The 461,373-nt window shown below is 69.7% G+C and carries 411 protein-coding genes, 2 tRNA genes, 3 rRNA genes, 5 pseudogenes and 1 riboswitch (2 of these 422 running past the window's edge); of the genes and pseudogenes, 166 read left to right on the forward strand and 255 right to left on the reverse strand.

All coding sequences use genetic code 11. From position 1 onward, the window contains the following. Window positions 1-730, reverse strand: partial view of a thioesterase family protein gene (locus tag Q5696_RS10540; RefSeq protein WP_305095067.1) — the 5' portion only. 80 nt of this gene lie to the left of the window's left edge; the window shows 730 of its 810 coding nt (coding positions 1-730); its start codon is at window positions 728-730; its stop codon lies off the left edge, out of view. Between the two features lie 169 nt (window positions 731-899). Here Q5696_RS10540 and Q5696_RS10545 point away from each other — a divergent pair, with 169 nt between their 5' ends. Continuing rightward, a complete protein-coding gene (locus Q5696_RS10545; protein ID WP_305095068.1) occupies window positions 900-1,751 on the forward strand; it encodes a tRNA (adenine-N1)-methyltransferase in 852 nt (283 codons plus the stop codon). Between the two features lie 91 nt (window positions 1,752-1,842). Here Q5696_RS10545 and Q5696_RS10550 read toward each other — a convergent pair whose 3' ends face one another. Continuing rightward, the gene (locus tag Q5696_RS10550; protein WP_305095069.1) at window positions 1,843-2,331 is read right to left on the reverse strand and encodes a WKL family lipoprotein; all 489 of its coding nucleotides are present in this window, start codon (window positions 2,329-2,331) and stop codon (window positions 1,843-1,845) included. A gap of 186 nt (window positions 2,332-2,517) precedes the next feature. Here Q5696_RS10550 and arc point away from each other — a divergent pair, with 186 nt between their 5' ends. Further along, window positions 2,518-4,281 (forward strand): proteasome ATPase, encoded by a 1,764-nt coding sequence (gene arc / locus Q5696_RS10555; RefSeq protein ID WP_305095070.1) that lies wholly within the window; start codon window positions 2,518-2,520, stop codon window positions 4,279-4,281. 1 nt (window position 4,282) lies between these two features. Here the strand turns inward: arc and Q5696_RS10560 are convergent, their stop codons facing one another. Genes Q5696_RS10560 through Q5696_RS10570 form a run of 3 tightly spaced genes read right to left on the reverse strand, consistent with a single transcriptional unit; the run spans window position 4,283 to window position 6,426 of the window. Further along, entirely contained in the window at window positions 4,283-4,786 is a 504-nt protein-coding gene (locus Q5696_RS10560; protein WP_305095071.1) for an NUDIX hydrolase, read from the reverse strand. 4 nt (window positions 4,787-4,790) lie between these two features. Further along, window positions 4,791-5,783: a MerR family transcriptional regulator gene (locus Q5696_RS10565; RefSeq protein WP_305095072.1), complete on the reverse strand. Its 993-nt coding sequence runs from the start codon at window positions 5,781-5,783 to the stop codon at window positions 4,791-4,793. A gap of 13 nt (window positions 5,784-5,796) precedes the next feature. Beyond that, entirely contained in the window at window positions 5,797-6,426 is a 630-nt protein-coding gene (locus Q5696_RS10570; RefSeq protein WP_305095073.1) for a HEAT repeat domain-containing protein, read from the reverse strand. Between the two features lie 92 nt (window positions 6,427-6,518). Here Q5696_RS10570 and Q5696_RS10575 point away from each other — a divergent pair, with 92 nt between their 5' ends. The 5 genes from Q5696_RS10575 (at window position 6,519) to prcA (ending at window position 10,421) form a co-directional block, all read left to right on the forward strand. Then, a complete protein-coding gene (locus Q5696_RS10575; protein ID WP_305095074.1) occupies window positions 6,519-6,902 on the forward strand; it encodes a nitroreductase family deazaflavin-dependent oxidoreductase in 384 nt (127 codons plus the stop codon). 48 nt (window positions 6,903-6,950) lie between these two features. Beyond that, window positions 6,951-8,450 carry a depupylase/deamidase Dop gene (gene dop / locus Q5696_RS10580; protein WP_305095075.1) on the forward strand — a complete coding sequence of 500 codons (1,500 nt, stop codon included), beginning with the start codon at window positions 6,951-6,953 and terminating at the stop codon, window positions 8,448-8,450. Between the two features lie 125 nt (window positions 8,451-8,575). Beyond that, on the forward strand, window positions 8,576-8,767 hold the full coding sequence (locus tag Q5696_RS10585) for a ubiquitin-like protein Pup (protein ID WP_305095233.1): 192 nt from the start codon (window positions 8,576-8,578) through the stop codon (window positions 8,765-8,767). After that, complete coding sequence (gene prcB, locus Q5696_RS10590) at window positions 8,764-9,642, forward strand: proteasome subunit beta (RefSeq protein WP_370654895.1); 879 nt, start codon at window positions 8,764-8,766, stop codon at window positions 9,640-9,642. The genes Q5696_RS10585 and prcB overlap by 4 nt, the downstream gene beginning before the upstream one ends. Then, the gene (gene prcA, locus Q5696_RS10595) at window positions 9,639-10,421 is read left to right on the forward strand and encodes a proteasome subunit alpha (protein WP_305095077.1); all 783 of its coding nucleotides are present in this window, start codon (window positions 9,639-9,641) and stop codon (window positions 10,419-10,421) included. The genes prcB and prcA overlap by 4 nt, the downstream gene beginning before the upstream one ends. Here prcA and Q5696_RS10600 read toward each other — a convergent pair. Further along, complete coding sequence (locus Q5696_RS10600) at window positions 10,418-11,848, reverse strand: bifunctional phosphatase PAP2/diacylglycerol kinase family protein (RefSeq protein WP_305095234.1); 1,431 nt, start codon at window positions 11,846-11,848, stop codon at window positions 10,418-10,420. The genes prcA and Q5696_RS10600 overlap by 4 nt on opposite strands. Before the next feature lie 118 nt (window positions 11,849-11,966). On the opposite strand from Q5696_RS10600, the gene pafA reads away from it, so the two are divergent. From pafA to Q5696_RS10640, 8 genes are all read left to right on the forward strand, one after another. After that, window positions 11,967-13,325: a Pup--protein ligase gene (gene pafA / locus Q5696_RS10605; protein ID WP_305095078.1), complete on the forward strand. Its 1,359-nt coding sequence runs from the start codon at window positions 11,967-11,969 to the stop codon at window positions 13,323-13,325. 62 nt (window positions 13,326-13,387) lie between these two features. Continuing rightward, window positions 13,388-14,395, forward strand: a complete 1,008-nt coding sequence (locus tag Q5696_RS10610) for a helix-turn-helix transcriptional regulator (protein ID WP_305095079.1) — start codon at window positions 13,388-13,390, stop codon at window positions 14,393-14,395. Beyond that, window positions 14,392-15,360, forward strand: a complete 969-nt coding sequence (locus Q5696_RS10615) for a helix-turn-helix transcriptional regulator (RefSeq protein WP_305095080.1) — start codon at window positions 14,392-14,394, stop codon at window positions 15,358-15,360. Before Q5696_RS10610 ends, Q5696_RS10615 begins: the two co-directional genes overlap by 4 nt. A 201-nt stretch (window positions 15,361-15,561) precedes the next feature. Then, complete coding sequence (gene tatA / locus Q5696_RS10620; protein WP_305095081.1) at window positions 15,562-15,822, forward strand: Sec-independent protein translocase subunit TatA; 261 nt, start codon at window positions 15,562-15,564, stop codon at window positions 15,820-15,822. Window positions 15,823-15,903: 81 nt separating this feature from the next. Continuing rightward, window positions 15,904-16,851: a twin-arginine translocase subunit TatC gene (gene tatC, locus Q5696_RS10625; protein WP_305095082.1), complete on the forward strand. Its 948-nt coding sequence runs from the start codon at window positions 15,904-15,906 to the stop codon at window positions 16,849-16,851. Further along, window positions 16,848-19,532, forward strand: coding sequence for a DEAD/DEAH box helicase (locus Q5696_RS10630; RefSeq protein WP_305095083.1), 2,685 nt, complete (start codon window positions 16,848-16,850; stop codon window positions 19,530-19,532). Before tatC ends, Q5696_RS10630 begins: the two co-directional genes overlap by 4 nt. A 64-nt stretch (window positions 19,533-19,596) precedes the next feature. Further along, window positions 19,597-19,860, forward strand: a complete 264-nt coding sequence (locus Q5696_RS10635) for a DUF1876 domain-containing protein (protein WP_305095084.1) — start codon at window positions 19,597-19,599, stop codon at window positions 19,858-19,860. 128 nt (window positions 19,861-19,988) lie between these two features. Continuing rightward, complete coding sequence (locus tag Q5696_RS10640) at window positions 19,989-20,702, forward strand: DUF4333 domain-containing protein (protein WP_305095085.1); 714 nt, start codon at window positions 19,989-19,991, stop codon at window positions 20,700-20,702. 7 nt (window positions 20,703-20,709) lie between these two features. Here Q5696_RS10640 and Q5696_RS10645 read toward each other — a convergent pair whose 3' ends face one another. Both Q5696_RS10645 and Q5696_RS10650 read right to left on the reverse strand, forming a co-directional pair. After that, window positions 20,710-21,663 carry a 5'-3' exonuclease gene (locus Q5696_RS10645; protein WP_305095086.1) on the reverse strand — a complete coding sequence of 318 codons (954 nt, stop codon included), beginning with the start codon at window positions 21,661-21,663 and terminating at the stop codon, window positions 20,710-20,712. Between the two features lie 292 nt (window positions 21,664-21,955). Beyond that, window positions 21,956-23,104, reverse strand: coding sequence for an RNA-guided endonuclease InsQ/TnpB family protein (locus tag Q5696_RS10650; RefSeq protein WP_305095087.1), 1,149 nt, complete (start codon window positions 23,102-23,104; stop codon window positions 21,956-21,958). Window positions 23,105-23,176: 72 nt separating this feature from the next. Between Q5696_RS10650 and Q5696_RS21565 the strand changes: the two are divergent. Further along, window positions 23,177-23,393 (forward strand): annotated as a pseudogene (locus Q5696_RS21565) (transposase); the annotation flags it as partial. Window positions 23,394-23,485: 92 nt separating this feature from the next. On the opposite strand, the gene Q5696_RS10660 reads toward Q5696_RS21565, so the two are convergent. Both Q5696_RS10660 and Q5696_RS10665 read right to left on the reverse strand, forming a co-directional pair. After that, window positions 23,486-25,207, reverse strand: a complete 1,722-nt coding sequence (locus Q5696_RS10660) for a SulP family inorganic anion transporter (RefSeq protein WP_305095088.1) — start codon at window positions 25,205-25,207, stop codon at window positions 23,486-23,488. A gap of 145 nt (window positions 25,208-25,352) precedes the next feature. Beyond that, window positions 25,353-25,685 (reverse strand): ArsR/SmtB family transcription factor, encoded by a 333-nt coding sequence (locus Q5696_RS10665; protein WP_370654917.1) that lies wholly within the window; start codon window positions 25,683-25,685, stop codon window positions 25,353-25,355. A gap of 216 nt (window positions 25,686-25,901) precedes the next feature. On the opposite strand from Q5696_RS10665, the gene Q5696_RS10670 reads away from it, so the two are divergent. Together Q5696_RS10670 and Q5696_RS10675 are read left to right on the forward strand one after the other, a co-directional pair. Beyond that, entirely contained in the window at window positions 25,902-27,068 is a 1,167-nt protein-coding gene (locus Q5696_RS10670) for a steroid 3-ketoacyl-CoA thiolase (protein WP_305095090.1), read from the forward strand. Between the two features lie 91 nt (window positions 27,069-27,159). After that, window positions 27,160-27,504 (forward strand): zinc ribbon domain-containing protein YjdM, encoded by a 345-nt coding sequence (locus tag Q5696_RS10675; protein WP_305095091.1) that lies wholly within the window; start codon window positions 27,160-27,162, stop codon window positions 27,502-27,504. A gap of 12 nt (window positions 27,505-27,516) precedes the next feature. On the opposite strand, the gene Q5696_RS10680 is transcribed toward Q5696_RS10675, so the two are convergent. Continuing rightward, window positions 27,517-30,843 (reverse strand): DUF4132 domain-containing protein, encoded by a 3,327-nt coding sequence (locus Q5696_RS10680; RefSeq protein ID WP_305095092.1) that lies wholly within the window; start codon window positions 30,841-30,843, stop codon window positions 27,517-27,519. A 139-nt stretch (window positions 30,844-30,982) separates the two neighbouring features. Beyond that, window positions 30,983-31,693 (reverse strand): TetR/AcrR family transcriptional regulator, encoded by a 711-nt coding sequence (locus Q5696_RS10685; protein ID WP_305095235.1) that lies wholly within the window; start codon window positions 31,691-31,693, stop codon window positions 30,983-30,985. Window positions 31,694-31,850: 157 nt separating this feature from the next. Between Q5696_RS10685 and Q5696_RS10690 the strand changes: the two genes are divergently transcribed. Genes Q5696_RS10690 through Q5696_RS10700 form a run of 3 tightly spaced genes read left to right on the forward strand, consistent with a single transcriptional unit; the run spans window position 31,851 to window position 35,311 of the window. Further along, window positions 31,851-33,587 (forward strand): DEAD/DEAH box helicase, encoded by a 1,737-nt coding sequence (locus Q5696_RS10690; RefSeq protein ID WP_305091353.1) that lies wholly within the window; start codon window positions 31,851-31,853, stop codon window positions 33,585-33,587. After that, window positions 33,587-34,144 carry an SWIM zinc finger family protein gene (locus Q5696_RS10695; RefSeq protein ID WP_305091354.1) on the forward strand — a complete coding sequence of 186 codons (558 nt, stop codon included), beginning with the start codon at window positions 33,587-33,589 and terminating at the stop codon, window positions 34,142-34,144. The genes Q5696_RS10690 and Q5696_RS10695 overlap by 1 nt, the downstream gene beginning before the upstream one ends. A 30-nt stretch (window positions 34,145-34,174) precedes the next feature. Continuing rightward, window positions 34,175-35,311, forward strand: a complete 1,137-nt coding sequence (locus Q5696_RS10700) for a M24 family metallopeptidase (RefSeq protein WP_305091355.1) — start codon at window positions 34,175-34,177, stop codon at window positions 35,309-35,311. A gap of 19 nt (window positions 35,312-35,330) precedes the next feature. Here Q5696_RS10700 and Q5696_RS10705 read toward each other — a convergent pair whose 3' ends face one another. Together Q5696_RS10705 and Q5696_RS10710 are read right to left on the reverse strand one after the other, a co-directional pair. After that, window positions 35,331-35,789, reverse strand: a complete 459-nt coding sequence (locus Q5696_RS10705) for a hypothetical protein (protein WP_305091356.1) — start codon at window positions 35,787-35,789, stop codon at window positions 35,331-35,333. A gap of 122 nt (window positions 35,790-35,911) precedes the next feature. Continuing rightward, the gene (locus Q5696_RS10710) at window positions 35,912-36,316 is read right to left on the reverse strand and encodes a pyridoxamine 5'-phosphate oxidase family protein (RefSeq protein WP_305091357.1); all 405 of its coding nucleotides are present in this window, start codon (window positions 36,314-36,316) and stop codon (window positions 35,912-35,914) included. A gap of 44 nt (window positions 36,317-36,360) precedes the next feature. On the opposite strand from Q5696_RS10710, the gene dprE2 reads away from it, so the two are divergent. Genes dprE2 through Q5696_RS10730 form a run of 4 tightly spaced genes read left to right on the forward strand, consistent with a single transcriptional unit; the run spans window position 36,361 to window position 39,842 of the window. Next, window positions 36,361-37,116, forward strand: coding sequence for a decaprenylphospho-beta-D-erythro-pentofuranosid-2-ulose 2-reductase (dprE2, locus tag Q5696_RS10715; protein ID WP_305091358.1), 756 nt, complete (start codon window positions 36,361-36,363; stop codon window positions 37,114-37,116). After that, a complete protein-coding gene (cbiE, locus tag Q5696_RS10720; protein WP_305091359.1) occupies window positions 37,113-38,330 on the forward strand; it encodes a precorrin-6y C5,15-methyltransferase (decarboxylating) subunit CbiE in 1,218 nt (405 codons plus the stop codon). The genes dprE2 and cbiE overlap by 4 nt, the downstream gene beginning before the upstream one ends. A gap of 4 nt (window positions 38,331-38,334) precedes the next feature. Then, window positions 38,335-39,084, forward strand: a complete 750-nt coding sequence (gene cobM, locus Q5696_RS10725) for a precorrin-4 C(11)-methyltransferase (RefSeq protein ID WP_305091360.1) — start codon at window positions 38,335-38,337, stop codon at window positions 39,082-39,084. A gap of 8 nt (window positions 39,085-39,092) precedes the next feature. After that, window positions 39,093-39,842, forward strand: coding sequence for a cobalt-precorrin-6A reductase (locus Q5696_RS10730; RefSeq protein WP_305095236.1), 750 nt, complete (start codon window positions 39,093-39,095; stop codon window positions 39,840-39,842). 159 nt (window positions 39,843-40,001) lie between these two features. Here the strand turns inward: Q5696_RS10730 and Q5696_RS10735 are convergent, their stop codons facing one another. Next, window positions 40,002-40,670 carry a TetR/AcrR family transcriptional regulator gene (locus Q5696_RS10735; RefSeq protein ID WP_305091361.1) on the reverse strand — a complete coding sequence of 223 codons (669 nt, stop codon included), beginning with the start codon at window positions 40,668-40,670 and terminating at the stop codon, window positions 40,002-40,004. A 69-nt stretch (window positions 40,671-40,739) separates the two neighbouring features. Here Q5696_RS10735 and Q5696_RS10740 point away from each other — a divergent pair, with 69 nt between their 5' ends. From Q5696_RS10740 to Q5696_RS10750, 3 genes are all read left to right on the forward strand, one after another. Then, complete coding sequence (locus Q5696_RS10740; protein ID WP_305091362.1) at window positions 40,740-41,660, forward strand: alpha/beta fold hydrolase; 921 nt, start codon at window positions 40,740-40,742, stop codon at window positions 41,658-41,660. A gap of 404 nt (window positions 41,661-42,064) precedes the next feature. Continuing rightward, window positions 42,065-42,754: a rhomboid-like protein gene (locus Q5696_RS10745; protein ID WP_305091363.1), complete on the forward strand. Its 690-nt coding sequence runs from the start codon at window positions 42,065-42,067 to the stop codon at window positions 42,752-42,754. Between the two features lie 10 nt (window positions 42,755-42,764). Next, window positions 42,765-42,977: a DUF4287 domain-containing protein gene (locus tag Q5696_RS10750; protein WP_305091364.1), complete on the forward strand. Its 213-nt coding sequence runs from the start codon at window positions 42,765-42,767 to the stop codon at window positions 42,975-42,977. Between the two features lie 8 nt (window positions 42,978-42,985). Here Q5696_RS10750 and Q5696_RS10755 read toward each other — a convergent pair. The 4 genes and pseudogenes from Q5696_RS10755 to Q5696_RS10770 form a co-directional block, all read right to left on the reverse strand. Beyond that, window positions 42,986-43,668 (reverse strand): annotated as a pseudogene (locus tag Q5696_RS10755) (sterol desaturase family protein). 2 nt (window positions 43,669-43,670) lie between these two features. Beyond that, window positions 43,671-44,269, reverse strand: a pseudogene (locus Q5696_RS10760) (FadR/GntR family transcriptional regulator). A 53-nt stretch (window positions 44,270-44,322) separates the two neighbouring features. After that, a pseudogene (locus Q5696_RS10765) lies at window positions 44,323-44,934 on the reverse strand (DUF6226 family protein); the annotation flags it as partial. Window positions 44,935-44,962: 28 nt separating this feature from the next. Further along, window positions 44,963-45,139 (reverse strand): hypothetical protein, encoded by a 177-nt coding sequence (locus Q5696_RS10770; RefSeq protein ID WP_305095411.1) that lies wholly within the window; start codon window positions 45,137-45,139, stop codon window positions 44,963-44,965. A 23-nt stretch (window positions 45,140-45,162) separates the two neighbouring features. Between Q5696_RS10770 and Q5696_RS10775 the strand changes: the two genes are divergently transcribed. Then, on the forward strand, window positions 45,163-45,372 hold the full coding sequence (locus tag Q5696_RS10775; protein WP_305091365.1) for a hypothetical protein: 210 nt from the start codon (window positions 45,163-45,165) through the stop codon (window positions 45,370-45,372). A 92-nt stretch (window positions 45,373-45,464) separates the two neighbouring features. Here the strand turns inward: Q5696_RS10775 and cobJ are convergent, their stop codons facing one another. From cobJ to cobG, 3 genes are read right to left on the reverse strand one after another with little or no spacing between them, the layout of a single operon-like run. Continuing rightward, window positions 45,465-46,952 (reverse strand): precorrin-3B C(17)-methyltransferase, encoded by a 1,488-nt coding sequence (gene cobJ, locus Q5696_RS10780; RefSeq protein WP_305095237.1) that lies wholly within the window; start codon window positions 46,950-46,952, stop codon window positions 45,465-45,467. A 20-nt stretch (window positions 46,953-46,972) separates the two neighbouring features. Then, complete coding sequence (locus tag Q5696_RS10785; RefSeq protein ID WP_305091366.1) at window positions 46,973-47,599, reverse strand: precorrin-8X methylmutase; 627 nt, start codon at window positions 47,597-47,599, stop codon at window positions 46,973-46,975. Window positions 47,600-47,618: 19 nt separating this feature from the next. After that, window positions 47,619-48,758, reverse strand: coding sequence for a precorrin-3B synthase (gene cobG / locus Q5696_RS10790; protein ID WP_305091367.1), 1,140 nt, complete (start codon window positions 48,756-48,758; stop codon window positions 47,619-47,621). 206 nt (window positions 48,759-48,964) lie between these two features. On the opposite strand from cobG, the gene Q5696_RS10795 reads away from it, so the two are divergent. Next, a complete protein-coding gene (locus tag Q5696_RS10795) occupies window positions 48,965-52,579 on the forward strand; it encodes a cobaltochelatase subunit CobN (protein ID WP_305091368.1) in 3,615 nt (1,204 codons plus the stop codon). A gap of 9 nt (window positions 52,580-52,588) precedes the next feature. Here the strand turns inward: Q5696_RS10795 and Q5696_RS10800 are convergent, their stop codons facing one another. Continuing rightward, window positions 52,589-53,230 (reverse strand): dihydrofolate reductase family protein, encoded by a 642-nt coding sequence (locus tag Q5696_RS10800; RefSeq protein ID WP_305091369.1) that lies wholly within the window; start codon window positions 53,228-53,230, stop codon window positions 52,589-52,591. A 160-nt stretch (window positions 53,231-53,390) separates the two neighbouring features. Here Q5696_RS10800 and Q5696_RS10805 point away from each other — a divergent pair, with 160 nt between their 5' ends. Then, on the forward strand, window positions 53,391-55,700 hold the full coding sequence (locus Q5696_RS10805) for an FHA domain-containing protein (protein WP_305091370.1): 2,310 nt from the start codon (window positions 53,391-53,393) through the stop codon (window positions 55,698-55,700). A 33-nt stretch (window positions 55,701-55,733) separates the two neighbouring features. Here the strand turns inward: Q5696_RS10805 and Q5696_RS10810 are convergent, their stop codons facing one another. Further along, a complete protein-coding gene (locus Q5696_RS10810) occupies window positions 55,734-56,801 on the reverse strand; it encodes a metallophosphoesterase (RefSeq protein ID WP_305091371.1) in 1,068 nt (355 codons plus the stop codon). A 111-nt stretch (window positions 56,802-56,912) separates the two neighbouring features. On the opposite strand from Q5696_RS10810, the gene Q5696_RS10815 reads away from it, so the two are divergent. After that, a complete protein-coding gene (locus Q5696_RS10815) occupies window positions 56,913-57,296 on the forward strand; it encodes a PPOX class F420-dependent oxidoreductase (RefSeq protein WP_305091372.1) in 384 nt (127 codons plus the stop codon). 86 nt (window positions 57,297-57,382) lie between these two features. On the opposite strand, the gene Q5696_RS10820 is transcribed toward Q5696_RS10815, so the two are convergent. Both Q5696_RS10820 and Q5696_RS10825 read right to left on the reverse strand, forming a co-directional pair. Continuing rightward, entirely contained in the window at window positions 57,383-58,984 is a 1,602-nt protein-coding gene (locus tag Q5696_RS10820; protein ID WP_305091373.1) for an ABC transporter substrate-binding protein, read from the reverse strand. Between the two features lie 209 nt (window positions 58,985-59,193). Continuing rightward, the gene (locus Q5696_RS10825; protein WP_305091374.1) at window positions 59,194-59,856 is read right to left on the reverse strand and encodes a TetR/AcrR family transcriptional regulator; all 663 of its coding nucleotides are present in this window, start codon (window positions 59,854-59,856) and stop codon (window positions 59,194-59,196) included. Between the two features lie 454 nt (window positions 59,857-60,310). Here Q5696_RS10825 and Q5696_RS10830 point away from each other — a divergent pair, with 454 nt between their 5' ends. The 4 genes from Q5696_RS10830 (at window position 60,311) to Q5696_RS10845 (ending at window position 62,549) form a co-directional block, all read left to right on the forward strand. Beyond that, entirely contained in the window at window positions 60,311-61,213 is a 903-nt protein-coding gene (locus Q5696_RS10830; protein WP_305091375.1) for a TauD/TfdA dioxygenase family protein, read from the forward strand. A 127-nt stretch (window positions 61,214-61,340) separates the two neighbouring features. Next, window positions 61,341-61,475 (forward strand): hypothetical protein, encoded by a 135-nt coding sequence (locus Q5696_RS10835; RefSeq protein ID WP_305091376.1) that lies wholly within the window; start codon window positions 61,341-61,343, stop codon window positions 61,473-61,475. A 3-nt stretch (window positions 61,476-61,478) separates the two neighbouring features. Then, window positions 61,479-61,886: a hypothetical protein gene (locus Q5696_RS10840; protein ID WP_305091377.1), complete on the forward strand. Its 408-nt coding sequence runs from the start codon at window positions 61,479-61,481 to the stop codon at window positions 61,884-61,886. A gap of 27 nt (window positions 61,887-61,913) precedes the next feature. Then, window positions 61,914-62,549: a hypothetical protein gene (locus tag Q5696_RS10845; protein WP_305091378.1), complete on the forward strand. Its 636-nt coding sequence runs from the start codon at window positions 61,914-61,916 to the stop codon at window positions 62,547-62,549. Between the two features lies 1 nt (window position 62,550). Here Q5696_RS10845 and Q5696_RS10850 read toward each other — a convergent pair whose 3' ends face one another. Beyond that, window positions 62,551-63,753 carry a site-specific integrase gene (locus Q5696_RS10850; protein WP_305091379.1) on the reverse strand — a complete coding sequence of 401 codons (1,203 nt, stop codon included), beginning with the start codon at window positions 63,751-63,753 and terminating at the stop codon, window positions 62,551-62,553. 353 nt (window positions 63,754-64,106) lie between these two features. Here Q5696_RS10850 and Q5696_RS10855 point away from each other — a divergent pair, with 353 nt between their 5' ends. Further along, window positions 64,107-65,168, forward strand: a complete 1,062-nt coding sequence (locus tag Q5696_RS10855) for an alpha/beta hydrolase (protein WP_305091380.1) — start codon at window positions 64,107-64,109, stop codon at window positions 65,166-65,168. A 10-nt stretch (window positions 65,169-65,178) separates the two neighbouring features. On the opposite strand, the gene Q5696_RS10860 is transcribed toward Q5696_RS10855, so the two are convergent. Both Q5696_RS10860 and Q5696_RS10865 read right to left on the reverse strand, forming a co-directional pair. Continuing rightward, complete coding sequence (locus Q5696_RS10860) at window positions 65,179-66,036, reverse strand: alpha/beta fold hydrolase (RefSeq protein ID WP_305091381.1); 858 nt, start codon at window positions 66,034-66,036, stop codon at window positions 65,179-65,181. Window positions 66,037-66,059: 23 nt separating this feature from the next. Then, complete coding sequence (locus tag Q5696_RS10865) at window positions 66,060-66,620, reverse strand: sugar O-acetyltransferase (protein ID WP_305091382.1); 561 nt, start codon at window positions 66,618-66,620, stop codon at window positions 66,060-66,062. A 142-nt stretch (window positions 66,621-66,762) separates the two neighbouring features. Between Q5696_RS10865 and Q5696_RS10870 the strand changes: the two genes are divergently transcribed. Continuing rightward, window positions 66,763-67,161 carry an SdpI family protein gene (locus Q5696_RS10870; protein WP_305091383.1) on the forward strand — a complete coding sequence of 133 codons (399 nt, stop codon included), beginning with the start codon at window positions 66,763-66,765 and terminating at the stop codon, window positions 67,159-67,161. Here Q5696_RS10870 and Q5696_RS10875 read toward each other — a convergent pair. Continuing rightward, complete coding sequence (locus Q5696_RS10875; protein ID WP_305091384.1) at window positions 67,089-67,616, reverse strand: HIT family protein; 528 nt, start codon at window positions 67,614-67,616, stop codon at window positions 67,089-67,091. The genes Q5696_RS10870 and Q5696_RS10875 overlap by 73 nt on opposite strands. Window positions 67,617-67,794: 178 nt before the next feature. Between Q5696_RS10875 and Q5696_RS10880 the strand changes: the two genes are divergently transcribed. The 4 genes from Q5696_RS10880 to Q5696_RS10895 all read left to right on the forward strand — a co-directional run bounded on the left by Q5696_RS10880 (window position 67,795) and on the right by Q5696_RS10895 (window position 69,599). Further along, window positions 67,795-67,953 (forward strand): hypothetical protein, encoded by a 159-nt coding sequence (locus Q5696_RS10880; protein WP_305091385.1) that lies wholly within the window; start codon window positions 67,795-67,797, stop codon window positions 67,951-67,953. 84 nt (window positions 67,954-68,037) lie between these two features. Continuing rightward, window positions 68,038-68,433 carry a tautomerase family protein gene (locus Q5696_RS10885; protein ID WP_305091386.1) on the forward strand — a complete coding sequence of 132 codons (396 nt, stop codon included), beginning with the start codon at window positions 68,038-68,040 and terminating at the stop codon, window positions 68,431-68,433. 78 nt (window positions 68,434-68,511) lie between these two features. After that, a complete protein-coding gene (locus Q5696_RS10890; protein ID WP_305091387.1) occupies window positions 68,512-68,667 on the forward strand; it encodes a hypothetical protein in 156 nt (51 codons plus the stop codon). Window positions 68,668-68,759: 92 nt separating this feature from the next. Continuing rightward, entirely contained in the window at window positions 68,760-69,599 is an 840-nt protein-coding gene (locus Q5696_RS10895) for an alpha/beta fold hydrolase (protein ID WP_305091388.1), read from the forward strand. 54 nt (window positions 69,600-69,653) lie between these two features. Here the strand turns inward: Q5696_RS10895 and Q5696_RS10900 are convergent, their stop codons facing one another. Beyond that, window positions 69,654-69,920 (reverse strand): helix-turn-helix domain-containing protein, encoded by a 267-nt coding sequence (locus Q5696_RS10900; protein ID WP_305091389.1) that lies wholly within the window; start codon window positions 69,918-69,920, stop codon window positions 69,654-69,656. Window positions 69,921-70,013: 93 nt separating this feature from the next. Between Q5696_RS10900 and map the strand changes: the two genes are divergently transcribed. Both map and Q5696_RS10910 read left to right on the forward strand, forming a co-directional pair. Next, entirely contained in the window at window positions 70,014-70,802 is a 789-nt protein-coding gene (gene map, locus Q5696_RS10905; RefSeq protein ID WP_305091390.1) for a type I methionyl aminopeptidase, read from the forward strand. Window positions 70,803-71,333: 531 nt separating this feature from the next. Beyond that, a complete protein-coding gene (locus Q5696_RS10910) occupies window positions 71,334-71,531 on the forward strand; it encodes a hypothetical protein (protein ID WP_305091391.1) in 198 nt (65 codons plus the stop codon). 14 nt (window positions 71,532-71,545) lie between these two features. Here Q5696_RS10910 and Q5696_RS10915 read toward each other — a convergent pair whose 3' ends face one another. Together Q5696_RS10915 and Q5696_RS10920 are read right to left on the reverse strand one after the other, a co-directional pair. Next, window positions 71,546-72,460 carry an alpha/beta hydrolase gene (locus tag Q5696_RS10915; RefSeq protein WP_305091392.1) on the reverse strand — a complete coding sequence of 305 codons (915 nt, stop codon included), beginning with the start codon at window positions 72,458-72,460 and terminating at the stop codon, window positions 71,546-71,548. A gap of 203 nt (window positions 72,461-72,663) precedes the next feature. After that, window positions 72,664-73,506, reverse strand: a complete 843-nt coding sequence (locus Q5696_RS10920; RefSeq protein WP_305091393.1) for a hypothetical protein — start codon at window positions 73,504-73,506, stop codon at window positions 72,664-72,666. Between the two features lie 148 nt (window positions 73,507-73,654). Between Q5696_RS10920 and Q5696_RS10925 the strand changes: the two genes are divergently transcribed. Together Q5696_RS10925 and Q5696_RS10930 are read left to right on the forward strand one after the other, a co-directional pair. Further along, a complete protein-coding gene (locus Q5696_RS10925) occupies window positions 73,655-73,951 on the forward strand; it encodes an ArsR/SmtB family transcription factor (RefSeq protein WP_305091394.1) in 297 nt (98 codons plus the stop codon). Continuing rightward, on the forward strand, window positions 73,936-74,343 hold the full coding sequence (locus tag Q5696_RS10930; RefSeq protein ID WP_305091395.1) for a VOC family protein: 408 nt from the start codon (window positions 73,936-73,938) through the stop codon (window positions 74,341-74,343). Before Q5696_RS10925 ends, Q5696_RS10930 begins: the two co-directional genes overlap by 16 nt. Window positions 74,344-74,348: 5 nt before the next feature. Here the strand turns inward: Q5696_RS10930 and Q5696_RS10935 are convergent, their stop codons facing one another. Then, window positions 74,349-74,912: a dihydrofolate reductase family protein gene (locus Q5696_RS10935; RefSeq protein WP_305091396.1), complete on the reverse strand. Its 564-nt coding sequence runs from the start codon at window positions 74,910-74,912 to the stop codon at window positions 74,349-74,351. A 245-nt stretch (window positions 74,913-75,157) separates the two neighbouring features. Between Q5696_RS10935 and Q5696_RS10940 the strand changes: the two genes are divergently transcribed. After that, window positions 75,158-75,376, forward strand: a complete 219-nt coding sequence (locus Q5696_RS10940; protein WP_305091397.1) for an NfeD C-terminal domain-containing protein — start codon at window positions 75,158-75,160, stop codon at window positions 75,374-75,376. Window positions 75,377-75,461: 85 nt separating this feature from the next. Then, entirely contained in the window at window positions 75,462-76,589 is a 1,128-nt protein-coding gene (locus Q5696_RS10945; protein ID WP_305091398.1) for a flotillin family protein, read from the forward strand. A gap of 18 nt (window positions 76,590-76,607) precedes the next feature. Here the strand turns inward: Q5696_RS10945 and Q5696_RS10950 are convergent, their stop codons facing one another. From Q5696_RS10950 to Q5696_RS10970, 5 genes are read right to left on the reverse strand one after another with little or no spacing between them, the layout of a single operon-like run. After that, a complete protein-coding gene (locus tag Q5696_RS10950; protein WP_305091399.1) occupies window positions 76,608-78,038 on the reverse strand; it encodes a lipase maturation factor family protein in 1,431 nt (476 codons plus the stop codon). A gap of 37 nt (window positions 78,039-78,075) precedes the next feature. Next, complete coding sequence (locus Q5696_RS10955) at window positions 78,076-78,477, reverse strand: YchJ family protein (RefSeq protein ID WP_305091400.1); 402 nt, start codon at window positions 78,475-78,477, stop codon at window positions 78,076-78,078. After that, on the reverse strand, window positions 78,474-79,841 hold the full coding sequence (locus Q5696_RS10960) for a metallopeptidase TldD-related protein (RefSeq protein ID WP_305091401.1): 1,368 nt from the start codon (window positions 79,839-79,841) through the stop codon (window positions 78,474-78,476). Before Q5696_RS10960 ends, Q5696_RS10955 begins: the two co-directional genes overlap by 4 nt. Further along, window positions 79,838-81,388 (reverse strand): TldD/PmbA family protein, encoded by a 1,551-nt coding sequence (locus Q5696_RS10965; protein WP_305091402.1) that lies wholly within the window; start codon window positions 81,386-81,388, stop codon window positions 79,838-79,840. Before Q5696_RS10965 ends, Q5696_RS10960 begins: the two co-directional genes overlap by 4 nt. Window positions 81,389-81,397: 9 nt before the next feature. Next, window positions 81,398-81,847, reverse strand: a complete 450-nt coding sequence (locus Q5696_RS10970; RefSeq protein ID WP_305091403.1) for a DUF6194 family protein — start codon at window positions 81,845-81,847, stop codon at window positions 81,398-81,400. 40 nt (window positions 81,848-81,887) lie between these two features. Here Q5696_RS10970 and Q5696_RS10975 point away from each other — a divergent pair, with 40 nt between their 5' ends. Continuing rightward, window positions 81,888-82,673 (forward strand): MerR family transcriptional regulator, encoded by a 786-nt coding sequence (locus tag Q5696_RS10975; protein WP_305091404.1) that lies wholly within the window; start codon window positions 81,888-81,890, stop codon window positions 82,671-82,673. Window positions 82,674-82,740: 67 nt separating this feature from the next. Here the strand turns inward: Q5696_RS10975 and Q5696_RS10980 are convergent, their stop codons facing one another. Then, entirely contained in the window at window positions 82,741-82,863 is a 123-nt protein-coding gene (locus tag Q5696_RS10980) for a hypothetical protein (protein ID WP_305091405.1), read from the reverse strand. Between the two features lie 304 nt (window positions 82,864-83,167). Continuing rightward, window positions 83,168-83,770: a TetR/AcrR family transcriptional regulator gene (locus Q5696_RS10985; RefSeq protein WP_305091406.1), complete on the reverse strand. Its 603-nt coding sequence runs from the start codon at window positions 83,768-83,770 to the stop codon at window positions 83,168-83,170. 85 nt (window positions 83,771-83,855) lie between these two features. Between Q5696_RS10985 and Q5696_RS10990 the strand changes: the two genes are divergently transcribed. Together Q5696_RS10990 and Q5696_RS10995 are read left to right on the forward strand one after the other, a co-directional pair. Continuing rightward, complete coding sequence (locus Q5696_RS10990; RefSeq protein ID WP_305091407.1) at window positions 83,856-84,890, forward strand: beta-ketoacyl-ACP synthase III; 1,035 nt, start codon at window positions 83,856-83,858, stop codon at window positions 84,888-84,890. A 61-nt stretch (window positions 84,891-84,951) separates the two neighbouring features. Continuing rightward, on the forward strand, window positions 84,952-85,734 hold the full coding sequence (locus tag Q5696_RS10995) for a 2-phosphosulfolactate phosphatase (protein WP_305091408.1): 783 nt from the start codon (window positions 84,952-84,954) through the stop codon (window positions 85,732-85,734). A 215-nt stretch (window positions 85,735-85,949) separates the two neighbouring features. Here Q5696_RS10995 and Q5696_RS11000 read toward each other — a convergent pair whose 3' ends face one another. Then, window positions 85,950-86,240 (reverse strand): transposase, encoded by a 291-nt coding sequence (locus tag Q5696_RS11000; RefSeq protein WP_305091409.1) that lies wholly within the window; start codon window positions 86,238-86,240, stop codon window positions 85,950-85,952. A 93-nt stretch (window positions 86,241-86,333) separates the two neighbouring features. On the opposite strand from Q5696_RS11000, the gene Q5696_RS11005 reads away from it, so the two are divergent. Then, complete coding sequence (locus tag Q5696_RS11005; protein WP_305091410.1) at window positions 86,334-87,482, forward strand: RNA-guided endonuclease InsQ/TnpB family protein; 1,149 nt, start codon at window positions 86,334-86,336, stop codon at window positions 87,480-87,482. A gap of 715 nt (window positions 87,483-88,197) precedes the next feature. Here the strand turns inward: Q5696_RS11005 and Q5696_RS11010 are convergent. After that, entirely contained in the window at window positions 88,198-88,437 is a 240-nt protein-coding gene (locus Q5696_RS11010; protein WP_305091411.1) for a hypothetical protein, read from the reverse strand. A gap of 193 nt (window positions 88,438-88,630) precedes the next feature. On the opposite strand from Q5696_RS11010, the gene Q5696_RS11015 reads away from it, so the two are divergent. Continuing rightward, window positions 88,631-89,851 carry an RNA-guided endonuclease InsQ/TnpB family protein gene (locus tag Q5696_RS11015; protein WP_305091412.1) on the forward strand — a complete coding sequence of 407 codons (1,221 nt, stop codon included), beginning with the start codon at window positions 88,631-88,633 and terminating at the stop codon, window positions 89,849-89,851. Window positions 89,852-89,942: 91 nt separating this feature from the next. Here the strand turns inward: Q5696_RS11015 and Q5696_RS11020 are convergent, their stop codons facing one another. Together Q5696_RS11020 and Q5696_RS11025 are read right to left on the reverse strand one after the other, a co-directional pair. After that, on the reverse strand, window positions 89,943-90,191 hold the full coding sequence (locus tag Q5696_RS11020; protein ID WP_305091413.1) for a WhiB family transcriptional regulator: 249 nt from the start codon (window positions 90,189-90,191) through the stop codon (window positions 89,943-89,945). A gap of 25 nt (window positions 90,192-90,216) precedes the next feature. After that, complete coding sequence (locus Q5696_RS11025; RefSeq protein ID WP_305091414.1) at window positions 90,217-90,759, reverse strand: HNH endonuclease; 543 nt, start codon at window positions 90,757-90,759, stop codon at window positions 90,217-90,219. A 382-nt stretch (window positions 90,760-91,141) separates the two neighbouring features. On the opposite strand from Q5696_RS11025, the gene Q5696_RS11030 reads away from it, so the two are divergent. Beyond that, window positions 91,142-91,765 (forward strand): hypothetical protein, encoded by a 624-nt coding sequence (locus Q5696_RS11030; RefSeq protein WP_305091415.1) that lies wholly within the window; start codon window positions 91,142-91,144, stop codon window positions 91,763-91,765. A 476-nt stretch (window positions 91,766-92,241) separates the two neighbouring features. Here the strand turns inward: Q5696_RS11030 and Q5696_RS11035 are convergent, their stop codons facing one another. The 5 genes from Q5696_RS11035 to Q5696_RS11055 all read right to left on the reverse strand — a co-directional run bounded on the left by Q5696_RS11035 (window position 92,242) and on the right by Q5696_RS11055 (window position 96,844). Continuing rightward, window positions 92,242-94,632, reverse strand: a complete 2,391-nt coding sequence (locus tag Q5696_RS11035; RefSeq protein ID WP_305091416.1) for an ATP-binding cassette domain-containing protein — start codon at window positions 94,630-94,632, stop codon at window positions 92,242-92,244. Between the two features lie 49 nt (window positions 94,633-94,681). Beyond that, window positions 94,682-95,293, reverse strand: coding sequence for a VOC family protein (locus tag Q5696_RS11040; protein ID WP_305091417.1), 612 nt, complete (start codon window positions 95,291-95,293; stop codon window positions 94,682-94,684). A gap of 1 nt (window position 95,294) precedes the next feature. Continuing rightward, on the reverse strand, window positions 95,295-95,705 hold the full coding sequence (locus tag Q5696_RS11045; RefSeq protein WP_305091418.1) for a VOC family protein: 411 nt from the start codon (window positions 95,703-95,705) through the stop codon (window positions 95,295-95,297). Between the two features lie 10 nt (window positions 95,706-95,715). Then, the gene (locus tag Q5696_RS11050) at window positions 95,716-96,162 is read right to left on the reverse strand and encodes a helix-turn-helix transcriptional regulator (RefSeq protein ID WP_305091419.1); all 447 of its coding nucleotides are present in this window, start codon (window positions 96,160-96,162) and stop codon (window positions 95,716-95,718) included. Window positions 96,163-96,229: 67 nt separating this feature from the next. Then, window positions 96,230-96,844, reverse strand: coding sequence for a hypothetical protein (locus Q5696_RS11055; RefSeq protein ID WP_305091420.1), 615 nt, complete (start codon window positions 96,842-96,844; stop codon window positions 96,230-96,232). A 189-nt stretch (window positions 96,845-97,033) separates the two neighbouring features. On the opposite strand from Q5696_RS11055, the gene Q5696_RS11060 reads away from it, so the two are divergent. The 6 genes from Q5696_RS11060 to Q5696_RS11085 all read left to right on the forward strand — a co-directional run bounded on the left by Q5696_RS11060 (window position 97,034) and on the right by Q5696_RS11085 (window position 128,432). Further along, a complete protein-coding gene (locus Q5696_RS11060) occupies window positions 97,034-97,531 on the forward strand; it encodes an FxsA family protein (RefSeq protein ID WP_305091421.1) in 498 nt (165 codons plus the stop codon). Between the two features lie 18 nt (window positions 97,532-97,549). Beyond that, window positions 97,550-99,145: an amidohydrolase gene (locus tag Q5696_RS11065; RefSeq protein WP_305091422.1), complete on the forward strand. Its 1,596-nt coding sequence runs from the start codon at window positions 97,550-97,552 to the stop codon at window positions 99,143-99,145. Continuing rightward, the gene (gene lnt, locus Q5696_RS11070) at window positions 99,135-100,694 is read left to right on the forward strand and encodes an apolipoprotein N-acyltransferase (RefSeq protein WP_305091423.1); all 1,560 of its coding nucleotides are present in this window, start codon (window positions 99,135-99,137) and stop codon (window positions 100,692-100,694) included. The genes Q5696_RS11065 and lnt overlap by 11 nt, the downstream gene beginning before the upstream one ends. A gap of 89 nt (window positions 100,695-100,783) precedes the next feature. Next, window positions 100,784-101,011, forward strand: a complete 228-nt coding sequence (locus Q5696_RS11075; protein WP_305095238.1) for an MbtH family protein — start codon at window positions 100,784-100,786, stop codon at window positions 101,009-101,011. A gap of 157 nt (window positions 101,012-101,168) precedes the next feature. After that, entirely contained in the window at window positions 101,169-128,060 is a 26,892-nt protein-coding gene (locus tag Q5696_RS11080) for a non-ribosomal peptide synthase/polyketide synthase (RefSeq protein WP_305091424.1), read from the forward strand. A gap of 12 nt (window positions 128,061-128,072) precedes the next feature. After that, entirely contained in the window at window positions 128,073-128,432 is a 360-nt protein-coding gene (locus Q5696_RS11085) for a hypothetical protein (RefSeq protein WP_305091425.1), read from the forward strand. A gap of 6 nt (window positions 128,433-128,438) precedes the next feature. Here Q5696_RS11085 and Q5696_RS11090 read toward each other — a convergent pair whose 3' ends face one another. Both Q5696_RS11090 and Q5696_RS11095 read right to left on the reverse strand, forming a co-directional pair. Beyond that, complete coding sequence (locus tag Q5696_RS11090; protein ID WP_305091426.1) at window positions 128,439-129,083, reverse strand: RES family NAD+ phosphorylase; 645 nt, start codon at window positions 129,081-129,083, stop codon at window positions 128,439-128,441. 10 nt (window positions 129,084-129,093) lie between these two features. Continuing rightward, complete coding sequence (locus Q5696_RS11095) at window positions 129,094-129,690, reverse strand: DNA-binding protein (RefSeq protein ID WP_305091427.1); 597 nt, start codon at window positions 129,688-129,690, stop codon at window positions 129,094-129,096. A 250-nt stretch (window positions 129,691-129,940) separates the two neighbouring features. On the opposite strand from Q5696_RS11095, the gene Q5696_RS11100 reads away from it, so the two are divergent. Next, window positions 129,941-130,696: a dienelactone hydrolase family protein gene (locus tag Q5696_RS11100; protein WP_305091428.1), complete on the forward strand. Its 756-nt coding sequence runs from the start codon at window positions 129,941-129,943 to the stop codon at window positions 130,694-130,696. On the opposite strand, the gene Q5696_RS11105 is transcribed toward Q5696_RS11100, so the two are convergent. Then, window positions 130,677-131,141, reverse strand: a complete 465-nt coding sequence (locus Q5696_RS11105; protein ID WP_305091429.1) for a VOC family protein — start codon at window positions 131,139-131,141, stop codon at window positions 130,677-130,679. The two genes, Q5696_RS11100 and Q5696_RS11105, sit on opposite strands and share 20 nt — an antisense overlap. A gap of 487 nt (window positions 131,142-131,628) precedes the next feature. On the opposite strand from Q5696_RS11105, the gene Q5696_RS11110 reads away from it, so the two are divergent. The 4 genes from Q5696_RS11110 to Q5696_RS11125 all read left to right on the forward strand — a co-directional run bounded on the left by Q5696_RS11110 (window position 131,629) and on the right by Q5696_RS11125 (window position 136,468). Then, on the forward strand, window positions 131,629-132,741 hold the full coding sequence (locus tag Q5696_RS11110; RefSeq protein WP_305091430.1) for an ABC-three component system protein: 1,113 nt from the start codon (window positions 131,629-131,631) through the stop codon (window positions 132,739-132,741). Continuing rightward, window positions 132,734-133,213, forward strand: coding sequence for an ABC-three component system middle component 2 (locus Q5696_RS11115; RefSeq protein ID WP_305091431.1), 480 nt, complete (start codon window positions 132,734-132,736; stop codon window positions 133,211-133,213). Before Q5696_RS11110 ends, Q5696_RS11115 begins: the two co-directional genes overlap by 8 nt. Further along, a complete protein-coding gene (locus Q5696_RS11120) occupies window positions 133,213-135,087 on the forward strand; it encodes an AAA family ATPase (protein WP_305091432.1) in 1,875 nt (624 codons plus the stop codon). The genes Q5696_RS11115 and Q5696_RS11120 overlap by 1 nt, the downstream gene beginning before the upstream one ends. Before the next feature lie 202 nt (window positions 135,088-135,289). Next, window positions 135,290-136,468, forward strand: a complete 1,179-nt coding sequence (locus Q5696_RS11125; protein WP_305091433.1) for a hypothetical protein — start codon at window positions 135,290-135,292, stop codon at window positions 136,466-136,468. Between the two features lie 48 nt (window positions 136,469-136,516). Here the strand turns inward: Q5696_RS11125 and Q5696_RS11130 are convergent, their stop codons facing one another. From Q5696_RS11130 to Q5696_RS11145, 4 genes are all read right to left on the reverse strand, one after another. Continuing rightward, entirely contained in the window at window positions 136,517-136,822 is a 306-nt protein-coding gene (locus Q5696_RS11130) for a hypothetical protein (protein WP_305091434.1), read from the reverse strand. Between the two features lie 23 nt (window positions 136,823-136,845). Then, window positions 136,846-137,718, reverse strand: a complete 873-nt coding sequence (locus tag Q5696_RS11135) for a type I restriction enzyme subunit R domain-containing protein (protein ID WP_305091435.1) — start codon at window positions 137,716-137,718, stop codon at window positions 136,846-136,848. A gap of 2 nt (window positions 137,719-137,720) precedes the next feature. Continuing rightward, on the reverse strand, window positions 137,721-138,233 hold the full coding sequence (locus Q5696_RS11140) for a hypothetical protein (protein WP_305091436.1): 513 nt from the start codon (window positions 138,231-138,233) through the stop codon (window positions 137,721-137,723). 461 nt (window positions 138,234-138,694) lie between these two features. Next, complete coding sequence (locus Q5696_RS11145; protein ID WP_305091437.1) at window positions 138,695-139,042, reverse strand: hypothetical protein; 348 nt, start codon at window positions 139,040-139,042, stop codon at window positions 138,695-138,697. 62 nt (window positions 139,043-139,104) lie between these two features. Here Q5696_RS11145 and Q5696_RS11150 point away from each other — a divergent pair, with 62 nt between their 5' ends. The 3 genes from Q5696_RS11150 to Q5696_RS11160 all read left to right on the forward strand — a co-directional run bounded on the left by Q5696_RS11150 (window position 139,105) and on the right by Q5696_RS11160 (window position 140,371). Continuing rightward, window positions 139,105-139,320 carry a hypothetical protein gene (locus Q5696_RS11150; protein WP_305091438.1) on the forward strand — a complete coding sequence of 72 codons (216 nt, stop codon included), beginning with the start codon at window positions 139,105-139,107 and terminating at the stop codon, window positions 139,318-139,320. 107 nt (window positions 139,321-139,427) lie between these two features. After that, window positions 139,428-139,805, forward strand: a complete 378-nt coding sequence (locus Q5696_RS11155; protein WP_305091439.1) for a TA system antitoxin ParD family protein — start codon at window positions 139,428-139,430, stop codon at window positions 139,803-139,805. After that, complete coding sequence (locus Q5696_RS11160; protein WP_305091440.1) at window positions 139,802-140,371, forward strand: ATPase; 570 nt, start codon at window positions 139,802-139,804, stop codon at window positions 140,369-140,371. The genes Q5696_RS11155 and Q5696_RS11160 overlap by 4 nt, the downstream gene beginning before the upstream one ends. A 2-nt stretch (window positions 140,372-140,373) precedes the next feature. Here Q5696_RS11160 and Q5696_RS11165 read toward each other — a convergent pair whose 3' ends face one another. Beyond that, complete coding sequence (locus Q5696_RS11165; protein WP_305091441.1) at window positions 140,374-140,598, reverse strand: cold-shock protein; 225 nt, start codon at window positions 140,596-140,598, stop codon at window positions 140,374-140,376. Window positions 140,599-140,711: 113 nt separating this feature from the next. Between Q5696_RS11165 and Q5696_RS11170 the strand changes: the two genes are divergently transcribed. From Q5696_RS11170 to Q5696_RS11180, 3 genes are all read left to right on the forward strand, one after another. Then, a complete protein-coding gene (locus Q5696_RS11170; RefSeq protein WP_305091442.1) occupies window positions 140,712-141,209 on the forward strand; it encodes a GNAT family N-acetyltransferase in 498 nt (165 codons plus the stop codon). Window positions 141,210-141,212: 3 nt separating this feature from the next. Further along, window positions 141,213-141,488, forward strand: a complete 276-nt coding sequence (locus Q5696_RS11175; protein ID WP_305091443.1) for a hypothetical protein — start codon at window positions 141,213-141,215, stop codon at window positions 141,486-141,488. 165 nt (window positions 141,489-141,653) lie between these two features. Beyond that, complete coding sequence (locus Q5696_RS11180) at window positions 141,654-142,190, forward strand: hypothetical protein (protein WP_305091444.1); 537 nt, start codon at window positions 141,654-141,656, stop codon at window positions 142,188-142,190. Window positions 142,191-142,223: 33 nt separating this feature from the next. On the opposite strand, the gene Q5696_RS11185 is transcribed toward Q5696_RS11180, so the two are convergent. Together Q5696_RS11185 and Q5696_RS11190 are read right to left on the reverse strand one after the other, a co-directional pair. Further along, window positions 142,224-142,787 (reverse strand): maleylpyruvate isomerase family mycothiol-dependent enzyme, encoded by a 564-nt coding sequence (locus tag Q5696_RS11185; RefSeq protein WP_305091445.1) that lies wholly within the window; start codon window positions 142,785-142,787, stop codon window positions 142,224-142,226. Next, window positions 142,784-143,482, reverse strand: a complete 699-nt coding sequence (locus Q5696_RS11190; protein ID WP_305095239.1) for a MerR family transcriptional regulator — start codon at window positions 143,480-143,482, stop codon at window positions 142,784-142,786. Before Q5696_RS11190 ends, Q5696_RS11185 begins: the two co-directional genes overlap by 4 nt. Window positions 143,483-143,598: 116 nt before the next feature. Between Q5696_RS11190 and Q5696_RS11195 the strand changes: the two genes are divergently transcribed. After that, a complete protein-coding gene (locus tag Q5696_RS11195; RefSeq protein WP_305091446.1) occupies window positions 143,599-144,780 on the forward strand; it encodes an erythromycin esterase family protein in 1,182 nt (393 codons plus the stop codon). A 575-nt stretch (window positions 144,781-145,355) separates the two neighbouring features. Here Q5696_RS11195 and Q5696_RS11200 read toward each other — a convergent pair. The 5 genes from Q5696_RS11200 to Q5696_RS11220 form a co-directional block, all read right to left on the reverse strand. Beyond that, the gene (locus Q5696_RS11200) at window positions 145,356-146,339 is read right to left on the reverse strand and encodes an AurF N-oxygenase family protein (protein WP_305091447.1); all 984 of its coding nucleotides are present in this window, start codon (window positions 146,337-146,339) and stop codon (window positions 145,356-145,358) included. Next, window positions 146,339-147,199 carry a prephenate dehydrogenase dimerization domain-containing protein gene (locus Q5696_RS11205; protein WP_305091448.1) on the reverse strand — a complete coding sequence of 287 codons (861 nt, stop codon included), beginning with the start codon at window positions 147,197-147,199 and terminating at the stop codon, window positions 146,339-146,341. Before Q5696_RS11205 ends, Q5696_RS11200 begins: the two co-directional genes overlap by 1 nt. After that, on the reverse strand, window positions 147,196-149,313 hold the full coding sequence (pabB, locus tag Q5696_RS11210; RefSeq protein WP_305091449.1) for an aminodeoxychorismate synthase component I: 2,118 nt from the start codon (window positions 149,311-149,313) through the stop codon (window positions 147,196-147,198). Before pabB ends, Q5696_RS11205 begins: the two co-directional genes overlap by 4 nt. A gap of 7 nt (window positions 149,314-149,320) precedes the next feature. Continuing rightward, complete coding sequence (locus tag Q5696_RS11215; RefSeq protein WP_305091450.1) at window positions 149,321-149,692, reverse strand: chorismate mutase family protein; 372 nt, start codon at window positions 149,690-149,692, stop codon at window positions 149,321-149,323. Between the two features lie 313 nt (window positions 149,693-150,005). After that, on the reverse strand, window positions 150,006-150,344 hold the full coding sequence (locus tag Q5696_RS11220) for an RNA polymerase-binding protein RbpA (RefSeq protein ID WP_305091451.1): 339 nt from the start codon (window positions 150,342-150,344) through the stop codon (window positions 150,006-150,008). A 160-nt stretch (window positions 150,345-150,504) separates the two neighbouring features. Between Q5696_RS11220 and Q5696_RS11225 the strand changes: the two genes are divergently transcribed. The 3 genes from Q5696_RS11225 (at window position 150,505) to Q5696_RS11235 (ending at window position 153,274) form a co-directional block, all read left to right on the forward strand. Beyond that, the gene (locus Q5696_RS11225) at window positions 150,505-150,837 is read left to right on the forward strand and encodes a hypothetical protein (RefSeq protein ID WP_305091452.1); all 333 of its coding nucleotides are present in this window, start codon (window positions 150,505-150,507) and stop codon (window positions 150,835-150,837) included. A gap of 116 nt (window positions 150,838-150,953) precedes the next feature. Next, window positions 150,954-152,408: a bifunctional aminoglycoside phosphotransferase/ATP-binding protein gene (locus tag Q5696_RS11230; protein ID WP_305091453.1), complete on the forward strand. Its 1,455-nt coding sequence runs from the start codon at window positions 150,954-150,956 to the stop codon at window positions 152,406-152,408. Beyond that, window positions 152,405-153,274 carry a universal stress protein gene (locus Q5696_RS11235; RefSeq protein WP_305091454.1) on the forward strand — a complete coding sequence of 290 codons (870 nt, stop codon included), beginning with the start codon at window positions 152,405-152,407 and terminating at the stop codon, window positions 153,272-153,274. Before Q5696_RS11230 ends, Q5696_RS11235 begins: the two co-directional genes overlap by 4 nt. Before the next feature lie 843 nt (window positions 153,275-154,117). On the opposite strand, the gene Q5696_RS11240 is transcribed toward Q5696_RS11235, so the two are convergent. Continuing rightward, window positions 154,118-154,351, reverse strand: coding sequence for a metallothionein (locus Q5696_RS11240; RefSeq protein ID WP_305091455.1), 234 nt, complete (start codon window positions 154,349-154,351; stop codon window positions 154,118-154,120). 353 nt (window positions 154,352-154,704) lie between these two features. Here Q5696_RS11240 and Q5696_RS11245 point away from each other — a divergent pair, with 353 nt between their 5' ends. From Q5696_RS11245 to Q5696_RS11255, 3 genes are all read left to right on the forward strand, one after another. After that, window positions 154,705-155,730, forward strand: a complete 1,026-nt coding sequence (locus Q5696_RS11245) for a tyrosine-type recombinase/integrase (RefSeq protein ID WP_305091456.1) — start codon at window positions 154,705-154,707, stop codon at window positions 155,728-155,730. 360 nt (window positions 155,731-156,090) lie between these two features. Then, entirely contained in the window at window positions 156,091-157,449 is a 1,359-nt protein-coding gene (locus Q5696_RS11250; RefSeq protein ID WP_305095240.1) for an MFS transporter, read from the forward strand. 150 nt (window positions 157,450-157,599) lie between these two features. Continuing rightward, entirely contained in the window at window positions 157,600-158,979 is a 1,380-nt protein-coding gene (locus Q5696_RS11255; protein ID WP_305091457.1) for an NAD(P)/FAD-dependent oxidoreductase, read from the forward strand. A 21-nt stretch (window positions 158,980-159,000) separates the two neighbouring features. On the opposite strand, the gene Q5696_RS11260 is transcribed toward Q5696_RS11255, so the two are convergent. Together Q5696_RS11260 and Q5696_RS11265 are read right to left on the reverse strand one after the other, a co-directional pair. After that, window positions 159,001-159,462, reverse strand: coding sequence for a PaaI family thioesterase (locus Q5696_RS11260; RefSeq protein ID WP_305091458.1), 462 nt, complete (start codon window positions 159,460-159,462; stop codon window positions 159,001-159,003). A gap of 240 nt (window positions 159,463-159,702) precedes the next feature. Further along, the gene (locus Q5696_RS11265) at window positions 159,703-160,440 is read right to left on the reverse strand and encodes a hypothetical protein (protein WP_305091459.1); all 738 of its coding nucleotides are present in this window, start codon (window positions 160,438-160,440) and stop codon (window positions 159,703-159,705) included. 121 nt (window positions 160,441-160,561) lie between these two features. On the opposite strand from Q5696_RS11265, the gene Q5696_RS11270 reads away from it, so the two are divergent. From Q5696_RS11270 to Q5696_RS11280, 3 genes are read left to right on the forward strand one after another with little or no spacing between them, the layout of a single operon-like run. Continuing rightward, window positions 160,562-162,034, forward strand: coding sequence for a FecCD family ABC transporter permease (locus tag Q5696_RS11270; RefSeq protein ID WP_370654770.1), 1,473 nt, complete (start codon window positions 160,562-160,564; stop codon window positions 162,032-162,034). A gap of 47 nt (window positions 162,035-162,081) precedes the next feature. Continuing rightward, complete coding sequence (locus Q5696_RS11275; protein ID WP_370654918.1) at window positions 162,082-163,131, forward strand: FecCD family ABC transporter permease; 1,050 nt, start codon at window positions 162,082-162,084, stop codon at window positions 163,129-163,131. Then, a complete protein-coding gene (locus tag Q5696_RS11280; RefSeq protein ID WP_305091461.1) occupies window positions 163,128-163,991 on the forward strand; it encodes an ABC transporter ATP-binding protein in 864 nt (287 codons plus the stop codon). The genes Q5696_RS11275 and Q5696_RS11280 overlap by 4 nt, the downstream gene beginning before the upstream one ends. On the opposite strand, the gene Q5696_RS11285 is transcribed toward Q5696_RS11280, so the two are convergent. The 3 genes from Q5696_RS11285 to Q5696_RS11295 all read right to left on the reverse strand — a co-directional run bounded on the left by Q5696_RS11285 (window position 163,981) and on the right by Q5696_RS11295 (window position 169,777). Then, window positions 163,981-165,837: an alkyl/aryl-sulfatase gene (locus Q5696_RS11285; protein WP_305091462.1), complete on the reverse strand. Its 1,857-nt coding sequence runs from the start codon at window positions 165,835-165,837 to the stop codon at window positions 163,981-163,983. The genes Q5696_RS11280 and Q5696_RS11285 overlap by 11 nt on opposite strands. A gap of 107 nt (window positions 165,838-165,944) precedes the next feature. Beyond that, complete coding sequence (locus Q5696_RS11290) at window positions 165,945-168,461, reverse strand: MprF family protein (RefSeq protein ID WP_370654771.1); 2,517 nt, start codon at window positions 168,459-168,461, stop codon at window positions 165,945-165,947. Then, a complete protein-coding gene (locus tag Q5696_RS11295) occupies window positions 168,458-169,777 on the reverse strand; it encodes an alpha/beta hydrolase (RefSeq protein ID WP_305091463.1) in 1,320 nt (439 codons plus the stop codon). Before Q5696_RS11295 ends, Q5696_RS11290 begins: the two co-directional genes overlap by 4 nt. Before the next feature lie 133 nt (window positions 169,778-169,910). Between Q5696_RS11295 and Q5696_RS11300 the strand changes: the two genes are divergently transcribed. The 4 genes from Q5696_RS11300 to gnd all read left to right on the forward strand — a co-directional run bounded on the left by Q5696_RS11300 (window position 169,911) and on the right by gnd (window position 175,440). Beyond that, window positions 169,911-170,330, forward strand: coding sequence for a BlaI/MecI/CopY family transcriptional regulator (locus Q5696_RS11300; protein ID WP_305091464.1), 420 nt, complete (start codon window positions 169,911-169,913; stop codon window positions 170,328-170,330). 28 nt (window positions 170,331-170,358) lie between these two features. Further along, window positions 170,359-171,324, forward strand: coding sequence for a M56 family metallopeptidase (locus Q5696_RS11305; RefSeq protein WP_305091465.1), 966 nt, complete (start codon window positions 170,359-170,361; stop codon window positions 171,322-171,324). 373 nt (window positions 171,325-171,697) lie between these two features. After that, entirely contained in the window at window positions 171,698-173,851 is a 2,154-nt protein-coding gene (locus Q5696_RS11310) for a DEAD/DEAH box helicase (protein ID WP_305095243.1), read from the forward strand. A 134-nt stretch (window positions 173,852-173,985) separates the two neighbouring features. Further along, entirely contained in the window at window positions 173,986-175,440 is a 1,455-nt protein-coding gene (gene gnd / locus Q5696_RS11315; RefSeq protein WP_305091466.1) for an NADP-dependent phosphogluconate dehydrogenase, read from the forward strand. A gap of 54 nt (window positions 175,441-175,494) precedes the next feature. On the opposite strand, the gene Q5696_RS11320 is transcribed toward gnd, so the two are convergent. The 3 genes from Q5696_RS11320 to ftsW (Q5696_RS11330) are packed head-to-tail and all read right to left on the reverse strand — an operon-like array spanning window position 175,495 to window position 178,083. Continuing rightward, window positions 175,495-176,115 (reverse strand): DJ-1/PfpI family protein, encoded by a 621-nt coding sequence (locus Q5696_RS11320; protein ID WP_305091467.1) that lies wholly within the window; start codon window positions 176,113-176,115, stop codon window positions 175,495-175,497. 56 nt (window positions 176,116-176,171) lie between these two features. Continuing rightward, complete coding sequence (locus tag Q5696_RS11325; protein ID WP_305091468.1) at window positions 176,172-176,660, reverse strand: nucleoside deaminase; 489 nt, start codon at window positions 176,658-176,660, stop codon at window positions 176,172-176,174. Window positions 176,661-176,694: 34 nt separating this feature from the next. Next, on the reverse strand, window positions 176,695-178,083 hold the full coding sequence (gene ftsW / locus Q5696_RS11330; protein ID WP_305091469.1) for a putative lipid II flippase FtsW: 1,389 nt from the start codon (window positions 178,081-178,083) through the stop codon (window positions 176,695-176,697). Between the two features lie 152 nt (window positions 178,084-178,235). Here ftsW (Q5696_RS11330) and Q5696_RS11335 point away from each other — a divergent pair, with 152 nt between their 5' ends. The 8 genes from Q5696_RS11335 to Q5696_RS11370 all read left to right on the forward strand — a co-directional run bounded on the left by Q5696_RS11335 (window position 178,236) and on the right by Q5696_RS11370 (window position 190,091). Further along, entirely contained in the window at window positions 178,236-179,558 is a 1,323-nt protein-coding gene (locus Q5696_RS11335; RefSeq protein WP_305091470.1) for a DEAD/DEAH box helicase, read from the forward strand. 4 nt (window positions 179,559-179,562) lie between these two features. Continuing rightward, window positions 179,563-180,462 carry a DMT family transporter gene (locus tag Q5696_RS11340; RefSeq protein WP_305091471.1) on the forward strand — a complete coding sequence of 300 codons (900 nt, stop codon included), beginning with the start codon at window positions 179,563-179,565 and terminating at the stop codon, window positions 180,460-180,462. 26 nt (window positions 180,463-180,488) lie between these two features. Beyond that, a complete protein-coding gene (locus Q5696_RS11345) occupies window positions 180,489-181,514 on the forward strand; it encodes a pirin family protein (protein WP_305091472.1) in 1,026 nt (341 codons plus the stop codon). Between the two features lie 42 nt (window positions 181,515-181,556). Next, a complete protein-coding gene (locus Q5696_RS11350) occupies window positions 181,557-182,993 on the forward strand; it encodes a GuaB1 family IMP dehydrogenase-related protein (RefSeq protein WP_305091473.1) in 1,437 nt (478 codons plus the stop codon). Window positions 182,994-183,262: 269 nt separating this feature from the next. Then, complete coding sequence (locus tag Q5696_RS11355) at window positions 183,263-184,648, forward strand: hemolysin family protein (RefSeq protein WP_305091474.1); 1,386 nt, start codon at window positions 183,263-183,265, stop codon at window positions 184,646-184,648. After that, window positions 184,641-185,729: a hemolysin family protein gene (locus tag Q5696_RS11360; protein ID WP_305091475.1), complete on the forward strand. Its 1,089-nt coding sequence runs from the start codon at window positions 184,641-184,643 to the stop codon at window positions 185,727-185,729. Before Q5696_RS11355 ends, Q5696_RS11360 begins: the two co-directional genes overlap by 8 nt. A gap of 6 nt (window positions 185,730-185,735) precedes the next feature. Beyond that, entirely contained in the window at window positions 185,736-186,608 is an 873-nt protein-coding gene (locus Q5696_RS11365; RefSeq protein ID WP_305091476.1) for a 3-methyladenine DNA glycosylase, read from the forward strand. 228 nt (window positions 186,609-186,836) lie between these two features. Further along, on the forward strand, window positions 186,837-190,091 hold the full coding sequence (locus Q5696_RS11370) for a protein kinase domain-containing protein (RefSeq protein WP_305091477.1): 3,255 nt from the start codon (window positions 186,837-186,839) through the stop codon (window positions 190,089-190,091). Window positions 190,092-190,136: 45 nt separating this feature from the next. On the opposite strand, the gene lplAB is transcribed toward Q5696_RS11370, so the two are convergent. Both lplAB and Q5696_RS11380 read right to left on the reverse strand, forming a co-directional pair. Next, on the reverse strand, window positions 190,137-191,186 hold the full coding sequence (gene lplAB / locus Q5696_RS11375) for a lipoate-protein ligase LplAB (RefSeq protein ID WP_305091478.1): 1,050 nt from the start codon (window positions 191,184-191,186) through the stop codon (window positions 190,137-190,139). 9 nt (window positions 191,187-191,195) lie between these two features. After that, entirely contained in the window at window positions 191,196-191,330 is a 135-nt protein-coding gene (locus Q5696_RS11380) for a hypothetical protein (protein ID WP_305091479.1), read from the reverse strand. Here Q5696_RS11380 and Q5696_RS11385 point away from each other — a divergent pair. Next, window positions 191,329-191,784, forward strand: coding sequence for a hypothetical protein (locus Q5696_RS11385; RefSeq protein WP_305091480.1), 456 nt, complete (start codon window positions 191,329-191,331; stop codon window positions 191,782-191,784). The genes Q5696_RS11380 and Q5696_RS11385 overlap by 2 nt on opposite strands. A gap of 532 nt (window positions 191,785-192,316) precedes the next feature. After that, entirely contained in the window at window positions 192,317-194,500 is a 2,184-nt protein-coding gene (locus Q5696_RS11390) for a malate synthase G (protein ID WP_305091481.1), read from the forward strand. Between the two features lie 65 nt (window positions 194,501-194,565). On the opposite strand, the gene Q5696_RS11395 is transcribed toward Q5696_RS11390, so the two are convergent. Beyond that, window positions 194,566-195,225, reverse strand: coding sequence for a maleylpyruvate isomerase family mycothiol-dependent enzyme (locus Q5696_RS11395; protein ID WP_305091482.1), 660 nt, complete (start codon window positions 195,223-195,225; stop codon window positions 194,566-194,568). A gap of 169 nt (window positions 195,226-195,394) precedes the next feature. Between Q5696_RS11395 and Q5696_RS11400 the strand changes: the two genes are divergently transcribed. Then, window positions 195,395-196,984, forward strand: a complete 1,590-nt coding sequence (locus tag Q5696_RS11400) for a substrate-binding and VWA domain-containing protein (protein WP_305091483.1) — start codon at window positions 195,395-195,397, stop codon at window positions 196,982-196,984. A 3-nt stretch (window positions 196,985-196,987) separates the two neighbouring features. After that, window positions 196,988-198,130: a metallophosphoesterase gene (locus Q5696_RS11405; RefSeq protein ID WP_305091484.1), complete on the forward strand. Its 1,143-nt coding sequence runs from the start codon at window positions 196,988-196,990 to the stop codon at window positions 198,128-198,130. Window positions 198,131-198,242: 112 nt separating this feature from the next. On the opposite strand, the gene Q5696_RS11410 is transcribed toward Q5696_RS11405, so the two are convergent. The 13 genes from Q5696_RS11410 to Q5696_RS11470 all read right to left on the reverse strand — a co-directional run bounded on the left by Q5696_RS11410 (window position 198,243) and on the right by Q5696_RS11470 (window position 209,568). Further along, window positions 198,243-198,683 carry a hypothetical protein gene (locus tag Q5696_RS11410; RefSeq protein ID WP_305091485.1) on the reverse strand — a complete coding sequence of 147 codons (441 nt, stop codon included), beginning with the start codon at window positions 198,681-198,683 and terminating at the stop codon, window positions 198,243-198,245. A 35-nt stretch (window positions 198,684-198,718) separates the two neighbouring features. Then, window positions 198,719-199,567, reverse strand: a complete 849-nt coding sequence (locus tag Q5696_RS11415; RefSeq protein ID WP_305091486.1) for a class I SAM-dependent methyltransferase — start codon at window positions 199,565-199,567, stop codon at window positions 198,719-198,721. Between the two features lie 181 nt (window positions 199,568-199,748). Continuing rightward, window positions 199,749-202,586 (reverse strand): aminomethyl-transferring glycine dehydrogenase, encoded by a 2,838-nt coding sequence (gcvP, locus tag Q5696_RS11420; protein WP_305091487.1) that lies wholly within the window; start codon window positions 202,584-202,586, stop codon window positions 199,749-199,751. Window positions 202,587-202,746: 160 nt separating this feature from the next. Next, a riboswitch (glycine riboswitch) is annotated at window positions 202,747-202,853 on the reverse strand. Window positions 202,854-202,869: 16 nt separating this feature from the next. Beyond that, the gene (locus tag Q5696_RS11425) at window positions 202,870-203,487 is read right to left on the reverse strand and encodes a MerR family transcriptional regulator (RefSeq protein WP_370654772.1); all 618 of its coding nucleotides are present in this window, start codon (window positions 203,485-203,487) and stop codon (window positions 202,870-202,872) included. 219 nt (window positions 203,488-203,706) lie between these two features. After that, a complete protein-coding gene (locus Q5696_RS11430; protein WP_305091488.1) occupies window positions 203,707-204,180 on the reverse strand; it encodes a bifunctional nuclease family protein in 474 nt (157 codons plus the stop codon). 61 nt (window positions 204,181-204,241) lie between these two features. Further along, entirely contained in the window at window positions 204,242-204,979 is a 738-nt protein-coding gene (gene ftsR / locus Q5696_RS11435; protein ID WP_305091489.1) for a transcriptional regulator FtsR, read from the reverse strand. Further along, a complete protein-coding gene (gene odhI, locus Q5696_RS11440) occupies window positions 204,976-205,467 on the reverse strand; it encodes an oxoglutarate dehydrogenase inhibitor Odhl (protein WP_305091490.1) in 492 nt (163 codons plus the stop codon). Before odhI ends, ftsR begins: the two co-directional genes overlap by 4 nt. A gap of 259 nt (window positions 205,468-205,726) precedes the next feature. Further along, window positions 205,727-206,131 carry a glycine cleavage system protein GcvH gene (gcvH, locus tag Q5696_RS11445; protein ID WP_305091491.1) on the reverse strand — a complete coding sequence of 135 codons (405 nt, stop codon included), beginning with the start codon at window positions 206,129-206,131 and terminating at the stop codon, window positions 205,727-205,729. 46 nt (window positions 206,132-206,177) lie between these two features. Then, window positions 206,178-206,933, reverse strand: coding sequence for a DUF881 domain-containing protein (locus tag Q5696_RS11450; protein ID WP_370654919.1), 756 nt, complete (start codon window positions 206,931-206,933; stop codon window positions 206,178-206,180). A 5-nt stretch (window positions 206,934-206,938) separates the two neighbouring features. Then, the gene (locus Q5696_RS11455) at window positions 206,939-207,262 is read right to left on the reverse strand and encodes a small basic family protein (protein WP_305095246.1); all 324 of its coding nucleotides are present in this window, start codon (window positions 207,260-207,262) and stop codon (window positions 206,939-206,941) included. A gap of 104 nt (window positions 207,263-207,366) precedes the next feature. Next, the gene (locus tag Q5696_RS11460; RefSeq protein WP_305095247.1) at window positions 207,367-208,173 is read right to left on the reverse strand and encodes a DUF881 domain-containing protein; all 807 of its coding nucleotides are present in this window, start codon (window positions 208,171-208,173) and stop codon (window positions 207,367-207,369) included. Window positions 208,174-208,229: 56 nt separating this feature from the next. Further along, window positions 208,230-208,868, reverse strand: a complete 639-nt coding sequence (gene clsA / locus Q5696_RS11465) for a cardiolipin synthase ClsA (RefSeq protein WP_305091492.1) — start codon at window positions 208,866-208,868, stop codon at window positions 208,230-208,232. Window positions 208,869-208,938: 70 nt separating this feature from the next. Further along, window positions 208,939-209,568, reverse strand: a complete 630-nt coding sequence (locus Q5696_RS11470; protein WP_305091493.1) for an NUDIX hydrolase — start codon at window positions 209,566-209,568, stop codon at window positions 208,939-208,941. A 61-nt stretch (window positions 209,569-209,629) separates the two neighbouring features. Between Q5696_RS11470 and Q5696_RS11475 the strand changes: the two genes are divergently transcribed. Together Q5696_RS11475 and Q5696_RS11480 are read left to right on the forward strand one after the other, a co-directional pair. Then, complete coding sequence (locus tag Q5696_RS11475; protein ID WP_305091494.1) at window positions 209,630-210,223, forward strand: DUF732 domain-containing protein; 594 nt, start codon at window positions 209,630-209,632, stop codon at window positions 210,221-210,223. Next, window positions 210,220-210,522, forward strand: a complete 303-nt coding sequence (locus Q5696_RS11480; RefSeq protein WP_305091495.1) for a hypothetical protein — start codon at window positions 210,220-210,222, stop codon at window positions 210,520-210,522. The genes Q5696_RS11475 and Q5696_RS11480 overlap by 4 nt, the downstream gene beginning before the upstream one ends. 20 nt (window positions 210,523-210,542) lie before the next feature. Here Q5696_RS11480 and Q5696_RS11485 read toward each other — a convergent pair whose 3' ends face one another. The 26 genes from Q5696_RS11485 to Q5696_RS11610 all read right to left on the reverse strand — a co-directional run bounded on the left by Q5696_RS11485 (window position 210,543) and on the right by Q5696_RS11610 (window position 238,988). Continuing rightward, complete coding sequence (locus Q5696_RS11485) at window positions 210,543-212,672, reverse strand: oxidoreductase (RefSeq protein ID WP_305091496.1); 2,130 nt, start codon at window positions 212,670-212,672, stop codon at window positions 210,543-210,545. 79 nt (window positions 212,673-212,751) lie between these two features. Beyond that, on the reverse strand, window positions 212,752-212,913 hold the full coding sequence (locus Q5696_RS11490; RefSeq protein ID WP_305091497.1) for an enoyl-CoA hydratase: 162 nt from the start codon (window positions 212,911-212,913) through the stop codon (window positions 212,752-212,754). A gap of 164 nt (window positions 212,914-213,077) precedes the next feature. Continuing rightward, the gene (locus Q5696_RS11495) at window positions 213,078-213,428 is read right to left on the reverse strand and encodes a DoxX family protein (protein ID WP_305091498.1); all 351 of its coding nucleotides are present in this window, start codon (window positions 213,426-213,428) and stop codon (window positions 213,078-213,080) included. A 188-nt stretch (window positions 213,429-213,616) separates the two neighbouring features. Next, a tRNA-Pro gene (locus tag Q5696_RS11500) sits at window positions 213,617-213,690 on the reverse strand. A 180-nt stretch (window positions 213,691-213,870) separates the two neighbouring features. Beyond that, window positions 213,871-215,313, reverse strand: coding sequence for a ribosome biogenesis GTPase Der (gene der, locus Q5696_RS11505; RefSeq protein ID WP_305091499.1), 1,443 nt, complete (start codon window positions 215,311-215,313; stop codon window positions 213,871-213,873). Further along, on the reverse strand, window positions 215,310-216,008 hold the full coding sequence (cmk, locus tag Q5696_RS11510; protein WP_305091500.1) for a (d)CMP kinase: 699 nt from the start codon (window positions 216,006-216,008) through the stop codon (window positions 215,310-215,312). Before cmk ends, der begins: the two co-directional genes overlap by 4 nt. Continuing rightward, window positions 216,005-217,015, reverse strand: coding sequence for a pseudouridine synthase (locus Q5696_RS11515; protein ID WP_305091501.1), 1,011 nt, complete (start codon window positions 217,013-217,015; stop codon window positions 216,005-216,007). Before Q5696_RS11515 ends, cmk begins: the two co-directional genes overlap by 4 nt. A 13-nt stretch (window positions 217,016-217,028) precedes the next feature. Continuing rightward, window positions 217,029-217,709: an SMC-Scp complex subunit ScpB gene (gene scpB / locus Q5696_RS11520; protein WP_305095248.1), complete on the reverse strand. Its 681-nt coding sequence runs from the start codon at window positions 217,707-217,709 to the stop codon at window positions 217,029-217,031. 11 nt (window positions 217,710-217,720) lie between these two features. Further along, window positions 217,721-218,533 (reverse strand): segregation and condensation protein A, encoded by an 813-nt coding sequence (locus Q5696_RS11525; protein WP_370654920.1) that lies wholly within the window; start codon window positions 218,531-218,533, stop codon window positions 217,721-217,723. Further along, window positions 218,521-219,408 carry a ParA family protein gene (locus Q5696_RS11530; RefSeq protein WP_305095249.1) on the reverse strand — a complete coding sequence of 296 codons (888 nt, stop codon included), beginning with the start codon at window positions 219,406-219,408 and terminating at the stop codon, window positions 218,521-218,523. Before Q5696_RS11530 ends, Q5696_RS11525 begins: the two co-directional genes overlap by 13 nt. A 102-nt stretch (window positions 219,409-219,510) precedes the next feature. Continuing rightward, a complete protein-coding gene (xerD, locus tag Q5696_RS11535; protein ID WP_305095250.1) occupies window positions 219,511-220,452 on the reverse strand; it encodes a site-specific tyrosine recombinase XerD in 942 nt (313 codons plus the stop codon). Further along, window positions 220,449-221,099 (reverse strand): NUDIX domain-containing protein, encoded by a 651-nt coding sequence (locus Q5696_RS11540; RefSeq protein WP_305091503.1) that lies wholly within the window; start codon window positions 221,097-221,099, stop codon window positions 220,449-220,451. The genes xerD and Q5696_RS11540 overlap by 4 nt, the downstream gene beginning before the upstream one ends. Window positions 221,100-221,103: 4 nt before the next feature. Continuing rightward, entirely contained in the window at window positions 221,104-222,843 is a 1,740-nt protein-coding gene (gene pyrG / locus Q5696_RS11545; protein WP_305091504.1) for a CTP synthase, read from the reverse strand. 89 nt (window positions 222,844-222,932) lie between these two features. Beyond that, entirely contained in the window at window positions 222,933-223,877 is a 945-nt protein-coding gene (locus Q5696_RS11550) for a copper transporter (protein WP_305091505.1), read from the reverse strand. Beyond that, window positions 223,874-225,058: a putative cytokinetic ring protein SteA gene (gene steA, locus Q5696_RS11555; RefSeq protein ID WP_305091506.1), complete on the reverse strand. Its 1,185-nt coding sequence runs from the start codon at window positions 225,056-225,058 to the stop codon at window positions 223,874-223,876. Before steA ends, Q5696_RS11550 begins: the two co-directional genes overlap by 4 nt. A 97-nt stretch (window positions 225,059-225,155) precedes the next feature. Further along, window positions 225,156-226,931, reverse strand: coding sequence for a DNA repair protein RecN (gene recN, locus Q5696_RS11560; RefSeq protein WP_305091507.1), 1,776 nt, complete (start codon window positions 226,929-226,931; stop codon window positions 225,156-225,158). Between the two features lies 1 nt (window position 226,932). Further along, window positions 226,933-227,874 carry an NAD kinase gene (locus tag Q5696_RS11565; protein ID WP_305091508.1) on the reverse strand — a complete coding sequence of 314 codons (942 nt, stop codon included), beginning with the start codon at window positions 227,872-227,874 and terminating at the stop codon, window positions 226,933-226,935. Beyond that, window positions 227,871-228,719 carry a TlyA family RNA methyltransferase gene (locus Q5696_RS11570; protein WP_305091509.1) on the reverse strand — a complete coding sequence of 283 codons (849 nt, stop codon included), beginning with the start codon at window positions 228,717-228,719 and terminating at the stop codon, window positions 227,871-227,873. The genes Q5696_RS11565 and Q5696_RS11570 overlap by 4 nt, the downstream gene beginning before the upstream one ends. Window position 228,720: 1 nt before the next feature. Continuing rightward, window positions 228,721-228,939: a hypothetical protein gene (locus tag Q5696_RS11575; protein WP_305091510.1), complete on the reverse strand. Its 219-nt coding sequence runs from the start codon at window positions 228,937-228,939 to the stop codon at window positions 228,721-228,723. A gap of 38 nt (window positions 228,940-228,977) precedes the next feature. Next, window positions 228,978-229,997, reverse strand: coding sequence for an HAD-IIA family hydrolase (locus Q5696_RS11580; RefSeq protein ID WP_305091511.1), 1,020 nt, complete (start codon window positions 229,995-229,997; stop codon window positions 228,978-228,980). Next, window positions 229,994-231,166 carry a hypothetical protein gene (locus Q5696_RS11585; protein WP_305091512.1) on the reverse strand — a complete coding sequence of 391 codons (1,173 nt, stop codon included), beginning with the start codon at window positions 231,164-231,166 and terminating at the stop codon, window positions 229,994-229,996. The genes Q5696_RS11580 and Q5696_RS11585 overlap by 4 nt, the downstream gene beginning before the upstream one ends. A 68-nt stretch (window positions 231,167-231,234) precedes the next feature. Next, window positions 231,235-231,351 (reverse strand): 5S ribosomal RNA (gene rrf / locus Q5696_RS11590). 121 nt (window positions 231,352-231,472) lie between these two features. Next, window positions 231,473-234,602 (reverse strand): 23S ribosomal RNA (locus Q5696_RS11595). A gap of 339 nt (window positions 234,603-234,941) precedes the next feature. Further along, window positions 234,942-236,457, reverse strand: a 16S ribosomal RNA gene (locus Q5696_RS11600). The 16S, 23S and 5S rRNA genes sit together here, the layout of an rRNA operon. A 609-nt stretch (window positions 236,458-237,066) precedes the next feature. Beyond that, window positions 237,067-238,344, reverse strand: a complete 1,278-nt coding sequence (gene tyrS / locus Q5696_RS11605; protein ID WP_305091513.1) for a tyrosine--tRNA ligase — start codon at window positions 238,342-238,344, stop codon at window positions 237,067-237,069. 8 nt (window positions 238,345-238,352) lie between these two features. Next, window positions 238,353-238,988: a DNA-3-methyladenine glycosylase gene (locus Q5696_RS11610; RefSeq protein ID WP_305091514.1), complete on the reverse strand. Its 636-nt coding sequence runs from the start codon at window positions 238,986-238,988 to the stop codon at window positions 238,353-238,355. Window positions 238,989-239,097: 109 nt separating this feature from the next. Between Q5696_RS11610 and Q5696_RS11615 the strand changes: the two genes are divergently transcribed. Together Q5696_RS11615 and Q5696_RS11620 are read left to right on the forward strand one after the other, a co-directional pair. Continuing rightward, window positions 239,098-239,826 carry an ABC transporter ATP-binding protein gene (locus Q5696_RS11615; protein ID WP_305095251.1) on the forward strand — a complete coding sequence of 243 codons (729 nt, stop codon included), beginning with the start codon at window positions 239,098-239,100 and terminating at the stop codon, window positions 239,824-239,826. Continuing rightward, window positions 239,823-240,584 (forward strand): ABC transporter permease, encoded by a 762-nt coding sequence (locus Q5696_RS11620; protein ID WP_305091515.1) that lies wholly within the window; start codon window positions 239,823-239,825, stop codon window positions 240,582-240,584. The genes Q5696_RS11615 and Q5696_RS11620 overlap by 4 nt, the downstream gene beginning before the upstream one ends. 4 nt (window positions 240,585-240,588) lie before the next feature. Here the strand turns inward: Q5696_RS11620 and Q5696_RS11625 are convergent, their stop codons facing one another. The 10 genes from Q5696_RS11625 to argC form a co-directional block, all read right to left on the reverse strand. Continuing rightward, window positions 240,589-240,804, reverse strand: a complete 216-nt coding sequence (locus tag Q5696_RS11625) for a Trm112 family protein (RefSeq protein ID WP_305091516.1) — start codon at window positions 240,802-240,804, stop codon at window positions 240,589-240,591. A 50-nt stretch (window positions 240,805-240,854) separates the two neighbouring features. Beyond that, a complete protein-coding gene (locus tag Q5696_RS11630) occupies window positions 240,855-243,821 on the reverse strand; it encodes an acyl-CoA synthetase (RefSeq protein ID WP_370654921.1) in 2,967 nt (988 codons plus the stop codon). 106 nt (window positions 243,822-243,927) lie between these two features. Beyond that, window positions 243,928-245,352, reverse strand: a complete 1,425-nt coding sequence (gene argH / locus Q5696_RS11635) for an argininosuccinate lyase (RefSeq protein WP_305091518.1) — start codon at window positions 245,350-245,352, stop codon at window positions 243,928-243,930. 3 nt (window positions 245,353-245,355) lie between these two features. Continuing rightward, window positions 245,356-246,555 (reverse strand): argininosuccinate synthase, encoded by a 1,200-nt coding sequence (locus Q5696_RS11640; RefSeq protein ID WP_305091519.1) that lies wholly within the window; start codon window positions 246,553-246,555, stop codon window positions 245,356-245,358. A 52-nt stretch (window positions 246,556-246,607) separates the two neighbouring features. Beyond that, a complete protein-coding gene (locus tag Q5696_RS11645; RefSeq protein ID WP_305095252.1) occupies window positions 246,608-247,123 on the reverse strand; it encodes an arginine repressor in 516 nt (171 codons plus the stop codon). Continuing rightward, on the reverse strand, window positions 247,120-248,061 hold the full coding sequence (gene argF / locus Q5696_RS11650; RefSeq protein ID WP_305091520.1) for an ornithine carbamoyltransferase: 942 nt from the start codon (window positions 248,059-248,061) through the stop codon (window positions 247,120-247,122). The genes Q5696_RS11645 and argF overlap by 4 nt, the downstream gene beginning before the upstream one ends. A 4-nt stretch (window positions 248,062-248,065) precedes the next feature. Further along, the gene (locus Q5696_RS11655) at window positions 248,066-249,283 is read right to left on the reverse strand and encodes an acetylornithine transaminase (protein WP_305091521.1); all 1,218 of its coding nucleotides are present in this window, start codon (window positions 249,281-249,283) and stop codon (window positions 248,066-248,068) included. After that, the gene (gene argB / locus Q5696_RS11660) at window positions 249,280-250,215 is read right to left on the reverse strand and encodes an acetylglutamate kinase (RefSeq protein ID WP_305091522.1); all 936 of its coding nucleotides are present in this window, start codon (window positions 250,213-250,215) and stop codon (window positions 249,280-249,282) included. The genes Q5696_RS11655 and argB overlap by 4 nt, the downstream gene beginning before the upstream one ends. Continuing rightward, window positions 250,212-251,459, reverse strand: a complete 1,248-nt coding sequence (gene argJ / locus Q5696_RS11665; protein ID WP_305091523.1) for a bifunctional glutamate N-acetyltransferase/amino-acid acetyltransferase ArgJ — start codon at window positions 251,457-251,459, stop codon at window positions 250,212-250,214. The genes argB and argJ overlap by 4 nt, the downstream gene beginning before the upstream one ends. Then, the gene (gene argC / locus Q5696_RS11670; RefSeq protein WP_305091524.1) at window positions 251,456-252,538 is read right to left on the reverse strand and encodes an N-acetyl-gamma-glutamyl-phosphate reductase; all 1,083 of its coding nucleotides are present in this window, start codon (window positions 252,536-252,538) and stop codon (window positions 251,456-251,458) included. Before argC ends, argJ begins: the two co-directional genes overlap by 4 nt. Before the next feature lie 96 nt (window positions 252,539-252,634). On the opposite strand from argC, the gene Q5696_RS11675 reads away from it, so the two are divergent. Next, window positions 252,635-254,329, forward strand: a complete 1,695-nt coding sequence (locus Q5696_RS11675) for an acyl-CoA dehydrogenase family protein (protein ID WP_305091525.1) — start codon at window positions 252,635-252,637, stop codon at window positions 254,327-254,329. A 91-nt stretch (window positions 254,330-254,420) separates the two neighbouring features. Here the strand turns inward: Q5696_RS11675 and Q5696_RS11680 are convergent, their stop codons facing one another. Continuing rightward, a complete protein-coding gene (locus Q5696_RS11680; RefSeq protein WP_305091526.1) occupies window positions 254,421-254,765 on the reverse strand; it encodes a PspA/IM30 family protein in 345 nt (114 codons plus the stop codon). 520 nt (window positions 254,766-255,285) lie between these two features. Here Q5696_RS11680 and Q5696_RS11685 point away from each other — a divergent pair. The 4 genes from Q5696_RS11685 to Q5696_RS11700 all read left to right on the forward strand — a co-directional run bounded on the left by Q5696_RS11685 (window position 255,286) and on the right by Q5696_RS11700 (window position 257,980). Further along, complete coding sequence (locus tag Q5696_RS11685) at window positions 255,286-255,831, forward strand: AAA family ATPase (protein WP_305091527.1); 546 nt, start codon at window positions 255,286-255,288, stop codon at window positions 255,829-255,831. A gap of 365 nt (window positions 255,832-256,196) precedes the next feature. After that, window positions 256,197-256,538, forward strand: a complete 342-nt coding sequence (locus Q5696_RS21470) for a hypothetical protein (RefSeq protein ID WP_370654773.1) — start codon at window positions 256,197-256,199, stop codon at window positions 256,536-256,538. A gap of 12 nt (window positions 256,539-256,550) precedes the next feature. Then, window positions 256,551-257,045, forward strand: coding sequence for an OsmC family protein (locus Q5696_RS11695; protein ID WP_305091528.1), 495 nt, complete (start codon window positions 256,551-256,553; stop codon window positions 257,043-257,045). Between the two features lie 221 nt (window positions 257,046-257,266). Continuing rightward, window positions 257,267-257,980, forward strand: coding sequence for a methyltransferase domain-containing protein (locus Q5696_RS11700; RefSeq protein ID WP_305091529.1), 714 nt, complete (start codon window positions 257,267-257,269; stop codon window positions 257,978-257,980). A gap of 742 nt (window positions 257,981-258,722) precedes the next feature. Here Q5696_RS11700 and Q5696_RS21475 read toward each other — a convergent pair. The 8 genes from Q5696_RS21475 to infC form a co-directional block, all read right to left on the reverse strand. Beyond that, entirely contained in the window at window positions 258,723-259,244 is a 522-nt protein-coding gene (locus Q5696_RS21475; protein ID WP_370654774.1) for an isochorismatase family protein, read from the reverse strand. A 73-nt stretch (window positions 259,245-259,317) separates the two neighbouring features. Next, window positions 259,318-260,232: a homoserine O-acetyltransferase MetA gene (metA, locus tag Q5696_RS11705; RefSeq protein ID WP_305091530.1), complete on the reverse strand. Its 915-nt coding sequence runs from the start codon at window positions 260,230-260,232 to the stop codon at window positions 259,318-259,320. A gap of 286 nt (window positions 260,233-260,518) precedes the next feature. Beyond that, window positions 260,519-263,008, reverse strand: a complete 2,490-nt coding sequence (gene pheT / locus Q5696_RS11710; RefSeq protein WP_305091531.1) for a phenylalanine--tRNA ligase subunit beta — start codon at window positions 263,006-263,008, stop codon at window positions 260,519-260,521. A gap of 40 nt (window positions 263,009-263,048) precedes the next feature. Continuing rightward, the gene (gene pheS, locus Q5696_RS11715) at window positions 263,049-264,119 is read right to left on the reverse strand and encodes a phenylalanine--tRNA ligase subunit alpha (protein ID WP_305091532.1); all 1,071 of its coding nucleotides are present in this window, start codon (window positions 264,117-264,119) and stop codon (window positions 263,049-263,051) included. Window positions 264,120-264,237: 118 nt separating this feature from the next. Next, a complete protein-coding gene (locus tag Q5696_RS11720) occupies window positions 264,238-265,038 on the reverse strand; it encodes a TrmH family RNA methyltransferase (protein WP_305091533.1) in 801 nt (266 codons plus the stop codon). Window positions 265,039-265,061: 23 nt separating this feature from the next. Beyond that, window positions 265,062-265,451: a 50S ribosomal protein L20 gene (gene rplT / locus Q5696_RS11725; RefSeq protein ID WP_305091534.1), complete on the reverse strand. Its 390-nt coding sequence runs from the start codon at window positions 265,449-265,451 to the stop codon at window positions 265,062-265,064. A gap of 64 nt (window positions 265,452-265,515) precedes the next feature. Beyond that, a complete protein-coding gene (rpmI, locus tag Q5696_RS11730; RefSeq protein ID WP_031938928.1) occupies window positions 265,516-265,710 on the reverse strand; it encodes a 50S ribosomal protein L35 in 195 nt (64 codons plus the stop codon). Between the two features lie 55 nt (window positions 265,711-265,765). After that, window positions 265,766-266,365, reverse strand: a complete 600-nt coding sequence (infC, locus tag Q5696_RS11735; protein WP_305095253.1) for a translation initiation factor IF-3 — start codon at window positions 266,363-266,365, stop codon at window positions 265,766-265,768. 401 nt (window positions 266,366-266,766) lie between these two features. On the opposite strand from infC, the gene Q5696_RS11740 reads away from it, so the two are divergent. After that, entirely contained in the window at window positions 266,767-267,120 is a 354-nt protein-coding gene (locus Q5696_RS11740; protein ID WP_305091535.1) for a DUF1844 domain-containing protein, read from the forward strand. Window positions 267,121-267,455: 335 nt separating this feature from the next. Here the strand turns inward: Q5696_RS11740 and uvrA are convergent, their stop codons facing one another. After that, entirely contained in the window at window positions 267,456-270,413 is a 2,958-nt protein-coding gene (gene uvrA, locus Q5696_RS11745) for an excinuclease ABC subunit UvrA (RefSeq protein ID WP_305091536.1), read from the reverse strand. A gap of 171 nt (window positions 270,414-270,584) precedes the next feature. Between uvrA and Q5696_RS11750 the strand changes: the two genes are divergently transcribed. The 4 genes from Q5696_RS11750 to Q5696_RS11765 all read left to right on the forward strand — a co-directional run bounded on the left by Q5696_RS11750 (window position 270,585) and on the right by Q5696_RS11765 (window position 275,662). Further along, window positions 270,585-271,274, forward strand: coding sequence for an MBL fold metallo-hydrolase (locus Q5696_RS11750; RefSeq protein ID WP_370654775.1), 690 nt, complete (start codon window positions 270,585-270,587; stop codon window positions 271,272-271,274). Further along, window positions 271,271-274,498, forward strand: a complete 3,228-nt coding sequence (gene otsB, locus Q5696_RS11755; protein WP_305091537.1) for a trehalose-phosphatase — start codon at window positions 271,271-271,273, stop codon at window positions 274,496-274,498. The genes Q5696_RS11750 and otsB overlap by 4 nt, the downstream gene beginning before the upstream one ends. A 69-nt stretch (window positions 274,499-274,567) precedes the next feature. Further along, a complete protein-coding gene (locus tag Q5696_RS11760; RefSeq protein ID WP_305091538.1) occupies window positions 274,568-275,359 on the forward strand; it encodes a DoxX family protein in 792 nt (263 codons plus the stop codon). Window positions 275,360-275,383: 24 nt separating this feature from the next. Next, window positions 275,384-275,662, forward strand: coding sequence for a DUF7218 family protein (locus Q5696_RS11765; protein WP_305091539.1), 279 nt, complete (start codon window positions 275,384-275,386; stop codon window positions 275,660-275,662). An 88-nt stretch (window positions 275,663-275,750) separates the two neighbouring features. On the opposite strand, the gene Q5696_RS11770 is transcribed toward Q5696_RS11765, so the two are convergent. Continuing rightward, the gene (locus tag Q5696_RS11770) at window positions 275,751-276,416 is read right to left on the reverse strand and encodes an endonuclease (protein WP_305091540.1); all 666 of its coding nucleotides are present in this window, start codon (window positions 276,414-276,416) and stop codon (window positions 275,751-275,753) included. A gap of 43 nt (window positions 276,417-276,459) precedes the next feature. Further along, entirely contained in the window at window positions 276,460-277,821 is a 1,362-nt protein-coding gene (locus Q5696_RS11775) for an NAD-dependent succinate-semialdehyde dehydrogenase (RefSeq protein WP_305091541.1), read from the reverse strand. Window positions 277,822-278,071: 250 nt separating this feature from the next. Between Q5696_RS11775 and Q5696_RS11780 the strand changes: the two genes are divergently transcribed. After that, window positions 278,072-280,357: a HelD family protein gene (locus Q5696_RS11780; protein WP_305091542.1), complete on the forward strand. Its 2,286-nt coding sequence runs from the start codon at window positions 278,072-278,074 to the stop codon at window positions 280,355-280,357. Window positions 280,358-280,378: 21 nt separating this feature from the next. On the opposite strand, the gene Q5696_RS11785 is transcribed toward Q5696_RS11780, so the two are convergent. The 3 genes from Q5696_RS11785 to uvrB form a co-directional block, all read right to left on the reverse strand. Continuing rightward, window positions 280,379-280,831, reverse strand: coding sequence for a universal stress protein (locus Q5696_RS11785; RefSeq protein WP_305091543.1), 453 nt, complete (start codon window positions 280,829-280,831; stop codon window positions 280,379-280,381). Window positions 280,832-280,933: 102 nt separating this feature from the next. Beyond that, a complete protein-coding gene (locus Q5696_RS11790) occupies window positions 280,934-281,803 on the reverse strand; it encodes an SCO6745 family protein (RefSeq protein WP_305091544.1) in 870 nt (289 codons plus the stop codon). 31 nt (window positions 281,804-281,834) lie between these two features. Further along, window positions 281,835-283,988 (reverse strand): excinuclease ABC subunit UvrB, encoded by a 2,154-nt coding sequence (gene uvrB, locus Q5696_RS11795; protein WP_305091545.1) that lies wholly within the window; start codon window positions 283,986-283,988, stop codon window positions 281,835-281,837. Window positions 283,989-284,092: 104 nt separating this feature from the next. Between uvrB and Q5696_RS11800 the strand changes: the two genes are divergently transcribed. Further along, window positions 284,093-284,614, forward strand: coding sequence for a ribonuclease FAU-1 family protein (locus Q5696_RS11800; RefSeq protein WP_305091546.1), 522 nt, complete (start codon window positions 284,093-284,095; stop codon window positions 284,612-284,614). A 6-nt stretch (window positions 284,615-284,620) separates the two neighbouring features. Here the strand turns inward: Q5696_RS11800 and coaE are convergent, their stop codons facing one another. Continuing rightward, window positions 284,621-285,847, reverse strand: a complete 1,227-nt coding sequence (gene coaE, locus Q5696_RS11805) for a dephospho-CoA kinase (RefSeq protein WP_305095255.1) — start codon at window positions 285,845-285,847, stop codon at window positions 284,621-284,623. Between the two features lie 129 nt (window positions 285,848-285,976). Between coaE and Q5696_RS11810 the strand changes: the two genes are divergently transcribed. After that, window positions 285,977-286,189 (forward strand): hypothetical protein, encoded by a 213-nt coding sequence (locus tag Q5696_RS11810; protein WP_305091547.1) that lies wholly within the window; start codon window positions 285,977-285,979, stop codon window positions 286,187-286,189. A 280-nt stretch (window positions 286,190-286,469) separates the two neighbouring features. Here the strand turns inward: Q5696_RS11810 and rpsA are convergent, their stop codons facing one another. After that, window positions 286,470-287,939: a 30S ribosomal protein S1 gene (gene rpsA, locus Q5696_RS11815; RefSeq protein WP_305091548.1), complete on the reverse strand. Its 1,470-nt coding sequence runs from the start codon at window positions 287,937-287,939 to the stop codon at window positions 286,470-286,472. A gap of 276 nt (window positions 287,940-288,215) precedes the next feature. Here rpsA and Q5696_RS11820 point away from each other — a divergent pair, with 276 nt between their 5' ends. After that, window positions 288,216-289,064 (forward strand): class I SAM-dependent methyltransferase, encoded by an 849-nt coding sequence (locus tag Q5696_RS11820; RefSeq protein WP_305091549.1) that lies wholly within the window; start codon window positions 288,216-288,218, stop codon window positions 289,062-289,064. Window positions 289,065-289,095: 31 nt separating this feature from the next. Here the strand turns inward: Q5696_RS11820 and Q5696_RS11825 are convergent, their stop codons facing one another. From Q5696_RS11825 to Q5696_RS11840, 4 genes are all read right to left on the reverse strand, one after another. Further along, on the reverse strand, window positions 289,096-289,848 hold the full coding sequence (locus Q5696_RS11825; RefSeq protein WP_305095256.1) for an amino acid ABC transporter ATP-binding protein: 753 nt from the start codon (window positions 289,846-289,848) through the stop codon (window positions 289,096-289,098). Between the two features lie 11 nt (window positions 289,849-289,859). Then, window positions 289,860-290,804 (reverse strand): amino acid ABC transporter permease, encoded by a 945-nt coding sequence (locus tag Q5696_RS11830; RefSeq protein WP_305091550.1) that lies wholly within the window; start codon window positions 290,802-290,804, stop codon window positions 289,860-289,862. A 21-nt stretch (window positions 290,805-290,825) separates the two neighbouring features. After that, the gene (locus Q5696_RS11835; RefSeq protein WP_305091551.1) at window positions 290,826-291,722 is read right to left on the reverse strand and encodes an ABC transporter substrate-binding protein; all 897 of its coding nucleotides are present in this window, start codon (window positions 291,720-291,722) and stop codon (window positions 290,826-290,828) included. A gap of 108 nt (window positions 291,723-291,830) precedes the next feature. Continuing rightward, window positions 291,831-292,928 carry an isocitrate/isopropylmalate dehydrogenase family protein gene (locus tag Q5696_RS11840; RefSeq protein WP_305091552.1) on the reverse strand — a complete coding sequence of 366 codons (1,098 nt, stop codon included), beginning with the start codon at window positions 292,926-292,928 and terminating at the stop codon, window positions 291,831-291,833. Between the two features lie 19 nt (window positions 292,929-292,947). On the opposite strand from Q5696_RS11840, the gene Q5696_RS11845 reads away from it, so the two are divergent. Then, window positions 292,948-293,478 carry a 2'-5' RNA ligase family protein gene (locus Q5696_RS11845; protein WP_305095257.1) on the forward strand — a complete coding sequence of 177 codons (531 nt, stop codon included), beginning with the start codon at window positions 292,948-292,950 and terminating at the stop codon, window positions 293,476-293,478. Window positions 293,479-293,522: 44 nt separating this feature from the next. On the opposite strand, the gene Q5696_RS11850 is transcribed toward Q5696_RS11845, so the two are convergent. After that, window positions 293,523-294,236 (reverse strand): aminoglycoside adenylyltransferase domain-containing protein, encoded by a 714-nt coding sequence (locus Q5696_RS11850; RefSeq protein WP_305091553.1) that lies wholly within the window; start codon window positions 294,234-294,236, stop codon window positions 293,523-293,525. Between the two features lie 112 nt (window positions 294,237-294,348). On the opposite strand from Q5696_RS11850, the gene trxA reads away from it, so the two are divergent. Continuing rightward, window positions 294,349-294,714: a thioredoxin gene (trxA, locus tag Q5696_RS11855; protein WP_305091554.1), complete on the forward strand. Its 366-nt coding sequence runs from the start codon at window positions 294,349-294,351 to the stop codon at window positions 294,712-294,714. A gap of 45 nt (window positions 294,715-294,759) precedes the next feature. Here the strand turns inward: trxA and polA are convergent, their stop codons facing one another. Together polA and Q5696_RS11865 are read right to left on the reverse strand one after the other, a co-directional pair. Further along, complete coding sequence (polA, locus tag Q5696_RS11860; protein ID WP_305091555.1) at window positions 294,760-297,501, reverse strand: DNA polymerase I; 2,742 nt, start codon at window positions 297,499-297,501, stop codon at window positions 294,760-294,762. Between the two features lie 31 nt (window positions 297,502-297,532). Beyond that, entirely contained in the window at window positions 297,533-298,156 is a 624-nt protein-coding gene (locus Q5696_RS11865; protein WP_305095258.1) for an ANTAR domain-containing response regulator, read from the reverse strand. 97 nt (window positions 298,157-298,253) lie between these two features. Here Q5696_RS11865 and Q5696_RS11870 point away from each other — a divergent pair. Then, window positions 298,254-298,330: transfer RNA gene (locus Q5696_RS11870), tRNA-Leu, on the forward strand. Window positions 298,331-298,357: 27 nt separating this feature from the next. Here the strand turns inward: Q5696_RS11870 and Q5696_RS11875 are convergent. Continuing rightward, window positions 298,358-299,200 carry an alpha/beta fold hydrolase gene (locus Q5696_RS11875; RefSeq protein ID WP_305095259.1) on the reverse strand — a complete coding sequence of 281 codons (843 nt, stop codon included), beginning with the start codon at window positions 299,198-299,200 and terminating at the stop codon, window positions 298,358-298,360. Window positions 299,201-299,538: 338 nt separating this feature from the next. On the opposite strand from Q5696_RS11875, the gene Q5696_RS11880 reads away from it, so the two are divergent. Both Q5696_RS11880 and Q5696_RS11885 read left to right on the forward strand, forming a co-directional pair. Continuing rightward, a complete protein-coding gene (locus Q5696_RS11880; RefSeq protein ID WP_305091556.1) occupies window positions 299,539-299,991 on the forward strand; it encodes a Zn-ribbon domain-containing OB-fold protein in 453 nt (150 codons plus the stop codon). Continuing rightward, the gene (locus Q5696_RS11885) at window positions 299,988-301,181 is read left to right on the forward strand and encodes a lipid-transfer protein (protein ID WP_305091557.1); all 1,194 of its coding nucleotides are present in this window, start codon (window positions 299,988-299,990) and stop codon (window positions 301,179-301,181) included. Before Q5696_RS11880 ends, Q5696_RS11885 begins: the two co-directional genes overlap by 4 nt. A 39-nt stretch (window positions 301,182-301,220) precedes the next feature. Here Q5696_RS11885 and Q5696_RS11890 read toward each other — a convergent pair whose 3' ends face one another. Then, window positions 301,221-301,775 carry a hypothetical protein gene (locus Q5696_RS11890; RefSeq protein ID WP_305091558.1) on the reverse strand — a complete coding sequence of 185 codons (555 nt, stop codon included), beginning with the start codon at window positions 301,773-301,775 and terminating at the stop codon, window positions 301,221-301,223. Between the two features lie 65 nt (window positions 301,776-301,840). Between Q5696_RS11890 and Q5696_RS11895 the strand changes: the two genes are divergently transcribed. Both Q5696_RS11895 and Q5696_RS11900 read left to right on the forward strand, forming a co-directional pair. Next, window positions 301,841-302,491, forward strand: coding sequence for a cysteine hydrolase family protein (locus tag Q5696_RS11895; protein WP_305091559.1), 651 nt, complete (start codon window positions 301,841-301,843; stop codon window positions 302,489-302,491). A 383-nt stretch (window positions 302,492-302,874) separates the two neighbouring features. Then, complete coding sequence (locus Q5696_RS11900; protein ID WP_305095260.1) at window positions 302,875-303,204, forward strand: transglycosylase family protein; 330 nt, start codon at window positions 302,875-302,877, stop codon at window positions 303,202-303,204. A gap of 18 nt (window positions 303,205-303,222) precedes the next feature. Here Q5696_RS11900 and Q5696_RS11905 read toward each other — a convergent pair whose 3' ends face one another. The 5 genes from Q5696_RS11905 to gltB form a co-directional block, all read right to left on the reverse strand. Further along, window positions 303,223-305,076, reverse strand: coding sequence for an ABC transporter ATP-binding protein/permease (locus Q5696_RS11905; RefSeq protein ID WP_305091560.1), 1,854 nt, complete (start codon window positions 305,074-305,076; stop codon window positions 303,223-303,225). A 93-nt stretch (window positions 305,077-305,169) separates the two neighbouring features. Next, window positions 305,170-306,057, reverse strand: coding sequence for an acyl-CoA thioesterase (locus Q5696_RS11910; RefSeq protein ID WP_305091561.1), 888 nt, complete (start codon window positions 306,055-306,057; stop codon window positions 305,170-305,172). Window positions 306,058-306,072: 15 nt separating this feature from the next. Beyond that, window positions 306,073-307,491 (reverse strand): pyruvate kinase, encoded by a 1,419-nt coding sequence (gene pyk / locus Q5696_RS11915; RefSeq protein WP_305091562.1) that lies wholly within the window; start codon window positions 307,489-307,491, stop codon window positions 306,073-306,075. Window positions 307,492-307,564: 73 nt separating this feature from the next. Next, complete coding sequence (locus Q5696_RS11920) at window positions 307,565-309,070, reverse strand: glutamate synthase subunit beta (RefSeq protein ID WP_305091563.1); 1,506 nt, start codon at window positions 309,068-309,070, stop codon at window positions 307,565-307,567. Continuing rightward, window positions 309,063-313,655 carry a glutamate synthase large subunit gene (gene gltB / locus Q5696_RS11925; RefSeq protein WP_305091564.1) on the reverse strand — a complete coding sequence of 1,531 codons (4,593 nt, stop codon included), beginning with the start codon at window positions 313,653-313,655 and terminating at the stop codon, window positions 309,063-309,065. Before gltB ends, Q5696_RS11920 begins: the two co-directional genes overlap by 8 nt. Window positions 313,656-313,818: 163 nt before the next feature. On the opposite strand from gltB, the gene sigK reads away from it, so the two are divergent. From sigK to Q5696_RS11940, 3 genes and pseudogenes are all read left to right on the forward strand, one after another. Beyond that, a complete protein-coding gene (gene sigK / locus Q5696_RS11930) occupies window positions 313,819-314,424 on the forward strand; it encodes an ECF RNA polymerase sigma factor SigK (protein ID WP_305091565.1) in 606 nt (201 codons plus the stop codon). Further along, window positions 314,417-314,533: pseudogene (locus Q5696_RS21570) on the forward strand (RskA family anti-sigma factor); the annotation flags it as partial. The gene sigK and the pseudogene Q5696_RS21570, both read left to right, overlap by 8 nt. A 454-nt stretch (window positions 314,534-314,987) precedes the next feature. After that, window positions 314,988-315,176, forward strand: a complete 189-nt coding sequence (locus Q5696_RS11940) for an anti-sigma factor (protein ID WP_305091566.1) — start codon at window positions 314,988-314,990, stop codon at window positions 315,174-315,176. Here the strand turns inward: Q5696_RS11940 and Q5696_RS11945 are convergent. Beyond that, window positions 315,169-316,734: a molybdopterin-dependent oxidoreductase gene (locus tag Q5696_RS11945; protein WP_305091567.1), complete on the reverse strand. Its 1,566-nt coding sequence runs from the start codon at window positions 316,732-316,734 to the stop codon at window positions 315,169-315,171. The two genes, Q5696_RS11940 and Q5696_RS11945, sit on opposite strands and share 8 nt — an antisense overlap. Window positions 316,735-316,910: 176 nt before the next feature. On the opposite strand from Q5696_RS11945, the gene Q5696_RS11950 reads away from it, so the two are divergent. Together Q5696_RS11950 and Q5696_RS11955 are read left to right on the forward strand one after the other, a co-directional pair. Next, complete coding sequence (locus Q5696_RS11950; protein ID WP_305095261.1) at window positions 316,911-317,564, forward strand: fasciclin domain-containing protein; 654 nt, start codon at window positions 316,911-316,913, stop codon at window positions 317,562-317,564. A gap of 160 nt (window positions 317,565-317,724) precedes the next feature. Continuing rightward, window positions 317,725-318,300 carry a lipocalin family protein gene (locus Q5696_RS11955; RefSeq protein WP_305091568.1) on the forward strand — a complete coding sequence of 192 codons (576 nt, stop codon included), beginning with the start codon at window positions 317,725-317,727 and terminating at the stop codon, window positions 318,298-318,300. Between the two features lies 1 nt (window position 318,301). Here the strand turns inward: Q5696_RS11955 and Q5696_RS11960 are convergent, their stop codons facing one another. The 11 genes from Q5696_RS11960 to Q5696_RS12010 all read right to left on the reverse strand — a co-directional run bounded on the left by Q5696_RS11960 (window position 318,302) and on the right by Q5696_RS12010 (window position 330,373). Continuing rightward, on the reverse strand, window positions 318,302-319,786 hold the full coding sequence (locus Q5696_RS11960; RefSeq protein ID WP_305091569.1) for an SDR family oxidoreductase: 1,485 nt from the start codon (window positions 319,784-319,786) through the stop codon (window positions 318,302-318,304). Then, complete coding sequence (locus Q5696_RS11965; RefSeq protein ID WP_305091570.1) at window positions 319,783-321,147, reverse strand: TIGR01777 family oxidoreductase; 1,365 nt, start codon at window positions 321,145-321,147, stop codon at window positions 319,783-319,785. The genes Q5696_RS11960 and Q5696_RS11965 overlap by 4 nt, the downstream gene beginning before the upstream one ends. A gap of 108 nt (window positions 321,148-321,255) precedes the next feature. Then, window positions 321,256-322,599 (reverse strand): cryptochrome/photolyase family protein, encoded by a 1,344-nt coding sequence (locus Q5696_RS11970; protein ID WP_305091571.1) that lies wholly within the window; start codon window positions 322,597-322,599, stop codon window positions 321,256-321,258. 31 nt (window positions 322,600-322,630) lie between these two features. After that, window positions 322,631-323,293 carry a TM2 domain-containing protein gene (locus tag Q5696_RS11975; RefSeq protein WP_305091572.1) on the reverse strand — a complete coding sequence of 221 codons (663 nt, stop codon included), beginning with the start codon at window positions 323,291-323,293 and terminating at the stop codon, window positions 322,631-322,633. Next, the gene (gene lgt, locus Q5696_RS11980; RefSeq protein WP_305095262.1) at window positions 323,290-324,192 is read right to left on the reverse strand and encodes a prolipoprotein diacylglyceryl transferase; all 903 of its coding nucleotides are present in this window, start codon (window positions 324,190-324,192) and stop codon (window positions 323,290-323,292) included. The genes Q5696_RS11975 and lgt overlap by 4 nt, the downstream gene beginning before the upstream one ends. Before the next feature lie 5 nt (window positions 324,193-324,197). Continuing rightward, window positions 324,198-325,001 carry a tryptophan synthase subunit alpha gene (trpA, locus tag Q5696_RS11985; protein ID WP_305091573.1) on the reverse strand — a complete coding sequence of 268 codons (804 nt, stop codon included), beginning with the start codon at window positions 324,999-325,001 and terminating at the stop codon, window positions 324,198-324,200. Next, the gene (gene trpB, locus Q5696_RS11990; RefSeq protein WP_305091574.1) at window positions 324,998-326,284 is read right to left on the reverse strand and encodes a tryptophan synthase subunit beta; all 1,287 of its coding nucleotides are present in this window, start codon (window positions 326,282-326,284) and stop codon (window positions 324,998-325,000) included. Before trpB ends, trpA begins: the two co-directional genes overlap by 4 nt. Window positions 326,285-326,345: 61 nt before the next feature. Next, window positions 326,346-327,155: an indole-3-glycerol phosphate synthase TrpC gene (gene trpC / locus Q5696_RS11995; RefSeq protein WP_305091575.1), complete on the reverse strand. Its 810-nt coding sequence runs from the start codon at window positions 327,153-327,155 to the stop codon at window positions 326,346-326,348. Window positions 327,156-327,233: 78 nt separating this feature from the next. Further along, the gene (locus Q5696_RS12000) at window positions 327,234-327,935 is read right to left on the reverse strand and encodes a TIGR02234 family membrane protein (protein ID WP_305091576.1); all 702 of its coding nucleotides are present in this window, start codon (window positions 327,933-327,935) and stop codon (window positions 327,234-327,236) included. Beyond that, window positions 327,935-329,527 (reverse strand): anthranilate synthase component I, encoded by a 1,593-nt coding sequence (locus Q5696_RS12005; protein ID WP_305091577.1) that lies wholly within the window; start codon window positions 329,525-329,527, stop codon window positions 327,935-327,937. The genes Q5696_RS12000 and Q5696_RS12005 overlap by 1 nt, the downstream gene beginning before the upstream one ends. A 78-nt stretch (window positions 329,528-329,605) precedes the next feature. Continuing rightward, window positions 329,606-330,373, reverse strand: a complete 768-nt coding sequence (locus tag Q5696_RS12010; RefSeq protein WP_305095263.1) for a dioxygenase family protein — start codon at window positions 330,371-330,373, stop codon at window positions 329,606-329,608. 118 nt (window positions 330,374-330,491) lie between these two features. Between Q5696_RS12010 and Q5696_RS12015 the strand changes: the two genes are divergently transcribed. Next, window positions 330,492-330,986, forward strand: coding sequence for a MarR family winged helix-turn-helix transcriptional regulator (locus tag Q5696_RS12015; protein WP_305091578.1), 495 nt, complete (start codon window positions 330,492-330,494; stop codon window positions 330,984-330,986). A 31-nt stretch (window positions 330,987-331,017) separates the two neighbouring features. On the opposite strand, the gene Q5696_RS12020 is transcribed toward Q5696_RS12015, so the two are convergent. After that, window positions 331,018-331,197: a tautomerase family protein gene (locus Q5696_RS12020; protein WP_305091579.1), complete on the reverse strand. Its 180-nt coding sequence runs from the start codon at window positions 331,195-331,197 to the stop codon at window positions 331,018-331,020. Window positions 331,198-331,281: 84 nt separating this feature from the next. Between Q5696_RS12020 and Q5696_RS12025 the strand changes: the two genes are divergently transcribed. Continuing rightward, on the forward strand, window positions 331,282-331,437 hold the full coding sequence (locus tag Q5696_RS12025) for a DUF6131 family protein (RefSeq protein ID WP_305091580.1): 156 nt from the start codon (window positions 331,282-331,284) through the stop codon (window positions 331,435-331,437). Window positions 331,438-331,558: 121 nt separating this feature from the next. Here the strand turns inward: Q5696_RS12025 and Q5696_RS12030 are convergent, their stop codons facing one another. Then, complete coding sequence (locus tag Q5696_RS12030) at window positions 331,559-331,819, reverse strand: DUF6480 family protein (protein ID WP_305091581.1); 261 nt, start codon at window positions 331,817-331,819, stop codon at window positions 331,559-331,561. A 215-nt stretch (window positions 331,820-332,034) separates the two neighbouring features. On the opposite strand from Q5696_RS12030, the gene Q5696_RS12035 reads away from it, so the two are divergent. The 4 genes from Q5696_RS12035 to Q5696_RS12050 all read left to right on the forward strand — a co-directional run bounded on the left by Q5696_RS12035 (window position 332,035) and on the right by Q5696_RS12050 (window position 334,261). After that, complete coding sequence (locus Q5696_RS12035) at window positions 332,035-332,472, forward strand: ATP-binding protein (RefSeq protein ID WP_305091582.1); 438 nt, start codon at window positions 332,035-332,037, stop codon at window positions 332,470-332,472. Between the two features lie 47 nt (window positions 332,473-332,519). After that, complete coding sequence (locus tag Q5696_RS12040; RefSeq protein ID WP_370654922.1) at window positions 332,520-333,245, forward strand: SigB/SigF/SigG family RNA polymerase sigma factor; 726 nt, start codon at window positions 332,520-332,522, stop codon at window positions 333,243-333,245. Between the two features lie 147 nt (window positions 333,246-333,392). Next, complete coding sequence (locus Q5696_RS12045) at window positions 333,393-333,821, forward strand: STAS domain-containing protein (protein WP_305091584.1); 429 nt, start codon at window positions 333,393-333,395, stop codon at window positions 333,819-333,821. Next, the gene (locus Q5696_RS12050) at window positions 333,818-334,261 is read left to right on the forward strand and encodes a CinA family protein (protein ID WP_305091585.1); all 444 of its coding nucleotides are present in this window, start codon (window positions 333,818-333,820) and stop codon (window positions 334,259-334,261) included. Before Q5696_RS12045 ends, Q5696_RS12050 begins: the two co-directional genes overlap by 4 nt. Window positions 334,262-334,265: 4 nt before the next feature. Here Q5696_RS12050 and Q5696_RS12055 read toward each other — a convergent pair whose 3' ends face one another. Then, the gene (locus Q5696_RS12055) at window positions 334,266-335,444 is read right to left on the reverse strand and encodes a zinc-dependent alcohol dehydrogenase (RefSeq protein WP_305091586.1); all 1,179 of its coding nucleotides are present in this window, start codon (window positions 335,442-335,444) and stop codon (window positions 334,266-334,268) included. 133 nt (window positions 335,445-335,577) lie between these two features. Here Q5696_RS12055 and Q5696_RS12060 point away from each other — a divergent pair, with 133 nt between their 5' ends. The 4 genes from Q5696_RS12060 (at window position 335,578) to Q5696_RS12075 (ending at window position 338,069) form a co-directional block, all read left to right on the forward strand. Further along, window positions 335,578-335,874 (forward strand): hypothetical protein, encoded by a 297-nt coding sequence (locus Q5696_RS12060; RefSeq protein WP_305091587.1) that lies wholly within the window; start codon window positions 335,578-335,580, stop codon window positions 335,872-335,874. Window positions 335,875-336,088: 214 nt separating this feature from the next. Beyond that, window positions 336,089-336,793, forward strand: a complete 705-nt coding sequence (locus Q5696_RS12065) for a HemK2/MTQ2 family protein methyltransferase (protein WP_305091588.1) — start codon at window positions 336,089-336,091, stop codon at window positions 336,791-336,793. Next, entirely contained in the window at window positions 336,790-337,020 is a 231-nt protein-coding gene (locus tag Q5696_RS12070) for a CDGSH iron-sulfur domain-containing protein (protein WP_305091589.1), read from the forward strand. Before Q5696_RS12065 ends, Q5696_RS12070 begins: the two co-directional genes overlap by 4 nt. Window positions 337,021-337,064: 44 nt before the next feature. Next, window positions 337,065-338,069, forward strand: a complete 1,005-nt coding sequence (locus tag Q5696_RS12075; protein ID WP_305091590.1) for an iron-containing redox enzyme family protein — start codon at window positions 337,065-337,067, stop codon at window positions 338,067-338,069. Here Q5696_RS12075 and Q5696_RS12080 read toward each other — a convergent pair whose 3' ends face one another. From Q5696_RS12080 to hisD, 15 genes are all read right to left on the reverse strand, one after another. Then, on the reverse strand, window positions 338,070-339,020 hold the full coding sequence (locus Q5696_RS12080) for a TIGR03557 family F420-dependent LLM class oxidoreductase (protein ID WP_305091591.1): 951 nt from the start codon (window positions 339,018-339,020) through the stop codon (window positions 338,070-338,072). Between the two features lie 149 nt (window positions 339,021-339,169). Beyond that, entirely contained in the window at window positions 339,170-339,547 is a 378-nt protein-coding gene (locus Q5696_RS12085) for a hypothetical protein (RefSeq protein WP_305091592.1), read from the reverse strand. A 79-nt stretch (window positions 339,548-339,626) separates the two neighbouring features. Then, a complete protein-coding gene (locus Q5696_RS12090) occupies window positions 339,627-340,454 on the reverse strand; it encodes a sigma-70 family RNA polymerase sigma factor (RefSeq protein WP_305091593.1) in 828 nt (275 codons plus the stop codon). A 157-nt stretch (window positions 340,455-340,611) separates the two neighbouring features. Next, window positions 340,612-341,286, reverse strand: a complete 675-nt coding sequence (locus Q5696_RS12095) for a DsbA family oxidoreductase (protein ID WP_305091594.1) — start codon at window positions 341,284-341,286, stop codon at window positions 340,612-340,614. Between the two features lie 81 nt (window positions 341,287-341,367). Further along, a complete protein-coding gene (gene hisI / locus Q5696_RS12100) occupies window positions 341,368-341,715 on the reverse strand; it encodes a phosphoribosyl-AMP cyclohydrolase (RefSeq protein ID WP_305091595.1) in 348 nt (115 codons plus the stop codon). Then, window positions 341,712-342,485 (reverse strand): imidazole glycerol phosphate synthase subunit HisF, encoded by a 774-nt coding sequence (gene hisF, locus Q5696_RS12105; RefSeq protein ID WP_305091596.1) that lies wholly within the window; start codon window positions 342,483-342,485, stop codon window positions 341,712-341,714. Before hisF ends, hisI begins: the two co-directional genes overlap by 4 nt. Then, complete coding sequence (locus tag Q5696_RS12110) at window positions 342,482-343,315, reverse strand: inositol monophosphatase family protein (protein WP_305091597.1); 834 nt, start codon at window positions 343,313-343,315, stop codon at window positions 342,482-342,484. The genes hisF and Q5696_RS12110 overlap by 4 nt, the downstream gene beginning before the upstream one ends. Before the next feature lie 13 nt (window positions 343,316-343,328). Continuing rightward, the gene (priA, locus tag Q5696_RS12115) at window positions 343,329-344,063 is read right to left on the reverse strand and encodes a bifunctional 1-(5-phosphoribosyl)-5-((5-phosphoribosylamino)methylideneamino)imidazole-4-carboxamide isomerase/phosphoribosylanthranilate isomerase PriA (RefSeq protein ID WP_305091598.1); all 735 of its coding nucleotides are present in this window, start codon (window positions 344,061-344,063) and stop codon (window positions 343,329-343,331) included. Window positions 344,064-344,081: 18 nt separating this feature from the next. Continuing rightward, a complete protein-coding gene (locus Q5696_RS12120; protein ID WP_305095412.1) occupies window positions 344,082-344,318 on the reverse strand; it encodes a hypothetical protein in 237 nt (78 codons plus the stop codon). Continuing rightward, a complete protein-coding gene (hisH, locus tag Q5696_RS12125) occupies window positions 344,315-344,950 on the reverse strand; it encodes an imidazole glycerol phosphate synthase subunit HisH (RefSeq protein WP_305091599.1) in 636 nt (211 codons plus the stop codon). The genes Q5696_RS12120 and hisH overlap by 4 nt, the downstream gene beginning before the upstream one ends. A 65-nt stretch (window positions 344,951-345,015) precedes the next feature. Further along, window positions 345,016-346,176 carry an MFS transporter gene (locus tag Q5696_RS12130; protein WP_305091600.1) on the reverse strand — a complete coding sequence of 387 codons (1,161 nt, stop codon included), beginning with the start codon at window positions 346,174-346,176 and terminating at the stop codon, window positions 345,016-345,018. Then, window positions 346,176-346,328, reverse strand: coding sequence for a CG2302 family histidine operon protein (locus Q5696_RS12135; RefSeq protein WP_305091601.1), 153 nt, complete (start codon window positions 346,326-346,328; stop codon window positions 346,176-346,178). The genes Q5696_RS12130 and Q5696_RS12135 overlap by 1 nt, the downstream gene beginning before the upstream one ends. 31 nt (window positions 346,329-346,359) lie before the next feature. Then, window positions 346,360-346,974: an imidazoleglycerol-phosphate dehydratase HisB gene (gene hisB, locus Q5696_RS12140; protein WP_305091602.1), complete on the reverse strand. Its 615-nt coding sequence runs from the start codon at window positions 346,972-346,974 to the stop codon at window positions 346,360-346,362. After that, the gene (locus tag Q5696_RS12145; protein ID WP_305091603.1) at window positions 346,974-348,098 is read right to left on the reverse strand and encodes a histidinol-phosphate transaminase; all 1,125 of its coding nucleotides are present in this window, start codon (window positions 348,096-348,098) and stop codon (window positions 346,974-346,976) included. The genes hisB and Q5696_RS12145 overlap by 1 nt, the downstream gene beginning before the upstream one ends. Further along, window positions 348,095-349,429, reverse strand: a complete 1,335-nt coding sequence (gene hisD, locus Q5696_RS12150) for a histidinol dehydrogenase (protein WP_305091604.1) — start codon at window positions 349,427-349,429, stop codon at window positions 348,095-348,097. Before hisD ends, Q5696_RS12145 begins: the two co-directional genes overlap by 4 nt. 172 nt (window positions 349,430-349,601) lie before the next feature. Here hisD and Q5696_RS12155 point away from each other — a divergent pair, with 172 nt between their 5' ends. Continuing rightward, window positions 349,602-350,219: a LysE family transporter gene (locus Q5696_RS12155; protein WP_305091605.1), complete on the forward strand. Its 618-nt coding sequence runs from the start codon at window positions 349,602-349,604 to the stop codon at window positions 350,217-350,219. A gap of 18 nt (window positions 350,220-350,237) precedes the next feature. Here Q5696_RS12155 and Q5696_RS12160 read toward each other — a convergent pair whose 3' ends face one another. The 4 genes from Q5696_RS12160 to nadA are packed head-to-tail and all read right to left on the reverse strand — an operon-like array spanning window position 350,238 to window position 354,345. Then, on the reverse strand, window positions 350,238-350,840 hold the full coding sequence (locus Q5696_RS12160) for an NAD(P)H-dependent oxidoreductase (protein WP_305091606.1): 603 nt from the start codon (window positions 350,838-350,840) through the stop codon (window positions 350,238-350,240). A 24-nt stretch (window positions 350,841-350,864) separates the two neighbouring features. Then, window positions 350,865-351,728, reverse strand: a complete 864-nt coding sequence (gene nadC / locus Q5696_RS12165) for a carboxylating nicotinate-nucleotide diphosphorylase (protein ID WP_305091607.1) — start codon at window positions 351,726-351,728, stop codon at window positions 350,865-350,867. Then, complete coding sequence (locus Q5696_RS12170) at window positions 351,725-353,311, reverse strand: L-aspartate oxidase (protein ID WP_305091608.1); 1,587 nt, start codon at window positions 353,309-353,311, stop codon at window positions 351,725-351,727. The genes nadC and Q5696_RS12170 overlap by 4 nt, the downstream gene beginning before the upstream one ends. Then, window positions 353,311-354,345, reverse strand: a complete 1,035-nt coding sequence (gene nadA / locus Q5696_RS12175) for a quinolinate synthase NadA (RefSeq protein WP_305091609.1) — start codon at window positions 354,343-354,345, stop codon at window positions 353,311-353,313. Before nadA ends, Q5696_RS12170 begins: the two co-directional genes overlap by 1 nt. Window positions 354,346-354,448: 103 nt before the next feature. On the opposite strand from nadA, the gene Q5696_RS12180 reads away from it, so the two are divergent. Next, window positions 354,449-355,150, forward strand: a complete 702-nt coding sequence (locus Q5696_RS12180; RefSeq protein WP_305091610.1) for an NUDIX hydrolase — start codon at window positions 354,449-354,451, stop codon at window positions 355,148-355,150. On the opposite strand, the gene Q5696_RS12185 is transcribed toward Q5696_RS12180, so the two are convergent. Next, entirely contained in the window at window positions 355,113-355,661 is a 549-nt protein-coding gene (locus tag Q5696_RS12185; RefSeq protein WP_370654776.1) for a TetR/AcrR family transcriptional regulator, read from the reverse strand. The two genes, Q5696_RS12180 and Q5696_RS12185, sit on opposite strands and share 38 nt — an antisense overlap. Before the next feature lie 66 nt (window positions 355,662-355,727). Here Q5696_RS12185 and Q5696_RS12190 point away from each other — a divergent pair, with 66 nt between their 5' ends. Further along, complete coding sequence (locus tag Q5696_RS12190; RefSeq protein WP_305091611.1) at window positions 355,728-356,399, forward strand: lysophospholipid acyltransferase family protein; 672 nt, start codon at window positions 355,728-355,730, stop codon at window positions 356,397-356,399. 84 nt (window positions 356,400-356,483) lie between these two features. Here the strand turns inward: Q5696_RS12190 and Q5696_RS12195 are convergent, their stop codons facing one another. After that, window positions 356,484-357,353 (reverse strand): NAD(P)H-binding protein, encoded by an 870-nt coding sequence (locus Q5696_RS12195; RefSeq protein WP_305091612.1) that lies wholly within the window; start codon window positions 357,351-357,353, stop codon window positions 356,484-356,486. An 82-nt stretch (window positions 357,354-357,435) separates the two neighbouring features. On the opposite strand from Q5696_RS12195, the gene Q5696_RS12200 reads away from it, so the two are divergent. Further along, window positions 357,436-358,170 carry a helix-turn-helix transcriptional regulator gene (locus Q5696_RS12200; RefSeq protein WP_305091613.1) on the forward strand — a complete coding sequence of 245 codons (735 nt, stop codon included), beginning with the start codon at window positions 357,436-357,438 and terminating at the stop codon, window positions 358,168-358,170. A gap of 179 nt (window positions 358,171-358,349) precedes the next feature. Next, window positions 358,350-359,396 carry a winged helix DNA-binding domain-containing protein gene (locus tag Q5696_RS12205; protein WP_305091614.1) on the forward strand — a complete coding sequence of 349 codons (1,047 nt, stop codon included), beginning with the start codon at window positions 358,350-358,352 and terminating at the stop codon, window positions 359,394-359,396. Here the strand turns inward: Q5696_RS12205 and Q5696_RS12210 are convergent. The 3 genes from Q5696_RS12210 to bioB are packed head-to-tail and all read right to left on the reverse strand — an operon-like array spanning window position 359,347 to window position 361,133. After that, on the reverse strand, window positions 359,347-359,901 hold the full coding sequence (locus Q5696_RS12210; protein WP_305091615.1) for a DUF2567 domain-containing protein: 555 nt from the start codon (window positions 359,899-359,901) through the stop codon (window positions 359,347-359,349). The two genes, Q5696_RS12205 and Q5696_RS12210, sit on opposite strands and share 50 nt — an antisense overlap. Before the next feature lie 28 nt (window positions 359,902-359,929). Then, entirely contained in the window at window positions 359,930-360,142 is a 213-nt protein-coding gene (gene bsaP, locus Q5696_RS12215; protein ID WP_305091616.1) for a biotin synthase auxiliary protein BsaP, read from the reverse strand. Further along, complete coding sequence (gene bioB, locus Q5696_RS12220) at window positions 360,129-361,133, reverse strand: biotin synthase BioB (RefSeq protein ID WP_305091617.1); 1,005 nt, start codon at window positions 361,131-361,133, stop codon at window positions 360,129-360,131. Before bioB ends, bsaP begins: the two co-directional genes overlap by 14 nt. A 114-nt stretch (window positions 361,134-361,247) precedes the next feature. Between bioB and Q5696_RS12225 the strand changes: the two genes are divergently transcribed. Beyond that, window positions 361,248-361,877 carry a TetR/AcrR family transcriptional regulator C-terminal domain-containing protein gene (locus Q5696_RS12225; protein ID WP_305091618.1) on the forward strand — a complete coding sequence of 210 codons (630 nt, stop codon included), beginning with the start codon at window positions 361,248-361,250 and terminating at the stop codon, window positions 361,875-361,877. A 52-nt stretch (window positions 361,878-361,929) separates the two neighbouring features. Here the strand turns inward: Q5696_RS12225 and Q5696_RS12230 are convergent, their stop codons facing one another. From Q5696_RS12230 to Q5696_RS12295, 14 genes are all read right to left on the reverse strand, one after another. Then, on the reverse strand, window positions 361,930-362,217 hold the full coding sequence (locus Q5696_RS12230) for a hypothetical protein (protein WP_305091619.1): 288 nt from the start codon (window positions 362,215-362,217) through the stop codon (window positions 361,930-361,932). Window positions 362,218-362,326: 109 nt separating this feature from the next. Beyond that, entirely contained in the window at window positions 362,327-363,055 is a 729-nt protein-coding gene (locus Q5696_RS12235; protein WP_305091620.1) for a Mut7-C RNAse domain-containing protein, read from the reverse strand. A gap of 19 nt (window positions 363,056-363,074) precedes the next feature. Beyond that, window positions 363,075-379,184, reverse strand: coding sequence for a non-ribosomal peptide synthetase (locus Q5696_RS12240; RefSeq protein WP_305095265.1), 16,110 nt, complete (start codon window positions 379,182-379,184; stop codon window positions 363,075-363,077). A gap of 139 nt (window positions 379,185-379,323) precedes the next feature. Next, a complete protein-coding gene (locus tag Q5696_RS12245) occupies window positions 379,324-379,653 on the reverse strand; it encodes a hypothetical protein (RefSeq protein ID WP_305091621.1) in 330 nt (109 codons plus the stop codon). Between the two features lie 151 nt (window positions 379,654-379,804). Next, on the reverse strand, window positions 379,805-380,401 hold the full coding sequence (locus Q5696_RS12250; protein ID WP_305091622.1) for a transglutaminase-like domain-containing protein: 597 nt from the start codon (window positions 380,399-380,401) through the stop codon (window positions 379,805-379,807). Next, on the reverse strand, window positions 380,398-381,228 hold the full coding sequence (locus Q5696_RS12255; protein WP_305091623.1) for a class I SAM-dependent methyltransferase: 831 nt from the start codon (window positions 381,226-381,228) through the stop codon (window positions 380,398-380,400). The genes Q5696_RS12250 and Q5696_RS12255 overlap by 4 nt, the downstream gene beginning before the upstream one ends. A gap of 88 nt (window positions 381,229-381,316) precedes the next feature. Then, window positions 381,317-381,646: a hypothetical protein gene (locus tag Q5696_RS12260; protein ID WP_305091624.1), complete on the reverse strand. Its 330-nt coding sequence runs from the start codon at window positions 381,644-381,646 to the stop codon at window positions 381,317-381,319. 48 nt (window positions 381,647-381,694) lie between these two features. After that, entirely contained in the window at window positions 381,695-382,141 is a 447-nt protein-coding gene (locus Q5696_RS12265) for a mycothiol transferase (RefSeq protein ID WP_305091625.1), read from the reverse strand. Between the two features lie 111 nt (window positions 382,142-382,252). Beyond that, window positions 382,253-382,678, reverse strand: a complete 426-nt coding sequence (locus Q5696_RS12270; protein WP_305091626.1) for an ArsR/SmtB family transcription factor — start codon at window positions 382,676-382,678, stop codon at window positions 382,253-382,255. Further along, window positions 382,578-383,144 carry a dihydrofolate reductase family protein gene (locus tag Q5696_RS12275; protein ID WP_305091627.1) on the reverse strand — a complete coding sequence of 189 codons (567 nt, stop codon included), beginning with the start codon at window positions 383,142-383,144 and terminating at the stop codon, window positions 382,578-382,580. The genes Q5696_RS12270 and Q5696_RS12275 overlap by 101 nt, the downstream gene beginning before the upstream one ends. 263 nt (window positions 383,145-383,407) lie before the next feature. Next, window positions 383,408-383,809, reverse strand: coding sequence for a DUF4362 domain-containing protein (locus Q5696_RS12280; RefSeq protein WP_305091628.1), 402 nt, complete (start codon window positions 383,807-383,809; stop codon window positions 383,408-383,410). Between the two features lie 80 nt (window positions 383,810-383,889). Continuing rightward, window positions 383,890-384,078, reverse strand: a complete 189-nt coding sequence (locus Q5696_RS12285; protein WP_305091629.1) for a hypothetical protein — start codon at window positions 384,076-384,078, stop codon at window positions 383,890-383,892. After that, window positions 384,075-384,317, reverse strand: a complete 243-nt coding sequence (locus Q5696_RS12290; protein WP_305091630.1) for a hypothetical protein — start codon at window positions 384,315-384,317, stop codon at window positions 384,075-384,077. The genes Q5696_RS12285 and Q5696_RS12290 overlap by 4 nt, the downstream gene beginning before the upstream one ends. Window positions 384,318-384,471: 154 nt before the next feature. Beyond that, window positions 384,472-384,615, reverse strand: a complete 144-nt coding sequence (locus Q5696_RS12295) for a hypothetical protein (RefSeq protein WP_305091631.1) — start codon at window positions 384,613-384,615, stop codon at window positions 384,472-384,474. A gap of 128 nt (window positions 384,616-384,743) precedes the next feature. Between Q5696_RS12295 and Q5696_RS12300 the strand changes: the two genes are divergently transcribed. Together Q5696_RS12300 and Q5696_RS12305 are read left to right on the forward strand one after the other, a co-directional pair. Then, window positions 384,744-385,733: a hypothetical protein gene (locus Q5696_RS12300; protein ID WP_305091632.1), complete on the forward strand. Its 990-nt coding sequence runs from the start codon at window positions 384,744-384,746 to the stop codon at window positions 385,731-385,733. Continuing rightward, on the forward strand, window positions 385,730-386,680 hold the full coding sequence (locus tag Q5696_RS12305; RefSeq protein ID WP_305091633.1) for a hypothetical protein: 951 nt from the start codon (window positions 385,730-385,732) through the stop codon (window positions 386,678-386,680). The genes Q5696_RS12300 and Q5696_RS12305 overlap by 4 nt, the downstream gene beginning before the upstream one ends. 184 nt (window positions 386,681-386,864) lie before the next feature. Here Q5696_RS12305 and Q5696_RS12310 read toward each other — a convergent pair whose 3' ends face one another. Further along, window positions 386,865-387,284, reverse strand: coding sequence for a DUF732 domain-containing protein (locus Q5696_RS12310; protein WP_305091634.1), 420 nt, complete (start codon window positions 387,282-387,284; stop codon window positions 386,865-386,867). Window positions 387,285-387,451: 167 nt separating this feature from the next. Here Q5696_RS12310 and Q5696_RS12315 point away from each other — a divergent pair, with 167 nt between their 5' ends. Genes Q5696_RS12315 through Q5696_RS12325 form a run of 3 tightly spaced genes read left to right on the forward strand, consistent with a single transcriptional unit; the run spans window position 387,452 to window position 389,402 of the window. Beyond that, entirely contained in the window at window positions 387,452-387,859 is a 408-nt protein-coding gene (locus tag Q5696_RS12315) for an ArsR/SmtB family transcription factor (protein WP_305091635.1), read from the forward strand. Then, a complete protein-coding gene (arsB, locus tag Q5696_RS12320; protein ID WP_305091636.1) occupies window positions 387,856-388,941 on the forward strand; it encodes an ACR3 family arsenite efflux transporter in 1,086 nt (361 codons plus the stop codon). Before Q5696_RS12315 ends, arsB begins: the two co-directional genes overlap by 4 nt. A 38-nt stretch (window positions 388,942-388,979) precedes the next feature. Then, window positions 388,980-389,402, forward strand: coding sequence for an arsenate reductase ArsC (locus tag Q5696_RS12325; RefSeq protein WP_305091637.1), 423 nt, complete (start codon window positions 388,980-388,982; stop codon window positions 389,400-389,402). 82 nt (window positions 389,403-389,484) lie between these two features. Here Q5696_RS12325 and Q5696_RS12330 read toward each other — a convergent pair whose 3' ends face one another. Continuing rightward, complete coding sequence (locus Q5696_RS12330) at window positions 389,485-389,889, reverse strand: ArsI/CadI family heavy metal resistance metalloenzyme (protein ID WP_305091638.1); 405 nt, start codon at window positions 389,887-389,889, stop codon at window positions 389,485-389,487. 94 nt (window positions 389,890-389,983) lie between these two features. On the opposite strand from Q5696_RS12330, the gene Q5696_RS12335 reads away from it, so the two are divergent. After that, window positions 389,984-390,343, forward strand: coding sequence for an Rv2640c family ArsR-like transcriptional regulator (locus Q5696_RS12335; RefSeq protein ID WP_305091639.1), 360 nt, complete (start codon window positions 389,984-389,986; stop codon window positions 390,341-390,343). Window positions 390,344-390,365: 22 nt separating this feature from the next. Here Q5696_RS12335 and Q5696_RS12340 read toward each other — a convergent pair whose 3' ends face one another. From Q5696_RS12340 to Q5696_RS21480, 3 genes are all read right to left on the reverse strand, one after another. Next, window positions 390,366-391,619, reverse strand: a complete 1,254-nt coding sequence (locus Q5696_RS12340; RefSeq protein ID WP_305091640.1) for a vWA domain-containing protein — start codon at window positions 391,617-391,619, stop codon at window positions 390,366-390,368. Then, on the reverse strand, window positions 391,616-392,857 hold the full coding sequence (locus Q5696_RS12345; protein ID WP_305091641.1) for an AAA family ATPase: 1,242 nt from the start codon (window positions 392,855-392,857) through the stop codon (window positions 391,616-391,618). The genes Q5696_RS12340 and Q5696_RS12345 overlap by 4 nt, the downstream gene beginning before the upstream one ends. Before the next feature lie 74 nt (window positions 392,858-392,931). Next, complete coding sequence (locus tag Q5696_RS21480) at window positions 392,932-393,735, reverse strand: hypothetical protein (RefSeq protein WP_370654777.1); 804 nt, start codon at window positions 393,733-393,735, stop codon at window positions 392,932-392,934. A 909-nt stretch (window positions 393,736-394,644) separates the two neighbouring features. On the opposite strand from Q5696_RS21480, the gene Q5696_RS12355 reads away from it, so the two are divergent. Next, on the forward strand, window positions 394,645-395,115 hold the full coding sequence (locus Q5696_RS12355; RefSeq protein ID WP_305091643.1) for a hypothetical protein: 471 nt from the start codon (window positions 394,645-394,647) through the stop codon (window positions 395,113-395,115). On the opposite strand, the gene bioD is transcribed toward Q5696_RS12355, so the two are convergent. Genes bioD through Q5696_RS12375 form a run of 4 tightly spaced genes read right to left on the reverse strand, consistent with a single transcriptional unit; the run spans window position 395,104 to window position 398,794 of the window. After that, window positions 395,104-395,793 carry a dethiobiotin synthase gene (bioD, locus tag Q5696_RS12360; protein WP_305091644.1) on the reverse strand — a complete coding sequence of 230 codons (690 nt, stop codon included), beginning with the start codon at window positions 395,791-395,793 and terminating at the stop codon, window positions 395,104-395,106. The genes Q5696_RS12355 and bioD overlap by 12 nt on opposite strands. Beyond that, window positions 395,790-396,953 (reverse strand): 8-amino-7-oxononanoate synthase, encoded by a 1,164-nt coding sequence (locus Q5696_RS12365; protein ID WP_305091645.1) that lies wholly within the window; start codon window positions 396,951-396,953, stop codon window positions 395,790-395,792. Before Q5696_RS12365 ends, bioD begins: the two co-directional genes overlap by 4 nt. A 33-nt stretch (window positions 396,954-396,986) precedes the next feature. Then, a complete protein-coding gene (locus tag Q5696_RS12370) occupies window positions 396,987-397,430 on the reverse strand; it encodes a hypothetical protein (RefSeq protein WP_305091646.1) in 444 nt (147 codons plus the stop codon). Between the two features lie 47 nt (window positions 397,431-397,477). After that, window positions 397,478-398,794 (reverse strand): adenosylmethionine--8-amino-7-oxononanoate transaminase, encoded by a 1,317-nt coding sequence (locus tag Q5696_RS12375; RefSeq protein ID WP_370654778.1) that lies wholly within the window; start codon window positions 398,792-398,794, stop codon window positions 397,478-397,480. A 61-nt stretch (window positions 398,795-398,855) separates the two neighbouring features. Here Q5696_RS12375 and Q5696_RS12380 point away from each other — a divergent pair, with 61 nt between their 5' ends. Further along, window positions 398,856-400,919: an acyltransferase family protein gene (locus tag Q5696_RS12380; protein ID WP_370654779.1), complete on the forward strand. Its 2,064-nt coding sequence runs from the start codon at window positions 398,856-398,858 to the stop codon at window positions 400,917-400,919. Between the two features lie 9 nt (window positions 400,920-400,928). Here the strand turns inward: Q5696_RS12380 and Q5696_RS12385 are convergent, their stop codons facing one another. Together Q5696_RS12385 and Q5696_RS12390 are read right to left on the reverse strand one after the other, a co-directional pair. Continuing rightward, window positions 400,929-402,461 (reverse strand): alpha/beta hydrolase, encoded by a 1,533-nt coding sequence (locus Q5696_RS12385; protein WP_370654923.1) that lies wholly within the window; start codon window positions 402,459-402,461, stop codon window positions 400,929-400,931. A gap of 121 nt (window positions 402,462-402,582) precedes the next feature. Next, on the reverse strand, window positions 402,583-403,830 hold the full coding sequence (locus Q5696_RS12390) for a cytochrome P450 (protein ID WP_305091650.1): 1,248 nt from the start codon (window positions 403,828-403,830) through the stop codon (window positions 402,583-402,585). 134 nt (window positions 403,831-403,964) lie between these two features. Between Q5696_RS12390 and Q5696_RS12395 the strand changes: the two genes are divergently transcribed. After that, entirely contained in the window at window positions 403,965-404,657 is a 693-nt protein-coding gene (locus tag Q5696_RS12395) for a GNAT family N-acetyltransferase (RefSeq protein ID WP_305091651.1), read from the forward strand. A gap of 41 nt (window positions 404,658-404,698) precedes the next feature. Here the strand turns inward: Q5696_RS12395 and Q5696_RS12400 are convergent, their stop codons facing one another. Continuing rightward, on the reverse strand, window positions 404,699-405,874 hold the full coding sequence (locus tag Q5696_RS12400; RefSeq protein ID WP_305091652.1) for a GDSL-type esterase/lipase family protein: 1,176 nt from the start codon (window positions 405,872-405,874) through the stop codon (window positions 404,699-404,701). 115 nt (window positions 405,875-405,989) lie between these two features. On the opposite strand from Q5696_RS12400, the gene Q5696_RS12405 reads away from it, so the two are divergent. After that, the gene (locus Q5696_RS12405) at window positions 405,990-406,562 is read left to right on the forward strand and encodes a TetR/AcrR family transcriptional regulator (protein ID WP_305091653.1); all 573 of its coding nucleotides are present in this window, start codon (window positions 405,990-405,992) and stop codon (window positions 406,560-406,562) included. 86 nt (window positions 406,563-406,648) lie between these two features. Here the strand turns inward: Q5696_RS12405 and Q5696_RS12410 are convergent, their stop codons facing one another. Genes Q5696_RS12410 through Q5696_RS12420 form a run of 3 tightly spaced genes read right to left on the reverse strand, consistent with a single transcriptional unit; the run spans window position 406,649 to window position 410,548 of the window. Further along, a complete protein-coding gene (locus tag Q5696_RS12410) occupies window positions 406,649-407,875 on the reverse strand; it encodes a PucR family transcriptional regulator (RefSeq protein ID WP_305091654.1) in 1,227 nt (408 codons plus the stop codon). 9 nt (window positions 407,876-407,884) lie between these two features. Beyond that, the gene (locus tag Q5696_RS12415) at window positions 407,885-410,245 is read right to left on the reverse strand and encodes a glutamate--cysteine ligase (protein WP_305091655.1); all 2,361 of its coding nucleotides are present in this window, start codon (window positions 410,243-410,245) and stop codon (window positions 407,885-407,887) included. A gap of 45 nt (window positions 410,246-410,290) precedes the next feature. Continuing rightward, a complete protein-coding gene (locus tag Q5696_RS12420) occupies window positions 410,291-410,548 on the reverse strand; it encodes a peptidase (protein ID WP_305091656.1) in 258 nt (85 codons plus the stop codon). A 71-nt stretch (window positions 410,549-410,619) separates the two neighbouring features. Here Q5696_RS12420 and treY point away from each other — a divergent pair, with 71 nt between their 5' ends. Then, window positions 410,620-412,980, forward strand: a complete 2,361-nt coding sequence (gene treY, locus Q5696_RS12425; protein ID WP_305091657.1) for a malto-oligosyltrehalose synthase — start codon at window positions 410,620-410,622, stop codon at window positions 412,978-412,980. A gap of 13 nt (window positions 412,981-412,993) precedes the next feature. Here the strand turns inward: treY and Q5696_RS12430 are convergent, their stop codons facing one another. Then, the gene (locus tag Q5696_RS12430; protein WP_305091658.1) at window positions 412,994-413,839 is read right to left on the reverse strand and encodes an SAM-dependent methyltransferase; all 846 of its coding nucleotides are present in this window, start codon (window positions 413,837-413,839) and stop codon (window positions 412,994-412,996) included. Between the two features lie 95 nt (window positions 413,840-413,934). On the opposite strand from Q5696_RS12430, the gene Q5696_RS12435 reads away from it, so the two are divergent. Beyond that, on the forward strand, window positions 413,935-415,176 hold the full coding sequence (locus tag Q5696_RS12435) for a DUF3459 domain-containing protein (protein WP_305091660.1): 1,242 nt from the start codon (window positions 413,935-413,937) through the stop codon (window positions 415,174-415,176). A 19-nt stretch (window positions 415,177-415,195) separates the two neighbouring features. On the opposite strand, the gene Q5696_RS12440 is transcribed toward Q5696_RS12435, so the two are convergent. Beyond that, entirely contained in the window at window positions 415,196-416,710 is a 1,515-nt protein-coding gene (locus Q5696_RS12440; RefSeq protein WP_305091661.1) for an MFS transporter, read from the reverse strand. 121 nt (window positions 416,711-416,831) lie between these two features. On the opposite strand from Q5696_RS12440, the gene Q5696_RS12445 reads away from it, so the two are divergent. Beyond that, window positions 416,832-417,368 (forward strand): TetR/AcrR family transcriptional regulator, encoded by a 537-nt coding sequence (locus tag Q5696_RS12445; RefSeq protein ID WP_305091662.1) that lies wholly within the window; start codon window positions 416,832-416,834, stop codon window positions 417,366-417,368. Here Q5696_RS12445 and ilvA read toward each other — a convergent pair whose 3' ends face one another. Together ilvA and Q5696_RS12455 are read right to left on the reverse strand one after the other, a co-directional pair. Beyond that, a complete protein-coding gene (gene ilvA / locus Q5696_RS12450; protein WP_305091663.1) occupies window positions 417,369-418,721 on the reverse strand; it encodes a threonine ammonia-lyase IlvA in 1,353 nt (450 codons plus the stop codon). A gap of 62 nt (window positions 418,722-418,783) precedes the next feature. After that, window positions 418,784-420,559, reverse strand: coding sequence for a pyruvate dehydrogenase (locus tag Q5696_RS12455; RefSeq protein WP_305091664.1), 1,776 nt, complete (start codon window positions 420,557-420,559; stop codon window positions 418,784-418,786). 110 nt (window positions 420,560-420,669) lie between these two features. On the opposite strand from Q5696_RS12455, the gene Q5696_RS12460 reads away from it, so the two are divergent. Continuing rightward, window positions 420,670-421,989 (forward strand): H(+)/Cl(-) exchange transporter ClcA, encoded by a 1,320-nt coding sequence (locus Q5696_RS12460; protein WP_305091665.1) that lies wholly within the window; start codon window positions 420,670-420,672, stop codon window positions 421,987-421,989. On the opposite strand, the gene Q5696_RS12465 is transcribed toward Q5696_RS12460, so the two are convergent. Continuing rightward, a complete protein-coding gene (locus Q5696_RS12465; RefSeq protein WP_305091666.1) occupies window positions 421,973-422,410 on the reverse strand; it encodes a nitroreductase family deazaflavin-dependent oxidoreductase in 438 nt (145 codons plus the stop codon). The genes Q5696_RS12460 and Q5696_RS12465 overlap by 17 nt on opposite strands. A gap of 120 nt (window positions 422,411-422,530) precedes the next feature. On the opposite strand from Q5696_RS12465, the gene Q5696_RS12470 reads away from it, so the two are divergent. Then, window positions 422,531-422,725 carry a hypothetical protein gene (locus tag Q5696_RS12470; protein WP_305091667.1) on the forward strand — a complete coding sequence of 65 codons (195 nt, stop codon included), beginning with the start codon at window positions 422,531-422,533 and terminating at the stop codon, window positions 422,723-422,725. Window positions 422,726-422,731: 6 nt separating this feature from the next. Here Q5696_RS12470 and dnaE read toward each other — a convergent pair whose 3' ends face one another. Both dnaE and Q5696_RS12480 read right to left on the reverse strand, forming a co-directional pair. After that, window positions 422,732-426,277 carry a DNA polymerase III subunit alpha gene (gene dnaE / locus Q5696_RS12475; RefSeq protein WP_305091668.1) on the reverse strand — a complete coding sequence of 1,182 codons (3,546 nt, stop codon included), beginning with the start codon at window positions 426,275-426,277 and terminating at the stop codon, window positions 422,732-422,734. A 38-nt stretch (window positions 426,278-426,315) separates the two neighbouring features. Then, a complete protein-coding gene (locus Q5696_RS12480; protein WP_305091669.1) occupies window positions 426,316-427,335 on the reverse strand; it encodes a LacI family DNA-binding transcriptional regulator in 1,020 nt (339 codons plus the stop codon). Between the two features lie 162 nt (window positions 427,336-427,497). On the opposite strand from Q5696_RS12480, the gene Q5696_RS12485 reads away from it, so the two are divergent. From Q5696_RS12485 to Q5696_RS12510, 6 genes are read left to right on the forward strand one after another with little or no spacing between them, the layout of a single operon-like run. After that, window positions 427,498-428,466, forward strand: coding sequence for an asparaginase (locus Q5696_RS12485; protein ID WP_305091670.1), 969 nt, complete (start codon window positions 427,498-427,500; stop codon window positions 428,464-428,466). Between the two features lie 30 nt (window positions 428,467-428,496). Continuing rightward, window positions 428,497-429,375, forward strand: coding sequence for a polysaccharide deacetylase family protein (locus Q5696_RS12490; protein ID WP_305091671.1), 879 nt, complete (start codon window positions 428,497-428,499; stop codon window positions 429,373-429,375). An 11-nt stretch (window positions 429,376-429,386) separates the two neighbouring features. Next, window positions 429,387-430,739, forward strand: a complete 1,353-nt coding sequence (locus tag Q5696_RS12495; RefSeq protein WP_305091672.1) for an MFS transporter — start codon at window positions 429,387-429,389, stop codon at window positions 430,737-430,739. Further along, window positions 430,736-431,515, forward strand: a complete 780-nt coding sequence (locus tag Q5696_RS12500) for an SDR family NAD(P)-dependent oxidoreductase (RefSeq protein WP_305091673.1) — start codon at window positions 430,736-430,738, stop codon at window positions 431,513-431,515. The genes Q5696_RS12495 and Q5696_RS12500 overlap by 4 nt, the downstream gene beginning before the upstream one ends. 26 nt (window positions 431,516-431,541) lie before the next feature. After that, window positions 431,542-432,291: an SDR family NAD(P)-dependent oxidoreductase gene (locus Q5696_RS12505; protein WP_305091674.1), complete on the forward strand. Its 750-nt coding sequence runs from the start codon at window positions 431,542-431,544 to the stop codon at window positions 432,289-432,291. A gap of 19 nt (window positions 432,292-432,310) precedes the next feature. After that, window positions 432,311-432,760, forward strand: a complete 450-nt coding sequence (locus Q5696_RS12510) for a hypothetical protein (protein WP_305091675.1) — start codon at window positions 432,311-432,313, stop codon at window positions 432,758-432,760. Here Q5696_RS12510 and rarD read toward each other — a convergent pair. Next, complete coding sequence (gene rarD / locus Q5696_RS12515; RefSeq protein ID WP_370654924.1) at window positions 432,753-433,685, reverse strand: EamA family transporter RarD; 933 nt, start codon at window positions 433,683-433,685, stop codon at window positions 432,753-432,755. The two genes, Q5696_RS12510 and rarD, sit on opposite strands and share 8 nt — an antisense overlap. A gap of 87 nt (window positions 433,686-433,772) precedes the next feature. Between rarD and Q5696_RS12520 the strand changes: the two genes are divergently transcribed. Next, window positions 433,773-434,798 (forward strand): alpha/beta hydrolase, encoded by a 1,026-nt coding sequence (locus Q5696_RS12520; protein WP_370654780.1) that lies wholly within the window; start codon window positions 433,773-433,775, stop codon window positions 434,796-434,798. 385 nt (window positions 434,799-435,183) lie between these two features. On the opposite strand, the gene Q5696_RS12525 is transcribed toward Q5696_RS12520, so the two are convergent. The 3 genes from Q5696_RS12525 to lspA are packed head-to-tail and all read right to left on the reverse strand — an operon-like array spanning window position 435,184 to window position 437,398. Then, on the reverse strand, window positions 435,184-435,849 hold the full coding sequence (locus tag Q5696_RS12525; protein ID WP_305091677.1) for a hypothetical protein: 666 nt from the start codon (window positions 435,847-435,849) through the stop codon (window positions 435,184-435,186). Then, window positions 435,846-436,772, reverse strand: a complete 927-nt coding sequence (locus tag Q5696_RS12530) for an RluA family pseudouridine synthase (protein ID WP_305091678.1) — start codon at window positions 436,770-436,772, stop codon at window positions 435,846-435,848. The genes Q5696_RS12525 and Q5696_RS12530 overlap by 4 nt, the downstream gene beginning before the upstream one ends. After that, window positions 436,769-437,398, reverse strand: a complete 630-nt coding sequence (gene lspA, locus Q5696_RS12535; RefSeq protein ID WP_305091679.1) for a signal peptidase II — start codon at window positions 437,396-437,398, stop codon at window positions 436,769-436,771. The genes Q5696_RS12530 and lspA overlap by 4 nt, the downstream gene beginning before the upstream one ends. Before the next feature lie 65 nt (window positions 437,399-437,463). Between lspA and Q5696_RS12540 the strand changes: the two genes are divergently transcribed. Beyond that, complete coding sequence (locus Q5696_RS12540; RefSeq protein ID WP_305091680.1) at window positions 437,464-438,417, forward strand: hypothetical protein; 954 nt, start codon at window positions 437,464-437,466, stop codon at window positions 438,415-438,417. A gap of 73 nt (window positions 438,418-438,490) precedes the next feature. On the opposite strand, the gene Q5696_RS12545 is transcribed toward Q5696_RS12540, so the two are convergent. From Q5696_RS12545 to Q5696_RS12635, 19 genes are all read right to left on the reverse strand, one after another. Then, on the reverse strand, window positions 438,491-438,979 hold the full coding sequence (locus tag Q5696_RS12545; RefSeq protein WP_305091681.1) for a WKL family lipoprotein: 489 nt from the start codon (window positions 438,977-438,979) through the stop codon (window positions 438,491-438,493). A 155-nt stretch (window positions 438,980-439,134) separates the two neighbouring features. Further along, window positions 439,135-440,493, reverse strand: coding sequence for a DNA polymerase IV (locus tag Q5696_RS12550; RefSeq protein WP_305091682.1), 1,359 nt, complete (start codon window positions 440,491-440,493; stop codon window positions 439,135-439,137). Window positions 440,494-440,575: 82 nt separating this feature from the next. Continuing rightward, window positions 440,576-443,761: an isoleucine--tRNA ligase gene (gene ileS / locus Q5696_RS12555; RefSeq protein ID WP_305091683.1), complete on the reverse strand. Its 3,186-nt coding sequence runs from the start codon at window positions 443,759-443,761 to the stop codon at window positions 440,576-440,578. Window positions 443,762-444,004: 243 nt separating this feature from the next. Continuing rightward, window positions 444,005-444,202 carry a hypothetical protein gene (locus Q5696_RS12560; RefSeq protein ID WP_305091684.1) on the reverse strand — a complete coding sequence of 66 codons (198 nt, stop codon included), beginning with the start codon at window positions 444,200-444,202 and terminating at the stop codon, window positions 444,005-444,007. A 40-nt stretch (window positions 444,203-444,242) separates the two neighbouring features. Beyond that, on the reverse strand, window positions 444,243-445,124 hold the full coding sequence (locus Q5696_RS12565; protein ID WP_305091685.1) for a DivIVA domain-containing protein: 882 nt from the start codon (window positions 445,122-445,124) through the stop codon (window positions 444,243-444,245). A 127-nt stretch (window positions 445,125-445,251) separates the two neighbouring features. Beyond that, window positions 445,252-445,554, reverse strand: coding sequence for a YggT family protein (locus Q5696_RS12570; protein ID WP_305095268.1), 303 nt, complete (start codon window positions 445,552-445,554; stop codon window positions 445,252-445,254). A gap of 102 nt (window positions 445,555-445,656) precedes the next feature. After that, entirely contained in the window at window positions 445,657-446,244 is a 588-nt protein-coding gene (locus Q5696_RS12575) for a cell division protein SepF (protein ID WP_305091686.1), read from the reverse strand. 100 nt (window positions 446,245-446,344) lie between these two features. After that, entirely contained in the window at window positions 446,345-447,094 is a 750-nt protein-coding gene (locus Q5696_RS12580; protein ID WP_305091687.1) for a YggS family pyridoxal phosphate-dependent enzyme, read from the reverse strand. A 13-nt stretch (window positions 447,095-447,107) separates the two neighbouring features. Next, a complete protein-coding gene (gene pgeF / locus Q5696_RS12585) occupies window positions 447,108-447,833 on the reverse strand; it encodes a peptidoglycan editing factor PgeF (RefSeq protein ID WP_305095269.1) in 726 nt (241 codons plus the stop codon). A gap of 11 nt (window positions 447,834-447,844) precedes the next feature. Beyond that, the gene (ftsZ, locus tag Q5696_RS12590) at window positions 447,845-449,104 is read right to left on the reverse strand and encodes a cell division protein FtsZ (RefSeq protein ID WP_305091688.1); all 1,260 of its coding nucleotides are present in this window, start codon (window positions 449,102-449,104) and stop codon (window positions 447,845-447,847) included. 232 nt (window positions 449,105-449,336) lie between these two features. Continuing rightward, window positions 449,337-450,191: a cell division protein FtsQ/DivIB gene (locus Q5696_RS12595; protein ID WP_305091689.1), complete on the reverse strand. Its 855-nt coding sequence runs from the start codon at window positions 450,189-450,191 to the stop codon at window positions 449,337-449,339. Further along, complete coding sequence (gene murC, locus Q5696_RS12600; protein WP_305091690.1) at window positions 450,188-451,681, reverse strand: UDP-N-acetylmuramate--L-alanine ligase; 1,494 nt, start codon at window positions 451,679-451,681, stop codon at window positions 450,188-450,190. The genes Q5696_RS12595 and murC overlap by 4 nt, the downstream gene beginning before the upstream one ends. Next, window positions 451,678-452,823, reverse strand: a complete 1,146-nt coding sequence (gene murG / locus Q5696_RS12605) for an undecaprenyldiphospho-muramoylpentapeptide beta-N-acetylglucosaminyltransferase (RefSeq protein ID WP_305091691.1) — start codon at window positions 452,821-452,823, stop codon at window positions 451,678-451,680. Before murG ends, murC begins: the two co-directional genes overlap by 4 nt. Further along, window positions 452,820-454,304, reverse strand: a complete 1,485-nt coding sequence (gene ftsW, locus Q5696_RS12610; protein WP_305091692.1) for a putative lipid II flippase FtsW — start codon at window positions 454,302-454,304, stop codon at window positions 452,820-452,822. The genes murG and ftsW (Q5696_RS12610) overlap by 4 nt, the downstream gene beginning before the upstream one ends. Further along, entirely contained in the window at window positions 454,301-455,830 is a 1,530-nt protein-coding gene (gene murD / locus Q5696_RS12615; protein WP_305091693.1) for a UDP-N-acetylmuramoyl-L-alanine--D-glutamate ligase, read from the reverse strand. The genes ftsW (Q5696_RS12610) and murD overlap by 4 nt, the downstream gene beginning before the upstream one ends. Before the next feature lie 3 nt (window positions 455,831-455,833). Further along, window positions 455,834-456,928: a phospho-N-acetylmuramoyl-pentapeptide-transferase gene (mraY, locus tag Q5696_RS12620; RefSeq protein ID WP_305091694.1), complete on the reverse strand. Its 1,095-nt coding sequence runs from the start codon at window positions 456,926-456,928 to the stop codon at window positions 455,834-455,836. Next, a complete protein-coding gene (locus tag Q5696_RS12625) occupies window positions 456,925-458,448 on the reverse strand; it encodes a UDP-N-acetylmuramoyl-tripeptide--D-alanyl-D-alanine ligase (protein ID WP_305091695.1) in 1,524 nt (507 codons plus the stop codon). Before Q5696_RS12625 ends, mraY begins: the two co-directional genes overlap by 4 nt. Further along, a complete protein-coding gene (locus tag Q5696_RS12630) occupies window positions 458,445-460,109 on the reverse strand; it encodes a UDP-N-acetylmuramoyl-L-alanyl-D-glutamate--2,6-diaminopimelate ligase (RefSeq protein WP_370654925.1) in 1,665 nt (554 codons plus the stop codon). Before Q5696_RS12630 ends, Q5696_RS12625 begins: the two co-directional genes overlap by 4 nt. Window positions 460,110-460,249: 140 nt before the next feature. Beyond that, window positions 460,250-461,373: the 3' portion of a peptidoglycan D,D-transpeptidase FtsI family protein gene (locus Q5696_RS12635; RefSeq protein ID WP_305091697.1), read on the reverse strand. The gene runs 790 nt beyond the window's last position; 1,124 of the gene's 1,914 nt are visible here — the last part of the coding sequence; its start codon lies off the right edge, out of view; the stop codon is at window positions 460,250-460,252.

A 461,373-nucleotide genomic window follows, 5' to 3' on the forward strand; every position in this document is an offset into this window, starting at 1 on the left:
CGACCCCGTCCGGGCCGTACGACGTCTCCGACGACAACCCGATCCACTCGCCGTCCGGCACCCGGAACAGGTGCACCGTCAGATCGGTGTTGAGGAACGTCCACTCGTCCGGACGGATCTTCGCGCCGACGCCGTTGGAGACGTCCACCACCGAGAACAGTCGCTGGATCGGGGTGAGCGACTCGCCCTCCACCAGAACCGGATTCGGCCGCACCCACACCTGCCCGGGGCCCTCGCAGCCGATGTCGGCGAGCCACCGCCAGTCCAGGGACGTCACGAACCCCGACCCCCAGAACGGCCCCTCCATCGGCAGCTCGTGACCGGCCGACACGGGCGCGAGCATCGGATCCGCCGTGTGCACCACGGCAGTCGTGTCGACGGTCTGCATCCGCCAGCCGGTACCGCGGGCGACCGCACGCGCCGCACCGTCCGGGCCCGTCGCCCACAACTCCGCCACCACCAGCTCGATGCGTTTACCGGGCCGCTCCACCCACGACCGCACCTCGATGTCGTCGATCGGCACCGGACCCAGGATCTCCACCACGACCCGTGTCAGCCGGGTGTCCGGGCGCTGCGCGCACCGCTCCAACGCCCGTACCAGCAGCGCCGACGGAGGCGCCCCGTGCTGCATCGTGTCCGCCCACGTACTCGCGGTCAGCGGCGTCGACGCGAACCGTTCCACCCCGTCCGTTCCCGCGGAGAGCGGAACGTAGTACGCCTGGTCACTCACTCGATCAACTCCTCACCACAACCGAGCCTGTACGCCCGGGTCCGTATCGGACACTACGGTCGATCCGCTCGCGGTACCCGGCCGGGCGGCCGGTGGACGGGACCTGGCAGGCTGTTCGGGTGGATCCGGCACCGTGCCGGGCCGCGACGAGAAACGGAAGTGGGCTCGAATGGCGTCAGGCGGACTGGGACGAAGCGGACCTTTCGAGGTCGGTGATCGCGTCCAACTCACCGATGCCAAGGGGCGCAAGTACACCGTCGTCCTCGAACCGGGCAAGGAATTCCACACGCACCGCGGCGGCATCCTCCACGACGCCCTCATCGGCACCGACGAGGGCAGCGTCGTCACCTCCACCAACGGCACCCCGTACCTGGCGTTGCGGCCGCTGCTCACCGACTACGTGCTGTCCATGCCGCGTGGCGCCCAGGTCATCTACCCCAAGGACGCCGCCCAGATCGTCCACGAAGGCGACATCTTCCCCGGCGCCCGCGTCCTCGAGGCCGGTGCCGGCTCCGGCGCCCTCACCTGCTCGCTGCTGCGCGCCGTCGGCCCCACCGGACACGTCGCGTCGTGGGAGATCCGCGAGGACCACGCCGAGCACGCCGTCCGGAACGTCGAAACGTTCTTCGGCGCCAAGCCGGACAACTGGGATCTCACCCTCGGTGACCTCGCCGACTACGACGCCGACGTGAACGGCCCCGTCGACCGGGTCGTGCTCGACATGCTCGCCCCGTGGGACGTGCTGCCCGCCGTCTCCAAGGCCCTCGTCCCCGGCGGTGTCCTCGTCGTCTACGTCGCCACCACCACACAGCTGTCCAAGGTCGTCGAGGCCATGCGCGAACAGGAATGCTGGACCGAACCCCGCTCCTGGGAATCGATGGTCCGCGGCTGGCACGTCGTCGGACTCGCCGTCCGCCCCGAACACCGCATGCAGGGCCACACCGCCTTCCTGGTGACCGCCCGCCGCCTCGCCGAAGGCACCGTCACCCCCAAACCGCAGCGCCGCCCCAGCAAGGGCTGATGCGGGGCCGCTCCCGGAAACAGCTGAAGGGTCCCTTCGTACGCTCGTAGCGCACGAAGGGACCCTTCAGCTGTTTCGGTGGGAAAACCCGTCAGGCGCAGCTCACCCGGCCCATGCCGAAGATTTCGCAGGTGCTGGCGTCGGAGATGACCCAGGTGCCGTTCACTTCGGTGAAGGTGACGGGGACGGGGGCGCCGCCGTGGGGGCCGGCGATGTCGGTCACGGCGGTGACGGTGCCGCCGTCGGTCTTCACCTCGGTGACGGTGGCGGTGAGCGGGTAGCCGGCGAGGACCCCGTTGAACTGCTCGACCAGGGCGGCCCGGTCGGTGCCGCGTTCGACGACGGCTTCCTTCTGCTCGACCGTGGTGGCGGGGTCGAAGAAGACGGTGAGCTGCTGCTGCAGGACGTCCTTCGAGGGTGCTGCGTCCGTGTCGGTGGCCGCGGAGGTGCTGCTCGCGGAGGTGGTGGCCGCGGTCGTCGACGATGCGGTCGTGTCGGTGGAGTCGTCGGAGCCGCACGCGGTCATGCCGAGTGCGGCGACGAGGACGCCGGCGGCGACGAGGGACTTGCGGATGATCACGGGTGGACCTCTCAGTTCGGGAGTCGGTCGGACACGGCCGAGTATTAGGAAGGTAAGGCTAACATGGGTGTTATGGGGAGGTTTTCACCCGGAGTGTGACCGGATGGACAGGTTGCGCATCGTGTCGCGCCCCGCATCGCCTCCGGTGCCGGTAGCGTTGATGAATCGACCTGGGAGGAGCTGCACATGAACCCGACAGAGAACCCGGATCCGATTGCGGCGGCACGTGAACTCGACGCGTTGAAGGCGGAGGCGGCGGCGCTGCGCAGGCAGCTTGCCGGGTCGCCGGATGCGGTGCGCGATCTCGAGTCCCGTGTGGAGTCGTTGACGGTCCGCAACGGCAAACTCATGGAAACCCTCAAGGAAGCGCGGCAGCAGCTCATCGCGTTGAGGGAAGAGGTCGACCGCCTCGGCCAGCCGCCGAGCGGGTACGGCGTCCTGCTGGCCGTCCACGACGACCAGACGGTCGACGTGTTCACGTCGGGTCGCAAGATGCGGCTCACGTGCTCGCCGAACATCGAGACCGACACGCTCTCGATGGGGCAGACCGTGCGGCTGAACGAGGCGCTGACGATCGTCGAGGCCACCGATTTCGAGCAGATCGGTGAGATCTGTGCGCTGCGTGAGGTTCTCGACGACGGCAGACGGGCCCTGGTTGTGGGGCACGCCGACGAGGAGCGGGTCGTGTGGCTCGCGGCGCCGCTCGCGGAGATCGCCGTCGAGGACGTCGTCGTGGATCCGGATTCGCCGTCGCGGCGGCTGCGGCCCGGTGACTCCCTGCTGGTCGACACCAAGGCCGGGTACGCGTACGAGCGGATCCCCAAGGCCGAGGTCGAGGATCTGGTGCTCGAGGAGGTTCCGGACGTCGGCTACGAGGACATCGGCGGCCTGGGTCGGCAGATCGAGCAGATCCGGGACGCGGTGGAACTGCCGTTCCTGCACAAGGATCTGTTCCACGAGTACGAGCTGCGCCCGCCGAAGGGCGTGCTGTTGTACGGGCCGCCGGGCTGCGGGAAGACGCTGATCGCGAAGGCGGTCGCGAACTCGCTCGCCAAGAAGATCGCCGAATCGCGGGGACAGGACAGCAAGGAGGCCAAGTCCTACTTCCTCAACATCAAGGGCCCGGAGCTGCTGAACAAGTTCGTCGGCGAAACCGAGCGGCACATCCGGATGATCTTCCAGCGGGCGCGGGAGAAGGCGTCCGAGGGCACCCCGGTGATCGTGTTCTTCGACGAGATGGACTCGATCTTCCGGACCAGGGGGTCCGGTGTCTCCTCGGATGTGGAGACCACGGTGGTCCCGCAGCTGCTCAGTGAGATCGACGGTGTCGAGGGCCTCGAGAACGTCATCGTGATCGGTGCGTCCAACCGTGAGGACATGATCGATCCGGCGATCCTGCGGCCCGGACGCCTCGACGTGAAGATCAAGATCGAACGCCCGGACGCCGAGTCGGCGCAGGACATCTTCTCGAAGTACCTCACCGAGCAGCTGCCGCTGCACGCCGACGACCTCGCCGAGTTCCACGGTGATCGGGCGGCCTGCATCAAGGCGATGATCGTGCGGGTCGTCGACCGGATGTACGCCGAGAGCGACGACAACCGGTTCCTCGAGGTCACGTACGCCAACGGCGACAAGGAGGTCCTGTTCTTCAAGGACTTCAACTCGGGCGCGATGATCCAGAACATCGTGGACCGGGCCAAGAAGTACGCCATCAAGTCGGTGCTCGAGACGGGGTCGCCGGGACTGCGGGTGCAGCACGTGTTCGATTCGATCGTCGACGAGTTCTCCGAGAACGAGGATCTGCCGAACACCACCAACCCGGACGACTGGGCGCGGATCTCCGGTAAGAAGGGGGAACGGATCGTCTACATCCGCACCCTGGTGACCGGGAAGAACGCGAGCGCGAGCCGCGCAATCGACACCGAATCGAACACCGGCCAGTACCTGTAGCTCAGACGAGTCCCGCCAGCAGGATCCGCGTGTCCGGCACGAACGGCCACCGCGGGTCCTGCAGGTGTTCGTGCAGCTGCCCGTCCGTCCACCACCAGCCGTCGACGATCTCGGTGGCCTGGTGGCGGATCGGGCCGTCGTAGCGGGCCTCGAACGCGAACAGGTGGCAGCGCAGCGGCGCGCCGTCCCACGTGCCGTCCCACGCGATCCGCGCCAGCGGCGTCAACGCCACCCCGGTGACCCCGAGCTCCTCCTCGAGTTCGCGGCGGGCCGCCTGTTCCGGCGTCTCCCCGGGGTCGACGACACCGCCGGCGAGGCAGTCGTGCATGCCCCCGAACACCGCCTTGGCGGGGGAGCGCCGGTGCACGTAGAGGCGGGTGCCGTCGATCGAGCGCAGCAGCACCCCGGCGCTCGCGTGCCACAACCCCTCCTCGTACACGCGGGAACGCAGCGCAGTACCCGTGGGTGTGCCGTGTTCGTCGTAGACCGCCACCACTTCGTCCATACCGTCATCGTTGCAGCAAGGCCAGAATCGCGGCTGCGGTGGCCGCGATCGTGCGGTCGCCGTCCCGGGTGAGGCGGGTGAGCGCCTCCGCGGCCGCGGCACCGGGAATCTCGGCGAAGGCCTGCGTGATCCGCAGCCGCACGGACGGATCGGCGCTCGCGTCGAGGGCGTGCTGCAGTGTGGCGACGACGTCGGCGGCGGGGATCGCGACCGCCGTCAGCAGCCCCAGTGTCTCGGCGGCCTCGACGTCGTTGTGGCCCGCGACGATCGACGCGACGAGAACCGGGACCGCGTCGACGCCCCCGCGGCCGCCGAGGAGGATCGCGGCCCGGGTGCGGACCGTGTCGTCGGGGTCGTCGAGGACGAGGTGCAGCAGGTCCGTCGCCTCCGCGGTGCGCAGGTCCGCGATCGTGTCGACGGCCCGCCGACGGATCTCGGCGGACTCCGACGCGAGACCGGCCGACAGTTCCCCGAGCCCGTGCCCCGCCGTCCTCGCCAGCGACCAGCGCAGCGCCCCGGCGACGTTGAGATCGTTCTCGGCGAGCGCCGCCTCGACGATCGCCGGTGCCGGCACCGCCCCGGTCGAGGTGAGCACTGCCTGCTGCCGGTGTGCCGAGGACTCGGAGTCGAGGGCCCGCAGCAACGTGACGACGCCGAGAACCTCGTCCCAGCCGGTGGGTGCCGCAGCGTCGACGTGCTCGAGCCGGGCGAGGAGTTCCTCCTCGGCGGCGATGCGGCGCCGGGTGTGCCGGACCAGGTCCCGCACCAGGTCCGCCGGCACGAACCCCGGTTCGTCGAGAGCCCGGCCCACTTCCTGCAGGGACAGGCCGAGGGTGCGCAGGCTCTCGACGTGGAACAGGCGCCGGACGTCGTCGGGGGCGTACTCGCGGTAGCCGCCGGTGGTACGGCCGGTCGGGGTCACCAGGCCCAGCCGGTCGTAGTGGCGCAGCATCCGGGTGCTGACACCGGACCGCCGCGAGACTTCCCCGATCAACATCCGGTTCTCCTGCCTACTGGTCCGATCCGATCATCGCGACCCGCTTCGCCGCCTCCACGGACAGGGTGAACGCGCTGTCCGGGTCGCTGTGCAGCCGCAGTGTCGCCTCGGCGTGCGCCCGCCGGGCGGGACTGCCGGCGGCAGCCGCTGCGTCCAGTATCGGCACGGACTCCTCCCCGAGCGCGACGAGCGCGCGGCTCAGGCTGCGCTGCAGGTCGTGGTCGCCGCGTCCGAGTTCGGCTGCCAGCTCGGTCGCGAGAGCGGCCTCGTCGCCGTCCGAGACCAGTGCGACGGCCGCCCGCCACGCGCTGCGGGCGACCTCGTCGTGCGGGTCGTGCAGGAGTGCCGCCACCGCAGGCGCCGTGCTCCGGTCACCGATCTTCGACAGGGTGTGCAGCGCCTGACTGCGGGCCTGCGGCAGCTCCGAGTCGAGTTCCCGGAGCAGCCGCGCCGCCGTGTCCGCGGCCGGTAGCCGGGTCAGCGCCCAGGTGAGCATGTCGCGGACGTAGAAATCCGGTTCGACGGCGCAGCGTCCCACCAGGGCGTCGAGAAGGGCGGGGTCGGGGTCGGTTCCGACGGCGAGAGCGGCGCGCAGCCGGATCGACGGGTCGTTCGCGCCGAGTGCGTCGAGTGTCGTGGTCATGGAAACCACCTCCTTCACCGGCCATTCGAACGGTTGACACCGTGTCAGGGTCAAGCGGCGATACGCTGGCCGGGACGAGAGGCGGTGGCGTCATGCCCCTTCCACGTTCCCTGGCCCGCGCCAACCGGGCCGGACTCAACCGCGTGACCGTGCACGTCGCGGGACGGCTGCCGGGCTTCGCACTGATGCATCATCGCGGCCGCAGATCCGGGCGCACGTACACCACACCGGTCAACGCGTTCCGTATCGGCAACGGATACCGGTTCGCGCTCACGTACGGCCCGGACAGCGACTGGGTACGCAACGTCCTCGCGGCGGGCGAGTGCGATGTGACGGTCCGCGGCCGTGTCGTCCACCTGACGGATCCGCGGCTCGAGACGGACCGGGACGCGCGCTGGGCGCCGGCCCCGGTTGCGGCGGTGCTCCGCCGAATCGGCGCCGACCGGTACCTGCAGTGCCGGATCGCCGGGCCCTGAACGTCCGTCCCGCGGATACCGGACCGCCGAACGATCTAGGCTCGTGCCATGCAGCGGATCATCGGTATCGAGGTCGAGTACGGAATCTCCTCGCCCAGCGACCCTTCGGCGAATCCGATTCTGACGTCCACACAGGCCGTGCTCGCGTATGCGGCCGCGGCGGGGGTGCCCCGCGCCAAGCGCACCCGGTGGGACTACGAGGTGGAGTCGCCACTGCGGGACGCGCGCGGGTTCGACCTGGGGCGCACCAACGGCCCTGCGCCGGTGATCGACGCCGACGAGATCGGCGCCGCCAACATGATTCTCACCAACGGTGCCCGGCTGTACGTCGACCACGCGCACCCGGAGTATTCGGCGCCGGAGGTGACCGATCCGCTCGACGCGGTGATCTGGGACAAGGCGGGGGAGCGGGTGATGGAGGCCGCGGCCCGGCACGCGTCCAGCGTTCCCGGCGCGCCACGCCTGCAGTTGTACAAGAACAACATCGACGGCAAGGGCGCGTCGTACGGCACCCACGAGAACTATCTGATGGCACGGGACACCCCGTTCTCGGCGGTGGTGGCGGGACTGACGCCGTTCTTCGCGTCCCGGCAGGTGATCTGCGGGTCCGGCCGGGTGGGGATCGGCCAGTCCGGGGACGAGGAGGGCTTCCAGCTGTCGCAGCGCTCCGACTACATCGAGGTCGAGGTGGGTCTCGAGACGACCCTCAAGCGCGGCATCATCAACACCCGCGACGAACCGCACGCCGACGCCGACAAGTACCGCCGGCTGCACGTCATCATCGGGGACGCGAACCTGGCGGAGATGTCGACGTACCTCAAGGTGGGGACGACGGCGCTCGTGCTCGATCTGATCGAGGCCGGTGTCGATCTGACCGATCTGCAGCTGGCCCGCCCGGTCACCGCCGTCCACCACATCAGCCACGATCCGACGCTGCGTGCCACGGTGGCACTCGTCGACGGCCGGGAACTGACCGGTCTTGCGCTGCAGCGCATCTATCTGGACCGGGTTGCCGCGCACCTCGCCCGCCGCGGTGACGACGATCCGCGGGCCGCCGACATCGTCGAGAAGTGGGCGATGGTCCTCGACCTGCTCGAACGCGATCCGATGGAGTGCTCGCACCTGCTCGACTGGCCCGCGAAACTGCGGCTGATGGAGGGGTTCCGGAGCCGCGAGGGGCTGGCGTGGTCGGCCCCGAAGCTGCACATGCTCGACCTGCAGTACTCCGACGTGCGCCTGGACAAGGGCCTCTACAACCGTCTCGTCGCCCGCGGATCGATGGAGCGTCTGGTCACCGAACAGCAGATCCTCGACGCCGTGCACACGCCGCCGTCGGACACCCGGGCGTTCTTCCGTGGGGAGTGCCTGCGCCGGTTCGGCGCCGACATCGCGGCCGCCAGCTGGGACTCGGTGATCTTCGATCTGGGGGGCGAGTCCCTGGTCCGCATCCCGACACTCGAACCGTTGCGGGGCAGTCGCGCTCACGTCGGGAGACTGCTGGATTCGGTGAATTCGGCGGCTGAACTGGTCGATCAGCTCACGAACTGAAGACCCCGGAGAAACGCCCGCGCGCTTGCCGCCCGACGGGGGTCGCCGGTCGGTAGTGTGAGGGTTCGAGCAGGACTCACCGGTCGTGGGCCGGCGGGTTCGGGGTGAGAAGGAGGTCGGTGACCATGGCGCAGGAGCAGACCAAGCGTGCCGGTGGTGGCGACGACGATTCCGAGATCGGCGACGGGGCGGCCGGGCAGGAGCGTCGTGAGAAGTTGGCGGAGGACACCGACGATCTGCTCGACGAGATCGACGATGTGCTCGAGGAGAACGCCGAGGACTTCGTGCGCGCCTACGTCCAGAAGGGCGGCCAGTGAGGGCGGATCGCGCAGGGGTGCCGTCGGGTTCGGACGGCTTCGGCAGCGGCGGGTTGACGTACGGGTCGACGCTGTCGTCGTTCACCGAGCACCTGCGCGTCCACGCGCCGGAGCTGTTGCCGGGTAATCGGATCGACATGGGTGCCGGATCCGCTGCCGGAGGCGTCGACATCGCCCCGCACGGGACGACGATCGTGGCGCTCACGTTCGCCGGGGGTGTCCTCATCGCCGGTGACCGGCGGGCCACGATGGGCAATCTCATCGCCAGCCGGGACGTCGAGAAGGTGTTCGTCACCGACGACTATTCGGCGGCCGGGATCGCCGGTACCGCGGGTGTCGCCATCGAACTGGTGCGGCTGTTCGCCGTCGAACTCGAACACTACGAGAAGATCGAGGGCGTCCAGCTCACGTTCGACGGCAAGGCCAACCGGTTGTCGTCGATGGTGCGTGGCAACCTCGGGGCCGCGATGCAGGGGCTGGCGGTCGTGCCGCTGCTGGTCGGGTACGACCTCGACGCAGCGGACGCGCAGCGGGCCGGGCGCATCGTGTCCTACGACGTGGTCGGTGGCCGCTACGAGGAGCGGGCCGGATATCACGCCGTCGGGTCGGGGTCGCTGTTCGCGAAGGCGTCGCTCAAGAAGCTGTATCGGGAAGGCGCCGACGAGGATTCGGCGCTGCGGATGGCGGTCGAGGCCCTGTACGACGCCGCCGACGACGATTCCGCGACCGGAGGGCCGGACCTGGTCCGCTCGATCTACCCGACGGCGGTGGTGATCACCTCCGCGGGTGCGGTCTACGTGCCGGCCGAGCGTACGGCCGAGTTGGCGCGCACGGTGCTCGCCGACCGCACCGAGGAAGGACGCACGCCACGATGACGCTGCCGTACTACGCTTCCGCCGAGCAGATCATGCGCGATCGCTCGGAGCTGGCGCGCAAGGGAATTGCGCGGGGCCGCAGCGTCATCGTGCTCACGTTCGCCGACGGGGTGCTGTTCGTGGCGGAGAACCCGTCGACGGCCCTGCACAAGGTCAGCGAGCTGTACGACCGGCTCGGTTTCGCGGCCGTCGGCAAGTACAACGAGTTCGAGAACCTGCGCCGCGCGGGCATCGTGCATGCGGACATGCGCGGCTACTCGTACGACAGGCGAGACGTGACCGGTCGTTCGCTGGCCAACGGGTACGCGCAGACGCTCGGCACCATCTTCACCGAGCAGCCCAAACCGTACGAGGTGGAGATCTGCGTCGCCGAGGTGGGCCCGCACGGTACCGCGCCGCACGCACAGCTGTATCGCATCACGTACGACGGGTCGATCGTCGACGAACAGCAGTTCGTCGTCATGGGCGGCACCACCGACCCGATCGCGAGTGCCCTGCGCGCGTCGTACCGGCCGGGGATGGAGTTGACCGAGGCGGTCACGGTCGCGGTCCGGGCCCTGCAGGACGGCACCGGAACCGAGACGGAGCGACGCGTACTGGGCGTGTCGGGCCTCGAGGTGGCGGTGCTCGACCAGTCCCGTCCGCGGCGCGCGTTCCGCCGGATCTCCGGTGACGCCCTCGAGGCGCTGCTGCCGGCCGAGCCCGCGGCGACCGAGGGCGATTCCGGTCCGGCCACCGAACCCGAATCGGGTACGGCGCCGTCCGACGGCGACGCCTAGTTCCCCGGATCCGTCGCCCGGTACAGCACGATCTGCTGTGGTGCACTGCGGAACTCGAACCGGCGACCGTCGGCGACCACCTCGCCGTCGGTCGCCAACGCGACGGCGTCGCCCGTGACGTGCACCGACAGTGTCGGGACGTTGCGTTGCACGTAGGTCGACGACGATCCCAGGGTTCCGGTGAGGGCTGCAGCGATCAGGCGCAGCCGGGAGAACCGCCGATCGGCAGGTAGGTAGCGGACGTCGAGGGTGCCGTGGTGGATGGCGGGCCGGGACATCGGAACCTGATCGGCCGGCGTGTAGTGGCCGTTGCCGACGAACAGCATCCAGATCGAGTGCCCGGTGCCGTCGAGAGTGACGGCCAGTGGGGTGGCTTCGGCGAGGACACGGGCCATCGCGAGCGCTGCGGCCGGCCATTTCCCGAGCCGCGACTGCCACCGCTCCCGCAGCCGCACCGAGTCCGGATAGCCGCCGAGGCTCGCCGTGTTGACGAACGCCGCCTCCCGGGCGTCGTCGATACGGATGGTGCCCAGGTCGACGAGCTCGGCGGTCCCGTCGGTGATCGCGGCCGCCGTCGACGCGACGTCACCGACCCCGGTGTCGCGGGCGAAATGGTTGAGCGTGCCGCCGGGGAACACCGCGAGCGGCAGGCCGTGGCGGACGGCAGCCGCGGCGACGGTGACCACGGTGCCGTCGCCACCACACACGCCGAGGGCCTGCGGGGATCGGGCCGTGATCGTCTCGTCGACCTGGGCGGCGAAGTCCCGGTCGGCGTCGAACTCGACGACGGCGGCCTTCGGCAGCGCCGACTCCACCTCGGTGCGGACGTCGTCGTCGCCCTCCCCGGATCCCGGATTGACGAACACGACCAGTCCGTCGCCGTCCGGGAGGGGCTGTGCGGCACGGTCCGGGCCCAGGGTGGCGGGTTCGGTGTCGCGGACGGCCCACCAGCGCCGGCCGGCCAGGGCGACGGCACTGCCGGCGGCGAGCCCGACAGCGACGTCGGACGGCCAGTGCACGCCGGTGTGCACACGGGAGTACCCGACGGCCGCGGCGAGGGGCGCCAGGGCGAGGCCGGCGGCGGGATATTCGAGGGCGACACCGGTCGCGAACGCGGCCGCGGACGCGGAGTGGCCGGACGGGAACGAGGAGGAGCGGGGTGCGGGAAGTCCGCGGCGATCGGCGAATTCCGGGGTGCCGGCGGGTGGTCGGCGCCGCGGGAACAGCGGCTTGAGGACCCCGTTGGCCAGTGCGCTCGCTCCGGCCACGGACAGGATGCCGCGGACCGCGGCCCGGCGTGCCCGGCCCCCGCGCAGCGCCATGCCGGCAGCGATGCCCGTCCACAGCACACTGTGGTCGGCGACGGTGCTCAGGCCGCGCAGTCCGGCATCGAGCGGGGAGGGCGGCAGGTTCGCGCTCAGCCGCATGAACGCCCGGTCGGTTCGCGTCGGGAAAAGTCTCGCTTCGGCCACGTTCTCACCCTAGGCCGACGCGACTGTTCCTGAACGGCAAGGCAATCGCGTTCGACAGTTGTACTGTCGAGGTGTGCAGCGACGAATCATGGGTATCGAGACCGAGTTCGGTGTCACCTGCACCTTTCACGGTCATCGGCGGCTGAGTCCGGACGAGGTTGCCCGCTACCTCTTCCGGCGGGTGGTCTCGTGGGGCCGCAGTTCCAACGTGTTCCTCCGCAACGGTGCACGGTTGTATCTCGACGTCGGCTCGCATCCGGAGTACGCGACCGCCGAGTGCGACAGCCTGCTGCAGCTCGTCAACCACGATCGGGCGGGGGAGCGGGTCCTCGAGGATCTTCTCGTGGACGCCGAGCAGCGGCTCGCCGAGGAGGGTATCGGCGGCGACATCTACCTGTTCAAGAACAACACCGATTCGGCGGGCAACTCGTACGGCTGCCACGAGAATTTCCTGGTGGTCCGGGCGGGCGAGTTCTCGCGGATCTCGGATGTCCTGTTGCCGTTCCTGGTGACGCGGCAACTGATCTGTGGTGCCGGCAAGATCCTGCAGACCCCGAAGTCGGCGCAGTTCTGCCTGTCGCAGCGGGCCGAGCACATCTGGGAGGGGGTGTCGTCGGCGACGACGCGGTCGCGGCCGATCATCAACACCCGCGACGAGCCGCACGCCGACGCCGAGAAGTACCGCCGGCTGCACGTGATCGTCGGTGACTCGAACATGTCCGAGACCACCACGATGCTCAAGGTGGGTACCGCGGCGCTGGTGCTCGAGATGATCGAGGCGGGGGTGCCGTTCCGGGACTTCGCGTTGGACAACCCCATTCGCGCGATCCGGGAGGTCAGCCACGACCTGACCGGACGGCATCCGGTGCGGCTCGCGGGCGGCCGGCAGGCCAGTGCCCTCGACATCCAGCGCGAATACCACGCCCGGGCCGTCGAGCATCTGCGCAACCGGGAACCCGACGAGCAGGTCGAGCAGGTCGTCGAACTGTGGGGGCGGGTCCTCGATGCGGTCGAGAGCCAGGACTTCGCGAAGGTCGACACCGAGGTCGACTGGGTGATCAAACGGAAGCTGTTCCAGCGTTACCAGGACAAGTACGGGATGGAACTGTCCGATCCGAAGATCGCGCAACTGGATCTGGCGTACCACGACATCAAACGTGGCCGCGGCGTGTTCGACCTGCTGCAGCGCAAGGGCCTGGCCAAGCGGGTCACCGAGGACGAGACGGTCGATCTCGCGGTGACGACCCCGCCCCAGACGACGCGCGCGAAACTGCGGGGCGACTTCATCGCCGCAGCTCAGGACGCCGGCCGGGACTTCACCGTCGACTGGGTGCACCTCAAGCTCAACGACCAGGCGCAGCGCACGGTTCTGTGCAAGGATCCGTTCCGGTCGGTCGACGAACGGGTGGAGCGACTCATCGCCTCCATGTGATCTGCCGCAATTCGTCCGTTTTGCTACTGGGTGGTCGGTTCCGGGCACACTAAGATCTGCGCGTGGCAACTTCCAAAGTCGAGCGGTTGACGAACCTCGTCATCTGCCTGCTCTCGACCCGTCAGTTCCTCACCGCCGAGAAGATCCGGGCCAGTGTGGCCGGGTACAGCGAGTCGGCGAGCGACGACGCGTTCAGCCGGATGTTCGAGCGCGACAAGAACGAACTGCGGGATCTCGGTATCCCCCTCGAGACAGGGTCGTCGGGCCGGTTCTCCGGGGTGGAGGGCTACCGGATCAACCGGGACGCGTACGAACTGCCGGAGATCGACCTCGACGCCGCCGAGTCGGCCGCGGTCGCGGTCGCCGCGCGGTTGTGGAGTTCACCGGAGATGACGTCGGCGTCGCAGAGCGCTCTCATGAAGTTGCGGGCCGCGGGCGTGCAGGTCGACGCCGAACTCGATGCGGTCCCGATGTCGGCGATCCCGGCGCGGACCCGGGGTTCGGAGTCGGCGATGCGGCAGCTGCTCGCGGCGATCGACGCCGGCCGGGCGGTGACGTTCCGGCACCGTGGTGCTCCCACCGAGGATTTCGTCACCCGCACGGTGCAGCCGTGGGGTGTGGTGACGTTGCGGGGTCGCTGGTATCTCGTCGGGCACGATGTCGACCGGGATGCGACGCGCACGTTCCGGCTGTCCCGGATCGCGGACCCGGTCGAGGCGGTCGGCCCGGAGAACGCGGTGGACAAACCGGACGGTGTCGACCTGCGGGCGCTGGTCGCCGCGGTGACCGGTACCGGTGAGGTCACCGGCACCGCGTCGGTGTGGGTCGCGGACGGCCGTGCCCACGAGGTGCGGCGCCTCGGTGTCGATCGTGGTGCGCGGCAGCTCGGGTCGCGTCCGGGCACGGTCGTCGACATTCCGGTGCGGTCGTGGGGCTGGACGGCGCGGATCGTCGCCGGGCACGGTGCCGACGCGGTCGTCCTCGAACCTGCGGAACTGCGGGACCGGGTGCAGGAACAGTTGCGGGCCGTCGCCGGTGTCGCCGGGGGATGGATGGAGGAGGCTCGATGAGCGTGCAGGTGTCGCGGCTGGCGCGGCTGCTGAATCTGGTGCCGTACTTCTCGGTCAATCCGGGGATCAGCAAGGCGCAGGCGGCCCGGGAACTCGGGGTCAGCGTGCCGAAGCTGATGAAGGATCTGGAACAGCTGTGGGTGTGCGGTCTGCCCGGCTACGGGCCCGGCGATCTGATCGATCTGTCGTTCGACGAGGACACGGTCTCGGTGGTGTTCTCGGCCGGGATGGATCGTCCGCTGCGGTTGACGTCGACCGAGGCGACGGTGCTGCTGGTGGCGTTGCGATCGCTCGCCGAGATGCCCGGCATGGTCGATCCGACGGCGGCGCGCGGCGCGATCGCGAAGATCGAATCGGCGGCCGGTACGGCGGCCCGCGAACTGCACGGCGACGACGGTCCGGCCCCCGGGGCGAGTCTCGACTCGCCGGTCGCGGCGACCGTCCGCTCCGCGCTGCGCGCCGACCGTGCGCTGCACCTGACCTACTATTCGGCATCCCGCGACGCGGTGTCCGAACGGGTCGTCGACCCGATCCGCTCGTTGCTGGTCGACGACCACACCTATCTGCAGGCGTGGTGCCGTCAGGTGGAGGGGGTGCGGCTGTTCCGCTTCGACCGGATCGACGCCGCCCGTGAACTCGACGAACCGTCGGCCCCGCCGGCGCAGGCGATCGACACCGACGAGCACCTGGTGCTGTTCAGCGACGACGCCCCCCTGCCGCGGGCCCGGCTGCGGATCGCCGCGTCGCACGGATGGATCCTCGACACGTATCCGATGGAGCCGGTGCGGACGGAACCGGACGGTTCCATCGAGGTGACGATGCGGTACGGCTCGCTCGAATGGATGGCGCGCCTGCTGCTCGGATTCGGGGCGGCCGCGACGGTCCTGGAACCGCCGGAACTGGCCGACGAGGTCCGTGCCCGTGCCCGCGCGGCACTCGACGTCTACGACGCCCTGGATGCCTGATTCGTCTGTTCGAATCGTGCGGTTCGGGTACACGCAGAGGGCGAGACGAGTAACTTCGGATGACGGGTGCGTGAACCGGTTCGCCGGAACGTGCGCAGACCGCTCCGGTGGGTTGTTACGTCACGGTGAACAGGACATTTGCGCCATGGCCGACGTATGCAGGTCCGGTAGCATCGAGTCAACTGATCTCTGGAGGAAGTAATGGGTTCGCTGAGTATCTGGCACTGGGCCATCGTGGCACTGGTGGTCGTCATCCTGTTCGGGTCGAAGAAGCTGCCCGAGGCCGCTCGCGGTCTCGGCCGGTCACTGCGCATTTTCAAGAGCGAGGTCAAGGAGATGCAGAACGACGGCAACCCGTCGTCCGCCACCGACGTGACCTCGTCGGCGCAGCTGTCGTCGCCGATCGACGCGACCGTCGTCGATGCGCCGCAGCAGCCGCGCACCGAGCCGAAGACGGCCTAGTTCACGATTCTCGAGCATCCGGGGTGACGCCGCTGAAGGACCGTCGCCCCGGATCACTGCTGACCAAGGCCAGGGCCCACCGTGCGAATTCCGTTCGACCCGCGTCGCAGCCGACGCAGGAAAAATCCAGACGGCACCATGTCGCTCGTCGAACACCTCTACGAGCTGCGTACGCGTCTGCTCATAGCGGTCGCGGCGATCATCGTCACGACGATCATCGGATTCGTCTGGTACTCGACCCGCATCCTCGGGATCGACAGCCTCGGTGAACTGCTGCGGGGGCCGTACTGTTCGCTGCCGGACACGGCGCGCGCCGACCTCGGCACGGACGGGGCGTGTCGGCTCCTCGCGACCGGCCCGTTCGAGCAGTTCATGCTGCGCCTCAAGGTGGGTCTGACCGCCGGCATCGTGCTGGCATGCCCCGTGTGGCTGTACCAGCTGTGGCGGTTCATCACCCCCGGCCTGTACGCGAAGGAACGCAAGTACGCGATCTTCTTCGTCACGGCCGCGTCGTTCCTGTTCGTGGCCGGCGCCGTCCTGGCCTACCTGGTGGTCGCGCAGGCCCTGCACTTCCTGTTGACGATCGGCGACAACGTCCAGGTCACCGCGCTGAGCGGCTCCCAGTACTTCGGGTTCGTCATCAACGTACTGGTCATCTTCGGCGTGAGTTTCGAGATTCCGCTGCTCATCGTCGCGCTCAACGTGGTCGGTGTGCTGCCGTACGCCAAGCTCAAGGCGTGGCGACGCGGTCTGATCATGGCGCTGTTCGTGTTCGCCGCCATCGCGACCCCGGGCCAGGATCCGTTCACGATGCTGGCGCTCGCGGGTGCCCTGACGGTGCTGCTCGAGTTCGCGATCCAGATCGCCCGCGTGCACGACAAGCGCAAGGCGCGTCGTGACTCCGCGGAACTCGCGGCCCTGTCCGACGAGGAGGCGTCGTCGATCGACGCACCGTCCCCGATCGACGCGGCCACCGCGGTGCCCCCGGCCACCGCCCCGACGAAGCAGGATTACTCGGACACGCTGTGAGGACCCCCACCGAACTCGATGCGTTCACCCTGGAGTTGAGCTTCCCGCTCGACCCGTTCCAGGTCGAGGCGTGCGCGGCCCTCGAGGCCGGGCACGGTGTGCTGGTGTGCGCACCGACCGGTGCGGGCAAGACGGTGGTCGGCGAGTTCGCCGTCCACCTCGCGCTCGCCGCCGGCCGCAAGTGCTTCTACACGACGCCGATCAAGGCGCTGAGCAACCAGAAGTTCGCGGAACTCACCGCGCGCTACGGGCCGGACACCGTCGGCCTGCTCACCGGGGACAGCTCCGTCAACTCGGATGCGCCGATCGTCGTGATGACGACGGAGGTGCTGCGCAACATGCTGTACGCGCGGTCGGAGGCACTGCGCGGTCTGTCGCACGTGGTGATGGACGAGGTGCACTTCCTCGCCGACCGGTTCCGCGGCGCGGTGTGGGAGGAAGTGATCCTGCACCTGCCCGAGGACGTGCGACTGGTGAGCCTGTCGGCGACCGTCAGCAACGCCGAGGAGTTCGGCGCCTGGATGGAGACGGTGCGGGGCAACACCACGGTGGTGGTGGACGAGACCCGGCCGATCCCGCTGTGGCAGCACCTCCTCGTCGGACGCCGCCTGTTCGATCTGTTCGACGCGAAGGCCACCCCGACCGGCGGCCGGAACCTGGTGGTCGATCCGGGCCTGGTGCGGCACGTCAAGCAGCGGCTCGCACTGGATCGAGCGAACTCGTGGGACAACCGCGGCCGCGGTGATTTCCGTCCGTTGCCGCGCCCGGAGGTGATCGCCCGCCTCGACGAGGAGGGGCTGCTGCCGGCGATCACGTTCATCTTCAGCCGCGCCGGGTGCGAGGCGGCCCTCGCCCAGTGCGTGCGCTCGAAGCTGCGGCTGACCACCCCCGAGCAGACCGAGCAGATCCGGGCGATCGTCGACGAGCACACCAAGGACCTGCCGCGCGCGGACCTCGAGATCCTCGGGTACTGGGGCTGGCGTCAGGCACTCGAACGCGGTTTCGCCGCGCACCATGCCGGGATGCTGCCGGCATTCCGGGAAACCGTCGAGGAACTGTTCGTCCGCGGGCTCGTGCGCGCGGTGTTCGCGACCGAGACCCTGGCATTGGGTATCAACATGCCGGCCCGTTCGGTGGTGCTCGAGCGGCTCGTGAAGTTCAACGGCGACACCCACGCCGAGCTCACCCCCGGCGAGTACACGCAGCTCACCGGGCGGGCGGGCCGGCGCGGTATCGACGTCGAGGGCCACGCGGTGGTGCTGTGGCAGCCGGGCATCGAACCCACGGAGGTGGCGGGCCTGGCGTCGACGCGCACGTTCCCGCTGCGCAGTTCGTTCCGGCCCGGCTACAACATGTCGATCAATCTCATCGACCGGATGGGCGCACCCGACGCCCGCGCGCTGCTCGAGCGGTCGTTCGCACAGTTCCAGGCCGACCGTTCCGTCGTCGGACTGACCCGCGGCATCGAACGCAACGAGCAGATCCTCACCGAGCTCCGGGACAAGCTCGGCGGCCCCGACAGCGAGTATCTCGAGTACTTCCGGCTGTGGGAGAAGCTCCGCGGCCGCGAGCGCGCGCTGGAACGGCAGAAACGCTCGGATCGGCGGGACGCGGCCGTCTCGTCGCTGACCGCACTGCGCCGCGGCGACGTCGTCGCCGTCCCGTCCGGGAAGCGGACCGGGCTCGCGGTGGTTCTCGAGCCGGCCCAGGACCGCGACGATCCGCGTCCGCTGGTCCTCACCGAGGACAAGTGGGCCGGTCGACTCAGCGCCGCCGACTTCCCCGTCCCGGCCCGGCCGCTCGGGAAGCTGCGGCTGCCCCGGCACGTCGATCACCGCACCGCGCGGGTCCGCCGGGATCTGGCGTCGGCGCTGCGCAGCACCGGGATCCACGCACCGCGGAAGCCGAAGCGCGACAAGGGCGGCCGTGAGGACCGGGAGATCACCGAGCTGCGCAAGGAACTGCGCGCGCACCCGGTCCATTCGAGCCCCGATCTGACGCAGATGAGCCGGCTCGGGGAACGCTACAACCGGGTGGAGCGGGAGACGTCGACGATGCGGCAGAAGGTGGCCGCGACGACGAACTCGCTGGCCCGCACGTTCGACCGGATCGTCGCGCTCCTCACCGAACGCGGATACGTGGCCGCCGGCGACGAGCATCCCGTGGCCACGGACGACGGACGCCTCCTCGCCCGCCTGTACAGCGAGAGCGATCTGCTGGTCGCCGAATGCCTGCGCCGCGGCGCGTGGTCGGGGCTGTCCCCGGCCGAGCTCGCGGCCGTCGTGTCCAGCGTCGTCTACGAGTCCCGGCAGGACGCCGACATCCCCGATCGTGGGCCGACCGCACCGACCCGTCAGGCGCTCGCGGAGACGGTGCGGATCTGGGGGCAGCTGCGGGCCGACGAGATCCGGCACAAACTGCCGCTCACCCGTGAGCCGGACACCGGGTTCGTCACCGCCGTCTACCAGTGGGCGAACGAGGGATCGCTCGTCGACTCGCTCGTCGCGGCCGGTTCCGGAGGCAAGGAACTGTCGGCCGGCGACTTCGTCCGCTGGTGCCGCCAGGTGATCGACCTGCTCGACCAGGTGCACTCCACCGCCACCGATCCGGCCGTCGCGAAGGCCGCGGCCCGGGCGGTGGGGAAGATTCGGCGCGGGGTGGTGGCGGTGTCGGCCACCTGAGCGGTTGACTGGAGGTGACGCCTCGACGTCGTCTGTCGGGGCGCCGTCCGAGAGGAGTTCGATCGTGGACACCAAACAGTGGACCGTGGAGATCGCGGTCGACGAACACGACAGCCGCACCCGTTCGACCGCCCGCCTGCACACCGGCGACACCACTCTCGTCGGGGTGGGTCTGGCGCGACGCAATCCGGTCGACCGCAATGTGCCCGGAATCGGGGACGAGCTGGCGACGGCGCGGGCGCTGTCGGATCTCACCCAGCAATTGATCGAGGCCACCGTCGGCGACATCGAAGCCGTCACCCACACCCGGGCGCACGTCACGCAGTGACGTCCGCGCGGGTCGCGGTGTCCGAAACATCCTGCGCTGCGTAGGGTGTCCTGGGAATCTGTGCCGGGTACGTGTCCGGACCGAGATCGACGGAGGACGACGCAGTGGGCGACGCGGGGAACGACGGCATGAGCGAGCCGCAGGGGCAGGGAGCGCCGGGCGAGCAGTGGGGACAGCCGAATCCCGGTGCCCCGCAGCCGCAATGGGACGGTCAGCAGTGGGGACAGCAGCCGCAGTACCAGTACCAGCAGCAGCCTCCACAGCAGCAGTGGGGACAGTATCCGAACCCGCAGCAGTACCCGAACGCCCAGTACCCGCATACCCAGGTTCCGAACGAGCAGTATCCGGGGCAGCAGTACCCGCCGCAGCCGTATCCGCAGCAGCAGTACCCGGGCCAGCAGTTCCCACCGCAGCCGTGGGCAGGGCAGCAGCCCGGCTATCCGCAGCAGCCGTTCGGGGGAGCGCCGCAGGGGCAGCCCGGGCAGCCGGCTCCGTGGCCGCCGCCGCAGCAGTCCCCGCAGGTTCCGGGGAACAAGAAGCCGCTCATGTGGGTCGGTATCGGTCTCGTGGCCGTGGCGGCGATCGCCGGTGTCGCATTGTCGGCGTCGTCGGTGCTCGGGGCGAAGACGCTCGATCGGGCGGCGGCGGAACAGGGTGTCGAGCAGGTCGTCACCGACTCGTACGGGGCCCGCAGCGTCACCGGCGTGAGTTGCCCGGCGGACCGGAAGGTGCGAGAGGACGAGTCGTTCGAGTGCACACTGACGGTCGACGGCAGCCAGAAGAAGGTGACGGTCACGTTCACCGATGCCGACGGGACCTACGAGGTCGGACGCCCCCGATAGGCCGGGGTCAGGAGCGGTCGGCGGCCATCGCGGCGAGCAGCCGGGCCACCGACCGTTCGATTCCGAGTTCGGCTGCGAGCGAGTCGAGCCGGTCGGCGTCGACGGGCGCGGTGGGCAGCAGATCGGGCCGGGACAGCTGCACGTCCGTGTCGGTGACGACGCGGACGACGGGCAGGGCCGCGTCGAGATAGTCGGCGGCGGCGGCGAGCTTGGCGCGCACTCCCTTCGCGAGGTCGGAGCCGGGGTCGGTGACGGCGTCCCGCAGGGCGGTGAGTGACCCGTAGCGCAGCAGGAGTGTCGATGCGGTCTTCTCGCCGACGCCCTTGACGCCGGGCAGTCCGTCGGATGCGTCGCCGCGCAGCAGCGCGAGCTCGGCGTAGGCGGCGCCGGCCCGGTCCGCGGGCACCCCGTACTTGTCGGCGACCTCGGTGGGCCCGAACATCTCGGCTTTCGCGAGGCCGCGTCCCACGTAGAGCACCCGTACCGGGACCGGGAGGTCGGAGACCACCTGCAGCAGGTCCCGGTCCCCACTGACCACGACCACCTCGTCGGTGGTTTCCCGGGCGGAGAGGGTGCCGAGGACGTCGTCGGCCTCGAAGCCGTCCGCGCCGGCCGTGGCGATGCCCGCGGCGGCGAGGACGTCGAGGATCATGTCGACCTGCGGGGTGAGGGTGTCGGGCACCTCTTCCGCGGAACCGCCGGTGCCGGTGGGGGATTCGGCGACGCGGTGCGCCTTGTAGGAGGGGACGGCGTCGACCCGGAACCGGGGACGCCAGTCCAGGTCGAGGCACACGGCGAGCCGGGACGGCTGCGTGCGGGTGACGAGGGCGGCCACCATGTCGGTGAATCCGCGGACTGCGTTGACGAGACGCCCGTCGGGTGCCGTCATCGACTCCGGCAGGGCGTAGAACGCCCGGAACCACAGACTCGCACCGTCCAACAGCAGCAGGCGTCCACTCATGCGTCCCATCCTGACAGATCGGGCTGCCCGACCCCGAGGAGCGGACGGCGAGGTGTCACAGGGTCTGCCGGTAGCGGGCCTCGTAGGCGTCGCGTTCGGCGTCGAGGCGCGGTTTCTTGCGGGCGTGCAGGAGTGCGGGGTCGAGTCCGTGACTGACGAGGCGGTGACGCAGGTAGATGTTCTCGAGCGCGAAGAGGAATTGACGTCCTCCCGGCCGTGAACGGCCGGGATTCCTACTGCGGCACGTCGTGCCGCTTCGGGGGGTTCCTGTTTCATCGAGTCGTGCTCCCCGCTAGGCGGGGAGGCTGACCGTCTCTCCGCAGGCGTTTCGCCTCTCCGCCCGTCCGGCGGCGAGAATATTGATGGCTGCATTCAGATCCCGATCGTGGACCGCCCCACACGGACACGCCCAGGTGCGGACGTGCAGGGGTTTCTTCCCGTCGACCCGCCCGCACGTCGAGCACGTCTGCGACGACGGGAAGAACCGGTCCACCGTGCCGAAGGTGCGCCCGTACCGGGTGGCTTTCTCCTCCACCAACCGGAGGAACTGACCCCAGCCGGCGTCGTGGACCGATTTCGCCAACCGGGTCCGCGCCAGCCCGGTCACGCACAAGTCCTCGACGTACACCGCTTGGTTCTCGCGGACGATCGTCGTGGACTGCTTGTGCGCGAAGTCCAGCCGCGCGTCCCGAACCCGGGCATGCGCCCGGGCAACCTTCACTCGGGCCTTGGCCCGGTTCTTCGAGCCTTTCTCCTTGCGGGACAGATTCTTCTGCGCTTTGCGGAGTCGACGCTCCGCCTGCCGGAAAAACTTCGGCGAGGTGACCGTCTTCCCGTTCGACAGCACCGCGAACGTGGTGAGCCCCAGATCGATACCCACCTCGGCGTCGGTTGCAGGCAGTGGCTCGTCGACGGTCTCGACGACGAAGCTGGCGAAGTAGCGGCCGGCGGCATCCTTGACGACCGTCACACTCGACGGATCCGACGGCAGATCGCGGGACCAACGGACTGTCACCTCCCCGATCTTCGGCAGACGCAGCTTCCCGCCCGCCGTCACCGCGAACTTGGCGTTGCGAGTGAACCGGATCGACTGCCGGTGGTCGCGCCGCGACCGAAACCGCGGAGCGCCGACCTTGCGGCCCCGCCGCTTCCCGGTGACCGAGGCAAAGAAGTTCCGGTACGCGGTGTTCGCATCCGCCAACGCCTGCTGCAACACCACCGACGACACCTCGGAAAGCCAGGCCCGCTCCGGGGTCTTCTTCGCCACGGTCAACGCTTTCGACAGCTCCGCATCCGTCGGATACGGCAGCCCATCCCGCCGGGCGGCTTCCCGTGTGGCGATCGCGTCGTTGAACACCACCCGGGCGCACCCGAACGCCCGCGCCAACGCCGTCTGCTGCCCCGGCGTGGGGTTCAGGCGGAACTGGTATCGGAGCTGCACGAACCCCAACCTAGCCGCGGGGTCCGACAAATCCCGGCAGGAACAACCACATCCACTGCTCGCGAACAGTCTCGAGGGGTCTCGTCGCGGCGGATGAGACAGGACTTCCCCGAACTGGCCCAGCACTACCGGCGGGCGCAGCGCCTCTGGCCCGGCTCCTACTTCGCAGGCTCGGTCGAGGGTGCCCCGATCAGCGTGCTGCGACAGCACATCGAGCAACAAGAGCGCCCCGTCCAGGGCACGCTCGGCCCTCGAGGGCCTACCGCGTGCGCCTTCACCTCCGCCGTGAACGGCGGAGCACCAGCGCACATCCCGGTAGCCCAGTCGTTGCGAGAAGGTGGGTACGGAACCGGGTACGGGTGCGGTGGTGTCGGTCATCTCTCAGTCCTGGATCGTCGGATTGTCGTGGTCGGTCGAGACGAGTGCGCGGGCGACCTCGATCGCTTCGGGGGTGGTGGCGAACAAGTGCCGGCGTTCGTTCTCGGCGGTGTCGAACACGCCGAGCGCGGCCAGTGGTCGTAGATGCTCTGGTTTGGCGCCGGAGATCAGTACCTCGATGTCGCGGTTCTCGAGTCGGGTGATGACGTCCTTGAGGACGAGGGCGCCCGTGGCGTCGAGTGCGGTGATCCTCGACATCCGCAGGATCACGACCTTGACGTCGGAGACATCGGCGAGCTCGAGGAGGAAGCGGTGGGCGGCGGCGAAGAACAGGGCGCCGTCGATGCGGTAGGCGACGATGTGCTCACGTAACAGGTGATGCTCCTCGTCGAGATGGTCGCCGGTCTCGTCGAGTGGCACCTGTTCGATGCGGGCGTCGCGGGCCACTGCACGAAGCGCGAGGACTGCGGCGAAGCCGACTCCGATCCCGACCGCGGTGACGAGGTCGAAGGTGACGGTGACCAGGAAGGTGACCAGCAGGACCGCCGCATCGGCGCGGGTGGCGCGGCTGATCGCGAGGATCGAGGCGGTCTCGACCATCCGCACGGTGGTGGCGAGCAGCACCCCGGCGAGCGCGGCCAGGGGGATTTCGGCGACCAGGCCGGCAGCCAGGTAGACGATCGCGGCCAGGATGCCTGCGTGGGTCAGGGCCGAGAGGCGGGTGCGCGCCCCGGATCGGACGTTGACCGCGGTCCGGGCGATCGCCCCGGTGGCCGGGACTCCTCCGAACAGTGGGGCGGCGATGTTCGCCAGGCCCTGGCCGAACAGTTCCCGATCCGGGTTGTGGCGGGTACCGACGGCCATCGCGTCGGCCGCTGTCGCCGACAGCAGTGATTCGAGGGCGCCGAGCGCGGCGACCGCGAGTGCCGGTGCGATCAGTGACGTCAGGTCTTCGAGGTGCAGGAATCCCAGGCTGGGTGCGGAGAATCCGGACGGGAGTGCACCGATCCGGGTCAGGTCGAGGTCCAGCAGGTGTGTGACGACGGTGGCCGCGGCGACCGCGACGAGCGAGAACGGGATCTTCGGCAGGTACCGGCCGCCGACGAGGATCATCGCGGCGACGACGAGCGCGGTGGCGGGGGCGAGGAGTGTGGGGTGTTCGGCGAATCGACGGACGGCGTCGAGAGCGCTCTGCCACACCTTCTCGCCCTGTGCGTCGGAGATGCCCAGGGCCGCCGGAACCTGTTGCAGGGCGATGACCACAGCGATTCCGGCGGTGAAGCCCTCGATCACCGGCGCGGGCATGTAGCGCACGGCGCGACCGACACCGGCGAAGGCGAGGGCCACGAGGATGAGCCCGGCGATCAGTCCGACGGCGAGCACCCCGGCCGCCCCGTGCTGGGCGACGATCGGGACCAGTACCACGGTCATGGCGCCGGTCGGCCCGGTGACCTGGAACCGGGACCCGCCGAATACGGCTGCCACGGCACCGGCCACGACGGCAGTGGCGAGTCCGGCGGCGGCACCGAGACCGGAACTGATACCGAATCCGAGGGCTAGTGGCAGGGCGACGAGGGAGACGATCAGTCCGGCGAGCAGGTCGGCGCCGGGGGATCGCACGGCCGGTGTCCACTCGTCTCGGCGAGGCATCAGATCGACGACGGCGCGGGTGGCGGCGGCGAGGGGCCTGCCGCGTGGCGATGAGGTGGTGTCAGGTTCGGGCATCCGTGGTGGTCCTAGAGAGCAGGAGTTGTGGGAGGGGATGCGGGCGGTGGGCGAGGCCGGTCTCGGCCCGCCGACACTTCCGCAAGATAAGCACTTTAGAAAAACTGCAATCAGTGTCCGTGCGGGAACCGCCCGGCGGGCCCGGTCAGCTACCGGGGCTGCCCGCCGGCGTGGACGACGCAGAGACGTCCTCGAGCAGTTCGGCCTGCCCGGCGACCACTCCGGTCAGGATCTCCCGCGCGGCCTTGAGTAGATCGGCCACCCGCGGTGAGGTCAGCGCATAGGAGACGGACAGGCCTTCCCGCCGCGCGGTGACCAGTCCGGCGCGCCGCAGGATCGACAGCTGCTGCGACAGGTTCGCCGGCTCGATCCCGACCTCGGGTAGCAACTCCGAGACCGTGTGCTCGCGCTCGCTGAGCAGTTCGAGCACACGGATCCGGGCCGGATGTCCCAACGTCTTGAAGAAGTCCGCTTTCATCCGATACAGCGGTTGACGCGCCGTGACGACCAAGGCGTCCTCCTGTCGATGCCGTTGACCTGTGAAAACTACTTGCGCATTTTAGCAACCAATCGGGGTCGTGGTGTCGTCGCGCGGACGTCGAGGCTCTCCCGAGTTCCGCACTCCCTCGCAACAGCAGCCCCGATCGATGGTAAGAACATGTTTCAGTTGTCGAGGTCGTGAAAGGAGCCCACTGTGGGCACACCGGTAATCGTCGAGGCCGTGCGTACTCCGATCGGGAAGCGGGGTGGCTGGTTGTCGGGTCTGCATGCGTCGGAGACGCTCGGGGCGGTGCAGAAGGGCATCCTGGATCGTGCCGGGGTGGATCCGGTGCTGGTGGAGCAGGTGATCGGTGGGTGTGTCACGCAGGTCGGGGCGCAGTCGAACAATGTCACCCGCACGGCGTGGTTGGCGGCGGGGTTGCCGTGGCAGACGGGGGCGACGACCGTCGACTGCCAGTGTGGGAGTGCGCAGCAGGCGAATCATCTGATCGCGGGGTTGATCGCGGCCGGGGCGATCGAGGTGGGGGTGGCGTGTGGTGTCGAGCAGATGAGTCAGGTGCCGCTCGGTGCGAACGTGGTCGGTGATCATGCCGGGCCGCGGCGTCCGGCGTCGTGGGACATCGACATGCCCGCGCAGTTCGAGGCCGCGGAGCGGATCGCGCGGCGGCGGGGCCTGAACCGCGCGGACATCGAGGTCCTCGGGGTGCAGTCGCAGGCGCGGGCGAAGCAGGCGTGGGCGGAGGGCCGGTTCGATCGGGAGATTCTGCCGGTGACCGCGCCGGTGATCGGCGCGGACAAGCAGCCGACCGCGGAGTCGACGGTGGTGCGTCGGGATCAGGGGTTGCGGGACACCACCGCCGAAGGACTCGCGACGCTGAAGCCGGTGATGGACGGGGCCATCCATACCGCGGGCACGTCGTCGCAGATTTCCGACGGTGCGGCGGCGGTGTTGTTGATGGACGAGGATCGGGCCCGCGCGCTCGGTCTGACGCCACGCGCCCGGATCGTTTCCCAGGCGCTCGTCGGTGCCGAACCGGAGTTCCATCTCGACGGCCCGGTGCAGGCCACCACCCGGGTGTTGGAGAAGGCGGGTATGAAGCTCGGTGATCTGGATCTGGTGGAGATCAACGAGGCGTTCGCGTCGGTGGTGTTGTCGTGGGCGCAGGTCCACGACGCGGACATGGACAAGGTCAACGTCAACGGTGGTGCGATCGCGCTCGGGCATCCGGTGGGGTCCACCGGGTCCCGGTTGATCACCACCGCCCTGCACGAACTCGAACGCCGGGACGCGTCGACCGCGTTGATCACGATGTGTGCGGGTGGCGCGTTGGCCACCGGCACCATCATCGAACGAATCTGATCGTCCGGTGTCGACCGGCCCGGTTCACGTCCGGGCCGGTCGACACCGTTTCCGAACGTGATCGCCCGGAACCCTGAACTATGCTGCCGGGGTGAACGAGACCCTGCCGCCGTGCCCCGCATGTTCCAGTGAGTACACCTACGAGATGGGGGTTCTGCTGGTCTGCCCCGAGTGCGCGCACGAATGGGAGCCTGCCTCTGCCGCCGCGACCACCGACACGGTGATCACGGATGCGGTCGGCAATGTCCTCTCCGACGGAGACACCGTCACCGTCGTCAAGAGCCTCAAGGTCAAGGGCAGCCCCACCGGAATCAAGGCCGGCACCAAGGTGCGCAACATTCGCCTCGTCGACGGTGTCGGCGACCACGACATCGACTGCAAGATCGACGGGATCGGCCCCATGCAGCTCAAGTCGAGCGTCGTCAAGAAAGTCTGACCGGAAACCCGGTCACGACGCCCACTCCGACAGGTCCGCGAGCAGCTCCGAGACCGTCGCCCGGTCGACGTCGGCGAGGGTGCCGCCGTGCAGGGCGACGGACACCAGTGTCTGGTCGGGATAGCCGTTGTACGGGTCGCCGACCCCCATTCCGGGATCGAGGCCGAGGAGCACCGAGACGGTGTCGCTCAGCCGGTAGCGCAGCCCCTGCCCCCACCCCGAGGGGTTTTCCCACACCGGTTCCCACCCGCGGTGTGTCAGCCGCAGCGCCCGGCTCGGTGACACGGTCGCGCCTGTGAACCGGGACAGGCCGGCCCCGTCGACGTCCCCGGGCAGCGGGTCGTGCACCGCACGGTCGAGCTGCGGGAACGGCTGCCGGATTCCGTGGCGCGCGAAGGCATCCGACCACGCTGCGGCGGTGTCGGGGAGGTGCGCGGGATGCACCAGCCCGATCGGGGCGTCCGGCAACGGGACCGGGACGTCCCGGAGGTCGACGAACGTGTCGTCCTCGCCGACCCGGAACACGACGACGGGCCGGGACCCCTCGTCGAACGACGCCCACACCAGACCTCGGACCGCGTGCACCAGCAGTGGATGTCCGACGAGGTACTCGGTGAACTCGTCGGGGTTCCAGCGTCGTCCGGTGACCATGGCCCGGGTCAACCGGGTGAGCTGCTCACCGGCCACGGTTTTCGTCTCCCGCTTCAGGGCCGCGAAGCGTTTCTTCGCGTCGGCGACCCGGTCGGCGTCGTCGGTGGCGACGGTCTTCGGCAGCCCGGAGGTGCGCTTTCCCGACTCGTCGACGACGACCGGGACGAGGGCCTCGGTGAACTCGACGGTGAACGACCGAGACCCGTAGTCGAACGTCGTCGTGTCGTCGGAGGAGAGGTCGAGATCGGGGACGGTGCGGTCGGCGAGTTGCTCGCGGTCGAGGCCGAGCCGGTCGGCGACCTCCGCGACCCGGTCCGCTGCCCCGTTCCGCAGAGACTTGAACTTCACCTTCCGGGAGAGCCGGTCGAGTTCGGTGAGCGCCCGCGGCGAGCCGTGCGCGGCCAGGGCGTCGAGTCCGAGTTGGGCACGGGCGGTGCCCCCCTCGCCGGGCCAGCGCCGGATCAGCGGCGCAAGGTTGGTGACCGCGGCGTCGTCGCCGAGCCAGCCCAGCGCGAGGACGATCCAGTTGTCCTTCGCCGGCGCGCCGGCCGCCCACCAGCGTTCGAACAGCATCCACATCGCGGCGCCCAGAGATGCCCGATCGCAGTAGTCGGTGACGGCGTCGAGTCCCGCGTACGGGGCGTCGACGGTGCCGACCGCGCACATCGTCAGGATCGTCGACACTGCGGAGTCGGGCAGGGCGGCCGAGCGGTCGGCCGTCAGGATCGGCGGCAGCGAAGCGAGATCGGCCCACACCGGAACCCGCGGGATCCGGGTGGGCAGCAGGTCGAGCGGATCGAGGTCGACGATCGCCGCGACCGCGGCCGCAGCCTCGGCGCCGTACTTCCGCGCACCGTCGACAACGGTGTCCCGTGTGGTGGCCCGGGCGAGTGCCCGCAGCGCGGCAATCGCGTGGTCCCGGCGGGGACCGGTCGGGCCGACGGCATCCGGCACCAGCAGCGTGACGGCGTCGTCGGCGTGCCGCACCAGCCACGCCAGCGCGGGTTTGCGCAGGTTCTTGCGGGTCGCGAACTGCGTCGCCTGCAGGCGGACGATGTCGAGACTCGTGTACGGCGCCAGGTACGGCGCGGCCGCGTTCGGGTGCGCGTGCGCGAGCTGCAGCATCAGCGGCAGCGCGTCGAGCCCGTAGCGGGCGACCACCCGCAGCGGATCCTCGAGTTCGGTGCCCGGCCACTCGGTCAGCACCGGCCGCGCGATCTCGTCGGGGGCGAGCAGCAGGATCACCCGCGCCCCGTACTCGTCGACGACGTCCGGGGACGTGTCGGTGATGTACCGGCGGTACTTGTCCCAGCTCGTGTACGAGTAGGCGTGCGGGCTGTTGCGCAGTTCCTCGAGTTCGCCGGGCAACCAGTCGATCCGGCGGATCGGGGGCGCGGTGAGCCCGTCGAGCACCACGGGCGGCGCCGGCTTCCTCCGGTCCGCCCACCGCGGCGTCACCAACAGCGCGGGCAGATCGGTCGCCTCGGGAACGACGGTCGTCAGCTCGGCGATGCGCCGGCGGGCACGGTCGGGCAGCGTGTCCGCGAGGTCGACGGCGAGATCCGGGTGGTCGAGGACGTGCCGATCGAACAGTGCCGACGCCCCAGTCTCCGAGCGGGCCAGCACCCGCAGCGCCCGCCGCGGATACGTCCGCATCGCCGCGTGCACGGCCGCGCCCGAGTTCTTCACGTGCGCCCGCTCGACCAGCGCAGCGAACGCGTCGTCGGTGGGGATCGCCGCCAACGCGTCCAGGAGGCCCAGCCGGATCGCGTCGTCCCGCACGTTCCGGTACGGGAAATCGGTGTCGAACGCGTCGGCCAGGATCGGGACGAGATCGGCGCCGACCCCGTCCACCACCGCCGCGAGAATCGCCGGGTCGTCCAGCCAGAAGCGTGGGCCGTGCTGCCGCTGGGCCCACGCCAACTGTTCCGGCGTGGACACCGACACCAGCAGACGGGTGCGCCACCGGTACGGGAAGTCTCCTGGCTCCGCGGCCACCTCGTCGAACCAGCCGCGTTCGGTGGGGAACAGGAATGCGGTGGCCAGCCGCCGAGTCCGGTTGGTCCGCAATGTTCCCACCGCGTCGCGGGCGGTGGTGTAGTCGTCGTCCGAGCTGGCGGACAGGAGGACGCGCATCCGGTCGAGTAGGTCTTCACGGACGGTGTGCGACGTCATGCGCTCGTGCAGGTCGCAGGACTGCACCAACTGTTCGACGGTGACGAACTCCGGCGGCCGGAGCGCCTCCTCCGGCGGGTGGTCACCGACCCAGGACACCCAGTACGTGCCGGGTCTGTCCTTCGGGAACGGAACCCGCACATCGATCCGGCGCAGGTCGGACGCCTCCATCACAGCCTGTGCCGCGAAGGTCAGCCCGTGCCGCGCGACCCAACCGTCCACGACGAGTGCCCCGGTGACCCGTTCGTGGACCCGGGTGAGCAGCGTGACGAGCGCCGCCGCCCCGACGGGGGTGACGTCGCCGTCCCGGTAGCGGCGGGCCGCCGTCACGAGCGGGTTCGGTTCGGGATCGTTCACCAGGTCCCACGACGCCCACTGCAGGAGTTCGTCGTTCGTCTCGAGTTCCCGGGCGAGGATCGTGTCGGCGTCCGCGGCGACGGGGGCGGCGCCGGCTGGGAAACCGCCGCGGCGCGGATACCGCATGGGAAGCCACGACGCGGGCGGCGAGGACACGGACTCAGGGTCGGGAGAGCCGGTACCGAGACGGTCGTTCACGTGACTCCTCGAGGGTTCGGGGGCTGTCCTGTGGATACGGCGAGGATGCTAGATCGCCGGTCCGACAGTCGGCGCCGACACGAGCATCGTCGGCCGGTCAGCCGTCGCCGGCGATCCCGTCCAGCAGTCGGGCCAGCCCGTACTCGAAGGTGCCGTCCGGGTCGGCGGGCGCCTGGTACAGCTCGCCGACCGTCGCACCGACCCGTGACGACACGGGGAACCGGTCCGCGGGTACGACGGTGTCGAGCAGGGGGCCGTACGTCTCCCACCATCGGGTGTCGCTCGTGTGCCGGGCGGCGTCCCGCGCGGCGACCGCGACGCGGGCGTTGCCGGTCGCGAATTCCGTCAGCACCGCGAGCACCCGATCCATCTCGACGTCCGACAGCCCGATGCCGTCGATCGCGGCGAGGTGCCGTTCGTAGCGGCGCATGCTGCCCGGGCCGAGCACGTGCCGCCACGGCGGCACCTCGAGCAGCCACGGATGTGCGAGCAGTTCGGCGCGGATACGGCGGGCGATCGTGGCCATCCGGTCGCGTGGCGCGAGTGTGGCCGGGATCGGGGTGGTGTCCTCGTCGGTGACGGCGTCCACCATGAGGAGCGTGAGCGCGTCCTTGCTGGGGACGTAGGTGTACAGGCTCATCGGCCGCAGCCCGAGTTCTGCGGCGACCGCCCGGACGGAGACGCCGGCGTACCCCTCCCGGTCGGCGAGGGTGATTCCGGCGGCGACCACGGCGTCGACACTGACCGTCTGCTTCGGGCCGCGGCGGACCGTCTGCGGGGGCAGTTCGCGGCGCCACAACAGGGCCATCACCTGTTTCGCCTGGTCGGTGTCGTTCTCGTCGGGCACAGGTTCCTCCGGAACAAACTCGGTACGGTGTACGTTGTCACGATACTCCGTACGCCATACGTTACTTCTGGAGGTCGTCCTGATCGGCACCCACGCCACCTATCTGCCGGACCGGCACATGTTCGCCCTCTGGACGTGGGCGGGTCGCACTGCCGGCCCGGCCCCGGAGGTCCCCGGCGACCGCGAGACCCTGACACTCGCGCTCCCGACCGGAGTGGACGGCGCACTCGAGGCCGCCGACGCGAAAGTGACGGTCGTGGACGCCGATACTCTCGCCGGCCTGACGGTCGACGCGGCGGGGGCGTCGGTGTTGCTCTGGCAGGACGAGATCCACGCCGCCGACGCGCCGCCGGTGCTGCCCGTCGCGGCCCACGCGGTGCCGAACGCGTCCGGCACCGCCGTCGTCTCCGCGCAGCACGCCCTGCGTGTCTTCCACGACTCCGAGGCGGTCGCAGCGGAACTGCGGTCGACGCTGCAGGCGCACCTGCGCCCGTACCAGGCCCGCGGGATCGGCTGGCTGCGGGAGACCGTCGCCGCGCACGGCGGGGCGGTCCTCGCCGACGAGATGGGCCTCGGAAAGACCGTGCAGGCCATCGGTTTCCTGCTCGACCGCGCCGGGGACGGGCCGCAGCTGGTGGTGTGCCCGACGTCGCTCACCGGGAACTGGGCGCACGAGATCGGACGGTTCGCGCCGGGGCTGCGGGTCTCGGTGTGGCGCGGCGGGGCGATCCCCACCGAACCGGGCACCGTCGTCGTTGCGGGATATCCGACGCTGCGCATCCACGGCGAGCTGCTGGCCGGGCAGCCGTGGACCACCGTGGTTTTCGACGAGGCGCAGGCCCTGAAGAATCCGCGCACCCAGATCTCCAAGGCGGCACGGGCGCTGGACGCCGCGGCCCGGATCGCGCTCACCGGCACCCCGGTGGAGAACCACCTCGACGAGCTGTGGGCGCTGGTGAACCTGGTCTCGCCCGGGCTGATCGGGCAGCGCACGCAGTTCCGGCGGCGGTTCGTCCAGCCGATCCGGTCGGGGTCGGTGGCGGCCGCGGCCCGGCTGCGCGACGCGATCGAACCGGTCGTGCTGGCGCGCAAGAAGATCCAGGTGGCGGCGTCGCTGCCCCCGAAGATCCACAACGATCTGCTGTGCGACCTCACCGCCGAGCAGGAGGAGATCTACGATCTGCTGCTCGCGGAGGCGATCGACGACGGTTTCGGTTCGGGTATCGAACGGCACGGCCGTGTCCTGGCGGTGCTGACGTCGCTGAAGCAGGTCTGCAATCATCCCGGGCTGGTCACCGGGGAACTCGGGTCGCTCGCCGGCCGGTCCGGGAAGCTCGACCTGTGCACCGACATCCTGGCCACGAACCTGGACACCGGCAGCCCGACGCTGGTGTTCACCCAGTACCGGCAGACCGGTGACCTGCTGGTGCGGCATCTCGCCGAACAGTTCGGCGTCGACGCGCCGTTCCTGCACGGCGGGCTGAACTCGGCGCAGCGGGCCGCGATCGTGTCCCGGTTCCAGTCCGGCGACGGACCCCCGATCCTGGTGCTGAGCCTGCGTGCCGCCGGGACCGGGCTGACGCTGACCCGGGCCGCCGACGTCGTCCACTTCGACCGGTGGTGGAATCCTGCGGTCGAGGCGCAGGCGTCGGACCGCGCGCACCGGATCGGCCAGACCCGGACGGTCACCGTCACCACGCTCACCTCGATCACCACCGTCGAGGAACACATCGCCGGCATGCACGGTCGTAAGGCGGCGCTCACCGATCTCGGCGATTCCGCGGGCATTGCCGCGCTCGCCGGACTCGACGACGCCCAACTGCTCGAGATTCTGCAGCGCAAGAGGGAGAACTGATGGCGGACGACGAATTCGGCTACACCGCGTGGGGGCGGGACTGGGTGCGGCTGGCGCAGCCCCTGAACCAGAGCGGTCCGGTGCGGCAGTTGCTGCCCCGCGCCCGCAGCCTCGCCCGCAACGACCTCGTGCAGGCGAGGGTCGAGGGTCGGGTCGTGCACGCGTCGATCCACCGCGGCGGCCAGGCGTCGGTGACGCGGCTGGAGGTGGCGCCCCTGCCGCGGGCCGCGATCGCTGCCGTCGCGGAGATCGTCCCGGACACCACCGTGCTCACCGACGACACGCACCGGGCGATCGCCGCAGCCGGGATCACGCTCGCCCCGGTGCTCGCGGACACCGACTGCTCGTGTTCGGCACGGACGCCGCGCTGCCTGCACCTGCTCGCCGTCCTCTACGAGATCGCCCGCCGCGTCGACGAGAACCCGCGGGTCGCCCTGGAACTCCAGGAATTCGACGCTGCGGTGGCACACGATGCGCGGACGCCGGCCGCGGCTGCCCGCTGGGCACCGATCGGCGCGTTCGATCCGGCGACGTTCTTCGAGCCGGTCGCGACGTGAGGCGCGCCGTCACCGCCTAGCCTGGTGGTCATGACTTCCGAGAACGCCTCCTCCCGTTTCCCGACCGCCGTGTACGCCGACCGGCTGGCGCGGGCGGCGCGGTTCGCGCAGCGTGCCGGGCTCGACGGCCTGCTGATCACGCCGGGCCCGGATCTGCGGTATCTGCTCGGGTCGCGGGCCGATTCGTTCGAGCGGCTCACGTGCCTGGTGATACCGGCGGACGGCAATCCGGCATCGGTGGTGCTGCCGCGGCTCGAGTTGGCGTCGCTCGGGGATTCCGCGGCCGGGGAGCTGGGTCTGCCGGTGCACGACTGGGTGGACGGCGTCGACCCGTACGAACTGGTGGCGTCGCTGCTGCCGGAGACCCCTACGGTTGCGGTCACGGACGCGATGCCGGCCCTGCACCTGGTGCCGCTGGCCCGCCGGTTCGGTGGCGTCCCGCAACTCGCGACCGGGGTGCTGCGCGAGCTGCGGATGATCAAGGACGATGCCGAGATCGAGGCGCTGCGCCGCGCGGGTGCCGCAATCGACCGGGTTCACGCCCGGATGGGGGAGTGGCTGCGCCCCGGACGCACCGAAGCGGCGGTGGCTGCGGACATTTCGGCCGCGATCCTCGCGGAGGGGCACACCGAGGCGGCGTTCGTGATCGTCGGTTCCGGCCCGCACGGCGCCGACCCGCACCACGAGGTCTCGGATCGGGCGATCGAGTCCGGGGACGTCGTCGTCGTCGACATCGGTGGCCCGGTCGAACCCGGATACAACTCCGACTCCACCCGCACCTATGTGCTCGGGGAACCGGATCCGCGGATCGCCGAGCAGGTCGTGATCCTCGAGGCGGCGCAGCGGGCCGCCACCGAGGCCGTGCGTCCCGGGGTGACCGCCGAATCCGTCGACGCCGCCGCCCGTGACGTGCTCGCCGACGCCGGACTGGCCGAGGCGTTCGTGCACCGCACCGGGCACGGTATCGGTCTGTCGGTGCACGAGGAGCCGTACATCGTCGCCGGCAACGAGATCGTCCTCGAGACCGGCATGGCGTTCAGCATCGAGCCGGGCATCTACTTCCGCGGAAAGTGGGGTGCCCGCATCGAGGACATCGTCGTCGTCACCGAGAACGGCTGCGAGCCGGTCAACCGGCGGCCGCACGGCCTGACGGTGCTGCCCGGCTGACCCGGACCGGCGGCCGGTCTCAGACGACGAACTCGCCGAACGTCGGATTGACCTGGCAGAGCGGCATACTGCCGAGGTTGATCGTCCCGAAGACCATCGCCCGGATGTTCCCGGGGCCGGTGTGCACCGTCGCCGAGTAGTACGGGTAGTCGCCCAGGAGGTCCGCGACGCCGGCCGCCCCGGTGTTCAGGTTGATCCATGCGACGGACACCTGCCCCGCCGCCGGGATGGGCGGCGCCGCCGGGAAACTGGCGAACCGGAGCTCGCCGGGCCCGATCGGGGGTGACTGTTCGGGCCCGGACTGCCCGGTGGCCCCGGTCAGCGACATCAGGCTGCCCTGGTTGGGGCAGCCGACGGTCAGGGCCGGGGGACCGAACGGGTGCGGAGGTGCGGCGGCGGCTGTCGCGGGCGCAACCAGTGCCGCCGCGGCGCCGACGCCCGCGAGGGCCGACCAGCGAAGGATCCGTCGTGCTGTCATGGCTCTCCCCGTTCGGGTGCGCAGGTGTCGTCACCCCTCACGGTACTGCCGCGGACCCCACCACGACCAGACCAGAAAACGGTCGAATCGTGGTGCAAATCAGGCGATTTCGCGTTTCCGGGCTAGCGGTTCACGAGAACCGCGGACCCCATGACGCGTTCGACGGCGATCTCGACGACCACCCGCGTCGGATTCACCCGCGGCGGACGGTAGCGGGCCGCGTACCGGTCGACGGCGTCGGCGACGGACGCCGCGTCCGACAGCACCCGCGCCGGCCCCTCGAGGGTGAGCCACCGTCCGCCGTCCACCTGGGTGACCGCCGCGTAGCCGCCGCGCTCGGCGTTGCGGGCCTTCTGCGATCCGTCGTTCGTGATGATCCGGACGATGCCCCGTTCGGCGTCCCACGTGCATCCGACGGCGACGACGTGCGGGGTGCCGTCCTTGCGGAGCGTCGTCAGCGTCGCCAGGTGGTATTCGGTGAGGAACGCGGTGGCAGCGGCGGTCAGGTCGGACGGGGTTCGAGGCATGACCCGACGGTACTCGAGGCCGCCGGATCCGGGACACTGGAGGGATGAGGGACACGGATTACGCACCCGGATCGGTGCTGCTGCTGGGTGGCCGCAGTGAGATCGGGCTCGAGGTGGCGACCCGGCTCGCGCCGGGCCGGACGGTGATCCTCGCGGCCCGCCGCAGCGCCGACCTGGTCAGCGAGCGCGAGGCGGTGCTCGCGGCCGGCGCCACCGCGGTGCACTGCGTCGAGTTCGACGCCGACCGGGTCGCGGATCACGGCACCGTGCTGTCACAGGTGAGCGAGGAGCACGGCCCGATCGGGGTCGCGGTCCTCGCGTTCGGGGTGCTGGGCGATCAGGCCCGCGCCGAAGTCGACGCCGCGCACGCCCTCGCCGTCGTCCACACCGACTACGTCGCGCAGGTCGGGGTGCTCACCCACCTGGCGAACCTCATGCGGGCCCGCGGGTCCGGGCAGATCGTGGTGTTCTCGTCGGTCGCCGGGATGCGGGTGCGCCGCGCCAACTACGTGTACGGCTCCGCGAAGGCCGGACTCGACGGCTTCGCGTCCGGCCTCGCCGACGCCCTGCACGGCACCGGCGTCCGGCTGCTGCTGGTGCGGCCCGGTTTCGTGATCGGACGCATGACCGAGGGCATGACCCCCGCCCCGTTCTCGAGCACCCCGCAGCAGGTGGCCGACGCCGTCGCACACGGTCTGCGGACCGGCCGCGAGAAGGTGTGGGTGCCGGGACTGTTGCGGCCGATCTTCTTCGGGATGCGTCTGCTCCCGCAGTTCGTGTGGCGGCGGATGCCGCGATGACCGGGCCCGACCCGATCGTGGTCGTCGGGATCGGCGCCGACGGCTGGGACGGACTCGCGCCCCGCGCGCAGCGGGCCGTGCAGGCCGCCGACGTCCTCATGGGGTCGACGCGGCAACTCGCGCTCGTCCCCGAGTCGGCGACGTTGCGGGTGCCGTGGCCGTCCCCGATGCTGCCGGCCCTGCCCGGACTGTTCGACGCACACCGGGGCCGGAAGGTGTGCGTCCTCGCGAGCGGCGATCCCATGTTCCACGGCATCGGCGTCACCCTCGGACGGGTCCTCGGACCCGAGCGGCTGCAGATCATCGCGCACCCGTCGTCGGTGTCGCTCGCGTGCGCCCGGCTCGGCTGGCCGCTGCACGAGACCACCGTCGTCAGCCTCGTGAACCGGGACGTGGCGACCCTCGTGGCGAGCCTCGTCGACGGTCAGCGGCTGCTCGTGCTCTCCAACGACCAGCACACCCCGGCGGCCGTCGCGCAGCTGCTGCGCACCACCGGCTTCGGGGACAGCCGGGTCGTCGTCCTCGAACAGCTGGGTGGGCCCGCCGAACACGTCGTCGACGGCGTCGCACAGTCGTGGGACCGGGCGCCGGGGGATCCGCTGAACGTGATCGCCCTCGAGTTCCGGGGTGCTGCAGCACCGCGGCTCACCCGGACGCCAGGCCTGCCCGACGCCGCCTACACCGGCGACGGGCAGATGACCAAACACGAGGTGCGGGCCCTGACCCTGTCGGCGTTGGCCCCCGCCCCCGGGGAACTGCTGTGGGACGTCGGCGGCGGCTCCGGCACGATCGCCGTCGAATGGATGCGCACCGATCCCCGCTGCCGCGCCGTCACATTCGAGAAGGTGGCGTCCCGCGTCGACCAGATCACCGGCAACGCGCACCGGCTCGGTGTGCCGGCCCTCCGGGTGCGCGGGGCGGCACCCGGCGCCTTCGACGGCGAAACCTCCGTGCCGGACGCGATCTTCGTCGGCGGCGGCGTCACGCAGGACGGCATGCTCGACGCCTGCTGGGCGCGGCTGCGACCGGGCGGACGCATCGTCGTCAACGCGGTCACCGCCGAATCCGAGGCGCTGATCCTGCAGTGGCACAGCCGTTTCGGCGGACAGCTTCGCAAGTTCCAGATCTACCGCGGCGAACCGCTCGGCGGCTTCACCGCGTGGCGACCCCAGCTGCCGGTGGCGCAGTGGTCGACCGTCAAAACGGAAGGGTAGTTCCATGACCGTCCACTTCATCGGCGCCGGACCCGGCGCCCCCGACCTCATCACGCTGCGGGCCTCGCGGATCATCGCCGAGAGCCCGGTGTGCCTGTACGCGGGCAGCCTGGTGCCGGCGGAACTGCTCACCCTGTGCCCCGACGACGCCGACGTGATCGACACCGCCCGCATGAGTCTCGACGAGATCATCGAGCAGATCATCGCCGCCGACGCGGCGGGCCTGGACGTCGCCCGCCTGCACTCGGGTGATCCGTCGATCTATTCGGCAGTCGCCGAACAGGTTCGACGCCTCGACGCCGCCGGCGTCGCCTACGACATCGTGCCCGGCGTGCCCGCGTTCACCGCGGCCGCCGCCGCGCTCGGCCGGGAACTGACGGTGCCCGGGGTGTCGCAGTCGATCGTGCTGACCCGGGTGTCGACGCTGTCGACGGCAATGCCTCCCGGCGAGGACCTACGCTCACTCGGGCGCAGCGGCGCCACCATGGTGGTCCATCTGGGGGCGCACCGCATCGAGCAGATCGTCGAGGAACTGTCGGAGAACTACGGATCCGAGTGCCCGGCCGCGGTGGTCGCGTTCGCGTCGCGCCCCGACGAGATCGTGCTGCGCGGCACTCTCGCCACCCTCGTCGACCAGGTACACGCGGCCGGCGTCACCAAGACCGCGGTGGTGATCGTGGGCCGGGTCCTGGCCGCGGAGGGGTTCCCGGACAGCTACCTGTACTCGGCCACCCGGTCCCGCACCACCCATTGAAGACACAGTTGCGTCGCGTCCTGATCCTGGGCGGCACCCGTGAGGCCCGCACACTGGCCGCGCGGCTCGACACCGCCCCGGACGTCGAGGTGATCTCGTCGCTCGCCGGCCGGGTCCGGGAACCGGTACTGCCGGCCGGTCAGGTGCGGATCGGCGGGTTCGGGGGCGTCGACGGCCTCACGGACTGGCTGCGCGGCAACGACATCGACGCCGTCGTCGACGCCACCCACCCGTTCGCGGCCCGGATCACCGCGAACGCGGCGGCCGCGACCCGCACGGTAGGGATCCCGCTGCTGGTGCTGCGGCGTCCCGAATGGGTTCCCGGACCGGGGGACCGCTGGCACGTCGTTCCGGATCTGGCGGCGGCCGCCGAGGCGGCGGCGAGCCTGGGGGAGCGGGTGTTCCTCACGATCGGACGGCAGGGTGTGGACGCGTTCGCGGACCGCCCGGGCCGGTTCCTGATCCGGGCCATCGACCCGCCCGACGGTCGCCTGCCCGCGGATGCGGAGGTGCTGCTGGCGCGCGGCCCGTTCACGGTGGCCGACGAGATCACGCTGATGGGGGAGCGGGGCATCGACGTCGTCGTCACGAAGAACAGCGGGGGAGCGCTCACCTCCGCGAAACTCGAAGCGGCCCGCCACCTGGGGATTCCCGTCGTGGTGGTGGCCCGCACGCCGATCCCGGACGGGGTCGCGTCCACCTCCGACGTCGACGAGGTCGTCGCCTGGGTTGCGCGGCACCGCGGGGGACGCGAGTGAGTGCTCACGAAGATGTGCGGACCACCGGCCATTTCGACGGTGTCGACTTCGTGGACTTCTGGAACGACGGGAATACTCGCGGAACCGGTACGTCGAGCTCGCTCCAAGCGACGAGCTGATCGCGGCGGGGGAGGGAAGTGCCGTCCCGCTCCTCGTCGGCTAGATGTTCGTTGGATGGGCGGACAGCTGCTTCGTGCCGAGTATGCGGTCCAGGAGCCGGTCGACAAGGTCGACCGCCAGCTCGGGAGTGTAGTGGCCCGGGAGCATCCCCTGGGCGATTCCGCCGATGGCCGCCAGGACGAGTTCGGCATCGAGCTCCGGATCTACTGACGGCTCGAGGTGCTGGGTTCGCCGGAGTTGTTCTGCCACAACCGCAACCAGGGCTCGCGGTGCCGCCAGCGTTTCCTCTGCGGTGATGCCGTTCCCGGAGATCGATGCCGTGTTGAAGGCGCCGAGGACGATCGCTTCCTCTCGTCGCGCGTCGTCCAGTGGAAGCAGTTCGTTCAGCAAGGCGCTGATGGCCTCCCGCGGCGTCGCGTCGCTGCCCAGAGCTTCCCATCGCTGCATGAATCGAGCGGCCGCGGTCTCCATGACCGATCGGTGGGTGGCGAGGAGGAATTCCTTTTTGGTCCCGAAGTAGTACTGCACGAGTCGGACCGAGATTCCGGCTTCAGCGGCGACGGACTGAAAGGTCACCGCTTCCAAACCTCCGTCGACGATGACTCGACGCACAGCGCCGGTGATCTCACGCCGCCGGACCTCGTGGTCGACCAATCGTGGCACAGGAACCGCCCGCCTCTCTTCGCGCCCTTCCGCGCCGAACGTCAAATTTTGATGGTATGAACATATCCTATAAGTGATACGTTCATACCATCAACGCACACGAGAGGGAGGCTCATGCCGAAGATCGGGCGGTTCAAGAACGACGCGTCACGTGAGGCGCACCGGCGCGCTTACCAGGCAATGGAAGCTCTGTGGCCGGTTCCGTCAACTCAGCTGGATATTCCGACAACGTTCGGGTCCACGCATGTCCGACGGTCCGGCTCCGGCGACAAGACGCCGGTCGTCCTGCTGCACTCGGTCGGGGCCAACAGTCTGCAGTGGCATTTTGCCGTCGAGGACCTCGGTCGGGACCGGGTCGTGTATGCGCTCGACACGATCGGAACCGCGGGCCTGAGCGTGCAAACCGCTCCGCTCGCCACGGAGTCGGACTTCGCCACCTGGATCGGCGATTTGCTGAACGAACTCGGCCTGGACCGCGTTCACCTGGTCGGATACTCCCACGGCGCCTGGCACGCCGCTCTCGTGGCGCTCCACGCGCCGGACCGGTTGGAGAGCGTCACCCTGATCGAACCCGGTGGCGTATTCGACAAGCCGTCCTGGGGTGTGCTGTTCAAGATGATCCGCTTCGGGATGCGCCGCACCGACGAGAACATGCGGAAGATGAACGAGTGGATGACCCCGGGCTACGACATTCCCGAGTCGCAGTTCGCCTGCGCGAAGGAGGCATTGAACTATCGGCCCGGGATCGGCTGGGCGCGGGTGCTCGGGGACGACGAGGTGCGGTCCATCACCGTTCCGGCTCTGGTGATCTACGGCGCCGAGACCGTGGTCGCCGCCCCCGAGCGCACTGCGGCGCGTATCGCAGACCTCCTGCCTCGAGCGGAGGTTCAGGTCTACCCCGGCACCGGGCACGGCATCCTCGGGCAGATCCCGGACCGAGTGATTCCCCGCATTTTGCAGTTCGTGCAGAACCATGATCAGTCGGACGAATCGAAGGCCGAACGAGCACAGAATCGGAGGAATTCTGCCTCCTGATCGGGGGATTGCCGCGGCGCCAGCGTAGTTGACGAAGGCCGCTTCGTGGGGACCCGCGGCCGGCATTCCGACCGCCTGCCGGGGTGGGGAGTGGTGCGACGGCTGGCCCATGAGAGCAACGACGAAAGCACGCAATCCTCGGCTGACATGCATGTTTCGCGGTCCGATCTCCGCCAACTGCCACCAGATCAGAACTTCGCATAGGACGGAATATGTGGAATTACCGAATATTCACCGGACGTCGCGCAATCCCACCATTCACGACCGGTCTCACTTCACCTCCGACCTCACCAACTTCCAAGACGGAAAGGGCTCCGGGGACGAAAGGGGAGTGATCGTGGTACAGGATCGAAACGGTCGTCGAGTAGGCAGATCGGCGGGGCGATCGGGGTCATACTGATGCGATGGAAGCCGTGCAACGGTTCCGGGCGTCGCAGATTCCGGACGCGGTCGGGGGATATGTCCGCCGCGCGCCGGGAACCTTCGTGTGGCTTGCGATCCTGCTCGTGACGACGATCGTGATGCATCGGCTGTCGCCGGCGGCGCTGGATCATGTGCTGGGCAACCGCTCGACCAATCTGCATCATCTCCGTGAGGATCCGATCCGGGTCCTCGTGACCAGTGCGTTCTGGCTCGCCGGTGGTGGCTGGCTCGGATACTTCGTTCTGTTCAATCTCTTCCACGTCCCGGTCGAACGGTGGCTGGGGACGTGGCGGTGGCTGGCCGTCGCGGTGATCTCGCACGTCGGTGCGACGTATCTCAGCGAGGGCGTGTTGTATCTGGCGATCCACAACGGTCAGGCACCGGCGTCCGCCGTGAACACCCTGGACGTCGGGGTCAGCTACGCGCTGGCCGGGGTCACCGCGGTGCTCGCGTACCGGATCGCGTCGCCGTGGCGGTACGTCTACGTGGCCGGTGTGCTGCTCGTCTACGGGCTGCCCCTGTTCGGCACGCTGACGTTCACCGACATCGGACACTTCACCGCCGTCCTCATCGGCTTCGCGTGCTATCCACTCACGAGGGCCCGGCCCGGAACCTGGAATCCGGAGGAATGGGCGAGCGGGATCCGCGCGCGTGTCGTAACTCGCCGGTAGCGTGCCTGCCATGAGCGAACCGGTGAAGGGTCCCGCGTCCTACTTTCCGTCGATCGAGAAGAAGTACGGCAAGCCGATCAGCGAGTGGCAGAGCCTGATTCGCTCGTCTGACCTCACCAAGCACATGGAACTGGTGAACTGGCTCAAAGCGGAGCACGGCCTGGGACACGGTCATGCCAATGCGCTGGTCGCGCACACGTTGAAGGAGGACGCTGCGGGCTGACCGGCTCTCTACGCGTCGGCGACGTCGAGGCCGTGGAGGCGTTTCGCGGTCGGCGACTTTTCGACGGTGTCCGGGTCGGGTTCGGTCCCGAACATCCGGTCGGCGGTGCCGGACGTGGTGACCGTGAACCAGTAGTGCTCGTTGCGGTAGTGGTGGTTTCGGTGATGGCGCCACGTCGCCTTGTACAGCGCGGTCTTCGGCTTGTAGTCGGTGTGGATGAGGAAGTGGGTCCACTCGTAGCCGAGGCCCAGTGCGGTGAGGACGACGAGGAACGTCAACCCCAGTTCGATCCGGGGAATCACGAGCAGTGCGACCGCGAGCAGCAGCGGTACCAGCCACACGAACACCGGTGCGGGGATGAAGTCCAGCGGAATGTTCCGTGGATTCCCGTGGTGGGCGCGGTGTTTGCGGGCGAGCAGTGGGTCGATGGTGAGCCCGGCGATCTTCTGGGGCGCCAGTGCAGCACGAAGACGTGGATGATCCACTCCAGCACCGGGAACAGCGCGAGCATGATCGCGGGGACGAGCGCGTCGGCCCAGGTCCAGTGGCCCAGCGCGACCCGGGCACTCAGGGCGCCGACCAGGAGCGTGGCGATGATCCACGGGCTCGGGTGGCGGACGAATTCGCGTCCCGCGCCGGACAACAATGTGACATCGCGTCCGAACGCGGGCGAGTCGTGGCGGGTGGTCATGGCTACTCCCCGGATTCGCTGTGGGTGGAGTCGAGTGCGGACGCCAGCAGGATCGTCGCGGGTTCCAGTAGGGCATGCGCGGCGGCGAACGCATCCTCGGGATCGCCGCGTCGGACGGCGTCGGTGATCGCGCGGTAGCGGTCGACCTCACTCACCTCGGCGGCCATCACCACCGCGAGTGCGTCGAGCATCGGTTCGTACGCGGCGCGCAGGGTGTTGAACATGAGCCGGAACATGATCGAGTCCGCGCCGTCGACGATCAGGTCCCAGAAGTCGAGGGCGAGGCGCTGCCGGGCCACGGGATCGGTGTCGGTGTCGAGCGCGTCGACGACGGCGTCCAAGGTGTTTGCCGTGGACACCGTCGCGCGCTGCGCCGCCAGTTCGGCGACCTTCGGCCCGTTCCAGAGGCGGGCCTCGAGGATGCTGTGGGCCACCGCCGGATCGATCGCCCCGCCGGTCGGGACACCCCGAGTGCCTCCACCATCCGGCGCTTGCCGACCAGCGTCTCGCCGGGTGCCAGGCTGCCCGCGACGACGCCGTCGAGGAGTTGGTCGAACACGTCGTCGGGGATCGACTTGCGGCGCACCGGCATGAGATCCATGTCACGACGCTAGGTCGGGTCGAGTGAACTGGTCAAGTGGTCGGACCAGTGGTTCATCGGGAACGATAGCGCTGTGCGCTGCCCGGCGGCCCGTCGCGGCGCAGCAGTCGATCCAGCATCGTCCGCGGAAACGCGGCTTCGGGGTGGCGATGCCCGATTTCGGGCGGGATGGGGCGCGCGGTCCAATCCGCGGGCCACGGTGCCGCCGAGAACGACATGGCTTCCTCCAGATGCTGGACCGTGCCGCCGTGGCCACCGAACGATGAGCGAATCGAGGAGCGGTCGGCAGTGACATCGACCCGGAGGGACCCGGCGACCACCGACAGCACCCACCTGTCCATCTCCTCGAGCAGTGCGGCGGATCCGCTGTCGCACCCGTCGCATCCGCAATCGGGAAGCTCCGCCAACGTCACTGCCGGGTCGCCCGCCGCGACCGTGACGGTGACGATGTGGTCGCTGTCCACCGGGGTGTGGGTCGTCAGTACCAGGGGGACCGCACCGTCGGCCGCGGGCTCGAGGACGGTGTCGGCACCGCCGGGCTCCATCGGGCGGAGCGCCCAACGCGCCTGCGCTGCTTCTCGCGCCCAGCCGCGGTCGAGGAGAACCGTCGTCCACGCTCGCGCCCGGGCCACCACGATCAGGAACTTCTCCGGGGCGGTAAGGCGCTCGTACGCTGCCTCGTCCGGCTCGGCGTCATCGCTGTGCGGGTTCGGCCACCCCGGTGACCACGAACGCCGCGTCGACGTCGTCGAGCAGTTCGCAGATCGCCGGCGAGAGCACCGATGCATCCGCGCCCCAGCCGGTTTCGTGCATGCGTCGAACACCGTCGTTGTAGTCGTCCCACCATGACCGACTCGGAGCTTCACCCACCGCAGGGACGGTACCCGGCAGGGATGAGTGCGCACCTGTGGTGGCCCGACGACAAGGCCTGGTGTGTGGCAACGGACATCGACCTGATGTCCACCTACCTCGGCGCTTCCGAGGAGTGCGTCGCCGCGGTCCTGGCCGACACCGGGCTCGAAGCTTTCCCGGCACGGGCCGACCGAACACTGACCTGGGACGGTGACACCGTCAACCCGCTGCCGACGGAGCGATACAGCTGATCCGTGCTCGGCCACCGCCCCACGGGAGTTCACGGCACGCGCACTGTGTGAAAGCGTGCCGTGAACTCCCGTTCGCGGATTGTGGTGCGGTGTCAGGCCGGGTAGGTACGGGGTGTGAACACCGTCGTCCCCGAACCGGTCTCGACGATCCGGGTCTGTGACGAGCCGACGATGAGCAGGCAGCGCATGTCGACGTCGGCGGGGTCGAGGTCGGCGAGGCGGACGATCGTGATGTTCTCCTCGGAGCCGGCGATGTCGCGGCCGATGATCACCGGGGTGTCGGGGGAGCGGTGTTCGAGGACGAGGTCGCGCATCGCGGCGACCTGCCAGGTGCGGGACTTCGACGCCGGGTTGTAGACGGCGAACGCCATGTCCGCGGATGCGACGGCGGAGACGCGTTTGGCGACGATGTCCCACGGTTTGAGCCGGTCGGACAGCGAGATCATCGCGTAGTCGTGGCCGAGGGGGGCGCCGACGCGGCTGGCGACGGCGTTGGCGGCGGTCATGCCGGGCAGGATCCGGACCGGCACGTCGCGCCACTGGTCCTCGGCGGCCACTTCGAGGACGGCGGCGGCCATCGCGAACACGCCCGGGTCGCCGGAGGAGACGACGGCGACGCGGGCGCCGCGCTTGGCCAGGTCCAGGGCCATGGCGGCGCGTTCGGCCTCGACGCGGTTGTCGCTGGCGTGCCGGCGCTGCCCGGGCCGCACCGGGACCCGGTCGATGTAGGTGGTGTAGCCGACGAGGTCGGTGGCGGCGGCGAGTTCGCGGCGCACCTCCGGGGTGGTCCAGGCCTGATCGCCGGGTCCGAGTCCGACGACGACGACCTCGCCGCGGGCCGGTTCGGGTGCGGTGCGGTTGTTGAGTGGGCTCGGGACGACCGCGATCGAGAAGTAGGGCACGTCGGCGTCGTCGACGTCGGCGGCCGCGGCGACCTTCTGGCGGTCGGTGCTGGCGCGTTCGACGTAGCGGGCCTCGTCCAGGCGTCCGGCGTCCGAGAGTGCCTGGCGCACAGCCGGATAGGTGCGGCCGAGTTTCATGATCGCGGCGGCGTCGGTGTCGCGCAGGCGTCGGGTCAGCTCGTCCTGCGGCAGGGTGCCGGGCAGGATCGTGAGGACCTCGTCGGCCTCGACGAGTGGCTCGGCGAGTGCGGCGGACGCGGCCTGCACGGCGGTGACGCCGGGGATGATCTCGGTGTCGAAGCGGCCGGTGAGCCGCTTGTGCATGTGCATGTACGAGCTGTAGAACAGTGGGTCCCCGGCGGCGAGGAGTGCGACGGTGCGGCCGGCCGCGAGGTGCGCGGCGAGCCGTTCGGCGGCCTGCTCGTAGAACTCGTCCATCGCGCCCTGGTAGCCGCCGGGATGGTCGACGGTCTCGGTGGTGACCGGGTAGATCAGGTGTTCCTCGATCTGCCCGTCGCGCATGTAGGGGGCGGCGACGGCGCGGGAGATGCTGCGGCCGTGGCGGGCCGAGTGGAAGGCGATCACGTCGGCGTCGGCGATGACGCGGGCGGCCTTGACGGTCATCAGTTCGGGGTCGCCGGGGCCGATCCCGACACCCCACAGTTTTCCGGTGGTCATATCGTCCGTCACGCTGTTGTTCATTCGATTTCGTTCGCGATCGCGTTGAGGGCGGCCGCGGTGATCGCGGAGCCGCCGCGGCGGCCGCGCAGTACCAGGTGCGGCAGGCCGGCGGGATGCTCGATCAGCGCTTCCTTCGATTCGACCGCGCCGATGAACCCGACCGGGCCGCCGACGATCGCCGCGGGCCGTGGGGCGCCGGCCTCGATGAGGCTCAGCAGGTGGAACAGGGCGGTGGGGGCGTTGCCGATCGCGACGACGGCGCCGTCGAGCTTGTCGCCCCACAGTTCGAGTGCGGCCGCCGACCGGGTGTTGTCGATGGCCTTCGCCAGGACCGGGGTGCGGGGGTCGTCGAGCATGCACAGCACGTCGTTGTTGCGGGGCAGACGCTTGCGGGTGACACCGGCGGCGACCATCTTCGCGTCGCACAGGATCGGGGCGCCGCGGCGCAACGCTTCCCGGGCGTCGGCGACGACGTTCTCGGTGAAGGCGATGTCGTCGACCAGATCGACCTGACCGCTCGCGTGGATCATCCGGACCACGGCCTGCGAGACGTCGGCGGGGAACCGCGAGAGGTCTGCTTCGGCTCGGATGGTGGCGAAGGACTGGCGGTAGATCTCCGCGCCGTCGCGAATGTAGTCGATCATGCGCCACACGATAGAGGCATCAAGAACCGGTGTTTTCCACCCGGTAACCGTCGGCGGTCGCGACGACGTCTGTTATCTCGCCGCGGGGTCGCCCGCACCGGCGCTCGCACCCGGACCAGTGCCGGCGTTCCCCGGCCGGGATCTCGCCGGCGGCGATCGCGGCCTGCGCGTCGGAGCGGACGTCGGCGAGGGACTTGGCGCAGCCGGGGCGTCCGGTGCAGGCGCTGACCTGCAGGTACGGTGAGGCGGCGTCGAAGATCAGGCCCATCGGGGCGAGGACCCGGACCACCTGTTCGGCGACGCCCTCGTCGAGGTCGGGGATCAGGATCGACCGCCACGGGGTGATCACGAGGGGGTGGTCGACGGCGGCGAGGAACTCGGCGAGCCGCGCCGGGAGGGTGCCGAACGCGAGCCCGGCGGCCAGGGTGACACGGCCGTCGGGCTGATCGAGCCAGCCGATGGGGCCGCCGTCGACGGCGTCGGGCAGGGCGATCGGGTCGGCGTGGTCGAGGCCGAGCCGGGCCAGGACCGTGGCGGGGCCGTCGGGGAGCTCGTGGAGGCGCCACGCGTCGCCGCGGATCTCACCGAAGATGCGGGCCGCGTCGAGGAGGGTGTCGACGGCGGTGTCGGTGGTGAGCCGGGCGCCGGTGTCGGCGCCGGCGAGGATCAGGGCGAGGCGGCCGTCGTCCAGGGCGTGGACGCCGGCGTCGCCGCGCAGCCCCGAGAGGTCGCCGCGGCCGTCGTCGAGGGTGAACAGGATGCGGCCGGGCAGCGCGGCCAGCGCCGGGTCGGCGCACAGCCGGGTGTCGAGGGCGGTGACCAGGGGGCGGACGTCGACGTGCCCGCCGATGCGTCCGGACAGGGGGGAGGCGAGGATGTTGCGGACCCGTTCGTGCGTGGTCGACGGCAACAGTCCCGCGTCCTCGATGCGGCGCGCGAACTCGCCGGGATCGGCGACCGCGCGCAGCTGCAGGTTTCCGCGGGACGTCAGTTCGATCTCGCCGTTGCCGAGCGTGTGGGCGGCGTCGGCGAGGACCTGGATCTGCGGGGCCGTGATCAGCCCGCCGGGCAGCCGGACCCGGGCCAGCGGCCCATCGGCGGCGACGTGGACCTGCAGGGCGCCCGGACAGCGGTCCGGGCCGGAACGTGGAGAGGACACGTCGTCCAGGCTAGCCGGGTAGCCGAGGTGGACCCGGGTGCCCGGTAGGATCACCGGCGACCGCGGCAGGAACGGAAACCGGTGTGAGTCCGGTGCGGTCGCGCCACTGTGAAAGCCAGACCCGTTCCCGCCGCACGAAACCGTTCCCGAGAACGTCTCTCGCCGGAACCTTGCCGTGGGGCGCGAAACCCCAGAAAGGCTGCACAGTGATCCTGCTGCTGTCGACGTCCGACACCGATCTGCTCAGTGCCCGCGCTTCCGGCGCCGACTACCGGTGGGCCAACCCGGCGCGTCTCCTCGTCTCGGAGGATCTGCCCCGGCTCCTCGACGATGTCGACCTGGTCGTGGTCCGCATCCTCGGTGGCCGCCGGGCCTGGGAGGACGGCATCGACGCGGTCCTCGCGTCCGGGTTGCCGACGGTCGTCCTCGGCGGCGAACAGGCCCCGGACGCGGAGTTGATGGAATGCTCGACGGTCCCCGCCGGGATCGCCGCCGAGGCGCACACGTATCTCGCCGAGGGCGGTGCCGACAACCTGCGCCAGCTGCACCACTTCCTGTCCGACACGGTGCTGCTCACCGGGTTCGGTTTCGAACCTGCGGTGCACCTGCCGACCTGGGGTGTTCTCGAGCGCGAGGCCCGGGAATCGGACGGCGCCGGGCCCGATTCCCCCACGGTTGCGGTGCTCTACTACCGCGCCCAGCATCTGGCGGGGAACACCGCGTACGTCGAGGCGCTGTGCGGGGCGATCGAGGAGGCGGGGGCGACGCCGCTGCCGATCTTCTGCGCGTCGCTGCGCACCGCGCCCACCGATCTGCTCGAGACCCTGGGCGGCGCGGACGCGCTGGTGGTGACCGTGCTGGCGGCCGGCGGCACCAAACCGGCGAACGCGCAGGCCGGCGGTGACGACGAGGCGTGGAACGTGGCCGAACTCGCCGCGCTGGACGTGCCGATCCTGCAGGGACTGTGCCTGACGTCGAGCCGGGCGGACTGGGAGGCGAACGACGACGGCATGTCGCCGCTGGACGTGGCGACGCAGGTCGCGGTCCCGGAGTTCGACGGCCGCCTGATCACGGTGCCGTTCTCGTTCAAGGAGGTCGACGCCGACGGGTTGACGGCGTACGTGCCGGATGCCGAACGCGCTGCCCGGGTCGCGGGGATCGCGGTCCGGCACGCGAAGCTGCGTCGAATCCCGAACGGGGACAAGAAGATTGCGTTGATGCTGTCGGCGTACCCGACGAAGCATGCCCGCATCGGCAACGCCGTCGGCCTGGACACCCCGGCGTCGGCGATCGACCTGCTCACCGCGATGCGCGAGCACGGCTACGATCTCGGACCCGAGGACGGCGACGACGCCCTGCCCGGTCTGGCCGCGAAGGACGGGGACGCCCTGATCCACGCGCTGATCGCGGCGGGCGGACAGGACCCGGACTGGCTCACCGCCGAGCAGCTCGAGGGCAACCCGATCCGCATCTCCGCCGCCCGGTACCGGCAGTGGTTCCAGACGCTGCCGCAGGACTTCCGCGAGGGTGTCGAGGAGCACTGGGGTGCCGCACCCGGTGAACTGTACGTGGACCGCTCGTCCGACCCCAAGGGTGAGATCGTCATCGCCGCGATCCGGGCCGGGAACGTGGTGCTGATGGTGCAGCCGCCCCGCGGGTTCGGGGAGAACCCGGTCGCGATCTACCACGACCCGGACCTGCCGCCGAGCCACCACTATCTGGCCGCGTACCGGTGGATCGCGGCGGAGACGGATGCCGGCGGATTCGCGGCGGATGCGATCGTGCACCTCGGCAAGCACGGCAACCTCGAGTGGCTGCCCGGCAAGACGCTCGGCATGTCGGCGTCGTGCGGCACCGACGCCGCGCTCGGCGACCTGCCGATGATCTACCCGTTCCTGGTCAACGATCCGGGCGAGGGCACACAGGCCAAGCGCCGCGCCCACGCCACCCTCGTCGACCACCTGATCCCGCCGATGGCGCGCGCCGAATCGTACGGTGACATCTCCCGGCTCGAGCAGCTCCTCGACGAGCACGCCAACATCTCCGCGCTCGACCCGGCGAAGCTGCCGGCGATCCGCCAGCAGATCTGGACGTTGATGCGGGCCGCGAAGATGGACCACGACCTGGGGTTGAGCGAGCGTCCCGAGGAGGACGTGTTCGACGACATGCTCATGCACGTCGACGGCTGGCTGTGCGAGATCAAGGACGTCCAGATCCGTGACGGCCTGCACGTCCTCGGCACCGCCCCCGACGGCGACGCCGAGGTGGAACTGGTGCTCGCGATGCTGCGGGCCCGGCAGATGTGGGGCGGCGAGCAGACCGTGCCCGGTCTGCGGGAAGCACTGGGGCTCAGCGAATCCGGCGACGAAGCTCGCGGGCGCGTCGACGAGATCGAGGCGCAGGCGCACGCGCTGATCGCGGCGCTGGCCGAGACGGACTGGGATCCGGCCGTCGTGGACGGTCTGCACGACGACGACATTGTCCGGCAGATCCTGCGGTTCGCCGCGACCGAGGTGGTGCCGCGGCTGCGGCAGACCTCCGGCGAGATCGACCAGGTGCTGCACGCCCTGAACGGCGGTTTCATCGCGGCCGGCCCGTCCGGGTCGCCGCTGCGCGGGCTGATCAACGTGCTGCCCACCGGCCGCAACTTCTATTCCGTCGACCCCAAGGCCGTCCCGTCACGGCTGGCGTGGGAGACCGGGCAGGCGATGGCCGACTCCCTGCTCGCCCGCTACCTCGTCGACCACGGGACGTATCCGCAGTCGGTGGGTCTGTCGGTGTGGGGGACCTCCGCGATGCGTACCTCCGGTGACGACGTCGCCGAGGTGTTCGCCCTGCTCGGGGTGCGCCCGGTGTGGGACGAGGCGTCCCGCCGGGTGGTCAGCCTCGAGGTCATCGACCTCGCCGAACTGGGCCGTCCCCGCATCGACGTCACCGTCCGTATCTCCGGGTTCTTCCGGGACGCGTTCCCGCACGTGCTGGCGTTGCTGGATGACGCCGTCCGCCTCGTCGCCGGCCTCGACGAGACCCCCGAGCAGAACTACGTGCGGGCGCATGCGCAGGCCGACCTGGCCGAACACGGCGACGACCGCCGCGCCACCACCCGCATCTTCGGCTCCAAACCCGGCACCTACGGCGCCGGTCTGCTGCAGCTGATCGACTCGAAGAACTGGCGCGACGACGCCGACCTCGCGCAGGTGTACACCACGTGGGGCGGCTACGCGTACGGCCGTGGCCTCGACGGCGTCCCCGCCGGCGACGACATGCGCTCCGCCTACAAGCGGATCGCGGTGGCCGCGAAGAACACCGACACCCGCGAACACGACATCGCCGACTCGGACGACTACTTCCAGTTCCACGGCGGCATGGTCGCCACCGTCCGCGCCCTGACCGGGCAGGATCCGGAGGCGTACATCGGCGACAGCACCCGCCCCGACGCCGTCCGCACCCGCACGCTGTCGGAGGAGACCGCCCGCGTCTTCCGGGCGCGGGTGGTCAATCCGCGCTGGCTCGACGCGATGCGCCGCCACGGCTACAAGGGCGCCTTCGAGATGGCCGCGACCGTCGACTACCTGTTCGGCTACGACGCCACCACCAACGTCGTCGCCGACTGGATGTACGAGAAACTCGCCGAGACGTACGTCCTCGACGACACCAACCGCAAGTTCATGTCCGAGTCGAACCCGTGGGCGCTGCACGGCATTTCCGAACGTCTGCTCGAGGCCGTCGAACGGAACATGTGGGAGGATCCGGCGCCCGAGATCCTCGACGGCCTGCGGCAGGTGTATCTCGAGACCGAGGGCGAACTCGAGGGCGAGTAGGCCGACCGGCTACTTCCGCCAGAACAGGTGGTGGGTCACCCCGCTCGGACTGGGCACCGTTTCCAGGTGGAATCGGTCGCGTAGTTCGTCCGGGGTGTCCCACAGCCGCAGCCCCGACCCGAACCTGATCGGGGAGACGGCCACGTGCATCGTGTCGACCAGGTCGGCGTCGAGGAACTCCCGGACGGTGGTGACCCCGCCGCCGAGCCGGACGTCCCGGCCGGCCGCCGCCTCCTTCGCTCGGTCGAGAATCTCGGCCGGGTCGCCGGCCACGAAGTGGAAGGTGGTCTCGCCGCGGGTGATCGACGGCCGCGGGTGATGGGTCGCGACGAACACCGGCGTGTGGAACGGCGGCTCCTCGCCCCACCAGCCCTCCCAGTCCAGGTTCTCCCACGGGCCGCGCTGCGGGCCGAACTTGTGGCGGCCCATGATCTCGGCGCCGATGTTGTGGGAGAAGTCGCGGGTGAAGTAGTCGTCGAGGCCGCGGCTGCCGCCGGGATCGGTGCGCATGGGCCAGCTCGCGGTCGCGCCCGCCCACGCGAACATCTCACCGTGGTCGAGACCGAACGGGCTCTCGAAGGTCTGGTTCTCGCCGCAGGCGACGCCGTCGCTCGAGACGTTGAAATTCTGGACCCGCAGTAGCTGACTCATGTGACGCTCCGCTCTCGAAGATGGTGCCTACGAGAAGACCGACTCGCCGCACCGACGAAACTCATCATGACGCGGCTTCAGGTTCTGTCGGCGGTTTCCGAGGCGTGCGACGATGGAGAAGTCGACGCTCTACGCCCGATGCTGACCGGAGGCCGTGGCGATGGACGACTGGACGGGACACGAGCGCCCGCGGGTCGTGGTCGAGACCGAACACGGCCGCACGAGCTACGGTGCGGGCACCGCGGTACGCATCGGCCGGGACCCACAGTCGGAGATCACGATCGTCGACCCGGTGGTGTCACGCGAGCATGCGCGGCTCCGGTGGGACGGGGGATGGCAGCTCGTCGACTCCGGCAGCAGGAACGGGATCTACGTCGACGGCGAACGCCGCGACGAGGTCCCCGTCACGGACACCGTCCTCGTCCGCCTGGGCGACGCGGCCGAGGGACCCGCCGTGCGGATCTCGCTCGAAGACCCCGACGCGACACGACGGGACGTGGGCAGTCGAGGGGACGAGTCGACGATCGACGTGGCGGCCCCGACCGCCTCACCCCCGGCACCGCACGAGACCGTCCCCGCGGGAGCCCTCACGATCGGACGGGCCCCCGACAACGACATCGTGGTCCGGGACGTGCTGGCCTCACGCCGTCACGCGATGGTCCACACCGGGCCGGCAGGCCTCGAACTCGACGATCTGGGAAGCGTCAACGGCACGTTCGTCGACGGCGCCCGGGTGACGCGCGCACGGCTGACCGACGGGGACGTCGTCACCATCGGTAACACCGACTTCGTCGTGCAGGACGGCCGTCTCGTTCCACGCCAGGGCGAGTCCTCGACCACGGGTGGTCTACGCGTGGACGGCGTCGGGCTCACCATCGAGGGCGGGCGGCGCCTGCTCGAGGACGTCACCTTCACCGCGGGCCCCGGCACCCTCACCGCGGTGATCGGGCCCTCCGGCGCGGGCAAGACCACGGTCGCCAAGATCGTCTCCGGTTCGGCAGGCCCCACGGACGGCGTCGTCGAATTCGACGGACGCAGCGTGCACACCGACTATTCGGTCCTGCGCTCCCGTATCGGCATGGTCCCGCAGGACGACGTCGTCCACCGGCAGCTGACCGTCCGGAGGGCCCTCGGTTATGCCGCGGAGCTCCGGCTGCCGCCGGACACCACCCGCGCCGACCGTGAGGCGGTGATCGCAGGGGTACTCGACGAACTGCAGCTGACCGAGCATGCCGACACCCGCGTCGATCGCCTCTCCGGCGGGCAACGCAAACGCGCCTCGGTCGCGCTGGAGTTGCTCACCGGCCCGTCCCTGCTCATCCTCGACGAACCGACCTCGGGTCTCGACCCCGCGCTCGACCGACAGATCATGGCGACGCTGCGCCGCCTCGCCGATTCGGGCCGCGTCGTCGTCCTCGTCACGCATTCGCTGTCCTACCTCGAGATGTGCGACCAGGTCCTGCTCCTCGCTCCCGGCGGCAAGACCGCGTATGTGGGGCCGCCCGACCGGGTCGGGAGCGCGCTCGGCAGTACCGACTGGGCCGACATCTTCGCCCGCGTCGCCTCCGACCCGGACGGGGTGTTCGCCGCGTACCGCGCCACCCGCACGGTCGCGGAGGTGCCACCGGCCCTGCCCGGGCCGCTCGGCTCTCCCGCGCACACCTCGCGGCGCAGGCAGTTGAGCACCGTCGCCCGCCGCCAGATGCGACTGATCCGCGCGGACCGCGGCTATCTGATCTTCCTGTCGCTGCTGCCGTTCGTGCTCGGCGGCCTGGCCCTGCTCGTGCCGGGCGACACCGGGTTCGGGCCGTCCGGTGCCGACGTGTCCGGCGAACTCACCCAGATCCTGGTGGTGCTGATTCTCGGCGCCGCCTTCATGGGTTGTTCCCTGACCATCCGCGACCTGGTCGGAGAGCGCATGGTCTACCAGCGCGAACGTGCCGCCGGGCTGCTACCGTCCGCCTATCTGGCGGCGAAGATCATCGTGTTCTGCGCCGCCGGCATCGTGCAATCGGTGATCATGGTGCTGATCGTCTACCTGGGCAAGGGGTTCCCCGGCCACGGCAGTGTGCTCCCCTCGGGCTCGATCGAACTGATCGTGGACATCGCCGCCACCACCTGCTGCTGTGTCGTGCTCGGACTGGCGTTGTCGTCGGTGGCGCGCTCGAACGAGCAGGTGCTGCCGCTGCTGGTGGTCACGATCATGGCGCAGCTGGTGATGTGCGGAGGATTGATCACGATCACCGGACGCGCCGTGCTCGAACAGGTCGCGTGGCTGTTTCCGTCACGCTGGGGGTTCGCGGCCGCCGCCTCGACGGTGGACCTGGTCACCAATGCCACCGGCACCGAGCCGGACACGCTGTGGCAGCACACCGGATCGTGGTGGCTGCTCAGCATCGCCGTGCTGGTGCTCATCGGTTGCGTGCTCACGGTCGTCACCTACAGTCGGCTCCGGTTGCGCCGCCGGTAGCGGTCGTTCGAGCTCGGCGACCAGCTGCCGCGCCTACAGTCGGCGGTCGAATGCCAGCGTCGGTGCGGCCGTGGGGATGTCGACGGTGTAGGCCCGCAGCCGCACCGAGTCCGCCGACAGATCCATGGTCATGAAGCCGACATCGTCGAAGTTCTGGTACAGATTCGCCCGGTCCGGCCGGGAGGACTTGCCGTGGCTGTTCTTCCCGGCGGCGCCGGAAACGATCTGCCGGGTGCCCTTGGACGCGACGGTCGGGTCCAGGACCTGCAGGGAGTGATCGTGTCCGGACAGGATGAACTGGCACCGTCCGACGACGTGGTCCTCGTAGAAGCGTTTGGCGTGGACGCCGTTCATCGGTTCGAGTGGGATGCCGTCGTATTCCCCGGCGTCGCCGTGCGAACCGTTGCTGAGGTACGGGTGGTGGGTGCACGCGATCTTCCACCGGGCGGGGGAGTCGGCGATCGCCCGGTCCAGCCACGCCCGCTGCTCGGTCATGAACTGCCCGTGCACCGCCCAGTAGTCGACGAACAGCGGCGGAATGTACGCGGCCAGCGGGTTGAGGTCGAGGACGAAGAACTCGACCACCGGATCGTCTTCGGGAATGCGCACCGAGTAGTAGCGCGACGGCATCCACCACCTGCGGGACAGCCCGTGGTAGGCGACCTCGTCGTCGCCGCGGAGCAGCCAGCCGCCGTCCCCGGGGACGATTGCACTGTTGTCGTGGTTGCCCTGCACCATCACCCACGGGAAGTCGAGGCCGTGGTTGGGGTTCTCGAACTTGTCGGCGAACTGGCCGTCCCCGCTGCCGTGCGGCCCGGATTCGTAGATGTTGTCGCCGAGCCCGAGTGCCAGGTCGAACGGCTGGTCCCGGTGCACGCTGCGGATCGCGTCGGCCACCGCCCACTGGGCGGGCAGCCCGGTGCCGGCGTCCCCGGTGACCAGGACCCGCGCCCTGTTTCCGGTTGGAAACGGGAATTTGTCGACGACGGGAGCGGGGGCGGCGGACGCGGGCGGCGCCGTCGCCGCCAGGGCTGCGGCGGCCCCGGTTGCGCCGGTGGCGGCGAGGAAACGGCGGCGGCTGAGCGGATCGAGTGCGGTCACGATGCCTCAGCAAACCCGACAATGGACGGTCGTTCAACAGGAATCGCCGATCCCGACGACAAGTTCATGCGACATTCACCCCGCCGCAGCGCTGCTGCGTACCCTGAGCAGATGACTGCCACCCTCGCTGAGATCGGTGCCGCGAAATACGTTCTGCTGACCACGTTCCGGAAGGACGGCACCCCGGTGCCGACGCCGTTGTGGGCGGCGATGGACGGTGACCGGCTGCTGATGTGGACGGTCACCGACTCGTGGAAGGTCACACGGATTCGCCGCACCCCGCGCGTCACGATCGGGGTGTGCGACGTCCGCGGCAACCCGAAGGGCCCGCAGATCGCCGCCACCGCAACGATCCTCGACGACGCCGGCACCGAGCAGGCTCGTGCGGCGATTGCCCGCAAGTACGGGATCCTCGGCTGGATCGGTGTCAAGAGCAGCCTGATCCGGCGGGGACGGAAGGGGACGGTGGGGGTGGCGGTCACCGTCGAAGGGTGAGGCGAGGACGGTCCGCGGCTCTCGGGACCATGCGACTGGGTGGCGCCGGTGCCGTCGTACCGGCGCCACCCAGTCGAGATATCGGGTCAGTTCTTCCGGAATGCCTTGTCGAACAGGATGATTCCGTCGACGGTCGGGTTCGCGCGGTACACGTTCGGTGACCAGGCGACGTAGTTGGTGGCGGCACCCCACGAGAGGAACGGCTGGTCGGTGTTCACGAGCTTTTGGATGTCGTCGACAGCGGCCCGTTTGACGGTCTCGTCGGGAGCGGAGAGCACTTCGCTGAGCAGCGCGTCCATCTCCGGGTTCTTGTAGCCGAGAACGTTGTTCGTCGATGTGCTGTGCAGGGAGCTGAACAGACGGATCTCGGGAGTGCTGTCGGTTGCGCCGGAGCCACTGACGGTCATGTCGAAATTGCGGTCGACGTAGAGCCGCTCGACCATGTCGGTGGCGCTGCCGACGGTCTCGATTGAGACATCGAAACCGACCGCGTTCATCTGTGCCTGCACGGCCAGCGCAAGCTGCTGGGCATCCGGATCGTTGATGCCGATATAGGTGATCCTGCCATCGAAGCCGTCGGCCTTGGCCTGCTCGAGCAGCGCCGCGGCTTTCGAGGGATCGGGAGACAGGCCGGAGGTGTCCCCGTGCCACTGTGACCACGGCTGGAACATGTCGGTGCCCGGCATACCCTGCCCACCACGCGCACGCTGATCCAGGACCTCGGGGTCGACGGCATACGCGATGGCCTGACGGACTCGCGGGTCGGCGCCCGGGCGGCCCTCCGCGTTGTTGAGCTGGCCGACCATCATCATGCTGATGGTTTCGGTGTAGCCCGGGAATTGGTCTTTGGCCGCGTTCACGGTCTCCGCGTTGCGGAGGAAGATCATGTCGACACCCTCGGTCTTCAGCGCGTCGACCTTGGGCTGCTCGCCGGTGATCGCGACGAACTTCAGGCCCGCGAGATTCGGGGCACCTCCCCAGTAGTCCGGACGGGCGGCGAGCTGCAACTCCTGCTGGGGTCGGAGGCTGGTGACCGTGAACGGACCGGCACCGATCGGGGTGAACTTGTCGCCCTGCTGCGAGGACGGGGCCACGATCATGCCGTGCCCGTACGCCAGCATCGCCGGGAACGTTCGCCACGGCTGGTTCAACGTGAACACGACGGTCGACGCGTCCGTGGCCTCGGTGCTCTTCACCATCTGCTGGAAGAGCTGCGAGTTGGCACCGCGTCGCTGGTTGTAGCGATCGATGCTCGCGACGACCGCGTCCGCGTTCAGCGGAGTGCCGTCGCTGAAGGTGACGTTGTCGCGCAACGACATGGTCCAGGTGAGAAAGTCGGGGCTTTCCTCCATGGACTTCGCGAGCTGCGGCTCGAAGGTCTGCGTCCCGGTGTCGTACCGCATCAACACGTCGTAGACGGCCGCCATCTCGGAACCACCCGTCGCTCCGGCCGGCTGCGTCACGGTCGGATCCAGGCTCGCCACCGGCGCATAGACGGCGTAGCTGAGCGTGCCACCCGACACCGGGGTACCGCCGTCACCCTGATCACCCAGGACGCCCAAGGTCGTCGTCGCGCCGGACGAGTTGTCCTTGCTGTCACCGTCGGCGCTCGCGCAGCCGGTGAGGGCGACGGCACCGACGGTGACCATCGCCAGCATGCGGCCGACCCTTCTCGAATACTTGCTCATGTAGGAATCTCCCAGGTGTAGGTCGAATCGTGCGTGCCGGTGTGTCCGCACTGCTCGAATGACATCGGAACGAAAAGGCCATGCCGGAGGAACCGGCTCCGACCCCGCGAACCCCTCGTGAGACAGCGCTCCGGAATGCGCATGCCGCGGCTCAGCCGGCGTGGAGGCCCGCCGGCTGTACAGGAACTACCTCCGGGTAGTCGTCTCGGTCAGAGTTCGCCGGGTGCCGGCGCGGAGAGCGGTGACGTGACGAGACTGCTCGGCGCGGTGAGTGCGGCGGTACCCATATCGACGAGGTTGTTCATGAAGGCGTTGTTGTCGATTCCCGACTCCACGCCACGCTCGAGGTCCTCGGCACGACTGGCGAGAGCAGCGAGGGCCATGTCGATCCACACCCCCAAACGCTCGTCGCGCAGCGACTCCGGAAGGTGCCGAAGCCGGGACTGGAGCTGCGCGTACGCCCACTGCAGATCGTCGGCACTGTCCGCGTTGAGCGTGTGGTGCGTACGCACTTCGCTCCGATGCCGAATGTGGAGCAGGATGCGCAGGAAATTCCGTCCACTCTCGCTGTCGAGCTGAAAAGCCAACGGCCACATGGACACCACCAGAAGTTCCTCGATCGAGGGAACCTTGCCCACCAATGCGGAAACGAGCTCACGTCGCCGGGCGTCCGTCTCGGTGCGATGCCTCGCGAGCACTGCCGTCAGCAGCGTTTCCCGAGATCCGAAGTGGTAATGCAATGCCGAGTTGTTGGATTGGCCCGCGACCCGGTTGATCTCACGGAGGTTGGCCTGCTCCACACCCTGCACTGCGAACACCTTCTCGGCAGCGTCGATCAGCCGTTCTCGTGTTGCCGAACCATCGCGTGCCATGGGGCAGATTCTAGGGTTCGGCGCCGACGGCCGTCGGCGCCGGATCGGAATGTCGGCCCGGTCTCGGCAGCGCGACGGTACGGGTGTTCGCCATGGTGGTCTCCTCGGGTCTCGGCACCGGCCCGCCCGAGCGGACCGGAAGGTGTGCAACACGCAACGAAGCCCGTTCGCGGTGATCCGGGCCACATCATAGTAAGTCGATTGAACGATAAAGGAAGAGTCATCTCACGTTGTGAGATTTCTCGATTCTCCCTGGTTCGTGTCGCCCTGGGTGACCTTCTGAATCGAAAGATGCTCACGAACAGGGGAGATGAGGGGGATTTCGTGGCGATTCCCGGGATGTCGGCGCGGCCATCTCGGACCCGGTCGCGCCCGACGCTCTTGACAGCCTCGGGCCCCTACCCCCTTACTAATCTCATTGATTTACTAAATTGCTGACCGGAAAGGGGATCGTATGACCATCGAGGTGCTGCCCGTCACCAACTCGATCGGAGCGGAGGTGCGGGGGGTGGATCTCCGCACCTGCGACGACACGACATTCGACGCGGTGCGCCGCGCGCTGCACGAGCACCAGGTGATCTTCCTGCGCGGCGCGCAGTTGGACCCGGAGAGCCACCTGGCCGTCGCTCGCCGTTTCGGCACGCCCAGCATCTTCCCGCTGGCTCGGCTCCAGGGCGCCACCGAGCCCAGCCTGCAGGTCATCACCGACGGGCCGGACAGTCCACCGACCGCCGAGATGTGGCACACCGACGTCACATGGATCTCGACTCCTCCGCGGTACGCGCTGCTGTGCGGCGAGATCGTTCCCGCGGCCGGCGGGGACACGTTGTGGGCGTCGATGACCGCGGCCTACGACGCGCTCTCGCCGACCATGCAGGAGATGCTCGCGGGACTCGAAATCGAACACACCACGGACAGTTTCGTCGACTCGATCCTCGAACGCGGCGGCGGAAGTTCCGAAGCGCGCGCGCTGGCAGATCGCTTGAACGACGCCTATCCGCGTGTCGTCAGGCACCCCCTGGTTCGTACGCACCCCGAGAACGGTCGCCGGATCCTGTTCATCGGCGGCCCCTCGATGGACCGCATCACAGGGATGCGTCGCGACGAAAGCGACGCCCTGCTGGGGTTCCTGCGAAATCACGTCACCGACGAGCGTTTCCAGTGCCGGTGGCGCTGGACCGCAGGAGACCTCGCCATCTGGGACGAGCGTTCGACGATGCACCGCGCTGCCGCGGATCATTTCCCGCAGCACCGCACCGTGCGGCGGATCGAGATCGACGGCGATCGACCGTACTTCGATCGGGACGCGCACCCCGCCGCGGTCGGTGAAGCCGATCGTGCGCCCCTGAACGCATAGCCGCCGGACCCTGAAAAGGGTCGAAGACGCCACGACACGATGGGGGGCGGCGGTAACGATCCAGCCGCGGCGGGAGATGAACCGGGAGATATACGTTATCCACCGAAGCATCGAGGAAAGGCAGACGATGGGTTCGAACGACATTGCAGCTCAGATCGGCACGTGGCTGCGCGACGGCATGCTCGACGGAAACCCCCTGGCCATCGCGGCGGCCGCGATCCTGGTCCCGCTCGGCATGATCTTCGGGTCGACGACGCTGTAGGAAGTGTCAGAGCGAGGGGCCCGCGGCGAGGTCGACGACCTCGCCGCGGGCCCCTCGCCTCTTCGCAGGTGGGGGCGGCGCATGCGGTGGGTGCGGATGGTCACGGGCGTCGTCGTCGGTGCCGCAGTGGGCATCCTGGTGATCCTGATGTCGCCGGCCGAGACGGTATGCGGGTACGGCTCGTACGCCGTGGACGCCTACATCGACGAACAACAGTGGTGGCCCCTGCCGGTGACGCGATGCACGACGGGAACGGTTGGCGGGCCCGCGGATTCGACGTGGGTCGTCGGCTGGGGATCGCTGCTCGTGCTCATGCTGGTGCTGGTGCTGGGTGCGGTACTGGCGACGGTGTCGGTCCTTGCGTTCCGCGTCGGTGACGACGGTTCCGGGTCGACTCGCCGCCGCCGGTGAGTCGACGGATTCGGCTACGGTTACCGCATGCCGCGGGGAAACATCGTGATCGACGCGTGGATCGACGGTGAGTCGGCTTTCTGCGTGGTCTACCGGTACGGAAACTCCCCGAAGACTCTCGGAATCCGGGTGACCGTGGACGGCGACCCGATGCAGCCGGCTGCCGACGATCCGGTGCAGTTCGGGCAAGAGGTCGCTACCGGCGACATCGGCGAACCGTTGGGGACGGTGGCCCGGAACCTGCGCCCGGACCCCGCCGGCATCCACTGGTGGGGATACCTGGACGAGCAGCTTCCGGTGAAGGGCGTCGAGGAACCTCGACCACGGCCGGACCGAGATCTTCAAGAGTCGATCCTTGCGGAGATGCGGGCCTTCGACGACTGGGTGTCCGTCGCCGACGTGTTGAAGGTGATGGGGACGACGTCGTTCGTCGCGGACCGTGCCGACGTGCGGGCGGTGCTGGACTGTGTCGACGCCAGCGAGCGATTGCGACTGGGCCGGGTGGGGGAGCGGTTCGAGGAGATCGGGAAACCGATTCCCGTTGCGGCCCTGGTCGATCGGATCTTCGCGGAGAACGGTCCGGCCGACCGGTCGGCGGCGATGATGGAGTTGTTCATCGACGACACCGGTGACGTCTGGGGTGCACCGGACCCGGGCCGGTGATTCAGAGGTCGAACCCGGCGACCGCGTTCCCGGTGAGCGGATTGTGTTCGCGCGCATAGATTTCCAGGGTGGCCGGGTTCTTGTGCCCGGTCTGGCGCATCACCTCGTGGGCCTGGGCGCCGTTGCGGAACGCCTGGGTGACGAACCCTGCGCGCAGCGAGTGCCCGCCGAGTTTCGCGATCTTCGTGGGGGAGAGGCCGGCGTCGCTGGCGGCCCGGCGGATGACGCCGTGGATGCCCTGCCCGGTCAGGGCGGTGTCGCCGAGGTTCCCGTTGACCCGCAGCGGCCGGAACACCGGCGTCACCGCGGCCGTGGGCTCGAGTATCGGGTAGGGGTCGTGGCAGACGTGCCTGCCGAACACGTCCGGGCCGTCCAATAGCTGTGCGATAGCGGCGCGACCACCGTGGTGGTGGGCGAGGACGACGTCGAGCCAGCGCCGGTACACGCACGGCGGGCAGGCGCGATGCCCGACCGCGAACGGGGTGGCCTTGACCATGCCGTCGCCGACCTGGTCGGTCTTCGACCGTCGGACCAGGATGTGCAGCCCGTCCTGCGGGTGCAGGGTGATGTCGCGCAGTTGCAGCCCGGACAGTTCCGAGCGGCGGAACGCGCCCAGGAAGCCGAGCAGGATGACCGCCGAATCGCGGCGTTCCCGTAGCCGGTCCTGCCAGGTGACTGCGTTCTCCCGCATCGTAGCGATGATGTAGCTGATCTCGTCGCCGAGGAGCGGTGCGACCCGTTTCGTCGGGCGTTCCCCGGCGGCGGCGTACGTGCGGCGCAGCCCGGCCAGGGTGTCCTTGACGATCTGGGTGCCGCCCGGGGCCGGACGTGAGCACGCCCGATGCCAGTAGTTGATCGACGCCACCCATCGGGTGAGTGTGTTGGTCGCGTACACGCGGTTCCCGGTCGGGGTGCGCTGTTCGGCGTGTTCGGTGAGGTAGTCGGCGACAGTGTGCGGGTGCGCGGGCATCGGCACGTGTCCGCGCTGCGCGCACCAGGCCCGGAACTTGTCCCAGTCTCCCCGATAGTTCCGCACCGTCGACGGTGAATGCCGCTGCTCGAGGGCCGCGACGATCCGGGCCTCGGCGTCGGACGACAGGACCGGGACGGCCGGCTCCGTCGCAGCACCGGTCCGGGCTGCCGGGGCGTCGACAACGGCGGGGAGCGCGGGTGCGGACGCGACGATCTCGCCGTGTTCGCTCACACCCGTACTCCTGTCCGTTGCCGCCGTCGGGGTGAGCCTACCGACGGGCACCGACAGTCCCGGACACCCGTCACCCGAACCCTTTTGCTGTCACAGTGACGAAATACGGGAGGGTGGTTACAAGGGGATTCGACGCACTTCCGCGGCGGCATCGACCCGTCGAATCGATGTCACGACGGGGTCCGCTGTGCGCGTTTCTGCCGTCGACCTCCCGTTTCTATGATGGCGCTAACTGCCATTAGCGTGAGTTGACTCCGGGACGTGTCGGGAGTGTGAATCGGCGGGTGAAGTCGGGTCCGCGGCTGCCCGTTTCGGGGGCCGGGGGCGGCCGCGGTGGGTAGGGTCCCGTCGGTATGTCGACTTCAGGGGAGGGTGTTCGAATGACGAGTGCGATGCGTGGGGGTGCCCGGGTGCTGGCGGCGGCGATCGCGGTGTCGGCGGTGACGTTGTCGGTCGGGCCCGCGACGGCGGCACCGGCGCCGGGCGGGCCGGAGACGACCGCGGCTACGGGGGCGTATCTGGCGACGACCACCACGAACTCGGACCGCAAGGTCACGATCGGGGTGTATTCGCCGGCGATGGGGCGCACCATCCCGCTCGAGGTGATCCTGCCCGCGGACCGGAGTCAGTCACGTCCGACGCTGTACCTGCTCAATGGGGCGGGTGGTGGGGAGGATTCGGCGACCTGGCAGCGCAAGACCGACATCCTGGACTTCTTCCGGGACAAGAACGTCAACGTCGTCACCCCACTCGAGGGGGCGTTCAGCTACTACACCGACTGGATCAAGGACGATCCGACACTGGGCCGGCAGAAATGGCAGACGTTCCTCACCGAGGAACTGCCGCCGGTCATCGACCGCGAGTTCGGCACCAACCGGGTCCAGTCGATCGCGGCGATCTCCATGACCGCGACCTCCGTGCTCAACCTGGCGATCGCCAAGCCCGGCTTCTACAAGAGTGTCGGCTCGTACAGTGGTTGCGCCGAAACCAGCACGTGGGCCGGACAGAACGCCATCCAGATCGTCACCGGGGGTCGCGGCGGCGCGGACATCACCAACATGTGGGGGCCGCTCGACGGGCCCGGCTGGGTCGCCAACGATCCGGTCGTCAACGCCGAAGGACTCCGCGGCACCGAACTGTACATCACCACCGCGTCCGGGCTGCCCGGACCGCACGAAAACCTGAACGCGCCCGGCATCAACGGCAGCCCCGCCGCGCTCGCCAACCAGGCCGTCGTCGGCGGTGTCATCGAGGCCGTCACCAACCACTGCACCGCGAACCTCGCCCGCCGCCTCGCCGACCTGCGCATCCCCGCCACCGTCGACTTCAAACCCGCGGGCACCCACTCGTGGGGCTACTGGCAGGACGACCTGCACAACTCCTGGCCCCTGATCGCCCGCTCGATGGGGATCTGACCGCACGGTGTCACGGGTGTTCGGTGACCGGACGATCGTCGATCCGGTCGCCGACCCGCGTCAGGTGGGCGCGGAGGGCCTGCGCGACGACGGCCGGGTTCTCGAGCATCGGGATGTGGCCGACACCCGGCAGGACCACGTCCTCGACATGGTCGGGAAGGGCGTCGAGCAGCCGCTGCATGCACTTCTTTCGGGTGAGGAAGGTGTCGAACTCGGACAGCATCACCGTCGTGGGTGCGGTCACCCGGCGAAGCGCCGGGTCGGTGAGTGGCCCGTCCCGGAGGAACGCCCACTGGATCGGCAGATAGACGGGACAGTGGGACACCGCCCGCAGGACGTTCGCCGCATCCTCCGCGGTGACCGCGGCGGTGTCCGTGCTGCAGTTCCGGATGATCGGCCGCTGGAAACGTTCGCTCGTGGCGGCCCGGTCGCCGAGCACTCGTGCGGCCGCGGCCAACGGAAACTGGGCGACGAAACCGGCACCGAGACGGAACTCGGTCCACGAGAAACGCGTCCAGCCGCCGCCCGGATTGACGGCGGCCAGGGACCGGGCCCGGCCGCGGCGCTCGAGTTCGAACCCCACCTGCCCGCCCAAGGAATTGCCGACGACATGGCAGGTGTCCCACCCGAGCACATCGAGGTCCCGTTCGATCCCGTCGGCGATCCCCCCGACCCCGAGTTCACGCATCCGAAGCCGCCGACCACCCCAATGCCCGGGCATCGTCAACGCCAGCACGTCGTAGTCGCGGGCCAGATCGGCCACCACGGCATGCCACACATGGTGGGAGAGCGTGAACCCGTGCAACAGCAGAACCGGCTCGCCGGACCCGGCCCGATATCCGGATGTCACCGTTCTCGCTGTCGCCATGATTCTTCGTAGCATGCCGGCCGTCAGGTCAGGGGTCGGATCACACGGCACGGGTTACCGGCGGCGAACACCTTTTCCGGAACGTCCCTCGTCACGACACTGCCTGCCCCGATCACCGTGTTGTCGCCGATAGTGACGCCGGGGCACACGATCACACCACCACCGAGCCACACGTTGTCGCCGATCGTGATCGGTGCCGCGGATTCCCAGCGTTGACGGCGCGCCTCGTGATCGGACATCGGATGCAGTGCGGTCAACAGTTGCGCCCGCGGATCGATCGACACGTCGTCGCCGATGGTGATCGGTGCGCAGTCGAGCAGAATGGCGTCGTAGTTGAGGAAGCTGTTCGCGCCGATCCGAACGTATTTGCCGTAGTCGCACTGGAACCGGGGCATGATCCAGGATCCTTCGCCCAGAAATCCGAGCAACTCGTCGAGGATCTCTCGCCTCACGGTGTCCTCGTCCGCAAGGGTCGCATTGAATCGGTCGAGGAGCCGCTGACAGGCCTTGCGGTCGGCCACGAGAACGTCGTCGTTGTCGCGGTACAAGTCTCCCCGCAGCATGCGGTCACGCTGTTCGCTCACGGCCTCCGACCCTACGTCGACTCGTCCCCGATGCCGGGGATCCAGGCGTGCAGACGTGTCAGCGCAGCCCAGTGTGGTGATGCAGACGTTCAGCGACATGTCGGTAAAGTCCGATACACTGCATTTTCCGATAGGAGGCTGGGTGGCAGACACATCCGACCTGTTGGGGCTGACGATCTCGATATCGTCGACGACGCTCCTCCTGGCCGGCGTTGCCGGCCTGATGCCACGCCTCGTCGGGGACGAACCGAACGCCGTAGCGGGTATCCGGACGAAAGCGACGATGTCCAGCGCCGAAGCCTGGCGGTCGGCTCATCGGGTTGCGCAGCCGATCCTGCGATGGACAGTGTGGACAGGCGTTGCAGGCTTGGGTATTCAGACCGCCATCGGTCTCGTGGCAGGATTCGCATCCGTGACGTCAGCCGTTGCCGCGGTGATCGTATGTGCGGCAACGTTCATCATCCTGATCTACGCGGCACTGAAGGGAAATGCTGCAGCGAAAGCAATGGAGCGCCGTCCCGGCGACACCTCCCGGTTCTGAGCCCGGCTGCTCGGACGGCTCGGAACCAGGAGATGGGTGGCGCGCGTCAGGAGACCAGGAAGAGAAGCATCGCGGTCAGCCGGATACAGCCACACCGGCATCCGCTTGTACTGCTCGGGTTCCCACTCGTAGCGGGGCCAGATGTGGGTATGGAGGAAAGTATCGGTGTTGCCGAGGATTTCGATGTTCACCCGGCGGAATCCGCTGTCGGCCTGCCGACATGCCGTCTCCACTGCGCAGGACAGGCGGTCGACGCTTTCCAGATAGGCGAGTCGGCGCGAACGAGGAAGATCGCTGAGCGCGGTGGTACCGGGATCGTCGGTCAGCAGGACGCTGTAGCCGGGCAACCACTGAACGTCACCGATCGCCGCGAACGCCTCGGGTAGGCGGGCGATCACCGTAAGATTCTCGCCACGCAATGCAGCATCGACCCGTGCCTGCTTCCAGTCGCTCATCGGTCGAGTGTGTCAGATACTCAGTCGCAGCGACGAATCAACGTGCAGGCAGCCATGTTTCCGTGGAATCAACCGGGAACTTCTGGGGGACAAGAGCTTTCGTGACAACCGGAGCTCCTGGACCGGAATGTCGGCGACACTACCCGGTCGAAATTTCGGACTTATGAGACCATTAGGCATGGAGCCTTTGAAGCCCTGGGAGATGGCCTGGCTGGCCAACCATCTGCGGAATTACCTCGTCAACGCCCGCAGGTTCGTCACCGGATGGCGCTTCACCGAGATCCCGACCACCGAACTGCCACACACCGACGACAGGCCTGACACCGGGAAGCGCTGAACCGGCGCCATCGCAGCAGTCGGGCGCCCGCCGGTCCAGCGATTTCGTCTCCTTCCCGACCGCGAAGCTGACAAGGTATCCGCTATGCCTACAGCCTTGATCGAGGTCCGCCGCCGCTACTCCGAGGCCGAAGAGGTGGCCATCATCGACGCGGTCCACGGCGCCCTCGTCGCTGCGTTCCTCATCCCGCCGAAGGACAAGCATGTGCGGCTCATCGCACACGAACCCCACAGGTTCGCCTGCCCTCCCGGGATCGCCGAACCGGAGTTCTGCACCATCGTGTCGATCGACTGCTTTGCGGGTCGATCGGGGGAGGCGAAGCGGACCCTCTATACCGAAATCGTCGACCGACTCGCGGCACTCGGTATCCCCCGAAATCATGTCACCATCACCCTCAGAGAGATCCAGCCCGAGAACTGGGGGATCCGAGGCGGGAAAGCCGCCTCCGACGTCGATCTGGGCTTCAACGTGCACGTATGACGTCGACTCCCGGACTTCCCGACAGTGCGCCAAAGATGTTGGCCAGCCGACATTTCGAACCTATGGGACCATCACGGCATGAACCTGCAGTTCTGGGAGTTGAGAGCGCTGACCAACCACCTGCGGAACTACCTCGTCGACGCCCGCAGGTTCGTCACCGGGTGGCGTTTCACCGAAATCCCGACCACCGAACTGCCGCACACCGACGGCAGCCCCGACACGGGTAAGCGCTGATTTTCGGTCCGAGCGTTCCCGGGTTCCGATGGTCGCGGCAGGGCGTGCCGAACACGACGAAAAGCCCTCCGGCCGGTGATTGAATACCGGCCATGGAACTCGTGGATACCGGGCATGTCCGTCTCGGCGTGGAGCGGCGCGGGGCGGGGCCTCCGGTCGTCCTGATCGGCGGGACCGGGATGCCGCCGATCGCGTGGGAGGTCTCCGGCCTGACGACCGCGCTTGTCGACGCCGGCTTCGATGTCGTCGCGTACGCATCGCGTGGTGTCGCACCGAGCGACGCCCCGTCACCACACTGCACCGTCGCCGATCTGGCCGCGGACCTGACGGCACTCGTCGACGCTCTCGGTATCGACCGGCGGCCGGCACTCATCGGATACTCCCTCGGCAGTTTCACTGCCGAGCACCTGCTCTCGGCCCACCCGGACAGGTTCGCCGCCGGGGTCCTCATCGCCGGGCCGGGACCGACGACACCGTTGCTGAGAGCAGTGGTGAACAGTGAGGCGACGCTGATCGACCGTCTCGGGGAGCTGCCCGCCGATGTGATGGCCATGCAGACCCTGCTCACGGCTCTGTCACCGGGCGCCCTGGCAGCAGCGGATCCGCTGGTCGAGCAGTGGGCCGAGATGACCCTCCACCAGGGGATGGTGTGGACATCGAACGACGGGGAGGTGGCACAGGCGCGCGCCTCACACACGTGGCTGCGTGACGACACCCGCATGGACCGTCTCGCCGGCATCCAAGCACCTGTTCTGGCGGTCGCGTTCGAACACGATCCGCTCCTCGGTCCCGTGCAGGCCCGCTCCGCTGTCGACCGGATCCCGAACGCCGAACTCTGCGTCGTTCCCGACGCGGGCCACGGCGGCGTCATGACCCACGCCGAGCAGGTCGCCCCGCCGATCGTCGAATTCCTGCTCCGTCACCATCGCTGACCCGGAACGTCGATGCCGGGGAGGACTCGTCATTCGTGACCGAGTCGACTCCGGTCAGCCCGTGCGCGGGAGGCTCAGGGGAGTGAGGCACGTGTCGGCGAGTTCGTCGAGCGACAGGGGGAGGACACGCGCCAACGCGGCGACGGTAGCGAACGCCGGGGTCGCCAATCGTCCCGTTTCGATCTTGCGGAGGGTTTCCGGGGAAATCGCTGCCGCGTGAGCTACCTCGGCGAGGGTTCGGGTTCCCCGGGCCTCTCGGAGCAGCATGCCGAGACGCTTGCCGGCGGCCAACTGTTCTGCTGTCAGCGGGAGACGCACCATGCCCGCAGCCTACCGTTTCGGTATGAAAATACCGTCCCGTCGACTAGATTGGTATTTTAATACCGATTCTGATCGATTGGGAGGACCTCTCTGATGCTGGAACTGAAGACCCCGAACGAGATCGCAGCGATGGCCGTCACCGGCGCCTTCATCGCCGAGCTGCTCGACGACCTCGCGCATCGGGCCCGGGTGGGAGTGAATCTGCTCGACCTCGAACATCGCGCCCGACAGCTGATCACACAGCGCGGTGCCGCATCGTGCTACTGGGACTACGCACCATCGTTCGGGCGGGGCCCGTTCCGCAACGTGATCTGCCTGTCGGTCAACGACGCGGTGCTGCACGGCCTGCCCCACGACTATGCACTGCGTGACGGTGACCTGTTGAGTATGGACATCGCCGTCGCCATCGACGGGTGGGTTGCCGACTCGGCACGCAGCCTCATCGTCGGCGAGCCGCGCCCCGAGGACCAACGACTGATCGAAGCCACCGAGAAGGCACTGGCAGCCGGCATTGCGGCAGCCCTGCCCGGAAACCGGCTGGGCGACATTTCCGCGGCCATCGGCTCCGTGGCGGCCGACTACGGTTACCCGGTCAACACCGAGTTCGGGGGCCACGGTCTCGGCCGCACCATGCACGAGGACCCGCACGTCCCGAATGTCGGCCGCGCGGGCAGAGGACTCCAACTACGCCCAGGGCTGACCCTCGCACTCGAACCATGGTTCGCCGCCGGCACCGACACCATCGTCTACGACCCCGACGGATGGACCATCCGCTCCGCTGACGGCTCACGCACCGCACACAGCGAACACACCATCGCGATCACCGACGGCCCGCCGCGCGTACTGACCAGTCGAGAGCACATCACCGCATCCAGGCCGTAGTCGGCACATTTTCCGTGCGGGATGTCCTTGCCACGTTCTCCGAGGACCTCGGGCTCTACTGACGCGACCTTCACCGTGCTCTACGCACGTGAACATGCTGCACCCCACCGTGCCTCACCCCTGCAACGTGCTGGTCAACCAGGTAGCACCGACCCCACCGAGAACGTCGGTACCGACATGGCGAGCACGACCGAACCCCACAGGATCGGATGGCCGACCGGTGTCCGCACACGAACGGTCCGGACGTCCGACCAGACTGCGGCACGTGTCGTGGACTGTTCTGGTCGGGAAACCTCAGACGTCGAGTGCGATTCATCCGGTTCGGCCCTATCGGCGATCCTCGACCAATCGTGTGACACGACACAACTGAAGTATCCGATCTTCGATGCAGGCACCCAAAGGGGACCCTTGTTTCCGAAGTGAAACGGAACACCAACCCACACTCCGCCACAGTGACAAATACCTGGGGGAGTTTTCATCGAAGATGAGCAGTGGTCCCGTTGCGCGGCCGCAACGTGACAGCATGGCGACATGTCACCGATCCGACGGGCACAGCCGCCAGAGCCCCGGTGGGCGTGGCCACTCGTGTATGCCGGGATCATCGTTCTCGGCCTGGTGCTCCACATCACGCTGCAGTCGCCGTTCTGGATCCAGACGGTGCTTGCTCTCGGAATCGTCGTCGCCTTCTTCGTTGCGATGTCGTGGGCGGGGCGCCGCACCCGACGGTAGCGCGCCCGATCCCGTCAGTCCTGTACCGCGACAGCGTCGATCACCGCGCGCACGGCATCCCTGAGTTGCGTGAGTCCGGGTTCTTCGATGGGGAAATGTCCGCAGTTCTCGAGCAGGACCGCATCGGTGGGTGCGGCGATGCGGTCGAGGAATCGCAGACTGACCTGCAGGGGAGTCCACCGGTCGGCCGCGGGATGGACGAGTGTGACCGGTGCAGCCGTGAATTCCTCGGGTGAGGTGTGCGGGTAGGTGAACCAGTCGGCGAGGAACCCGAGTGGGATCCGGACCCCACCGCCGCGCGGATCGGATTCGCACAGTCGGGACAGGGCGGGATTGTTGCTCATCCGGTTCATCCGGACGAGCCACTTGATCGGTATCCGGAGGTTCCCGGCCAGGCGGGCGGTCGGCGGCAGCAGCGTCGGGGCCGCCCGTCCGGATGCGCCCCATCGTGCGGCAGCGGCGCGGGCCTCGGGGTCGGCCGGGTCGAGTAGGCAGGTGGCGACCACGGCGGCGACGTCACCGGTGCGGGCCGCGACCTCGTACGCCGCCAACCCGCCCATGCTCGCCCCGAACAGCACCAGCGGACGCGGATCGCGGGCACGCTCCTGCGTGACCAGATCGCAGAGCAGGTCGATCCAGTCGCGGTACCGCACCCGCGCCGGATCCGGTTCGACGGTGTGCCCGTAGATCGGCAGGTCCGGGGCCAGCACGTCGACGTCCTCGTCCGCGGCCAAGGACGCGAACGGCCACAGTGCCGACGCGTGTGCGCCGGCACCGTGAATCCCCAGCACCCGCACCGGCGCGTCCGGTCGCACCGCCCGCGCGACGTGAACCCGGCGGCCACGCCACGCCCACCACGTCGATTCCGGCTCACGGAACGCCGGTCGATATCCCGCCGGCAGGAACTCTGCATACCGTGTCGTATCCATCGCTTTGCTCTCCACCTCTTCGCGTGGCGTCGACAACCCGATACAACAGGACCGTAGCCTCCCCATGCGATCGACGCCACGTCACCATGTGAACGGAAAACCCTATCAGCGCAACGAAATTCGAATATCCAAGCAGCCGGATCCGCATGTTCGGTCTACCGACGACGGGCCGGAAGGTGATGGCATTCCGGCCTGGGTCCCCGTCATCCGATCACCAGGTCGACGACGACGAGGACGGCCAGCGTTCCGCAGAGCAGCCAGTTCGATGCGGTGTGGGCGGCGGCCGCGGTCGCGACGGCCGGAGCGCGGAGCGCGGCCCGTTGTTCACGCAGCCGTCGGAGGTTTTCGCCGTCCCAGGTCTGGCGGCGTTGCCAGTTCCGTGCCCGGACCTCGGCACGCAGCGCCTGGACGCGATCCCACTCGTCCGGGTCGTAGGGGGCGCCGACGGGCAGTGGGGGACAGGGTTCCTCGGTCGGCGGGGCCGGCACCGTCTGCCGGGACGCCTCGTACAGGGCGTCGATCGCCGGCACCTGCGGGCGCACCACACGCAGATACATCCACTGGAAGTAGAACCCGCTGACCGCGAGCGCAACACCGGCCGCGACCGGAATGCCCATCGTCAGGTGGACGAGCCCGAACACGATCGGGGTCCGGATCCGGCGGCCACGACTCCACGTTTCGGAGCCCTCCCGGAAGATGCGTTCCTCGTTGTGCGCGAACACGGGGATCAGCACCACGAGCAGCACCGGGACGGCGACCGCGACGAGTGTCCATCCGATACCGTCCCGGCCGGACTGCCCGAACGCGATGTTCCCGGAGCCGCCGAGCGCGGTCCACCAGCCGAACCGGGTGACCGGCAGGAGGGTCGTCGTCGCCCAGAACGCGGTGACCACCAGCGTGATCTGGGCGAGCGCACCCGGAATCATCCACCAGCGCAGAGCGCGGACGGTCGCCAGATAGTCGGCCCGGGTCCGTGGGCTGCGGATCAGTCGCCGCACCCACACCGCCATCGTTGCCGTCACCATCGCCAGCACGAGCGCGGACACGAAATCTCCCACGAACCCCTTGCGCCTCTCGTCGACACCTCGGCCGGACCCGCGATCGGGTCCGGCCGTCCTCCGGGCGACGACAGTTCCACACGGCACCGACAGAACACTCTTGATAGGCAAGTGATTACTTGCCTATAGTGGCGTCGTGGCCGATGTCTTCCGCGCTCTCGACGACGCGACGCGCCGCGTCATCCTCGACGAGTTGGCGGCGGCCGACGGGCAGACTCTGTTCGAGATCTGTTCCCTGCTCACCACGCGGCACGGTCTCGGTCTCACCCGTCAGGCGATCTCCCAGCATCTCGCGGTCCTCGAGTCCGCGGGGCTCGTGGTGACGCAGCGTCGGGGGAGATCCAAATTCCACTACTTCGACCCCGGCCCGCTCGCCGAGATCGCCCGGCGCTGGCCCACCGACCCCAGGAGCGCATCATGCGAATCAACCTGACCAGCATTTTCGTCGACGATCAGCGGGCCGCCCTCGACTTCTACACCGATGTCCTCGGATTCGTGAAGCGCCGGGACATTCCGATCGGTGACGCGTCGTGGCTGACCGTCGTCTCACCCGACGCCCCCGACGGCCCGGAACTGCTGCTCGAACCGTCCGGGCATCCGGCCGTCAAGCCGTACCGGGACGCCCTCGTCGCGGACGGTATCCCGCTCGTCCAGTTCGCCGTCGACGACGTGCACGCCGAGCACGCCCGGCTGACCGCGCGGGGTGTCGAGTTCACCGTGCCGCCGACCGACATCGGCACCGCCGTCATCGCTGTCTTCGACGACACGTGCGGCAACCTCGTCCAGATCGTCACCGAGAAAACGGACACACAGCCCGGGTTCTGACGCGGTCAGCGCGGTTTCGGCCGGTAGACGCGGCCGGCACTGCGCGGACTGTCGGTGTCGATCGCGACGAGTTCCCACTCGATCCGACGACCGCCGGGGACATCGAAGATGCGGGTGCCGTCACCGAGGAACACGGGGGCGACGAACACCTGCAACTCGTCGATCAGGTCGTGCTCGAGTGCCTGCCGGGCGATGTCGGCGCTGATGATCTGCACGTCCCGGTCACCGGCGATCTCCCGGGCACGGTCGACCGCGCTCCGAACGTCACAGTTCACGGCAATGACGGCAGGATCGTCGGAGAGCTCCTCCGGTCGGTGCGTCAGCACGAACTCCGTCCCGGACCACGCTCCGCCGTACGCCGCGGACGTCGTCTCGTCACGCTCACCCTGCTGGGCCTGCGCGGCGTCGTAGCCGGCGCGGCCCGAGATGATCACGGCGACCCTACCGGCCATCCGCTCGGTGGCACCGTCGGCCAACGGTTCCGCCGTCGACATCCAACTCATGTCGTGACCCGGACCCACGATGAAACCGTCGAGCGAGCAGGTGAACCCCCAGACGACCTTGCCCATGCTTCCTCCTGACCGGATGATCGGCGACGACGATTCGTCGTGCTCACCGGTACAGACCGGGGCGGGAAGGGAAACTCATCGGGACCCGGTGCGGGCCTGGGCGATCCGGCGGGGCTGTGTCGGCACGACAGGCAACCCGGACGACACGGCGATGATCACCGCGACCGGCGATGCCGCCGCCGCCACCTCCGGGCGCCCATGTTAGAACCAGCAGTGTCCGAATCGGCCACGGTATGAGGGGTGCGATGTCCGAACAGAATCCGGTCGGCAAGATCGGCGTGCTGACGTTGGCCACGCGGGGATCGAGCGGGGCCGGGCAGGTGGAATTGAGTATCCGCGGCGGTCGCGAGACCTACACCGCGTGGTCCGCGGAACCGCTCGCCGCTCGGTCCACCGTGCTGGTAGTGGCCGACCGGGGAGCGAGGGTCCTGGACGTGGAGCCGTGGATCACCCTCGGGCCCTGAGAGTCCGCCACATCACACCTGTGCTCTAGTCTCGTCACCACAATTCGGACACACGACAGACAACGGTCGACGACGAGGAGACGGAATGTTCGGATATCGAGTGCCCGCACCCAACGAGGCTCTGCTCATCTCCGGTGGGCACCGGGGCGGGGACGGCTCCCCGTTCCGGGTGGTCACCGGTCAGGGCGCGTTCGTGATCCCCGTCCTCCGCAAGGCTGACATCCTGTCGCTGGATCTGCACGAGGCGCTCATCAAGGAAACCTGTGTCACCACGCAGGGTGTGGAGCTGTCGGTCAGCGCGGTGGTCGCCTTCAAGGTGGGCAACGACAAGGAATCCATCGTCAACGCGGCGCAGCGTTTCCTGTCGTCGCAGAAGGACGCGATGTCCGGCACGGTCGGGGAGATCTTCGCCGGGCATCTGCGATCCATCATCGGTTCGATGACGGTGGAGGAGATCATCCGTCAGCGGGAGGTCCTCGCCTCACAGGTGTTGGACAGCTCCAACGTGGAGATGGGCCGGATGGGTCTGATCGTGGACTCGATGCAGATCCGCTCGATCGACGACTGCGGTTCCGGCTACATCGATTCGCTGCGTGCCCCGCATCTCGCGCAGGTGGAACGAGAAGCGAAGATCGCCCAGGCCGAAGCGGATCGGGCGGCCGCCGAAGCGCAGCAGGAGTCCCGCCGCCGCCAGGCGGAGTACTCGCGGGAAACGGCGATCAAGGAGGCGGAGATCCAGGCGGAGACCGATCGCGCGAAGGCGGCGTCCGCTCAGGCCGGACCGCTGGCGCAGGCCATGGCGCAGCGTGAGGTGCTCGAGGCGCAGTCGGAACTGGCCGTCCAGCAAGCGGAACTGCGGGAGAAGCAGCTGCAGAGCGAGGTCGTCAAACCGGCCGAGGCGAAAGCGCGGGAGACCGAGATCCTGGCCCGGGCGAAAGCCGAGGAGATCCGGATCCTCGCCGAGGCGGCCGCGTCCCACGACCGGGTCGCGTTGGAGCAGACCCTGATCGAGCAGTTGCCGCTCATCGTGGAGGCGGCCGCAAAGGGGCTGGCCGACTCGAACCTCACCATCCTCAACGGCCAGGACGGTGTCAACGACACCATCTCCGGCATGGTGGGGCAGGGTATGGCCGTGTTCGAGGCGCTGCAGAAGGGCATCCTGCACGGCGGCAAGGGCGGCGATCGGGTGGGACCCCACGAGATCGCCGGCTGACCGTCCGGCGCGGGCTCCTCACCCCGCCCGCCGCAGCGCCGTCGCCGGCACGAAGTCGCCCTGGTAGGTCCGCACCCACCAGGCACCGGTCCGTCTCCGTTCGGCGCGGGTGCTGTACCGGTAGCGGAACTCCCGGGCCCGCACCCATGCGGGCGGACGGTCGGGGAACGGATTGTGCCGCAACAGGTTCAGGGTGTCGCGGTCGCCGGTGAGGAGCCGGGCGAGGAAGCCGCCGAACCACGGCGTCGCATAACCGGGGTCGATGGCGGCGAACCACATGAGCCAGTCGAGCCGCAGATGGTAGGGCGCGAACTGGCGGGGCCGGTACCGGACGTCGCCGGGTTTGCCGCGGAACTCGTAGGCGCGCCACACACTGTCGTCGGACGGATCGTCGTCGGAGGTGCCCTCGACGACGATCTCCCGCCGGACACGGGTGACGTGCCCGAACGCGCCGTACGTGTTCACCAGGTGCCACGGATCGAACGACGCGTTCATCTTCTGCCCGTGGGAGAACAGGTTCCGGGCCGGCCGGTAGCTGAGTGCCGCCACCGCGACCGTGGCCGCGGCGACCACCACGACGAACCAGAGCGGCGCCGGCCCCGTTGCGGGTACCGGCATCGGCAGTACCGCCGCCCAGAAGCCGTCCGGCAGCACCGACAGTCCGATGACGATCGCCAGCCAGTTCAGCCACGCGAAATTGCCGGACGCCACCAGCCACAACTGGGTGACGATCATGATCGCGGCCGCGCCGCCCGCCACCGGCTGCGGCGCGAACAGGAAGAACGGCACGATCAACTGGGTGACGTGGTTACCGGCCACCTCGACCCGGTGCAGCGGCCGCGGCAGATGGTGGAAATACCAGCTCAGCGGGCCCGGCATGGGCTGGGTTTCGTGGTGGTAGTCCAGGCAGGTGAAGTCCCGCCAGCATGCGTCGCCGCGCAGTTTGATCAGGCCCGCCCCGAACTCGAGCCGGAACAGCAGCCACCGCAGCAACAGCAGGGTGAGCAGGGGCGGCGCGGTGTCGGCGTTCCCCACGAACACCGCCAGCAGCCCCACCTCGAGCAGCAGCGACTCCCACCCGAACGAGTACCACAGCTGCCCGACGTTGACGATCGACAGATACAGCCCCCACAACAGCAGCCAGCCGAGCATGCACAGCGGCAGCGGCAGTCGTTGCAGCGCACCGAGCACGGCCGCCACCGACAGCCCGGCCCCGACCCAGCAGACACCGGCGTAGAACCGGTCCGAATAGTGCAGATGGAACAGGCTGGGGGAGCGCTGCCACCGGCTCCCGGCCAGGAATCGCCGGATCGGCAGCATCCCGCCGTCGCCGAGCAGCGGCCGGAACTGGCGGGCCGCCGCCACGAACGCGCACAGGTAGATCACGGCCAGGCCCTCCGTGAAGAGCAGCCGTGACAGCGTGTAGTCGCCGGCGTCGAACCAGTCCACGACAGACGTCTCCTTGTCAGGAGACGCTACGCCGGAATCAGGCCAACGCGTCGACGTACAGCCACTGCCCGTTCTCGCGGACGAACCGGCTGTGTTCGCGCAGCGACTCGCGGACCCGCCCGTACCGGTAGAACGCCTCGAAGTCGACGGTGCCGGTGGTGTCGAACGGCCCGCCGCCGGTGGTGGCGAGGACGTCGAGGCGCAGCCAGTGCTGCTCGGGGTCCAGGTCGAGGGTGTCCGGGCGGGTGCTCGGATGCCAGGTGCGGCGCAGGTAGTCGGCGTCGCCGCGGGCGAACGCCGCATACCGGGACCGCATCAATGCTTCCGCGGTCGGTGCGGTCGCGGCCCCGGAGTGGTAGCGGCCGCAGCAGTTGCCGTAGGTGTCCCCGGACTGGCAGGGGCAGCGGGCGTCGTCGGCGAGGGTGATGCGGAGGCTCATTGCGCCTCGCTCACACTCGACATATGGAAGTCCGGGATCCGCATCGGCGGCATCGCGGTGCGGGTGAACCAGTCCTTCCATTCCCGGGGCAGCGTCTGCTCGGTGGCCCCCACCTCGGTGGTGCGGCGCAGCAGATCCAGCGGGGACTCGTTGAACCGGAAATTGTTCACCGCCGCGGTGACCTGCCCGTCCTCGACGAGATAGACGCCGTCGCGGGTCAACCCGGTGAGCAGCGCGGTCGCCGGATCGACCTCCCGGATGTACCACAGGCACGTCAGCAGCAGGCCGCGTTCGGTGCCGGCGATCAGGTCGTCGAGGCCGGCGTCGGTGCCGCCGGTGAGCAGCAGGTTGTCGCCCGGCACCGCGACCGGCGCACCGAATTCGGCGGCCGCCGCCCGCGGGTAGGCCAGCGCGTCGATCACCCCGTCGCGGATCCAGTCGACCCGGCCGGCGTCCATACCGTTGTCGAACACCGAGACCGTGTCCGACGACGCCGTCGCCGCCACGAACGGCGCATACCCGAGCCCGGCGGCGTGCGGATCGGAGAACAGGGTGAGCGGCAGGTCCGTCAGTCGTTCCCCGACGCGGGTGCCGCCCGCCCGGGACAGGGCCGTGTGCCCTTCCTGCGCGCCGCGGCCCTCCATCGCCCACATCAGCGGAATCATCAGATCCGCCACCGCCGACGGCGGCAGCAGCGTCTCGTAGCGGCCCGCCGGCAGCGCGACGGTGCGCGCCGACCAGTCCAGTCGCCGCGACAACTCCGCCAGCAGGCCGGGCACGGACACGTCGGTGAAGTCGACGCTCGCCGACCCCACCCACGCGCTGGCGTCACCGCGTTTGCCGTTGATCTCGATCGACCCGGTGGGCTGCGTGAACCGGCGCCGCACCCCCGTCGAGGTGCCCAGCCACGTGGAGTGCAGCTGGTGGTGCGCGAACCCGTAGAGCCGGTCCGCGCCGTCGAAACCGTCGGCCAGCCCCGGCACCAGCGACTCGAACACCGACACCCCGGTCGTGGCGGGACCGTCCGCCCAGCCGTCGGCGGCTCTGTCGCCGTCACCGGAGATCGGGTCCATCGCGTCCGCGGCGGGCTGCGCGGCGGCGGCCGCTGCCTCCGACGCCCGCACCACCTGCTCGATCGCGTCGGCGTCGACCCGCGACGATGTCACCGCCCCCACCCGGGCACCGTCGCCGTCCCGCACGATCGAGACGACGGTCCAGGACCGGGACGTGGCGACCCCGTTGGTGGTCATCGAATTCCCGGCCCACCGCAGCGACGCCTCGCTCGCATCGGTGACCAGCACCATCGTCTCGTCGACGGTGGAGCAGGCGAGCGCCCGCTCGATGAGCTCCTGTGCCGCGATCACCGCGTCCCCTCCTGCCGGGTGTTGAGCACGTTCACGTTCCGGAACAGTGCGGACGGGCAGCCGTGGCTGACCGCCGCGACCTGCCCGGGCTGCGCCTTGCCGCAGTTGAAGGCGCCGCCGAGCCGCCACGTCGACGGACCGCCGACCGCGTCGAGGGACCCCCAGAAGTCGGTGGTGGTGGCCTGGTAGGCGACGTCGCGGAGCTGCCCGTCGAGGCGGCCGTCGCGGATCCGGAAGAAACGCTGCCCGGTGAACTGGAAGTTGTAGCGCTGCATGTCGATCGACCAGGACTTGTCGCCGACGACGTAGATCCCGTCCTCGACACGGCCGATCAGGTCGGCGGTGGACGTGTCCGTGTGCAGGTCGGGTTGCAGCGACACGTTCGCCATCCGCTGGATCGGCACGTGCTGCGCCGAGTCGGCGTACGAGCAGCCGTTGGAGCGGTCCAGTCCGAGACGGGGCGCGAACACCCGGTCCAGCTGGTAGCCGACCAGAGTTCCGTCGCGCACCAGATCCCAGGACTGGGCGGCGACCGCGTCGTCGTCGAATCCGACGGAGGCGAGGCCGTGCGGCTCGGTGCGGTCGGCGGTGACGTGCATGTGCTCGCTGCCGTAGCGCAGGGTGCCGAGCAGGTCGGGGGTGGCGAACGAGGTGCCCGCATAGGCTGCCTCGTAGCCGATCGCGCGATCGTATTCGGTGGCGTGGCCGACGGATTCGTGGATCGTCAGCCACAGGTTCGTCGGATCGATCACCAGATCCGTCGGGCCCGCGACAACGCTCGGGGCGGCGATCTTCTCCGCCAGTAGCGGGGGGATCTCGGCGAGTTCGGTGTCCCACTCCCAGCCCGTGCCGGTGAGGTATTCCCAGCCGCGGCCGACCGGCGGGGCGAGGGTGCGCATCGTCTCGAACGTGCCGGCGGCGGCGTCGACGGACACCGCCTCGAGTTCCGGATGCAGCCGCACCCGCTGCTGGGTGATCGCCGAGCCGGCGAGGTCGGCGTAGAACGTCTGTTCCTTGACCTGCAGGCACGACGCGGTCACATGGTCGACGCCGTCCGCGGCCAGGAGGTGCTGCGAGAAGTCGGTGAGCAGGTCGACCTTGTCGGCGGCGGGGACGGTGAACGGGTCGAGCGTGTACTGCGACACCCACGCCGCATCCGGATACACCGGTTCGTCGGCGAGGACGACCCGGTCCCGGTTGAGGCTGCGCAGGGCGCGGGCCACCGCGACCGCCTCCGCCGCGACCGCGGCCGCCCGCTCGGCGGTGAGTTCGGCGTGCGCCGCGAACCCCCACGTGCCGTCGACGATCACCCGCACCGCGAACCCGAGTTCCACACCGTCGGACACGGACTGGACCCGGCCGTCCCGCAGCCGCAGCGACTGCGTGACCAGCCGGTGCACCCGCAGGTCGGCGTGCTCGGCGCCGGCGGCCCGCGCCACCGACAGGGCGGCGTCGGCCAGCAACCGCAACGGCAGCGTCGTGAACTCGGGGTCCACCGGACGGTCGGACGGGACTGCGCGCGGCAGCGCGCCGTGGGTGACGATCACCGGTCCAGACTAGTGGCCGCCGGACCGGTGTCCCGCGCGCCGCCGCGCCGACTCGTGGGCGCCGTGCAGAAGGTCGACGGCGAGCCCGGACGTGCGCGGCCCCGGTTCGACGATCGACACCCAGCCCTGCCGGGCATACACCGGATGCGGGAGCACCACGTCGGTCGCCGCGAAGTCCACGACGCCGTCGGTGGAGGCGAGTTCGTCGACCGCGGCGCGCCCGACGTGAATGTTGAGTCGGCGTCTCCCGGACCGGTCGAGGTCCGACAGGTCGTCGCCCGGATAGTCCTTCGACACGATCGTGGCGTACGGCTGGTGCCGCGGCACGACGCCGTCGGGGGCGAAGTAGAAGAAGTGGTCACCCCACGAGATCTCCGGGAAGGTGCTGCCGACGGTCGGCGCGAGCTCGAGAACGCCGTCGAGGCCCCGGACGGTGGCGAGGATCTGTTCCATACTCATGGTTCGAGTGTGGTATTGAAGTGCTTGTGGAGGGTTGTCGATGAACGACACGGCCGTTCCGGACGGTATCGGGGTGTCTGCCGTCGCCGCAGCCACCGGCTATTCGGTGCAGCAGATCCGCGACCTCGAGGCGCTCGGGGTTCTGGCCGCAGCCCGCCGCGGCAGCAACGGATACCGGAGATTCTCCCCACAACATGTTCGTGACCTGCACACATACCGGGACCTGGTGGATGCGGTGGGGCCGGTGGCGGCGCGGCGAACACTGGTCGACGTCCGGGCCCTGCCGGACGATGCCGCAGCGGCACTGGTGTGCTCGCTGCATTCCGGTCTCGAACGGGAACGGGCGAGGACCCTTGCCGCCCGGGCCGCACTGGACGCGATCCGAACCGAAGTCTCCACCGACGCCCCAGCCGTGGCGGGCGACGACATGTCCGTCGGGGAACTGTCCGACGCCCTCGGGGTGCGGGCGTCGACCCTCCGGTTCTGGGAGTCGGCCGGTCTGCTCACCCCCGAACGAACCACGACGGCCACCGGATCGGTGCGTCGCTACCCGCTACCGGTGATCCGCGACGCCCGGATCGTCGCAGCGCTGCGGGCCGCGGGCTACCCGATTCCCGCCGTGCGGACGATCGTCACCGACCTCCGCGAACTCGGGGACCTCGAAACGTCCCGGGCCGTCCTCGACGCTCGGATCGTCGAGATCGGCCGGCGAATGCTCGCCCTGTTGCGCGCCGGGGCCGTCCTCGCCGCGATCGTGGCGGAGCGATCCGGTTCGGTCGCCGCTGCCGGAGACGGGTGGCAGGACACGCGGCCACATTCATTGTGAACCGTGTCGACGACCGGCGGTGTTCGGCCGGCACCGACCGCTTGCTCCGGAACGAGGACGGCATCGTTCAGGGCACGCGTTCCCACACCAGCAGATCGTCCTCGACGTACGGCTGGTACTTGCCCCACGTGGACAGGCGCATCGCCATCGGGGTGTTGCGCTCGAGGCAGAACGCGAGATCGTCGAGCATCGCACTGATCGACCGCTACAGGGGCGGCCGATAGGCCCAGCCCTGGTCGGGCCAGAGATTGACGCTTCCGTGCAGAGGGCCGTGCCGGGTGTCGATGAACAGGGTGTCGGAATCCCTGCATGCGAAAGGAATGAACCCAGGAAGCACGGCGGCCGTGGGTGAACCCGCCGGTTTCGCCATCTCCCCGCGGCCGCGCCATCCGTGAGGACCCGCCCCAGCAGTAGTTCTTTGCCACGCTCGGGTGTGTAAACGTCGGGACGGGCGATTCGCAGCAGGGGGACGTGTCGTCGTTGCAGCTGGTCGGCTAGCTTTCGGCCCCGTGTCGTCGAGGCGTGAGGTGGTATTTCAGCAGCACGGTCATCTGGTCGCGGACGTTGTCGAAGGGGGTGCTGGACTTGAGCGCACGGGCCTGCACGATGGCGCCCTCGATCACCGACAGCAGCAGTCCCGCCGTGGACTGTGCGGTGGTGTGCTCGAGTCCGGCGCCGACGAACCCGTCGGTGAGCCGCGACGTCCACTCTGCGAACGCCTGACCGGCGGCAGCTTGCACGGCCGGGTCGAGTTCGTCGAGGGCGGCGGCCAGCATGAACGAGCCCTTTCGGTACTCGCTGGATTCGAGGGGGTCGCGCCAGAACGCGAACAGCTCGTCGAGCCACTGCTCAATGTCCGGCGCGCTCGACAGGGCATCGGCCATGACGCTCAGGTGCGAGTGCACGATCCGGGTCACGATCCGGGTGGCGGTCTCGACGAGTTGAGCCTTGCCCTGCGGGAAGTGCTGGTACAGCGAGTTTCGGGACGCGTCGGCGCGGTGGAGAAGATCGGTCAGCCCGGCGGCGTGCACGCCGACTTCCTGAACCGCCGCGACGGTACTGGCGAGGAGTCGGGCACGTGGTCGTAAGGAGGTCATGGCGGCCCTTCCAGCTTGTGTGGACTGATCGGTTCATGTTCGATGGTGTCCACGTGAACCGATCGGTTCACATGGAGAGGATGTCATGCCCGCGACCATCGCCACCGCAAGTCCCATCGCCCACACGGCTCTGCTCGGTCTCGGCGTGTACCGGCCCCGCCGCGTCGTACCCAACGCGGAGATCGTCGACCGGATCGACTCGTCCGACGAGTGGATTCGCACCCGCTCCGGTATCACCGCCCGCGGCTGGGCCGAGCCGGACGAGACGATCGTCTCGATGAGCGTCGCGGCCGCTCGGGATGCGCTGGCCGCTGCCGGGATCACAGCCGAGCAGGTCGACGCTGTCGTGCTGGCGACGTCCTCGCAGATGGTGCTGGGGCCGTCGGCCGGCGCGGTCGTGGCCACCGAACTCGGCATGCAGGACACCGCCGCGTACGACATCTCCGCCGGCTGCGCGGGCTTCTGCTACGCGCTCGGCAACGCCGCAAGCCTCGTGCGTGCCGGCCAGGCACGGCACGTCCTGGTGATCGGCGTGGAACGCCTGTCGGACCTGCTCGATCCGACCGATCGGACCTGCGCGTTCATCTTCGCCGACGGCGCCGGCGCGGTCGTGGTGGGTCCCGGCGAGGCTGAGGGCGTCGGCCCCGTCGCGTGGGGCTCGGACGGCAGCCAGACCTCGGCGATCAAGCAGGACAAGGACTTCATGCAATACTTCGCCGAGGTCGCGGAGAAGGGTGCCGAGGCGGATCGGCCCTACATTCGGATGAACGGCCAGGCCGTGTTCCGGTGGGCCGTGACGTTCCTGGAGAAGGCGTGCCGCGCCGCCCTCGACAAGGCCGGAGTCGCGGCCGGCGACCTGGACGCCTTCGTGCCGCACCAGGCGAACAGCCGCATCACCGACGCCCTGATCCGGACCCTGGGACTGCCCGATACCGTTGCCGTCGCCCGCGACATCGCCGAGACCGGCAACACCAGCGCGGCGTCGATCCCGATGGCGATGGAACAGCTCCTGCGGTCCGGCGGCGCCCAGCCCGGCGACACCGCGCTGCTGCTCGGCTTCGGCGCCGGACTGGCCTACGCCGGCCAGGTCGTCCGCCTGCCCGCGATCGTCTCCGGGTAGAAGACAGGGGCTGAGCGCTCGCTGCCGACGAATGGGTGGCAGGCCAGGGGGAGGGGGTTCGGTGAATCCGGCGCATCTGCAACGCGGTTGGGCTGTTCGTTTCGACTGGGGCCTGTCCGGGGCGTCGGCGATCGGCCGGGATGCTGGGATCGCGGTGGTCGTCGACGTCCTGTCGTTCACGACGACGCTGTCGGTTGCTGTCGATCTCGGTGTCGAGGTGCTGCCGTATCGATGGCGCGACGCTTCGGCCGCCGCCTACGCGGCGCAGCACGGCGCGGTGCTGGCGGTAGGCCGGAGCGAGGCGGCCACTGGCGCGGTGACTCTGTCTCCAGGCAGCATTCGGCGCACAGTCGGGCTGACGCGCCTCGTACTGCCCTCGCCGAACGGTTCCTCGATCGCGTACTCGCTGGCGGAATCGTCCCGCGTCTGTGTGGGCGCATCGCTGCGCAACGCGCGGGCGGTCGCAGAGTGGATCGCGCAGAACCACGTCGAGGGTTCGTCCGTGGCGGTGATCGCTGCGGGCGAGCGATGGCCGGATGGGGCCTTGCGGCCGGCCGTCGAGGACGTATGGGGTGCGGGCGCGGTGCTGTCTGAACTCGCGCGGCTGCGTCCGAAGTCGACGATGTCACCGGAGTCGACGATGTCACCGGAGGCGGAAATGGCGGTGACCGCGTGGCATGCGGTCCGCGAGCACGTGGCAGCCTCGTTGGAGCAGTGCGCATCCGGCCAGGAACTGATCGCCGCGGGATACGCGTCTGACGTGGAGGTTGCCTCCGAAGTCGGCCAGAGCCGATCCGTCCCGGTCCTCGTCGGAGACATGTTCGTCGATCGTGCCGCGCACTGAAGCGAGTGCACACGACAGCAGGCAAACCGATTACGAGGGCGCGTTCGCACAGGAGGTTCATGCGTCCAGCGGCGAAGGACGATGGTCCGCCGGTGTCCCCAGGACCATTCTGTGTGGACGTGACTGTCGGCGGGAGCTGAGGGAGATGCTCGCGGTCCTGGCTGAGCGCAACGCATCGCCAGCACGAGCGCTGAAACAATACGGGCATGACCGAATCAGGGAGCAAGAACCGAGGAATCGACTACCCGCCGTCCGCGCTTCGGGACTTCACAGCCACCGGCTACCGGAATGTGCGCTAGTGCTCCGCCGTTCACGGCGGAGGTGAAGGCGCACGCGGTAGGCCCTCGAGGGCCGAGCGTGCCCTGGACGGGGCGCTCTTGTTGCTCGATGTGCTGTCGCAGCACGCTGATCGGGGCACCCTCGACCGAGCCTGCGAAGTAGGAGCCGGGCCAGAGGCGCTGCGCCCGCCGGTAGTGCTGGGCCGGTTCGGGGAAGTCCTGTCTCATCCGCCGTGACGAGACCCCTCGAGACTGTTCGCGAGCAGTGGATGTGGTTGTTCCTGCCGGGATTTGTCGGACCCCGCGGCTAGGTTGGGGTTCGTGCAGCTCCGATACCAGTTCCGGCTCTACCCCACTGTGGGGCAGCAGGTGGCGTTGGCGCGGGCGTTCGGGTGCGCGCGGGTGGTGTTCAACGACGCGATCGCCACACGGGAAGCCGCCCGGCGGGATGGGCTGCCGTATCCGACGGATGCGGAGCTGTCGAAAGCGTTGACCGTGGCGAAGAAGACCCCGGAGCGGGCCTGGCTTTCCGAGGTGTCGTCGGTGGTGTTGCAGCAGGCGTTGGCGGATGCGAACACCGCGTACCGGAACTTCTTTGCCTCGGTCACCGGGAAGCGGCGGGGCCGCAAGGTCGGCGCTCCGCGGTTTCGGTCGCGGCGCGACCACCGGCAGTCGATCCGGTTCACTCGCAACGCCAAGTTCGCGGTGACGGCGGGCGGGAAGCTGCGTCTGCCGAAGATCGGGGAGGTGACAGTCCGTTGGTCCCGCGATCTGCCGTCGGATCCGTCGAGTGTGACGGTCGTCAAGGATGCCGCCGGCCGCTACTTCGCCAGCTTCGTCGTCGAGACCGTCGACGAGCCACTGCCTGCAACCGACGCCGAGGTGGGTATCGATCTGGGGCTCACCACGTTCGCGGTGCTGTCGAACGGGAAGACGGTCACCTCGCCGAAGTTTTTCCGGCAGGCGGAGCGTCGACTCCGCAAAGCGCAGAAGAATCTGTCCCGCAAGGAGAAAGGCTCGAAGAACCGGGCCAAGGCCCGAGTGAAGGTTGCCCGGGCGCATGCCCGGGTTCGGGACGCGCGGCTGGACTTCGCGCACAAGCAGTCCACGACGATCGTCCGCGAGAACCAAGCGGTGTACGTCGAGGACTTGTGCGTGACCGGGCTGGCGCGGACCCGGTTGGCGAAATCGGTCCACGACGCCGGCTGGGGTCAGTTCCTCCGGTTGGTGGAGGAGAAAGCCACCCGGTACGGGCGCACCTTCGGCACGGTGGACCGGTTCTTCCCGTCGTCGCAGACGTGCTCGACGTGCGGGCGGGTCGACGGGAAGAAACCCCTGCACGTCCGCACCTGGGCGTGTCCGTGTGGGGCGGTCCACGATCGGGATCTGAATGCAGCCATCAATATTCTCGCCGCCGGACGGGCGGAGAGGCGAAACGCCTGCGGAGAGACGGTCAGCCTCCCCGCCTAGCGGGGAGCACGACTCGATGAAACAGGAACCCCCCGAAGCGGCACGACGTGCCGCAGTAGGAATCCCGGCCGTTCACGGCCGGGAGGACGTCAAGAGTGGATCGACAATCTCGAATTCACCCGCGACCCCTCCGAGTTCGTCGCGGACGTCGACGACTATCTTGCGATCGCGCGCCAGCGATTCGCGGACGCGGGCTGGAATGGTGACGGTGAGATCCAGCTGATGTGGGTACCGCCATTCGCGCTACCCGAACGTTCCCAGGTCATGCACTCGGCCGGCGTAATCCTCTGGCATGTCAAACAGGAATCGGACGGCACCTCTTGGTTGCTCTACCCGCCCGCGCAATGGCGTTGGTGATCTGATCGGGTCACCGCGGCGGACAAGTGATTCAGGTCGATGGCCGAAGCAGTCGGCTAGAGGGCGAGAAGGCTGGGTTGAACGCATCTTCGACCATCACCTCGCGCCTGAACTCCGCGATGAACCGGGAGCGGAGTACGCAAAGGCGGTAGCGGCGATGGCGGGCCGTCAGGGTGAGCCCTGGCAATGCTCATCGACGCCGGAGGAGATGGGCACGTGGTTGGCAGAGCACAGTTGGCAACTACAAGAGGACGTCGACGAATCTTCGAGCGTGCCTGAAGGGTTCTTTGCCGACCAAGAGCATCTGCGGCCGATGAAGCTCGTCCGACTGGTTCAGGCTATGCGCTAGGTGCCCCGGCTAGGACGTGTCCTGTCCCCGTTCGGCGGCCACGGCGACGGCCCGGTCGAAGGTGTGGACGAGTACGGCCCGACGGGCAATCTTGTGGGCGGGGTCCGGGTCGAGTCCGTCGATGTATCCGTCCCACACACGGAGATACCGGTCCCGCCAGCCGGTCAGGACCGTCGACGAGGGGAAGGCCGCGCCGACCCGTCGTGTCTCGGCGATGTCGGTGAGGATCTCGAGCCACGCCGGGACCATCTCGCCGCCCCACTCGTCCGGCTCCAGCCGGGAGTCGTCCTCGAACTCGGCGGTGATGTCGTCGACGATCCGGCCGGTCAGTATTTCCAGACCGTCGGCGACGGTGTCACCGAATACTCGTCAGGATGCCCTGTCGTTCACGGCGGGGAGGAATGGCGTCGAACATGTCGGACCCTTCTGTTGTGATGGTGGGGTGAGGACCGCATACAAGGTCCGGGCCTACCCGGACCCCGAACAGGCGGCGCTGCTGCGCCGCACATTCGGGTGCGTGCGGGTCGTGTGGAACAAGACTCTCGCGGATCGGCAACACCGGTACACGACAGAGCAGAAGTCGATCTCCTACACGGAGACCGATGCGGCGCTGTCGCAGTGGAAGAAGACCGACGACCTCGCGTTCCTGTCGGAGGTGTCGTCGGTGCCGTTGCAGCAGACCCTGCGGCATCAGCACACCGCGTTCGGGTCGTTCTTCACGGGCACGGCCCGGTACCCGCGGTTCAAGAGTCGGCATTCTCGTCAGTCTGCGCATTACACGCGCTCCGCGTTCCGCATCAAAGCGGACGGGTTGTGGTTGGCGAAGACCACCGCGCCGCTGCGGGTCGCGTGGTCCTGGCCCGGCATCGATCTCGCGACGCTCGACCCGACGATGGTGATCGTCTCCTGCGAGCCGGACGGCCGCTGGTTCGTGACGTTCGCTGTCGACCACGCCGACGCTGAACCACTTCCCGCGACGGGCATGTCGGTCGGTGTGGATCTCGGCGTCAAGGACTTTGCAGTGCTGTCGACCGGGGAGAAGATCGCCAACCCGAAGCACATGGCCCGCCACGAGCGAGGTCTGCGCCGGCACCAGCGGCGCCTGGCGCGGATGCGGAAAGGCTCGAACAACCGGAACAGGCAACGCCGGAAGGTCGCACGCAAGCATTCCCGGGTGCGGGATGCTCGCCGCGACTTCCTGCACAAGGCCGGCACGGCGCTGGTGCAGCGGTTCGACACGATCGCTGTTGAGGACCTGAACGTGTCCGGGATGGTCCGTAACCGGTCGTTGGCGAAGTCGATCAGCGAATCCGGCTGGGGTGAGTTCCGGTCGATGCTCGAGTACAAGACCGCGCGGGCCGGACGCCGGTTCGTGGTGATCGACCGCTGGTACCCCAGCTCCAAGACGTGCAGTGCGTGCGGGCATCGGCTCGCCGTGTTGCCCCTCGGGACACGGCAGTGGACGTGCCCGGACTGCGGCACCCGGCACGACCGGGACCACAACGCCGCACAGAACATCCTCGTCGCCGCCGGGCTGGCGGAGACACGAAACGCCTGCGGAGCGGATGTCAGACCGCATGGGTTCGCCCATCGGCAATCCGTGGTGAAACAGGAACCCTCGGACGTGAGTCCGAGAATCCCCGTCCTTCAGGACGGGGAGTAGTCAATGTCGAAGTTCCCCGAACCCCAGACCCCCATATGTCCTCCTCACCGCTCGGTTCGATCGCCGGTCGAGACTACGGGCAACGGCCGGTTCATCGGACGCGGCGACCCCGCCGGTATTCGTGGCCACCCCACACCCCGGACAGGCCGGTGGTTGCCGCGTAGCCGCCGCACGCGGCCGCGAGGGGGCAGCGGGCGCAGACGGCGGCGGCGTAGTCGAAGTCCTCGCTCGGGTCGGGGAACCAGCGGTCGGGGTGCCGGTCACCGCGGCATGCAGCGGTCTCCCACTCCGGGGTGCCGGCCGCGGCGGGCAGGTCGACCGGGGTCGTCGTGACGGTCATGGGGATGTGCCTCCTTCCGGGGCGTTCAGCGGGTGGGGGTCAGGTCGCGCCAGATCGTGTGCTGCCGTTTGACGTCGTCTCTCGGGGCCCGCGGCTGCCACAGCAGCGGCATGCCGGCCTCCTCCGGGGTGCGGTCGGCCTTGCGGCCGTTGCAGTCCGCGCACGCGGCGACCAGGTTGCCGAACGTGTCGCCGCCGCCACGGCTCTTCGGGAACACGTGATCGACGGTGCGGGCACCGGGGCGGCCGCAGTACGCGCACCGGTACCGGTCCCGCGCCAGGATCGTGGGACACGTGGCCCGGGAATCGTCGTCGACGACCGGACGCGGCGGCGTGTGCACGTACTCGAGCAGCTGGATGGTGCAGGGCAGCGGGATCGCGACGTGCTGGGAGCGCACCACGAACCGGGGCGCATGCTCGACGAGGGTGACCGCGAGTTCTTCGGCGAGCAGCACCACCGCTCGGGCTGCGGGGACGACATCGAAGTCCTCGTACGTCGAATTGAGCACCCGCACACGGGTGTTCATCCAGGTGCGCGCGGTGATCGCGGTGCCGGGCGGGTGGGTCATGACAATCGACAACCTCGTCTCGTGGGGGAGTGGGGTTCTCGAGGCGTTACGCGGCCCGTGACCGTCCCGGCCGTCGCGGCCGGTGAGCGAATCGGACGGTGTTCGAGGGATCGGGGCGCGCACGCCCCGAGGAGAAGGGCGTCAGCAGACGCGGAAACCGGCACTGCGGCCGGAATGTTCGGTCAGCCAATCGGAACGGTGAATCATCGACAACTGCTGCAGGCGCAGTGAATACGTCGCGGGCATCCGATGATCCTTCCTGGTCGTCCGTCGGGCTTCCGGGCGATCAGTGTGCCACGACAGCAGCTGGGAGGACAGGGAATTGTTGCCGACCGTGCATGCGTAAATCCAGAACTCGACAACCACACCGACCAAAGGCGAAATGTTCGGGGCCGAGCCGATGCTCTGCGATGATCGTCGCATGGGACAACCTGGGCACGATGCGGCGACACTGCTGGACGATGCAGGGATCGAACTCGGCCCCGGCTTGACCGATGCCGAATTCGACTCGATCGAAGAACGCTTCGGATTCCGATTCAACCCGGACCACCACAGTCTTCTCGCGACGGCCCTACCGCTGGGCGACCGCTGGCCGGATTGGCGTAATGGTAACGACCATGAGTTGAAGACCTGGCTGGACACGGTGGCCGAAGGGTTCATTTTCGACGCGCTGCACCAGAACCCGCCCTTCTGGCCTGCGTCCTGGGGCGAGTTTCCCTCCGCACCCGAGGATGTAGCCGCGACCGTGCGCCGAGAACTGGCGATGTGGCCTCGCCTCGTCCCGATCTATGGACACCGGTTCACCCCCGCAGCTCCCTCCCCATCGGGATCGCCGGTGTTCTCGGCGTCGCAAACCGACATCATCTACTACGGGGCCGACCTCGTCGAGTATTTGACCAACGAACTGCCGTTCGGCCAGGGACGAAGGACGCTTTCACCCATCGTCGTGCGAGTACCGTACTGGTCACGGTTCGTCGAGTCGGCAAACAGCGCTGAATCGATCTGATCGGTCCAGCCGGGGCGGCGATTCACATCCGCGCCTGTGAATTGTCATCGAAGTACGCAGCACGGGAAAACAGGACCGGACAACTGTTTCGGATCCGCCCCATGAATTTCAGCTGAGATGCTGCGCGCCTCACCGCCGACCCTCAGCGGGTCCGTTCGTGGATCCAGCCGAGGTGATCCTTTCAGCTCCCGCGGCCCGTGCACGACGAAGCGGCAGTCCAACGCGAGCAGCCGAATCGCCAGCCACTCCACTGTGTCCGACGCGCTGCGCCATCTGGTGGCATCGCCTCCGGCGTGAGCTCACCGGGTTCTTCGTGACCGGGGCCGGTGCGACCTGGGCGCTTTCCGGCACTCGGGCCGTGATCGACGGGACCGGCGAAGAGCTCGAGGCGGACGCCTACGACGCCCTGCGGCTGCACTACGAGGACCGGATCGCGGCCCGCGACGCGTAAACACGACACCCGCGGGCCGGCACCCTCAGCCGCCTACATATTCCGCGAGATGCTGTCCCGTCAGGGTGGACCGGGCGGCCACCAGCTCTTGCGGGGTGCCTTCGAACACGACCTGTCCGCCGTCGTGCCCGGCGCCCGGGCCGAGGTCGACGATCCAGTCGGCGTGCGCCATGACCGCCTGGTGGTGTTCGATGACGATGACGGACTTCCCGGCGTCGACCAGCCGGTCCAGCAGCCCGAGCAGGTTTTCGACGTCCGCGAGATGCAGGCCCGTGGTCGGTTCGTCGAGGACGTACACGTCCCCCTTCTCGCCCATGTGGGTGGCCAGTTTGAGGCGCTGGCGTTCCCCACCGGACAGGGTGGTCAGCGGCTGCCCGATCGTGATGTAGCCGAGGCCGACGTCGACGAGGCGGGTGAGGATCTTGTGCGCGGCCGGTAGTTTCGCGTCCCCGCCGCCGAAGAACTCGTGGGCGGCGGCCACCGACATCGTCAGCACCTCGTCGATGTTGCGGCCGCCGAACGTGTAGTCGAGGACCTCCGCCTGGAAGCGTTTGCCGTCGCACACCTCGCAGGTCGTGGACACGCCGGCCATCATCGCCAGATCCGAGTACACGACACCGGCGCCGTTGCAGTTGGGGCACGCCCCGTCCGAGTTGGCGCTGAACAGGCCCGGTTTGACGCCGTTGGCCTTCGCGAACGCCTTCCGGATCGGGTCGAGCAGGCCGGTGTAGGTGGCCGGGTTGGAGCGCCTCGACCCCTTGATCGCGCCCTGGTCGATCGCCACCACACCCTCGCGCGGCGCCACCGACCCGTGGATCAGGGAGCTCTTTCCCGACCCGGCGACACCGGTGACCACAACCAGGACCCCGAGCGGGAGGTCGACGTCGACACTGCGCAGGTTGTGGGTGTCGGCGCCGCGGATCTCCAACACGCCCTTCGCCTTCCGCACCCGCGGTTTCACCGCGGCCCGATCGTCGAGATGCTTGCCGGTGAGGGTGCCGCTCGACCGCAGCCCGTCGACGGTGCCCTCGAACACGATCTGCCCGCCGTCGGCACCGGCCCGCGGACCCAGGTCGACGACGTGGTCGGCGATCGCGATCGCCTCCGGCTTGTGCTCGACCACCAGCACCGTGTTGCCCTTGTCCCGCAACCGCAGCAGCAGACTGTTCATGCGGGCGATGTCGTGCGGATGCAGACCGATCGTCGGCTCGTCGAACACGTACGTGACGTCCGTCAGTGAGGACCCGAGATGCCGGATCAGTTTGGTGCGCTGCGCCTCACCGCCGGACAGGGTGCCGGCCGGCCGGTCCAGGCTCAGATAGCCCAGCCCGATCTCCACGAACGAATCCAGGGTGTGCGACAGCGACGCCAGCAACGGCGCCACCGACTTGTCGTCGAGCCCGCGCACCCACTCCGCGAGGTCACTGATCTGCATGGCGCATGCGTCGGCGATCGACATTCCACCGATCGTCGACGAGCGGGCCAGGGCACTGAGCCGGGTGCCGTCGCAGTCGGGGCAGGTCTGGAACGTGATGGCCCGGTCGACGAACGCCCGGATGTGCGGCTGCATCGCCTCCCGGTCCTTCGACAGCATCGACTTCTGGATCTTCGGGATCAGGCCCTCGTAGGTGACGTTGACGCCCTCGACCTTGACCTTCGTCGGTTCCTTGTACAGCAGATCGTTCAACTGTTTCTTCGTGAACTTCGCGATCGGGGTGTCCGGGTCGAAGAAGCCGCAGCCGCGGAAGATGCGGCCGTACCAGCCGTCCATGCTGTAGCCGGGAATGGTCAGTGCACCGTCGTTCAACGACTTGGAGGCGTCGTACAGGGCGGTCAGGTCGAAGTCGGAGACCTGCCCCATGCCCTCACAGCGCGGGCACATGCCGCCGGTGACCTCGAAGGACCGGCGTTCCTTGACCTCCCGGCCCCCCTTGGTGACCGTCACCGCGCCCGCCCCGCTGATCGACGCCACATTGAACGAGAACGCCTGCGGCGACCCGATGTGCGGGGTCCCGAGGCGGCTGAACAGGATCCGCAGCATCGCGTTCGCGTCCGTCGCCGTGCCCACCGTCGACCGCGGATTCGCCCCCATCCGCTCCTGGTCGACGATGATCGCCGTCGTCAACCCCTCGAGCACGTCCACGTCGGGACGCGCCATCGTCGGCATGAACCCCTGCACGAACGCGCTGTACGTCTCGTTGATCATCCGCTGGGATTCGGCGGCGATCGTCGCGAACACCAGCGAACTCTTCCCCGACCCGGACACCCCGGTGAACACCGTCAGCCGCCGCTTCGGCAGTTCGACGTCGACGTTCTTCAGGTTGTTCTCCCGCGCACCGTGGACGCGGATCGTGTCGTGGCGGTCGGCGGCGTGCGGCGTCGGTGACTGCGTGGCCGGCCCGGTGGTCGTGGTCATCGTGTCTCCCTCTGTGGTGCGCGGCATCCATGTCTACCGGACGGCGCTGTCATCGCGCGGCGGTCTCCCACACGAAGCCGTCCGGGTCGGTGAAGCTCGGGGCGTCGCTGCCGATGACGATCCCGTGGTACCCGGTCCCGTCGGCTGGGACGCCGGCGTCCTTCGCGAGAGCGGGACGACCGTAGAGCGCCAGGGTGATCCGCGAATCCGGTGTAGCGAACTCGACGTACTTGCGGCCGAAGCTCTTCGCCACCTCGAATCCGTGATCGACGTAGAACTGCTTGCTCGCCTTGACGTCGTCGGCGCCGAGCAGCAGGACGACGTCGTCGATCTTCCGGCTTGCCGGTCCGGTGTTCTTCTTCGACGACGTCGCGACCTTCCAGATCGCCCCGTCCGGGGCCTGCACGACGCCGCCGTATCCCCACAGGCTCTTCTTCACCGGCTTCAGTGTGGTTGCCCCGCCGTCGAGCGCGGCCTGGACGAGGGTGTCGACAATGTTGGGCCGGGATACCACGAGCGACAGTGTGTAGCCGCGGAATCCGGTCGTCGGTGCGGGTGTGTCGGCGACGGTGACGAGGTCGTCGAGACCGAGTGCGGCGTGGAAGTTCTTCGCGGCGACGGGGTCGGTGGCGTCGAGGGTGAGGGAGTCGATGGTCGTCATGTCAGCGCACCTCGTTGATGCGGAGCAGGTTGCCGGCGGGATCACGGACCGCGCAGTCCCGGATGCCGTACGGCTGGTCGGTCGGCTCCTGCACGATCTCGGCGTCCCCGGCGACGAGCTTGTCGAACGTGGCGTCCAGGTCGGGGGTGGCCAGGGTGAGGATCGCGTAGGTGCCCTTCGCCATCATCTCGGTGATCGTGCGGCGCTCCTCGTCGGTGACGCCGGGGTCGGCGGCCGGCGGGGTCAGGACCAGCGAGACGCCGGGCTGGTCCGGGTGGCCGACGGTGATCCAGTACATGTCGTTGTAGCCGACCTCCTTGCGGACCTCGAACCCGAGCAGGTCCCGGTAGAAGGCGAGGGTGGCGTCCCGGTCGAGGTGGGGGAGGAAGGCGTTGTGAATGGTGATGTCCATGACGAACACGCTAGGGCCGCACCGTCGTCCGCGCTTCTCGATTCCTGACCGGTCGGGTCACCTGCCGGGACACACAGGACGGCATCTCGGTGTCCTGCCCATCCACCGCCACCTGCGCCCGGTAGACGCTGGGGGACACCCCGACCAGTTCGGTGAACCGGGTGCTGAACGTGCCCAGCGACGAGCCGCCGACGGCGAAGCACACCTCGGTGACCGACAGGTCGCCGCGCCGCAGCAGCGTCATGGCCCGCTCGATGCGCCGCGTCATCAGGTACGAGTACGGGGACTCGCCGTAGGCGAGCTTGAACTGCCGCGACAGGTGCCCGGCGGACATGTGCACCCCGCGGGCCAGGGCCTCCACGTCGAGCGGTTGCGCGTAGTCGCGGTCGATCCGGTCGCGGACGCGGCGCAACCGGGCCAGATCCGCGAGCCGCTGATCGTCGGGGGTACGGGGCACGGTGTCGATCGTGCCACGGTTGTGCCGGGTTCCTGCCGAACACCGGCAGGAACCCGGCACGACACGCTCAGGCCGTGAACTGTCCGACGGTGCCGAGCGCGGTGCAGGTGACGCCCGAGGGGTAGCTGACCCGACCGAACAGTGCGGCCAGCACGGTGCCCTCACCGGTGTCGACGGTCGTCGACAGGGTCGGCACGTCCAGGACGGTGTCGGCGAGGGGTACGACGCCGCCCTGCAGGGTGGCGGTGTTGAACCACGCGACCTGCAGGTTCGACTGCTGCGGAATCTCGAGGTGCGCGGGGATCGCCTGGAACCGCAGGTGGCCGCGTTCGATCCACGGCGGGACCGGGAAGTTGGGGCCGGCCTGGGCGTTGGCGACGGTCACCGTCATCGGCTCGCCGGCGGGCCCGCACCCGAACGTGGGGGCGGGGAACAGGAAGTCCTGCGCGGTGGTGGCGCCGACCTCGTGTCCGGTGGCGCCCTCGATGGCGTCCTTGACGCCCGGCTGGTCGAGGACGCCGCCGATCAGATCCTGCAGCGCCGGCGGAACGGGAAGGTCGGGAAAGGCCGGGGCGGCGGACGCCGTCCCCACCGACAGGCCCGAGACCAGGCCCATAGACAGTGCGGCACCGGCGACGAGGGCGGACAGGCGGGTCAGGGCACGACGAGACGGACGTGGCACGGTTTCTCCTCTCGGGGGACCGGTCCGGCGGACCGGTCGATCGTCGTACCGAACCACGCCCAAACTCTCAATGTCTACTTAAGGGTTAGGTTGTTATGCAATCGAATCCGGCTCCGCGAGCTCCTGTGGGAGCATTTCCGGGCCCCCGCTCGTTGAGCAGGCAGCGGACCCGCTGCGAAAGGACCCACCATGATCGCCCTGCTCTTCCTGCTCTACGTCGTCGTGGAGATCGGTGTGCTCGTGTGGGTGGGCTCCACGATCGGGGTGCTGTGGACCGTGCTGCTGCTCATCGCCGGCTCCGCGATCGGCATGATCCTGGTGAAGTCGCAGTGGCGGGCCGTGATGGACGGCTTCCGCCGCGCCACCCGAGGAGAGGCGTCCCCGACCGGGGCGGTCGCCGACGGCGCGATGGTCGCCGCCGGCTCGGTCCTGATGTTCGTGCCCGGCCTGGTCACGTCGGTGCTGGGTCTGCTGATGCTGCTGCCGGTCACCCGATGGGCGCTGCGTCCCGTCGCCGTCGCGGTCGCCGGACGCAAGGCGACCGTCACGATGGCCGGGGTGGAGTTCGCGTCGCGCACCGTCCGCACCCGCGGCGGCGGGGACGTCATCGACGGCGAGGTCGTCGATGTGAGCGGCCCCACCGGCGGCGACACGTTCGGCACCCAGGGGCCGCGCGCACTGCCGTAACGGGCAGACTGGACGACCGTGAGCACCCAACTGCTGGTCGACGGACGCATCTACAGCCCCACCAACCCCGACGCCACCGCGATGGCGGTCACCGACGGGGTCGTGGTGTGGGTGGGGGAGGACCGGCCCGGCCGGGCCCTGCACCCGGACGCCGAGATCGTCGACCTCGACGGGGCCTTCGTCACCCCCGGTTTCGTCGACACCCACGTGCACACCACCGCTCTCGGACTGGCACTCACCGGCCTGGACCTGACGGGCACCCGGAACCGCGCCGACTGCCTCGACCGGGTGCGCCGCTTCGCCGCCGGCCGGGACGACGCCGTGATCTGGGGGCACGGCTGGGACGACAGCGCCTGGCCCGACACCGCTCCCACCACCGCGGAGCTCGACGAGGCCGCGCCCGGACGCGCGGTCTACCTGTCCCGGATCGACGCGCATTCGGCGCTGTGCTCGACCCCACTGCGGCAGGCCGCGACCGGCCTGGACGCCGCCGACGGGTTCACACCCGACGGCCCGCTCACCGCGGACGCCCACCATCTGGTGCGGTCCTCCGCCCGCGCGCTGCTCACCGCCGGGCAGCGGGCCACCGCCCGCCGCGCGGCCCTCGACCACGTCGCCGCCCACGGCATCGTCGCCGTCCACGAGTGCGGCGGCCCCGACATCGCCGGACTCGACGACTTCCGGGAACTGCTCGCCACCGATCACGGTGTGCAGGTGCGCGGCTACTGGGGCCAAGCCGTCGACAGCCCCGAGGCGGCGACCGAACTGCTGGCCGTGACCGGCGCGCACGGACTCGGCGGCGACCTGTTCGTCGACGGCGCCCTCGGCTCCCGCACCGCGGCCCTGATCGATCCGTACCACGACTGTGCCGGCGCACACGGCGCCACCTACCTGGACGTGGACGCGGTGGCCGCGCACGTGCGGGCCTGCACCCTCGCACAGACCCAGGCCGGATTCCACGTCATCGGGGACGCCGCCGTCGCCACCGTCGTCGCCGCCTTCGACCGGGTCGCCGCCGAACGGGGCGGCCCGGCGCTCGCAGCGCGCGGGCACCGGCTCGAGCACCTCGAGATGGTCACCCCCGAACAGGCGGCCCTGCTCGGGTCCTGGGGCGTGATCGCCAGCGTGCAACCGATGTTCGACGCCCTGTGGGGCGGCCCGGACGGCATGTACGCGGCCCGGCTCGGCGCCGAGCGGGCCGCCCGGCTCAACCCGTTCGCGCCGGCCGCGTCGACCGGGCTGTCCCTCGCGTTCGGCTCCGATGCCCCCGTCACCCCGATCGACCCGTGGGCGATGCTGCGGGCCGCCGTCCACCACCGGACCCCCGGCAGCGGGGTCTCGCCGCGGGCCGCGTTCTCCGCGGCCACCCGCGGCGCGTGGCGGGCCGGTGGGGTGCGCGACGGCCTGGCCGGCACCCTCGTCCCGGGGGCGCCCGCCTCGTACGTGATCTGGGACGCCGACGAACTCGTCGTGTCCGCGCCGAAGGATTCGGTGCAGCGCTGGTCCACCGATCCGCGCTCGCGGGTGCCCGCACTGCCGCGGCTCGAGGACGGCGCCCGCACCCCGGTGTGCCTGAAGTCGGTGCACCGCGGGGCCGTCGTCCATGAAGCGTGACATCGACCGCCGCACCCTGACCGCCGTCGCCCGGGACAGCGTGCTGGCTGTCCTGTCGGGGGTGCTGCTGTTCGCGAGTTTCCCGCCGCGGCCGTTGTGGTTCCTGGCGCCGCTGGGGATCGCGCTGCTCGTCGCCGTCCTGTGCGGGTACGGCCGCCGCGACCGGCGGCTGCGCGCCGGCTTCGGGTACGGGTATCTCGCCGGGCTCGGGTTCCTGGTGCCGCTGCTGCCGTGGATCGGCGTCTACGTCGGGCCGTTGCCGTGGCTGGCCCTGGCGGCAGCCGAGGCGGTGTTCGTCGGCCTGTTCGGGCTCGGTACCGTCGCGATCGCGAAGGCCCGCTGGACACCGTGGGTGACGGCGGTCGCCGTCGCCGCCGGGTGGAGCCTGACCGAATGGTGGCGCTCGTCGGTGCCGTTCGGCGGATTCCCGTGGGGCCGGCTCGCGTTCGGGCAGCCCGAGGGGTGGCTGCTGCCGCTCGCCGCGCTCGGCGGGGCGCCGCTGCTCAGCTTCGGGGTCGCCCTCACCGGCACCGGGCTCGCCGCTCTCGCCGCCGCCGCGTCCCGGCGGACCCGCTCGCCCCGCGCACTGGCCGGTCCCGTCGCGGTCACCGCCGCCGCGTCGATCGTCGCGTTCGCCGCCGTCCCGTACGTGCACGCCGACGACACCGGGGGGCGCACGATCACCGTCGCCGCGATCCAGGGCAGCGTCCCGCGCCTCGGTCTCGACTTCAACGCGCAGCGCCGCGCCGTCCTCGACAACCATGTGCGCCGCACCTACGAACTCGCCGACGACATCGTCGCCGGCCGGGCGCCGCGGCCCGACGTGGTGGTGTGGCCGGAGAACGCGTCGGACATCGACCCGCTGCGCAACGCGGACGCCGCCACCGCGATCACCGCGGCCTCGCAAGCCGTCGGCGCCCCGATCCTCGTCGGTGCCGTCCTCGTCAACGACGACGGCACCACCACCAATTCGGTGATCGTGTGGGACGGCGCGGACGGGCCGGGCGAGCAGCACGACAAGCGGATCATCCAGCCGTTCGGCGAATACCTGCCGTACCGCAGCTTCTTCCGGCTGTTCTCCGAGTACGCCGACCAGGCCGGCAACTTCGTGCCCGGCGCCGGCAACGGGGTCGTGCACGCCGCCGGACTCCCGTTCGGGGTGGCCACCTGCTACGAGGTGGCGTTCGACCGGGCCCTGACGCAATCGGTGCGCGACGGCGCCCAGGTCATCGCGGTGCCCACGAACAATGCGACGTTCGGTGACACCGAGATGACGTACCAGCAGCTGGCGATGTCGCAGGTACGGGCCGTCGAGCACGGCCGGGCCGTGATCGTCGCCGCCACCAGCGGGGTCAGCGCGATCATCGCCACCGACGGCACGGTGACGCAGCGGACTCCGCTGTTCACCCCGGCCGCGCTCGTCGCGCAGGTTCCGCTGCGCGACGACACCACCCTCGCCACCCGGCTCGGCCCGATTCCGGAATATCTGCTGGCATTCGCCGCGATCGGTGCCCTGATCGCCGCCGCGGTCCGGGCGCGACGCGCCTAGCATGGTGTAACGAACCCGAGAACGCGCACGATCTAGCGTGTGGTGTGCACCACTCTTCGTCGGAGCGATCGAGAGGTGAAGTGGTGACGATTCCATCGAGTCCGTTGGATGATCCGGACGGCGATTTTCTGGTGCTCGTGAACGAGGACTACCAGCATTCGTTGTGGCCCGCGTTCGCGGAGGTTCCTGCCGGCTGGTCCGTTGCACACGGCCGGGCCTCTCGTCGTTCGTGCGTCGATTACATCGAGACCAATTGGACGGATTTGCGACCACGAACATTGTTCGATGCACGGGAACGCGATCCCTCTCTCGAGTAAGGGTTCAGACCTTACGGACCCAATGGTCATTTTTACTGTCCTACCAGGCCATATGCCCTGAACTCTGCGACACGGAAACCGTCCGTTCGCGTTGGAGATCTTGATATGGTGTGGTCCGGATGCAACCCGGGCATTTCTGCTTTCAGGGGGCTTGTCAATGACAATGCGAGGATCTCGGGAACCGAACTCTCACGGTTCCGACACGGCTGCCGATTCGGGCGAATTGGCATCGACCGAAATGGCGTCGGCCGATGCTTTTCCGCTTTCGTCGGCGCAGCGGAGTATGTGGTTCGCCCAACAACTCATGCCGGACGTCCCGATCTTCATCGCGCAGTACGTGACACTGCACGGCGACCTCGACCTCGAGCTGCTCGACCGGTGCGCGGTCACCGCGGCACACGAGTTCGGCTCCCCGCTGCTGCGACTGGTCGACGTCGACGGTGAGCCGTGGCAGGTGGTCGACCCCGACACCGACCTGGGGATCGACCACCTCGATCTGCGCGGCGAGGACGACCCGGTCGCCGCCGCCCACGCCTGGATGGACCGCGACTACTCGGTGCCGATCGACCTCACCCGGGACCGGTTGCTCGACATGACCGTCATTCAGGTGGGGGAGCGAGACTACCTGTGGTACACCCGCATTCACCATGTCGCGCTCGACGGCTACAGCGGTATGACGATCGCCAACCGGATCGCCGCCCTCTACACCGCGCACGTCGAGGGACGCGACCCCGAACCCAACCGGGCCCTCGACCCGCGTGCCCTGCTCGACATCGACCGCAAGTACCGGGCGTCGAGCCGGTTCCAGGCGGATCGGGAGTACTGGGCCGAGCACATCGCCGGCGTCGAGGGCGGCTCCACGCTCGCCACCGGCGACGGCCCGGCGGCGGCGGTCAGCCTCTGCGAGACCGCGCCGCTGCCCCGACCGGTGATCGAGGCCCTCGACCACACCGACCAGCGCTACCAGGCGACCCCCGCGGCCGTGCTGATCGCGGCATTCGCGTGCTATCTCGCCCGCCTGACCGGACGCACCGACGTCCTGGTGGACATTCCGGTGTCGGCGCGGACCACGGCACCGTTGCAGCGGTCCGGCGGCATGCTCGTCAACGTGGCCCCGCTGCGGGCGACGGTGCTGCCGGGCGACACCGTCGGCGACGTGATCGGACGGATCCAGCTGGAACTGATGGGGGCGTTGCGGCATCAGCGGTGCAGTCTCGAGGACATCCGCCGCGACGCCGGCCTGACCGGGACCGCGCGGGGACTGGCCGGCCCGATGGCCAACGTCATGCTGTTCCGGCCGAAGATGACCCTCGGCACCCTCGAGGGCGAGTACCACATCGTCACGTCGGGCCCCATCGAGGACCTGGCCGTCAACTTCTTCCAGAGCGGCAGCCCCACAACGACATTCGTCGAGTTCCGGGCGAACCCCAACCGGTACGGCGAGGACGAGCTGCGCACCCACCACCGCCGGTTCACCGAACTGGTCGAGGAGTTCGTGCTCGCCGAACCGGACACGCCGATCGCCGGCATCCACCCCGAGAGCGCCGCCGTGGGCGCCCAGGTCCTGCGGGTCGCCGACCAGCTCGAATTCTGGTCCCGGGAACTCGACGGCCTGCCCGACATCCTGTCGCTGCCCGGTGACCGGCCCCGCCCGGCCCGGCGCACCGGCGACGCCGACCGGGTCGCCTTCGAGGTGCCCGCGGACACGCACCGTCGGCTCGCCGACCTGGCCGCCGCCCGCGACTGCACCGTGTTCTCGGCCGTGCACGCCGTGCTGGCGGTGCTGCTGGCCCGGCTCACCGACAGCGACGACGTCGCGATCGGCACCCCGGTGTCCGGGCACACCGAGGCGGGCGGGTTCGTCAACACGCTCACGCTGCGGACCCGGATCGCCGACGGCGCCACGTTCGACACCCTGCTCACCGACGTGTGTGCGGCGGACCTGGCGGCGTTCCGGCACGCCGAAACCCCGTTCGCGCAGCTGGTGGAGGCGCTCGGCCGCACCCGGCAGAACGCGCACTCGCCGCTGTTCCAGGTGCTGCTCGAATTCCCCGACAGTGCCGTCGCGCATCTCGACGGGGACGGTGTGGTCGTCCGCGCCGCGGACACCGGCCCGGATCTCGGGGCACTCGACCTGCGGTTGACGGTGGCCGAACGGTTCACCGGCACCGGGACACCGGCCGGGCTGGACGCCACGTTCACGTTCGCGACCGACCTGCTCGACGCCGCCACCGTCGACGATCTCGCCGCCCGGTTCCGCCGGGTGCTGGACGCGGTCCTCGCCGACCCGGACGTCGCCGTCGACGACGTCGACCTGCTCGACGCCGACGAGTATCGCGCCCTGTCCGGGGTGTGGGGCGGGGACGGGGAGCCGCAGCGCACCCTCGCCGACCTGCTCGCATCGGCGGCCGCCGCCGATCCGGGGCGTGCGGCCCTGTCGTTCGAGGGCCGGGACGTGTCGTACCGGGACCTCGACGAACGGTCGAACCGGTTGGCCCGCATGCTGATCGCCCGAGGTGTCGGACCGGGCACGGTGGTGGCGCTGTCGATGCCCCGGTCGATCGACTCGGTGACCGGGGTGTGGGCGGTCGCCAAGACCGGGGCGGCGTTCGTGCCGGTCGACCCGAACTATCCGGCGGACCGGATCGCGCACATGCTCACCGACTCCGGTGCGGTCCTCGCACTCACCGTCACCGACCACGCCGGTGCGGTCGCGGACCGGGCGTCGACCCTCGTCCTCGACGATCCGGGTGTCGCCGAACAGATGCTGCAGTGGCCGGCCGACCCCGTCACCGACGGTGAGCGGACCGCGCCCCTGCACCTGGACCATCCCGCCTACCTGATCTACACGTCCGGGTCGACCGGCACCCCGAAGGGGGTGACGGTGACGCACCGCGGGCTGGCGAACCTCGCCGCCGATCAGCGGGACCGCTACCGGGTGGGCCCGGCGTCGCGGACCCTGCACTTCTCGTCGCCGAGTTTCGACGCGTCGATCCTCGAACTGCTGCTCGCCGTCGGCGCCGGCGCCACCATGGTGATCGCCCCGCCGACGATCTACGGCGGCACCGAACTGACCGAGCTGCTGCGCCGCGACCGTGTCACGCACGCGTTCGTCACCCCGGCCGCGCTCGCGTCGGTCGACCCCGGCCCGCTCACCGACCTCGACTGCGTGATCACCGGTGGTGAGGCGTGCCCGCCGCACCTCGTCGAGCAGTGGGCGCCGCACGCCCGCATGTTCAACGCGTACGGGCCGACGGAGGCCACCGTCGTGGCGACCGTGTCCACACCGCTCACGGCCGGGCAGCCGGTGACGATCGGCCGCCCACCGCGCGGCGTGGGGGCCCGCGTCCTGGACCGGCGGCTGCGGCCCGTCCCGGCCGGGGTGGCCGGGGAACTGTACGTGTACGGCGACGGCCTGGCCCGCGGCTACCACGAACGTCCGGTCACGACCGCCGAACGGTTCGTCGCCGACCCGTACACGCCCGGCCGGCGCCTGTACCGCACCGGCGACCTGGTGCGCTGGACCCGCACGGGCGGGGCCGGGCACACGCTGGAGTATGTGGGCCGCAGCGACTTCCAGGTCAAGATCCGCGGCTTCCGCATCGAACTCGGCGAGATCGAGGCGGCACTGCGCTCGCATCCGCGGATCGGTTTCGCGCTCGCCACCGGGCATCCCGGCCCGGCCGGGGACCCTGTCCTGGTCGCGTACGTGCAGGCCGACGACGCGCTGCCGGCGGCGGACGTCGTCGCCCACGTCGCCGCCCAGCTGCCCGCGCACATGGTGCCCGCGGCCGTCGTCGTCCTCGACACGGTGCCGCTGACCCCGGCCGGGAAGCTGGACCGGCGGGCCCTGCCGGAACCGAGCTTCGACACCGCCGCCGGGGAATTCGTTCCGCCCACCACCCCGGCGGAGAAGAGGATCGCCGCGGTGTTCGCGGACCTGCTCGGGGTCCCGCGGATCGGGGTCACCGACAGTTTCTTCGACCTGGGCGGCAACTCGCTGATCGCGACCCGCATCGTGGCCCGCATCAACACGGTCCTCGGCACCGAGCTCGGGGTCCTCGACCTGTTCGAGGCACCCACCGTCGGGGCCCTCGCCGCCCGCGCCGCCGCCGCGACCGGTCACCCCACCCGGCCGCCCCTGGTGCCCCGCGAGCACGACGGCCCGATCCCGGTGTCGGCGGCGCAGCAACGCATGTGGTTCGTCGACCAGTTCGCACCGGCGTCCGCCGCCTACAACATTCCGATCGCCGTCCGGATGCGCGGACCCCTCGACCTCGCCGCCCTGCGCGCGGCCCTGACCGACGTCCTCGACCGGCACGCGAGCCTGCGCACGGTGTTCCCCAACACCGGCGACGGCCCGGTCCAGGTGGTGCGCCCCGTCCACGATGCCGCGGTCCGAGACCGGTGCGACATTACCCCCGTCGACGTCGACGAGGACGAGCTGCCGTCGCACACAGCACAGTTCGCCGCCGCCGGATTCGACGTCACCACCGACGTCCCCGTCCGGGCCCGGCTGTGGCGGCTCGCCCCCGACGACCACGTCCTCGGCCTGGTCGTGCACCACATCGCCGCCGACGGTCTGTCCATGACACCGCTCGCCCGGGACGTCATGGTCGCGTACACCGCCCGCGCCGGCGGCGACGCCCCGCAGTGGGCTCCGCTGCCCGTGCAGTACACCGACTACACGCTGTGGCAGCAGGACCTGCTCGGCGCCGAGGACGATCCGCGCAGTCTCGCGCACCGCCAGCTCGAATTCTGGCGGGACACCCTGTCCGGGGCGCCGGACCTGCTCGAACTGCCCACCGACCGGCCGCGGCCGCCGCAGCAGTCGATGCGCGGCGCCGACGTCACCGTCCCGATCGGCGCCCACCTGCACCGCCGTCTCCTCGACGTCGCCGGCGCCCACGAGTCGAGCCTGTTCATGGTGCTGCACGCCGGTCTGGCGGCGTTGCTGGCGCGCCTGTCCGGCAGCACCGACATCACGATCGGCTCCCCGGTGTCGGGGCGCGGCGACGTCGAACTCGACGACCTGATCGGCATGTTCGTGGGGACGATCGTGCTGCGCACCCAGGTGGATCCGGCAGCCACGATCACCGACCTGCTCGCCCACACCCGGGCCGTCGACCTGGCCGCCCTCGACCACACCGACGTCCCGTTCGAGCGGCTCGTCGAAGTCCTCGACCCGACCCGGTCGACGGCGTACTCGCCGCTGTTCCAGGTGATGTTGGTGCTGCAGGACGCCACCCCGGCGGCCCGGTTCCGGCTCCCGGGACTCGACGTCGAGGTCGGTGAGATCGACACCGGCACCGCCAAGTTCGACCTGCAGGTGATCCTCACCGAGACCGTCGACGAGGAAGGCGGCCCCGGCGGCATCGACGCCCGCCTCTCGTATGCGACCGACCTGTTCGACGCCGCCACCGTCGCCTCGTTCGCGGACCGGTTCGTGCGGGTCCTCGAGGCGATCACCGTGGCCGCGACCGCCGGGGCGGGCGGCGACCGGGTCGGAGACATCGACATCCTCGTCGACGGCGAACACGATCTGGTGCTGGGGGAGTGGAACGCCACCGGCCACACCGTGCCGGACACGACCCTCGCGGCGATGTTCGACGCGCAGGCGGCCCGCACCCCGGACGCGGTCGCGCTCACGTTCGGCGACGAGACGGTCACCTACGGGCAGTTCGCGTCCCGGGTGCGGCGGCTGGCGCGGGAGCTGATCGCCCGCGGCGTCGGCCCCGAATCGCGGGTCGCGGTGTCGATGCGCCGGTCCCCGGACCTGCTCGTCGGCATCTACGCGGTGATCGCGGCCGGCGGCGCCTACGTGCCCCTCGACCCGGACCATCCGGCGGCCCGCACCACGTACGTCCTCGACAGCGCCCGGCCCGTGTGCGTGCTCACCACGGGCCGCGACCGCGGCCCGCTGCCCGCCGACGCTGCCACCGGCGTCGAGGTGATCGAGATCGACGGGCTCGACCTCACCGGCCGCGACGACGCCCCGATCCGGGCCGAGGAGCGCACCGGGGTGCTGCGCGGGCAGGACACCGCGTACGTCATCTACACGTCCGGATCCACCGGCCGGCCCAAGGGTGTGGCGGTCGAGCACTCCGCGATCGTCAACCGTCTGGCCTGGATGCAGGACCGGTACCGGCTGACCGCGTCGGATGTGGTGGTGCAGAAGACGCCGGTCACGTTCGACGTGTCGGTGTGGGAGCTGTTCTGGCCGTTGCAGATCGGGGCACAGCTCGCGATCGCCGCCCCCGACGGGCACCGTGACCCCGGCTATCTGTCGCAGCTGTTCGCGGACCGCGGCGTGACCGTCGCACACTTCGTGCCGTCGATGCTGGCGGCGTTCGTCGCGGGCGCCGACCCGGACCGCTGCCGGTCCCTGCGGACCGTGTTCTGCAGCGGCGAGGCCCTGCCCCCGGCGACCGCGTCCGCGTTCGCGGCGTTCACCGGACCCGGCGGGGCCGGCCTGCACAACCTGTACGGGCCCACCGAGGCCGCCGTCGACGTCACCCACCACACGGTCACCGACGCGGACACCACGACGGTGCCGATCGGGGCACCGGTGTGGAACACGCAGCTGTACGTCCTCGACTCCCGGCTGCATCCGGTGCCGGTCGGGGTGGCCGGGGAGCTGTACCTGTCGGGTGTGCAGCTCGCCCGCGGCTACGTCGGACGCCCCGACCTGACCGCCGACCGGTTCGTGGCGGACCCGTTCACCGCCGGCCGGCGCATGTACCGCACCGGTGACGTGGTCCGCCGCCGCGCCGACGGGGAACTCGAATATCTGGGCCGCAGCGACTTCCAGGTCAAGCTGCGCGGTCTGCGCATCGAACTCGGGGAGATCGAGGCGGTGCTGCTGGCCGCGCCCGGGGTGGCGCAGGCCGTCGTCGTGGTCCGCGACGACGACGTGATCGGCCAGTCCCTCATCGGCTACGTGATCCCCGACGTCGGCACCCTCGATGCCGACACCCCGGACCCGGAGGGGTTGCGGGAGCACGTGGCCGCGGCACTGCCCGGGTACATGGTGCCCGCGCAGATCCTGCTGCTCGACGCATTCCCGCTCGGCGCCACCGGCAAACTCGACCGGCGCGCCCTGCCCGCCCCCGAGTTCCGCACCGCCGACATCGAATTCGTCGCCCCCCGCAACCCGGTCGAGGAGATCGTGGCGGACACGATCGCCGGCCTGGTGGGGGTGCCGCGGGTCGGCGCGTACGACGACTTCTTCGCACTCGGCGGCAACTCGCTGACCGCGACCCGGCTCGTCGCCCGGCTCGGCACCGCCCTCGGGACCGACCTCGGGCTGCGGGAGGTCTTCGACGCCCCCACCGTCGCCGGTCTCGCGGCGCGGATCGAGGCGTCCGGCACCCGTGGCACCGACCGGCCGCCGCTCGAGGCGGGGGCGCGGCCCGCGATCGTGCCGGTGTCGCTGGCGCAGAAGCGGATGTGGTTCGTCAACCAGTTCGACACCGCCTCGTCCGCCTACAACGTGGTACTGCCGGTGCGGCTCGACGGCGACCTCGACGTGCCGGCGTTGCGGGCCGCGCTCGCCGACGTCCTCGACCGGCACGAGTCGCTGCGCACCGTCTTCCCGATGGTCGACGGCGAGCCGACACAGATGATCGTGCCGACCGCGCAGGTCGCCCCGGACCTCGCCCCCCGCGACGTCCCCGACGGCGAGGTCGCGGCGACGATCACCGAGTTCGCCGGACACGGCTTCGACGTGACCGCGGCCCCGCCGATCCGGTCGCTGCTGCTGCGGGCCGGACACGACCGGCACGTGCTGGTGATCGTGGTCCACCACATCTGCGCCGACGGGTTCTCCCTCACCCCACTCGCCCGGGACGTGATGACCGCGTACATCGCCCGCACCGAGGCCGCCGCCCCGGCGTGGACGCCGCTGCCCGTGCAGTACGCCGACTACGCGCTGTGGCAGCAGGACGCGCTCGGCGACACCACCGACCCCGACAGTGTGCTGGCCCGGCAGCTCGACTACTGGGGTACCGCCCTCGACGGGCTCTCGGAGGTCCTCGACCTGCCCACCGACCGGCCTCGGCCGGCGCAACGGACGCTGCGCGGCGCCGTCCACGGCTTCCGGGTGACCCCCGAGACACACCGCCGGCTCGTCGCCCTCGCCCGGGACCGCCGGTCGACGGTGTTCATGGCCGTGCACGCCGCCCTGGCGGCCCTGCTGGGGCGGCTCGGTGACACCGACGACGTCGCGATCGGGACCCCCGTCGCCGGGCGCGGCGGCGCCACCCTCGACGACATGGTCGGCATGTTCGTCAACACGCTGGTGCTGCGGACCCACCCGGGGCCGGCGACCCCGTTCACCGAGCTGCTCGACACGGTCCGCACCGGCGACCTCGACGCGTTCGCGCACGCCGACCTGCCGTTCGAGCGGCTCGTCGACGCCCTCGCCCCGGAACGCTCCACCGCGCATTCACCGCTGTTCCAGGTGATGCTCGAGTTCCGCAACCTCGATCGGCCGCGGCTCGACCTGCCCGGCCTGACCGTCTCGGTCGTCGACGTCGCCACCGCCACCACGAACTTCGATCTGCAGCTGGCGCTCACCGAGGAGTTCACCGACACCGGGCAGCCCGCGGGCATGGCCGCCGAATTCACGTATGCCACCGACCTGTTCGACCCGGCGACGGTGGCACGGCTGGCCGGCCGGTTCACCGCCGTCCTCGACGCCGTCACCGCCGACCCGTCGATCCCGGTCGGCGACATCGACCTGCTCACCGCCGGTGAACACGAGGACCTGGCCCCGGTCACCGGCGGCGGCGCGATCCCGGCCCGCACCCTGCCGGAGCTGCTCGCGGCCGCCGCGTCCGTCGACCCGGACACGATCGCCCTCCGGTACGTGGACGACACCGTCACCTACCGGGACCTCGACGCCCACTCGGATCGGCTGGCGCGGCTGCTCGTCGGCCGCGGCATCGGCCCCGACACCGTGGTGGCCCTCGCCCTGCCCCGGTCGATCGACTCGGTGACCGCGATCTGGGCGGTCGCCAAGACCGGGGCGGCGTTCGTGCCGGTCGACCCGAACTATCCGGCGGACCGGATCGCGCACATGCTCACCGATTCCGGTGCCGCCGTGGGGGTCACCGCCGCCGCCCACCACGACGCGCTGCCGTCGTCGACGGGCTGGATCGTGATCGACGATCCCGAGACCCGGGCCGCGGTGGCGGCGCAACCGGCCGGCGCAGTCACCGACGGCGATCGGACCGCGCCCCTGCACCTGGACCATCCCGCCTACCTGATCTACACGTCCGGGTCGACGGGCGTCCCGAAGGGTGTCGTCGTCCCGCACCGCGGGCTGGCGAACTTCGCGGCCGAGCAGCGCACCCGCTACGGGATCACGCCCGCGTCGCGGACCCTGCACTTCTCGTCGCCGAGTTTCGACGCGTCGATCCTCGAACTGCTGCTCGCCGTCGGCGCCGGCGCCACCATGGTGATCGCGCCGTCGACCGTGCTCGGCGGCGACGAACTGCGCGACGTGCTCGCCTCCCACGCCGTCACCCACGCGTTCGTCACCCCGGCCGCGCTCGGCTCGGTAGACCCGGTCGGGCTCACCGCCCTCGACTGCGTCGTCACCGGTGGCGAGGCGTGCCCACCGGAACTGGTGGCGCAGTGGGCGCCGGGGCGGCGGATGTTCAACGCGTACGGGCCCACCGAGGCGACCGTCGTGGCCGCCGTCAGCGACCCCCTCGCCGTCGGGGTGCCGGTGACGATCGGCCGCCCGCCGCGCGGCACCGCGCTGGTGGTGCTCGACGCCCGCCTGCACCCGGTGCCGGCCGGGGTGCCCGGGGAGCTGTACATTCTCGGTCCGGGCCTGGCTCGCGGCTACCACCGCCGGCCGGGCACGACCGGGGAGCGGTTCGTGGCGACCCCGTTCGGTCGGCCGGGTGACCGCATGTACCGCACCGGCGACCTGGTGCGCTGGAACGGCGACGGCCGGCTCGAATACCTGGGCCGCACCGACTTCCAGGTCAAGATCCGCGGCTTCCGCATCGAACTCGGCGAGATCGAGTCGGCGCTGCGCCGGTATCCGGGGGTCGGGCAGGCCGTCGTCACCGTCGACGGGTCCGGGCCGGCGAGCCGGCTGGTCGGCTATGTCGTTCCCCGCGAGACCGCCGCCGCGTTGGACCCGGCGGAGATCACCGCGTTCGTCGGCGGGTTCCTGGCGTCGTACATGGTGCCGTCGGCGGTGATGGTCCTCGACGCCCTGCCCCTCGGCCCGGCCGGCAAACTCGACCGCCGCGCCCTGCCGACCCCGGACTTCGGGGTGCGGGCCGCGACCGGGCGGGCCCCGGCCACCGACCGGGAACGCCGACTCGCCGACCTGTTCGCCGAGGTCCTCGGCCTCGACACCGTCGGGGTGGACGAGTCGTTCTTCGCGCTCGGCGGCGACTCGATCATGTCGATCCAGCTGGTGTCCCGCGCCAAGACCGCGGGCCTGCGGTTCACCCCCCGCGACGTGTTCGACCACAAGACGGTCGCCGCCCTGGCCGCCGTCGCCGTCTCGGACGCCGACGCGCTCACCCTCGACGAACTCGACGGCGGCGGGGTCGGGAAGATGCCGCTGCTGCCGGTGGCGCACTGGCTCCTCGGCCGCGGCGGCCGGCACGACCGGTTCTCGCAGGCCGCGCTGCTCACCGCACCGGCCGGGCTCACCGACGCGCAGCTCGCGGGCGCGGTGCAGGCCGTCCTGGACCGGCACGACATGCTGCGGGCCCGCCTGACCGTCGACGGGCAGGGGATGGTCGTCGCGCCGGTGGGCAGTGTGTACGCCGAAACCCTGATCCACCGGATCCCGGTCGATGCCCCCCCCGGCAGCGACGTGTTCACCGCGACGGCCCGCACCGAACTCGATGCCGCGATGTCCCGGCTCGACCCGGAGGCAGGGGAGATGCTGCAGGTGGTGTGGCTGGACACCACCGCTGCCGACGGCACCGCCGGCCGGCTGCTGATCGTCGTGCACCATCTCGTCGTCGACGGCGTGTCGTGGCGGATCCTGGTCCCGGACCTGGCGGCCGCCTGGGCGCAGCTGACCGCCGGGCAGACCCCGGACCTGGCACCGGTCGGCACGTCGATGCGGCGGTGGGCGCACGGCCTCGTCGACGCCGCCCCGGACCGCCGCGACGAACTCGACCACTGGCGCGAGGTGCTGTCCGGCACCGACCCGCTGTTCGGACGCCGGCCCCTCGACCCGGCCGTCGACGTCGCCGGGGCCGTCGACACCGTCACCGTCGAGGTGTCCGCGGACGTCACCGAGGCACTGCTCACCACCGTTCCCGACGCCTTCCACGGCGCGGTCGCCGACGGGCTGCTCGCGGCGCTGGCGCTGGCGGTGGTGCGGTGGCGGCGCACCACCGACCCGGGTGCCGCCGCCGACACCCTGGTCACCCTCGAGGGGCACGGCCGCGAGGACCGGGTGCTGCCCGGCGCCGACCTGTCCCGCACCGTCGGCTGGTTCACCACCCTGTATCCGGTCCGGCTGGACCTGACCGGGATCGACGTCGACGACGCGTTCACCGGCGGCCGTGGCGCCGGGGCCGCCGTCAAGGCGGTCAAGGAGCAGCTGCTGGCGGTGCCCGACCACGGCATCGGCTACGGCATGCTGCGCCGCCTCGACCCCGAGTCCGGGCCCGCCCTGGCGGGCCTGCCCGCCCCGCAGATCGCGTTCAACTATCTGGGCCGGCTCACCGCGGCCGTCCCCGGCACCCCCCACGACACCGGCTGGCTGCCCACCGACGACGTGGACCTGGACGTGCTGCAGGACGCGGACCGGCCGGTGGCGTCCGTCCTCGATGTCAACGCGGTCACCACCGACGGCGCCGACGGCCCCCGGATCCGGGCCACGTGGGGGTTCCCGTCCGGGATCCTCGACGCCGCCGACGTGCAGGTGCTCGCCGACCTGTGGCGCGACGCCCTGATCGCGCTGGCCCGGCACACCACCCGCCCCGACGCCGGCGGGCTCACCCCGTCCGACCTGGACCTGGTCGACCTGGGACAGCCCGAGATCGACACCCTCGAGCACCGGTTCCCGCGGCTGACCGACGTGTGGTCGCTGTCGCCGCTGCAGCAGGGGCTGCTGTTCCACGCGTTGTACGCGGACCGGTCCGTCGACGCCTACCTGGTGCAGATGATGCTCGACGTGGCCGGCGCCGACCCGGCCCGGCTGCGGACGGCGGGGCAGGCGATGCTCGACCGGCACCCGAACCTGCGGTCGGCGTTCGTGCACACCGGCGACGGCACCGCGGTGCAGGTGATCGAGGACGCGGTGACACTGCCGTGGACCGAGCTCGACCTGTCCGGGCTCGACGAGCCCGAGCGGGCGACGGCACTGGCGCGGGTGGTCGCCGAGGACCGTGACCGCCGCTTCGACCCGGCGGCCGCGCCGCTGATCCGGTTCCTGCTGATCCGCACCGGCCCCGACGAGCACCGACTGGTCCTGACCAACCATCACATCCTGCTCGACGGCTGGTCGACGCCGCTGCTGATGCAGGAGCTGCTGACCCTGTACGCGACCGGCGGGGACACCGCCGCGCTGCCGCCGGTGCACCCGTACCGCACCTATCTGTCGTGGATCGCCGGACAGGACCCGGACCGGTCACTGGCGGCGTGGACGGACACGCTCGCCGGCCTCGACGAACCGACCCTGCTGACGGCGCCGGACCGGGCGCGGGAGCAGACCACGATGCCCCTCGACGTGGACGCCGTCCTCGACCCGGCGACGACCGCCCGGCTCACCGCCCTCGGCCGCAGCCGCGGCGTCACCCTCAACACGATGGTGCAGGTGGCGTGGGCGATCGTGCTCGGGGCGACCACCGGACACGACGACATCGTGTTCGGGGCGACCGTGTCCGGGCGGCCCCCGCACATCCCCGGGATCGAGTCGATGATCGGCCTGTTCATCAACACGCTGCCGGTGCGGGTGCGGATCGAGCCGGGTCTCCCGCTCACCGACCTGCTCGACCGGGTGCAGACCGAGCAGGCGTCCCTGCTCGACCACCACCATGTGAGCCTGACGCAGATCCAGGACGCGGTCGGTCCGATGCTGGCGTTCGACACGCTCACGGTGTTCGAGTCGTATCCGGTCGATCCGGAGGCCGCGGCCGGCGCCGACATCGCCGGGCTGCGGGTGCAGCGCATCCACGACAGCGCCGACGCCGCCCACTATCCGCTCACCCTCGTCGCGAACTCCGACGACCGGCTGCGGATGAAACTGAAGTACCTGCCGGACCTGTTCGACGAGGCCGCCGCCGATGCGCTGCTCGGCCGGGTCGTCGCGGTGCTGACCGCGATCGCGGACGATCCGTCCCGGACACCGGCCCGGCTGCAGTTGCTCACCGACACCGAACGGTCGCAGTTGGTGCCGTTGCCCGGCGAACCCGGCCGCACCCCGTGCACGCTGGCCCGGTTCGTGACCGATGTCGCTGCCCGCCGACCGGATGCGATCGCCCTGGTCGCCGGGGACCGCGAGGTGACCTACCGGGAACTCGACGAGCAGTCGAACCGGCTGGCCCGCCTCCTCATCGACGCCGGGGTCGGACCGGAATCTGCTGTCGCACTGGGTCTGCCGCGGTCGATCGATGCGGTGACGGCGGTATGGGCGGTCGCGAAGGCCGGTGGCGCGTTCGTGCCGGTGGACCCGAACTATCCGCCCGACCGGGTCGCGTTCATGCTCGACGACGCCACCACCACCGTCGGGCTGACCGTCACCGACGCCCGCGACCGGTTCCCCGACACCGTCGCGTGGACGATCCTCGACGACCCGGAGACCCGCGCCCGGTGCGCCGGCTACTCGGCGGCCCCGGTCACCGACGCCGACCGGCGGGCACCGCTACACCTGCAGCATCCGGCGTACATGATCTACACGTCCGGCACCACGGGCCGCCCCAAGGGGGTGGTGATCAGCCACGAGGGGCTCGCGAACCTGGCCCACGAGTGCCGCACCCACCTGTCGGTGCAGCCGACGTCACGGACCCTGCACTTCTCCACCCCGAGCTTCGACGCCGCCGTCCTCGACTTCATGATCGCGTTCGGGGCGGGCGCCACCATGGTGATCGCCCCGACCGCGATCTACGGCGGCGACGAACTGACCCGGCTGCTGCGCGAGCAGCACGTCACGCACGCGTGGATCACCGCGGCCGCCGCGGCCACGACCGACCCGACCGGACTCGACGAGGTCACCGACGTGATCACCGGCGGCGAGGCCGTCCCCCCCGAGACCGTCGCCCGCTGGGCGCCGGGGCGGCGCCTCTACAACGGGTACGGGCCCACCGAGGGCACCGTCCTGGCGAACGTGAGCGACCCCCTCACCGTCGGGGAGCCGATCACGATCGGCGCCCCGATCACCGGGGAGACCGAACTGGTCCTCGACCCGGCCCTGCGGCCCGTGCCCGCCGGGGTGCCCGGGGAGCTGTACATCGCCGGTCCGGGCCTGGCCCGCGGCTACCACCGGCGTCCGGAACTGACGGCGGAACGGTTCGTGGCGAACCCGTTCGCCGGGCCCGGCGCCCGCATGTACCGCACCGGCGACATCGTGCGGGTGCGCCCCGACCGGGCCCTCGAATACGTGGGCCGCTCCGACTTCCAGGTCAAGCTGCGCGGCTTCCGCATCGAACTCGGGGACGTCGACGCCGCGTTCGTCGACCACCCGGGCCTGCAGTTCGCGGTCACCGTCGGCAGGCCCGGACCGGCGGGGGACACCGTGCTGGTGACGTACGTGCTGCCGGTCGACGGCGCCCACCTGGAACCGGGTGAGCTGCGGGAGCACGTCGCGCAGCGGCTGCCGGCGCCGATGGTGCCGTCGAGCATCATGATCTTGGACGAGTTGCCCCTGACCCCGATCGGCAAACTCGACCGGGCGGCGCTGCCGGAACCGGAGTTCCTGCCGGCGGCGGACACGTTCCGGGCGGCGAGTACCCCCACCGAGCAGGCGATCGTCGACGTGATCGCCGAGGTGCTGGGTCTCGAACGGGTCGGCGTCGACGACAGCTTCTTCGATCTGGGCGGCAACTCGCTGATCGCGACCCGGGTCGTCGCCCGCCTCACCACCGCCCTCGGCGTGGACCTCGAGGTGCGGGCCCTGTTCGAGGCGCCCACCGCGCACGACCTGGCCCGCTGGATCGACCGCGAACACCTCACCGAGGCGTCCCGGCCGGCACTGACCCGGCGGGACCGGCCCGCCCGGATCCCGCTGTCGCTGGCGCAGCAGCGGATGTGGTTCATCAACCAGTACGACACCGGCTCGGCCGCCTACAACATTCCCCTCGCCGTCCGCCTCACCGGGGATCTCGACGTCGACGCGTTGCGGGCCGCCGTCGGCGACGTCCTCGACCGGCACGAGTCGCTGCGCACCTACTTCCCGGCGACGACGGCCGGGCACCCCGAACAGGTGATCGTGCCCGCCGACACGCTCCCCGGGACCGGGGTAGACGACGTCGCCGCCGACCGGGTCCCGGCCCGGATCGCGGAACTGATCGAACGCGGCTTCGACGTCACCGCGGCCGTGCCGGTGCGCACCCGGCTGCTGCGGCTCGGCCCCACCGAGCACGTGCTGGTGCTGGTGGTGCACCACATCTGCGCGGACGGGTTCTCGATGGCCCCGCTGGCCCGCGACGTGATGACCGCGTACACGGCCCGCACCGGCGGGCACGTCCCGCAGTGGGCGCCGCTGCCGGTGCAGTACACCGACTACGCGTTGTGGCAGCGGGACGTGCTCGGCGACGAGGACGATCCGGGATCGCTGCTGACCCGGCAGCTGGCGTTCTGGACGGACGCCCTGGCCGGGCTGCCGGACGCGCTGGCACTGCCCACGGATCGGCCGCGGCCGGCGCAGCAGAGTTTCGCGGGCGACCGGGTGCAGTTCACGATCCCCACCGACGTGCACCGCGCCCTGAGCGAGCTGGCCCGCCGGGAGGGCGCGACGATGTTCATGGCGGCGCACGCCGCGCTGTCGGTGCTGCTCGCCAAGCTCGCCGGCTCCGAGGACATCGCGATCGGCACCCCGATCGCGGGCCGCGGCGAGGCCGAACTCGACGGCCTGGTCGGCATGTTCGTCGGCACCCTGGTGCTGCGCACCCAGATTGATCCGGCGGCCGCGTTCACCGACGTCCTCGCGCAGGCCCGCGCCTTCGATCTGGCCGCGTTCGGGCACGCGGATCTGCCGTTCGAGCGGCTCGTCGACGTCCTGGCCCCGGAACGCTCGACCGCGCACTCGCCGCTGTTCCAGGTGCTGCTCGAGTTCCAGAACAACGAGCTGCCGCGGCTCGAGCTGCCGCGGCTGACCGTCGAACCGGTCACCACCGAGCTCGCGGTCGCCAAGTTCGATCTGCAGCTCACCCTCGCCGAACGCCACGACGCGCACGGGGTGCCCGCCGGGATCGACGCCGCGTTCACGTACGCCACCGATCTGTTCGACGCCGACACGATCGCGGTGCTGGGAGATCGGTTCGTGCGGTTGCTGACCGCGCTCACCGACGCCCCGGCCCGCCCGGTCGGCGACGCGGAGATCACCACCGCCGCCGAACGCGAGCGGCTGCTCCGCGACTGGAACGTGCCGGGCCGCCGCGCCCCCGAGACCACGCTCGCCGACCGGTTGACCGCCTCGATCGCCCGGCATCCGGACGCCGGCGCGGTCACGTTCGAGGGCGAGACGATCACGTACGCGCAGCTCGGGGCCCGCGTCCACCGGCTCGCCCGGCATCTGGTCGATGCCGGCGCCGGGCCGGGCACGCTGGTCGCGGTCGCGTTGCCGCGGTCGATCGACCTCGTCGTCGCACTGCTCGCCGTCGTCGACGCCGGCGCCGGATACCTGCCGCTGGACGTGACGTACCCGCCGGAGCGGCTGGCGTACATGCTGGGCGACGCGGCCCCGGTGTGCGTGCTCACCTCGGTCGCCGACGCCGACACGCTCCCGGTGACGGCGATCCCGCTGCTGCGTCTCGACGCCGACGACACCGCCGCCGCGGTCGCCGCCCGGCCCGGCCGCCCGCTCACCGACGCCGACCGGCGGGCGCCGCTGCACCCCGACGACCTCGCGTACGTCATCTACACGTCCGGGTCCACCGGCCGCCCCAAGGGTGTGCAGGTCACGCACCGCAACGTGGCGGCCCTGTTCGAGAACACCGGCGACGCGTTCGGGTTCGACGAGACGGACGTGTGGACGATGTTCCACTCGTACGCGTTCGACTTCTCGGTGTGGGAGCTGTGGGGGCCGCTGCTGTACGGCGGCCGGCTCGTCGTCGTCGACTACTACACCGCCCGCTCCCCGGAACTGTTCCTCAATCTGCTCCGCGGCGAGGGCGTCACGGTCCTGAACCAGACGCCGACCGCGTTCCATCAGCTCGCCGAGGCAGACCGGCTCGCCGGCGACCACGACCCGACCGCCGGCCCGCTCACCCTGCGCTACGTGATCTTCGGCGGCGAGGCCCTCGACCTCGGGCAGCTGTCCCGCTGGTACGCCCGCCGCGGCGACCGGGCACCCCGGCTGGTGAACATGTACGGCATCACCGAGACGACCGTGCACGTCACCCGCCTCGAACTCGACCGGGCGTTCGCGGCGTCCGCGAACGCCAGCGTCGTCGGCCGCGCGATCGACGGGCTGACGGTGCAGGTCCTCGACGACCGGCTGCACCCGGTGCCGCCGGGCGTGACCGGGGAGATGTACGTCTCCGGTGACCAGCTCACCCGCGGCTACCTCGGCCGGCCCGCCCTCACCGCCGGCCGGTTCGTCGCCGACCCCGCCTCGACCACCGGCGGACGCATGTATCGCACCGGCGACCTGGCCCGCTGGAACCGGGACGGCCGGCTCGAGTATCTGGGCCGCTCCGACTTCCAGGTCAAGATCCGCGGTTTCCGCATCGAACTCGGGGAGATCGAGTCGGCGCTGCTCGCCGTCCCGGGCATCGCGCAGGCCGTCGTCGTCGTGCACGCCGGGTCCGGGGGACCGGACCGGCTCGTCGGCTACGTCGTCGGCGAACACGGCGCCGCCGCCCCCGATCCGCAGCGGATCCTCGACCACGTCGCCGGGGAGCTGACGTCGTACATGGTGCCGGCGGCGCTGGTGGTGCTGGACGCGCTGCCGATCACCGCGAACGGCAAACTCGACCGCCGGGCCCTGCCCGAACCGGACTTCGGGGGCCGGGCGACCGTCTCGCGGGCCCCGCAGTCGGAAACCGAACAGGTCCTCGCGGGCCTGTTCGCGGAGGTCCTCGGCGTCGACACCGTCGGGGTGGAGGATTCGTTCTTCGCGCTCGGCGGCGACTCGATCATGTCGATCCAGCTGGTGTCCCGCGCCAAGTCGGCGGGCCTGACCCTGACCCCGCGGGACGTGTTCGACCAGCGCAGCGTCGCCGGTCTCGCGCAGGTCGCCGACGCGGCCGCCGCGGAACCGGCCGTCGTCCTTGAGGAGCTGCCCGGCGGCGGGGTCGGCGAGTTCCCGGCCGGCCCGATCGTGCGGTGGCTCCTCGACCGTGGGGGACCGGTCCGCCGCTACACCCAGACGGCGTTGCTGGCCCTGCCCGCCGGGGTGGACGCCGACCGGCTCACCCGCACCCTGCAGGCCGTGATCGACCGGCACGACATGCTCCGGGCCCGCCTCGACGTCGACGGTGGCGAACCGGCCGTCGTGGTGCGGCCGGTCGGGGCGGTCACCGCCGCGGACCTGCTCACCCGGGTGCCCGTCGACACCGTCACCGGACCCGGTTTCACCGCGGCCGCGCAGACGGCCCTCGACGCCGCCGCCGACCGGCTCGACCCGGTCGCCGGCACGGTGCTGCAGGCGGTGTGGTTCGACGCCGGCCCCGGACCGGACGCCCCGGCGGGCCGGCTGCTGCTGGTGCTGCACCATCTCGTCGTCGACGGGGTGTCGTGGCGGATCCTGGTCCCGGACCTGGCGTCCGCGTGGACGCAGATCGCCGACGGCCGGGTGGCGGAACTGCCGGAGACGGGGACGTCGATGCGCCGGTGGGCGCACGGTCTCGTCGACGCCGCCGGTGCCGCGGCCGGGGACGTCGACCGGTGGCGCGAGGTCCTCGCCGCCGACGACCCGCTGCTCGGCTCCCGGCCGCTGGATCCGGCCGCCGACGTCACCGCCACGGTCGACAAGGTGACCGTGGAGCTGCCCGCCGACGTCACCGACACGCTGTTGACGGCGGTGCCGGGCGCCTTCCACGGCTCGGTCGCCGACGGTCTGCTCGCGGCTCTCGCGGTCGCCGTCACCCGGTGGCGCCGCACCCGCGGCCATGATGTACCCGCCACGCTGGTGTCCCTCGAGGGGCACGGCCGCGAGGACCAGGTGGTCCCGGGCGCCGATCTGGGCCGCACCGTCGGCTGGTTCACCACGATCTTCCCGGTGCGGCTCGACCTGTCCGGCATCGACGTCGACGACGCGTTCGCGGCCGGGCCGGCCGCCGGGGCCGCGATCAAGGCCGTCAAGGAACAGTTGCTCGCCGTCCCCGACCACGGCATCGGCTACGGGCTGCTGCGGTATCTGAATCCGCAGACCGCGCCGCTGCTGGCGCCGCTGCCGGCCCCGCAGATCAGTTTCAACTATCTGGGCCGTCTCGGTGGCGGCAGCGACAGTGACACCGTCGGCGGTGTCCCTGCGGCGTGGCTGCCGGTCACCGGCACCGACCTCGACGACGCCCCGGCCGCCGACCTGCCCGCCGGATACGTGCTCGACGTCAACGCGATGGTCACCGACCGTGGTGACGGGCCGCGGCTGCGGGCGAGCTGGTCGTATCCGCGGGGGGTCCTCGCCGGGATCGACGCCGGGGAGCTCGCCGACCTGTGGGTGCGGGCCCTGACCGCGCTGGCCCGGCACACCGCCGAACCGGGTGCCGGTGGCCTGACTCCGTCCGATCTGGAGCTGGTCGACCTCGACCAGGCCGCCGTCGACACCCTCGAGTCCCGGTATCCGACGCTGACCGATGTGTGGTCGCTGTCGCCGCTGCAGTCCGGTCTGCACTTCCACGCCGTCTACGCCGACGAGGCCGCGGACGCCTACCTGGTGCAGCTGACGCTGCACCTCGGGGGGATCGTCGACGCCGACCGGCTGCGGCGGGCCGGGCAGGCGCTGCTGGACCGGCACCCGAACCTGCGGGCCGGGTTCGTGCGCCCCGACGGCGCCGACACCGAGGTGGTGCAGGTGATTCCGGCGCGCGCGGAGCTGCCGTTCACACACGTCGACCTGTCGGGTCTCGACCCGGCGGCCCGCGCCGGCCGCTACCGCGATCTGGTGACCGCGGACCGGCTCACCCGCTTCGATCTCGCGGAGCCGCCCGCGGTCCGGATGACGCTCGTCGATCTCGGTGACGACGGGGACCGGCTGATCGTCACCAACCACCACATCCTGCTCGACGGCTGGTCGACGCCACTGGTGCTGCGGGACCTGCTGACCCTGTACGCCACCGACGGCGACGCCTCGGTGCTGCCGCGGGTCCACCCGTACCGCGACTACCTGGCGTGGATGGCCCGGCAGGATCCGGCCGCGTCGACCGCGGCGTGGCGGCGGGCCCTCACCGGTCTCGAGGAACCGAGCCTGCTGGCCCCGGCCTCCGGGATCGTCGACCCGGCCGGCGGCACCGACGAGTACGAGACGACGCTGACCGTCCGGCAGACCGAGGCGCTGCGCGCCCTGGTCCGGGAGCGCGGCATCACCCTCAACACCGTCGTGCAGGCGGCGTGGGCGATCGTCCTGGGCGCGCACACCGCCCGCACCGACGTGCTGTTCGGTGGCACCGTGTCCGGTCGGCCCCCGCAGATCCCCGGGATCGAGTCGATGGTGGGCCTGTTCATCAACACGCTTCCGGTGCGGGTGACGCTCGACGCGAACGAGACGCTCGGCGACCTCCTCGACCGCATCCAACGCGAGCAGGCCGCCCTCCTCGACCACCACTACCTGGGGTTGCCGGACATCCAGCGGGCCACCGGGCAGGCCGTCACGTTCGACACGCTGACGGTGTTCGAGTCGTATCCGGTGGACCGGGACGCGCTCACCGCGGACACCGACATCGCCGGTATGACCGTCACCGGGATCGACGGCCGCGACGCCGCGCACTATCCGCTGGCGCTGGTGGCGTCGGTGGGGGAGACGCTGAACCTGAAGTTCGAGTACTTCCCGGCCGTGTTCGACGCCGACACCGTCGCCGCCCTCGCGACCCGGGTCGCGGTGGTGCTGGACCGGTTCGCCGCCGACCCGGACCAGAGCCTGGCCCGGCTGGATCTGCTCACCGAGGCCGAGCGCCGGGATCTGACACCGGTGCTGGGGGCGCCGGGCGGATCGAACCGCACCCTGCCGGACATCTTCGCCGACGGCGCCGCACTCGACCCGGACGCGGTCGCGCTGACGTTCGGGGGCCGCGAGGTCACCTACCGGGACCTCGACACCCATTCCTCCCGCATCGCCCGCGTCCTCATCGATCAGGGTGTAGGCCCGGAATCATATGTGGCGCTGGGTATTCCACGTTCGATCGAGTCGGTGCTCGCGGTGTGGGCGGTCGCCAAGACCGGGGCCGCGTTCGTGCCCGTCGACCCGAACTATCCGCCCGAACGGATCGAGTACATGCTCGCCGACTCCGGGGCCGGACTCGGGTTGACCGTCGCCGCGCACCGGCACCGGCTGCCGGGCACCGCGCACTGGCTCACCCTCGACGACGCCGAGTTCACCGCGGCGTGCGCGGCCCGCGCCGACGGCCCGGTCACCGACACCGACCGCACCGCCCCGCTGGGTCTGCACCACGCGGCGTACGTCGTCTACACCTCCGGGTCCACCGGCCGCCCCAAGGGGGTCGTCGTCACCCACCGTGGTCTCGACAACTTCGCCCTCGACCAGCAGGAACGCTTCGATGCGACCGCCGCGTCGCGGACCCTGCACTTCGCGACCCCCAGCTTCGACGGCGCCGTGTTCGAGTACCTGCAGGCGTTCGGGGTGGGCGCGGCGATGGTGATCGCCGACCCGTCGATCGTCGGCGGCGCCGACCTCGCCCGGCTCATCGCCGACGAGCACGTCACCCACGCGTTCGTCACCACCGCCGGGCTCGCGACCGTCGACCCCACCGGACTCGACGAGTTCACCCACGTCGCGTTCGGCGGCGAGGCCTGCCCACCGGATCTGGTCACCCGCTGGGCGCCGGGCCGGCAGTTGCACAACGCGTACGGGCCCACCGAGACCACGATCATGACGAACATCTCCGACCCGATGACCGTCGGGGAGCCGATCACCATCGGCGGGCCGATCCGCGGGGTCGGGGAACTCGTCCTCGACGCCCGGCTGCAGCCGGTCCCGGTCGGGGTGCCCGGCGAGCTGTACATCACCGGGCTCGGGCTGGCCCGCGGCTACCACCGCCGTCCCGGCCTGTCCGCGGAACGGTTCGTGGCCAACCCGTTCGGCAAGCCCGGCGAGCGCATGTACCGCACCGGCGACCTGGTGCGCTGGACGAAACGCGGAACCGACTTCTCGATCGAATACCTCGGCCGCACCGACTTCCAGGTCAAGGTCCGCGGCTTCCGCATCGAACTCGGCGAGATCGACACCGCCCTCATGGCCGACCCGACCGTGAGCTTCGCCGTCACCCTCGGGGTGCCCGGCCCGGCCGGCGACACCGTCCTCGCGTCCTACGTGGTCGCGGCCGCCGGCGCCGTCGTCGACCCGGCGGCGCTCACCGCCGCCCTGACCGCGCAGTTGCCGGCGCACATGGTGCCGTCGGCGATCACCGTCCTCGGGGAGGTGCCGTTGACCCCGGTCGGCAAACTCGACCGGGCCGCGCTGCCGGAACCGGAGTTCACGTTCGCCGCCACCGAGTTCCGGGCACCGACGAACCCCCTCGAACACACCCTCGTCGACGTGTTCACCGAGGTCCTCGGTCTCGACCGGATCGGCACCACCGACAGCTTCTTCGACCTGGGCGGCAACTCGCTGATCGCGACCCGGGTCACCGCCCGCCTCGGCACGCTCCTGTCCGCCGACATCCCGGTCCGGGCCCTGTTCGAGGCGCCGACGGTGCAGCAGCTGGCGCAGTGGATCACCCGCGAGAAGGACACCACCACCGGCTACCGGCGGCCGCCGCTGACCCGACGGGAACGCCCGGACCGGATCCCGCTGTCGCTGGCGCAGCAGCGGATGTGGTTCATCAACCAGTTCGACACCGCATCGGCGGCCTACAACATTCCGATGGCCGTCACCCTCGACGGGAACCTCGACGTCGACGCGTTGCGGGCCGCCGTCGTCGACGTCCTCGACCGGCACGAATCGCTGCGCACGTTCTATCCGATCGTCGAGCAGGAACCGAGCCAGCAGGTGGTGCCCACCGCCGACATGGACGTCCCGCTCACCCCGGTCGACATACCCGACGGGCAGGACGTGCAGGCGCGGATCGCGGCGTTCGGTGGCCGCGGCTTCGACGTCACCGTCGCACCCCCGGTGCGGGCCGAACTGCTGCGCCTGGCCCCGGACCGGCACGTCCTGGTCCTGGTCGTGCACCACATCTGCGCGGACGGCTACTCGATGGCCCCGCTGAGCAGGGACCTGATGACCGCCTACTCGGCCCGCGCCGCCGGCACGGTCCCGCAGCCGGCACCGCTGCCCGTGCAGTACGCCGACTACACGCTGTGGCAGCACGATCTCCTCGGCTCCGACACCGACCCGGAGTCGCTGCTGCGCCGCCAGCTCGACTTCTGGACCGCCGAGCTCGCCGGCCTGCCGGACGTCCTCGCGCTGCCCACCGACCGGCCGCGGCCCGTCCAGCAGAGCTTCCGCGGCGACCGGGTGTCGTTCCGGGTGCCCGCCGACCTGCACGCCCGGCTCACCGACCTCGCGCACCGGCACGGCGCCAGCATGTTCATGACCGTGCACGCCGGGCTCGCGGCCCTGCTGGCGCGGCTCGCGGACACCGACGACATCGCCGTCGGCACCCCGATCGCCGGCCGCGGCGACGTCGACCTCGACGAGCTGGTCGGCATGTTCGTCGGCACCCTGGTGCTGCGGGCCCGCGTCGACCACGCCACCACGTTCGACGCCCTGCTCGACGCGGTCCGCGCCTCCGACCTGGCCGCGTTCGCGCACGCCGACGTCCCGTTCGAGAGGCTCGTCGAGGAGATCAACCCGCCGCGGTCGACGTCCTACTCGCCGCTGTTCCAGGTGTCCCTCGAGTTCCAGAACAACGAGCGGCCCGGCCTGCAGCTGCCCGGGCTGACCGTCGAGGGGGTCGGGGTCGACACCCGGGTCGCGAAGGAAGACCTCGAGCTCGTCCTCGCCGAGGAGTTCGACGCGGACGGTGCCCCCGCCGGCATCACCGCGTCGATGGACTATGCGACCGACCTGTTCGACGCCGACACCGTCCGCGGCTTCGCGGACCGTTTCCTGCGCATCCTCGAGGCGGTCACCGCCGATCCGGCCCGCCCGGTGGGGGACATCGAGATCCTCGACGAGCGGGAACTCGCCGACCTCGCGCCCGCCGCCGGGGACGCCGGGGTGCCGCCGCGGGTGTGGCCGGAGATCCTCGCCGCCGCCGCGGCCGTCGACCCGGACGCGGTCGCCCTGAGCTTCGAGGGCCGCACCCTCAGCTACCGGGACCTCGACGAACGCTCCAACCGGCTGGCCCGCGCCCTCGCCGACCGCGGGGTGGGGCCGGAAACGTTCGTCGCGCTCGGCCTGACCCGATCGATCGAGGAGGTGCTGTCGATCTGGGCGGTCGCCAAGGCCGGGGCCGCGTTCGTGCCGGTGGACCCCAACTATCCGGACGACCGCATCGACCACATGCTCACCGATTCCGGTGCCGCCCTGGGCCTGACCACCTCCGGGCAGCGGGACGACCTGCCGGACACGGTGCCGTGGCTGATCGTCGACGACGACGGCCTCGACGCCGAGCTGGCCGCCCGGCCGGCGGGCCCGGTCACCGACAGCGACCGCACCGCCCCGCTGCACCTGACGCATCCCGCGTACCTGATCTACACGTCCGGGTCGACGGGCCGGCCGAAGGGGGTGATCGTCACCCACCGCGGTATCGCGAACCTCACCGCCGAGGAACGCCGCCGGTTCGCGGTCACCCCGCGGTCCCGGGTCTCGCATCTGGCGTCCCCGAGTTTCGACGCCTCCGTGTTCGAGATGATGATGGCGTTCAGTGCCGGCGCCCGCCTGGTGATCGTGCCGCCCACCGTGTACGGCGGCAGCGAACTCGCGCAGCTGCTGCGCCGGGAGGGCGTCACGCACGGGTTCATCACCCCGACCGCGCTCGCCTCGATCGAGGAGGATCTCGACACCCTCGAGGTTCTGGCCGTCGCCGGAGAGGCGTGCCCACCGGAACTCGTCGCGAAGTGGGCGCCCGGACGCCGCATGTTCAACGGCTACGGGCCCACCGAAACCACCATCCAGGCCAGTGTCAGCGCCCCCATGCAGCCGGGGGAGACCGTCGACATCGGCGGCCCGGCGATCGGGTTCCGGGAGACGATCCTCGACGACCGGCTCCGCCCCGTCCCCGTCGGGGTGCCCGGCGAGCTGTACATCTCCGGTCCCGGCCTGGCCCGCGGCTACCACAACCGGCCCGGACTGTCCGCGGAACGCTTCGTCGCCGACCCGTTCGGGGAGCCCGGCACCCGCATGTACCGCACCGGTGACGTCGTCCGCTGGCGCGCCGACCACACCGTCGAATACATCGGCCGCTCCGACTTCCAGGTGAAGGTCCGCGGCTTCCGCATCGAGCTCGGCGAGATCGACGCCGTCCTCACCCGGCATCCGGCGGTCACGTTCGCCGCCACCCTCGGGCACACCGGACCGTCCGGGGACACCCTGCTCGCGTCGTACGTGCGGCCGGTGGAGGGCCACACGGTCACCGCCCGGGACCTGCGCGCCCACGTCGCCGAGCAGCTGCCGGCGCACATGGTGCCGTCGGCGGTCGTCGTCCTCGACGAGATTCCGCTCACCCCGGTCGGCAAACTCGACCGCCGGGCCCTGCCGGCCCCGGACTTCACGTCCACGACGACCGAGTTCCGCGCCCCGACGACCCCCACCGAGCGGACCGTCACCGAGGTGTTCTCCGAGGTGCTCGGGATCGCGCACGTCGGCGTCGACGACAGCTTCTTCGACCTGGGCGGCAACTCGATCATCGCGACCCGCATCATGAACGCCCTGCAGGCCCGGATCGGCCGGCAGATCCCGCTGCAGACGATGTTCCTCGACCCGACCCCGGCGGGCCTCGCGAAACGCATCGACCTGCCGGCCGGTGGGCTCGGCCGATCGGGGTCCCCGGTCGACGATGCCCTCGGGGTGCTGATCCCGCTGCGCCCCACCGGCGACCGCACCCCACTGTTCTGCGTGCATCCCGGGATCGGCCTGTCGTGGGGGTATGCGGGACTGGTGCAGTACCTGGGTCACGACCGGCCGGTGTACGGGCTGCAGCTGCCGCTGCTGTCCGGTGGCCCGGACTTCGAGTCGGTGCAGCAGCTCGCGCACCGGTACGTCGAGGAGATCCGGCTCGCGCAACCGCACGGCCCCTACCATCTGATGGGCTGGTCGCTCGGCGGTGTCATCGCGCACGCGATGGCCGTCGAACTGCGCGACGCCGGCGAGGAGGTCGCCACCCTCGCGATCCTGGACAGCTACCTCAGCGAGGGCGACGAGGATCCCGGGCAGCTCACCGTCGCCGAACTCCTCGAGGGGCTGGGACTGGATCTCGGTGGATACGGCGACACCACCGCGCTCACCTACGAGCAGGCGATCGCCGCCCTCGACGAATCCCTCGGCCAGAAGACCGGGCTGACCCCGGCCCATCTGAAGCGGATCGGGGCGGGCTTCACCACGAGCGCGAAGATCATGAACCGGTACGCGCCCGACGTGTTCGACGGTGACCTGCTGTTCTTCACCGCCGGCCGCGGCGACGGCAGCGACACCGTCCACGATCCGCGGGTGTGGCAGCCGGCGATCACCGGGCGCATCCGCGAATTCACCATCGACTGCGAGCACAACCAGATGATCGAACCGGCCGTTCTCGCAGAAATCGGGCCGCTGCTCGAGCACTATCTCGTCGAACACTGATCGGAGAGCGCCATGAACCTTCGCACCGCTTCTGCCGCAACCGTTCTCGCCGTCGCCGCGCTCGGCGTGGTGGGGGCGGGCACGGCGACCGCCGACACCCCGACCCCGCCGCCACCGCTGACCAAACAGGCCGCGCAGGACCGGCTGTTCCACGAGATCGAGGTCGGCTGGAACAACGGCGGCGCCCAGGCCACCCTCAACGGGGCCGGTACCGGACTCGCGGTCGGCTGCGTGTCGATCTTCCCGAACTTCGTCGCCGGCTGCATCGTCGGCACCGCCGTCGGCGCCGGTATCGGCGCCTACAACGGCATCACCGCCGGCAATCCCGACGTCGAGCCCGCCTTCTACGACTGGCTCAACGCGGCCCCGTGACGGCGCTCAGACGACGCCGTAGCCGATCCGGTCCGCGGCCCCGGCCAGCCGGGACGCGAGCGCGGGGTGCTCGAGCGGCAGCGACAGCTGCGGTGCCGCCGGGAACGCGCCGGTCGCGGGCGGGAACAGGGCCACGCACAGTCCGCCCGAGAACCGGCCGCGGTAGGCGAGGCCGTCGAGGTCGGGGTGCGCGGCGCGGATGGTGCGCGCCCACTGCTGGGCGAGGCCGTGCGTGGTGGTGGCGAGCGCGAAGTTCCCCCCGACCCGGGTCGGCCAGCGGCCGTCCCCGAAACCGCCGAGGTCGAGCAGGCGCAGGGTCCGCGTGAAACGCAGCCCCGTCAGATAGGGCGCCCCGGCGGTGCGGTCGACGACCCGCGTCCCCTGGAAGGTTTCGGCCAGGGCACCGGGTACGTCGGCGGCCCCGTACCAGACACCGTGCCGGGGATGGTCCCGCAGCGGGCGGGGATGCGGATCGAAGCGGAGCAGCGGACCGAACGTCCGCAGCCGATTCCAGGCGAGCACGTGCCCGCCGCGGGTGCGGTGGACCCGCCAGATCACGGCGTCCGGCTGCAGGTCCAGGTATTCGTCGTCGGTGATGTCGTGGGCACGCAGGTCGGCGACGTGCGGGGGCCGCGGCAGGGGTGGGGGCATGAGCGGTCGGTCACGCCCACAGGTAGGCGTCGACGACGGTCATCGCACTCTCCACGGCACCGCCACCGGCCAGCCATTCGACGATCGACGCCTCGCTGCCGCCGATCCGCAACTCCGGTTGCGCGGTGGTGAGCAGACCGTGCACCGACAGCGGATGCAGGTCCGCGGGCAGCGCGGACAGGACGGTGTCCAGGCCCGGAATCTGGCCGCCCTCGGTGAACTGGATCGCCGGCAACAGCAGTCGGTGCCCGCGCTTGACCGCCCACAGGGTCCGGTCCCCGGCCCGCTGCCGGATCCGCGACGGGGACACCCCGAGACGCGCGGCGGCGGCATCGACGGTCAGCGCGTCGTCCCACAGGTCCCGCATCCGGGCCTGCCGATCCGCGGCGGCGGCGGCGAACACCATCGGCGTGTCCGGGGCCCCGGCCGCATCGAGCAGGGCGGCGTCGTGGGCGTTGAGCGCCGCGGTGGGGTGCGCGGCCTCCTCGAGGGCCCGCAGGATCGGGACGAGGAGTGCGCGGTCGATCGCCGAGGCGCCGAGCGCCCGCGCCGCCGCGGCCTCGAAGTCGAGCTCACCGGTCAGGTACCGGTCCTCCACACTGGTCACCGACACCACCTCCTAACAAGTACTCACAGTATATCCACCTGTTAGCCGATGTCGGGGTTCCGATGCCGGAAAAACGGTGGACGCACGCGGGGCGCCCTGACAGCATGGTCGGGACCGTGACATCACGCGAGGAGGTGAGACCCATGACCGCAGCAAGCAGGTGGGTGCTCCCACTCGTGTTCACGGTTCGGCGATCGTCGTAGGTGTCGCCGGGAGCGCCCCAGCAACGGCACTCCCGAAAGGCACCATCATGCAGTTCACTTCCGAACAGTTCGCTTCGCAGGCATCGTCGAACGACGGTGTCGTCGAACGCACCTTCACCGTCGGTGACGTCACCGGCATCCTCTGGTCACCCGCCTCCGGCCCCGACGGCGCACCACTGCTGCTGTCCGGGCATTCCGGCGGCATGCACAAGCGGGCACCCGGCCTGGTGGCCGCCGCCCTCCACGCCGTCACCACCGGCGGATTCACCGTCGCCGCGATCGACGCCCCCGGCAACGGGGACCGCCCCCGCGCCGACCGGGACCAGCAGTGGGCGGAGGAGATCCGTCGAGCCCGGGCGGCCGGCGAGAACATCGCCCCGATCGTCGTCGACTACAACCTGTCGCTGGCGCAGCGGGCCGTCCCCGAATGGCAGGCCACCCTCGACGCCCTGCAAGCCCTCCCCGGGATCGGCGCCGACACCCCCGTCGGCTACGGCGGTGTCACATTGGGTGTCACCACCGGCCTGCTGCTGGCGGCCGTCGAACCACGGATCGCGGCCGTGAGCTTCGGCGGGGTGATCGTGTCCGACTCCCTGCTCGAGGCAGCCGGGAAGATCACCGTCCCGGTCGAGTACCGGATTCCGTGGGATGACGAGTACATCGACCGCACCGCCGCGATCGCCCTGTTCGACGCGTTCGCCTCGACGGACAAAACGCTGCACGCGCATCCGGGCAGCCACTTCCAGGTGCCCGAACACGAGCGGGACGGCGCGACCAGGTTCTTCACCCGACATCTCGGGTAGAGCGGGCGGCATCCTTGCGTAGGTCCTCGGCGAGCATCACGATGATGCCGCTGGGGCCGCGGACGTAGGTGAGCTTGTAGACGTCCTGGTAGGTCGCCACACCCCGCAACGGGTGACAGCCGTGCCGCGCGGCGACCGCCAGGGCGTCGTCGAGGTCGTCGACGGAGAAGGCGACCCGGTGCATACCGATCTCGTTGGGGCGGGTGGGGTCCGTCTCGATCGCCTCGGGGTGGAGATATTCGAACAACTCGAGACGACCGAGACCGTCCGGCGTCGCCAACATCGCGATACGGGCATGGTTGCCGTCCAGGCCGACCGCCGTGTCCGCCCACTCACCACGGACCGTGTCCCGGCCGACCACCGTCAAACCCAGATCGGTGAAGAACGCGATCGTCGCATCGAGATCACGGACCGCGATGCCGACATTCTCGAATGTGATGGCCATGCCCCGCAGGCTAACTCGGCCGAGGCGGGCGGGCGTGGGTTTGCGCACCGCCCGCCGGGAACAGTCGCGCGACGGCGGTGACGTCGCCTGCTCATAGGCTGGGCCGTTCGATTGCGGTCATCACAGGAGCAGCGTCCGGGACAGGGCACCTGTCACGGACGCACTGTGCAGGACTCTAAACAGGGCGGATTTCGGCGGCGCGGTCGTCCGCTGCCGCTGGTCACGTTTCGCTGGCCCCTCCGATCCGGTGTCCTGTTTGAGGATCGTCATACAGGACCCGCCGGTGTCGCACCGATCTATCTGCGTGACCCCTGAACTCGCAGGCATCCGATCCTTCGTAATGACACCTGTGCCCAGCCGCGCAGCTCGCATGCAAGGAGGAGCGGACCGCACCGAGTTTCGCTCAACCCACTGGCGGACGATCGCAGAGCTGGCCCTCGTCTCATAGAGTTTGGTCGAGACGAAACAGGAACGAGGAGGTGCCTGCGTGGCCCTGGCGACCCAGCCGAACGCAAGCAGCGGCGTCCCCGAACTCATCGACTTTCCTGTCCCCGTCGTGTCGGGCTCTCCAGCCCCAGCGCTCCGTGGATCGCCCGTGCCCCCGGCCCACCGCATCTACTTCTATTCGCCGGACGAATGGGAAGTCTTCATCACCGAGTGGGCAACCGGAGTCGCCGTCTCGTATCGACAGATCAAGCAGCTCGGAGGTTCCGGAGACCGGGGCGTGGACGTCGCCGCGTTCAAGACCGACCGTGGCCTTGAAGACGCATGGGACTGTTTCCAGGCCAAGCATTACGACGGATCACTCACCATGTCAGACGCATTCCCCGAAATTTTGAAGATCTTCCACGGCGTTGTAGATGCCTTCTATCGTCTTCCAGATCGATACGTGTTCGTCGCACCGCGGGGGTGCGGTCCCACGCTCAATCGTCTCCTCAGTAAGCCCACGGAGCTTCGAAAGAAGTTCCTCGAATTGCTCGATGCCGGAAGTGCCGCTACGCGGCTGTACGACGAACAAGCGCTGCAATCCATCCGTGAACTCGCCGAATCCTCGGACTTCTCGATCTTCCAGTCGCTTGAGCTCAACGAGATGCTCGACGTACACCGCAAGACCCCGTACTACGCCGACAGGTTCGGGACATCCCTACCTGTACGGCCTCCCGTCGGACAGACCCCGGAGGCCCCTGCGTCGAGCGAAGCGACCTATGTCAAGAAACTCGTGGACGTCTACAACGAGCAGGACCCCGCATCCTGCTCCAATGTCGACTCAGTTGCCGCACACGCTAAATACGGCGCGCAACTCCAGAGGCAACGGGAGGCGTTCTACTCCGCTGAGGCGCTGCGCCTGTACGCCAGGGACTCTGTGCCCGAAGGCACGTTCGAGCTGCTCCAAGACGACGTCTACACCGGTGTAATCGATACGGCAGAAGCGAACCACCCCAGCGGTCTTGACCGACTCCGAGCAGTCCTCACGCAATCTAGCCAACTCGACCTGGGCGCCCACGCACTCATCTCGGTCTCAAAGCTCCAGGACCGTCAAGGCATCTGCCACCAGCTCGCCAATGCCGACAAACTGACGTGGGTGGCCGCTGATGAGTAACCCCCTCAACAGCCCCCTTGAAGCGGGGATGCGTGTCCTGATGATCCTGGTCGAAGTCTTTCCCGCGCATCTCGATATCAACCGACTGATGCTCCTCGACCACGGCCTGCTCCACAGTGCGGACCTCAACGGCCCCGAGAGTCTCCACCCGCCGATCCCAATACGAATCGGCGAACTCGGGGTGAAACGACAGCACATCGAGGATGGTCTCCACGTTATGATCCGGGCGGGCCTCGCCGAGATGTCCGCTGCGGACAGCGGTATCGAGTTCTGGGCCAACGAGAGTTCCGAGAGCTTCCTGAACCTGCTTGAAAGTGACTACGCGCACGCCCTGCACGACCGTGCGCGCTGGGTCGTCGAAGAACTCGGCACCGTTGATGATGCAAGCCTGCGAGAGCGCATGCGAGAGATCTCCTCGCACTGGTCAGAAGAGTTCGAGGTCATGCAACACGAGAGCGGGAACGACATCTGATGGGACGACTCACGCTTTCGCACCTGACTTTCACCGGCACCAATGTGACTCCGGCCTCGGTCGATTTCAGCCCGCACGTCACCGTCATCCACGGTCCCTCGGACACGGGCAAATCGTTCATCGTCGACGCGATCGACTTCGTCCTCGGCGCCAAGAAACTCAAAGAGATACCCGAGCGAGAGGGATACAGTCGCGTCCTACTCGGCCTCGAACTCCCCACCGGGGAGCGGGTCACGCTTGCACGCTCGGTGGACGGCGGCGCAGTCTCCCTCTACCGAGCAGACGTCCGCGTCGAACCCTCGACACCACCGGACGAGACGCTCGCTGCGAAGCACAACGCGGCGAACACGAAGAACGTCTCCAGGTTCCTCCTCGACCAGATCGGCCTGGACGAGAAGCAGGTGAGGAAGAATGCGCGGAACGAAACCCACATGCTCAGCTTCCGCGACCTCACCCGCCTGTGCCTCATCGGCGAGACAGAGATACAGGCGGAAGAAGCCCCCGGCCTCAGCGGTAACCCGGTCAACAAGACCAAGGAAGTCTCGGTCCTCAAGCTCCTCCTCGCGGGCGAAGACGACTCTGCGCTGACTGCGGTTCCCTCGACGCAAGAGCAGAAGCGCCTACGCGGAGCTCGGCAGGAAGTGGTCGAGAGGATGATCAGCCAACTCGAATCGCAACTCCAAGACGTCGCTGAACCGGCAGAACTCAAGACGCAGCTCGGCAAACTCAACCGCACAATTGACGAGCACAGCACGATGATCGGGGGCCTCACGGGACAGCGCGGCCAACTCCTCTTGAAGCACAACAAACTTCAATCGGCGGACAGTGCCCAGCGGTCGGAATACTCGGATGCGGCGGCGCTCCGCCAGCGGTTCACTCTCTTGCAGAAGCAGTACGAGAACGATTTGGCACGCCTCGAAATGATCGCGGAGGCCGGGAACCTGCTTGGGTACTTCCGACGCGGGACCTGCGTCTTCTGCGGTGCGGAACCGGCCAGTCAACATCTCAATCTGGACTGCGAGGGAGACACGACCAGCTTTGGTGTCTCCGTAGACTCCGAGTCCCGGAAGACTCGGGGCCTTCTCGATGACCTCCACGTGACGATTGAAAGCCTCGACGCGCGAACCGAGATCCTTCGCGCATCCATCACAACGACGCGTCAAGACGCCCTGGCATTGCAGAAGAACATCGAGAAGCTCGACGCCAAAATGAACCCTGAGAAGGGGAACCTCCGAGACCTTCTTTCCAAGCGCAGTGAGATCGAGAAGCACCTTGGCCTCTACGAGCAGGCCAAGTCCCTTGAGGAGATGATTCGAAGGATCGCCGACGAGACTGAGGCTGAAGTTGCAACTGCGGTCGCGGGGCTGAGCCTCACCGCAGCACGAGAGTTCTCGACCGAGATCTCCAAGCGCCTCGCCGAGTGGGGCTATCCGTCCGCAGCGTCCGTCCGTTACGACCGAAACGAACTCGACATCATCGCCGGCGATCAACAGCGCTCGGCACACGGCAAGGGGGTACGCGCGGTCCTCCATGCTGCCTTCACGATCGCGCTTGCCCAATACTGCTTTGACCGGGAACTGCCACACCCGGGATTCGTCGTCCTCGACTCTCCCCTCGTCACATATCGGCCGCCAGACAAGTCCACAGAGGCGGGTGAGGAGCCTCCTGAAGTCGTTGTGCGGGCCTTCTACCGTGACATCCAGGATAACTTTGATGGTCAGATCATCGTCATGGAGAACACCGACCCGCTGGACCCGCTCGGGTCCGAATCGCTCGATATCCGTTTCACAAAGCACCTCGACGTGGGGAGATACGGGTTCCTGCCTGTTGTCGCTACCGATGGGACATCAGACACCCTGGCGATTGAAGGCTGAGTCGAAGTATTGGCGAGGCTCACCCGTTACCGCTCACGGCCGTGTATGCCTCGCCAGCTCGCCGCAGGTGCGCGCACGGTGCCCGCGTTGAAGCCGGCCCTCGCGCCGACCGTCACCACCGTGTCCTGGAACCGCGGCCGGTTCTACCTCGGCGTCTCGGCTGTCGGGGGAGGAAGCGCACGCGCCCGATACAGTGCGATCTGTGCTCGATACCTCGAACCCAGGGCCGGACTACTCATTGAGGTGGCCGCGAGAACTCTTCGCTCGCGAAGCGGCATCGCTGTCGCCTCCGATGGGCAGTCGCCGGAACGAGTGGGAAGAGAGCGTGGAGTGGTTGTTAACGGAAGCCTTCGTCTCCGACGTTCCGGTCACAGACTTTCAGCAGTCGATCGGCGCGAGCCGCGGCTTCAGTGAGACCCTCAGTGCAGACCCTTGGCCGACGACAACGTCGGTCGGCGATGCGAAGCAGTTGTTCCTGAAACAACTCGTTGAGGTAGCCCCTCGACTACCGGAAGAGCGTAAGCCGAAGCCGTATTACCTGACACGAACTGCGTCCGAGACGATGCAGGACACAGTCGACGGCCCCGGAGTGCAACGCGAGTGGGTCACGGCTGTGCGGAACCTCCAGCGCTCGGGATACCTGCATCGCGTAGCACCTGACCCGTGCGAGGACGGTGATTACTCCGAATTCTCCCCAGACCAAGTTCTCGACGAGTTGGTCGCTGAACGGCTCGGGCGACGTGGATTGTGGTCCCCTCTCCCCGAATCCTGGGACGAACCGACGTTCTACAGCCTCGTAGAGGTGTTTCACGACCTGGTGGCACGACCTCGTCGGAGGTGGTTCCACTCATGGAATTCGTGTGGCTGGCACTACGAGAATTTCGCAGTTTCTCCTGCTCAGATGCTATACCGGTGGACTGTCAACCGCCTACTGTCGAGAGCCGGTGTGGGCTTGCAGATCGCCAAAAGCGGCGAGGACGTAGGCCGGTTAGTGCACAGCGTTGACGACGGCCACCACACTCTCGTCACTGCTGTCTTCGAGACTCCTGATCCAGATCGGAAGAGCTCGTTGGAGCATGCCGTCGCCTTGTACCGTAGCCGGAATTCCGGGAGAACGGAGAAGCGAAGCGCCTGCGTCGTTCTCGCCGGTCTACTGGAAGAACGTCGGGATCTTCTCGAGCAGAACCTCTTGTCCAAGGACGAGGGCGCGCTCTTCACGATCGCGAACAAGTTCGCGATCCGTCACCGCAGAGCGGACCAAATGGGCGACTACGATGAGTCCTATCTCGATTGGATCTTCTGGTGGTACCTCGCCACTATCGAGCTCACCGACAAGATGCTCGCGCGGCAGCCTGACCCCAAGCCAGTCGACAAAAACTGACCCTGGCCAGCCAGTTCCTGTCGCGATTCTCGCCCCGGGGTCGGGCGCTCAGACGGTCGTCTCCTGGTCGATCGCTGCCTCGTAGAAGGCGTCCGCGAGGGCGATGATGACGGCGGTGATGGAGGGGCCGTCGCTGAAGAAGTAGTCGGCCATCGTGTTGTGGGCGCCCTGGTTGTCGGCGACGGCCTCGACGACCGCGGTCTGGAAGTCCTGCGATTCCATGAACTGCTTGCGCTTGTTCACCCTGGCCTGGTTGACCAGGTCCAGGTAGGCCAGCAGGCGTTGGACAAGGCCGTGGACGAACTTGCGGACCTGGGATTGGGTGAACGCTTCGGCGCCGAAGAGGTCGTTCATCTTGTCGATGACGACCTGCAGGGCTACGTATTTCGGGTTTTGCGGGCGCCGGTGCCGGCGCCGCTGATGCCCGTGAGTTGCCCGGCGCCGCTCAGGGAGATGTCGACCGCATCCTTCTTGGTGTGGGTGACCCCGACCAGCACGACGTCGGAGAGGTCGACGTCGGCGGCCCAGGCTGTGTCGGCGGCGACCCGGTCGAGGAGGCGCAGGAAGATCGACAGCATCTCGATGTCCGGGTCGCCGTAGTCGACGATCTGGCTCATGAAGTCGTAGAGCCGGACGTAGGTGGCGACATCCTTCCGGAACAGATCTAAGGTGTTCAGGGCGATCGTGTCGTCGGCTTCGAGGGCGGCAGCGTAACGTCGGGCGAAGTCGTGCTTGGCCGGGGAGATCGCCTCTGACAGGGCGTTGCTGCCCTTCCGCGTCACCCACAACTCGGCCACCTTGCGCACCTGGTCGGGGGTATAGATCCCGGCCTGGGCGAGTTTGGTAGCCAAATGCACCACCACGTACGGGTCGGTTTCGGTTTCGAGGGCAGCGCCGGTGAAGTACGGCTCGAACGCGGCCCGAATGTCTTCGGGGGTGTTGACGAAGTCGAGGACGAACGTCGTGTGTTTGCGTTCCCCGCTGGCGGTGCGGTGGGTGCGGTTGAGTCGGGACAGGGTCTGCACGGCGGTGACGCCGGAGAGTTTCTTGTCGACGTACATCGCCGAGAGCAGCGGCTGGTCGAACCCGGTCTGGAACTTGTTGGCGACCAGCATCACCTGGTAGGTGGTGCCCTTGAACGCGGCCGCCAGATCGGCGCCGGCGCCCGAGTTGAGGTTGGCCTCGATGAACTCGTCGTCCTTGCTCGGCTGCGGCCCCCACTCCGACACCCACTGCTCGTGCTCGTCCATGCTCACTGCTCGGAGAACGCGACCAGGGTGCGGTAGTTGTAGGAGGTATCGAGGGCGGCGCGTTTGGTGATGTAGGCGTCGATCGCCTTCTTGTACTTCACCGCCGCCTTGCGAGAATCGGTGACGACCATCGCTTTGGCCTTGCCGTCGAGGAGGTGGGCGACGTTGGTGTGGAAGTGCTCGACGATGATCGCCACCTTCTGGCTGATGTTCGTCGGGTGCAGCTTCACCCACCGCATCAACCCCTTCCGGGCCGCGGACTCCTCCACCTCACCCCCACTGCTGTCGCCGGCCTCGGCTTTGCCGGCGATCTTCAACGCGGTGTCGTAGGTCTGATAGCCCTTGAGCACGTCGAGGATGTAGCCCTCCTCGATCGCCTGACGCATCGAGTACAGATGGAACGCGACCGGCTTCCCGTCCAGGCCCTTGCGGCCGAACATCTCGAGGGTCTTGTTCTTCGGGGTCGCGGTGAACGCGAGATACGAGATATTCGGAGATTCGGCCCGCCCGGCCATCTCCGCCGCCAGGACCGCTTCGACTTCGCCCCCGCCTTACGGACATCCTCGGGGCTGATCGTGGCCACGATCTTCCCTGACCCGTCGATCTGCCGGATCGCATCCTGGAGCTGGCCGTCGAGGACGGTGTGGTCCACGACCACGACCACCGAATCGAACACCTTCACATCATCGACATGCAGGCGGGCGAGCCGGTGCGCCGTCCAAGCGATCGTGTTCGTCTTCCCCGACCCAGCCGAATGCTTGACCAGCTAGCGCTTGCCGACGCCCTCGCCGCGGACATCGTCGGCCACATCACCACCGGACTCGCCGCACTGGACCGAGCCGCTTCCGAGATTGGCTGCCTGCCCGGATGGAGGGCTGAGCGCCTTTGGGCTTAGCCGACGCTTCGGGCGCGGAGATCGTTGCCTCGTCTCGGTCCGCGCACTCGCTCGCATCCGTGCGGGTTTGGAGACTTCATCTCACAGGCGCGAGATCCGTTCGAACGGATACATGGCCACCACGATCACGATCAGGCTGTATGCGGCGAGGCAAGCGAGTTTCCAAGTGGGGAGCGGGATCTGGAAGTTGGAGAAGGCGCTGGGCGCCAAGGCTGCCGCCGGGATCAGCAGGAGCACCGACGCCACCGTGCACCATCGGGCGACCAGGGTGTTCGCGAGCCGAGTCAGTTCGGGGCTCTCTCGCACCGTCGACGGGACGTCGTAGCCTTTCGACCGGTCGGTGACCCAGCCGCGGTGTCCGATATAGGCGGAAAGAGCGCACGCACCGGCACCGGCCAGGAACAGCATCGTCAGTACCGCATCTTCCATGCGGCACAGCATGGCAGCCCATCCGGCACACCGCCGCCCGACGCCACAGATAGCCTCAGGTAGTGGGTGACGATCACAACTACGACGTCTACACGATTGAGCTGGGCCCATACGAGCGACTGTCGGACCTGCACCGCGAGCTGTCGAACTACGCCTCGACCACCGTCACCGAGCTGTATCAGACAGAAGACAAAGAGGTCGTTTCCATCTCCCACTCGGTTGTATCGATCGACGGAAAGCTCTTCGTCTCCATCGTGTTGACAACTGACGGCCCATGATCGGAACTGCTGCACGCTTCGAATACAGCCGCACTGCCGATCCGCACCCCTCACCAAGGCTGTAGCAGATTGCTACACTCAGGTCAGTACTGCGCTGAGGAGGCGTCATGACCGAGATCGTCGACCGGGTCACCCGGTTCTCGTCCGAGTTGGTGGACGCGGCTGCCGCGGAGGGGGAGCGGGAGCATCGTTCGGCTCGTCAGCAGCTCGAGCATTGGGCGCGGGTGGGCCGTGAGGTGTCGAATCAGCGTCAGGTGGCACGTCGCCGCGTCGAGGCCGCGTTGGCCGGTCGGGTGCCGCTGCGGGACCTGACCGCCGAGGAAGGCGTCGTGTTCAACGCCGAGGTCGCCGCCGCACTCGAAGAATCCCTGGCCACCGGCAACCATGTCGCCGACCGGGCCGCGCAGGGCCGCGCCACCGTCGTCCTCGACGAGCAGGGCCGCGTCGTCAAGCATCTGCCCGACGGTACGTCGGTCGTTCTGTGAGACGACTCGACCTCGTCGTCGGCCCCAACGGCGCCGGCAAGTCCACGTTCATCGAACAACGTCTCGCACCACTGCTCCCGGGCAGTGTGTTCGTCAACGCCGACGTCATCGCGAAACAACGGTGGCCCGACGCCCCCGAGGAACACTCCTACGAGGCGGCCCGCATCGCCGCCACCATCCGCGACACCCTCGTCGACCAGGGGGAGTCGTTCATCGCCGAAACCGTGTTCTCGCACCCGTCGAAACTCGAACTCATCGACCGGGCCCGCACCGCCGGCTACGTCATCGTGCTGCACGTGGTCCTCGTCCCCGCCGACCTGACCGTCGCCCGCGTCGCCGAACGCGTCGTCGAAGGCGGCCACCGCGTCCCCGAAAACAAGATCCGGGAACGCTTCACCCGCCTGTGGCCCCTGGTCGTCGACGCCATCGGCCGCGTCGACCACGCCACCGTCTACGACAACACCGCCGCCGACATCACCCGCATCGTCGCCCGCTACGTCGACGGCGACCCCGTCGGCGACATCACCTGGCCCGCCTGGACTCCCACCGACCTCACCGGGGCCTGACCTCAACGCGGCCGCTCCACGCGGGTGGCCCGATACCGGTAGCCGTCCTGGTCCGTCACCTGCTCCCAGTCGAAGGTGACGGTGCCGCCCACCGGCAAGGTGCGGTAGCCCTCGCTGACGATTGCACTGAAGAACACCCAGCATCCGCCCGGGGTCGCCGGAGAATCGATCACACCCCAGCCCTCCAGGTCGTTCCACTCCCGCACCGTGCCCGTCGTGTCGCCCACGACTCGTGAATCTACGTCCCGACCCGACGACAGTCGAACACGTCGACGCCGTACCCGGGATCGGTTGGCCTGCACCGGGTCCACCCGCTCTCGTCGTGGAATAGTGATCGACCATGGAATCGGTTGCCACCTTGACTGCGCGCGACGCGGGCGAACTGTTGACCCTGCAGCGCGCCGCCTACGTCACGGAAGCCCAGGCACACGACGATCCGATCCTGCCGCCGCTCACCCAGACACTGACCGAACTCGTCGACGAGTTGTCCGATCCGGCCGTGGCCGCCACCGGCCTACGCGACACGAACGGACGCCTGGTCGCGGCGGTACGCGTGCAGACCCGGGCCGACATCGGGGCCGTAGACATCGGCCGGCTGATCGTCGCCCCGGACCGGCAAGGTCGCGGCTTGGGCACACGGTTGCTGTCCCACGTGGAGCGTGGACTTTCCGAACCGGTGACCGTGCTGCGACTGTTCACCGGAGAACACAGCGCCGGAAACCTTCGCCTCTACCGCCGGCTCGGTTTCCAGGAAACCCACCGCACGCCCACACCGGCCGGCTATGCGCTCGTCCACCTCGCGAAAACGATCACCACCCCCGACGGTCCGGTGGCCTGACCTGTGCGCGCACTACGAATCCTGCTGTCCTGCTTCGGTTTCGTGACCGGTCTGCTGGTCAATGCGTGCCTGCTCCTCGAATCGGTGTGGATGGACGAGCCGACCCGCACTACCTTCTCGTCCGTCGGCGACGACACGTACGGCACCGTGTCCTATGCGCTCGATCCGTGGTCGGCCGGAATCCTTCTCGTGGTGCCCGTCGTCGGAGCGCTCCTCGGCTGGCTCACGGGCGCTCTCGCGGGACGCGCCGGATGGGTACTGACACGCACGAGATCCTGACGCATGACCCTGCTGCGCGCGAGTTGACGTCCCGCGTACGCAATCGGGCGCGCTGCACGCTGATCCGCGCGCAGCGCCACCGCAATCGGCCTCCGAACAACATGCCGGCGAGTACGCTGACCTGCGACACGTGGCCGGTCGGGGCCGACTCGGAAGGATCCGGGCATGCAGCGTGAGAGATGTCGTGGTTCGTTCGCCGCACTGTTCACCGCGACCGTTGCCGGTCTCGCCACTATGGCTGCGTCCTCACCCGCCACCGCGGCAACGACCACGGTGTTCCCGATACCGGTGCGGTTCGTTGCGGGATGCTCGTTCGACATCATGGAGTGCTGGGGACTGCCGCCGTTGACGACGGTCGTCCCCGCGGCCACACCAGGTACGGACGGGACGGTGACCTTCACCGCCGACCATGCGGCACGCGTCTCGGCACACACTCTGTACTGCGTTGCGGTGCGAATACATTGGCGGAACCTGACCACCGGGGACGCCGACACGACCACGCTCGAACCCGTGGACGTCGACTTCACCCAACCCTACCCAGCGAACCCGTGGTGCCGGTACACGCCCGCCACCGTCGACACCGGAGGCGGACACGTCGTCGCGACCGCGGACGTCGTGACGTTCGGTGCTCCACCCGCCAAGTATCAGAACGTGGTCCACCCGGGAGTAGGCGTCTTCGACGTTGCCGGTAGCGGGCACTGAACGGCACACCGGGCAGATCGTCGTCGACTCGACTCAGCCGCGGCCCCACGCGGCGAGGACCTGTGCGGTGAGACTGTCGTCCGCGGGTGTTGTTGCCGGGTCGAGGGCGTCGGCCGAGCGCAGGATCGTGCGCACCGGTTCGCCGCGGTCGAGCAGGAATCGGCAGAGCGACGCCTCGAGTACGACATCCGGGTCGGTGGCGGCGGCGATGTCCCAGGTGTGGAGCACGAGTTCCTGCACCCGCATCACCAGCAGGGTCGGGGCGTCGACGGCCCGGATCGGGTGGGGCAGGACGATGCCGTCGTCGCGGTGTGCGTCGAACTCGCCGCGCAGCACGGCCGCCAGCCTGCGGTGTGTCCCGATCGGGTCGTCGCCGGCGATCTCCGCGGTCCGGGTCCACGCGATCTCCGCCGGATCGGCGCCGGTGAAGTAGTGCGCATACCGGATCGCCCCGCCGAGAACATGATTCACGACATCCCGGGTACTCCATCCGGGGCAGAGACTCGGCCGCGCACCGTCCAGATTGTCTCTGCCCAGTACCGTCTCGAACAGGGTCGTGGCGGCGTCGAGATGCTGCAGATCGTCGTCGGTGATCATCGGGTCCCGTCCTTTTCGCACATCACCAGATACTCGTCCAGGTGTGCGGCCCCGGCGACGAGGTTCCGTCCGCGTGTCGTGATCCGCTCCTGCCAGGTCCGCAGGAACCGGTCCAGTTCGTCGGTGCCGCCGGCACCGCGCACCGTGTCGAGGAACCGGGCCACCCGCGGTAACGGGTATCCGCCGCGGCGCAGTTGCCGGGCGATCTCGGCGTCCCGCACCGTCTCGGGCCCGTAGACGCGGTAGCCGGTGGCCCGGTCCCGTCCGGGACGCAGAATGCCCTCGGTTTCCCAGGCGCGCAGCGTCGCCGCGTGCACCCCGAGCCGGTGGGCGAGTTCCCCGACCGTGAACGACCCGACCGGAGCCGGCACCGGCCCGGACAGGGCGCCGAGCGCGGACGCCACCTCGGTGCGGGTCTCGCGGTCGGCGGCGAGCGCCACATGAGCGGCGTCGACGAGCCGGAACACCGTCTCCGTCTCGCCGCCGTGGACGGCCCGCATGATCGCGGCCGCATCCCGATATCCGTGGCCGCGCCGCAACGTCAGGAACGTGCGCAGCGCCTGCGCGTGGACGGGGGTGTAGAGCCGGTAGCCGGTGTCGCTGCGGTCGGCGGGCGGCAGAATCCCCGCGTCCTCGTAGTTGCGGACCGCCTGCGCGGACAGCCCGTGTTCGCGGGCCAGATCGACCGGACGCACCACACCTCCTGTGAAGGTTTTATCGCCAGAATCGGGGGTCAGACCGGAAAAGTCTCACTCGAATCTTCAACGATAGCGTCGAGGGACACCACCTCGAGAAGGAGTGTTTTCCGCCCATGACGCTGTCGCTGTCCACTCTCGCCCGCCCGTTCGGCACCCCCACCGATCTGGCCCGCACCGTCGATGCCCTCCTCGCCGCCCGCCCCGAGCCGCCGACCCTGTTCGGGTTGGGGGAGCCGACCCACGGGATCGCCGCTTTTCCGGCCCTGCGAGGCGATCTGCTCGCGCATCTGGTGGATCGCGGGTTCCGGTCGATCGCCCTCGAAATCGACTGGTTCGCCGCATCCGTCGTCGACGACTACGTCACCGGGGGAGCCGGCGATCTCGACGCCGTCCTCGCGTCCGGGTTCAGTCACGGATTCGGTGCGATCCACGGCAACCGGGACCTCGTGACGTGGCTCCGGGACCACAACACGGGACGCCCCACCGGTGAGCAGGTCCGGTTCCACGGCTTCGACGCGCCGGTGGAGTACGCGGCCGCCCCGAGTCCCCGACCTTTCCTGGCCGCCGTCGTCGACCGGTTGCCGGCACCGGTGCGTCCGATATCCGCAGACGATCTCGATGTTCTCGCCGGAGACGACGCCGACTGGTCGAATCCGGACGCCATGTACGACGCGGCCGCCTCGATCGGCGGTAGCGAACGGGCCCGGGCGCTACGCATCGTCGCCGACGACCTGGCCGACGCCGTCCACCGGGCCGGCACGAGCCTGCACGACCACTCCGGGGCGGCCGCGCATGCCCGCACCGCACACGGTCTGCTGCGCTATCACGCGGCCATGGCCGCCCCCGGCGACGACCGCATCGCCTCACTGCTCGCGGTGCGGGCGGAGATGATGGCCGAGAACCTGCTCGCCATCGCCGCCCAGGAGGTTCGACGCGGCCCGACGCTGGTGTTCGCGCACAACGCCCACCTGCAGCGCAGCCGACCCGACCGGTCCACTGGCCACGAGAATGCCGGTACCCGCGTCGCCCGCGTGCTCGGTGACCGGTATCTGATGGTCGCCACCGATGCCGCCGTACATCCCGAAGCGGGCACCCTGCAGGGCATGCTCGCGGCCGCCACCGATCGCCGCACCCTGTTCCCGGCCGCAGACCTGCACGATGCCCTACCCTCGACGCTCCGGGCCGGCACCCCGCTCGTCCCCGGCCACATCCCCCTCGATGCGGACGCCGTCGCCGGCGCCGACGCGGTCGTATTCGTCACCGACACCGACGGGCACCGGCAGCAATACTGGTGATGCGGGGTCAGAACAGGGTCGGGCGGCACGGTCACCGATGTGAAAGGGACGATCATGGGACTCGATTACGGATTCTTCGGCAGAGGCCCACTCGGACCGGTGGGGGACGCAATAGACATAGCGCTGTACTGGATCTTCACCGGTGGGCAGACGCCGCCCATGTAGCCACTGTGAGCGACAGCGGTCCAGCAGTCATTTCCAGCTGCCGGGCAGGTGCCCGTAGGCCAGCCAGTAGTTCACGATGTCCAACAGGTTGCCGATGGGACCGAAGTAGAAGCTCCAGAGATCCACTCGCGTATCTCCCTTCCCGGCTCATCCGAATGTCCGGTACCACCATGCGATCACCGCCGTGACGGCGATACCGGGCGGTCCCCAGAATCCGGGATCCAGCATCTCGATCGTCTCCTCTCAGGGGCAGTAGCCGCCCGCCCAGCACGGTGCGTTGTACAGGATCCAGACGCGTACATCGTCGGGGACGAACCCGTAGGGCAGGAGCCACCAGATCGGCGGGAAGTCCATCCGAAATCACCTCCGACCAGAACCCGACCTATGTGAACGGCACTCGTGGCTACCGTTCACCACGCGTACGGCACCTCGTCGGTGACGCCGAGGTCGTCGCACAGGCGGCGGATGGCGCTGCAGTCCTGGACGAGTTTGCGGCGTCCGGTGTCGTGGGCGGCGTCGGCGACCATTGCCGCCCCGTCCCGGACGTTTTCCGTCTCGAAGATCGTCGACCAGGTGGACCAGTCGTTCGCCTCGAACGCTTCGAGTCCGGAGGCCAGCCCGTCCAACAGGATTCGTCGATCATCGGGGCGGAGGCGTTCGTAGACGATGGTGAGGAGTTCCGCGGCGATCGACGAATGGCAGTATTCGTCGCGGCGGTGCAGCACCACCGTGGCCCGGTTCACCGGCTGCAGGTCCTCGTCGTCGGTCATCAATCCCAGATACGAGCTGATCGACGTTTCCGCGACCGTCGTGAACGCCAGCGACGTCAACGCCGCCTCCCGCGGCGACTCGGCCGCCGCGACCGCCGTCAGGTGCCGGCGCACCGTCGGCCCGTACGGCAGCCGCGCCTCCGGTAGCTGCCAGCCCCGCCGCCGCCGCGTGAGCGCACTCGCATTCAGGTGCATCAGCGTGTGGTACTGCTCGTCGACCATCGCCTGCAGCGTCGCCACCGTCAACGCGTCCCCGAGACCGGTGCCGAACGCGTCCTGCGACAGCAGCCGGAATCCCGGATTGACCACGTACTGTTCGACGTCCATCACGTTCTTGTTGTAGGCGATCCACGCCCACGCCAGCAGCCGCGCCCGCACCTCCCCGTCGATCCGGGTGAATCGGTCGTCGGCGGCGAACGGGATCAACGCCACCGGATAGTCGTCCCGCCCCGGATCGAACAGGGCATCGAGATCCGGTTCCTGGTGTTTGACGGTCGCCCGTTTCGGCCAGCTGCGGCCCATCGCCCGGATCACCGCGCTCTCCGCCGGATCACCCGGATCGAACGGCGGCAGCGACGGCAACCGCAGCAGCGTCTCCTGCTCGGCTGCCCCGTCCCCGGTCATCACATTCCTCCGTCCCGCAACTGCTCGAACATCCCCGCGCACAGCTCCCGGTAGCCGGCGGCCCGGTCACCGAGCGGGGCGAGCGCGTCCGCCATCACCGCCGCGAACGCCGCCTCGTCACCGACCGCCCCCGACAGCCGGTCCAGCGCCCCCGCCAGGGCCTTGCGGGCGTCGGCGGCGGCCGGATTCCTGGCCTGGATGTCGTGATACACCTCCGGGGTGCCCGAGCCGACCCGCGCCAGCAGCGCCGACAACAGCCGGTGCGGTGGGGGAGCAGTGGCCGCGACCGTGCCCGGATCCGCGTCGAGCTCGGCGAGCGCCAACCCGAACGCCAGCACCACCGCATGGGTGAGCGCCTGCGTCACCGCCGTCACCCGATCGTGCTCACCGGCCCCGACCCGCACCACCTGCGCCCCCCACCCGCCGACCCGGGTCAGGAACGCCTCCACCGACGGCCCACCCCGGTGCACGACGGCCGCCACCGGCCGCCCCGACATGCCCAGCGCCGGCGCGAACATCGGGTTGATCCCCACCGCCGGACGCCGCGCCGCACACAGCAGGTCGTGGATCCGGGACTTCACCGACAGCGTCTCCACCAGCAGCACCCCCGGCGCCAGCACGCCGTCGAGCACCGGGACCGCGGCGATCGCCACCTGCTCCGGCACCGCCAACACCACCGTGGACGACGCCGACAGCACCGCCCGCACCTCCGCCGTCGGCGCCGCCACGTCCCCGGCCACGACGTTCTCGGCCGTCGCCCGGTCCACCACCGTCACCGGAGCCCCGTCGCCGCGCAACCGCTCCACGAGCAGCGACCCGACCGCGCCGGCACCACCGACCACGACGACCGGGCCGGTCACCGCGCGCCGTCCCCACCGCCCGGCGGTGTCCGCGACAGACACCGCCGCATCGCGGTCGCCTTGACCATCGTCTCCTCGAGCTCCTCACCGGGATCCGACAGCGCCACGATCGCCCCACCCACCCCGAACGTCACCCGATCCTCGGTCGCCACCATCGTGCGGATCACGATCGAGAAATCCGCCGTCCCCGTGATCGAGAAATAACCCACCGCACCCGAATACACGCCCCGCGGACCCTCCTCGAGCTTGTCGATGATCTCCATCGTCCGCAGTTTCGGGGCACCGGTCATCGACCCGCCCGGAAACGCCGCCCGCACACACTCGACCGCCGACACATCGTCACGCAACCGGCCCCGCACCGTCGACACCAACTGGTGCACCGGCGCATACGTCTCCACATCGAACAACTTCGGCACGTGCACCGACCCCGGCACACACACCCGCGACAGATCGTTGCGCACCAGATCCACGATCATCAGATTCTCGGCCCGATCCTTCTCACTGCCCAACAGATCCGACCGCAACGCCTCGTCCGCCGCCGCATCCGCATGCCGCGGCCGCGTCCCCTTGATCGGTTTCGACTCCACCACCCGATCCGCACCGATCTTCAGGAACCGCTCCGGCGACGCACTGAGCACCGACACCCCGGAAAACTTCAACAACGCGTTGTACGGCGTCGGACTGATCTCCCGCAACGTCTCGTACGTGCGCACCGGATCGATCGACCGATGCACCGTCGCCATGTTCGTCAAACACACCTCGTACGACTCGCCCGAACGGATCTCGTCGAGACACCGCCCGATCAACGACAGATACGTGTCCCCACTGTGCCGCAACCGCACCCGCGTATCGTCCTCGAGCTTCACCAGCGGCCGCGGCGGCACCACCGGCGCCGCCTCGTCCAACCCACGGATCCGGGACTCGGTGTCCGCGAACCACTCCGGAATCCGCGGATCGTCCGCTTCCTCGCTGAGCGCCACCAGATAACAGTCGCCACCCTCGTGATCGACCACCACCGCCCGATCGGCGAACACGAACGCCGCATCGTCCGTCGGCGACGTGTGCACCAACTGGCTCCCCGCATCCGCCTTCAACTCGTACCCCAGATACCCCACATACCCGAGCCCGAACGCGAACGGCAACCCCGGCACCGGCGGCACCGCCCGCACCCGCAACTGCTCGTCGATGTAGTCGAAGAACCGCTGCTGCACCCGCTGCACCGGACGCCCCGCCCGGTGCACACACACCGTCGTCTCCGCCACCCGATACGTCAGATACTCCGCGAACGGCCCCGAACAGTCACCCATCACCGAGAACCGCGACTCCGGCTCGTTCGCCGCACCCCCGTCCAACCAGAAACTGTCCGGGCCACCGGCGAACAACGCCCCGAACACCTGCCCCGGATCCACCGGATGATCGATCCGCCGACTGTGCACCACATACTTCGGCTCCGGCTCCGGCTCCGACACGACCGGCACCGGTTCCGATTCGGGGGGACGGGAGACCCGACGCCCCACCCCCGACCGGGTCGGCGTCAGATCCCGGAAATTCGCCACCAACTCCCGCCCGTACTCGGTACAGATCGACTCCGGATGAAACTGCACCCCCCACAACGGTTCCCGGCGATGCCGCACCGCCATCAACAGACCGTCCCCGGTCCACGCCTGCGGCTCCAACTCGCCCGGCAGATCCTCCACGATCAACGAGTGATACCGCACCGCCCGGAACGGCGACGGAATCCCCGCGAACAACCCGCTGCCGTCGTGCCGCACCTCCGACAACCGGCCGTGCATCGGCACCGGCGCCAACTCCACCCGCCCCCCGAACACGTGACACAACCCCTGATGCCCCAGACACACCCCCAGCACCGGGATCCGCCCGCTCTCGAACGCCCGCACACTGATCCCGAAGTCCCGCTTCCGATCCGGACGACCCGGACCGGGGGAGACCACGACGTTGTCGAACTCCTCGAGCCGCACCGACTCCCAGTCCGCATCGTTCGGCACCACCGTCGGCGGGCACCCGTTCACCTCCGACAACACACTGTGCAGGTTGTAGGTGAACGAATCGTAGTTGTCGATCAACAACGTTCGAGTCAGGCTCCGCGCAGACATGACGTCCTCACCCCACCACTCGCGGCGAGTCACCGCCCGACCCGATGACCACATCCTCGACCCGGCACGTCTCGGCGATCAACACGTCGTACAGCACACTCACGAACTCCGGCGACAACCCGTGCTCCCGCGCGAACCGCTCCGCCCGGGCATGCACCGCATCCACCCGATGCGGCTGCATCATCGGAATCCGATCCCGCCGCTTGACCTCCGCGATCCGCACACACACATCGACCCGGTCCCGCACCGCCTCGAGCAGTCGCGCATCGATCGCATCCAACTCGGCTCGAAGACCGGTGAGCGCCGGCTGCTGCACCGACACCGGATCCGTCACGTCCTCCGAGGTCTCGGCCCCCACAGGGCCCACGGTGTCGTCCATACGCCACCTCGCTCTACCTGGGGCCGATCCGAACCCTCCGCGAACGTTCGTCCGGTGAAACGTCGTGTCGGCCACGTCTGCCAGCTGCGTGCGTTCTCTCCATGATGTCACGGGTGCGAAGAGGGAGCGAACGAACGACGAAGATCACCGACCCCACCGAACAGTTCCATGACGGAGTGATCACAACCCAGGAAACGCGCCCGAAACACGTTGCGCGACAAGCACTCGTCAGGTATCCACCCACCCCGGAAACAGTTCGGCGCCGCCACGGAAAACCGTGACGGCGCCGAACCGGAAGAAACAGACCGCGAAACTACGCGCCCCGCCGCTTGGCCTTCAACAGATCCAAACGCTCCTTCAGCAACTCCTCGAGCTCCTCCACCGAACGACGTTCGAGCAACATGTCCCAATGCGTCCGCGGCGGCTTCACCTTCTTCGCCTCCGGCGCAGCCCCCTCCAGCAACGTGCCCTCGAGCCCGTTCTTGCACACCCACGTACCCGGAATCTCGGCATCGTCGGCGAACGGGACATCGAACTCCTCACCATTGTCGCACCGATACCGAGCCATCCGGCGGGGAGCCAGATCATGGTCGCGATCCGTCTCGTAACTCACCGCACCGAGCCGACTACCTCGAAGTACGCGATCCGCCATGGCGTGTCCTCTCCTCGTTCATTCACCGCGCCAGTTCGCCGGGGGCGGCTCACCGAGCGTTCACAACCCTCTCAACGTGCCGGACACCCGAATCGTTCCCGCACACGCGGCCGCACCATCCTACCGGCCCCGACACCCCCACCCGTTAAGGTGGTCGATCATGGCACCCGCGCCCCGCAAACCCGTCACCTGCGCCTGGTGCGGACGCGACGTAACCCCCACCGGTGTCGGCCGCCGCCGCCGCTACTGCCGCCAGGCCTGCCGCCAACGCGCCTACGAACAACGCAACGCCGTCAAAGGCACCACCATCCCCGCAGACGCCGTCATCCTCACCACCACCGAAGCCGACGCCCTCTCCGACCGCATGTTCGAACTCCGCTGCGCCGCCGAAGACATCGCCACCGCCGTCGCCGAAAACGCCGACCACACCGAGCTCGCCGAACTCGCCGACCGCCTCGTCACCCTGGCCCGGAACGCCGAACGCTTCCGCTGACCCCCACCCGTCACTACCGTGGACGGTGAACCGGGGGAGACCAGCCGGGAGGTGATCCCACGCCCACCCCACCCACCGACCAACCCCACGCCGCGCTCCACGAAACCCACTCCGGCGTGGTGTTCCTGCTCGGCGACCGCGTCTACAAGATCAAAAAACCCATCCACACCGACTTCCTCGACTTCCGCACCCGCCACGCCCGCCACGACGCCTGCACCCGCGAAACCGAACTCGGCCGCCGCCTCGCACCCGACGTCTACCTCGGCGTCACCCACCTCACCGACCCCGCCACCGGCCACGACGAACCCCTCGTCGTCATGACCCGCATGCCCGAACACACCCGCCTCTCCACCCTCGTCCACCCCGACAACGACAACGACGACACCGGCGACCTCGTCGACGCCATCGCCGACCGCATCGCCACCTTCCACACCACCGCCCACCGCGGCCCCCACATCGACACCCACGGCACCGCCGACGCCGTCCGCACCCGCTGGCTCGCCAACCTCCACGAAACCCGCAACCTCCACCAACCCCTCATCACCCCCGACCGACTCGACACCCTCGAACACCTCGCCACCCGCTACCTCGACGGACGCACCGCCCTCTTCGACCGACGCATCACCGACCACCGCATCCTCGACGGCCACGGCGACCTCCTCAGCGACGACATCTTCTGCCTCCCCGACGGCCCCCGCATCCTCGACTGCCTCGAATTCGACGACCACCTCCGCTACCTCGACGGACTCGACGACATCGCCTGCCTCGCCATGGACCTCGAACACCAGCACCGACCCGACCTCGCCACCCGCCTGCTCACCCGCTACACCACCGCCACCCACGACCCGGCCCCCACCTCCCTGCACCACCACTACATCGCCTACCGCGCCTTCATGCGCGCCAAAGTCGACTGCGTCCGCTACCTCCAAGGCCACCCCACCTCCGCCACCGACGCCCGACGCCACACCGACCTCGCCGAACACCACCTCCACCACGGCGCCGTCCGCCTCGCCCTCGTCGGCGGCCTGCCCGCCACCGGAAAATCCACCGTCGCCCGCGCCCTCGCCGACCACACCGGCGCCGCACTCCTCTCCAGCGACACCATCCGCCGCGAACTGTTCACCGACCGACGCCACACCGACCCCACCCCCGGATACCGCGCCGGCCGCTACAGCCCCGACGCCACCGACCGCGTCTACCGCACCCTCCTCGACCGCGCCCGCCACCACCTCCGACAGGGCACCTCCGTCGTCCTCGACGCCTCCTTCACCGACGCCCGCCACCGCCACCACGCCACCGACCTCGCCGCACACACCCACACCGACCTCATCGCCCTCCGCTGCACCGCACCACCCGACGTCACGACACAGCGCCTCCACCGACGCCTGCGGGTCCGCGCCGCCGGGGGAGACCACGACTCCGAAGCCACCGTCGACATCGCCCGCGCCATGACCGCCCACACCACCCCCTGGCCCGACGCCACCGACCTCGACACCACCGGACCCGACGCCACGAAAACCGCACTCGCACACTGGAACCGACACCACCCCGCCACCCAGGAGGAACCGTGACCGCACCACGCGCACCGATCGTCGTCGGCATCGACGGCTCCGACACCTCCCGAGCCGCCGTCACCTGGGCCGCCCACACCGCACACCTGCACGAACGCCCCCTGCGCATCGTCTCCGCACTCGGCGCCCCCACCCCGTACGGCGACGGCATCCGCCTGCCCCAGAGCTACTTCGTCGACCGCGACCGCGCCACCCACACCCACCTCGACGACGCCGCCCGCACCGCCAGGGAAGAAGCCCCCGACATCGACGTCACCACCGACGTCCTCGAAGGACCCGCCCGCCCCGCCCTGCTCGACGCCGCCACCACCGCCCACGCGATCGTCGTCGGCAGCAGGGGACTGGGACGCGTCACCGCCACCCTCGCCGGATCCGTCGCCGTCGCCCTCAGCGCACACGCACACTGTCCCGTCGTGGTCGTCCGCAACCACGACGTCCCGGCCGGCGGCGACATCGTCGTCGGCGTCGACGGCACCGACAACAGCCGGCCCGCACTGGCCGCCGCCTTCGACGAGGCCACCCGGCGCGGCCGCACCCTCACCGCCGTCCACACCTGGTCACCGTTCTCGATGTCGACCGCCTTCGACGACCAACTCGACCTGCCGTGGGACGAGGTGGAGGTGGCCGAGCAAGCCGTCCTCGCCGAAAGCCTCGCCGGCTGGGCGGACCGCTACCCGAACACTCCGGTCACCCGGGCCGTGGTGCGCGGCAACACCGCCGACATCCTCGCCGAGCACGCCGCCGAGGCCGAGTTGCTCGTCGTCGGCAGTCACGGCCGCGGCGGATTCGCCGGCATGCTGCTCGGGTCGACGAGTGCCACACTGCTGCATTCCGTGTCGTGTCCGTTGATGATCGTGCGGGCGTGAGGGTTCGACGTCCCCGCGTCGCCCATCAATACGTCACTGTGACGAATTGATGGGTTTCCGTCGGGTAGTCGGGAGAGGGCCGACGCAGCACCCGACATCCACATCGGCACGAAACGGACATCGGACATCGGAGCTCGAGCCGGTGATCGCCGGACGGCCCGCCGGCGGCGGCAGACGACGCGCCGGCGGGCACCGACAGTCGACGTGTGTCGCCGCCGGAGCCGCGGGACGTGCACCCGGCGGCGTGTCGGCGTGCAGCACGGAGTCGTCGTGCAGGTCGTCACACAAGCCACGGGCGAGCGGCGACGGCACACGAATCGTCCGGAGCGGCAGGCTGTTTCACCAGGTCGGTATTTCGCCGATAATCTACATTATGTCAAGTAATGGAGATCGGACCCACCCCTGCGGTGATCGGAGCACCCCGGGCGCTGTCGACGGCAACTCCACCCGCCGCGCGCGTCCCGACGTCCCGCGCGCGCAATCGGACGCGCAGGGCGCGAATCCGCGCGCCGCGACAGTCGCCCCGTCCGGCAGCCCCATCCGGCCGCACGGACGGTCCCGGATCCTGCCGGCGCCGGACTCCAACGAACCGAACCCGGACATGTCGTGTCGGACGCCGGCGCTCCGGAATGCGCACCGACGGTTCATCGCGTGTGCGGATCATCGCATTGCAGCCCGCGCCGCAGCAGTTCACACGGCGGGACGGCGTCCGGGACGGTACCGTGACGCACACGGCCGGGCGCACTGCCCCGCTCGATCCCGGTACCTACCCGCGCCACCGTCATGGATAATGGCGAATATCCATGTCCGCGAAGTGTTTTCGTCGACACTCCCCGACGTGCGTCACACCCGGTCGACGAGCCGTTCGTGTCCGGCCGTACGCGCGCAGTTGGCGCAGCAGAAGATGCGGCTCTCGTCCTCGACGCCGTGCCCGAGGATCCGGCATCCGCAGTGGGCGCACACCGGTGCCATCGCGTGTGCCGCGCACTCGAAACTGTCGAACACCCCGCGCCGGTCCCCCATGATCACCGTGAACGCCTTGTCGTAGTCGTTCCCGCAGGTTTCGCAGGTCGCCACCGTGAACCTCCTCGCCCGGGACGGCCCTGTCGGCCGATCCGTCACCCGTGCGAGTACCCGACCGAGCCCTTCGGAAACACTCCCTGGCAACAGCCTCGGTGGACACTTCCGGAAACGTAAAAGGCCAGGCACACGTCGGGGGGTGCGCCTGGCCGACATTCAAGGTACGAGATCGGACAGGTGGGAGCAAAGCCGCGGCAGGGTGAATTCGAGGGTGAACCGGGTGTGTGCGCTCCCCCACCGCCTCCGCACACCCGGTATTCGACGCGGGACGCGGCCGGGTCCGCGGGATATAAGCTCTCATCGGAATCGAACACATGTGCTGACATCGGGTTGTCGGCGGGAGGATGGGCGTGAGCGACGACCGACGGCTACTCGACGCGTGGTTCGAGGAGTTCCTGCTGCACCGGAGTACTGCGAAACCGTCGCCGCACACGATCAAGGCGTATCGGCAGGATTTCGCAGGTATCGGCCGGTTGCTCGCCGAGCAGACCGGGGTGCCCGTGTCGGAGCTGCCGGTGCAGGTGATCACGAAGGGGGCGATGCAGCAGGCGTTCGCGGCGTTCGCGGCGACACATGAGCCGGCGTCGATCCGGCGGTGCTGGTCGACGTGGAACGCGCTGTGCGATTTCCTGTTCACGCTCGATGCGATCGTCGCGAATCCGATGTCGGCGGTGCTGCGTCCGAAGGCGCCGAAGCGGATTCCCAAGGCGTTGCCGTCGGATGCGGTGGCGCGGCTGATCGCGACGTTGCAGGAGGAGGACACCGACGGGGTCGGGCCGTGGGGGGAACGTGACTTCGCGATCATTCTGACGGCGTTGCTGACGGGGATGCGGTCGTCGGAGCTGATTTCGGTGAACGTCGGTGACGTTCGTGGCGGGGATGCGGGTGCGGGGCGCGTCGTCCTGGTGCGGGGCAAGGGCAGCAAGGAGCGGGTGGCGGCGGCGGAGCCGGCGTTGGTGGCGGCGTTGACGGGGTATCTGGAGTCGCGGATCGATCGGTTTCCGGGTTCGACGAAGCGGCGGGTGCCGGCGGAGGCGACGGCGTGGCAGTTCTTTCGGGCGTCGGATCCGTTGTTCGTCGGGGCCGACGGGGAGCGCATCACGCGGGGGACGTTGCAGTATCGGGTGTTGCGGGCGTATCGGCGGGCGGGGATCAACGGTGAGCGGGCGCGGGGTGCGTTGACGCATCAGTTCCGGCACACGTTCGCGACGAACATGGCGGACGAGAACGTCAGTATTTTCACGTTGATGCGGATGCTGGGGCACGAGTCGATGAATACGACGCAGGTGTACACGGAGGGTGCGGGTACCGGCGTGCGGGAGGCGGCGGCGCGGAATCCGTTGTATCGGCTGCTGGAGGGCCCGGATTCCCGCTGAGTGGGAGTCGATCCGTCCGGATCGGTGTGTGACGCGCGTGACACGACCTGCAGAAACGTGTCATAACGGCAGGTGTCCGGAGGGCGCGTGTCTTCGGGGTCCCACTGAGTGCAACCGTGGCCGGGGCGGGGGTAGTGAGTTGCCACACTGTGATCCACCGAACAGGGGTGGCGTGCGTGTGCGCGCTGTCCCGCTGTGGGTGCGACGACCTCGCTACCTGCAGGCCCCACCCGTTACACCGGCCCGTCGACAGGGCCGTCAAGAGTCTGGATATCTACTTCAGTGACAGCTACAGCAGAAACCCGCGTCTCGGGCACCGCCCCGGCGCGCGGTCGATTCAACCGGAAGCGCCCGGCATGGGTGATCATCGGCGTTCTGATGCTGGTCGAGATCATCAGCGCGTTCGAGACGTCGATGGTGTACGCCGCGATTCCGACGTTCATCCAAGAGTTCGACAGTGACGCGGCCACGGTGGGGTGGGCCGTGACCGCGTTCCTGTTGGTGGCGGCGGCGTCCGCGGCGGTGTGTGGCCGGCTCGGCGACATGTACGGCCGGGAACGGGTGCTGGTGGTGTTGCTGGGTGCGGCGGCGCTCGGTTCGTTCATCAGTGCGATCGGTGACGGGATCGGCAGCATCATCGTGGGTCGGGCGATCCAGGGTGTGGCGGGTGCGATCCTGCCGCTGTGTATCGGTTTGGCGCGGGAGCATCTGCCGGCGGCGAAGGTGCCGGTGGCGGTGGCGGTGATCTCGGGTTCCGCGGTGGCGGCCGGGTCGGCGTCGTTGTTGGTGGCGGGTGTGATGCTCGATCACGCGAGCTGGCACATGATCTTCATCGTGGCCGCGGTGTATGCGCTGCTGGCGCTGCTGCTGGTGCTGTTCGTGTTGCCGTGGCGGCCGCCGGCGGGGACGACGCAGCGGATCGACTATGTGGGGACGGTGGCGTTCGCTCCGGCGATCGCGGCGGTGTTGTTGGGTATCAACAAGTCCGGTACGTGGGGGTGGACGGATGCGCGGACGTTGGGGCTGATCGTCGGTGGTCTGGTGGTGCTCGCGCTGTGGGTGCTGTGGGAGCTGCGGGTCACCGATCCGATTGTGAACGTGCGGATGTTCACCGATCGCAAGGTGGCGTTGACGATGTTGGCGACGGTGTCGATCGCGGTGGGTCCGCTGGGGGTCACCACGATGATCATTCCGTTGATCCTGCAGACGCCGACGACGGCGCCGTTCGGTCTGGGTATCTCCCCCACCAATGCGGGGTGGCTGTCGTTCATCGGTTCGATGTTCGGGTTCGTGTGTACGCCGCTCAGTGGTCGGATTTCGCGGGCGGTCGGGTCGCGGGCGTCGATGCTGCTGGGGACGGCGTTGTTCACGATCTCGAGTGCGATGTTGATCGTGTTCCACGATTCGGTGGTCGGCATGATGGCGATGATCATCACGGTGTCGGTGGGTACGGCGTTCGCGTTCACGGCGTTGCCGAATCTGATCGTGGAGGCGGTTCCGGAGAGCCATACGAGTGAGGCGACGGGCACGAATTCGGTGGTGCGGACCGGCGGTCAGGGTATCGGTACGTCGATCGCGACGATGCTGTTGGCGTCGTCGGCGGTCGGTGGCGTGTCGTCGGTGACGGGTCTGAACACGGTGGCGACGATGATGGTGGTGATGGGTCTGGTGACGTTCGGGTTCACGTTGTTGATCCGGCCGGGCCGGGTGTCCGTGTAGGTCTGCTCGCGCGGGAGTGTGCCGAGGGGCGGTGGGAGTTTCTCCTGCCGCCCCTTGTCGTGTGTGGGGTTCGGTTGGCGCGACGGCGGGGGTGGTGGGCGGTTACCGTGGCAGGGTCGGCTCGTTTCGTCGAGTGTCGAGGAGCACGCCATGAGTTCTTCTTCGGGGCAGCGTCATCGTGTGGTGGTGATCGGTTCGGGGTTCGGTGGGTTGTTCGCGACGCAGGCGTTGAAGCGGGCGCCGGTGGATGTCACGGTGGTGGCGCGGACGACGCATCATCTGTTCCAGCCGTTGTTGTATCAGGTGGCGACGGGGATTCTGTCGGTCGGCGATATTGCGCCGGCGACGCGGTTGGTGTTGCGGAAGCAGAAGAATGCCGAGGTGTTGCTCGGTGATGTGGAGTCGATCGATCTGGCGGCGCGGACGGTGACGTCGCGGTTGTTGGATCGGGTGACGGTGACCGAGTTCGATTCGTTGATCGTGGCGGCGGGGGCCGGGCAGTCGTATTTCGGGAACGATCAGTTCGCGGAGTTCGCGCCGGGGATGAAGACGATCGACGATGCGCTGGAGTTGCGGGGGCGGATTCTGGGGTCGTTCGAGCAGGCGGAGTTGTCGGACGATCCGGCGGAGCGGGAGCGGTTGCTGACGTTCGTGGTGGTCGGGGCGGGGCCGACGGGGGTGGAGATGGCCGGGCAGATCGCGGAGATGGCGCATCGGACGTTGAAGGGGGCGTTCCGGCGGATCGATCCGTCGGATGCGCGGGTGATCCTGGTGGACGGGGCGCCGACGGTGTTGCCGGTGTACGGGGGCAAGTTGAGCCGGAAGGCGGCGGAGCGGCTCGAGAAGATCGGGGTGGAGATCCAGCCGAACGCGATGGTGACGGGGGTGGATGTCGACGGGTTGACGGTCAAGTATCGGGACGGGTCGGAGAAGCGGATCGAGGCGCAGTGCAAGGTGTGGTCTGCGGGGGTGCAGGCGAGTCCGTTGGGCCGGCAGTTGGGTGAGCAGTCGGGGGCGGAGGTGGATCGGGCGGGCCGGGTGCACGTGCAGCCGGATCTGACGTTGCCGGGGTATCCGAACGTGTTCGTGGTCGGCGACATGATGGCGTTGGACAAGTTGCCGGGGCTGGCGCAGGTGGCGATGCAGGGCGGCAAGTATGCGGCCAAGCAGATCCGGGAGGACGTGAAGGCGGCGCAGTCGGGTGCGGTGCCCGGGGAGCGGGCGCCGTTCCACTATTTCGACAAGGGGTCGATGGCGACGGTCTCGCGGCACAATGCGGTCGCGAAGATCGGGAAGCTGGAGATCACCGGGGTGCTGGGGTGGATCGTGTGGTTGGTGATCCATCTGATGTATCTGATCGGGTTCCGGAGTCGGTTGTCGACGATGATGTCGTGGACGGTGTCGTTCATGGGGCGGGGTCGGGCGCAGATGGCGTCGACGGAGCAGCAGGTGTTCGCGCGCAACGCGCTCGATGCTCTGCAGGAGCAGCATCGAGCGCGGCGCGGTGAGGGGTCGCGGGAGGCGGGCTGATCGCCTCTCCCCCTCTCTGGGTCAGTTCTTGCCGATGGCGTCGGTGTCGGTGATGTTCGCGAGGCGGACCTGGCCGCGGGCGACGAGGCGGTCTTGTTCGTCGGTGACGGTGACGGCCCAGAGTTGTTGGGTGCGGCCGCGGTGGACGGGGGTGGCGTCGGCGGTGAGGACGCCGTCGCGGGCGGCGCGGAGGAAGTCGGTGTTGTTGTTGACGCCGACGACGTGGCCGCGGTCGCCGAGCCAGAGGCTGGCGGCGATGCTGGCGACGGATTCGATGACGGCGCAGTGGACGCCGCCGTGCATGATGCCCCACGGCTGGTAGAGGTCGGGGGTGACGGTCCAGTGGGCGCGGACGTGGTCGGGGGTCAGTGCGGTGTATTCGAGGCCGAGGGCTTCGCCGAAGCCTTTGTTGAGGAAGGCGTTGACGGCGGTGGGGTCGGTGTCGTCGCCGGGGATGGGTATGCGTGGTGTTTCGGTGGTCATGGGTGCTCCCTGATGGTGTCGACGGGGTCGTATGTCCATCGTGGGTCACGGCCGGTTCGGGTGTGTGGGCGACCCGCCGTGGGGAAAGAATCGGCGGGTTCCGCGCGGTGTGCGCGGAACCCGCCGGGGCAGGGACCGAGTTGGTGGCGGAGTCGCTGCAGCCCTCAGGTCTCCGGCTCGGTCCGGCAGTATCGACCACCCGACCATAGGGCAGGCTGCCCTAAGATCGCAAGGGTGTCGTCAGCAGGCGGCGGCGAGCGGGGCGCGGGCCCGCACCGGCATGCCGAGCAGCTCGAACGCGTCGAGCAGGCCCTGCCCGCGGCGGTGTGCGACCGACCGGGACGTGCCCGCCCGCACCGGCACCTGGGTGGCGGCGCCGAGGACGGCGTCGGCCACCAGGGCGGCGAACCGGGTGGGGTCGACCGGTGCGACGGCCCCGAGTGCGGTGCGGGCGGCGGTGAGCGAGGTCAGGCAGCGGTGCGCGGTCCACACGTGCAGGGCGCGTTCGCACGGGAGGGTGACGGTGCCCGGCGTGCCGGCGAGCGGGTCGTCGGCCAGGACGCGCAGCCGGGGATCGTCGAGGCCGGCCCAGTCGATGCCGGCGTCGTTGTCGAGGTGGAGCCAGAGATTGTCGACGCCGGGATCCCAGGCGCGGGCCTCGAGGACGGCGAGGGCGGCGACCCGTCCGACGATCGCGTGGACGAGGGCGGCGGCGACCTGGACGGCGGCGGCGTGCGGCGAGCGCAGGTCGTCGAGGACGCGGGCGTACATGTGGCCGATGCGGTGCCCCGGGGCCCCGGACGTCCCGGGTGTTTCCGTGCAGGCGGCGAGGGGCCACCAGCGTCGGCGGCCCTGGTCGGCCATGGTGGCGACGGCGTAGACGCGGGGATAGTCCGGGGAGATGTCGCGCAGGCGGGCACACGAATGTGCGAGCGGGGTCGTCGTCGAGGGCTCGTCGTGTGTTCGATCATGAAGCATGAGCGTAGGCTAGCCTAACTGCCCGGCCGTCCGGTCCTGCCGACACGCCTTCGGTTAGCCTTCCGTAACCTCGACCCCGAACCGCCTGTGTTTCCGTGTTCTCGCTAGGAGCCACCCAGCCGTGACGACGACCCGCCTCCCGGACCTCCCCCCGGACGCGCCCGGGCCCACCCGTGCGCCCGACGGCGGAACCCTCGACATCCCCACCGGGCCCGCACCCGCCGTCCTGCGCGGCGTCGCCGCCGTCGCCGACCTCGGTGTCGTCGCACTGCCCCTGGTGGTCGGCTGGTACCTCGTGGCGTCCCTCGCCGACGCCAACGGCGGCGGCCAGGCCGACCGGCTCGTGTTCGGCGGCGCCGCCGTCGCCGTCGCCGCCGGGCTCGCGGTGTGGAACCACGGATTCCGGGAAGGCCGCACCGGCGCCAGCGTCGGCAAGGGCTGGGCCGGACTGGTCACCCGGGACGCCGGCACCGGCGCCCCGATCGGCACGTCCCGAGCCCTGCGCCGGTGGACCGGGGGCCGCACCGAGGTGGTGCGGCAGCGCACCGCCGACGCGGACGGGTTCACCCCGATCGCCCCCGACACGTCCCTGTCCGCGGTCCGCCGCCGACGACTCCTCGGCCTGGCCGCGCTCGTGGTGCTGCTGGTGCTGGTCGGGTTCGCGAGCATCGCGGTCGGGGCGCGTCCACTGACCCTGGCGGAGATCGTCCACGCCCTGTTCGAGAACACCGGCGGGGAAACCGACATCATCGTCCAGTCCCTGCGGATCCCCCGCACCCTCCTCGGCCTGGTCGTCGGGATCGCGCTCGGCGTCGCCGGGGCCCTCATCCAGGGCCACACCCGCAACCCCCTCGCCGACGCCGGCCTGCTCGGACTCAACGCCGGTGCCGCGTTCCTCGTCGTCCTGGCGATCTACGCATTCGGGCTGTCCACGCCCAGCCAATACCTGTGGTTCGCGTTCGCCGGGTCCGCGCTCGCCTCGATCACCGTGTTCGGGATGTCGTCGATCGGCGGCGGCAAGGCCAGCCCGCTCAGTCTCGCGCTCGCCGGGGCCGCGGTCGCGTTCTTCCTGCAGGCCATGACGAACGCCGTCGTCCTGCTCGATCAGACCAGCCTCGACGGCTACCGGTTCTGGGTCGTCGGATCGGTCGCCGGCCGCGGCTACGACGTGCTGTGGCAGGTGCTGCCGTTCCTCGTGCTCGGGGTGGTGATCGCGGTGGCGAGCACCCCCGGCCTGAACGTGATCAGCCTCGGAGAGGACGTCGCCCGCACCCTCGGCACCAACGTCGCGCTCTCCCGCACCGTCGGTATCGTCGCGATCACCCTGCTCACCGGCGCCGCCACCGCGGCCTGCGGCCCGATCGCGTTCATCGGCCTGGTCGTGCCGCACGTCGCGCGCGCGATCACCGGACCCGACTACCGCTGGCTCGTCCCCTACGCCGGACTGCTCGGCGGGCTGATGCTGGTGACCGCCGACGTGATCGGCCGGGTCGTCGTGCGTCCCGGCGAACTACAGGTCGGCATCGTGCTGGCCGTGTTCGGTACCCCGTTCTTCATCGCGCTGGTGCGGCGCAGGAAGCTGGCGAGCCTGTGAGTGTCCTCGATTCCCGCCGCCCCGGGGGCGCCGCCGCACCCACCTCGGTGCCGTCACGTCCCGCGTTCCGTCTCGGCCCGATCTCGCTGGTGTGGCGGCCGTACATGATCGTGGTGAACCTGGTCCTGGTGGCGCTGCTGTTCCTGCTGGTGTGCCTCGGGATCGGGCGCGGCGACTTCCCGCTGTCGGTGCCCGACGTCGCGCAGGTGCTGTTCGGGGGCGGCTCGAAGGTGCAGCGGTTCATCGTGATGGATCTGCGGCTGCCGCGGGCGGTGACCGCCGTCCTGATCGGGGTGGCGCTGGGGATCTCCGGTGCGATCACCCAGTCCATCGCCCGCAACGCCCTCGCCAGTCCCGACGTCCTCGGCATCACCGCCGGCTCGAGTGTGGCCGCGGTCGCGTTGATCGTCCTCGGCGGCGGCTCGTTCGTCGGCGTGTTCGCGACCCTCGGGGTCCCGCTCGCCGCCCTGGCCGGGGGCCTGATCACCGCGGCCGCGATCTATCTGCTGGCGTGGCGGCGGGGGGTCGACGGATTCCGGCTGGTCCTCATCGGTATCGGCGCGAACGCGATGCTGGTGGCGATCACCCACTGGCTGCTCATCTCCGCGGACATCAACGACGTCTCCCGCGCCAAGGTGTGGCTCAACGGCTCCCTCAACGGCGCCGGATGGGCGCAGGTGTGGCCGGTGGCGATCGCGCTCGTCGTGGTCGGCGGCTGGGCGCTGATCGCCACGTTCACGCTCGGTGCGCTGCGCCTCGGCGACGACAACGCCCGCTCCCTCGGGGTGCGGCAGCAGTCGGCGCAGGCGAAACTGCTGCTCGCGTCGGTGGTTCTCGCCGCCGTCGCGACCGCCGCCGCCGGCCCGATCGGCTTCGTCGCGCTCGCCGCCCCGCAGGTCGCGCTGCGGCTGGTGCGGTCCGCCGGCCCGCCGATCGTCGCCTCCGCGCTCACCGGCGCCGTCCTGGTCGTCGGCGCCGACATCGTCGCCCGCACCGTGCTGCCGGTGGAACTGCCCGTCGGTATCGTCACCTCCGCGCTCGGCGGTCCGTTCCTGCTGTATCTGCTCGTCCGCCACAATCGGAAGGTCTCCGCATGACGACCACGATCCCCGCCTCCCCCGCCCCGCGGCTGACCGCGCAGAACCTCACCCTCGGCTACGGCGACCGCATCATCGTCGAGGGCCTGGACGTCGAGATCCCCACCGGGGTCGTCACCACCGTCATCGGCCCCAACGGGTGCGGTAAGTCGACGCTGCTGCGGGCCCTCGGCCGGCTCCTCAAACCGCGCACCGGCACCGTCCTGCTCGACGGCAAGGCGATCACCACGATGCGCACCCGGGACGTGGCCCGCACCCTCGGGATGCTGCCGCAGGCCCCCGTCGCCCCCGAGGGGCTCACCGTCGCCGACCTCGTCGCCCGCGGCCGGCACCCGCACCAGTCGTGGATCCGGCAGTGGTCCTCCGACGACGAGGGCGAGGTCGCCCAGGCCCTCGCCCTGACCGGGGTGTCCGATCTGGCGGACCGGCCCGTCGACCAGCTCTCCGGCGGGCAGCGGCAGCGGGCCTGGATCTCGATGGCACTCGCCCAGGGCACCGACATCCTGCTCCTCGACGAACCCACCACCTACCTGGACCTGTCCCATTCGGTGGAGGTCCTCGATCTCGTCGACCGCATGCACGAGGAGATGGGCCGCACCGTCGTCATGGTGCTGCACGACCTCAACCTCGCCGTCCGCTACAGCGACCACCTGATCGTCATGACCGGCGGCCGGATCGTCGCGCAGGGACGCCCCCAGGACATCGTCTCCGTCGACCTGCTCCGCGACGTGTTCGGTCTCGACGCCGCGATCGTCGACGACCCCGTCTCCGACCGTCCGCTGATCGTGCCGATCGGATCCCGGCACGTGTTCGGGGCCGTCGGCGGGCCGGTCCCCGAACCGGCCGCGGTCACGGAGTGACGATCGCGAAATCCGGGTCGGGGGCGTCGAGGTAGGAGACGAGTTCCGTGAGCCGCGCGACGTCACCGGTCCCCGTGACGGCCCCGTCGGCGAGCAGGGTGTCCATGTCGGCGCCGCCGAGCAGCAGCCGGTGCAGGTCGACGTCGGACAGGGTGAACGCCGCATCCGGGTCCGGCAGGCCGCCGGCGATGTCGCCGCCGCGATCGAAATGGACGAGCAGCCCGTTGCGCAGCCGGGTGCGGTACACCGTCCCCGTCAGATGCCAGTCGATCGTGATGTCCGCGTCCCACGACCTCGGCCCGTCCACCCGCAACGCCACCGCGTCGAACAGTTGCTCCACGCTGAGCGCGCCCGCGATGTCGGGGGACGCGGTCACCGTCGGCGTCCCCACCGGGCCGTGCCGTAGCTCGTACGCGCCCATGAGGTAGAAGTTGCGCCACGTGCCGTTCTCGGAGCCGAAACCGAGCTGCTCGAGGGTGTCCGCCTGCAATGCGGTCGCGTCCCCGTTCCCGGGATCGGCGAAGATCACATAGTTCAGCAGCTGCGCCGCCCACCGGAAATCCTTGTCCTCGAACGCTTTCCGTGCCTCCGCGACGACAGTGTCGGCGCCGCCCATGCATTCCACGTGCCGGATCGCCGACGCCACCGGCGGATGCTCCCACAGCCGGGCCGGGTTCCCGTCGAACCACCCCATGTAGCGCTGGTAGATCGCCTTGACGTTGTGGCTGACCGACCCGTAGTAGCCGCGGGTGTGCCACACGTTCGCGATCGCCGGCGGCAACGTGATGTCCTCGGCGATCTCGATGCCGGTGGCGCCCTTGTTGATCGCCCGCAACGTCTGATCGTGCAGATACCCGTACAGGTCCCGCTGCACCGACAGGAACTCCGTCAGCCGCCCCGTCTCCCACGTCGGCCAGTGGTGCGACGCGAACAGCACGTCCGAGCGGTGCGCGTACCGGTTGATCGACTCCGTCAGATAGGTCGCCCACACGTGCGGGTCCCGCACCAGCGCGCCCCGCAGCGTGAGCAGATTGTGCAGGGTGTGAGTGGCGTTCTCCGCCATGCACAGCGCCCGCCGGTCCGGGAAGTAGAAGTTCATCTCCGCCGGCGCCTCCGTGCCCGGGGTCAGCTGGAACTCCATCCGCACCCCGTCCACCGTCTCCGTCTGCCCGGTGTGGGTGACGTCGACGGTCGGCGCGATCAGGGTCGGTGTCCCCGTCGACGTCGTCGGCCCCAGCCCGGCGCCCACCGCGCCCTGCGGGCCCCGCGGCAGCGCCGCCCCGTACATGTACGCCGCCCGCCGACCCATCGCGGTACCCGCGTACACGTTCTCCGCCACCGCATGTTCGACGAAGCCGGCCGGCGCCAGGACCGGGCAGCGTCCCGCATCCACGTCCTCCTGGGAGATCACCCCCTTGACCCCGCCGAAATGGTCGATGTGGCAGTGCGAATAGATCACTCCGGTCACCGGGCGGTCGCCCCGGTGCTCGCGGTACAGGGCCAGGCCCGCGGCGGCGGTCTCCGCCGAGATCAGCGGATCGATCACGATCACCCCGGTCTCGCCCTCCACCAGGGTCATGTTCGACAGGTCCAGGCCCCGGATCTGGTAGATGCCGTCGCACACCTCGAACAGGCCCTGGATCGCGCACAGCTGCGACTGCCGCCACAGGCTCGGATGCACCGTCGGCGGGCAGTCGCCGCCGAGGAACGCGTACCCGTCGCTGTCCCACACCACCGCACCCGAGGCGTCCGTCACCGTACCCGGGGTCAGGGCGGCCACGAACCCCCGCCGCGCGTCCTCGAAATCCTGGTTGTCGTCCACTGGGAGGTCGCCACTGTTCGTCATGCCCACCACGCTGCCGTCCCGGGGGCCGCCGGTCCTCATCCACGGCGGGTGAACAATCGCGGTGCCCTTTTCCGGTGGTGGGAGCCACCGAACAAGCGCACCGCTCCTCACCTGCGGATCATCGTGCGCACCAGCCGGAGTCCCTGACCGAGGGACACGTCGGGCAGGTAGGCGCGGCCGACGGCGTTGCCGATGCTCGGCAGGGCCACCGGGTCGGGGAAACACATGTACATCGGTTCGTAGCGGGGCTGGAACTTCGACTTGAACGCCAGCAGCGACCGGAACCCGTAGACCGGTTCGAGGGTGCGGCCGAGCAGGTCGAGCATCGAGTTCACGGTGGACGCGGCGGCGTCCCCGTTCTTGGTGGCCAGCGGCGCCCCGGACAGGCTGACGAACTCGGCGCCCTCCGCCTCGAGGAGCAGCGCGGCCGACGCGATGAGGAACTCCATCGCCGGACGGAACCCGGAGGTGCGACGTCGCATGAAATCGAGAGTCCAGCCGACGATCCGGCCGTCCCGGTACACCGGCAGCCACGACGTGACCCCGTGCACGGTGCGGTCGGCGTCGACGGCGATCAGGCAGCGCACCTGCGGATCGTCCATCTCGGCGAGCCCGCCGAGGGTGAACCCCATCTCCGGCATGCCCTTGTCGGCGACCCATTCCTCGGAGATGGCGACGATCTGGTCGGTGATCGCGAGCGGCGCGGTGGGAAAACTGATCCATTCGGCGGTGATCCCCGTCTTCCCGGCCCGGTTCAGGGCGGTGCGCACGTCCTGGAACTTCTTGCCGGTGAACGCGATCGACCCGAGGTCGAGGACGGTTTCCTCGGCGACCTGCACGGCCGTCCACCCCTGGCCGGCGGCGGCGTCCCGGACGTGCCCGGTGACCGAGTAGAAGCACGGCACCCACCCGTTGGCGGCCGCGAACTCGGCGAACCCGGCGACGTCGGCGGCGGCCCGCTCCGGGCGGCCGACCGGGCCGCCGGTGGTCAGGGCGATGCCGCCGATCACCCGGTAGGCGACATAGCTGTCGCCGCCGGGCGAGAACCAGTAGCTGTTGCCGTCCCACAGCGTCATCCACGACAGGTCGCTGCCCGAGCCGCCGGTGAGGATCGTGCGGGCCCGGTCGACGGCGTCGGTGCCGGGCCCGTGCGCGGGACGCAGGAACGTCGCCGCCACCAGCACGCACACCGCCACCCAGAACACCACCCCGGTCCACTCGTAGAGCAGGGTGGCCGCCCAGTTCACCGGCAGCAGCCGCGGGTCGAGCATCTGCAGGTACACCGGCGGCACCAGGCGCTGCGGGAAGTCGGCGAGCAGCGTCGGCACCGTCGGCGGCCGGTCGAAGCCGTGCCGCGCCCACAGCCCGCCGAACACGTAGGCGACGGCGAGCCCGGCGGTGAGGACGGTGAGCCGCACGAACAGTCGCCGGTAGGTGCCGGTGGGGGCGGCGACGTCGAACAGCCGCCGGGTCGCCACCAGCAGGATCAGCACCGCGAGCGGCGTCAGGAACGGGGTGAGCGTGCGGTACACCGTCGGGGTGTCGAGCCCGTAGAACAGGGACTGGCCGGGCAGCACGTCGATGTAGCGGACCGCGAAGTTCAGCAGCGACAGCGCCAGCAGCACCACCTGCGCGAGCGTGGAGGCGATCCACGCGAACCGGCGGCCGCGACGCAGCCCGTCGCACAGCACGAGCAGCAGCAGCGACGGCATCAGGCTCAGCAGCAGCGGCCCGGTCCCGGACAGGCGCAGGTCGAGCTGTCCGCGGCGGCAGTCCGGGTCGGTGGCGTTCTCGGCGCAGATCTCCCGCACCTCCGCCGGCGTCCACGGCACCCCGCGCAGCAGGTCCCGCAGCACCGCGAGGGGGCCGACGGCGTGCGGGGTGAGGGCGGCGAGCATGGTGCCGATCGCGGTGGCGGCGACGACGATCGCGACGAGGACGCGGCCCTCGCGGCGGGTGCCGGTAATCGGTCGGCCTCGCTCTGTCGGATACCGACTGCGGCCCACGAGCCACGGTCCGAGACACAGGCCGACGACGGCGCCACCGAGCCGCATCACGTCCTGCAGCTGTCCGGCGAACAGGACGAGGGTGATGGTCAACGCGAGCAGCCCGACACGGATGCGGCGCCGCCACAGGGTGTCCATCGACGCGCTCGCGGTCATCGCGACACCGACGATCCACGTGCTGGGGCCGATCGCCGCACCCAGATGCAACCGGAACCCCCACCCGGAGTCGAGGAGCCGGGCGGCGGCCGCGACCCCGGCCCCGAGGACCGCGCCGGCGACCTGGGTGATCAGGGCGGACGCCGCGAACCGGCCCGAGCCCATCCGCCGTTCCAGGGGGGCGGCGACCACGAACACCAGAACCGTCGCGGCCAGATAGCCGAGCAGGCCGTGCGCCCACAACCCGGACGTGAGCGGTGTCCACAGCCGCCAGTGCTCGAGCGGGCCGATCCCGACCGCGAGATGCCGGTCGACGAACGGGCCGGGCCCGTGCAGGACGGTGTCGGTGGCGAACCCGAGGATCCACATCACCGCGAGGATCGTGACGGCGACCGGCGCCCCGGTGACACCGTCGCGGAGCAGGTCGAGGAGCCGGCGGCCGTACCGGCGCAGCGCGGTCACGCCGTCAACCCGAGGCGGGTCGCGAGCCAGCCCAGTTCGGTGCGCAACCCGGCGGACCACACCAGGAAACTGTGGGTGCCGGGCACCTCCACGAACCGCACGTCCATGCCGGCGTTCTGCGCGGCCGCGTACACCTTCTGCAGGTCGCCGCGGTAGGCGTCGTCGTGGTCGCCGACGACGAACACGCCGGCGGTGTCCGGGTAGCGGCGGGTGGCCAGGAGGTCCATCGGGTTGACGGCGGTGAACGCGGCCGTGTTGCCGCCGAACGCCTCGTCGACGGTGCGTTTCCGGTCCCCGAGGGTCGGTTCGAGCTGCCCGGACAGGTCCAGGAACGTCGGGTACACGTCGGGTCGGGTGGTGGCGAGTTGCAGCGCGCAGGTGCCGCCGTACGACAGGCCGGCGACCGCCCACGAGCGGGGGTCGGGGTCGATCTGCAGGTGCGTCTTCGTCCAGGCCGGGACGTCGACGGTCAGATAGGTGGCGACGTTGCCGAGTGCCGAGTCCAGGCACAGCGGGTTCGCGAACTGGCTGCCGGTGCCGTCCGCGACGACGACGACCGGGGCGAGACCGTGATGGGTGCGGGCGAACTCGTCCATGGTGGCGGCCAGTTTCCCGCCGTGCAGCCAGTCCTCGGGCGATCCGGGCTGCCCGGCGAGCAGCACCAGCACCGGCAGCAGCGGCCGTGGGGACGCGAAGTAGGCGGGCGGGAGGTAGACGACGGCGTCGCGGGCCGTGAACCCGGAGGTCGTGGCGGGGATCGGCACCGTCGTGTAGCGGCCGCTGCCGGGCAGGTCGGTGGGGGCCTGCGGCGCCCACACCGGTTCGAGGGGCCGTCCGGTGACGACGGGCCCGGACGGGTCCGGCAGCTGTGCGGCGTCCATCCGGTCGGGGTCGGGCAGCCCGAGTGCGGTCCCCACCGTCGGGTACGCGTAGAAGATCTGGTTGATCTGTACGGCCGCGGTGAGCACGACGGCCGTCGCGGCGACGATCGCCACCGGGATCGTGGCCCGCCGGCCGGCGACGCATCGCGGGACGACGAGCAGGAGCGCGGCGATCCCGATCCCGATCCACACGTATACCGCGGTGGCGACGGGGTCGGGGAACGGCCGCCACACCTTCTCGACGACCAGGTAGATCACCGCCGTGGCCACGGCCGCCCCGGTCAGGGCCGCCGGGAGGGCCCACCGCAGGAACCAGCGGCGCCGGGCCGCGACGAGCCAGCCCGCACCGAGCAGCGCGAGGACGGCCGCGACGACGGGCAGCGGCCCGGACACCAGTGAGACGCGATCGAGCCAGCCTGTGAGCCCTTGCGACACCGGACCTCCCGTTCGACTTTTCCGTCCACCGGTATACCGCGCCGCCGGGGCTGCGACCACTATCACACCCGAAAACACGGGTTACTACCGGTAGTAGTAAGCGGTTGTGGTGTCCGGTCCGTAGACTCGGGTCATGGCTGGACTCGGCGAGCTCGAACGCGCAGTGATGGACCACCTGTGGTCGGTGTCGGAACCGCAGACGGTGCGGCAGGTGCACGAGGCCCTGGCCACCCGCCGGGAACTCGCTTACACCACGGTGATGACCGTGTTGCAGCGTCTCGCCAAGAAGCATCTCGTCATCCAGCAGCGCGACGACCGCGCCCACCGCTACCTGCCGGTCCACGGGCGCGACGAGCTCGTCGCGTCCCTCATGGTCGACGCGCTCGCGCAGGCCGACGCCTCCGGGGAACGCGCGGCCGCCCTCGTCCACTTCGTCGGGCAGGTCGGTGCCGACGAGGCCGCCGCGCTGCGGGAGGCCCTCGCCGCGCTCGAGCAGGCCGAGGCCGCGAAGCAGGCCCCGGGACTGCATCCGGGCGTCGGCCGGGCCAGCTGACCCCGGCAGACCACAGAAATCCCGTGCGATGAACGCCACTACGGCGCTGGCCTTCGGGTTGCTGGCGCTCGTTCTCACCGGCCCGGTGCCGACGCTGCTCAGCCGCGCCCGCTGGCCGTTCCGGTCGCCCCGCGCCGCGCTGGTGCTGTGGCAGGCCATCGCGATCGCCGCGGTCCTGTCCGCGTTCTCGTCGGGACTGGCGATCGCGTCGCTACTGCTGGTTCCCGGCCCGGACGGGCGTCCCACCACCGAACCGACCGCCGAGATCGACGCCCTCGGCCTGCCGCTGTGGATCCTGTACGTCGCCGTGTTCGCGGTGACCCTGCTGATCGGCGCGAAACTGATCTTCTCGACGGTGCGGGTCGCGATCCACACCCGCCGTCGCCGCTCCCGGCACCGCGTGCTCGTCGACCTCCTCGACCGCCGGGACATCGACCTGACCGAGGTACTCGGTCGCATGTCGGACGTGCGGGTCCTCGACGCCGCCGAACCGATCGCCTACTGCCTGCCCGGGCTGCGGCAGCGGGTGGTGCTCAGCGAGGGCACCTTGTCCTCCCTCGGCAACGACGAGATCCGCGCGATCCTCACCCACGAACGCTCCCACCTGCGGGCCCGGCACGACCTGGTGCTCGAGGCGTTCACCGCCGTCCACTACGCGTTCCCGCGGGTGGTGCGGTCGAAGTCGGCGCTCGGCTCGGTGCAGCTGCTCGTCGAACTGCTCGCCGACGACTCCGCGGTCAAGGTCACCGGCCCCGCCCCCCTGGCCCGCGCCCTGGTCGCGTGCGCCGGATCCGTCGCCCCCCGCGGCGCGATGGCGGTCGGTGGCCCGTCCACCCTGGTGCGGGTGCAGCGGCTCACCGGTGCCGGCGCGGACCTGCGGGTCGCGGTGGCCGCCTACGCCGCCGCGGCCGCGATCCTGATCGTCCCGACGATCGCGGTGGCGGTGCCGTGGCTCGTCGAACTGAGCCGGTTGTTCTCCCCCGCCCCCTACTGACCGGCTCGCCGTTGCGCTGGTCACAGCCCGACACGGAACTGGTCGACCGCCGAAAAGATCGCGTACACTCGACCGCGGCCCTGCATCAGGGCAAGTTCATTCATGTGAGGCACACAGCCCCGTCACCCCGCGAACGACGCATAGACGGCCAGGTGAATTGTGCCCTGGCTCGTCTCTTCGTGCGGCTGCAGGACAGCCCGCTCCGCGACGCGCCCGACGTCCGGAGAGGTAAATCCGCGTGACTTCTGCTGCCCCCGATACTTCCACCCCCGACTCGATCGACACTGCTGTCGACTCCGTCGTCGACACCCTCGACACCGCTGCCGTCGACTCGGTCGAGGCCCCCGAGGCCCCCGAGGCCGACACCCCGCAGGTGACGTTCGCCGAGATCGGGCTGCCCGAGCCCGTCGTCGCGGCCCTGGCCCGCAACGAGATCACCGTGCCGTCGCCGATCCAGGCGATGGCGATCCCGGACGCGATCGCCGGGAAGAACATCCTCGGCCGCGCCCAGACCGGCTCCGGTAAGACGCTCGCGTTCGGTCTGCCGATGCTGGCCCGCCTGGCCCGGCACGAGGACCGCCCGGACCCGAAGCGGCCCCGCGCCCTCGTCCTCGTCCCCACCCGTGAGCTCGCGTTCCAGGTGGTCGACTCCCTCACCCCGTACGCGGCGTCCCTCGGGCTGACCGTGCGGGCCGCGGTCGGTGGCACCCCGTTCACCAAGCAGGTCGACCAGCTGCGTCGCGGCGTCGACATCCTCGTCGCCACCCCCGGCCGTCTCGGCGACCACCTGCGGCAGAACACGTGTGTCCTCGGCTCCATCGAGATGACCGCCCTCGACGAGGCCGACCAGATGGCCGACATGGGCTTCCTGCCCGAGGTCCGCACCCTGCTCGGCGACACCCCCGCCGACAGCCAGCGGCTGCTGTTCTCGGCGACCCTCGACAACGACGTGCAGGCCCTCGTCCGCGAGTTCCTGCCCGAACACGAACTGCATTCGACGCAGGACGGCCGCGCCTCGGTCACCACGATGGACCACTACGTGCTGCTCGTCGAACGCGGCCAGAAGGACGCCGTCCTCGCCGAGATCGCGTCCCGCCAGGGTGGCCGCACCATCATGTTCGCCCGCACCAAGCTGGGCACCGAGGGTGTCGTCGAACGTCTCCGCGAGCAGGGTGTCGCCGCCGAAGCCCTGCACGGCGGCAAGGCGCAGAACCAGCGCACCCGCGTCCTCGAACGGTTCAAGACCGGCCGCACCCCCGTCCTGGTCGCGACGGATGTCGCGGCACGAGGAATTCATGTCGACGGCATCGACCTCGTCGTGCACGTCGACCCGCCGCAGGACCACAAGGACTACCTGCACCGCGCCGGCCGCACCGCCCGCGCCGGCGAGGCCGGTGTCGTCGCCGCGATCGTGCTCCCGAACCAGCGCCGCATGTTCCGCCGCCTGACCGGCATGGCCGGTGTCGACGCCACCGCCGTGCCCGTCTTCCCCGGTTCCGAGGAACTCGCCGCCATCACCGGCGCCCGCACCCCCAGCGGGGAACCGGTGCGCGACAGCTACTTCCGCAGCGAACGCGGCGACCGGGGCGACCGGGGCGGCCGCAGCGGCTTCGGTGACCGCCGGGAACGGTCCTTCGGGGACCGGGGTCCGCGCCGCGACTTCGACAACCGCGGCCCGCGCCGCGAGGGTGGTTTCTCCGGGGATCGGAACGACCGGGGCCCGCGCCGCGACTTCGGGGACCGGGGCGACCGCCGCGACGGCGGGTTCCGCGGCAACCGGGACGACCGGCCGCGCCGCGACTTCGACAATCGGGGCGATCGGGGCGACAACCGCTCGTTCGGGGACCGGGGCCCGCGCCGGGACGGCGGATACCGCGGCGACCGGGACAACGGCCGCCCGTTCGAGAACCGCGGCCCCCGCCGCGACTTCGGTGACCGGGACAACCGGGACAGCCGCGGCGGGTTCCAGGGCAACCGGGACGACCGACCGCGCCGGGAGGGCGGCTTCTCCGGCGATCGGGATCGCCGGGACAGCTTCCGGGACAACAACTTCCGCGGCAACCGGGACGATCGCGGGGACCGTGGAGAGCGCGGCAACCGCAGCTTCGACGATCGGGGACCGCGCCGCGACGACCGTTCGTTCGGGGACCGGGGCCCGCGCCGGGACGGCGGATACCGCGGCGACCGGGACAACGGCCGCCCGTTCGAGAACCGCGGCCCCCGCCGCGACTTCGGTGACCGGGACAACCGGGACAGCCGCGGAGGGTTCCAGGGCAACCGGGACGACCGACCGCGCCGGGATTTCGACAATCGTGGCCCGCGCCGCGACTTCGGCGACCGCGACAACCGGGACAGCCGCGGCGGTTTCCGGGGCGATCGCGACAACCGGTCCTTCGGGGACCGTCGTCCGTCCGGGTCGTCGGGGGCGGCAGGGTCTTCGGAGCAGCGCAGCGGCGGGTTCCGTAGCCGCACCGAGCGTCGCAGCTACGACGGTTTCGACGGCCCGCGCCGGGACCGCAACGCGTAATACCGGATCCGATGCCTCTCACGGCCCCGGCCACCCGTGAACGGGTGGCCGGGGCCGTGTGCGTGTCGGGTGTCACACCGGCGAACGTCGGGGCCGGTTCGCGTGTGGACGGGGTGACGAGGGAAGCTGTATCCATGACCACCTCTGCCAGCACCGAGACTGCCCGCGCCCAGATCGGCGTCACCGGGCTCGCCGTCATGGGCTCGAACATCGCCCGCAACTTCGCCCGTCACGGGCACACCGTCGCGCTGCACAATCGCAGCATCGCGAAGACCGATGCGCTTCTGGCCGCGCACGGCGACGAGGGCGACTTCGTCCGCACCGAGACCATCGAAGAGTTCGTCGGCGCGCTGCAGAAGCCGCGACGCGTGCTGATCATGGTCAAGGCCGGCGACGCGACCGACGCGGTCATCGAGGAGCTCGCCGACGCGATGGAGCCCGGCGACATCATCATCGACGGCGGCAACGCCCTGTACACGGACACCATCCGCCGGGAGGCGGCGCTGCGCGAGCGCGGCCTGCACTTCGTCGGCGCCGGCATCTCCGGCGGCGAGGAGGGCGCCCTCAACGGGCCGTCGATCATGCCGGGTGGCCCGAAGGAGTCGTACGAGGCGCTCGGCCCGCTGCTGGAGTCGATCTCGGCGCACGTCGACGGCACCCCGTGCTGCACGCACATCGGCCCGGACGGCTCCGGTCACTTCGTGAAGATGGTGCACAACGGCATCGAGTACGCCGACATGCAGCTCATCGGCGAGGCGTACAACCTGTTCCGCGACGCGCTGGGCTTCGACGCCGAGCAGGTCGCCGACGTGTTCACCGAGTGGAACGCCGGCGACCTCGAGTCCTACCTGGTGGAGATCACCGCCGAGGTGCTGCGCCAGAAGGACGCCAAGACCGGCAAGGCGCTGGTCGACGTCATCGTCGACGCCGCCGAGCAGAAGGGCACCGGCCGCTGGACCGTCAAGTCCGCGCTCGATCTGGGTGTGCCGGTCACCGGTATCGCCGAGGCCGTGTTCGCCCGCGCCCTGTCCGGGTCGCGCGCGCAGCGCAAGGCCGCGCAGGGACTCGCGTCCGGTGTGCTGGGTACCAAGCCGACCGACGTCGCGCAGTTCACCGAGGACATCCGCCGGGCGCTGTACGCGTCGAAGATCGTCGCGTACGCGCAGGGCTTCGACCAGATCCGTGCCGGCAGCGACGAGTACGGCTGGGATCTCACGCCCGGCGACATGGCCACGATCTGGCGCGGCGGCTGCATCATCCGCGCCCGCTTCCTCAACCGGATCAAGGAGGCCTACGACACCAACCCGGATCTGACGTCGCTGATCGTCGAGCCGTACTTCCGGGAGGCCATCGAGAACGCGATCGACAGCTGGCGTCGGGTCGTCGTCACCGCCACCACCCTGGGCATCCCGGTGCCGGCGTTCGCGTCGTCGCTGTCGTACTACGACGGTCTGCGCGCCGAGCGGCTGCCGGCCGCGCTGACCCAGGGCCAGCGCGACTTCTTCGGCGCCCACACCTACGAGCGCATCGACCTGCCCGGCAAGTTCCACACCCTGTGGAGCGGGGACCGGTCCGAGGTCGAGGCCTGACCGACACGGTCGTGCCGAACGGGGCGGGTGCAGCGATGCACCCGCCCCGTTCGGCTATCCGGCCGGGGTGTGTGCCGCGAGCGTGGCGTAGGCGGCCGGGTCGGCCCGGCAGAACACACCCTCGTATGCGTCGAGCACCTCCTGTGGGACGAGTCCGAGCCGGGACAGGACGGCGGTCGCGAACTGCACCGGTGACTGCGGTCCCGCGGTGATCAGATCCCGGTCGACGACGGCGCGGGCGTCGACGTAGTGTCCGCTGCCCGCATACCGGGTGGCGGTGAGGTATCCGGCGTCGGCACTGGTGTGCCGGCGGTCGTCGAGTAGACCGGCGCGGGCGAGGCCGGCGGTGGCGCCGCAGATCGCCGCGACCGGAACCCCGGCGTCGAGGAATCGGGCTGCGGCGGATACGAAGTCGTGTCCGCCGCCGTCGTCCCACAGCGCCGCGCCCGGCAGGATCAGCAGGTTGCTGTCGGCAGGATCGAGGTCGGCGAGCAGCATGTCCGGCAGGATCCGCACCCCGCCCATCGTGGTGACCGGCGCGGCGGTCGCGGCGACGGTGCGGATCGTGAACGGCACCCCGGTCAATCGTCCGGTGCGCAACTCGGCCAGCAGATACCCGGGCTCCCAGTCGGCGAGCGAGTCGTACACGGCGAGATGTGCAATGCGATCGGTCATGACGACATCGTGTCAGTGGGGTCCGACATCGGCGGGTCAGTCGGTGTTCCGCAGGATCAGCGGCGGGCGTGCAGCCGCCGGTGCAGGTCGTGGACCTGGTCGACGAGTTCCGGGACCGGGCCGGCGACGTCGATGCCGGGGGCGACGTCCCGGATCGGCAGGGGCCGCACCGGCGCCGGGGGCACCTGCAGTTCGGCGAGCCAGGTGACGAGCTGTTCGGTGGACGTCACGTAGACGATGCGGCCGAGCCCCACCCAGGCGTGGGCGGCCGCGCACATCGGGCAGTGTTCCCCCGACGTGTAGACGGTGGCGGTGGCGCGCTGTTCGGGGGTGAGATGCTCGGCCGCCCAACGGGCCAGTTCGAACTCGGGATGCCGGGTGTGGTCGCCGCCGGCGACCCGGTTGCGGTCCTCGGCGACCGCGGTGCCGTCGGCGAGGGCGAGGACGCAGCCGAACGGCTCGTCCCCGGCGTCGAGGGCCTCGGTCGCGAGGACGACACAGCGCCGCAGATGGTGCAGGTCGGTGTCGGTCAGGTGGGGTTCCATGACCCCAGTATCGGCCACCGTGTCGCTCCCCGGATCAGCGCCGGGCGCGTCCGGCACCGGCTGTCGGACGCTGTCGCTCCTGCCGGGGGCGATCGGCGCGCTGCCGGACATCGGCGCGCGCGGCCCGTGCGGCCGGGGCGGGTCGGCGGGGCGTGCCCGTCCCGGGGCGGGGGCGTCGGGGGGCGACGGATGCCGCGGTCGGTCGCCCGAACACCGTGCGCATCCATCGGCCGCCGCCGCCCTGGAGGGATACCAGGGCTTCCGGTTCCCGCAGCGCCGCGTGCGCGATGAACCCGAACATCATCATCGTGGTCACCATCGACGTGCCGCCGGCGGAGATCAACGGCAGCTGCAGGCCCGTCACCGGTACCAGGCCGACGACGTAGGCGACGTTGATGAACGCCTGCAACACGATCCAGGTGGTCGCGGCGGCGGTGAGGATCCGCAGGAACGGGTCGGTGGACCGCTGGGAGATCCGCATCCCGACCAGCAGCACGATCGCGAACAGGGCGATCAGCAGCAGCGCACCGACGAATCCGAGCTCCTCCCCGACCACGGCGAAGATGAAGTCGTTGTGCGACTGCGGCAGATAACTCCACTTGGCGTCGGACTGTCCGAGGCCGGTGCCGAACACGCCGCCGTTCGCGAGCGCATACTTCGCCTGGATCGTCTGATAGTTCAGGCCCTGCGGATCCAGGTCCGGGTTCATGAACGCCTTGATCCGGTCCGACCGGTAGCCGGCCGTGAGGCCGAGGATCACCGACGCCACGACACCGGTGACGGTGATCGCCGTGACGTAGCGGGCCCGGAACCCGCCGAACCACAGCACCGACATCACGATGATGCCGATCGTGATCATCGTGCCCAGGTCCCGCTGCAGCACCACCAGCGCCATCACGAGTGTGCTCACCAACGCCAACGGTTTGAGCGCGGTGTTCACGTCGGCGCCGGCCGACAGGTACGTCGCGATCAGGTGCGCACACCAGATCACCAACGCGACCTTCGCGAACTCCGACGGCTGGAACGACACCCCGGCGACGACGAACCAGCTGCGGGCACCCATCTGTTCCACACCGATCCCCGGGATGAGCACGAGTACCAGCAGCACCCCGGCGATCCCGAGGAGCCACGGCGCCCACCGGCGGATCGTCCGGGTGCTCACCCGCACGATCGCCACGAACGCGACGACACCGATCGCCGCGTACATCGCCTGCGGCAGGAACCGCGCATACGGGGATCCCGACGTCACGAACGACTCGACACTCGACGACGACAGCACCATCGTCAGCCCGAACGCCACCAGCAGTGCGGTCACGGCGAGGATCACGTGGAAATCGAACAGTGGTCGCCCCGCCCACACCCCGAACCTGCCCCGCGACGACGCCGTCCCCCGTGGCCCACCCATCCCAGACCGATCCTTCATGCGGTCATGCTCCCATGCCGCCGCGGGACCGGCAGCGGGGCGAATCGTTCCCGGCCGGTGCCCGGCGCAGCGGCGCCTTCCTCGTCGACGACGGGTATCGCCGGGTGGCGCGGTAACCTGGCTTTTTCCCTACGGAAGGCCCGCACCCTCTCATGCCCGACAGTTCCGTTCCCTCGTTCGCGCAGCTCGGGCTGCCGGTGCCGCTGGTCCACGCCCTGGGCCGGGGCAAGATCACGACGCCGTTCCCGATCCAGGTGGCCACGATCCCGGACATCCTGGCGGGGCGGGACGTGCTGGGCCGGGGCCCGACGGGGTCGGGGAAGACGCTGGCGTTCGGGTTGCCGATGCTGGTGCGGTTGACCGGTGGGGCGTCCCGGCCGGGGCGGCCGCGGGCGGTGGTGCTGGTACCGACGCGGGAGCTGGCGCAGCAGATCGAGTCGGCGCTCGACGAGCCGGCGCTGGCGCTGGGGTTGCGGATGGTGTCCCTGGTCGGCGGAATGCCACTCAAGGCGCAGGCGTTCCGGCTCGCCCGGGGGGTGGACGTGGTGATCGCGACCCCGGGCCGGCTGGTGGACCATCTCGGCAAGGGCACCGTCACCCTCGACGACGTGCGGATCACCGCGGTCGACGAGGCCGATCACATGGCGGAGCTGGGGTTCCTGCCGCAGGTCACCCAGGTCCTCGACCGCACTCCGGTGGCGGCGCAGCGGCTGTTGTTCTCGGCGACCCTCGACGGGGAGGTCGACACCCTCGTCGCGACCTATCTGCACGACCCGGTCACCCATGCCACCGCCGAGGCCGTCGCCGCCGTCGACACCATGACCCATCACGTGCTGCAGGTGCCGCGGCACATCAAGTGGGACATCGTCGCCCGCATCGCCGCCCGCAAGGGCCGGACACTGTTGTTCGTGCGCACCAAGGCCGGGGTGGACCGGCTCACCGACGAGTTGCGGGCGGTCGGGGTGTGTGCCCGCGGCCTGCACGGCGACAAGCCGCAGGCCCAGCGCACCCGGATCCTCGCCGAGTTCACCGGCGGCACGATCCCCGTCCTGGTCGCCACCGATGTGGCGGCCCGCGGCATCCACGTCGACGACGTGTCCCTCGTGGTGCACGTCGATCCGCCGACCGAACCGAAGGCGTACCTGCACCGGGCGGGCCGCACCGCCCGCGCCGGGGACAGCGGCACCGTCGTCACGATCGTCACCGAGGACGAGCGCGGTCCGGCCGCGAAGGTGATGCGGGCCGCGGGCGTCGACGCCGCGGTCCTGCCGGTCGGCGGTGGGGACCGGCGGTGGGAGTCGGTGACCGGGGCGCGGCAGCCGTCCGGCACCCCCGTCGCCGAACCGACTCCCCCGAAGCCGGTCGAGGCGCCGGAGTCGGGCCGCCGGTTCCGGGGCCGCGGCGAACCGCAGCAGCGGCAGCATCGCCGGCCCACCGGTTCCGGTCGCGGACGCCGCCGCGGCGGAGCACACTGACCGGATGTCGGGTCCGCCGGTCGCCGCGATCGGGTGCGCGCTGGCCGCTGCCCTGTTGTTCGCGTGTGCGTCGGTGGCGCAGCAGAGTGCGGCGGCCACGGTCCCGCACGGCCGGTCGCTGATCGGGTCCCTGGTCCGCAGCCCCCGCTGGTGGGCGGGGGTGGCCGGGGACGGCGGCGGCTATCTGCTGCAGGTCGTCGCCCTCGCCCTCGGGTCGGTGCTGGTGGTGCAGCCGCTGCTGGTGTCGATGCTGCTGTTCGCGTTGCCGTTGTCGGCCCGGTTCTCCGGCCACCGGACGACGCGGCGGGCGTGGCTGTCGGCGGGCGCGTTGACCGTGTCGCTGACGGTGTTCCTGATCGTCGGCGACCCCACCGAGGGTGCGGTGGACGCCCCGTGGGCGCAGTGGGCGCTGCCGCTGACTGTCGTCGTGGTGGTGCTCGCCGCCGTCACCGTCGCCGGTCTGTCGCCGCGGCTGGACGCCGGTGGCCGGGCGCTGCTGCTCGGGGCCGCGGCCGGTGGCCTGTACGGGGTGGCGGTGGCGTTCACCAAGTACGTGACCGGTCTCGTCGAGCACGGGGTCGGCGCGGTCGCCGGGGCGTGGCAGACGTACGCGCTGCTCGCGGCCGGGGCGGCCGGGGTGTATCTGCAGCAGCGGGCGTTCCAGGTGGGGCCGCTGCCGGCGTCGCTGCCGGCGATCACGATCGCCGAACCCGTCGTCGCGATCGTGCTGGGCACGACGGTCCTGGGGGAACGCCTGCGGACGTCCGGCGGCGGGGTCGTGGTGGTGGCTGCGGCGGGGGTGGTGATGGTGGCGGCGACGATCGCGCTGTCCCGGGAGCAGGCGCCCCGACGGGACGGTGCCGGGAATGCCGGGACCGTCTCCCCCGTTACCCGGAACACATAGAAATTTCAACCATTCTGGGAGGCATCGTGAGTGCATCGCCCCGCACCGGTCAGCTGTTCCGGCTCGGCACCCCGTGGCCGGGACTCGACCCGTTCCTGTTCGCCGTCCACCACGTCGACCACTATCCCGCCGGACGCGACGACCTGACCCCGGCCGTCGACGTCTCCGATCGGCCGCTGGGCCGCGACTTCGGGCATCCGTCGGGCTGGAACATGTACCACGGCACCACCGTTCCCGGGTTCCCCGCACACCCGCACCGCGGTTTCGAGACCGTCACGGTGCTGCGCCGCGGCATCGTCGACCACGCCGACTCCACCGGGGCGTCCGCCCGCTACGGCGCCGGGGACGTGCAGTGGGTGACCGCGGGCGGCGGCGTCAGCCATTCGGAGATGTTCCCGATGCTGCACACCGACCGCGACAACGACTTCGAGCTCTACCAGATCTGGCTGAACCTGCCCGCCCGCAGCAAGTCCGCGGCCGCCGAGTTCACGATGCTCTGGAGCGAGGACATTCCCGAGGTGGTCACCGACGGCGCCCGGGTGCGGGTGATCGCCGGCCGGTTCGGCGACGCCGCCGCCCCTGCACCGCCGACGAACTCGTGGGCGTCCGAACCCGACACCGACGTCGCGATCTGGCTGATCGACCTCGACGCCGACACGACCCTCGACCTGCCGGCCGCCGGGAACGCCCACCGGGTGCTCTACGTGCACGGCGACGACGCACACGTCACGGTCGACGGAACCGCGGTACCGGCCGGGTACGGCTGGGCCCCCGGGGACGCCGGCCCGTCGACGCTGCACGCGGACCGTCCGTCGACGGTCCTGGTGCTGCAGGGCGCCCCGATCGGCGAGCCGGTGGCCGCGCAGGGCCCGTTCGTGATGAACACCGACACCGAGATCGCGGCCGCGTACGACGACTACCGGCGCACCGGGTTCGGCGGCTGGCCGTGGCCGACGCAGGACCCGGTGCATCCCCGCGACGCCGGACGGTTCGCCCGCCACGGCGACGGCCGGATCGAGCGTCCCGGCCGGGACGGGGACACGCGCGGCTGATCTGTCCGGCGCACGGCGTCGGCGGGCGTTAGTGTCGCGACTGTGCAGTTCCTTCCCGGACATCGCCCGCCCTACGACCTGACGTACGACGACGTGTTCCTGGTCCCGAACCGGACGGAGGTGGCGTCCCGGTTCGACGTGGACCTGGCCACCGCGGACGGGTCGGGGACCACGATCCCGATCGTGGTGGCGAACATGACCGCGGTCGCCGGGCGCCGGATGGCGGAGACGGTGGCCCGCCGCGGCGGGCTCGTGGTGATCCCGCAGGACGTGCCCACGGCGGCGGTCGCGGAGACGGTCGCGTTCGTCAAGAGCCGGCATCCGGTGGCCGACACCCCGATCACCCTCGACGCCGACGACGCGGTCGCCGACGCGTTGACGTTGCTGCCGAAGCGGGCGCACCGGGCGGCGGTCGTCGTCGAGGACGGGCGCCCGGTCGGGGTGCTCACCGAGGCGGCGTGCACGGATGTGGACCGGTTCACCCGGGTCGGCGCGGTGGCGGTGCGCGACTTCGCGACGGCCCCGGTGACGGCGTCGCCGCGGGAGGTGTTCGCCCTGCTCGAGGCCCGGCACGATCCGCTCGCGGTGATCGTCGACGACGCCGGACGGCTGGCCGGGGTCCTCACCCGCACCGGCGCGATCCGGGCCGGGATCTACCGGCCGGCGGTCGACGGCGGCGGCCGGTTGCGGGTCGCGGCCGCGGTCGGGGTCGGCGGGGACGTGGCGGCCAAGGCGGCGGCCCTCGCCGACGCCGGGGCGGACGTGCTGGTCCTCGACACCGCGCACGGCCACCAGCAGCGGATGATCGACGCGGTCCGCGCGGTCGCCGCCCTCGGTCTCGGGGTGCCGCTCGTCGCCGGGAACGTGGTGTCGGCCACCGGGACCCGCGATCTGCTCGACGCGGGCGCCACGATCGTCAAGGTCGGGGTCGGCCCGGGCGCGATGTGCACGACCCGGATGATGACCGGGGTGGGCCGCCCCCAGTTCTCGGCGGTCGCCGAGTGCGCCGCGGCGGCCCGGGAGCTCGGTGGGCACGTGTGGGCGGACGGCGGGGTCCGGCATCCGCGGGACGTGGCGCTCGCGCTGGCGGCGGGCGCGTCGAACGTGATGGTGGGCTCGTGGTTCGCGGGCACCCACGAATCGCCGGGCGAACTGCGCGTCGACGCCGACGGCCACCGCTACAAGGAGAGTTTCGGGATGGCGTCCAAGCGGGCGGTCGCGGCCCGGACCGCATCGGACACCGCGTTCGACCGGGCCCGCAAGGCCCTGTTCGAGGAGGGCATCTCGGCGTCGCGGATGCGACTGGATCCGGACCGGCCGGGGGTGGAGGATCTGCTCGACCACATCTGTTCCGGGGTGCGCAGCACGTGCACGTACGCCGGGGCCCGCACCCTCGACGAGCTGCACGACAAGGCGGTGGTGGGGGTGCAGTCCGCGGCCGGCTTCGCCGAGGGCCGACCACTCCCCACCGGCTGGTGAGGAATGTCCGTTTCATCTGTTTCCTGGGCTGCTCCGGTACAGTGAAGGCTCGTTTTCGGAAACAAACGCGGCACCGGACACGTTGAACTGTCACGACCTGCGCCGCCCGACAGAGAGGACCGAGGTGCCCGAGGCACCCATATCCACACCCCCCGACGCACCCCCAGCGGGCACCTCCCCCGGATCGGATTCCGACACCGCGGAGGGCTCCTCTACCGAGCCGGGCGACAAACCCGGCGCGCCCCACACGTCGAGCGGGTGGTGCTGACATGGACATCGCCTCCATCGCACTCACCACGCTCAGCCTGGTCGGCTTCCTCGCCCTGACCGCCGGCACCGCCCTCTTCGTGGCGGCCGAATTCTCCCTGACCGCGCTCGAGCGCAGCACCGTCGACGCCCACGCACGCGGCGGTGACCGCCGCTCCCGGCAGGTCCAGCACGCCCACCGCACCCTGTCGTTCCAGTTGTCCGGCGCCCAGCTGGGTATCACGATCACCACACTGATCACCGGTTACCTGGCCGAGCCGGTCCTGGCCCGGTTCATCACCCCGCTCCTGACCGCGGTCGGCCTGCCGTCCGGTGCCGCGAGCGGCGTCTCGCTGGCACTGGCACTGATCATCGCGACCTCGTTCTCGATGATCTTCGGTGAACTGGTGCCGAAGAACCTGGCAATCTCGCGGCCGCTGCCGACCGCCCGCGCCACCGCCGGCCTACAGGCCGGCTTCTCCCTGATCTTCAAGTGGGCCATCAACGGTCTCAACGGCACCGCGAACTGGATCGTGCGCCGACTCGGCATCGAGCCCGCCGAGGAACTGCGCTCGGCCCGCTCCCCACAGGAACTCGGGTCGCTGGTCCGCACGTCCGCCGAACGCGGCTCCCTCGACGCGGGCACCGCGCTACTGGTCAACCGGTCGCTGCGGTTCGGTGAGCTCAGCGCCGAGGAACTGATGACCCCGCGGGTGAAGATCGAATCCCTCGACACCGACGCCACCGTCACCGACCTGATCGCGGCAGCGTCCCGCACCGGGTTCTCCCGGTTCCCGATCGTCGACGGCGACCTCGACAACACGGTCGGCGTCGTCCACGTCAAACGCGCGTTCACCGTCCCGGCCGCGCAGCGCGCCACCACCCGACTCGTCACCCTCGCCCAGTCCGTGCCGGCGGTCCCCTCGACCCTCGACGGGGACGCGGTGATGGAACAGGTCCGCGCCGACGGCATGCAGGTCGCGCTCGTCGTCGACGAGTACGGCGGCACCGCCGGCCTGGTCACCATGGAGGATCTGATCGAGGAAATCCTCGGCGACGTCCGCGACGAACACGACGCCACCGAGGTCGACGTGCAACGCGTCGGACACAGCTGGTCCTGTTCGGGGCTGCTGCGCACCGACGAGATCTCCCGCGCCACCGGCTACATCGCCCCCGACGGCGAGTACGACACCCTCGGCGGCCTGGTCCTCACCTGCCTGGGCCGGATCCCCGCCGAGGGCGACGAGACGGCACTGCCGCTCGCGGACGGGCACACCCCGGCCGCCGACGAACGCGGCTGGATCGCCCGCGTCCTGACGATGGACGGCCGCCGCATCGACCGGGTGTTGTTGACCCCGGTCCCGGCGATCGACGTCGCCACCACCGCAGAGGAGACGCGCCGTGGGTGACCTGTTGGCCGTGGGACTCACGGTCGTCCTGCTGGCGGGCAACGCGTTCTTCGTCGGCGCCGAGTTCGCCCTCATCACCGCCCGACGGGACCGGCTCGAGGCGCTGCACGCGCAGGGCAAGAAGCGGGCCGCGACCGTCATCGAGGCCGGGCAGCATCTGTCGCTGATGCTCGCGGGCGCCCAGCTGGGCATCACGATCTGCTCGATCCTGCTCGGTAAGGTCGGCGAACCGGCGATCGCGCATCTGCTCGAGAAGCCGATGGACCTGCTCGGGGTGCCGGACGCCCTGCTGCACCCGATCGCGTTCACGATCGCCCTGTCGCTGGTGGTGGTGCTGCACATCCTGCTCGGCGAGATGGTGCCGAAGAACATCGCGATCGCCGGACCGGAGAAGTCGGCGATGCTGCTGGTGCCCGCGCATCTGGCGTTCATCAAGGTGGTGCGCCCGCTGATCGCGTTCTACAACATCACCGCGAACGCGATCCTGCGCATGATGCGGGTGGAACCGAAGGACGAACTCGACGCCACCGTCTCCGCACTCGAACTGTCGGAGATGATCGGCGAATCGCACACCGAGGGCCTGATCGACGAGGAGGAACACCGCCGGCTCACGCAGGCACTCGAGACCGAGGGCCGCACCGTCGCCGACGTGCTCATCCCGTCGGACAAGATGCGCTGCGTCCCGGCCACCGCGGGCGGCACCACCCTCGGGGCGGTCGAGGCGGCGGTCACCGCGACCGGCTACTCGCGGTACCCGGTGCGGGCCGACGACGGCACCCTGATCGGCTACGTGCACGTCAAGGACATCCTCGACCGGGTCGCCGACGAGGCCGCCGGCCCGGACACCGCGATCCCGCGCACCGACATCCGCCGGCTGCCGCTGATCTCGGTGAGCCTGCCGCTCGACGACGCCCTGGCCGCGCTGCGGCGGGCCGGCGCACACCTGGGTGCGGTGATCGACAGCTCGGGCGCGGTGATCGGCATCGTCGCGCTCGAGGACCTGGTGGAGGAGTTCGTCGGCACCGTCCGCGACGGCACCCACCGCATCGACGACGTGGTTCCCGGGCAGAAGGCGGTCTGACCGCAGATGGTGTCGGCTGTGCTGCCGGAGCAGATGTGGACCGCCCGACGGGACCGCCACCGCGAGTCGGTGGCGGTCCTGCTGGGGCCGCACCTGCAGCGCAAGGCGGCGGGCACCGCGCATCCGGTGCACGATTTCCTGTTCACCTACTACAGCGTGCGGCCCGCACAGCTGCGCCGCTGGCATCCCGGGTTCGGGGCGGTGCTCACCGGTGCCGCCGCCCGCCCGTATCTCACGTACTCCGGGTACACCGGCGTCGACGGCGGGGTCACCGTCTCCCCCGACCTGCTCGCCCGACGCCGCGCGACGGTCGAGTTCGTCGCCGCGCTGTTGTCGGCGACCGCGTCCCGCCGGCCGCACCTGAGCTGTTTCGGATTGCACGAGTGGGCGATGGTGTACCGCGGCGGCGACGACGCGGTCCGGCACGCGCAGGTGCCGCTGCGGCTCGGACACGCCGGCACCGACGCGGTCGTCGAATCGATGTCGTTGCGCTGCACCCATTTCGACGCGTTCCGGTTCTTCACCCCCGACGCGGTGCCCCGCAACGAGGTCCCGCTCGCCCGGGAGGACCAGATCGCCCACGAGCAGCCGGGCTGCCTGCACGCGGGCATGGACCTGTACAAGTGGGCGGCCAAGCTCGGCCCGCTGGTCGACTCCGAGATCGTCCTCGACTGTTTCCGGCTGGCAACGGAAGCGCGGGAACTGGACATGCGGGCCAGCCCGTACGACCTCACCGGGTACGGCTACGACCCGGTCCGGATCGAAACCCCGTCCGGCCGGGCCGACTACGTGCGCGAACAGGCGGCCCTCGCGGAGCGGGCCGCGGTGCTGCGCGCACGACTCCTGGACCGGTGCCGGACCCTCCTGGCGACCGACTAGCTGTACTGCCCGGGGCATCGACGAGGTCGGCTTCCCTCCGGTGACGGCACGAGCCGTGAGCAGCCCCCGGCGAGCATTTCGGACCTACCGTTCGGTCCCGTCCGGGCCGGTCGGGCGGTGTAGCCTCGGGATGTACTGAGCGGCCGGTCGCGACAACCGCCCACCGGCGCCGACACGGTAGGCCGAGCAGCCCACAATCGATGCCGACGGTGAATCGCAGGTGACGCGATGGTCGAGTCCGACCCGCTCCGAACCCAGCTGGGACCGAACACGCAGGGTGATCTGCTGCAGACACAGGCCGGGGCGGTTCCGGCGGCGGAGCCGGTATCCGGGGAGGTGCTGGCGGCCGAACTGGCGGCGGCCGGGTTCGACGACGCCGAGGAGATCGGGCGCGGCGGGTTCGGCACCGTGTTCCGGTGCATCGAGACCGACCTGGACCGCACCGTCGCGGTCAAGGTCCTCACCACCGATCTCGACGAGCAGAACCGGGCCCGGTTCGTGCGAGAACAGCGGGCGATGGGCCAGTTGACCGGGCATCCGAACGTCGTCGGGGTGCTGCGGGTCGGGCAGACCGCGGCCGGTCACCCGTTCCTGGTGATGCCGTTCCACCGGCTCGGCAATCTCGAACAGCGGATCCGGGACGGCGGCCCCCTCCCGGTCCCCGAGGTCCTGCAGGTGGGCGCGAAACTGGCCGAGGCCCTGCAGACCGTGCACGAACACGGCATCGTGCACCGGGACGTCAAACCGGCGAACATCCTGTTCACCGACTACGGGGAACCCGCCCTCGCCGACTTCGGGATCGCCCACGTCGCCGGGGGCTTCCAGACCGCGGCCGGCACCATCACCGGTTCTCCGGCGTTCACCGCCCCCGAGGTTCTCGAGGGCTCCGCCCCCACCCCCGCCTCCGACGTGTACGGGCTCGGCGCCACCCTGTTCTGCGCGTTGACCGGGCACGCCGCGTTCGAGCGGCGCAGCGGCGAACAGGTCGTCGCCCAGTTCCTGCGGATCACCACCACACCGGTCCCGGATCTGCGCGGCGGCGGCATCCCCGACGACGTCGCCGTCGTCGTCGAACGCGCGATGGCCCGCGATCCCGGCGACCGGCCGTCCGCGACGGAACTGGCCGACCTGCTGCGTGCCCTGTTCGACACGGTCACCGCGGGCGGAAACGCGCGGGCCGTGTTGCGGCCGCGCACGGAACTACCCGCGGACGTCACCAGCTTCGTCGGCCGCCAACGGGAACTGACCACGATCCGTGGCGCCCTCGCCGCGAACCGGCTGGTCACCCTGACCGGGATCGGCGGAGTCGGCAAGACCCGGCTCGCCTACCGGGCGGCGGCCGCGGTGCGCCGCAGTTTCCCCGACGGGGTGTGGCCGGTCGAACTCGCCGGTGTCCACGACCCGGCGCTCGTCGTCGACGCCGTCGCCACCGCCCTGGGGGTGCGGAACTTCGCGGGCCGACCGCTCCGGCAGGCCCTCGTCGACGCCCTCGCCGACCGCACGGGCCTGCTGGTACTCGACAACTGCGAGCAGGTCGTCGAGGCGGTCGCCGAACTGGTCGAGGACCTGCTCACACACTGCCCGAACCTGCGGATCCTGACCACCAGCCGGGAACTGCTGGGACTCGGCGGGGAATCGGTGGTGCAGGTGTCCCCCCTGACCGTCCCGGACCCGGACCGGGCACAGTCGACGACCGGCATGTCCCGGACGGACGCGGTGCAACTGTTCGCGGAGCGGGCCGCGGCCGCGGCTCCCGGGTTCACCCTGACCGACGACAACACCGGCACGGTCGCCGCCATCTGCACCCGCCTCGACGGGCTGCCGCTGGCGATCGAACTGGCCGCCGCCCGCACCCGCGCCCTGTCGGTCGAGCAGATCCTGCAGCAGCTCACCGAACGACACACGCTGCCCACCTGGGGGAACCGTGGCGTCCCCGAACGCCAGCAGACGCTGCGACTGTCCATCGACTGGAGCTACGAGCTGTGCACGCCCGTCGAACAGCGGCTGTGGAACCGGCTGGCGATCTTCCCCGGGTGTTTCGACCTCGACGACGCCGAAGAGGTGTGCAGCCGCGTCGGGGAGAACCCGTCGGTGCCGGACCTGCTCGACGTCCTCGCCTCCCTGGTGGACAAGTCGATCGTCGTGTGCGACGACGCCGGCGGCCGGGTGTACTACCGGATGCTCGAGACGGTCCGCGAGTACGGCATCGAAAACCTCGAACGCAGCAACTGGTACACCGCGGTGCGGACCCGGTTCCGGGAACGGTATCTGCGGCTGGCCCGGGACGCGGAAGCCGACTGGATCAGCCCGCGGCAACTCGAGTGGAGTGCCCGCCTGCTGCAGGAGCTACCGAACCTGCAGGAGGCGTTCGGATTCACCCTCGACGACGCCCCCGGTGACGCAGTACCGTTCGCGGCGTCGATGTACCCGTTCTGGATGGCCCGTGGGCGTTTCACCAGCGGCCGTCGCATCCTGGACCAGGCCCTGCAGCCGGGATGCCCGCAGCCTCCGCTCGTGCAGGCGAAGGCCCTGTTCGCGGCCGCGATCCTCGCCGCGTTCCAGGGTGACCTCGCGGCCGCCGACGCCCGTGTCGGGCAGGCCATCGCCCTCGCCGGTGACGACGCCGACCCGTTCACCCGCGCCTACGTCGCGATCTCGGACGGTGTCACCGCATTCTGCAGTGGCGATTTCCCGCGCGCCCGGAAACGGCTCGCCGACGCCGTCGACACCCCCGGGATCGACGCCCATCCCCAGCTGCAGCTCGAAGCGTTGAGCCTGCTCGGCTGCGTGTACGTGGGCGACCAGACGACCCGCGCCCTCACCTATCAGGGGCGGGCGCTGGCGCTCGCGCAGGCGGCCGGCGAGTTCGTCCACCGCGGGTACGCGCTGTGGGCCAACGGCGTCGACACGTGGCTGTCCGGGAACCGGGACCATGCCGTCGAACTGCTCGAGTCGGGGCTGCGCCTGACCCGGGAGACCGACGACCCGCTGATGGTGTTCACGTGCCTGCAGGCCCTCGCCTGGATCACCGCCGAACAGGGCCGGTTGCGGCGCGCCGCCGTGATCATGGGTGCGGCCGACGCGCATCGCCGACTCGTCGGCAGCAACCGGGTCCTGTTCCCGAATCTGCTCGTCCACCAGCAGAACTACGACGCCACGATCCGCGCCGCCCTCGACGAGACGGCCCTCGACGCCGCCCACCGGGAGGGCATGCGCATGTCCACCGACGCCGCGGTCGCCTACGTCCTCGGCGAACGCGACCGGCAGCCCGCCGACACCGGGCCGGCGACGCCGCTGACCAAACGGGAACACGAGGTCGCCGACCTCGTCGCCGAGGGCCTCACCAACAAGGAGATCGCCACCCGGTTGACGATCTCGCAGCGCACCGTCGACGGCCACGTCGACCACATCCTCACCAAACTTGGGTTCACCTCCCGCGTCCAGGTCGCCGCCTGGGTCACCGAATCGGTGCGGGCCGGGTGAGACGCACATCGGCCCGGGCGGTGATTCCGTCCCGGACCTCCCCCGTCACGGCACCCGGTACGTCCAGGCGTCGTCGCGGAACTTGCTGTCCACCAATGCTTTCGCGGCCGCGAGTTCCGTCTCGGTGTAGGTGCTGTCGTGGACGGTGTAGCGGGCCCGGAAGTGGGCGGTGAAGGCGTCGATGATGGCGTCGCGGGTCATGCCGGTCTGGGAGCGCATCGGGTCGACGCGTTTCCCGGAGGACGTGATGCCCTTGTCGGAGATCTTCTCCCGCCCGATCCGCAGCACCTCGGTCATCTTGTCGGCGTCGATGTCGTAGGCCATCGTCACGTGGTGCAGGACGGCGCCGGCGGCGAACCGTTTCTGGGCGGCGCCGGCGATCTTGCCGTGGTCGGAGGCGATGTCGTTGAGCGGCACGTAGCGGGCCTCGATACCGACGTCGGCGAGCGCCCCCATCACCCACTGGTCGAGGAACGCGTACGACTGCTCGAAACTCAGCCCGTCGACCAGCGAGGTGGGCACCGCCAGCGAGTAGGTGATGCAGTTGCCCGGCTCCATGAACATCGCGCCGCCACCGGAGATGCGGCGGACGACCCCGATACCGTGCCGGGCGGCGCCGTCGGCGTCGACCTCGTTGCGCACCGACTGGAACGACCCCAGCACCACCAGCGGGGAATCCCAGTCCCAGAACCGCAGCGTGGGCCGCCGCTGACCCGCAGCGACCTCCCGCGTGACGACCTCGTCGAGGGCGACGTGCATCGCCGGATCCAGCACGACGGGGCCGATGAGGTCGAACTCGTGATCGTGCCAGCTGGTGGCGTGCCCGAGGGCGCGACGGATCGCGATCCCCACCGATTCGGGGGTGAACCCGATCATCGCGACGTCGTCGCCGAGCGCCGCAGTGATCGCCGCCCCCAACTGGGCGGCGTCCGCGGCCGCTGACATACCCGTCACGGCGGCGGTGATGTCGTCCAGGGCCTCGTCGGGTTCGAGGAAGAAGTCCCCCGACAACGCCACCCGGGACAGGTGTCCGTCGTCCACCTCGACGTCGACGATCACGAGTTTGCCCCCGGGCACCTTGTATTCACCACGCATGAGGCGAGCCTATCGGCGGGTCACCGACGTGCGCGGACCAGCCCGATCGGCGTCGACACCGCATGCTCGAACCGACCCGGCGGTGACCACCGAGCGGGACCGCACCCCCGGCGGGAACGGGCCGGCGGCTACCGTGGCGGCCATGACGGATGCGGTGGAGACGTTGCAGGACACGATGTTCGATCTGCTCGGCCGGATCGCCGGCCTCGAACGCGACATCTTCGCCACCGTCGGCCCCGGCGGCGCCGATTTCGAGGCCGCCCACAAGGCCGTCGTCGATTTCACCGAACACACACTGCGCCCGTGGCACCGCGCCGTCGAGGAGCACCTGTACCCGGCGGCCACCCCCGTCGTCCGCGCCCGACTCCTCGTCGAGGGCCTGGCCGGGGAATGGCAGATGGTCGAGCAGGCCTACTCGCGGCTCTCCTGCGTCAGCACCGACCGGGTCCGCATCGCCGCCGACATCAGCGCCCTGCGTGTCCTGCTCGTCGTCCTGATCGGCAAAACCGCCGACCTGCTGATCCCCGCCCTCGCCGACGACGGCATCGACCTCCGTGAGGCGGCGGACAGGATTGCCGCGGCTGCACCCGCCGCGTGACCAGGCCCGTTGTCGGTGCCCACCGATAGCGTGCCGGCATGCTCACCGTCGCCACCGGAAATCTGCTCGACGCCGACGTTCGGCTCTACGCGCCGGACACCGCCTCCACACACGAATGATGCTGCGCGCAGTCTCGCTTCCCGCGCGCACGACTACGCGCGCGGCGCGTCAACTCGCGCGCAGCAGTGCCCGACCCTCCCGCCGTTCGCCGCAGCCGGACGACCGTTCACCGGACCCACCCCGCCCCGCCGCGCGGCCCCGCATCCACGGCAGTAGCATTCACGGACGATCGGCTCACTCGCCGATCTCCGATCGAGACCGCACACGAACTCGTACCGATCGTTCGTGGCACGGTCGGCGCCCACCGCACGCGCCTCAGCTCGTCAGCTGTATTCGTCGATGCCCCGACACGCGTTCCGGACCGATCTTCCCCGGAAGCTACTGCCGGGTAACATTGTTGTCGTCCCGTTCGGCGTCCCCGCACATCTCGTGCCCCGCGGACGCTGCTGGTACCGAAAAGTGAGGCAGTTCCATGACTGAACGCGTGCAGGTCGGTGGTCTTCAGGTCGCCAAGGTTCTCTACGACTTCGTCAACGAGGAGGCGCTTCCGGGCACCGGCGTCGACGCCGCCGCGTTCTGGGAAGGCGCCGGCAAGATCTTCGCCGACCTCGCCCCGAAGAACCGGGCGCTGCTCGCCCGCCGCGACGACCTGCAGGCACAGATCGACGCCTGGCACCGCGAACGTGCCGGCAAGCCGATCGACGCCGCCGAATACAAGACGTTCCTGCAGGACATCGGCTACCTGGTGCCCGTCCCGGCCCCCTTCGAGGTGACCACCGCAAACGTCGACACCGAGATCGCCACCACCGCCGGCCCGCAGCTCGTCGTCCCGATCCTCAACGCCCGCTTCGCCCTCAACGCGTCCAACGCCCGCTGGGGATCGCTGTACGACGCGCTGTACGGCACCGACGCCATCCCCGAAACCGGGGGCGCCGACAAGGGCACCGGCTACAACAAGGTCCGCGGCGACAAGGTCATCGCGTGGGCCCGGAACTTCCTCGACACCGCCGCCCCGCTCGCGAAGGGCTCGCACGCCGAGGCCACCCGCTACAGCATCGTCGACGGCAAGCTGGCCGTCGAACTCGGCGGCGAGGTCGTCACCACGCTCGCACAGCCGGAGAAGTTCGTCGGCTACACCGGCGACGAAGACCACCCCACCTCGGTGCTGCTGCGCAACCACGGCCTGCACATCGAGATCCTCATCGACCCCACCTCCCCGATCGGCAAGACCGACGGCGCCGGCGTCGAGGACGTCGTGCTCGAGTCCGCGATCACCACGATCATGGACTTCGAGGACTCCGTCGCCGCCGTCGACGCCGACGACAAGGTGGTCGGCTACCGCAACTGGCTGGGCCTCAACCGCGGCGACCTGTCCGAGTCGTTCGACAAGGGCGGCAAGACCGTCACCCGCACCCTCAACGCGGACCGCACCTACACCACCCCCGACGGCGGCGAACTGTCGCTGCACGGCCGCTCCCTGCTGTTCGTCCGCAACGTCGGCCACCTCATGACCAATCCGGCGATCCTCGACGCCGACGGGGCGGAACTCCCCGAGGGCATCCTCGACGCCCTGATCACCGGCGCCTGCGCAATCCACGGCCTGAGCATCGACGACGACCACGGCCCGCTGGACAACTCCCGCACCGGCTCGATCTACATCGTCAAGCCCAAGCAGCACGGCCCCGACGAGGTCGCCTTCACCACCGAACTGTTCGGTCGCGTCGAGCAGGTCCTGAACCTGCCCGCCAACACCCTCAAGGTCGGCATCATGGACGAGGAACGGCGCACCACCGTCAACCTCGCCGCCTGCATCAAGGAAGCAGACCAGCGGGTCGTGTTCATCAACACCGGCTTCCTCGACCGCACCGGCGACGAGATCCACACCTCCATGGAGGCCGGCGCGATGGTCCGCAAGGCCGACATGAAGAAGCAGACCTGGATCACCGCCTACGAGGACTGGAACGTCGACACCGGCCTCGCCTGCGGACTCGAGGGCAAAGCCCAGATCGGCAAGGGCATGTGGGCCATGACCGACCTCATGGCCGACATGCTCGAACAGAAGATCGGCCACCCCAAGGCCGGCGCCAACACCGCCTGGGTGCCGTCCCCCACCGGCGCCACCCTGCACGCCACCCATTACCACCAGGTCGACGTGTTCGCCGTCCAGGACCAGCTGAAGGGCAAGCCCCGCGCCACGGTCGACGAGATCCTCACGATCCCGCTCGCCCCCAGCACCGACTGGTCCGACGCCGAGAAGCAGCAGGAACTCGACAACAACTGCCAGTCCATCCTCGGCTACGTCGTCCGCTGGATCGACGCCGGCGTCGGCTGCTCCAAGGTCCCCGACATCCACGACGTCGCCCTCATGGAAGACCGCGCCACCCTCCGCATCTCGAGCCAGCTCCTCGCCAACTGGATCCGGCACGGCATCGTCACCGAAGCCGACGTCGTCGCCAGCCTCGAACGAATGGCCCCGGTCGTCGACCGCCAGAACGCCGGCGACGCCACCTACCGGCCGATGGCCCCGGACTTCGACACCAACATCGCCTTCCAGGCCGCCAAGGAACTGATCCTCGAAGGCGCGAAGCAGCCCAGCGGCTACACCGAGCCGATCCTGCACCGCCGCCGCCGCGAGTACAAGGCCGCCAACGCCTGACCCGCCCGGCACCACCCACACGGCCCCGACACCTCACCCAGGTGTCGGGGCCGTGTGCGTCGGACTTACTGCAGCCGCGCCGCCAGGATGTCGAATCCGGGGCCGTCGAGGTCCGCGAGACCCTGCCGCCGACCCGCCAGGGCGACCAGCAGCGCCTCCCCCGGCCCGCGCACCTCCGGACCGGCCCCGTAGCTCCAGTCGACGTCGGTCGCGACCAGGTGCAGCCTGCGAACGTTCGCAGGCGCCGGCAGCGCTCGGGCGCGGGGCGCGAACTCCAGGGCCGCGACCAGCCGCTCGTCCGGCACCGTCCGCGGATGTCCCAGCGCTCGGCGAATGTCCTGGTGATGGATCACACCGTCGGTGAGCGCGATGGCGCAACCGAACAACGTAGTGACACCCCGGGGCACGACATGCGCCCTCAGCCCGGCCACCAATTCTTCGGAATGGAGGGCACGACTCCGCTCGACCCCGACCTGATTGCATCGGGTCAGGGAAAACCGCGAGCGGACGAACAACGCCAGCACCGCGGGCCAGCTGAGCACCTCGTAACTCAGAATGTGGCCGACGACATCACGCACGGACCACCCGGGGCACAGTGACGGCCGCTCCCACTCGTCCGCGGTGAGGGTGTCGAGGTAGTCGGCCAGATCGCACCGCTCTGCCGTCGCCAGCTCTCTGAGGGCTACCACGATCTCACCCACTCCAGACCAGATCGGCGAATCCATGCCCTGAATCCATCATGACCCCTGCGTCATGTCGACGCATCCGCAGCCGCCTGTTCGCCCGCCGGAACAACCCGAGCACACCGGCGACGCCGGGGATGTCCGGATCCGCCACTACACTGCATTCGACGATCGACAGCGACGATCGCAGTTGGAAGCAAGGCGGTTTTTCGTGGGACGACATCGCAGTGATCGACGCATCCGGGGCATCAGCAAGGGGCCCGTCGTCGCCGTCGGAGTCGTGATCGCCCTCGTCCTCGGCGTGCTCGGCTGGTTCCACCTCCGAGACCGCACCGACGACCAGGGCACCGCCGCCGCCGGCACCTGCGTCGAGGGCGACGCCACCCTCACCGTCGCCGCCGACCCCGACATCGCCGACGCCGTCCGGAACATCGCCGACACGTACACCGCGACCCGGCCCGTCGTCCGCGACCACTGCATCACCGTCACCGTCCACGACACGCCCACACCCGCCGCCGTCGACGCCCTCACCACCGGCACCTGGAACGACACTCTCGGCCCCGCACCGGCCCTGTGGATCCCGGCGGACAGCACCGCCACCGCCCGCGTCCCCGCCGTCCTCGACGGCGGACCCAAGCCGATCGCGTCGACACCCGTCGTCCTCGCCGCCCGCACCGACCTCCCCGGCCTGTCCTGGCAGGATCTGCCCGCCCGCCAGGCCACCGACCTGAAACTGGCCCTCCCCGACGACGTCTCGGCCAGCTACGCCGTCCTCGACGCCGTAGCCGCCGCCACCACGAACACCCCCGGCCCCCTCGACGACACCCAGGCCGCATCCCCGCAGGTCACCGCCGCGATCAGCGCCCTGACCCTCGCCGCGCCCGCCGCCGGACCCGACCCGCTCACCGCACTCGCCGCCGGCTCTGCCCCGTTCCAGACCGTCCCCGCCACTGCTGCAGCACTCCGCGACCACCCCGGCCTCGTCGCCGTCACCCCCACCGGCCCCACCCCCGTCGCCGACCACCCGGCCGCGATCCTCGACACCGACTGGGTCGACGACACCACCGCCCGCGCCGCCGCCCAGTTCGTCGACCACCTCCGCAAACCCGAACAGCAGCAACTCCTCACGGACGCCGGCTTCGGCACCACCCCCGCCACGACCCTCACCCCCGCCACCGGACCGGCCGCCACCCGGCTCGCCCAGACGTTCGCGAACCCGGCGCTCCCGCAGACCACCACGATCCTGCTCGACGTCTCCGGCTCCATGGGCTACGACGACATCACCGGCACCCGCCTGAACAACACCGTCACCGCTCTCACCACCCGCCTCGACACCCTGCCCGACAGCTCCGAAGTCGGACTGTGGGTGTACAGCCGCGGCCTCGACGGCGCCAAGCCGTACCAGGTGAAGGTGCCCACCGGCCCCCTGTCCGCCGACGACCGCCGCACCCGCCTCGACGACGCCCTGCGCGGTCTGCGGCCCCGCACCGCCACCTCCACGTACGCCTCGCTGATCGCCGCCCACCAGGCTGCCGCCGAGGGGTTCACCGACGGCCGCACCAACTCGGTTCTGCTGATCACCGACGGCCCCAACGACGACACCTCCACCACCGCGGCGCAACTCGAGAAAGCCCTCACCGACGCCGCCCACCCGGTCCGTGTCGACGTGATCTCGATCGGCGACACCCCCGATCGGGCCACCTTGCAGAAAACTGCCGACATCACCGGCGGCACCCTGACCGTCGTCCCCTCCGCACACAGCCCCGAACTGACCGCCGCCCTCACGGACCTGCTCGCCTGACCCGTGATCCGTATCGCCGTCTTCGGGACCTTCCTCGCCCTCGTCACCTGGTGGGTGCACCGCCGCCTCGTCCGCGCCACCGGCCTCACCGGCCGGCCCGCCCACCTCGTCGACGCCGCCCTGATCGTGCTGTGGGTTCTCGCCCTCGTCGGTATCGGCTCCGGGGAGGTGTTCGACCCTGCTTGGACCCGGATCCCCGGATTCGTCGGCTGGGTATGGCTCGCCGCCCTGCTCTACCTCGTCCTCGGGTTGATCGTCGTGGCCGCAGGGTCCGGGATCGCCCGGCTCGCCGGCCGTCCGCAACCGACCGATCCGTCCCGCCGCCGCGTGCTGCGCGGAGCCACCGCCGCTGTCGCGATCGCCGCCGTCGGCGCCGCCGGCTACGGGGTCACCGAAGCCCACACCCCACGTATCCGCCGCATCCGCATCACCCTCGACGGGCTGCCCAGCCGTTTCGCCGGCGCCCGCATCGCCCTCGTCACCGACCTGCACGTCGGCCCGGCCCGCGGTGTCGGCTTCACCCGCAAGGTCGTCGACCTCGTCAACGCCCAGAAACCGGATCTGGTCCTGCTCGGCGGCGATCTCGTCGACGGCACCGTCGACAAGGTGGGTCCCGACCTCGAGCCGCTCCGCGACCTGAACGCACGGCACGGCGTGTTCGGGGTCAGCGGCAACCACGAGTTCTACGCCGGTGACGGCGGCCGCTGGCTCGACCTGTGGGACACCCTCGGCATCCGAACCCTCCGCAACGAACGCGTCGAGATCCACCGCGGAGGCGACGTCATCGACCTCGCCGGTATCCACGACGCCACCTCCCCTGCACCGTACGAGCCGGACCTGCCTGCGGCCCTCGCCGGACGCGACCCCGACCGGTTCGTCCTGCTCCTCGCGCACGAGCCGAAACAGGCGATCGAAGCATCCGAACTCGGGGTGAACCTGCAACTGTCCGGGCACACCCACGGCGGCCAGATGTGGCCGATCGGCTATCTCGTCCCCCTGCAACAGCCGTCCGTCACCGGCCTCGACCGCATCGGCGACACCGTCCTCTACACCTCCCGCGGCACCGGCGCGTGGGGTCCGCCGGTCCGGGTCGGGGCACCCCCGGAAATCACCGTCATCGAACTCGCCTCCCGCCGCCCCGGGTAGGGGCGGTCGGTGAGTTTCTTTGCCAACAGCTGATTTTTTCTGAATATTCTTCAGTTCCGTCTCATGCAGAGTTCGGTGCCAGCTGTTCGAGTCACGTAGCGGCCGGCGGCCCTCACGTCGTCGGACAGAGCACCGTCCGCGCCTGCTGCCAGATCGGAAACAGGTCGGGGCTCGACGCGTCGGGCACCGTGCGGTGCGCGACGTCGACGAACTCGAGGAACGTCTTCCCCGGCGTCCCCGCCACACTGCACGCCCGCAGACCCAGTGTCACCGCCTGCGCCGGGCCCACTCCCCTCGCCCACGGCCCCAGATCCGACGCCGCGAACACGCCGATCTGACCGCCCCACCGATCGAACGCGAACTGTAGATCGAAGTCGCATCCGTCCGGAACCAGTGTCGCGCACGTGATCTGCTCGCCGTCGAGAGCGACGGTCCGATCGGCGAGCGCGCGCGACGACGACGTCTGCGACACCGACGACCACTCCCGCACCGCCACCACCCCGAACCCGACGACCGCTGCCACCGCGAGCACCGCCACCAGAACGCGCGTCACGCCTCCCCCTCTCGTCGGCCCGCACCGGCCCCCGACTACGGGCGCTGCGCGAGCGTGAGCCGGATCCGATGCCGCGCGGTGATCCGCCCCTCGTCGTCACGCCAACCGTCGAGACGTTCGAACGCGGCATCCCGCACCCGGTCGAACTCGTCGGCGGGAATCGCCTCCCACAGCATGCGCTGCCCGTGCGACCGCGTCCACGCGAACCATTGGGAGGTGTCGTCGAATCGTTGTACGAGTTCGAAACTCGACGAGCGCACCCCCACCAGGCCGGCCGACTCCATCAGCGCCTCGACGGCGGCATCGGATCCGAAGGGCCCGTTCGGATCCCGCGGGTCGATCGGGAAGAAGTCCCGCTCCCCGCGTCCTCGATACGGTTCGAACAGGTCCTCGAGTGCCGCCCAGCGCGGATCCCAGGCACTGAACGTCGACACCGCGACCGTGCCGCGCGGCACCAGCAGCGACCGCCACCGAGTGAGTGCCACCGCCGGATCCGGCAGGAAGAACACCATGAACGACGCCGTGATCGCGTCGAACCTCCCCTGCGGCAGCCGCGGGTTCATCGCGTCCATCATCTCGACGTGGACGTTCACCAGTCCGTAGGCGCGGGCATCGTGCGCGGTGGCGGCCACCATGTTCGGCGACAGGTCGATGCCGGTCACCTCACCGTCCGAGCCGACCGCGGCCGCCAGCCGGAACAGTACCGCTCCCCTGCCGCATCCGATGTCCAGCACCCGACCGCCGTGCGGCGGATCGGCGGCCGCGACCAACCGCTCCGCGATCGGCCCGAAGAACGACACTCCTACGTTGTCGTAGCTGTCTGCGACGAGATCGAACAGGTCCGCGATCCGTTCGGACCGGCCTGTCCCCGGTGCCTCGGTCATCCTTCGATGATGTGCCCGCGTCGTCGCGGCGGTCAACGGGAGGTGTCCGTCCGACCGGCGGGAGTTTCGGTAATTCTTTCGTTTCCGTCTCACCCAGAGTTTCACATCGGGGGAAAGGGTGTCGGCCCGGACGCTCCCCTCGGGCGTCCGGGCCGACACTCATGTCATCGCGGCGAGCGAATCAGCTGGTGAACGCCTCGATCGGCGGGCACGAGCACACCAGATTGCGGTCGCCGTGCGCTCCGTCGATGCGCCGCACCGACGGCCACACCTTCGGCCGGTCCAGGCCGGCCGGGTAGACGGCGATCTCCCGCGAGTACGGGTGATTCCACTCGGCCACCAGGCACCGGGCGGTGTGCGGGGCACCGCGCAGCGGGTTGTCGTCGACGGGCCACTCCCCCGCCCCGACCCGGTCGATCTCGCCGCGGATCGCGATCATCGCGTCGATGAACCGGTCGATCTCGTCGAGGTTCTCGGATTCGGTCGGCTCCACCATGAGCGTGCCGGACACCGGGAAGCTCATGGTCGGGGCGTGGAACCCGTAGTCGGCCAGACGCTTCGCGACGTCGTCGACCGTCACACCCGTCTCCTTGGTGAGCGGACGCAGATCGAGGATGCACTCGTGCGCGACCATGCCGTTCTCCCCCGTGTACAGCACCGGGAAGTACTCGTCGAGGCGGCGGGCAATGTAGTTCGCGGACGCGATCGCCGTGAGCGACGCGTGACGCAGCCCGCGGGCACCCATCATCGCGATGTACGTCCACGTGATCGGCAGGATCGACGCGCTGCCGTACGGCGCCGCCGACACCGGACCCGAGCCACCGAGTTCGGGGGCCATCGGGTGGCCGGGCAGGAACGGTACGAGATGCGAACGGACACCGATCGGGCCGACACCCGGGCCGCCACCACCGTGCGGGATGCAGAACGTCTTGTGCAGGTTCAGGTGGCTGACGTCACCACCGAACCGACCCGGGCGGGCCAGGCCGACGAGCGCGTTGAGATTGGCGCCGTCGACGTACACCTGGCCGCCGGCGTCGTGGACGGCCGCGCAGATCTCGCCGACCTCGTGCTCGTACACACCGTGCGTCGACGGGTAGGTGATCATGATCGCGGACAGCTCCGCCGCGTGCTCGGCGACCTTGGCGCGCAGGTCGTCGACGTCGACGTCACCGTTCTCGCGGCACGCCACGACGACGACGCGCATCCCGGCCATGACCGCCGACGCGGCGTTGGTGCCGTGCGCGCTCGACGGGATCAGGCACACGGTGCGGTGGTCGTCGCCGCGGGACAGATGGTAGTTGCGGATCGCGAGCAGGCCCGCGTACTCGCCCTGACTGCCGGCGTTGGGCTGCAGGCTCACCGCGTCGTATCCGGTGATCGCGACGAGCCAGTCCTGCAGGTCCGAGATCACCTGCAGCATGCCGGGCGCGTCGGCGACCGGCGCGAACGGATGCAGCTTCGAGAAGCCGGGCCAGGTGATGGGTTCCATCTCGGCGGTCGCGTTGAGCTTCATGGTGCACGAGCCGAGCGGGATCATGCTGCGGTCGAGGGCGATGTCCTTGTCGGACAGGGCCCGCAGGTAGCGCAGCATCGCGGTCTCGGTGCGGTACTTCGTGAACGATTCGTGCTGCAGGAATGCGCTCGTGCGGTTCCCGAACGGCGCCGGCGTGCACTCCACGGTCGCGGTGGATCCGAACGCGGCCAGAACGGAGTCGACGTGCGCGTCGGTGGTGGCCTCGTCGCACGCGATCCCGACGTGGTCGGCGTCGACGAGACGCAGGTTGACGTTCCACGCCTTGGCGCGTTCGACGACGTCCGCGGCCCGTCCCGGCACCTTCGCGAGCACGGTGTCGAAGAAGTTTTCGTGCACCACGTCGACGCCCGCGGCGCGCAGACCGGCGGCGAGGCGCTCCGCGTGCCCATGGACGCGCTGTGCGATCGCGGTCAGGCCCTCGGCGCCGTGGTAGCTCGCGTACATCGCGGCGACGACGGCGAGCAGCACCTGCGCGGTGCAGATGTTGCTGGTGGCCTTCTCCCGGCGGATGTGCTGCTCGCGGGTCTGCAGGGCGAGCCGGTACGCCTTGTCGCCGTCGGCGTCGACGGACAGGCCGACGAGCCGGCCCGGCAGCTGGCGGGCGTGCTTGGTGTGGACGGCCAGGTAACCGGCGTGCGGTCCACCGAAGCCCATCGGGACACCGAACCGCTGCGTGGTGCCGAAGCAGGCGTCCGCACCCAGTTCTCCGGGCGGGGTGAGCAGGGTCAGCGCCAGCAGGTCGGCGCCGACGGCGACGAGCGCACCGCGGTCGTGGGCGGCGGCGATCGTCGCCGCGTGGTCGACGACCCGTCCCGACGCGCCGGGAACCTGCGCGAGGACACCGAAGAAGTCGCCGTCCGGGAGTCCCTGCGTCAGATCCGCTTCGACGATCTCGATACCGAGCGGCTCGGCACGGGTCACGACGATCGCGCGGGTCTGCGGGAACAGGTCGGTGTCGATCACGAAACGCGGGGACTTGCTGCGCGACGCGCGACGCAGCAGCGTCATCGCCTCGGCGGCGGCGGTGCCCTCGTCGAGCATCGACGAGTTGGCGATCTCCATTCCGGTCAGGTCCGCGATCATGGTCTGGAAGTTGAGGAGGGCCTCGAGCCGGCCCTGACTGATCTCCGGCTGGTACGGGGTGTACGCCGTGTACCAGGCCGGGTTCTCGAGAATGTTGCGCACCAGCACCGGCGGGGTGAGCGTGTCGTAGTAGCCGAGGCCGATCATGGAGACGGCGGTGGTGTTCCGTCCGGCCAGCTGCGTCAGCGCGGCCAGGGCCTCGTGTTCGGACAGCGGCTCACCGAGTGCGTCGAGTCCGGCTGCGACGCCACCGACAGCGGGATCGAGGATGCTCGCGGGCACAGCCTTGGTGGCGAGTTCGTCGAGCGAGGCGACGCCGACAACGTCGAGGATGCGGGCCAGTTCGCCCTCGTCGGGGCCGACGTGACGGTCGGCGAACGAGTGGCTACGAGCGTCGATCAAGTGAACTCCCAGGCGGTGAGGCGGGTACAGGATGCGCTCCGGTGACGGAACGGTCCTCCCCCTCTGTCGCCTGCTCGGAGAAGTCCCGAGCGCCTGAGAGATTCGGCTTGCGCCTTTCCCCGTGGGCGGGTGGGTGCTCCCACCGCTTTCCAGAGGCGTCGTAGCCCGCACGGTCCCGGGTGCCTGAGAGATTGACGGGGAGGTGTTGCTCCTTCGGCGTCCGTGCAGGCAACAGGTGCCCACACGGAACTCTCCCGCGCGACGTCGACGCCGGGACAGTCTATCAACCGGTCTTGCGGTCGCCTCGGTTGCGGCGGCGGGACGCGAGTTCGTCCTCCGGCCGCTCGGTGAGGTCGCCGCCGTCGGCGCGTTCGGCCGGGAAATTCGCGATGGTGCCGGTGAGTTCGCGCATCGCACCGCTGACGGCGATCCCGAACACGCCCTGCCCGCCCTGCAGCAGGTCGACGACCTCCTCGGCCGACGTGCACTCGTAGACGGTGACGCCGTCGGAGAACAGGGTGATCCGTGCCAGATCGGCGACGCCGCGGCTGCGCAGATGGTCGACGGCCACCCGGATGTTCTGCAGCGAGATACCGGTGTCGAGTAGGCGTTTGACGATCTTGAGGACCAGGATGTCCTTGAACGAGTACAGCCGCTGGCTGCCCGATCCGGCGGCCCCACGGATCGAGGGGACGACGAGGTTGGTGCGCGCCCAGTAGTCGAGCTGGCGGTAGGTGATGCCGGCGATCTGGCAGGCGGTGGGCACCCGGTAGCCGACGAGGTCGTCGGGCACGGTGTCGTCGGGGAACAGTCCCGGCTGCACGTCCTCGGCCACGCGGCTGTTGTCCATACCGCTGTTCTGAGCGACGTTCGGCCGGTGTTCCTGCGGACGATCTCCCACGGACTACTCCCTCTCGCGCACTCGGACTACGAGTGAACCCGATCGGTGGATGCACTCAGCGTACGCCGTGGACTCACAGCGTGACGGACGTTCGCGGTCAGACGCTAGAACCCCCGCCTGGCCGGGTCAATGCGACACACCGACCAATATTCAACTATCGGTCAATCGTCCACCATGACGATCCCACCGGCCGCCGCGCGGACACGACCGTTCACCGGATCAACCGTCGGTGGCCTTGAAGTCGTCCGGCGACACCGACTCGAGGAATTCCTTGAACTTCTCGACCTCGTCCTCACGTTCGTCGGGCATCACCAGTCCCGCCTCGGCGAGCACGTTCTCCTCGACGAAGATCGGCACCTCCACCCGCAACGCGATCGCCACCGCATCCGACGGCCGGGCCGAGACCCGGACATCACCCTCGAACACCAGGTCCGCATAGAACGTGCCGGCCTGCAGGTCGACGATCCGCACCTCGAGCAGCGTGTGCTCGAAGGCCTCCAGCAAGTCCTTGACGAGGTCGTGCGTGAGCGGCCGCGCGGGTTCGACACCCTGCTGCTCGAGCGCGATCGCAGTGGCCTCGGTCTGCCCGATCCAGATCGGCAGGTACCGTTCGCCGTCGCTCTCCCGCAGCAGCAGCACCGGCTGGTTCTGCGGTTGTTCGACACGGATACCGATCACACGCATCTCACTCATCGCGTCCTCCAACTCGAGCCGGTGGTCTACTCCCCGATTCTATTCGCTGACATCCGAGTCGTCAGCGATCGAGTGCCTCCCGGACGGCCGCCTTGACCAGGCACGTGTGCAGTGTCAGCGACAGCGCCGCCAACTCCCGCACCATTTCCTCCGCCCGATCCCGAGCACCCGCGTCCCGCCCCTTCGCGACGGGTCCGGCGATCTGCGCGACGAGACCGGCCTCGCGGTCGGCGGCGAGCTTGAACGCCCGCAGATGCCGCACCTCGAGACCGAACTCCGACATCGCCCGTGCGGTCCGGGCCAGCGTGACGGCGTCCTCGTCGAAGAAACCGGCCGGGCCGGGCACGACGAGTCCGCTGCGCAGCAGCTCCGACAGGAATTTCTCGTCGATCCCCGAACGGGCGATCAGGTCGTCCCGGCTGATCCGCACCTCGCGGTCGGACCGGAACTCCTCGGGCGACACCTCACCCGGCGCGACGGCGAGCGGGCGGGGGCGCCGCGGAACCGAATCCACGGCGCCCACCGTCGCCACACCCTTGTCGATCGCCTCGAGCTGTTCCTTGATCACCTTCAACGGCAGATACTGGTCCCGCTGCGCGGTCAGCACGTACCGCAACCGTTCGACGTCGGCGATCGAGAACCGCCGGTACCCGGACGGTGTCCGTTCCGGGCTGATCAGCCCCTCGGCCTCGAGGAACCGGATCTTGGAGATCGTCACGTCCGGGAAGTCCGGACGAAGCCGATCGAGGACCGTCCCGATGGACATGCCCGCGGCGGCCTCCTGCCGAACAGCGGTCATTGGTTGCCCGCACCTGCCGCGGATTCGCCGATCTGCGAGCCCCCGGTCCGGGGCCCGGTGAGGAACACCAGTCGGAACTTGCCGATCTGGACCTCGTCACCGTTCGCGAGGACCGCCGAGTCGACGGGCTCACGGTTGACGTAGGTGCCGTTGAGGCTGCCCACGTCGACCACCTGGAACTCGTCGTCGTCCTGCCGGAACTCCGCATGCCGACGGCTGACGGTGACGTCGTCCAGGAAGATGTCACTGTCGGGGTGCCGACCCGCCGACGTCGTCGGCTGGTCCAGCAGGAACCGCGAACCGGCGTTCGGGCCCCGCTTCACGACGAGCAGCGCAGAGCCTGCGGGCAGACCCTCGACCCCGGAGACGGGGGCGTCGGCGGTCTGCGCCGCCGCACTGTCCATCTCACCCAGGAAGTCCGCACGGAAAACCGACGTGGTCTCGGCCGGCGTCTCTCCGTAAACCGCATCGTTGCCGTTCTCGGTCACCGTTTCTCCTCCTCAGTCCGGGTGCGCGGGACGCTGGTCCGACATGCCTTGCGGCACTGTCGAACGCGTCCCGCGCACGCGACACAACTGCACGCGATACAACTCGGCCCAGACGGATCTCGGCCATGATCACATTCCGATGCGGGTCAGTGCACCGACACGGCATTGCGTTCCCCTCGACCGTACCCTGAGAGGGACGGCGCGTGTAGGTGGACAGGCCGTGCGGTGACCCGCGAAATCCCGCGAGGGACTCCGGAAGTCAGCTTCCGGAGACCGCGCGGTATCCTTCCGCGTCCAACGTCGCCGCGAGGGCCTCGTCCAGCGCCGCCTCGGACTCCGTTTCGAGGTCGACGAGCCATCCGGCGTCGTACGGGGCACTGTTGACCAGTTCGGGGCTGCCGTCCAGATCCGTGTTCGCCGCAACAACTTTCGCCGTGAGCGGCGCGAAGATGTCGGACACGCTCTTGGTGGATTCCACCTCGCCGAACGACTCACCTGCGGTCACGGCCTCACCCTCGGCCGGCAGCTGCACGAACACGACGTCGCCGAGCTGCGACTGAGCGAAATCGGTGATGCCCACCCGCACGGTCGTCGGACCGGTCCGACGCACCCATTCGTGTTCTGCCGTGTAACGCAGATCGGCGGGGGTTGCGAGCTCACTCACGGTGGCTTCCTTTCGGAGACGGTCCGACGAACGGGACCGAAGAAGATCAGTTTGCGGGTCGAGAGTATTGACGCGGTGCGACGTCCCGCAAGGCGGAGACCGTGACCTGCGCGGATTGTTCGATCTGCAGTTGACCACCCGAGCGGGCGACGGTGTCGACGACGCCGCCGGGGATGTTGAGGGCGGCCGCGAGCGTCGGGGGGTCGCCGATGGCGACGATCCGGTACGGGGCCGCGACGGCCCGGCCGTCGACCGTGATGTCGCCGGAGGTGCCGGTCACCCACGAGTCGACACCGATCCGGACGGCTGCGTCACCGCCCGTGCCACCGATCTCGATGGCCTCGGCGCCCGCGGCCCGCAGCTCCTGCATCAGATCCAGCAGGACGTCCGATCCCACCGCGCGGCCCGGATCACGGACGGTGAGGACGACCCCGGGGCCGGTCGCCGCGACGGTTCCCACCTGGATCGACAGGGCCGACAGCCGGGCCTTCGCCTCGTCCAGTGCGGCCCCGCTGCCGCCGCCGGCCTCCAGTTTCGACAGGGTCTGCTCGAGGCCGGTGATCTCCTGCCGCAGAGCGGCCTCGCGCTGGTTCAGGTTGCCGAGCACCGTGAGCAGGTCGGCGGGACGCGCCGAGTCGAGATTGTCGCCCGAGCCGGTACTGCTGACCTGGGTGGCGATACCGACACCGAGTGCGGCCATGAGCAGCACCGCCAGCAGACCGAAACCGAACCGGCTGCCGGTACGGGGCGTCCGCGGTGTCCGGGGTTCCGGCATCTCGTGCCGGCCCTCCCCCTCACCCATGCCCGTCACGCCCCGAACAGTCGGCGCCGGAGTGCGGCGGCATTGCCGAAGATGCGGATACCGAGGACGACGATGATCGCGGTCGAGAGCTGGGTGCCGACACCGAGCTGATCACCGAGCCACACCAGCAGGGCCGCGACGAGGACGTTGAACACGAACGAGACGACGAACACCTTGGCGTCGAAGATCTCGTCGAGGTAGGCGCGCAGCCCACCGAAGACGGCGTCGAGTGCGGCGACGACGGCGATCGGCAGGTACGGCTGCACGGCGTCGGGCACCTGCGGGCTGAACACGATGCCCGCGGCGATGCCCGCCGCGAGCGCGAGCACCCCGTAGAGCGCGTTGCCGCTCCTGCGTGGTGTCCCCTCCCCCGTCGTCCCGGTCGACCCCGGCGTTTCCGACCCCGGCGTTTCCGACCCCGGCGTTTCCGTCGTCACGATCCCCCCGTTTCCTGTGCGTACTGCGTGTCTCGTCCCGTGGCAGCGGGCAGCTGCAGGTCGTCGGCACCGGCGACGCCGAAACCCACACCGTAGAGGTCGCGCACGGCAGCCATCCGCAGGTAGGCGTCGCTCACCACGAAACCGGTCTCCAGGGCCTGCGGCGACCCGATCGCCTCCACCCGGTAGGGCGACGGCACCGGTTGATTGTCGACGAGCATCGCGCCGCCCGCCTGCCGGATGGTCACTCCGGGGCCGATCCGCACACCGCCGACCGCGACGGCCTCGGCGCCGGACGACCACAGTGCGTTGACGACGGACTGCAGGTCGCGGTCGAGGACGCCGGTGCGGGCCGTTCCGGGGCCGCGCTGCGACGAGTCGGTCAGGTCGGGGCGGGCCGGTGGGTCGGTGAGCGTGACGACGAGTCCCGGCCCGGTGACCGGTTCGGCGGCCGCACCCGCCTCGGCGGTGTGCAGTCGGTCGAGGACCCGGGCGCCCTCCGCGTCACCGGCGAGGACCCGGGCCCGCAGGGCCTCGACCCGGATCGCCAGTTCGTCGCGGCCGGTGGCGAGCGTGTGGCCGGCCGTCTCCGCGGCACGCACCTTGCTCAGCATCTCGGTGCGGGTGCGGTCCACGTCGGACGCGGACGACGACGCCTGCGCGTACGCCGTCCCGAGCACGACACCGACGAGGATCGCCCCGGCCGCGAGCCAGGCCCCGGCACCGAGCCGGGTCGGCTTCCCGTGCTCCCGGGCGCGGTCCTCGGCGGCGGCCGCATAGCCGGGGTCGAGGTGATCGGTCATGAGCGACTTCAGCAGCGACGGCACCGGGTTCCGGCGGACCTGCCGCGACGAACCGATCACGGCCCGCCCCGGCCCTCGACCGGCCGCACCGTGCGGGCGACGATCGCCGCCTTTCCGATGTAGATGCCGGCGGTCCACACGTACAGCGCCGTTCCCCACACCAGCAGCGCGTAGCCGGTCGCATGGGCAAGTGCCGACCAGGCCTGATCCATCTGTGCCGCGAGGAGCAGCGGCAGCGCGAACATGAGCGCGAACGTCGCGGCCTTCCCGAGGTACACGACTTCCGGGGGCGGCAGGCCGCGGCGCCGGTAGATCGGCAACGTCAGCGCGAGGAGCAGGTCCCGGCCGATCAGGATCGCGGCGACCCACCACGGGATGATGTCGCGCGCCACGAACGCGATCAGCGTCGTGATCACGTACAGCCGGTCGACGAACGGGTCGAGCAGCGCGCCGAGCCGCGACATCTGGTTCAGGAGGCGGGCGAGTTTGCCGTCGGCCCAGTCGGTGAAACCGCTGAGCATCAGGATCGCGAGCGCCCAGCCGTCGGCCTGCGGACCGAGCAACAGGTACAGGAACACCGGGACGCCGGCGAGCCGGACCAGGCTGAGCAGATTCGGGATCGTCACGATGCGATCGGTCGGTTCCACGTCCTCGGTGGTATCCGGCCGCTCCTGTCCCACCGCGTCCACCCGCATTCCTCTCGGTACCCGAAAAACCGGCCGTATCGCCGGTGGTCAGCTTGTCACAGACCCGTGTGCGGCCGGGTCACCGCCACGCGAACCTGGGCTCGCCCAGGCCGGCCACCCGGGTGGCGCGTCCGTGCAGGACCACCTCGCAGAACTGGTGGACGACGGCCCCGGTGGGCGCGTGGATGTGGTCGCCCCGGAAAGGCCAGCACGCCAGCCGTTCCCCGGTACCGGGCAGGGGCACGTACTCGGTGGGCACGTCGAGTTCCCCGAGCTGCACCGCGAACACATGTGCCACCTCGGCCGGATTCGGGACGACGTCACCGATGTGCGCGTCCGCCCACACCACGAACGGCGACATCACGTAGCCGGAGCGGGTGACGTAGTCGTCGAGCCGGCCGAGCACGCCGTCCGGCCCGACCGTGACACCGAGTTCCTCGTCCAGTTCCCGCAGTGCCGCGTCGACGGCGGTCTCGCCGTCGTCGAGGCGTCCACCGGGGAGCGCGAACTGGCCGGCGTGGGCCCGCATCGTGGTGGGGCGCATCGTCAGTGGGAAGACCGGTGTGCCGTCGTCGCCGCGCATCACGGCGATCACGACGGCGGCCGCACGCCGGCCCGCGAGCGGGACGGTCCGCGCGTCGAACCGGTCCAGCGCGGACGCGATGTCGCCACGGGTGGGCCGGATCGTGTTCGTCGTCCCATCTCCCACTGCAGCCTCCTACCGGCTTCCCGTCGCAGCCTGTGCCGGCCGGATCGTCGTGCACCCGATCATGCCCCATCTGCGACGCGGCGCCCCGGCATCGCCGATGCGCCGCCGGTACGGCAAGATTTCCTCCGTGACCCGCTCCACCCGGTTCGGCCTGACCGCCGTGCTCTCCCTCACGCTCCTGGCAGTCGCCGGATGCAGTAGTACCCCCACCGACGGCGAGCCGGTGGTGATCGCCCGCTCGACGCTCGAACCGTCGACGACGGTACCGGCCGCCCCGAGGCCCGCCCGCGCCGCGGACGCCGCGGCCTCGACGCAGTCCGGGTCCGTGCCGGATCCTGCTGCCGTGGAAGCTGCTGCGGAGCCCGCACGCCCCGGTGGAGGCCTGGGCGCCGACGATCGGGACGCGGATGATCTGAACACCGAGGACCTGTTGTTCCTGTCGAACATCACCGAGTTCACGCTCCTCGAGAAGCCCGAGAGCGATCAGATCCGGGTCGGCCTGTCGATGTGCAACGCCCTCTATCGCGGGCAGGGTGCACCGGAGCTCGTCACCGAGTACCTCGACGAGGGCAGCTACACGGCCGCCGAGATCGACAACGTGCTCGGCGCGGCCACGTCCGCGTACTGCCCCGAGTTCACGGGTGCGACACGATGAGCGCCGACGTCCCCACCTCCATCGGATACGACGACATGCGTCGGCTGCTGGGGCTTCCGGACTTCTCCGAGCCCGAGCCGCCGGAACCCATCGGCTACGCGGAGATGCGGCGCATCCTCGGTCTGCCCGATCTGGAGCCGCACCGGCCGCCGCAGTGGACGGTGCGCCGCATCACGGCCGGTGACGATACCGGCCGGTGGGGGGTGTGGCGGGTCGCCGACGGCACCGCCGAGGGCGAGCCGACCGGCACCTATCCGACGTGGCGGGACGCGATCGCCTCGGTCGAGCACGACAGCTGACCGAGGCGACCGCGACCGGCTCAGATGTCGGCGGCCGCCTTCCACGCGGAGTGCACGGCGCCTTCGATGTAGTCGACGGAGCCGGCGTCACCGACGACGCGGACGTCGATACCGGATGCGGTGAGCGCGTCGGCGAGCGGTGCGGCCGCGGAGACGCCCGTCGCGACGACGACCATCGACGCCGGCACGGACAGCGTCTCGCCGCCGGCCTTGAACTCGACGGTCTTGCGGGTGATCCGTTCGAGGGTCGCGTTGCGGTGGATGTTCACCCCGACCTCGCGGGCGTGCTTGACGGCGGTCCAGCGGCGCGGCATGGCCATCGGGACACCGAGCTGCGTGCCCTCCTCGATGAGGGTGACGCGGCTGCCGCGTTCGGCGAGGAACTCGGCCAGCTCCAGGCCGACGAGGGAGCCGCCGACGACGACGACGTTGCGGGTCATCGGCAGGAACTTGAGGAACCTGCGGCTCAGGTCGCGGATCTTGTCGGGGCTCTTGGTGATTCCGAGAAGTCCGGCGGCCCGGCCCATGACTCGCAGCAGCGGCGACTGGTCGGACACGTCGCCCGATCCGGTCATCAGTGCGCGCATGGTGTCACCGGTGTGCACGTGCGGCAGGTTGCCGCCGGGGACGCTGGGGCGTTCCCGGACCGCACCGGTCGCGACGACGACCGTGTCGGCGCCGAGTGCGGCGACGGCGGTCGGGGTGGCGGTGGTGTTCAGGCGGATGTCGACGCCGAGGCGGGTCACCTCGTTCGTGAGCCACGCCAGGAGCCGCCCGTTGTCCGGGGTGGTCAGCGACGAGAACCACAGGGTTCCGCCGAGACGGTCGGTCTTCTCCAGGATCGTCACCCGGTGGCCGCGTTCGGCGGCGATGCGCGCGGACTCGAGTCCACCGGGGCCCGAACCGACGACGACGACGTGCTTGCGGGACTTGATCGCCGGGAACGGCAGCAGCGTCTCGTTGCCGAGGGTCGGGTTGACGGCGCACAGCGGGGTGTCGTCCCAGAAGTTCTCCTGCACGCACACGTAGCAGTTGATGCACGGGCGAACCCGTTCCGGGTGCCCGGCCTTCAGCTTGTTCGCGAGCTCGGGGTCGGCCAGCAACTGACGGCCCATCGCGACGAAGTCGGTGTGGCCCTGCGCGATCATCGTCTCGCCGACCTCGGGGAGCATGCGGCCGACGGTGATGACGGGGATCCCGACGGCGCGCTTGATGACGGCCGCATTGTCGGTGTAGTAGCCGACGGTGTTCGGCAGCGGGCCGTCGGTGAAGTTGGCGAACGCGTTGAGTGCGGTGCCGGTGACGTGGATGGCGTCGGCGCCGGCCTTCTCGAGCAGGACCGCGGCGGCGGCCGCCTCGTCGGCGGTCATACCGTTCGTCTCACCGTATTCCTGGCCGGCCAGGCGCACGATGACGGCGAGTTCACCACGGACGGCTTCCTTGACGGCACTGACGACCTCGCACGCGAGGCGGGCCCGGTTCTCGAGCGAGCCACCGTACTCGTCGGTGCGCTGGTTCGAGTAGCGGCTCAGGAAGCCGCCGAGCACGTAGTTGTGGGCGCAGTGGATCTCGACGGCGTCGACACCGGCCTTGCGGACACGTTCGGCGGCCTCCGCGAACATCCGCACGAGCCACGCGAGGTCCTCGTGCGTCGCCTCGTGGTAGGACGCCTTCTTCCCGCCCTGGATGGCCGCCATCTTCCCGAGTTCCTCAGGGGTGCAGTCGATCATGGCGCTCATGTCGCTCGGCGGCTTCGGCTGCGACGGCACCAGCATCGCGCGTCCCTCGAGGGTGTCGATGCGCGCCACCCGGCCGTGGTGCGTCATCTGCACGCACAGCTTGCTGCCGGCGTCGTGGACGGCGTCGGCGAGCGCCTTGATACCCGGGATGAACCGGTCCTCCGACAGGCCCGGCTCCTTGAGGCTCGTCGACCCGGTCGGGTAGGCGACCGCGCAGCAACCGGTGATGATGAGACCGGTGCCGCCGGCGGCACGCGCCACGAAATGGTCGATGTCGCCCTGGTGGATCTCCCCGTCCTCGCACAGGTTCATGTCCATGGCGGGCAGGACGACCCGATTATCGAGGGTGATCGGGCCGATGGTGCCGGGGGAGAGCAAATGAGAGAAAGTCTGAGGCTGAATGGTCGTCACACCCGAACGCTATTGAGCACCCATGACCGGATGTCACACTCTCCCACTCAATGAGACAGACAGCTGTCTCATCCCGGGCCTACAGCGCGAAACCGTCACCACCGTTACATTCGACGATGGCATACGTGGGGTACCGCTCCCCCACCCGGTGCGCCACGAACTGCACCCGGACACCGGACTCGTTGCTGCGTTTACCGACCACCCGCGCCAGACACCAGTCACCGCTGTCGAGCGCGATCATCGCCTTCCGTCCCCGCCGCAACATCTCGGATCGTCCTCTCGCTTCCTGCCTCGCCGAATCGCTGTCGTCGATTGCTATGTCCAGCCTGCCGTGCCCGGTGTTACACGGGGAGGGGACGACTACCTGTTCGACTACCCGATTCCGGTCGGCAGGCAGCAGGACGGTCACATCGTCGCGAGTCGCAGTACGAGCGCACCGACGGCCAGCACCAGATAGGCGGCGGGGAACGGGATCGTCGAATACCAGTGGGCACGCACGTGCGCTCCGATCGCGCAGACGAAGAACAGTACGAGCCCGATCGCGGCGGCGACGCCGATCACCGGCACCGCGATGCCGACGAGCAGGCCGACGGCGCCGGCGGCCTTCGCCGTACCCAACGGCAGCAACCACGAACGCGACGCCCCCACCCTGACCGCGTTCGCGACGGCCCGGTCGGTCTGCAGGAAGTCGACGGTGGCTGCGTAACCGTTCGCGAGGACGGTCAGGGCGGTGACGGCGAGATACGCGGGAAACATGACAACACTCCGGTCGGAACCGACAGGGCAGAAGTTCTCTTTCCGGTTCCCAGCCTTCCCGACCCGTCCGCGCCCGTCCAGCAACCACGTCCACCGACCCGACGGACGCCGATCCGGGCGCCGCCCCCGAGCAACCCGGGGAAACGAAAAAATCCCAGGTGAAGCAGTGCTTCACCTGGGATTTTCGGTCGGGCTGACAGGATTTGAACCTGCGACCACTTGACCCCCAGTCAAGTGCGCTACCAAGCTGCGCCACAGCCCGTCCACGCCCTCGTTCGGGCGCCTCAGAAGATTACAACAGCATCGCGCGGGAAAGCGAATCGGCTGGTCAGAGCGCACTATTCGGGCGAAACCGTCGCACGGATCCCGTGCCGGTCGCAGACCGCATCCCCGAGGGATGCGGTCTGCGACAGCGTGGGAACCCGTGCGACGGATGCCGATGTCACTTGTTCCTGCGGTCCCGCTTCTCGCGCACCCGCACCGAGATGCGGACGGGGCTGCCGTCGAAGCCGAACTCCTCACGCAACCGACGCTCGAGGAAGCGGCGGTAGCCGGCCTCGAGGAAGCCGGTGGTGAACAGCACGAACGTCGGCGGGCGGGTGCCGGCCTGGGTGGCGAACATGATGCGCGGCAGGCGGCCGCCACGCATCGGCGGCGGGGTCGCGGCGACGACCTCCTTGAGCCAGTTGTTGAGCCGGCCGGTGGAGATGCGCTTGTCCCACGAGTCGAGCGCGGTTTCGATCGCCGGCACCAGCTTCTGCACGGCGCGACCGGTGTGCGCGGAGATGTTGACGCGCTGCGCCCACGGCACCCGCACCAGCTCGCGGTCGATCTCCTTCTCGAGCATGTAGCGGCGGTCCTCGTCGACGAGGTCCCACTTGTTGAACGCCAGCACGAGGGCGCGTCCGGTGTCCGCGACCATCGACAGCACCCGCAGGTCCTGTTCGGTGATCGGTTTGGACGCGTCGATCAGCAGGATCGCGACCTCCGCGGCCTCGATCGCCGACTTGGTGCGCAGCGACGCATAGAACTCGTGGCCGCTGGCGTGGCTGACCTTCTTGCGCAGGCCGGCGGTGTCGACGAACTTCCATACCTTGCCGCCGAGTTCGACGAGCGAGTCGACCGGGTCGACGGTGGTGCCGGCGACATCGTGTACGACGGACCGCTCGTCCCCGGACAACTTGTTGAGCAGGCTCGACTTGCCGACGTTCGGCTTGCCGACCAGCGCGACACGACGCGGCCCGCCGCTCGCGGTGCCCTCGCGCGGGGTCTCCGGCAGGACCCGCAGCAGCTCGTCGAGCAGGTCACCGGTGCCGCGGCCGTGGGTGGCGGACACCATGTACGGCTCCCCCAGCCCGAGCGACCACAGTGCGGCGGCCTCGGCCTCGGTGCGGGTGTCGTCGACCTTGTTGGCGACGAGGATGACGGGGGTCTTGGAGCGGCGCAGGACCCGTACCGCAGCCTCGTCGGTCGCGGTGGCGCCGACGACGGCGTCGACGACCAGCAGGATCGCGTCGGCCGTGTTCATCGCCTGCTCGGCCTGCCGCGCCACGGACTGCTGGAGCCCCTTGGCGTCGGGCTCCCACCCGCCGGTGTCCTGCACCATGAACCGGCGTCCGGCCCACGACGCGTCGTACGAGACCCGGTCCCGGGTGACACCCGGGAAGTCCTCGACGACCGCTTCGCGGCGGCCGATGATGCGGTTGACGAGCGTCGACTTGCCGACGTTCGGCCGGCCGACCACCGCGACGGTGGGAACCGCGAGGAACTCCTCGCCGTCCTCACCGCCGATGAAATCGGCGAGGTCCCAGTCGGACTCCTCGTTCCAGATTCCGTCCCCGGCGTACTCGGCGCCGGAGAAATCACCTGCGTATTCGTCGGTCACTGCACTGCTCCAGTTCGTTCACCGATCACCAGCAGCACTCTGCCGATCACGTCGTCGATACCCAGGTCACTCGTGTCCACCGTCACCGAATCGTCGGCGGGCCGCAACGGGGAGACCGCGCGGGTGGAGTCGAGATGGTCGCGGCGCTGCACGTCGGCGAGGACGGCCGCGTAGTCGTCCCCGCGGCCCTCGGCGACGTTCTGGGTGTTGCGCCGCTGCGCCCGCGCCTCCGCGGACGCGGTGAGGAAGATCTTGGCGTCCGCGTCGGGGAGGACGACGGTACCGATGTCACGGCCCTCGACGACGATCCGTCCGGCGTCCGCCGTGATCCGTCGCTGCAGGTCCACCAGGAACGTGCGCACCTCGGGGACCGCGGAGACCGCGGAGACCGCGCCGGTCACGGCGGCGCCGCGGATCTCGGCGGTGACGTCCTCACCGGCGAGCTGCACGCCGTCGACGAGCGGGTCGGTGCCGATGGTCAACGGCAGCGACTCGGTCGCGGCCGCGATCGCCGCCGGATCCCCGAGGTCGGTGCCGCGGCGCAGCACGTGCAGGGTCGCGATCCGGTACATCGCACCGGTGTCGAGGTAGCGGGCGCCGAGTTCGGTGGCGACCCGCCGGGACACGCTGGACTTGCCGGTGCCGGACGGTCCGTCGATCGCGACGACGAGCGGGGCGCCGTTCGCTGCGGTCACAGGCCGACCGCCCCGTACAGGCCGCCGACCTCGTGCCGGCCCAGGGCGCGCAGCGTGCCGGGACGACCGTCACCGAGCGCGACGACACCGATGTCGGTGCGGACCAGCCGGACCACCGGATGGCCGACGGCGTCGAGGATGCGTCGCACGATGTGCTTGCGGCCCTCGTGCAGCACCAGCTTCACGAGCGACTTGCCGCCGTTGACGTCGAGGAGCGCGAACGAGTCGACCTTGGCGGGGCCGTCGTCGAGTTCGACACCGGCCTTGAGGGTCTTGCCGAGGCCGCGGTCGACGACGCCCTGCACGGTCGCCAGATACGTCTTGGGCACCTCGAACGACGGGTGCATCAACCGGTGCGCGAGGTCCCCGTCGTTGGTGAGCAGGATCAGGCCCTCGGTGTCGGCGTCGAGACGACCGACGTGGAACAGGCGCTGGCCGGCGGAGATGCGTTCGGAGACGATGTCACCGATGCAGGGGCGGCCGAGGTCGTCGGACATCGTGGACTGCCAGCCGCGCGGCTTGTTCAGTGCGAGATGGACGAGGTCCTTCTTGACGACGACGCGGATGCCGTCGACACGGACGACCGCGTTCTCCGGGTCGACACGCAGTCCCTGCTCGCGGACGATGCGGCCGTCGACCTCGACGCGGCCCTGGTCGATGAGTTCCTCGGCGGCGCGGCGGGACGCGACTCCGGCCTGCGCGAGCACCTTCTGCAGCCGGACGCCGTCACCCTTCATCGGTGCGAGGTCGCGGTCGGCTTCGGTGTACTGGTGCTTCGCCGGCTTGGCGTTGCTGATGGTGGGGGCGGTCTGCGCCGAGGTGGCGCGTTGCGGCTTGGTGGCCTTCGGCTTGCCGCGCTTGTTCAGCGCGGGCTTCGCGGCGGCGCCGCGGTGGGGGCGCTTGGCGCCCTGTGTCGGCTTGTCGGCAGCTCCTGCCTTCGAGCCGCCTCGGGTCGGCTGCTTCTTCTTACGGTCCGGTGTGCCATCACGGCGAGCGGGCTTGTTCACTTGTCGATCCCTGTCAGTGTTCGGTGTCGAACCCGGAATCCGTGGTTGCCGGTTCCGAGGACGACGCAGTCGTGTCCATTCTCGCAAACCTCGGGTCGGCTTCGATAATTCCGGCGATGTCGTCGATCACATCGACGTCCGGCAGCAGCGGCGCGAGCGGCGGCAGATCGTGCAGTGACGACAATCCGAGGCGTTCGAGGAACAGTTCGGTGGTGGCGTACGTGGTCGCGTGGGTCTCCGGGTCCGGCCCGGCCTCGACGATCAGGCCGCGCGCGAGCAGCGTCCGCACGACGCCGTCGACGTTGACGCCGCGCACCGCACCGATCCGGGCCCGGGTCAGCGGCTGCCGGTAGGCGATCACCGCGAGGGTTTCCAGGGCCGCGCGGGTGAGTTTGGTCCGGGCGCCGCCCTGCAGCAGCCGTTCGACGTACGGCGCGTATTCGGTGCGGGTGTACAGCCGCCAGCCGTCGCCGCTGCAGCGCAGGTCGATGCCGCTGCCGTCCTCGGTGTACCGCGCCGACAGGGTGTGCAGCATCGTCTCGACCCGTTCGGCGGGCTCACCGGCCGCGTCGGCGAGAATCGCGGCCGTCGCGGGTTCGTCCACCACCAGCAGCATCGATTCGAGGGCCGCGGCCAGGCGTTCGTCCGTCAGCCGGTCCGGCTCGCCGGTGAATTCGTCCTCGAAAGCACTCATGTCGATGTCGCTCACAGGTGGTCCTCCTCGGTCACGGGGGCGTCCGTGGTCTCCCCCGTCCAGCTGACCGCCAGAGCCCCGAGAGGTTCGGGCTGCTCGAACAGCACCGACTGCTGCCGGTACAGCTCGAGCAGTGCCAGGAATCGTGCCACGACCACGACGGTGGTGTCGCAGTCGGCGATCAGGTCGGCGAACGGTGTCCACACGCCGGGGCCGCGGGCCCGCAACATCTCGAGGACGAGGGCGGCCTGTTCGGGCACCGACACCGCCGGCACGTGCAGGTGCCCGAGACCCACCTCCGGGGTGGGGCGCGGCCGGAACGCGGTGGCCGCGATCTCCGCGAACTGACGCGGGTCGACACCGAGGAGCACCTCCGGCAGCAGGTCGGCGTAGCGGTCCTCGACGGCCGCGGCCCGCGGGTAGCGGCGCAGGGCACTCGCCTCGAGCTCACCGAACAGTTCCGCCGCCTGCTTGTACGCCCGGTACTGCAGGAGCCGCGCGAACAGCAGGTCCCGCGCCTCGAGCAGGGCCAGATCCTCGGCGTCGTCGATCTCCCCGGCCGGCAGCAGCCGGGCCGCCTTGAGGTCGAGGAGGGTCGCCGCGACCACCAGGAACTCGGTGGTCGCGTCGAGTCCCAGGGCGCTGCCGAGCCGGCGTGTGTACTCGATGAACTCGTCGGTCACCTCGTGCAGCGCGACCTCGGTGACGTCGAGCTGGTGCCGGCTGATCAACGTCAGCAGCAGGTCGAACGGTCCCTCGAAATTGTGCAGCCGGACCCGGAACCCGGTCTCGGTGTCGGCGGTGTCGGTGCTCACCGGGCGCAGCGGTGGATGACTTCACGGGCCAGGGCCCGATACGCCTGCGCCCCACCGGACTTCGGAGCCCACGTCGTGATCGGCTCACCCGCGACACTGGTCTCGGGGAACCGGACGGTGCGGTTGATGACGGTGTCGTACACGAGGTCGCCGAACACCTCCACCACACGCGACATCACCTCGCGGGCGTGCAGGGTGCGGGCGTCGAACATCGTGACGACGATCCCTTCGAGAGTGAGCCGGGGGTTGAGCCGGTCGCGGACCTTGTCGACCGTGTCGTTGAGCAGTGCCAGGCCGCGCAGCGAGAAGTATTCGCATTCCATCGGGATGATGACACTGTCCGCGCAGGCCAGTGCGTTGACGGTGAGCAGCCCGAGCGACGGCTGGCAGTCCACCAGCACGTAGTCGTAGCGGTCGAGGACCGGATGCAGGACGCGTCCGAGGGTCTGTTCCCGGCCGACCTCTGTGACCAGCTGGATCTCCGCGGCCGACAGGTCGATGTTGCTGGGCAGCAGGTCCAGACCGTCGATGCGGGTACGCATGAGGACGTCGTCGACCGAGCGGCGCTCCACGAGCAGGTTGTGGACCGTCAACTCCAGATCATGGTGTGCGACACCGAGTCCCGCGGACAGGGCACCCTGCGGGTCGAGGTCCACGAGCAGCACCCGGCGCCCGTACTCGGCGAGGGACGCACCGAGATTGATCGTCGACGTCGTCTTGCCGACGCCGCCCTTCTGGTTGCACATCGCAATGATCCGGGCCGGGCCGCGGCGGTCGGCGGGGCCGGGCTCCGGCACGTCCCGCAGCGGACGGCCCGTCGGTCCGTGTCGCGTCTCGCTCTCGCCCACTACTGCCTGCTGCAACTGCGTCACCACGGTGTCGATGTCCCCTGTCCTGTCGATCCCGTTCTGTCGATCCAGCCGATACCGTCACGCTACCGCTTCGTGATCTGGAACGGTGGACACGACGCACCGGCACCACCGCCCTCATGTGGCCCGCGGATGCGCCTGCGCCCACACCTCCCGCAACGCGCCCACCGTGACCAGGGTGTAGATCTGCGTCGTCGTCACCGACGCGTGCCCCAGCAGTTCCTGGACGACGCGCACATCGGCGCCGCCGTCGAGCAGGTGCGTGGCGAACGAGTGCCGCAGGGTGTGCGGCGACACCGCGACCGTGATCCCGGCCTTCTCGGCGGCGTCGTGCAGCACCTGCCACGCGCTCTGCCGGGACAGCCGTCCGCCACGCGCGTTGAGGAACAGGGCGGGGGTGCCGCGCGCCACCAGCGCCGGACGCCCCCGCACCAGGTACGTGTCGATCGCGGCGATCGCGGGGCGGCCGACCGGCACGATCCGATCCTTGCCGCCCTTGCCGCGCAGCAGCACCGACCGGGACTCGGTGTCGAGATCGTCGAGATCGAGGCCGACGGCCTCGGAGATCCGGGCGCCCGTCGAGTACAGCAGTTCGAGCAGCGCCCGGTCCCGCAGCGTGCGGGGGTTGTCCGACGCCCCGTCACCGCCCGCGGTGTCGAGGATGGCCAGGACGTCGTCGAGCGGCAGCGACTTCGGGAGCCGGCGGCCCGGGGTCGGCGGTTTCACCGCGCGGGCCACGTCCCCGGGGGTCATGCCCTCGGCGGCCGCGAACCGGTGCAGACCGCGCACCGCGATCAGGGCCCGCGCCGCGGAACTCGCGGCCAGCGGGGTCACTCCGTTGTCCGGGTCCCCGCGGCGCAGGGCGACGACGAACTCTCCGACGTCCGCCTCGCTCACCGCACCGAGGTCGCCGATGCCCCGGTCGCCCAGGAAACGGACGTACCGGTCGAGGTCGCGACGGTACGAGCCGATCGTGTTGCGGGCGGCACCGCGTTCGACGGCGAGATGATCCAGGTACGTCGCGATCTGACGCCCCAGCGTCCCGCCGGCAGCGGTCATGCCGGTGCGCTGTCCGACGGCTCCCGGGTGCGCCGCGAGAACGCGGTGGGCCGGTCCACCCATCCGGCATCCGCCGGGCGCAGCGCGTCGCCCCGGGACCGGGACGCGGCGAGCGCCAGAATGCCGGCCACCGCGGTGGCGTTGACGATCTCGCCGCGCAGCGTCATGGCCACGGCCTCGTCGAGCGGGAACCGGGCGATCTCGAGGTCGGCCTCCTCGTCGTGGGCGTCGGGACGGCCGATCTCCCGCACCCCGGTCGCCACGAACACCCGCACCGATTCGTCGGTGAACCCGGGCGAGAGTGCGACGTCGACGAGCACCGACCAGTGGTCGGCGGCCAGTCCCGTCTCCTCCTCGAGTTCCCGGCGGGCCGCGTCGACCGGATCCTCGCCGGGCACGTCCAGCAGCCCGGCCGGCAACTCCCAGAGCCGCCGGCCGAGCGGATGCCGGTACTGCCGGACGAGCACGAGCCGGTCGGCGTCGTCGAGGACCACGACAGCGACCGCGCCGTCGTGCTCGACGATCTCGCGATCTGCTTCGCGTCCACCGGGCATCGCCACCCGATCCACGCGGAGCGCGACGATCGCACCGCTGTACACCTCTCGTGAGGAGACGGTGTCGAACTCGTGTTCACCCGGCCGGATCATCGCGTCAGCCGACGCTGTCCGCGGTGGCCGCCTCGGACGCCGCCGTGGGCTCGGCAGCGCTGTCGGCGACCGGTGCCGCGGCACCGGCCTTGTAGTCCAGGGCCGCACCGATGAACGCTGCGAACAGCGGGTGCGGGCGCGTCGGACGGCTCTTCAGCTCCGGATGCGCCTGCGTCGCCACGAAGAACGGATGCTTGTCGGCAGGCAGTTCGACGAACTCGACGAGGTGCCCGTCGGGCGACGTGCCCGAGAAGACGAGACCGCTCTTGGCGATCCGGTCCCGGTAGGCGTTGTTGACCTCGTAGCGGTGACGGTGACGCTCGGAGACGTTCTCGCTGCCGTAGGCCTTCGCGACCAGCGAGCCCTCCGCCAGCACCGCCGGGTACGCACCGAGGCGCATCGTGCCACCGAGATCGGCCTCGCCGGCGACGATCTGTTCCTGATCGGCCATCGTCGAGATCACCGGATGCTTGGTGTCCGGATCGAACTCCTCCGAGTTCGCGTCCTTCAGACCGACCGAGCGGGCCGCCTCGATGACCACGGCCTGCAGGCCCAGGCACAGGCCGAGCATCGGAATCTTGTGGATGCGGGCGTAGCGGATCGCACCGAGCTTGCCCTCGATGCCCCGGATACCGAACCCGCCGGGGATCATGATCGCGTCGGCGTCGCCGATCGCGGCCCGGGCCCCCTCCTCGGTCTCGCACTCGTCGGACGGTACCCACGCGATCTCGACCTTCGCGTAGTGCGCGAAACCACCCGCGCGCAGCGCCTCGGTCACCGACAGGTACGCGTCCGGCAGGTCGACGTACTTGCCGACGAGAGCCACCTTGACGGTCTCCCGCGGATTGTGGACCCGGTCGAGCAGGTCGCCCCACACGGTCCAGTCGACGTCCCGGAACGGCAGACCCAGCTGACGCACCACGTACGCGTCGAGGCCCTCGCTGTGCAGCACCTTCGGGATGTCGTAGATCGACCGGGCGTCCGGCGTGGAGATGCAGGCGTCGACGTCGACGTCGCACATGAGCGCGATCTTGCGCTTGAGCGCATCGGGGACGTCCCGGTCGCAGCGCAGGATCAGCGCGTCCGGCTGGATACCGATGTTGCGCAGCGCCGCCACCGAATGCTGCGTCGGCTTGGTCTTGAGCTCGCCGGACGGGCCCAGGTACGGCACCAGCGACACGTGCAGGAAGAAGACGTTCTCCCGGCCCACGTCGTGGCGGACCTGGCGGGCCGCCTCGAGGAACGGCTGCGACTCGATGTCGCCGACGGTGCCGCCGATCTCGGTGATCACGACGTCCGGGACCTGCCCCTGCACGTCCGGGCCGGCCATTGCGAGGATGCGGGACTTGATCTCGTCGGTGATGTGCGGGATCACCTGAACGGTGTCGCCCAGGTACTCGCCGCGACGTTCCTTCGCGATGACCGCCGAGTACACCTGGCCGGTCGTCACGTTCGCGAAGCCGTTGAGGTCGCGGTCGAGGAAACGCTCGTAGTGTCCGACGTCGAGGTCGGTCTCGGCGCCGTCCTCCGTGACGAACACCTCACCGTGCTGGAACGGGTTCATCGTGCCCGGGTCCACGTTGAGGTACGGGTCGAGCTTCTGCATGGTCACGCGGAGGCCGCGCGCGGTGAGCAACTCACCGAGGCTCGAGGCGGTCAGCCCCTTACCCAGGGAGGACGCGACACCCCCGCTCACGAAAATGTGCTTGGTGGCGCTACGCGAATGGATGCGTGACTGTGGCAAAGGGGCTCCCGTGACGACTGTGCAGGACTTGATTCGAGTGAAGCATGCTGGGGCCTGCCGACCCACGGGATTTCACGGTAACACCTGCGTCACGGCTGCGCCGCACCGACGGTCACCGCGGCCGCTCCCGGGCCGGTCCCGTACCGGCCGGTGCCGCCCGCCAGCTGCTCCTGCAACGCCAGGACGGTGGTGATCCGACCCGAGACCCGGTCGACGTCGTCGACGGTGGAGAGCACGGCGGCCAGGGCCGCGTCCGCCCGCACGACCGCGATCGGGCCGTTGCCCTCGGCCGCCGTCGTCGGTCCCGCCAGCACCGTGCCGGCGCCGCGCCCGTCGAGGGCGCCCGCGAACCGGGCGATCACCGCACCGCGGTTACCGCTGGTGTTGTCGGGGTCACCGCTGCCGGTGAGGACCACCGCGAGCTGCCCGGGCTGCACGTCGCCGTCGAACTCGACGAAGCCGCCGCCACGCAGCGTGTCCAGCGCCAGCACCCGCTCCTGCGGGGTGGTCTGCGGCTGCGCGGTCTGCGGGTTCAGCAGCAGCACCGATCCGAGCAGGTCCCCGGCCAGGCTGCCCTGGTCCACCGCACCGGTCCGCAGCTGGGTGCCGGCCGGCACCACGTTGGTCACCAGGGTGCGCAACTGGTCGCCGTTCACGGCGTCGACGAACGACTCGGTCAGCGACACCCGTCCCGACACCGATCCCCCGGCCTGCCCGATGGTCCGCTGCAGGGCGTCGAGAGCCCCGGGATCGGTGTCGGGGGTGGTGAACACCACCACCGGGCGCTGCGCGAGCGTGTCGCGCACGATCCGGTCCCCGACGGTGGCGTCGAAGCCGTCCGCGGCGATCAGCTGCTCGGTGAGCCGGTTGTTCGTGTCGTTCAGGTCCTCGATCTCGGACTGCAACTGCGCCTTGTCGTCGCGCAACCCGGAGAGCATCCCGTTCGACAGCAGCCCGGAGCCGAGAACCACGCCGATCGCGAGGGCCAGGAAGATCGCCGCGATGGAGATGGCGTGTTGACGCAGAGAAATCACGTGAAGAGCCCCTGTACCCACAGTGCGAAGCTGTTCCAGGTGTCGATCGCCCAGTCCAGGGCGTCGCCGCCGATGTTGGACACGACGAGTGCCACGATCACCGCGGTCAGTGCGGCGAGCACCAGCAGGGCGATCGCGGCACCGGAGACACGGCTGCGGTACAGCGTCGCCACGGCCTTGGCGTCGACGAGTTTCGGCCCCACCTTCAACCGGGTCATGAACGCCGCCGGGTTCGTGTCGCGGCGGCCGCGGTCGAAGAATTCGTCGAGGGAGACGGCCGCGCCGACGGTCACGATGAGCGACGCCCCGTGATGGTCGACGAGCAGCAGCGCCAGATCCGACGGGGACGCCGACGCCGGGAACGTCATGGCCCCGATCCCGAGGTCCTGGATGCGGGCCAGTCCGCGGGCATGTCCGTCCGGGTCGGCCGGCAGCACCACCTCGGCGCCGCACTTGAGGGTCTCGGACGTGATCAGGTCCGGATCGCCGACGATCAGGTCCGGCCGGTAGCCCGCCTTGGTCAGGGTGTCGGCACCGGCACCCACACCGACCAGGATCGGCGAGTACTCCTTGATGAACGGTTTGAGCGCCTTGAGGTCGGCTTCGTGATCGGGGCCGTCCGCGACGACCACGACGTGCCGGTCGTCGAAGTCGACGTCGACGTTCGGTACCCCGACGCCGTCGATCAGCAGGGGGCTCTCCGAGCGGATGAACTCGATCGTGTTGCCGGAGAACGCCTCGAGGTGGTCGACGAGACCGGTCTTCGCCTCGATCATCCGGTCGGAGATCTCGGCCTCGGTCTGCTCGGTGCCCTGGGCCAGCTGCCGCTCCCCCGCGTACACCCTCCCCTCGTGCAACCGGATCTTGGAGCCGTCCTTGATCGCCTTGAAGATGTCGGGGCCGGCGGCGTCGATCAGGACGATGTCGTTCGCGACGAGCACCTCGGGGCCGAGATTCGGGTACCGGCCGGTGATGGACGGCGACGCGTTGACGACCGCGAGGACCCCGGCGGTGACGAGCGCGTCCGCGGTGACGCGGTCCAGGTCGATCTCGTCGAGGACGACGATGTCGCCGTCGCCGACCCTGCGCAGCAGTTTTCCGGTGTCCCGGTCGACGCGCGCGATGCCACTGATACCGGGAAGGGTGTCGGTCTTACGGGAGAGCAGCCCTGGCATCTTCATGGCGTCGATGATCCCGCGTGGCGCGGCGATGGTCCGGGAGGCGCGCCGTATCGGTTATCACACATCACACACCTACGGAAAGGTCTGTTTCGCCGGGTCATGCGTGTGCCGCGCTGCGTTCCTGCCCCGCGATGGCCAGCAGTTCCTCCGCGTGCGCGCGCCCGGTCTCGGTGTCGTCCAGTCCGGCGAGCATGCGGGCGAGTTCGACGACCCGATCCTCCTCGGACAGGGTCCGCACCCCACTGTCGACGCCGCTGCGGACGTCGTCGGTCTTGTCGACCACCAGATGGGTGTCGGCGAAGGCCGCCACCTGCGGCAGATGGGTGACGACGATGACCTGGTGGGTGCGGGCCAGGCGGGCCAGGCGGCGCCCGATCTCGACGGCGGCACGTCCACCGACACCCGCGTCGACCTCGTCGAACACCATCGTCGCGCCGCGGTCCGAGCCGGCGAGCACCACTTCGAGTGCGAGCATGACCCGGGACAGTTCACCGCCCGACGCGCTCTTGCCGATCGGCAGCGACGGTGCACCGCTGTGCGCGGCGAGCCGGAACTCCACCTCGTCGACGCCGGACGCGCCCGCATGCACGTCGCGGCCGTCCACGGTCAGCGGCGCACTGTCGTTCGGTCCCACCTCGCGGGGCCGGACCAACACCTCGAGCGCGGCCCGTCCCATCGCGAGGCCGGACAATTCGTCGCCGACCGCCTTCGCGAGCTTCTTCGCCGCCTTGGCCCGGGCGGCGGACAGTTTGGCCGCGGCCGCCGCGGTCGCGGCGGCCGCCGCCGCCACCTGCTCCGACAGCGCCGACAGCGCCTCCGACGACGTGTCGATCCGGGCGAGACGGTCGCGGGCGGTCTCGGCCCACGCGAGGACACCGTCGATGTCGGCGGCGTACTTGCGGGTGAGTGTCTTGAGTTCGGCCTGACGGGTCAGGAGCGTGTCGAGCGCACCGGGGTCGCTCGGCAGCCCGGACAGATATCCGGAGAGTTCCCCGGCGACGTCGACGACCACGGCGATCGCCTCCCCGAGGCGCGGGCCGAGCCCCGCCAGTGCGGGGTCGTCGGACGTCTCGATCCGGGCGCGGGCGTCGCCGAGCCGATCCAGCGCACCCGACACGTCACCGGATTCGTCGTCGACACCGGACAGCGCGGCCTGCGCCCCCTGCGCGGCGCTGCGCAGCGAGTCGAGGTCGCCCAGCCGGCGCACCTCGTCGACGATCGCGACGTCCTCCCCGGGGGTCGGGGCGATCCGGTCGATCTCCTCGAGTGCGAACGTCAGCTGGTCCGCTTCCTGCGCGAGTTCCCGTGTCCGGCTGGTGCGTTCGAGGAGTTCGTTGCGCGCGGCCGTCCACTCGCTGCGATGGGCGCGGTACCGCGCGAGCAGTGGCGCGACCGTCTTGTCGGCGAACCGGTCCAGGGCCGCGCGCTGCTGGTCGGGACGCAGCAGGCGCAACTGGTCGTTCTGGCCGTGGACGGTGAGCAGTGGGGCGGCGAATTCCGACAGCACTCCCGCGGGCACGCTGCGGCCGCCGAGGTGGGCGCGGGAGCGGCCGTCGCCGCCGACGGTGCGGACCGCGATGATGCTGCCGTCCTCGTCGCGTTCGGCTCCGCACGACTCGAGCAGTCGGGTCACCTCGTCGTCGATCCGCGGCGCGGACTCGTCGACGACGAATCGGCCCTCGACGACCGCACGGGTGGCTCCGACCCGGACCCGGCCGGCGTCGGCGCGGGCACCGCTGAGCAGGTGCAAGCTGGTGACGACCATCGTCTTGCCGGCCCCGGTTTCGCCCGTGAGCACGGTGAGACCGGAATGGAACTGCGCACAGGCCGCCGAAATGGCCCCGAGGTTGTCTATCCGAATCTCAGCCAGCACCCTACCGTTTCCTCCCTCGCCATCCCGTCACCGGAAGATCGAACTTCGTCACCATACGGTCCGCGAACGGTGCCGAGTCGAGACGCACCCAACGGATCGGGTCCGTGCCGCGAACCACTTCGACGCGTCCACCGGCCGGCAGTTCGAGTGTGCGACGGCCGTCGCAGAACACCAGCCCGTCGTGACTGTCGGAGACGGTTTCGACGGCCACGATCGATTCGGGGCTGGTGACGAGCGGTCGCGCGAACAGCGCGTGCGCGTTGCTCGGGATCACCAGCAGTGCTTCGAGTTCCGGCCACACGATCGGCCCACCCGCGGAGAACGCGTACGCGGTCGAGCCGGTGGGGGTCGCGATCAGTACACCGTCGCATCCGAAGGCGGACACCGGACGCCCGTCGACCTCGAGTACCACTTCGAGCACGCCGAGCCGGGACCGGTTCTCGATGCTGGCCTCGTTGAGCGCCCAGCCGCGCTGCACGATGCGGTCCTCGACGCGGATCACGACGTCGAGGGTCATGCGCTGCTCGATACGGTATTCGCGGCAGACCACCTGCTCCATCGCCGTCTCGAGATGCTCGGCCTCGGTCTCGGCGAGGAACCCTATGCGACCCAGGTTGATACCGAGGACCGGGACGTCGGCGGAGCGGGCGAGTTCGGCGCCGCGCAGGAAGCTGCCGTCACCACCGAGGACGATCACCATCTCGCAGTCCGCGGCCGCACCGGGCCCCTCCGGGACGACGGTGATCACGGGTCGTCCGGGGCCGTCGATGATCGCCTTGACCCGGTCGACGTCGACCTCGTTCTCGAGCAGTCGCAGGGCGATTCCGGCGCGGGCGCAGATCTCGGCGACACGGCGCGCCGTCTCGGTGATCTCGGCACGACCGGAGTGCGCGACGAGCAGCACCTGGCGTCCGGTGTCCCGGAACGCCGACGGGCCGGTCACTGCGGGCCGTCCTCGATCGCGCGGCGGATCAGGTCGTCGACCGAGAGACCCGATCCGTCGGAGCCGTCCGGGTCGGCAGTGTTCGGATCTACGACGTGTTTGCGCAGCCACAGGAAGTATTCGACGTTCCCCGACGGTCCCGGCAACGGGCTCGCCACGACACCCCGGGTCTGCAGGCCGAGTTCGGCGGCCGCGTCGGCGACCTCGCGGACCGCGGCGGCCCGCAGCTCCGGATCCCGTACGACGCCACCGGATCCGACGCGGTCCTTGCCGACCTCGAACTGCGGCTTGACCATCGGCACCAGGTCGGCGCCGTCGTTCACACATGCCACCAGCGCCGGGAGCACCAGCTTCAGGGAGATGAACGACAGGTCCGCGACCACCAGATCGACCGGCCCGCCGATCTTCTCGGCGTCGATCGAACGCACGTTGGTCCGGTCCACGACGTGGACACGGTCGTCGGACTGCAGACGCCACACCAGCTGGCCGTAGCCGACGTCGACGGCCACCACTTCGCGGGCGCCGTTGTGCAGCAGGACATCGGTGAAGCCGCCCGTGGAGGCGCCGGCGTCGAGGCAGCGCCGACCCGCCACGGTGAGCCCGCCCGGGGTGAACGCGTCGAGGGCGCCGATCAGTTTGTGGGCGCCGCGCGACGCCCACGAAACCTCCTCGTCGACGTCGGTGACGAGGAGCGGCGTACCGATTTCGACGGCCGTCGCCGGTTTGGTCGCGACCGCGCCCGCGATCAGGACACGGCCGGCGCCGATCAGTTCCTGCGCGTGCTCACGGGAGCGGGCGAGCCCCCGCCGCACGAGTTCCGCATCGACTCTTGCTCGACGTGCCACCTCACACCTTGTCCACTGCTGCCAGGGACTCGACGAGAACCTCGTGAGCCCGTTCGAGAATCTGTGCCTGCCGCGCCAGTTCGTCCGATCCGATCGGCTCCGACGACACGTCGGTGAGCCGTTCCAGGAGGGCACCGACACGCTCGTGGACGTCGCCCGGCGTGATCCCGCCGCCCGGTTCCGGACGGCGCGGGCCTGGACGTGGTGCTGGCGTGGTCATCGGTGTCAACCTAGTGCATCGACCCGACGGCGGTACCGTCAGATGTCGCCCGACAGCACCGCTGTCGCGGTCCGCGCGGTGTCGTCGGCGGCGCGGACCCGGACGAACTCGGGATGACGCCAGGCGGCGGCGAGCACCGACAGGAACGCACCGGCCCGGTCCGTCGAGACTGCACCGTCGGCATGTACGACGAGGTCCCCGGACTCGAACTCGACCCGCCAACCGGCCCGCGGAGCGATTCGCGCCCCGGCGGACGGAGCATTGAGAGCGTCGAGGGAGTGCGCCACGTAGGTGGGGCGGTGCGACGCGTCGGCCCGCAACAGGTCGGCAGGAGTGCTGACACCGGTCAGTACCAGCAGCGAGTCCACCCCGACGGCATTCGCGCCGGCGATATCGGTGTCGAGGCGGTCACCGACGACGAGGGGCCGGTCGGCCCGGGACCGCCGCAGCGCATCCTCCATGAGCGGCGCCGCGGGTTTGCCGGCGACCAGCGGGGCCTGCCCGGTCGCGGTGCGCAGCGCCGCGACCATCGAGCCGTTGCCGAGGACGAGGCCGCGTTCCGTCGGCAGAGTCGTGTCGACGTTCGACGCCACCCACACCGCCCCGGAGCGGATCGCGAGCGTGGCCTCCGCGAGGATCCGCCACCCGGTATCCGGGTTGTGCCCCTGCACGACGGCCACCGGCGCGTCCTCGAAACGCCGGACCGGTGTCAGTCCGGCCTGCTCGATCTCACCGGCGAGGGCCTCGGTTCCGACCACCAGCACCGCAGCGCCCGGCTCGAGCCGCTCCGCGAGGAGCCGTGCCGCGGACTGGGAGCTCGTGACGACGTCGTCGTCCGCGGCAGCGAATCCGAGGTCCCGCAGATGCTGCGCCACCTCGGACGGTGTACGACTCGCATTGTTGGTGACGTAGAACTGGCGTCCCGTGCCCGCTTCGAGTGCTTCCCGAGCGCCGGGGATGGCGTGCGGGCCCTGATAGACGGTGCCGTCGAGATCGAGCAGCAGGACGTCGTACTCGTCCCGCAACGCGGTGGCCCCGGCACTACCGGTGGACGTCATTCGACGTCCCCGGTCAGCTCGGCCACACGCTCCTCCGCGTCCGTGTCACCGTCGAGGTCGGCGGCCGCCGACTTGAGGAACCATTCGAGACCGTCGCCGACACGGCCGGCGGCGACGAGAGCATCGGCGTACGCGTAGAACAGGCGGGCCGCCGTGGAACCGGTCCGCTTCGGGTCCAGGTCGGGCGTCTGCAGCGTGACGACGGCCTGATCGAACTGCCCCATGTCCATGCGGGCACCGGCGACGACCATCCGCAGCTCGGTGGCGTCGTCCCCGGTCAGAGCCCGAGCTTCGTCGCTACGGCCGAGTTCGATAGCGCGTTCCGGACGTCCGAGTCCGCGTTCACAGTCGGCCATGACGGCGAGGAAACCGGGGCCTCCGGACATGCGTCGCGCGGCCCGCAGTTCGGAGAGCGCTTCGGCCCATTCGCCGGCGTGGTAGGCGGTGATGCCCGCAGTCTCCCGGACGACGGCGATCCGTCCGGCACGCTGCCGCGCCGCCCGCGCATGCGCCAGTGCGAGGGTGGGGTCGTCCTCGATGAGCCGGCTCGCCATCACGAGGTGGCGGGCGACGGTGTTGGCGTTGTTCTTGTCGAGGCTCAGCAGATCCCGACGCACCGCACCGTCGAGATCGCCGGGTTCGACGTCCTCGGGGATCTCCGGCTCGTCGGGGCGCGCGTCACGACGCTGCGGCCCCTGGTGTTCGCGATTGTCGCGTCCACGGGCCGGGCCGAAACCGCCTTCGCCGCCGCGGCGACGCGGGCCGTCTCCGGTTCGCCGGCGGTCGTCACCGCCACGTCCCTGGAACTGACGCCGGTCGCCGCCACGGTGCTCACCGCGATCGTCGCTCCGTCGATCATCTCGGCGCTCGTAGCCACCGCGTTCGCCACGACGGTCGTCATCGCTCCGTCGGTCGTCCCGGCGCTCGTAACCGCCGCGTTCGCTGTCGCCACGACGGTCGCTGCGGCGATCGTCACTGCGGCGGTCGTCGCGGTCGCGCCACTGTCCTGTGCTGCGGTTCTGTCCGCCGGCACGGTTCTGTCCCGCGGATCCCTCACGTCGGTCGTCGCGAGGACCGCGCCGTTCGGCGGGCCGACCGTTCCGAGGTCCTTCGGATCGGTGGCTGCCGTCTCCGCGGAAGCCCCGACGATCACCACTGCTGTCCGACACAGCCCATTCCTTTCAGTACAAAACACGAAAGGGGACCCAATATATCGGGTCCCCTTTCGGTAACGGATGTTCGGCGGTGTCCTACTCTCCCACACCCTGTCGAGTGCAGTACCATCGGCGCTGGAGGGCTTAGCTTCCGGGTTCGGAATGGGACCGGGCGTTTCCCCTCCGCTATGACCGCCGTAACTCTATGAAACTGTCACACCCCCTCCGACCCCGCCCGGACCACACCCTCGGGGTGTGGTGGGGATCGGATGGGTATCTGTGTGTTGTTTCAGATACCGCACAGTGGACGCGTAGCTTCTTTGTGGTAAGTCCTCGGCCTATTAGTACCAGTCACCTCCATCCGTTACCGGACTTCCAGTTCTGGCCTATCAACCCGGTGGTCTGCCGGGGGCCTTACCCCCTCGAGGGGGTGAGAAACCTCATCTTGGAACAGGCTTCCCGCTTAGATGCTTTCAGCGGTTATCCCTTCCGAACGTAGCTAACCAGCAGTGCTCCTGGCGGAACAACTGGCACACCAGAGGTTCGTCCGTCCCGGTCCTCTCGTACTAGGGACAGCCTTCCTCAAGTTTCTAACGCGCGCGGCGGATAGAGACCGAACTGTCTCACGACGTTCTAAACCCAGCTCGCGTGCCGCTTTAATGGGCGAACAGCCCAACCCTTGGGACCTACTCCAGCCCCAGGATGCGACGAGCCGACATCGAGGTGCCAAACCATCCCGTCGATATGGACTCTTGGGGAAGATCAGCCTGTTATCCCCGGGGTACCTTTTATCCGTTGAGCGACACCGCTTCCACTTGCCGGTGCCGGATCACTAGTCCCGACTTTCGTCCCTGCTCGACCTGTCAGTCTCACAGTCAAGCTCCCTTGTGCACTTGCACTCGACACCTGATTGCCAACCAGGCTGAGGGAACCTTTGGGCGCCTCCGTTACATTTTGGGAGGCAACCGCCCCAGTTAAACTACCCACCAGGCACTGTCCCTGAACCAGATCATGGTCCGAGGTTAGATGTCCAATACGATCAGAGTGGTATTTCAACAACGACTCCACACACACTGGCGTGCATGCTTCACAGTCTCCCACCTATCCTACACAAACCGAACCGAACACCAATACCAAGCTATAGTGAAGGTCCCGGGGTCTTTTCGTCCTGCCGCGCGTAACGAGCATCTTTACTCGTAATGCAATTTCGCCGAGTCTGTGGTTGAGACAGCAGAGAAGTCGTTACGCCATTCGTGCAGGTCGGAACTTACCCGACAAGGAATTTCGCTACCTTAGGATGGTTATAGTTACCACCGCCGTTTACTGGGGCTTAAATTCTCAGCTTCGCCACCGAAATGGCTAACCGGTCCTCTTAACCTTCCAGCACCGGGCAGGCGTCAGTCCGTATACATCGTCTTACGACTTCGCACGGACCTGTGTTTTTAGTAAACAGTCGCTTCTCTCTGGTCTCTGCGGCCCCACCCAGCTCACGGAGTAAATCCGGTCACCAGACAAGGCCCCCCTTCTCCCGAAGTTACGGGGGCATTTTGCCGAGTTCCTTAACCACAGTTATCTCGATCGCCTTAGTATTCTCTACCTGACCACCTGTGTCGGTTTGGGGTACGGGCCGTGTGAAAGCTCGCTAGAGGCTTTTCTCGGCAGCATAGGATCACTGAATTCGCCTCAATCGGCTACGCATCACGTCTCAGGCGTATGAGTGGCGGATTTGCCTACCACTCGCCCTACACGCTTACACCAGTATTACCACTGACTGGCTCAGCTACCTTCCTGCGTCACCCCATCGCTTGGCTACTACCAGATCGGTTCACGCGCATCCGGCAGGAAAACTCCCGAAGGAGGAAACCCGCTTTCAGGGCGCTTAGCATCACTGATTCACCAGGGGCGCGTCCACACGGGTACGGGAATATCAACCCGTTGTCCATCGACTACGCCTGTCGGCCTCGCCTTAGGTCCCGACTCACCCTGGGCGGATTAACCTGGCCCAGGAACCCTTGGTCATTCGGCGGACGAGTTTCTCACTCGTCTTTCGCTACTCATGCCTGCATTCTCACTCGTGCAGCCTCCACACCTGGATCACTCCGGCGCTTCCCTGGCTGCACGACGCTCCCCTACCCATCCACACCACTGCACACAGCTCCGTAGAACCGCATGGGTGTTGTGTGAATGCCGCGGCTTCGGCGGTGTACTTGAGCCCCGCTACATTGTCGGCGCAGGATCACTTGACCAGTGAGCTATTACGCACTCTTTCAAGGGTGGCTGCTTCTAAGCCAACCTCCTGGTTGTCTTCGCGACCCCACATCCTTTTCCACTTAGTACACGCTTAGGGGCCTTAGCCGGCGATCTGGGCTGTTTCCCTCTCGACTACGAAGCTTATCCCCCGCAGTCTCACTGCCGCGCTCTCACACTCTGGCATTCGGAGTTTGGCTGACGTCAGTAACCTTGTGGGGCCCATCGGCCATCCAGTAGCTCTACCTCCAGAGTGAAACACGCGACGCTGCACCTAAATGCATTTCGGGGAGAACCAGCTATCACGGAGTTTGATTGGCCTTTCACCCCTACCCACAACTCATCCCCTCAGTTTTCAACCTAAGTGGGTTCGGGCCTCCACGACGTCTTACCGTCGCTTCACCCTGGCCATGGGTAGATCACTCCGCTTCGGGTCTAGAACATGCCACTCGACCGCCCTATTCGGACTCGCTTTCGCTACGGCTCCCCCACACGGGTTAACCTCGCGACATGCCGCTAACTCGCAGGCTCATTCTTCAAAAGGCACGCCATCACCCACCCACCGAAGTGGCGCAGGCTCTGACGGATTGTAAGCGCACGGTTTCAGGTACTATTTCACTCCCCTCCCGGGGTACTTTTCACCTTTCCCTCACGGTACTAGTCCGCTATCGGTCACCAGGTAGTATTCAGGCTTATCGGGTGGTCCCGACAGATTCACAGCAGATTTCACGGGCCCGCTGCTACTCGGGAGTCCATCACGACAGTCACCACGTTTTCGTCTACGGGACTCTCACCCTCTACGACAGGCCGTTCCAGACCACTTCGACTAACACGATGATTTCTTACTGTCGGCCGATCCGGCAGAATCGACAAGATGAATCCCACAACCCCACGAATGCAACGCCTGCCGGCTATCACACACCCATGGTTTAGCCTCATCCGCTTTCGCTCGCCACTACTCACGGAATCACATGTTGTTTTCTCTTCCTGTGGGTACTGAGATGTTTCACTTCCCCACGTTCCCTCCACACGCCCTATATATTCAGGCGCGGGTAACCACACATCACTGTGGCTGGGTTTCCCCATTCGGACACCCTCGGATCACAGCTCGGTTGACAGCTCCCCGAGGCTTATCGCAGCCTCCTACGTCCTTCATCGGCTCCTGGTGCCAAGGCATCCACCGTACGCTCTTCATTACTTACAACAAAGATGCTCGCGTCCACTGTGCAGTTCTCAAACAACACACCACCGAGAAGACCACCCTGCAGACACCGGACCACCAAGAACTCACGTCCCTGCTGCGGTATGACCTGCGATCCCTCAATGATCGTTTCTTCCTTCGAGACAACCACTTGCGTGTTCTCTCAGGACCCAACAGTGCGCCGATATATCGTCCACCAGCCGGCCATGTGACCCGCTGAACTGTGAACGAGATTGTCAGTGTTCCACCCATGAGCACCACCGGATTACATGTGAATCCGAAATGGCTCTGCCCTCACCCCGACCCCGACTGTTCGAGGCGGTGTGGGGAGATGCTCCTTAGAAAGGAGGTGATCCAGCCGCACCTTCCGGTACGGCTACCTTGTTACGACTTCGTCCCAATCGCCGATCCCACCTTCGACGGCTCCCTCCCAAGGGTTAGGCCACCGGCTTCGGGTGTTACCGACTTTCATGACGTGACGGGCGGTGTGTACAAGGCCCGGGAACGTATTCACCGCAGCGTTGCTGATCTGCGATTACTAGCGACTCCGACTTCACGGGGTCGAGTTGCAGACCCCGATCCGAACTGAGACCGGCTTTAAGGGATTCGCTCCACCTCACGGTATCGCAGCCCTCTGTACCGGCCATTGTAGCATGTGTGAAGCCCTGGACATAAGGGGCATGATGACTTGACGTCGTCCCCACCTTCCTCCGAGTTGACCCCGGCAGTCTCCTGCGAGTCCCCACCATTACGTGCTGGCAACACAGGACAAGGGTTGCGCTCGTTGCGGGACTTAACCCAACATCTCACGACACGAGCTGACGACAGCCATGCACCACCTGTACACCGACCACAAGGGGGGCCGTATCTCTACGGCTTTCCGGTGTATGTCAAACCCAGGTAAGGTTCTTCGCGTTGCATCGAATTAATCCACATGCTCCGCCGCTTGTGCGGGCCCCCGTCAATTCCTTTGAGTTTTAGCCTTGCGGCCGTACTCCCCAGGCGGGGCGCTTAATGCGTTAGCTACGGCACGGATCCCGTGGAAGGAAACCCACACCTAGCGCCCACCGTTTACGGCGTGGACTACCAGGGTATCTAATCCTGTTCGCTACCCACGCTTTCGCTCCTCAGCGTCAGTTACTGCCCAGAGACCCGCCTTCGCCACCGGTGTTCCTCCTGATATCTGCGCATTTCACCGCTACACCAGGAATTCCAGTCTCCCCTGCAGTACTCAAGTCTGCCCGTATCGCCCGCAAGCTTGGGGTTGAGCCCCAAGTTTTCACGGACGACGCGACAAACCGCCTACGAGCTCTTTACGCCCAGTAATTCCGGACAACGCTCGCACCCTACGTATTACCGCGGCTGCTGGCACGTAGTTGGCCGGTGCTTCTTCTGCAGGTACCGTCACTCTCGCTTCGTCCCTGCTGAAAGAGGTTTACAACCCGAAGGCCGTCATCCCTCACGCGGCGTCGCTGCATCAGGCTTTCGCCCATTGTGCAATATTCCCCACTGCTGCCTCCCGTAGGAGTCTGGGCCGTGTCTCAGTCCCAGTGTGGCCGGTCGCCCTCTCAGGCCGGCTACCCGTCGTCGCCTTGGTAGGCCATTACCCCACCAACAAGCTGATAGGCCGCGGGCCCATCCTGCACCAGTAAACCTTTCCAACCCCCACCATGCGGCAGGAGCTCCTATCCGGTATTAGACCCAGTTTCCCAAGCTTATCCCAGAGTGCAGGGCAGATCACCCACGTGTTACTCACCCGTTCGCCGCTCGTGTACCCCGAAGGGCCTTACCGCTCGACTTGCATGTGTTAAGCACGCCGCCAGCGTTCGTCCTGAGCCAGGATCAAACTCTCCGTTGAAGACTCACGATTGGAGGCCGAAACCTCAATCAGTCATAGACATCGAGTCAAATCACTAGCAAATAAACTCAAACTAGCTGTTTCGGTCGACCCTCCCAGACGGAAGAATGGAAGAATCGACACATACCCACCCCATCCGAAAAAGACGGGGCAGAGTACCAAAATTGGCACTGACATTCATCGACACACTGTTGAGTTCTCAAAGAACACGCACACACCATCACCAGAAACACTCGGCTTCTCGTTCCGGGGCAACCGTTCCAGCTTATCCGCTCTGACGCCCGGGAGCAAACCCGGCCACCGGAGCAGCACCTCCGAAGCGGCTCCACCACCCTACCAGGGGGTGAACACCACACAAAATCCGGAGACCGTCAGGCGCTCCCCGTACAACCTCGTTTTCCCTCGCTGACCTGTGAAGATCGCGTCCGGGTCAGTGTCCGTGTCGCTCTGACCTGGAATAAGTTACGGGTCCGATCAACCCTTTGCCAAATCGCCTGGTCAGACCCCTGCCGGCTCAGGACACTTCCGAGAAGTCCCAGGTAGACCGGAGGGGGCGGGATGATCCCGCCCCCTCCGAGGTCTCATATCGTCGACGTGATGCCGGACACGTCAGCCTGCGAGCACCTTGATGCCGGCGAAGTTCTTGCGTCCCCGTCGGACGACCAGCCACTGTCCGTGCAGCAGATCGCCGGCCTCGGGAGCCCAGTCGTCGGCGGAGATGCGCTGGTTGTTGACGTACGCGCCGCCTTCCTTGACGGCCCTGCGTGCCGCGCCCTTGCTGTCGCACAGCCCGCTCTCGACGAGCAGGTCGACGATCGTGCGCGGCTGGCCGGCACCGATCTCGGCGATCGAGGCCTCCTTCAGAGCGGACGCGAGGGTGGACTCGTCGAGCTCCGTGAGCTCCGCCCGCCCGAACAGTGCCTGGCTCGCGAGCTCGACCGCGTCGGTGTTCACCCGTCCGTGGACGAGGGTCGTCATCTCCGCGGCCAGCCGGCGCTGGGCTTCACGGGCCTGCGGGCGTTCCGCCGTCGCCGTCTCGAGCTCGGCCAGTTCCTCCTGGGTGAGGAACGTGAACCAGCGCAGGTACCGCATGACGTCGGCGTCACCGGTGTTCACGAAGTACTGGTACCAGGCGTAGGGGCTGGTCATCTCGGGATCGAGCCAGAGGCTGCCGCCACCGGTGGACTTGCCGAACTTCTTGCCGTCGGCCGAGGTGACGAGCGGCACCGTCATGGCGTGCACGGACGCGCCGTCGAGCTTCCGGTTGAGGTCGACACCGGCGACGATGTTGCCCCACTGGTCGGATCCGCCGACCTGGAGCGAGCAACCGTAGTTGCGGCGCAGGTGCACGTAGTCGTTGGCCTGCAGCAGCATGTAGCTGAACTCGGTGTACGAGATGCCGTCGGATTCGAGGCGACGCTTGACGGTGTCGCGGGCGAGCATGACGTTCACGGAGAAGTGCTTGCCGATGTCGCGCAGGAAGTCGATCGCGGACAGCTTCGACGTCCAGTTGGCGTTGTTCTCGATGATCGCGCCGGTCGGGGAATCGTCGAAGTCGACGAAACGCTCGAGCTGTCCACGGATACGCTGCGCCCAGTCGGCGACCGTGTCCGCCGAGTTCATGACCCGCTCACCGACGTCGCGAGGGTCGCCGATCATGCCGGTGGCGCCGCCGGCGAGGACGATCGGGCGGTGCCCGGCGCGCTGGAAACGCTTGAGGGCGAGCAGGGGCACGAGGTGGCCGGCGTGCAGGCTCGGTCCGGTCGGGTCGAAGCCCGCATACAACGTGACCGGCCCGGCCTCGGTTTCGCGACGCAGGGCGTCCAGATCGGTCGACTGGGCGATGAGCCCCCGCCAGGTCAGTTCGTCAAGGATGTTCTCGGTCACGCACCCGATCATCCCACCGCCGGTGCCCGCGGACTGCGCCGGTACGCCGAGACCGCGGCCGAACCGGGAACCCACAGCCGCCACGGCCGATCCGCGGCGACGGCCACCCCCACCCGCGGCCCGCTCCGGACCTCGTCGACGGAACACAGTTCGAGTGACATGCCCGGGTCGGTGCCGAACAGGTCGATTCCGTTGTGGTCGAGGGACAGTCCGAGCGCACTGCCGAGATTCCCGGGGCCGCGGGCGGCGTCGGACGGGCGGCGGATCGCGGGACGTCGCGTCGCAACCAGGTCGTCGCCGGACAGGATCTCGGCGGCACGCATGAGCACACCGCCCGCGACACCGTCGCGTCCGTACGACACGTTGGCGCAGAAGTGCATGCCGTAGCTGCGGTACACGTACAGGTGCCCGGCGTCCCCGAACATCACCGCGTTGCGCGGGGTGCGTCCGCGGTACGAGTGTGCCGCCGGATCGGGCCACGGCCCGTCCGGTTCGCCGCCGTACGTCTCGACCTCGACGATGCGGGCCCGCACGGACCCGACCGTCAGCACCGCTCCGAGTACCGCGCGTGCGGCCGTGAGCGGATGGTCGGCGTCGCGCAGGATCTCACGTCCGTTCGAGGCCACACTGCCGTTCGGGGTCACGCCCTCGATTCAACACCGGTCCGATGCGGAGGCGGCGTTGACCACGATCACCGACTGGACGACGATGTCGAGGAGTACCGTGCACGCCGGCCGAGGAATCGAGGCGGACATGACCGACTCCCCTGCTGTGGAGGCCCGCGGTCTGACCGTGCGCCGCGGTGACGTTCTCGCCCTCGACGACGTGACCGTCTCGATCCCCGCCGGATCCGTCACCGGGCTGCTCGGACCGTCGGGCTGCGGTAAGACCACGTTCATGCGGTCCGTCGTCGGGACGCAGATCGTCGAGTCCGGGGAGGTGACCGTCCTCGGCAGTCCCGCGGGGGCGTCCGGGCTGCGGCGTCGGATCGGGTACGTGACGCAGGACCCGTGCGTGTACCTCGATCTGTCGGTCCGCGACAACGTCCGCTATTTCGCCGCCACGTACGCCGCGGAATCCGATGCCGTGGACGAGACGATCGACGCCGTCGGCCTGACGAGTCACGCCCGGCACCGGGCGTCGGATCTGTCCGGGGGCCAGCTCGGACGCGTGTCGCTGGCGTGCGCGTTGGTGGGCCGCCCGGAACTCCTCGTCCTCGACGAACCGACCGTCGGCCTGGATCCGGTTCTGCGGGCCGATCTGTGGGAACACTTCGACTCGCTCGCCGCGGCCGGCACGACGCTGATCGTGTCCAGTCACGTCATGGACGAAGCCGACCACTGCGAGGGACTGCTACTGATGCGGGACGGGCGTCTCCTCGCGCACCTGGCGCCGGACGATCTGCGGGCCCGCACCGGGAAGACGAATCTCGAGGAGGCATTCCTCGCCCTCATCCGCGACCGGGTGGGGGCCGACCGATGATCGTCACACCCCGCATCTACGCGGCGAGCACCGTCCGCATCCTGCGACAGCTGCGCGGCGACCACCGGACCGTCGCGATGATCCTGGTGGTGCCGTCCCTGCTGATGGTGCTGCTGTACTTCCTGTACCAGAACGTGCCGACGCCACCCGGTGAGGTTCCACTGTTCGACCGGATCGCGATCACCATGCTCGGCATCATCCCGTTCATCGTGATGTTCCTGGTGACATCCATCGCGATGCAGCGGGAACGCAGCTCCGGCACCCTCGAGCGGCTGCTCACGACACCGTTGTCGAAACTCGATCTGCTCGGCGGCTACGGCACCGCGTTCTCACTGGCCGCCACCGCGCAGGCCGCACTGGCCTGCGGTGTCGCGTTCGGCTTCCTGGGGCTGACCACCCGCGGCTCGCTCGGCTGGGTGATCCTCATCGCCGTCGTGAACGCGGTACTCGGCGTCGCACTCGGACTGCTGTGCAGCGCATTCGCCCGCACCGAGTTCCAGGCTGTCCAGTTCATGCCCGTCATCGTCATCCCGCAACTGCTGCTGTGCGGTCTGCTCGTGCCCCGCGGCCAGCTGCCCCAATGGCTCGAGTGGGTCAGCAACGTGCTGCCGTTGAGCTACGCCGTCGAGGCGCTCCAGCAGGTCGCCACCCATCCCGGCACCACCGGGCTGATGTGGCGCGACATCGGTATCGTCGCCGGATTCGTCGTCGCCGCCCTGTGCCTCGCTGCCGCCACCCTGCGACGGCGGACGCCGTGACCGGTCAGGCGTCGGCGGCGACGCCGCGGGCGAGGTAGTCCTCGTGTGCGGCGTCGTCGACGTCCGTGGCCTCGTCGATCAGCAACACCGGGATGCCGTTCTCGATGGGGTACGCGCGCCGCAGCCGTGGGTTGTAGAGCACCTCGTCGCCGACCAACAGCAACGGCCCCTTGTCCTGCGGGCACGCCAGAATGCTGAGCAGAGTGGGATCAATAGCCACGTGCAGTCCTCTCGGGGCCGTCGTCGGTTTCGACCGGTTCAGGCTACCGGCTAGGCCGGCATCTCCCCGTAGCGGGCGGCGACGGCCTTCGTGAACCGCTTGTACCGGCCGGTGGCCGTGTCGAGATGCCACGACCGCGCACTCGGCGCCGGCAGTCCCGCCGCCTGCAATGCGGCCGAGTTCGGCCGATACGACGCACCCAGCGGGATCGTGTCGACGACGTGCACGATGTCGGGGCACTGCGCGATCGGCAACTGCCCCAGCGCCGACGTGATCTCCGCGGCGCTCGGGACCCGGCCCCCGTCGACCGTGATCGCCGCGACCGCCACCTTTCCGTCCCCCACCGGTACCCCGTAGGCGACCGCGAGACCGACCTGCGGCATCTCGCCCAGCACATCGACGATCGGCTGCGTGAACACCGGGCCACGCTCGGCTGCCACGACCGCCCGTTTGTGGTCGACGAGCCAGAAATCGCCGTCCGGATCGCGTCGGAACAGGTTCTCGGTGGGCACCCACGCGTCGCCCGCCGCGAACACCCCCCGCATGACGCCCGGCGCGAACTCGGCCCGGGTTCCCGGCCGTCCGAGCAGCAGGCCCACCTCGTCGTCGTCGCATTCGCGGACGAACCCCTGCTCGTCCTCGAGCAGTCGTCCCTCGATCGGGTCGTACGCACCGATCCGCACGTCCGCGCTACCCGGCAGCGGCCGGCCCTTGGAGCCGATCTTGGCGCCGGACACGTTCACCAGGACGACCTCGCCTTCGGTGGACGCGTAGAACTCGAGGACCCGGGCGGGTGCGAACCGTTCGGTGGTGCGCTTCCACAGGCCCGGCGGCATGCCGGAACCGATGAACAACCGGATCGGATGCCCGTCCTCGAAGCGCAGCGTCTCCGCGTCGAGGATCTCGCGCATCATCGTCCACGTGTAGCTGACGACGGTGACGCCGTAGCGGTGCACCTCCTCCGCGAAGCTCTCCGGGTTCAGCCCCCGGGACAGCGCGATCCGGGCTCCACCGGCGATCGCACCGCCGATCGTCGCCATGATGCCCGACGAATGATGCAGCGGGGCAAGGCAGTACACGGTGTCGCCGCGGCTGAGCGAGGCGGCCGACGCGGTACCGAACGCGGACAGCGCCCACCGGTAGTTGGTGATGTACTTGGCCTCGAGGCTGCCACACGCGCCGCTGAAGACCACGAACGCGAGCTCCCGCGCAAGACCGGGATCGGGCCGGTACCAGCCGGGCAGGGTCACCGCGCCGGGGTCGATCTGTTCGAGGTCGACGACGTCCGGTCCGAGTTCCACCGGGAGACCGCGGGATTCGCCGCCGCCGAGGACGAGCACCTTCTTGCCGGTCGAGACCGCGTCCGCGACATGGTCCGGGTCGGCGACGATCTTCTCGACCAGGCCCAGGCGGACGGCCTCGTCGAGGTCCCGTCCGGGCGGGAGCAGGACCGCGACGGCCCCGATCCGGGACAGTGCGGCGATCGCGACGAGCGCGCTGGGGCGGGTCGCCATGAGCACACCGACGTGATTGGCGGGACGCACCCCCGAATGGACCAGGCCGCGGACCACGTTGTCGATGCGGGCGTTGACGGCCTCGTTGGTGTGGACCCGGTCGTCGAACAGGAAGCATTCGCCCCCGGGCGCGTGCCGGCCCTGTTCGGCGAGCAGCAGCCCCAGCGAGATCCGGGAGTGCGACTGCAGCTGCCCCAACCGGACGAGCCGCGGCAGCGCCCGGGTCGCCTCGATCGAGAGTTCCTTCGTTCCGCGCACCGTGCCGGCCGCGAAATCCGCGATGCCCTTGCCGAATCCGACACCGACCTCCGCGATCGACGCGACCGTGTGGGTGATCCGGTTGGTGATGCTCACACCCGTGTCGTGGCCGGACGGCTCGTCGTGGATCATCACGTCCACCGCGTCCGGGCGCGGCCCGAGCCCCTCGCGCCAGCGCACCCAGCCGCCGGCCGTCGGCCACGTGTGCGACGCCGACGCGGACCCGACGACGAGACCGAAATGACCTGCGCGCAGCGTGGATTCGAACACCTCGGCGCGGGGTGCGGCCCGTTTGATGCCGCGAACCGCGAGCGGCTGCCCGATGTCGTCGACCTCGCCGACGAACGCGAGGATCGGGCACGTGAGCTCCGCGAGGCTGACCACGGTGTCCTTGATGACGAAACCGCCGGTCATCATGCGGTTGTGGACGATGAACTGCTTGAGCAGTTCCGCGACCGCCGGCCCCGACCACGCGACCCACCCGTCCTGCGACAGGAACCGGCGCTGCTGCTCGCGCGGCAACAGCGCATCCCGGTCGTGCAGCTGCAGGAGGAAGTCGATCCGTGATTTCGCGGTCTTCACCGGATCCAGCAGCTGAAATCCGGTGCGGGCCATCCAGCCGGCGATGGAGAACCGGGTGAACAGGTGATCGGCCAGAATGTCGGCGCCCTTGCTGGCGATCCCGGCCGGAATGTTGAACGGCAACGCGGCCAGCGTGTCCACCGGCGCACCGAACGTGACGACACTCGCGACGTTGCGGCACCGCCGATACGCGGCCGCCTGATAGCAGAACATGCCACCCTGCGAATACCCGGACAGGTGGACGTCGCGTCCGGTGTGCTCGTGCACGAGATCGACGATCTCGTCGATCGCGAGAATGTGGTCGGTGAGCGTCCGGTTCCAGCCGCCCTCCTCGGAGTCCGGGGACCCGAAATCGACGACCCACGGGTCGAGGCCCTGCCCGCGCAGGATGCCGACTGCACCCTGGTCCCGGGTGACGTCGTACACGTCCGCCGACATCATCATCGGCGGGATCAACAGGATCGGCGGGCCCACCTCGGCGGGATCGGTGTCCGGGAAGTAGCGGCGCAGCCGGTACATGGGGGCCCGCTCGACGATCCGGAACGGGGACGGTGTCGCTCCCGTTTCCAGACCGCCGAGACGGACCACCTCGAGGCCGTTCTGCGCCGTGGCGACGGCTCGCCGCAGCGATCCCACCACATAGTCGGAGGTCAGACTCACCAGTGCACTCCCCCAGCAAACCGTCGTGACTCGCGTCACAAGTCGTGTCGATGAGCCTCCACCCTACTGGGTTGGTGAACGCCGGGTAACACCGACTCGCGCGGGTCTGCTACCCGCGCGTCCACTCCCGCAGCGACCCTGCCGACCGGCGCACACCGTCGAGCTGTTCGACCACCCGCACACCCGCCGTACCACCGCGGGCACTACGCGACGCGATCGAGCCGGACACCGTCAGCACCTCGCGCACCGCCGGCGTGAGCGCCGGATCGACCCCGGCCAGCTCGGCGTCGGTGAGCTCGTCGAGCCCCACCCCGCGCCCCTCGGCGACACGCACGCACGCGCCCGCCGCCTCGTGCGCGATCCGGAACGGAACGCCCTGGCGCACCATCCATTCCGCGATGTCGGTGGCGAGGGTGAACCCGGCCGGAGCCAGTTCCGCCATCCGGTCGGTGTGGAACTCGAGGGTGGCGACCAGACCGGTGATCGCCGGCAGCAGCAGCTCGAGCTGCGCCACCGAATCGAACACCGGCTCCTTGTCCTCCTGCAGATCCCGGTTGTAGGCCAGCGGCTGCGCCTTGAGCGTTGCGAGCAGACCCGTCACGTTGCCGATGAGGCGTCCGGCCTTGCCGCGGGTCAGCTCGGAGACGTCCGGGTTCTTCTTCTGCGGCATGATCGACGACCCCGTCGACCAGGCGTCGGCGAGCGTGACGTACCCGAACTCCGGGGTGCTCCAGATGATGACCTCTTCGGCCATCCGGGACAGGTCCACCGCGATCATCGCGAACACGAACGCCGCCTCGGCCGCGAAATCCCGCGACGACGTCGCGTCGATCGAGTTCTCCGCCGCCGCATCGAACTTCAGCTCCGCCGCGATCGCATCCGGGTCCAGGCCCAGCGACGATCCGGCGAGCGCACCGGAACCGTACGGGGACACCGCGGCCCGCTTGTCGAAGTCCTGCAGCCGCTGCACGTCCCGCAGCAGCGGATGCGTGTGCGCGAGCAGGTGATGCGCCAGCAGGACCGGCTGCGCCGCCTGCAGGTGCGTCTTGCCCGGCATGACCGCGTCCGGGTGCGCCGCCGCCTGCGCCGCGAGCGCGTCGACCACGTCGAGGACACCGTCGGCGACCCGGCGGGCCGCGTCGCGCAGCCACATCCGGAACAGCGTCGCCACCTGGTCGTTGCGGGACCGTCCGGCCCGCAGCCGGCCGCCCACCTCGGGGCCGACCCGCTCGATCAGCCCGCGCTCGAGCGCACCGTGCACGTCCTCGTCCGACTCCGCCGGACCGAACGCACCGGAGGCGACGTCCGCACCGAGCCGGGTCAGACCGTCGAGCATCGTGGCCAGATCGGCGTCGCTGAGCAGACCGGCCTTGTGCAGGACCTTGGCGTGCGCCTGCGACGCCCGCACGTCGTACGGGGCGAGCGTCCAGTCGAAGTGCGTCGACTTGCTCAGCGCCGCCATGGCGGCGGCCGGTCCGGACTCGAACCGGCCGCCCCACAGGGCGCCCTCGTTGGTTCCGTGAGCGTCGCTCATGACCTAGAGGCCCAGGTCGCGCTTCGCCGCGACCTTGGAGGACAGGCCGTGGATGTTGACGAAGCCCTTCGCGTACGACTGGTCGAACGTGTCGCCCTCGTCGTAGGTGGCGAGGTTGAAGTCGTACAGCGACTCCGGGCTGCGACGGCCGTTGACGGTGATCGCGCCGCCGTGCAGGAACAGGCGGATGTCGCCGGTGACCCGCTCCTGGGTCTTCGCGACGAACGAGTCCAGCGCATCCTTGAGCGGCGAGAACCACAGGCCGTCGTACACCAGCTCGGACCAGCGCTGCTCCATCTGACGCTTGTAGCGGCCCAGCTCACGTTCGAGGGTGACGTGCTCGAGTTCCTGGTGCGCGGTGATGAGGACCATTGCGCCCGGGGCCTCGTAGATCTCGCGGCTCTTGATGCCGACGAGACGGTCCTCGACGACGTCGAGGCGGCCGACGCCCTGCGCGCCCGCCCGCTTGTTGAGCTCCTGGATGGCCTCGAGCACGGTGACCGGCTTGCCGTCGATCGCGACCGGCTTGCCCGCCTCGAAGCTGATGATCAGCTCGTCCGGGGTATTCCAGTTGAGGGTCGGGTCCTGCGTGTAGTCGTAGACGTCCTTGGTGGGGGCGTTCCACAGGTCCTCGAGGAAACCGGTCTCCACCGCGCGGCCCCACACGTTCTGGTCGATCGAGAACGGCGAACGCTTGGTGACGTTGATCGGGATGTTGTTCTCCTCGGCGAACGCGATCGCCTTCTCGCGGGTCCACGCGTAGTCACGGACCGGCGCGATGACCTCGAGGTCCGGAGCGAGGGCGCCGAAACCGACCTCGAAACGGACCTGATCGTTGCCCTTGCCGGTGCAGCCGTGCGAGACGACCGTGCCGCCGTGCGCACGCGCGGCCTCGACGATGTGCTTGACGATCAGCGGACGGCTGATGGCCGACACCAGCGGGTAACGATCCATGTACAGCGCGTTGGCCTGGATGGTCGGCAGGCAGTACTCGTTCGCGAACTCGTCGCGGGCATCCACCACGACCGACTCGACGGCACCGCAGTCGAGGGCACGCTGACGCACGACCTCCATGTCTTCGCCACCCTGGCCCAGATCGATGGCGACGGCGACGACCTCTTTGCCGGTCTCCTTGCCGATCCAGCTGATGGCCACGGAGGTGTCCAGCCCGCCCGAGTAGGCGAGTACGACGCGTTCAGCCATGGTGTGTGTGCTCCTTAAGAAAATCGAAGTGTTCGAGGGATGAGTCTAGTGGTCAGGCCAGGCGTTCGATCGCGGCGGCAAGCTCGGATCCGGTGAGCGGTTCCCGTGCCACCACCATGATCGTGTCGTCGCCGGCGATCGTGCCGACGACGTCGGGCAACGATGCCCGGTCGAGGGCGCTGGCCAGGTAGTGCGCGGCCCCCGGAGGCGTGCGCAGGACGGCGAGGTTGCCGCTGGCGTCGGTGGACACCAGCAACTCCCCCAGCAGTCGGGACAGCCGATCGGTGCCCCCGGAGACGCCCCGCACGGGCGAGCCGTCCTCCGGCACCACGTACACGCCGGCACCGCCGTCGGCAGCCCGCAACTTCACCGCACCGAGCTCCTCGAGGTCCCGCGACAGCGTCGCGTGCGACACCTCGATGCCCTCCTCCGCGAGGAGGCCGGCGAGCTCGGCCTGGCTGCGGACGTGCCGCTGCGCGACGAGCGCGGTGATCCGCGCCTGACGGCCGGCCCGGGTGTGCGCGACGGCCGCCGCCGGCGGGCGTCCGGTTCCGGGGGCGGAGGTCACGGCCGCGACCCGGTGCGCTGCGCGAGCAGCCACACGAGCAGCGCCTTCTGCGCGTGCAGCCGGTTCTCGGCCTCGTCCCACGCCGCGGACTGCGGGCCGTCGAGGACGTCGTCGGTGATCTCGTCGCCGCGGTGCGCGGGCAGGCAGTGCAGGACGACAGCGTCGGCAGCCGCCTTCGCGAGCAGGCCCGCATTGATCTGGAACGGACGGAACGGCCCGGTCCGGTCGAGTCCGTCGTCCTCCTGCCCCATCGACGTCCACGTGTCGGTGACGAGGACGTCGGCGCCGACGACCGCGGCCTCCGCGTCGTCGGTGAGAGTCACCATCGCGCCGGTCTGCTCGGCCCGTACCCGGGCGGCGTCGACGATCTCCGGGTCGGGGGTGAAACCGGCCGGGGCGGCGATCGTGACGTGCATGCCGGCGGTGACGCCGCCGAGGAGCAGCGAGTGCGCCATGTTGTTGGCACCGTCCCCGAGATACGTCAGGCGCAGGCCCTTCAGGTCGCCCTTGCGTTCGGCGATCGTCTGCAGATCGGCGAGCACCTGGCACGGGTGGAACTCGTCGGACAGTGCGTTGACGATCGGGATCGTCGCCCCCTCCGCCATCTGCTCGAGCCGTTCCTGCCCGAACGTGCGCCACACGACGGCGTCGACGAACCGGGACAGGACCCGACCGGTGTCCTGCAGCGTCTCGTCGCGGCCCAGCTGCGTCTTGCTGCCGTCGACGACGACGGCGTGGCCGCCGAGTTGCGCGATGCCCATCTCGAACGAGAAACGGGTGCGGGTGGAGTTCTTGTCGAAGATGACGCCGACGCCGCGCGGTCCCTCGAGGGGTCGGCGGGAGAACGGGTTCGCCTTGAGTTCGGCGGCCAGCGCCAGGACCTCGGCCTGCTCGGCCGGGGTCAGGTCGTCGTCGCGCAAGAAGTGACGAATCGTCATGGAGTTACTTACCTTCCGTCGGCGTCGCTGCCACGGCAGCATCCAGAATGGCGGGCAGGGCGGCGACGAAGCCTTCGGCCTGCTCCTCGGTGACGATCAGCGGCGGCGCGAGCCGCACGACACCCGGCTGGGCGGCGTTGACGAGGTAGCCGGCCTCACGCGCGGCGGTCTCGACCGCCGGCGCGACGTCGTCGGTGAGGACGACGCCGAGCAGCAGGCCCGCGCCCCGGACGTGGTCGACGAGCGGATGCCCGAGCGCCTCGATACCGGCGCGGAACACCTTGCCGATCGCGTCGGCGTGCGACACCAGATCGTCGGACGCGATCGTCTTCAGCACCGCGAGCGCGGCGGCCGCGCACACCGGGTTGCCGCCGAACGTGGTGCCGTGCTTGCCGGGGCCGAACAGGTCGGCCGCGGCGCCGGTCGCGATGCACGCACCGATCGGCATGCCGCCGCCGAGGCCCTTCGCGAGCGTCATGACGTCGGGGACGATCCCGGCGGCCTGGTGCGCGTAGAACCAGCCGGTGCGGCCGATGCCGGTCTGCACCTCGTCGAGCATGAGCAGTGCGCCGCGTTCGGCGGTGATCTTCCGGGCACCGGCGAGATAACCCTCCGGCGGGACGACGACACCACCCTCACCCATGATCGGTTCGAGCAGTACCGCGGCGGTGTCGGAGTCGACGGCCCGGTCGAGGGCGTCGAGGTCGCCGTACGGCACGTGTTCGACCCCGGCCGGCATCGGCTCGAACGGGGCCCGCTTGTCGGGCTGGCCGGTGAGCGCGAGGGCACCCATCGTGCGACCGTGGAACGCCTTCTCCGCCGCGACGATCTTGCGGCGTCCGGTGAGCCGGGCCAGTTTGAACGCGGCCTCGTTGGCCTCGGTGCCCGAGTTGCACAGGAACACCCGGCCGGTCACCTGACCGCCGTCGCCCGCGCCGAGCTGCCCGAGAAGGTGCTCGGCGAGCGCGACGGCCGGTTCGCTCGCATACAGGTTCGACACGTGCCCGAGCGTGGACAGCTGTGTCGTCACCGCCTCGACGATCGCGGGGTGGGCGTGCCCGAGCAGGTTGACGGCGATGCCGGCGAGCAGGTCCAGGTACTGCTTGCCGTCGGCGTCGGTGACGACCGCGCCCTCCCCGCGCACCAGCGCCACCCGCGGCACGCCGTAGGTGTTCATCAGTGCGCCGGACCAGCGCTGCTGGAGGTCCGTGGTGGCGGTCATTGCGGTCCTTCCGTGGTTACGGGGGTGGTGGGGGTGACCCGGGGGTGGGCGGCGGGGGTCACCATCGTTCCGATGCCCTCGCCCGTGAACAGTTCGAGCAGCACGGCGTGTGCGACGCGGCCGTCGATGACGTGGGCGGTGGGCACGCCGCCTTCGACGGCGCGCAGGCAGGCTTCCATCTTGGGGACCATGCCGGCGTCGAGTCGCGGCAACAGCTGACGCAGTGCGGCGGCGTCGATCTCGGAGGCGAGGGAGCCGCGGTCGGGCCAGTCGGTGTAGAGGCCTTCGACGTCGGTGAGGACGACGAGTTTCTCGGCGCCGATCGCCTCGGCGAGCGCCGCGGCCGCGGTGTCGGCGTTGATGTTGTGGACGACTCCGTCCTCGTCGGGTGCGATCGTGGAGACGACGGGGATGCGTCCGGCGTCGATGAGGTCGAGGACTGCGGCCGGGTCGACGTTGGTGACGTCGCCGACGAGGCCGATGTCGGTGGGTGTGCCCTCGACCTGCACGGTGCGGCGGGTCGCGGTGAACAGTCGGGCGTCCTCACCGGAGATGCCGACGGCGAACGGTCCGTGCGCGTTGATCAGGCCGACGAGTTCGCGGCCGACCTGCCCGAACAACACCATGCGGACGACGTCCATGACCTCGGGGGTGGTGACGCGGAAGCCGCCCCGGAACTCCCCTTCCATGCCGAGCCGCTTCAGCATCGCGTTGATCTGCGGGCCGCCGCCGTGCACGACGACCGGGTGGATGCCGACGGTCCGCAGGAACGCCATGTCCTGCGCGAACGCGGCCTTGAGGTCGTCGTCGATCATGGCGTTGCCGCCGTACTTGACGACGACGGTCTTGCCGTGGAACCGCTGCAGCCACGGCAGTGCCTCGGCGAGGACGTACGCCTTCTGACCCGAGGTGAGGTTCTCGATGCTGCTCATGACGAGTACGCCGAGTTCTCTTCGACGTACGCATGCGACAGGTCGGTGGTGCGGATGGTGACCTCCGCGTCGCCGATACCGAGGTCGATGCGCAGGTCGATGTCCTCACCGGACAGGTCGACCTCGCGGGCACCGGGCGCGCCGACACCGTCGATGCACACGGGGTTCCCGTCGAAGGACACCGCGATCCGGTCCGGGTCGAGTTCGATCGGGGCGATGCCGACGGCGGCGAGGACGCGGCCCCAGTTGGGGTCGGACCCGAACAGGGCCGTCTTGACGAGGCTGTCGCGGGCGACGGTGCGGGCCGCGACGAGGGCGTCGGCTTCGCTCGCAGCTCCGGCGACGGTGACCTTCACCCGCTTGGTGACGCCCTCGGCGTCGGCCATCATCTGCTCGGCGAGGTCGTCGCACACTGCGAGGACGGCGGCGTTCAGCTCGTCCTGCGACGGGCTGACACCGCTGGCGCCGGACGACAGCAGCAGCACGGTGTCGTTGGTGGAGGTGGCGCCGTCGACGTCGAGCCGGTCGAACGTCATCCGGGTGGCGTGCCGCAGAGCCTCGTCGAGCTGGGCGGCGGTGGCGACGGCATCGGTGGTGACGACGCACAGCATGGTCGCGAGCGACGGCGCGAGCATGCCGGCACCCTTGGCCATGCCGCCGACGTTCCACTTGTCCGTGTGGTGCAGCGCGGCCTGCTTGGGCACGGTGTCGGTGGTCATGATGGCGTATGCGGCGTCGGTGCCGCCGGAGATGCCGCCGGCCAGTTCGTGCACGATCTCGGTGACGCCGGCCAGGATCTTGTCCATCGGCAGCCGGTCGCCGATCAGGCCGGTGGAGCACACCGCGACCTCACCGGCACCGGTGTCGGTGCCCCAGTCGGACAGGGTCGCGGCGACGTGCTCGGCGGTCCGGTGGGAGTCCTGGAAACCGGGGGCGCCGGTGCACGCGTTGGCGCCGCCGGAGTTGAGGACGACGGCCCGCAGTGCCCCGGCCTTCAGGACCTGCTGCGACCACAGCACCGGCGCGGCCTTGACCTTGTTGGCGGTGAACACACCGGCCGCGGCCAGGTCGGGGCCCTCGTTGAACACGAGCGCGAGATCAGACTTCCCGCTGGCCTTGATGCCGGCCTGGATGCCCGCGGCCCGGAAGCCGGCCGGGGCGGTGACGCCCTGGCTGCGGATCAGCCGGCCACCGGCGGTGTGGACGGCGTCGGCGAAGTCGGTGCCGGTTGTCTGGTCGGTCACGGAGCCACTCCCACAGTGCTCAGGCCGTCGGTCTCGGGGAAGCCGAGAGCGAGGTTCATGGATTGGACGGCACCGCCGGCGGTGCCCTTGGTGAGGTTGTCGATCGCGGCGATCGCGACGAGGAGTCCGGCGTCGGCATCCACGGTGACGGCGATCTGTACGGCGTTGGAGCCGACGACGGCACCGGTCTGCGGCAGCTGCCCCTCGGGCAGGACGTGCACGAACGGCTCGTCCGCGTACGCCTTCTCGTAGACGGCGCGGATCTCGTCGGCGGTCGCGGTGGTGGGCGCGGTGCAGGTGGCGAGGATGCCGCGCGGCATCGGCGCGAGGACCGGCAGGAACGACACGGTCACGTCGGTGCCGGCGGCGGCGGACAGGTTCTGCCGGATCTCGGGGGTGTGCCGGTGGGCGCCGGCGACACCGTAGGCGCGGACCGATCCCATCACCTCGGAGCCGAGCAGATCCGCCTTGGGCGCCTTGCCCGCACCGGACGTGCCGGACACGGCGACGACGTTGACTCGCGGTTCGACGATGCCGGCGGCGACGGCCGGGGCCAGCGCGAGCGACGACACCGTCGGGTAGCAGCCGGGCACCGCGATGCGGGTGGCGCCGACCAGTGCGTCGCGGCCACCGGGCAGCTCGGGCAGACCGTACGGCCAGCTGCCGGCGTGCGGGCTGCCGTAGTACTTCTCCCACGCAGCGGCGTCGGTGAGCCGGAAGTCGGCACCGCAGTCGATGATCACCGTCGACTTCGGCAGCTGCTCCGCGAGCGCGGCCGAATGACCGTGCGGCAGGCCCAGGAAGACGACGTTGTGCCCGGCGAGGGTCTCGGCGTCGGTTGCTCCGAGGATCCGGTCGGCGAGCGGAAGCAGGTGCGGGTGGTGCGATCCGAGTGTGCTGCCGGCGTTGCCGCCTGCGGTGAGCGCACCGATCACGAGCGAGCCGTCACGGTAGGCGGGGTGGCCGAGGAGCAGGCGCAGGATCTCGCCGCCCGCGTACCCGCTCGCTCCCGCGATCGCGACCTTGATCGGCGACCGGTGTTCGGCCGCCGCTGCTCCAGCGTCTCCAGAAGTACCCATGCGGATGATTATGCACCATCATGCAAATTCATTCACGTCGAGTTTCCGGACCGCCCCACACCAGCGGCCCTACATTGGACGACAGGAGGGCGCGCGATGACGACATTCCACGAACCCACGACCGGCACGTCTCTCGGTCACCGTACGCACGACGTGGTCAACCAGGCACCACCACGGGTCGATGTCGACGAGTTCACGTCGAACGTTCCACTGGTCGACGCCGTCACCCACTACGACGCCGACTGGGCGCTCCCCCACCTGACCGAGGTGGGGACCCTCGTGGGCACCGCCGAGTTCCAGCACGCCGCGCAGCGCGCGAACACCGAGCTCCCCCGCCTGCACACCCACGACCGGTACGGCCACCGCATCGACGAGGTCGAGTACCACCCCGCCTACCACCGGGTGATCGGCGCGGCCGTCGAGCACGGCGCACACACGTCGGCATGGGCGCGGCCGCGGGCGGGCGCGAACGTGGCGCGTGCCGCAACGTTCATGCTGTTCGCCCAGGTGGAGGCCGGGCACGCCTGCCCGATCTCGATGACGCACTCGGTGGTGCCGTCTCTGATGCTCGCCCCGGACCTCGCGGCCCGCTGGCTACCGCGCGTGTATTCCCGCGACTACGACGGCGCGCTCACCGCGCCCGCCGACAAGCCGGGCGCCCTGTTCGGGATGGCGATGACCGAGAAACAGGGCGGCTCGGACGTGCGCGCCAACACCACTGTGGCGCAGCGGATCTCCGGCGACCTGTATGCGCTCACCGGGCACAAGTGGTTCTGTTCGGCGCCGATGTCGGATGCGTTCCTGGTGCTGGCTCAGGTGCCGGCAGCAGCGGAGCGGCCGGAAGACACAGGTCTCTCCTGTTTCCTGGTGCCGCGGATACTCGAGGACGGCACCCGCAACGTGTTCCGGATCCAGCGGCTCAAAGACAAGCTGGGCAACAAGTCGAATGCGTCGTCGGAGATCGAACTGGACGGCACGCTCGGACATCTGGTGGGTGAGCCGGGACGTGGGGTGCGCACGATCATCGAGATGGTGGCCCGCACCCGACTGGACTGCGTATACGGGTCGACGGCCGGGATGCGGCAGTCGGTCGCCGAGGCCCTGTGGCACGTGCGGCATCGGGCCGCGTTCGGCGCGACGCTGATCGACCAGCCGGCGATGACGGCGGTCGTCGCCGATCTGGCACTCGAATCGGAGGCGGCGACCGCGACGGCGCTGCGGCTGGCGCGGGCCCACGACGACGACGCGTCCGACACCGAGAAGGCGTTCCGGCGGCTCGCGACGGCGGTGAGCAAATACTGGATCTGCAAACGCGGACCGCACCACGCATACGAGGCGCTCGAATGTCTCGGCGGCAACGGCTACACCGAGGATTTTCCCCTGGCCCGCCGCTACCGGGAGCAGCCGGTGATGGCCGTGTGGGAGGGGTCGGGCAACGTCATCGCACTCGACGTACTGCGGGCCATGACGCGGGAACCGGAGTCGGTGGCCGCGTTCGACGCCGAACTGTCCCGCGCCCGCGGCGCGTCCACACTGTTCGACGCCCACCACGATCGGGTGCGGTCGCTGCTCGGCGAGGTCGCCGGGCTCGACACCGGAGCCGCCCAGTCCCGGGCCCGCCGGATCGCAGCCGCGATGGCCCTCGCCCTGCAGGGATCCCTGCTGCTGCAGGGCGCGCCCACCCCGGTCGCCGAAGCGTTCCTGGCCGCACGACTCGGCCCCGACCGGGACCTCGAATACGGATCCCTGCCCGCCGGAACGGATCTCGCGGCGATCCTGGAGCGGCACTGAAACCCGGTGGAGGCTGCGGGATGCGTCGGGCGGGACCGTCGAGGTCGACGAGGTGGATTCGGCGGCGGGCTGGCAGCTCCGCGAAGTACGGCTAGTCCGGGCGCTTCATCGATCGCCGGATTTCGTCGAGCTTGTCGCGGGCCGCTTTCTCCCGCGCCTCCCACTGCTCGTCGAGATCCCGGCCGGTCCGGCTACCGCGTTCGAGTTCTTCGGCGCCGAGAGCGGTTCCGAAACGTTCCTCGATCCTGTCGCGGACCCGCTCGAACGTAGGCACACCCGCCTCCGTGTAATCCGGGCTGATCGTCAGCGGCGGCGGCACCTCCGGCGGCGCCGACGGACGCGACGGATCCGGCGGAATGTTCGTGGTGGCGTGCTCGGACTCGCTCGGGTCCGCCCCCGTGTCGTTCGGGTCCGAACTGCTGCCTGAATCCACCATCACGGGCTCCTCTCACCGACCCTGTCCAGGGTAGCGAGAAGAGCCACTCGAGGGCTGGGCACTATCGAACTCGTCGTCGAGATAACCCGCAGCCACGATCGGCCCACGCACCTGACCACAGCTCGATCGCCGTACCGACCACTCGACATACCCGCATCCACCACGAGAGCCCCAACCTCCAGTGCCCGACACCGGCGGGCGCCCACACATTCACGAATCAGACAGATCGAAGACAGGGTGCAGCGCCGTCCTGCCCCAGGCACCGAACATGTTGTGGGTGAACGACTTCACATACGTGTCGACGTGACCGGGATAGGTGCAGGCGGCTTTCGTGATGGCTCGACTACTGTGATCACCAGACTCGACATATCACTGAGTCCTCGAACCAGTAGGTCTCCGGAATCACCACCGCTGCCCGAGTGGCCTTCGACGAGAGTGCCCGCGAATGCGGTGACAACCGCGACAGTTCCACCCTGATTCGCGGCACGACCCTCTGAACCCGAAAGGGGCTACGCCTGTCATGCCGACCGACTCGGCACGCTTCATCGTGATCACCGGCGGGCCCGGATCCGGAAAGAGCACCCTGATCGACCACCTACAGAACGCAGGCTTCTCGCGGTCGCACGAGGCAGGGCGGGGCGTCATCCAGGACCAGGTCGCCATCGGGGGACGCGCACTGCCGTGGAACGATCCCGAATTGTTCGCGGAGCTGATGCTCTGCTGGGAACTCCACTCCTATCGCCACGCGGCAACCCTCAGCGGACCCGTCTTCTTCGACCGGGGCATCCCCGACATCATCGGCTACCTCCGCCTCGAAGGCAGGCCCGTACCTGCACACCTTCACGCCGCCGCCTCCACTTTCCGCTACCACCCGCGCGTGTTCATCGCCCCGCCCTGGCCCGAGATCTACGAACAAGACACCGAACGCAAACAGTCACTCGCCGAGGCAGAACGAACCTACGAGTCCATGCTCACGACGTACGCCGGGTGCGGCTACGAGCTCGTGGAACTCCCCCGCGTGCCCGTGGAGGAACGCGCACGATACGTCACCGAGCGCCTCCGCTGATCACCGCGGAACTGCTTGTACACACGTCGAAGCCTCGTGCCCCTCTACGACAAACACTCCATCGCCTGCCTCGCCGCCTCGACCGCGGCGCCGTCAGCGCCTGAACCTGGGCAACTAGGCATGTCCGACAAACTGCGGCTCTATGCGACGGCCGCGTTCAGGACGGCCGGGGCGCGGTAGACGATCGCGAGCTTGTCGTAGCGGGTGGACAGCCCGCGCCACTGCTTCAAGTGGGAGAAACGTCGTTCGACAACGTTGCGTCCGCGATGGTCGACCGGGTCGAACGCCGGTGGCCGAGCAGGTGCGGAAACGTGGGGCTGTCACCGAGCCTGGCCAGGCGTGACGAGCACGACGAGGGCCAATCCGTGACCGTCGACGAGATGATGGATCTTCGTCGACAGACCGCCGCGGGATCGGCCGATCGCGTGGTCAGGCGGCTCGATCTGCGGATTCGTGTAGTTCGATGCATCCCCGGTGTTGCGGGTGGTGTTCGTGGCGTGCTGGTGCGCGCGGACGACAACACCCGAAGCCGCGACACCGGAGCAGCATCACACGCAACATTTCGTCTCGTGCTGCTACGTCTGGGGCAACCTACCGTTGACAGAGCCAGCGGCAGGAGAGCGACACATACGGATCCGAGCAACACTGAAAGCCGTAATCAGACCAATCCTGTCCCGGACAGCGGCCGGCAGTTCGCATTGGCCTGAGAGGATCGGTGCGTGCCCGAACACCACTACACCCTCACCGTCGCCTGGACCGGGAACCGAGGCGTCGGCACGGCCGATCACCGCGCCTATGGCCGCGAGCACCGAGTCTCGGCCCCGGCGAAGCCCGACCTGCCCGGCAGCTCGGATCCCGCCTTCCGGGGTGACCCCACGCGGTGGAACCCTGAGGAGCTGCTGGTCGCCTCGCTGGCTCAGTGCCACATGCTCTGGTTCCTCAGCCTGGCCGCGTCTGCCGGGATCGTGGTCACCGGGTACACCGACCGTCCCACCGGGACGATGGCCGAGGAACCCAGCGGCGCAGGGCAGTTCACCGAGGTCACGCTCAACCCCGAGGTCACGGTGTGCGACCGGAACCCCAGCGGCGCCCTCGACGCGGACCTGCTGGCCACGATCGAGTCGCTGCACCAGAAGGCGAACGAGATGTGTTTCATCGCCCGGTCGGTGAACTTCGCGGTCCGGCACCGACCCACCACACAGCTCGAGCGCTGACGCGGGCGCCGCTCCGATGAACCTGGGCATGTCAGGGTTCAGCTTCTCGGCCGTGTTCAATGGGGTGGTGATTATCCGCACACAGTCCTGGTGGCCGCGCTCCGTAGCGGCCTGATCGACTGTGTCTTCGGCCGCCTCTCCGGTGGCCGATTGCTCTCGCTTCCCGCGGGGATACCGGCCGGCGTGATGGGGTGGCCTCAATTCGAGAGGAAACCACCCAGATGACCCGCGACGGCGACCAGTCCCCCACGGTTGGGATCGGCGAAATGCTGATCAGTTCCCGTTCACTCGACGAGTACAGGGCGATGTTCAATCTCACCGAGCACGACCTGTCTCGGAAGATCCTGGATTGCCCCGGCGGCGCAGCAGGTTTCACCGGTGCTGTGAACCGCCTTGGCGGTGACGTGACGGCATGTGACACAGCCTATTTCGACAGGACGGCCGAGCAGTTGGCCGGCATTGTGGCAGCCGAAACCAGCCGGGGGAACCGCTACGTCCGTGCCCACCTGGAGCACTACGAATGGACCTTCTTCGCGGACCCCGACGAGCATCTTCGCCTCCGCCAGCACGCGGTCGAGGAGTTCGCCACAGACATCACTCGGAACCCGCACCACTACGTGGCCGGGCGGTTACCTGCCTTGCCGTTCCCAGATGCCAGCTTCGATCTGGTACTCAGCTCCCACCTGCTGTTCAGCTATTCCGATCGTCTCGATCCGACCTTCCACCTCGAAGCGATCACCGAACTCATGCGCGTCTCTCGCAGCGAGTTGCGGATCTTCCCTCTGGTGGATTCCGGATCCTCGATTCGTTACCCGCACCTGGACACACTGCTCACCGATCTTCGGGACCGTGGCATCACGGGTGACGTCGTCGAAGTCGAGTACCGCTTTCAAAGAGGTGCCCAGCACATGCTGGTCTGCCACCACATCACCTAGCAGGCAGCACGAACCGCTGTCGAGGGAAAGGCCTGATCAGCGGATCAACGCACTGCCAGCAATTCTCAGACATTCCCTAGGTGTACCTAGCAGGACGACCTCCACAACCACCGGCCCGCGATCGTCCGCTCGATGGGAATCTGAACCGGCCCATGTCAGGTCACGCTATCCCCCTGAAGCATGACCGAGGTGGAGTGTTGTTCCCCGCTCCATCTCGGTACGCCTGACCCGATATCCGATTGGACAGTGCTTGATGTGGCCGGATGTCGGTAGCGGTGGACCTCCATAGCGAGAGGCGTTGCCGCCACTGATGATGCCGCGGTAGAAGTGCTCGTATTTCAAAGTGCCGAAGAACCGTTCGATCACACTGTCAGTCTGCGGCAACCAGCCCCGATGCGGACGTGGCGTAACAGCGGGTCGTCGCCGGTGAACGGTCCAGCGAAGGTGCCGCGCTGGAAGAATCGGATCAAGGACTACGAGTCCGATGGGCACGACGCGCAACAGTTGCGTGAGATCGCCGGGCTGTCCCGATCTGCGATGTACGCGACGCTATGCGCGGCCGGGACGAGCAGGCGCAAGGCGACGTCCCGTAGGCCACCTCGAACGTCGGCGAACGCCGCGGGCTCACGGAAAACCGTAGTCGAGGCCGGCGAGTAGCGTCCGCCTGCAGATGCCTGTCACATGGTCGGGGTCGTGAAATCGCCTGCGGGGATGGCGTGCCCGGCGGATCGTGCGACCTGGGTCAGTGCGAGTTCGTGCAGGTGGCGTTGTAGTCGGCGACAGCATCGGATACGACGAAGAACTGGATGTCTCTCGCCAAGGCATCGAAGCTTGTCGCGGCGACCCCCTGGGACGCGAATACGCCGCAGACAGCAAGCTGGTCCTGCCTCGACGCCGCAGTTTCACCTCGAGGTCGGTGGGTAGAACGCGCTGAGAGATCGTTTGTGGACACAGGGAACAGCCGGGGCGTCCATGCCGCGCAAGCAGGACTGTTCGACCTCGGCCGCATCCAGCCCCCCGACCCCACAGCAAACCTCCGAGCCCGCGCTGCCGCACCGTCGTGGCCGGGCGTGGTGCCGACGCGATGACCGGGACGTCGTGACCGAATGCCCAATCCACCACGGCTTGGCACCGATCGACTCCCGCCATTCGAGTCTCGGCAGCGAGCACGCTCACGTAGTACGGGAGTAGGTCGTGCACCAATACCGCGCAGCGACCCTGCTCGACCTGCCACCCCAGCCCGCCTCGAACATCGTCGGCTCATACGGATCGACCTCGGCTGTGAACGTGACCACGCCGACGATCCTGTCGAACCCCCATCGGCCCGACTCAGCCGGTCAGACCTCGCCTGGAATGAACGGTGTCTCCTGGTAGACGCAGTAGTTCAGCCAGTTGGAGTACAGCAGGTGCCCGTGGCCGCGCCATCGGTTGAGCGGGGTGGCGGTGGGATCGTCGCCGGGGAAGTAGTGCGCCGGCGCTGAGATCGGGAGTCCTTGCTCGCTGTCGCGGCGGTATTCGCGTGCCAGGGTGTCCGCATCGTATTCCGGGTGACCGGTCACGAAGACCTGGCGGCCGTCCGCGGTGGCGGCCAGATAGACCCCGGCCTCCTCGCTCACCGCCAACACGTCGACCTCACCGGTGGCCTCGATGTCGGCGGCGTGGACATCGGTGTGCCGTGAGTGCGGCGCCAGGAACTCGTCGTCGAACCCGGTGACGATCGGCGACCGCACGCCAGTGAGCCGGTGGGAGAACACACCGGAGATTTTCTGTGGGACTTCGTGTTTGCGGACACCGTAGTGGTGATAGAGGGCCGCCTGCGCACCCCAGCAGACGTGCAGAGTCGACTGCACCGCGCTACGGGACCAGTCCAGGATCTTGGTCATCTCCGGCCAGTAGTCGACGTCCTCGAAGTCGAGTTTCTCGATCGGTGCCCCGGTGATGATGAGGCCGTCGAAGTGCATGTGGGCCACGTCGTCGAAAGTCGAGTAGAACGATTCGAGATGCTCCGCAGAGGTGGTGCGCGAGACGTGGCTGGCCATGTGCAGCAGGGTGATCTCGATCTGCAGCGGATTGTTGCTGAGCAACCGCAGCAACTGTGTCTCGGTGCTGACCTTCAACGGCATCAGATTCAAGATGGCGATCCGCATAGGGCGAATATCCTGATGTCCGGCACGCTCGTCGGACATGACAAAGATTCGCTCCGCTTCCAGGATGGCCCTGGCGGGAAGATCGTGCGGCATAGTGACAGGCATCGTCCAGTAGCTTAGTCCGTTCGCGGCGATGGATGGTCAGGGCACCGTCCAGGCCCCGGCGCCCGGGACCATTGCCAGGGGCACGTAACCGGGAGTCACGGGCGGCGGCGTGACGGTGGCGCCGACGACGAACACTCGCCGTAGCTGTCGTTTCATCAGTGGACTCCCTGATCGGTAGCCCCATCCTGCTCCACGCTCGCAGGCACCGGCAGCCGATTCCCGCTCCCCCACATCAAAGAGCCTCCGGACCGTTACGGTCCGGAGGCTCTTGTCCATCGATGTGCGTCTATCCGCGCAGCACTGCTCCGACGGCTTCGGTGGCGGCGGCGACGGCGGCGTCACGGGCGACGCTGGCCTCGTCCTCGGTGAGGGTGCGGTCGGTGCCGCGGAACCGCAACGCGAACGCGAGCGACTTGCGTCCCTCGCCGACCTGTTCGCCCTCGAACACGTCGAACAGGCGAATGTCCTCGAGCAGGTCACCGCCGCCGGTGCGGAGCGCGGCTTCGACGTCGGCCGCCGGGACGGTGGCGTCGACGACCACGGCGACGTCCTGCAGGACCGCCGGGAACGGCGAGATCCGCGGCGCCGGAAGCACCTCGGTGACCGGCAGGGCGTCGAGGTCGATCTCGACGGCACACGTGCGTGCCGGGAGACCGGCCCGCTCGAGCACCGCCGGATGCAGCTCACCGGCGTGACCGACGACAGTGCCGTCGAACACGACCTCGGCGCAACGGCCCGGATGCCACGGAAGGTACTGCGCGGCGCGCAGCTCCACCGTCACCCCGGCCGCGTCGGCGATCGTCCGAACGGCCTCGAACGCGTCGGACGCGTCGGCGGCGCGACCGGTACCCCACGGCCCCGACGGTTCCCGCAGACCCGACAGCACCACCGCAACGTGCAGCGGCTGCGCCGGCAGCGACGCCAGCAGCTGGGCGATCTGCTCGTCGGTGGGCCGACGGTCCACCGGCAGCGCGGCAACCGGCTTCGTGTCGGCGCCGGGCTGCACGATCTGCGCGACACCGTACAGCGCCAGGTCCCGCTGGCCGCGGGACACGTTGCGTGCCAGCACTTCCAGCATGCCGGGCAGCAGCGTCGTCCCCAGTTCGGGACGATCCGCCTCGAGCGGGTTGAGGACCTTGGTGGTGTTGCGGCGCGGGTCGTCGGCGTCCAGGCCCCACACGTCGAACACGGCGTGCGGCAGGAACACCGGCGGCAGCACCTCGACGTGCCCGGTCGCGGCGAGCATCCGACCGACGGCGCGGCGACGACGCTGCTGCGGGGTGAGACCACGTCCGGCGGGGGCGTGCGGCAGCACCGACGGGATCTGCTCGAGACCTTCGAGGCGCAGCACCTCCTCGACCAGGTCGGCGGGCTGCGTGAGATCGGGGCGCCACGACGGCGGCGTCACGACGAGCTGGCCGTGGCCGGTGTCGCTGACACCGACCTCGACGGTGCAGCCGATCTGTGTCAGCCGGCGGGCGGCGGTGCCGTTCGGGTAGGCCACGCCCGCAACCCGATCCGGCAGGTCGATGTCCATGCTGATCGGGGTCGACGGCGCGACGCCACCGACGTCGGTGAGGACCGGTTCGACCGTGCCGCCCGCGATCTCCGCGAGCAGCGCCGCGGCCCGCTCGAGTGCCGGCAGTGCGACGGCCGGGTCGACGACCCGCTCGTAACGCTTGCTGGCCTCGCTGATCAGCTTGTGTCGTCGCGACGTCTTGAACACGGCCAGCGGATCCCATGTGGCGGCCTCGAGCAGGATCTCGGTGGTGCCGGCACCGACCTCGGTGGATGCGCCGCCCATGACACCGGCCAGCGACACCACACCGGAGTCGTCGGCGATGACGACGTCCTCCGGGTCGAGGGTGCGTTCCACCTCGTCGAGGGTGGTGAGGGTCTCCCCCGCCTTCGCGCGACGCACCACGAGGCCGCCCCGGACCTTCGCGGCGTCGAACGCGTGCAACGGCTGCCCGAGCTCGAGCATCACGTAGTTGGTGACGTCGACGGCCGGTGAGATCGGACGCACACCCGACAGCAGCAGCCGACGCTGCAGCCACCACGGGCTCACCGCGGCCGGGTCGATGCCGGTGATCTTCCGGGCCGTGAACCGGGTGGCCTTCGATTCGGGTTCGAGCTGCACGGGCCACGCCTCGCCGCCGTCGGCGGGCAGCGCCGCCACGTCGGCAGGGTCGGCGAACGGCAGGTCGAAGCCGCACGCCAGCTCACGGGTGAGGCCGCGGACCGAGAAGCAGTAGCCGCGGTCCGGGGTGATGTTCAGTTCGATGACGGTGTCGCCCAGGCCCAGCAGCTCGTTGGCGTCGGTGCCCGGCTCCGCGGTGCCCGGCTCGAGCACCAGGATGCCCGAGTGGTCCTTGCCGATGCCCAGTTCGGACGCCGAGCACATCATGCCGTTCGACACCTTGCCGTACGTCTTGCGGGACGCGATCGCGAACCCGCCCGGCAGCACCGCGCCCGGCAGGGCCGCCACGACCAGGTCGCCCTCGGCGAAGTTCCGGGCACCGCACACGATCTCCTGCAGGGCGTCGCCGCCGACGTCGACCTTGCAGAACCGGATCGGCTTCTTGAACTCGGTGAGTTCCTCGATCTCGGCGACCCGGGCGACGACCAGCGGACCGGTCACCGGCTCGAGCGGATCGACCTCCTCGACCTCGAGGCCGACGCGGACGAACCCCGCGTCGAGTTCCTCGGCCGTCACATCCCAGTCGGGCGTCGCCCGCTGCAGGATCTCCGTCAGCCACGATTGCGCTACTCGCACGTCTACTCAGCTCTCTCGTTCTCGTCGATCGTCGCGGCGATCAGGCCTGGACACCGAAGGGCTGCGTGAACCGCACGTCGCCCTCGACGATGTCGCGCATGTCCGGGATTCCGTTGCGGAACTGCAGCGTCCGCTCGAGCCCCATGCCGAACGCGAAGCCCGAGTACTCGTCGGGGTCGATTCCGGATGCGCGCAGCACGTGCGGGTTGACCATGCCGCAGCCGCCCCACTCGACCCAGCCGGCGCCGCCCTTCTTGTTCGGGAACCACACATCCACCTCGGCGGACGGCTCGGTGAACGGGAAGTAGTTGGGGCGCATACGCGTTCGCGTGTCGGGACCGAACAGGGCGCGGGCGAACGCGTCGAGCGTGCCGCGCAGGTGCGCCATCGTCAGCCCCTTGTCGATCGCCAGACCCTCGACCTGGGAGAACACCGGGGTGTGGGTGGCGTCGAGTTCGTCGGTCCGGAACGTGCGGCCCGGGCACACCACGTAGATCGGGATGTCCCGCGACAGCATCGTGCGCACCTGCACCGGGGAGGTGTGGGTGCGCAGCACCTGCCGCGACCCCTCGGGCGCGATGTGGAACGTGTCCTGCATGGTGCGGGCCGGATGGTCCGGCAGGAAGTTCAGGGCGTCGAAGTTGAAGTGCTCCGTCTCCACCTCGGGTCCCTCGGCGACCTCCCAGCCCATGCCGACGAACACGTCCGCGATCTGCTCGGAGATGATCGTGATCGGATGACGGGCCCCGGCGGGACGACGGCCCGACGGCAACGTCACGTCGATCGCCTCCGCGACCAGCACCGCGGCGTCCCGCTCGGCGAGCAGCACCTCCCGGCGCGCATCGAATGCGGCGACGACCCGGGTCCGGGCCACGTTGACCCGCTTGCCCGCATCGGCGCGGTCCGTCTTCGGCAGCGCGCCCAGGCCGCGCTTCGCGAGCGCGATGGGCGCCTTGTCGCCGAGATGCTCGATCTTGGCCTGCGCGAGCGCGTCCAGGTCCGCTGCCGCCGCGAACGCCTTCTCCGCGGCGTCGGCCGCAGCCGTCAACGCCTCGTCGGTGAGCGCATTCGCATCGACAGTCGGCGGTCCGCCGCCCTCATTCTTCGCCACGACCGGTGCAACTCCTTCTTACGTCCGACACTGTCCGTCGCTGTCCATCCGCACGCGGGGAACGACACTCGAATCCTAGGGGATGCGCCGCCGACGGCTCGACCGAGTTCGGGGACGGTCAGCTGCCGCGATGTTGGACGCGTGCGCTGGCGTACAGGCAGATCGACGCCGCCGTCGCGAGATTGAGGCTTTCGGCGCGCCCCCGGATCGGAATCCGTACCCGGTGATCGGCGCGCGCCGCCACCGCGGGATCCAAGCCGTGGGCCTCGTTGCCGAACAGCCACGCGGTCGGCTGCGCCAGCAGCTCGTCGGCGTCGTCGAGACTGACCTCACCGTCCGCGGCCGTCGCGAGAATGCGGATCCCGGCGGCGGTGAGCGTGTCCAGAACGGCATCGGTGTCGCGTTCCCGCACGATCGGCAGATGGAACAGGCTGCCTGCCGACGCACGCACGCACTTACCGTTGTGCGGGTCGACGCTGTCACCGGCGAGGATCGCCGCGTCCGCACCGACGGCATCGGCGACCCGGACGACGGTGCCGGCGTTCCCGGGCTCGGCGATCGACACCGGGACCGCCAGCAGGCGCGTCTCGGGGGTGACCGCGCGAGAAAGCGGTACGTCCAGCAGGTCACACACCGCCACCACACCGGGCGGCGTGACGGTGTCGCTCAGCGCAGCCATCGCCCGATCCGTAACCAGCGATGTGCGGATCCCGGCGGCGGCCGCGACCTCGAGCAGGCCCCGGAACCGGTCACCGGCCGCCTCGGTGAAGAACACCTCGTGCACGGCGGCCGTCGTCAGCGCCTCGGTGACCGAGTTCTCCCCTTCGGCGAGGAAACGCCCCGTCTTCCTGCGCTCTGCGCCGCGCAGGAGCTTGACAGCAGAAACGACCCGCGGAGTCCGTTCGGTGAACGGGTCCACGGGTCGATTCCGGAACTGCTGACTCAGGCCGCTTCTCCGGCCGGAGCGTTGACATCGGCAGGCAGCGCAGCCTTCGCGACAGCGACCAGACCGGTGAACGCGGCGGCGTCCGAGACGGCCAGCTCGGCGAGGATCTTGCGGTCGACCTCGACACCCGCAGCCTTCAGGCCCTGGATGAAGCGGTTGTAGGTGATGTCGTTGGCGCGGGCCGCAGCGTTGATACGTGCGATCCACAGCTTCCGGAAGTCACCCTTGCGCTGGCGACGGTCCCGGTAGGCGTAGGTCATCGAGTGGAGCTGCTGCTCCTTGGCCTTGCGGTACAGGCGCGAACGCTGTCCGCGGTAGCCCTTCGATGCCTCGAGAATCGAACGACGCTTCTTCTGGGCGTTGACGGCCCTCTTTACGCGTGCCACTGCAAAATCCTGTCAATCTGTCGGGACGCTCACGCGTCCCGTGTGGTCAAGTAGGGGGAAAGTCTCAGATGCCGAGCAGACGCTTGATGCGCGGGGCATCCGCGTCGGCGACGACGGCCTTGCCGTCGAGACGACGGGTCACGCGCGAGCTCTTGTGCTCGAGCAGGTGGCGACGTCCGGCCTTCTGGCGCAGGATCTTTCCGCTACCGGACACCTTGAATCGCTTCGCGGTGCCACTGTGGGTCTTCGACTTGGGCATGGAGTCCTCAGTTCTTCTGTAATGCGTACTTCGGTCTTGCGCGAAGTGGTTCGTGTCAGGCGCTCGGCGCCGTACCCGCTTCACCGGTGGCCGGCTTCGGCTGCGCAGCCTGCGTATCTTCCTGGGCCTTCGCGCGCGTCTTCGCACCCTTGTGGGGGGCGAGCACCATCGTCATATTGCGGCCGTCCTGCTTCGCGGAGGTCTCCACGAAGCCGAGTTCCGCCACATCGGCGCCGAGGCGCTGCAACAGACGGAATCCGAGCTCCGGGCGGGACTGCTCGCGACCACGGAACATGATCGTGACCTTGACCTTGGACCCGGCCTCAAGGAAGCGAACGACGTTGCGCTTCTTGGTCTCGTAGTCGTGGTCGTCGATCTTCGGCCGGAGCTTCTGCTCCTTGATCACGGTCTGCTGCTGGTTCTTCCGTGACTCTCGCGCCTTCTGCGCCGTCTCGTACTTGAACTTGCCGTAGTCCATGATCTTGCAGACCGGCGGACGGGCATCGGGAGCCACCTCGACCAGGTCCAGATCGGCTTCGAGTGCGACGCGAAGCGCATCCTCGACACGCACGATCCCAACCTGCTCGCCACCGGGTCCGATGAGGCGAACCTCGGGGACGCGGATGCGCTCGTTGATGCGGGTCTCAGTGCTGATGGGGCCTCCTAGGTAGTGCGGTGCAGTCTGTGTGACCGCGCCGCAGCCCGTGCGCCCTGCCTCCTCAACAAGAAAGCCCCGCGTCGGTGAGAAACTCGCCGTGCGGGGCCCGATGTCGACCGGTGCGACGACGACCCGAATTTTCGGACGCCGTCCCCTCGATAATCGAGGGAGCCGCTCCCGGAGGGTCCTCGACGGAGCCTCCCGAGCGGCGACCGGACCACTGAACTGCACCGAAAGTGCCGCGCAGAGGTGGGAGTCGGACTCCACTTTGCTGCCCTGGCCGAAACCTAGGGCGGTCGTGGCGAAAAGCTTAGCATCTCCCGGCCCGTCGATCGAATCGTGCCCGCTCACACCACCCGACCTCTCCACCGGAGGTGCGCGATGGAATCCTGGACGGCATGACGCAGAACCCCGATCCGGACGATCTCACCGACGTGCGCGACCTCGCCGACGTCCCCGCCATCGAGGTGATCAGCCGCGCCGCCGTGATGCTGATGAGCTCGGCGGCAGAGAAGCTGGGCCTGTCCGATCCCGACCCGGTCAACAGCCCCCACCTCGACCTCGACGAGGCACGACGTCTCATCACCGCGCTCGCCGGCCTGGTCACGGCGTCGGTCGAATATCTCGGACCTCACGCCGGCCCGATCCGGGAGGGCCTCCAGGCGCTGCAGCGGGCGTTCCGCGAGTCGTCGGCCCATCCGGACGAACCGGGCAAGGGGCCGGGCGAGAAGTACACCGGCCCCGTCTACTGAGCCGACACGCCCGAAAAACGGCGTGCGCGAAAACCGTCCGTTACCACCGTTCCGTTGTGTAGCGTCCCCCTCGCACGGCGCAAGCCGCGCAATCCCCACCACGGGTCCCGCTCGGCGGGACCGCAACTGAAGGAGTAACGAATGGGTTCTCTCGGCGACATCCTCGGCGACTTCGACATCAAGGCTCTCCTGGAGAAGCTGCTCGGCGCCGGCTCTGCCACGCAGCAGCAGCCGGGCCAGGGCCAGGAGACCCCGGCCTGATCGCCTGACACAGGCTTGAACGGCGGTGAGCGACTTCGGTCGCTCACCGCCGTTTCCTTTGTTCCGGGCCCCGGCTATCCGACCGCGGCAGCCTTGCGGACCCGCTTCTTCGGGGCAGCCTCGGCCGCGCCCTTCCCGTTCTTCCCGTTGCCCGTCACGGCCACCGAGGCCGGCGATGCCGCGAGGGCTTCCTTCAGGAAGCGTCCCGTGTAGCTTTCCGGGACGGCCGCGACATCCTCCGGGGTGCCCTGCGCGACGACTGTGCCGCCGCCGGAACCGCCCTCGGGTCCCATGTCGATGACCCAGTCGGACGTCTTGATGACGTCGAGGTTGTGCTCGATGACGATGACCGTGTTGCCCTTGTCGACCAGGCCACCGACGACCTTGAGCAGCTTCCGGATGTCCTCGAAGTGCAGACCCGTGGTGGGCTCGTCCAGGACGTACACGGTGCGGCCGGTGGACCGCTTCTGCAGTTCCGCCGCGAGCTTGACGCGTTGCGCCTCACCACCGGACAGGGTCGGGGCCGGCTGCCCGAGACGCACGTAGCCGAGTCCGACCTCGACGAGGGTCTTCAGGTACCGGTGGATGGAGGTGACCGGTTCGAAGAACTCGGCGGCCTCCTCGATCGGCATGTCGAGGACCTCCGCGATGGTCTTGCCCTTGTAGTGCACCTCGAGGGTTTCCCGGTTGTAGCGGGCACCGTGACACACCTCGCACGGCACGTACACGTCCGGCAGGAAGTTCATCTCGATCTTCAGGGTGCCGTCGCCGGAACAGGCCTCGCAGCGGCCGCCCTTGACGTTGAACGAGAACCGGCCGGGCTGATAGCCGCGCACCTTCGCCTCGGTGGTCGCGGCGAACAGGGTGCGGATCTTGTCGAACACACCGGTGTAGGTCGCCGGGTTGGAGCGTGGTGTCCGACCGATCGGCGACTGGTCCACCTGCACGAGCTTGTCGAGCTGGTCGAGGCCGTTGATGCGGGTGTGCCGGCCGGGCACCTGGCGGGCGCCGTTGAGCTTGTTCGCCATCACCGTCGCCATGATGTCGTTGACGAGGGTCGACTTACCCGATCCCGACACACCGGTGACCGAGGTCAGAACCCCGAGTGGGAACGCGACGTCGATGCCCTGCAGGTTGTTCTCGCGGGCCCCGACGACCGTGACCTGCCGCTTGCGGTCGACAGCACGGCGCTGCGCAGGCACCTCGATGACGGAGCGACCCGACAGGTAGGCGCCGGTGAGCGATTCGGGGTTGGTGAGGAGTTGTTCGTACGGTCCGCTGTGCACCACGCGGCCTCCGTGCTCGCCCGCGAGCGGGCCGATGTCGACCACCCAGTCCGAGGTGCGGATGGTGTCCTCGTCGTGCTCGACGACGATGAGTGTGTTCCCGAGGTCGCGGAGTCGCGTGAGGGTTTCGATGAGGCGGCGGTTGTCGCGCTGGTGCAGGCCGATGGACGGCTCGTCGAGCACGTACAGCACACCGACAAGACCCGAGCCGATCTGCGTGGCGAGCCGGATGCGCTGCGCCTCACCGCCGGACAGGGTGCCGGCGGCACGCGCGAGCGACAGGTAGTCGAGTCCGACGTCGAGCAGGAATCCGAGCCGCGCCTGCACCTCCTTGAGTACCTGCCCGGCGATCGCCTCCTCGCGGGCTCCCAGGGTGAGGCTGTTCAGGAACGCCGAGCAGTCGGCGATGGACAGTTCGCACACCTGGGCGATCGACTTGCGTCCGAACTCGCCGGACGAGATCGTCACCGACAGGATCTCCGGACGCAGCCGTGTCCCGTTGCACGCGGGACACGGGATGTCGCGCATGTAGCCGTCGTAGCGTTCCTTCATCTGCTCCGACTCGGTCTGTTCGAGCCGCCGGTGCAGGAACGGCATGACGCCTTCGAACTCGGCGTAGTAGGAACGGGTACGCCCGTACCGGTTCTTGTACTTGACGTGGACCTGTTCGGTACTGCCCTCGAGGATTGCCTTGCGAGCCTTGGCGGGCAGCTTGTTCCACGGGGTGTCCATGTCGAAGCCCATGATGTCGCCGAGCCCGGACAGCAACCGTCCGAAGTATTCGGAGCTCTGCCCCATCGACCACGGAGCGATCGCGCCGCCCTGCAAGGTGAGTTCGGGGTCCGGTACGACGAGGTCCGGATCGACTTCCTTGCGGATGCCCAGGCCCGTGCATTCGGGGCACGCGCCGTACGGCGAGTTGAACGAGAACGACCGGGGTTCGAGGTCGTCGATCGCGAGCGGATGCCCGTTGGGGCAGGCGAGTTTCTCGGAGAAGCGGCGCTCCCGGTCGGGTGCGTTCTCGTCGCGGTCGACGAAGTCGAGGACGACGATGCCCTCGGCGAGCCGCAGCGCGGTCTCGATCGAATCGGTGAGCCGCTGTTTGGCGGACGCCTTGACGGTGAGACGGTCGACGACCACCTCGATGTCGTGTTTCTCCTGCTTCTTCAGCTTCGGGGGGTCGGTGAGCGGGTATACGACGCCGTCGACTCGGACGCGGGAGTAGCCCTGGGTGTTGAGTTGTTCGAAGAGGTCGACGAACTCGCCCTTGCGGGTGCGGACGACGGGAGCGAGCACCTGGAACTTGGTGCCCTGCTCCATCTCGAGAACCTGGTCGACGATCTGCTGCGGCGTCTGCCGGGCGATCGGTTCGCTGCAGACGGGGCAGTGCGCGCTGCCCGCCCGCGCATACAGCAGCCGCAGGTAGTCGTACACCTCGGTGATGGTGCCGACGGTCGAGCGCGGGTTCCGGTTGGTGGACTTCTGGTCGATCGACACCGCCGGGGACAGGCCCTCGATGAAGTCGACGTCCGGCTTGTCCATCTGCCCGAGGAACTGGCGCGCGTACGCGGACAACGATTCGACGTACCGTCGCTGTCCTTCCGCGAAGATCGTGTCGAACGCGAGGCTGGACTTTCCGGACCCGGACAGTCCGGTGAACACGATCAGGCTGTCCCGGGGCAGATCCAGATCGATTCCTCGCAGGTTGTGCTCCCGTGCACCTTGCACGATCAGGCGGTCCGCCACACGTAGTCCCTTCTCGGTTCTGCCCTCGGTCCGACACCGGCCGGTGTCCGGCGCGCCGCGGACAGGAGTCCGGGCCCGATCCATGGTAGGCGTGGGGTCCGACAAACACGCCGACCAGCAGTTTCCGCCGACGGTCGGCCGCTGTCGGTGTCCGGCGGTAGCCTCCCGATCATGGAGCAGCACATCACCGTCGACGACCACTACACCGGAGATCTGTCGGGCAGCACGGGGGCGCAGCGGCGCACCGTGCCGGGCGCCACGATCGTCAAGATGTCCGTCGGCCCCATGGACAACAACACCTACCTGGTCACGTGTTCCGAGACGGGGAAGTCGCTGCTCGTCGATGCCGCGAACGATGCCGAGCGCATCCTGGCGCTGGTTGCCGAGCAGGCTCCGCAGCTCGAACTGATCGTGACGACGCATCAGCATCACGACCACTGGTTCGCGCTCGCGGAGGTCGCCGGGAAGACCGGGGTGCCGACCGCGGCGCACCCGCTGGATTCGGAGATCCTGTCCGTCCCGCCGGCCCGCACCCTCACCGACGGCGACGTCGTGTCCGTCGGCGATCTCGAGCTCGAGGTGATCCACCTGAGCGGGCACACCCCCGGCGGCATCACGCTCGCGCTGACCGAGCGTGGCGAGAACGGACGCGTCCACCTGTTCACCGGTGATTCGCTGTTCCCGGGTGGGGTCGGCAAGACGCCGGACGCCGAACGGTTCACGTCGCTCATGGACGACGTCGAGTCGAAGCTGTTCGACCGGTTCGGCGACGACACCGTCTTCTATCCCGGCCACGGCAAGGATTCCACGCTCGGTGCGGAGCGGCCGCACCTGGGCGAATGGCGTGAGCGCGGCTGGTGACCCCGCTCCGTCGGGTCGCGGACGTCCCGGACGCCCTGACCGCCCGAGCACAGTGGGTGCCACTGCTGCGGGCGGCGCGCCCGGCGGTGTTCCTCGACTTCGACGGCACTCTCGCGCACATCACGGATCGGCCGGCGGCCGCGGTACCGGCGGACGGGGTGATCACCGAGCTGACCCGCCTGGCCCGGCACTGTCCGGTCGGGATCATCAGTGGCCGCGACCTCGCGGATGTCCGGGCTCGGGTCGGAGTACCCGAATTGTGGTACGCCGGTAGCCACGGTTTCGAGGTGGTCGCACCCGACGGCGAGCACCACGAGTACGAGGCGGCGGTGGCCGTCGAACCGGATCTCCGGCGGGCCGCCGCTGCCCTGCGTAACCGGCTCGAGCCGGTGCCCGGTGTGCTGGTGGAGCGCAAACGGTTCGCGGTGGCTGTTCACTACCGGAGTGTCGACCCCGGCCGGGTGGACGCGGTCCTCGCCACCGTCCGGGCCGTGGCCGACGCCGAGCCGGGACTGCGGGTGACGTCGGGCCGGCAGATCGTGGAACTGCGTCCGGACATCGACTGGGACAAGGGACGTGCCCTGATGTGGATGCTGGGGCATCTCACCGGGTCCGCGGGGCCGACTCCGGTCTACATCGGTGACGACCGGACCGACGAGGACGCGTTCGAGGCGCTCGCCGGAACCGGGATCGCGGTGGTGGTGCGGTCCGACGAGTCGGACGAGCGGTGGTCGGCGGCGCAGTACTCGGTCGAGGGACCGGATCGGGTGCGGGAGCTGATCCAGCGGATCGCGGATCTCGTCGGCAGCGATCCGCGCACCCCGCCGGCACCCGACGATCCGTGGACGGTCTCGTTCGACGGCTACGATCCGCCGTCCGAGCGGCTGCGGGAGGCACTGTGCACGGTCGGCAACGGGGTGTTCGCGACCCGCGGCTGCGCCCCGGAATCCGTCGCGGACGACACGCACTACCCGGGCACGTACGCGGCCGGGGTGTTCAACCGGCTCGAGGACGCGGTGAACGGCACCGTCGTCGACAACGAGTCACTGGTGAACCTCCCGAACTGGCTGCCTCTGACGTTCCGGATCGACGACGGCCCGTGGTTCGACATCGACGCGGTGCACGTTCTCGACCACCATCAGTACCTGGACCTGCGCCGCGCCGTCCTGACCCGTCGGCTCCGGTTCCGGGACGACGCCGGACGTACGACCACGGTGCACCAGCGCCGGTTCGTCGCGATGCATCTGCGGCACGTGGCGGCGCTCGAGACGACGGTGTGCGCCGAGGACTGGTCGGGGCGGCTCGAGTTCCGCTCGGAGATCGACGGTGCGGTCGGGAACACGCTCGTCGAGCGGTACCGGGATCTCGCGAGCCGCCATCTCGCGCCCGCCGACACCGAGGTGGTCGACGAGAACACCGTGCGTCTGGTCACGGTCACCACCGAGTCCCGGATTCCCGTCGCAGTGGCCGCCCGCACGACGCTGTGGTGCGGAGGCGAGCCGGCGACGGCGTCGTACCGGCCGGTCACCGGCGCAGGCACCGGGCGGGTCGGACACGACATCGCGATCGATGTGACCACCGGTGAGGACATCACCGTGGAGAAGACGGTCACGGTGGTCACCGGCCGGGCGCCGGCCGTGTCGGATCCGGCCGACGAGAGCATCCGGTGGCTCGCCCGCACCGGCCGGTTCGCGGACGTTCTCGACGAGCACATTCTGGAGTGGTCGCGGTTGTGGGACCGGCTGGGTATCGACCTCGAACATCACGCGCACGCGCAACGGGTCGTCCGGTTCCATCTTCTGCATCTGGTGCAGACGGTGTCACCGCACGTCACCGACCTCGACGTGGGGGTTCCGGCGCGCGGACTGCACGGGGAGGCGTACCGCGGCCACGTCTTCTGGGACGAGCTGTTCGTGTTCCCGGTGTTGAATCTACGGTTGCCGACACTGACCCGGTCGCTGCTGTACTACCGGTACCGGCGGCTGCCGGAGGCACGGCACCGGGCACACGAGTCCGGGCGAGTCGGCGCGATGTTCCCGTGGCAGTCCGGCAGCGACGGCCGGGAGGAAAGCCAACGGCTGCACCTCAATCCGATGTCGGGGCGATGGAATCCGGATCCGAGCCGCCGGCAACTCCACGCCGGTATCGCGGTCGCCTACACGGTGTGGCAGTACTACCAGGTGACCGGCGACCTGGAATTCCTCGTCGAGTTCGGTGGGGAGTTGCTGATCGAGATCGCGCGCTTCTACGCGGATCTCGCCGAGTACGACGCCGACATCGGACGGTTCCGGATCCGGGGCGTCATCGGCCCCGACGAATTCCATTCCGGCTATCCGGATGCGCCGTACGACGGGATCGACGACAACGCGTACACGAACGTCATGACGGTGTGGGTGCTGCGCCGGGCCCTCGACGTCCTCGACGAGCTTCCGCAGGTGATCCGCGCGGATCTCACCCGGCTGGTGGGGCTGTCGGTGCAGGAGACGGTGCGGTGGCACGACATCTGCCGGCACATGCACGTCCCGTTCCACGATGGGGTGATCAGTCAGTTCGCCGGCTACGAGCGGCTCGCCGAGTTCGATTGGGAGGGCTACCGGGACCGGTACGGCGACATCCATCGGCTGGACCGGATCCTCGAGGCCGAGGGCGACGACGTGAACCGGTACCGCGCCTCGAAACAGGCCGACGTGCTCATGCTGTTCTATCTGCTGTCCGCGGACGAGCTGCGCGACGTGTTCGACGGGCTCGGCTACCGGCTGTCCCCCGATACCGCGGCGCGGACCGTCGAGTACTACCTGACGCGCACGTCACACGGGTCGACGTTGAGCAGCGTCGTGCATGCGTGGGTGCTGGCCCGTGGCCACCGGGATCGGGCGATGGAGTTCTTCCATCGTGTCCTCGACTCCGATATCGCGGACATTCAGGGCGGTACGACCGCGGAGGGGATCCATCTGGCCGCGATGGCCGGCAGCGTCGATCTCGTGCAGCGCTGCTTCACGGGACTCGAGGTGCGGGGCGGGAAGCTGATCTTCGCACCGAACTGGCCGGAGGAACTCGGTCCGCTGTGTTTCCCGATCGTGTATCGCGGTCACCGGCTACGGATCACGGTCGACGGTCTCCGTGTCCGTATCCGGGCCGCCGCCGGTGACCAGCCGCCGATCGTCGTCGAATGCCGGGGCCGGACGGTGCATCTGCATCCGGGGTCCACCGTCGAACTGGGCTGATGCTCATGTCCTGCCGGATCGCGGCGACGTCGCTACCGTTGAATCACCACACGACGCCTGGAGGTTTCCATGATCGTTCGTCGCATCGCCCGCCCGCTCCTGTCCACGGTGTTCATCGCCGGCGGAATCGATTCCCTGCGCAACGCCGCGCCGAAAGCCCAGGCGGCGGGGCCGTTCCTCGACAAGGCCGCCGGCAGTCTTCCCGGGTCGGTGACCGGGAAGCTGCCGTCCGACCCGGAGACTCTCGTCCGGATCAATGCCGCGGTCCAGGTCGGTGCCGGCACCCTCCTCGCGCTGGGTAAGGCGCCGCGGGCCGCGGCGCTCGCGTTGGCGGGCACTCTCGTGCCGACGACCGTCGCCGGCCACGACTTCTGGAACGTGCAGGATCCGCAGCAGCGGGCCGCGCAGCGCATGCAGTTCTTCAAGAACATGACGATGCTCGGTGGGCTGCTGATCGCGGCCGTCGACACCGAGGGCAAGCCGTCGCTCGGCTGGCGTGGCCGACGCGCCGCCCAGCAGGCGCAGGAATCGATCGTCGACGCCTTCTCCCACACCGACCGACCGGACACCGACCGCCTGCACGACGTGGCCGAGCAGGTGCAGTCCCGGGCCACCGAGTGGGCGCATCTCGCCCGGGAGCGGGGCGCCGCGCTGGGCGAGGTGGCCCGCGAACGCGGCAGCGAGTGGGCCGACACCGCCCGCGAGCACGGCACCGACTGGATCGAGACGGCCCGCGAGCACGGCACGGAGTGGGCCGAGGCGGCCGGCGAGCAGGGCGAGATCCTGAGCCGGAAGGCTCGGAAGCGTGCCGAGCGGGCGCTCGCGACTGCCCGCGAGAAGGCAGCGGAGCTGCAGAACTGAACCGACAGAAGAGAGGTGATCGTCGTGCCGACGAACAAGAGCAGCAGCTCGGATCCGCATCTGAAGGATCAGGAACTCTACGAGAAGCTACGGCAGCAGGGCGATTCGAAGGAGAAGGCGGCCCGCATCTCCAATGCGGCTGCTGCCGAAGGCCGGTCGTCCGTCGGACACAAGGGCGGCAAGGGCGACCGGTACGAGGACCGGACTGTCGACGAACTCCGGGACCGTGCGAAGGAACTGGGGCTCACCGGATATTCGTCGATGAAGAAGTCCGAACTGATCTCGGCGCTGCGCAACCACTGAGGCACGCGCCCGGACGTCGGCGGCACCGTCGGCCACCACACGAGCGTCCCGGTCACCCACCAGGCTCCGATCTCCGTCGCCGTCCGAATCATCGGGCCTCGGTCCGTACCGTCTCCGGCAGGGAGGCGTCGAGCGTCACCCGGACGAGCGCTGCGGCCAGCTGCGCCACCTCGCCGGGCCGCGCCAAGTCCCCCAACGCCGCCGCGTCCCGGGGCAGGCCGAGCGCCTCGGCACCGGCCAGCGCCCGCTCGTCCAGGTGCGGCCGCAGCCACGGCCACGTGTCCTGGACCTCCCGCAGGAAGATCTCGGCGCCGACCGGGCCGATACCGTCGAACTCCTCGAGCAGCCGGACGGCCGCGGCGGGGACGTGGCCGGACCGCTCGGCGAGCCCGCGCAGGTCGCCGCGGTATTCGTCGTCGACATGTTCGGCGGCCGCCCGCAACCGGGTCGCGGTGCTCTCGTCGTAACGGGTGTAGTGGCCACGCTGCAGGGCCGCGATCACCTCCGGGCGGGGCGCGTCCCGCAGAGTTCTCGGGGTGCGCCACCCGGCGTGGAACAGCTCCCGGGCGGTGCGCGTCGCAATGCCGGCGGAGATGCGGGTACTCAGCAGCAGAGCAAGGACCAGCAGCTGGAACAGCGGTTTGGGCTGATCCTTCAGCGTGATCCGCGCTTCCTGCGCGTACGTCCGCCCTGCACGGTCGAGGAGAACCCGGACGGCGGCGGCGTCGCGCGCGGTGGGCGTTCCGGTGGGCATGCCCACTACTACCCCGTCCGGCCTGCCGGTGAAACGCTGCCTCTCAGCCCGTCCCGGCCGGGGCGGTGCCCGTCCCGGCCGGCACCGTGCGGATCAGCTTGCGGTTCACGAACTCGAACAGTCCGAGGTCGCCGAGTTCCCGGCCGAAACCGGAGCTCTTGACACCACCGAACGGCAGCTCCGGCTCGGTCGAAGTGGGATGGTTGATCCACACCATGCCGCTGCGGATCCGGTCGGCGACGGCCCGGGCCCGTCCGGTATCGGATCCGAACACGGTGCCGCCCAACCCGAATCGGGTGGAGTTCGCGAGGGTCACCGCCTCGTCGTCGTCGTCGTCGGCCACCCGGTACACGACCGCGACCGGACCGAACAGTTCTTCCTCGAACGCCCGCATCTGCGGGGTCACGTCCGTGAGCACGGTCGCGTCCACGAACGCCCCTGCCCCGTCGGGGCCGCGTTCGTCCGGCCGAGCACCGCCGACGGTCACGGTCGCCCCCTTGCCGACAGCGTCGTCGATCTGCTCGAGCAGCGTCTGCGCCGCCCCCTCCGACGACAGCGGCCCGAGCGTGGTGTCCGCGTCCGACGGGTCGCCGGCGACGAGGTCCGAGAAGCGCCGGGTGAGCCCGTCGACGAACGTGTCGTACACGGTGTCGGGCACGATGAACCGTTTCGCCGCGACACAACTCTGCCCGGTGTTGCCGAGACGGCCCGCGGCGGCGGCATCGAGGGTGCTGTCGAGGTCGTCGGCGTCGAGGACCACGAACGGGTCGCTGCCGCCGAGTTCGAGGACGCACTTCTTCAGGTGCCGGCCGGAGATCTCCGCGAGCGACGCTCCCGCGGCCTCGCTGCCGGTGAGCGCCGTGCCCTGCACCGCAGGATGCGCGACGACGCGTTCGACGTCCGACACGTGCAGGAACAGGTTGCTGTACACGCCTTCCGTGGCGCCCGCGTCGGCGAGCAGTTTCTCGATCCCGAGGGCGGTCTGCGCGCACGAGCTCGAATGCTCGAGCAGGACGACGTTGCCCACCAACAGGTTCGGGGCGGTGAACCGCGCCACCTGGTACAGGGGGAAGTTCCACGGCTCGATGCCGAGGAGCACGCCGACCGGCTCGTTCACGATCTCCGCGGCGCCGTCGTCCACGTCGATGGGATGCGGTCGCAGGAATCCGGGCCCGCGGTCGGCGTAGTAGTCGAAGATCGCGGCGGCGAGGTCCACCTCGGCGCGGGCCTCACCGATGAGTTTGCCCATCTCCCGGGTGACGGACGCCGCGAGCTCCTCCTTGCGTTCGCGCAGCAGCTCGGCTGCCCGGCTCAGCACGTGTGCCCGCCGGTCGACGGGGAGGTCACGCCACTGCTCGAACGCGGCGGCGGCCCGGTCGACGATCGCATCGATCTGCTCGCCCACCAGGTACGGGTATTCGCCCGGTGTACGGGTCGACGGTCCGGAACGGGGTGGCGTCGGGTCCCGGCGCACTCATCGGCTGCATGCTCGTCGACGTCATGGTGGCTCCTTCCGATCGTGGTGACGGTCCCGGACCGGGTACCCGACTCGGCCACCGGTCAATCACGGCCCGGACCTGCGTGTCTGCACGGCGCCTCGGAAGCGCACTAGACTGCTCGGGCGCTTTTCCGCCGCTATCGACCGAGGAGTCCTGTTGCCCGACGAGGCCCGCGTGCATCCCGATCTCGAGCACGAGCAGGGATATGTTTCGACGCTCTACGAGCGTCTCGACGGTTTGCGTTCCTACACCCAGAACCGGCTGTCCCAGGTGCTGTTGCAGACCGGTGGCACCCCGCAGGCGCGCAGCGAACGCGAGTCGTTCACGCAGATGTACAGCGAGGACCTGACCCGCTACGACGCCGCCGAGAACGGGCTGTGCTTCGGCCGGATCGATGTCACCGGCGACGACGCACCCCGCTACGTCGGGCGCATCGGCATCCTCGACGAGGAGAACGACTACGAGACGCTGCTGCTGGACTGGCGAGCCCCGCTGGCCCGGCCGTTCTATCTGGCCACCCCGGCCACCCCGGACGGGGTGACCCGGCGCCGGCACATCCGTACCCGCAGCCGCACCGTCACCGCCCTCAACGACGAGTACCTCGATCTGGCTGCCGTCGATGCACACGGCCACGCGGCCGCCTCCGGCGGAGTCGCCGGGGAGAGCGCGCTGCTCGACGCCCTCAACGCGGCCCGCACCGGGCAGATGCACGACATCGTCGAGACCATCCAGAGCGAGCAGGATGCGATCATCCGCTCGAACCACAAGAGTGTCCTGGTCGTGCAGGGTGGTCCGGGCACCGGGAAGACCGCGGTGGCGTTGCACCGCGCCGCGTACCTGCTGTACACGTACCGGAAGCAGCTGGAGAAGGCCGGCGTCCTCATCATCGGGCCGAACGAGACGTTCCTCGACTACATCGGCCAGGTGCTGCCGTCGCTCGGCGAGACCGGGGTGTTGCTGTCCACGATCGGCGACCTGTATCCGGGGGTGCGGGCCACCCGCGAGGATTCGCTCGCCGCGGGCGAGCTCAAGGGCTCGCTCACGATGATCGACGTTCTGAAGAAGGCGGTGCGGGACCGGCAGGAGGTGCCGTCGTCGCCGATCGAACTGCGCTTCGACAGCTATCCGATCAGGTTGGACCGCAAGATCGTCACGCGGGCCCGCGGCCGGGCCCGGTCGTCGCGGCGGCCGCACAACCTGGCACGTCCGATCTTCGTGTCCGCCGCGATCGAGGCCCTCGCCGACCAGTTGGCGGCCACCCTGGGCGCGAACGTCGTCGACGGCGACAACCTGCTCAGCCGCGACGACATCGCCGACATGCGCGACGAGATGCGTGAGGACCCGGCGATCATGGCGGCCCTCGACGGGCTGTGGCCGCACCTGACACCGCAGCAGGTGCTCACCGATCTGCTGCGCTCCCCCGACCGGCTCGCGTCCGCGGCCCCCGGTCTCACCGCCGGCGAGCGGGCCGCGTTGCTGCGTACCCGCGGGGTGGGGTTCAGTGCTGCCGACGCGCCGCTGCTCGACGAGCTCGCCGAACTGCTCGGCGTCGACGACGCCGCGGAACGTGAACGCGCACAGCGGCGGTGGCGGCAGCAGATCGCCGACGCGCAGGGCGCACTCGATATCCTCACCGGCTCGGCACCCCAGGACCTCGAGGACGACCTCGACCCCGAGATCCTCATGGCGTACGACCTCATCGACGCGAGCCAGCTCGCGGAGCGGCACGAGATGAGCCGTCACGGCACCACCGCCGAGCGGGCCGCCGCGGACCGCACCTGGACGTACGGGCACGTCATCGTCGACGAGGCGCAGGAACTGTCGGAGATGGCGTGGCGGATGCTGATGCGGCGCATCCCCAACCGGTGGATGACCCTCGTCGGCGACACCGCCCAGACCGGGGATCCCGCGGGCAGCTCGTCGTGGCAGGACGCGCTCGAACCGTACGTGGCGCAGCGCTGGAAACTCACCGAACTGACCGTCAACTACCGCACCCCGGCGGAGATCATGGAACTCGCGCACCGGGTGCTCGCCGAAATCGATCCCGCGCAGACGGTGCCGCGGTCGGTACGCGAATCCGGGTTCGCGCCGTGGGCGCAGCAGGTGGACGCCGCCGACGTGCTCGACGAGGTGCGTCGCCGGGTCGCCGCCGAGACCGGACCCGGCCTGACCGCGGTCCTCGCCGGGCACGATCTGGTCGCGCAGCTGGCGGACCTGCGGTCGGAATCGGTGAGCGTGCTCACCGTCAAAGACGCGAAGGGACTCGAGTTCGACTCGGTGATCATCGTCGAACCACAGGATCTGCTGGACGAGTCGCCGCGCGGTACGAACGACCTGTACGTGGCGTTGACGCGGGCCACGCAGCGGCTCGGGATCGTCCACGCCCGTCCGCTGCCGCCGGTGCTCGACGGGGTGGCGGCCGCGGTGCCGGCCGGGAACTGATCCCGGCCGGCCCGCGCCGGGTCAGCGGACGGTGTGCACGATCAGCACGTCGCAGCGGGACTTGCGGGCCGCATCCGACGGCACCGAGCCGAGCAGCCGACCGGTGAGCGTGTTGAGGCCACGATTGCCGACGACCAGCAGGTCTGCCTCGACCTCGTCGACGAGTTCGAGCAGCGAATCGACGGGGGCACCGACGATCGCCCGTTCGACGATGCTCGTCGCGCCGACGGCGGTGGCCCGCTCCCGTGCGGTGCGCAGGATCTCGTACGTCGGGGCCGACCCCGTCACCTGGTAGGCGTCGGCGCCGAGCGTGTCCTGCGCGGCCTCGGTGTCCTTGGGGTCCGCCGGGTAGTAGGCGCAGGCGAGCACGAGCTTGGCGCCGGCGTCAGCGGCGATGGCCGCCGCCTTGTCGACGGCACGGTACGACGAGTCCGATCCATCCGTTCCGACGACGACGGTCCGGTAGGCGCTCATTCATTCCTCCATGGGTACGGTTCGATCCGGTCGGTGGCCAACGTGGAGAAGAGGCCCCATTGCCACCATTTCACCACGAGGACGGCGCTTCGATGCGCTGCATCAGCGTGATTCGCCGTACCTCGGCCCGAACAACGAGTCCGGGAACAACCCGGACGCCCGCACCGTTGCCCGCCACGGCGCGGTCAGCTCGGACAGTCGCGCGGCCCCGTCCTCGCCCAGCTCGGTCCACGGCGCCGCAGCCAGGTCGTCGGTGAGATCCTCGACGACCTCGCGCAACTCTCGTCCGTCGGCGGTGAGTTCGCCTCGCTCGTCGAGGATCTCGCGGTCCCGCAACCCCGCGGCGGCAGCGTCCCATTCGGTAGCGGACCAGCCGCGGCGGCTCTGCGCGAACGACTTCCGGAATCCGATCCCGGCAGCGGTGTGTGTGATCAACGCCTCGAGACCGCTCAGTCCCGCGGTCTGCAGGGCCGCGACGTGCCCGTCGCCGCGGTACTCGCGCAGCAGGGTGAGGGCGTGCCACAGCACCAGGTGCGGCTCCTCGGGCCAGTCCAGCTCGGCGTACCCGGCATACAGCGGACGCCCGTCCACCCCGGGAATCGCTTGCGCCGCAATCGCGGCCAGCTGCGCGGCCTCCGCCATCTCGGGGGATGCCACCGCAGCGCCGAGCAGTGTCCGGTAGGCGGCGTCCACGCCCCGGTAGCGGGCGGCGACGATGTCTCCGGGGGCGGCGAGCGTCCACGCGCGGGGGACGACGTCCGCGATCAGGGCCGGAGCGAAGTTGTAGAAGGCAGCGGTGACGACGCTGCCCGCGACGGCACCCATCGGTGCGGCTCGGCCCGCGAAGTACGGCATCCGCCCCGATTCCAGGCCGGCACCGACGAATTCGGCCTCCACCTCGGGGGCGAAGTAGCAGAGCGAGTGCAGCAGTTCGTGGGCACGGGCGGTACGTCCGGCAAGTTGTGCGTCCATGAGCGACGACGGTAGCCGGTTCCCGCCGGGGTCACTGCAACCCGGCCGCGTCCATGCCGCGCAATTCCTTCTTCAGGTCGGCGATCTCGTCGCGCAGCCGGCCCGCCAGCTCGAACTGCAGATCGCGGGCGGCGTTCATCATCTGGTCGGTGAGCGAGGAGATGAGATCGGCCAGCTCGGCGCGCGGCATCGCCTTGACGTCACGGCCCTCGTAGACGCCGGCGCTGACCGCGCGCCCGGCCTCGCCCTGCGCGCGCCGCCCACGGCTCGCGTTGCGACCGGACCCGCCCACCTCCACGGTGTCCTCGGCCTCCTCGTACACCTGGTCGAGGATGTCGGCGATCTTCTTGCGCAGCGGCTGCGGATCGACGCCCTTCTCGAGGTTGTAGGCGATCTGCTTCTCGCGGCGGCGTTCGGTCTCCTCGATGGCGCGGGCCATCGAATCGGTGATCTTGTCGGCGTACATGTGGACCTGGCCGGACACATTGCGGGCGGCACGGCCGATGGTCTGGATGAGGCTGCGGGTGCTGCGCAGGAACCCTTCCTTGTCGGCGTCGAGGATCGCGACGAGCGACACCTCCGGCAGGTCCAGGCCCTCGCGGAGCAGGTTGATGCCGACGAGCACGTCGTATTCGCCGAGCCGCAGCTGCCGCAGCAGTTCGACGCGGCGCAGGGTGTCGATGTCCGAGTGCAGATACCGCACCCGGATGCCGAGTTCGAGCAGATAGTCGGTGAGGTCCTCGGCCATCTTCTTCGTCAGCGTCGTGACGAGGATCCGCTCGTCGCGTTCGGTGCGCTGCCGGATCTCGTGGATCAGGTCGTCGATCTGTCCCTTGGTCGGCTTGACGATCACCTCGGGGTCGACGAGACCGGTGGGCCGGATGACCTGTTCGACGAATTCGCCTCCGGCCTGCCCCATCTCGTAGTCGCCGGGGGTGGCGGACAGGTACACGGTCTGCCCGATCCGGCCCGTGAACTCCTCCCACGTGAGCGGCCGGTTGTCGGTGGCCGACGGCAACCGGAACCCGAACTCGACGAGATTGCGTTTACGGGACATGTCGCCCTCGTACATCGCACCGATCTGCGGGACCGTCACGTGCGACTCGTCGATGACGAGCAGGAAATCCTCGGGGAAGTAGTCGATGAGTGTGGCCGGCGCGGACCCGGCCGGGCGTCCGTCGATGTGCCGCGAATAGTTCTCGATACCGGAGCAGAATCCGACCTGCTTGATCATCTCCAGGTCGTACTGGGTGCGCATCCGCAACCGCTGGGCCTCGAGCAGTTTGCCGCGGTTCTCCAGGTCTGCGAGCCGCTCCTCGAGTTCGGCCTCGATGTCCTTGACGGCCCGCTCCATGCGTTCCGGGCCCGCGACGTAATGGGTGGCCGGGAAGATACGCACGGTGTCGACCTGGCGGACCACGTCCCCGGTGAGCGGGTGCAGGTAGTACAGCGCCTCCACCTCGTCACCGAAGAACTCGATCCGCACCGCGAGTTCCTCGTACGACGGGATGATCTCGACGGTGTCGCCACGGACCCGGAACGAGCCGCGGGTGAACGCCATGTCGTTGCGGTCGTACTGCACGTCCACCAACAGCCGCAGCAGTGCGTCGCGGTCGACCTCGACACCCACCTCGAGCTGGATCGACCGATCCAGATACGACTGCGGGGTGCCGAGACCGTAGATGCACGACACCGACGCCACCACGACGACGTCGCGCCGGGACAGCAGACTCGACGTCGCCGAATGCCGCAGCCGTTCGACGTCGTCGTTGATCGACGAGTCCTTCTCGATGTAGGTGTCGGTCTGCGCGATGTACGCCTCGGGCTGGTAGTAGTCGTAGTACGACACGAAGTATTCGACGGCGTTGTGCGGCAGCATCTCCCGCAGTTCGTTGGCGAGCTGCGCGGCCAGTGTCTTGTTGGGTGCCATCACGAGCGTCGGTCGCTGCACGCGTTCGATGAGCCACGCCGTGGTCGCGGACTTGCCGGTGCCGGTGGCGCCGAGCAGGACCACGTCCTTCTCCCCCGCCCGCAGCCTCCGCTCGAGTTCGTCGATGGCGGCCGGCTGGTCTCCCGCCGGCTCGTACTCGCTGACGACCTGGAACCGGCTGTCGGATCGCTCGATCTCGCCGACCGGCCGGAACTCGGAATGTGCCACCACGGGGTGCTCGGATGCGAACGCCATGCGACCAGCGTAGGCGCCGGTACCGACAAGTTCCGATAACGCTGCCGATGTTCCGGGCCCGACACCGCTGCCCGGTCGATCGTTCGGTTGTACCTTCTGACGGTATGGAAACTGTCGAGCTGGTCGCAGCGCACCGCCCCAAGGTGGAATCGTTCAACATCACCGAACGCACCAACACCGACCCCAAGGGGTTCGTCCGCCCCGTCGAGCACTACCGGCTCGAGGCGTGGGGGCTGTACATGGCCCGCACCGCCGACCACCCTTCCTTCCACTACCTCGAGTCGTGGATCCTGCCCGATCTCGGCATCCGGGCGTCGATCTTCCACTACCACCCGTATCACGCGCGCGACCAGAACCACTACGTCGACATCGGCGACTTCACCCGAGGTCCGGACGTGTGGCGGTCCGAGGACCACTATCTGGATCTGGTGGTCCGCACCGGCCGCGACACCGAACTGCTCGACGTCGGCGAACTGATCGCCGCCACGGCCCACGGCTACCTGTCGCCGGGGGCCGCCGAACGCGCGGTGCAGCGGGCGGTGGCGGCGGTCGACGGCATCGCCGCGCACGGCCACGACCTGGACGCGTGGCTGACGTCGCAGGGCATGCCGGTCACCTGGCGCTGACCGCGCTCACTCCCCCGGGGACCATCCGGTCGCCTCCGCCCACTCCCACGCGCGCCGGTAGCCGCGGTCGAACCAGGGTGCTGTCGTGTCGGTGTACGCCTGCGCGGAGGCCGCGGTGTCGTGGGCCACGGCCGCCGCCTCCGCCCCGGCACGCTGCTTGACGTCGAGGAACTCCGCCCGGACGACGTCGTCGGCGCGCAGCCAGTCCCGCAGCAGCAGTGCGAACCGCTGCCCGGGGTTGCCGTCGACCCGCAGGTCGATGTGGACGGGACGGCCCGGGTCGGCGCCCCCGTGGGCGCGTTTGGCCCACAACGCCGGATCCGTTTCCCCACCCGCCCCGTACTCCGGTTTCGGCAGGTCGAACGTCTCACCGGGGATCAGGGGGAATCCGGCCGCGGTCAGCGGTCCGCTCAGTGCGTCCGCCGTGTCCAGGTCGGCGACGGTGATCTGGACGTCGACGATGTCGCGGGCGTCGAGACCCGGTACCGCCGTCGAACCGACGTGGTCGACACGGAGCGCCTGCTCTCCACACACCGCACGCAGGCGGTCGACGAGCCGCCGGCCCTGCGCCGCCCAGGCCGGGTCCGCGGGGCGCAGGATCGGTGGTCCGGGCACGACGACGCCGTCCCGCAGATTCCGGTCGAACGGCAGCAGTCGGTCCGCGACCAGCGCCCGCACCTGGGCCTCGAGTTCGTCAGGGGTGCCGTTGTTGTCGAGCCAGACGTCCGCGGCGGCACGACGCTGCTCGTCGGTGGCCTGCGCCGCGATCCGGGCCCGCGCATCCGTCTCCGGCATCCCCCGCAGTTCGACGAGCCGACGCAACCGTTCGGCCTCCTCGACGTACACGACGATCACCAGGTTGAAGGCGGGCCCCATCCGGCCCTCGACGAGCAGCGGAATGTCCTGCACGACGATCGCGTCGGCCGGTGCGCCGTCGACGAGTTCCAGGGTGCGCTGCCCGATCAGGGGATGCAGGATCGAGTTGAGCAGCAGCCGGGACTCGTCGGACGCGAACGCCGCCGCGGCGAGCGCGGGCCGGTTCAGTGTGCCGTCCGGGTGCAGGACGCCGTCCCCGAACGCGTCGACGAGCGCCGCCAGTCCCGGGGTACCCGGTTCGACGACCTCGCGGGCGATCACGTCCGCGTCCACGATGACCGCCCCCAGATCCGCGAGAACACGCGACACGGTCGATTTTCCGGCTCCGATGCCTCCCGTGAGGCCCACTTTCAACACGCCGACCAGTCTCTCACCGAACACGCCGAAGATCATCAAGCGGCGAAATGCACGTTTCGGTGACCGGTTCGGATAACCTTGCATCCAGCCGTCCGACCAGCCGATTCGCGAATCGAGTAGGAGCCGCTCATGCGCAGCACTTCCACGCGTCCCGGTCGGCACCGACTCGGCATGGAGCACGGCGTCCACGCGATCCTCATCCCGGAGGTCGCGTCGGCGCTCGCGGAGCATCGGCGCAACTGGTTCACCAGTGTGCTGACGCCCGCCCGTCACAGCTTGGCGAGCATTCGCAAGCAGACGGCAGCCATGCCGACCCGATGGGTGCCCGCCGCCGCGAACTGAATCACCACGCCCGAGGCCTGTGGCCCCGATCCCCCGCCGGGATCGGGGCCACAGTCGTTCTCCGGTACGGCCTCGGCTTCCCCGCGTTTTGCGCACTTGACGCGAATTCCCGCCCCGGATTGTCGCGTCAAGTGCGCAAAACGCGGGCAGACAGGTGGGCAGGTAGGCCGGCAAGCAGTCGGTGGGCAAGGTAGGCCGGACATGCGAAAGACCCCGGTCCTCTGGGCACGAGGACCGGGGTCTTTCGGTGGATCAGACCTGAATGTTCAGGCCGTTACTGTCAGGCGCCGCCCGACAGCTTCTCGCGCAGAGCGGCGAGCTGGGCGTCGCTGGCGAGCGAGCCACCCGCGGACTCCGAGGACACAACGCCCTCGTCCGAGCCCGACTCCGAGGAGTAGTTGGTGCCGGCCGCACCGGCCGCCGCCTCGGCAGCCTCGTCGGCAGCCATCTTCTCCATCTGGGCGGTGTGCATCTTGTGGCGACGCTCGGCCTCCGCGTAGCGGGACTCCCACTCCTCACGCTGCTTGTCGAAGCCCTCGAGCCATTCGTTGGTCTCGGGATCGAAGCCCTCGGGGAAGATGTAGTTGCCCTGCTCGTCGTAGCTGTCGGCCATGCCGTACTTCGACGGATCGAACTCGGCGTTGTAGTCCTCGTTGGCCTGCTTCAGCGACAGCGAGATGCGGCGACGCTCCAGGTCGATGTCGATGACCTTGACGAGCGCGTCGTCGCCGACGGCGACAACCTGGTCCGGGACCTCCACGTGGCGCTCGGCCAGCTCGGAGATGTGCACCAGGCCCTCGATGCCCTCCTCGACGCGGACGAACGCGCCGAACGGAACCAGCTTGGTGACCTTGCCCGGAACGATCTGGCCGATCGCGTGGGTGCGGGCGAACTGACGCCACGGGTCCTCCTGCGTCGCCTTCAGCGACAGGGAGACACGCTCGCGGTCCAGGTCGACGTCGAGAACCTCGACGGTGACCTCGTTGCCGACCTCGACGACCTCGGACGGGTGGTCGATGTGCTTCCAGGACAGCTCGGAGACGTGGACCAGACCGTCGACGCCGCCGAGATCGACGAACGCACCGAAGTTGACGATCGAGGACACGACGCCCTTGCGGACCTGGCCCTTCTGCAGCTGGTGCAGGAACTCGCTGCGGACCTCGGACTGGGTCTGCTCGAGCCATGCGCGACGCGACAGGACCACGTTGTTGCGGTTCTTGTCGAGTTCGATGATCTTGGCCTCGATCTCCTTGCCGACGTACGGCTGGAGGTCGCGGACACGACGCATCTCGACGAGCGACGCAGGCAGGAAGCCACGCAGGCCGATGTCGAGGATGAGGCCACCCTTGACGACCTCGATGACGGTGCCCTTGACGGCCTCGTCCTTCTCCTTGAGCTCCTCGATGGTGCCCCACGCACGCTCGTACTGCGCGCGCTTCTTCGACAGGATCAGACGGCCTTCCTTGTCCTCCTTGGTGAGGACCAGGGCTTCGACCTCATCGCCCACGGAGACGACCTCGTTGGGGTCGACGTCGTGCTTGATGGAGAGCTCACGGGAAGGGATGACGCCTTCGGTCTTGTAACCGATGTCGAGAAGGACCTCGTCACGATCGACCTTGACGATGGTGCCTTCGACGATGTCGCCATCGTTGAAGTACTTGATCGTGGCGTCGATGGCGGCGAGGAAGTCCTCGGCGGAGCCGATGTCGTTGACGGCTACCTGCGGCGAGGTCACAGTGTTGGAGGGCATGTGTTGAGTTGCTCCGGACGGGTTGTAAGTCGGTTGATGATGTTCTGTCAGACAGGCGGACCGAAAGGCATCCGATCACGACTCGTGCTCGATGACTCGAGGCCGAAATCGCCCGTTCTACGGACCACCACGAGGCTTGCCTGCACAAGATCACCGGAAAACCAACCGGCGAGAAAATGCGTCGAAGACACTCGCGAGCAACAGCCTACGCGACCTCGAGTTAGCTGGGCAAACCCGGGCGAGGAGCACCCGGATCACCCTCTAGGCTTGACCACCATGTCCGACGATCGTCACGCCATCGCCAACTCCATCCTCGGGACGAGCGGGGTGAGTCGCACCCGGATCGGCACCGCAGCGAGCGAACGCGCCAGCCGCGCCTGGTGGGACGCCGACGCCGACGACTACCACCGCACGCACGGCGAGTTCCTGGGTGTCGACTCGGACGCCGGCGAGTTCGTGTGGTGCCCGGAGGGCCTGCACGAGGGCGACATGCAGCTGCTCGGCGACGTCGCCGGCAAGCGGATCCTCGAGGTGGGCTGCGGGTCGGCGCCGTGCGCGCGCTGGCTGGCCGGGCAGGGCGCGCACGTCGTGGGCCTGGACATTTCGATGGGCATGCTGGCGAGGGGTGTCGACGCCATGGACCGGAGCGGGTCGCGGGTCCCCCTCGTCCAGGCCGGCGCGGAAGCGCTGCCCTTCGCGGACGCGAGCTTCGACCTGGCTTGTTCGGCTTTCGGTGCGGTTCCGTTCGTTGCGGATTCTTCCTTGGTGATGCGGGAGGTGGCGCGGGTGCTGCGCCCGGGCGGGCTGTGGGTGTTCGCGGTGAACCACCCGATCCGCTGGATCTTCCCGGACGATCCGGGCCCGGGCGGGCTGACCGCGACGATCCCCTACTTCGACCGCACCCCGTACGTCGAGGTCGACGCCGACGGCGTCCCCACGTACGTCGAGCATCACCGCACGATCGGCGACCGGGTCCGTGAGGCCGTCGCGGCCGGGCTCGAGGTGCGTGACATCGTCGAGCCCGAGTGGCCGGAGTGGCTGGACCGGGAGTGGGGCCAGTGGAGCCCGCTGCGCGGTCAGCTGTTCCCGGGCACCGCGATCTTCGTGACCCGCAAGCCGGCCTGACCCGGCCGGCACCCGCCGTTCCGGGACCGGCTCAGAGCAGTTTGGACAGGAAGGCGCGGGTGCGTTCGTGCTGTGGGTCGGCCAGCAGTTGCCGCGGCTCCCCCGCCTCGACGACGACGCCGCCGTCCATGAACACGAGCTTGTCGGCGACTTCGCGGGCGAAGCCCATCTCGTGGGTGACGACGACCATGGTCATGCCGTCGCGGGCGAGGTCCTTCATGACGCCGAGGACTTCGCCGACGAGTTCGGGGTCGAGCGCGGAGGTGGGCTCGTCGAACAGCATGAGTTTCGGTTCCATCGCCAGCGCGCGGGCGATCGCGACACGCTGCTGCTGTCCGCCGGACAGTTGCACGGGGTAGGCGTCGGCCTTCGCGGCGAGCCCGACGCGGTCGAGCAGGTCGCGGGCGGTGGCGACGGCCCGGTCGCGGGGCACCTTCTTCACCAGCACCGGAGCCTCGACGATGTTCTCGAGGACGGTGCGGTGCGGGAACAGGTTGAAGTGCTGGAACACCATACCGATGTCGCGGCGCTGCCGGGCGGCGGCGCGGGGGCTGAGTTCGTGGAGTTTGCCACCGCGTTCGGCGTAGCCGACGAGTTCCCCGTCGACGTAGAGACGTCCGGCGTCGACGCGTTCGAGGTGGTTGATGCACCGCAGGAAGGTGGACTTGCCGGAGCCGGACGGGCCGATCAGGCACAGCACCTGTCCGGCTTCGATGTCGAGGGTGATGCCGCGCAGCACCTGGAGGGCGCCGTAGTTCTTGCACACGCGGTCGGCGCGCACCATGGGGGTCGTCGTCACGCGGCGCCTCCTTCGTCCTGACGCTGGGCGTCGGCGAGTCCCTGCAGTTGTGCTGCCGTCAGGGTGCGCGACGCGCCTTTCGAGTAGTGCTTCTCGATGTAGTACTGGCCGACCATGAGGATGCTGGTGATGACCAGGTACCAGGTGGACGCGACGAGCAGCAGCGGCACCGGATAGAAGTTGGCACCGGAGATGTCCTGGGCTCGTCCGTACAGTTCGAGCGAGTACGGGACGGCTGCGACGAGCGAGGTGGTCTTGAGCAGGCTGATGAGTTCGTTGCCGGTGGGCGGGACGATCACCCGCATGGCCTGCGGCAGCACGGTGCGGCGCATGGTCTGGGTCCACGACATGCCGAGTGCGGTGGACGCCTCGAACTGGCCTTCGCTGACCGATCCGATGCCGGCGCGCACGATCTCGGCCATGTAGGCGGCCTCGTTGAGTGCGAGGCCGATCATCGCGAAGAAGAACGCGGCCTCGAGCGACTGGATGTCGAAGTGCACGAACTGCGGCCCGAACGGGACACCGAGGTCGATCGACTTGTAGATGGCCGGGAACAGGCCCCACAGCACCAACTGCACGTAGACGGGGGTGCCGCGGAACACCCACAGGTACACCCACGCCGCCGACCGCAGTACCGGATTCGGGGAGAGCCGCATGACGGCGAGCAGTACACCGAGCACGATCGCGATGACCATCGACATCACGGTGAGCTGGATCGTCTTCCAGGCACCGGAGACGATCCGTTCGTCGAACAGGTACTGCCGGTAGACGTCCCAGTGGAATTCCGGGTTGGTGGCGGCACCGTAGACGAACAGGCCGAACAGCCCCAGCACGACGACGGCGGCGACCCAGCGGCCGGGATGCCGCAGCGGGACCGCTGTGATCGGTTCCGGCTCGGAGGCCGTCCCGACGCTCGGTGGCCGGCTCTCGTTGGCTGGCATGACTGTTCCCTCTCTGGTGTTCTAGCTGGTCGCGCCGTTGACGACGGACGTGTCGATCATGCCCGCCTCGACGCCCCACGCTTCGGTGATCGTGCGGTACCGGCCGCTGTCGATGAGGTACTGCATCGCCTGCTGCAGTGCGGGGGCGAGCGGGGAGCCTTTCGCGACGACCCAGCCGTAGGGGGCCGCGTCGTACAGGCCGCCGGCGGGGACGAGACGTCCGTTGCTGCGTTTGATGGCGTACGCGGTGACCGGGGAGTCGGCGGACAGGGCGTCGGCCCGACCGAGGATCAGGGCATTGGCGGCGTCGGCCTGCGTTCCGTACTTGATCTTCTTGATCGGCGGCTTGCCGGCGGCGACACAGGCCTCGCTGCGGACCGGAACGTCCTCGAGGTCCTCGAACGTGCTGATCTGGACGGCGACCCGCAGCCCGCACGCATCGTCGGGGTCGATGTCGTCGCCGGCGCGCTGCGCCCACTGGACGCCTGCGCTGTAGTACGTGACGAAGTCCACGGCCTTCTCGCGTTCACGCGTGTCGGTGAATCCGGAGACGCCGACGTCGAGGGTGCCGGCCTGCACCGACGGGATGATCTTGTCGAAGTCGGTCTGCTTGACGTCCACCTCGAGGCCCAGAACGGCCCCGGCGGCCTTGATGAGATCGATGTCGTATCCGACGATGGTGCCGTTCTCGTCCTTGAACTCGTTGGGCGCGAACGGCGGATTGGTGCCGATCCGCAGCCGCCCGGAGGCCGCGACCTGCGGGGGAAGCTGGTCGGCGATCGCATCGACGCGCTCGATCCCCAGCGGGGGTACCACCGGGACGAGACCCTCGTCGTTCTCGACGCATCCGGCGGCCCCGAACGCGACGGCAGCGGTCAGGAGCGCGGCAGCGATGCGGTTTGCGCCTCGTGCGAACATCGCGTGTCCCGTCCCTTCCTCGACCGCTGAACAACCCGAAGAACACTACTGGCTCGATGTCTCCGGGAACGAACTGCGTCGAACTATTGACAAAACGGGCATTCCCCCTCAGCGCCGGTGGACGCGGGCGACGACGGTTTCGGTGAAGGCGTGCGTCGACGCGAGGCCACCGAGGTCGGCGGTGGCGATACCCGCCGCGAGGGTCCGTTCGACGGCACTACGAATGCGGGCGGCGGCGTCGGCGAGCCGGTGGTCTCGGCCGACGGTGGCGAGCCGGTCGAGGAGCATGGCCGCGGACAGGATCAGCGCGGTGGGGTTGGCCCGGTTGCGGCCGGCGATGTCGGGGGCGGCGCCGTGCGCGGCCTGCGCCATCGCCTTCGTGGCGGACGCGTTGAGCGACGCCGCCGTACCGAGCGACCCGGACAGCTCCCCCGCCAGGTCGGAGAGGATGTCCCCGAACATGTTCTCGGTGACGACGACGTCGTACTCGTCGCCGCGGCGGACGAGGTGGGCGGCCATGGCGTCGACGTGCTCGTCGTCGAGGGTCACGTCCGGGTACCGGCGGCCGACCTCCCGGCACACGTCGCGGAACAGCCCGGTGGTGGCGGACAGCACGTTCGCCTTGTGGACGATCGTGACGCGTTTGCGGCGCTGCAGCGCGAGCCCGAACGCGGTGTGCGCGATGCGTTCGCAGGCCGGGCGGGTGACGACGCCGACGGCCATCGCGATGTCGGGGGTGGGCATGAACTCGCCGACGCCGGCGAACATGTTGCGGTCGGCGTAGAAGCCCTCGGTGTTCTCCCGGACGATCACCAGGTCCATGTGTGGGGAGACGGCCCGCACCCCGGGCAGGGCGCAGGCCGGCCGGATGTTGGCGTACAGGTCGAAGCGTTTGCGGATCGCCCCGCCGGGGGTGATCTGGGACGCGAACGGTTCCGGGTAGGCGGCGCTGTCGTGGGGGCCGAGGATCCACGCGTCGAGGTCGGCGAGGGCGGCGAGCGTGCTCTCCGGGGTGGGGGTGCCGTGGGCGGTGATGGCGTCGAAGCCGATCGGCAGCTCGATCCAGTCGACGTCCGGTGCCCCGGCGGCGGCGAGAGCGGCGTCGACGACGTCGCGGGTGGCGGGCACGATCTCGTGTCCGATGCCGTCGCCGCGGAGCAGACCGATGCGCGGGTTCCCGGAATCTGCTGTACTCGCGGCCTCCATCGGACCATCATGACCGATGATGGTGCAGTCCGTGGAGTTGCTGCTGAGCGAAGAACTCGACGTCGCGGTGCGGGCCGAGTGGCGTCGGCTCACGGCCGCGCACCTGCCGAGCCAGGGGGTGATCGCGGCCGAGTCGAATCGTCCGCACGTCACCCTGGGGGTGGCGACCGCGATCCCCGACGCCGTCGAGGACGCGCTCGCCCGAGACCTGCCGTCGACGCCGCTGCCGGTCCGCCTCGGTGGGGTGGTCGTGTTCGGGAGTCGGCGCCTCACTCTCGCGCGGCTCGTGGTGCCGACGATCGAACTGCTCACCCTGCAGCGGATCGTCTACGAGATCATCGCCGACTGCCCGGGGGTGCCCGCGCACATCGTGCCCGGCGAGTGGACACCGCACGTGACCCTCGCCCGCCGGATCCCCGCCCCCGAGCTGGGTGCCGCGGTGTCGGTGACCCGGGCCGCGGCCCGCGACGTCACCGGCCTCTCGGACGGGGTACGACGCTGGGATTCGGAGCACAAGCGGGAGTGGCGGGTCGTCCGCTCATCGCGGTGACACCCGAGCAGCCAGGGCGTGCACCAGCCCGGTGACCCGGTCCGTCACCCCGCTCCAGTCGTCGGGGCGGATGCCGAGGTAGCCGTCACGGGCACGTTCGAGCAGTTCGCGGTCCGGCGCGGCGAGAGTGCCGCGATCGCGTCGGCGGCGGCGTCCTTCGACACGATCCGGCCGCTGTCGAGGGTGACGAGGATGCGGGCGAGGACGAGAAGGGTGTTGCGTTCGTCGCCCACGATCTCCTCGAGGATGTCGGGGACGACGGCCCGCAGTGCGGCGTGCAGGATGTCGCGGTCGACGGGGGCCAGCACGTCTCCGAGTTCGGCCCCGCGCAGCACTCGGTGCGACGACTGCGCGGTGGCAACCAGAATCGGCACGTCGGGGTCGTCGGCGGGTTGCGGAATCCGGCCGGCGACGAGGTCGGCGCGGAGCCATTCGCCGTACTGGAAGTCGTGGCGCGGTGTGACCTGCCACGGCCGGGTGTCACCGACGACGAGCACCGTCAGTTCGAGGGGCCGGCGCGCTGCCGCCTCGGGGAACGTTGCGGCATGCCCCTGCCACCCGGAGGCCGCGAGCAGTGTGTCGACGAGCGCTGCCCGTTCCCGGACGCCGAGGGAGCGTCGAGTCAGCACCAGCAGATCGATGTCGCTGTCGGGCCGCAGCCCGGTCACGGTCGCGGACCCGTACAGGTAGACGCCGACGATCCCGCCCGGATCGTGACGGTCGAGGTGGGCCAGTACCGGTTCGACCGCGCTGTCCATCCTCGGAGCGTAACTTCCGAGCCGCGTCACGTCGGGCGCCTGGGTACGGAAGAATTCCGGGCACGCCGCTGTTGCACCGAGCAACATTCGACGATTTCCCGAAAGGACCCTCGTGGCCACTCAGACTCTGACCCAGCAGAACTTCCAGCAGACCATCACCGACAACGACATCGTGCTCGTCGATTTCTGGGCGTCGTGGTGCGGCCCGTGCCGCAACTTCGCGCCGACGTTCGAGGCGTCGTCGGAGAAGCACACCGACGTCGTCCACGCCAAGGTCGACACCGAGGCCGAGCAGGAGTTCGCGGCAGGCGCCGGGATCCGCTCGATTCCCACGATCATGGCGTTCCGTGACGGCATTCTCGTGTTCAACCAGGCGGGTGCCCTGCCGCCGGCCGCGCTCGAGGATCTGATCACGCAGGTCAAGTCCCTCGACATGGACGACGTGCGCAAGCAGATCGCCGAGCAGCAGGCCAACTGACCGGCGCGCTGCCGCAACAGTTTCCGGGACGTCGCCCGCCCACGATCAGTGGGCGGCGGCGTCCCAGCTGCGTCCGGTGCCGACGGACACTTCGAGCGGCACCGACAGTTCGATCGCGTTCGCCATCTTGTCCCGCACGATCTGCTCGACCCGTTCGCGTTCGCCGGACGCGACCTCGAGCACGAGTTCGTCGTGGACCTGCAGCAGCATCCGGGATGCCAGGCCGGCGTCGCGCAGAGCCTGCTGGACGTCGATCATGGCGACCTTGATGATGTCGGCGGCGGTGCCCTGGATGGGGGCATTGAGGGCGGCCCGTTCGGCGACCTCGCGGCGCTGCCGGTTGTCGCTGTTGAGGTCGGGCAGGTAGCGGCGGCGTCCGAACAGGGTTTCGGTGTAGCCGACCTTGCGGGCCTGCTCGACGACCTCGTGGAGGTAGTCGCGGACCCCGCCGAAGCGGGCGAAGTACGCCTCCATCTGTTCGCGCGCCTCCTCGGTGGAGATCTTGAGCTGCGCGGCGAGACCGAAAGCGCTGAGCCCGTAGGCGAGTCCGTACGACATGGCCTTGACGCGGCGACGCAGCTCCGGGGTGACCTCCTCGATCGGCACCCCGAAGGCGCGGGAGCCGACGAAACTGTGCAGGTCCTCGCCGGTGTTGAACGCCTCGATGAGGCCCTCGTCCCGCGACAGGTGCGCCATGATGCGCATCTCGATCTGGCTGTAGTCGGCGGTGAGCAGCGTCTCGTAGCCGTCGCCGACGACGAAGCCGTCGCGGATCTGCCGTCCGGCGTCGGTGCGGACCGGAATGTTCTGCAGGTTCGGTTCGGTGGACGACAGCCGGCCGGTGGCGGCGACGGTCTGGTTGAACGTGGTGTGGATGCGGCCGTCGTCGGCGACGGTCTTGAGCAGGCCGTCGACGGTGACCTTGAGCCGTGTCGCGTCGCGGTGTTCGAGCAGGTACGCCAGGAACGGGTGCTGGGTCTTCTCGAACAGTGACTCGAGCGCGGCGGCGTCGGTGGTGTAGCCGGTCTTGGTCTTCTTGGTCTTGGGCATCTCGAGTTCGTCGAACAGCACCACCTGCAGCTGCTTCGGGGAGCCGAGGTTGATCTGCTTGCCGATCACCTCGTACGCCGACTCCGCCGCCTCCGCGACGCGGGCCGCGAACGTGGACTGCAGGTCGTGCAGGTGGTCGGTGTCGACGGCGATACCGGTGGCCTCGAGGTCGGCGAGGACATCGAGCAGCGGCAGTTCCATGTCGGCGAGCAGGCCGGCGGCCTCGATACCGACGAGTTCGATGTCGAGGGCTGCGGCGAGGTCGACGACCGCACGGGCCCGCAGGTTCTCGTTCTCGGCTGCTTCGGCGTCGGCGGTGTCCTCGTCGTCCAGCAGCGAAAGCTGTTGCTGCCCGGACTCTTCCACGCGCAGTTCACGCTTGAGGTAGCGCAGCGACAGGTCGTCGAGGTTGAAGCTGCGCTGGCCGGGCCGCACGAGGTACGCGGCGAGGGCGGTGTCGCTGGTGACGCCGGCGAGCGTCCACCCGCGTCCACGCAGCGCGTGCACGGCCCGCTTGACCTCGTGTAGCGCCTTGGGCTGCTGCGCGTCGGTGAGCCACGCCGCGAGCGCGGCCTCGTCCTCGGGAGTGGCGGCAGTGGTGGAGATGTAGGCGCCCTCACCGTCGGACGCGGCGATCGCGACGGCGGTGACGTCGCCGCCGTACGGGGTTCCGGTGCCGACGACGGACAGTCCGTGCCGCTGCCCGGTGGACGCGTGCTCGGTGATCCACGCGGCGACCTCACCGGGGGCCAGGGCACGGCCGCGGACCTCGAAGCCCTCCTCGGCCTCGGGTTCGGCGGAACTCAGCGTCGCGAACAGGCGGTCGCGCAGCACCTTGAACTCGAGGTCGTCGAACAGGGCGTGGATGCGGTCGCGGTCCCACGGCGCGAGCGCCAGCTGGTCGGGGGTGTAGGGCAGCGCGACGTCGCGGACCATCTCGGTGAGGTGCCGGTTGAGCAGCACGCTGTTGACGTTGGCGCGCAACGAGTCCCCGACCTTGCCACGCACCTTGTCGATGTCGGTCACGAGGTTCTCGAGCGACCCGTATTCGCGGATCCACTTGGCGGCGGTCTTCTCCCCCACGCCGGGGATACCGGGCAGGTTGTCGGACGGGTCGCCGCGCAGCGCCGCATAGTCGGGGTACTGCTGCGGGGTGAGCCCGTACTTCTCCTCGACGGCCTCCGGGGTGAACCGGGTCAGGTCCGAGACACCCTTGCGGGGGTAGAGGACGGTGACGTCGTCGGTGACGAGTTGCAGCGCATCACGGTCGCCGGTGACGACGAGGACGCGGTAGCCGAGCGCGGTGGCCTGCGTGGTGAGGGTGGCGATGACGTCGTCGGCCTCGAAGCCCTCGATCGCCATGACCGGGATACCCATGGCCGCGAGCACGTCCTTGGCGATCTCGACCTGCCCCTTGAACTCGTCGGGCGTCTTGGAGCGGTTGGCCTTGTACTCGGGGAACGCCTCGGCGCGGAACGTCTGCCGGGACACGTCGAACGCGGCCGCGACGTGGGTGGGCTGCTCATCGCGCAGCAGGTTGATGAGCATCGACGTGAACCCGTACACCGCGTTGGTGGACTGCCCGCTCTGCGTCTTGAAGTTCTCGGCCGGCAGCGCGAAGAACGCCCGGTAGGCGAGGGAATGGCCGTCGAGGAGCAGCAGTGTCGGCTTCTCCGACGCGGCGCCTGTCGCATCGGCGGACGTGGTGGCAGTCGAGGGTGTGGTTGCGGGGCTCACGGTGACACAGTCTAGGGAGCACCGCCGACACTCACGCGGTGGCGCCGTTCCCGCCCAGCGTGTCGACGACGATCTCGGCGACGGCCTTCATGGTGGAGCGGCGGTCCATCGCCGCGCGCTGGATCCATTTGAACGCCTCGGGCTCGCTCAGTCCCTGCGACGCCATGAGCATCCCCTTGGCGCGGTCGACGATCTTGCGGGTCTCGAGCCGCTCCGACAGGTTCGCGACCTCCCGCTCCAGCAGGGCCACCTCGGCGAACCGGCTGGCCGCCAACTCCACCGCCGGCACCAGGTCGGCCTTGGAGAACGGCTTCACCAGGTATGCCATCGCACCCGCGTCGCGAGCCTTCTCCACCAGCTCCCGCTGACTGAACGCCGTCAGGATCACCACGGGCGCAATCCTTTTCGCGGCGATCTCGGAGGCCGCATCGATGCCGTCCCGGCGCGGCATCTTCACATCCATGATCACCAGATCGGGGCGCAGCTCCTCCGTGAGTTCCACGGCCCGCTGCCCGTCCCCGGCCTCCCCCACGACGTCGTACCCCTCCTCGCGGAGCATCTCGACCAGATCGAGACGGATCAACGCCTCGTCCTCCGCCACCACCACACGCCGGGCCGGTCGATCCTGTGCGGGGGTCGCGTTCACGGTCACCATCCTCCTCGAGTAGACGCCCACCGGCCGGTGCGCGAACGGTTCGAGGGTACCGGTGGTTTGACTGGATCCCACGAACCTCTACAGTGGTATCCCGCACGCCCTCGTATCCCAATTGGCAGAGGAAACGGATTCAAAACCCGTACAGTGTGAGTTCGAGTCTCACCGAGGGCACCACTGATCCACCCGACCGGGTCGGGTCCGCTACGCGGTCTCGGCGAGGGAGTCGAGGATCGCCCGGTAGTGCAGGCGCGCCATGAAGTGGCCGCCGCTTCCGATGTTCAAGGTGGCGTTGGGGATTCGGGTGGCGAGTTCCGACGACCACTTCCGTGGGACGAGCCGGTCGGCGCCGCCCCACCACACGTCGACGGGCACCTCGAGGTCCTCGGGGTCGAATCCCCACGGCCGCGCCCATGCCCGGTATTCCTCGACGACCCCGGCCGGGTCGCGCAGGCTCTCCCCCGCTGCCGCGGCGAAGTCGTCGGGGTCACCGGTGATGGTCTCGGCGTCGGTCGGCCCGAACGCGCGGGCGGCGGCCTTGGCGAATCGGTGTGGCGCCGATCGGGCGGCCACCGACAGTGCCCGGAACCATCCGGTCGCGATCCGCGGATGGTCGCGCGCCATCCGTGTGTACCAGCGGTCGAATCCGCACAGGTCCTGTACGACGCCGTCCTCGGTGAGCGGGAGGGTGCCGGCCACGATCGCGACCCGGCTGATCCGGGGCGCCAGCGCGTAGCCGAGTCCGGCCGCATATTGCCCGCCCATCGACCAGCCGAGGACCCCCATCCGCTCCACCCCGAGTTGGTCGACGAGTTCCTCGACGTCGGCGGCCCAGTCGAGGACGGTGCGTCCGGGACTGGGATCGGAGAGCCCGATGCCGGGACGGTCCGGGGCGATCAACCGGATCCCGGCGGCCGCGGCGATCGGGGCCACGGCCCGGACGTCGTGCCGGCACGACATCGTGCGGTGGGCGTGGATCACGACGAATCCGTCGGCCGGCCCGTGGTCGGCGAACCCCATGGCACGACCGTCTCGCAACGTGATCACCCGGTCCCGGGGCGGGACGGGACGGACGGTCTCACTGAGTTCACTGCGCACGATGCACCTCCGGACGAGTCGCCCCCACGATAGCGGTCGGACGACCGACAGTGACGGAGTTCACGCCCCGGAAAGCCGAGTGTCGGTCGAGCGACCAGTACCGCACTGCCGCAGGTCAACGCCCGATTGCGTCCGGAACGACCGTTTGATCGGGTTCCCTGGAGGACGAGTCCGGTGGGCGGGATCTCAAATCTGGAATCGGTCGCCTCATGCAATACTGCAACCCGTTCCGCTGCCGGACCGCCGACGTGTCCGGCCATCAGGCTCGACAAGCAGATGAGGTTTGCATGAGCGACACCGCCACACCGGCCGTCGAGGGCTGGTTCACCACGGGGCCGGAGCCGGCCCTGATCGGCACCAAGTGCCGGTCCTGCGGGAACATCGCGTTCCCCCGGGAGACCACCTTCTGCAAGAACCCGGCGTGCTCGGGTGAGGAGTTCGACGACGTCGAGCTGTCACGTCGCGGCACGGTGTGGTCGTACACGGATGCGCAGTACAAGCCGCCGGCCCCGTACATCGCGAACACCGACCCGTACGTGCCGTTCGCCCTGGCTGCCGTCGAGCTGCCCGAGGGCCTCGTCGTACTCGGCCAGGTCGCCGACGGCTTCGGCGTCGCGGACCTCAAGGTGGGCAACGAGGTCGAACTCGTCGTCGAGACCCTGTACACGGACGAGACCGGTGACCGCAGCATCTGGCGTTGGAAGCCGGTTGCCGCAGCCCAGAGCGGAGCACAGGCATGAGCAACAACGATGTGGCGGTCCTCGGCGTCGGTATGCACGCCTGGGGCAAGTGGGGACACTCGTTCGTCAAGTACGGTGTCGCGGCCGCCCGTGCCGCCCTGGCCGATTCGGGGATCGACTGGCAGGACGTCGACCTGATCGTCGGCGGCGAGACGGTCCGCAACGGCTACGGCGGCTATGTCGCGGGTGCCACGTTCGCGCAGGCCCTCGGCTGGAACGGAGCCCGTGTGGCGACGTCGTACGCGGCGTGCGCGACGGGTGCGCAGGCCCTCGACACCGCCCGGGCCCGCATCCTCGCGGGTCTGTCGGACGTCGCGCTGGTCGTCGGCGCCGACACCACCCCGAAGGGTTTCCTGGCCCCCAACGCCGGTGAGCGCTGGGACGATCCGGACTGGCTGCGGTTCCGCCTGATGGGTATGACGAACCCGGCGTACTTCGCGCTCAACGCGCGTCGCCGCATCGACCTGTACGGTGCCACGCCGGAGGACTTCGCCGCGGTCAAGGTGAAGAACGCCAAGCACGGCCTGAACAACCCGTACGCGCGCTACCGCAAGGAAGTTGCCGCCGAGGACGTGCTGGCCTCGCCGGTGGTCGCCGATCCGCTGCACCTGCTGGACATCTGTGCCACCTCGGACGGCGGCGCCGCGATCATCCTCACCTCGATGGAGTACGCCCGCAAGAAGGGCATCGTCGATCCGGTTCGCATCAAGGCGATTTCGACGGTGACGCCGACGTTCCCGCAGACGATCATGGACATGCCGAACTTCTCCACCGAGTCGGCGTCCGCGGTTCCCGCACCGGAGCGCACGTTCAAGGAGTCGATCGGTCACGCGGCGTACGAGGAGGCCGGTATTTCACCGGAGGACGTCGACGTCGCCGAGGTGTACGACCTCGCGACCGCGATCGAGCTGGACTGGATCGAGGACCTGCAGCTGTGCAAGCGCGGTGAGGCCGAGCAGCTGCTGCGTGCCGGCGACACCACGATCGGCGGCCGCATCCCGGTCAACCCGTCCGGTGGTCTCGCCTGCTTCGGCGAAGCCGTTCCGGCGCAGGCCCTCGCGCAGGTGTGCGAGCTGACGTGGCAGATCCGCGGCCAGGCGGAGGGACGCCAGGTCGAGGGTGCCCGTGTCGGCATCACCGCGAACCAGGGCCTGTTCGGCCACGGCTCGTCGGTCATCGTCTCGGCCTGATCGAGCGGAACCACCTACAGCGCCCCGCCGCAACCGGATTCACGGTTGCGGCGGGGCGCTGTCCTGTTCGCGGGCGGGCCGCAGATGTCCGGCCGATCGCACGAGCAGGAACAGCGCCACCACGGCGACGGACGCCGCGTCCCCGGCCGCGATCCGGTGGTCGGCCGCGCAGACCCGCTCCATCTCCTCGTAGGGAATCGGGGTGGACAGCACCACCGGATCCCCGGTGGCCGCCGACGTCACCCGCAGGCTGGTCCCGGAGAACGGGACCAGCACGGATCCGCATTCGATCCGGGCCTGCCCGACACTGTCCACGGGCACCGTCGTCGGCACGACCAGGGTCGCCGCGGCCCCGGCCACCGCGGCCGCCCCGGCGAGCCCGCACAGCGCCCCGAACACCAGCCGGTACCGACTGCGGAACCTGCGGCGCCACCACAGCACCGTGAGCACGGCACCGAGACCGACGAACAGCACCCACGCCCACCAGGACGGCACCCCGACCGTCCAGTACAGCCAGCCGAGAAGCAGGAACCAGAACGCGGCACTGAGCCACGCGGTCGCGACGCTGCTTCCTCGGCGAATATCCTCACTCACCGAATCATCATGGCAGAACAGGGAATACCACAGTTTCCGGCGATACGTCCGGCTAGATTCGACACATGCCCGATCCGTTCTCGTCTCTCGACGAACACGTTCGCCCGCACCTGGATTCGTCGGCGCTGCTGGTGATCGACATGCAGAACGATTTCGTCGACGGCACCCTGCCGGTGGCGGGAACCTCGGATGTCGTTCCTCTCCTGAGCATTCTGCTCGACGCGTACCGGCGGGCCGGCCACCCGATCGTGCACGTGGTGCGGCTGTACACGGGGACGGACGTCGATCCGGTGCGGCGGACGGCGATCGCTCGCGACGATGCACCCATCGTCCGACCCGGCACGACCGGATCCCGGATCGTCGACGGCCTACTTCCCGACAGTGCACCAGGATTGGATGCCGAACTCCTGCTCGCCGGTGGCCGTCAGCCCCTCGGCCCGAACGAGTCGGTCCTGTGGAAGCCCCGGTGGAGTGCGTTCCATCGCACGGGACTCGCCGGGTATCTCACCGATCTCCGGATCGACACCGTCGTGGTCGCGGGCTGCAACTTTCCGAATTGCCCGCGCGCCACCATGTTCGACGCGTCGAACCACGATTTCCGGGTCGTATCGGTCACGGATGCGACCTCCGGCACCACCTCGGATCGGCTCGCCGATGCCCGTTCCATCGGAGTCGTCACGATGACGGTGTCGGACATCCTCGACACCCTGAAGTGACTCACACCACACTATCGTGGTGACCCCGATCACAGTTCTACCCCCGGGTCGGTCCGCCGCGCGCCCCGCGATCTTCCCCGCGACCAGCGTCGCAGCAGCATCCGAACCGTGATATCGGTACCGGCGTGCCAGAAAACTACCTGGTGACGCAGCACGGCATCCGTCCTAGCGTCGTCACCGGCTCGACACCTCGAGCACCTCCGACCCGCAGCCAACGCTCTTCCGCCCCAGCGGGATCGGACACGATACATCTTCCACGGGGCACGGCGAGGACACCGTTCCGGTGGCCCGGCCACGAATCGACACGGCCGAGCGCACCGCACTGTGCGACCACCGGACTCCTCGCTTCCGACCACGGAGAGGAATCACGCATGACGTCTCGTATGTCGACGTTCACCGTCACCCGCACTCTCGGCACTTCCGCTGCGGCGGCTGCACTGGCCGTGGCCCCTCTCGCACTGACCGCCGCACCGGCCCAGGCCGCGTCCGGCGACTGGGACGCCGTCGCGCAGTGCGAGAGCAGCGGCAACTGGAGCGCGAACACCGGCAACGGCTACTACGGCGGCCTGCAGATCAGCGCGGGCACCTGGAACGCCCACGGCGGCAGCGGGCTGCCGCACAACAATTCCCGGGCGGCGCAGATCCAGGTGGCCGAATCGATCCTGTCGAGCCAGGGCGCCGGCGCCTGGCCGACGTGCGGGCAGTACCTGTGACGTCCGCCTGATCGGGTGTCAGCCCACCGGCACCGTCGACAGTCGCCACGCCCCGCCTCCGAGCAGTTCGAGACGACGCGTGTGGTGCCGGTCGACGGTGCTGCGGTGACTGACGCTGACCAGCATGCACGTCGGCACCTCCTCGCGGATCAGGGAGTACAGCTGGTATTCGAGGCCCTCGTCGACCGCGGACGTCGCCTCGTCGAGGAACGCGACCTGTGGGCGCAGCAGCACGATCCGCGCGAACGCGACGCGCTGCTGTTCCCCCGGCGACAGGATCGACGCCCAGTCCTCCTGCTCGGACAGGCGGTCGACGAGGTGCCCGAGCGCCACCCGCCCCAGCACGTCGCGGATACGGTCGTCGCCGACATCGGCGGCGCGCCCCGGGTAGGCGACCGCATCGCGCAGGTCGCCGAGCGGCAGGTACGGGAACTGGGACAGGAACAGGGCGTCGGTCCCGGTCGGGCGTCGCACGGTCCCGTCGGCGTACGGCCACATCTGGGCGAGTGTCCGCAGCAGCGTCGTCTTCCCACTGCCCGACGGCCCACTCACCAGCAGAGCGTCGCCCGGGGTGAGTCGCAGGTCCAGGTCCGTCACGAGCGGTCGCCCATCGGGCAGGTCCACCTGCACGGACGCGAGTTCGACGGCGTCGTCGACGTGTTCGGTGCGCACCGCGGGCAGGGCGCGGGCCTTTTCGTCGGCGCCGATCAGTCCGTCGAGGCGGACGAGGGACGCCCGGTAGCCGGCGAACACGTCGTACGACTGCCGGAAGAACGACAGCGAGTCCGACACCTGCCCGAATGCGGCGGCGCTCTGGGTGATGTCGCCGAGGGTGATGGTGCCGGCGAAGAATCGGGGCGCCTGCAGCACGATGGGGAACACCACCGCGATCTGGCTGACGCCCAGGTTGAAACCGTTGAACTTCAGGGTCCGGTACACGATCCGCCACGCGTTGCCGATGACGGCGGCGAACCGGCCGAGCAGCCCGGTCCGCTCCACGGTTTCGCCGCGGTAGAAGGCGACGGACTCGGCGCGGTCCCGCAGCCGCACCAGCGCGTACCGGAAGTTGGCGGTCAGTCGTTCGTTGAGGAAATTCAGCCGGATCAGCGGATGCCCGATCCAGAACGCGATCACCGTCGCGATCAGGATGTACACGTACACGAGCACGACCATCGTGCGGGGCACCGTCACCCCGAGCAGCGTCATCGGCCCCGACAGGTCCCACAGGATCTTGGTGAACGCGACGAGCGACGTCACCGCCGTCACCATGCCCATCGACAGTGACTGCGACACCGTCGTCATCGTCGTCACATCGGTTTCGATACGTTGGTCCGGATTGTCGATTCCCTTGCCGACGAACCGGTTTCGGTAGTAGGCCCGACCGTCGAGCCAGTCGGTGGCCATCCGGTCGGTGAGCCACAGCCGCCAGCGGATGACGAACGCCTGCCCCACGTAGTAGTCGAGCAGCGAGCGCACCACGTGGATCGTCGCGAGAACGGCGAACACGAGGATCGACCGCCAGAACGTCGACGTCGCCGCGTCCAGGGCGTCCGCGTCGCCGCCCGAAAAGGCCTGCGCCGCATACTGCAACGCGGTGTACATCTCGTTGCCCTGATACGACAGCAGGATCGTGAGCCGCACCCCGGTGACCGTGAGCAGGAGCATCGCGGCGACCAGGGCCCACGTGCGCAGACTGTCGCGTCCGGTGAAGAACGCCCCGGAGATGGTGCGGAACTGCCGGCCCCACCGGGTCCATCGGGTGAGCAGCACCGCGGCGACGACGAGGCACACCGCGGCGATCGCGAACGCACGCGCCGTCCACAGCAGGCTCGTGACCAGCTCGTGGTTCCAGTCGATCGGCTCGCTGCGCATCGGACCCCCATCGACGGTGTCGTCCAGGAGAATTCGAAGTCTAACGGCGCCGGGTCCGCGGCATCATCGGTTCGGCGGTCACCGGTTCGGCCGTCACCGTCGCGGCGGGAAGTGCCGAATCACACCTTCCTGGACGACGGTCGCGATCACCTCTCCGGTGCGGTCGAAGAAGTGACCGCGCCCCAGGCCGCGCGAACCGGACGCAACCGGCGATTCCGTTGCGTACAGGGCCCATTCGTCGAACCGGAACGGGCGATGGAACCAGATCGAATGGTTGACGGTGGCCGCGACGATCCGGTCGAGGCCCCACGACAGCCCGTGGGTGGTGAGGATCGAATCGAGGACCGTGGTGTCCGACGCGTACGCGAGGGCCGCGCTGTGCACCCACGGTGTGTCCGGGAGGTCGCCGTCGGTGCGGATCCACACCCGGTTGTGGGGCAGTCGTTGCTCGGAGTCCTTGAGTACCCACGTGGGCGGGTTCGCGTACCGCATCTGCATGGGGTGCAGTGCCTCGACGAAATGCGGCAGCTTCTCCTCGTAACCGACGATGTGGTCGTCGAACGAGAGGCAGTCCTCCGGGGCCGGCACGTCCGGCATGTCGACGCCGTGCTCGAGCCCGCCGGCACCGTCCTGGAACGCCGCGAACATCGAGAACACGACGTTGCCGTCCTGGTACGCGGTGACCTGCCGGTTCGCGAACGCGCGACCGTCGCGGTGCCGCTCGACGCGGTACTCGATGGGGGCCTTGACGTTGCCGCCGCGGATGAAGTGCGCGTTGATCGCGTGGATCGGACGGTCACCGTCGACCGTCCGATCCGCCGCGACCAGTGCCTGCGCGACGAGCTGGCCGCCGAACGTGCGGCTGCCGGACTCGTTGGGGTGGCGCCCCCGGTAGGTGTCGTCGCCGATCTGCTCGAGATCGAGAACGGAGAGCAGTGTCTCCAGATCGGCCGATCGCACAACTGTTCCCGGATCGCTCACCCGCGTGCTCCCCTTCTAGTGGTCTTCCTCCCCGATCCGGTGCACGTGGATCAGGTTGGTCGAGCCTACGGTGCCGGGCGGGGATCCGGCCACGATCACGACCACATCGCCGCGGTTGTAGCGGCCGAGGGACAGCAGCGCGTGGTCGACCTGGGTGAACATCTGGTCCGTCGACGCGACGGGGTCGACGAGGAACGTCTCGGTACCCCACGACAGCGACAGCTGGCTGCGGACCGACTCGAGCGGGGTGAACGCCAGCAGCGGCAGCGGCGAATGCAGCCGGGCGAGGCGGCGCACCGTGTCACCGGACTGGGTGAACGCGACCAGGGCCTTCGCGTCGAGACGCTCACCGATGTCGCGGGCACCGTAGGAGATGACACCGCGCTTGGTGCGCGGGACGTGCGTGAGCGGCGGCACCCGCGCCGGGTCGGTTTCGACGGCCTTCAGGATCCGCGCCATGGTCTGCACGGTCTCCATCACGTACTTGCCGACCGACGTCTCCCCGGACAGCATCACGGCGTCGGCGCCGTCGAGGACCGCGTTCGCGACGTCGGACGCCTCGGCACGCGTCGGACGCGAGTTCTCGATCATCGATTCGAGCATCTGCGTCGCGACGATGACCGGCTTGGCGTTCTCGCGGGCGATCTGGATGGCCCGCTTCTGCACCAGCGGCACCTGTTCGAGCGGCAGTTCGACACCGAGGTCGCCGCGGGCCACCATGACGGCGTCGAACGCCAGCACCACGGCCTCGAGGTTCTCGATGGCCTCGGGCTTCTCGAGCTTCGCGATCACCGGGACACGGCGGCCGACCCGGTCCATCACGTCGTGGACCAGTTCGATGTCGGCCGGCGAACGCACGAACGACAACGCGATGAAGTCGACACCGAGGTGCAGCGCGAATTCGAGGTCGGCGATGTCCTTCTCGGACAGGGCCGGCACCGACACGTTCATACCGGGCAGCGAGACGCCCTTGTTGTTGGAGACCGGGCCGCCCTCGGTGACCCGGCACACCACGTCGTCGCCGTCGACGGACTCGACGACGAGACCGACCTTGCCGTCGTCGACGAGCAGCCGGTCGCCGGGCCGGGCGTCCTCGGCGAGTTGCTTGTAGGTGGTCGAGACCCGGTCGTGGGTACCGTCGCAGTCGGCGACGGTGATGCGGACCTGTTCACCGGTCTCCCACACGGTGCGTTCCTCGACGAAACGTCCGAGCCGGATCTTCGGTCCCTGCAGATCGGCGAGGATGCCCACGGCCCGGCCGGTGGCCTGCGAGGCCTCCCGGACGCGGCGGTAGTTCGCCTCGTGATCGGCGTGTTCACCGTGGCTGAAGTTCAGTCGCGCGACGTCCATTCCGCTCTCGACGAGCTCACGGACGCGGTCGCCTGTAGCGGTCGCTGGGCCTAGAGTGCAGACAATCTTCGTGCGTCGGATCACGAGGCAAAGCCTAGTCCTCTCGGGAAACGAACTCTATTCGGCGCGGCAACGGCCGGTGACGTGCAGGTGAGCATCAGACGACGGTGAGCGGCAGCGTCGCGGGACGTACGGGAGCCGGAAGTTCCGAACTGCCGGTGAGATACTCGTCGACGCCGCGGGCCGCCGACCGTCCCTCGGCGATCGCCCATACCACGAGCGACGCACCCCGGTGTGCGTCGCCACACACGAACACTCCGGGAGTGTCGGTCTGCCAGTCCGATCCGCACGACAGGACCCCGCGCCGGTTGACGGTCAGGTCGAGATCGTCCAGCAGCGGCCCCCGGTCGGTGCCCTCGAAACCGATCGCGAAAAGTGCCAGATCGCACGGTAATTCGACGTCCTCCCCGACCGGGTCGAACGTGCGGCGGCCGGTGGCGTCCCGTCCCGGGCGCACCTCCGCGAGCACCATCGACCGCACGTGGCCGTCGTCGTCGCCCAGAAAACGCTGCACCGCAACCTCGTACCGGCGCACCCCGCCCTCGGCGTGCGCGGGCGTGGTGCGCAGTACCAGCGGCCACGACGGCCACGGTGACGTGGCGTCGTCGCGTTCGGACGGCAGCGGCGGACGGTAGTCGAGTTGGGTGACGGACAGGGCGCCCTGGCGGTGCGCGGTGCCCAGGCAGTCGGCGCCGGTGTCCCCGCCGCCGATGATCACGACGTGCTTGCCGCGGGCGGTGATCGGCGACGGCCCGTCGCCCTCGCATTCCCGGTTGGACGCCACGAGATGCTCCATCGCCAGGTGTACGCCGTCGAGGTCGCGGCCCTCGAGGTCGCGGTTGTCGCGGGCCCGCAGCGCACCGGTCGCCAGGACCACCGCGTCGTACCGGGACAGCAGGGTCGGCACCGGCAGCTCGACACCGACCTCGACGTCGGGGACGAAATGTGTTCCCTCGACGCGCATCTGGGTGAGCCGCTGATCGAGCACCGTCTTCTCGAGTTTGAACGCGGGGATGCCGTAGCGGAGCAGGCCACCGAACCGGTCGTCGCGTTCGTACACCGTCACCTCGTGCCCGACCCGGGTCAGCTGCTGCGCCGCCGCCAGCCCCGCGGGTCCCGAACCGACGACCGCGACCTGCCGGCCGGACCGGGTGACCGGCAGCACCGGCCCGACGGCACCCCGCTCCCATGCCGTGTCCGCGATGGTCTGCTCGATCCGTTTGATGGTGACGCTGCCGGTGGTGTGGGTGTCCGCCAGGGCCAGCACGCACGCCGACTCGCACGGTGCGGGACAGATCCGGCCGGTGAACTCGGGAAAATTGTTGGTGGCGTGCAGGCGTTCCGCGGCGGCGTCCCAGCGGCCACGGCGCACCAGGTCGTTCCATTCCGGGATCAGGTTGCCGAGCGGGCAGCCGGCACTCGACGAATGGCAGAACGGCACACCGCAGTCCATGCACCGCCGGGCCTGCTCGGACACCTCCCGGTCCCGCTCGTCCGGCGGTTGCGGCGCGTACACCTCCCGCCAGTCGTGGACGCGTTCGCCGACGGGACGCTTGCGCGCCTCCTTCTTGGTGACGTGCAGAAAGCCGTGTGGATCAGCCACGAGCCGCCTCCATGATCGCGGTGTCGACGTCGAGCCCTCCGGCCCGCGCCGTGCGGGTCGCCTCGAGCACCCGCTGGTAGTCGACCGGCATGATCTTCGTGAACTGCGCCGAACGGCGCGGCCAGTCCGCGAGCAGCGACGCCGCGACAGCCGACCCGGTCCAGCGCAGATGCGCTTCGACCACGACCCGCAGCCACTGCAGGTCCTCGGTGTCCGGGGCCTGTAGCCGCACCATCGCCCGGTTGACCTTGGCCGGGTCGGCGTCGAGGACGAACGCGACCCCGCCGGACATGCCCGCGGCCAGGTTCCGCCCGGTCGGCCCGAGGACGACGACGCGGCCGCCGGTCATGTATTCGCACGCGTGGTCGCCGACCCCCTCGGCGATGGCGAGGGCACCCGAGTTGCGGACGCAGAACCGCTCCCCCGCCCGGCCCCGGAAGTACGCGGTGCCGGACGTCGCCCCGTACAGCAGCGTGTTGCCGGCGATCACCTGCGTCTCGGGCAGGAACAGGACGTCGTCGGCGGGACGGACCACGATCCGTCCTCCCGAGAGTCCTTTGCCCACATAGTCGTTCGCGTCGCCGACGAGGTCGATCGTGATCCCCGGCGGCAGGAACGCCCCCAGCGACTGCCCCGCGGTGCCGGTGAGCTGGACCCGGATCGTGTCGTCGGGCAGGCCCACCGCACCGTAGCGGCGGGTCACCTCCGCCCCGAGCAGAGTCCCGACGGTGCGGTTGACGTTGCGCACCGGCAGCTCGAGCCGCACCGGCAGCGCATCCTCGAGTGCCCCCTCGGCGAGGGCGATCAGCGTGCGGTCCAGTGCGGCGTCGAGACCGTGGTCCTGCTCCCGAACCCGGCGCCGCTGCCCGGCGCCGTCGCCGCCGCCGGTGACCGGCGTCGTCGACGCGAAGATCGGGGACAGGTCGAGACCGCCGCTCTTCCAGTGGGCCACCCCGGCCGCGGTACCGAGAAGATCCGAGCGGCCGACGGCCTCGTCGATGCTGCGGAATCCGAGGTCGGCGAGATACCGGCGCACGTCCTCGGCGACGAACCGGAAGAACGCCTCGACGAACTCCGGCCGGCCGGTGAAGCGTGTGCGCAGTTCCGGGTTCTGGGTGGCCACCCCCACCGGGCACGTGTCGAGATGGCAGACCCGCATCATGACGCATCCGGCAACGATCAACGGCGCGGTGGAGAACCCGAACTCCTCGGCCCCGAGGAGCATCGCGACGACGACGTCGCGGGCGGTGCGCAGCCCGCCGTCGCACTGCATCGTGATCCGGTCCCGCAGCCCGTTCAGGACGAGTGTCTGCTGCGCGTCGGCGAGGCCGATCTCCCACGGCAGCCCGGCGTGCTCGAGCGACGTCAGCGGGGCCGCCCCGGTGCCGCCGTCGTGCCCGGAGATCAGGACCACGTCGGCGTGTGCCTTGCTCACTCCGGCCGCGACCGTCCCCACCCCCACCGAGCTGACCAGTTTGACGTGCACCCGGGCCCGGTCGTTCGCGTTCTTCAGGTCGTGGATCAGCTGGGCCAGATCCTCGATCGAGTAGATGTCGTGGTGCGGTGGCGGCGAGATCAACCCCACCCCGGGCGTCGAGTGCCGGGTCTTCGCGATCCACGGATACACCTTGAACGCGGGCAGCTGCCCGCCCTCGCCGGGCTTGGCGCCCTGCGCCATCTTGATCTGGATGTCCGACGCGTGGACCAGGTAGTCGCTGGTGACGCCGAACCGTCCGCTCGCCACCTGTTTGACGGCGCTGCACCGTTCCGGGTCGTACAACCGGTCGGTGTCCTCGCCGCCCTCCCCGGAGTTGGAGCGGCCACCGATCCGGTTCATCGCGATCGCGAGCGTCTCGTGTGCCTCCGCCGAGATCGACCCGTAGCTCATGGCGCCGGTGTTGAAGCGCGGGAAGATCGCCTCCACCGGTTCCACCTCGTCCAGCGGCACCGGTTCACGCCCGCCGGGACCGATCTCGAACAGGCCCCGCAGCGTGCCGCCCTCCGCCGACAACCGGTCGACCTCCGCGCAGTAGCGTGCGAAGACGTCGTCGCGGCCGGTGCGGGTGGCGTGCTGGAGCAGGAACACCGTCTCGGGGGTGAACAGGTGCAGTTCCCCGCCGCGGCGGTAGCGGTAGAGGCCGCCGACGTCGAGCCGCCGGTGCACCGTCGCCGCCGGGTTCCGCGGATACGCGATCCGGTGCCGCCGGGCGACTTCTGCCGCGAGCACGTCCAGACCGACCCCGCCGAGACGGCTGACGGTGCCGGTGAAGTAGTCGTCGACCACCGCCCGATCCAGTCCCACGGCCTCGAAAATCTGTGCGGCCGTATAGGATCCGACGGTCGATATCCCCATCTTCGACATCACCTTGAGGACACCCTTGCCGAGCGCGGTGAGATAGTTGCGCACCGCGACGGACGCCTCCACCCCGGTCAGCTCGCCCTCGTCGACGAGGTCCTCGATCGTCTCCATCGCCAGGTACGGGTTGACGGCGGCCGCCCCGCACCCGATGAGCATCGCGATGTGGTGCACCTCGCGGGCGTCCCCGGATTCGGCGACGAGCGCCACCCGGGTCCGTTGCTTCGTCCGCACGAGGTGGTGGTGGACGGCCGAGACCGCGAGCAGCGACGGGATCGGGGCCCGCAGATGGTCGCCGCCCCGATCGGAGATCACGAGGGTGCGGTAGCCCTCGTCGATCGCCGCGCTCGCCGCGTCCCGCAGGTCCGCGAGCGCCTCGGCCATCCCGTCGCCGCCGCTGTCGGCGTCGTACAGTGCGGGCAGCACCGCCGTCGCGAAGCCGGGACAGTCGCCGTCCGCGTTCACGTCGATGATCCGCCCGAGATCGTCGTTGTCGAGGACCGGCCACGACAGCACGATCTGCCGGCACGACGCCGCGGTCGGCTCGAGCAGATTCTGTTCGGGCCCCATCACCCGTCGCAGCGACGTGACGATCTCCTCCCGGATCGCGTCCAACGGCGGGTTCGTGACCTGCGCGAACAGCTCCACGAAATAGTCGAACAACAGCCGTGGCCGCTGCGAGAGCACCGCGATCGGGGTGTCGGTGCCCATCGAACCGATCGGTTCGGCCCCCTCCGTCGCCATCGGCGCCAGCAGCATCTGCTGCTCCTCCTCGGTGTACCCGAACACCTGCTGCCGGCGGACCACCGAGGCGTGATCGTGCGGAATCCGTCCCCGCAGCGGCACCGACCGCAGATCCAGCAGCCCCGCGTGCAGCCACTCCCGGTACGGGTACTGCGCCGCCAGGTCCGCCTTGATCTCGCCGTCCGGGACGATCCGGCCGGCCGCCGTGTCGACGAGGAACATCCGGCCCGGTTCGAGCCGGCCCTTCTCGATCACGTCGGACTGCGGGATCGGCAGCACCCCGGCCTCCGAGGCGAGCACCACCCGCCCGTCGGAGGTGTGCCACCACCGTCCCGGACGCAGCCCGTTTCGGTCCAGGACCGCACCGACGACGGTGCCGTCGGTGAACGTCACACACGCCGGACCGTCCCACGGCTCCATCACCGATGCGTGGAACTGGTAGAACGCGCGCAGCTCGTCGCCCATCGTCTCGTGGTTCTCCCACGACTCCGGGATCATCATCAGGACCGCGTGCGGCAGCGACCGTCCCGCGAGATGCAGCAGCTCGAGCACCTCGTCGAACGACGCCGAATCGGATGCATCCGGCGTGCAGATCGGGAACAGCCGCGCCAGATCGCCGGGCAGGACACTGCTCGCCAGCAGCGCCTCGCGGGCCCGCATCCGGTTCCGGTTGCCGCGCACCGTGTTGATCTCCCCGTTGTGGGCGACGTACCGGAACGGGTGCGCCAGCGGCCACGACGGGAACGTGTTGGTGGAGAAGCGGCTGTGGACGATCGCGATGGCACTCGACATCCTCGGGTCGCGCAGCTCCGGGAAGAACCGGGGCAGCTGCGCGGTGGTGAGCATGCCCTTGAACACCATCGTCCGGCTCGACAGCGACGGCAGGTAGACGCCGATCCCGGAACCGTCGTCGGGAGGCTGCTCGACCCGTTTGCGGAGCCCGTACACCCGCCGGTCCAGGTCGATCCCACCGCACGACGCCCCGGCCGCGGTCACGAACAGGTAGCTCATGTGCGGCATGCACGAGCGGGCGGACACGCCGACGTCGGCGCCGTCCGGGTCGACCCGGACATCGTGCCAGCCGAGGATCTCGATGCCCTCCTGGCCGGCGATGTCCCGGACCCGCGCCCGCGCGGCCCTCCGGTCTGCGGGGTCCTGCGGCAGGAAGCAGATGCCGGCCGCGAACGTCTCGCCGCCGTCGGGCAGCGGCGCGGGCAGGTCGACGCCGGGCTGCTCGTCGGCGAGTCCGCGCAGGAACTCCGTCGGCAGCTGGATCAGGATGCCCGCACCGTCGCCGCTGTTGACCTCCGCGCCGGCGGCACCCCGGTGTTCGAGGTTCTCGAGCGCCAGCAGCGCATCCTCGACGATGCGGTGCGAGCAGCGGCCGTGGACGTCCGCGACCATCGCCACACCGCACGAATCCGATTCGGTATCGCGGGTGTAGAGCGTCGTGGCACGAGTATCGGGTTGCCGGGAGAACAGCACCGGACACCTCCACACCGGAAGGTTGCCGGGCGTACACCCGGCCGGGCCAGTTTACCGCGCCCCGGCCACCGGAATCGATGACGAAACAGTCGCGGCCGCCCCCACTCGTGCACCGATCCGCGACGTCCCCAGCTCCGAATCAGGAGTGTGGAACCATTCGGGAATGGACAGTCCACGCCGGACCGGCACCGGCGCCGAACACCGGGCCCCCACTCCCGCGGTGCTCGCCGAGCTGCTCGGTGCGGTCGCCGGCGGAGACCGTGACGCGTTCGCCGAGTTCTACGACCACACGAGTGCCCGGGTGTTCGGTCTCGCGGTCCGGGTCCTGCGAAACCCTGCGCTGGCCGAGGAGCTCACCCAGGAGGTGTACCTGCAGGTGTGGACGTCGACGGCGCAGCAGTACGACCCCGCCCTGGGAAGCCCGATCGGATGGCTGATGACCCTGACCCACCGCCGCAGTGTGGACCGGGTGCGCGCCGAACAGTCCGCGACGGACCGCAACCACGTGTACGGTGCGGCCCACCTCGGACGCGACCACGACACGGTGTCCGAGGAGGTCGAACAACGCCTCGACGAACAGCAGGTCGCCGACTGCCTGGGAACGCTCACCGACACGCAACGCGAGGCGATCGACCTCGCGTACTACGGCGGCCGCACCTACCGCGAGGTCGCCGACCATCTCGATCTGGCCCTGCCCACCGTCAAGTCCCGTATCCGCGACGGCCTGATCCGTCTGAAGAACTGTCTGGGGGTGAACACCGATGCCTGAACGCCGCAGCGACGACGAGCAGGACCTGCTCGACCTCGCCTACCCGTTCGCACTCGGCGCCGTCTCCGACACCGAGCGGGCCGCGATCACCGGCCGCTTGGACACGGCGACCACCGCCACGGCCGCAGAGTTCGCCCGGATCGTGTCCGGCGTCCGGGAGACGATGGCGCAGGTGTCGTCCCGGGACGCCGTCACGCCACCACCCGAACTCCGGAGCCGGCTGCTGCGGGCGATCGACGACGAGGCCGCGCCCGCACCGGACGGCTCCCCCCGCGACGACCTCGCGGACCGGCGTGCGCACCGCCGGCGGCGACTGACCCGCGCCGTCGCCGCAGTCGCGGCCGTCCTCGTGGTCGCGGTGGGCGCCGGCGTGGTCGTGCGGCAGCTCGACCGCGCCCCGTCGGCGCCGACCGTCGAGCAGGTGCTCGCCGCCCCCGACACCCGGACGGTCACCACGGACGTCGCCGGCGGCACCATCACACTCAGCTCCTCCGCGCGGGCCGACGCCGTCGTCGTGTCGATGTCGAACGTGCCACCGCCCCCCCGAGGGGCACGTCTACCAGATGTGGTTTCTCCCCGCATCCGGCGAACCGCGTTCGGCCGGGACGATGAGCACCGACACGATGCCGCCACCCGGCGGCGAGGTGGTACCGGACCTGGACGCGGCCACCGCCGTCGCGGTCACCGTCGAACCGGGCAGCGGCTCGCCCCTGCCGACCGCGGACCCGATCGTCACGATCGCACTCACCTGACGGTCACCGAGCGGGTGTGCCGGCCACTGGAGCCGTCCGGCACCGGTGCCGCCCGCTCCTCGGTCTGCACGACGCCGTCCCGGTCCGTGGCCCGCACCTGCAAGGTGTGGGTTCCCGGTGCCGCCTGCCATCGCCACGTCCACTGCCGCCACGTGTCGATCGAGTACTCGGGCGCGAGAGTCGCGTCCTGCCACGGTCCGTCGTCGACGCGGACCTCGACCCGGGCGATGCCACGGTGCTGCGCCCAGGCGGTGCCCGCGACGATCGTCTCCCCTGCCGGGATCCGCGCGAACGACGCCGGCACGTCGATCCGGGACGCCGTCTTGATCGGCGCCTGCGCCGCCCATCCGCGCCGCGTCCAGTAGGCCTGGGCCCGGTCGAACCGGGTGACCTCCCAGTCCACGACCCATTTGGTGGCGGAGACGAAGCCGTACAGGCCGGGCACCACCTGGCGCACCGGGTAGCCGTGCTCGAACGGCAGCGGCTGCCCGTTCATCGTCACCGCGAGGATCGCGTCGCGGCCGTCGAGCAGCGTCGCGATCGGGGTGCCGATCGTGAATCCGTCGATGCTCGTGGACAGCAGCATGTCGGCGTCCGGCGCCACCCCGACCTCGTCGAGCAGGTCGGCGATCGGGTAGCCGATCCAGGTGGCGTTACCGACCAGGTTGCCGCCGACCTCGTTGGACACGCAGGTGAGGGTGACGGTGCGTTCGATCGGTGTCCGCGCCACCAGGTCGTCCCAGCGCAGTGTCCTCTCACGGTCCACCATGCCGTGGATGCGCAACCGCCAGTCGGCAGTGGTGAGCACGGGAACCTGCAGTGCCGTGTCGATGCGGTAGAAGTCGTCGTTCCCGGTCACGAACGGGGTGCCGCCGGGGACCGCGACGTCGGCGGCCGGCGGGACGGGGCGGGCCCGGTCCGCGGCCGCCACCGACGGGATCAGGAACGCGGCCCGGTCGCGGACCGCCCCCGCCAATGTCGCGGCGAGACGCCGGCCGGCCACTCCGGCGGCCGCTGCTCCCGCCGCAACCGTCGCCGCGAGGACCAGGAACCGGCGCCGCGACATGCCGTCACCGGGCCGGTCCGGTTCGTCGAGCCCACGGGACCGGACGGTGAGCAGACGCAGCACCACGATCCCCACGGCAACCCCGGCGACAGTGGGCAGTACCGATGAAGCCGTGGCGCCGGGACGTGTCGCGGCGGCGTAGACACCGACCGCACCGAGTGCGAGCAGGATCGCGCTGCCGTACGGGCGCCGGGTCCGTTCGACGACACCTGCGACGGCCGCGAACACCACGATCAGGGCGGTCGTGCCCAGGAACAGGGCGGCTTTGTCGTCGGTGCCGAACGTGGTGATCGCGAACTCCCGCGCCCATGCCGGGCTCCGGTCCACCGTCGTCGCCCCGACCGCGAGGAACGGGGACGAGGCGGCTCCGATCGGCACCGCGACCAGTTCCCCCACGCCCAGCACCGCACCGGCAGCCAGCACGCCTGCCAGCGCACGGCCGGGAAGGGTTCGGGCCCGGCCGGACGGCTCTCGCTGCTTCTGTGTCGTCATGTGAAACGTTCGGTGCGGCACCCGGATCGGATGGGCCCCGACCCGGGTGGAGGGTTCCGGGAAAAATTTTTCCACTCTCGACCCATCCGCGTCGTCCCCGGCGCCGAAAGCCTGATGACACCGGGACATCAGCACCGCGCTGAACCCCACCGACCACATCGAAAGTGGGAACCACGATGAACACGTACCGCACCGCAGCCGCCGCCGGCCTCGCCGCAGTGGTGGTCCTCGGACTGTCCGCCTGTGCCTCCGACAGCGACGATTCCGCCGCGACCGACACCCCGGTGTCCTCCCAGTCCATGCAGTCGACGGCATCCGCGGCGGCCGATCCCGCCGCGGACCTGGTCGGCCCCGGATGCGCCGCGTATGCGCAGCAGGTGCCCACCGGCGCCGGTTCGGTCGAGGGCATGGCGCAGGATCCGGTCGCCGTCGCGGCGTCGAACAATCCGATGCTGACCACCCTGACGCAGGCCGTGTCCGGGCAGTTGAACCCGGACGTGAACCTGGTCGACACCCTCGACGGCGGCGAGTTCACCGTCTTCGCACCCGTGGACGCCGCCTTCGCGAAGATCGATCCGGCCACGATCGACTCCCTGAAGACGGATTCGGCGACGCTGACGAAGATCCTGACGTACCACGTGGTTCCGGGCCGGCTGGCGCCCGCCGACGTCGACGGCACGCACGCGACCGCCGAGGGTACGGTCCTGACCGTCACCGGCTCCGGGGACGATCTGAAGGTGAACGACGCCGACGTCGTGTGCGGCGGCGTGCAGACCGCGAACGCGACCGTCTACCTGATCGATTCGGTCCTCGTGCCGCCGGCGCAGTAACACCCGGAATCTCCTCACCGTATCGGCCCGGCGCATGCCACCGGGGTCGATACGGTGAGGGCCCTCGACCATACGAGGAGCGCGGTGACAATCCGAGGAGCACAGTGATACCGCAGCCACTCCGGCCTGCGATTCTCGAATGACATGAACAGGAGATCCCATGACGCGTTCGATCATCGGTGCCGCGGTGGCTGCAGCGACGGCTGCCGTCCTCTGTGCGGCGCCGGCACACAGCGCCCCCCTCGAGCCGGTCGCTCAGCTCGACCTCGGCCGTTACCTCGGCACCTGGCACCAGTTGGCGGCCAACCCCGCCCCGTTCAACCTCGATTGTGCGCGCGACACCACCGCGACCTACTCCGCGGTCGACGAGCGAAACATCCGAGTCGAAAACTCGTGCACGACGTTCACCGGCGAACGCCGCGGGATCGTGGGCAACGCACGTATCAACGGTCCCGCCGCCCTGCACGTCTCGTTCCCCGGAGTGCCCTTCCAGGAGGAACAGGACGGCCCGAGCAACTATCTCGTCGCATCCGTCGCCGACGACCACTCCTGGGTCCTGGTCGGTGATCCGACCCGGCTGTCCGGCTTCGTCCTGTCCCGATCGCCGGCTGTCGACACGGCAGGCTGGCAGCAGATCCGTACGGTGGTGGAACAGCAGGGCTACAACTCGTGCCTCATGTTCACCTCACCGAACACCGGCGGGCTCCAGGAGATCCGGCCACTGTGCACCCTCTGAATCAGCGGTCCGACCGCGCGGCACCGGTGATGTTCGCGAGCATGCCGGTGAAGATGATTCCGTGGAACGGCAGCAACGAGTACCAGTAGAGCTGCCCGGCAATCCCTTTCGGGAAGAAGATCGCCCGTTGGCGCAGGCGTGTCGTTCCCCGTCCCCGAGACTCGAGCCGCCATTCGAGCCACGCCCCGCCCGGGGTGCGCATCTCGGCCCGCAGCCGCAGCAGATACGGTCGGTCGATCTTCTCGACCCGCCAGAAGTCCAGGGCGTCCCCGGTATGCAGGGTGTGCGGATTGCGGCGGCCGCGGGTCAGTCCGACGCCGCCCACGATGCGGTCCAACCAGCCGCGGATCGTCCACGCGAGGGGAAACGAGTACCACCCGTGCTCCCCACCGATTCCCTCGACGACCTGCCACACGCGTTCGATCGGAAGGTCACAGTCCCGGTACCTCTCGTCGAGATGGACGGTCTCCCCGGCCCATTCGGGGTCGGACGGCATCGGGTCCGCGGGCGCGCCGAGTGGGGACGCGTCGGCCCAGGTGGTTTCGACGTCGCCGCTCTCGATCCGGTGCAGGGCGAGCGCGACGGCCTCCCGGTATCCGGTCGTCCCGCCGGGCGGCGGCTCGACGACCGTGTCGATGTCGTGCTCGCGGGCGACGGCGTCGGTGCTCACCGATTCGATGAGTGCACGGCCGAGCCGGGACGGGATCGGGGTGACCGCGCCGATCCACAGGCCGGCGAGCCGCGGGGTCAGCACCGGCAGGACCAGGATCCGCCGTGGACGCAGCCCCGCGACGTCGGCGTAGATCCGCATCATGTCGCTGTACCGCAGCACGTCGGGGCCACCGATGTCGTAGGTCCGGCTGTGCGGCAGTACGGCGGTTGCGGCAGCGGTCAGGTAGTAGAGCACGTCGCGGATCGCGATCGGCTGGATGCGGTTGTCCACCCACCGCGGTGTCGTCATCACCGGGAGCCGGTCGGTCAGGTGCCGGATCATCTCGAACGACGCCGAACCCGACCCGATGACCACCCCGGCCTGCAGTACCAGCGTCGGCACCCCGGAGTCCACGAGGATCTCGCCCACCCGGCTCCGTGATCGTAGGTGGGTCGACAGCCGGGGCGACTCCTCGTGCAGTCCACCGAGATACACGATGCGACCGACACCGGCGCGCTGCGCCGCCGCAGCGAGGTTCTCCGCGCTGCGCCGCTCCGACTCGGCGAACTCGCCGGGCCCGCCCATCGAGTGCACGAGGTAGTAGACGACGTCGATGTCACGGCACGCGGCATCCAGCGACGCGGGGTCGGTCAGGTCGCCCCGCACGACCTCGACGTCCGACGCCCACGGCACGTCGCTGATCTTGTCGGGGTTTCGGGCCAGGGCACGCACCCGGTGACCGGCGGCGACGAGGCGCGGTGCGAGCCGGCCGCCGATGTAGCCGGTGGCCCCGGTGACGAGGATGCGCAGCGGCTCGCCGGTCCGGCCGGTCACGGGATGGCCCCGAGACGGCCGAGTTGGTGCCGGAGGCAGTCGGTGAGCGCGGGACGCCGGAACCGGTGGCCGGCGTCGAGGAGCCGGCGCGGCACGACACGTTGACTCGCGAGGGCCAGTTCGCGGGCACCCTGCCGACCCAGGAGGGCACCGGGACCGAGCGCGGGCACCGGCAGCACGGCCGGCCGGCGCAGCACGTGCGCCAGTGCCCGCGTGTATTCGGCGTTCCGGACGACTCCGGGCGCAACAGCGTTGACCGGACCTGACAGCTGGGAGTCGACGAGGGCGCGGTGATAGACGTCGACCAGGTCGTCGAGGTCGATCCACGACAGCCACTGACGTCCGCTGCCGAGCCGGCCACCGAGGCCGGCGGCGAACAGCGGCCGCTGCAGGTGCAGCACCCCACCGCGGGGCGTCTGCACGATGCCGGTGCGCACGGTCACCACCCGCAACCCGCCCTCGGCCGCCGGTGCGGTCGCGGCTTCCCAGTCGGCGACCACTCCGGCGAGGAAACCGTCACCGCGCGAAGCGGTCTCGTCGAGGACCTCGTCGCCGCGGTCGTACCCGTAGAGGCCGATCGCCGACGCCGACACGAACGTCGACGGTCCGTGTGCCGCCGCTGCGGCGCATTCGGCGAGCCGCCGCGTCGGACCGATTCTGCTGCCGCGCACCGCGGCTCGGTGCTCGTCGGTGAACCGGCCCGCGATGGACGCCCCGGCCAGGTGCACCACGGCGTCGACCCCGTCGAGCAGGTCCGCGGCCGGCGCGTCCGGATCCCACCGGCGTTCCCCGTCGTGCCGCGGCTCCCGCCGCACCAGTCGGATCACCCGGTGGCCGCCCGTGGACAGGAAGGCGGTGAGCGCAGTGCCGACCAGCCCGGACGCCCCCGTCACCGCGACGGTCACCGGCCGCATGCCGTGGCCCCGTGCCCAGCGGTGGACGGCGAGGTCGTCGGCGAGTTGACGGTGCCGGTATCGGAACGTCTGCCGGAGGAACCGGCCGGGGACCGGGGTGTCGACGCGGTCGGTGACACGGGTGCTCCCATCGTCGACGGCCTCGAAGTGGTGCTCGTGCCGCCACCGTCCGATCACTCGCGGCGGCAACGAACGCCACCCGTCGGCGCCGAGGGCGTCGACGAAACACGTCGGCGGATCGTAGGCGTCGGGCCGGTGCTCGGCCACCCACCGCAGGCCGCCGGGCAGCCCGAGCACGGCCCGACCGTCCGCGAGGGACGACGCCTCGCTGATCGCGTGCATCGGCTGCCACGGCGGCAGCAACCGCTGCAGGGCACCGGGTCGGGCGTGCCAGGCGAACACCTCGTCCCGTGGCGCGTCGACGACGCTGTCGAATCGGATTCCCATCGGTTCCGGCCACCTCCACTCGATCGACGTTCGGAAGTGATTCGACGCTACGCGTGCCGCGGACGGGTCGCTGTTCGACGCCGCGGCCCCGGAACCCGGCCCCGTCGGTCAGATCTCCCCGTAGCGGGCCAGGGCCTCCCGGCGTTCCTCGGCATGGTCGACGACGGGCGCCGGATAGCCCGGCGGCGGCCCGTCCGGCAGACGATGCACCTGTTTGCCGGTGACGCCCCGCAGTTCCGGCACCCAGCGGCGCACGTAGTCCCCCGTCGGGTCGAACTTCTCGCCCTGGGTGAGCGGATTGAACACCCGGAAGTAGGGTGCGGCGTCGGTGCCGCACCCGGCTGTCCACTGCCACCCGTGCTGGTTGGACGCGATGTCGCCGTCCACCAGACGGTCCATGAAGTGCCGGGCACCCCACCACCACGGCACGTGCAGATCCTTCGTCAGGAACGATGCGACGATCATCCGCACCCGGTTGTGCATCCAGCCCTCGGCCAGCAGTTGACGCATCCCGGCGTCGACGATCGGGAACCCGGTCCGCCCCTGCCGCCACGCGGCGAACGCATCCTCGGCGTCCGGTCCGGTGTCGTGACGCAGCGCGTCGAACCGCCGGTTGTAGGCGGCCCGCACGGTGTCGGGACGACGGTGCAGAACGTCGGCGTAGAAGTCGCGCCAGCACAGTTCGCTGCGCAGTGTCGTCGCGCCGTCGTCCGAGCGGCCGCGCACGTCGTGCAGCAGCGTGCGCGGATGCACGCACCCGAACTTCAGGTAGGGCGACATCCGGCTGGTCGCGTCGAGATCCGGGCGGTCCCGGTCGAGGTGGTAGCGGTCGAGACCGTCGACGACGAAGTCCCGCCACCGAGCCCGCGCCGCCGCCTCCCCCGCCGGAGGAAGTTCGACGCCGGTCTCCTCGTCGGCGGGCACGTCCACTCGCAGTCCGGGCACGTCCACGTCCACCCACGACACCGTCTCCCGCCCGGTGTCGGCCGGGGCCCGCCAGCCGTGGTCGAGCCACGCGCGGCGAAACGGGGTGAACACCTGGTAGGAGCCGCCGTCGGCCTTACGGACCCGCCCGGGGGCCACCGCATACGGTGACCCGGTCCGCACCAGCGGAATGTCGCCGAGCGCGGCCTCGACGGCCGCGTCCCGCCGCGCCCCGTACGGCGCGAAATCGGCGGACACGTGCACCGCGCCGGCACCGGTCTCCCGGGCCAGGGCCGGGATCACCGTCACCGGATCCCCGCGCGCGACGATCAACCGGCCGTCCAGCTCGGCGTCGAGGCTGCGCAGACACCGCAACAGGAACGTCGAACGCGGGCCCGGCCGCAGCAACCGGTCGTCGAGGACGAACACCGCCGCCGCGGTGTCCGCCGAGTCGGCTGCCGCGAGCAACGTCGGCAGATCGTGCAGTCGCAGGTCCCGACGGAACCACACCAGATCGAGAGAGCTCACGCGTCCAGTGTGCGTGGGTCCTGCACCGCCGTCACGGCCGCAGCTTGCGTCCCTGCGCGTCGCGGACGGTGCCGGCGAGCATCACGATCCCGTCGATGACCGGCCACACCGCACCGAGACCGCACGTGAGCCACGTGACGAGGATCTGCGCGATCGCGACACCGGTGTGCCCGGTGTAGAAGCGGCCCGCACCGAACGCGCCGAGGAAGATCTGCAGCAGACCCGCCGCGACCTTCGTCTTGTCCGAGTAGGGCTCGCCCGTGATCGGGTCGCGGCCGAACGGCGCGGCGGCATCGGCAAACCCGTAGCCGGTCGGATACCCGCCCGCGTACGGCGGCGGCGTCGCCGGGTACGGCGGCTGCTCCGGGTACGGCGGCGGGGTCGGCTGCGGGTACTCCGGCGGGTGCTGCGAGTACTCCGGCTGCGGTGTCCCGAACACCGGCCCGGTCGGCGGCGGGTAACTCGGACCCGAACCCCAGCCGGGGCCGTTGCCCGTTCCCGAATAGGTGTCCCAGCCGGGGCCCGCACTCTGCCCGCCCGACGGCGGCACCGACGACGTTCCGGTCGTCGACTCGGTCATGGAGGCGTCCGCGGTGGCGTCGTAGTCGAACGGCGACCCGAACTCCGGGGTCGCCGGCTGCTGCTTCCCCGGCTCCTCCGGGTCGCCGTCACCGGGTTTACTGAAGTCGATCATGCCTTGTCCCCCTTCACGGAAACGACGTCCGGGCGGTGCGGCCGCAGATCCTCCGGCTCCTCACGCCCCTTCTTCGCGAGCACGAAGTATGCCACCGCGCACACGAACACGATCGCCGACGTGAACGAGTTGACCCGGATACCGAGGATCTCGGTGGCATGGTCGGAACGCATCAGTTCGATCCAGAACCGGCCCGCGCAGTACCCGGCCACGTACAGTGCGAACAGCCGGCCGTGGCCGATCGCGAAACGGCGGTCGACGACCACGAGCAGGACCACGACGAGCAGGTTCCACACCAGCTCGTACAGGAACGTCGGATGGACGACCTGCTGCACGACACCGGTGGAGACACCGTTCAACACGTCCGTGCGGCCCAGGTCGTTCACACGCTCGTAGATCTCCAGGCCCCACGGCACCGTCGTCTCGCGACCGTACAGTTCCTGGTTGAACCAGTTGCCGAGCCGGCCGATGGCCTGTGCGAGCACGATCGCCGGGGCGATCGCGTCCCCGAGCGCGGGCAGCGGGATACCGCGGCGACGGCAACCGATCCACGCGCCGACGGCGCCGAGCGCCACGGCCCCCCAGATGCCGAGGCCGCCCTGCCAGATCTTCAGGGCGTCGACCGGGTTGCCGCCCGCACCGAAGTACGTCGAGAAGTCGGTGAGCACGTGGTAGAGCCGGCCGCCGATCAGACCGAACGGTACCGCCCAGATCGCGATGTCGAGGACGGTGCCCTTCTCGCCGCCGCGGGCCACCCACCGGCGGTCGCCCCACACGATCGCGACGACGATACCGGCGACGATGCACAGCGCGTAGGCACGCAGGGCCAGCGGCCCCACGTACCACACACCCTGTGGTGGGCTCGGAATGTAGGCGAGTAGCTCGGTCGAAGTCACCATCGAAGTCACGAGGCCACGGTAGCCGAGCGCACACCCTTCGCGAGTTCCTCGGTGAGCGTGCGCACCGCACCCGCCCCCTGCTCGACGGCCGAGACGATCGCCGAGCCGACGATGACGGCGTCCGCGTACGACGCGATCTCCGCGGCCTGTGCACCCGAGCGCACACCGAGCCCGACGCCGACCGGAATGTCGGAGTGTGCCCGCACCCGCGCCACCAGTTCGGGGGCCATGTTCGACACCGCATCGCGGGCGCCGGTGACACCCATCGTCGATGCGGCGTAGATGAATCCGCTGCTGGCCTCGAGTGTCATCGCGAGACGCTCCTCGGTCGACGACGGGGCGACCAGGAAGATCCGATCCAGGTGGTGTTCCTCGGACGCGGCCATCCAGTCACCGGCCTCCTCCGGGATGAGGTTCGGCGTGATCATGCCGAGGCCACCGGCGGACGCCAGATCCCGGGAGAACTTGTCGACGCCGTACTTGAGGACCGGATTCCAGTACGTCATGACGACGGCGTTGCCGCCGACGGACGCGATCTGCTCGACGACGGTGAACACGTCCCGCAGCCGAACTCCGTTGGCCAGTGCGGTTTCCGCGGCCGTCTGGATGGTGGGGCCGTCCATCACCGGATCGGAGTACGCGACCCCGACCTCGATGATGTCGCAGCCCGCGTCGACCATCGTCTTGAACATGTCGATCGACGTCGGCACGTCCGGGTAGCCGGCGGGCAGGTATCCCACGAGGGCGGCACGCTTCTCCTCCCGGCACTGCGCGAACGTCGGCGCCAGGCGCGAAACTCGTTGGCTCACTTGGATGTACCTTCCTCGTCGAACAGGCCGAACCACTTGGCCGCCGTGTCCATGTCCTTGTCGCCGCGCCCCGACAGGCTCACGACGATGATCGCGCCGTCGCCGAGTTCGCGGCCCAGCTTCAGCGCGCCGGCGACGGCGTGTGCGGACTCGACGGCCGGGATGATGCCCTCGGTGCGTGACAGCAGCAGCAGTGCGTCCATCGCCTCGGTGTCGGTGATCGGCTCGTACGACGCCCGCCCGGTCTCCTTGAGGTACGCGTGCTCGGGGCCGACCCCCGGATAGTCCAGGCCCGCCGAGATCGAATGCGACTCGATGGTCTGGCCGTCCTCGTCCTGCAGCAGGTACGAGAACGCGCCCTGGAACGCGCCGTGGCTTCCGCCCGTGAACGTCGCTGCGTGCCGACCGGTTTCGACGCCGTCGCCCGCGGCCTCGTAGCCGACCAGCTTGACCGACGGATCGTCGAGGAACGCGTGGAAGATGCCGATCGCGTTGGAGCCACCGCCCACGCACGCGACGACGGCGTCGGGCAGGCGTCCGGTCATGTCCTGCACCTGGGCGCGTGCCTCGAGACCCACGACGCGCTGGAAGTCGCGGACGAGCATCGGGAACGGATGCGGTCCCGCCGCGGTGCCGAAGCAGTAGTAGGTGCGATCGGCGTTGGTGACCCAGTCGCGCAGCGCCTCGTTGATCGCGTCCTTGAGGGTGGCCGAGCCGGTGTCGACGGACACGACCGTCGCCCCGAGCAGCCGCATGCGTGCAACGTTGAGAGCCTGCCGCGCGGTGTCGACGGCACCCATGTAGACGATGCATTCGAGGCCGAGCAGCGCACATGCGGTCGCCGTCGCGACACCGTGCTGACCGGCACCGGTCTCGGCGATGATGCGGGTCTTGCCCATCCGCTTGGCGAGCAGCACCTGCCCCAGCACATTGTTGATCTTGTGAGACCCGGTGTGGTTCAAGTCTTCCCGCTTGAGCAGGATCCGGGCGCCGCCCGCGTGCTCACGCAGTCGCGTCGCCTCGAACACCGGCGACGGGCGTCCGGTGTAGTCCCGCTGCAGCCGGTCGAGTTCGTGCAGGAACGACTCGTCCGTGCGCGCCTTGTCGTACTCGGCGGTGACCTCCTCGATGACCGCCATGAGCGCCTCGGGGACGTGCCGCCCACCGAAGATGCCCCAATGGCCACCGGGATCGGGGTCGTGACCGGAACGCTCGGTCAGACCGGCGCTGGCGGTGGGCAGGCTCCCACCCTTCGAGACGAGGGCGTCGTTGCGTGAACTCACTCCCCCAGTCTGCCCCAGCCGTGACGCGAACGGTCGATCGGGGCCTACTGTGGGCGTCGTCTCAGCGCGACGGCTTGGGGCACGACGGATGCGCACCCGCCGTCGCCAGTTCCGCGCACGCGTGCCGCGGGTCGCCGCTGGTCACCAAACCCTCGCCGACGAGGACCGCGTCCGCGCCGGCACCCGCGTACGCGAGCAGATCCGCCGGGCCGCGCACACCGGATTCGGCGATCTTCACGACGCTGCTGGGCAGGCCCGGTGCGATCTGCCCGAACGTGCTCATGTCGACCTCGAGGGTCTTGAGGTTGCGGGCGTTGACGCCGATGACACTCGCACCGGCCTCGAGCGCGCGGTCCGCCTCCTCCTCGGTGTGGACCTCGACGAGCGCGGTCATGCCGAGCGACTCGGTGCGGTCGAGCAGCGAGGTGAGGGTGTTCTGGTCGAGTGCGGCGACGATCAACAGGATCACGTCCGCACCGTGCGCACGGGCCTCGTGGATCTGGTACGGGCCGACGATGAAGTCCTTGCGCAGGATCGGGATGTCCACCGCGCGGCGGACCGCGTCGAGATCGGCGAGCGACCCGTGGAAGCGACGCTCCTCGGTGAGGACACTGATGATCCGGGCACCGCCCTCCTCGTACGCGGCGGCGAGGACCGCGGGATCCGGGATGTCCGCGAGCGCCCCCTTCGACGGGCTGGCCCGCTTCACTTCGGCGATCACGCCGACTCCGGGTGCGCGCAGCGCGGCCGCGGCATCGAGTGCGGGGGGCGCGGCAGCCGCGGCGGCCTTGACCGCAGCGAGATCCAGAACCGCTTCACGGGCAGCGACATCGGCGCGCACCCCGTCGAGAATCGAGTCGAGAACAGTCATCGAGGCCCCGAGTCCTTTCCGGCATGTCAACCGATGTGAGGAAACTCATCGGTTCATGGTTCAGGGTAGAGGCCGGGGTCAGCCGTCCTCCGGGCGGGTACCCGAACCCGGCGTGCCCTTGCTCACATCGGTGCTCCCCGAATCCGGATCGGGCACCGTGTCACCGTCCGTCGGATCGTCGCCCGCGTCGAGCGCGTCCCACAACATGCGCTGGGTGGGCGGCTCGTCCGTCTGCCCGTTCGTCCCGCGCCCGGCCGCCTCCCGGCGGGCCGCGGGACTGTCGTATTTGGACGAAAGCCCGCCCGTCGCAGCAGGTTTACGGACGAGCAGTACCGCAGCGACGAGCGCGAGCAGCGACCCGAGCAGCACCAGCAGCGCCGGTAGGACCGCCACGTCGGTCGCGGTCACCTGCGTCGCGACCCGCTCGAATCCCGCGATGTCCGAGGCCTGTTCGTTCGACGCACCGGACGTGAGCAACCCGATCGCGGGCACGGCGGCCACCACCGCGGCGACCGCGACGAGACCACCGACGATCCGGACGACCCAGCCGCGCACCGCGAACGCGGCAGCGATCGCGGCGACCAGCACCAGCGCGAGCGGGGTGGTCGCGGCCGCCCACGTGCCGCCGTCGAGGGTCGTCACCCGATCCTCACCGAGGCCGTCGGACGACGTGACCGTCACCCACGTCATGCGCGACGACCCCCACAGGCACAGCGCCGCGGCCGCGAGCAGCAGCGCCGCCACTCCGGTGGCCCGGCGTCCTGCCGTGTTCGCACTCATCACCGATCACCTCCGTGCGGTCCCGCGAAGGGCCGCAGTGTCTGCGCTGCCGCGATGGCGCTCAGGACCGCCATCGCCTTGTTACGGGCCTCGGTGTCCTCGTATTCGGGATCCGAGTCGGCGACCACCCCCGCACCGGCCTGCACATACGCTGTGCCGTCCTTGATCAAGGCGGTGCGGATCGCGATCGCGGTGTCGGCGTCCCCCGCGAAGTCGAGATAGCCGACGATGCCACCGTAGATGCCCCGGCGGGTGGGTTCGAGCTCGTCGATCAACTGCATCGCCCGCACCTTGGGCGCCCCCGAGAGGGTGCCGGCCGGGAAGCACGCGGTGACCGCGTCGAGAGCGTGCTTACCGTCGGCGAGCCGTCCGGTGACGGTCGAGACGAGATGCATCACGTGGCTGTACCGCTCGATGTGCCGGTAGTCGTGCACCTTCACGGTGCCCGGCTCGCACACCCGGCCGAGGTCGTTGCGACCGAGGTCGACGAGCATCAGGTGCTCGGAATTCTCCTTCTCGTCGGCCAGGAGATCCTTCTCGAGCAGGATGTCGTCCTCCTCCGTCTCCCCACGCCAGCGGGTACCGGCGATCGGATGCGTCGTCGCGACCCCCTCGTGGACGGTCACCAGCGCCTCCGGGCTCGATCCGACGATCGAGAACGCCGTGTCGCCGTCACCGTCCGGAACCTGCACCAGGTACATGTACGGGCTCGGGTTCGATGCCCGCAACATCCGGTACACGTCGATCGGTTCTGCGTCGCAATCCATTTCGAAGCGCTGCGACAACACCACCTGGAACGCCTCACCGGCCTCGATCTCACCGATCAGGCGGCGCACGTCCGCACCGAATCCCTCGGTGGTGCGCTGCCGGTGGAACTCGGGCCGCGGCCGCGCGAACGTCGACACCGTCGACCGCGCCGGCGCCGACAATGCCTCGGTCATCCGGTCCAGTCGGGCGACGGCGTCGTCGTACGCCTCGTCGACCCGTTCGTCGGAACCGTCCCAGTTGACGGCGTTCGCGATGAGCGTGATCGCCCCCTCGTGGTGGTCGACCGCCGCGAGATCGGTGGCCAGCAGCATCACCATCTCCGGGATCTGCAGATCGTCGACGGCGTGCTCGGGCAGACGTTCGAGGCGACGGACCGCGTCGTACCCGAGGAAACCGACCATGCCACCGGTCAGCGGCGGCAGACCGGGCAGGCGTTCACTGCGCAGCAACTCCAGGGTGCGTCCCAGCGCCGCGATCGGATCACCACCCGACGGCGCCCCCGCCGGAACATTGCCGAACCACGCCGCCTCACCGTCACGCACCGTGAGCGCCGCCGGGCTGCCCGCCCCGATGAACGACCACCGCGACCACGACCGACCGTTCTCCGCCGACTCCAGCAGGAACGTGCCCGGCCGGCCCCCCGCCAGCTTCGAATACGCCGACAACGGAGTCTCCGCATCCGCCAGCACCTTCCGCACCACCGGCACGACCCGATGTTCGGCCGCCAACGCCCGGAACTGCTCACGGGTAGTGGTCGAATCGTCGACGACCTGCCCCTCCGTAATCGACGGAGGTGCCGGAACAGTGGTGGATTCGCCGCGCATGCCCCCATCATCCCAGGCGCTGCGGTGACGCTGCGCGCCCCGGGCGCCTTTTGGGCGGCACCAGCCGCACAGCAGGTGTCACGCCACCTGGATCGACCGCTTCGACAGTCCCGTCCAGAATCCGTCGATCACCTGGGCCGGGGCCTGTTCGGGATCGTTCGCCGCCCCGAGGGTGACGAACAGCGGCGCGAAGTGCTCGATCGTCGGGTGTGCGTAGGGCATGCCCGGCGCCCGGCTGCGGAAGTCGATCAGCGCGTCGACGTCCCCGGCCGCGATCCGCTCCCCCGCCCACGCATCGAACTCGGCCGACCAGCCGGGCGGGACGGCGTCGGGCGACGGGTCCCGCAGGAACGGCAGCCCGTGGGTCGTGAATCCCGATCCGACGATCAGCACACCCTGCTCGCGTAGCGGCCGCAGGCGACGCCCCAGGGCGAGCAGCCGCTGTGGGTCGAGGGTGGGCATCGAGATCTGCAGGACGGGGATGTCGGCGTCCGGATACATGACCGTGAGCGGCACGTACGCGCCGTGATCGAGGCCGCGGCGCCGGTCGTGGTGGACCGGTTCGTCGTCGGGCATCAGTGCGGCGACCTGCCGGGCCAGGTCGGGTGCGCCGGGTGCGGCGTAGGTGACCTCGTAGAAGCGCTGGGGAAACCCGCCGAAGTCGTACACGAGCGGGGTGCCGGTGTCGACGGCACCGATCGTCAGCGGCGCCGACTCCCAGTGCGCGGACACGACGAGGATCGCGGTCGGCCGGGGCAGGTCGGCGGACCATCGGGCCAGTTCGTCGACCCAGGTCGCGCTGTCGACCAGGGGTGGGGCGCCGTGGCTGAGGAAGATCGCCGGCATGTCGGTCACAGAAACCTCCTAGGTTGAAGCTTCAACTTATCAGGTTGTGCAACCTCACCCGGCCGACGTCTGTTCCCCGGCCGATCCACACCGAACCGGCATTTGACACCCTGAGACCATGAGCGCGCCCGACGACACCGACACCCCCTGGCTCACGCCCGACCAGCAGGCCGCGTGGCGCACCCTGGTGGCCCTGATCACCCGACTACCGGCCGCGCTCGACACCCAGTTGCAGCGCGACGCCGGGATCACCCACTTCGAGTACTTCGTTCTCGCCGTCCTGTCGGAAGCCGACGGCCGACGACTGCGCCTGTCCGAACTCGCCGCCGACGCCAACGCCTCCCTGTCCCGGCTCTCCCACGTCGTGACCCGCCTCGAGAAACGCGGCTGGGTGCGCCGCGACACGGTGCCCGGGGTGCGGGGCGCGTTCGCGGTCCTCACCGACGACGGCATGGCGACGGTCACGGACGCCGCACCCGGGCACGTACGCACCGTCCAGGCACTCGTGTTCGAAGGCCTGGACGGGAACCAGGTGACGCAACTGGCGGAGCTCGGTACCACCCTGATCGGTCAGCTCGACCGCGGCATCGCCGCCGGCACCGGCAAGGCCTGAGACCGGCTCCGCCCAGCGGCTCGCCGCCGTGTCATCCCAGCGGCTCGCCGCCGACACCCCAGTGTTCGCGGGGCACCTCGGTGATCGTCACCCACACCGACGACGCATTCTTCCCGGTGGCTTCGGCGTACGCCGCGGTGACCGCGGCGATCGTGGCGCGCTTCTGCTCGGCCGTCAGGCCCGGGGTCTGGCTGATCTGAATGAGTGGCATGGCGGAGATTGTGCCAGTGGCCGCCGGGTTTCCCGGGGCGGCGGCGCGGGTATCCGACGAGGGTTCCTGCGGAAGGAGTCCGTCATGATCGTGCTGGGTTTGATCCTGTTGCTGATCGGCTTTCTCACCGGTGTCTCGATCATCTGGACGATCGGCATCGTGCTGCTCGTGATCGGCGTGATCCTCGCCCTGATCGGTGCCACGGGCAGGGCGGTCGGTGGTCGACGGTACTGGTATTGACGACTACTCGGACGTGTCACCCGCATACTGCCGCACGCTGCGGGCGGTTACTGCACCGAACGCCGAGTCGTGTTCGCAGCAACCGCCCGCATCGGGCTTTCGGCGGCCGTGCCCGCAGCCGTCACCCCACTCCGGCGACCATCAGGATCAGCCCGATCGCGACGACGGTGAAGACCACGGCGATGGCACCGACAGCGACGGTTCCCGTCGTCGGGAAGCCCCGACCGATCTCCGGTTCGTGTCCGGCAAGGTCCGAGATACCTTCGGATTCGGGGGGTGTCGAACCGATCGGGACCCCGCCGCCTGGCTCGAGGTCGGGGATGTGTCCCGGTTCGGGATCCGGGTTGTGTTGCGGGCCGGACTTCTGCAGTACTTCGGTCATGACGTCCTCCGGAAGGTCGGGGCGGACGGGGAGTTCGAACCTCGATGCCACCGTAACGCGGTCGGGCCCGAACAATCGACCCTGTCTCGTGGGACGCTGGTGACGACACCCCGGTGTGTCCAGGTGTTTGGAATCGGCCCGGACGGGGAATCTCTGCAGCGCGGGCAGCGACGATCGGGCGCTGCGACGGAGACGACGGAGTCCAGCGAGGAGTCATGACGCGAACCTGCGCAACCACGACACGGCCGGACGAACTCGACCCGGTTCTCGAGCTTCGGGCGCCGGCGGACCCCGTGCACCTGGGCCCGCTGCGCGGGGTCGCGACGGCACTGGCCGGCCAGTGCAACATGGATCTCGACCGGCTGGCCGACCTCCGGCTCGCCGTCGACGAGACGTGCAGCACGCTGCTGCGGATCGCGCTTCCCGGCACCGACATCGTCTGCCGGTTCCGGTTGTCCCCCGACTCGTTCCGGCTCGCGGCCGCCGTCTCGGCGCCACCGGAGGAGGCGGACGCCCCGGTGGAACGGAAGTTCGGCTGGCACGTCCTGCGCACGCTCACCGACGAACTCGAGATCACCCGCGGTCCGGGAGCCGGCCCCGACCGGACGGCCGTCACGATCGCGTTCACCATGTTCGGCGGGGACGCCGTGTGAGCCGCCGCACCGTCGACCGATCCGACGAATACAGCGACGTGTTACCGATGTTCACGACGTTGCGTTCACTCGGGTCCGACGATCCGGCGCACGCCGAGGTGCGGCAGGCCATCATCACCCGGTGCCTGCCGCTGGCCGAGCACATCGCCCAGCGGTTCGACCGCCGCGGCGAACCGTTCGACGATCTGCTCCAGGTGGCGAGCCTGGGCCTGGTCAATGCCGTCGACCGCTTCGATGCCGACCGCGGCTGCGAGTTCCTCGCGTTCGCGGTTCCCACCATCATGGGCGAGGTGCGTCGGCACTTCCGGGACACCGGGTGGGCAGTGCGGGTTCCGCGGCGGCTCAAAGAACTCCACCTCGAGATCACCAAGTCCGCCGCGGCCCTGTCCCAGCGGTTGGGGCGCTCGCCGACCACCCACGAGATCGCCGTCGACCTCGACGTCGCCGACGACGACGTCGTGCAGGGCCTGCAGGCCGCGACCGGCTACCACACCCTGTCGGTCGACGCGGCCGCCGGCGGCACCGATACCGGTGCGACCCTCGCCGACGTGCTCGGGGAACGCGACGGCGACCTGGCCGGGGTCGAGGACCACGAGACGATCCGGGTACTCCTCGGGACGCTGCCGGCGCGGGAGCGCACCGTCCTGCTCCTGCGGTTCTTCGGCGACCAGACCCAGTCGCAGATCGCCGAACGCATCGGCGTCTCGCAGATGCACGTGTCCCGCATTCTGTCCGACACCCTTGCCAGGCTCCGGGAGCAGGCCGAACAGTGATCTCGCGGCCGGCCGCGGAGCGCGATGGCCTGTACAGCGGACCGGTTCGGTGTTAGGAAAGGTTGACGTGGGTCGAGCACGCAACCCGGCTTCGCCGCTCGGCGAAGATCCTCATGCCCACTGACCTCGACGGTTCGGAGGCACGACGTGTCCCACCATTTCCTCTCCACCATTCCGCGTGTCGACGACGTCTCGGACGCCCCGGACTCTTCGGGCCGGCCCGGTCGTCCGGTGTCGACGGCGGCGGTGATCGTGGAGTCCGCCCCGAACCTCGACATGAACACCGTCGACGATTTCCGTCACGCCTACCGGGCCGCGTTCGACGCCCTCACCGAACGCGGGGTCACTGCCGGGGACGTCGTCGTCCTCGACCTGACCCACACCGATTTCGTCAGTGTCGACGCCGCGCGTGCGCTGGCCGAGGCACACGATCTGGCCGCGCACCGCGGCATCGAGTTCGCTCTCGTGGCGGTGACACGCGGCATCGAACGTGCCCTGACCGTCACCGGGGGCGACCGCCTCCTGCCGTGCCATCGCACCGTCGATGCGGCGATCGCCTACACGGGTGCACAGTGAGCGAACGTCTCGCCCACCTCGCCCAGATCACAGGACGAGCCGTGGCCACCGCGGAATCCCTTACCGGGGGCCGTATTTCGTGCCTTCTCGGCGCCTCGCCGGATTCGTCCCGATGGTTCCGGGGTGCCGTCGTCGCGTACGCCCGCGACGTCAAGTACGAACTGCTCGGTGTCCCTCCGGGGCCGGTCGTCTCGGAGGTCAGCGCGCGGGCCATGGCCGGTCGCACCGCCGAGTTGTTGGGCGCCGACACCGTGATCGCCGTGACCGGCGCCGGTGGCCCCGACCCGCAGGACGGTCAGGACCCGGGCACGGTGTGGTTCGCGCTGTACGACCGGGGGACGGTGCGTGCCGAGAAACTCGTCTTCACCGGTGAACCCGACGCCGTCGTCGAGCAGACCGTCGAGCACGCACTGGCACTGCTGTCCGGCTGCATGGAGTGAACCGTCAGGGCTCGAACAGGATCTTGACCGCGCCGTCCTGCTTCTTCTGGAACATCTCGTACGCGTGCGGGGCGTCGGCCAGCGGCAGGCGGTGCGTGGCGAACGTGTCGACACCGAGTGGGTCGTCGTCGGTGAGCAGCGGCAGGATCTCGCCCGCCCACCGCTTGACGTTCGCCTGCCCCATCCGGAGCCGGATCTGCTTGTCGAACATCGTGAACATCGGCAACGGATCGAGCGCGCCACCGTAGACGCCGACGATCGAGACCGTGCCGCCGCGGCGGACGATCTCGATCGCCGCGTTCAGTGCCGCGAGCCGGTCGATGCCGGCGTGGGTGAACAACGGTCCGGCGATTGCGTCCGGCAACAGGCCGGTCGCCTGCTGGACCACCCTCGAACCGGGGGAACCGTGGGCTTCCATTCCCACCGCGTCGATGACGGCGTCGGTGCCACGGCCGTCCGTGAGATCCCGGATCGCGGCGGCGAGGTCGTCGTGCTCGCGCAGGTCGAGAACCTCGATGCCACGGTCCCGCAGCCGGGCCAGCCGCTCCGGCACCAGATCGACCCCGACCACCCGGACCCCGCGGTGGGCGGCGATACGGGCCGCCATGTCGCCGATCGGACCGAGCCCCAGGACGGTCAACGACTCGCCCTCTCGGACGTGGGCGTACTCGACGGCCTGCCACGCCGTGGGCAGGACATCGGACAGGTAGACGAACCGGTCGTCGGGCGGGCCGTCGGGCACCGCGATGTGCGTGAAGTCGGCGTGCGGAACCCGCAGGTACTCGGCTTGCGCGCCGGGTACCGCGCCGTACAGTTTCGAGTAGCCGAACAGGGCCGCCCCGGTGCCCTGCTCCCGCACCTGCGTCGTTTCGCACTGGGTCGGCATGCCCTGCCCGCACATCCAGCAGTGCCCGCACGCGATCTGGAACGGCACCACCACGCGGTCCCCGACCGCGAGTCCGTCGATCTCGCTGCCGACCTCCTCCACGATGCCCATCGGCTCGTGCCCCAGGATGTCGCCCGGATTCATGAACGGCCCCAGTAGTTCGTACAGGTGCAGATCCGACCCGCACAGATTGGTGGTCGTCAATCGCACGATCGCGTCGGTGGGCTGCTCGATCCGGGGGTCCGGGACGGTGTCGACGCCCACTCGACGCTTGCCCTGCCATGTCACCGCCTTCACAACGGTCTCCTCACAGTCGGTCGTTCCCGACGGATACCCTCCGATTCCCGCCGCAAACACCGGTGCCGTGCAGACCGTGACCGGACGAGCGAGAATTCCGGTAGGAGAACCGAACTCGACACGGGAGGTTCGAATGGACAACACACATCCCTCGCAGGATCCCCGCGATCTCGCGCACACCACCCGGGAGCATCCCGGCGAAGCGATCGCCGATTCCCGCAACTGGCCCGGATACGCGCTGATCGGTATCGCGATCGTCACCCTCGGCCTGACCTTGGTGGCCGCCGGCTACGGTTTCGCCGGCTGGGCTTGGATAGCCGGAATCGCCTGCGCGGCAAGTCTTGTCGTCGGAACGCTGCTCGTACTGGCGGAGCATCGCCGGGTGAAGCGTCTCGACGAGGCCGGGTTGACCGACCAGCGGGGACACTGACCGCGCCGCGCCGGTCCCGGTTCGGGGTTTGCGATCTCCCCGCCTCGGGTATCCGGTCGCCGCAACTGCTCCGCACTCGGAAGGACTGTGGTGACCATGGCGGACGAGAGCGAGTCGGGACCGGTGGAAGGCATCGAGGGCGTGAAGGCCGAGGCCGACGAGGCCCGCCAGCGCGCCGAGCAGGGCGACTGAGGACCGGGACGCGGGTCGCGCCATGGTGATCAGACGACTCGAGGACGCTACCGACCGACCGGCCGTACGTGTTCCGCCCCGATTGTGGCGACTGCCGGGCGTGTACGCGCCCCAGTCGGACAGCTACCTTCTCGCGCGCACCTTGTCCTCCGAGCCGCGGGCCGTCGACGCGAGGATCCTCGACATCGGGGCGGGAACGGGACTGCTGTCCGTATACGCGGCTCTTGCCGGGGCCGCGCACGTGACGGCCGTCGACGTACATCGCCGGTCGCTGCTCAACACCCGGCTGAATGCGGCACTCAACCGCGTGCGGGTGCGGACCGTACACGGCGACCTCACCGAGGCGTTGCCGGGTGCCCGGTTCGACGTGGTGGTGTCCAACCCGCCCTACGTCCCGGCGCCGGACGACGTCCTTCCCCGCACGGGGCTGGGACGCTGCTGGGATGCCGGTCGGGACGGGCGCGCCTACCTGGACCGCATCTGCCGTGATGCCGCGGACCTGTTGACGCCCGGCGGAGTGCTGCTGCTGTTGCAGTCGGCCGTGTGCGGGGTGGATCGGACCCGGGCCATGCTCGAGGCCCGGGACCTCGACGTGACGATCGCCGCCACCGCCCGCATCCCGTTCGGTCCGGTCCTCACCGAGCGGGCCGACATGCTCCGGAAGCGTGGCATGCTCGCACCGGACGCCGACCGCGAAGAACTCGTCGTGTTCCGGGCGGCATCATGACTGCGGACCCCGACGTGATCGTCGGGACGGAGGCGTCGATCACGGTCTGCCCCGACGGCCCGCTGCTGGTGCGCGGCCCCGTCACGATCGTCGACGGGGCGGGCCGCTCGATCACCCCACCGAGCCGCATGTGCGCGCTGTGCCGGTGCGGGCGCACGTCGCGGACACCGTTCTGCGACGGCACCCACAAGAAGCGCAAGCGTGTCTCCCCGGCCGAGGCGTCGTGACCGCGCTGCGACACCCGAGCAGGCATCCGCGCACGATCGAGCCGATGCCGGAGCCTCAGGCTCGGGGCCCGCTCAGCGCGGCCGTGCTCGATGTCGTGACCGGCCGTTCCCTCCCCCGCGAGTTCCCGGCCCCTCCCCTGCCCGACGCCCCCGACGTCCTCACGGACGACGATCTCCAGTTGACACTCACGGTGCTGTACGAACTGCATCTGGCCGGCATCGTGGGTGTCGACGCGTCCTGGGAGTGGGATCCGGCGCTCCTGGCGTTGCGCCGGCGACTCGAAGCGGTGTTCGACGGTGCACTGCACGCACTTTCCCACTCCGCGGTCACCACCGCCCGCACCGAATTCGGCGACGATGTGGCGGCCGCCCTGTGGGACATGACCGCCCCCACCACGACGCCGGGCCTGTCCGGGTTCCTCGCGCACGACGCGGACCCGGAACAGTTCCGGGAGTTCCTCGTCCACCGCTCCCTCAACCAGCTGCGGGAAGCCGACGTGCACACGTGGGGCATCCCACGCCTGCAGGGTCCACCGAAGGCGGCCCTGGTGGAGATCCAGTCCGACGAGTACGGGGGTGGACGCTACGAGCACATGCATGCGCGGTTGTTCGCGAACACGATGCGTGCGCTCGGCCTGTCGCCGGGCTACGCCCATTATGTCGACGCGACGCCCGCCGTCACCCTGTCCTCGTTGAATGCCTTGTCGTACTTCGGTTTCCACCGCCGTCTCCTGCCCGCACTGATCGGGCACCTGTGCGCGGTGGAGACCACGTCGGCGCTGCCGGCGAAGAAGATCGCGGCGGGACTGTCGCGGCTCGGGTACGGCTCCGATGCGACGACGTTCTTCGACGTCCACGTCGAGGCGGACTCCGCGCACGAGCAGATCGCCGTCCGGGAACTGGCGGGCGGCTTCGTCGCCGGCGCCCCGGACAGCCTCGACGGCGTCCTGTTCGGCGCCGCCACCTGCCTGGGCCTCGACGATCTGGTGGGCGAGCACATGCTCCGGTCGTGGTCCGGGAGCGAAAGCTCACTACGCCGGCCGCTGTGATCAGGAGAGGGCAGGCCGCAGCTCGTCGGTGAAGAACCGGAAGAAGCCGTCGACATCGGGACCGGCGTTCACGAGTGCCAGATGGTCGAAGCCGGCGTCGGCGTAGGTGCGGATCCGCTCGAGGTGCCGGTTCACGTCCGGCCCGTATCCGAAGCTCTCGGCGATATCGGATTCACGCACCACGGACGCGGCCGCCTCGAAGTTGACGGGATTCGGCAACTCGGCCTGCACTTTCCAGCCGGCCGCCGAGAACCTGAACAGCTTGTGGGCGGAGGCGAGGGCCTCCTCGTCGGTCGACGCCCAGGCGAGGGACACTTCGGCGTAGCGCGGGCCGTCGCCGCCGGCCTCCCGGTACCGCGTCACGAGGTCGGGGTCCGCCTCGGTCGCGAACAGTCCGTCACCGAGTTCGGCGGCGACGGCGACCGCCGGGCCACCCGATCCGGCCACGACGATCGGCGGCAGCGGGTCGGGCAGATCGAACACGCGCGCATCCTCGAGCAGGATGTGACGGCCACGGTAGCTCCGGTACCCGCCGCCCCACAGCAGCCGGATCACCTCGATGGACTCCCGGAGCATGTCGGTGCGCGTCGACGCCGCCGGCCAGCCCCGGCCGACCACATGCTCGTTGAGCCGCTCCCCACTGCCCAATCCGAGAGTGAAGCGGCCGTCGGACAGCAGTGCCGTCGTCGCGGCGGCCTGCGCGACGATCGCCGGGTGATAGCGCAGGAACGGGCACGTCACCCCTGTCGCCAGACCCAGCGTCGACGTCTTCGCAGCGATCGACCCGAGGATCGACCACGCGAAACCCGAATGGTTCTGGTCGTGCAGCCACGGATGGAAATGATCACTGATCTCGACGAAGTCGAAACCCGCCTGCTCCGCCAGCACCGCCTGCCGCACGATCTCGACGGGCCCGTAGCCCTCCGCGAACAGCTTGTACCCGATTCTCACCGCACGTCCCCTTCCCTGGCGTCCGACGCGGAACGGGACGACAGACCGGCGGAGTTCTTCCGCAAGGCACAGACCGGATCCCGTAAGGGCGGTCGACTGGGCAAGGAGCTCCTGGCCCGCCGCCTGCCCCGATCCGTAGTGTCCCGCACTCAGTGCGACGGTCGCGGGGTGGCATGCGTGCCACCCCCGAACGGATGCTTCCAGGTGCGGGACGCGGTGTCGCGAACGGCCGGTTCATCAGTGCCGACGGCGTCGACGGCGACCCGGCTGCGCTGGTCCTGGCGGCGCACGTGCCGTGCCGCCCGCCGGTTGCTGCTCGCACCCGCGACGAGCAGGCTCAGGCCGAGCATCCCTGCCGCACCGACGACGATTCCCGCGAGATACAGGGCGCCGATCGATCCGGTCAGATGCACCCCGAACACGGTGAGGTCCGTGCCCGAACCGAAGACTGCGCCACCGTTGGCGACGACACCGGCGACACCGATCGCGACAGCGGCGACGAGAAGGAGGATTCCGAGAACGATCATGAGGACTCCTGGGTCGAAGCGTGCCCACTTGTCACGACGGGATACCCGATTGCCGGAGCGGCGAAACACCGGTGATCCGTCAGGCCGCGTCGCCCTGGGACCGCCCCCGCATGCGCTGCAGCGACTGCCGCAGGATGCGGGACACCTGCATCTGGGACAAACCGACGACCTTCGCAATCTCCGACTGCGTCAGGTCGTGGAAGTATCTGAGGCCCACGATCTTCCGATCACGCGAACTCAGCTTCGACAGGAGCCACCGCAAGGTCTGGCTGCAGTCGATCCGATCGAATCCGCTGTCCAGTTCCCCGATCCCGTCGAGGAGTGTCCGGTCCTCCGTGACCGGCCCGTCGAGCGAACTGCTGGTATAGGCCTGTCCGGCCAGTGCGGCCTCCGCCGCCCCGGCCCGGTCACATCCCACGGCGGACGCCACCTCGGCCGCGTCGGGTTCGCGGTGGAGTTCCTGCCTGATCCGGTCGGCCTCCCGTACCGACGCGAGATGCAGTTCCTGCAGCGACCGCGGCACCCGGACCGCCCACGTGTGGTCGCGGAAGTAGCGCCGCAACTCTCCGCGCATCGATGTCACGGCGTACGCCACGAAGTCGGTGCCGCGTCCGGGGTCGAACCGGTGCACTGCCGCGACCAGTGCAGTGGCCGCCACCTGTTCGAGGTCGTCGAGGGGGACTCCTCGATCCCGGTAGCGGCGCGCCACCCGGCGGGCGATCGGGAGGCAGTCCACGCAGACCGTCTCCACGCAGCGCCGGCGCCGCTCCCACTCCACCGTGGGGTCGTTGAACTCGGCTATCGCCGCCGCGAGATGTTCGCGTAACAGCACGTCGTCCCGGGACGGGGACGGGGACGAGCACGATTCGGATTCCCTGCCTTCGATCAGGCCTTCGGACAGCACCATGGAGCACATCACCTTCGATCCCGACACCCGATCACCGGACCGGGCTACGTTCAGAGGGCCACTGCAATACCGAACTCTGCCCGACGCTAACCCGATAATCTGATCAGCGCACAGCAGATTTCCTGTATGACTCGAAGGTGAATTTAGTGAGGTCCCGTCAGCGCCCGGCGGCCCGTCGGACCAGATCCGACGTTACGGTCGGATCGTCCGAATCGACGACGGGGAAGCCCTCCCCCGGCGCTCCCGCCCAGTGCAACTCGACACCCGGATTGTGAACATCCGAGCCGTCCGCGAGGAAGAAGTGCGGGCTGCCCTGCACCCGGTCCCCGCGGGTCCGGTAGTCGCGCATCATCGTCGCCCGCGCCGTGCCCTCGTCGAGATTCTCGGCGAGCGCGTCGACGTCCACGTGCCGGCACGTCGCCGCGATCTCGTACAGCTCGTAGACCAGATGGATCGGCCGGCTGTCCCGGAAGAAGGCGAGCCGGATCGCCATGTCGAGTTCCTCGGCCGCCGCGAGCGACTGCAGCTTCGCCGCGTGCACGGCCTCGTTCGCAGGCAACGACGTTCCCGGCCACCACGACGGATCCTGCTGCCACGGCGTCCACCCGATGTCCGGTTCGAGTGCGCCCAGCGTCGCGAGTTCCCCGTCGACGAGAGGCTTCGGCACCGGCCGCCGATCGACGTCCTCGAGCGAGAACAGCCGGTGCTCGACACGGACCGCGTCGGTCAGTCCCGCCCGTTCCCGCTCGCGGTAGAAGCGGTGCAGTGCCACCGTCGCCCAACCGCACACCACATCGGTGTAGAGCACCACTGTTCCGGGTTCGACGTCCACGACCGCCCACCACCCTTCGTCACACGGCACGGACCCCTTCCGGGTACCCGTCCGTGCGCGAAAGATGCATGCTCGCGGGAACTACGCCTCCGGCGCGAGCAGCACGTCGGTGTCGAAGCACGTGTGCGTGCCCGTGTGGCATGCGGCGCCCTCCTGGTCGACGATCAGCAGGACGCTGTCTCCGTCGCAGTCGAGCCGCACCTCGTGCACGTACTGGGTGTGCCCACTGGTCTCGCCCTTGACCCAGTACTGCTGCCGGGACCGCGAATAGTAGGTGCCCTTGCGGGTGGCGAGGGTGCGGGCGAGGGCCTCGTCGTCCATCCACGCGACCATGAGGACGTCGCCGGTCGACTTCTCCTGAGCGACGGCACTGAACAGTCCGGCGTCGTTGCGCTTGAGTTTCGCGGCGATCGCGGGGTCGAGACTCATCGGACCACGATCCCTTCCGCGCGCATCGCGTTCTTGACGTCGCCGATCGTCATCTCCCCGAAATGGAAGACACTCGCCGCGAGGACCGCGTCGGCGCCGGCCTCGACAGCCGGAGCGAAGTGTTCGACGGCCCCGGCGCCGCCGCTCGCGATGACCGGCACGTGCACGGCCGCGCGGACCGCACGGATCATCGGCAGGTCGAAGCCGGCCTTGGTGCCGTCGGCGTCCATCGAGTTCAGCAGGATCTCCCCCACCCCGAGCTCGGCGCCGCGGATCGCCCACTCGACGGCGTCGATTCCGGTGCCCCGCTTGCCGCCGTGCGTGGTGACCTCCCACCCGGACGGCGTCGGCTCCTGCCCGGCGGGCACGGTGCGGGCGTCGACGGACAGCACGATGCACTGCGACCCGAACCGCTCCGACATCTCCCGCAGCACCTCGGGGCGGGCGATGGCCGCGGTGTTGACGCTGACCTTGTCGGCACCGGCACGCAGCAGCCGGTCGACGTCGTCGACGGTGCGGACGCCGCCGCCGACCGTCAGCGGGATGAACACCTGCTCGGCGGTGCGGGTGACGACGTCGAGCATCGTGCCGCGGTCACCACTGGACGCCGTCACATCCAGGAACGTCAGCTCGTCGGCGCCCTGCGCGTCGTACGTCGCCGCAAGTTCGACGGGATCGCCTGCGTCCCGCAGGTTTTCGAAATTGACACCCTTGACGACGCGTCCGGCGTCGACATCGAGACACGGGATCACCCGCACAGCCAGAGTCATCGTGGTGGCCCTCCTTCAGGCCGCGTCTCCGGATCACCCAGAGCGTGAAGTAGATCGAGCAGTTCGGTGTGGACGCCGGGCGACGCCGCGAGAACGGATTTCGAACCGACGTGCCACTCGTCGCCGTGCAGATCGGTGACGACGCCACCGGCCGCCCGCACCATCGCCACCCCGGCCGCGTTGTCCCACAGGTGGTGACCGAACACGATTGCACCGCCGAAACTTCCGGCCGCGGTGTAGGCGAGGTCGGCGCCGGTGGAGCCGCGGATCCGGATCCGGGACGACACCCGGCTCAGCTCCCCGAGCAACGCGAACCGGAACGGGCCGGGGAACCGGCCACGGCTGTCGAGGTTGAACGCCCCGAAACTGATCATCGACTCGGCGAGGGTCCGCTTCTCGAGCCGCGGCAATGCGACCCCGTTGCGGTAGACCGGGCCGCCCACGGCGGCCGCGAACGTCTCCGCGGTCAGCGGCAGCCATGTCAACCCCAGGATCGGGACGCCGTCGCGCAGCAACGCCAGCAGCATCGCCGCCGTCGGTAGGCCCGCCGAGTAGTTGAACGTGCCGTCCACCGGATCCAGGATCCACACGTCACCCCGGTTCGGGGCCGGGCCGCCGTACTCCTCGCCGTGGACCTCGATGCCGGTACGACGTTCGAGTTCCGCGGTGATGGTCCGCTCGAGTTCCAGATCGACTTCGGTCGCGAAGTCCTGAGGCCCCTTGCTGACGGCGCTCGGGGCGCCGAGGCCCGTGACGAACCGGCCCGCGACACCGTCGAGGACGTCGCCGGCGATCGCCAGCAACTCCTGCGGGTCGCGGGTCCGGTTCATCGCGGTCGTCGTCCTAGCGCGAGACCGCGGCGAGGGCCTCGGGCAGGGTGAATCGTCCTGCGTAGAGCGCCTTTCCGACGATCGAGCCCTCCACACCCTCGCCGACGAGACCGGCGATGGCCTCGAGGTCGGCGATGGTCGAGACACCACCGGACGCGACGACCGGCGCATCGGTGGCCGCGCACACGGCGCTGAGCAGTTCCAGGTTCGGGCCCGTCAGGGTGCCGTCCTTGCTGACGTCGGTGACGACGTAACGCGAGCAGCCGTCGCGGTTGAGGCGCTCGAGGACCTCCCACAGGTCGCCGCCGTCGGACACCCAGCCGCGGCCGCGCAGCCGGTAGTCGCCGTCGATCAGCTTGACGTCGAGGCCGACGGCGATGCGCTCGCCGTGCTTGGCGATGGCACGCGCACACCACTCGGGGTCCTCGACGGCCGCGGTGCCGAGGTTGACGCGGGCGCACCCGGTCGCCAGGGCGGCCTCGAGGGAATCGTCGTCGCGGATACCGCCGGACAACTCGACCTTGACGTCGAGTTCGCCGACGACGGCGGCCAGCAGCTCACGGTTGGAACCGCGACCGAACGCGGCATCGAGATCGACCAGATGCACCCACTCGGCACCGTCGTTCTGCCACGCCAGGGCGGCGTCGCGGGGCGCACCGTAACTGGTCTCGCTTCCCGCCTCTCCCTGAACGAGGCGAACAGCTTCACCGTTGGCGACATCTACAGCAGGCAAAAGGACCAGGCTCACCGCGCCGATCCTAGTGGGTCACCGGTCGCCGTAGGCGCGGCGGGTCATCCGTGTCGACACCACACCCATCGCCGCGATCGCCGCGACGATCCCGACGAGCGCGATCACCAATCCCACGACCGGGCCGGGCGTCACGATCACGACGACGACCGCGGTCACGACGAGCACCGCGGCGCCGGTGCCCATCGTGGCGAGCGCGAGCCGCGCGATCGACAGATCCCGCTCGTCGCCGCCCCGGTCACGGTCGCGGGTCACAGGCTGCGGACCCAGTTCTCCAGCAGCTGGGCGCCGGCGTCGCCGGACTTCTCGGGGTGGAACTGGGTGGCCGACAGAGCGCCGTTCTCGACGGCGGCGAGGTACCGGTCGCCGTGCTCCGTCCACGTCAGCTTGGGCGGGGCGAGCCGTTCGGGTTCGGGTAGTTCCCATCGGCGGACGCCGTACGAGTGCACGAAGTAGAAACGGGTGTCGGCGTCCATGCCGGCGAACAGGGTGCTGTCGGCGGGCGTCTCGACGGTGTTCCAGCCCATGACGGGCAGCACGTCGGTCTGCAGGCGTTCGACGGTGCCGGGCCATTCACCGCAGCCGTCGGCTTCCACCCCGTGCTCGACGCCGCGGTCGAACAGGATCTGCATGCCGACGCAGATCCCCAGGACGGGGCGGCCCCCGGCGAGGCGTCGGCCGATGATGCGGTCGCCGCCGACCGCCTTCAGGCCCTCCATGCATGCGGCGAACGCGCCGACACCGGGGACGAGCAAACCGTCGGCGTTCACGGCGGCGTCGAAGTCCGACGTCACCTCGACGTGGGCCCCGGTGCGGGCGAGGGCGCGCTGCGCCGAGTGCAGATTTCCGGAGCCGTAGTCGAGGAGGGCAACCTTGCGTGCGGTCATGCGCAAAACTCTATCGGCCCCGGCAGCCGGCCCCTGCGGGCGGTTCGGGAGGTTGGTTCGGGAGGTTACTGCGTTCCGCTCTCGGGCGATGCCGCAGCAGCAGCCCGCGGCCACACCGCGACCGGGGTCACGGCGAGCACCACGATCGCGGCGAGCCAGAACACCGCCGGATACCCCGCCGCCCCGGCGACGAACCCGAGCGCGAGCGACCCGATGCCGGTACCGCCGTCGTACGCGATGTTCCAGGCAGCACTGGCCGCACCGACCCGCTCGGGACCCGCAGAGTCGAGCAGCGCCAGCAGGGACTCGTTCTGGACCGCCCCGAAGGCGAGACCGAACGCCGTCGCACCCGCGATCAACCCGACGTTGCCGCCCACGCCCGCCACCGCCCCGGCCAGAGCGGCCAGTCCCGCGGCACCGACGAGCAGCGCCGGCACGAGGGTGCGGCCCACCGCGGTCCGGTCGGCGATCACACCGGACCCGTAGCGGCCGACGAGCATGGCACCGGCCGACGCCGCCAGCGCCGCCCCGACCGGCCGGTCGGCGACCGCGATCGACAGCAGCGACGACATGCCGCCGTAGGCGGCCGACACCGCGAGCATCGCGATGCACGGAATCAGCAGCACCGAGAACGGGATGCCCTTGCGGCCCGCGGGCAGGCCCGGTGCGCGCACGGCCGGCAGCAGTGAGATCGACAGCAGCGACAGGGTCGGAATCACCGCGCCCAGCACGAACACCACCGTGGCGTGCCCCGAGTCGTACAGCGCGAGCCCGAGGGGCAGCACGATCATCTGGGCGGCCGCGATCGCGACCCCGTTGGCGCCGGTGACCCGGCCCAGGAGGTTTCGCGGTGCGAGTTCGGCGAGCAGTCCGATCCCGGCGACGGTCACCAGACCGAAACCGATGCCGCGGATCGCCGATACGGCGAGCGCGGGGACGGTGTCGGTGCTCCACACGAACACCAGGGACGGCGGGCCGAGCAGCAGACAACCGACGGCGAGTACCGCCCGGTAACCGAACCTGCGCAACAGGGCCGGCACCCGCAGCTGGGTGGCCACCGTGGCCGCCATGAAGATCGCGGTCACGCCACCGGCCGCGGCGGCCGATCCGTCGGCGTCGGCGACGGCCCGCGGCACCACCGGCAGCAACAGCGACCAGCCGCCGAACGTCGTGGCCCCCATCAGCAGGGCGATGAGGATTCCGCGGGTCCGGAGCAGCTCCCGCATCAGATCAACCGCAGGATTCCCGACGCTGCGGCGAGGATCGCCAGGGCCAGAAGAACGCCGGAGGCGAGCTTGTTGACCTTCCACATCGCGTAGGCGCCGCCGATCGCGAAACCTGCCGCGAGGAACAGGATGTAGAGGAAGACCGTGCTCATGCCGTCACACCGTTCGTTCCGCAGGCTCCGCTCACAGCGCGCCCTTGGTGGACGGGATCCCCGTGACCCGCGGATCGGGTTCGACGGCCTCCCGCAGCGCGCGGGCGACGGCCTTGAACTCGGCCTCGGTGATGTGGTGCTGGTCGCGGCCGTACAGCACCCGCACGTGCAGTGCGATGCGCGCGTTGGACGCGATCGACTCGAACACGTGCCGGTTGATGACGGTCGAGTACGGCACGCCCGGGTAGCCGCCGATGACGGCGTGCAGCATGTGCTCGGGTTCGCCGGTGTGCACGCAGTACGGCCGGCCGGACACGTCGACGGACGCGTGCGCGAGGGTTTCGTCCATCGGGATGAACGCGTCACCGAAGCGGCGGATGCCCTTCTTGTCGCCGAGTGCCTGCCCGAGCGCCTGCCCGAGCACGATCGCGGTGTCCTCGACGGTGTGGTGGGCGTCGATCTCGATGTCGCCCTTCGCGTGCACCGTCAGGTCGAAGCTGGCGTGCGCGCCGAGTGCGGTGAGCATGTGGTCGAAGAACGGGATCCCGGTGGAAATATCGGTCTTCCCGGTGCCGTCGAGGTTCAGCTCGACGACAATGCTCGACTCCCGCGTCGTGCGTTCGACGCGTGCGATCCGATCACTCATCACAGGTCCTTCGGTTCGGTGGCGGCCAGCAGTCGGCTGACCCGCAGCAGTTCGTCGTTCTCGGCGGCCAGGCCCACGGTGGTCCGCAGGTGCCCGGTGATGCCGACGTCACGGATGAGGACACCCTCGTCGAGATAACGCTGCCATGTGGCGGCGGCGTCGGCGAAGCGGCCGAAGAGGATGAAGTTGGCGTCGCTGGGGACGACGGTGTAGCCCATCGCGGCCAGTTCCGCGCTCACCCGGTCCCGTTCGGACGCGAGTTCGGCGACGCTGCCGAGAGTCTCGTCGGCGTGCCGCAGCGCTGCCCGCGCGGCGGCCTGGGTGACGACGGACAGGTGGTACGGCAGCCGCACCAGCAGCACGGCGTCGACGAACGCGGGCGCGGCGACGAAGTAGCCGAGCCGACCGCCGGCGAACGCGAACGCCTTGCTCATCGTGCGGCTCACCACGAGCTTGGTGGGGTACTCGTCGATCAGGGTGACCGCGGACGGCACCGACGAGAACTCGGCGTATGCCTCGTCGACGATCACGATGCCCGGTGCCGCGTCGAGGATCGGCTTCAAGTCCTCGAGCGGGATCGAGTGCCCGGTCGGATTGTTGGGGCTGGTGACGAACACGACGTCGGGACGGCGTTCCTCGATCACCGTCACCGCGGCGGCGGCGTCGAGGGAGAAGTCGGCGCGGCGCGGCGCCGGCACCCATTCGGTCTGGGTGCCGGTCACCAGCAGCGGATGCATGGAGTACGACGGCACGAACCCGAGCGCGGTGCGGCCGGGCCCGCCGAACGCCTGCAGCAGCTGCTGCAGGACCTCGTTGGAGCCGTTGGCGGCCCACAGGTTCGACACGTCCAGCTCGACACCGGTCTGCCGGGTCATGTACTCGGCCAGGTCGGTGCGCAGCGCGACGGCGTCCCGGTCCGGGTAGCGGTGCAGGTCCGCGGCGGCGGCCCGGACGGCCTCGGCGACGTCGTCGACGAGCGCGCGGGACGGCGGGTGCGGGTTCTCGTTGGTGTTGAGCTGCACGGGAACCGTCAACTGCGGTGCGCCGTACGGGGATTGGCCGCGCAGGTTGTCGCGGATCGGCAGGTCGGCCAGTCCGATGCCCGAGCCGGGAACGGTACTCATTCGGTTTCTCCGGTCAGCGACTCGAACCGCAGCCGGACGGCCTCGCCGTGCGCGGGCAGGTCCTCGGCATCGGCCAGGTTGATCACGTGCCGGGCGACATCCTTCAACGCGTCCTCGCTGTAGTCGACGACGTGGATGCCGCGCAGGAACGTCTGGACGCTCAGGCCCGACGAGTGCCGCGCGCAACCGGCGGTGGGCAGGACGTGGTTGGAGCCGGCGCAGTAGTCGCCGAGGCTGACCGGCGCCCACGGGCCGACGAACACGGCACCGGCGGACCGCACCCGGGCGGCGACGGCGGACGCGTTCTCGGTCTGGATCTCGAGGTGCTCGGCGGCGTACGCGTTGACGACACGCAGGCCGGCGGCGACGTCGTCGACGAGGACGGTGCCGGACTGGCTGCCGCGCAGCGCGGTCTCGACCCGCTCACGGTGCTTGGTGTATTCGAGCTGCGCGGCGATCGCCGTATCGACGGCGTCGGCCAGGTCGACGCTGTCGGTGACCAGGACCGACGCGGCCATGACATCGTGCTCGGCCTGGCTGATCATGTCGGCGGCCACGTGCACGGGGTCGGCGGTGCGGTCGGCGAGGATCGCGATCTCGGTGGGGCCGGCCTCGGCGTCGATGCCGACGAGGCCGCGGCACAGCCGCTTGGCGGCGGTGACGTAGATGTTGCCGGGCCCGGTGATGAGGTCGACCGGCGCCAACTCGTCACTGTCGGTGTCGGTGCCGCCGTAGGTGAGCAGTGCGACGGCCTGGGCACCGCCGACGGCCCACACCTCGTCGACGCCGAGGAGTTCGGCGGCGGCGAGGATCGTCGGGTGCGGCAGACCGCCGAACGCGGCCTGCGGCGGCGACGCGACGACGAGCGATTCGACGCCCGCGGCCTGCGCCGGGACGACGTTCATCACGACGGACGACGGGTACACCGCGTTGCCGCCGGGCACGTACAGGCCGACGCGGTCGACCGGCACCCAGCGCTCGGTGACGGTGCCGCCGGGGACGACCTCGGTGACGGTGTCGGTGCGGCGCTGGTCGGCGTGGACCTTGCGGGTCCGTTCGATCGCGACTTCGAGGGCGGCGCGGACGTCGGCGTCCAGTTCGGCGAGCGCGCGCGTCAGTTCCTCGCGGGGAACGCGCACGGTGGCCGGGCGGACACCGTCGAACTTCGCGCCGTACTCGAGTGCCGCCTCGACACCACGGGCACGAATGTCCTCGACGACGGGGCGTACCTGATGCAGCACCGCGTCGACGTCCACTCCGCCTCGGGGCAGCGCGCCCCGGAGCTCGGCGATGGACGGGGTACGACCGCGCAGGTCGGTGCGGGCAAGCATGAGAGGTCCTCTCTGGAGAACGGGGTTCGCCTCGATTATCCGTGATCGGCGCACGGCGGTCGCCTTCCGGTCCCTTCTGCGGGCCGAGCAGCGGGTGAACTGCCGCTACCCGGAAAGATACCCGCTCGGACGGGGACGTTCCCGACCGTGCCCGGCCCTGTACTGTCGCTCCGTGTCGTGGCAGCTCTGGTCGGCGTTCTTCGGCGCCGCCTGGGTGATCAGCCTGTCGCCGGGGGCCGGCGCGATCGCGTCGATGTCGACGGGCCTGCAGCACGGGTTCCGGCGCGGCTACTGGAACATTCTGGGACTGCAGCTCGCGTTGCTCCTGCAGATCGCGATCGTCGCCGCCGGGGTGGGCGCACTCCTGGCCGGCTCCACCACGGCGTTCCTGGCCGTGAAATGGTTCGGCGTCGCCTATCTCGCGTATCTCGGTGTGCGGCAGTGGCGTTCGACGCCCGCCGAGATGGAGGTGGCGGCCGGGGACGGGCGGGCGTCGGCCGTGGCGCTGGTGACGCGTGCGTTCCTCGTCAATGCGAGCAACCCGAAGGCGATCGTGTTCATGCTCGCGGTGCTGCCGCAGTTCCTGGACCCGTCCGCCCCGCTGCTGCCGCAGTACGCGCTCATGGCCGCCACCATGGTGGCCGTCGACGTCGCCGTGATGACGGGCTACACCGGGCTCGCGTCCAGGCTGCTGCGCCTGCTGCGGTCCCCGCGCCAGCAGCGCGTCACGAACCGGGTGTTCGCTGCCCTGTTCTTCGTCGCCGCCGCGGCCCTCGCTGCGGCGGTGTGAGGGCGCCCGACCCGACGGCTACCGCACGAACGTCGCCGCCGTCAGCGCCGCGACCTCGTCGAGCCACGCCGCCCGTTGCGCGTCGTCGGCGTCGGTGACCGGGCGCAGCACCCGGCGGACGAACACCGGATCGCCCAGATACGGGGCGAGGCAGTTCCCCCAGATCGCGGCGAGCGGATCGCCGAACACCGCGTCCTCACGCTCGGCGGTGGTGTCCGACGTGTTCACCACCAGCATCTGCCGGACCGTGACCAGACTCTCGGGCACGCCGGTCGCATCCGGGAGCCGGTACGCCACTCCGGGCACGACAACCCGGTCCATCCAGCCCGCCAGGATCGCGGGCGGCTTGCCCCACCAGTTGGGGTGCACGACGACCAGTCCGGCGGCGTCCCGGAGTTCGGTGCGGTGACGTCCCACCACCGTGTCCGCCTCCCGGGCCAGATACGACTCGACGGACTCCCCGGTCGTGTACGCCTCCTCCGCGGACACGACCGGATCGAACCGTTCCGCGTACAGGTCGTGGAACCGCACGTCGAGGCCGGATCCGGTGAGCACCGTCCGGATCCGGTCCGCGAGCGCGTGACAGTAGCTGTCGCTCCGCGGGTGTGCGAGGAGCAACATCACATGCGACACCGACGGCGGCCCTTACATGTCCAGGCCGAGGTCGAGCACCGTCACCGAGTGGGTGAGCGCGCCGACGGCGAGGTAGTCGACGCCGGTCGCGGCGTAGTCGGCGGCCATGTCGAGCGTCAGCCCGCCGGAGGACTCGAGCTTGGTGGACGGCGAGACCGTGTCGCGCCGCTGCACCGCGGTCTGCGTCTGCCACAGCGGAAAGTTGTCCAGCAGAACGAGTTCCGCACCCTCGGCGAGGACCGCGTCGAGCTGTTCGAGGGTGTCGACCTCCACCTCGCACTCGAGATCGGGGGCCGCGGCCTTCACCGCGCGCAGCGCCGCCACGATCGACCCGGCCGCCACGACGTGGTTGTCCTTGATCAGCGCCGCGTCACCGAGACCCATCCGATGGTTGACGCCGCCCCCGGCCCGGACCGCGTACTTCTGCAGCCCGCGCAGCCCGGGCAGCGTCTTGCGGCTGTCCCGGATCTTGCAGTCGGTGCCGTCGACGGCGTCGACCCATGCCGCCGTCGCGGTCGCGATCCCGGACAGGTGGCACATCAGGTTGAGCATCGTGCGCTCCGCGGTGAGCAGCGCCAACGTCGGCGCCTTCACCGTGAGCACGGCGTCGCCCGGCGCGACCCGGGTGCCGTCGGCGACCCGATGGACCACCTCGTAGTTGCCGGCGCCGATCACCTCGTCGAGCACCACCAGACCCACGTCGACACCGGCGACGGTGCCGGCGGCACGGCTGACGACGGACGCCGCGGTGACCGCGTCGGCGGGAACCGTGGCCACCGACGTGACGTCCGGGCCGTAGCGGAGGTCCTCGTCGAGCGCGGTGCGCACCAGCGCGAGCGTCTCCTGCGGATCGAGGCGGTCCTGCGTGTCGGTCACTGTGCTCCTATCGATAGGGGTGTGTCGACGTCGACCACCTCGAGTTCGCCGTCACGGTCGATCCGAACGGGAAGGCTGCGCCGGAACATCTCGGACGTGTCCGGGTGGTCGACGCGAGTATGACAGCCGCGGCTCTCCCTGCGCGCTGCCGCCGCCAGCACCAGTGCGGACGCCGCGACCGTGAGCGCGGTGTCCTCGAGTACCCGGCCGTTGCCGGCGGCGGTGACCGTCCCGGACCGCAGTTCACCGGCCACCGCGTCGAGGCCCGCCCCGTCGCGGACGACGGACGCGTGCGCGGTCATCAGGGACTGCAGTCGCTCGCGGGGAGCCCGCCTCCGGAACGGCAGCAGCAGATCGTCCGCCTCCACCGCGAGACTCGCCCGCTCCACCGCGGCGTGCCCGACCCGCTCCCCCACGACCAGGCCCTCGAGGAGGCTGTTGGACGCGAGCCGGTTGGCGCCGTGCAGACCGGTGCGGGCCACCTCTCCGGCCGCGAACAGCCCCGGGATCCCGGTGCGGCCGTGGACGTCGGTGACGATCCCGCCGCACGAGTAGTGCGCGGCCGGGGCGACCGGGATCAGCTGCTGCGCCGGGTCGATGCCCGCCTCCAGGCACGACGCGGTGACCGTCGGGAACCGGGCCGCGAACCCGGACAGGTGCCGGGCGTCGAGGTACACGTGGTCGGCCCCGGTCTCCCGCAGCCGGCGGGCGATGGCTCGGGAGACGACGTCGCGGGGCGCGAGATCACCCTGCGGGTGCACGCCCTCGGTGACCGAGCGGCCGTCGACGTCGACGAGCCGGGCACCCTCACCGCGCACGGCCTCGCTCACCAGCGGGCGCCGTCCGGTGCCGCCGGCCGCGAACAGCACCGTGGGATGGAACTGGACGAATTCGAGGTCGGCGACCGTCGCGCCCGCCTCGAGCGCGAGAGCGATACCGTCCCCGGTCGCACCCTCCGGGTTGGTGCTGCACGAGTACAGCTGGCCGAGTCCGCCGGTCGCGAGTACCACCGTCGGCGCATGGACCACCCCGAGTCCCTTGTCGGACACCACGATCACACCGGTGACGCCGTGGGCGCCGGTGGTGACGCGGGCCGCGGCGGCGCCGAACATCACCGGCATGCCGGCGGCGTTCAGGGCCCGCTGCACCTCGGCGCCGGTCGCGTCGCCACCGGCGTGCACGATCCGGCGGGTGCTGTGCCCGCCCTCGCGGGTCCGGGAGACGGCGCCGTCGGACCCGGTGTCGAACACCGCGCCCAGCGCGGTGAGCGCCGCGAACGCCTCCCGGCCGGCGGACACGATCGATCGGACCGCTGCCTCGTCGCACAGTCCGACACCCGCGACGCACGTGTCACCGGTGTGCGAATCCACCGAGTCGGTGCGCGGATCCCCCACCACCGCGATGCCGCCCTGCGCGTACTGCGTCGCGGTGTCGGTGGGGCCGCCCTTGCTCAGCACGAGCACCTTCAGTCCCCGCTGGGCGGCGGTGCGGGCCGCGGTCAGGCCGGCGACCCCGCCGCCGACGACGACCAGGTCCGCACGGGCCTCCCACTGCACCCCGTCGTTCCCGGCCGCGGCGACCACTACTCGCCTCCGCCCGGGTTTCCGATCTCGATCATGCGCTGCACGGACTTGCGGGCCCGATCCGCGACGTCGGGGGCGACGTGGACCTCGTCCTTGTTCTCCACCAGGCAGCGCAGCAGTGCGGCCGGGGTGATCATCTTCATGTACGGGCACGACGCGCGATCGTTGACGGCCTGGAAATCGACGTCCGGCGCGGCCTTGCGCAGCTGGTGCAGCATGCCGACCTCGGTGGCGACGAGAACCTGCTTGGCGCCGGTCTCACGGGCCGCGTCGAGCATGCCGCCGGTCGAGAGGATCTTGACCTTGTCCTCGGGCACGAAACCCTCACCTGCGAGGTACAGAGCCGAAGTGGCGCAACCACATTCGGGGTGCACGAACAGTTCGGCGTCCGGGTGGCTCTTCGACTTGGCGGTGAGCTCGTCACCGTTGATGCCGGCGTGCACGTGGCACTCGCCCGCCCAGATGTGCATGTTCTCGCGGCCGGTGACGCGCTTGACGTGGGCGCCGAGGAACTGGTCCGGCAGGAACAGCACCTCCCGGTCCGGGTCGATCGATGCGACGACGTCGACCGCGTTCGACGACGTGCAGCAGATGTCCGTGAGGCCCTTCACCTCGGCAGTGGTGTTGACGTACGACACCACCAGCGCGTCCGGGTGCTCGGCCTTCCACTCGCGCAGCTGGTCGGCGGTGATCGAGTCGGCGAGCGAGCAGCCGGCCCGCTCGTCCGGGATCAGCACCGTCTTCTCGGGGCTGAGGATCTTGGCGGTCTCGGCCATGAAGTGCACGCCACAGAACACGATCGTGCCCTCTTCGGCCTCGGCCGCGATACGCGAGAGCGCCAGCGAGTCACCGACGTGGTCGGCGACGTCCTGGATCTCGGGCAGCTGGTAGTTGTGCGCCAGGATCGTGGCGTTGCGTTCCTTCGCCAGACGACGCACCTCGGCCGCCCACTCGGGTCCGGCCTCGACGCCGGTGTATCCACCGGGGCCGTCCTGGATCTGTTCGGTTGCACCCGCCCACACCGTCGATGTCATGGCCACTCCTTGTTCGTGGGACTGCCCGGCAGTCCTGTTGCTCCAACCCGGGCGGGCCGGCTCGAATTTCCGAAATCGAGGTTTTCGACTTAGGATCGAAAACATGCCACATGGTAGCACCGTCCACGAAGTCCTCACCGCGGTGTTCCAGGTTCGCCCGGCATCGGGCGGCGTCACCGCAGGTGACGAGCTCATGGTCCTGCTGTGGCAGCGCGCACTCGACCCGCAGTCCGGAACGTGGTCGCTGCCCGGTGGAACCCTCGGCGACGACGAGGACCTGGCCACCTCCGCCCGGCGTCAGCTCGCCGAGAAGGTCGACGTCCGCGACGTCGCGCACCTCGAACAACTCTCGGTGTTCAGCGACCCGCACCGAGTGCCCGGTGACCGCCGCATCGCGTCCACCTACCTGGGACTGGTGCCGCTGCCCGCGGACCCCCAACTCCCCCCGGACACCGCCTGGCACCCCGTGTCCGCGCTGCCGCCGATGTCGTTCGACCACGGCACCGTCGTCGAGTACGCCCGCACCCGCCTGGCCGCGAAACTGTCCTACACCAACATCGCGTTCGCCCTCGCGCCGGACGAGTTCACCCTGTCAACCCTGCGCGACATCTATTGCGCCGCACTGGGATACCAGGTCGACACCACCAACCTGCAGCGCGTCCTCACCCGGCGCCGGGTCATCACCGCCACCGGCCACACCGCCCGCTCCGGCCGTTCCGGTGGCCGGCCCGCCGCGCTCTACCGCTTCACCGACGCCCGCCTGCGCATCACCGACGAGTTCGCGGCCCTGCGTCCGCCGGGCTGAGCGCGCGGTCGACGACCTGCCCGACGAGCTCGTCCGTGTCGACGCCCGGGATCGCGAGTCCCAGCGAACCGGTCGACGCCAGTACCGCGATGCCGTGGACACCCACCCACAGGGTCGCGGCGGACGCGTCGGCGTCGTCGACGCCGGCGCCGTTCTCGATGAGCGTCACGAGCCACCGGAAGAGCGGGCGGGACACGTTCCGCAGTTCGGCACCCGCCCCCTCGAGCAGGTCGTGCCGGAACATGAGCGTGAACATCGCCGGACGCCGCACCGCGAAGTCGACGTAGGTGCGGGCCACCTCCGTGACGGCATGGTCGGACCGCTCGGCCGTGGCCGCGAGTTCGCCCGCGAGATCCCGCAGCCCGACGTCCGCGATCGCTGCGAGCAGGCTGCGGTGCGTCGGAAACCAGCGGCGCGGTGCACCGTGCGAGACGCCCGCCCGGCGCGCGATCTCCCGCAATCCGATGTTCGGGTCTCCCGACTCCTCGAGCAGTTCGACGCCGGCCGTCACCAGCGCATTCCTTGTTTCTCCCGGCTGCACGTAGACAGTGTCTCCCACTTCACGTAGACAGTGTCTATGCCTTCTCGATCAGACCTCTCGTACGCGCTGTGCCGATACGTCCTCATCGGACCGGCGTTGCGCCTGCTCGGACGCCCCCGCATCGTGGGCCGCGAACACATCCCCCGCACGGGCGCGGTGATCCTGGCCGCCAACCACCTGGCCGTCTCGGACTCCTTCTATCTCGCCCTCGCCGCGCGGCGGCCGACGATGTTCCTCGCCAAAGCCGAATACTTCGAGGGCACCGGGACGATCGCGGCCGTCCGGCGACGGTTCCTGCACCTGCTCGGCCAGATTCCCGTCGACCGGCGCGGTGGCCATGCGTCCGCCGCCGCCCTGGACGCGGCCGTCGACATCGTGTCCCGAGGCGGCGCGTGGGGCATCCACCCCGAGGGCACCCGCTCACCGGACGGGCGCCTGTACCGGGGGCGCACCGGCGCGGTCCGGGTGGCGCTGGAGACCGGGACACCCCTGGTCCCCGTGGCGATCACCGGCACGGCACGACACCCTTCGGTAACGCAGCAGCGACGCCGGGTGGTCGTTCGGATTCTTCCGCCCATGGATCTGACACTCTTCCGCGACATGGGCTCTCCCGGGGTCCGGGCCGCCACCGACACCCTCATGCGCACGATCGGCGGCCACACCGGACAGGAACAGGTCGACGAGTACGCGAAATCGTGGACGCAGTGATCTACGCCGCCGCATTGCGGGAGAGACAATCGTCCTCGACGACGAGGAGGGCGGCTTCGAGTCCGACGGCTCCGTCCGATGGCTTCAGAAGAGGGGGACGAGCTCCTCACGGATCCAGCTCCGCAACGGGGTCGGTGTGGTGGTGACCATCGAACGGTCCTGCTCGGGTACGAAGCCGTCTCGCAGGCCGGTGGACATCCCCAGCACCGCGTCCGCCATGGCGGGCGGCATGCCCATCCGGAGATACTGCTCGCGCATCCGCTCGTCGGCGATCCGCTCGACGCGCACCTCCCGACCGAGCTCTTCTGTGAGAATCTTCGCGACCTGAGCCCACGTCAGGTCTTCGGGGCCGTGGACGGCCTGGATGCGGCGTCCGCTCCACTCGCCGCTCAACAGGGCGAGCGCAGCCACCTCGGCGATGTCCCGCGGGGCGACCCAGCTCATCGGGGCGTCGAGGGGCAGCACCGTCCGGAGCAGCCCGGCCTTCAACGACTCCGTCTCGAACAGCAGGTTGGTGAAGAAGTAGCCGCACCGCAGGTGCGTGACGTCCGCGCCGCAGTCGTCGAGGGCGACTTCCGTTTCCGCGAGGCCGTCGATCTCCCCCGCCCCGTGCCGCTTCTCCGCACCGACACTGCTCTGGAACACGACCCGTCCGATCCGGTTCGCCTCGACGGCGGCGACGACGGACTCCGTCGCGCGGCGATAGTCGGCCAGCGGATCGGAGGACTCGGCGGGCGGATCGACCCAGTAGACGGCGTCGACGCCGGCGGTGGCGGAGACGACCTGGCTCGGCTCGCGCGAGTCCATCGCCACCAGGTCGACGTGCTCGGCGACGGCGGCGGGAATGTTCTCCGGGTGGCGGGTGAGCAGTATCGGCCTGACGTCGGCCTGGACGAGCATCCGCGTCAGATGCCGACCCACATTGCCTCGAGGTGTCGTGACAGCGATCTTCATGGGGTTCCTTTCCTCGTTCGTGCTTCCACGCTAGAAGCAGATGCGGCCTCCTATCGGCCGCATCTCGAGCGATCATGGATCCATGGACTCGCCCTCGACACGGTCGCTGGAGCTGCTGGCGCTCCTCCAGTCGGGACGGCGCTGGACCGCCCGCGACCTCGCAGTCCGGCTACGGGTCAGCGAGCGCACCGTGCGCCGGGACGCGATGCGTCTGCGCGACATGGGCTACGACGTCAGCTCCCGCCCAGGCCCAGGCGCTGTCTACGCGCTGCGGCCGAGCATGAAGATCCCGCCGCTGCTGCTCGGTGCGGACGAAGTCTCGACGATCGTCACGAGCCTGCTGGTCCTCGAAGCATGGCTACCCGACGACGCCACTGCCGCGACCGCACGCACGAAGCTCGAACAGGTACTGCCCGGGAGGCTGCGGCGGCGCGCCGCCGCGGTGGCTTTGTCGACGCAGGTCCTGCGCGAGGCTCCGGCATCGGTGGACTGGGAACTCGTCGGCACGATCGCCGACGCTGTCGCGGCGGGTGCGCGCCTCGCGTTCGACTACACGGATCGGCAGGGTCGTCGTTCTCGCCGCACGGTCGAGCCCTATCGACATCTCCTGCGGCAGCAGCACTGGTATCTCGTCGCCTACGACCTCGACCGCGACGACTGGCGTCTCTTCCGACTCGACCGGATTCAGGTCCCCGCCACCTTGCCCGGGCCACACGGGCGTCACTCCTTCCCCTGGAACTCGATTCACGACTGGCTCGCGAGCAACTTCGGCGCGAACGAGCGACGCTCGGCCGATACCTCCGGTCGGCACCCCTAGATCGCCCCTGTCTCCCTGCGACACCGACGCACAGAAGTACCCCGGGCCTCCTCCGATCGGATCGACGTCCGATGCCCGACTCTCCGTCGTCGGCGTGCGGGACCGCTTCCCTCTCGATATCGTCCCCAGTCCGAGTGGTGTCACCCACCACCTGCTCCGGGGAAAGCGAGACGACCACCGTGACGACACTGCGCGACATCGCCCGACTGCGCATCGTCGCGCAGCGGATCGCCGGGCCGGGCTTCGGAACCGCCACCGATACGGTGCGATGGTTGACGGCCGTGCAGGCCCAGGATTTTCCCGGCGCCCGCTCCTCCGTCGCGCTGCGCTCCGGCGCGGACGGCCACGTGTCACTGCTCGACGCCCTGAACACCGGTGCCGTGGTCCGGTCGTGGCCGATGCGGGGCACGTTGCATCTCGTGGCCGCCGAGGATCTGCCGTGGATGCTCGCGCTCACCGGGGCCCGCACCCTGTCGAGTGCCGCCGCCCGCCACCGTCGCCTCGGCATCGACGACGGCGTCGTCGAGCACGCCCGCACGGTCGCCCGCAGCGCTCTCGACGAGGGGGCCCTCGCCCAGCCGGATCTGATGCAGGCGTGGGAGGCCGCGGGCATCGCGACCGCCGACCAGCGGGGCCGGCACCTGCTGTGGACGCTCGCGCTCACCGGGGACGTGTGCCTCGGACCTGTTGCCGACGGGAAACAGCACGTCGTGCTCGTCGACCGGTGGATCCCCCGACCCCGGCGCCTCGATCCCGAGGACGCCGTCGCCGAGTGGGCGCTGCGCTACTTCCGCAGCCACGGTCCCGCGACACTCGACGATTTCGTGTGGTGGACCAAGCTGACCGTCCGGCAGGCGCGGGCCGGGTTGGCGCAGGCGAGCGAGCACCTGGATCGGATATCCGTGAACGGTGTCGACTACTACCTGGATCCGGGCACCCCGGCGCTGCTCGAACAGCATCGCGGCCGTGTCCGGGGCACGTCCCTGCTCCCCGGATTCGACGAGTTCGTGCTCGGCTACCGGGATCGCACGGCCGCGATCGACCCGGCATTCCTGGAGCGACTGTGCCCCGGCGGCAACGGCATGTTCTCACCGACGGTCGTCGACGACGGCCGGATCGTCGGAACCTGGAAGAGGGGCCGCGGCCCGGCCGTGGAGGCACGCCCGTTCACGACGTTCACGGCACGAGCGGAGAAGGCATTGCAGGTGCCTCGTCCGGTTCGGTGACGCCGTCGACGTCGAGGTCGTCGTGCGGGCTCGTGCCGGCCAGCAGCAGGTAGGTCAGGGCCGCGGCCATCGGCTGCACGATCAGCACCATCGGCGTTCCGATTCCGGGCGCGAGCGCCACGATCGATCCGACGGCGGGTGCATCCGCGACCGGGAAACGCAGGGCCGTCACAGCCGAACCGGTGAGGGCCGCGGCGCCCGCAGCTGCCAGGGAGCCGGCCACCGAGGTCGCCACGGCGGCCGGGCCGCGCACCCGGCGCACACCCCACACGACCACCGCCGAGAGCACCCCGACCACCAGACCGATCCCGCAGAACAGAGCCGCGGCCACGAAATGATGCTGCGACTCCCCGGTGAGCACCACACCCTGGTCCTCGTCGACCACCAGCATCCGCACCGACGGTACGAGCAGCGCCCACACGATGCCGGCGAGCGCCCCCGCCGCCGTGAGCATCCCGGCGATCCGAACGAGGGCACGCCGAGGGGACCGTGGGGATGTCGTCACCCCGGCGACGTTACCGGCGGGTGCCCGGTCACCGACGTTCGGACGTCACCGAGTCGAGGACACCGTGCCGCGAACATTTCGCCCACCATCCGTCGGGGCTGACCTGGACGACCATGCGCCGGCCGCAGTCCTCGCAGAACCGGGGCGGTTCGAGCCCCAGCCGGGCGGCGTCGGGCACGGCGGCGTCGGTGGCGGGCCGGCCGGTGAACGGGTTGTAGGGTCCGGCGTCAGATCGTGGCATTGAGGGCCTTGATGGGCATCTCGAGATCGACGAGCAGATCGAGGTCGGACTCGGCGGGCCGACCCAGGGTCGTCAGGTAATTGCCGACGATGACGGCGTTGATGCCGCCGAGCATGCCCTGCTTGGCACCCAGGTCACCGAGGGTGATCTCACGGCCACCGGCGAACCGCAGGATCGTGCGCGGCAGCGCGAGCCGGAACGCGGCCACCGCCTTGAGCGCCTCGGACGCGGGCAGCACGTCGAGGTCACCGAACGGTGTACCCGGACGCGGGTTGAAGAAGTTCAGCGGCACCTCGTCCGGTTCGAGGGCGGCGAGGTTCGCGGCGAACTCGGCGCGCTGCTCGAGCGTCTCCCCCATCCCGAGGATGCCGCCGCAGCACACCTCCATGCCGGCCTCGCGAACCATGCGCAGCGTGTCCCACCGCTCCTCCCACGTGTGGGTGGTGACGACGTTCGGGAAGTACGACTCGGCGGTCTCGAGGTTGTGGTTGTAGCGGTGCACACCCATCGCGGCGAGCTGGTTCACCTGCTCCTGCGTGAGCATGCCGAGCGAGCACGCGATCTGGATGTCGACCTCGCTGCGGATGGCCTCGATACCGGCCGCGACCTGCGCGAGCAGCTTCTCGTCCGGGCCGCGGACGGCGGCGACGATGCAGAACTCGGTGGCCCCGGTCTTCGCCGTCTGCTTGGCGGCCTCGACGAGGCTCGGGATGTCGAGCCACGCCGACCGCACCGGCGACGTGAACAGTCCGGACTGCGAGCAGAAGTGGCAGTCCTCGGGGCAGCCGCCGGTCTTGAGGCTGATGATGCCCTCGACCTCCACCTCCGGGCCGCACCACTGCATGCGGACGTCGTGGGCGAGAGCGAGCAACTCCTCGAGCCGGTCGTCGGGCAGGCGCAGTACCTCGAGCACCTGTTCCCGGGTCAGGCCCTCACCACGGCCGTGGACCTGGTCGCGGGCGAGCTCGAGAATGTCGGGGGCCTGGGTCACTGCGCGCTCCTCATAAGACTTGAACACCGTACAAGTTGAACGTCGTTCACGTTAGAGCGGCGGTGGATTAGTGTCAAAGGACAATCCGTCAGGCGAATCGGCAGGAGCGAAACGGTGCAGCTACGACGCGGTGACGTCCTCGACGGCGCCATGGCGATCCTCGACGAGTACGGCCTCGCCGATCTCACGATGCGCCGCCTCGCCACATCGCTCGGCGTGCAGCCGGGCGCGCTCTACTGGCACTTCCCCAACAAGCAGACGCTGCTCGGCGCGATGGCCGACCGGATCCTCGACGGCGTCGACGCCCCGGTGTCGTCGCAGCGGTGGGACGACGGGATCACCGAACTCGCGCACCGGCTGCGCGACGCACTGCTGGCACACCGGGACGGGGCCGAGCTGGTGGCCGCGACGTACGCGTCACGGATGACGTCGAACCTGGCGCGGGAAAGTTTCGTCGGCGCCGGCGTGCGTGCCGGACTCCCCCGCGCCCACGCCGAACTGGCCGCCTACACGCTGCTGTACTTCGTCCTGGGCCACACCGTCGACGAGCAGTCCCGCGCCCAGATGGCGGCGCTGGGCGCACTCACCCGGACCCCGGCGTCACCGGACACCGAGACGGCCGCAGACCTCGGATCGGACGACGAACTCCTCGACGGGGACCCGCAGGTGCGGTTCGACTTCGGGCTCACATTGTTCGTCGACGGGGTGCGGGCGCGGCTCGGTGAAGAGGCGACGCGCCGCTGACGGCGTCCCCCGGATCGGGCACCGTGATGCCGAGCGGGACGGTGCGGCGCGGTCAGTGACCGAGCTGCTCGCGGAGGTGTCGGTGTTCGACGTGCTTGACGTGCGTGTGCTCGGCGACCACGAGACCGATGCCCACAGCGAAGGAGGACACGCACACCACGGCCGCGATCAACGCCCACCCGTTGAATCCGTAGCCGGCCGCCGCGAGGGCCATCCCCAGTGTCGCGATGCCCAGCGCGATCAGGCCGTACCCCGGCCAGTTCATCTCGTCGTCGATCGCTTCGCCCGCATGTTCGCGGAACGTGTTCGCACGATCGATCGGTAACCGGTGCCTGCTCATCTTCGACTCCACTTCTGCGTGACTCCAGCATGCGCGTAAACCACCCCGAACGAGTCACAACTGCATCACCGGTACGACACGTTTACCCACATGTCGACCTCCCGGCGTCTCATATCCGGACGCCGACCTCGGCCAGCCGCCCCCGCAACCGACGGACATGGCCGCCCGGCCAGTAGAAGCGACCACACGAGAGGCACCGCCGGAACCGGATGTGCTCGCCGAGCACCGATTCCGGCACGTCCCCGCGGGCCGGGGTGGCGTCCGCGAGGCGCCCGTTGCAGCGGGTACATCGGGTCAGCGGCGCGGTGTGTTCCTGGAGGTGGAACCGGTCGAGGACTTCGCGGACCTGCCGGCGCGGATCGGTCTCGTGTACGAATCCGCCGTGGACGACGGCCGCGCGGCGCAGCAGTCCGACGTCACGGCTGAGCAGGGTGCGATGCTCGGTCCGCGACATCTCGACGAGGGCGTCGTCCGTGGCGTCGTTCGCGTAGGCGCAGTCGAAACCGAGCAGCCGCAGATAGCGGGCGAGGGCACCGAGGTGCACGTCGAGGACGAACCGGTCCGGTGGCGTCGACCGTAGCCGCGGCAGGCCGTCGAGCCGCTGGAAGGTCGGGTACACCGCGACCCGCTCGCCGCCGCGCAGCCGATGCTCGAAGCCGACCGCTCCGCCGTCCACCAGGATCAGATCGACCTCGGTGTGCGGCACCCCGAACGACTCGATCCGGTCCTTCACCGAGGGGGTACCGTCGAACGCGTGCACCACGGTGCGCCGCCGCAACGGCGGACGCAGGAAGTCGTTCAGCTCGCCGTAGAAACGAAAATCGCAGTGGTGGGACATGACGGCAGCTGTCCCCGCGCTACCCGCCCAGGCTCTGCCCGACGACGGGGCCGACGTCGGCGAGGGCGTCGGCGGTGGTGAGCCGGTTGTGGGGCCAGTCGACCGGGTACGTACGGATGTCGCCGGAAATGTATTCGCGCCAAGGGTTTTCGCCGACACCGTCCGCTGCCGCGATGTAGGTCAGGTCGCCGTCGAACACGGCCGGTCGGTAGTGGTTCGCGAGCGTGACGGTGTGCAGGTAGTCGTCGTAGATGCGGTGGACGTCGTCGTCGGACAGTTCTGCGCGCAGTCCGCGGTCGGTGCCGGCGAACTCGTCCTCGAGCATCGCGAGGGTCGGGGCGGGGGCGTCGGCGGGGACGGAGTCGGCGGTCCGGGTGTCGAGCATGATCAGGGTGTCGACGGTCTCGCCGAGTGCCCGTAGCCGCACCGCCGCCGCGTGCGCGATCGCCCCGCCCACCGAGTAGCCGAGCAGCCGGTACGGGCCGCGGGGCTGTACTCCACGGATCAGGTCGACGTACCGGGCGGCGAGGCCCTCGATCGTGTCCGCGGGTGCGCCGGCGTCGACGATGCCGGGCGACTGGATCCCGTACACGGGGGTTCCGTCGGGCAGATACGGCAGCAGCCCGCTGTAACACCAGGTGACCCCGATCGCCGGATGCACGCAGAACAGGGGCACACCGTCGCCGGAGCGCATGCGCACCAGCAGCTCCGAACCGGGCTCGGTGTCGGGCTCGGTGCGGGACGACAGCCGTGCGGCGATCGCGGCCGCGGTGGGGTCGCTCATCATCCACTGCATCGGCAGGGCCCGGCCGAGCCGTGACTGCACCTCGGCGACGACGCGGACCGCGCTGAGCGAGTTGCCGCCGAGTTCGAAGAAACTGTCGTCGACGCCGACGCGTTGCGCCCCGAGGACGTCGGCGAACACCTCGACGAGCACCCGTTCGACGTCGGTGCGCGGCGGCCGGTAGGCGACGGTGGTGAACGCGGGGTCCGGCAGGGCGGCGCGGTCGAGTTTGCCGTTCGCGGTGAGCGGCACGTCGTCGATGATCGTGATCGCCGACGGCACCATGTACGCCGGGAGCCGGGTGGCCGCGAACTTGCGGAGTCCGGCGGGGTCGGTCACGGAATCGGGCTCGAGCCGCACGTACGACACCAGGACGGTTTCGCCGTGGCCGACGTCGTAGCCGAGGGACACCGCGAAGTCGACGTCCGGGTGCGCGGTGAGAGCGGCGTCGACGTCGCCGGTCTCGATGCGCAGTCCGCGGATCTTGATCTGGAAGTCGGTGCGGCCCACGTACTGCAGGCCGCGGTCGCCGGTGCGGCGCACCAGGTCCCCGGTCCGGTACATGCGGGAGCCGGGTGTCCCGAACGGGTCGGCGACGAACCGTTCCGACGTGAGGGCCGGCCGGCCGCGGTAGCCGCGGGCCAGGCACGGACCGAACAGGTACAGCTCCCCTTCCCCGCCGTCCGGGACGGGCCGCAGCCACCCGTCGAGGACGACGGCCCCGACACCGGACCGGGCGACGGGGGACCCCATCGTGATCGGCTCGCCGGGGGCGAGGGCGTCGCTGGTGGTGACACACACGGTGCATTCGGTGGGGCCGTACGCGTTGAGCAACCGGACGTGGCCCGACCAGGTGTCGACCAGGTCGGTGCCGAACATTTCCCCACCGACTTCGGCGACTTCGGCGTCGGGTAGCGCGTCGGGGTCGAGGGTTCCGCACACGGCGGGGGTGACGAGCAGATGGGTGACGTGTTCGTCGCGGGCGAACCGTTCGAGTTCCGCGCCGGCGTAGACGTCCGGGGGCGCCACCACGAGCGTCGCGCCGGCCGCGAACGTGAGCGTCAACTCCAGGATGGAGACGTCGAAACTGGGCGAACACACGTGCAGGACACGGGAATCGGGGGTCATGCCCTGGTAGGGCACCTGTGCGGCGGCGAGCAGCGGCAGCCCCGTGTGGGTGACGGCGACGCCCTTCGGTGTGCCCGTCGACCCGGACGTGTACAGCAGGTAGGCGGGGTCGTCGGTGCGGATCGGATGGGTACGGTCGCCGTCCCGGATCGGTTCGGTGGAGTATCGGTCGAGGTCGAGGGTGTCGACGGCCAGCCAGTCGAGGTCACCGGGCAGGTCGTGGCCGTCGGTGGCGGTCAGTCCGACGGCGGCACCGCAGTCCGCGAGCATGTAGCCGATGCGGCCGCTCGGCAGGCTCGGCTCGATCGGGACGGGCGCCGCCCCGGCTTTCGCAACCGCCCACGTCGCGGTCACCGAGTCCGCCGAGCGTGGGATCGCGACGGGCACGAAGTCCTCCGGGCCGACGCCGCGTTCGACGAGTGCGCGGGCCAGGCGGGTGGACCGCTCGTCGAGTTCCCGGTAGCTGACGTCGTGGCCCTGCCAGCGGAGTGCGACGGCTCCGGGGTCCCGGTCCACCGCGGTGGTGAGGACGTCCGCCCACGTCCGGGCGGGGGTCGGGCGGCTGTCTGCGACATCGATCAGCGATGCCCGCCGGTCGTCGCCCAGTGCGTCGATGCGGCCGACGAGGCTCCCGGGGTGCTCGGCGATCGCGGTGACGATCCGGGCGAGCCGGCCGGCGACGTCGGCGGCCGTGCCGGGGTCGATCGCGTCGGGCGCATAGCGGACGAGCAGGTGCAGGTCCGGGTCCTCGACACCCATGAGCGACAGCGGGTGGTGGGTCGAATCGTTGCCGACCACCCCGGTGACCTGCAGGCCGGTGCTCTCGGCGAGGCGGGCCGCCGCGGTCGGGTCCTGCGGATACGACTCGAGCACCATCGCGGTGTCGAACAGGCCCGCGAACCCGGACGCCTGGGCGATCGCGGTGAGACCCAGATGTTCGTGCGGCATGAGGGCCGCGCGCTCGGCCTGCAACCGCGTCAGCAGGTCCCGGATCGGTTCGGCCGGGTCGAGCCGGACCCGGACGGGGATCGTGTTGATGAACAGTCCCACCATCGCGCCGGCCCCCTCGACGGACGGTGGACGTCCCGAGATCGTGGTGCCGAAGACGATGTCGTCACCGGACGTCCACTGCCCCAGCAGGATTCCCCATGCGGCCTGCAGAGCGGTGTTGAGGGTGACCCCCAGTTCGCCCGCGATACCGGTGAGGGTCCGGGCGGTGTCCGCGGACAGTGGGACGGCGGCGCTCGCGGTCGCCGACAGTTGCCGGCCGGCGGTGTGCGGCGCCACCAGCGTCGGCCCTGGAAGACCGGACAGCGCTGTCGCCCAGGCGCGTTCGGCGGCGGCGGTGTCGCGTCCGGTGAGCCACGTCAGATAGTTGCGGTAGGCGGGGACCGGGCGTTCCAGGGGGGCGCCGCCGGTGACGTACAGGTCGAACAGGTCGGCCACCAGCAGCGGCATCGACCAGCCGTCGAGGACGATGTGGTGGTTGCCGATCGCCAGCCGGTAGCGGCGGTCGTCGAGGTCCACGAGCAGGAACCGGATCAGCGGCGGGGTCCGGAGGTCGAAGTGCCGGGCCCGGTCCGCGGCCAGAACGGTGTCGGCCTCGGCGTCGGACGCCACGGCGGTGACCGTCCATTCGACGTCGACACGGCCGAGGACGAGTTGGGCGATGGTGCCGTCGTCCCGGTTGTCGAACACGGTGCGCAAACTCGCGTGCCGGTCCACCAGGGCTCGGGCCGCGGACCGCAACCGGTGGACGTCGAGCGGTCCGGAGAAGTCGAGTACCAGTTGCACGTGGTAGGCGTCGACATCACCGTCGCCCGCGAGCAGCGCGTGGAACAGCAGCCCCTCCTGCAACGGTGTCGGCGGCCACACGTCGACGAGGTCCGGGTGGGTCGTCTGCCAGCGCTCCAGTTCGGTGTCGGTGGCGGTCACGAGGTCGAGGTCCGCGGGGGCCAGACGGCCTCCGGCCGTGTCCGCGAACCGGGTGATCGTCTCGCGCCACAGTGCGGCGTAGGCGTGCGCGTCGGCCTCGTCGAGAACGTCTGTGGCGTACCGGATGTCCGCGCACAGCCGGGGGCCGTCGGCGGTGTCGGCGACGTACGCGTCGACGGCGAGGGGTGCCGCTGCCGGTCCCCGGCTCGCGGCGGCGGTGCGGGGGTCGGGGCGGGCCGCGTCGAGGGCCCAGCCGCCGGACCGGTCACCGCCCAGCCGGCCGAGATAGTTGACGGCCAGGTGCGGTGACGGAAGGCCGTCGAACACGGCCGCGGTGTCCCGGTTCAGGTGTCGCAGCAGGCCGTAGCCGATGCCGTGGTCGGGGACGGTGCGCAGCTGCCGGGCGACGACCAACGGGGCGTCGGCGTCGGCGATCCCGGTCAGGTCGAGGCGCAGCGGGAACATCGACGTGAACCAGCCGACAGTGCGGGACAGGTCGGCGCCGGGTGCCACGGTTTCCTCGCGGCCGTGGCTCTCGACGGCGACGACGACACATTCGATTCCGGTCCACCGGCGCCGCAGGGCTGCCGCGGCCGTCCCCAGCACGGCGTCGGCGGGTGTGGTGCGGCGCGGCCGGTCGAGGAGCGCACGGGTGACGTCGGCCGGGAGCTGCACCGGTATGTGCCCGGTGGGGGCGTCCGGGGCGAAGGGGATGTCGTCCTCGTCCCGGCCGATCGGGGCGAGAACGCCCGTCCAGTAGTCGAGTTCGGCGATCCGGTCGGGATCGTGGGCGAGCCGGTGCAGCTCACGCGTCCACGTCCGCATCGACGTGCCCACCGGCGCCAGGTGCACGTCGGCACCGGATCGCGTCTGCTCGCACGCGGCGACGAGGTCACCGAGCAGGATCTGCCAGGACACGCCGTCCACGACGAGGTGGTGGGCCGCGACGGTGAGGCGCCCGGGACGGTCGGGGCCGGCGTCGCACCATGCGGCCTGCACCATCACGCCCGCATCGGGGTCGAGTCGGCCCACCGCGTCCGCCCGCTCCCGCACCGCCGTGCCCGTGACGTCGGCGTCCGGCCGGGTGCAGTCGACGCGGCGCAGACAGGTGGCCGCGTCGACCGTGCCGGGTTCCCCGACGGCGAGGTGTGTGCCGGTGCGGGTCGCCCGCAGCAGGTCGTGCCGGTCGAGGACCGCCTGCAGGGCGCGGGTGAGGACGTTGCCGGTGGTGCCGGCGGGGACGGTGACGACGACGGACTGCGCGAAGTGGTTCCACGTTCCGGGGCATCCGGCGAGCCACACCGCCAGCGGTGTCGGTGCGATGTCCCCGACACCGTCGTCGGTGGTCCCGGCGACGTCGGAGGAGACGGATGCGACGGTGGCGAGTCGTTCGACGGTGGGGTGCTCGAACACGTCCTGCGGGGTGAACACGATCCCGGCGGCGCGGGCGCGGGAGACGAGGGTGATGACGGTGATCGAGTCGCCGCCGAGGGTGAAGAACGACGTGTCCGCGGCCACCTCGGGGACTCCGAGGGTGTCGGAGAACAGTGCGGTCAGTCGCTGCTCGACGACTCCGACGGGGCCGCGGCCCTGTGCCGCGAACGCCGCGAAGTCGGGTTCCGGCAGCGCGTTCCGGTCCACCTTGCCGTTGGCGGTGACCGGCAGCTCGTCCAGGACGACGATCGCGGCGGGCACCATGTACGACGGCAGCATCTTCTCGAGGTCGTCGCGGATCGCGACGGGATCGGGTTCGGTTCCGGGCTCGGCCACGACGTATCCGATGAGTCGGTCGCCGCCGGCGGAGTCGGCGGAGTCGCGGCGGGACGCGGCGACGGCGCGGTCGACCCCGGCGCAGTGCAGGAGCGCCGATTCGATCTCGCCGAGTTCGACGCGGAAGCCGCGGATCTGCACCTGGAAGTCGCTGCGGCCCAGGTATTCCAGCTGTCCGTGTGCCCCGCGTCGGCCCAGGTCGCCGGTGCGGTAGCGGCGTCGCCCGCCGGGGGCGGCGACGAACCGGGACGCGGTCAGTCCGGGGCGTCCCCGGTAGTCGCGGGCCAGCGCCGCACCCGACAGGTACAGCTCGCCGACGACGCCGTCCGGTACCGGGTGCAGTCGGGTGTCGAGGACGTCGACGTGCACTCCCGGCAGCGGCGTGCCGATCACGGACGGCGGCAGGTCGGCGAGTGTGCCGCGGGGCAGGTCGGCGCAGGTGTCGATGACGGCGGCCTCGGTGATCCCGTACATCTCGGTGACCGGGGCGGCGTCCGGGTCGGCGTCGTACCACCGTTGCACGGCCGCGAGCGCGAGTTCCTCTCCGCCGACGAGGACGTGCCGCAGCGCGAGGCCGCGGCCGGCGCCGTGGTCGACGAGCTGGTAGAACGCGGCCGGGGTCTGGTTGAGGACGGTGACCTGCTCGCGGGCCAGCAGGGTGACGAGTTCGTCCGGGGCGCGGGCGGTCTCGGGAGGCACCAGCACCATCGCGGCGCCGGTCGTGAGCGGCCCCCACACCTCCCACACCGACACGTCGAACGCGAGTGCGTGGAACACCGCCCACACGTCGTCGGCGCCGAACCCGAAACCGGTGCGCGCGTGTGCGAGCAGTCCGGTGATCGCACGGTGCGGCACCTGCACGCCCTTGGGTCGGCCCGTGGACCCGGACGTGTAGATCACGTAGGCGATGTCGTCGGGGTGCGGCGGGGCGAGTGCGCCGGCCGCCGTGTCCGCGTCACCGTCCGGTTCGGCGAGGTCGGTGGCGGTGAGCACGCAGGTCGGGTGGGCGTCGGCGAGAACGAACTCGATGCGGTCGCGTGGTGCGGCGTCGTCGATCGGCAGGTAGGCGGCGCCGGCGAGGACCGCCCCGACGATCGCGACGACCGTGTCCGCGCGGCGGGGCAGGACGAGGGCGACGACGCTGCCCGGGCCGACGCCGCGCGCGGTGAGACGTCCGGCGAGGCGGTGGGCCCGCGCATCGAGTTCGGCGTAGGTGAGGCGGTCCGTACCGTCGACGACGGCCGGCGCGTCCGGGTGGGCGGCCACCGACGCGGCGAACAGGTCCGCGAGCGTGGTGTCCGGGCCGGGCGCCGGTACCCCGGTGTCGAGGGCGGCCCGCTCGACGCCGGTGAGCAGGTCGAGGTCGCCGACGGGCCGGTGCGGGTCGGCGGCGACCGCGGTGAGGATGCGGCGCAACCGGTCCGCGATCGCGGCGGCGGTATCGGCGTCCCACAGGTCGGTGGCATAGCCGAGGTCGAAGGTCGCCCCGGCGGGTTCGCCCGCCGCCGTGCGGTTTTCCGACACACTGAGCTGCAGGTCGAACTTGGCGACCGGGAGATCCTCGTCGAGGGGCTGCACGTCGAGGCCCGGCAGCCGCAGATAGTCGCTCATGTCGGTGCGGTACTCGACGAGCACCTGGAACAGCGGCGCGTACGACGTCGACCGTGTCGGCGCCAGTTCGTCGACCAACCGTTCGAACGGGAGATCGGTGTGGGCGAACGCCGCCAGATCGGTGTCCCGGACGGCGGCGAGCAGGTCGGTGAACGGGGCACCCGGGTCCACCGGGGTGCGCAGGACGAGGGTGCCGACGAACATGCCGACCATGTCGTCGAGGCCGGCCTCCCCGCGGCCGGAGACGGGGGTGCCGATCACGACGTCGTCGCTGCCGGACAGCCGGGCGATCAGCACGGCCAGCGCGGTGTGCGCGAGCATGAACATCGTGGCGTCGGCGCTGCGGGCGAGCGAGGTCAGGCGGGTGTGTACCTCGGCGTCGAGCGTGAAACCGGTGGTGGCGCCGCGCAGCGACAGACGGGTCGGCCGCGGCCGATCGGTGGGCAGGGCGACGACATCGGGGATCCCGGCGAGCGTGGTACGCCAGTAGTCGAGTTGCCGACGGTACAACGAGTCCGGGTCGTCGGGGTCGCCGAGCAGGTCCCGCTGCCACAACGCGAAGTCGGCGTACTCCAGTTCGGGCGGCCCCCAGTCCGGGGGCCGGCCGCGGCGGCGGGACTCGTAGGCGCGCATCACGTCCCGGGCGAGGGTGCGCATCGAGAAACCGTCGGCGGTGATGTGGTGGGCGACGACGACGAGAACGTGGTCGCTGCGGGACAGCCGCAGCAGCCGCGACCGCACCGGCACCTCGCGGGCGACGTCGAATCCGGCCGACGTGAGGTCGTGCAGGTACGCGTCCAGGTCGGCGGCGGCGATCGACCGCAGCTCGGTGGCCGGCGCGTCGCCCGGGTCGAGGACATCCTGCACGGGCGCCCCGTCGGGTGCCGGATACCGGGTGCGCAGGGTGGCGTGCCGGGCGACGACGTCACCGACCGCCGCGATCAGGGCGGCCTCGTCGAGGCTGCCGTGCAGCCGCACCGCCGTCACGATGTTGTAGGCGGGCGAGGCGGTGTCGAGCTGGTTGATCGACCACATCCGCAGTTGCGCCGACGACGGCGGGACCACCTCGGGGCGGTCGTAGCGGCGCAGTGCGGGACGGCGACCGGCGGCTGCGCCGCGGCGGGAGCGGGCGGCGAGGCCCCGCACGGTGGGGGTGTCGAACACGGCGCGCACGTCGAGGTCGGCGCCCAGGACGGTGCTCACCCGCCGTGCCAGCCTGGTCGCGGTGAGCGAGTTGCCGCCGAGGTCGAAGAAGCTGTCGTCGGGGCCGACCCGGTCGATGCCGAGGACGGTCCGCACCTCGTCGGCGACGATCTGTTCGGCCGGGGTGAACGGGGCGTGTCCTCCTGCCGCGGACGGGAAATCGGGGGCCGGGAGGGCCCGGCGGTCGAGTTTCCCGGCGGGAGTGAGCGGCACCTGCCCGACGGGGACGATCAGCGTCGGCACCATGTGCGACGGGAGCCGTTGCGCGACATGGTCGATCAGCTCCGACGAAGAGACGGCCGGTTCGTCGCCGGAGCGGACGTACGAGACGAGGACGGTCGCCCCGGACGGGGCGGGGACCGCGACGGTGGCGGCGAAGTCGACCGCCGGATGGTCGGCGAGGACGGCGTCGATCTCGCCGAGTTCGACGCGGATACCGCGGATCTTCACCTGGAAGTCGCTGCGCCCCAGGTATTCGAGGGTGAGGCGGCCGGCGACGTCGCTGCGCCAGCGGACGATGTCACCGGTCCGGTACAGCCGATCACCGGGCAGGGTGCCCTCGTCGGCCTCGGTGGGGCGGTCGGTGGCTGCGACGAACGGGCTGGCGACGAACCGTTGCGCGGTCAGCCCCGGACGGTCGTGGTAGCCGCGGGCGATGGCCGGTCCGCCGAGATACAGCTCGCCGGGGGTGCCGATCGGCACCGGCTGCAGTCGCGCGTCGAGTACCAGTTCCACGAAGCCGAGGGTCGGGCCGCCGATCGTCACCGGTTCCCCCGGGGCGAGGGGGCCGGCGAGGTTCGACATGATCGTCGACTCGGTGGGACCGTACGCGTTGAACATGCGTCGTCCCGACGCCCACGCCTGCACGGTCTCCGGTGGGCACACCTCCCCCGCCACCGTCAGCGACTGCAGGGTGTCGAGGCCGTCCGGGCTCAGGGTGCCGACGACGCCGGGGGTGAAGAACGCGTGCGTCTCGTCCCGGTCGGCGATCACGTCGGCGAGGGCGTCGCCCGCGATCACGTCCGGGGGCGCGACCACCAGGTGCGCACCGGACCCGAACGCCATGAGCTGCTCGAACACCGACGCGTCGAAACTGGGGGACGCGAACTGGGACACCCGGGACTCGGCGGTGACGGCGAGGCTCTCGCGTTCGGCGGCAACGAGGTTCGCCAGTCCACGGTGGGTGAGGACGACCCCCTTCGGCACGCCGGTCGACCCCGACGTGTAGATCAGATAGGCGGGGTTGTCGATGCGCAGCGGCGCGGTGCGGTCGGCGTCGGTGACCGGGCCGGCCGGATACCGTGCTGCCGTGTCGCGCCACCCGTCGGTGTCGATGCAACGCCAGGAGATACCGGACGGCAGCCGGTCCCGCCAGCGGGACACCGTCAGCCCGATCCGGGCCCCGGAGTCGCCGAGCATGTGCTCGATGCGGGCCGCCGGATACGTCGGGTCGACGGGGACGAACGCGGCCCCGGTCTTGGCGACCGCCCACACCGCTTCGACGAACTCGATCGACCGGGTCGTCGCGAGGGCGACGACGGCCTCGGGGCCGAGCCCGTCGGCGACGAGCAGCCGCGCCGCCCGGTCGGAGCGCTCGTCGAGGTCACGGTAGGTGACGGTCCGGTCCCCGCACGACAGGGCGGGCGCGTCCGGGTCGATCCGGGCGGCCGCGGCGAGAATGTCGGGCAGGGTACGGGGTGCCCGGCCGGGCCGGCCGTGGACCGGGGCCAGGCGCGCGTACTCGGCGTCGGACAGCAGGCGCAGGCTCGCGAGAGTCCGGTCCGGGTGGTCGGCGATCGCCAGCAGCACCCGTTCGAGCCGCTCGGCGACGGCGTCGACGTCCCGCGCGTCGAACAGGGCGGGCGCGTAGTCGATGCGGATGTCGAGTCCCCCGGCCACGGTGGCGCCGAGCGCGAACGGGTAGTGCGTGGCGTCGCGCACCGTGACGTCGGTGACCCGCAGGCCCGCGATGTCGGTGTCGGCGGTGAGGCCGCCCCGGTCCACCGGATAGGACTCGAACACGGTGACGGTGTCGAACAGGGTGGCGGCGCCGGTGGCGTGTTCGATGTCGGCGAGCCCGACGTGCTCGTCGTCGAGGAGGGCCGCATGATCGGTGTGGCAGCGGTCCAGCAACTCCCCCAACGTTTCCGCCGGATGCAGCGTGACCCGGACCGGGACCGTGTTGATGAACAGGCCGATCATCGATTCGATGCCGTCGACCTGTGGGGGGCGTCCGGACACGATCGCCCCGAACACCACGTCGTCACGGCCGGTCCACGCGCCCAGCACGATCGCCCACGCCACCCGCACGATCTCGGCGAGCGTGACACCCCGCGCGTGGGCGACGGCGTCGAGCCGGGCGGTGTCGACCTCGGTGAGCCGCAGATGTTCGGGGCGGGCCGTGGTGGGCAGCTGCCGGCCACGTTCCACCGGTCCGAGGAGCGTCGGGCCGTCGACGCCGGCGAGCGCGTCACGCCAGTGCGCGAGCGACGCTTCCCGGTCCACTCCGGCCAGCCAGGACAGGTAGCGGGCGAACGACGGGGAGTCCGGAAGGCGGTGAGCGGTGTCGGTGACTCGGGAACCGGCCGCGTACCGGGCGAGGAGTTCGCGCACCAGCAGCGGCACCGACCAGCCGTCGAGCAGGATGTGGTGGTAGGTGAGCACGAGCCGGTGCCGGTCGTCGCCGGTGCGTACGAGCAGGCCCCGCACCAGCGGTGGACGTGTCATGTCGAAGCCGCGGGCCCGGTCCTGCGCGAGGAGTCGGTCGACGTCCCGCGGATCGGGTAGGTCGGCCACCGTCCACGGCACGGTGACGTCCCGCGAGATCGGTTGCAGTGGTTCACCGTTCGCGTCCACGGCGAAGGCGGCCCGCAGGATGTCGTGGTGGTCGACGAGTCCCTGGACGGCGCGCCGCATCCGGTCGGCGTCGACGGGGCCGCGCAGCTCGAGGAACGTCTGCACCAGGTAGGGGTCGGTGTCGTCGCCGGCGGCGGCGAGTTCGGTCTGGAAGAGCAGTCCGGCCTGCAACGGGGTGGGCGGCCACACGTCGGCGAGGGACGGGTAGGCATCGGACAGGTCGTCGAGGGCCTTCTGGTCGAGCCGGACGAGAGGCACGTCCGACGGGGTGAGCCCGCCCGCGCCGGGCGCGGCGGCCGCGGCGGCCAGCTCCCCGCACACGGACTGCCAGTGCGCGGCGAGGTCGTCGACGTCACCGGCGTCCAGGATGCGGGTCGGGTAGGTGACGGCCATTCTCAGCGTCGGCCCGGCAGCGTGGTCGACGGGGTCGACGGGGTCGACGGTGAGGAGGTTGACGTCGAGGACCGCGGACAGGGGCATGGCGGGGCCGACGATCTCACCGAGGTCGCCGAGGTCGTCGACGGGCTGCCAGTCGCCGGCCCCGCCCCCGTGTTCCACCGCCATCCGGCCCAGATAGTTGACGCTGACCTGCGGGTCCGGCAGGCCCGCGCACGGGTCGTCGGCGCCGAGATGCCGCAGCAGCCCGTAGCCGATGCCGTGGTCGGGGGCGGCCCGCAGCTGCTCCTTGACGCGCTGCAGCGCGGCGATCGGGTCGGCCGGGGCCGGCCCGGTCAGGTCCACGTGGACGGGATGGGTAGTGGTGAACCAGCCGACGGTGCGGGACAGGTCGGCACCCGGCACCACCTGCTCCTCACGGCCGTGCCCCTCGAGCAGGATCGTGCACGACGGCCGGTCGGGGTGCCGCCACCGCACGAGCGCGAGTACCAGGGCGGTGACGACGGCGTCGTCGACGCGGCCGTGGACGCTGTCGGGGACGGCGGTGGACATCGCGGCGGTCACGTCGTGCGGCAGGTCGACCGTGACGGTGGCCGCGGTGGCGGCGGTGTCGCGGGCTGGGTCGAGGCGCCGCGGCGCGAGCGGCCGGGTGGGTGCGGTGAGGACCGTCCGCCAGAAGGTGGCGTCGTCGCGTGGTGCGGCGGCGAGGGCGTGCGACCACGTCCGCATCGACGTCCCTACCGGCGGCAGGACCGGGGCGGTACCGGCCCGGGCCTGCCGCCACGCGGACGCGAGATCCGGGAGCAGGATGCGCCACGACACCCCGTCGACGACCAGATGATGGATCACGATCAGCAGCCGTCCGGGGTCGCCCGGACACCAGGTGACCGCCACCATGCGACCGGCCTCGGGGTCGAGGCGGTCGGCGGTGGCAGCGCGGGCGGCCTCGAGGTCCGTCGTGTCGAGCCTGCACACGACGTCGCCGGCCGCGACCACGCCCGGTGACGGCACCTCGAATGTGGCGGTGTCGCAGCGGAATCGGGCCCGGAGCATGTCGTGGTGATCGAGGACGGTCTGCACCGCCGTCTCCAGGTCGGCCGCGGTGAGGTCGGCCGGCACCGACACGCACACCGACTGCGCCAGCCGGCGCCACCCCTGACCCTGCCCGGCCAGCCACCGCACGATCGGGAGGGCTGCGACCTCGCCGAGGCCACCGCCGGGCAGTTCCGGTAGCGCGGGCGGCTCCCTCGCAGCGGTGGCGACCGCGGCGAGACCGGCCACGGTGAGCCGGTCGAACACGTCGTGCGGGGTGAACACCACCCCGGCCTCGCGAGCGCGGGACACCAACTGGATCGCCATGATCGAGTCGCCGCCGAGCGCGAAGAACGACTCGTCGGCGGACACCGCGTCGACCCCGAGGAGCTGCGCGAACAGGCCGGCGACGGTCTCCTCGACGCGGCCGGACGGTGGGCGTCCGGCCGCCGCCCCGGGATCGGGCGCCGGCAGCGCGCGGCGATCGACCTTGCCGTTGGCGGTCAGCGGCAGCCGGTCGAGGACGACGACGGCGGCCGGGACCATGTACGACGGCAGCAGCCCGCCGACGGCGCCGCGCACCGCCCGCGGATCGAGGACCGCCCCCGGTTCGGGGACGACGTACGCGACGAGCCGCACCGGGTCGGCGGTGTCCCGGTGCGGCACCACGACGGCGCGCGCGACACCGGGGCGGGACGCCAGTGCCGCCTCGATCTCCCCGGGTTCGACGCGGAAGCCACGCACCTGAACCTGGAAGTCGCTGCGCCCCAGGAACGTCAGTGTGCCGTCGGTGTCGGCGCGGGCCAGGTCACCGGTCCGGTACAGGCGGGCGCCGTCGGCCGCGAAGGGGTCCGCGACGAACCTCTCGGCGGTGCGGCCGGGGCGGCCGCCGTAGCCGCGGGCCACCTGATCACCGCCCGCATAGATCTCCCCCACCACCCCGGCCGGGACGGGCCGCAGCCGGCGGTCGAGCAGATGCAGGCGCACCCCGGGCAGCCCACGGCCGACGAGGTTGCCCGGGGCCGCCGCGGTGTGGGCGCCGAGGACCGCGCCGGTGAGGAACACCGTGGTCTCCGTGATGCCGTACACACTGATCAGCGCGGATCCGTCACCGGTGTGCCGGTTCAGCCACGGCACCGTGCGGGACTGGTCGATGTCGTCGCCGCCGACACAGATCCGGCGCACCCCGAGCGTCGGGCGGCCGTCGCGTTCGGTGTCGGCCAGGTTGAGGAACGCCGCCGGCGTCTGTCCCACGACCGTGACGTGTTCCCGGGCCAGGAGATCGGCGAACGCGTCCGGGGTGCGGGCGGTGTCGCGGTCGACGACGACGAGGGTGCCGCCGGAGGTGAGCGCACCCCAGATCTCCCACACCGAGAAGTCGAACGCGAACGAGTGGAACAGCGTCCACACCTCGCCGCCGGGAATGTCGAACGCGGCCGCGGCGCGGGCGACGAGCGCGGTGACGCTGCGATGCGTCACCTGCACCCCCTTCGGCCGGCCCGTCGACCCGGATGTGTAGATCGCGTACGCGAGACGGTCGGGGCGCAGCGGGCCGCCGCGTTCGGTGTCGGTGACCGGGCCGGACGGCAGGGCCGAGTCGTTTCCGGCTGCGACGGCGTCGACATCGGCGACGTCCGCAGCGGTGACGACGCATCGGGGGTGCGCGTCGGCCAGGATGTGGTCGCGGCGGTCCGCGGGGGTGTCCGTGTCGACCGGAACGTAGTGGCCGCCCGCGGTGAGGACGCCGAGGAGCGCCACGATCTGGCCGATTCCGCGGTCGACGAGCACCGCGACCGGCGTCTCGGGGCCGACGCCGCGGCCGACGAGGCAGCGGGCGAGGCGGTTCGCGCGGGCCACGAGGGTCCGGTAGGTGATCGACTCGTCGCCCGCGACGACCGCGACCCGGTCCGGGTCGTCGGTGGCCCGGTCCGCGACGAGTTCCGGCAGCGTCCGTTCCGGTGGCCGGACGCCGGTGTCCGGCCACGACGCGACCGGTGTGGGGTGCGCGGTGAGCGGCAGATCTCCCACCGGGGCGGTGGGATCGGCGGTGAGAAGTTCGCGGAGCAGTCGGGTGAACCGCGCGTAGTGGGTGTGCAGGGACGGCTCGTCGTAGAGCTGCGGGTTCGCCTTGAAGTCCAGCCGGATCGGGGCCGTCGGGCCGTACCGGTAGACGTTGACGAGCAGATCCTCGACGGGGCCGGACGACAGCACGTGCAGCGTTGATCCGGCGTCGCCGAAGCGCAGCTCGGCCGGGAACAGCATGAGGTTGAGCAGTGGCCCGGTGAATCCGCGGCCGGCACTGCGATCCCCGCCAGGACCCCCGCCGCGTTCCCGGAGCAGTTCCTCGTGCCGGAACCGCTGGTGCCGCAGCGCCCCGGACAGCGTCCGGCCCACCTCCGCGATCAGGTCGCCGACGGTGGCGGCGGCACCGATCGTGACCCGCAGCGGCACGACGTTGGCGAGGGTGCCGCCCGAGCGGCGCAGCACCGCGGTGGTGCGGGACGACACCGGCATGCTCACCACGACGTCGTCGGTGCCGGTGTGCCGCGCCGTGTAGGCGGCGACGGCCGACGCGATCAGCACCGCGATGCTCACCCCGTACCGGTCCTGGGCGGCGGCGAGGGCCGTCGCGGTGTCCGGGTCGAGTTCGCCGCCGACGTCGCGTCCGAGCGGCCGGGCAGGCGCGGACCGGCCGGCGAGGCTGCAGTGCTGCGGCATCCCCGACGTCCGCTCCAGCCAGTAGTCGCGGTCGGTGTCGTGGCGGGCCGACGCGAGATAGTCCGTCTCGGCGGCCCGGACGACGTCGAGGTCGGCGGCCCGGTTCGGCGGCGGTTCCCGACCCTCGGTGGCGGCGTTGTACAGGTCGGCGGTGCGGTAGAGCAGGGAGGCGGCGCCGACGCCGTCGAGCGCGATGTGGTGGATGCGGCTGTACCAGTACCAGTGGTCGTCGGCGAGACGCAGCAGCACCGAGACGGCCAGCCGGTCCCGGACCGGGTCGAGCGGTGCCGCGACGTCGCACCGCATCCAGGCCAGGGCCGCGGTTTCCGGATCGGGGTCGTCGCGCAGGTCGACGATCCGGGTGCCGGTGTCGAGCCGCGGGTCCAGGATCTGCTGCGGGCGAGAATCGGTGTGTACCAGACGAATCAGACCGGACCCGAGTTCCGTGGCCGCCTGTGACACGGCGTCCGAGAGCCTGCCCGGGTCGAAGGAACCCGCGGCGTCACGAATGTCGGCGTACAGTGCCTCCGACTGCGGGACCGCCGGATCGAGCTGCTGGGCGAGCCACTGCCCCCACTGTCCCGGTGTGAGCGGGGCCGGGGCCGAATGCCCGTCCGGCGGATCGTGCAGAACGGGCAGGGGCGGGCCGGCGTCCGTGCTGCCGGACGCCGCATCGGCTCGGAACGGCAAGTCCATGAGCATGAAACACGACAGGACGTCGAGGACGTCTCACATGCCGGGTGCGTCGATGGTCGTCATTGCTCTCACGATACGACCGGTGCACGGTTCGGTGCGAGTGACGATTTCGTGTCGTTCGGTGACGATCAGCGGATCGTCACCAGTGCGGTCCGGCGATCAGGAGGAAGACGAGACCGGCGATGACGCCGAAAGTTCCGGCGAGGATACCGAACAGCGCCTCGAGTGACGACCGTTCGTCGTCCACGGCGGCCTCCGAGCGGGACGCCACGATGCCCACGCCGATCGCGGCCACACCGAGCACGATGCCGATCCCGAACGTCCAGAAGGTGACGATCGACAGCGCACCCAGCGCGATCGACGTATCGCTGCCGGAACGGCGTAGCCAGTCGAGCAACCGCGACACCGGTCGCGGATCGTCGGGGCGGGGATCGGGTTCCGAGGTGGGACGGTCGGCGACGACGGACATGATGACGATGCTCTCTTCGGGGCGCCCTTGTGAGGCTGTTGATCAAACGTTTGTGATCATGAAGTTTACCGACGCCCGGTGGGGTCGCCAACTATCGTCGTCGATGTTCGCGCACAGCAGAGCGGTCACGAAAATTGTTGGGGCACAGCACTCACGGACGCACCGGCAGACCCGCGGGAAGTCCGACATCGTAGATCGACAGAACATCGGTGACGCCGCGGAGAGCGTCGACGACACAGGCTGCCGGAGACGTGAACAACGTCGGATAGTCGACCTCGCCGAGCGCAGGATCGACCGGCCACGCCAGCCGTTCCGCGCCGAGCGTGAACCGGGCGTCGATGCCGGGCTTGTTACCTCGGGGATCCTGCCGATGCCAACCGCCGTCCAGATGGACGGCGACCAGTCCGTGCAGGACGTGACCGTCGCCGTGCGCGAGCCGCTGATAGCACAGTCCGGTCGGCACTCCCCCGACCCGCAACAGCGCCGCCAGCAGATGAGACTTCGCGTAGCACAGGCCCACCCGATGCTCGAGCACCTCACCGGCGGTCAACGTCACCCGCGGATCCCCGACATCGTACGAATGCCCCACCTCGTCGCGCACCCATTCGAACGCGGCACGCGCGAAATCGATTTCACCGTCCGACCGCTGCCGCAACGATCGGGCCAGCGACCGGACATTCCGATCCTCGATATCGACGAACTCGTCGCCGGCCAGAAAATCGGACGGGGATGCCGCGTCGAACATCATTTCCGCACCACCATCGCGAACGAGAGCGGTATGCGCGGCAGCCCGGACCGGAGCTCCCATCCTCGCGGGCACGGCACGAGGTCGTCGAATGCCGGCCAGTCCATGTACGGCAGTTCGTGAAGTGCCTCGATCGTCAGACCGGCTCCACGCAACGCGCCTGCGACCTCCCCGAGATCGTGCCGCCACTCGTAGTTGGTGACATGGGTGATCTGCCCGGCCGAATCCTCGGTGTAGGTGCCCGAATCGTCGTAGGTGCGGTGACCGCCACCCCCGAGGTAGTCGTCGCTGATCGCCCACGGCCGATGGTCCATCGCCCCGAGGATCGGGTGGTCGTCACGGATCACGAACACGCCTCCCGGTTCGAGGAGATCGTGGATCGACTGCGCCCACGCCGTGAGGTCCGGCAGCCACACGATCGTGCCGACACTCGTGACGACGACATCGAAACGGCGGTCGATGTGCGCCGACGCGAACCGGGCATCCGCTTCCACCCAGACGATGTCACGGCCGTCGGCCGCGGCGATGCGAGCAGCATGGGCCAGCGAGTTCGGGGACAGGTCCAGCCCGTGGACGTCCACCGCACCGAGACGAGCCCACGAGATCGTGTCGACGCCGATGTGACACTGCAGGTGCAGAAGACTCCGGCCCCGGATCCCGGCCGCTGGCAGATGCGGTTCGAGCACCGCCAGATCGTTGAGGACGACCTGCGAAATCGTGGCGGGCTCGGCGAGAAATCCGTCGACGTCGTACATCGCCGACCGAACGTGTACGTCCGCCCGATCGTTCCAGTTCGCCCGATTGGCTGCGATCACGTCCGCACTGTCCATGCCGTACCTTCCCCGATGCCGTGTCCGTCGTCGGCACAGTCCACCACGGGCACCCGCTTCCGGCACAGCGATTTTCGGGCCGAACAGCTCAGGTCTCCCAACGCCCGGCAGGGAACGTGCCCGCGGCGACATCGGCGAGCGCATGCGCAACCTCGTCACGGGTCAGGACGTACTGCACAGGATAGTCGACGGCCTGCCCGCCGACCGTGAGATCGACGGTCCCGGCCTCCGACCGCCCACCGGTCACCGCGTTGGCGACCCGGTCCGCCGACGTCGCCGTGACCACGAAACAGTCCGGGCCGCCCCCGACCATCACCTCCCAGACACCGAACTGCCGTGCCACGAGCGTGCACGTGAGACCGTCCAGGAGATCGATTCTGCGCACGAACTCTGCAGCATCGGCGGCACCGGATTCCATGGCGCCGATGCTAACCGGAGTTCCGGACGGCGCCGGCGTCATCGTGGTTCAACGGTCGGCAGAGGCCAGGATGTCGCGCGTGATCTCGAGTTGCCCGAGATGCTGTGACAGCTCGCGCACGATGTGCAACAGCATCCAGGTGGCGCTGGCTTCTCGATCGGTGGCGTTGCGGGTCGTGCCGACGGTGGTCCGGTCACGCACCCCTTCGGTCAGGGCGATTGCTGCATGCCCGGGAATCAGTCGGCGGATCCGGCCGAGTTCGACGCACAACTGCTGCGGATCCCCCTGAGCACGAAACTCGCTGTCACGGTCCCGAGGGATGCGCAAGCCCGCGATCAACGAGCCGCCCCAGTAGTCGGCCATGCCCACGCAGTGAGCACCGATCGCATACGGACTGTTGGCACCGGGCAACGCCGGGGCGCGATTGGCCTGCTCGCTGGTCATGCCGGACAGAATCGCCTGCATCGCCGACAAGGACTCGTCCGCGATGGACACGACAGCCTCGTACGTATCGTTGTGGTCTCGAATTGTCATAGCAGGCAGGCTAAAAGACCGACCGAGACGACTCGGGATCCCCCACGGCCCGTGGTCGCGGCCGGTGGCCTCCTACCCCGGACGCGCAGCAGCCACAGGGGCGCAGCCACCACTTGCCAACCTGCTCGTCCAATCGACCCCGGGGCATGTCCAATGCCTGGGAACTACATCCAGGGCGTCCAGGTGCTGCGACCACACGTGCCGGTAAGGCTCCAGCCATCGGCCGATTCCGAGCAAGGGGGCGGGCCGCAATGAGTACACCCGCCGTTTGCCGTATTTCCGCGAGGTCACCAGGCCGGCCTCGCGCAGCGCCTGGAGGTACTGGGAGACCCCCGGCTGACTCAGATCGAGACGGCCGACCAGATCCCCGACGGCATGCTCACCGCCACGCGGGATGTCAATGGATCCCTTTGGGGCGATATACGCGCCCGAAGCTGCGCGGGCTGTCCTCGAAGATCTCCACCAGTTCCCACTCGACCCTGCGGCCGCCGGACACATCGAAGATCCGGGTGCCGTCGCCCAGGAAGACGGGCGCGACGAAGACCTGAAGTTCGTCGATCAGATCGCGTTCCAGGGCCTGGCGAGCGATGTCGGCGCTGATGATCTGCACATCCCTGTTTCCGGCGATCTTCTTCGCACGGTCGATGGCCTCCTCGACATCGCAGTTCATCGCGACAATGGTTGGGTCGTCGGCAATTTCCTCCGGCCGGTGGGTCAGGATGAACTCGGCTCCCGACCATGCGCCGCCATAGGCTTGCGACGTGGTCTCGTCTCGCTGACCGTGCTGCGCTTTTGCGGCGTCGTAGCCGGACCTACCGGAGATGATCACCGCGACTTGCCCCGCCATCTTCTCGATAGTGCCCTCAGCGAGCGGTTCGGCCGCGGACATCCAACTCATGTCATGACCGACCCCCGCGATGAACCCGTCGATCGAACATGTGAAACCCCACATCACCTTGCTCATGCCCACTCCTCACCGCCGGCGACCATCCGTAACCCCGGCTCTTGTCGGTAGCCGCCGCCCCTACGACGGCCTTAGAGGTATCGACCGCCGGGCGCATCCGAATTCATCGCCCCGATCGTGCGTGCGGACTGGTTGCCGGCCAGGTTCGGTGTGCCGCACCCATCAAAATCGCCGAGATCCTCGGCGTCGGCCGCCCTGCTCTGCATCAGTACCGCGGTCCACAGAAGAGGTGGGAGAAGCGCTGATTCAGGGTGGGCCGGGACTCAGGAGTCGGCTATGCAGTCGCGGAGCAGGTCGGCAGAGAGTTCGACGATCGTGCAGGAGGCTCTGCGCCGGCCGGGTCCGCCACCGAACCGGTCCTGCGACGAGTCGACCAGCACGTCGACGTCGTTCGTGCCGGCCATCACCCGCAGGTAGTACACGATGGGGTCGCCCTCGGTCGTGTATAGGGTGAGAGCGAACTCGCCGCCGTTACGTTCACGACCGGCCGACAGGCAGTCGATCACCGATGGGGTGAGTGGCTCCTGCAGCTCGGCCCCGGGGCGGAGCGCTGCGTCACCGCAACTCGGCAGCGGGGAGCGCCGGGCGATGTCGGCAGGCGTCGGCCTGGCCGGAGGTTCTTGACTGAAATAGGCAACCGCAACGATCGTGGCGACAAGGATCACGAAAGGCGTGCATCGCACCGCTACCCGCATCGTCCGCGCCCCCTGCGATCAGGCTGACACCAGTGTCTGTCGCTCCGGTGTCAGCGAGTGAAGAAGCGTTGCAGCAGCTGCCCCAGGGATCCCTCGTTCAAGCGGGGGAGGATGTCCGTCCACACGCGCACCGGCGGCCGTCCGATCATGGGAACGTCGACGAACACGAGGTCACGCTGCGGTGAGGACCAGTGCCAGTCGAGTGTGGCGCACCCGGGCGGCGATTCGTAGCCGCTCACGCAGTACACCGTTTCCCCGGGCCGGACCGGAGACAGGAGACACGGGTTCCGCGAACGTCGGGGTTCCAGAAGCCGGGGTCCTGCAGGCCGAGCACGTCGTGGACAGCCGCGAGGCCGCCGCGGGGAATCGACGGGCCGGCGGGATCGGCACCGGCGGTCGGCGCGCCGAGCACCACCGCGGCACCGACCAGCGCGAGAACGACACCGGCACGTCGTCCGTGGGGAATCGGCAGGACCATCGGGACTCCTCGATCAGATGGAAGTGTTCTCCCGTTAGCCGTTGTGCGGCTTTTCCTATCCTGAGGCGCCTGGGACAGAGACACGGGTGGCTCTGCGTGGATGCGGGGCCACCGGCGTCTCTGCCCTGCGGTAGTCGGCGTGTCCTGTTGTGGGTCAGTGGTTCTGGTCGGCTTGCTGGAGGATCAGGTACTGCGCGGAGATCTGCTGGTCGACATCTTTTTTGTTGTCGACGCTGGAGGCATCCCCAACGTCATGGCCGATGGCGGTAAGCGGTGATCCCCAGCTCGGTGACGTCAACGGTGACGAACGTACTGTGCTGACCTTCCGTCGGCTCTTCCCGCGCCGCGTGTCGGCCTCCAACCCTTGAATACAAGCTAAAGTAGTATTATCTACTTATTCTTGTATTTGCTGGAGAGGGGGTGCCCATGGGGGAGGAATCGCGGATCTTCTCGGATGCGCTCGAGGTGCTGCGCCGGGCCGACATCCGCATGGTGTCGGGCTCACTGGACACCATGGAGTTGGTCTTGCCTGATGGACGGGGAGTGTCCGCGGCGGTGACGGTGCACCGGCGGCCGCCGACACCGTCCGACCTGGTCGGCCTGCGCACTGCGACAGCCGAGGCTCGACGGTTACTCGTGGTCACGCCCCATGCCACACCGCATCTGCGGCGGCTCTCCTCCGAGGGGGAAGTGGATGTGATCGGCACAGACGAGGACCTGGTCGTGGTGGACGGTGCGCGGTACCGCGTCGAGGGCGGTGCGCCGCGGCCTGTTCCCGCACCCACGGCCGCGCGGGGACGGCGGCCGTGGGTGCGGTGGGCGCTGGAACGACTACTGCTGTTCACCCGTGACCCGATGACACAGCGGGAGTTGGCGGTGCTGCTGGGGGTGTCCCAGCAGGCGGTGTCACTGGCATTGCGGCAGTCCCGGCATGCCCGCCGGACCACTGGCGGATGGACCGCGTCCAGCCGCGAGGACCTGTTGTCGGAGCATCTGGCCGACTATCCGGGCGCCGGTGGCGCCACCACATACTGGTACGGCGTGGACGAGGTGATCGCGCAGGCGACCGCCGCGGTCGAGTTCTGCCGCGACCAGGGTGTGGAGGTGCTGTTGAGTGGGGATGCAGCCGCGGACGTGTACGCGCCGTGGCGGTTACCGGCGCGCGCGGTGCTCTACGTTCCCGAGTTCGTCGATCTGACTGCGGCCGGGTTCGCTCCGGCCACCGCGGAAGAACACACCCTGGCGATCCGGGTGCCGGCCGATCCGACCCTGTGGCGCACCGCTGCCGCAGCGGGTAAGCCAGTGTTGCTGGCAGATCCGGTGATCACCGCGCACGATGTGCGCCGCAGTGCCGGTGCCGACGCCCACGAGGCCGCCGAACGTCTACTCACCGCGATCCGTGAGGAGGCACTGTGACCGAGATCGAGATCGAGGTCGTTGCGGCGTCGAATGCTGCCGATCGGGGTTTGCGCGCCCTGGCCGATCTCGCGGCTGCGGCACGGGGCAGCAACTATCGGGTGATCGGTGGGCACATGGTGCATCTGCTCGGCAAGGTGTATCCGACGTCGGAGACTGTGGCGCGGGTGACCGCCGACGCCGATGCGGGGATGGAGACGGTCGTCGCTGCCGATGCGGGGCTGCATGTGGCCCTTGTCGAGCGTGGGTATCGGAGGGTGACGGGTAATCACTACGAAGCCCCGTCGGGTGGTGAGACGCCGCTGGCCGTGGATCTGCTGGTACCCGGCACCAGCGGGCGCCGGCTCGAGCGAGTCGAGTACGCCGGTCGCGGGTTCGATGCCATCCCTGGGCTGAATCTCGCCCTGGCAAGTGATCCCGTCGAGGTGCGGGTGCGGGCGCAGCTGACTACCGGAGAGGCGGTGGCGTTCGAGGTGCCGATCCCCGACGTCGAGCAGGCGGTGGTGCTCAAAGCCCTGAGCTGGCGTAGTCGTCTTGCGGCGAAGGATGTCACCGATCTGTGCACGCTGTTGGTGATCGCACACGAGCACCGCGGTCAGCTTCCCGGTTGGCGGCTCGACACCCCGCGCCGGGGTGCCCGCGGCGATGCGGCCCGGGCGCTGTACGAGTTGGTGTCGATGGTCGATCGACGCCGGCTGGTCGACGGACTGGTCGTCCCTGCGGGCCGTCTGTCTGCACTCATCCGCAGACATGTCGCTGACCCCCAGGCCATCCGTCCAGAACAGCGGTCGTCTCGTGCGACGGGCGGGCACGACGCGTTGCTGTCCGCGCTGGCTGCGGCCGCCCATCCACGCACATTGACGTCCCCTGCAGCCGACGCGTCGCCCACCGGTGGCCCGCATGCAGTCGAGTCGGACGCCGACACGGGACCCGAACAGGAGCTGTGACGGCGCGGTGCGCCAGGAAACATCCCGCTCTTCAGGTGACGTGGCGGGCACAGGACCGGGGCGAGTTGCCGCAGCGGTGTACACCGGTGGCCGACGCTTTCGATCCTTCGCTCGACCCGGCTACATGACGTCCTCTACCGACTCTGCCTGTCGCGCATACCGTCCGATCATGGGTGAACTACATCTATCGGGGGACGTAGTCGGTGTACTGCGGGCAGTAGGCGGCCACGGCGGCGCCGACGAAATCCTGCGCTTCCGGGCGGGTCAGGCCTGCGGTCGTCGCGAAGACGTCGGTGATCGTCCGGAGTTCGGCCGCCGGATCGGAGTGGACCGAGTCGCAGACCGTGCCGGCCGACCAGATCGCGTCACCCACGGTGCCGTAGTCGATGCCCTTGTCGTCGAGGGTGCGGATGAATACGGCATCAGCACCGGAACCCTGGTTGTCGTCGTCTTCCGCTCTGCTCGTCGCGACCGACGTCGGCGCATCCCGGTCCGCGAGGAACCAGATCCCGCCGACCACGACGGCGGCGACCAGAACCGCCGCAGCCAGAACAGCGGTGACCCGTCCACGACCTGCCCGCGAACCGCGTCCCACACGGACCATGCCCCACCTCACGAAAACCCGACTACCGAACCCGGACGGCAGACACCGACCTGGTTCACCCTGCGGCACATCAATCGGCAGGTCAGCGGCCGCCGTTACGCCTGCAGTCACTGTCCCGGCCGCAGGACCGATTCGCGTCCTGATTCGATCGATGTCAATATCGACGTATGTCGATACAGTATGGCCGAGGTGACGAGCCGTGTTGTGCACCGTTGACCCAGAAGTCGTTGAACGAGGACCGGGCGGGTGATCTTGCCCGGATGTTCAAGGCTCTCGGCGATCCCGTCCGGCTGCGGATGCTGAGCCGGATCGCCGGTCACGAGGGCGGTGAGGCGTGCGTCTGCGACATCTCACCGGCGTTCACGCTGTCGCAGCCGACGATCTCGCACCACCTCAAGGTGTTGCGTGAGGCCGGCCTGCTCGACTGCGAGCGGCGTGGCACCTGGGTGTACTACCGGGTGATCCCGTCCGCGCTCGCGCAGCTGTCGGCGATCCTGTCGTCCGAATCCGGCGTCGTCGAAAGCTCGGCCTGCGTGTCGACCGATGCCGTCGTGGCCGCGGAGGCGGTCCGGTGACCGAGACGACCACCCCTCCCGCTGTCGTCGGCAAGCTCTCGACCCTGGACCGGTTCCTCGCCGTGTGGATCGGCGTCGCGATGGCCGCCGGGCTGCTGCTGGGCCGGATGATTCCCGGCCTCGGCGACACCCTGTCATCGGTGGAACTCGACGGCATCTCCCTGCCGATCGCGCTCGGCCTTCTGATCATGATGTATCCGGTGCTGGCGAAGGTGCGCTACGACCGACTCGACACCGTCACCGGCGACCGGCGTCTGCTGCTCGGCTCCCTGCTGCTGAACTGGGTGCTCGGGCCGGCGCTGATGTTCGCCCTCGCGTGGATCTTCCTACCCGACCTGCCCGAGTACCGGACCGGGCTGATCATCGTCGGCCTCGCCCGCTGCATCGCGATGGTCATCATCTGGAACGACCTCGCCTGCGGCGACCGCGAGGCCGCCGCCGTGCTGGTCGCGATCAACTCCGTGTTCCAGGTGATCATGTTCGCCGTGCTCGGCTGGTTCTACCTCTCGGTCCTGCCCGGCTGGCTCGGGCTCGAGCAGACCACCATCGACACCTCCCCGTGGCAGATCGCGAAATCGGTGCTGATCTTCCTCGGCATCCCCCTGCTCGCCGGATTCCTCACCCGCCACTACGGAGAGAAGGCCAAGGGCCGCGAGTGGTACGAGGAGCGGTTCCTGCCGAAGATCGGGCCGTGGGCGCTCTACGGGCTGCTGTTCACCATCGTGATCCTCTTCGCGTTGCAGGGCGAGCAGATCACCTCGCAACCCCTCGATGTGGTCCGGATCGCGATCCCGCTGCTGGCATACTTCGCGCTCATGTGGGGCGGCGGCTACGCCCTCGGCGCCGCAATGGGCCTCGGCTACGAACGCACCACCACCCTCGCGTTCACCGCCGCGGGCAACAACTTCGAGCTCGCCATCGCGGTCGCCATCGCCACCTACGGCGCCACCTCCGGGCAAGCCCTCGCCGGTGTGGTCGGCCCGCTGATCGAAGTGCCGATCCTGGTCGGCCTCGTCTACGTCTCCCTCGCGCTCCGCAAACGCTTCACCCGCACCCCGGCGCCCACGCAGCTTCCCTCGTAATCGCACGACCGACTTCCCTTGCTTCCGAAAGGTTCTCGATGACCACCGCATCCCCGAACACCACGCCGTCGGTCCTGTTCGTCTGCGTCCACAACGCCGGCCGCTCCCAGATGGCCGCCGGATTCCTCACCGCACTGGCCGGTGACCGGATCGAGGTCCGCTCCGCAGGCAGCGCCCCGGCAGACCAGGTCAACCCGGCCGCGGTGGAAGCGATGGCCGAGATCGGTATCGACATCTCCACCCAGTCCCCGAAGATCCTCACCGCCGACGCCGTGCAGGCCTCGGATGTGGTGATCACGATGGGCTGTGGCGACACCTGCCCGGTGTTCCCCGGAAAGTCCTACCGCGACTGGACCCTCGACGACCCGGCCGGCCAGGGCGTCGACGCCGTCCGGCCGATCCGCGACGAGATTCGAGTGCGCGTCGAGGCGCTGATCGCCGAACTGACCACCGGGACCTGACGATCCGCTGCGGGCGTTTGCTGCGCCGAACACCGAGAGGAGTTCGCAGCAACCGCCCGCAGCGGATCGTCTCTGGTCTCCTTCAGCAGCAGGACTCTTCCACCGGTCCCTGACCGAACGTCTCCGAGTCCGCCAGGACCGTGTAGATCTCCCACTTCTCCCCGGCCGGCCCGGTCACCCACACCTTGTCCTGGGTGGCGAAGCAACAGGTCGTGCCGATCTCCTCGTCAGTGAACAGCCCCTCGTCGGTGAGACGTGCGATCTCCGCGTGCACCTTCTCCGACGATTCGACCTCCACACCGAGGTGGTTGATCGTGCCGCCCTTGCCCGGGTTCTCGAGGAGCACCAGCTTGAGCGGCGGCTCGGCGATCGCGAAGTTCGCGTATCCCGGCTTCAGCTTGGCCGGCTCGGTGCCGAACAGCTTCGAGTAGAACGTGACCGCTTCCTGCAGGTCGTCGACGTTGAGTGCAAGTTGAGCGCGTGACATGACAGACCACCTATTCGATATATGGCGAAGACCTTCCCCCCAGGATGATCCACCTTTTCGACATATGTCAAGGAGGTTGGGTAGGGTTGTTGCCATGCCGAAAGCTTTGCCGGTCATCGACGTCAGCGCACCGATCTGCTGTGCGCCGGTCTCGGCCGGGCCGATGAGCGACGACGCCGCACTCGAGGTTGCGCTGCGGCTCAAGGCTCTCGCCGACCCGGTCCGGATCAAGCTGATGTCCATTCTGCTCACCACTGACGCAGGCGAGGTCTGCACCTGCGATCTCGCCACCGGCGTCGACTTGGCCGAATCGACCGTCAGCCATCACCTCGGTCAGCTCCGCAAGGCCGGTATGGTCGTGTCCGCACGCCGGGGAATGAACGTCTACCACCGCGTACGCACCGAAGCTCTCGACGCCCTGCGCGCGGTCCTCGACCCGAACTGCTGCCGCTGACGACCGACCGCGACGAGGCGGCTCAGCTCCGCCGGGTCCCGATCTCCACGACGTGAGCCCACTCCGGTGGCCGGTCCGGAACGTAGTCGTCGTCCGGCCACATCGTCGGACGCGTCCGCGGGAACAGTCCGATCACCGTCCGGCATCCCGGGCGGCTGCCCGGCCAGGGGGTCTGCCCGTCGGTGAGGACGACGACCACGTCGGGGCGGGGCCGAGCCTGCAGCGCCCGCTCGAATCCGGCCCGCAGATCCGTCCCACCACCGCCGAACAGTGGAATGTCCTCGGCCCGGCACAGCGGGTGCACCACCCGGGCCGCCGCATCACACGACAGCACCGTCACCAGGTCGCGGCGTCCGCCCACGGCCCGAGTGATGGCCGCCACCTCGAGCAGGGCGCTGCCCAGATCGGCGTCGCTGACCGACCCCGACGTGTCCACGACGATGCCGACCCGGGGCGGGGTGCGCCGCAGGCTCGGCAGGATCGCGCCCGGCACTGCGGCGGAGCGTCGCGCCGGACGCCGGTAGGTGTAGTTCTCGCCGGTACCGGACGACGAGGTCGCGGAGCGGATCGCCGCGCCCAGCAGGGCTCGCCACGGCTGCGTCGGGTGCAGCGCCTCCTCCGCCCACCGCCGCCAGCCGTGGGGCGCATCCCCGGGGCGGCCGACGATACTGTGCGCCACCCGGAAACGGACGGCGTCACGTTGCTGATCGCTGAGCCCGTTCGCCCCGTCCGGACCCAGTTCCCATTCCCGGTGCAGCCCGTCGGCGCCGCTGCCGCAGTCGAGCCACGTCAGACCGTCGGTGCCGGGGCCGAGACGGAACCGGCGCAGGTAGTCCTCCATGAGCTCACCGCCGGGCAGGCCCAGGGTCGACGGCAGGACGGCGTCGTCGGGTGTCGGCAGTCCGTCGCCGAACGTGTCGTCGTTGATCTCCGCGTCCGCGGCCAGATTCATCCGGAGTCGCTCGGCGTGGCCGGTCAGGTCGTGTGCGCGGGCGTACCGGTCGCTGCGGCCGTGGTGGTCGCGCAGCAGATGCGACACCCCGTGGACCAGATGCGATGCCAGTTCCTCCACCGGCCGCTGGGCGACGAAGGCCGGCGAGACGTAGCAGCGCCAGTACCGGTCCACGCCGATGGTCGACACCCGCGGCGTCGCGACGATGTGCAGCGCATACAGGGCGGCCGCCAGATAGGGCCGGGCGCGGACCGCGTGCAATCGGGCGGCGTAGATCCTGTCTGTGTCCAGGCCTAGGGCCGCGAGCTCCGTGACCGTCGTCATCGGCCGACCCGTGCGGCAACACGATCCCCGACCCGGTCGGCGGTCCGGGACACCGACACGACTCCGGCGAGGTCGTCGATCGCCGCGGGCACCTCCCAGTCGTCTCGGCGCAGGGCGGCCAGGGTGGTCGCCGGGACGACCACGAGGTCCGGCGGCCCGGTCTGCACCGCGGTGACCAGGACCGTCCACGCCGCGTCCCAGCGGGACTTCTCCGGCCGGCTGCGGACGGCCGCGACCACGGCATCGAGCACGGCCTGACGCAGGTCACCGCGCTCGGGCAGGACGGCGGCGGCCGGATCGGCGAGCAGTGTCTCGGGGTCCGGAAGATCCATGCGGTCCATAGCAGCCAGGAGCTCGAACCCGGGGCCGTCGCCGACCGCACCCCGGACCAGCAGGGACAGCACGTCCGCCGACGACGCGGCCGCGGTGGCGAACGCGACCAGCCGCACGGTCATGTCCCAGCTCCGCGGCGACGGCCACGCGCCGCCGCGGCGGGTCTGACTGCCGGGGAGCTGGTGCACGAGCGCGGGACGGGCCGCGAGAAGTTCACAGACCGCACGCCGGGCGAATGTCACTGCGTCGGAGAACTTTTCCGGGTCGAGTCCGGGCAGGGTCGCGCGCGGCCAGGTGCCACCGAGACCGCGGACGACCACGTCGTGGTCGTGGGTCCAGTTCAGGTGCACGAAACGGTTCGCCAGCGGCGGGCTCAACTCCCAGCCGTCCGCCGCCGAGGACGGCGGGTTCGCGGCGGCCACGATACGGACACCGGCCGGCAGTTGCAGTGCCCCGATGCGTCGTTCCAGGACGAGACGCAGCAGGGCCGCCTGCACGGCGGGCGGCGCCGTCGACAGTTCGTCGAGGAACAGCAGCCCCCGCCCGGCCTGCACGAGCCGGACGGCCCAGTCCGGCGGGGCCATCGGAACCCCCTGGGTTGCCGGATCGTCCCCGAGGACGGGCAGACCCGAGAAGTCCGACGGCTCGTGCACGCTCGCGATGACGGTGGTCAGCGGCAGGTCCAGGGCGTCCGCCAGCTGGGTCAGGGCGGCGGTCTTGCCGATGCCGGGTTCGCCCCACAGCAGGACCGGCAGGTCCGCTGCCACCGCCAGAGTGAGGGCCTCGAGCTGGTTGTCGGGACGTGGTTCGGTGGTGACGGTATCGAGCATCGCCGACAGTGCTGCGGCGCTGTCGAGTTCGACGGTCCGGGACCGGTTCGGAAGAAGAATGGAAGACATGTGCATCACCTGTGATGTCGGAAGGAGTCGCAGACGGCCGACCGACCGTACTGCAGGACAGAAGTTTTCGAGAGAAGAGATCAGTGCGAGAGGGTGCGGCGCGACCGCCGGCGGCTGCGATGCGGCCGCGAGGTGGGCGGCGAATCGGCCGGTGTGGAACGGAACCGCTCGTACGTGGCACGGCGGTCCGCGGCCGCCCGGAGTTCGTCCAGCAGTGGACCCTCGCGCAGGACGGCGTCGTGGCCGAGGAGCTCTTCGACGACGGCCAGCGCCCCGGTAACGTCTCCGTGGTCGAGCCGTTCCCGGACGCCGGTCAGGCAGTCCGGGTGCCGATGTGCCCGGTCGATGGCCTGCAGGCACGGTAGCGGGGTGCCACCCAGTGCGACGAGCAGTTCTTCGCGCCGGATCTCGGCGGGATCGTGGTCGAGTGCGGTCAGGGCGCCGTCGACCAGCGCGATCCGGTGCTGTTCGCCACGGCAGTCGACCACGCGAATCCCGCTCTCCCGGTTCGCCGTTCCAGGATGCCCCGGCGATGCCCCCGGTGCCAGCGCGGCGGCGACCAGCGGATGCAGCCTGTCGGCCGTGATCGCGCCGGACCGGAGTAGCTCCAGGTCGGGCAGCACCCAGGTTGCGGCGTCGGGCAGCACCGGCAGCGCTGCTCGCCGCCCGCGCGGGTGGTCGTCGACGAGGCGCAGCACGGCAGCATCGGCACCGACCCGCTCCACCACCAGGTCGGACCGTCCACCGCACCGCACCCGCACGGGCCCGTCGCGCTTCCCGTCCACGTCGAGCAGGATGCCGATCTCGGCTGCCCAGCGGTCGACGGCGCAGCCCTCCGGCAGCACCTCGGACAGTGCCGGGTCGAATGCCGTACCGTCGGGCACATATCCTGTCCCGCACCGTGTTCGGAGTTCATCGGCTGTGCGGGCGTCCCACAGGTGCCGATGGAGATCCAGCCGGTAGCGCCGGTTGGGACGCGGGTGCGGATGAGCGTGGCGAGCGGGTTCCGTGCTGCCCCACAGGGTCAGCACGATCCGCTGCCCGGCATCCGCCCACGACGGCGCGGTCCGGGCCACAAGGTACACGGAACCATTTCCGTCGCAATGTTTTCGATGGCCCCGCGGCCCGTAACGGGCCAGTGCGACGGTCAGTCCGGGCCGGAGCAGTCCGTCGGGGGCCACACGGGGCAGATGCCATCGCAGCAGGTCGGGTGCCAGATTGTGCAGATCGGCCAGGAGTTGTTCCGCAACATCGTGGCCGTACGTTCGGGCCACTACCCGCAGATCGATGTCTGGATCGAAACCCGCTGCGGCACAAGCCCCGAGCCAGTCGCCTTCCCGGCGCCGATCGGTTGCGGTTTCGATCATGGAGGGCGGCACGGCGAACTCGCGCACACGCCGCCAGAAGGACAGTCGGGGATCGGTCCCGTTCACGGTCGGTAGGTGCATCAGCACTCACCGCAAGTGAACTGGGCCCCCAATCTTGGATCAGAGTGATTCGTCATCGGCGCAATGCTAGCGCGGCTCGACGATTCCGGCCAGTGCAGCATCGGCGCCAAAGAGATCCTCCGGCGATCCGCGTAGCGGAGGCGACCCCGGATGTAGACTCATCGGCAAGGTAGCCCCGCGCCCGACGGCGTCGACCGTCGGTTCCCCGAGTGCGTGGGGTTCGACAATGATTGCCGCACCGGCACATCGCACACTCACGGTGTTCGTTTCCCGCTGGATCCTCGACAACAGCCCACTCACCCCGTATCTCCATGCACCGCTTCGCCACTCATGACGATCCTGTGGATGATCGAGGATCTCGAACCGTTCCCCGACCAGCCCGAGGTGGGGGACGTGTTCGAACCGACGACGTACTGGACGGACACGGCGCCGGATGAATTGGTGACCGAGGTCGCGGCCCGGATCGAGAAGGTCACGGCCGACGACCGGATCGAGCGTCTCGCCGATCTCGGCGACGGCTTCACCACGATCGTCCCGAGCTACATCGACGCAGCCGGCGAGACCGTACTGTCCGGGTGCTTGATGTGGGACCGCTACCTGTGGATCGACTACCACACGCAGCCCACCGGACGGGTGCAGTTGATCGAGCGTGTACCACTGTTCCAGCATGTCGTGCGCACGCCGACCCAGTACCCGAACTGGTACAGCGTCACTTACGACGGGCCGCAGAGCCTCCGCCCCGGGCACACGCACCTGGACGACTACCAGGTCGCCGCGTATGCGCTCCGGGTGCGGACACTGCCACTACCTCCCTAGCGCCCCGACCCAGTCCTGCTCGAACCAGTCCGCTGCCGCGGCGGTGAACACCGCCGCGTCCAGCCGCCCGGAGCCTTCCGGGATCCGGCCGACGAGTGGTGCGCCGGTGACGGCGGGGAGGTCGTCGAGGTTGCAGCGGGCCGCGAGGTCCGGTGTGCCCGGCCAGGATCCGACGACGAATCCACTGCACGACACGTCGCGGGAGGCGAGGGCTTCCGCGGTGAGTGCGCAGTGGTTCAAGGTTCCGAGTCCGGCGGCCGCGACCACGACGACCGGGGCACCGAGGTCGGCGGCCACGTCACGGATCGTGAACCCGTCGTCCCCGAGCCGCACCAGCAGTCCCCCGGCACCCTCGACCAGGACGATGTCGTGGCGGGCCTCGAGTTCCCGGACCGCCGCCACCACCTGGGCCCGGTTCAGTGGCGGCAGTCCGGCGCGGCGGGCCGCGGTGTCGGGGGCGAGCGGTTCCGGGTAGCGGGCCAGCTCGACGGTCGTGGTGACACCGGTCAGTCGCGTCACGTCGGCCAGATCGCCGGGCTCGCCGGGCGCGACACCGGTCTGTCCGGGTTTGCACACCGCGACCGAAAGCCCCTGCGCGGCAAGCACGGCCACGAGTGCTGCGGTGACGACGGTCTTGCCGACGTCGGTGGAGGTGCCGGACACCACGAGCACGGTCATGCCGCGGCCTTCGACCGGTGCGCCTCGAGTACGTCGGTGAGGATCGATGCGATCCGCGCCATCTCGTCGGCGTCGATCGTGGCCCGGGCGGTGAGCCGCAGCCGCGACGTCCCCTCGGGGACCGACGGCGGCCGGAAGCATCCGACGTGCAGCCCCTGTTCGCGGCAGGCGACCGCGGCGTCGTACGCGACCTGTGGGTCGCCGAGGATCACCGACACCACCGCGGATTCGGGTACCGCCGCCCCGGTGATGCGGGCCAGGTCTCGGGCCCGGTCCAGGACGGCGGCGGCACGCTCGGGTTCCCGGATCAGGACTGCGAGGGCGGCGCGGGCGGCGCCGACGGCAGCCGGCGCGAGCCCGGTGTCGAAGATGAACGTGCGGGCCGCGTCGATCAGGTGCGCCCGCACCCGCTCGGACGCCAGCACCGCACCACCCTGCGCGGCCAGGGATTTCGACAGGGTCGCGGTCACCACGATGTCCGGCTGCCCCGCCAGACCCGCCTCGTGCACCAGGCCGCGTCCGCCGTGCCCGCGCACGCCGATGCCGTGTGCCTCGTCCACGAGGAGCACGGCGCCGTGCTCGCGGCACACCCGGTGCATGTCGAGCAGGGGCGCGAGGTCGCCGTCGGCGCTGAACACCGAATCGGTGAGGACGAGGGCCCGTTCCTCGGTGCGGCCGGCGAGGGTGCGGGCCAGGAAGTCGACGTCGGCGTGCGGGGCGACGACCACCCGCGACCGGGACAGCCGGCACGCGTCGACGAGGGACGCGTGCGATCCGGCGTCGGAGACGATCAGGCCACCCTTGCCCGAGAGTGCCGTCACCGCACCGAGGTTCGCGGCGTAACCGCTCGCGAAGACCAGGCCCGCTTCGGCGCCCACGAAGTCGGCGAGTTCGTGTTCGAGCCGGTCGTGGTCCGTGGTGGTTCCGGTGACCAGTCGCGAACCGGTCGCGCCGCCACCCCACCGCCGGACGGCGTCGACCGCACCGTCGATCACCTCGGGGTGCCGGACGAGACCCAGATAGTCGTTGGACGCGAGGTCGATCATCGGTTCCGACGGGTCCCGTGGCCGCAGTTCGCGGCGCAGCCCGGCCGTCCGCCGCTGCGTCTCGACGTCGTCCAGCCAGTCCAGTGCAGTGCCCTCGGCGCGTGTCGTACCCACGCCGAGCACCCTACAAGCCGACTTGAACGGCGTTCAAGTCGGGCGTCGGCGAACCCGGAACACCCGGATGTCCAGTTCGTACGCGACCACCGCGGCGACGGCGGCGACCACGATGCTCAGCAACGGGAACGTCAGCCACGGAGACGGGGACGCCGTCCCGGACGCCGGCGGCGCGGCACTCCACGCCCACGCGAAGCATCCTCCGGCGAGCAGCGCGGTGCCGGTCGTCAGCACGGCCAGCGGCCGGTAGCCGACGTCGCGGGCGCGCATCATCCGCCAGCCCTCCGCGTTCGCGCACGCGGCGACGAACCAGCCGATCAGCGCACCCAGCCCCGCCAGCAACGGCAGACTCGGCCACCATGCGGCCGAGTCCGCGCCGACGTACCACGCGAGCGCCGCCGTCGACCCCAGCAACAGGCCGACGACGACGAGCAGGCCGGTGACCGGGCGGGGCTGGGAGAAGGGATAACGGTCCACTCCCCGAAGGTAGCGACGCAGATCACACTCCGTGCCGGTTTCGCGGACTATCCCGCCTGGCTGCGAGCTGCCGCGACCATGCCGGCGGCGATCCGGTCGACGTCGTCGGGGGTGCACACGTACGGCGGCATCGCGTAGATCAGATTTCGGAACGGCCGCAACCACACACCGGCGTCGACGGCCGCATCGGTCGCGGTCTGCATGTCGACGGGCTCGGCGAGCTCGATCACCCCGATGGCGCCGAGTACCCGGACGTCGACGACGCCGGGCAGGTCGCGGGCCGCGGCCAGACCGTGTTCCAGGCGCGCGTTGACCATCGCGACCTCGGACCGCCAGTCCCGTGACAGCAGCAGCTGCACGGCTGCGACCGCGACAGCACAGGCCATCGGATTGCCCATGAACGTGGGCCCGTGCATGACGCCGCCGCCCTCCCCCGCGCTGATCGTCTCGGCGACCGCCGTGGTGCACAGCGTGGCGGCCAGGGTGAGGTAGCCGCCGGTGAGCGCCTTCCCGACGCACATGACGTCCGGCGACACCCCGGCATGGTCGGCGGCGAACAGTTCCCCGGTGCGCCCGAAGCCGGTGGCGACCTCGTCGAACACCAGCAGCAGATCGTGCTCGTCGCACATGCGACGCAGCTCGCGCAGGTACCGCGGATCGTGGAAGCGCATGCCCCCGGCGCCCTGGACGACCGGTTCGACGATCACCGCCGCCAGCTCGTCACGGTGCGCGAGCAGGAGACGCTCGAACTCGACGACGTACCCGGGATCGAAGTCGCGGGGCGGGGCGGGCGCGAACACCTGCCGGGCCAGGACGTCGGTCCACATCGTGTGCATGCCGCCGTCCGGATCACACACGCTCATCGGCGCGAACGTGTCGCCGTGGTAGCCGCCGCGCCACGTCAGCAACCGGTGCTTGCCCGGCCGGCCCTGCGCCCGCCAGAACTGCAGGCACATCTTCACGGCCACCTCGACCGAGACGGATCCGGAGTCGGCGAGGAACACCTTGTCGAGGCCGGCCGGGGTGACGTCGACCAGCAGCTGCGCGAGCCGGGCGGCGGGCGCGTGGGTGAGCCCGCCGAACATCACGTGACTCATCCGGCCCAGCTGGTCGGTGACCGCGGCGTCGAGCACCGGATGCCGGTAGCCGTGCACCGCCGACCACCACGAACTCATGCCGTCGACCAGCTCCGTCCCGTCGGCGAGCGTGAGCCGGGTGCCACGCGCGGACTCGACGACCAGTGGCGTCGTCGACGCCGGAAAAGCACCGTACGGGTGCCACAGATGGTCGGCGTCGAGTTCGAGGATGCGGTCGGAGGGCAGCTGCTGGAGGTTCACGCGGCCCGACTGTAGGCGTTCGGTCATCCGACAGAGTCGACAGGTAGCGTGGGATCGCCGTCCGCCCCAGCCCGCCCGAGAGGAACGTGTGTCCAGCAACACCACCGCCCTCTCCCCCGGCCGGCTGCCCACGACGACGCACGCCCCCACCGTCTACCGGCACGACCTGGACGGGTTGCGCGGTCTCGCGATCGGCCTCGTGGTCGTGTACCACGTGTGGTTCGGGCGGGTGTCCGGCGGCGTCGACATCTTCCTCACGCTGTCCGGGTTCTTCTTCGTCGGATCCCTCCTCCGGGCCGCCGAATCACCGCACCCGCTCGACCCGGTTCCCGTCGTGCGCCGCGTCGCCCGCCGGTTGCTGCCCCCACTCGTCCCGGTGCTCGTCGCGGTCGCCGTGTTCACGCTCGTCCGGCATCCCGCGACCGCCTGGTACGAGGCGGCGAAACAGTCGACGGCGTCGATCACGTTCCTCCAGAACTGGCATCTCGCGGACACGGCGAGCGACTATCTGGCGGCGGACCCGTCGGTCAGCCCGCTGCAGCACCTGTGGTCGATCGCGGTCCAGGGCCAGTTCTACGTCGCGGCCCTCGTCGTCGTGTTCGGGGCGGCGTGGCTGCTGCGGTCCCGTGGACGATCGGTACGCGGCCCCCTCACGCTCCTGCTCGCGGTGCTCGCCGCCGCATCCCTCGCGTACGCGGCCACCAGCGACACGCCACAGACCTGGCTGTACTACGACAGCGGCGCCCGGGCGTGGGAACTGCTGGCAGGCGGGCTCCTCGCATGTGCCGCCCCGTGGTTGCGGGTACCAGGACCACTACGGACCGTGCTGGCCGCGACCGGCCTGCTGATCGTGTTCGCGTGCGGGGCGCTCCTCGACGGCCGGGACCAGTTCCCCGGCCCGTGGGCGCTCGTCCCGGTGGGGGCCGCGATCGCCGTCGTCGTGGCCGGCGCCGGAAACCCACAGACCCCGAACCCGGTCTCCCGACTGCTCGCGACCCGACCGCTGATCCGGCTCGGATCGATCGCCTACGCGCTGTATCTGTGGCACTGGCCGCTGCTGATCGGCTACCTCGTCGTCCAGGACGAACCCCATGCCGGGCCGCTCGCGGGGCTCGCCGTGATCGCGGTGTCCCTCGTGCTCGCGGAGGCGACCACCCGGCTGATCGAGACACCGATCCGGCGCCCGTCCGGGACGGGACGCACCCGAACCGCCCTGATCACGATCGTGTCCGTGCTCGCCGTGACACTCACCTCCGGCACCGTCGCCTGGACCCGGTACATCGACCACCAGTCCGCACGACTCGAACATCCGGCCGACCTCGATCCGCGCACCCACCCCGGCGCCGCCGCGCTGCACTCGGACATCGACGTCCCCCACGCCGGGGAGCAGCCCTCCCGGTACGTCGCCCACTCCGACCTGCCCGCCCCCACCCTCGACGACTGCATGTCGCAGCCCGGGGACACCGACCCGCTCACCTGCACGTACGGCGACCCCGAGTCCGCCCGCAGCATCGCCCTCGTCGGCAGCTCCCACGCCGAACACTGGCTACCCGCCCTCGACGTCGTCGGCCGACGGCAGGGGTTCCGGGTGGAGACGTTCCTCAAGGTGGGATGCCCGGCCGTGCTGCCACCCGCCCCGGACGCCGACGTCGGAGAATGCGAGCAGTGGACGGCCGAGGTCGTCGACGCGTTGGACGACACCCGCCCCGACCTCGTGTTCAGCACCTCCACCCGGCCGCGCCCCGACGCCCCCGGCGACTACACCCCCGACACCTACCTCGCACTGTGGCAGGCGCTGGCCGACCGGGACCTGCCCCTCGTCGGGATCCGCGACACCCCGTGGCTCGAGCACGACGGTGTCCCGTACCGGGCCGCGGACTGTCTCGCGACCCGCGGCGAGGACGCCGGCACGTGCGGCATCGACCGCGGCCTCGTCCTGGCCGACGTCGACCCCGCACGGACAGCGGCCGAGGACTACGCCAACGTCCAGACGATCGACCTGTCCGACGCCGTCTGCCGGGCCGACCGCTGTCGCGTGGTCGAAGGAAACGTGCTGATCTACCGGGACTCGAACCATCTCACCGCGTCGTACGTGCGGACCCTCGCACCGGATCTGGAACGCGAACTGGGGGCCGCGAGCGGATGGTGGTGACGGCCGCTGCTACAGCGGCGCCGTGACCGGTGCCTCCGGTGCGTGCGTGACGTCGGTGGCGCCCGTCGTCAGATAGTCGACGATCGCGGTGTCGACGACGGTGTTGCCGCCCTGGATCGCGGCCCCGTGGTCGCCGCCCTCGACGGTGACGACGTGCGCGCCCATCGCCTCGGCCAGGCGCATGCCGCCTGCGTACGGGGTCTGCGGGTCACGCAGGCCCTGCAGGACGAGCGGCGGCGTCCCGAGCGCCGCACCGGACGGTGCCGGGACGGTGGTCACCGGGGGTGCGCCCGCGCACGACGCGCCCGCGCTGAAGCCGTAGCCGATCGACTCGAACAGGTCGCCGGTGACGAAGTTCGAGAACAGCCAGCCGGGGATCCGGTCCGGCCGCGCCGCCACCGCGTTCTCGTTGCACAGGACCAGCGCCTGCATCAGCTGTGCCGACACGATCATGTCGAGGGTGGTCTCGTCGGGCTGCGACTGCGGCAGCTCGTCGAGCCCGTCCCGGATCACCCGTGCGATCGTCGGCCAGCTGTTGCGGGCCGGCAGCACCTGACGGGTGAACAGGTACAGGCTCGACGCCGACTGGGTGTGCGACGGATCGAGCAGCCGGCGCACGAACGCCTCGAACTGCACGCGGGCCGGGCCGGTGAGGTCCACGCCCGCCCGATAGGCGTCGGCGATCGACGCGAGTGCGGGCGGCACGTCCCCGATCTGCGCGGGCGGTGGCGCGAGCGTCGGATTGCCGCCGGCCTCCTCCACGATCCGGTCCGACCAGCGCTGGTACACCTGCAGCGGCGTCGTGCCCAGACCGTAGACGTCGTCGTGGGCGGCGATCCAGTCCATGAGGTCGTAGAAGCGGCCCTTGTAGCCGTCGTTCTGCTGCCACAGAACCTCGTTCCACAGCCAGCCGCGGTCCACCGCCGAGTCGAGGACCATCCGGCCGGTGTGCTGCGGGAACAGCGTCGCGTACGTCGATGCGAGCGTGGTGCCGTAGGACAGTCCGTAGACGTCGATCCGGTCCTCGCCGAGCGCCCGTCGCACGGCGTCCCAGTCGCGGGCGGTGTTCTCCGTGGTCAGGTGCGCGGTGGCACCGGGGTTCGCCCCGTCGCACGCGAGCCGGGTTGCGCCACCGGCGAATCCGGCGCCGATCGCGGTCATGATCTCCGGGGTGAGCGCGCACTCGGGGGCACCCGCGTGCGGCAGGCCGCGCGGCTGCACACCGATCACGTCCCACTGCTGCCGCACCTGCTCCGGAAGCGCCTGCGCCAGCATGGAGTTCGATGCGATCGCATCACCACCGGGGCCGCCCGGGTTGGTGAACAGGACACCGCGGCGCGCCGACGAGTCCTCCGCGCGGTGCCGCGTGACGAGCACGTCGATCGTTCCGGCGTCGACGTTGCCGTGGTCGCGCGGCACCGTGACCGTCGCACAGTCCTCGGTCGCCGCGTCGAGTTCGTATTCGGCCGGGCACGCCGCCCAATCGAGTCCCTCGGCTGCCGACGCCGAAGAGGCTGCGCCGGAAGCGAATCCGACGGCCATCCCGACCGTCAACACCCCCGACCCGATCCGCTTGCCCACCGAACGCCGTGCACCACTGCCATTCCCCGGAATACTCACAAAGACGACAGTAGTGCAGGGCGTTCGGCACTGCCCGCCACAGTCAGTGCGCGACCGGGCAACCCCCGCCGTAGTCGACGCGCAGTTCCTTGATGCCGTTGATCCACCCCGATCGCAGCCGTCGCGGATCGCCGAGCTGCGTGATGTCCGGAATACGGTCGGCGATCGCGTCGAACATCAGCTGGATCTCCATCCGGGCCAGGTTCGCGCCGATACAGAAGTGGGCGCCCGTGCCACCGAAACTGAGGTGGTCGTTGTCGGTGCGGGTGATGTCGAACGTCAGCGGATCCTCGAAGACGTCCTCGTCGAAGTTGGCGGACGCGTAGAACATCACGACCCGGTCGCCCTTGCGGATCTGCTGCCCGCCGAGTTCGGTGTCCACCAGTGCCGTCCGCTGGAATCCGACGACCGGGCTGGCCCAGCGGATGATCTCGTCGACCGCACTGCCCGGACGCTCCCGCCGGTAGAGTTCCCACTGGTCGGGGTTGTCCATGAACGCCATGATGCCGTGCGTGATCGCATTGCGGGTCGTCTCGTTCCCGGCCACGGCGAGCAGCAGCACGAAGAAACCGAAGTCCTCCGAACTCAGCCCGTCCCCGTCGACGTCGGCCTCCACGAGCGTCGTGAGAATGTCCTTCGCGGGACACTTCCGGCGATCCTCGGCCATCGCATACGAGTACGCGAGGATCTCGGTGGATGCGGTCACCGACTCCTGCGCGAACTCCGGATCGTCGTAGCCCATCATCTGATTCGACCAGTGGAAAATCTTGTGGCGGTCCTCCTGCGGCACGCCGATCAGCTCCGCGATCGCCTGCAACGGCAACTCCGACGCGACCTGCTCGACGAAGTCACCGGTCCCGGCCGCCGCAGCCGCCGCGACGATCTTCTCGGCCCGCTCCTTCAACGCCGGCCGCAGACTCTGCACCGCGCGGGGCGTGAACCCGCGGGCCACGATCTTGCGGAGCTTGGCATGTTCGGGGCCGTCCTTGTTGATGAGGAGGAACCGCATCATCTCGACGGTTTCGCGGGGCGTGTCGTCCGCGAACCGAGCGATCGCCGTGTTCTCCCACGTCGAGAAGACGTCGCTGTTACGGGAAACCTCTTTGACGTCCTCGTGCCGGGTGACCGCCCAGTAGCCCTCGTCGGCGAACCCGCCCTTCGTCGGCGGCTGCGCCACCCAGTGCACCGGCGCCGACCGCCGCAGGGCCGCGAACTCCTCCCGAGGAAGCCGCTGCTCGTACACGTCGGGATCGGTGAAATCGAAGCCGTCGGGAACACCGGGAACTGCCATGTCGCACACCCTCTCTCGGAAATCGCCACCTGCGCATGCCATCGTCACACGGAGCGCGGCGCGGCCGCTTGGCCGATCGGCACAGCTCGGGAGCCGCCGCTTGTGCTCCGCGCACAGAGTGCGACGCTTGTTCCGTGTCGCCACTTCTCGATGACCGTCTCGTCCACGCCTCGCTCACGGGTAGTCACGCCCACCTGGCACGCACCGCCGGCCGCGCCGCCGTCTACGCCCCCGAGGTGGCGACCTTCTGCGCGGTACCCGCCGATGCGACGGCCGACGACTGGGACGACCTGGCACGTCTGCTCGGCAGCGGCGGGTTCGCCGACCTGTTCGACTGCCCGAGCCTGCCGCCCGCGCACTGGCAGCCGGTGTTCCGGGTCGACGGCCTCCGCATGGTGGGTCCGGCCACGTCGCCGCCCGTGCCGGAGCTCGCACCCGGCCGCGCCCTGGTCGAACTCGGCCCCGACGACCGGGCGGACATGCTCGAGCTCGTCGATGCGACCCGTCCCGGCCCCTTCTGGCCCCGCACCCCCGAACTCGGCACCTACCTCGGGATCCGCGAGCACGGCACTCTGGTCGCGATGGCCGGTGAACGCCTGCGTCCACCCGGATGGACCGAGATCAGTGCCGTCTGCACCGCGCCGGACGCGCGCGGGCAGGGCCATGCCGCCCACCTCGTCCGCGCCCTCGCCGGACGGATCACCGCGCGCGGCGATCGGCCGTTCCTGCACGTCGTCGACACCAACACCACCGCGATCGACCTGTACACCCGGCTCGGCTTCCGCGTCGACCGCCCCGTGACGTTCCGCGGCTTCCGCGTGCCGTGACCGGCGTCGGCCGTCGCGGGCAACGGGCCCGGGAGGGCCGGCTATCCGGCGAACGGGCCGTCGACCGCGAACACGTGCTTGGCGAAGCGTTCACCGATGAGGTGATGGGTGGCGGCAGCCGGGTGCAGTCCGTCGGGCAGCGGCAGCTCGGCGTGGTCGGCCTCACCGTAGAGGTCGAGCCCGTCGAGATAGTGCAGGTGCGGGTCGCCCGCAGACCGCTGGGCGACGATGCGCGCCAGTTCGTCCCGGACGTCGGCGAGCGTCAGCTTTCCTGCCGCCCGTTCGGCCGGATCACCGGTGGCGACGAAACGAACGCGTCCCTCGCGGAGCGCCTCGGTGTCGAACGCTCCCGGGCCGGGCGTGTTCTCGTGGATCGGGCAGTGGATCGGTGAGACGACCACCAACGGCGTGCTGGGGTGGCCCTCACGGACGGTGTCGAGGAACCCGTGCACCGCGGGCCCGAACGCGCGCCTGCGCATGAGGTCGGCGTTGACGACGTTGATGCCGATCTTGACGCTGATCAGATCGGCACGAATGTCTCGGAGCGTGCGCGCGGTGAACGGGTCGAGCAGGGCACTACCGCTCAGGCCGAGGTTGACCGGTTCGACGTCGCCGAGGGCCGCCGCCAGGGCCGGCCAGGTGGCCGACGGTCCGGCCGCACCGGAGCCGTGGCTGATCGAGCTGCCGTGGTGGACCCATGTCCGACGGCCGTCGTCCGGTGCCGGCTCGATCGGCGCATTCGCGCGGAGACGGACCAGTTCGGTTCGCTCGATGTGCGGCAGCCAGATCTCGACCGTGGCGAGGTGTCCGGGGAGGCCGGTGAACCGGGTCGTTTCCACGTCCCCGGGCTGCACGTGGGTGTCGCCGCTGGTCAGGTCGGTGGTCACGACGGTGCCGCCGGTCGCTGTCACCCGGCCGGTGAGCCGTCCGTCGACGAGCAGGTCGTAGACACCTCGCGGGCGCGGCGGAACGCCCACGTAACCCCATGTGGTGGGCAGCGCGTCCAGTTCCACGGTGGTGGCCCGGGTGCGGAACACCAGTCTCACACCCGACGGCTGGCTCTCCGCCATGGCGAGTTGCCCGTCTGCGCACTGGGCGCGTGCCCGGGCCGGTAGCCGGTGCGGCAGGACACCGCGCTCGGTGCGTTCGAGTTCGAGCGCGCCCCGGACGAGATGCTCGGTGACGGCGGTGGTCGCCCAGTCGGCGTGGTGGTCCATGATGCTCCGCTCCGCGATCGATTGCGGACGTGCCCCGCAATTCCTACATATAACGGTAAATTGCCTATAGGTGTTAGGCAATCGGGTTTCGAACACGAGGACAGGAGGGCCGGGCATGCCACGAGTGGGATTGACCCCGCACCGGCTGGTACAGGCCGGCGCCGAGTTGGCAGACGAGGTCGGGTTCGAGCACGTGACCGTCTCGGCCGTGGCCAGACGGTTCGGCGTCAAGGTGGCCAGCGTCTACTCCCACCTGAAGAGTTCACGCGACCTCGAGACCCGCATCACACTCCTCGCACTCGAGGAGATGGCCGATCGGGCGGACGACGCCGTCGCCGGACGCGCCGGACGCGACGCACTGATCGCGTTCGCGAACGTCTACCGCGATTACGCCCGGGAGCATCCGGGCCGGTACACGGCGGCCCGGGCACCGCTGGACCCCGCCACCGCGGCCGCGAGCGCCGGACCGCGCCACGCCCGATCGATGCGGGCGATCCTGCGCGGCTATCACCTCGCCGAATCCGAGGAAGTGCACGCGATCCGCTTGATGGGCAGCATCTTCCACGGCTACGCGAGCCTCGAAGCAAGCGGCGCGTTCAGCCACAGCACCCCCGATCCGGAGGTGTCGTGGGCGCGCATCCTCGACTCCCTCGACGAAACGCTGGCGAACTGGTCCACGCCGGCGTGACCGCCGGTCGACCGACACCTGGTCGTGAGGCCCCCTTGTCGACCGATTCGTCGAGAGTGCTGCAGGTCTCCCCGGCGGGCTGCCGTCTACCGGCCCGTCGGATCGTCGGGCACACCGAACACCGCAACCCATTCCAGGGCCAGTTCGAGTTTCAGCCGGTGCGCCGCCGGATCGCCGCCGAGAATCTCCTCGATCCGCTGCAGCCGGTAACGGACGGTGTTCTTGTGGACACCGAGACGGCGGGCGGCAGCCTCGTGATTGCCGTTGCAGCCCAGCACCACTCGCAGTGTGTCGCGCAGCCGGCCGGACGCCGGATCGTCGTCGAGCAGACCGCCGAGCTCCCGTTCGACGAGAGTCCGCGTCGCCTCCGGCTCGCTGGCCAGCAGTGCCACCACCTCGACGTCGGAGTAGTGGGTCAGCACCTCACCGGTCCGGCCGGTCTCCACGATCCGCTGCGCGGCCTCCGCTTCCCGGTGGCTGCGCCGGAACCCGTCGATACCGGGCGCGATGCCACCGGCCGCGACCCGCACCCCCGCCGGCACGACAGCAGGATCGAGCGTCCGGTCCGTCCCGTCGTCGTGGGCGATCCACGCCCACACCCCGCGTGCCCCCGACGGCACCGACAGGGTGCGCCGTCCGGCCGCCAGCCTGGTCACGACCGTGTCGAGCGATCCGGTGAACGTCCGGGGATCGTCGATCCAGGCGACGAGCGCGGTGTGCGGCAGCCGCAGCGGATACCCGAGCCGGCTCGATGCCTGCGCGACGTCTCCACCACCGTCGAGGAGGTCGCGGACCGTCTCGAGCCGGGACGCGAACGCGCCCTGCAGCAGTCGTTCCCGTTCCCGCGTGTAGGTGACGGCGAGTTCGTCGAGCATCGCGTTGAGCAGTTCACTGGTCTGCGACCACATCGTGGTGAGCACCTGCAGCATGAACCGCGGATCGAGGTCCTCCTGTTCGAGGAACGCGGTCGCGAATCCGAGCATCGCCCGGTGCCCGGCATGGTAGAGCTGCGACAGCACCCGTAGCTCCAGGCCTCGTTGCGCGACGGTGCGGGCGAGGGCGTGTGCCGCCGACGAGACCGGCGCGGTGGCCGGGCCGTCCGCCGACAACCGGCTCGCGTCGAGAAACACCGCGAGCTGGCTGTGCAGGGCGGCCCGCAGATCCCGCTGCAGTTCGGCGTCCGCCGCCAGCTCCGGAACGTCGGCGGTGAACGACTCTTCGAGCCCGGTGAGGAACCGGCGCAGGTCGCCGGACGTCAGTGTCGTCGTGATGTACGTCCGCAACCAGATGTCGGCGTCCGGTCGCTCCCCCATGCCTCGAACCTAGTCCAGTATCTGATCGGTCCCGGAACGGGCGAGGGCCACGAAGGTCCGGGTCCCGTACATCAGGGCATGCTCGTCGAGCGTGAATCCGGGCTGGTGCAGGTCCTCGCGGGGCGAGATCCCGTTCCACACACCCAGCCGGGCCATCGCTCCCGGCACCTGTTCGAGATACCACGCGAAGTCCTCCCCGCCGCTGGACTGCGACGCCTCCTCGAGACGGTCGTAGCCGACGGTCGCACCGATCGCTTCGCGCAGGTCCTCCGTGCAGTCGGGCTCGTTCACCACGGGCGGGACGCCCTGCCGGTAGGAGAGTTCGTGCCGCACTCCGTAGGGTGCGAGCAGCTGGCCGATCGTGCGGGACACGAGCGGTTCGAGGTTCGTCCAGGTGTCCCGGGAGGCGCTGCGCAGTGTTCCCACCAGTTCCCCCGACTCGGGCACCGAGTTGCCGACCTGACCGGCCGTCATCTTGCCCCACGTCAGGATCGTGGCCGTGCGGGCGTCGAGCCGGCGGTCCAGCACCGACGCCAGCCCGGTGACCAGCACGGCGGCGGCATGAATGAGGTCGCCGGTCAGGTGTGGGCGGGCGGTGTGTCCACCGGCCGACCACAGCCGCACCGTGACCGCGTCGTTGGACGACGTGATCGGTCCGGGACGCGTCGCCATCCGTCCCACCTGCAGGTGCGGATCGCAGTGCAGTGCAAAGATCTTCGCAACGCCGTCGAGGGCGCCGGCGGTGATGGTGTCGACGGAGCCGCCGGGCGTCGTCTCCTCGGCCGGCTGGAAGACCAGCCGTACCCGGTGCGGCGGCGGGCGCGCCGCCAGCACGGTCGCGGCGCCCATGAGCATCGCGGTGTGGGCGTCGTGCCCGCACGCGTGCGAGACCCCGGGAACCGTCGACGCGTACGGCAACCCGGTCGCCTCCGGCACCGGCAGCGCATCCAGGTCGGCGCGCAGCGCCGTGCAGTGCGATGCGTCCGGTCCGACGTCGCACCACAACCCGGTGCCGCCGGGGAGCCCCACCGGTGACAATCCCAGGGCGCGAAGGTGTTCGGCCACGACCTTCGTGGTTCTCCGCTCCTCGAACGACAGTTCCGGATGCGCGTGCAGGTCGCGCCGCCACGCGATCAACTGTGCTTCCGTGATCTCGTCCGGCGCCGCGCCACCCGGGGCGGACCGAGCCCCGGCACCGCGCCGGTGCCGATGCGCCGTGGCCGACGGAGCACGAACCTCGTCGACGGTCGCAGGCCGATCCATCGGCGTCTCCACGTCCCGATCGACGGTTTCCGCGATCAGCAGGTCGACGACGTCGGTGAGCCGTCCGCGGCGGCGCAGGGCCCGGCGCTGCCGTTCCGCGGAACTGCCGTCGCGCAGAGCGCGGGCACACAGATCCACGACAGCGTCCCAGTCGCCGGTGTCCTCGAGGCCCGGCCGGAGCCGATCGACGAAATCCCCGACCACCTCGGCGACGGGCCTCGGGACCGCACGCTCCACGTCGACCAGGACTCCCTCGAGCCCGGACCGGGCGGCCCGCCACAGCGCCGCCCGCACCAGTGTCGGGGCGATCGTCCGCGGCGGCTCGCCTCGGCGCACCGCGGCCGACTCGTGGTCGACCAGCGCCCGGAACAGGGCCGCGATCAATGTCACGATCTCGACGCGCGGACAGCTGTCGCACACCCGGAGTTCCAGGGTGGGCCGGTGCGCGGACGGACGGATGTCGAAGTACACCATCCCCGGATCGCTGATCACCCCACTCGAGATCAGGTCGTCGACGAGTGCGTCGTACTCGGCGGCCGACGCGACCGGGGCGGCCTGTCCGGTGCTGGGCCAGCGCGGCCACACCAGTGCCCGTCCGCTCGCGTACCCGGTGTCGCTACCGTCCGCCCAGAACGGCGAACTCGCACTGAGCGCCAGGAAAATCGGGAGATACGGGGCGATTCGTCCGGCCACCTGCACGGCCTCGTCCCGGTCCGGCAGCTCGACGTGTACCTGGGTGCCGCAGATCAGCTGGTCCCGGGCCAGCACCTGATAGTCGGCCAGCATCCGCCGGTAACGCGGTGACCCGGTGACCACCAGTTCGGTGGGCAGCGCCAGCGGCATCGCCCCCGCCGCGGCGACCCCCACACCGAGTTCTGCGGCGGTGTCGGCCAGCGTCCGGCGGTTGGCGACGAGATCCGTTCGGAGATCGGCCAGGCCGTCGAAGACACCACTGTTGACCTCGACCACACACCGCTGCAGTTCGGCGACGAACCGCTCCTCCGGCAGGTGCGCCAGCAGTTCCTGTGCGCGCGGGGTCAACCGCCGAGTCCGGGTGTCGACGAGGTGGAACTCCTCCTCGACACCCACCGTCCGGGGACCGCTCACCCTGCCAGCGTATCGCCGCCCGAACAGCTTCGGGAAGGACCGGGATCAGTCCTCGGGCTCGTCCTCGATCTGCCAGGTCTGCAGGTCGACGGAGAATTCGCGGCGTTCTCCCTGCAGATTCACGTAGTCCACCTCGAGTTCGGGGGTGCCGTCCTCGTCGTCGATCTCGATCTTCAGGATTCCCGGTGCGGGCGGGGCGTCCTGCGCGGCCGCCGGACCCGCACCCACCAGCAGGGCGCCCGCGCCGATCGCGACCGGGCCGACCAACGTGGCGATCCTGCGTGCCGTTCGTGTGTGGGACATCTTTCGCACCTTTCGGTTCCGCACGTTCTGCTCCACCTCACGGTAGCCCGGTACGACTACTGTTTCCGGGCGTGGGAGCCATCACCGCGACGTACCGGCTGCAGTTGCGCCCCGGCACGTTCACGCTCGACGACGCGCGTCTGCTCGCCGACCATCTCGACCGGCTCGGAGTCTCCCACCTGTACCTGTCCCCGATCCTCACCGCGACCACCGGATCCACCCACGGCTACGACGTCACCGATCCGACGACGGTGTCGACGGCGTTGGGCGGACGGCCCGCGCTGGTGGCTCTCGCCGCCGAACTGAGCGAACGCGGTATGGGGCTGATCGTGGACATCGTCCCGAACCACATGGGGGTGGCTGTCCCCCGGGAGAATCCGTGGTGGTGGGACGTCCTCACCCACGGTCGGTCGTCGGAGTTCGCCCACTGTTTCGACATCGACCGGCACGACGACAACGGTGCCGACGGCCGGATCGCGCTGCCGGTCCTCGACCGGGCCTCCGATCTGCTCGGCCTGCGCATCGACCGCGACGGTGACGCCCCGATGCTCGCGCTCGGGGACCGGCGGTGGCCGATCGCACCCGGCACCGAGGGTGGCCCGGCGGTCGAGGTCCATGACCGGCAGGCGTACCGCTTGGTTCCGTGGCGCGACGGACCCGTCGGCTACCGCCGGTTCCTCTCGGTGAACGAACTGGCCGCGGTCCGGCAGGAGGACCCGCGGGTGTTCGACGCCACGCACGCCCAGCTCGCGACCTGGGTGCGTGACGGCCTGGTCGACGGGGTGCGGGTGGATCACCCGGACGGGCTCGCCGATCCGGCCGGCTACCTGCGTCGGCTGCGGGGTCTGCTCGGACCGGATCGGTGGCTCGTGATCGAGAAGATCCTCGGGCCCGAGGACACCCTGGACGCGTCGCTGCCGGTCGACGGAACCACCGGATACGACGCACTCGCCGAGTACGACGGCGTGTTCCTGGACTCGTCCGGCGCCGCAGTCCTGACGGCCCTCGCCGCCCGCGCCGGCGCCGACGGGGACCGGGAGTGGTTGCGCCGCAACGGAGTCGAGGTGCGACGCCACGTCGCCCGCGGCGCCCTCGCCCCCGACGTGAACCGGCTCGTGCGCACTGCGCTCCGCGAATCCCCGGCGTTCTGCAATCCGGTCCTGTTGCGCGACACGGTGATCGAGATCGCAACACACCACTGTGCGAAGCCTCCGGTCGCGGTGATCGCGGCACTCGTCGACGAACACCCCGAACGGGAGCCTGCGCTGACCGTGCTCGCCGGGGCCGTCGCGGCCGGTGAGGAAACGGAACCCCGGCTGCGGCAGCTGTGCGGCGCGGTCGCCGCGAAAGCCGTCGAGGACTGTCTGTTCTACCGGGCCGCCCGTCTCGCGTCGCTGAACGAGCTGGGGGCGGATCCCGCCCGCTTCGCCATGTCGCCGGCCGAGTTCCACGTCCGGTCCGCGGAGCGGGCCCGCCGGTGGCCGCGGACGATGACGACCCTGTCGACGCACGACACGAAACGCGGCGAGGACGTCCGTGCCCGCATCGGCGTCCTGTCACAGGTGCCGCAGCTGTGGACGCGCTGCGTCGCCGACTGGGAACGGGCGGCTCCGAGCCCCGACGGTGCGCTCGGACTGTTGCTGTGGCAGAACATGTTCGGCATCTGGCCGGTCGACGGACCCGATACGGTGCCGGCGACGTCCCCCACGTTCCGGGCCCGGCTGCACCGGTTCGCGGAGAAAGCCGCCCGCGAGGCCGGGATCCGTACCTCGTGGACCGCCGTCGACATCCACTTCGAGGCCGCACTGCACGCATGGATCGACCGCGTCGTCGACGGGCCCGTCGGCCGCAGCATCGGCGAGGTGGCCCGGCAACTCGCCCCGCACGGCTGGTCGGATGCGCTGGGGCGGACGCTGCTGCACCTGTGCGGGCCCGGTATTCCCGACGTGTACCAGGGCACCGAACTGTGGGAGGACTCCCTCGTCGACCCCGACAACCGGCGCCCCGTCGACTATCCGCGCAGACGGGAACTGCTGGCGTCGATGGACATTCCGGGAGTGGAGGTACCGGTGCTCGACGCGTCCGGTGCCGTGAAACTGCACGTGACGCGCAGCGCGCTGCGGTTGCGCCGCGAACGCCCGGACAGTTTCGTGGGCGGCCACTACCGGCCGGTGTTCGCCGTCGGCCCGGCCGCCGAGCATCTGATCGGCTTCGCCCGCGGCCCCGCCGACGAGCCGTCCGACGTCCTCGCCCTCGCCACCCGCCACAGCATCCGCCTGGACGAGACCGGCTGGGGCACCACCACTGTGAGCCTGCCGGCCGGAAAATGGTTCGACCGCATCAGCGGTGACGTGCACCGCGGATCGGTGTCCCTCGCTGCCGTGTTCGACCGGCTTCCGGTGGCACTCCTGGTGCGCCTGGACCGGGGGTGAGGCCGATGAGGCTTCAGCGTTTGACCGCGGACACCATCCACCGGTCGCCCGGCCGGACGGGACGACCGGCAGCCTCGGCGGACAGGGTGCGGCCGTAGCGGCGGGCCAGGTCGTCGGTGGGGACGGCGGTGGCGTCCCAGCCGTAGCCGTCCAGCCAGGCCTCGGGGTCGTCGGGGCCGTTCCAGTGCAGCAGGTCCAGCCATTCCTCGCGGCCGAGGGGGCCGTGCCGGAACGCGTCGGGATCGTTGCGGATCGCATCGACGTCGACGCTGGTGACGGTCGCCCCGATCTCGCTGCCCGGTGCGGACAGTTCACCGAGGCGGCGCATCAGGATGTCGACGGCGTCCTCCGGCAGGTACAGCAGCAGGCCCTCGAGGATCCAGGCCGTCGGGACGTCCGGATGGAAACCGGCGCCGGTGAGGGCGGCGGGCCAGTCGTCGCGCAGGTCGACCGGGACGACGACGCGGGCCGCCGTATCGGGGGTCGCCCCGGCGAGCACCGCGGACTTGAACTCCACCATGTCACCGGTGTCGAGTTCGTACACGGTGACCGGCGCCGGCCACGCCAGCCGGAAGGCGCGCGAATCGAGTCCGGCTCCGAGCAGCACCACCTGCCTGCATCCCCCGGCGACTGCAGCCAGCACGTAGTCGTCGAGGAACTTCGTCCGTGCCGCCATCCATGTGGACAGCATGTCGCGGCTCGCGGCGTCCATCGTCTCGGCGGTCGGCGCCCAGCCGGCGCTGCGGACGAACTCGCCCGCCCACGGATCGTCGAACAGGTGATCGTCCCGTTCGGATTCGAATGCGCGTCCCGCGGCGACGAACACCGCCGTCGCGCCCACGCCCTCGGGTCGGTTCACGGCCCTACCTCCTCGCCCCCGCACGGTCGGTCCCTCGTCGATTGTCCTCCCGGGAACCGGGTGCGGCCAGCACGTGTTCGGGGCATGCTGGGCGGGTGCGCACCTTCGACGACGCCGGCCCGGACACCGCATGGACCGGTCGGCAGCTCCCCGGGCACGTCCTCTACGCCCTCGACATCGGAACATTCACCGCAGCAGGGACATTCGACGCCGCCACCGAGCATCTCGACGACCTGACCGACCTCGGGATCGGGTTCGTGGAACTGGCACCGGTCACCGACGTCGACGCCGGGTTCGCGGTGGCCGAACGCTACGGCGGGCCGGACGGGATGCGACGCTTCGTCGACGCGTGCCACCAGCGGGGTCTGGCGGTGTCGGTCACCGTCGCCCACGAACCGGACACTGCACTGAACCTGGACGGGCCCGGCAGCCACGAGGTCCGACGCCGGGTGATCGACGACGTGCTGCGCTGGTTCCGCGACGGCGGGGTGGACGCCGTCCGGGTGGCGTCCGCGCACACTCTGGCCGACCACGGTGCGATCCATCTGCTCGAGGAGCTGTCGATCGACACGCATCGTCTGGCCGCGCACCTGCGCCGGCCCCTGACCCTCGTCGCGGACAGCGCCCTCGGCGACCCGAAGGTGATCACGGCCCGCGCGGCCGGCGGCTACGGGTTCGACGCGCTGTGGGCGGACGATGTCCATCACGCCGTCCACGCCGCGGTGTCCGGGGAGCGGCAAGGCTACTACGGCGACTTCGGTTCGATCCAGGCGCTCGCGCACACCCTCACGCACGGCTGGTTCCACGGCGGCGGCTACTCCACGTTCCACGGACGGAACCACGGACGCCCCATGGACATTCGACACATTCCCGCCGACGCGATGATCGCCTACACAGGCTGCCCACAGCGCACCGGGTCCGAGGCCGTGCTCGGCGACGGGCAGCGGGCCGTCGAGGCGGCACTGGTGCTGTGTTCGCCGTTCACGCCGATGTTGTTCGCGGGTGACGAAGCCGGACTGCACGACTGCTACCGCCGACTGATCGCGCTGCGCCGTGACCGCGCCGATCTCACCGATCCGTGGCTCGAGCACCTCCGCGTCGAGTACGACGAGGACGCCCACTGGATCGCCCTGGTCCGTGGCCGGCTGCGCATCGTCGGCAACCTCGGCCCCGACCGCGTCACCGTCCCGATCGGCGGCGAGCCGATCCTGTGGTGGGACGAGCCGCACATCGACGAGACGGCGTCCACGGTGACCGTGCCGGGGCACTCGTTCGTCGTACTCGACACACCGCCGCGGGCTGTTGCTGCGGCATCGCCCGAGAGGCGCGCACAGTAACAGCCCGCGGCGAGCGAACTCAGTGTTCGCGCAGCAGCTTCGCCACGAGAAGCGCCGACGCCAGCAGGACGATCGCCGTCGCACCGGCCGCGATGTGCATGCCGTCGACGAACGACTGCTGTGCGGTCTCGACGAGCCGCGCCGCCTGCTCGGCGGGCAGCGACTTCGCGACCTCGACCGCGCCGCCGAGGGTGCCCTGCGCGGCGTGCGCCTGCTCCCCGGTGAGCGCGGTGACGTCGAGGCCTCGCCGGAAGATCGCGAGCACGACGCTGCCCAGAACGGCCACACCGAGCGCGATACCGAGCTCGTACGCGGTCTCCGAGACAGCCGACGCGGCACCGGCCCGCTCCGGTTCGACGGCCCCGACGACGAGGTCGTTGGTGAGGGTGAGCGCGATACCGATACCGGCACCGGCCAGCAGGAAACCGAGCACGAACGCCTGCGGACCGCTGTCGGCGCGCAGCGCGATCAGGCCGGCGGCACCGATCGCGGACACGACCAGGCCGACGCTCAGGACGCGGCTCGGCGCCCACCGGCGCACCAGCCACGCCGCGGCCAGCGACGCGAACGCACTGACGAGGGTTCCGGGCAGCATCAGCAGGCCCGCCTCGAGGGCGCTGTAGCCGAGTACCAGCTGCAGGTACTGCGAGCCGAAGAACAGCACCCCGGCGAGCGCGAACACCGACAGCAGGTTCGTCACGACAGCCGTCGAGAACGCCGGTCGGGCGAACAGCGACAGGTCGAGCATCGGGTCGGCGAGCGACCGCTGGCGTCGGACGAAGATCCAGCCCGCGCCGACACCGACGACGCCGACCAGGGTGAACGTCCAGCTCGGCCCGTACACCGCGGTCTCCTTGACCGCGTACACCATCGGCACCAGGGCGAGCATCGACAGTCCGGCACTGATCAGGTCGAAGCGGCCCGGGTTCGGGTCCTTCGACTCCGGGATCACCAGCGGGCCGAGCAGGAGGAGACCGATCATCACCGGGAGGTTGACGAGGAACACCGACCCCCACCAGTAGTGTTCGAGCAGCCAGCCGCCGACGAGCGGTCCGGCTGCGGCGCCGCCACCGGCCATCGCCCCCCACACGCCGATCGCGGTGGTGCGCTGGCGCGGGTTCACGAACATCGTGCGGATCAGGCCCAGCGTGGCCGGCATCAGCGTCGCACCCGCGACACCCTGCAGGACGCGCGCGACGATCAACATTTCCGGGCTGGACGACCAGGCCGCGATCAGCGACGCCAGACCGAAGCCGAGCGCGCCGATCAGCAGGAGCCGGCGGCGGCCGATCCGGTCCCCGAGCGTGCCCATCGTGACCAGTAGACCGGCCAGGACGAACGAGTAGATGTCGATGATCCACAGCAACTGGGTGCTGCTGGGCGCCAGGTCCTCGCTGATGAACGGCAATGCGAGGTCGAGCACCGTCGCGTCCACCGAGATCAGCAGCACTGCGAATGCGAGGACGACCAGTCCGAACCAGTCCTTGCGGGTCGCGATCACCTCGCGCGGATCCTGCAGCGCGTCCACGGACATGCTTCTACTCCCAGAATTTTCTCGTTCGATGAACAGGAACCGACCAGGGAGTTAACCGTCCAGCCGGTACAGTGTCGACACCAGAGTAGCAGGCAACCGTCCAGCCGGTACAGTCGCGGCTATGGCATCTGACACACGCGACCGGATCCTCGACGCGCTCGAGACCCTACTGCTCGACGTCGGCGTCACCCAGGTGACCCTCGAGGCGGTGGCCGGGGTCGCTGGAGTTTCGAAGGGCGGCCTGCTCTACCACTTCCCCAGCAAGGAGTCACTGCTCGCGTCGATGGTGCGCCGACTCGGGGAACGCTCCGACCAGTATCTGGCCGACGCCGTCGCGCAGGGTCGGACCGTCTCCGAGACGTACCTACAGAGCCCGATCGGCGAGGGGGCGCCGGAAATCTCCATCTACCGTTCGATGCTGGCGTCGATGCGCAGCGCCGACGGGCAGCACGACGAGGTCCAGCAGGCGATCGCCGACGTGATGCGCTCGTGGGACGCCGGACTGCTCGCCGAGTTCGACGACCCCGTCCAGGCCGAGATCGTCCGGCTCGCCGGCGACGGCCTCTACCTCGCCGCACTGCTCGGTCTTCCCGACCCCGACCCGGACCTGCATCGCCGGGTCGTGCACCGACTGCTCGGCACCGACCCGGCGAACTGATCAGGTCAGGTAACGGTAGGCGGGCGTGCCCGGTTCGAGCTGCTCGACCTCGATGCGGGAGCACCGCATCCGCTCGAGCAGCGCCGACAGGCCGTCCGCCGAACCGAGCTCGATACCGACCAGCGCGGCACCCGTCTCCCGGTTGTTGCGCTTGACGTACTCGAACAGCGTGATGTCGTCGTCCGGTCCGAGAACCTGGTCGAGGAAACCGCGCAGCGCACCCGGCTCCTGCGGGAAGTCCACCAGGAAGTAGTGCTTGAGGCCGAGGTGCACGAGCGAGCGCTCGAGGATCTCCCCGTACCGGGAGACGTCGTTGTTGCCGCCGGAGATCAGGCACACCACCGTCGACCCCGGCTCGACGTCGAGGGACGCGAGCGCCGTCACCGACAACGCGCCCGCCGGCTCGGCGATGATGCCCTCGTTCTGGTACAGCTCGAGCATCGCCGTGCAGATCGCACCCTCGTCGACCTGCGTCATCACGAACCGGTCCCCGGCCCGACCGGCCGCCGTCCCCTCGATCAGCGGCAACTGCGAATGCGACACCACGTGCGCCCCGAACCGCGCCATCACCGCATACGGCAGCTCCCCGACCCGCTTGACGGCGGCGCCGTCGACGAACGGATCCACATCCGGGAGCGTGACCGGCCCGCCCGCGACGAGGGCCGCCGTCATCGACGCCGCCCCCACCGGTTCGACGCCGACGATCGCGGTCTCCGGTGCCCGCTCGTCGAGGTACGTCGCGATGCCGGCGATGCAGCCGCCGCCGCCCACGGGGACGACGACGGTCGCCGGCGCCTCCCCCAGCTGCGCCAGGATCTCCGCGGCGATCGTGCCCTGCCCGGCGGCGGTGCGCGGATCGTCGAACGGCGGCACCATCGTCGCGCCGGTGCGCTCGACGTCGGCGGCCGCGGCGGCCGCGGCGGCGTCGTACGTCTCCCCCGTCGGGATCAGTTCGACGAACCCGCCGCCGTGCACCATGATCCGGTCGCGCTTCTGCTTCGGGGTGTTGGCCGGAACGTAGATACGGCCCCGGATCCCCATCGACCGGCACGCGAACGCGACCCCCTGCGCATGGTTACCGGCACTGGCCGTGACCACACCGGCGGCGCGTTCGTCGGCGTCGAGCTGGACGATGAGGTTGTAGGCGCCCCGGATCTTGTACGAGCGGACCATCTGCAGGTCCTCGCGCTTGAGGTAGACGCGGGCCCCGGTCAGCGCCGACAGCCGCTCACTGAACTGCAGCGGCGTCGCGTCGATAATGTGCGCAATTCGCTTCGCGGCCGCATCGATGTCGTCCGCGGTGAGCGCGGACGAGGTTACCTTCGGATCTGCAAGCTTCGGCGAATGAGACACTCCCGCATTTTCCCACTTCACGTGAGGCGCCGCACAACCGGGCCGATCGACGACCGGACGCGTCACCCGCGCGGCGAGAACTGCGACGGTCTCGGCACGTTGCGCAGATTCGACTTCGCCATCCGCACCGCCTCCCCGACACCGCCGTTCATCACCACCTTCGACATCGCGAGCGCGAATCCGCGGACCTGCCCGCCGGTGATCTCCGGGGGCAGCGACAACGCGTTCGGGTCGGTGACGATGTCGACGAGGGCGGGCCCGTCGTGCGCGAACGCCTCCCGCAGTCCGGCCTCGATATCGGCCGGATTCTCGATGCGCCGGGAGAAGATACCCAGCGCCGCCGCGACGGCCGCGAAGTCGACCGACGGCACGTCCACCCCGAAATCGGGCAGACCGTCGACGAGCATCTCGAGTTTCACCATCCCGAGCGTCGAATTGTCGAACACCACAAGTTTCACCGGCAGCCGATACGCGGCGACGGTGATCAGTTCACCGAGCAGCATCGACAGGCCGCCGTCGCCGCACATCGCGACCACCTGCCGGCCCGGCTGCGCCACCTGCGCGCCGATCGCGTGCGGCAGCGCGTTCGCCATCGACCCGTGCAACGCCGACGACAGGAAGCGGCGCCGACCGTTCGGGGTGAGATAACGCGCCGTCCACACGTTGCACATGCCGGTGTCGGCGGTGAAGACCGCGTCGTCGGCGGCGACGTCGTCGAGGACCGACGCCGCATACTCCGGGTGGATCGGGATGCGCTGTTCCACCGGGTCGGTGTAGGCGCCGACGATCTTGTCCATGAGCATGCGGTGCCGGTCGCGGCTCTTGTCGAGAAAACTGCGATCGGCCTTGCGCTGCACCAGCGGGATCAGGGCCCGCAGCACCGAACGGCTGTCGCCGTGCACGGCGAGGTCGACGCCGGTGCGACGGCCGAGGGTGCGGGCGTCGACGTCGATCTGCGCGGTGCGCACGTCGTCGGGCAGAAACTGGTCGTACGGGAAATCGGTGCCGACCAGGATCAGCAGGTCCGCGCCGTGCATGCCGTCGTGCGCGGCCCCGTACCCGAGCAGCCCGGTCATTCCGACGTCGAACGGGTTGTCGTACTGGATCCATTCCTTGCCGCGCAGACTGTGCCCGATCGGCGCACCGACCAGCTCCGCCAGTTCCAGCAGCTCGTCGCGCGCGCCCCGCACCCCGGCTCCGGCGAAGATCGCGACCGCCGCCGCCGCATCGATCGCGTCCGCGAGCGCCTGCACGTCCGTGACGTCCGGCACGAGCGCCGGTGTCCCGGTCCGCACCACCGGCGGCGGGGTGCCGTGCGCAGGCTCGGCGGCCACGTCACCGGGCAGTGTGACGACCGCGACGCCCCTTCCTGCGATCGCATGCTGGACGGCGCTCTGCACGACACGCGGCGACTGTGCTGCACTGCTGATCATCTCGGTGTACTGCGCACATTCGACGAACAACCGGTCCGGATGCGTCTCCTGGAAGTATCCGGTGCCGATCTGCGTGCTGGGAATGTGCGACGCGATCGCCAGCACCGGCGCGCCGGAACGGTTCGCGTCGAACAGCCCGTTGATCAGATGCAGATTCCCCGGCCCGCACGACCCCGCACACACCGCGAGCTCCCCCGTGACCTGCGCGTCCGCTGCAGCCGCGAACGCCGCCGCCTCCTCGTGCCGGACGTGCACCCAATCGATCCCGCCCCGCTCGGCTCCCCCGGTCCGCCGGACCGCGTCCACCACCGGATTGAGACTGTCCCCGACGATCCCGTAGATCCGCCGCACCCCGGCGTCGACGAGCTGGGAAACAAGTTGATCCGCAACAGTTCTCGATGCCATACCGAACCTCCACGCACTGGAGTGGTTCACGAACCGGTCGTGCCGAATGCTACCCGCGACGACCCGATGTGTGCTCGACTCGAACTCCACCCGACCGGGAGGACCGACCCATGGCCAGGCACCGAGCCGATTCCGACGGCGCCGGCCTCCCGCTGCTGTGCGTGATCGCTCTCGCCGGCGGGGTGGCGATCGGGTTCGTCGGTGGCGCGTTCCGCTGGTGTCTGCAGGTGGCGGACCGGTGGCGGGTCGATCTGCTCGGGTGGGCGGAGCGGGCTCCCGGACCGGGTTGGCTGGTACCCGTGGCGGTCACTGCTCTCGGTGCCGCCCTCGCGGCCGCGATCGTGCGGACGGTGCCCCTCGCGTCGGGCAGCGGCATCCAGCACGTGGAGGCCGTGGCCCGCGGCGAGGCCGCCCCACCACCGCTGCGGGTGGTGCCGGCCCGCTTCGTCGGGGGTCTGCTCTCCATCGGTTCCGGTCTCGTTCTCGGGCGGGAAGGGCCGACCGTGCACATGGGTGCCACGATCGGCGCCGCCGCGGGCCGGGCCGGGCATCTTCCCGACGACGACATGCGCCTGTCCCAGTCGGTCGTGGCGGGTGCCGGTCTCGCGGTCGCGTTCAACGCGCCGATCGGAGGAGCCCTGTTCGTCGTCGAGGAGGTGACGAAATCTCTCGCCCTACGGGTCGTGGTTCCCGCGCTGGTCGCGGTGACCGCGGCGGTCTCCTGTTCGCGGCTGGTCCTGGGCGACCACCCGGATTTCACGGTCGACCTCGGTGCGGCACCCACGGTGGTGTGGCTGCCGCTGTTCGCGCTGTTCGGGCTCGCCACCGGAATACTCGGTGCGCTCTACAACCGTGCCGTCCTCGGTTTCCTCGCCGCCGCCGACCTCCTGCGGCGGGTGCCGCGGGTGGTGGTCGCCGCCGCTGTGGGCGCGGTCGTCGGACTGCTGCTGGTACTCGACCCGTTCACCGCCGGAGGCGGCGACGCCGTCACCCACCGCATCCTCGACGGCGACGGCGTCGTGCTGACGACCGCCGCCGGGCTGCTGCTGATCCGATTCGTCGCCGGACCGCTGTCGTACGCGGCGGGCACCCCGGGCGGGCTGTTCGCGCCGCTGCTCGCGGTCGGCGCCCTGTGGGGAGTGTTGTTCGCCGGCGTCACCGACACCGTCCTGCCCTCGGGCACAACGGTTCCCGTCGTCCCGTTCGCCCTGGCCGGTATGGTCGCGTTCTTCGGGGCGACGGTGCGGGCCCCGGTGACGGGGATCGTGCTCGTGACGGAGATGACGGCGACCGCGACACTGACCGTGCCGATGGCCGCGGCGACCGCGGCCGCCGTCCTCGTCGCGCACCTCGTCGGCTCCCTGCCGATCTACGACAGTCTCCGGCAGCGGATGGAGCGGACGGACGTGCGGTCTACGACTGCGGAGTGAGCACGAACACCGGGATCTGCCGGTCCGTCTTCTTCTGATACTCGGCGTAGTCGGGCCACGCGGCGACGGCCCGTTCCCACCACTGCGCCTTCTCGTCACCGACGACCTCGCGCGCGACCATGTCCTGCTTGACGGGACCGTCCTGCAGTTCGACGTGCGGATCGGCGACCACGTTGTGGTACCAGACGGGGTGTTTGGGGGCCCCGCCGAGCGACGCGACAACCGCGTACCGGCCGTCGTGTTCGACGCGCATGAGCGGCGTCTTGCGGAGCTTGCCGGACTTGGCGCCCTTCGTCGTGAGAACGACGACGGGCTTGCCCTGCATCATCGTCCCCTCGGTGCCGCCGGAACGCTCGTACAGATCGACCTGGTCCGCGGCCCACGAGGCGGGGCTGGGTTCGTATTCACCGGTGAGTGGCATACCCCGAGTACACACCCACCGAATGATCTTCACCACCCGAACACCGGGAACCAGCAGTTTTCGTAACCCTCCCCCATTTGTTCGGTAGACCGAACTCGAAGACGCGGCTAGGGTGAAAACATGACCGGCACCGTCGACATCGCGGGCACCGCGTGGCCCCTGTACAAGCTCGAAGCGATCGCCTCCGCGCTCGCCGTGTTCGTGCTGGTCCTCACCGTCGGCCAGGTCCTGCAGACCGCCGTGCTCACCGCGGCCGGCACCGCCGTCGCCGTGTGGTGGGTGCGGCGCGCGATGCTCACGCGCCGCACCGACTGATCCGCCTCAGCCCGCCAGGCAGCTCGGCCCGAGCAGGGCCTTGAGGTCACCCATGAGCGACGACGACGGTTCCACCCGCAGTCCGTCGTCGATCTTCCACAGCGACGTGCCGCGCGACCCGATGAGTTTGACGTGCACGTCCGCCGTACCGGGATGCCGGGACAGCACCTGCCGGAGCGCGCCGAGCTTCTCCTTGGTGCACTGACGTACCGGCAGGTTCACCGCCACCGGCTTCGCCACCCCGATCGCCGAAAGGTCCGGCACCGCAAGATCGTTCGCGATGATCGACAACCGCTCGTCACGAACGTTGACCCGGCCCTTGACGAGCACGACGGCATCCTCGGCGATGTCCATGCCGAACGCCGAATAGGCCTGCGGGAAGAAGATCACCTCCACCGAGGCGCCACCCACCCCTTCGAGTTCGGTGGCGGCCCACGTCAAACCGTTCTTGTTGATACGTCGGGTGACGGACGCGAGGATGCCGCCGATGGTGACCTGCGCACCGTCGGAGGCCTGCCCGTCGAGGATCGCCGGGATCGACGTGTCGGTCTGGGCGGACAGCACGTGCTCGACACCGTCGAGTGGATGCCCGGACACGTACAGGCCCAGCATTTCCCGTTCGAGGGCGAGTTTGTGTTTCTGCTCCCATTCCTCGTCGGGCACCCTGACGTTGAACACCGAGGCGATCGACTCGTCGGCGTCGTCGCCGCCGAACAGGTCGAACTGGCCCATCGCCTCGGCCTTCTTGGTGCCCATGACCGCGTCGATCGCGTCGGCGTGCACCAGCAGCAGGCCCTTGCGGGGATGCTCGAGGGAGTCGAATCCGCCTGCCTTGATGAGAGATTCGGTGACCTTCTTCGAACACGCCAGCGCGTCGATCTTGTTGAGGTAGTCGGAGAAGTCGGTGAAGCTGCCCTTCTCCTCCCGGGCCGCGATGATCGAGCCCACCACGTTGGCGCCGACGTTGCGGACCGCGCCGAGACCGAACCGGATGTCCTCCCCGACCGAGGCGAAGTCGACGCGAGAGGCGTTGACGTCCGGCGGCAGCACCGTGATCCCCATCGACCGGCAGTCCGCCAGGTAGATGGCCGACTTGTCCTTGTCGTCACCGACGGACGTGAGCAGGGCCGCCATGTACTCGGCCGGATAGTTCGCCTTGAAATATGCGGTCCAGAACGACACCAGTCCGTAGCCGGCGGCGTGCGACTTGTTGAACGCGTAGCCGGCGAACGGAAGGACCGTGTCCCACAGGGCGGTGATCGCGGCCTGTGAGAAGCCGTTGTCCTTCATGCCCGAGGCGAACCCGTCGTAGGCCTCGTCGAGGATCTCCTTCTTCTTCTTGCCCATGGCTCGGCGGAGCAGGTCGGCCTGTCCGAGCGAGTAGCCGGCCACCTTCTGCGCGATCTGCATGATCTGCTCCTGGTAGACGATCAGACCGAACGTCTCGGACAGGATCTCCTTCAGGGGCTCCTCGAGCTCCGGGTGGATGGGTTTGACCTCTTGCAGCCCGTTCTTGCGTTTCGCGTAATCGGTGTGCGCGTTCACGCCCATCGGACCCGGCCGGTACAGCGCCAGGACGGCGACGATGTCCTCGAAGCCGGTCGGCTTCATCAGCTTGAGCAGCGACCGCATGGCGGTGCCGTCGAGCTGGAAGACACCGAGGGTGTCGCCGCGCGCCAACAGCTCGTAGGTGGCCGGATCGTCCAGCGGCAGCGCGTCCAGGTCGATGTCGATGCCGCGGTTGTTCTTGAGGTTCTCGATCGCGTCACCGAGCACGGTGAGGTTGCGCAGACCGAGGAAGTCCATCTTCAGCAGACCGATGGCCTCACACGACGGATAGTCCCAGCCGGTGATGATCGCGCCGTCCTGCGCGCGTTTCCACACCGGGATCGCATCGGTGAGCGGCTCGGACGACATGATCACCGCGCACGCGTGGACGCCCGCATTGCGGATCAGACCCTCGAGGCCCTTCGCGGTCTGGTAGATCTTCGCGATGTCCGGGTTCGACTCGATCAGCGCCCGAACCTCGGCGGCCTCCTTGTACCGCTCGTGGTTCGGATCGGTGATCCCGGACACCGAGATGTCCTTCGCCATGATCGGCGGCGGCAGCGCCTTGGTGATCTGGTCGGCGATCGCGAACCCCGGCTGCCCGAACTGGACACGCGCGGAGTCCTTGATCGCGGCCTTCGTCTTGATGGTGCCGAACGTGATGACCTGGGCAACCTTGTCGCTGCCCCACTTCTCGGTGGCGTAACGCACCATCTCACCACGACGACGATCATCGAAGTCGATATCGATATCGGGCATCGACACACGCTCGGGGTTGAGGAACCGCTCGAACAGCAGACCGTGCGGAATCGGGTCGATGTTCGTGATACCCATCGCATACGCGACGAGCGACCCGGCAGCCGAACCACGACCCGGGCCGACCCGGATACCGACCTCCTTGGCGTGGTTGATCAGGTCGCCGACGACGAGGAAGTAGGCCGGGAACCCCATCTCGTTGATGACGCTGATCTCGTAGTCGGCGCGCGCGAGATACTCCTCCGGCACCGGATCGTGCGGGAACCGGGTCTCCCGCAACCCCCGCATCACCTCGTGCCGCAGGAACGACTCCTGGGTGTGCCCGTCCGGGACCGGGAAGATCGGCATCCGGTCCCGGTGCTCCCACACATCCTCGTACGGCTGCACCCGCTCCCCGATGAGCACCGTGTTGTCACACGCCCCCGGAACCTCCGCATCCCAGATCGCCCGCATCTCGTCGGCCGACTTCAGGTAGTAGCCGTCACCGTCGAACTTGAACCGCGTCGGATCCGACAGCGTCTTACCGGTCTGGATACACAGCAGCGCCTCGTGGTTCTCCGCGGCATCCTTGGTCACGTAGTGGCAGTCGTTGGTCGCCAACGGCGGGATCCCCAGCTTGTTACCGATCTCGAGCAGACCCTCACGGACGCGGCGCTCGATCGACAGCCCGTGGTCCATCAACTCGAGGAAGAAGTTGTCCTTGCCCCAGATCTCCTGCCACTTCGCGGCCGCCTCGAGGGCCTCGCGGTCGTGGCCCAGACGCAACCGGGTCTGGATCTCCCCCGACGGGCAGCCCGTCGTCGCGATGATGCCCTCCGCATGCTGAGCGATGAGCTCCGCGTCCATCCGCGGCCACTTACCGAGCTGGCCCTCGATCGACGCCAGCGACGACAACTTGAACAGGTTCCGCAGACCCGTCGAGTTCTCCGCGACCATCGTCATGTGCGTGTACGCGCCCGAACCCGACACATCGTCCGACTTCTGACTCGGATCACCCCACAACACCCGCTTGGTGTTGAACCGCGACTCCGGCGCCACATACGCCTCGATCCCGATGATCGGCTTGATCCCGTGCTTCTTCGCCGAGTTGTAGAACTCGCTCGCCCCGTACATGTTGCCGTGGTCGGTCATCCCGACCGCCGTCATCCCCAACCGCTCCGCCTCGTCGAACAACGGACCGACCTTCGCCGCCCCGTCGAGCATCGAATATTCGGTGTGATTGTGAAGATGAACGAAGGAGTCAGCCACGCACCGAGTGTAGGCGGTACCGGCGACGGTCCCGGCCGTCAGACGGCGGCCACTCGCGCAGCCGTCCCCCGGACGACGAGTGCCGGCTCGAGCTGCACGCTGTGAACGTCCTTGCCGCCGATCAGATCCTGCAACGTCTGCAGGCCCCTCCGGCCGATCTCGCGCATCGGTGAGCGGACGGTGGTGAGATTGACACCGGCCGCCAACTGGGTGTCGTTGAACCCTGCGAGCGCGACGTCGTCCGGTACCCGCAGGCCGCGTTCCTGGAGCACCCCCAGGGCGCCGATCGCCGCGAAGTCGTTGACCGCGAAAATCGCCTCGGGAACGTCACCCCGTTCGAGCAACCGGATCGCCGCCCGCTGTCCGGCCGGGGCGTCGAAGCCACCGTGGACGATCCGTTCGGCCGGCACTTCGAGGCCTCGCTCGGCCAACCCGTCGACGAACCCGCGGACACGATCACGCGCGGTCGACGTCGACGCATCACCCGCGACGACCCCGAACCGGGTTCGCCCCGTCTCGGCGAAGTGCTCCGCGACCAGCCGCCCGCCCAGGTAGTCGTCGCACGTCACGGCGGGATGGTCCCCGCACGTGCGGTTGATCAACACGAACGGAACCCCGCGCCCCCGAAGTTCGTCGAAGTACGGGTCGGTCAGATGGGCGTCGCCGAAGATCAGGCCGTCGACCCGCCGGTCCAGCAGCATGTCGGCCTTGACGCGCCGGGTGTCGGCGACGTCGAGCGAGTTCGCGACGACAGTGAACAGGCCCTGTTCGTTGGCCGCCTCGTCGACACCTTCGTACATGGTGGCGAGCACGATGTCCTGAAGGCGGGGAACGATCACCCCGATCATGTCGGAGCGCGCCGTCCGCAACGACGCCGCATGCGGGTTCCGGGTGTAGCCCCGCTCGTTCGCCAGCGCCAGAATTCTGGCGCTGGTCTGCGGTGACGCCCACCGCGAGTCCGCCCCCGCCGGGTCGTTGAGAACCCTCGAGACCGTCGAGACGTTCAGCCCGAGCTCCCGGGCGAGCGTCTTGAGCGTCACCGATTCCGCGCCGGCCATGTTCCCCGTTCCGTTCCGTTGCCCCGCCATACGACTGCCGTGGGGTGTTGCATATCACAGCCACTGCCCATACTATCTTGCGCAACGCTACACAAACGTTTGCGGCATACGTTTGCGTCACCCGTGAACGTGATCAACTCGGAACAGAAGGAGCGACGAGCGGTGGCTCACATCCAGATCCTGGGAACCGGCGGCACGATCGCGTCACGGTCCGGCACCACGATCGGCGCCGTCGCCTCCGACCGGGCCGAGACACTGCTCGACGGTGTACCCGGCGAGCACACCGTCGACACCCTCGACGTCCTGACGACCGGCAGCTACCGCCTGACCCTGGCGGACCTCCGCCTCATCGCCGAATCCGTGCGCACGACCGCGGCGGACGACCGCGTCGACGGCATCGTGGTGACCCACGGCACGGACACGATGGAGGAAACCGCGTTCCTGCTCGACCTGGTACACGACTCCCCCCAGCCGGTGGTGCTCACCGGCGCGCAGAGGACCGCGGACAGCCCCGACCCCGACGGCCCGCGCAACGTACGGGAGGCCGTACTGGCCGCGGCGTCCCCGGAACTCCGCGGCACCGGGGCCCTGATCGCATTCGGGGGGATCGTCCGGACCGCCCGCGGGGCCCGCAAAGCACACACCACCGCAGCCGACCCGTTCTCCGGTGGCAGCGAACTCGCACACCTGACCGGTGACGGCCTCGTCGTGACGGCCCTACCGCGTCGACGGCCGGCCCTGCCACCACCCGGCCCGTCCTTCGACACCGGCCGAGTGGAGATCGTCACCGCCTATCCGGGCGCGACGACCCACCTGTTCGACGCCGCGGTCGCCTCGGGGGCCGACGCCGTCGTCCTGGCCGGAACCGGGGTCGGCAACGCCGGACCCGGCTTCACCGAGTCGGTCCGTCGGGCCGTGCAGGCCGGTTGCCCCGTCGTCCTGAGCACCCGCACACCGTGGGGGCCGGTGGTCCCCCGCTACGGCAACGGCGGCGGAACCGACCTCGTCGCCGCCGGGGCCGTCCCGTCCGGGGACCTCAACCCGTTCCAGGCCCGGATCCTGGCGGCCCTGCTGCTGTCCCACGGAACGTCCCCGACCCGTTTCCCCGACACCTTCACCCGCTACCGCTGACCGCCCACCCACCACATCACAGGAGGCATCATGTCCAAGAAGATCTACGTATCCGTCGGAATCGACGTCGACGCCGTCGGCGGCTGGCTCGGCTCCTACGGCGGAGAAGACTCCCCCGGCGACATCTCCCGCGGCCTGTTCGCCGGCGAGGTCGGCGTCCCCCGACTCCTGAAACTGGCCACCGACCGGGGCATCCCCGTCACCTGGTTCTGGCCCGGCCACTCCGTCGAGACGTTCCCCGAACAGTTCGAGGCCACGGTCGCCGCCGGGCACGAGGTCGGTATCCACGGGTACAGCCACGAGAACCCGATCGCGATGACCCGTGAGCAGGAAACCGAAGTCCTGGACCACTGCATCGACCTGTTCGCGTCCCGCACCGGCAGGAAGCCCGTCGGCTACGTCGCGCCGTGGTGGGAGTTCTCCCCCGTCACCAACGAGATCCTCCTCGAACGCGGATTCCTGTACGACCACTCGCTGATGCACAACGACTTCACCCCCTACTACGTCCGGGTCGGGGACAGCTGGACCAAGATCGACTACGACGCCCCGTCCGCCCACGACTGGATGAAACCCCTCGTCCGCGGCCAGGAGACGGACCTCGTCGAGATCCCCGCCAACTGGTACCTCGACGACCTGCCTCCCATGATGTTCATCAAGGGCAGCCCCAACAGCCACGGTTTCGTCAGCCCGCGTGACGTCGAACAGCTCTGGAAGGACCAGTTCGACTGGGTGTACCGGGAGATGGACTACGCCGTCTTCCCCATCACGATCCACCCCGACGTCTCCGGACGTCCCCAGAACCTGCTCATGCTCGAACGTCTCTTCGACCACATCGAACAGCACGACGGTGTCGAGTTCGCCGCCATGGAAACCATCGCCCGCGACTTCGTTCAGCGCTACCCCCGTTAAGGAACCCCGGCATGTCCACCCAGACCGTCTCACCACCACCACCGCCACCGGTGGCCACGTCCACCGAGCCGTGGAACACCCCCATCACGAAGAAGACCATCACCTACGTCTCGGTCGTCTGTTTCCTCGCCTGGGTCGCCTCCGTCTACGACTTCACCCTCTTCGGCACCCTGCTGCCCGTCATCAGTGAAGACTTCGGCTGGTCGACCGCGCAGGCCACCGCGATCAACACCTTCGCCACCATCGGCGTGTTCGTGGTCTCCCTCGTCGTGGGCACCATCCTGGATCGGATGGGGCGGAAGAAGGCCCTGATCCTCCTGATGCTCGGTGGTGCCGTCGCCGCCGGACTGACGGGTGTCGTGATAGGTGCCGTCAGCCTGATCATCGTCCGTTCCTTCTCCGGATTCTCCATGTCCGAGGAAGTGGTGAACGCGGTCTACCTCAACGAGATCTACAAGAGGGCGAAGAGCCGGGGGCTGCTCTACAGCCTCGTCCAAGGCGGCTGGCCCGTCGGCGCACTGATCTCCGCAGGACTGTCCGCCCTGCTCCTCCCCGTCATCGGCTGGCGGTGGAGCTTCGTCGTCGCCGCAGTCCTGTCCCTGGTCGTCGTCGCGATGGCCACCCGACTGCCCGAATCCCCCACGTTCGCGGCCATGCAGGAAGTGAAACGGCGCCGCGCCGCCGGCGACATCGCGGGCGCCGACGCGCTGGCCGCCGAACACGACCTCGAAATCGGTAGCCACCGGCAGGCCCGGATCCGGGACGTCTTCACCCCGCAACTGCGCCGGCACACCATCTGCCTGTCCCTGGCCTGGTTCGCCAACTGGATCGGCATCCAGGTGTTCGCGGTCCTGGGCACCACGGTGCTGGTCGAAGCCAAGCAGGTCTCCTTCGACAACGCTCTGGTGATCCTCGTCCTCGCCAACGCGGTCGGCTTCTGCGGCTACCTCTTCCACGGGTGGCTCGGCGACCGGATCGGCCGCAAACTGACCGTCGTCCTCGGCTGGATCGCCGGCGGAACGATCAGCCTGATCATGCTGCTCGGCCCCGGCACCAGCGCATTCATCATCCCGATGTACGCCCTGACCCTCTTCTTCCTGAGCGGCCCCTACTCGGCCCTGCTGTTCTACATGGGCGAATCGTTCCCGGCACACGTCCGCGGCACCGGGGTGAACGTGGCACACGTGATGGCGCCCATCGGCGGCATCGCCGGATCCGGTCTGCTCAGCATCCTGCTGTCCGCAGGAATCTCGATGGGCACCGCCGCGATCCTCACCGGCTCGCTGTTCATGGTGCTGTCCGGCCTGTTCATGATCGGCACCCGGAACACCGATCACCCTGCCACCCAGGAGGTTTCGGCATGATCCGCGACGACGGACTCGAAGGGAAGGTCGCCGTCGTCTCGGGCGGCGGAAGCGGCATCGGACAGGCATTGGCAGTCGCGTACGCGCGCGCCGGGGCACATTCGGTGGTCGGCTACCTCCCGAACGACCCCCACGACGTCACCGACACGGTCCGGGCGGTCGAAGCCGCCGGCGGCACCTGTGTTCCGGTGCCGGTGGACGTCCGCGACCTCGCGGACACCGATGCCCTCGCGCAGGCCGCACTCGACACCTTCGGCCGCCTCGACATCGCCGTCGCCGCAGCCGGCATCCTCCGCCGGGCCGCACTCGACGAGATGACCGACGAGGCCTGGGACGACATGCTGGCCGTGGACCTCTCCGGTGTGATGCGCACCTTCCGCTCGTGTGCCGCCCGGATGACCGGCCCCGGCGCGATGGTCGCAGTCTCCTCCATCGCCGGCGGCGTCTACGGCTGGGAAGACCACAGTCACTACGCGGCCGCCAAGGCCGGACTGCTCGGCATGTGCCGCTCGCTCGCCGTCGAACTGGCGCCGCGCGGAATCCGGGTCAACACCGTCGTCCCGGGCCTCATCGAGAGCCCGCAATCCCTCGACGGCGTCAACTCCTTGGGGCCGGACGGCCTCGAGGCGGCCGGTCGGATCATCCCGTGGGGTCGTGTCGGCCACGTCGACGAGGCGGCCCGGGTCATCCGTTTCCTCACCGGCGACGACTCGGTCTACGTCACCGGTCAGCAGTTGATCGTCGACGGCGGACTGACCGTCCGCTGGCCCAGCTGACCCTCACACACGGAACGGAGCACGACATGAACCAACTCACCGGCAAGGTCGCGGTGATCACCGGTGCAGGCAGCGGTATCGGTGCCGCGATCGCACGACTGTTCGCACGCGAGGGTGCCGCGGTGGCACTGCTGGATCTCCACGAGGACACGTGCCGCGACGTCGCGGCCGAGTGTGCGGAGTCCGGCGCCGACACCTCCGTCCACGCCGTGGACGTCACCGACAGCGACGGCATGCAGGCTGCGATGGCCGCGGTGGTCACCGAGCACGGCGGCATCGACATCCTCGTCAACAGCGCCGGCATCCTCGACGAGACCCCCTTCCTCGAGATGAGTCCGGACACGTTCGACCGGACCGTCGCGGTGGACCTGAAGGGTGTCTATCTCGGCTGCCGTTGGGCGGCACCGGCAATGGTGGAACGCGGCGGCGGCCGGATCGTCAACATCGCCTCGCAGCTCGGCATCAAGGGCGGTGTCGGGCTCGCCCACTACACGGCGGCCAAGGCCGGCGTCATCGGGTTCACCAAGTCGCTGGCACTGGAGCTGGCGCCGCACGGAATCCTCGCCAACGTGATCGCTCCGGGCCCGATCGTCACCCCGCTGATCGAGGGACTGTCTCTCGACTGGAAGACCGCGAAGCAGGAGGAACTGCCGATCGGCCGATTCGGGCGGGCCGACGAGGTGGCCCCGACGGCGCTGCTGCTGGTGTCCTCCCCCGGCGGGGACCTGTACACGGGTCAGACACTGGGCCCCAACAGCGGCGACGTGATGCCGTAACCGGAAAGGAACCACGATCGTGTGCGGAGCCTGCCCCGGCGGGGCCGCCGTCCCGAGACTGACGGCGTACGCGAATCTCACCGGTATCACCGCCGAGGTGACCACCGTCCTGCAACGGGCCGCCGGAAACCGGGTCCGGGTGACCCGGTTCGCCGATCGGTGGCTGCTGCGCAGCCGCACCGGCGCCCAGTCCGTCGCAGCCGACCTGGAGCAGGTCGCGGGCCACCTCGTCCGGCACGGGGCGGTGGACTGGGCCGGCCTCGGGACGTCGACGGCGATCGGGGTGGACGTGGATCCGGACGGGAGGACGCGTTCCTGCCCGTACGACGCCGAACTGCGCCGGATCGAGTCGGTCCCCGCCCGGCACGTTCGACCGACGCTGACCGCATCCCAGTTCGCGGTCGCACTGCTGGTGCGGGCCGGCAACTCGGCCGTCGCCCGGAAGGAGACGCCCGCCGCGCTCAGCTGAGTGCGGGCTCGCGCTGTTCGAGCTGCACGCCGTGCGCCGCCCGACTCCGCCGGGCCCGCACCAGCGCGTCGGTCGTGAACACCACGAGCGCGACCCAGATGAGTGCGAAGCCGACCCACCGCGACGGCGGCATCACCTCGTGCATCACGGCGACACCCCATACCATCTGCAGCGCGGGCGTCAGGTACTGCAGGATGCCGAGCATCGTCAACGGGATACGTTGCGCCGCAGCCCCGAACAACAGCAGGGGCACCGCGGTGACCGGACCTGCCGCCACGAGCAGCAGACTGTGCCCGGCCCCCTCCCCGAAGAACGTGCCGGTGCCGGTGGCTGCGAGCACGATCAGGTAGCCGACCGCGAGTGGTGCCGCAACGATCCCCTCGGCCGTCAGGCTCGTCCGCGGATCGAGCGGGATCACCTTCTTCACCACCGCGTACGTCGAGAACGACAAGGCGAGCGTCAACGCCAGCACCGGCGGCTGCCCGTAGTCGACGGTGATGATCACCACCGCGATCGCCGCGACGACGAGCGCCGCGATCTGGGCGGGCCGCAACCGCTCCCGGAAGAAGATCACCCCGAACAGGACGCTCACGAGCGGATTGACGAAGTAGCCGAGCGCCGCCTCCACGACATGCCCCGAGACGACCGCGTAGACGTACACACCCCAGTTGATGCCCACCGCCACCGTCGCGGCGGACACCAACAGCCACATGCGCCCGCCCAGTCCCCGTAGCGTGCCGAGCCGGCCGAAGACCGCGAGAACGATCAGCATCGCCACCAGCGTCCACACCATCCGGTGCGCGAGAATCTCGAGGGCACCGGCCGGGGCGAGCAGCCCGAAGAAGATCGGGAACGCCCCCCACAGCAGATACGCTCCGAATCCGGAGAGCAGGCCGGTGGATTCCTCGGAGCGGTGCCGCTGTATCACGTCCGGCCACGATAGCCCCCCGGCTACTGTGACAGGTCACACGCCGGACACCGGCGTCGACCGTATCCGTTGCGAAGGAGTCCCGTGACCAGTCCCCGACGCCGACGCCCCGGCCTGCGAGCCGTCGGTGCCGGCGTGGCGCTGACCGCGGCCGCCGTCGCCGCGTTCGCCACCAGCCCGTGGCCGGGTGCGCTGCTCGTGCGCTTCGTGTTCGACCGCGACGCCCGCAGGACCACCGCCGCACTCACCGCCCGCGACCCCGGCGGCATCGCGTCGATCACTTGTCTGCAGTACCGCGACGGCGACACCGACGCCTTCCTCGACGTCCACTTCCCCGAGTCCCTGACCGGCACGACCGAGGTGCTGCCGGCGGTGATCTGGACGCACGGCGGCGCGTGGATCTCCGGCCACCGCGCCGATCACGCCCCGTACTTCCGACTGCTCGCGGCCGCCGGATTCACCGTGATCTCGCTCGACTACTCCCGCGGCCCGGGCCGCCGGTACCCGACTGCCGTCCACCAACTACGGGACGCCCACGCCTACATCCTGGCGAACGCCGAACGCCTGCATGTGGATTCGGATCGCATCGTCCTCGCCGGCGACTCCGCCGGCGCCCAGCTGTCGAGTCAGCTCGCCGTGATCGCCACGAACCCCGACTACGCCCACGACGTGGGGATCGCGTCGGCCCTGCGTCCCGACCAGCTGCGCGGGGTGGTCCTGAACTGCGGTATCTACGAGATCACCGACATGGTCGGCGGGCCGGGTGTGATCGGCTGGGGCACCGAGCAGTCCATCTGGGCGTACACCGGCAGCCGAGACGTCACCCGGTCGGCGGCGGTCGCGCAGATGTCGACGCTGCGGCACGTCACCGCGGATTTTCCACCCACCTACGTCTCCGGCGGCAACGCCGACGGGCTCACCGCGAAGCAATCGAAGGCCCTGGCCGCACGGCTCACCGATCTCGGAGTGGACGTGACCACACTGTTCTATCCCGACGACCACACCCCGGCACTCGCACACGAATACCAGTTCGACCTCGATACTGCCGACGGCCGCACCGCACTCGACCGGACGATCGAGTTCCTGCGCAAACACACCACCGACAGGTAGGTTCCCTACCGTTCCGGCCGGTGGAGCTCGGACGTTCGCAGGATGCGCGCCCCCAGGGCGAAGGATCGGCGGTACCTGCCGCGTCGGGCACGGCTCCGGCAGGTGGCCCGCACGGTGACGCCGACGCCGAGCCCTCCTGCGGCGAGGAGAACCGATTGCGGCACATGAGCGTTCATGGCGATGTCCTGTCGGTGGGCGTCGACGGTACCGGTCAGGCGACAGCGGGTACAGGGCGCACCCGCGCACCGCCTCCGATCTGTCGGCCGCGCCGGCGGGAGCGGGTACCACGTTCACGGCCACACCGACGGCACCCACAGCTGCGGTGACGACACCCGGCCGAGAGGACGACAGGCGGCTCGAAGAACCACACGACATCCGACCGGGCTCAGCTGCCCGGCACCGGCCCGTCGTCGGGTCCCGGCACCGCGACCACGGTCTGCGACGGCAGCAGCGGCGTCACCGCGAACGCTCCGGCGACCGCGTCCGCGGGCAGTGCCTCGACGGCCCGTACCCCGGCGCCGTCGGCCACCGGCCGGAGCCGATCGGGTGTCGCGCGCACCACGGCACCGACCACGCACGCGCACCCCTCGGACAGCCGCGCCGCCGAATACGTCGCCACGGCGGACTGCCGGTCGTCGCCGGCCACCGCCGCGGACAGCCGCGCCGACGCGACCGCCGGGGCGCGGCGCACCGCCTCCGGATCCGCGCCTACCGGGACCGCCACGATCGGCGTCTGTACCCGGTCCAGCGGCACCCGCAGCAGCACCTGCGACACCCGGATGTCCCCGACCGCATCCAGGAGCGCCCCGACCGTCACCGGAGTGTCGAACGAGACCAGCGCCCAACGCGGGAACGCGTCGTCGCCGGTGAGACTCGTCCGAGCCCGATCCACGTACTCCGGCACCGCCTCACCGGTGTCCGGGCCGAGCCGGTCCGTCGAGATCCGCGCCGCCGGAACAGGATTCGCGACACCCAACCACACCACCACGGAGAACAGGACACCCACGACGCCCGCGGTGACGGCGACCGATCTCGCGGCGTCCGACCTCACGACGCCCGCAGGACCCCGAGAGCGTGCTGCAGATCCGCCGGATACTCGCTGGTGATCTCCACCCAGCGCCCGTCCGCGGGATGCGCGAACCCCAGCGACCGCGCATGCAGCCACTGCCGTTCCAGACCGAGGCGTTCCGCGAGCCGCGGATCCGCACCGTACGTGAGATCACCACAGCACGGATGCCGCAACGCCGAGAAGTGCACCCGGATCTGATGGGTGCGACCCGTCTCGAGATGGATGTCGAGCAGGCTCGCCGCCTGGAACGCCTCCACCGTGTCGTAGTGCGTGACGCTGGGCTTGCCGTCGCGGGTGACCGTGAACTTCCAGTCGTTGCTGCGGTGCCGGCCGATGGGCGCGTCGATCGTGCCGCTGCTCGGATCCGGATGCCCCTGCACCAGCGCGTGGTACCGCTTGTCGACCGTGCGCTGCTTGAACGCCCGCTTGAGCACCGTGTACGCGCGCTCCGACGTCGCCACCACCATCACCCCGGACGTGCCGACGTCGAGGCGGTGCACGATGCCCTGCCGCTCGTGCGCACCGGACGTCGAGATCCGGAAGCCGGCCGCGGCGAGACCACCGATGACCGTCGGGCCGGTCCAGCCGACACTCGCGTGCGCCGCGACCCCGACCGGCTTGTCGACCGCGACGACATCGTCGTCGGCGTACAGGATCTCCATGCCCTCGACCGGCTCCGGCGTGATCGTCAGCGGACGCGGCGGCTCCGGCAGTTCCACCTCGAGCCACGTGCCGCCGGCCAACCGATCGGACTTGCCCACCGCGGCACCGTCGACCACGACGGCGCCTTCCTCGGTGAGTGTCGCCACCGCCGTCCGTGAGAGCCCGAGCAGACGTGCCAGACCGGCGTCGACGCGCATACCGTCGAGCCCGTCGGGAACCGGCATCGAACGCATTTCCCTCATGCCGCATCCCCCTTCCGAGAAGTCGTTCCGCCGCTCGGTTCGATACCGAACAGCGTGAGTGCCACCAACAGGATCGCGCCGCACACGATCGACGAGTCGGCGACGTTGAACACCGGCCACCAGCCCACGGAGACGAAGTCCACGACGTGGCCCTGCAGCGGTCCGGGCGAACGGAAGATCCGGTCCACCAGATTACCGAGCGCGCCACCGAGCACGAGGCCCAGGCCCAACGCCCACCAGCGTGAACTCAGGGTGCGGCCGATCCGCACCACCCCGATCACCACACCGACCGCGACGAGCGTCAGCAGCCACGTCATGCCCGTCGCCATCGAGAACGCGGCACCGGGGTTGCGGATCAGCGTCAACGTGACCGTGTCGCCGATCAGCTCCACCGGGTTGCGTGGATCGATGAACGCCACGGCAGCGATCTTCGTCACCAGATCGAGCGCGAACACCACCACCGCGATACCGAACAGCAGCAGCGTCATCCGGCGGGGCGTGACCGACACGGCCGACCCGGCCGGACGGACGGGATCGTCGGGTTCGGGGGCTGTGGGTTCGGGTACTGCGGGTTCGGGTACGGCGGGGTCGGGATCCGGGGTACGGTCCTCGCGGTCGTCACTCACCCCGACATCATCCCCTACCCGGGCGACAGACCGGACATGCCGTCCACGCCGACTAACCTGGTGGCGTGCCACTGCAGTCGAAACTTCGCTCCTCCGGACCCGCGCTCGTCGCGGCGACACTCTCCCTCTCCGTGCTCGTCGCCGGCTGCAGCAGCGGCGGTGATGCCGCCCCCGTCGGCCTCGACGCCGTCGGTGCAGCGTCCGACGAGGTGACGGTGCCGGTGACCGCCGCGACCACCGAGATCCTCGACCCCGGTGCCGAGCCGCGCGCCGTCGTCCAGTTGCGTCCCACACAGGGCACCCGGCAGCAGTCGCAGCTGGTGACCACCGCGACCGTGACGCAGCAGATCGACGAACAGGCGCCGCAGGACTTCTCCAATCCCGAAATGACCATGCCGCTCACCGCGCTGGTGACCCAGGCCGCGACCGACACCACCCCCGCGACCACGATCGATCTCACGCTCGGCACGCTCACCACAGCGGACCCCGACACGACTGCCCTCCTCGAACCCGCCACCGGCTCGCACGCCGGGTTCACCGTCGACGTCTCCGGCGCGATCACCGCACTGCGGCTGCGACCCGACCCCGACGCCGAGAACAAGGCCCGCGCCCTGATCGAGCAGGCGTTCTTCCAGGCCGTCTACCGGGCCGTCGCCTTCCCCGCCCAGCCGATCGGGGTGGGCGCCGTGTGGCGGATCCATCAGCAGGTGATGAGCGCGGTCGCCCTGGACCAGACGACGACGGCGACACTCGTCGCCCGTGACGGGGACCGGCTCACCGTCGACGTCCAGGTGGAACAGACGCCACAGTCACCGGTGTTCGAGCTGCCCAACGGCGCCGGCACCCTCAACGTCGACGCGTACTCGCTGCACGGATCCGGCACCGTCGTCCTCGACCTGACCGCTCCCCTGCCCGTCGACGGGACGGTCACCGTCGAGGGCAGCCAGTCCTACAGCGACCCCGCCGACGCCATGCACCTGCGCCAGACCACCCGCGAACAGGTGCGCTGGACCAGCTGAGCACATCCGAGAACGACGATGCCGGTGCCGCCCCGGACGGGGCGGCACCGGCATCGGTGGTCTGCGGGGCTGCCTACGCGGGGCAGGCCGGCGACGTCAGCTGCGCCATCGCGACCAGCTGGCAGGCGTACGCCTGCGACATCTTCCAGACACCGTTCTCCGACACGAAGTCGACGGTCGCATCGTTCGGCTGGCCGTTGACCGTGAGCACCACACCGGCGGTGACGGTGTCGGCACCGGTCGGCGTCACATCCTTGACCTCGATGGTGGCGCCGGCATCCTTCGCGGCCTGCGCAACCTGGTTGACGAGCTCCGGATCCTTCTCCGCGCCCTGCACCAGCTGAATCTTCTGCTCGACCGGGACGGCCGGGTCGAGAGCCTGCGTGATCGCGTCGTTGAGCTCCGCAGCGGTCGGCGGCGCGACGTCGGGGGCGGTGACGGTGGTGGAGGCCTGGGTGGCGGTGGTGCGGGTCTCGCCGTCGTCACCGTCGCTCGAGCAGGCGGTCATCGTCAGGGCTGCCGCGATCGCCACGGCGGCGACGGTCATCTTCCGGAGCTTCAAGTGCTTGTCCTTTTCTTTCTCGGTCGTCGTACTCGATCGATATCGGCGGAGCCGCGGCCGGGATCGGTCGTCTCCCCCAGCCGTGACCCGCGCTCACAGCAAGAGTACCGGCGATCACCGAGAGCACTGCGGGCGCCGACGATGTCGTGTCGTGGTCACCGCGTGCTGTCGATCGGATCGGCGACCACCAGGTCGGTGTCGGTGTCGGGGAACGTGCGCGCCGGCCCCGGCCCGGTGCTGCGGGTCTCGAACCGCACCGTCACCACCCCGTGTCCGGCGCCCTGCACCCAGCCGTGCCCGAACTCCGGGTGCGTCACGTCCAGGCCGGGCCGCCACCAGGTCGCCACCCCCACCCGGGGAGACGAATCATCTTGCTCCCCAGCATCTTCCGATCCTTCTCCGGTCTCCGAATCCGGTATCATCTGGTCGAGCTCGGGAAACAACGAGCCTTGGCTGGCCGCGGACAGCCCACCGAACCCGACACCGACCAGCCGGATCGGGCCGAGCTCGAGTGGATCGATCGCCTGCCGCTGCGCGGTCGCGGTGAGCGTCTGCAGATCGGTCGTCGCGTACGGCAGCGTCGACGACCGCGTCACGATGCTCATGTCGGCCTTGCGCAGCTTCAGCACGACGGTCCGCGCCGACCGGCCGTCCCGCTCGAGCCGCCGGAACGCCGCCGCCGCACTCGCGTCCACCGCCCGCCGCAACGCCGCCATCGTGACGATGTCCTCCGCGTACGTGGTCTCCGCACTCACCTGTTTCGCGTCGGCCCGCTCGGCGACCGGACGTTCGTCGATGCCGCGCGCCATCCGCTGCAGCCCCGGCCCGATCGTCGCCCCCAGCACCGACACGACCTCGACCTCCGGCAGCGCCGCGAGCGCCCCGATCGTGCCGATACCGAGCCGCTCGAGTTTCGCCTCCGCGACCGGGCCGACACCCCACAGTTTGCGCACCGGCAGACCGCTCAGCAGCTGCTGCTGCACATCCGGGGACACGACGGTGATCCCGTCCGGTTTCGCGAGCCCCGACGCGATCTTCGCCACCTGCTTCCCGGCGCCCGCCCCGATCGACGCGACCAGGCCCGTCTCCTCGAGTACCAGGGCCCGCAGCTGCGCGCAGTACCGCTCCACGTCGGCGCGCCCGGCACCCGCCAGCTCCGCCGGCTCCGCGAACGCCTCGTCCATCGACAGCTGTTCCAGCACCGGCACTCTCGTACGCAACGCGTCGAACACCCGGCCGCTCACGTACCCGTACAGGCTCCCTCGCGGTGGCAGCACCACCGCCGACGCCCCCACCAGTCGACGCGCCTGATGCATCGGCATCGCCGACCGGGCGCCGAACACCCGCGCCTCGTAACTCGCGCCCGCCACCACTCCACGCCCGCCGAGACCGCCGACGAGCACGGGGCGGCCCCGCAGCGTCGGCCGCGTCAACTGTTCGACGGACGCGAAGAACGCGTCCATGTCCAGATGCAGCACCCAGCGCCGGCTGCGCGTGGGATCGACGGAGGTCATGGGAGAAAAAATACGCCGGGCGGGCGACAGGAACCCCCTGCCGCCCGCCCGACGTGGTCCTACTCGGTTCGAGCCCCGACGATCACACCTTGACGATCGCGACCCGCACGCCCTCACCGAGCTCCACGGCGTCCGGGCCCGCGTCCCCCAGCTCGAGGGTCGTGGCCAGGATCTCCCCGGCGATCAGCTCACGGTGCCGGCCCGCCCACTCGAGGCGATCCTCCGGAACCTGCAGTGTCACCGAGATCCGGTCGGACACCTCGAGTCCCGCGTTCCGGCGCGCGTCCTGCAGCTCCCGGACGCGATCCTTGGCCCAGCCCTCGGCCTCGAGCTCCTCGGTCACCCGCGAGTCCAACACGACCAGGCCGGCACCGTCCGGCAGTGCCGCCGTGGACTCGGGCTCGGCCGCGACCAGACGCTGGGTGTACTCGGAGGGCAGCAGCTCGATACCCGCGGCAGGAGCGGAGCCTGCGGAGCGACCCGGCCAGACAGTGACGACGCCGCCCTCCTCGGTCCAGTCGCCGGACTTGACCGCCTTGATGACGGTCTGCACGTCCTTGCCGAGACGCGGACCCGCGGCCCGCGCGTTGACGACCAGTTCGAACCGGCCGTGCACGTCGACGTCGTCGGTGAGGTCGACCTTCTTGACGTTCACCTCGTCGGCGATCAGACCCAGGTACGGACGGATCTTCTCCGCATCCGGCGCGGCGACGGTGACCTCGGGCAGCGGCAGCCGCACCCGCAGGTTCTGCGCCTTGCGCAGGCCGAGGACCGTCGAACACACACCCCGGACGTCGTCCATCGCGCCGACCAGATCGGCGTCGGCCGGCAGCTCGGTCTCGGTGGGCCAGTCGGTCAGGTGCACCGACCGCCCACCGGTCAGGCCCCGCCAGATCACCTCGGACGCCATCGGCAGCAGCGGCGCCGCCAGGCGGGAGACCACCTCGAGCACCGTGTGCAGCGTGTCGATCGCATCCTGGTCCTCGTCCCAGAACCGGCTGCGGGAGCGGCGCACGTACCAGTTGGTGAGCGCGTCGCAGAACGTGCGCAGCTCGTCGCACGCCCCCGCGATATCGGTGACCTCGAGCGCGTCGGTGATCGCGTCCCGCGTCGCCGCCAACTTGGCGAGGATGTACTTGTCGAGCACGTTCGGCGAATCCGTGCGCCACCGGCCGGGCTTCGACGCGTACAGCTGCAGGAAGCTCCACGCGTTCCACAGCGGCAGCAGTGCCTGCCGGACGCCCTCGCGGATGCCCTGTTCGGTGACGATCAGGTTGCCGCCGCGCAGGATCGGCGACGACATCAGGAACCACCGCATGGCGTCCGAGCCGTCGCGGTCGAACACCTCCTTGACGTCCGGGTAGTTACCCTTGGACTTGCTCATCTTCAGACCGTCGTCGCCGAGGACGATGCCGTGCGCCGCAACACATTTGAACGCGGGACGATCGAACAGCGCGGTCGCCAGCACGTGCAGCGTGTAGAACCAGCCGCGGGTCTGACCGTTGTACTCGACGATGAAGTCGCCCGGGTAGTGCGTCTCGAACCAGTCCCGGTTCTCGAACGGGTAGTGCACCTGCGCGTACGGCATCGAGCCGGACTCGAACCAGCAGTCGAGCACCTCGGGCACCCGGCGCATCATCGACTTGCCGGTCGGATCGTCCGGGTTGGGACGGACCAGATCGTCGATCATCGGCCGGTGCAGATCCGTCGGACGCACCCCGAAGTCCACCTCGAGCTGGTCGAGCGAACCGTAGACGTCGACGCGCGGGTACGACGGATCGTCCGACACCCACACCGGGATCGGGCTGCCCCAGTAGCGGTTACGGCTGATGTTCCAGTCGCGCGCCCCCTCGAGCCACTTGCCGAACTGGCCGTCCCGGATGTGTTCGGGCACCCAGGTGATCTCCTGGTTGAGTTCGACCATGCGGTCACGGAACTTGGTGACCGCGACGAACCACGACGGCACCGCCATGTAGATCAGCGGCTGGCCCGAGCGCCAGCTGTGCGGGTACGAGTGCTCGATCGTCTCGTGCCGCAACAGCTTTCCGGCGGCCTTGAGGTCCTTGATGATGACCGGGTTGGCATCGAACACCTGCAGGCCCTCGTACGGCGGCACCATCGAGGTGAACCTGCCGCCCGGGTCCAGCGGCTGCACGATCTCGATGCCGTTGGCCGTCGCGCACTCCATGTCCTCCTCACCGAAAGCCGGTGCGAGATGCACGATTCCGGTGCCGGAGTCGGTGGTGACATAGTCCGCCGACAGCACCCGGTGCGCGTTCTCGTGACCCTTGCCGGGGCCGTGGAAGAAATCGAACGGCGGCGTGTAGGACAGTCCGACGAGGTCGGCGCCCTTGTACTCGCCGAGCACCTCGGGCGCCTCACCGAGCTCGCGGGCGTAGTGCCCGACGCGGGCCGCCGCGAGGAGGTAGGTCTTGCCCTCGGCGCCGGCGACATGCACGTAGTCGACGTCGGGGTGCACCGCGATCGCGAGGTTGGACGGCAGCGTCCACGGCGTGGTGGTCCAGATCAGCGCGTTCGCTCCGTCCAGCGGCGAGCCGGGCGCGGTGATCACCATGTCGACGGTGACCGCAGGATCCTGACGCATCTTGTAGGCGTCGTCGAGCCGGGTCTCCTGGTTCGACAGCGGCGTCTGCTCGTACCAGGAGTACGGCAGCACCCGGAAGCCCTGGTAGATCAGACCCTTGTCGTACAGCTCCTTGAACGCCCACATCACGGACTCCATGAAGTCCAGATCGAGGGTCTTGTAGTCGTTGTCGAAGTCGACCCAGCGGGCCTGGCGGGTCACGTAGTCGCGCCACTCGTCGGTGTACCGCAGCACCGACTGCTTGCAGTACGCGTTGAACTCCTTCAAGCCCATCGCGTCGATCTGCGACTTGTCCTTGATGCCGAGCTGCTTCTCCGCCTCCAGTTCGGCGGGCAGACCGTGGCAGTCCCAGCCGAAGCGGCGGTCGACCTTCTTGCCGCGCATCGTCTGGAAACGTGGGACGACGTCCTTGACGTAGCCGGTGAGCAGATGCCCGTAGTGCGGCAGACCGTTCGCGAAGGGGGGACCGTCGTAGAAGACGAAGTCCTCGGCGCCCTCACGGTTCGCGATGGACGCCCGGAACGTGTCGTCGGCGTCCCACGCGGCGAGCACCTTGCGCTCGAGGTCCGGGAACGAGACGGAACCGGTCGCGCGGCCGCCGACGAGGTCGACACGCGGATACCCGGCGTTCTGCTGGGGGGAAGTGGATTCGTTGCTGGTCACCACAGGGTTCTCACGGCTCCTCGTGCCCGTCTACCGGCACGGGGACGACGACGACGCCCTTTGCGTCTCCGCCGCGGTACCACCCCGCTTGCCCACCGCGACCGACAGCCGCGACGAGCCTCTCTGACCGGGCTGTGACGGGCCCACCCGTTCGGGTCTAGTGAGTACGACGCCTGCGCGCCGTACCGTTCTTCCGAAGGCTCCCCGGTGATGGCCGGATCACTGCCGTGTGTGCGTTCAAGTCTAGCCCGGACCGGCCGAGTCGTCGGAGTCGCCGTCGGGCGCCGCCTTGCGACCCGCCAACGCACTGACGAGAAGCAGGACGGCGCCCGCGACACAGACCACGATGCATCCCCACGCCCACACGACGGAACCCGTCGTCAGGGCGATCACCAGCAGCATGAAACCCACTGCCGCGAGGACCAGCGTCAGAACCAGCACGATTCACCCTCTGTTCGAGTGCGGGCCGGTGTCGGCTCGGTCAGTTGTTCCCCTTGGCGAACGACTGGTTGAACCCCGACTGACCGAAGGCGTCGTCGCCGCCGTCGACCGGGACGGCCGACCCACGCTGCTCGAGCTCTTCGAGCTGCGACTCCAGGTACGACTTCAGACGCACCCGGTACTCGCGCTCGAACGTCTTCAGCTGAGCGATCCGGCCCTCGAGCACCGACCGCTGCTGATTGATCGTCGCCATGATCTCGGTGTGCTTCTTCTCGGCATCCGCCTGCAATGCGTCGGCCTTCTCCTTGGCCTGACGCAGCTGGGTCTCCGAGCGGTTCTGCGCGTCGGACAGCAGCGTGTCCGACTTCTTCGTGGCCTCCGCGACCATCGTCTCCGACTTGCGGGTGGCGTCGGACACCATCGTCTCCGACTTCTGCTTCGCCTCGGACACCATCGTGTCCGACTTGGTGCGCGCCTCGGTCACGAGACGCTCCGAATTGGTCCGGGCGTCGCTGAGCAGCTGCTCCGCCTCGACCTTGGCGTCGCCGGTGAGGCGATCGGCCATCTCCTGCGCCAGACCGAGCACCTTGGCCGCCTGCATGTTGGCGTCCTCCGACGGACGCGGCGCAGCGGCCGGCACCGGCTCGGGCTTCGGCTGCGGCGCAACCGCGGCAACCGGCTCCGGTTTCGGCGCGGGCGGCGGGACCGGGGCGACGGACCGCGGAGCCTTCTTCGCCTCGGCCAGCTCCTGATCGAGCTCGCCGACACGCTGCCGAAGGTCGGCGTTCTCCTCGATGAGCCGCGACAGCTCCTGCTCGACGAGGTCGAGGAACGCGTCTACCTCGTCCTCGTTGTAGCCACGCTTACCGATCGGCGGCTTGCTGAACGCGACATTGTGCACATCAGCTGGAGTCAGCGGCATGGAAGGATCCCTTCACGCGTCAATTGGCGGTCTAGCACGCATTCAGTTCTAGCGCGGTGCGCGTACTCGTTAACCATTTCGTTACCTGTCCCACTGTAACTGCGGGCCATAACTGCGGGCCATTCTGTCACACCAAACCCGACGGTGACGCCAGCCCCGAGACGACCTGCATCAGGATGAACAGCAGAAACATCAGCACCATGATCGACAGATCGAGGCGAACACCACCGAGGGAAATCGGCGGAATCAACCGGCGAAGCAACTTCACCGGAGGGTCTGTCACCGTGAAAATCGCTTCGAGCACGACCACGACGACACCCGTCGGCCGCCAGTCCCGAGCGAAGACCCGGATGAACTCGACGATGATCCGTCCGATGAGCAACAACCAGAAGATGAACAGGATCACGTAGATCACCGAGAACACGGCCACACCTTCACTCTGCCTGACGACAACCGGTCGGACAAAACCATCGGACACCTCGAGGTGCGCGTCACACCCGTCCGGGTAATCACGCGCACATCGAGTCCGCAGCTACTTCTGGTTGTAGAAACCGGTCTCGGCGATCCGACGACGCTCCTCCGCGGAGACGTCGATGTCGGCAGGCGACAGCAGGAACACCTTGGTGGCGACCTTGTCGAACGATCCCCGCAGCGCGAACGCCAGTCCGGCCGCGAAATCCACCAGGCGCTTGGCGTCGGCGTTGCTCATCTCGACGAGATCCATGATGACCGGGCTGCCGTCACGGAACCGCTCACCGATCGTCCGGGCCTCCCCGTAGTCACGCGGACGCAGCGTCGTGATCTTCGACAGCGGGCCTGCGTCGTCGACGGCCGGACGACGGCTCTCGAGCCGGTCCATGCGCGGATCGACCGCGAGCGCACCGCGAGTCGTGGCACGCGGTGCGGCGGGGCGCGGCGCGATCGACTCGACCCGCGGGGCCGGGCGGGCCGGCGGCTCGTAGCGATCGAAGTCACTGTCGACGTCGTCCCGGCGTCCCGATACGTACCCGGGCTCGGCGTACTCGCGGCGACCCGGAGCGGGCTCGTCGATGTAGTCGTCCTCGAAATCTTCGAGGGGGACCATGCCGAAGTAAGCCTTGAACTTGTGCAGGCTGCTCATTGATCGACCTTCCTGGGCGCGGCGGACTTGTAGTGATGATTGGAACTGCGATCTGCCGCAGCTGTCCCGGTGTGCCTGATGTTTCCGGTGTGACTGGTGATCATTGCGAGACTATCGGTCGACGGCCGAGGATGGCGGTTCCGACACGCACACACGTCGAACCGTGCCGGATCGCCGACTCGAGATCCCCGGTCATCCCCGCCGACACGACCGTCGCGGACGGATGATCCCGGAGCAGTCCCGCATGCACCTCCGCGAGCCGCGCGAACTCCACCTCCACATCGGAACCCAGCGGCGGCACCGCCATGACGCCCCGCAGGACGAGATTCGACGACGCCGCCACCCGCTCCGCGAGCACCGCCACGTCGTCCACCGGCACACCGCCCCGCGCCGGATCGGTGTCCAGACTCACCTGCAGGAGCACATCGAGAGAATTCTCACGTTCCCCCGCGTCACGAGCCGCACCGACCGCCGTATCGAGCGCATCGGCCAACCGGAGACTGTCGAGCGAATGCACCACCTGCGCCCAGCGCGACACCGTCTTCACCTTGTTCCGCTGCAGACGGCCGATCATGTGCCACCGGATCGGGTCGACCACGGCGGCGTCGGCCCGCAACCGGGCGACCTTGCCGCTCGCCTCCGGCTCACGCGACTCCCCGAACTCGCGACATCCGAGATCGTAGAGAATCCGCACGTCCTCGGCGGGAAAGAATTTCGTCACCGGCAACAGCACCACGTCGGCCGGATCCCGCCCGGCCGCGCGGCACGCCGCATCGACCCGGCCGCGCACCGCAGCCAGCGCCGCGGCGATCTCGTCGTACCTGCTCACCGGCGGCTGCTCGTCGAACATCACTCGAACCGTCTCACACGTCCTCGGCGGGATCCATCCAGATCACCGCGGCCAGCCGGCCCGTCGGAGCACCCCGACGATGACTGAACAGCGTCGGATCCTCGATGGTGCACCGGGGATCCTCCGCGACACCCGACACCCCGGCCGCCAGCAGCTGACGACGCAGCCCCGCCCGCAGATCCAGGCCCGGCGTGCCCTTGGCCGTGCGGGTCGCGCTACCGGGCAGAAACTTCTCGACATCGGCCTGCATCGCCGCCGGCACCTCGTACTGCCGACCGCTCGCCGCCGGACCGAGGAACGCGCCGATCCGTTCCGGGCGTGCACCCAGCTCGATCATCGTCGTGATCACCTTGGGCACGATACCGATCCGGGCACCGATCCTCCCGGCGTGCACGGCCGCGATCACACCGGCCTCGTCGTCCGAGAGGAGCACCGGGACACAGTCCGCGCTGAGCGTCACCAGCGCCAGACCCGGCACCGTCGTCACCAACGCGTCCGTCGCCGGAACCGGACCGTCGACCGGACCGTCGACCACCGTCACGGTGCGACTGTGGATCTGCTCCATCCACACCAGCCGCTCGAACGGCAATCCGATCCCGTCGGCGAGCCGACGCCGATTCGCGTCGACCGCCGCCGGATCGTCACCGACATGGTCCCCGAGATTGAACGACTCGTACGGCGCCGCGGACACTCCACCCGCTCGGGTCGTGACGACCCGGCGGACCCGCACGCCCGTCACGGTGTCCCCGCTCAACGACGCATGAAGGAAGGCACGTCGACGTCGTCGTCGTCACCTTCGTCGTGACCGACCGGCATCGTGCGCGACCCGGACCCGCCCAGCGGCGGCAGGCTCGCACCACCGGTGGGCGTGCCCACCGGCTCACGTGTCGGGGTGGGGGCCGGGGTGGGAGTCGGGGGCGTGGTGGGAGTCGGAGCCGGAGCCTGCTCCGCCGCGGCCGGAGCCGCAGCACGCTGCTCGGACTGATTGACCTCACCGGCACGTCCCGCACCGATGTTCGAGCGGCCGATCGCCGACTGCACCTCGAGCGGGCGCTTCACCGGCGCGCCCCCCTCGAAACCGGCAGCGATGACCGTCACGCGTACCTCGTCCCCGAGGGAATCGTCGATGACCGTGCCGAAGATGATGTTGGCGTCGATGTGCGCGGCCTCCTGGACCAGCGACGCCGCCTCGTTGATCTCGAACAGGCCCAGATCGGAGCCGCCGGCGATCGACAGCAGCACGCCCCGCGCACCCTCCATCGATGCCTCGAGCAGCGGCGAATTGATCGCCGTCTCCGCGGCCTTGATCGAACGGCCCTCACCCCGCGACGAGCCGATACCCATCAGGGCGCTACCCGCACCGGACATGACGGACTTGACGTCCGCGAAGTCGACGTTGATCAGACCCGGGGTGGTGATCAGGTCGGTGATGCCCTGGACACCGTTGAGGAGGACCTCGTCGGCGCTGCGGAACGCGTCCATCAGGCTGACGGCGGCGTCACCGAGCTGCAGCAGTCGGTCGTTCGGAATGACGATCAGGGTGTCGCAGGACTCGCGCAGCGCGGAGATGCCGGACTCGGCCTGCGCGCCGCGACGCTTGCCCTCGAACGAGAACGGACGCGTCACGACACCGATCGTGAGGGCGCCGAGCTTGCGGGCGATGCTCGCCACGACGGGCGCGCCACCGGTACCGGTGCCGCCGCCCTCGCCTGCGGTGACGAAGACCATGTCGGCACCCTTGAGGACCTCTTCGATCTCGTCCTTGTGGTCCTCGGCTGCCTTGCGACCCACCTCGGGGTCGGCGCCGGCACCCAGGCCACGGGTCAGCTCGCGTCCGACGTCGAGCTTGACGTCGGCATCGGACATCAACAGCGCCTGCGCATCGGTGTTGACCGCGATGAACTCGACTCCCTTGAGTCCCTGCTCGATCATGCGGTTGACCGCGTTGACGCCGCCTCCGCCGATACCGACGACCTTGATGACGGCGAGGTAGTTGTGCGGGGGCGTCATGGGCTCTCGCCTTCCGTGAGTGATTTCGCGCTCGTTCTGGGGGAAATAGGAAAACCCTCAACCTCAACCATAGGGTCAAAGTTATGTCAAGTAATTCCTCTGGTGCGAAACGCTATGTAGTACCGCAGCGTTCCGCCAGCAGGCGCGCCGATGCACACCAAGTTTTTGTGGGGCCGACCCCGGAAACCGAGAGACCCCGACCCGATTCCCGTACCGGTCGTCGCATCACCCGTCACTTTACTGTGGGCAACTCGGGACTCGACACATCGAACCTCTGGCCTGGCTGCGTCAGCAGTACCGAGACGACAGCCGACTTCCTCTCGGAACTGTCGGCGTTGCCCCACACCACGACGCGGCCGTCCCCCAGCGTAACCGAGACACTCGAAATCGTCGGTGCCACAACCTCGGACACCTGGACCCGAATGGACTCCGGCAACGACGTCAGCACCGCGAGCGCGGCCCGCGTCGCATGATCGTCCCGACCCGGGGTCGGCGTGACGAGCCTCGGCACCCCGAACGGCGGCGGCTCGATCGCATAGTCGACCCCGTCCGCGTCCAGCAGATGCGGGCCCTCCGGCGAATCGAAGAACACCACCGGCACCCGCTCTGTGACCGTGAGCCGGATCGTCGACGGATACTGTCGCTGCACCCGGGCCTCGGCGACCCGGGGAATCCCCGCGACCCGCCGCGCCGCCGCAGCCGTGTCCACCCGCAGCAGCGGCGTCCCCTCCGCGACACCGAGAACCCCGAGCGCCTCCTCCTCGGTGACCACCCCGTCACCCGAGTAGACGATCGACCGGACCGACATCAGCGGACTGAACCACAACACCGCGACCCCGACGACGAGAACCGTCCCGATCGCAGCCCCGATCAGGAACACCTTGCGGCGCAACGCACTCGCACGTTCCCGGTCCGCCGTGGCCCGGCGGCCGGGCCGGCCCGCCGGATCCGGCGCCGCCGTCTCCCCCACATCCACCGCCGCATCCGGGCCCGGCCGCTCGCTCGACCGGGCCCGCGGACGGGCCCGACGGTCCCGCCGGGCATCCGGACGGCCCCGACGGGACCGGTCACGACCGTCGACGGTCATCGCGACTCCGGACCCGATTCCGCCGGACGCCGCCCGTGCCCCGACTGCGCCCGCAACGCGTCGAGAATCGGCCCGCCGAGCATCGTCACGTCACCGGCACCCATCGTGATCACGACGTCCCCCGCCTCCGCGAGACCCGCCACCTGCCGCGGCAGCTGCGACCGATCCGGCTGATAGTGAACGGGTTTCGACACCGACTGCGCCACCAGGGCACCACTGACCCCCGGGATCGGTTCCTCCCGGGCGCCGTACACGTCGAGCACCACCACCTCGTCGGCGAGACTCAACGCCTCCCCGAACTCCCGCGCGAACGTCTCCGTACGCGAATACAGGTGCGGCTGGAACAGCACGATCACCCGGCCGCCACGCGGATCACCGGCCACCAGTTCGCGGGCGGCACCGAGCACCGCCCGCACCTCCGTCGGATGATGCGCGTAGTCGTCGAACACCCGCACGCCGCGTTCCCGCCCCGTCAGCTGGAATCGGCGGTGCACGCCACCGAACCCGGAGAGCCCCTCGAGCAGTTCCTCGACGGGCGCACCCGCATCGAGGGCGGCGAGCAGGGCGGCGAGCGCGTTGAGCGCCATGTGCCGTCCCGGAATGTTCAGGTGCAGTGCGCGGGTCCGCTCCTCCCCTGCGAGCCGGATGTGCGCCACCCCGCCGACGTCACGGGCCTCCCACGACACCAACTCCACCCCGACCGGGACCTCCGGCAACGACGCAGCGGCCGCCTCCGACGTCCCGTACCCGACCACCCGGACGTCCTGCCGAGAATCGAGAGTCCGGCGCGCCAACTCGAGAGCCCCCGGATCGTCGAGGCACGCCACCAGCAGGCCGCCCGCCCCGATCCGCGCGACGAAGTCGTCGAACACCTGGACGTACGCCTCGTCGGTGCCGAAGAAGTCGAGATGGTCGGCCTCGATGTTGGTGACCACGACGATGTCCGGGTCGTACTGCAGCAGCGAGCCGTCGCTCTCGTCGGCCTCCGCGACGAACACCTCACCCGACCCGTGATGGGCGTTGGTACCGGCCTCGTTCAACGTGCCGCCGATCGCGAACGACGGGTCGAACCCGCAGTGCTGCAACGCCACCACGAGCATCGACGTCGTCGACGTCTTCCCGTGCGTGCCCGACACCAGCAGCGTCCGATGCCCCTGCATGAGCGACGCCAGGACCGCCGGACGCAGGATCACCGGGATACCGCGGCGGCGCGCCTCGACGAGCTCCGGATTGTCCTTCGGGATCGCCGCGTGCGTCGTCACGACCGCCGTCGGACCACCCGGCACCAGATCGAGTGCACTCGCATCGTGCCCGATCCGGACCACTGCACCGCGGGCCCGCAATGCGAGCACTCCGCGGCTCTCCTTGGCGTCCGAACCGGACACCTGTCCCCCGCGGGCCAGCAGGATCCGCGCGATCCCGGACATGCCGGCACCACCGATACCGACCATGTGCACCCGTTCCAGGTGCGCGGGCAACGACTCGCTCATCGGTTTCCTCTCGCTTCGTCGACGACGATCCGGGCGACCGCGTCCGCCGCGCTGCGGTGGCCGGCCCCGGCCGCAGCCCGACCCATCTCACCCAGCCGTGCCGGGTCACCGAGCAGTGGGACGACGGTGTCCGCGACGTACTGCGGCGTCAGGTCGGCGTCCGCGACGAGCGCGCCGCCACCGGCAGCGACGACGGGCCGCGCATTGAGTTCCTGTTCACCGTTTCCGTGTGGCAACGGGACGTAGAACGCGGGCAGCCCCACCGCCGACACCTCGGCGACCGTCATCGCCCCGGACCGGCAGATCACGGCGTCCGCCGCCGAATACGCCAGATCCATCCGGGACAGGTACGGCACCGCGACGTACGGCGCCGCAGCATCCGAGGTGACCTCCACCGAATTCTTGGGCCCGTACGCGTGCAGCACGGAAATCCCCGCCGCCGCCAGCGCCGGCGCCGCCCCGACGACCGCGTCGTTGAGGGAGCGGGCGCCCTGCGAACCACCGAACACCAGCAGCACCGGCCCCTCCGCAGGCAATCCGAAATGCGCGCGGGCCTGCGCCCGCAACGCTGCCCGGTCCAGCCCGGTGATCGACGCCCGCACCGGGATACCGACGATCTCCGCGTCGCTGCGACCCCGCGCCGCGACCCCGGACCCGGCCACCGCGGCCAACACCCGCCGGGCCCGCCGGGCACCGATCTTGTTCGCGATACCGGCGCTCGCGTTCGCCTCGTGGACGACGATCGGGATCTTCCGCCGCCGCCCGAACAGGCCCGAGCCCGCCGCCAGATACGCCGGCAACGCCACATAGCCGCCGAACCCGACGATCACGTCCGCGTCCGTGCGGTCCAGGACCGCCCGCGTCGCAGCCACCGAACGCCGGACCCGGCCCGGCAACCGCAGCAGATCCAACGTCGGCTTCCGCGGCAGCGGCACCGGTGGAATCAGCTCCAGCGGATACCCCCGCTCGGGCACCAACGTCGTCTCGAGACCGCGTTCGGTCCCCAGCGCGGTCACCGTCGCCGCCGGGTCGAGGGCGCGGATCGCGTCCGCGACGGCCAACGCCGGCTCAATGTGACCGGCGGTTCCACCGCCCGCCACCACCACGGACAGTCCCGCCTTCTCACGGTTGTCGCCGTTCACCTACGCATTCCTCGCTCTCCAGAACGGGCGCTCCGTGGTGGAGTGGCCCGTCCCCGTTCCGAACCCGGGACCCGTCCCCTGTGTCCTCGTGGTTCCTGCTGTCCCCGCTGTGTTTGCCTGACCGGTGTCCGGGCCGGTGCCGACGTCCGCGCCGGGGTCCGTGCCCGGGTCCCCTGCGAGAGTTGCGCCCGCTGCGGCGCCGCCGCGATCCGTTGCTGCGCCCGGGCCCGCTGCCGAGGCGCCCCGAGCCGCGGCGGCACGTACGCCACCGGCTTCGGCAGCCGCAGCAGCCGCGACACCCGGCCGTCCTGACCACTGCCCAGCGCCGCGACCGCCTCCGGTTCGTGCCGGGCCGCGTTCGCCACCAGACCGAACATCAGCAGCGTCGTGGCCGTCGACGTGCCACCGGCCGACACCAGCGGCAGCTGCAGACCGGTGACCGGCAGCACCCCGACGACGTACCCGATGTTGATGAACGCCTGACCGGTGATCCACGCGGTCGCCGTGGCGGTGAGCAGCTGCAGGAACGGATCCGACGACCGCCGCGCGATCCGCAGCCCCGTGTACACGAACAGCCCGAACAGGCCGATCACCGCGGCCGCACCGATGAAGCCGAGCTCCTCGCCGATGATCGCGAAGATGAAATCGTTGTGCGCGTTGGGCAGGTAGCTCCATTTGGCGCGGCTCTGCCCGAGTCCCTCGCCGAAGAAGCTGCCGTCGGCGAGCGCGAACTTGGCCTGCCGGGCCTGGTATCCGATGCCCTGCGGGTCCGCCGCCGGATCGAAGAACGCCTGTACCCGCGCCGACCGGTACCCGGCCGTCAACGCGAGTGTCACGGCCGCCAGCGCGCCCGCACCCAACGTGAAGAGGAAAATCTTGAACGGCAGGCCCGCGAACCACAGCAGGGCCAGCAGGATGATGCCGAGCGAGATCGTCGTTCCGAGGTCCGGCTGCAGCACGATCAGCACGAACACGATCATCGCCGCCGGCACCAGCGGGATCAGCATCTCCTTGAGCGACTGACGATCCCGACGCCGGGTCGCGAGCAGATGCGCGCCCCACACCGCGAAAGCGATCTTCGCCAGCTCCGACGGCTGCAGCGAGATCGGGCCGATCACGAACCAGCCGCGGGTGCCCTGCGACAGGGTGCCGATGCCCGGGACGAGGACCAGCACCAGCATCACGACCGTGGCCCCGAACGCCCACAGCGACCACTTCCGCATCAGCCGGACCGGGATGAGCAACGCCACATAGAAGATCACGAACCCGAGCGTCGCGAAGATCAGCTGCGAGACGAACTTGCCGTACGCCGACCCGTCCGCCGCAACCGACTCCACACTCGACGACGACAGCACCATGACCAGACCGAGCACCGTGAGCAGGAACGCGATCGTGACGACGAGATGGAACGACGTCAACGGCCGCGCCAACCACGTACCGATCCGGGTGCGCGGCCCGCTGTCGGCCTTCTCGGGTCTCATCGACGGGATCCGAACTCCCCACTCGTGATCTGCTCCGCGGCGACGCCGCGCGCGGCGGCAGCGAAACTGCGGCCACGGTGACCGTACGAATCGAACATGTCCAGGGACGCCGCCGCCGGCGCCAGCAGCACCGTGTCTCCGGGCGCGGCCATCGCCGCCGCCACCCGCACCGCCTCCGCCATCACCTCGTCGGCACCGGCGCCGACCAGATCCAGCCGAGTGGAGTCCGGGTTGTGCACGCCCATGCCTGCATCGTCTCCCGACCGGACGTGTACGACCGGGACCTCGGGCGCGTGTCGCGCCAGCGCGTCCGCGATCGCCGGGGCATCCCGTCCGATGAGCACCGCACCGGCGAGCCGGTCCGCGACCTCCGCGATCAGCTCGTCGACCCGGGCGCCCTTGAGCAGGCCGCCGGCGAGCCACACCACCGACTCCTGCGCGACGATCGACGACCGTGCCGCGTGCGGGTTGGTGGCCTTCGAGTCGTCGACGAACCGCACGCCCGCCGTCTCGCACACCAGTTGCGCCCGGTGCGGGCCCACCCGGTGCGCCCGCAGACCGGCCCCGACCACGTCCGCGGGGATCCCGGCGGACCGGGCCAGCGCGGCCGCGGCGAGCGCGTCGCACACCCCGGCCGGGCCCGGCGGACTGACCTCGACGGCCGGCAGCAGCGGGGCCGCAGCAGCATTTTCGGTGAACGCGCGATCGACCAGCACACCGTCGGCGACACCGAGCTCACCGGCGGCCGGTGCACCCAGCCGGAACCCGACGGTCCGGCCGTCCCGGGGACGATCGGCGAGCGATGCCGCGGCCGCGTCGTCCAGTCCCACGACCGCGACGTCACCGTCCAGCGCGTGCGCCTTCGCGTCCACATAGCCGGGCATGCCGCCGTGCCAGTCCAGATGGTCCTCGGCGATGTTGAGGACGACCCCCGCCGCCGGACGCACCGACGGCGCCCAGTGCAACTGGAACGACGACAATTCGACCGCGAGGACGTCCGCGCGCGGCGACTCGGCCCGCAACGCGTCCATGACGGGTAGGCCGATGTTGCCGCACGCCGCCGACCCGATCCCCGCAGTCTCGAGGATCGACTGCAGCATCGACGTCGTCGTGGTCTTGCCGTTGGTCCCGGTCACCACCAGCCACTGTCGCGGCGGACCGTACAGGCGGGCCCGGTCGACCCGCCACGAGAACTCGACGTCCCCCCACACCGGCACACCGGCGCCGGACGCGAGAGTCACCAGCGGGGCGTCCGGCCGGAAACCGGGGCTGACGACGACGAGCGCGAAGCCCGCCACCCGGGCCGGGTCCGCGACGACGTCGTCGATCGGCACCGTCGCCGCACCGAGCTCGGCGCACGCGGCGAGCGCGGCCGCATCGGTGTCGGCGACCGTCACCCGCGCGCCGAGGTCGTGCAGCGGCCCGATCACCGCCCGGCCCGAGATACCGGCCCCGGCGACCAGCACGTCACAGCCGTGCAGGCCGTCCAGACCGGCCTGCACGAGGTAGCGCTCGCCTGGCTGCATGCGTCAGTCCCCGATCGCCGCGAGGTACTCGCTGTAGAACAGGGCCAGGCCGATGGCCGACGCGATCGCCGCCAGCAGCCAGAACCGGATGATCACCTGGGTCTCCTGCCAGCCACCGAGCTCGAAGTGGTGGTGGAACGGCGCCATCCGGAACACCCGCCGGCGGCTGGAGCGGAACACCGCCACCTGGATGACCACCGACGCGGCCTCCGCGACGAACAGCGCACCGATGACGACCATCAGCAGTTCGGTGCGGGTCGTGATGGACAGACCGGCGAGCATGCCGCCGAGCGCGAGCGACCCGGTGTCGCCCATGAAGATCTTCGCGGGGGCGGCGTTCCACCACAGGAAGCCGATGCACGCCGCGGCGCCGGCCGCGCACAGCAGCGCCAGATCCAGCGGATCACGCACGTCGTAGCAACCCTTGGCCGGTCCGATGCTGCCCGGGCCGGTGCTGCACGCGTTGCGGTACTGCCAGAACGTGATGATCACGTACGCGCCGAGGACCAGGCTCATCGAACCGGCGGCCAGGCCGTCGAGACCGTCGGTGAGGTTCACGGCGTTCGACCACGCACTGACCAGCAGATACACGAAGAAGACGAACACGACCGAGCCCATGGACACGGTCGCGATGTCCCGCACGTACGACAGGTGCACGCTGCCCGGGGTCAGGCCGTTCCCGCCGCGGAACTGCAACGCCAGGATCGCGAACACGACCGCGGCCACCAACTGGCCGACGAGCTTCGCGGTCTTGTTCAGACCCAGGTTGCGCTGCTTGCGGATCTTGATGAAGTCGTCGAGGAAGCCGACACCACCGAGCGCGGTCGTCAGACCGAGCACCAGCAGACCCGACGCCGACGGCCCCTCCGCGTCGTAGCCGATGCCGATGAGGTGCGAGCCGAAGTAGCCGGCCCAGATGCCGGCGAGGATCGCGACACCGCCCATCGTGGGGGTGCCCCGCTTGGCCTGGTGACTCGCCGGGCCCTCGACGCGGATCTCCTGACCGAACCCCTGCCGGGAGAAGATCTTGATGAGGACCGGGGTGAGCAGGATGGAGACCGCGAGCGCGATGCCCGCGGCGAACAGGATCTGCCTCACTGCACGGCCCCCTCACCCGTCGACACCGAATCGGCGACCGGTGCCGCGAGGACCGCATCCGCGACCTCCCACAGACCGACGGACTGCGACGCCTTCACCAACACCAGATCTCCCGCCCGCAGTTCCTGTTCGAGGAAGGCGATCGCGGCGGCCGTGTCGGGCACGTGCACCGCCTCGTCACCCCACGACCCTTCCATGATCGCGCCCTGGTACATCGCCCGGACCGGACGTCCCGGACCGACGATGACCATCTTGGTCACGTCGAGGCGGACCGCGAACCTACCGATCGCATCGTGCTCGACCACCGCATCGTCCCCGAGTTCGGCCATCTCCCCGAGCACCGCCCACGTCCGGCGCGGCGCCCCGGCGGCGGACCGGGCCATCGTCACCAGCGCCTTGATCGCGGCCCGCATCGAATCCGGGTTGGCGTTGTACGAATCGTTGACGACGGTGACACCGTCGGCCCGGTCCCGCACGTCCATGCGCCGGCCGGACACCGCCCGCGCGCCGCCCAGCGCGGCCGCGATCTGGTCGAGGCTCGCACCGCATTCGAGGGCGACGGCCGCCGCGGCGAGCGCGTTGCCCACGTGGTGCTCGCCGTGCACGGCGAGCGTGACCGGGACGGCACCGGCCGCGCATTCGAGCGTGAAGCTCGCACGGGCCTGCTCGTCGAGGTGCACGTCGGTGGCCCGGACGTCGGCGTTGCTGGAGAGCCCGACCAGCACGACGCGGGCCTTGGTGCGCGACGCCATCGCCGCGACCAGCGGATCGTCCGCGTTGAGGATCGCGACACCGCCGTCGGCGGCCGACGGCAGCGACGCCGGCAGCTCACCCTTCGTCTCCGCGATGGCCTCCCGGGAACCGAACTCGCCGAGGTGCGCGGTACCGACGTTGAGCACGACACCGATCCTCGGCGGCGCCGACTTCGCGAGAGCCGCGATGTGCCCGCGTCCGCGCGCGGACATCTCCAGTACCAGGAAACGGGTGTCGCCGTCCGCGCGCAGCGCCGTCCACGGATGCCCGAGCTCGTTGTTGAACGATCCGGGGGGTGCGACGACGGCACCGAGCGGCGCCAGCACCGCGGCCAACAGGTCCTTCGTCGACGTCTTGCCCGACGACCCCGTCACACCGACCACCGTGAGCCCCGACTCCGCGGTGAGCCGGTCGACACTCGCCCGGGCCAGCCGCGCGAGCGCCTCGAGCACCGCGGCACCCGAGCCGTCCCGGTCGTGCTCGAGGGCCAGTGCACCACTGCCCGACGCACCCAGCGGTTCGACGACGATCGCCGGCACCCCGACGGGCCGCGCCGCGAGCACCGCGGCCGCACCCGACGCGACCGCACCGGCCGCGTGGTCGTGCCCGTCGGTGTGGGCACCCGGCAGCGCCAGGAACAGTCCGCCCGGAGTCACCGTGCGGGAATCGAACTCCACCGTTCCCGTGACGGTGGCCGACGGGTCGTCGACATCGTGAAGCGTCCCGCCGACCGCCTGAGCGATCTGGGCGAGCGTCATCGGGATCATGCGTTTCCTCCGTGTGCGGGGCCGTCTCCGGAGACGATCCGATCGATCGCCTCTCCCAGAACCTCGCGGTCGTCGAATGGGTACTTCACCCCGTGGATCTCCTGGCCGGTCTCGTGCCCCTTGCCGGCGACCAGCACGACGTCACCGGGTCGCGCCCAGCCGGCAGCGGCGGCGATCGCGTCCGCCCGGTCCCCGATCTCCCGCACCTCACCGCGTTCGGCGGCCGGGACGGCCAACGCTCCCGCGGTGACGGCGGCCCGGATCGTCGCCGGATCCTCGGTGCGCGGATTGTCGTCGGTGACCACCAGCAGGTCGGCACCCCGGGCGCCGGCCTCCCCCATGAGGGCACGCTTGCCGGTGTCCCGGTCCCCGCCGGCCCCGACGACGACCGCGATCCGGCCGCAACTGTCGGCCACCTGGCCGCGCAGGGTCGCGATCACGGCCTCGAGTGCGGCCGGTTTGTGCGCGTAGTCGACGACGGCCAGGAAGTCCTGCCCCCGTTCGACGCGCTGCACGCGGCCCGGTACGTCGACACCGGCGATCCCGGTCAGGGCCGCGTCGACGTCCGCACCGGCCGCAGCGCACACCGCGACCGCGAGGGACGCGTTCGCCACGTTGTAGTGGCCGGGCAGGCGCACCGACACCTCGCGGGTGACACCGTCGGGGCCGGTGAGTGGGAACGTCTGCGTGCCCGAGAGAGCCGACACGCTTCCGCCCGCACGCCAGTCCGCGACCGGAGTCCCGGTACCGACCGTGACGACGGAGCCGGGATCCGCCGGATACGCCGAACGGGCGACGTCCGCCATCCGCCGCCCCCACTCGTCGTCGACGCAGATCACCGCACGCTCCGCGCGTACCGTCGAGTCGGCCGCGAACAGCCGGGCCTTCGCCGCGAAGTAGTCGTCGAAGTCCTTGTGGAAATCCAGGTGGTCCTGCGACAGGTTCGTGAACGCCCCGAGCGCGAACCGCACCCCGTCCACGCGGCCCAGCGACAGGGCGTGACTCGACACCTCCATCACGACGGTGTCGATGCCGCGCTCGAGCATCGCTGCGAACAGGGCGTGCAGTTGCGGTGCCTCCGGCGTGGTGAGCGCGCTCGGCACCCGGTCCCCGGCGACACGCGTCTCGATCGTGCCGACCAGACCGATGCTGCGGCCGGCCGCCGCCAGACCCGCCTCGATCAGATACGACGTCGTCGTCTTCCCGGACGTGCCGGTGATCCCGACGACCTGCATCCGCTGCGACGGATGCCCGTACACGGTGGCCGACGTCGCACCGAGCACCCCGCGCGGATCCGGATGTACCAGCACCGGAAGCGGATTCGCGAGAGCCCCCGCCTGCTCCCGGATCACGGCGAGCCCGGCGTCGTCGGTGAGGACCGCGACTGCGCCCGCAGCGACCGCGTCGACCGCGAACCGGGCACCGTGCGTGTGCGCGCCCGGCAGCGCCGCGAACAGGTCGCCGGGGCGGACGGACTGCGCCCGCAGTTCGATACCGGTCACCGACCTCGGCGCCGGCGAATCGGGGCCCACCTCGTCGAGCCGGGCCCCGATCGTCTCGGCGAGGACCGCGAGATCCGTCGAAGGCGGATTCGCCGGGCGCAGACCGCCGCTCGGCGCCCTGTCCGGCGTGGCAGGCTGCGGACTCGGAAGCACGGGCAGCGGGTCCTTTCGGTTCGGCGGAAACTCTCGGGTCGGGCACTTACAGATCGACGTGTCAGATTACCGGCGGCAACGCCTGCGACACGAGTCACCACGTCGGACGCGCGCAGCGGGGTGTCCGGCGTCACTTCCCGCGCTGGTCAGTCGACGTCGGCTTGGAGTATCAGCCGTCGACCCGGATCCGGTGACATCGGCACACTGTCGCGTTGCAGCAGCCACGACGCGATGTTGTGGAACAGCGGCGCCGCCGACTGCCCGCCACCACCGTCCACACCGCGCACCGGGGCGTCGAGCATGATGCCGATGACGTAGCGGGGATCGTCGGACGGGGCGATACCGGCGAACGTGATCCAGTAGTTGGAGTTCGAGTAGCAGCCGCACGCCGGATCGACCTGCTGCGCGGTGCCCGTCTTCCCGCTGATCTGGTAGCCCTCGACCGCGGCCTGCGTCCCGGTGCCCTGCTGGTACCCCATCGGGTCCGCCTGGGTCACCGACCGGAACATGTCCCGGACCGTGCGGGCCGTCTCCTTGCTCACCACGTGGACCGGATCGGGCCGCTCCGTCTCGGTGCGGGTGCCGTCCGGTGCGACGGTGGCCTTGACGATGCGCGGCGGGATCCGCTCACCGTCGTTGGCCATCGCCTGATAGATCCCGGTCATCTGCAGCAGCGTCATCGACAGGCCCTGCCCGATCGGCAGGTTCGCGAACGTGCCACCCGACCAGTCCTCGAGGGCCGGGACACTGCCGGCGCTCTCGCCGGGCAGACCGACACCGGTGGCCTGCCCCATCCCGAACCGGTGCAGCATGTCCGCGAACCGCTCCTCACCGACCCGCTCCGCGAGCATCAGGGTGCCGACGTTCGACGACTTCCCGAACACACCGGTGGTGGTGTACGGCACCACGCCGTGCGCCCACGCGTCCTTGACGGACACGCCCGCCATCTGGATCGAGCCGGGCACCTGCAGCACCTCGTCGGGAGTGGTGAGACCGTATTCGACCGCGGCCGCCGCCGTGATGATCTTGTTGACCGAGCCGGGCTCGAACGGACTGGTGACCGACAGGTTGCCCATCCGCGCGTCGGGCGGGTTGTTGCCGACCCCGATCGCCGGGTTGAAGGTGCCGTCGTTGGCCATCGCCAGCACCTCGGACTTCTTCGCGTCCAACACGACGACGGACGCGTTCTTCGCCCCCGACAGATCCTTGGCCTGCTGCACCTGCTGCTGCACGTAGTACTGCAGATCCGAGTCGATCGTCAGCTCGACGG

The organism is Prescottella sp. R16 (assembly GCF_030656875.1).
Lineage (GTDB): Bacteria > Actinomycetota > Actinomycetes > Mycobacteriales > Mycobacteriaceae > Prescottella.

Bases quoted from the DNA above. Each gene is read 5' to 3' on its own strand.
- Q5696_RS11640 (WP_305091519.1), bottom strand. From the start codon at position 246,555: ATGGCTGAACGCGTCGTACTCGCCTACTCGGGCGGGCTGGACACCTCC.
- Q5696_RS10775 (WP_305091365.1), top strand. From the start codon at position 45,163: ATGAGTGCGCACCTGTGGTGGCCCGACGACAAGGCCTGGTGTGTGGCA.
- Q5696_RS12270 (WP_305091626.1), bottom strand. From the start codon at position 382,678: ATGTGTCCGGCGGCCGCAGGGTCGAGTGGGAACTGGTGGAGATCTTCG.
- Q5696_RS11495 (WP_305091498.1), bottom strand. From the start codon at position 213,428: ATGTTTCCCGCGTATCTCGCCGTCACCGCCCTGACCGTCCTCGCGAAC.
- Q5696_RS12440 (WP_305091661.1), bottom strand. From the start codon at position 416,710: ATGTCCGTGGACGCGCTGCAGGATCCGCGCGAGGTGATCGCGACCCGC.
- rpsA (WP_305091548.1), bottom strand. From the start codon at position 287,939: ATGCCCTCCAACACTGTGACCTCGCCGCAGGTAGCCGTCAACGACATC.
- bsaP (WP_305091616.1), bottom strand. From the start codon at position 360,142: ATGCCACGATCTGACGCCGGACCCTACAACCCGTTCACCGGCCGGCCC.
- Q5696_RS11140 (WP_305091436.1), bottom strand. From the start codon at position 138,233: ATGGCCGGGCGGGCCGAATCTCCGAATATCTCGTATCTCGCGTTCACC.
- Q5696_RS11120 (WP_305091432.1), top strand. From the start codon at position 133,213: ATGGGACGACTCACGCTTTCGCACCTGACTTTCACCGGCACCAATGTG.
- Q5696_RS12035 (WP_305091582.1), top strand. From the start codon at position 332,035: ATGACGCGAACCTGCGCAACCACGACACGGCCGGACGAACTCGACCCG.
- argB (WP_305091522.1), bottom strand. From the start codon at position 250,215: ATGAGCAGCATCGAGAACCTCACCTCGGGTCAGAAGGCGTACGTCCTC.
- Q5696_RS12375 (WP_370654778.1), bottom strand. From the start codon at position 398,794: ATGACCGAACGCCTACAGTCGGGCCGCGTGAACCTCCAGCAGCTGCCC.
- Q5696_RS11415 (WP_305091486.1), bottom strand. From the start codon at position 199,567: ATGACCGAGGCACCGGGGACAGGCCGGTCCGAACGGATCGCGGACCTG.
- Q5696_RS10700 (WP_305091355.1), top strand. From the start codon at position 34,175: ATGACTTCCGAGAACGCCTCCTCCCGTTTCCCGACCGCCGTGTACGCC.
- Q5696_RS12300 (WP_305091632.1), top strand. From the start codon at position 384,744: ATGGGGGAGGAATCGCGGATCTTCTCGGATGCGCTCGAGGTGCTGCGC.
- Q5696_RS10860 (WP_305091381.1), bottom strand. From the start codon at position 66,036: ATGGCGACAGCGAGAACGGTGACATCCGGATATCGGGCCGGGTCCGGC.
- Q5696_RS11800 (WP_305091546.1), top strand. From the start codon at position 284,093: ATGGAAACTGTCGAGCTGGTCGCAGCGCACCGCCCCAAGGTGGAATCG.
- Q5696_RS11115 (WP_305091431.1), top strand. From the start codon at position 132,734: ATGAGTAACCCCCTCAACAGCCCCCTTGAAGCGGGGATGCGTGTCCTG.
- Q5696_RS12410 (WP_305091654.1), bottom strand. From the start codon at position 407,875: ATGGGGGAGCGACCGGACGCCGACATCTGGTTGCGGACGTACATCACG.
- Q5696_RS12490 (WP_305091671.1), top strand. From the start codon at position 428,497: ATGTCCAAGAAGATCTACGTATCCGTCGGAATCGACGTCGACGCCGTC.
- Q5696_RS12030 (WP_305091581.1), bottom strand. From the start codon at position 331,819: ATGACCGAAGTACTGCAGAAGTCCGGCCCGCAACACAACCCGGATCCC.
- Q5696_RS11135 (WP_305091435.1), bottom strand. From the start codon at position 137,718: ATGGACGAGCACGAGCAGTGGGTGTCGGAGTGGGGGCCGCAGCCGAGC.
- Q5696_RS12085 (WP_305091592.1), bottom strand. From the start codon at position 339,547: ATGATCGTTCTCGGAATCCTCCTTCTCGTCGCCGCTGTCGCGATCGGT.
- Q5696_RS11810 (WP_305091547.1), top strand. From the start codon at position 285,977: ATGCGCAGCACTTCCACGCGTCCCGGTCGGCACCGACTCGGCATGGAG.
- Q5696_RS11010 (WP_305091411.1), bottom strand. From the start codon at position 88,437: ATGGTCCCGGCGTGGCTCGAGATCCTCACCGACATCGCCGAGACACGA.
- Q5696_RS11865 (WP_305095258.1), bottom strand. From the start codon at position 298,156: ATGGTGACCGTGAACGCGACCCCCGCACAGGATCGACCGGCCCGGCGT.
- Q5696_RS11770 (WP_305091540.1), bottom strand. From the start codon at position 276,416: ATGCCCACCGGAACGCCCACCGCGCGCGACGCCGCCGCCGTCCGGGTT.
- steA (WP_305091506.1), bottom strand. From the start codon at position 225,058: ATGAAGATGCCAGGGCTGCTCTCCCGTAAGACCGACACCCTTCCCGGT.
- rpmI (WP_031938928.1), bottom strand. From the start codon at position 265,710: ATGCCCAAGTCGAAGACCCACAGTGGCACCGCGAAGCGATTCAAGGTG.
- Q5696_RS12480 (WP_305091669.1), bottom strand. From the start codon at position 427,335: ATGGCCGGCGCGGAATCGGTGACGCTCAAGACGCTCGCCCGGGAGCTC.
- Q5696_RS10915 (WP_305091392.1), bottom strand. From the start codon at position 72,460: ATGGATACGACACGGTATGCAGAGTTCCTGCCGGCGGGATATCGACCG.
- Q5696_RS10945 (WP_305091398.1), top strand. From the start codon at position 75,462: ATGTTCGGATATCGAGTGCCCGCACCCAACGAGGCTCTGCTCATCTCC.
- Q5696_RS11615 (WP_305095251.1), top strand. From the start codon at position 239,098: ATGACCGACTCCCCTGCTGTGGAGGCCCGCGGTCTGACCGTGCGCCGC.
- Q5696_RS11280 (WP_305091461.1), top strand. From the start codon at position 163,128: ATGACGACCACGATCCCCGCCTCCCCCGCCCCGCGGCTGACCGCGCAG.
- Q5696_RS10830 (WP_305091375.1), top strand. From the start codon at position 60,311: ATGACCATCGAGGTGCTGCCCGTCACCAACTCGATCGGAGCGGAGGTG.
- Q5696_RS12195 (WP_305091612.1), bottom strand. From the start codon at position 357,353: ATGAAGATCGCTGTCACGACACCTCGAGGCAATGTGGGTCGGCATCTG.
- Q5696_RS10890 (WP_305091387.1), top strand. From the start codon at position 68,512: ATGAACCTGCAGTTCTGGGAGTTGAGAGCGCTGACCAACCACCTGCGG.
- Q5696_RS12385 (WP_370654923.1), bottom strand. From the start codon at position 402,461: ATGGCCGTCGGATTCGCTTCCGGCGCAGCCTCTTCGGCGTCGGCAGCC.
- Q5696_RS12330 (WP_305091638.1), bottom strand. From the start codon at position 389,889: ATGTCACGCGCTCAACTTGCACTCAACGTCGACGACCTGCAGGAAGCG.
- Q5696_RS11255 (WP_305091457.1), top strand. From the start codon at position 157,600: ATGAGTTCTTCTTCGGGGCAGCGTCATCGTGTGGTGGTGATCGGTTCG.
- Q5696_RS11750 (WP_370654775.1), top strand. From the start codon at position 270,585: ATGGAGCAGCACATCACCGTCGACGACCACTACACCGGAGATCTGTCG.
- Q5696_RS10985 (WP_305091406.1), bottom strand. From the start codon at position 83,770: ATGACCTCCTTACGACCACGTGCCCGACTCCTCGCCAGTACCGTCGCG.
- arc (WP_305095070.1), top strand. From the start codon at position 2,518: ATGAACCCGACAGAGAACCCGGATCCGATTGCGGCGGCACGTGAACTC.
- Q5696_RS12340 (WP_305091640.1), bottom strand. From the start codon at position 391,619: ATGACGACGGTCACGGAGCTCGCGGCCCTAGGCCTGGACACAGACAGG.
- Q5696_RS12580 (WP_305091687.1), bottom strand. From the start codon at position 447,094: ATGTTCGACGAGCAGCCGCCGGTGAGCAGGTACGACGAGATCGCCGCG.
- Q5696_RS11035 (WP_305091416.1), bottom strand. From the start codon at position 94,632: ATGACCACGACCACCGGGCCGGCCACGCAGTCACCGACGCCGCACGCC.
- clsA (WP_305091492.1), bottom strand. From the start codon at position 208,868: ATGCGGGTGGACGCGGTGGGACAGGAGCGGCCGGATACCACCGAGGAC.
- Q5696_RS11340 (WP_305091471.1), top strand. From the start codon at position 179,563: ATGTCGGGTCCGCCGGTCGCCGCGATCGGGTGCGCGCTGGCCGCTGCC.
- Q5696_RS11620 (WP_305091515.1), top strand. From the start codon at position 239,823: ATGATCGTCACACCCCGCATCTACGCGGCGAGCACCGTCCGCATCCTG.
- Q5696_RS12190 (WP_305091611.1), top strand. From the start codon at position 355,728: ATGCCTTCTCGATCAGACCTCTCGTACGCGCTGTGCCGATACGTCCTC.
- Q5696_RS11220 (WP_305091451.1), bottom strand. From the start codon at position 150,344: ATGGCGGATCGCGTACTTCGAGGTAGTCGGCTCGGTGCGGTGAGTTAC.
- Q5696_RS11820 (WP_305091549.1), top strand. From the start codon at position 288,216: ATGTCCGACGATCGTCACGCCATCGCCAACTCCATCCTCGGGACGAGC.
- Q5696_RS10990 (WP_305091407.1), top strand. From the start codon at position 83,856: ATGCCCGCGACCATCGCCACCGCAAGTCCCATCGCCCACACGGCTCTG.
- Q5696_RS12495 (WP_305091672.1), top strand. From the start codon at position 429,387: ATGTCCACCCAGACCGTCTCACCACCACCACCGCCACCGGTGGCCACG.
- Q5696_RS11030 (WP_305091415.1), top strand. From the start codon at position 91,142: ATGTTCGGGGCCGAGCCGATGCTCTGCGATGATCGTCGCATGGGACAA.
- Q5696_RS12460 (WP_305091665.1), top strand. From the start codon at position 420,670: ATGGCCAGGCACCGAGCCGATTCCGACGGCGCCGGCCTCCCGCTGCTG.
- sigK (WP_305091565.1), top strand. From the start codon at position 313,819: ATGGACAGTCCACGCCGGACCGGCACCGGCGCCGAACACCGGGCCCCC.
- Q5696_RS10585 (WP_305095233.1), top strand. From the start codon at position 8,576: ATGGCGCAGGAGCAGACCAAGCGTGCCGGTGGTGGCGACGACGATTCC.
- ftsZ (WP_305091688.1), bottom strand. From the start codon at position 449,104: ATGACGCCCCCGCACAACTACCTCGCCGTCATCAAGGTCGTCGGTATC.
- Q5696_RS11975 (WP_305091572.1), bottom strand. From the start codon at position 323,293: ATGATCGACTTCAGTAAACCCGGTGACGGCGACCCGGAGGAGCCGGGG.
- Q5696_RS12310 (WP_305091634.1), bottom strand. From the start codon at position 387,284: ATGGTCCGTGTGGGACGCGGTTCGCGGGCAGGTCGTGGACGGGTCACC.
- Q5696_RS10785 (WP_305091366.1), bottom strand. From the start codon at position 47,599: ATGATCGACTACATTCGCGACGGCGCGGAGATCTACCGCCAGTCCTTC.
- hisD (WP_305091604.1), bottom strand. From the start codon at position 349,429: ATGCTTGCCCGCACCGACCTGCGCGGTCGTACCCCGTCCATCGCCGAG.
- Q5696_RS10845 (WP_305091378.1), top strand. From the start codon at position 61,914: ATGCCGCGGGGAAACATCGTGATCGACGCGTGGATCGACGGTGAGTCG.
- Q5696_RS12200 (WP_305091613.1), top strand. From the start codon at position 357,436: ATGGACTCGCCCTCGACACGGTCGCTGGAGCTGCTGGCGCTCCTCCAG.
- Q5696_RS12405 (WP_305091653.1), top strand. From the start codon at position 405,990: ATGCCACGAGTGGGATTGACCCCGCACCGGCTGGTACAGGCCGGCGCC.
- Q5696_RS11680 (WP_305091526.1), bottom strand. From the start codon at position 254,765: ATGGTGGATTCAGGCAGCAGTTCGGACCCGAACGACACGGGGGCGGAC.
- Q5696_RS12010 (WP_305095263.1), bottom strand. From the start codon at position 330,373: ATGCCGGCGATCTTCCTCAGCCACGGCGCCCCACCCCTGGTCGACAGC.
- Q5696_RS11325 (WP_305091468.1), bottom strand. From the start codon at position 176,660: ATGGAACCCCACCTGACCGACACCGACCTGCACCATCTGCGGCGCTGT.
- Q5696_RS12110 (WP_305091597.1), bottom strand. From the start codon at position 343,315: ATGAACCGGACCCGCGACCCGCAGGAGTTGCTGGCGATCGCCGGCGAC.
- Q5696_RS11090 (WP_305091426.1), bottom strand. From the start codon at position 129,083: ATGCCCCCACCCCTGCCGCGGCCCCCGCACGTCGCCGACCTGCGTGCC.
- Q5696_RS10615 (WP_305095080.1), top strand. From the start codon at position 14,392: ATGAGCGTGCAGGTGTCGCGGCTGGCGCGGCTGCTGAATCTGGTGCCG.
- Q5696_RS10955 (WP_305091400.1), bottom strand. From the start codon at position 78,477: ATGAGCCTCCGCATCACCCTCGCCGACGACGCCCGCTGCCCCTGCCAG.
- Q5696_RS12000 (WP_305091576.1), bottom strand. From the start codon at position 327,935: ATGAGTGCGAACACGGCAGGACGCCGGGCCACCGGAGTGGCGGCGCTG.
- hisI (WP_305091595.1), bottom strand. From the start codon at position 341,715: ATGAGTCTCGACCCCGCGATCGCCGCGAAACTCAAGCGCAACGACGCC.
- Q5696_RS11685 (WP_305091527.1), top strand. From the start codon at position 255,286: ATGCCGACCGACTCGGCACGCTTCATCGTGATCACCGGCGGGCCCGGA.
- Q5696_RS11790 (WP_305091544.1), bottom strand. From the start codon at position 281,803: ATGGACGCACAACTTGCCGGACGTACCGCCCGTGCCCACGAACTGCTG.
- Q5696_RS12445 (WP_305091662.1), top strand. From the start codon at position 416,832: ATGGCATCTGACACACGCGACCGGATCCTCGACGCGCTCGAGACCCTA.
- pabB (WP_305091449.1), bottom strand. From the start codon at position 149,313: ATGTCTGCGCGGAGCCTGACTCGAACGTTGTTGATCGACAACTACGAT.
- Q5696_RS11100 (WP_305091428.1), top strand. From the start codon at position 129,941: ATGCAGTTCACTTCCGAACAGTTCGCTTCGCAGGCATCGTCGAACGAC.
- argC (WP_305091524.1), bottom strand. From the start codon at position 252,538: ATGGGTACTTCTGGAGACGCTGGAGCAGCGGCGGCCGAACACCGGTCG.
- scpB (WP_305095248.1), bottom strand. From the start codon at position 217,709: ATGAGTGCTTTCGAGGACGAATTCACCGGCGAGCCGGACCGGCTGACG.
- Q5696_RS12070 (WP_305091589.1), top strand. From the start codon at position 336,790: ATGACTGCGGACCCCGACGTGATCGTCGGGACGGAGGCGTCGATCACG.
- Q5696_RS10805 (WP_305091370.1), top strand. From the start codon at position 53,391: ATGGACGACTGGACGGGACACGAGCGCCCGCGGGTCGTGGTCGAGACC.
- Q5696_RS10980 (WP_305091405.1), bottom strand. From the start codon at position 82,863: ATGCTCGACGATCTCGCGTTCTGCCTCGAGCGCAACACCCCGATGGCG.
- Q5696_RS10835 (WP_305091376.1), top strand. From the start codon at position 61,341: ATGGGTTCGAACGACATTGCAGCTCAGATCGGCACGTGGCTGCGCGAC.
- Q5696_RS11025 (WP_305091414.1), bottom strand. From the start codon at position 90,759: ATGACCCACCCGCCCGGCACCGCGATCACCGCGCGCACCTGGATGAAC.
- Q5696_RS10705 (WP_305091356.1), bottom strand. From the start codon at position 35,789: ATGACAGCACGACGGATCCTTCGCTGGTCGGCCCTCGCGGGCGTCGGC.
- Q5696_RS12025 (WP_305091580.1), top strand. From the start codon at position 331,282: ATGATCGTGCTGGGTTTGATCCTGTTGCTGATCGGCTTTCTCACCGGT.
- Q5696_RS11180 (WP_305091444.1), top strand. From the start codon at position 141,654: ATGCAGCGTGAGAGATGTCGTGGTTCGTTCGCCGCACTGTTCACCGCG.
- Q5696_RS10970 (WP_305091403.1), bottom strand. From the start codon at position 81,847: ATGAGTATGGAACAGATCCTCGCCACCGTCCGGGGCCTCGACGGCGTT.
- Q5696_RS10665 (WP_370654917.1), bottom strand. From the start codon at position 25,685: ATGAAAGCGGACTTCTTCAAGACGTTGGGACATCCGGCCCGGATCCGT.
- Q5696_RS11060 (WP_305091421.1), top strand. From the start codon at position 97,034: ATGATCGCCCTGCTCTTCCTGCTCTACGTCGTCGTGGAGATCGGTGTG.
- Q5696_RS10800 (WP_305091369.1), bottom strand. From the start codon at position 53,230: ATGAGTCAGCTACTGCGGGTCCAGAATTTCAACGTCTCGAGCGACGGC.
- Q5696_RS11540 (WP_305091503.1), bottom strand. From the start codon at position 221,099: ATGATCCGGCCGGGTGAACACGAGTTCGACACCGTCTCCTCACGAGAG.
- argF (WP_305091520.1), bottom strand. From the start codon at position 248,061: ATGACGATTCGTCACTTCTTGCGCGACGACGACCTGACCCCGGCCGAG.
- Q5696_RS11490 (WP_305091497.1), bottom strand. From the start codon at position 212,913: ATGATCGCGCTCGACAGCGGTGACTGGTGTCTGGCGCGGGTGGTCGGT.
- Q5696_RS12500 (WP_305091673.1), top strand. From the start codon at position 430,736: ATGATCCGCGACGACGGACTCGAAGGGAAGGTCGCCGTCGTCTCGGGC.
- Q5696_RS12240 (WP_305095265.1), bottom strand. From the start codon at position 379,184: ATGGACTTGCCGTTCCGAGCCGATGCGGCGTCCGGCAGCACGGACGCC.
- dop (WP_305095075.1), top strand. From the start codon at position 6,951: ATGCAGCGGATCATCGGTATCGAGGTCGAGTACGGAATCTCCTCGCCC.
- Q5696_RS12145 (WP_305091603.1), bottom strand. From the start codon at position 348,098: ATGAGTACCGTTCCCGGCTCGGGCATCGGACTGGCCGACCTGCCGATC.
- Q5696_RS11185 (WP_305091445.1), bottom strand. From the start codon at position 142,787: ATGATCACCGACGACGATCTGCAGCATCTCGACGCCGCCACGACCCTG.
- Q5696_RS11905 (WP_305091560.1), bottom strand. From the start codon at position 305,076: ATGCGCAGCGAGCCGATCGACTGGAACCACGAGCTGGTCACGAGCCTG.
- Q5696_RS10745 (WP_305091363.1), top strand. From the start codon at position 42,065: ATGGAAGCCGTGCAACGGTTCCGGGCGTCGCAGATTCCGGACGCGGTC.
- nadA (WP_305091609.1), bottom strand. From the start codon at position 354,345: ATGACATCGACGGTGTGGGCGGGTGCAACCGAACAGATCCAGGACGGC.
- Q5696_RS12505 (WP_305091674.1), top strand. From the start codon at position 431,542: ATGAACCAACTCACCGGCAAGGTCGCGGTGATCACCGGTGCAGGCAGC.
- Q5696_RS12020 (WP_305091579.1), bottom strand. From the start codon at position 331,197: ATGCCACTCATTCAGATCAGCCAGACCCCGGGCCTGACGGCCGAGCAG.
- Q5696_RS10660 (WP_305095088.1), bottom strand. From the start codon at position 25,207: ATGCCCGAACCTGACACCACCTCATCGCCACGCGGCAGGCCCCTCGCC.
- uvrB (WP_305091545.1), bottom strand. From the start codon at position 283,988: ATGGCGTTCGCATCCGAGCACCCCGTGGTGGCACATTCCGAGTTCCGG.
- Q5696_RS11895 (WP_305091559.1), top strand. From the start codon at position 301,841: ATGCCCGATCCGTTCTCGTCTCTCGACGAACACGTTCGCCCGCACCTG.
- Q5696_RS11335 (WP_305091470.1), top strand. From the start codon at position 178,236: ATGCCCGACAGTTCCGTTCCCTCGTTCGCGCAGCTCGGGCTGCCGGTG.
- Q5696_RS10895 (WP_305091388.1), top strand. From the start codon at position 68,760: ATGGAACTCGTGGATACCGGGCATGTCCGTCTCGGCGTGGAGCGGCGC.
- Q5696_RS11480 (WP_305091495.1), top strand. From the start codon at position 210,220: ATGAGCGCCGACGTCCCCACCTCCATCGGATACGACGACATGCGTCGG.
- Q5696_RS11380 (WP_305091479.1), bottom strand. From the start codon at position 191,330: ATGGCCGCCACGGTAGCCGCCGGCCCGTTCCCGCCGGGGGTGCGGTCC.
- Q5696_RS10690 (WP_305091353.1), top strand. From the start codon at position 31,851: ATGTTCGCCCTCTGGACGTGGGCGGGTCGCACTGCCGGCCCGGCCCCG.
- Q5696_RS11900 (WP_305095260.1), top strand. From the start codon at position 302,875: ATGTCGACGTTCACCGTCACCCGCACTCTCGGCACTTCCGCTGCGGCG.
- murD (WP_305091693.1), bottom strand. From the start codon at position 455,830: ATGCAGCCAGGCGAGCGCTACCTCGTGCAGGCCGGTCTGGACGGCCTG.
- Q5696_RS11575 (WP_305091510.1), bottom strand. From the start codon at position 228,939: ATGACCACGCCAGCACCACGTCCAGGCCCGCGCCGTCCGGAACCGGGC.
- Q5696_RS11000 (WP_305091409.1), bottom strand. From the start codon at position 86,240: ATGAGACAGGACTTCCCCGAACCGGCCCAGCACTACCGGCGGGCGCAG.
- Q5696_RS11080 (WP_305091424.1), top strand. From the start codon at position 101,169: ATGACAATGCGAGGATCTCGGGAACCGAACTCTCACGGTTCCGACACG.
- trpC (WP_305091575.1), bottom strand. From the start codon at position 327,155: ATGACTGTTCTCGACTCGATTCTCGACGGGGTGCGCGCCGATGTCGCT.
- Q5696_RS12355 (WP_305091643.1), top strand. From the start codon at position 394,645: ATGATCGAGGATCTCGAACCGTTCCCCGACCAGCCCGAGGTGGGGGAC.
- Q5696_RS10560 (WP_305095071.1), bottom strand. From the start codon at position 4,786: ATGGACGAAGTGGTGGCGGTCTACGACGAACACGGCACACCCACGGGT.
- lgt (WP_305095262.1), bottom strand. From the start codon at position 324,192: ATGGTGACTTCGACCGAGCTACTCGCCTACATTCCGAGCCCACCACAG.
- Q5696_RS12260 (WP_305091624.1), bottom strand. From the start codon at position 381,646: ATGGAATCCGGTGCCGCCGATGCTGCAGAGTTCGTGCGCAGAATCGAT.
- Q5696_RS11700 (WP_305091529.1), top strand. From the start codon at position 257,267: ATGACCCGCGACGGCGACCAGTCCCCCACGGTTGGGATCGGCGAAATG.
- Q5696_RS12575 (WP_305091686.1), bottom strand. From the start codon at position 446,244: ATGAGCAGCCTGCACAAGTTCAAGGCTTACTTCGGCATGGTCCCCCTC.
- gnd (WP_305091466.1), top strand. From the start codon at position 173,986: ATGACCACCTCTGCCAGCACCGAGACTGCCCGCGCCCAGATCGGCGTC.
- Q5696_RS10575 (WP_305095074.1), top strand. From the start codon at position 6,519: ATGCCCCTTCCACGTTCCCTGGCCCGCGCCAACCGGGCCGGACTCAAC.
- Q5696_RS12335 (WP_305091639.1), top strand. From the start codon at position 389,984: ATGCCGAAAGCTTTGCCGGTCATCGACGTCAGCGCACCGATCTGCTGT.
- Q5696_RS12245 (WP_305091621.1), bottom strand. From the start codon at position 379,653: ATGTCCGTCGTCGCCGACCGTCCCACCTCGGAACCCGATCCCCGCCCC.
- Q5696_RS11355 (WP_305091474.1), top strand. From the start codon at position 183,263: ATGGACATCGCCTCCATCGCACTCACCACGCTCAGCCTGGTCGGCTTC.
- Q5696_RS11320 (WP_305091467.1), bottom strand. From the start codon at position 176,115: ATGACCGATCGCATTGCACATCTCGCCGTGTACGACTCGCTCGCCGAC.
- Q5696_RS12130 (WP_305091600.1), bottom strand. From the start codon at position 346,176: ATGCGGGAGCTGCTCCGGACCCGCGGAATCCTCATCGCCCTGCTGATG.
- Q5696_RS11155 (WP_305091439.1), top strand. From the start codon at position 139,428: ATGACCGAGATCGTCGACCGGGTCACCCGGTTCTCGTCCGAGTTGGTG.
- Q5696_RS12065 (WP_305091588.1), top strand. From the start codon at position 336,089: ATGGTGATCAGACGACTCGAGGACGCTACCGACCGACCGGCCGTACGT.
- Q5696_RS10600 (WP_305095234.1), bottom strand. From the start codon at position 11,848: ATGCGGCTGAGCGCGAACCTGCCGCCCTCCCCGCTCGATGCCGGACTG.
- Q5696_RS11300 (WP_305091464.1), top strand. From the start codon at position 169,911: ATGGCTGGACTCGGCGAGCTCGAACGCGCAGTGATGGACCACCTGTGG.
- Q5696_RS11215 (WP_305091450.1), bottom strand. From the start codon at position 149,692: ATGGACGACACCGTGGGCCCTGTGGGGGCCGAGACCTCGGAGGACGTG.
- Q5696_RS12290 (WP_305091630.1), bottom strand. From the start codon at position 384,317: ATGGTCCTGCCGATTCCCCACGGACGACGTGCCGGTGTCGTTCTCGCG.
- Q5696_RS11740 (WP_305091535.1), top strand. From the start codon at position 266,767: ATGACGCAGAACCCCGATCCGGACGATCTCACCGACGTGCGCGACCTC.
- Q5696_RS11830 (WP_305091550.1), bottom strand. From the start codon at position 290,804: ATGCCAGCCAACGAGAGCCGGCCACCGAGCGTCGGGACGGCCTCCGAG.
- Q5696_RS11105 (WP_305091429.1), bottom strand. From the start codon at position 131,141: ATGGCCATCACATTCGAGAATGTCGGCATCGCGGTCCGTGATCTCGAT.
- Q5696_RS11840 (WP_305091552.1), bottom strand. From the start codon at position 292,928: ATGGAGGCCGCGAGTACAGCAGATTCCGGGAACCCGCGCATCGGTCTG.
- Q5696_RS11390 (WP_305091481.1), top strand. From the start codon at position 192,317: ATGACTGAACGCGTGCAGGTCGGTGGTCTTCAGGTCGCCAAGGTTCTC.
- Q5696_RS11370 (WP_305091477.1), top strand. From the start codon at position 186,837: ATGGTCGAGTCCGACCCGCTCCGAACCCAGCTGGGACCGAACACGCAG.
- Q5696_RS11045 (WP_305091418.1), bottom strand. From the start codon at position 95,705: ATGGACATCACCATTCACAACGCCTTCCTCCCCCACCTCGACCGGGAC.
- Q5696_RS11430 (WP_305091488.1), bottom strand. From the start codon at position 204,180: ATGAGTGAGATGCGTGTGATCGGTATCCGTGTCGAACAACCGCAGAAC.
- cobJ (WP_305095237.1), bottom strand. From the start codon at position 46,952: ATGACCACCGGAAAACTGTGGGGTGTCGGGATCGGCCCCGGCGACCCC.
- Q5696_RS11945 (WP_305091567.1), bottom strand. From the start codon at position 316,734: ATGACGACACAGAAGCAGCGAGAGCCGTCCGGCCGGGCCCGAACCCTT.
- Q5696_RS10975 (WP_305091404.1), top strand. From the start codon at position 81,888: ATGAACGACACGGCCGTTCCGGACGGTATCGGGGTGTCTGCCGTCGCC.
- Q5696_RS10880 (WP_305091385.1), top strand. From the start codon at position 67,795: ATGGAGCCTTTGAAGCCCTGGGAGATGGCCTGGCTGGCCAACCATCTG.
- argH (WP_305091518.1), bottom strand. From the start codon at position 245,352: ATGAGCGACGCTCACGGAACCAACGAGGGCGCCCTGTGGGGCGGCCGG.
- Q5696_RS11655 (WP_305091521.1), bottom strand. From the start codon at position 249,283: ATGACCGCCACCACGGACCTCCAGCAGCGCTGGTCCGGCGCACTGATG.
- Q5696_RS11225 (WP_305091452.1), top strand. From the start codon at position 150,505: ATGGCACCCGCGCCCCGCAAACCCGTCACCTGCGCCTGGTGCGGACGC.
- Q5696_RS11200 (WP_305091447.1), bottom strand. From the start codon at position 146,339: ATGACCGGGGACGGGGCAGCCGAGCAGGAGACGCTGCTGCGGTTGCCG.
- Q5696_RS11460 (WP_305095247.1), bottom strand. From the start codon at position 208,173: ATGACCGATCACCTCGACCCCGGCTATGCGGCCGCCGCCGAGGACCGC.
- Q5696_RS11475 (WP_305091494.1), top strand. From the start codon at position 209,630: ATGCCCCATCTGCGACGCGGCGCCCCGGCATCGCCGATGCGCCGCCGG.
- Q5696_RS10685 (WP_305095235.1), bottom strand. From the start codon at position 31,693: ATGGCCCTGTTGTGGCGCCGCGAACTGCCCCCGCAGACGGTCCGCCGC.
- Q5696_RS12315 (WP_305091635.1), top strand. From the start codon at position 387,452: ATGTCGATACAGTATGGCCGAGGTGACGAGCCGTGTTGTGCACCGTTG.
- Q5696_RS11085 (WP_305091425.1), top strand. From the start codon at position 128,073: ATGAACCTTCGCACCGCTTCTGCCGCAACCGTTCTCGCCGTCGCCGCG.
- metA (WP_305091530.1), bottom strand. From the start codon at position 260,232: ATGCCTGTCACTATGCCGCACGATCTTCCCGCCAGGGCCATCCTGGAA.
- Q5696_RS12060 (WP_305091587.1), top strand. From the start codon at position 335,578: ATGGACAACACACATCCCTCGCAGGATCCCCGCGATCTCGCGCACACC.
- Q5696_RS10875 (WP_305091384.1), bottom strand. From the start codon at position 67,616: ATGAGCGACTGGAAGCAGGCACGGGTCGATGCTGCATTGCGTGGCGAG.
- Q5696_RS21475 (WP_370654774.1), bottom strand. From the start codon at position 259,244: ATGAGCCGACGATGTTCGAGGCGGGCTGGGGTGGCAGGTCGAGCAGGG.
- Q5696_RS11020 (WP_305091413.1), bottom strand. From the start codon at position 90,191: ATGACCGTCACGACGACCCCGGTCGACCTGCCCGCCGCGGCCGGCACC.
- Q5696_RS11285 (WP_305091462.1), bottom strand. From the start codon at position 165,837: ATGACGAACAGTGGCGACCTCCCAGTGGACGACAACCAGGATTTCGAG.
- Q5696_RS12040 (WP_370654922.1), top strand. From the start codon at position 332,520: ATGTTCACGACGTTGCGTTCACTCGGGTCCGACGATCCGGCGCACGCC.
- Q5696_RS11450 (WP_370654919.1), bottom strand. From the start codon at position 206,933: ATGGGTGAGGGGGAGGGCCGGCACGAGATGCCGGAACCCCGGACACCG.
- Q5696_RS11885 (WP_305091557.1), top strand. From the start codon at position 299,988: ATGAGCAACAACGATGTGGCGGTCCTCGGCGTCGGTATGCACGCCTGG.
- Q5696_RS12550 (WP_305091682.1), bottom strand. From the start codon at position 440,493: ATGACCTCCGTCGATCCCACGCGCAGCCGGCGCTGGGTGCTGCATCTG.
- lplAB (WP_305091478.1), bottom strand. From the start codon at position 191,186: ATGCGTGGTGAATACAAGGTGCCCGGGGGCAAACTCGTGATCGTCGAC.
- Q5696_RS10570 (WP_305095073.1), bottom strand. From the start codon at position 6,426: ATGACCACGACACTCGACGCACTCGGCGCGAACGACCCGTCGATCCGG.
- Q5696_RS12160 (WP_305091606.1), bottom strand. From the start codon at position 350,840: ATGTTGCTCCTCGCACACCCGCGGAGCGACAGCTACTGTCACGCGCTC.
- Q5696_RS11395 (WP_305091482.1), bottom strand. From the start codon at position 195,225: ATGGATTCGCCGATCTGGTCTGGAGTGGGTGAGATCGTGGTAGCCCTC.
- Q5696_RS11845 (WP_305095257.1), top strand. From the start codon at position 292,948: ATGGTGCAGTCCGTGGAGTTGCTGCTGAGCGAAGAACTCGACGTCGCG.
- murC (WP_305091690.1), bottom strand. From the start codon at position 451,681: ATGAGCGAGTCGTTGCCCGCGCACCTGGAACGGGTGCACATGGTCGGT.
- Q5696_RS11950 (WP_305095261.1), top strand. From the start codon at position 316,911: ATGAACACGTACCGCACCGCAGCCGCCGCCGGCCTCGCCGCAGTGGTG.
- Q5696_RS10565 (WP_305095072.1), bottom strand. From the start codon at position 5,783: ATGTTGATCGGGGAAGTCTCGCGGCGGTCCGGTGTCAGCACCCGGATG.
- Q5696_RS12470 (WP_305091667.1), top strand. From the start codon at position 422,531: ATGACCGGCACCGTCGACATCGCGGGCACCGCGTGGCCCCTGTACAAG.
- Q5696_RS11965 (WP_305091570.1), bottom strand. From the start codon at position 321,147: ATGGGAATCCGATTCGACAGCGTCGTCGACGCGCCACGGGACGAGGTG.
- Q5696_RS12530 (WP_305091678.1), bottom strand. From the start codon at position 436,772: ATGAGGGAAATGCGTTCGATGCCGGTTCCCGACGGGCTCGACGGTATG.
- Q5696_RS12565 (WP_305091685.1), bottom strand. From the start codon at position 445,124: ATGCCGCTGACTCCAGCTGATGTGCACAATGTCGCGTTCAGCAAGCCG.
- Q5696_RS10940 (WP_305091397.1), top strand. From the start codon at position 75,158: ATGTCCGAACAGAATCCGGTCGGCAAGATCGGCGTGCTGACGTTGGCC.
- Q5696_RS11170 (WP_305091442.1), top strand. From the start codon at position 140,712: ATGGAATCGGTTGCCACCTTGACTGCGCGCGACGCGGGCGAACTGTTG.
- Q5696_RS11880 (WP_305091556.1), top strand. From the start codon at position 299,539: ATGAGCGACACCGCCACACCGGCCGTCGAGGGCTGGTTCACCACGGGG.
- Q5696_RS10910 (WP_305091391.1), top strand. From the start codon at position 71,334: ATGTCACCGATCCGACGGGCACAGCCGCCAGAGCCCCGGTGGGCGTGG.
- Q5696_RS12180 (WP_305091610.1), top strand. From the start codon at position 354,449: ATGCCACATGGTAGCACCGTCCACGAAGTCCTCACCGCGGTGTTCCAG.
- Q5696_RS11940 (WP_305091566.1), top strand. From the start codon at position 314,988: ATGTGGTTTCTCCCCGCATCCGGCGAACCGCGTTCGGCCGGGACGATG.
- Q5696_RS12230 (WP_305091619.1), bottom strand. From the start codon at position 362,217: ATGAGCAGGCACCGGTTACCGATCGATCGTGCGAACACGTTCCGCGAA.
- Q5696_RS12090 (WP_305091593.1), bottom strand. From the start codon at position 340,454: ATGGTGCTGTCCGAAGGCCTGATCGAAGGCAGGGAATCCGAATCGTGC.
- cbiE (WP_305091359.1), top strand. From the start codon at position 37,113: ATGACCGGGCCCGACCCGATCGTGGTCGTCGGGATCGGCGCCGACGGC.
- hisB (WP_305091602.1), bottom strand. From the start codon at position 346,974: ATGAGTGATCGGATCGCACGCGTCGAACGCACGACGCGGGAGTCGAGC.
- Q5696_RS11195 (WP_305091446.1), top strand. From the start codon at position 143,599: ATGACGCTGTCGCTGTCCACTCTCGCCCGCCCGTTCGGCACCCCCACC.
- Q5696_RS11385 (WP_305091480.1), top strand. From the start codon at position 191,329: ATGACGGATGCGGTGGAGACGTTGCAGGACACGATGTTCGATCTGCTC.
- Q5696_RS11265 (WP_305091459.1), bottom strand. From the start codon at position 160,440: ATGCTTCATGATCGAACACACGACGAGCCCTCGACGACGACCCCGCTC.
- map (WP_305091390.1), top strand. From the start codon at position 70,014: ATGCTGGAACTGAAGACCCCGAACGAGATCGCAGCGATGGCCGTCACC.
- Q5696_RS11760 (WP_305091538.1), top strand. From the start codon at position 274,568: ATGATCGTTCGTCGCATCGCCCGCCCGCTCCTGTCCACGGTGTTCATC.
- Q5696_RS12250 (WP_305091622.1), bottom strand. From the start codon at position 380,401: ATGATGTTCGACGCGGCATCCCCGTCCGATTTTCTGGCCGGCGACGAG.
- bioD (WP_305091644.1), bottom strand. From the start codon at position 395,793: ATGACCGTGCTCGTGGTGTCCGGCACCTCCACCGACGTCGGCAAGACC.
- Q5696_RS10750 (WP_305091364.1), top strand. From the start codon at position 42,765: ATGAGCGAACCGGTGAAGGGTCCCGCGTCCTACTTTCCGTCGATCGAG.
- xerD (WP_305095250.1), bottom strand. From the start codon at position 220,452: ATGACCGCTGCCGGCGGGACGCTGGGGCGTCAGATCGCGACGTACCTG.
- Q5696_RS12275 (WP_305091627.1), bottom strand. From the start codon at position 383,144: ATGAGCAAGGTGATGTGGGGTTTCACATGTTCGATCGACGGGTTCATC.
- Q5696_RS12325 (WP_305091637.1), top strand. From the start codon at position 388,980: ATGACCACCGCATCCCCGAACACCACGCCGTCGGTCCTGTTCGTCTGC.
- Q5696_RS12135 (WP_305091601.1), bottom strand. From the start codon at position 346,328: ATGAGCACGGTCTTCCTCTACATCCTGTTCCTCGCGGCAGGTTTCGCG.
- Q5696_RS10815 (WP_305091372.1), top strand. From the start codon at position 56,913: ATGACTGCCACCCTCGCTGAGATCGGTGCCGCGAAATACGTTCTGCTG.
- Q5696_RS12345 (WP_305091641.1), bottom strand. From the start codon at position 392,857: ATGCACATGTCTTCCATTCTTCTTCCGAACCGGTCCCGGACCGTCGAA.
- Q5696_RS11365 (WP_305091476.1), top strand. From the start codon at position 185,736: ATGGTGTCGGCTGTGCTGCCGGAGCAGATGTGGACCGCCCGACGGGAC.
- Q5696_RS11580 (WP_305091511.1), bottom strand. From the start codon at position 229,997: ATGACGTCCACCGGTAGTGCCGGGGCCACCGCGTTGCGGGACGAGTAC.
- Q5696_RS12455 (WP_305091664.1), bottom strand. From the start codon at position 420,559: ATGGCATCGAGAACTGTTGCGGATCAACTTGTTTCCCAGCTCGTCGAC.
- Q5696_RS10885 (WP_305091386.1), top strand. From the start codon at position 68,038: ATGCCTACAGCCTTGATCGAGGTCCGCCGCCGCTACTCCGAGGCCGAA.
- Q5696_RS11675 (WP_305091525.1), top strand. From the start codon at position 252,635: ATGACGACATTCCACGAACCCACGACCGGCACGTCTCTCGGTCACCGT.
- Q5696_RS12390 (WP_305091650.1), bottom strand. From the start codon at position 403,830: ATGGCAGTTCCCGGTGTTCCCGACGGCTTCGATTTCACCGATCCCGAC.
- prcA (WP_305095077.1), top strand. From the start codon at position 9,639: ATGACGCTGCCGTACTACGCTTCCGCCGAGCAGATCATGCGCGATCGC.
- cobM (WP_305091360.1), top strand. From the start codon at position 38,335: ATGACCGTCCACTTCATCGGCGCCGGACCCGGCGCCCCCGACCTCATC.
- Q5696_RS12595 (WP_305091689.1), bottom strand. From the start codon at position 450,191: ATGACCGTCGACGGTCGTGACCGGTCCCGTCGGGGCCGTCCGGATGCC.
- Q5696_RS11835 (WP_305091551.1), bottom strand. From the start codon at position 291,722: ATGTTCGCACGAGGCGCAAACCGCATCGCTGCCGCGCTCCTGACCGCT.
- Q5696_RS10935 (WP_305091396.1), bottom strand. From the start codon at position 74,912: ATGGGCAAGGTCGTCTGGGGGTTCACCTGCTCGCTCGACGGTTTCATC.
- Q5696_RS10695 (WP_305091354.1), top strand. From the start codon at position 33,587: ATGGCGGACGACGAATTCGGCTACACCGCGTGGGGGCGGGACTGGGTG.
- lnt (WP_305091423.1), top strand. From the start codon at position 99,135: ATGAAGCGTGACATCGACCGCCGCACCCTGACCGCCGTCGCCCGGGAC.
- hisH (WP_305091599.1), bottom strand. From the start codon at position 344,950: ATGACCGCACGCAAGGTTGCCCTCCTCGACTACGGCTCCGGAAATCTG.
- Q5696_RS12005 (WP_305091577.1), bottom strand. From the start codon at position 329,527: ATGCGCGGCGAATCCACCACTGTTCCGGCACCTCCGTCGATTACGGAG.
- Q5696_RS12420 (WP_305091656.1), bottom strand. From the start codon at position 410,548: ATGTCCCACACACGAACGGCACGCAGGATCGCCACGTTGGTCGGCCCG.
- ftsW (WP_305091469.1), bottom strand. From the start codon at position 178,083: ATGAAGGATCGGTCTGGGATGGGTGGGCCACGGGGGACGGCGTCGTCG.
- Q5696_RS11305 (WP_305091465.1), top strand. From the start codon at position 170,359: ATGAACGCCACTACGGCGCTGGCCTTCGGGTTGCTGGCGCTCGTTCTC.
- Q5696_RS12255 (WP_305091623.1), bottom strand. From the start codon at position 381,228: ATGGACAGTGCGGACGTGATCGCAGCCAATCGGGCGAACTGGAACGAT.
- Q5696_RS11130 (WP_305091434.1), bottom strand. From the start codon at position 136,822: ATGAACGACCTCTTCGGCGCCGAAGCGTTCACCCAATCCCAGGTCCGC.
- Q5696_RS12465 (WP_305091666.1), bottom strand. From the start codon at position 422,410: ATGCCACTCACCGGTGAATACGAACCCAGCCCCGCCTCGTGGGCCGCG.
- Q5696_RS12015 (WP_305091578.1), top strand. From the start codon at position 330,492: ATGAGCGCGCCCGACGACACCGACACCCCCTGGCTCACGCCCGACCAG.
- Q5696_RS11825 (WP_305095256.1), bottom strand. From the start codon at position 289,848: ATGGTGCGCGCCGACCGCGTGTGCAAGAACTACGGCGCCCTCCAGGTG.
- Q5696_RS10900 (WP_305091389.1), bottom strand. From the start codon at position 69,920: ATGGTGCGTCTCCCGCTGACAGCAGAACAGTTGGCCGCCGGCAAGCGT.
- hisF (WP_305091596.1), bottom strand. From the start codon at position 342,485: ATGACTCTGGCTGTGCGGGTGATCCCGTGTCTCGATGTCGACGCCGGA.
- Q5696_RS10930 (WP_305091395.1), top strand. From the start codon at position 73,936: ATGCGAATCAACCTGACCAGCATTTTCGTCGACGATCAGCGGGCCGCC.
- Q5696_RS12075 (WP_305091590.1), top strand. From the start codon at position 337,065: ATGCCGGAGCCTCAGGCTCGGGGCCCGCTCAGCGCGGCCGTGCTCGAT.
- Q5696_RS11955 (WP_305091568.1), top strand. From the start codon at position 317,725: ATGACGCGTTCGATCATCGGTGCCGCGGTGGCTGCAGCGACGGCTGCC.
- Q5696_RS12235 (WP_305091620.1), bottom strand. From the start codon at position 363,055: ATGTCCCACCACTGCGATTTTCGTTTCTACGGCGAGCTGAACGACTTC.
- ftsR (WP_305091489.1), bottom strand. From the start codon at position 204,979: ATGACCGCTGTTCGGCAGGAGGCCGCCGCGGGCATGTCCATCGGGACG.
- Q5696_RS10545 (WP_305095068.1), top strand. From the start codon at position 900: ATGGCGTCAGGCGGACTGGGACGAAGCGGACCTTTCGAGGTCGGTGAT.
- Q5696_RS10825 (WP_305091374.1), bottom strand. From the start codon at position 59,856: ATGGCACGCGATGGTTCGGCAACACGAGAACGGCTGATCGACGCTGCC.
- Q5696_RS10820 (WP_305091373.1), bottom strand. From the start codon at position 58,984: ATGAGCAAGTATTCGAGAAGGGTCGGCCGCATGCTGGCGATGGTCACC.
- Q5696_RS10740 (WP_305091362.1), top strand. From the start codon at position 40,740: ATGCCGAAGATCGGGCGGTTCAAGAACGACGCGTCACGTGAGGCGCAC.
- Q5696_RS12400 (WP_305091652.1), bottom strand. From the start codon at position 405,874: ATGGACCACCACGCCGACTGGGCGACCACCGCCGTCACCGAGCATCTC.
- Q5696_RS10645 (WP_305095086.1), bottom strand. From the start codon at position 21,663: ATGAGTGGACGCCTGCTGCTGTTGGACGGTGCGAGTCTGTGGTTCCGG.
- Q5696_RS11040 (WP_305091417.1), bottom strand. From the start codon at position 95,293: ATGACGACCATCGACTCCCTCACCCTCGACGCCACCGACCCCGTCGCC.
- ftsW (WP_305091692.1), bottom strand. From the start codon at position 454,304: ATGAGACCCGAGAAGGCCGACAGCGGGCCGCGCACCCGGATCGGTACG.
- Q5696_RS11260 (WP_305091458.1), bottom strand. From the start codon at position 159,462: ATGACCACCGAAACACCACGCATACCCATCCCCGGCGACGACACCGAC.
- Q5696_RS11785 (WP_305091543.1), bottom strand. From the start codon at position 280,831: ATGAGCGCCTACCGGACCGTCGTCGTCGGAACGGATGGATCGGACTCG.
- Q5696_RS10855 (WP_305091380.1), top strand. From the start codon at position 64,107: ATGTCGACTTCAGGGGAGGGTGTTCGAATGACGAGTGCGATGCGTGGG.
- tatA (WP_305095081.1), top strand. From the start codon at position 15,562: ATGGGTTCGCTGAGTATCTGGCACTGGGCCATCGTGGCACTGGTGGTC.
- Q5696_RS12625 (WP_305091695.1), bottom strand. From the start codon at position 458,448: ATGATCCCGATGACGCTCGCCCAGATCGCTCAGGCGGTCGGCGGGACG.
- Q5696_RS10710 (WP_305091357.1), bottom strand. From the start codon at position 36,316: ATGCCTCGAACCCCGTCCGACCTGACCGCCGCTGCCACCGCGTTCCTC.
- Q5696_RS10640 (WP_305095085.1), top strand. From the start codon at position 19,989: ATGAGCGAGCCGCAGGGGCAGGGAGCGCCGGGCGAGCAGTGGGGACAG.
- dprE2 (WP_305091358.1), top strand. From the start codon at position 36,361: ATGAGGGACACGGATTACGCACCCGGATCGGTGCTGCTGCTGGGTGGC.
- Q5696_RS11850 (WP_305091553.1), bottom strand. From the start codon at position 294,236: ATGGACAGCGCGGTCGAACCGGTACTGGCCCACCTCGACCGTCACGAT.
- Q5696_RS11145 (WP_305091437.1), bottom strand. From the start codon at position 139,042: ATGGAAGATGCGGTACTGACGATGCTGTTCCTGGCCGGTGCCGGTGCG.